Raw genomic sequence first — 459005 nt, forward strand, 5'->3', positions numbered from 1 at the left:
CGGTCTTTGCTGTAACGCGCATCCATGATCAGCGCCATATAGGCTTCGTTGGCCTTACGCCAGTAGGAACGCTCGCTGGACAGGAACAGGTTTTTCACCAGCTGCTGAGTCAGCGTACTGGCCCCCTGAACTGTACGACCAGCCGTCAGGTTCGCCAGTACCGCACGGCCAATGGAATAGAGGCTGATACCGTCATGCTCATAGAAGTGACGGTCTTCGGTCGCCAGCAGCGTGTCCACCAGCAGATCCGGGAAGCCGCTACGCGGAACAAACAGGCGCTGCTCACCGTTAGGTGAAGAGAGCATGGTGATCAAACGCGGATCGAGACGGAAGAAACCGAACTGGCGGTTGTTATCCATATTCTCGATGGTGTCCAGATGATCGCCGTCAAAGGTCAGACGCGCGCGCACCTGCCCTTCTTTGCTATCCGGGAAGTCAAACGGACGACGAATCATCTCGATGCTCTTCGCCTGCACGGTAAATTCGCCCGGACGCGTCATCTTCGTCACCTGCCGGTACTGCGTGGCCTCCAGCAGCTTCACCATCTCGTTCTTGCCGATAGGCATTTCTGGCTCAAGGTTAACCATACGGCCATATACCGCCGCAGGAAGCTGCCAGACTTTGCCATCAATACGGCTACGGATTTTTTGGTCCAGATAAACACCATAAATGGCGATCAGCACCAAAAAGACAATCGACAGTTTTACCAGCAGCCAGAACCAGCCGCGCTTACCACGAGGCTTACGCCCTTTGCCTTTACCCTTACGCGGCATCGGTTCTTCATCCTCATAGTCATCATCATCATAATCGTCGTCATACTCTTCATCTCTGAGTTGACGACGGCTCACCTTTTGTTTCACCGGACGCGAGGGTTTTCCTTTACGTCCAATTGGCTCGCGGTCATTCCCCGCCATGCTTTTTCTCCGCAACATTCAGGCGCAAGGGCCCGATTCTCTGTTCTTCCGTCCTGCGACAGAAGAAGAAATCTCTCAATTATTACCGCTCTTTCGCCGGATGCGGCATAACGCCTTATTCGGCCTACCGTTTCATTACGAATACTTTTTGGTGCGCCGCGTTGGCGCGGTATTCGCCGGATCGTCCGGCCAGACATGTTTGGGATAACGTCCTTTCATCTCTTTTTGCACCTCGCGGTACGATCCCTGCCAGAACGCGCTCAGATCGCTCGTCACCTGTAGCGGTCTTTGGGCCGGAGACAGCAGCTCCAGCACCAGCGGCACGCGCCCCTGGGCAATGGTTGGGGTCTTTGCTTCACCAAACATTTCCTGCATTCTAACTGCCAATACCGGAGGATTATCCTCATGATAGCGAATGGCAATCCGGCTTCCCGTCGGCACAGTGTAATGCGCTGGCAGTTCACTATCCAGACGTTGCAGCATTGACCAGTCCAGCAAACCGCGCAACGCCTGAGCCACATTTAGCGCTTTTAATGCACGTAAAGAGTGTACACCGCTCATGTGCGGCAGCAGCCAGCTCTCCAGCGTCGCCAGCAGAGACTCCTCATCTACCGCGGGCCAGTCGTATTCTGGCAACCAGTTTGCCGCACATTGCAGACGCAGTCGAAACTGCTCGGCTTCCGGCGTCCAGTTGAGCACACTTAGCCCTTTATCGCGAATGCCGTTCAACATCGCCTGATGCAACTCCTCTTCCGAGGGTTTGGCCAGCGGCTGTACTTTTACCGTGAGCTGACCAATGCGCGACCGACGCCATGCTTTTAATGTTCCCTGGGTTTCATCCCATTCGATGGTGTCGGACTGTTGCAACAGTTCAGGACATGCCTGCATCAGCGCCTCAATATCCAGCGGCAGAGCCAGCAAAATACGCGCGTCTGGCGCAGCGCTGCCCTGCAACAGCAGCGGCGCTATCAGCCATTCATGGCGTCCTGAAGCGTCATCAGCATCCAGCATTGCGCCCATACCATTCGCCAGTTGATAGCGCCCTTCCTGCCCGCGTCGACGCGCGATCCGATCGGCAAACGCCCGCGCCAGCAACGAGGGGAGTAGCGTGCTGTCCGGCTGTCCGCTGCGAACGTTAAGCCGCTTCAGCAACTGTTGACTGCGCTGCTGCCAGGCTGGCTGATTTCGTGAAAACGCTACAGCCAGATCGGTACTGCCACCGCGCGGCGGCTCTTCCAGAATTGCAGCCAGTTTTGCCGCCGTTGCCGCTTCATTCTCATTTGTGGCGCTAACCAGCATAGCCGCTAAACGGGGATCGTTACCCAACGCCGCCATTTTCTGCCCCGTGGCGCTAAGCCTGTCGCCTTCAAGCGCGCCCAGCATCTGCAACAGCCGTTTTGCCGCCTGCAAATTGACGGCAGGCGGTGTATCCAGCCAATTCAGTTGCTCAGGATCGGTACATCCCCATTGCAGCAATTCCATCAACAGTCCGGACAGGTCGCTCTGTAATATCTCAGCTTCTCCCTGTGCCGCCGCCCTTTCCGCCTGCTCTTTGGCAAGCAGATGCAAACAAATACCGGGTTCCAGACGCCCTGCGCGCCCCGCGCGCTGAGTCATCGAAGCCTGGCTGATGCGCTGGGTAATCAGTCGTGTCAAACCGGTACGCGCGTCATAGCGCGCCACGCGCTCCTGGGCGCAGTCCACCACCAGCCGGATGCCTTCAATCGTTAAGCTGGTTTCGGCAATATTAGTCGCCAGCACCACTTTGCGTTTGCCTTGTGGCGCGGGCACAATCGCCTGACGCTGCTCGGAAAGCGTTAATGCGCCATACAGTGGACACAGCACAACATCGCTGCCCACGCGCGTAGCCAACTGCTCCTGTACGCGCAGGATTTCGCCCACACCCGGTAAAAACAGCAGCAGCGACCCGCTTTCATGGCGCAATAGCTCCGCCGTGGCTATCGCCACCGCTTCATCAAAACGCAGATGCGCCGCCAACGGCTGATACCGTCGCTCAACGGGAAATGCGCGGCCTTGCGAGACAATCGTCGGCGCATCGGGCAACATCTGCTGCAAACGCCCGTTATCCAGAGTGGCGGACATGATCAACAGTTTCAGATCGTCACGCAGCCCTTGCTGCACATCCAGCAACAGCGCCAGCGCCAGGTCGGCCTGTAAACTCCGTTCGTGAAATTCATCGAGGATCACTAACCCGACGCCCGTCAGTTCGGGATCGCGTTGGATCATCCGCGTCAGGACGCCTTCTGTTACCACCTCCAGCCGGGTCTGCGGCCCTACGCAGCTTTGCGCGCGCATGCGATAACCCACGGTCTCGCCAGGTTTTTCATTCAGCAATTCCGCTAACCGCTGCGCCACGTTACGCGCTGCCAGGCGACGCGGCTCCAGCAAAATAATCCGTCCCTTGATACCGCGATGCTCAAGAAGTCGTAACGGCAGCCAGGTCGATTTCCCGGCACCGGTCGGCGCCGTCAGCAAAACCTGCGACGAGGTATCAAGAGCGGTAAGCAGTTCAGGCACTACGGCGGCAACGGGCAACGACGTCACAAATGACTCCAGAGGGTTAACATTCTTCGCGCTGCATTGTAGCATCGCGTTAATTCATAACCGAGTATCCATCATGTCTGAGCCAAAAAGGCTGTTCTTTGCGATTGAATTGCCAGGCGAGGTTCGGGAGCAGCTAATCCACTGGCGGGCCGCGCAGTTCCCCCCGGAGGCGGGTCGTCCCGTCGCCGCTGATAATCTGCATCTGACGCTGGCCTTTCTAGGCGACGTCAGCGACGAGAAGCAGCAGGCGCTGTCGCAACTCGCGGGACGTATTCGCCAGCCGGGTTTTACGCTCAAATTCGATGATGCCGGGCAATGGTTGCGATCCCGGGTCGTGTGGCTGGGAATGCGTCAGCCGCCGCGCGGACTGCTGCAACTGGCAAATATGCTGCGAGCACAAGCCGCGCGCAGCGGGTGCTACCAAAGCCCGCAGCCGTTTCATCCACATATCACGCTGCTGCGCGATGCCGGCCACGCGGTGCAAATCCCGCCACCGGGCTTTGGCTGGTCGTTTCCAGTCACGGAATTTGCGCTTTATTCCTCCTCATTTGCGCGAGGACGCACGCGTTACACGCAGTTGCAACGCTGGACGCTGACTGAATAATCAAAGGGACTGTTTATGCAATTTTCTCCACCTTTACAACCAGCAACGCTCATTCAGCGCTATAAGCGCTTTTTAGCGGATGTGATCACACCAGATGGCACAGAGTTAACGCTACACTGCCCAAATACCGGTGCGATGACCGGATGCGCAACGCCAGGTGACACCGTTTGGTATTCGACATCAGAAAATACTAAACGCAAATATCCACATACCTGGGAATTAACGCAAACTCAATCCGGTGAATTTATTTGTGTTAACACGCTGTGGGCCAACAGATTAACGAAAGAGGCGATTCAGCAGGCGTTAATTTCAGAAGTTTCAGGCTACAGCACTTTGAAAAGTGAAGTAAAATACGGCGCCGAAGGGAGCCGCATCGACTTTTTGTTACAGGCAGATTCCCGACCTGACTGCTATATTGAAGTGAAATCAGTCACGTTGGCGGAAAAAGAGCAGGGTTATTTTCCCGATGCCATCACTGAACGAGGTCAGAAGCATCTTCGGGAATTGATGAGCGTAGCTGCTGAAGGCAAGCGGGCAGTGATATTTTTCGCCGTGCTACATTCAGCCATTACACGGTTTTCACCCGCGCACCATATCGATGCGAAATATGCGCAATTATTAGTTGAAGCACAGCTTAAGGGGGTAGAAATTCTGGTTTATAAAGCGGAACTTTCTGCCCACGGTATGACTCTTAAAGAGCCGTTGCCCATTACCTTGTAATGGTGTAAATATCTGGTCAATTAGTATTCCGGGCGCGTGGGCAAATACGCTTTTCCTCACAGGGTTGTCAAGTGTTACGTTTAGATAATTGCTATCCGGAAAAGCATCTGCTATTTATAGCGACCTGATTTTTCCCCCGAACATGGGGATCGATAGTGCGTGTTAAGGAGAAGCAACATGCAAGAAGGGCAAAACCGTAAAACATCGTCCCTGAGTATTCTCGCCATCGCTGGGGTGGAGCCGTACCAGGAGAAACCGGGCGAAGAGTATATGAACGAAGCCCAGCTGTCGCACTTCAGGCGTATTCTTGAGGCATGGCGCAATCAACTTAGGGATGAAGTCGATCGCACCGTAACTCATATGCAAGACGAAGCGGCTAACTTCCCTGATCCGGTGGACCGCGCCGCACAGGAAGAAGAATTCAGCCTTGAGCTGCGTAACCGTGACCGTGAGCGCAAACTGATCAAAAAGATCGAGAAGACGCTGAAGAAAGTAGAAGACGAAGATTTCGGCTACTGCGAATCATGCGGCGTAGAAATTGGTATTCGCCGTCTGGAAGCGCGTCCGACAGCCGATCTGTGCATCGACTGTAAAACGCTGGCAGAAATCCGCGAAAAACAAATGGCAGGTTAATTCCGGTCATTTTTACCACGTTTACTACAGGCGGGAGCTTCTCCCGCCTTATTATTTGTTAGTCCGCAAAATGAGCGATTCACACTATATAGGCCGCTTCGCCCCTTCCCCTTCTGGCGAACTGCATTTCGGTTCACTGATTGCCGCCCTCGGGAGTTACCTGCAGGCCCGCGCCAGGCGCGGAATCTGGCGAGTACGCATTGAAGATATTGACCCCCCTCGTGAAGTTCCCGGTGCTGCAGACACGATACTGCGTCAGCTGGAACATTACGGACTGCACTGGGATGGCGATATTTTATGGCAATCCCAACGTCATGATGCCTACCGCGAGGCGCTCGCCTGGCTGCACCAACAGGATCTGAGCTATTACTGCACCTGTACGCGCGCGCGTATTCAAAGCGTCGGAGGCATTTACGACGGCCACTGCCGCGAGTTACGCCACGGGCCGGAAAAGGCGGCAGTGCGCATTAAGCAACGCCATCCGGTAATGCAGTTTACGGACCAACTACGCGGTGAGATTCAGGCTGACCCGCAGCTTGCGAGGGAAGATTTTATTATCCACCGACGCGACGGGCTGTTTGCCTATAACCTCGCCGTGGTGGTTGATGACCACTTTCAGGGCATAACGGAGATTGTACGCGGCGCCGATCTTATCGAACCCACGGTGCGGCAAATCTCTTTGTATCAGCAGTTTGGCTGGCAAGCGCCTGACTATATTCATCTTCCGCTGGCGCTCAACGAGCAAGGCGCTAAACTTTCAAAACAAAATCATGCACCTGCGCTGCCGCAAGGCGATCCGCGTCCGGTGATTATTGCCGCGCTACGCTTTCTCGGCCAGCGTGCCGATATCCCATGGCAGGAGATGCGTGTGGACCAGATCCTGGCATTTGCCGTTGAGAACTGGCGCCTGACAACAGTGCCTGAATCGGCGATCTTAAATCCGGCATTCTCAAATGCATCATGCTGAGCTATGATTAGCCGCTATTTTTACACAGCAACACTTGTTCTGATTGAAGTTTGACACTACCGAGGTGCACTATTTTTACCCGAGTCGCTAATTTTTGCCGCAAGGTGCTAAGCCGCGAGGAGCGCGAGGCTGAGCTCGCCGTCGCCCGTCCACATATGACGGTAATTCCGCGTGAGCAGCACTCTATCTCCCGCAAAGATATCAGTGAAAATGCCCTGAAGGTAATGTACAGGCTCAATAAGGCCGGATACGAGGCATGGCTGGTTGGCGGTGGCGTGCGCGATCTTTTGCTGGGCAAAAAGCCGAAAGATTTTGATGTCACCACTAACGCAACGCCGGATCAGGTGCGAAAACTGTTTCGTAACTGCCGCCTGGTAGGTCGCCGTTTCCGTCTGGCCCATGTCATGTTTGGCCCGGAAATTATCGAAGTGGCAACTTTCCGCGGTCATCATGAAGGCAGCGAATCCGATCGCACAACCTCACAGCGTGGGCAGAACGGTATGCTGCTGCGCGACAACATCTTCGGCTCTATCGAAGAAGATGCCCAGCGTCGCGACTTCACGATTAACAGCCTGTACTACAGCGTGGCCGATTTCACCGTACGTGATTACGTCGGGGGAATGCAGGATCTCGAAGAGGGCATCATTCGCCTGATCGGTAATCCGGAAACGCGCTATCGCGAAGATCCCGTTCGCATGCTGCGCGCCGTACGCTTTGCCGCCAAGCTCGACATGCGTATCAGCCCGGAAACCGCGGAGCCTATCCCGCGTCTGGCAACGCTGCTTAACGATATTCCTCCCGCACGTCTGTTTGAAGAAGCGCTCAAGCTGTTACAGGCGGGCTATGGGTACGAAACCTATAAAAAGCTGCGTGAGTACAGCCTGTTCCAGCCGCTGTTCCCAACCATTACGCGCTACTTCACCGAAGACGGTGACAGCCCGATGGAACGCATCATTGCCCAGGTATTGAAGAATACCGACAACCGCATTCACAATGATATGCGCGTTAACCCGGCCTTCTTGTTCGCGGCAATGTTCTGGTATCCGCTACTGGAAGCCGCACAGAAAATTGCGCAAGAAAGCGGTCTGGCCTACTACGACGCTTTCGCGCTGGCAATGAACGACGTGCTGGACGAAGCCTGCCGCTCACTGGCGATCCCGAAACGTCTGACCTCGCTGACCCGCGATATCTGGCAGCTGCAGTTACGGATGTCCCGTCGCCAGGGTAAACGCGCCTGGAAGCTGATGGAACATCCAAAGTTCCGCGCCGCTTACGACCTGTTAGCCCTGCGTGCCGAAGTCGAACACAATGCGGAATTGCAGCGACTGGCGAAATGGTGGGGTGAATTCCAGGTTTCTGCGCCGCCGGAACAAAAAGGTATGCTGAACGAGCTGGATGAAGAGCCAGACGCACGTCGGCGCCATCGTCGCCCGCGTAAACGCGCGCCACGCCGTGAAGGCTCCGCATGACCCATCACGTATACCCAACAAATTTCGAGTCGCATCAAGGTGGTGACACAGATGCAGCTTGAAAAACGACGGGTATATATCGCCCTCGGCAGTAATTTAGCCTCCCCTCTGGAGCAGGTTAATGCTGCCGTGAAAGCGATAGGTGAAATCCCTGACAGCCGAATCGTGGCTGTCTCTTCGTTCTACCGTACGCCGCCATTAGGCCCACAGGATCAACCCGATTACCTGAACGCCGCCGTCGCGCTGGAAACCACCCTCGCACCGGAAGAATTGCTCAATCACACCCAACGCATTGAGTTACAGCAGGGCCGGGTGCGCAAAGCTGAACGCTGGGGACCGCGAACGCTGGACCTCGACATTATGCTGTTTGGCGATAAAGTGATTAACACCGAACGTCTGACCGTGCCGCACTACGACATGAAAAACCGTGGTTTTATGCTGTGGCCGTTATTCGAAATTGCTCCTGAGCTTATCTTTCCGGATGGTATCAGCCTGCATCAGCACCTTACCCATCTTGGTGCAGCAAAACCTGCACACTGGTAAAGCATCTCCTCCCCTTTAGCGTTTACTGCTTTAGCGCCAAACGATTGCTTAAAACAATTGCCCCCCTGAATGTGACTGTTAGAATGCCGATAAATATGACTTTCATTATCAGGAAATGTTATGAAACCCACCACCATTTCACTGCTGCAGAAATGCAAGCAAGAGAAAAAACGCTTCGCGACAATTACCGCCTACGACTACAGCTTCGCTAAGTTATTTGCCGACGAAGGTATCAATGTGATGCTGGTTGGCGACTCGCTGGGCATGACGATTCAGGGACATGATTCCACTCTGCCCGTGACCGTTGAAGATATCGCTTACCACACTCGTGCCGTGCGTCGTGGCGCGCCCAACTGTCTACTGCTCTCCGACCTGCCGTTTATGGCTTACGCCACCCCAGAACAGGCGTTTGAAAACGCCGCGGTGGTCATGCGTGCGGGCGCCAATATGGTCAAAATTGAAGGCGGCGCCTGGCTGGTCGATACGGTGAAAATGCTCACTGAACGCGCCGTGCCGGTTTGTGGTCATCTGGGATTAACGCCCCAGTCGGTGAATATCTTCGGCGGCTATAAAATTCAGGGCCGCGGCGATGCCGGACAAGTGCTACTGGATGACGCACTGGCCTTAGAAGCCGCTGGCGCTCAGTTACTGGTGCTGGAGTGCGTACCGGTTGAGCTGGCGAAGCGTGTCACCGAAGCGCTGTCGATTCCGGTGATTGGTATTGGTGCCGGTAACGTCACCGACGGGCAAATTCTCGTTATGCATGATGCGTTTGGCATTACCGGCGGCCATATCCCAAAATTTGCGAAGAATTTCCTCAATGAAGCAGGCGACATGCGTGCCGCGGTGCGGCAGTATAGGGCTGAAGTGGAGTCCGGCGTTTACCCGGGTGAAGAACACAGTTTCCACTAATTTTTCTGACTGTGCCAGATGACAACGCTACGTTTATTATCCGGCCTACGGTTCATCAGGCAACTCAAGGAGTCTTGTTGTGCTAATCATTGAAACCCTGCCGCTGCTGCGCCAGCATATTCGTCGTCTGCGTCAGGAAGGTAAACGCGTCGCACTGGTTCCCACTATGGGCAACCTGCACGACGGCCATATGAAGCTGGTCGACGAGGCAAAAGCCCGGGCCGATGTGGTAATCGTCAGCATTTTCGTCAACCCGATGCAGTTTGATCGACCGGACGATCTGGTACGTTATCCGCGCACGCTGCAGGAAGATTGTGAAAAACTGAACAAGCGCAAAGTCGATTATGTATTTGCGCCAGCCGTAGAAGAAATCTACCCGCAGGGCCTGGAAGGCCAGACTTTCGTTGACGTCCCCGGCCTTTCCACCATGCTGGAAGGCGCCAGCCGTCCAGGTCATTTCCGCGGCGTTTCCACAATCGTCAGCAAGCTGTTCAACCTGATCCAGCCAGACATCGCCTGCTTTGGTGAGAAAGATTTCCAGCAACTGGCGCTAATCCGCAAAATGGTCGCGGACATGGGTTATGACATTGAGATCGTCGGTGTGCCGATTATTCGCGCCAAAGACGGTCTGGCTCTCAGCTCGCGTAACGGTTATCTGACCGCAGAGCAGCGCAAAATCGCGCCGGGTCTGCATAAAGTGATGAATAGCATCGCTGAAAAGCTGATTGCGGGTAATCGTGAACTGCAAGAGATTATTACCATTGCCGAACAGGAACTGAATGAAAAAGGCTTCCGCGCCGACGATATTCAAATCCGTGATGCCGACACGCTGCTGGAGCTGACGGAAACCAGTAAACGTGCGGTAATTCTGGCCGCCGCCTGGCTGGGTCAGGCGCGTCTGATCGATAATCAAAGCGTTACATTAGCCCAGTAGACAGGGGTTAAAAATCGGGCAATACTGCCTGATAATTTCTCAAAGCAGGCCACAAACGCCTGCTTAGCTAGGGTAAACGACAGGGTATAGAAGTTATGATTCGCACTATGCTGCAAGGCAAGCTCCACCGTGTAAAAGTCACGCAGGCGGACCTGCACTACGAAGGCTCCTGCGCCATCGACCAGGATTTCCTCGATGCCTCAGGTATTCTGGAAAACGAAGCTATTGATATCTGGAACGTGACCAACGGTAAACGTTTCTCAACCTATGCGATTGCGGCTGAACGCGGATCCAGAATCATCTCGGTGAATGGTGCAGCGGCCCATTGCGCTGATGTTGGCGATATTGTAATTATCGCCAGCTTCGTCACCATGTCAGATGAAGAAGCCCGTACCTGGCGCCCGAAAGTGGCTTATTTTGAAGGCGACAACGAAATGAAGCGCACCGCGAAAGCCATTCCGGTTCAGGTTGCATAATTAGTAATATAATAACAATTCATCCACCGAATAAATATTTTGCGGATGAATTGTTTATTTTAATTAATTCATTACCTATCCATTACTAATATATTATATTATCAACAAATAGCCTTCTCACATAATTCTTTGTTTATTAAGCAAAAGAAACTTCACTTAAGAGTAACTGAAGAATTTCTAATTCAACCCCCATTTATTTATTACAACACGCCCTATACACTGCGCTGCGAAATTAAATGTTTCAACAAATAATATACTCAAGTCCACATGGCAAAATGTATATTATTTATAATTAAATCTCTATATATGGATATGAGAAATGTCTTTTAAAAAATATGGTTTGGCAGCAGCTATTGTTATGGCATTAGGCGCAGGTTCCGCTATGGCAGCAGATCCTGATACAGGCACCATTACTTTCCACGGTCTGGTTTCTAATAACACCTGTAAAATCTCTTTGGATCAAAAAATCGATCAGAACGGTAACGATTTCGACGTTAACCTGGATACCGTATTTGTGAAAGATTTTGCCAATGCGTTGGGCACAGCCAGCACCCTGGGTGAGAAGAAATTCACTCTGTCCCTGACGGGTTGTGATCCACTAACCGTGAAGCAAGCATCTGCACAGTTTGATTCCTGGGCCGGTTCTTCTTCTACTGATAAAGGTCTGCTGGTTCCACCGGCAAACGCTCAGGGCGCAGCTAAAAATGTAAACCTTGTACTGTCTAACGACGGTAACTCAGCAACCGATCAAATCAAAATCGATCAGACCAACAACACCCAGAAAGCAACTGTTGATGCAACCGGTACAGGTAACCTGTACTACCGCGTAGCCTACACCCAGGGTCAGGGTTGGGATGCAGCAAACAGCCCAGTATCTGCGGGTACCGTGCAGGCACAGGTTGCCTTCACTATGATTTACGAATAATCAATTTCGTTTTCATCACTGTAATTATCCCCCAGCGCCTGTTGGGGGATTATTGTTTATCACGCCAAAAGGAAGTGGAAATGCTTCGTGCTTCGTTGTTTAAAGGATTAAAAGTCACCTGTCTCGCTGCGGCATTTCTAACGGCATTTCAGGCTAGCGCAGATATCGTGATATCAGGAACACGTATCATATATCCTCAGTCATCTAAGGATGTGATAGTTAATCTGGATAACCGGGGCAATAAACCGTTGCTGGTACAATCCTGGCTGGATGATGGCCGTGACGGTACTAATCCTCAGGAACTTAAGCTACCTTTTGTTATCACTCCGCCTGTATCGCGTATTGATCCGCAGAAAGGTCAATCTGTGCGAATTACCTATCTGGGAGGAGCATTACCCCAGGATCGTGAATCTTTATTTTGGTTTAACGTACTTGAAATCCCGCCTAAAGCAAAAGCGAAAGAGGGAGAAAGTCTGAACCAACTCCAACTGGCATTTCGTACGCGCATAAAATTATTCTATCGCCCGGATGGACTGAAAGGTACGCCAGGAGATGCAGCGACAAATATTACATGGTCGCAAAAGAAAAACGGAAATAGTGTCTCACTTGTGGCGCATAACAATTCCCCGTACAACGTTTCCATTTCTGCAGTGAAATTTAAAACAGCAGCAAAAACGTTTGACGTGACGAACCAATCTGTTCTGCCATTTAGCGACGCCGCAATGGCTGTGAATGGATTGACAAATCCCACAAGCGGTACCGTTCAGTTTACTACTATAAATGACAATGGCGGCAATGATAACCGTGAAGCTATCGTCAAATAAACTGGCGCTTATTTAACACTACCCTGCCTGTTTTAACGCTGCGGGTAACGATTACCCGCATTGACAAATGGATGTGCCATGTTGTTTCGACGCTCGTTATTATGCCTCGCGGTCACTACCGCTTTACCTTTATGCGTTTGCGCCGCTGACAAATCCCCGGTTGAACAAATGCCGGAGAGTGATGGTGCGGTTGAATTTAACGATCAGTTTTTATTGAATAGCGGCGGCAATATTGATGTCAGCCGTTTTGCGCACGGCAACCCCGTTTTACCGGGAACCTACCGTGCCAAAGTAAATCTGAATGGTACCTTGAAATCAACATCCGAAATTACATTCAAGGATAATGGCACGCCTCGCGCTACGCCGTGCATAACCAAACTGCTGCTGGCACAGTCTGGCGTTGATACCCATATGCTGGATGATGATATTGCGGATGAAGATAATACGACATGCGTCGATACTAAAAAATTCTACCCAGGTTCATCGGCTAATTTCGACAGCGGTAAGCAGGCAATGGATCTCAATTTTCCGCAGATCTATGTTCTGAAACGCCCAGCAGGGTATGTTGATCCGTCGCTCTGGGAAAATGGTATCCCTGCTGCATTGCTTTCTTATGACATGAACGCCTGGCATAGCGAAAGTAATGGAAGTACATCTGACACCGGCTATGCAGGCCTTCGCTATGGCTTGAATATGGGGCCGTGGCGTCTGCGTTCACGCGGAAACGTCAACTGGGATCAAGATAACGGCACAACCTACAGAAGCCAGGATATCTATCTCCAGCGCGATATAACCCGCCTTAGCGCGCAAATGGTGTTTGGTGATTCCTACACCCGTGGTGAAGCCTTTGACTCCGTCAGCCTGCGCGGGGCGAGGATGTATAGCGACGATCGCATGTTGCCAATGGGGTCCACGGGTTACGCACCAGTAATCCGCGGTGTGGCGAACAGTAACGCAAAAGTCAGCGTCTCTCAGAGCGGAAATAAGATTTACGAAACGACTGTCCCGCCAGGCGCATTTGAAATCAACGACCTGAGCACTACCGGCTACGGTAACGATCTTCTGGTGACGATTGAAGAAGCGGACGGCAGCAAACGTTCATTTACCGTTCCGTTCTCCTCTGTGACACAAATGCTGCGCCCAGGCGCCACACGTTGGGATATGGGCGTCGGGGAACTTAATGATGATTCATTATCCGAAAAACCAAAAGTCGGTTACGGCACATTTTATTATGGCCTGAACAATACATTCACGGGATATGTGGGTGCGCAATATAGCGACATGGATTTTTATGCCGGATTAGTCGGTCTGGCAATGAATACCGAAATTGGGGCATTTGCATTTGATATTACCCAATCACACGCGGACATTGACGGGCTTGGCACGCTCAGCGGACAAAGCTATCGTTTAACGTATAGCAAAATGATCGCTGCGACCAACACGTCATTTAACGTAGCGGCTTATCGTTTTTCAACCGAAGATTATTTGAGTCTGAACGATGCGGCATCGCTTGAGGACAGCATCCAGCACCAAAAATATGCCAACCGTAGCTATGACTCAAGCACCAGTCTTTACGATGATTACCAGCGAACCAAGAACCAGGTTCAAATTAGCCTTAACCAACCGCTGGAATCAAATGGCACAGAATATGGTTCGTTATTCGTCAGCGGCACATGGCAAGACTATTGGAACGGTGCAAGCTCATCATCGAACTATAACATTGGTTATAACAACAGTTTTGCCTATGGCAGTTACAGCCTGTCGGTACAACGTACCTATGATCAAACGGGAGCGAAAGACGATAGCGTTTATTTAAGTCTGAGTATTCCGTTAAGTGTTTTCTCAAATAAAGATACACGATCTGGCGGTTTCTCGAATATCAACATGGGCCTGCGCTCAGATCTGAAGGGTGGTACCAGCTTTAACTCATCCGCAAGCGGAAATACGCAGGACAATAAGGTGAGCTATTCCGTCAGTGCGGCCTCCAGTGGTGGCAACTACGGTAATCTCAACCAGGTCAGTGGCTACAGTTCATGGAACAGCGAATATGGCCCGCTCGGTATTTCGGCATCGTTCGGCGACGATAACAGCAAACAATATTCCGCAACCTACAGCGGTGGAATGGTATTGCATTCCGGCGGTCTGTCTCTTGCACCTGGCAGCATTGGCGATAACGACTCTCTGGCATTGGTAAAAGCCAGTGGTGCCAAAGGCGCCCGTCTCGGTTATGGCAACAGCGAAATCGACAGCTCCGGTTACGGCATTCTGCCATATATGTCTGCCTACCGTGAAAACCGCGTCTCGTTAGATATCAGCACGCTCGAAAACGATGTTGAGGTTAAAAACACCAGCGAAGTAACCGTGCCGCGTAGCGGATCTATTGTTCTGGTGAATTTTGAAACCGACGAAGGGCGCTCGCTTATTCTGGAACTTCAGCGCAGTGATAAAGGCTTTATTCCCCTGGGCGCAGACGTGTTCAATGAGAAAAACGAACCTGTAGGATCGGTTGGTCAGGCAGGACAGGCGTATGTTCGCGGTATAGAAGATCAGGGAATTCTGCATATCGTTTGGGGCAATGGTAAAGACAGTTCTTGTTCGGTTCATTATCAATTAACCCAAACAACCACAAAAGCGGGTCTGACACCTATTTTAAGCAATCAGCTATGCCAAATGTAATGATTTCTACAACAAGGAATAACATCCATGGGAAATAATATGAAGAAACAACGTTGCGGTTATTCTTTAATCGCATTAGCAATGTTAGCGATGACGGGGTCTGCAGCGGCAACCGATCTCAACGTTAACTTTACGGCAAATATTCGCGAAACCACCTGCGATATGAAACTAGTTGGTGGTACAGGCTCAGATACAGATCAATCAATAACGTTCGGCAAAGATGGGCAGGTTCGTATTGATGATGTCAGAGCTGGTAACGTTACGGCGCAATTTAAAATTGCCATTATTGAATGTCCTTCATCCTTAAAGTCATTAAAGACAACGGTCAAGGGAAGCCCTGCATCTGTTTTACCGACGGCGCTGACTAACCAATTAATCGCAAGCGGCGGCGCGAACTGGTCAGGGGTAGAAATTGCGCGTGCTTCTGCACCAACGCAACCATTCCTCATTAACTCCACTGACGATGCAAAACGTCTGGTATGGACGACAACCGAAATAGAAACCCAAAAAGAAGTGCCTCTTATCGCTACGCTGCGGGAAACAAACCCAGGCCAAATGTCAATCGGTGCATTCCAGACCGTCGCTACCTTTGAATTTACTTACGAATGATTTGAGCAGGATAACGGAGCAATATTATGAAATTTAACTCAACTTTTATCGCCCTGTCTGCATCTGCCATTTTATTCACTGGAATGGCAAACGCGGCAATTACCGGCACACCAAGTGTAAAAATGACATTTCTGACCACCGTGACATCAGGTACCTGCACGGCAAAACTGGTCAACAGCGCTGGCACTGAAACAGCAGAAATCGGTTTTGGTGACGTATTCAAATCCGACCTGGTAAACAAAACCCGTGTAGAACCATTCAAAATTACCTTTAGCAGTTGCTCTGGTGTAACAAAAGCGACCGTATCGGCTGCGAAAGGTTCTGGTGGAAAATGTTCTGGCATCACCAACAGCGGTGACTCTTACTCTGGCGGCTTAGCCACGGGCTTTGAAGTCTGGTCAGGCGTTGTCGACACCGGCGTACTGATGAAATGCAACACACCGCCAGCGGCTCAGGAAGTTACCATTGCTAACGGCACAGGTGAATTCCCGATGAACTCACGTATCGTCGTAGGGCAAGGCCAAACTATCGCTGATGTGACGGCCGGCGGGGTTACTGCGCCAGTGACGTTTACAATTACCTATCCATAATTCCAGGAACCATCATGCAACTAACACCGTTTACTTTTTTCCAGCCCGGTCTTGTGTTGCTTATGGGGCTGGCTAGTACGACCCTGCCAGGCGTAAGCCTGGCAGGGTCGGGGCTCGACGTTAACCTTACAGCCAATATAGTAAACAGCACATGTAAGTTAACCGTGGAGAATGGCGGAGAAATCTATCTGCCAACGGTAATGCGCAGTTGGTTTTACAACAGTGATAACAGTAACCGCTATTCACCTACCGATGAAGCGGGTGGCACACCATTTAATATCCATATAGATAACTGTGAAGATGGCCCAGATATAAAACAGCTTCAATTTCGTTTTTCACCACAATCCGGTTTCGTCGATAACCAGAAGCAGGTGTTCAAAAACGATGCTGTCTCTGGCGCGGCACAAAATGTGGGTATTGTCATATTTTCCGATGCCTATAAAACGAACGTGCTAAATAGTGACGGCAGTTCCAGCGTTATTTACAGCGTGGATGGTCAGAAAAGTAGCAATTACCTGACGGACTATACGTTTTATGCGCGTTACCAGAATACCGGCTTAGTGAGTGGCGGAATTGTCACCAGCAAGGTATTGGTCGATGTTAGCTATGAGTAAAACCGGACAGAAAGACAATGGGAATATTTAGTGTCATAAAGGAATACATCAATATCCGTTTACTGCTCAAAATAGTGCTTAGCACTTTATTACTCCAGCAAAGCGTCGCATGGGCTGATGTTGAGTGTCGTTTCGGTCAAGGATATGGCAACACCACAGTCCTTACGAACTCCACCTATACCGGTGGGCCGATACGCATCCCCCCGCCCGGGGGCGGTTTTTATACCATTGCAACTTTTACTACAGGCCTAACGCCAACATTGACTGCACACTGTAGCGTTGGCGACGATGGCGAGGATCTGTGGGGAATTACGGACCCATCCGTTTTTGCTGGATCGTTATACCAGCATGCGATCTTCGAAACCAATATCCCCGGCGTGGTGTATACGGTTTATATTCATACTCCAGATGGCTACGGCGGTTATTTTGCCAGTGATACGAGCAGCTATACTAAAATTGCTGCGGATGATGGAGTTGAGGGCAACTGGGATGGAAAAACGTTTAACGCAACCATTGAAATTAGAGTAACAGATGATTTTCATGGAAACCCGAATGACTTGACGGTAATTACGCCCAAAGCAGGAACGCTTGGTTCAATGAGTTTAGGTGTTCATACCGATAGCAATAACCAGCCCTGGAAATTCACCGTGGATGAGTCATCGTTTCAGATACCTGTAATATTACCAACCTGCGATATTACGGCATTATCCACTGGCAATAATACTGTTGATATGGGTGATTATTATGTATCAGATATTAAGGGTAATAACGCCAGAAAAGTGCCATTTGCTATTACAGCCAGCGACTGCACCAGCGTAGCGAAAATAACTACCAAGATGACATCGACAATACTAACGGGGAATAATCTTCTCCTGGGGAATACCCTATCCGGTGAAGCCGCTGGCATGGGCGTAAAAATTTACCATGGCGATAACCAAACGTTAGTTCCAAATGATGATACCTCTATCGATATGCAAAAGGACGATTCAATCCCTGGCTCCATCACGGTAAATTTCAACGCGCAACTGGTTCCGGATGGTAATGCCTTTAAAGCGGGTCAGTTTAAAGCGACAAGTATTTTTACCATGAGCTATGACTAATTAACTGACGGACTATACGTTTTATGCGCGTTACCAGAATACCGCTGCCGTTACAGCGGGCACAGTAACCAGCAAAGTATTGCTTGATGTGAGTTATGAATAAAAGGATTTATCATGAAGTTATCACCGCTATGGACCGTATTACTTTTGTGGGCCGCATCGGATGCGGCCCATGCTAAGGTGGAATGTAAATTTTATAATGGCGACACCCGGCAAATTATGTCGCCTGGCACACAGCCGATCATCACGCTCCGTCCTCCGGTCTCTGAGCCAACCATTATTGCCAGCAACATTACGATGGAACTGACCCCGCAAATGACCACTTACTGCGAAGTGGGTGATGATGCTGAAAACATCTGGCAAATGACGGATAACGCGCTGCTGACAGGCTATACCTCCGATGGAAAGGCGCTGTTCAGAACCAATATCCCAGGTATTGAGTACGCTATTGGTATGTATCCGACCGGGCAAGGCGTCATCGGCTGGTTTCCTCAAAATACGGGATCCTATTACCTCACAGGGAATAGTCATAATAACGAAGGCATATTGGATGAGAAAAAATGGCATGCGCGAATGGATATCTACCAAATGCCGGGTTTTACTAAGGTTCCGGATGGTATTTCATTTATCAGCTCAATAGGCGGACCAATTGGTCATGTTTCCGTCGGTAGAACTATTGGCACCACCGAAGAAGACCATCCACGTCCGCTGATTACCATTTCAGATATGCTGTTTAACATTCCGATTGTTGCGCCCAGCTGTATTCTCACGGCCCCAACAACGGTCGATCTCGGTACCTGGTTCAGAAAAGACGTTGAAAATGATAAAACGACAGAAGTCCCGTTTCAGATTACCGGCTCTTGCGTAGGAACGGTTAAAGTTTCTGTCGTGGCAAAATCAGCAAATACAACGGCGGATAAAGGATTGTTCACCAATGCCATTCAGAGCAACAGTAGCATCACCGCAGCAAAAGGTGCCGCGGTTAAAATTAGCTCTCCTCTTTACTCCCATATGTACGCAGATAGCGCTCCTGAAGTGATTGCTATAGGTGATATCATAGGTACCCCCGTTAATACGGTCAACGCCACCTATAAGGCTAAACTGGTAAAAAGCGGGAGCGAAGCCGTCACGTCCGGTATTTTCGGCACCACCGTCACTTTCCAGGTCACCTACGAATAAGCTACCCCTGCGGCTGATTACTGATCAGCCGCGACATGGTCTCCAGCGAATCCGTTCTTAAGATGTACAAACGTTTCAATAAGAACGGATTATCCCCCGGCTTAACCTTCCCTCTCACCGTGGTGACCGCCATGTGGAATCCCGCATCACCTGCCGCTTTTACCGCCGTAGCGTTATAACCGCCAAACGGGTAAGACAGATACAGGACGTGAGGATTGAACTGGGACAATGCCCGGCGCGAACGGGCGAAATCAAACAGAATATTGTGATAACTGCGGCTCAGCAGGATCGGTCGGTGATTGGCATCAACCCGATGTAAAAAATGGGTGTGCGACTGGAAGTCGAACACGTCCCTTATCTCGTTCAGTTCAGAGAGGCTCATAAACTGCAGTGATTTCGGATCCCACTTCTGCGGGTGACGCTTGATGCGTGAGGAGATGATAAACGCAGTGGCCTTCATACCGTACTGCTTCAGAATCGGGTAAGCATAACGACTCACCGACTTCAGCCCATCATCAAAAGTCAGCACCACCGCCCGCGCCGGGAGATTCATGTTGTTACGGATATAGCCTTCCAGTTGGTACATCGTCAACGTGGTATAGCCACGGTCCTGGAGCCAGGCCATCTGGTTACTGAAGGCGCGTACGGAGGTCGTCGTAGAGGTATGGCGAAAGCGGGTGTTCTCTTCATCGCGCAGAATATGGTGATAGGTTAACACCGGGATGCCGTTGTCTTCCTGCGCATCCAGCGCGCTGACATAAGCCAACCGGCCGCCGATGCGAATCTGGTACCAGGTCTGATTGAGGCGGTCTTTAAGCTTGCTGATAACCGGATAGCGCAGATTATCCACCAGCACACCAAACGGCGCGCTACCGACATCTGGAGCGTTATAAACCGGCGTATCTTTCCAGGTTACCAGGCTTTGATTGCTAAGCGGTTTATTGAGATCGCCCAGGCCATCGTCGACTTTCTGCCGCCCCTGAACGGGCTCCAGATGCCCCTTATCAATAAACCCGGTCCCAAAACCAAAGGTGAATTCATAATAGTCTGCCGCAATTGGCTCAACGGCAAGGATCTGCCCGGCGCGAATATTCCCGACCGTCACCATCTTGTTACCAATCTGCGCCCACACAGCGGCTGCTTCGGTGGTTTGCATATAGCGAGCAGGCAAAGCCGCAGCCACGCTGCCAGAGAAAAGGAGCAACAAAACAAGCAGAACGCGTATAACCATCTGAGATAACCGAGGCGAGAAACCCCGGCTATTGTAGCAAAAGCATCATCAATACCAATGATTAATACTCATACAAATCATGCTTCAACACGAAGGGGGGATTTTTTTGTTGTTGATGCCAGAGGCTGGTGACTTCGGGGCCGCCAAGCGCGACGATGCAATCACGAAACGCAGAGCTGCTCATCGATTCCCGCGACGAAAGCATTCGCTCAAGCAAAGGATAGCTGATACCTGAAATCACTTCACACTTGGGATGTTTATGGCTCATTAACGACGCTACACGGTAAGGCGCGGCCCCGGCCATATCCGTCAGGAAGATCACGCCCTCGCCTGAGTCTGTAGCATGCAGGGCATGGCACATCATGCGACTGAGCATATTCGCGCTGAGCCCACGCCAAAAATTTACCGACTGGCATTGGACCAACGGGCCGTACTTTTTCTCCAGACGATATAGCATATCCTGTGCCTTATCGTCATGACAGGTAATTACCCAACCTAACATTGCCTACCTCCTTAGCAGGCAAGTAGTTTATCAGGGTGATAAATCGGTAATGGTGATAAGCATCAAAAGTCTTCCTCTCCCAGCCTGGGAGAGGAAGAAAGAATTAACTACGCAGACCGCGTCCACGCTGAATCAGATACCAGCACAGCAAGTAAAACGCCGCGATAAACACCACCAGCACACCAAACGTGGTAACCAGGGGAACATCATGAATCCCCAGGAAGCCGTAGCGGAAGCCGCTAATCATGTAGACAATTGGGTTCAGATGCGACAGTCCCTGCCAGAACGGCGGCAGCAGCGTTAACGAATAGAACACGCCGCCCAGATAGGTCAGCGGTGTCAGCACGAAAGTTGGGATCAGGCTGATATCGTCAAAGGTTTTGGCAAAAACTGCGTTCAGCAGGCCAGCCAGCGAAAACAGCACCGCCGTTAACACCAGCGTGAGCGCCACAAAGACCCAGGAATGCACCTGGAACGGTACGAAGAACAGTGAAATAGCCGTGACCAGAATGCCTACGCACAGGCCACGCGCCACGCCGCCGCCGACGAAACCGGCGATAATCACGTGCGTCGGCACCGGGGCAACCAGCAGCTCTTCGATATTGCGCTGAAACTTGGCGCTAAAGAATGACGATGCCACGTTCGCGTACGAGTTGGTGATCACCGCCATCATAATCAGCCCCGGCACAATAAACTGCATGTAGCTAAAACCATGCATTTCGCCGATACGCGAGCCGATCAGGTTACCAAAGATAATAAAATAGAGCGTCATCGTAATGACGGGAGGAACCAGCGTCTGGATCCAGATCCGCATAAAGCGGTGGATCTCTTTCGCCCAGATGCTTTTCAGCGCAACCCAGTAAAGCTGCATCATGCGCGATCTCCTTGTTTTTCATGAACCAGAGAAACAAACAGTTCTTCCAGTCGGTTCGCTTTGTTACGCATACTCAATACCTGAACCCCCTGTGCGCTCAGCTGAGAGAAGACGCTGTTGACCCCTTGTTCACGCAGAACCTCCACTTCCAGCGTGGAAGTGTCGACCAGTCGGTACTGATAACCTTCCAGTTTCGGCAGCGGACTTTTGGGTGCCAAATCGAGGATAAAGGTCTCGGATTTCAGCTTGGAGAGCAGACTCTTCATCGAGGTATTTTCCACCAGCTCGCCGTGCTGAATAATGCCGATATTGCGACACAGCATTTCCGCTTCTTCGAGATAGTGGGTGGTCAGAATAATGGTGGTGCCTTTATCGTTTAAATCCTTTAAAAAGCCCCACATTGAACGACGCAGCTCAATGTCGACGCCCGCCGTTGGTTCATCCAGGATGAGTAATTTTGGCTCGTGCATCAGCGCACGGGCAATCATCAGACGGCGCTTCATCCCGCCGGACAGCATGCGCGCACGCTCGTTACGTTTTTCCCATAAATCGAGCTGCTTTAAATATAATTCGCTGCGTCTGACCGCTTCTTTATGCTCAACACCGTAGTAACCCGCCTGGTTGACCACGATCTGCTGCACGGTTTCAAACGGGTTAAAGTTAAACTCCTGCGGTACCAGACCAAGCTGGCGTTTCGCGTTAACCGTATCTTTTTCGAGATCGTATCCGAAGACGCTCACCCGCCCGGAGGTTTTATTCACCAGCGAGCTGATTATCCCAATGGTGGTGGATTTTCCTGCGCCATTCGGTCCCAAAAGCGCATAAAAATCACCCGCTTCGACTTGCAAATCTATGCCACGTAACGCCTGAACGCCACCGGGATAGGTTTTTTTAAGTTGTTGAAGTTCCAGAGCAATGGTCATGGTTTTTTACTTACCTTACGTTCTGACATTTTATATATAGTTTAATTAATGCTGGAGTTACCCTATATTAGCCCATCGAATTTATCTGGCTTCGGGTCGTACAACTCCATGAAAGACATAGATACACTCATCAGCAACAATGCACTATGGTCAAAGATGCTGGTAGAAGAGGATCCCGGATTTTTTGAAACGCTGACGCATGCCCAGAATCCGCGTTTTCTATGGATTGGATGTTCCGATAGCCGCGTTCCCGCTGAACGTTTAACCGGTCTTGAACCGGGTGAATTATTTGTTCACCGTAATGTTGCTAATCTGGTTATTCACACCGACCTGAACTGTCTCTCAGTGGTTCAGTATGCGGTGGATGTGCTGGAAGTGGAACATATTATTATATGCGGCCACTATGGATGCGGTGGCGTCCAGGCGGCGATTGAAAATAAAGAACAGGGGCTGATTGATAACTGGTTACTGCACATCCGCGATATCTGGTTCAAACACAGCTCACTGCTGGGTGAAATGCCGCAGGAACGTCGCATGGACACCCTGTGCGAACTGAATGTGATGGAACAGGTCTATAACCTGGGCCACTCAACCATTATGCGTTCAGCCTGGAAGCGCGGTCAGAAAGTCACTATTCACGGCTGGGCATACGGTATTCATGACGGTCTGCTGCGCGATCTGGACGTTACCGCCACCAGTCGTGAAACGCTGGAGCAGCGCTATCGTCAGGGCTTGTCTAACCTGAGTCAGAAACACAGCAACCATAAATGATGTGACATTGCCGGGAGGCGGCTACGCCTTACCCGGCCTACAAACCTGCGCCATCAGACGCTGCGGGATTACTCGTCCAGCAGCACCACTTTGCCGACATACGGCAGATGGCGATAACGCTGGGCATAATCAATGCCGTAACCGACCACAAACTCATCTGGAATAGAGAAGCCGATAAACTCGACCGGAACATTCACTTCACGACGAGATGGTTTATCCAGCAGCGTACAAATAGCCAGGGATTTCGGCTCGCGCAGGCTCAGAATTTCACGCACTTTAGACAGCGTGTTGCCGGAGTCGATGATGTCTTCGACAATCAGCACGTCCTTGCCACGAATGTCTTCATCCAGGTCTTTCAGGATTTTAACATCACGCGTGGTAGACATTCCGCTGCCGTAGCTGGATGCCGTCATGAAATCGACTTCGTGAGAGACATGCACTTCACGGCACAGATCCGCCATAAACATAAATGAGCCACGTAACAGACCAACCAGCACCATATCGCTGCCGCTGTCCTTGTAACGTTCGTTAATCTGGCGCCCCAGTTCAGCAATACGCGCTTTGATCTCCGCTTCCGGGATCATCACTTCAACAGTATGTTTCATAAACCCTATAACTCACTGATTTTTATCAGTTGACACATCATGCAGATCGAAAGAAAGCGCTTACGTTGATACACCGACTGACAGACGGCGACCCGCTCTAACCACAAAACTTGCGACAGCATACAAACAATTCAGTTGATGAAGTATACCAGTAAAGAGAGCGGGTTCCTCTGATAGTTCACAGGAGAACCCGTTTGCAGCGTTTTTTGTGCGCTTATTAATCAAAACCAGGAACGCTGGCAGCCTGTGACTAAAACGTTTCCCAATGCGGGTCTTGTGTCGTACTCCCCACAGAAGTCGCTCGTGGGGCATTCTTAGGTGGATTTCGATGCTCACTGTTGGAGGCATCGCGAGTGATACGAAATGCTGCCACGGCCAGGCGTAACTGTTCAGCTTGTTGTTCCAACGAAGCGGCGGCGGCAGCAGACTCTTCTACCAGCGCGGCGTTTTGTTGTGTGACACTGTCCATCTGCGAGACTGCGAGGCTCACCTGCTCAATCCCCCTACTCTGCTCCTCCGAGGCGGAGGCGATTTCCCCCATGATGTCCGTCACGCGGGTGACCGCTGCGACAATCTCTTTCATCGTTTTACCCGCGTCCGACACCTGCTGAGATCCCATCCCCACGCTGTGAGTTGAGTTATCAATCAACGCTTTGATCTCTTTGGCTGCCTGAGCGCTACGACTTGCCAGGGTACGGACTTCACCCGCCACAACAGCAAATCCGCGTCCCTGCTCTCCTGCTCTGGCTGCCTCAACCGCCGCGTTGAGCGCCAGGATATTGGTCTGGAAAGCAATACTGTCGATGACGCTGGTGATCTGCGCAATTTGCTGTGAACTACCGGCAATTTCACTCATTGTGTGCACGACTGTATCAACAACCCGTCCACCACGCGCGGCAGTATCAGACGCATTCTTAGCCAGTTGAGTCGCCTGTTTCGCATTGTCCGTATTTTGCTTCACGGTCGCAGTAAGCTGTTCCATGCTGGCGGCTGTCTCTTCAAGTGAAGCAGCCTGCTGCTCAGTACGCGAAGACAGATCGTTATTACCTGATGAGATTTCCGCTGCACCGCTATGAATCGATTCTGAGCTGTTACGCACCGACGTGACTGTCGAAATCAGCGACTGTCGCATTTCATCTAAGCCCGTCGCCAAACGCCCCATTTCATTACGTCCCTGGACGTCGAGTTGATGGGTCAGATCACCACGGGTAATAATGCGGATATGCTCCATGATCTGCGCCAGGGGTTTAAGCAGCATATGCTGCAACCCACTCCAGATCATGCCCAGAACGATGAGCACAGCGACGACAATTGCCCCTAACGTCCATTGCATGCGGGTAAAGCTGTGCTGATTCTCCGCCGCCGCGTGCTGCAGCAGCGCGTTATTTTCGTTACGCCACTGGTCATAGCTGGCTTCCATCTCATCCTGCGCCTTCTGAGCATCAAGATCGCCATAGGCCTGATAGTTATTCGCGCGCAGATACTCTATCGATAACGCCATCACGTCGTGCATCTGCCGATACTGTTTTTCCATTTCAGATGCAATTTGCGGATTCTGCCCCGACACCTGCGGCAATGACTGATAATGCGCGAAGTATCCCTCAGCCTTTTTCATCGACTCACTCGCCGTTTTTAGCAAAGTATCAATTGCCGCCAGTGAGGCCGGATCGCGTTGATTCTTTAAGAAACGAATTGCTACGCGAGTTACTGTTACCCGGGTTTTAATCAGCGTATTGACACTATCACTCAGATTTTCCTGTTGGGCATTCAGGGTGCCTGAGTTCTGGAAATTATGGCGATCATTGTTTACCGCAGAATAAAAAAAGCTTCCTGTCACGACCTGTAGCAAACAGAAAATGGCGAGAACCAGAAGAATGCCGGTAATTACGCGCACATTTTTAATCATAGTATTTCATCCATTGAACTCACATTGGGTACCCAATAATTATCGGCTTCAAAGGCGATTACTTTATGTGCAATAGCAGAATTTGCAGGAGGAGGGAGTCGTGCGGTGAAACGCTGGAAAGAGACTGTGTCTTATCCGGCCTACGAGAGATTTCTGCAGGCCGGATAAGCACAGCGCGATTTATTTAGACGGTGAAGCCGAGCATCATTCCGGTATCTTCATGCTCTAACAGGTGGCAGTGCGCCATATAGGCATGCTCTTTTGGCGCGTCGTGGTCAAACTTCACCAATACCTCGCTCACGCCGCCTTCTACCCTCACCGTGTCCTTCCATCCCGCGCGGTGTGCGGCTGGCGCTTTGCCGTTCTCAGACAGAATGCGGAACTGCGTGCCGTGAATGTGGAACGGATGCAGCATCATGTCGCCCTGACCGGAAATCACCCAGCGTTCGTGCTGCCCTTTCGCCGCGGCAAACATCGGTTTATTCATATCAAACGCCTGACCATTAATCCGGTTGGCGTTATGGAAGTCGAATGATCCATGCTTCATATTGCCCATATCACCATGCTGCATATTCCCCATCTCACCATGCTGCATATTCCCCATCTCACCGTGGTTCATATTGCCATGATTCATATTGCCGTGGCCCATATTGTCATTATTCATATGGCCCATCATCTTCCCATGATCCATACCCGCCATGGCCTGAGCGCCGTATTTCTTCATCAGCATTTGCATGCCCATCATATCGAGCATCGGATCCATCGACAGCTGCAGCTTGCGCACCGTCAGACCTTCCAGTGACGGCAACGATGGCATGGATGTCAGAGAATCTGGCAGCGTGCCGGAAGCGGTAATCAGCAGCGGCTGAACGCGCATCACCGGGTGCGGCTTATCAAATGGCGCGATCGCCATCCCCATCTGGCTGACTGGAAGAGTGACCAGATCAAAAGCTTTACCGTCACTGACATCCACCAGCACTTCAAAGCGTTCGCCCATCAGCATAGGAAGCTCGGTCACTTTTACCGGTTCCGCCAACAGTCCACCGTCGCTGGCAATGACGTACAAAGGACGATTATCGCTGGCCGCAATGTTCAGTGAGCGTGCGTTACAACCATTCAGCAGACGCAGGCGCAGCCAGCCACGCGGTGCGGCATGTTGAGGATAAATCGCCCCGTTGGTCAGCAGCGTATCGCCAAACCAGCCAACAGCGGCGGTCATGATGTCCAGTTGATAATCAACCTGCCCATCAGCAGAGAACTGTTTGTCCTGAATAATCACCGGTACATCATCAATGCCCCACTGCTTAGGCAGCAGCAGCTTGCGAATCTCTTCATCTTCAATCAGCACCAGTCCGGCCAGTCCCATCGCTACCTGACGACCAGTCTTCCCATGCTGATGCGGGTGGAACCAGCAGGTTGCCGCACGCTGATCCGGTGTGAAGGTCACTGAACGTTTCCCGCCCGCCGGGATAATGCCTTGCGGTCCACCGTCTACTTCACCGGGGATTTCCAGTCCGTGCCAGTGCAACGTCGTTTCTTCGGCAAGCTGGTTGTGGATATCCACGGTCACTGATTGCCCTTTATTCAGCTTGACCGCAGGTCCGAGTAAATTGCCGTTATATCCCCAGGTTGTCGCTGTTTTACCAGCAAAGCTCGACTGTCCGGCTTGCACCACCAACTGCATGCGATTAGATGCATCCGCGGTTAACAGATCTGGAATGGGCAATGCAGGGCGGTCTGCGGCAAATACGCTCCGGCTCCACAGAGGTAACGCTGACGCGACGCCCAGCGCCACGGAGTACTTTAAAAAGTCACGACGTTGCATAATCACTTCCTTATATTCAGCAGCTTAAGCAGGCTATCTTTTAAGCATAAGCCTTCCCCTTACGGGAAGGTCAAGTGAACGGCTAATAATAAAGGTCGTCGCTTCGCTCGCAGTATGCTAACGTTTAAATTCCGTGATGCAGTGGTAGAAGCAATGAAGACGTTTTTCAGAACAGTTTTGTTCGGCAGCCTGATGGCCGTATGCGCAAACAGCTACGCGCTTAGCGAGTCCGAAGCCGAAGATATGGCCGATTTAACGGCAGTTTTTGTTTTTCTGAAAAATGACTGTGGATACCAGAATTTGCCTAATGGGCAGATTCGTCGCGCACTGGTCTTTTTTGCCCAGCAAAACCAGTGGGACCTGAGTAATTACGACACCTTCAATATGAAAGCGCTGGGTGAAGACAGCTACCGCGATCTCAGCGGTATCGGCATCCCAACAGCAAAGAAATGCAAAGCGCTGGCGCGTGACTCCCTGAGCCTGTTGGCCTACGTTAAATAATCTCCGGCGCAACCACGGTTGATATTTCCGTTACTCTGGCTGTACCAGCGTCAGGGCAACGGATTGCGCTTTTAATTCAGTCTGCGCGTTTGGCGGTAGATTCACATCGGTAACAACATCGGTAAAGCGACTGAGCGGCGCGACATTAAACAATGAATGTGCACCGTACTTACTGCTATCCGCCAGCAATACCTTCCGTTGAGCATTAGCAATAATCTCCTGCTTTAATCCCGCTTTGTCTTCCGTTGGCGTGGTTACACCCTTTTCCATACTCCAGGTGTTACAACTCATAAAAGCGATATCGGGATAAACGCTACGCAACATTTTCCGGCCAAACTCACCAATACAGGACTGGCTGCTGTCATCGATACGCCCACCGACAATCGTCACCTCTATCTGACGGAATTCTGACAAAAACAGGGCAATGTGCAGATCAACGGTAATCACTCGCAGCGGTAAATGCGTCAGACATTTTGCCAGCTCCAGCATTGTGGTACCGGCATCAAGCACTACGGCATCGCCCGCACGCACCATTGAGGCGGCAAAACGCGCAATCGCCCGTTTCTCAGCAGGCGATCGCAGTTGCTTTTCGTTTGTGGTTGGCTGCGCCGCTTCAAAGCGTCGTAACGCAACACCGCCGTGGCTGCGGCTGATCACCCCCTGTTCATCCAGCTTGATGAGATCGCGTCTGATCGTTGCAGGGGAGGCGTCAACCGCGTCAACCAACTGTTCCACGGTTACCAGCGTATGATTTTTCAAATACGCCACAATCTTATCCAGACGGTGTTGCCCTTTCATAACAGTAAATTACGCCAGTTGCATTGCCAGTTTGATCGATACGGCCATGCTCTCAGATTTTGCTTTTCCCGTCCAGGCGATATCAAATGCTGTACCGTGATCGGCAGAGGTACGAATAAACGGTAAACCTGCTGTGATATTTACACCATCATAGAAACCCAGCAATTTCAGTGGGATATGCCCCTGATCGTGGTACATCGCCACCACCATGTCATACTGACCTTCATAAGCCTGTAAAAACACGGTATCCGGCGGGCACGGACCGTAAACATCCATCCCCTTCGCTTTCATATTCTCAATCGCGGGTCCGACAATACGAATTTCCTCATCGCCAAACAGGCCATTCTCTCCGGCATGTGGATTCACCCCCGCAACGGCAATACGCGGATGTGCAAAGCCTACGCGCTTCAGGAAGGTATCCGCGATACCAATCACCGTTTCGACACGTTGCCCATTGAGCGTATCAAGGAATTTGCGCAGAGCGATATGCGTCGAAACATGGATAACTTTCAGCTTATCGGTGTACAGCACCATCGCGTAATCACGACTTTCCGTCAGCGTTGCCAGCAGTTCGGTATGCCCGGGATAATTGTGTCCACCAAGATGCAGCGCTTCTTTGTTCAACGGCGCGGTCGCGATGGCATGCACATCCCCCTTCATCGCTAGTTCAGTCGCCCGCTTCACACAGCGATAGGCCAGATCGCCCGCCTGCGCCTGCACTGTACCCGGGACCAGTTCGTCAGGTTTCGCCAGCGGTTCATCAATCACATGAATCGTATCTGGCGTGAATCTGGCATCGGCGACCTGTTCGATAGCGCGAAATGTTGCTCCGTCAGCCAGCCCCTGAGCCTGTAACCGCTGCAGCGTTTTTAGGCACCCAACCACCACCAGCGGTGCACCATTAAGTTCATCTTCGCGTAGTGCTTTAACAATAATTTCCGGGCCAATCCCCGCCGGATCTCCCATCGTAATCGCAATTGTTTTAGTTACCACGGTACATCTCCTCAATAAAATACAGCGCATCGCAAAGGGTCGTATCAGAACCGAATCCGCCCGCTTTGGTAATTACCGGCAAGTCGTCAATCTCACTATTCACAAACGTTCCGCACGGAATACAGGGGGCGACCTCACTGTGGATGCGATACCCTTCGGCACCCAACGCACTGGCGACAGCCGTGGCAATATCGCCTCCGGTCAGGAACAAACCGCCGATACGTGCTTGTTCAATAATGCGTAGCGTTATCTCCCCAAGACGCTGACTCAGCAACTCTCCCAACTGCTGGCGACTCATCCCCACGTTGAAACACAGCGTGTCGATCATGTCCCGGTCTTCTGCACACCGACTGGTGCGTAAGATCGTGTGCTGCTGCTGGCTCAGTTGCGCGCAAGCCTGTTCAATAACAGAGTCCATTTCCTGTGCAAATGACGATGCAACCAACCGCGAGGCATCGATATCAACGACTTTTGCCCGGCCCTGACACACTGCTTTTTCCACCTGGCGTCGCGTTGCTTCACTCATTGAGCCAGCCACAACCAACACCGGTAATTCCTGCTTCTCTTGCATAAACGTTCCGGCCGGTAGCGCATTGGCAAGCCCCGCCGCCCCGACCAGTAGCGGCATCTGTTTTAGCTCACAGACAGCCTGAGCAATCAACGCGAGATCTCGCTCTTCCACTGCATCCACTACCACCATACATTCGCCTGCTTTTGCAAAAGCACTCAGCAGCGCACTCAAGCTTCCCCGGCGCACATCCGCCAGCGATACCTCATGTACAGGGATTTCGCTTTGCAGCGCGACCAGTTCAGCAATACGCGAAGAGTGAATAGGCGTTTTTGGATCGCTAGCGAATTCCGTTTCCAGCAGCGGCACACCATGGACCAGGCACAAGCCATCCTGCGTGGTGCGCCCGGCAGCAGGAATCGCCGCCGCAATCACAGCCAGCGTCCGACCGGCTGTACGCATGGCTGCGGTGACTTCAGCCCCCACATTGCCACGGAATGTCGAGTCAATTTTTTTGTATACCAGCGGTGTTGTTACGCCCTCACACCATGGCGCTAACGCTTGTTGTACAGCTGTAGCAGCCTGCGTTGCCGGCATCGCCCGGCTTTCCGTATTGATGACCAGAACATCGGCGCGGCGCGACGGTTTCTGCGCTGGGGTCAGCATTACTTCGGTACGCGCCCCTTTTTTCGCCAGCTGTACGCCGGTATCGTTAGAGCCCGTAAAGTCATCGGCGATAACGATCATTTTCATGCTTTCTTCTCCTGCACGGTCTGACGAGCCTGTCTTTTCGCGACCCACGACGTAAGAATTGGCGTCAGAATGGCGGTTGTAATGACTGACGCAGCGATCAGCGGCGCTGCCGCAGCGGCAACCTCTGCCAGCGAGGGATCGGCCTGTGCTATAGCCAGTGGCGTCGCGACGGCGTTCCCCGCCGTACTAGATGCCGCAGCACCAGCAATACCACTCCCGCCTACCAGACGATCGGCACGAATGTTAAAGAAGCCACCCACAAAGGTGGTCAGCACGCCCAGCAGAATGCCCGCCAGACCGCCTTGCAGCAGCATTTCCAGGTTAATACCGGCTCCAAGTGCGAACGCAAAGAAAGGAATAAGCAGTGGACCGCCTTTGGTCAGGAAGTCACGCATATTGGCATCAAGGTTACCGAGGATCATGCCAACCGCTAACGGTACCAGAACCGCCACCAGCGCCATGACAGGAATGTTTGCCATACCCGCTGCGCCCAGCGCGATCATGGTAAAGAAAGGTCCGTCATTCAGAGACAAAATGGAGATCGCGCCGACATCACGTTCATTGCCAAACTCGCCAACCAGCGCCGCGTAAAGCCCGCCATTGGAGTTACTCATTGCCGCAATAATAGCGACGCCACTTAAGCCAAAGATGCCTTCCGCGCCAAACAGGTGTTCAACCCCGAGACCAATCGCAATCGCGACCAGTAACTTGGTCAGCGTAATCGTGCCGCCTTGTAGCAAAGCTTGCGGCGCCGCCTTTACGCTAATTCCCGCGCCCATACAGAGCAGGAACGCGCCAATCAAGGGAGCCGCGCCATTTTTAAATAAAGCAGTGGCGAATCCACCGATCTGCAACGCCTGCGGGGCAAAAGTGTTGATAATGGCACCGATAACCAACGGCACAACCATCATGCCGCCGGGTACGCGTTCTATTGCCTTCTTGATGTTCATGGTCTTCCCGCCTGTTGTCATGTTGTGATTAAAAAAAATCACAACGATTATATTCAATCAAAACAAGATCACAAACGCGGCAGATCACAGTTTTAAAATGATTAATTAAAATCAAATAATCATTCAGGTGAAAAAAAGCCGGGTTAATCTCACCCGGCTTCATTGATATCTGAAATATTTCAGGATTGATTCACAAATTCGCGGTATGCCGCCACAACCTGAAGAAAGTCCTCTACACCACAGAGCGAAAAACTTTCTTCGTCGTAGTAGCTCATCCCCTCTTCCATTTCATCTCCAGAGAACTCCAGCTGATTAGCGCGAACCATCACTTCTTCGCCATCCAGCCAGAGCGTGTATTCATGCCCTGCTCTCTGCCAGGAGCGCTCACTGCCCTTAACCGCACGCGCCGCCTGTTCCACTTCATCAAGTAAGGCCAGGTTTTCTTTCACTTCTTCGTTAAACCAGTGCCCCACCACCTCGTGGCCCATGGACATACGCACTTTTACCACTCCGGTAATATCGCGCAGAAATTCGTAATCCATAATGTCTTCCTCTGCTCCCGGCAATGCGCCAATACCGCATTGCGCCTTGCTGTAATTATCGCAGCAGCGCGGCAGAAAAAAAGCGTAGCGGGTATAAGGAATAGAAATAAAAATGCCCGGAGAAGCAGACGTCTCCGGGCATTGATGCGTTTTTACACAAAATGCTTTAGCGCATTACACCGCGGTCTGGAAAATCACACCATCGGCTTTCTCGGTGTACTGAGACAGTTGGTCGAAGTTCAGATAACGGTAAGTATCTACGGCCGTTTTATCTACCTGCGCCACATAGGTCTGGTACTCTTCTGCCGTCGGCAGTTTGCCGATCAGCGCCGCAACCGCCGCCAGCTCCGCAGAAGCCAGGTAGACGTTCGCCCCGGTACCTAAACGGTTCGGGAAGTTACGGGTAGAGGTCGAGACCACCGTTGCGCCGTCGGCTACACGCGCCTGGTTACCCATGCACAGAGAGCAGCCTGGAATTTCGATGCGCGCACCGCTCTTACCGAATACGCTGTAGTAGCCTTCTTCAGTCAGCTGAGCGGCGTCCATACGGGTTGGCGGAGCCACCCACAGACGCGTCGGCAGTTGGCCTTTGTGCGCATCCAGCAGCTTACCAGCGGCACGGAAGTGGCCGATGTTGGTCATACAGGAGCCGATAAACACCTCGTCGATCTTCTCGCCCTGTACGTCAGACAGCAGACGCGCATCGTCCGGATCGTTCGGTGCACACAGGATTGGCTCTTTGATATCCGCCAGATCGATGTCGATCACTGCCGCGTATTCTGCGTCCGCGTCGGCTTCCAGCAACTGCGGATCCGCCAGCCATTTTTCCATGCCCTGCACACGACGTTCCAGCGTACGACGATCGCCGTAGCCTTCAGCGATCATCCACTTCAGCAGAACGATGTTAGAGCTCAGGTACTCAACGATCGGCTCTTTGTTCAGCTTGATGGTACAACCGGCAGCAGAACGTTCAGCGGAGGCATCGGTCAGTTCAAACGCCTGCTCCACTTTGAGATCCGGCAGACCTTCGATTTCAAGAATACGGCCAGAGAAGATGTTCTTCTTACCTTTCTTCTCAACGGTCAGCAGACCCTGCTTGATCGCATACAGCGGGATGGCGTGTACCAGATCGCGCAGGGTGATACCCGGTTGCATTTTGCCTTTGAAACGCACCAGAACGGACTCCGGCATATCCAGCGGCATCACGCCCGTCGCCGCAGCAAATGCTACCAGGCCAGAACCTGCCGGGAAGGAGATCCCTATAGGGAAACGGGTATGGGAGTCACCACCGGTACCTACGGTATCCGGCAGCAGCATACGGTTCAGCCAGGAGTGAATAACGCCATCGCCCGGACGCAAGGAGACACCACCACGGTTCATGATGAAGTCTGGCAGCGTATGATGTGTATTGACGTCCACCGGCTTCGGGTAGGCCGCGGTGTGGCAGAAGGACTGCATCACCAGGTCAGCAGAGAAGCCCAGGCACGCCAGGTCTTTCAGTTCGTCACGGGTCATTGGGCCAGTGGTATCCTGAGATCCCACGGAGGTCATCTTCGGTTCGCAGTACGCGCCCGGACGGATACCTTTCACGCCGCAGGCGCGGCCAACCATTTTCTGTGCCAGGGAGAAGCCACGGCTGCTTTCCGCCACGTCTTTCGCCTGACGGAAGACGTCTGAGTGCGGCAGACCCAGCGCTTCGCGCGCCTTGGTGGTCAGGCCACGACCGATGATCAGCGGGATACGGCCACCGGCGCGTACTTCGTCGATCAGGACTTCGGTTTTCAGCTCAAAGCTTGCCAGCAGTTCGCCGGTTTCGTGGTTGCGTACTTCGCCTTTGAACGGGTAAACGTCAATCACGTCGCCCATGTTCATGTTCGACACGTCCACTTCAATCGGCAGTGCGCCCGCATCTTCCATGGTGTTGAAGAAAATAGGTGCAATTTTGCCGCCGAGGCACAGCCCGCCGCCGCGCTTGTTCGGTACATGAGGAATGTCGTCACCCATAAACCACAGCACGGAGTTGGTCGCGGATTTACGCGAAGAACCGGTACCAACAACATCACCCACATAAGCCAGCGGGTAACCTTTTTTCTGCAATTCTTCGATCTGTTTGATCGGGCCAACCACGCCCGGTTGATCCGGTTCGATACCTTCACGGGCGTTTTTCAGCATCGCCAGCGCGTGCAGAGGGATATCCGGGCGAGACCATGCATCCGGTGCCGGAGAAAGGTCATCGGTGTTGGTTTCACCCGTCACTTTGAAGACGGTAACGGTGATTTTTTCAGCCAGGGCAGGACGGTTCAGGAACCATTCGGCATCAGCCCAGGATTGCATTACCTGCTTCGCATATTCGTTGCCCGCTTTGGCTTTTTCTTCTACGTCGTAGAAGTTATCGAACATCAGCAGTGTTGAAGAGAGCGCTTTAGCGGCAATCGGCGCCAGTTTTGCATCGTCCAGCGCGTCGATCAGCGGATGAATGTTGTAACCACCCTGCATAGTGCCCAGCAGTTCAATGGCTTTTTCCGGGGTAACCAGCGGGGAGGTGGTGTCGCCTTTCGCGACAGCGGCGAGAAAACCAGCTTTAACATAAGCGGCTTCATCTACGCCAGGAGGAACGCGGTTGATCAACAGGTCTAACAGGAATTCTTCTTCGCCCACAGGCGGGGTCTTCAGCAGCTCGACAAGTGCAGCCATTTGGGTTGCGTCTAAAGGTTTTGGCACAATCCCCTGGGCAGCACGCTCAGCTACGTGCTTACGGTATTCTTCTAGCACGACGATATCTCCTCGCTCTCATTGTCATAATGCGGCGCTTTTGTAGATGGGCGATTCTCTTCACGCTCCTGTGAGACAGTAGTTAGTAGGGTAAATGCCCGGTACCGCATAAGGCACAATAACAGGATTTTCACTAAGTGTTAATCCGTTTACAAAAAAGCAACATAAAAAATTGGCTGAATCGTTAAGAATGGTATAGCGACAAGGCGCAACGCAATTTAGGCTGCCTGAAACCGCCCTGAAACGGTTGATTTTCAAGCGCGACCTGCTGAATATTCCAGCGATTTTCCCGCCATCAGATATAATTGTGTAATAAATCTTCACACTCTTTTTCCGGACTTACCGGGCGAATCCCCAATAAAAGTCAAAACTGTCTAACACGGGTGAATAATACTCGCGGCAACAGGAACGCCTCACGGCACAGCGCTTGTCTCGTTGGAGTCATTTTATGAAGTTGCCCCTTAAGCCACATCTGCTTGTCCTTTTGTGCAGTGCCGGGCTGTTTGCCGCCTCTGGCGTGATGTTCGTTAAAAGTCGCGCCACGGAGCCTGCGGCTCCTGCCCCCGTTGCACAGCAACCGTCAGCACCAGCCCCAGCTCCCGTAGCGGCCCCTGCTCCGGCCGACCAAACAGCGCCCGCCGTGGCACCAACCTATTCGGCAGCACAAATCGATCAGTGGGTTGCACCCATCGCGCTCTATCCAGACTCGCTGCTGTCGCAAATTTTGATGGCCTCAACCTATCCGGCTAACGTTATCCAGGCCGCACAGTGGTCAAAAGACAATCCCAAAATGCAGGGCGATACCGCCATTCAGGCCGTTGCCAGCCAACCCTGGGATCCCAGCGTGAAATCACTGGTCGCCTTTCCTCAGTTGATGTCGCTGATGGGTGAAAATCCGCCGTGGGTGCAAAGCCTGGGCGATGCTTTCCTCGCACAACCGAAAGACGTCATGGATTCCGTTCAACGTCTGCGCGCGCTGGCGCAACAGACCGGTGCGTTGCAATCAACACCGCAACAGACCGTCACTACCGTGACCAAAGCGGCGCCAGCTAAAACCGTCACCAGCGAGTCGACGACCAGTTCAGCGACCACAACAGCCACGACCACATCAACAAGCCCAACGGTAATCAAGATTGAATCCGCCGATCCGCAGGTGGTGTACGTTCCCACCTATAATCCGAATACGGTTTACGGTACCTGGCCGAATACCGCTTATCCGCCAACTTATCTGCCGCCTACGCCCGGCGAGCAGTTTGGCAACAGCTTCGTTAACGGTTTAGGCTTCAGCCTCGGTGTTGCCACAACCTATGCCATCTTCAGCAACATCGACTGGGATGACGACGACGATCACCATCATAATGATGACTGGGATAACCATGGCGGCTATAACCGTAATGGTGATAACAACATCAACATTAACGTTGATAACTTCAATAAAATCAGTGGGCAACGGCTGACAGATGCCAACCGTACCTGGCAACACAACCCGGCCTATCGTGAGGGTGTGCCATACCCAAATAACCAGCTCAATAACCGCTTCCATTCCACGAACACGGCTACAGGCTTAAGTTCAACCCAGCAAAGACCGGCCAACCGTGATAGCCAGCGCCAGGCTGCGATGAGCCAAATGGAAAAATCAACGGGGAAAACATTCCCGCAGACGGCACGTACGGGCACGAAAGACGCCCAGCGTCAGGCGTCCAGCCAACAGCTGAAGCAAATTTCACAGCGTAACAACTACCGCGGTTACGATACCAAGCCGCAAACCGCGAAACGGACAAGCACACAGCAACGAGAGAATCGTCAGGCAGTCGCACAGCGACAGGAGAAACGGGTCACGCAACCAGCGCAACAACACAATGTGCAACAGCGTAATCTTCAACAACGGACCAGTCAGCCACGCGCCAATGCGCTGAGCGGTAACGACAGTCGCTCCGCCAACTGGCAGGCACAGCAACAGCGAGGGGCCCAGAGCCGACAGGTCGCCCGTAATCAGCCATCGCGCCAGCCTTCTGGCGGGCGTGCTGAACACCGTGAATTCCGTCATCGTTAAGGGAACCAACATGAAAAATAAACTACTCAGTGGAATGGTGTTGTTCATGGTTTCGGCTACCGCGATGGCACAGCAATCCTTCAGCACACCAGACCAAGCGACCGATGCGCTGGCAAACGCGATCAGTGAGCAAAATGAAAGTGCAATGAGCAATCTGCTCGGGGAAAACTGGCGTGATTTTCTACCGCCAGAAGGCGTCGATCCTGATGCGGTTGATCGCTTCCTGCGCGACTGGAAGGTTCGCCATAACACCGTTGTCGACGGCAATATCGCGCACCTGGTGGTCGGGGACAGCGACTGGCAGCTGCCGATCCCAGTCGTCAAAAACGCTTCAGGCTGGCAATTTGATATCAAGGAAGCAGCCGAAGAGATCCTGACCCGTGAGATTGGACGCAACGAACTCGCGGCTATCGAGGCGTTACACGCTTATGTTGATGCCCAGCAGAGCTATTTTGCGATGAACCAAAAGTACGCGCAAAAGATTGTCAGTTCTGAAGGGAAAAAAGACGGTCTGTACTGGCCTGTTTCACCCGGCGAAGCGCCAAGTCCGCTTGGCCCGGCCTTTAGTCCACAGGAGCCTGGCACAGGCTATCACGGCTATCGCTTCCGGATCCTTCCCGATAAAACCAGCGGTTTTGCCATGGTAGCGTGGCCTGTTAGCTACGATCACACCGGCGTGATGAGTTTTATGATTAACGGTGAAGATAAAGTCTACCAGGCCGATCTCGGCGTTGATTCTCAGCAAAAAGCACAGGCGTTAACCACATTCCATCCGGATAAAATCTGGCAGCCCGTAGCACCGTAAAGCGAGGTTAAGCCTTAGGCCGGGTTAGCGCTAGCGCCACCCGGCATGTTGCCCGAAATAACGGGTTGCTTCAGGCAAAAAAAACGCCTCCGAAGAGGCGTTTTCACAAAAGGGAGAAGATTACTTCTTCTTCGCTTTCGGGTTTGGCAGGTCAGTAATGCTACCTTCAAAGATTTCTGCCGCCAGGCCCACTGACTCGTGCAGAGTCGGGTGCGCGTGGATAGTCAGCGCGATATCTTCAGCGTCACAACCCATTTCGATTGCCAGACCGATTTCGCCCAGCAGTTCGCCGCCGTTGGTACCGACAATCGCACCACCGATAACACGGTGAGATTCTTTGTCGAAAATCAGTTTGGTCATACCGTCTGCGCAATCGGAAGCGATAGCACGACCAGAAGCAGCCCACGGGAAGGTGGCGGTTTCGTAGCTGATGCCTTTTTCTTTCGCTTCTTTCTCGGTCAGGCCAACCCATGCAACTTCTGGTTCAGTGTATGCAATGGATGGGATAACTTTCGGATCGAAGTAGTGTTTCTTACCGGCGATAACTTCAGCGGCAACGTGACCTTCATGAACACCTTTGTGTGCCAGCATCGGCTGACCGACGATATCGCCGATAGCAAAGATGTGCGGAACGTTGGTGCGCAGCTGTTTGTCGACACGGATGAAGCCACGGTCGTCAACTTCCACGCCAGCTTTGCCCGCGTCGAGGTTTTTACCGTTCGGTACACGACCGATAGCGACCAGCACAGCATCGTAACGCTGAGCTTCGGCAGGGGCTTTTTTGCCTTCCATGGAAACGTAGATACCGTCTTCTTTCGCTTCAACGGCGGTCACTTTGGTTTCCAGCATCAGGTTGAATTTCTTGCTGATGCGCTTGGTGAAGACTTTAACCACGTCTTTATCGGCAGCCGGGATAACCTGGTCGAACATTTCAACCACGTCGATCTCTGAACCCAGCGCATGGTACACAGTACCCATTTCCAGACCGATGATACCGCCGCCCATTACCAGCAGGCGCTTAGGAACAGTTTTCAGTTCCAGTGCATCGGTGGAATCCCACACGCGCGGATCTTCATGCGGAATAAACGGCAGTTCGATCGGACGGGAACCCGCCGCGATGATTGCGTTGTCGAAGTTGATTACGGTTTTGCCGTTTTCGCCTTCAACTTCCAGGGTGTTTGCCCCGGTAAATTTACCCAGACCGTTAACCACTTTCACTTTACGGCCTTTGGCCATACCCGCCAGACCGCCGGTCAGCTGAGTGATAACTTTTTCTTTCCAGGTACGAATCTTGTCGATATCGGTTTTCGGCTCGCCAAAAACGATACCGTGTTCAGCCAGTGCTTTGGCTTCTTCGATAACTTTTGCTACGTGCAGCAGCGCTTTAGAAGGGATACAGCCGACGTTCAGACAAACACCGCCAAGGGTGCTGTAACGTTCTACGATGACGGTCTCCAGACCTAAATCTGCGCAACGGAAGGCAGCAGAGTAACCTGCAGGGCCTGCCCCAAGTACCACGACCTGAGTTTTGATTTCAGTGCTCATCATGACCTCTTAATTTATACCCGTCGTCCAGCGGGTCGTTCTATCCGCCCGTATTTTACAAAATTGTTAACAATTTTGAAACAACAAACGGCAACCGATTTGTCTTTCGCACAATAACCTCACTGACTTCATGAGATTACCAGAAAAAAGCCGGCCGTCGGGCCGGCTTTTTCGCTTACATCACCAGGCGGCGAATGTCAGACAGCATGTTGTTGATGATGGTGATAAAGCGCGCACCATCCGCACCGTCAATTACACGGTGGTCGAAGGAGAGCGAAATCGGCATCATCAGACGCGGCATAAACTCTTTACCGTTCCACACTGGCTCCATAGAGGACTTGGAGACACCGAGGATAGCCACTTCCGGCGCGTTCACAATCGGCGCGAAGTGGGTAGTACCCAGGCCACCGATGCTGGAGATGGTGAAGCAACCGCCCTGCATTTCGCCAGCGGTCAGCTTGCCATCACGCGCTTTCTTGGAGATCACGGTCAGTTCACGAGACAGCTCGGTAATGCTCTTCTTGTTCACGTCTTTGAAGACCGGAACAACCAGACCATTAGGAGTATCAACCGCTACACCGATGTTGATGTATTTCTTCAGGGTCAGGCGCTGACCGTCTTCAGACAGGGAGCTGTTGAAGCGCGGCATCTGTTCCAGAGCTGCGGCAACCGCTTTCATGATGAAGACTACTGGGGTGAATTTCACGTCCAGTTTACGTTTTTCAGCTTCGGCGTTCTGCTGTTTACGGAACGCTTCCAGATCGGTGATATCGGTCTTATCGAAGTGAGTAACGTGCGGGATCATCACCCAGTTACGGCTCAGGTTAGCACCAGAGATTTTCTGGATACGGCCCAGTTCCACTTCTTCGATTTCACCAAACTTGCTGAAGTCCACTTTCGGCCAAGGCAGCATGCCCGGGATACCGCCGCCTGCAGCAGCAGCCGGAGCCGCTTCAGCACGCTTGATAGCGTCTTTCACGTAAGCCTGAACGTCTTCACGCAGGATACGACCTTTACGGCCAGAACCTTTCACTTTCGCCAGGTTCACACCGAATTCGCGCGCCAGGCGACGAATCAGCGGCGTTGCATGAACGTAAGCGTCGTTCTCAGCAAACTCAGATTTGCCTTCCGCTTTCGCTGCCGGAGCTGCGGCTTGCGCAGGTGCTGGTGCAGCGGCCGGAGCCGGAGCAGCTGCCTGCGCAGGAGCGGCTGCAGGTGCTGCGCCTTCGACTTCGAAGACCATAATCAGAGAACCGGTTTTAACTTTGTCGCCGGTGCTGATTTTGATTTCTTTCACGGTACCCGCGAACGGTGCCGGAACTTCCATCGACGCTTTATCGCCTTCAACGGTGATCAGTGACTGTTCAGCGGCAATTTTATCGCCCACTTTAACCATCACTTCAGTGACTTCAACTTCGTCACCACCGATATCCGGTACGTTAACTTCTTTCGAGCCAGAAGCTGCCGGAGCCGCCGCTGCTGCTGGAGCAGCCGCCTGAGCCGGTGCAGCAGCAGGCGCTGCGCCCGCCACTTCGAAGACCATAATCAGGGAACCGGTAGACACTTTGTCACCCGTGTTGATTTTGATCTCTTTAACGGTACCCGCGAACGGTGCCGGAACTTCCATTGACGCTTTGTCACCTTCAACGGTGATCAGAGACTGTTCAGCCGCAACGGTGTCGCCCACTTTAACCATGATCTCGGTAACTTCAACTTCGTCACCGCCGATGTCCGGTACGTGTACTTCTTTCGCTGCTGAGGCGGCAGGTGCTGCTGCCGGAGCTGCTTCTTTCTTCTCTTCTGCCGGAGCAGGTGCAGCGGCTGCTGCACCATCGGCGGAATCGAAAATCATGATCAGTTTGCCGGTCTCAGTTTTGTCGCCAACAGAGACTTTAATCTCTTTAACGATACCAGCCTGAGGAGACGGAACTTCCATAGAGGCTTTGTCGCCTTCTACGGTGATCAGCGACTGTTCAGCTTCAACCTTGTCGCCCACTTTGACCAGGATCTCGGTGATTTCAACTTCATCAGCCCCGATGTCCGGTACATTGATTTCGATAGCCATTATTCTTTTACCTCTTACGCCAGACGCGGGTTAACTTTATCTGCATCGATGTTGAATTTGATGATTGCATCTGCAACCACTTTCTTATCGATTTCGCCACGTTTAGCCAGTTCGCCCAGGGCCGCTACAACCACGTAGGAAGCATCAACTTCGAAGTGGTGACGCAGGTTTTCACGGCTGTCAGAGCGACCGAAACCGTCGGTACCCAGTACGCGATAATCATCAGCCGGTACATAAGTACGAACCTGTTCGGCAAACAGTTTCATATAGTCAGTAGATGCCACTGCCGGAGCGTCGTTCATCACCTGAGCGATGTACGGAACGCGCGGAGTTTCCATCGGGTGCAGCATGTTCCAGCGCTCACAATCCTGGCCATCACGCGCCAGTTCAGTGAAGGAGGTTACGCTGTAAACGTCAGAACCTACACCGTAGTCGTTCGCCAGGATCTGTGCTGCTTCACGCACGTGACGCAGGATAGAACCGGAGCCCAGCAGCTGAACTTTACCTTTCTTACCTTCGAGGGTTTCGAGTTTGTAGATACCTTTACGGATACCTTCCTCGGCACCTGCTGGCATTGCCGGCATGTGGTAGTTTTCGTTCAGCGTGGTGATGTAGTAGTAAACGTTCTCTTGTTTCTCACCGTACATACGCTCCAGACCATCGTGCATGATGACCGCAACTTCGTACGCGTAAGACGGATCGTAAGAGATACAGTTCGGGATAGTCAGAGACTGAATATGGCTGTGACCATCTTCGTGCTGCAGACCTTCGCCGTTCAGCGTCGTACGACCGGAAGTACCACCAATCAGGAAGCCACGAGCCTGTTGGTCGCCTGCCTGCCAGCACAGGTCACCGATACGCTGGAACCCGAACATGGAGTAGTAGATGTAGAACGGGATCATCGGCAGATCGTTGGTGCTGTAAGAGGTCGCAGCAGCCAGCCAGGATGCGCCAGCACCCAGTTCGTTGATACCTTCCTGCAGGATCTGACCTTTCTCGTCTTCTTTATAGTAAGCAACCTGCTCACGGTCCTGCGGGGTGTACTGCTGACCGTTCGGGCTGTAGATACCGATCTGACGGAACAGACCTTCCATACCGAAAGTACGCGCTTCGTCAGCGATGATCGGCACCAGACGATCTTTGATCGACTTGTTCTTCAGCATCACGTTCAGGGCACGAACGAAAGCGATAGTGGTGGAGATTTCTTTGTTCTGCTCTTCCAGCAGCGCACCGAAGTCTTCCAGAGCCGGCAGTTCCAGCTTCTCGGTGAAGTTCGGTTGACGAGCTGGCAGGTAGCCATGCAGTTTCTGACGCTGAGCGTGCAGATAAGTGTGCTCTTCAGAACCTTCCGGGAAGGTGATGTAAGACAGGTTTTCAACCTGCTCATCGGTCACAGGAACGTTGAAACGGTCGCGGATATAACGCACGCCGTCCATGTTCATTTTCTTAACCTGGTGAGCGATGTTTTTACCTTCAGCGGTGTCACCCATGCCGTAACCTTTGATGGTATGGGCCAGGATTACAGTTGCTCTGCCTTTGGTTTCCTGCGCTTTTTTCAGTGCAGCGTAGACTTTCTTCGGATCGTGACCACCACGGTTCAGAGCCCAAATCTGCTCGTCAGTCCAGTCAGCAACCAGGGCTGCGGTTTCCGGGTATTTACCGAAGAAGTGCTCACGTACGTATGCGCCATCTTTGGATTTGAAGGTCTGGTAGTCGCCGTCAACGGTTTCGTTCATCAGCTGGATCAGTTTACCGCTGGTGTCTTTACGCAGCAGTTCATCCCAACGACCGCCCCACATGACTTTGATAACGTTCCAGCCAGCGCCCGCGAAGATGCCTTCCAGTTCGTTAACAATCTTTCCGTTACCGGTTACCGGACCGTCAAGACGCTGCAGGTTACAGTTGATAACAAAGACCAGGTTGTCCAGTTTTTCACGAGTCGCGATGGTGATCGCACCTTTTGATTCTGGCTCATCCATCTCGCCGTCGCCCAGGAAGGCGTAAACGGTTTGTTTAGAGGTATCTTTCAGGCCACGGTGTTCCAGATATTTCAGGAATTTAGCCTGGTAGATAGCACCGATTGGGCCCAGACCCATAGATACGGTCGGGAACTGCCAGAATTCTGGCATCAGTTTCGGGTGCGGGTAGGAAGACAGGCCTTTGCCATGTACTTCCTGACGGAAGTTGTTCATCTGCTCTTCAGTCAGACGACCTTCCAGGAATGCGCGTGCGTAGATGCCCGGAGAGATGTGGCCCTGGAAGTACACCAGATCGCCGCCATCTTGCTCGTTGCGTGCACGGAAGAAGTGGTTGAAGCAAACATCATATACCGTTGCGGAGGACTGGAAGGATGCCATGTGGCCACCCAGCTCGAGGTCCTTTTTAGACGCGCGCAGTACGGTCATGATGGCGTTCCAACGGATAGCAGAACGAATACGACGTTCCAGCTCCAGATTGCCCGGGTATTCCGGTTCATCTTCAACGGCAATAGTGTTTACATAATTGCTGGCCCCTGCACCTGCCGCTACTTTCACGCCGCCTTTGCGGGCTTCTGAAAGCAGTTGGTCGATCAGATACTGAGCACGCTCAACACCTTCTTCACGGATGACCGATTCGATCGCCTGTAGCCAGTCGCGAGTTTCGATCGGATCCACGTCATTTGGGAAACGTTCTGACATGGGGGTATTCCTTATCTATCTAATACGTTGAGTTATCTGGAACCTGTCCCATTGCGTTCTCGCCAGAGAACGCAATAAGACAGGTTCTGCGTTTAGTTGCCGCGCACTTTATATGGCGCTTGATTTACAACATCTTCTGGTTAACGTTCTGCCAGAAAAATCACTAATTCTTTCGTTGCTCCAGACGGCGTAAGGCGCGTTCACGACGGCTTTCCTCACGGCTTCTGTCCAGCAGAATCTCTTCGATAAACGCCAGGTGACGGTGGGACGCTTCACGCGCCTCTTCCGGCTTCCCGGCAATAATTGCTTCAAAAATACGGGTACGATGACTGCTAACCAGTGGCAGCATTTCACGACGCGCATACAGCAATTCGAAGTTTTGCCGAACGTTCTGGGCCAGCATCGGCTCCATACACCTTAGCAAATGGAGCAGCACCACATTGTGTGCCGCTTCGGTGACAGCAATTTGATACTGGAGTACTGCATCAGATTCGCCGTCAAGATCGCCGGACTGTTGAGCAAGCTCGATCGCATGGTGGAGTTCACGGATACGCGTTTTGTCTTCATCCGTGCTGCGCAGTGCAGCGTAATAAGCTGCAATACCTTCCAGCGCATGGCGCGTCTCAAGCAGGTCAAACTGGGATTCAGGATGGTCGGAGAGCAGCTCTACCAGTGGGTCGCTAAAGCTCTGCCACAGGCTGCTCTGAACAAAAGTGCCACCGCCCTGACGACGAAGCAGTAACCCCTTCGCTTCAAGGCGTTGGATCGCCTCGCGTAAGGAGGGGCGGGAGACGTCGAACTGTTTTGCCAGCTCGCGTTCCGGTGGGAGTTTTTCTCCGGGGCGAAGTGTCCCCTCAAGAATTAAAAACTCCAGCTGCTGCTCAATCACATCGGAGAGTTTTGGTTGGCGGATTTTGCTGTAGGCCATGATTTCCTGTCTTAAGCCATTTGCCCGGAGTCAATTGGTCTTACCAATTTCATGTTCTTGACGCTAAAGTAACAAAGTATTCACCTTCTGTCCATACAGGTTTTGATTGAAATCAGTAAAGGAGGCATATTTTAACAACATTACAGAAATAACGTTTCAAACATGTAACTATGCACAAATGTTAAATTTACCCACCCTGGGGTAGTTTTAACGGAATTGAAACGAAAAATTATCTCATCTGAACCGATTCACCTGCTTATTTATCGATATATAAACCACTATTAATGAATAGAAATTCAAAATGGAAATTTTGTGGTAGATAAACTCGCATTTACAAATGGTTTCTTTTTATTCAACTCGTCATCTTCCCCGCATAAAGCAGGTGCATTCGCGCTCGCATATCATTATTCTGATCAAGACAAAAGTATTAAGGCAACATTTCATCAATAGCATCTGTAAACAAATTAATACAACAAACGGAATTGCAAACTTACACACGCATTGCTGCGTAGTTCAAAAAATAAGCACTCGAAATATGAAGAGTAAAACCACACACGAGGTTTCATGATGGAAAGTCAACAGCATGGCGATCAGCTCAAGCGCGGCCTTAAGAACCGCCATATACAGCTAATCGCACTGGGTGGCGCGATTGGTACCGGGTTATTCCTCGGTAGCGCATCCGTTATCCAGTCTGCAGGACCGGGTATTATTCTGGGTTACGCTATTGCCGGCTTTATCGCCTTTTTGATTATGCGTCAGTTAGGTGAAATGGTGGTTGAAGAGCCCGTTGCAGGCTCATTTAGTCACTTTGCCTATAAATACTGGGGCGGTTTTGCGGGGTTCTCTTCCGGCTGGAACTATTGGGTGCTGTACGTGCTGGTTGCCATGGCTGAGCTAACTGCCGTGGGTAAATACATCCAGTTCTGGTATCCGGAGATCCCAACATGGGTGTCTGCGGCTGCCTTCTTTGTGCTGATCAACGCCATCAACCTGACCAACGTGAAAGTGTTTGGTGAGATGGAGTTCTGGTTTGCCATTATTAAAGTCATTGCCGTTGTAGCGATGATCCTGTTCGGTGGCTGGTTACTGTTTAGCGGTAACGGCGGCCCGCAGGCCAGCGTCAGTAACCTGTGGGACCAGGGTGGCTTCCTGCCGCACGGCTTCACCGGCTTGGTGATGATGATGGCTATTATCATGTTCTCTTTCGGTGGACTGGAGCTGGTCGGGATCACCGCAGCAGAAGCGGATAACCCGGAGCAAAGCATTCCCAAAGCGACCAACCAGGTTATCTACCGTATCCTGATTTTCTATGTGGGTTCGCTGGCTGTTCTGCTTTCCCTGATGCCGTGGACGCGTGTCACGGCGGATACCAGCCCATTTGTCCTTATTTTCCACGAGCTGGGCGATACCTTTGTTGCTAATGCCCTGAACATCGTGGTGCTGACTGCCGCCCTTTCTGTCTATAACAGCTGCGTGTACTGCAACAGCCGTATGCTGTTCGGTCTGGCACAGCAAGGCAACGCGCCAAAAGCGCTGATGAATGTCGATAAACGCGGCGTGCCGGTGAACACCATTCTGGTTTCCGCACTGGTGACGGCGCTGTGTGTGCTGATCAACTACCTGGCACCGGAATCCGCCTTTGGCCTGCTGATGGCGCTGGTAGTTTCCGCACTGGTGATCAACTGGGCAATGATTAGCCTGGCGCACATGAAATTCCGCAAAGCCAAACAGCAGCAGGGTGTTACCACCCGCTTCCCGGCGCTGCTCTATCCGCTGGGTAACTGGGTGTGCCTGATTTTCATGGCTGCAGTACTGGTGATTATGCTGATGACGCCGGGCATGGCGATCTCGGTGTACTTAATCCCTGTATGGATTGCCATTCTTGGCATCGGCTACCTGTGCAAACAGAAAACGGCCGGCGCGGTTAAAGCGCATTAATCCCCCCTCCCCCACCTGCACCAGGTGGGGGTTGTTACCTGCCTCACACTTTCCCACTCACGACTGTTTAGTCCATATCAGCGGCGTTATCCTGCAACGCAAAAACACCGGTGCCAGACAATAATTCTCTCCATATCTCATTAATGGAGTGCAGTTGATGGAAACCAGTAAGCTCACGGTGAAAGAAAAGATCGGCTATGGAATGGGCGACGCCGGATGCAACATCATCTTTGGCGCCATCATGTTGTTTGTTAACTATTTTTATACAGATGTTTTTGGTCTGGCGCCTGCCCTGGTCGGCGTATTACTGCTCTCAGTACGCGTTATCGATGCCGTTACCGACCCTATAATGGGCGCGATGGCCGACCGCACCCGTAGTAAATATGGTCGATTTCGTCCATGGCTTTTGTGGATGGCTTTCCCGTACGCATTATTCAGCGTACTGATGTTTACCACCCCAGAGTGGACCTATAACAGCAAAGTTATCTATGCGTTCGTTACCTACTTCCTGCTCTCTATCACCTATACAGCGATCAACATTCCCTACTGCTCGCTCGGCAGCGTCATCACCAACGATCCGAAGGAACGCGTCGCCTGCCAGTCATATCGATTTGTGTTGGTAGGCATTGCAACTCTGCTGCTGTCCCTCACCTTGCTGCCAATGGCTGACTGGTTCGGCGGGGAAGACAAAGCCAAAGGGTATCAGATGGCGATGGCGGTTCTGGCCTTCATCGGCATGTGTATGTTCCTGTTTTGCTTCGCTACGGTCCGTGAACGCGTGCGCCCTGCTGTCCAGACCAATGACGATTTAAAAGCCGATCTGAAAGACGTGTGGAAGAACGATCAGTGGGTAAAAATTCTGCTGTTAACGCTGTGCAACGTCTGTCCGGGCTTTATTCGCATGGCTGCCACCATGTACTACGTGACCTGGGTTATGCAGCAAAGCACGCAGTTCGCAACGCTGTTTATCAGTCTTGGTGTGGTCGGCATGATGATCGGCAGTATGCTGGCGAAGGTATTAACCGATCGTTGGTGCAAACTGAAAGTCTTCTTCTGGACCAATATTATCCTGGCGATTTTCTCTGCCGCGTTTTATTTCTTCGATCCGAAAGCCACCATGATGATTATGGTGCTCTACTTCCTGCTCAACATCCTGCACCAAATCCCTTCTCCGCTGCACTGGTCGCTGATGGCGGATGTCGATGACTATGGCGAGTGGAAAACCGGTAAACGCATCACCGGAATCAGCTTCTCCGGTAACCTGTTCTTCCTGAAACTGGGCCTGGCGATTGCCGGAGCGATGGTCGGCTTCCTGCTCTCCTGGTACGGCTACGACGCTGGGGCGAAAGCGCAAAGCGACTCCGCCATTAACGGTATTATGCTGCTGTTTACCATCATACCAGGCGTAGGCTATCTGATTACTGCAGGTGTAGTCCGTCTGCTGAAAGTTGACCGCGAGTTTATGCTGCAAATCCAGACAGATTTAGAAAAGCGCCGCGCCAACTACCGTGAACTGAATGAATACCACGAAATAAAAACGACTGAAACCGTAAGGAAAGCCTAATGAATCAGTGGCCAAATCCCTTTATTGAACAGCGTGCCGATCCGTTTATCTTACGTGACGGTAGCCACTACTATTTCATTGCTTCAGTACCTGAATATGACCGGCTGGAGATACGCCGGGCCGACTCGCTGGAAGGGTTGCGCACCGCCGCCCCGGTTGTCATCTGGCGCAAACCAGAAAGTGGCCCCATGAGCCAGCTCATCTGGGCGCCCGAAATCCATCATCTGGCAGGCAAGTGGTACATCTATTTTGCCGCCACCCACACACAGTCGCTCGACAAGCTGGGGATGTTCCAGCATCGCATGTTTGCGCTCGAATGTGCCGACGCCGATCCGCTGACCGGAAAGTGGACGGAGAAAGGTCAGATTAAAACGCAGTTTGATACCTTTGCGCTTGATGCCACCACCTTTAACCATCAGGGAAAACAGTGGTATCTCTGGGCGCAGAAGTCGCCCGATATCGCCGGAAACTCCAATATCTATCTCGCAGAGCTGGAAAATCCATGGACGATTAAAGGCGAGCCGGTCATGCTAAGCCACCCTGAATATGACTGGGAATGCCGGGGCTTTTGGGTCAACGAAGGTCCTGCCGTCATGGTTCACGGCGACAAGCTGTTTATCAGCTATTCCGCCAGCGCCACCGATGAGAACTACTGTATGGGATTATTGTGGATTGACCTCAACGCCGATCCGCTCAACCCGCAGAACTGGCACAAATCACCGCGCCCGGTCTTTACCACCAGTTATGAAAACCGCCAGTTTGGGCCAGGACACAACAGCTTTACACAAACGCCGGAAGGTGAAGATGTGCTGGTGTATCACGCGAGAAACTACACTGAAATCGAGGGCGATCCGCTGTACGACCCAAACCGCCACACTCGTCTGAAGCTCGTGCGCTGGGACGAAAACGGCATGCCTGATTTTGGCGTGCCGCCTGCTGATACGAACTAGGCCGTTGCACTGCCCGGTGGTGCTAACGCTTACCGGGCCTACACGTTTTTCCATTGTAGGCCGGATAAGCGTTAGCGCCATCCGGCACAACGCTACACTAATGCCCCATAAATGGTGAGCAGCGCAATGACCACCACCACCACAAACGAGGTCTTCTTCGCCAGCGAAACGGCTGCTTTTGGCGTTTCGACTTTATCGGTGTGCAGTTCACGCGCCAGCGAGAACTGCGCCAGACGCGTAAGCACCTGATATTGCGACGTGTGCAGATCAGCAAGCGAGGCAAACCAGGCCGGCAGCGCTTTCTCGCCGTGTCCCAGCAGCGCATAAACCACGCCAGCCAGACGCACCGGGATCCAATCCAGCACATGCAGGATCGCATCAATACCTGATTGCAGACGCTGGTGCGGTGTCTGATAGCGCGCCAGCCAGGACTGCCAGGCGCGTAAAAAAGCATAACCTACCAGCGTTACAGGTCCCCACGGACCACCGACAATCAGCCAAAATAACGGCGCCAGATAAAAGCGGAAGTTGTTCCATAACAGCGCGTTCTGCAGCTCGCGCAAAAATTCACGCTCATCGCAGTCCGGCGGAACCCCATGGATAAGCGTCAGCTCGCTGGCCATCGCATCACGGGCGTGAGCATCATCGCGAGCAGCCGCGTTCAGGTAAGCGTGATAGTGAAGGCGCGCCTTGCCTGCGCCGATGCACAGCAAGCCAATTAAGATCCACGCCACCAGCAACGGAACGTTAAACAACAGCCCATGAAGTGCGCGCAGTAGCAGAAACGTCACTCCCATCGCAATAAGAGTCATGCCTACCGTACGCATCATCGAGAAATGCTTAACCCGGCGGAAAAAAGCTTCAACCCGGTGATCAAGCTGCCAGTGCTCACCCAGCTTAAACAGGCGTTCAACAATCAACACCAATAATGTTGTAAACAGCGTCATGTCATCTCCTTGTGCGACGAGGGGGTGACCAGGGCGCGGAACCTTGCCCAGTCAAAGGACGGCCCGGGATCGGTCTTACGCTCGGGCGCAATATTGCAATGCCCTGTCATGTTGTTAGCAATGGCCGGATAACGCGTAATCAGGGTATTCGTCACGGCAGCCAGTTGCTGATACTGCGCATCGGTATAGGCCAGCGTATCCGTCCCTTCCAATTCAATACCAATTGAAAAATCATTACAGCGTTCGCGCCCTTGATAGCTCGACACACCCGCATGCCAGGCGCGTTTATCAAAAGGCACATATTGCACGATTTCACCGTCACGACGAATCAAACAATGGGCCGAAACACGCAGATGGGCGATCCCGGCAAAATAAGGATGGGCGTTAGGATCAATCGTGCCCGTAAACAGCGCGTCTATCCACGGGCCGCCAAACTCGCCGGGCGGCAGGCTGATATTATGCACCACCAGCAGAGAAGGGTTTTCGTCATCCGGGCGGCAATCGTAATGCGGAGAGGGAACGCGTCGCGCCTCTGCCAGCCAACCCTCGTCTAACAACATGCAGAATCTCCTTATTGGTGGTGCTCATATCGGGTTCAGGGTAGCATGTTTCCACCTTATGATTCGTTAGCAATTTGGAGTTTTATCATGCCGCCTCGCCGCTATAACCCTGACTACCGACGTGACGCGCTGTTGGAACGCATAAATCTGGATATCCCTACCGCTGTAGCTCAGGCGCTGCGTGAAGATTTAGGCGGAGAAGTTGATGCCAATAACGATATCACTGCACAGCTTTTACCCGAAGACATGCGCTCCCATGCCACCGTAATCACCCGCGAAGATGGCGTTTTTTGTGGAAAACGTTGGGTGGAAGAGGTCTTTATTCAGCTTGCTGGCGATGATGTTAACATCACCTGGCATGTCGAAGATGGCGACAGCATTAAGGCCAACCAGCCGCTGTTTGAACTGGACGGCCCTTCCCGCGTGTTACTGACCGGTGAACGTACTGCGCTGAATTTTGTGCAGACACTATCGGGCGTGGCGAGCGAGGTGCGTAAATACGTCGACCTGCTGGCAGGAACCAATACCCAACTGCTGGATACGCGCAAAACCCTACCGGGACTGCGTACCGCGCTAAAATACGCCGTATTGTGCGGCGGCGGCGCAAATCATCGTTTGGGGCTGTCCGACGCTTTCCTGATTAAAGAAAACCACATTATTGCTTCCGGATCGGTACGTCAGGCCGTCGAAAAAGCCTTCTGGTTGCACCCGGATGTGCCGGTTGAAGTCGAAGTTGAAAGCCTGGATGAGCTGGACGACGCGCTGAAAGCCGGAGCCGATATCATCATGCTCGATAACTTCGAAACTGACCAAATGCGTGAAGCGGTAAAACGCACCAACGGCCAGGCGCGTCTGGAAGTGTCGGGCAACGTCACCTATGAAACGCTGCGCGAATTTGCCGAAACCGGTGTGGACTTTATCTCCGTTGGCGCGCTGACCAAACATGTTCGCGCACTCGATCTCTCCATGCGATTTCGCTAATTGCTGATTGTATTGCCCGATGGCGCTTCGCTTATCGGGCCTCTCCCCCCCAGCCGGATACGGCATTTACGCCGCCATCCAGCAGTTTCTTCGAGCCCCTTCGCAAATACATTGTCTGACTCTGTAATCTCGTAAAAATCCTCTGAACCCGCTTTCCCGTTTTGTTTTTTGTCACTCGCCGTCCCACCGTCGATTTGCCAAAGTAGCGCCAGCAAACTCAAGGAGCGAACAATGAACAAGCAACGAGGCTTTACGCTTATCGAGCTCATGGTGGTGATTGGCATTATTGCCATTCTTAGCGCCATCGGCATTCCGGCCTATCAAAACTATCTGCGCAAAGCAGCGCTGACAGACATGCTGCAAACCTTTGTCCCCTATCGTACGGCGGTTGAGCTTTGTGCGCTGGAGCATGGCGGAACAGCTACCTGCGATGCCGGAACGAATGGTATTCCCTCTCCAACGACTACCCGTTACGTCTCAGCCATGAGCATTGAAAACGGAGTTGTCAGTCTTAGTGGGCAGGAAAGCCTGAACGGGTTAAGCATCACCATGACGCCAGGCTGGGACAATGCCAACGGCATTACCGGTTGGAGCCGTAACTGCGTCATCCAGAATGACAGCGCACTGCAACAGGCCTGTGATGACGTTTTCCGCTTTGATAACCACTAAGGAACAGAGATGAATACCACCCAGCTTACGGCGCTATGCCAACGTTATCAGGGAATATTACTGGATGCAGACAATGAAGTGGTGCATATCGCCGTCGTAGACGCTCCATCACACGAACTGCTGGATGCACTGCATTTTGCCACCACCCGGCGCATCGACATTGTCTGCTGGACACGTCAGCAAATGGAAGGCCACACGCATACACCGCAGAAAATGCTCCCGGCTGTAGTCACGAAAAGCAGCGCCAGCGCGGCAGACTTGCTGAATCAGACGTTTCATTCCGCTCTGGCGCAGCGGGCTTCTGATATTCATTTTGAGCCAGCGGAAAATCACTATCGGATCAGATTACGCGTGGATGGCGTACTCCACGCTTTACCGGAAGTAACGACCGAGATGGGCATTGCCATCACCGCAAGGTTAAAAGTATTAGGCAGCCTGGATATCGCCGAGCATCGGCTTCCACAAGACGGACAATTTACCGTTGAGATTTCAGGAGAACCTGTCTCGTTTCGCATCGCCACCCTGCCTTGTCGCTACGGCGAAAAAGTCGTGTTGCGACTACTGCATCAGGTCGATCAAACTCTGGAGATCGCCGCGCTGGGAATGCAAGACGCACAGCTGGCCGCATTTGCGCAAGCTTTGCAGCAGCCTCAGGGGCTAATTCTGGTTACCGGACCTACCGGAAGCGGTAAAACGGTCACGCTGTACAGTGCGCTGCAAACCCGAAACACCCCGGATGTGAATCTTTGTAGCGTGGAAGATCCGGTAGAGATCCCGATCGCAGGCCTCAACCAGACGCAAATTCACCCACGCGCCGGTTTGACTTTTCAGGGAGTCTTACGTGCTCTGTTGCGCCAGGATCCCGACATTATCATGGTGGGTGAAATCCGCGATGGCGAAACGGCAGAAATAGCCCTTAAAGCCGCCCAAACCGGTCATCTGGTTCTTTCTACGCTGCATACCAATTCCACCAGTGAAACGCTGGTACGCCTGCAACAAATGGGGGTCGCACGCTGGATGATTGCCTCCGCGCTGACGCTCGTCATTGCACAACGGTTGGTCAGAAAGTTGTGCCCCCATTGCCGACAACGTCAAAGTACGCCTATTACGCTCCCGAAAACTATCTGGCCTACACCACTACCGAATTGGCAGGCCCCTGGCTGCAAACATTGTTATCACGGATTTTATGGCCGTACGGCATTGTTTGAAGTACTCCCTGTTACTCCGGCATTACGTCAGAGTATTGCCAGTGGCACACCCGTAGACGAAGTTGAATCTGATGCCCAGCAATCAGGAATGAGAACGCTTTTCGAGAATGGCTGTCAGGCCGTCGAGCAAGGATTAACGACATTTGAAGAGCTGATTCGTGTACTGGGCATGCCACATGTCCGCTAAACAGCTTTGGCGCTGGCAAGGCATTAACAACGAAGGTAAATCGCTGGAAGGAACGCTATGGGCCGATACCCGACCGTCATTGATGCTGGCTCTTGAGGAACAACAGATTACGCCGCTGCGCATTAAACGTATGCGTGTCAAAACCTCGCACTGGAGCCGCACAAGAAGTGCCGAAACCATACACCAGTTGGCGACATTGCTAAAAGCAGGGTTAACGCTCTCAACAGGGCTAGCTCTGCTTGCTGAACAGCATCCCAGCAGTCAGTGGCAGGCGCTACTGCGTACGCTGGCTTACGATATGGAACAGGGCATTACCCTCTCCACCTCGTTATCACAATGGCAACACGTTTTTCCGCCCCTTTACCTGGCAATGATCCGCACCGGAGAGCTTACGGGTAAGCTGGACGACTGCTGTTTTGAACTCGCCTACCAGCAAAAGAAACAACAGCAACTTGCTGATAAAGTTAAAAAAGCCCTGCGCTATCCGATTATCATTATCACCATGGCGGTGATGGTCGTATTTGCGATGCTGCAGTTTGTACTCCCTGAGTTTGCCGCCATCTACCAGACATTCAACACCCCGCTACCGGCGCTCACTCAGTGGATTATTGCCATCGCGCACTTTAGCGGTCAATGGGGGTGGCTGGCGATAGCACTCGGCCTGGTAGCGATTGCAGCACATCAACTGATAAATCAGAAACCGTACTGGCTCGTTCTGCGTCAGAAATTACTGCTCAGCCTCCCGGTCATAGGGCCGATGGTGAGAGGGCAAAAGCTCACACAGATCTTCACCGTTCTGGCGTTAACGCAAAATGCGGGCATTCCCTTTTTGCAGGGTCTTGAGAGTGTTACCGAAACGCTGGCTAACCCTTTCTGGTCGCAACGTTTAGCACTGGTTCAGCAGGACATCAGCTCAGGAAAACCGATCTGGTTAGCGCTTAAAAATAGCGATGAATTCAGCCCATTGTGCATACAGCTGGTCAGAACGGGTGAAGCTTCCGGCTCGCTGGATGCAATGCTGCGCAATCTCGCGCATCACCACGGCGAGAAAACCCTGGCTCAAGCGGAGAATTTGGCTGCATTACTTGAGCCTGCGTTGCTGGTCATTACGGGGCTTATCATCGGTACGCTGGTCGTCGCGATGTATTTACCGATTTTCCATTTGGGAGATGCGATGAGCGGGGTGGGATAAATTCAAATGCCTGATGGCGGCGTAACGCCATCAGGCATTTCACAGAACGACCTGTTCTTACAGGCTATTGAAAACGCGGTTTTCTTGTTCCTGTACACGAATAAACGTTGTACGTTTGGTCAGCTCTTTCAGACGGGATGCGCCTACATAGGTGCAAGCAGAACGCAGGCCGCCGAGGATATCACGAGCGGTATTATCAACCGGGCCGCGCAGTGGCAACTTGACGGTTTTACCTTCTGCGGCGCGGTACTGTGCAACACCACCTACGTGACGCGTCATGGCAGATTCAGAACTCATACCGTAGAACAGCATGAATTTCTCACCGTTCTCTTCAACAATTTTGCCGCCACTTTCTTCATGACCAGCCAGCATACCGCCGAGCATCACGAAGTCTGCGCCGCCACCGAACGCTTTTGCCACGTCACCCGGCATCGTGCAGCCGCCGTCGCTGACAATCATGCCGCCCAGACCGTGGGCTGCATCGGCGCATTCAATAACCGCAGAAAGCTGTGGATAGCCAACGCCGGTTTTTACACGCGTGGTACATACAGAACCTGGGCCAATACCTACTTTGACAATATCAGCACCGGAGAGCACCAGCTCTTCACACATTTCACCGGTGACCACATTGCCCGCACAAATTGTTTTTGTCGGCCATGCTTCACGCGCTTTCGACACAAACTGAACAAAATGCTCTGAGTAGCCATTGGCCACATCAATGCAAATAAAGTTCAGCGCGGGGTTGAGCGCCAGAATCTGTTTAGTTTTTTCGAAATCTGCGTCAGAGGTGCCGGTTGAAACCATTACATGTTTGAGCACATCAGCAGAACTCTCTGCGATGAAGGCGGCCCAGTCTTCAACAGAATAGTGTTTGTGCACAGCGGTCAGGATGTCGAAGGATGCCAGTGCCGTTGCCATGGCAAACGTCCCGACAGTGTCCATGTTCGCGGCAATAATAGGTACGCCGGACCAGGTCTGACCTGAATGCTTAAAGGTAAATTGACGTTCCAGCTCAACATCGGAACGGCTTTTGAGAGTAGAACGCTTAGGGCGGATAAGAACGTCTTTGAAACCTAACTTCAGATCTTCTTCGATACGCATGTGCGGATTCCTGGGGTTAATGGCGAAAAATCGAAACTCACAACTCCAGTGACGCTATCATACGCACTAATCAATGCCGCGCAAGACTGCGAAATTCTCTTTTTTTACGCTACAATCCCATAAATTTACCTGGCGAATAGTAGGTTAATCCTACAGCAGCCTCGCCTTCGCACGCATAACTTTTAACTGTTTGATAATCAAACTTAAACTCCAGGATCGGCATCTATGAGGTATACGGTAGCCTTAACCGGCGGCATCGGCAGTGGTAAAAGCACCGTTGCAAATGCGTTCGCTGACCTCGGAATAAACGTCATTGATGCAGATATTATTGCGCGCCAGGTGGTTGAACCCGGCACACCTGCTCTTAAGGCGATCGAAGATCATTTTGGTTCCGAGGTTATCGCCGCCGACGGATCGTTGCAGCGGCGCATTTTACGCGAACGCATTTTTTCCAATCCTGAGGAGAAAAACTGGCTAAATACCCTGCTTCATCCGCTTATTCAGCAGGAAACGCAGCGCCAGTTTCAGCAAGCAACCTCCCCTTACCTGCTGTGGGTTGTCCCTTTGCTGGTGGAAAATTCGCTGTATAAAAAAGCCGACCGCGTACTCGTGGTGGATGTCACCCCCGAAACCCAGCTCAGACGCACCATGCAGCGTGATGACGTCACGCGTGAGCATGTTGAACAAATTCTTGCTGCCCAGGCAACGCGTGAAGCGCGTCTGGCCGTGGCAGACGATGTTATTGATAATAATGGCGCACCGGAGGCCATCGCCTCGGATGTCGCCCGCCTGCACGCGCTCTATTTGCAATGCGCGTCGCAGTTTGTCTCACAGGAAAAACCGTAATGCACACCCAGGTCCTTTTTGAACACCCTCTCAATGAGAAGATGCGTACATGGCTGCGCATTGAGTTTTTAATCCAACAGCTCTCCGTTAATTTGCCCATTGCTGACCATGCCGGCGCACTGCATTTTTTCCGCAATATCGGAGATTTACTGGATGTATTTGAACGCGGTGAAGTCCGTACCGAACTCCTCAAAGAACTGGAGCGACAGCAACGTAAACTCCAGGCCTGGGTCGAAGTTCCCGGCGTCGATCAAAGCCGGATCGAGGCATTACGTCAGCAGTTAAAAAGTGCAGGCAGCATTCTGATTTCTGCCCCGCGTATTGGACAGACGCTGCGCGAAGATCGTCTGATTGGTCTCGTACGTCAGCGTTTAAGTATTCCTGGCGGGTGCTGCAGTTTCGATCTGCCGACTCTGCATATCTGGTTACACCTGGCACAGTCGCATCGTGACGCGCAGGTTGAAACCTGGCTTGCCAGCCTGAATCCGCTCAATCAGGCGCTGTCCCTGGTACTGGATTTAATTCGCAACTCAGCGCCGTTTCGTAAGCAGACCAGCCTGAATGGTTTTTATCAGGACAACGGCGAAGATGCAGATCTGCTGCGCTTGCACCTGCCGCTTGATTCGCAGCTTTATCCGCAAATTTCTGGTCATAAGAGCCGTTTTGCCATCCGCTTTATGCCGCTGGATAGCGAGAATGGTCAGGTGCCTGAGCGCCTCGATTTTGAACTGGCGTGCTGTTAAGGAGTCAACATGTCTGAACAAACCATCGTCAACTGCCCAACCTGTGGCAAGCCTGTTGTATGGGCTGAAGTCAGTCCATTTCGTCCATTCTGCAGCAAGCGCTGCCAGTTAATCGATCTGGGAGAGTGGGCCGCAGAAGAGAAACGCATCCCAAGCTCTGGTGATCTGTCGGAAAGCGACGACTGGAGTGAAGAGCAGAAGTAATTCTGCTAAAACGGGAGGTTGGATAAGCGTTGCGCCCCCGCAATAATTTGCCGGATGCGGCGTTGCCTTATCCGGCCTACAGCACCATTAGCCAGCAATCAGCTTTTCAATGACCGGTGCATTCGCGGGCGGGAAATCCTGCGCATTCAGAGCATCTTGCGCAATCCACTGCGCCGGTTGCCCCTCTTTTCCCCACGGCTCGCCTTCCCAGCTTTCAACCAGCCAGAACCACAGAGTGATATGCCTGTCCGGAAACTGATACTCCAGCTTTTCGAACAATGCGCTTTGAGTAGGCGTGATCCCTACTTCTTCCTGTAGCTCGCGAATCAGCGCCTGCTCCGGCGTTTCGCCCGCTTCAATTTTCCCGCCGGGGAACTCCAGCTTATTGGCCATGTGGGCATCAGCCGCACGCTGGGTGATAAAAATTTCATGTCGCTGATTACGAATAATCCCGACGGCGATTTGCAGTATTTTCATCTTGATCGTCCATAAAAAAGGCGCAGAATTCTGCGCCTTTTCAGTAAGTTATTTTCTTAGCTCAGACGGCCATGGCACTGTTTGTATTTTTTGCCAGAGCCGCAAGGGCACGGATCGTTACGACCCACTTTACGATCGCCGGTTTGTGCTGCCAGCTCTTCTGCCGCGGCAGAATCGTCGCCTTTATGGCTCAACTGCTGCATCTGCGCTAAGCGCTCAGCTTCTTCACGACGCTGCTGCTCCATGGCTTCGACTTCTTCAGGCATACGCACCTGAACTTTGCTCAGGGTGCTGATCACTTCGTACTTCAGTGATTCCAGCATTGATGCAAACATAGAGAAGGATTCACGCTTGTATTCCTGCTTCGGATCTTTTTGCGCATAACCACGCAGGTGGATACCCTGACGCAGATAGTCCATTGCAGCAAGGTGCTCTTTCCACAGGGAGTCGAGAGTTTGCAGCATCACGCCTTTTTCGAAGTGACGCATCATCTCCGCGCCCACAACTTCTTCTTTACGCTGATAAACTTCGATGGCGTTTGCCAGGATACGTTCACGCAGCGTTTCTTCGTGCAGCTCAGGCTCTTTATCCAGCCACTCTGAAATTGGCATCTCAAGATCGAAGTCGTTTTTCAGACGTTCCTGCAGACCCGGGATATCCCACATTTCTTCCAGAGATTGCGGTGGGATATAGGCATCAATGGTTGCTTTGAAGACATCTTCACGGATGCTGTTGATGGTTTCGCTAACGTCAGTTACGTCCAGCAGTTCGTTACGCTGGGTGTAGATAGCACGACGCTGGTCGTTGGCAACGTCATCATATTCCAGCAACTGCTTACGAATATCGAAGTTGCGGCTTTCCACTTTACGCTGCGCGTTAGCAATCGCTTTGGTCACCCACGGGTGTTCAATGGCTTCACCAGGCTTCATACCCAGTTTACGCATCATGCCTGACACACGATCAGAGGCAAAAATACGCATCAGCGCATCTTCCATCGACAGATAGAAACGAGAAGAACCCGCATCCCCCTGACGACCCGAACGACCACGCAGCTGGTTATCGATACGACGAGATTCGTGACGCTCGGTACCGATAATATGCAAACCACCGGCAGCTAATACCGCGTCATGGCGAACCTGCCACTCGGCTTTGATCTGCGCGATTTGTTCCGGAGTTGGGTTTTCCAGCTCGGCGACTTCCGCCTGCCAGCTACCGCCCAACACGATATCGGTACCACGACCAGCCATGTTAGTTGCGATAGTCACAGCTGACGGATAACCCGCTTGGGCGACGATTGCAGCTTCGTTGGCGTGGAACTTGGCGTTCAGAACGTTGTGTTTGATACCCGCTTTGCTCAGCTCGTTAGATACCACTTCCGATTTTTCAATGGAGATAGTACCTACCAGTACCGGCTGGCCATTTGCGGTACGCTCTTTAATATCTTCAATGATCGCCTGAATTTTTTCCGCTTCAGTCATGTACACCAGATCCGGTAAATCCTTACGGATCATCGGACGGTTGGTCGGAACAACTACGGTATCCAGTTTGTAGATGGAGCTAAATTCAAACGCTTCAGTGTCGGCTGTACCGGTCATACCGGCCAGTTTTTCGTACAAACGGAAGTAGTTCTGGAAGGTAATAGATGCCAGCGTCTGGTTCTCGTTCTGGATCTCTACGCCTTCTTTAGCTTCAACAGCCTGGTGCAGACCATCGGACCAGCGACGCCCCTGCATGGTACGACCGGTGTGTTCATCGACGATGATAACTTCACCGTCTTTCACGATGTAGTCGACGTCGCGGGTAAACAGCACGTGCGCACGCAGTGCGGCAGTCACGTGGTGCATCAGCATAATGTTGCCCGGAGAGTACAGCGACTCGCCCTCATCCATAATGCCTTCTTTAACCAGCAGCTCTTCAATCAGTACCAGACCACGCTCGGTCAGGTTAACCTGGCGCGCTTTCTCATCAACGGAGAAGTGGCCCTCGCCCTGGAACGTGTCGGAGTCTTCCTTCTCCTGACGGATCAGGTGCGGGATGATTTTGTTCACTTTTTTGTACATTTCCGAGCTGTCTTCAGCCGGGCCGGAAATGATCAGCGGCGTACGCGCTTCATCGATCAGAATGGAGTCGACTTCATCGACCAGCGCATAGTGCAGTTTACGTTGAACACGCTCTTCCGGACTAAACGCCATGTTGTCACGCAGGTAGTCAAAGCCGTATTCGTTGTTGGTACCGTAAGTAATATCGGCGTTGTAGGCTTCACGCTTAGCTGGTGCTGGCAGGCCAGACATGTTGATACCAACGGTCATGCCGAGGAATTCAAACAGCGGGCGGTTATTTTCGGCGTCACGCTGAGCCAGGTAGTCGTTCACGGTAACTACGTGTACGCCCTTCCCGCTTAATGCGTTCAGGTAAGCTGGCAGCGTCGCGGTAAGGGTTTTACCTTCACCAGTACGCATTTCCGCGATGCAGCGATCGTTAAGCACCATACCGCCCAGCAGCTGAACGTCGAAATGACGCATGCCGAACACGCGCTTACTCGCTTCGCGGACCACAGCGAACGCTTCCGGGATCAGGCTCTCAACGCTGGCACCTTTTTCCAGACGGGCGCGGAATTCAGCGGTCTTCGCTTTCAGTTCATCATCGGAGAGTTTTTCCATCTCCGGTTCCATCGCGTTGATAACATTGACCACTTTACGCATACGACGCAGCGTACGCTCGTTACGGCTACCGAATACTTTCGTTAATAATTTGATTAGCATAATAAAATCTCAAACGCCCCGCGATGCGGAGTCAAAAATTATAAGTTGGGAGGTTCTTTTTTAGCTGAGGCGTTGAGGACCAGCGCGGATACCCTGCAGCTGGCTGATCCAGACCGGAACGCTAAACGCGGCCTGAGAGGTAAAGTGGGCGTATGTTACGCGACTCACCGTCGCGGGCGGAGTGCCTTCTTGCGTCAGCATCGCGCTGAGCGTATTCAGTAACGCAAGATGGTGCGCCTGGATTGGCAATGGCTCTTCGGCAACAGGCAACGCCTGAGGCGCCATGGCAAAAGAAAGATGGCGGATAACCGTACGAATGGCATGTTGATGCCAGTAATCGACGGTAAAATTTGGGCGGCGATTGGTCGCTTCCAGCAAAGCAAGCTGGCTAAAGTTAACTTTAGCGCCTTGATCGTGATTGCTGGCGGTCGCCTTCGCGGGGGTATTAGGTTCAGCAGCATTACCGAGCGCGGGCAGGCCAAAACTAGCCGCGACCATCCCCAACAGGAGATGCGGCCAGAAGTACCGTCTGCCTAACTGTCGCCAGCGCGTCAGTATTCCACTCACGTTATTGCCACCTGATATACCCTGCGTTTGGGGTTACAAATGCAAAACCATTTTTTGCGCACAAATCTTACCATTAATGCGTTCGCACCACAGCAGTAATGACAGCAAGTCGCGGGTAAATATGCTTAAGAAAGCAGCGATCGAACGGTATTTTAATCTACCTGTGGGGAAAAAGTCGCTTCAGATAAGGTGTTTTGCATTCGGAAGATAAAAAAACGACTGGTTCACCTGGCCGGAGAGAGTGCCAGATTTACCAGTCGAATTTATGCGACAACGTATGTCGTTATGCCAGTACGGTCGAAGGTGCTTTGAACGCCAACGGCAGTTCTGCATCGTCCTGGAAGGTCACATATTCCCAGGCTTCCTGTTTTGCCAGGACCGCCTGCAACAGTTTGTTATTCAATGCATGACCGGATTTATACGCGGTAAATGCACCAATAATGTTGTGACCACACATGAACAAGTCACCGATCGCGTCGAGCATTTTGTGACGAACGAATTCATCTTCAAAACGCAGGCCGTCTTCGTTCAATACGCGATAATCGTCAACAACGATGGCACAATCGAAGCTGCCGCCCAGGCACAGGCCGCGGGACTGCAGATATTCGATATCACGCATGAAGCCGAAAGTACGCGCACGGCTGATCTGGCGCATGAACGCATCCGCAGAGAAGTTCATCGCGTAGCGCTGCGTGCTGGAGTCTATCGCCGGATGGTTAAAGTCGATGGTGAAATCCAACGTAAAACCATTATACGGCTTAAATTCAGCCCACTTATCGCCATCTTCGACACGAACGGTCTCTTTGATGCGAACAAATTTTTTGGCGCTGCTCAGTTCTTCAATACCTGCATCAAGCAGCAGGTAAACGAACGGAGCGGCACTGCCATCCATGATCGGGATTTCCGGTGCGTTAACTTCAATAACGATGTTATCGATACCTAAGCCCGCCAGAGCAGCATTAAGGTGCTCTACGGTTGAAATCCGTACATCATGCTCATTGACCAGACACGTACAGAGCATGGTATCACGCACAGATTTGGCATCGGCCGGGAAATCTACCGGAGGATTCAAGTCGGTGCGACGATAGATGACCCCGGTGTTGGCCGGCGCAGGGCGTAATGTCAGGGTGACTTTTTTGCCGGTATGCAAACCGACGCCAGTCGCCTGAACGATACGTTTAAGAGTCCTTTGTTTGATCATCGTATAATCTCGCCAAATTACCTATCCAACCGAAGTGTACTATACATTCGGTGGGCCAGTTTAGCACAAAGAGCCACAATTCCCAAATTCCAGCTAATTCTTAATCAGCTTGCTTACGCAGGAATGCTGGGATATCCAGGTAATCCGGCTCTTTGGTGGTTTGCGGCGTATTGTCGTTAACCACTTTCGCTACCGGTTTCTGCTCTTGCGTCAACGGCGCCATGCCGTGCTGCTGGTAACGATCCATTACCGGCTGCTGTACCTGCTTGTTGGTCACCAGAGTGATTTCAGGACGTTTGTCCATACCAATTCCAGTCGCAACAACGGTCACGCGCAGTTCGTCGTTCATATCCGGGTCCAGAGAGGTACCGATAACCACGGTCGCATTATCCGATGCAAAGGCACGAATCGTGTTACCGACGGTTTCGAACTCATCCAGACGCAGGTCGAAGCCCGCAGTAATGTTGACCAGCACGCCGCGCGCACCAGACAGATCGATGTCTTCCAGCAGCGGAGAAGAGATAGCCATTTCAGCCGCTTCTTCCGCACGGTCTTCACCGCTTGCCACGCCTGAACCCATCATCGCGTAGCCCATTTCGGACATCACGGTGCGCACGTCTGCAAAGTCGACGTTCATCAGGCCCGGACGAGTAATCAGTTCAGCGATACCCTGGACTGCGCCTTTCAGCACGTCGTTCGCTGCGCCAAACGCATCCAGCAGGGAGATACCGCGACCCAGTACTTTCAGCAGTTTGTCGTTCGGAATAGTAATCAGAGAGTCCACATGTTTGGACAGCTCGGTGATACCCTGCTCCGCGAATGCCATACGCTTCTTGCCTTCAAAGTTGAAAGGCTTAGTCACGACAGCAACGGTCAGAATACCTAAATCTTTTGCGACTTCAGCAACCACTGGCGCTGCACCGGTACCGGTACCGCCGCCCATGCCAGCTGCGATAAACACCATGTCTGCCCCGTCAAGCGCTGCACGCAGAGCTTCACGATCTTCGTCTGCCGCATTACGGCCGACTTCCGGGTTCGCACCCGCGCCCAGACCTTTGGTGATGCCGCTACCAATCTGAATGGTCTGTCCAACCGCCGTTTTACGCAACGCCTGAGCGTCGGTATTCACCGCGAAGAATTCAACACCTTCGATGCGCTCGCGCACCATGTGTTCAACGGCATTACCGCCGCCGCCGCCGACGCCGATGACTTTAATCACCGCGTCATTGGTAAGTTCCATAGGTTCAAACATAGTTTCTCTCTCCGTTGTGCCTGTCGCCTGAGACCGTTAATGTGCGTTGGTCTCTTTAAAAATTAAAACTCTTTTCGCAGCCAGCTATTGAGTCGTTTGATCCACGAGCCAACTGATGCCGTTACGCGTTTTTCAACTTCAGCCTCACCACTCAAATGGGATTCTTTCCCGTAGTGAAGCAGCCCCACTGCCGTTGAATAATACGGCTCCTGGGCATAATCCGTCAGACCAGTGATATTCAGCGGCGCGCCAATACGTACTTGCGTATGGAACACGCGCTGTGCGCAGGCCGCAAGACCTTCAATTTGCGCAGCGCCACCGGTTAACACAATCCCCGCCGCCAGATGATGTTTCACACCCTGCTGGCGAAGCTGTTCTTGTAATTGCAAAATTTCTTCGTTGACCAGGTTGAGCAGCTCGGTATAACGCGGCTCAATGACCTCTGCCAAAGTCTGACGTTGCAGGCTACGCGGTGGACGACCACCCACGCTTGGCACTTCAACGCTCTCGTCTTTACCCACGATGGAACCCAGTGCGCAACCATGACGCACTTTGATGGCCTCAGCATCGCTCGGCGGCGTACCAAAGGCATACGCGATATCGCTGGTCACTACATTCCCTGCATAAGGGATCACTTTAGTGTGGCGCAACGCCCCGCCAGTATAAACGGCGATGTCCATTGTACCACCACCAATATCCACCACGCAGACACCCAGTTCACGTTCATCTTCCGTCAACACGGAATAACTGGCTGCCAACCCGGCAAAAATCAGTTGGTCAACTTTCAGACCACAACGTTCAACGGCTTTGACAATATTCTTCGCCATGTCGTTGTGGCAGGTAATAAGGTGGACTTTTGCCTGCATGCGTACACCGGAAAGACCTACCGGATTTTTAATGCCTTCCTGGTAGTCAATGGCGTATTCCTGCGGAATAACGTGCAGAACACGATGTTCATCGCGAACTCGTACGGATTTTGCCGTATGTACTACGTTTTCCACATCTTCCTGCGTCACTTCCTCTTCGGAAATGGGCACCATACCAATTTCATTTTGACAGCTAATATGTTTACCGGAAAGTGCCAGATACACCGAGGAAATCTGGCAATCTGCCATCAGTTCGGCCTGATCAATGGCGCGCTGTACGCACTTCACCACTGACTCAAGGTCATTCACCCCGCCTTTATCCATACCTCGCGATGGGCAACTGCCCACGCCAATGATATTGACCATACCGTCGGGCAGAACTTCCCCTACTAAAGCGGCTACCTTCGCGGTGCCAATCTCCAGTCCAACTACCAGTTTTCTGTCCGTCGCCTTGATCATTGTTGTTCTGCCTGTGCCTGATTCTGTTGCTGATTAGATTCCTCAGGAGGCAAGGGAACCCAGCCTACTGCCGCTCCTGAGTCATAACGCAAATCAACGTAGCTAATCCGTTTGCCATCGGTTTGCGCCTGCTGCTGTAAAACCGGGTAGAGTTCCACAAAGCGAGCCAAACGTTTTATCGTATCGCCCCTGCCCAGATTGAGCTTAATATCGTTATTCAGCGTCAACTGCCAGGAACGACGAGCGGTCATCGCCGCTTCCTTCAGGGTGAATCTATCCTTAGCCAGCACCTGCCCCATATCGCGGAACCCTTGCAACACTTCACTTGCGCTGCCTTCCGGTCCATACAACATGGGTAATACCTGCTTATTGGCCCGACCGGTTGGAACACTGAACGTATTTCCTTCAGCATCCACCATATGTTGGTCATTCCAACGCGCAATGGGCACATATTCAACCAGATGAATCTTCAATTCATCGGGCCATTGCTTTCTGACGCTCGCCTGTTTAATCCAGGGGAGGCGTTCAATTTGACTCTGAATGATGTTCACATCCTGAGTCATAAAGGTTCCCGGAGCGCCCAGCGCCAGAATGGACTGACGAATATCGTCATTGCGCGTGTAATGCCGTTCGCCGGTTAACACCAGTTTCGATAAAGGCAAACGTTGCGCATCTTCCATCCATCCCAACACTACCCAGCCGCTGACAAACACGGTGCACAGCACTGTCAGCAGGAACAATATTCCTGCAAGACGCGTTCCATTATTGCGGCGTGAGGAGTTTACTTCTTCTTCATCACCGTTTCGCGTGTTCAGCGCAGCCTGCGACATATCAGTCCGCCAACTCCAGAATTCTTACCACCAACTGCGAGAAGCTCAGGCCCGCCTGACGCGCCGCCATCGGCACCAGACTGTGGCTGGTCATACCCGGAGAGGTATTCGCTTCCAGCAGATAAAACTGGCCATCGCTGTCCAGCATGACGTCAATGCGACCCCAACCTTTACAGCCCAATGTGGTCCACGCTTTCAGAACTAATTCCTGTAAACAGGCCTCTTGTTCGACTTCCAGACCGGCTGGGCAGAAATATTGTGTCTCATCAGAGAGATACTTCGCCTCATAATCATAGAAGGTTCCCGCGGGTTGGATACGTATTGACGGTAAAATTTCTTCACCAAGTATCGCAACTGTAAATTCCGGGCCACTGAGCCATTTTTCGATCAGTACTTCTTCATCATGCTGAAAAGCCAATGCTAATGCACCCTGCAAAGCATTTTCTTCTTCAACTTTTGACATCCCTACGCTTGAGCCTTCACGGCTTGGCTTCACAATCAGCGGCAAACCTAACGCAGAAATTTCCGTAACTGTTTCATCGCTAAGACCTTTTTCGAACTCAGCGCGGGTCAGCGCGACCCAGGGCGCGACCGGTAAACCCGCCCCCTGCCACAACAGTTTGCTGCGCAGTTTGTCCATCGAAATCGCAGAAGCCATGACGCCACTACCGGTGTACGGCAGACCAATCAGCTCCAGCATGCCCTGCAACGTGCCGTCTTCACCACCACGACCGTGCAGCGCAATAAACACCTTTTGAAAACCCATCGATTTCAAAAGCGTGACATCAACCTCTTTTGGGTCAATTGGATGGGCATCCACACCACCTTCGCGTAGACCTGCCAGTACGGCCGCGCCGGAATTCAGCGAAACTTCACGCTCTGCGGAGGTTCCCCCTAACAGGACCGCGATTTTATCAGCCATGTTGTTCTTCCTCCGGGTTTTGCGGCTTCAGTTTGATTTCAGCTAAGGAACGCGCGATTTTGCCGATATTTCCAGCGCCCTGCACCAAAATCAGATCGTTGCCGGTTAATACCGGCGCCAGCATGTCTGCCACCTGAGCCGGATCGGATACCAGAATCGGGTCGATCTTACCGCGACCACGGATCGTACGGCACAGCGAACGGCTGTCGGCCCCCGGAATCGCGGCTTCACCCGCGGCGTATACATCCAGCATCAACAGCGCATCGACCTGAGTCAGCACATTAGCAAAGTCGTCATACAGATCGCGTGTACGCGTAAAGCGGTGCGGCTGGAACAGCATCACCAGATTTTTGTCCGGCCAGCCCGCGCGTGCAGCTTTAATCGTGGCATCTACTTCCGTTGGGTGATGGCCATAATCATCCACCAGCATCGCCGTCCCGGCTTTACCGTTTACCGGCTCAAGCGGGAATTCACCGAGGAAGTCAAAACGGCGTCCGGTGCCCTGGAAACTTTCCAGCGCGCGCAGAATTGCATCGTCTTCAATTCCTTCTTCTGTTGCCACTGCCACCGCCGCCGCGGCGTTCAGCGCATTGTGGCGGCCCGGTGCGTTCAACGTCACGCGTAAATCGGCCATCCCCTGACGCAGCAGCGTGAAGTGCCCTTGTGGACCAATCTGCTGATAATCTTCGACGCGCACATCAGCATCATCGCTAAAACCATAGGTTGTGGTTTGACGACCGACTCGCGGCAACAACTCGCGGATCACCGGATCGTCAACGCACATCACCGCACGACCATAAAACGGCAAGTTATGCAGGAAATTAATAAACGTCTGCTTTAAATTTTCGAAGTCGCCATGGTAGGTATCCATATGATCGGCTTCGATATTGGTAACAATCGCGACCATCGGCTGCAAATGTAGGAACGACGCATCGCTCTCATCCGCCTCAGCAATTAAATAACGGCTATGACCCAGACGCGCATGGACGCCTGCGGCCTTCACCAAACCGCCGTTGACAAATGTCGGATCCAGCCCTGCTTCCGCGTAGATACTGGAGACCATCGCCGTGGTCGTGGTTTTACCGTGCGTCCCGGCAATGGCGATACCGTGACGAAAACGCATTAACTCCGCCAGCATTTCAGCACGACGGATAACCGGAATACGCGCTTCATGAGCCGCAACAATTTCCGGGTTATCCGCAGAAATGGCGCTGGATACCACCACCACACTCGCATCACGTACGTTTTCCGGGCGATGGTTGAAGAAAATTGTGGCGCCCAGATTCGTCAACTGCTGCGTCACCGGGTTCGGCGCTAAGTCAGAACCGCTGATTTGATAACCTTCGTTGGCCAAAACTTCGGCAATACCGCCCATACCAGCACCACCGATGCCGACAAAGTGAATGTGCCGAACGCGACGCATTTCGGGCACGATGGAACGCAGTTTTGCCAGTTGTTGTGTATTCATTCTTTAGCCATTAACTTCTTAGTTCATGCGATGCAAAAGGCATCACCACAATTACGCCCGGGCAGCCCGGCTCACTTCATTAGCAACACGCTCTGTGGCATCCGGAATGGAAGCGGCGCGCGCACGTTCTGCCATGGTTAATAAGGTTTCTCGCGACCACCCGGAAAGGGTGTTAGCGACGGCATCCACAGTAAACTGCGGCTGCTCAAGAATTTTGGCTGCGCCCGCTTTCTCCAGCGGCAGCGCATTCCAGTACTGCTGGCGATCTTTGTGCTGGAAAGGCACAAACAGCGCAGGCAAACCTGCGGCGGCAATTTCGCTTACCGTCAGCGCGCCGGAGCGACAAACTACGACATCCGCCCACGCGTAAGCGGCTGCCATATCATCAATAAACTCAGTGACCTTGTGCTGCGGTTGTCCCGCGTCGGCATATGCCTGTTCAACGGTTTGCTGCGCGCCTTTGCCGCTCTGATGCCAGATAGTCACCGCGTCACCAAGCTTTGCGGCAACCTGCGGCATCGTCTGGTTCAAAACACGTGCGCCCTGAGATCCGCCGACGACCAGCACGCGTACCGGGCCTTCGCGCCCCGCCAGACGCACTTCGGGCAACGGCAGCGCCAGCACGTCGGTGCGTACCGGGTTACCCACCACTTCCGCATTCGGGAAAGCGCCAGGAAAAGCCTGCATCACCTTCGTTGCAATCTTCGCCAGCCACTTGTTGGTTAATCCCGCAATGCCGTTCTGCTCATGCAGTACAACCGGAATGCCCAATGACCATGCTGCCAGACCGCCAGGACCGGACACGTAGCCGCCCATACCCAGCACCACATCAGGCTTAAACTGCTTCATGATGGCGCGCGCCTGACGCCAGGCATTAAAAATACGCACGGGGGCGGCAAGCAGCGCGTTGATACCTTTGCCACGCAAACCGGAGATGCGAATAAAGTCAATTTCAATGCCATGCTTCGGCACTAAGTCCGCTTCCATACGATCGGCGGTGCCCAGCCAACGAACCTGCCAGCCCTGAGCCATTAAATGATGCGCGACCGCCAGCCCCGGGAACACATGCCCGCCGGTACCGCCTGCCATCACCATTAACCGCTTCGGTTGACCACTCATCGTGCACCTCGTGTAAACGCCTGGGCTTTTTCCAGACGAGTTTCATAATCAATACGTAACAAAAACATGATGGCCGTCGACATAATCAACAAACTGGAACCACCATAACTGATCAGCGGTAACGTCAGACCTTTGGTTGGCAGCATACCCGCTGCCGCGCCGACGTTTACCAGGGCCTGGAAGCTAAACCAAATCCCGATGGAGCAGGCTAAAAAGCCTGAAAAACGGTGGTCAATTTCCAGCGCTTTGCGGCCAATCGACATCGCGCGAAAAGCGACGAAGAATACCATTAAAAGTGCCAATACCACACCGATATAACCCAGCTCTTCCCCAATGATGGCGAAGATGAAGTCGGTGTGCGCCTCCGGTAAATACTCCAGTTTTTGCACTGAATTACCTAACCCCTGACCCCAAACCTCACCGCGACCAAAAGCCATCAGCGATTGTGTTAACTGGTAGCCGCTGCCAAACGGATCTTCCCATGGGTTCCAGAAGGAGGTTACGCGGCGAATACGATACGGTTCGGCAAGGATCAGCAGCACCACCGCCGAAATCCCCATGCCGATAATGGCAATGAACTGCCACAGTTTCGCACCAGCGAGAAACAGCATCGCCAGCGTCGTGACAAACAGTACCACTACCGTACCGAGGTCAGGCTGCGCCAGCAGTAAGACAGCCAGCACCAGAATCACACCCATCGGTTTTAAGAAGCCGCGCAGGTTATTACGCACTTCATCGACCTTACGCACCAGGTAGTTGGCGAGATAACAGAACAGCGACAGCTTGGTGAATTCCGCAGGCTGAATACGCAGTGGACCCAGCGCGATCCAGCGCGATGCCCCGTTAACGGAACTCCCCACCACCAGAACGATCAGCAGCATGATGATCGAGGCGATCAGCATCGTCGTGCTGTACTTTTGCCAGAACTCCATCGGCAGACGCAGCGTCACCATCGCCAGACAGAACGCGAGGAAGATATACAGCGCGTCACGTTTAGCGAACAGGAAGGGATCGCCTGCCAGGCGTTGCCCTACGGGCATCGATGCTGATGTCACCATCACAAAACCGATCGCTGCCAGACCAAAAGTCAGCCACAGCAGCATGCGGTCATACATGATCAGGCTGTCCGCGTCTTTATCACGCGAAGCCATCACCCAGCCTTTAAGTGCCGCGAAGATCCACGCCAGGACACCCAGTCCCGGTACGCGCGGCATTTTCAGACGAGGGAGAGAGAATCGCATCAACCCAACTCCTTCGCTAAACGGGTAAAGACGTCACCGCGTTGCTCAAAGTTCTTGAACTGGTCAAGGCTGGCGCAGGCTGGTGACAGCAGCACCATATCACCCGACTTCACACGAGGTGCGAGCAGACGCATTGCCTGCTCCATGGTTTCAGTGTGTTCCGCAACCTCAGGACGCAGAGCGGCAAGCTGTGCGCCATCGCGACCAAAGCAGTACAGACGAATGTTGTCGCCAGTCAGGTAACGTTGCAGCGGCATAAAGTCGGCGGATTTCCCGTCGCCGCCCAGCAGCAGGTGCAGCGTACCGTCAACGTGCAAACCATTCAGCGCCGCTTCGGTGCTACCGACGTTGGTGGCTTTTGAATCGTTGATCCAACGCACGCCGTTATGATTCAGTACCAACTGGAAACGATGCGCCAGACCGGTAAAGGTAGTCAGCGCTTTCAGGCTGGATGCCCGCGGCAGACCCGCAGCATCCGCCAGCGCCAGCGCAGCCAGAGCGTTGGTATAGTTATGCTGGCCGGTGAGCGTCATCTCTTTCACGTTCAGGACTTTTTCGCCCTTCACCCGCAGCCAGGTTTCACCCTGCTGACGATTGAGATGATAGTCACCCATGTTGATGCCAAAGCTCACGCAGCGCTCATCCGCCCCGCGAATCGGCATGGTCAGCGCATCATCGGCATTAACCACACACACTTTCGCATTCTCATAGACGCGCAGTTTGGCCGCACGGTACTGCTGCAAGCCAAACGGATACCTGTCCATATGATCTTCGGTGACGTTCAAAATGGTGGCGGCTACGGCCTGTAAGCTGGAGGTTGTCTCCAGCTGGAAGCTCGACAGCTCCAGAACATACAGCTCACGTTCGTCATCCAGCAGCATCAGCGCGGGCAGGCCGATATTTCCACCGACGCCCACGTTCACACCAGCCGCTTTCGCCATTTCCCCCACTAACGTGGTGACGGTGCTTTTCCCGTTGGAACCGGTGATCGCGACGATCGGCGCCTGTGCTTCGCGACAGAACAGCTCGATGTCACCGACAATTTCGATCCCTGCATCAGCGGCAGCGCTCAGCGAAGGATGCGCCAGGGCAATACCAGGGCTGGCAACGATGAGATCGGCGGCCAGCAGCCAATCATCATTCAGGCTGCCAACATGACGCTCAACCGCTTCCGGCAATTTATCCAGGCCAGGTGGCGTTGCGCGGGTATCCATCACTCGCGGCGTCACGCCACGCGCCAGAAAGAAATCCACGCAGGACAGCCCGGTCAATCCCAGACCGATAATGACGACTTTTTTACCCTGGTAATCAGCCATGATTAACGTACCTTCAGCGTTGCCAGGCCAATCAGCACCAGCATCAGCGAAATAATCCAGAAGCGCACAATTACGCGCGGTTCCGGCCAGCCTTTCAGTTCATAATGATGGTGAATCGGCGCCATACGGAAGATGCGCTGTCCGCGCAGCTTAAAGGAGCCAACCTGCAGAATGACCGACAGCGTTTCTACGACAAATACACCGCCCATGATCACCAGCAGGAATTCCTGACGCAGCAGCACGGCAATAATCCCCAGCGCGCCGCCCAGCGCCAGCGAACCGACATCGCCCATAAAGACCTGCGCAGGATAGGTGTTAAACCACAGGAAGCCTAACCCCGCACCGACAATCGCCGTACAGACGATCACCAGTTCGCCGGCATGGCGTAAATAGGGAATGTGCAGGTAGTTGGCAAAGTTCATGTTACCGGTCGCCCACGCCACCAGCGCAAAACCCGCGGCCACGAACACGGTCGGCATAATCGCCAGGCCATCCAGGCCATCGGTAAGGTTTACCGCGTTGCCAGTACCCACAATCACGAAGTACGCCAGCAGCACGTAGAACAGCCCCAACTGCGGCATCACGTCTTTAAAGAACGGCACCACCAGCTCGGTAGCCGGGGTGTCTTTACCGGCGAGGTACAGCGCAAAGGCCACGCCCAGCGCAATCACCGACATCCAGAAGTATTTCCAGCGGGCAATCAGTCCCTTGGTATCTTTGCGCACCACTTTGCGGTAGTCATCGACAAAACCGATAATGCCGTAGCCAATCAATACCACCAGCACGCACCAGACGTACGGGTTCGACGGATATGCCCACAGCAGTACGGAGATGACAATCGCGGTGAGGATCATGATCCCGCCCATGGTTGGCGTACCGCGTTTACTGAAGTGCGATTCCGGACCGTCGTTACGTACGACCTGTCCAAAGGACATTTTTTGCAAGCGGGCAATCATGCGCGGGCCCATCCACAAAGAGATGAACAGCGCGGTCAGCAGGCTGACGATGGCGCGAAACGTCAGATAGGAAAAGACGTTAAAGCCGGAATAATATTTGACCAAATGTTCGGCCAGCCAAACTAACATGTTCCATTCTCCTGTAATGCGCGTACTACCTCTTCCATGGCGGCACTACGTGAACCCTTCACTAAAATCGTCATGACCTGATGTTCTGCAATCAATGCTTTAAGATGCACGGCCAGCGCGCATTTATTCGCAAAATGTTCGCCAACGCCACTGGCGTCGCTAATTGCCTGACTCAGTTTTCCTGTACTCAGTACACGGTCGATGCCTGCTGCTTTCGCAGCAACCCCCACCTGTACATGGCATGCTTCACTTTCTGCGCCAAGCTCTGCCATATCGCCTACGACCAGTACGCGATAACCCGGCATTTCAGACAGCACCTGCACCGCTGCGGTCATCGAACCGACGTTCGCGTTATAGGAGTCGTCCAGCAGCAGCTGATTTTCTGCGAGTTGAATCGGGAACAGACGTCCCGGTACCGCTTGCAGATCCTTCAAACCCGCTTTGATCGCCTCATGCGTCGCGCCTACCGCCATAGAAAGCGCCGCCGCCGCAAGGGCGTTAGCGATATTGTGGCGACCCGGTAACGGCAGCAGGACATCAATGCTCCCGGTCGGCGTTTGCAGAGAAAATTCTGTACCATGCGAGGTCACATGAACGTTGGTTGCCGAAAAGTCGCTGTTGGCCGCATTCGGGGAGAAGCGCCAGACTTTGCGATCGCCGATGATGCTCTGCCAGTTCAACCAGTCGTTGTTGTCGGCATTCATAATGGCGATACCGTTCGCTGACAGGCCGGTAAAAATCTCACCTTTTGCCTTCGCAACGCCCGCCAGGGAGCCGAAGCCTTCCAGGTGCGCGGCGGCCAGGTTGTTCACCAGCGCCGCTTCCGGACGCGTCAGGCCGACGGTCCAGGCGATTTCACCCTGATGGTTGGCACCGAGCTCAATCACGGCATAGTCGTAATCGTTGTTTAAGCGCAACAGCGTCATCGGTACACCGATGTCGTTATTCAGGTTGCCCGCGGTATATAGCGTGTTACCACACTGGCTCAGAATGGCAGCCGTCATCTCTTTGACGGACGTTTTACCGGATGAGCCGGTCAGCGCGACAACGCGCGCCGGAACCTGAGCACGAACCCACGCCGCCAGTTCACCAAACGCCAGACGCGTATCTTTAACAATCAACTGCGGCAGGTTGGTGTTCAACGGACGGCTGACCAGCAGAGCACCCGCCCCGCTCTCTTGCGCTTTGTCGGCAAAATCGTGGGCGTCAAAGCGTTCGCCTTTCAGCGCCACAAACAGGCAGCCCGGCGTCACTTTACGCGTATCGGTTGTTACGGCATCAAGGGTCAGATCGGCCCCTTTCAATTCGCCCTGGAGGATCTCCGCCAGTTGGCTGAGCGTTACGCTAATCATGCGATAACCCCCAGCAGACGCGCTGCGGTCACGCGGTCAGAATAGTCGAGACGCTGCGAGCCCACGATCTGGTAATCTTCGTGACCTTTCCCGGCCACCAGCACCACGTCGTTTTCTTTCGCCTGCATAATGGCGTTTGTCACGGCTTCTGCGCGACCTTCCATCACCTTCGCCTGTCCGGCATCCAGCATACCCGCCAGAATGTCGTTAATAATGGCGCGCGGCTCTTCGGTACGCGGGTTGTCATCGGTCACCACGACAACATCTGCAAACTGCTCGGCGATTGCGCCCATCAACGGACGTTTGCCTTTGTCGCGATCGCCGCCGCAGCCAAAGACGCACCACAGTTTGCCAGTACAGTGCAGACGTGCCGCTTGCAGCGCTTTTTCCAGCGCATCTGGCGTATGGGCGTAATCAACCACCACGGTGGTTTTACCCGGCGCGCTGAACACTTCCATACGCCCGCAAACCGGTTGCAATTGTGTGGCCGTTTTCAGTAAATCAGCTAACGGATAGCCCAACGCCAGCAGTGTTGCCAGCGCCAGCAACAGATTGCTGACGTTAAACGCCCCCATCAGGCGGCTTTCAATTTCGCCGTCGCCCCATGAGGAGGTAAAACGAATCGTTGCCCCGCTGTCGTGATACTTCACGTCAACCGCTTTTAACCAACGACCATGACAGTTCGGGTTGATGTGGTCTTCCATCGAAACGGCAACCGCATCAGGGAGTTTCGCCAGCCAGCGACGACCGACTTCATCATCCGCATTGACGATGGCCTGACCACAATGGTGCGTGGAATACAGCAGCCATTTCGCGGCTTCGTAATGTTCCATGTCGCCGTGGTAGTCGAGATGGTCACGGCTTAAGTTAGTAAATACTGATGCGGCAAACTTCAGCGCCGCCACGCGATGCTGAACCAGGCCGTGTGAAGAGACTTCCATCGCGCCAACCGTTGCGCCCTGCGCAGCCAGCCCCGCCAGCACATGCTGGACATCAACGGCTGAGCCGGTAGTATTTTCCGTCGGGATCACTTTGCCCAGCAGGCCATTGCCTACTGTTCCCATCACCGCGCTGGTTTCGCCAAGCAGTTGGCTCCACTGGGCCAGCAATTGGGTGGTGGTGGTTTTACCGTTGGTCCCGGTCACGCCGACCAGACGCATTTTCTCAGAAGGCTCGTGGTAAAAACGGCCCGCCAGTGCAGATAAACGTTCGTTAAGCTGACTAAGATAGATGACCGGAACGCCATGCATTTCACGGATTTCACCATCAGTAGCTTCATCTTTTGCTTCTGCAATAATGGCAGCCACACCTTGCGCTATCGCCTGCGGGATATACCGACGCCCGTCCGCCTGATGACCTAATACTGCGACAAAGAGATCGCCCGATGCAGCCACACGGCTGTCAAGCGTCATCTCCCGCAGTGTTCGCTCCGGTGCACCCGGCACCCATGGAGCAAGAAGGTCGCGCAAATTACGATCTGCCACCTGTTGCCTCGCCTTGATTATTCACAAATTCATTTTTATCGCCCGTTGTCAGCGCATCCGGCTCGATGTTCATGGTGCGCAGTACGCCGCCCATGATGGCACCAAAGACCGGCGCGGAAACGGCGCCACCGTAGTATTTACCCGCCTGCGGATCGTTGATAACAACAACCAGCGCGAAGCGCGGCTGACTCGCAGGCGCAACGCCTGCGGTATAAGCAATGTATTTGTTGATGTAGCGGCCATCCGGCCCTACTTTCTTCGCTGTACCGGTTTTAATGGCGATGCGATAGCCTTTAATCGCCGCCTTCACGCCGCCGCCGCCCGGCAGCGCCACGCTTTCCATCATGTGTACGACGGTACGCACGGTTGATTCCGGGAAGATACGCTCCCCCGGAACAGGAGGGTCAACTTTGGTAATCGACAGTGGACGATAAACGCCATAGCTGCCGATCGTTGCATAGACTCGCGCTAACTGTAACGGCGTTACCATTAGCCCATAGCCGAAAGAGAAGGTGGCCCTCTCTATGTCAGACCACCGTTGTTTTTGAGGATATAAGCCACTGCGTTCTCCGACCAACCCCAAATTGGTCGCTTTTCCCAGCCCAAAACGTGAGTAAGTGTCTACTAACGCTGAGGACGGCATCGCTAACGCCAGCTTGGAAACACCGACGTTACTCGACTTCTGCAAAACCCCGGTGAGGGTTAATTCGCTATAACGCGCCACGTCTTTGATTTCGTGACCATTAATTCGGTAAGGGATAGTGTTGAGGACGGTGTTTTCGCGTACCACGCCACGCTGCAGCGCGGTCATCACCACCATCGGTTTAACGGTAGAACCCGGTTCAAACACGTCGGTAATGGTGCGGTTACGCATCGCGTCTTTTGGCGTACCGGAGAGATTGTTCGGGTTGTAGGACGGACTGTTGGCCATGGCCAGCACTTCACCGGTGTTCACATCCACCAGTACCGCGCTGCCTGACTCCGCCTTGTTGAACGCCACGGCGTTATTCAGTTCACGGTAGACCAGTGCCTGTAAACGCTCATCAATGCTCAACGCGAGGTTATGCGCCGCCTGGCTGTCGGTAGAGGAGATGTCTTCAATAACGCGGCCATAACGGTCTTTACGTACGATACGTTCACCCGGTTGCCCGGTGAGCCACTTGTCGAAGCTCTTCTCAACGCCTTCAATCCCCTGGCTGTCGACGTTAGTAAAGCCGATGAGGTGAGCAGTCACTTCTCCGGAAGGATAGTAACGGCGGGATTCTTCGCGCAGGTGGATACCTGGCAGCTTCAGTTTCTTGATGTAGTCAGCCATGTCAGGGTTTACCTGACGCGCCAGATAGATAAAGCGCCCTTTCGGGTTGGCGTTAATGCGGGAAGCCAGTTGATCGAGCGGAATATTCAGCGCGGTCGACAACGCTCTCCAGCGTTCGCCAACGCTCACTCCGCCTGCGTCATGCACCTCTTTCGGGTCGGCCCAAATCGCCTTCACCGGTACACTCACCGCCAGCGGACGACCTGAACGGTCGGTAATCATCCCGCGCGATGTGGACACTTCCTGGACGCGCAGAGAACGCATGTCGCCCTGACGCACCAGCATGTCCGGCGCGATGATTTGCAGCCAGGCAACGCGCCCCAGCAGAAAACCGAGTGCCAGCAAAATACAACCGCACAGTAACGCAAAACGCCAACTGATAAAGTTGGCTTGTTCTTCCTGGCGTTTTGGTTTGTGCGTTTTTGCCGCTGCTTTCATGCGTCGCGTTTATCCTTATTTTTGTACTACGATATTTTCTTGTGAGGGATCAACATGCTGCATTTGCAGCTTTTCCGTTGCGATCCGTTCAACACGGCTATGGTCGCCGAGCGCGTTTTCCTCAAGGATCAAGTTGCGCCATTCGATATCCAGCGCATCTCGCTCCAGAACCAGCTGCTCACGCTGCGCGGTCAGTAACCGCGTATGGTGTGCTGTTGTCACGACGGTAACCGCCGTCAAAATAATGCAAATGAACAGGCAGAGTGGCAGCTTCCCAAACCGCAAAAGATCGTCACCGATCACGCCAGGCAAGGCATGGCGCTCGTTGCTTCCTATCGATCCTTTAACTTTGCTGAGGGCTTCTGTCACTCTGCTGATCATGCGTTCGTCCTCTCTGCAATACGCAGAACTGAACTACGGGCACGAGGATTCTCAGCTACCTCTTCTTCACCCGGCATCATCTTGCCTAGTGCTCTTAACTCACGGCCGCCCAGTTTTTTGATCTGCGCTTCGGTCATCGGTATTCCAGCCGGTACCTGAGGACCACGGCTTTGTTCACGCATAAAGCGTTTCACAATGCGGTCTTCAAGCGAATGGAAACTGATGATCGAAAGGCGACCACCTGGAGCCAGCACGCTGAGCGAGCTTTTTAGCGCCTGCTCTATCTCCTCCAGTTCACTGTTCACCCAAATGCGCACCGCCTGGAAGGTACGGGTCGCGGGATGTTTGAATTTGTCCTTCACCGGCATTGCCGCCGCAATCACTTCCGCCAGCTCTTTGGTGCGGGTCATCGGTTCGATGCGGTTGCGCTCCACGATGGCGCGCGCAATGCGTTTGCCGAAGCGCTCTTCGCCAAAGGTTTTAATCACCCAGGCAATGTCTGCTTCATCGGCGGTTTGCAGCCATTCGGCCGCTGACTGACCGCGTGTTGGGTCCATACGCATATCTAACGGACCGTCACGCATAAACGAGAAACCGCGCTCTGCGTCATCGAGCTGCGGTGAAGAAACGCCCAGATCGAGAAGAATTCCGTCGATCTTACCGGTCAGTCCACGCTCAGCAACATAGTCAGCCAGCGCAGAAAAAGGTCCATGTACGATGGAGAAGCGAGGATCGGTAATCGTTTTTGCAACGGCAATAGCCTGCGGATCGCGATCGATTGCCAGTAAACGTCCCTCTTCGCCAAGCTGGGAGAGGATCAGACGTGAGTGACCACCGCGACCAAATGTCCCGTCAATGTAGATGCCATCTGGACGAATATTCAGGCCGTTTACGGCTTCATCCAGCAACACCGTTGTATGTTTATAATTTTCCGTCATTTTATAGAGACAAATCCTGCAATCGTTCCGACAACGCGCCAGTAACAGACTGCTCAGCGTCGATATCTTCCTTGACCTGTTGATACCAGGTCGTTTCATCCCACAGCTCAAACTTATTGAACTGCCCAACCAGCATCACTTCTTTCGTTAGCCCTGCGTGTTGCCGCAGAATGGGGGCTATCAGTAATCGACCAGCGTTATCCATCTGACATTCGCTGGCATGACCCAACAATAAGCGCTGTACGCGACGCTCAACTGGATTCATGCTCGACAGACGCGATAGCTTCTGCTCGATTATTTCCCATTCAGGCAGGGGGTACAGCAGCAGGCACGGGTGATGGATGTCAATGGTGCAAACCATTTGACCGGTAGCGCTCTCAAGCAGTTGATCCCGATAACGGGTAGGCACGGATAAGCGCCCTTTACTGTCGAGATTAACTAACGTTGCTCCCCGGAACATGCCAGCCTCACCCCCAATTACCACTTTATCCCACAAATTCCCACTTAAAGGAGTTTACGGAGCGGAGGAAAACCTTGTCAAGCAAGTCGCGGCGCTTAGCGGAGCAAAAAACCCATTGTTTACGGCTAATATCAGCGTTGAACAAAATCCGTACAGCAAACGAAGCAAATTAACGTCATGAATATTTGTAAGAAAAAAATCCAACAACTCATCATTGTTTAAAACAACTGAATATCATCCAAAGAAAATATAAAGTGTCAGTTTGCGACGCGAGCGGCATTTTAGGACAATATGCAGCGAGTTAACAGTACCAGTTAATCGGTCTGTACGCCGCGCAGGGCCGAGGTAAGCACCGGATGGCCGCAATATGAGAGCAAAGTGTTTGTTAATTCGGCAAATCCATACACGCATGTAACAAAATAATACAAGCGTAACGCGTCGTTACGTATCAATAACCCAAAAATGGATAGTTGCATTTTTAATTCGGGGTATTTCAAGAATGAATTTCAGATAATTCTAAAGAATATTCTTAAATATAATGCGGTTATTTCTGAGAATAGAAAAATTGAAGACGTCAGAGGCTTATCCCGCCGACGTCATCAATTGAGGAAACTTAGTTACGGCTGAGAATACCGCGACGGTACAGATTACGCCGTATACGCGTTAAACCTGGTTTTGGTTTACGTGGTTCGTCCAGACTTGCCAGTACAATCTCCAGCACGCGTTCCGCGACATCACGATGGCGCTGTGCCACTGCCAGTACCGGGCACTGCAGGAAGTCGAGCAGTTCGTGATCGCCAAAAGTCGCAATCGCTAAATCAGACGGCAGCTGCCCGTCACGACGCAGGGTCACATCCATCACCCCCTGCAACAGGGCAAACGACGTGGTAAACAACGCCTGAGGCATTGGGTGCGTTTCCAGCCATTTATCAAACAGCTGCGCAGCCGCTTCCCGCTCATAGCTGTTGGCGTACAGGAAATGGACTTCACGCGGATCGTCCTTCCACGCGGTACGAAAACCCTGTTCGCGCAGGAAACTGACGGATAACTCAGGAAGCGCGCCCAGATAGAGGACGGTTTCAGCAGGGAATTTGCGTAACTCCTCCGCCAGCATTTCCGCATCATCCTGATCCGCACCCACAACGCTGGTAAAATGTTCGCGATCCAGTGCACGATCCAGCGCCACAATCGGGAATGAACTGTTTGCCCAGCGTTGGTAGAACGGATGCTCAGGTGGCAAGGAAGTCGACACAATTATGGCATCGACCTGGCGCTGTAAAAGATGCTCAATACAGCGCATTTCGTTATCCGGCTGATCTTCAGAGCAGGCAATTAACAGCTGATACCCACGCTGACGCGCCTGGCGCTCCAGATAGTTTGCGATCCGGGTATAGCTCGTGTTCTCAAGATCCGGGATCACCAGCCCAATAGAACGTGTGCGTCCAGCACGCAGCCCGGCCGCCACGGCATTCGGGTGGTAATTATGCTCACGCACCACCGCCATGACTTTTTCAACCGTTTTGTCGCTTACGCGATATTGCTTTGCTTTGCCATTAATAACGTAGCTTGCAGTCGTTCGCGAAACGCCGGCCAACCGAGCGATTTCATCCAGTTTCACAATTGCCCCTTGCGTAAAATGTACAAACCATAACCTTTTAGATGGCATGGGTTAAACTTCTTAACATCTAAGCGCAGAATAATGACTGCGGCAACCGCTTTTGTCTCTGGTTACTGCTGATTTCGCAAAAAAAAAGCGCAACAGGTAGCATCAGCGCAAACGGGTACGTTACATGTAGGCCGGATAAGGCATTTACGCCGCCATCCGGCATGATCTCCGTGATGATGCCTGATGGCGCTGTGCTTATCAGGCCTACAGTCGACTATTAGCGCATAATTTTATCGCCACGGGAGAGTCCCACTACGCCGGAACGGGCAACCTCCACAATTTTGGCGACTTCACGCAGGGTTGCCAGAAACGCATCCAGCTTATCGCTGGTGCCCGCCAGTTGTACGGTGTAGATAGATGGCGTTACGTCGATGATTTGCCCGCGGAAAATCTCCGTGTTGCGTTTCACCTCTTCCCGGCCATAACCACTGGCCTGGATTTTCACCAGCATGATTTCTCGTTCAACGTGAGCACCCTGCCCCAGTTCGCTGACGCGCAGAACATCCACCAGCTTGTGAAGCTGCTTTTCGATCTGCTCAAGGACTTTCTCATCCCCTACCGTCTGAATCGTCATCCGCGATAAGGTCGGATCGTCGGTCGGCGCGACGGTCAGGCTTTCAATGTTGTATCCACGCTGGGCGAAGAGGCCAATCACCCGCGATAATGCACCCGACTCGTTTTCCAGCAATACTGATAATATCCGGCGCATAATCAGGTCCTCTCCGTTTTGCTTAACCACATTTCATCCATCCCACCCCCACGAATCTGCATCGGGTAGACATGCTCACTGCCATCGACGGTGACATCGACAAACACCAGACGATGGTTACGCACATGTTCCAGCGCTTCACCCAGCTTGCTCTCAAGTTCATCTGGATGATTAATCTGGATACCGATATGCCCATAAGCCTCAGCAAGGCGCACAAAATCGGGCAGCGACTGCATGTAAGACTGTGAGTGGCGCCCGGAGTAGATCATGTCCTGCCACTGCTTGACCATGCCGAGATAACGATTGTTAAGGTTGAGCACCAGCACCGGCAGTTCATATTGCAGCGCCGTCGACAACTCCTGGATATTCATCTGAATGCTGCCATCCCCGGTGACGCACACTACCGTTTCATCCGGCAACGCCATTTTCACCCCTAACGCCGCGGGTAAACCGAATCCCATAGTCCCGAGGCCGCCTGAGTTAATCCAGCGACGCGGTTTATCGAACGGATAGTAAAGTGCGGCAAACATTTGATGCTGGCCAACGTCAGAGGTCACATACGCCTCCCCTTTCGTCAAACGCCAGATAGTTTCAATCACCGCCTGCGGCTTAATGCTTTCACTTTGCGTATCGTATTTAAGACACTGACGGGCGCGCCAGTGCTCAATCTGTTGCCACCAGTCACGGTTATCATCCAGTGGTTGCTGTGATTTCTCTTGCTCCAGCAGTTCGAGCATTTGATCCAGTACCAGGCGGGCATCACCCACAATCGGAATATCCGCAGTAACGGTTTTAGAAATAGAGGTCGGATCGATATCGATATGCAGCACGGTCGCATTCGGACAATATTTTGCCAGGTTATTCGTCGTTCGATCGTCAAAGCGAACGCCGACAGCAAAGATCACATCGGAATGATGCATGGTCATATTCGCTTCGTAGGTACCGTGCATTCCCAACATGCCCAGCGCCTGACGATGCGTGGCCGGAAACGCGCCCAACCCCATTAGCGAGGAGACAACCGGCAGATTCAGCGCTTCAGCAATCTGAGCTAACTGCTCATGGCAAGCCGAATTGACCGCGCCCCCACCCACATAGACAACAGGTTTCTTCGCCGCAACCAGCGTCTGTAGCGCCCGTTTGATCTGTCCCTTATGTCCCGTCGTCGTCGGATTATACGAGCGCATACTCACCGAGTCCGGCCAGCTATAAGGCAGTTTCTTCGCCGGATTCAGAATATCCTTCGGCAAATCCACCACCACTGGCCCGGGACGACCGCTTGCTGCCAGCCAGAAGGCTTTTTTCAGCACCTGCGGAATATCTTCCGTTTGTTTGACCAGGAAACTGTGTTTTACCACCGGGCGGGATATACCTACCATGTCGCACTCCTGGAAGGCATCGTAGCCAATCAGCGACGTTGCGACTTGTCCGGAGAGGATCACCAGCGGAATAGAATCCATATAAGCCGTTGCAATGCCTGTGATCGCATTAGTCGCCCCCGGTCCAGATGTGACCAATACGACACCTACTTCTCCCGTGGCGCGCGCAAGGCCATCAGCCATATGTACCGCAGCTTGTTCATGGCGGACCAGCACATGATCAATACCGCCGACCGTATGCAGCGCATCATAAATATCGAGGACGGCCCCCCCGGGATAACCGAATACCTGCTTCACACCCTGATCGATGAGCGATCGGACGACCATCTCGGCTCCAGACAACATCTCCATGGCTTGCCTCACTCTTATAATGAATTACGGTTTAACAACACATTAACCGCTGACGATGACGCATGGCAATTGACTCCGAAGGGGTGACACTGGAGTAAATAAGAATAAAAAGGAGGAAAGACGCGAATAAACGGAGAATTAAACCAGCATAAGCAATCAGTATGATAAATAATCGCTTAAAAATGGGAACTTACAGCAATTACTCTATTTTTTGACAGACGTAAAAAATAGAGTTCAGCATAAAATTTCAGATATAAAGTTAAAAGCAGAATAAACAGGATGCACCGTCCGGTTTACTCTGCCAAATGCTACTGCTTACAAACGGAGACTAACAGCTCTTCCATCCATTGATGTCCTTTATCCCGGCCTGCGGCTTCATGCCACGAAAGATAGCATGTGCGGCTGTTCAATTTTAACGGTAAAGGCAGGATCTGTAGTTCTAAAGAATCGGCAAATTCTTCTACTAACCAACGTGGCGCAATAGAGACCAAATGCGTTTGCGACACAATATTAAGAACGCTAATTAATGCCATGCCCTGATAAGCCACGCAGGATTGTTTATCCGGTGTGTCATACCACGGTTGGCTGAATGATGCGAAGCGATCAAGTGACACTACCGCATGCTGTTCATTATAGACATCGTTTTCCAGTAAAGGACCACTAATGCGTGGATGCTTTTTACTTGCCACTAACACCATTTCGTCATTGAATAACGGAATACTGGTAAATTCAGGACGTCGGAACTCTTCATAGCTAATAACGAATTCAGTTTCCTGGTAACGCAATTGATGCTCTGTATTTTGATTGAGTGAAGATTTAAATACGACATGAATGTTTGGTGCAACTTGCTCAACTCGATTATAAATCAACGACGTCAGAATATTATCCAATGGGCTGCATACGCAAAGATTGAATACGCGCTCGCTGCTGGCTGGTTCAAAACCCGATCCAGGCAGTTCATTTTGCACTAATTGCAATGCCTGGCGAACAGAACCAAATAGCTGGAAGGCTCTTGCTGTCGGCTGGATACCGCGTCCATAACGAACAAAAAGCTCATCATTAAACATCACTTTCAGGCGCGCGACCGCATTACTGACAGCGGGTTGCGACATCCCCAGAGTATGTGCGGCACGGGTGATGTTTTGTTCTTGCATCACCGCATCAAAGACGGTTAATAAATTAAGATCAACCATGCGAAGCTGTGGCTTTCCCATATCTATAATATTTGTTTTATCTATTATTTTTACTTCTGGCATATTTAACTCCACTGTCACTCTAAACTCCCTTTTCCCAGACGGAGTGAAGAAATAATCTCCGTTAATATGATTTACCATACATATAAGATGAGAAAAAGAAAAAACATTAAAATTAGGAAAACATAAAGGCACAAACCTAAATGAACAAAAAACCAATGCGAGCGCAGTGTGGCAGGAGTCACTGCACGATGATTCATATGTTTAAATTTCAAAAACAATATAACCATAAGCATGGCGAATATACAATCATACATATCGTGAATACGTATTTAAGCTTTAATTAAATCTTTATATTATTAATACATTAAAAGTTAACATTAATTTATCAATTATGTGGTGTCACACCGCCCATAGCCATTCATGATTACTATAAAAACAGATAAATCATAAAGATATGAAATCCCAGGAGTGAATTTTTCTTTAGTTCGCCGTTACAATAAATGCAAATAATTATGCTCAAATATGTCAAACCATGAAAAATATGTACAACCATCTACTGATTAATTTTATGTACCCCGAAAAATTCAGCACAATTCGCTTAAGTTTTGCAGAAACTTTCCCCCTCTGGCGAGGCATTTGCAGGGGTGAGGGTTGACATCAGTCTTCATATCCAGTACCACTAAAAGCATATCGCATTCGCCTGGAGCTTAATTGATGACTTACATTGCTCGTTTTAACGGTCTACTACTACTAAACGCATCTTCATTGCGCGGTAGACTGGTGGACGACATTCAGCATTAAGTCAGCTCCAGTTAAGACAAAAAACCCGCGCCGTTGCGCGGGTTTTTTTATGCTCGAAGCAAGGCGCCCTAAGAAACCAAGGACCTAAACCATGAGCCAGCAAGTCATTATTTTCGATACCACCTTACGCGATGGTGAACAGGCGTTACAGGCAAGCCTGAGTGTGAAAGAAAAACTGCAGATTGCGCTGGCCCTTGAGCGTATGGGCGTTGACGTGATGGAAGTGGGTTTCCCCGTTTCTTCACCGGGCGACTTTGAGTCAGTTCAGACCATCGCTCGTCAGGTTAAAAACAGCCGCGTTTGTGCCTTAGCTCGCTGCGTAGAAAAAGATATCGACGTTGCCGCAGAATCTCTGAAAGTTGCTGAGGCTTTCCGTATTCATACGTTTATCGCCACCTCGCCGATGCACATCGCGACGAAATTACGCAGTACGCTGGATGAGGTCATTGAGCGCGCGGTCTACATGGTTAAGCGTGCGCGTAATTATACCGATGACGTGGAGTTCTCCTGCGAAGATGCAGGCCGTACCCCTATCGCCGATTTGGCTCGCGTGGTTGAAGCTGCCATTAACGCGGGTGCCAAAACCATTAACATCCCCGATACCGTCGGTTACACCATGCCTTTCGAATTTGGGGCAATCATTTCTGGCCTGTATGAACGCGTACCAAATATCGATAAAGCCATCATCTCCGTACACACCCATGATGATTTAGGTTTGGGCGTAGGCAACGCACTGGCGGCCGTTCACGCCGGAGCGCGTCAGGTGGAAGGCGCGATGAACGGTATCGGCGAACGCGCCGGTAACTGCTCACTGGAAGAAGTAATCATGGCGATCAAGGTGCGTAAAGATATCCTGAATGTACAGACCCGCATCAATCACCAGGAGATCTGGCGCACCAGTCAGTTAGTCAGCCAAATCTGCAACATGCCAATTCCGGCAAACAAAGCCATTGTCGGTAGCGGCGCCTTTGCCCACTCTTCCGGCATCCATCAGGACGGCGTACTGAAAAATCGTGAAAACTACGAAATCATGACGCCAGAATCCATCGGCCTGAACCAGGTACAGCTGAACCTGACCTCCCGTTCCGGTCGCGCCGCGGTGAAACACCGTATGGACGAGATGGGATATAAAGAAAATGAATACAGTCTGGACAATCTGTACGACGCATTCCTGAAACTGGCAGACAAAAAAGGTCAGGTATTTGATTACGACCTGGAAGCGCTGGCCTTCATTAATAAACAGCAGGAAGAGCCAGAGCATTTCCGTCTGGATTACTTCAGCGTGCAGTCCGGCTCAAACGACATCGCCACCGCCTCCGTCAAGCTGGCTTGCGGTGAAGAAGTCAAGGCCGAAGCGGCGAACGGTAACGGTCCGGTCGATGCCATTTATCAGGCCATCAACCGTGTAACTGAGTACAACATCGAACTGGTGAAATACAGCCTGACCGCCAAAGGGCACGGTAAAGATGCGCTGGGTCAGGTGGATATCGTTGCCAACTATAACGGTCGTCGTTTCCACGGCGTCGGTCTGGCGACAGATATCGTCGAATCTTCTGCTAAAGCAATGGTGCATGTGCTGAACAACATCTGGCGCGCCGAAGAAGTCGAAAAAGAATTGCAACGCAAAGCTCAGAACAACGAGAACAACAAGGAAACCGTGTGATGTCGAAGAATTATCATATTGCTGTTTTGCCGGGTGACGGTATTGGCCCGGAAGTGATGGCGCAAGCCCTGAAGGTACTGGACGCAATCCGCAACCGTTTTAACATGCGCATTACCACCAGCCACTACGACGTGGGTGGTGCCGCTATCGATAACCACGGTCAGCCGCTGCCGCCTGCAACGGTTGAAGGCTGTGAACAAGCTGACGCCATTCTGTTTGGCTCCGTTGGCGGTCCGAAATGGGAAAACCTGCCGCCAAACCAGCAGCCAGAGCGTGGCGCGCTGTTGCCATTGCGTAAACACTTCAAATTATTCAGCAATCTGCGCCCTGCTAAGCTCTACCAGGGATTGGAAGCGTTTTGCCCTCTGCGGGCAGATATCGCCGCGAACGGTTTCGACATCCTGTGCGTACGCGAACTGACTGGCGGGATTTACTTCGGTCAACCAAAAGGCCGCGAAGGCAGCGGACAACATGAAAAAGCCTTTGATACCGAGGTTTATCACCGTTTCGAGATTGAACGTATTGCGCGTATCGCGTTTGAATCCGCTCGCAAACGTCGCCGTAAAGTCACGTCTATTGATAAAGCTAACGTACTGCAAACGTCTATTCTGTGGCGCGAAATCGTCAATGAAATTGCTAATGAATACCCGGACGTTGAACTGGCGCATATGTACATCGACAACGCGACAATGCAGTTAATTAAAGATCCATCCCAGTTCGACGTGTTGCTGTGCTCTAACCTGTTTGGTGACATTCTGTCTGATGAGTGCGCCATGATCACCGGTTCAATGGGCATGTTACCGTCCGCCAGCCTGAATGAGCAGGGCTTCGGTTTGTACGAGCCTGCTGGCGGCTCCGCTCCGGACATCGCCGGGAAAAACATTGCCAACCCTATCGCCCAGATCCTGTCGCTGGCGCTGCTGCTGCGCTACAGCCTGGATGCCAATGATGCGGCAACCGCAATTGAGAGCGCCATCAACCGCGCATTAGAAGAAGGCATTCGCACCGGTGACTTAGCCCGTGGCGCTGCCGCAGTCAGTACCGATGAAATGGGCGACATCATTGCCCGTTACGTCGCAGAAGGGGTGTAATCATGGACAAAACGTTGTACGAAAAATTGTTTGATGCGCACGTCGTCTTTGAGGCGCAAAACGAAACCCCACTGTTGTACATCGACAGACATCTGGTGCATGAAGTGACCTCTCCGCAGGCGTTTGATGGTCTGCGCGCGCATGGCCGTCAGGTGCGCCAGCCGGGTAAAACCTTTGCCACCATGGATCACAACGTATCTACCCAGACCAAAGATATCAACGCGTCAGGTGAGATGGCGCGCATCCAGATGCAGGAGCTGATTAAGAACTGTAACGAATTTGGCGTCGAGCTCTACGATCTGAACCACCCGTATCAGGGTATCGTTCACGTGATGGGACCAGAACAAGGTGTGACGTTGCCGGGTATGACCATCGTCTGCGGCGATTCCCACACCGCTACACACGGCGCGTTCGGCGCGCTGGCGTTTGGCATTGGCACCTCTGAAGTTGAACATGTTCTGGCGACGCAGACCCTGAAACAGGGGCGCGCCAAAACCATGAAGATTGAAGTCAACGGTAAAGCAGCCCCTGGCATTACCGCCAAAGATATCGTGCTGGCGATTATCGGTAAAACCGGTAGCGCAGGCGGTACCGGACACGTAGTTGAGTTTTGTGGCGAAGCCATCCGTGCATTGAGCATGGAAGGCCGGATGACCCTGTGCAACATGGCCATTGAAATGGGTGCCAAAGCGGGTCTGGTCGCACCGGATGAAACGACCTTTAACTATGTGCAGGGTCGTTTACACGCACCGAAGGGCGAGGATTTTGCCAACGCGGTTGCGTACTGGAAAACGCTGAAAACCGACGACAACGCAACGTTTGATACCGTCGTTACCCTGCAGGCAGAAGAGATTGCGCCGCAGGTCACCTGGGGAACGAATCCAGGTCAGGTCATCTCGGTGAACGATAATATTCCCGACCCGGCGTCATTTGCCGATCCCGTTGAGCGCGCATCGGCTGAAAAAGCGCTGGCGTATATGGGGCTGAAACCGGGTATTCCGTTAACGGAAGTCGCTATCGATAAAGTGTTCATCGGTTCCTGCACCAACTCGCGTATTGAAGATTTACGCGCCGCGGCAGAAATCGCCAAAGGGCGCAAAGTTGCGCCGGGCGTGCAGGCACTGGTGGTGCCGGGCTCTGGTCCGGTGAAAGCGCAGGCGGAAGCAGAAGGTCTGGATAAGATCTTCATCGAAGCCGGTTTTGAATGGCGTTTACCGGGCTGTTCCATGTGCCTGGCCATGAACAATGACCGCCTGAATCCTGGCGAACGCTGCGCATCCACCAGTAACCGTAACTTTGAAGGTCGTCAGGGCCGCGGTGGTCGCACGCATTTAGTCAGCCCGGCTATGGCCGCCGCTGCCGCCGTTACCGGTCATTTTGCCGACATTCGCAGCATCAAATAAGGAAACTACCATGGCAGAGAAATTTACCCAGCATACCGGCCTGGTTGTCCCACTGGATGCCGCCAACGTTGATACCGACGCAATTATCCCTAAACAGTTTTTGCAGAAGGTTACGCGCACCGGTTTTGGCGCTCATCTGTTTAACGACTGGCGTTTCCTGGACGAAAAGGGGCAACAGCCGAACCCTGAGTTCGTTTTGAACTTCCCGGAATATAAAGGGGCATCCATTCTGCTCGCACGGGAAAACTTTGGTTGCGGCTCTTCACGCGAACATGCGCCATGGGCGCTGACCGATTACGGCTTTAAAGTGGTGATCGCACCAAGCTTCGCCGACATCTTCTACGGCAACAGTTTCAATAACCAACTGTTGCCGGTGACCCTGAGCGACGCGCAGGTAGATGAAATGTTCGCACTGGTGAAAGCCAATCCGGGCATTAAATTTGAAGTGGATTTGGAAGCGCAGGTAGTAAAAGCAGGCGATAAGTCCTACAGCTTTAAAATCGACGACTTCCGCCGCCACTGCATGCTGAACGGTCTGGACAGTATCGGGCTGACGCTGCAGCATGAAGCGGCTATCACCGAGTACGAAGACAAGCAGCCAGCATTTATGCAGTAATCTCTCCCGCTGGTCACCGCACGGTGGCCAGCCCCTTCTCTTCGCCTACAGCGTATCGCCGTAATAGATTTGGTAGCCAAGATTGACGCTGCCCGGCGCATCTTTCCCGTTCAAACGCTTAATCAGAATATCCGCCGCCGTTTTGCCAATCTCAAAGCGTGGCGTAATCACGCTGGCGATTTTTTGCAGCCGCGCACGGCCAATTTCCAGCCCGTGGAAACCGGCAATCGCCATTTTTCCCGGCACATCGTACTGCTGTGCCTGACACTCCAGCAGCGCGCCAACCGCCAGGTCATCGTTGGTACAGAAAATAGCGTCAATATCCGGCTTTTCCGCCATCGCCTGCTGGAACATCTTGCGTCCCAGCGCCACCGACGAAATAGTTTTTGGCGCCAGGTGGTACGCTTCCAGTCCCTGCGCCGCCAGCGCTTTCTCGGTGCCGCGAAAACGGCTAAGGTCGCGGGGGTCGTCCATCGAGCCAAAGAAAGCAATGCTGCGTTTGCCGCTGTCGATAAAAGCCTGCGTCATTTCAAATGCGGCTTTTTCGTTATCAAACCCAACCTGAATATCAAGATACTGGCCGCTAATATCCATCAGTTCCGCCACCGGTACGCCGCTGGCGCGTACGTATTGGATCATCCGCTCGGTATGCAGCTTTCCCGTGAGGATCAGGCCGTCGATATTGTAAGAGAGCAGATTCAGCACCTCGCGTTCTTCACGCTCGGCATCATATTCGTAGTTGGCGATCAGCGTCTGGTACTGGCAGGCCGAGGTGACGGATTCAATCCCCGCCAGCACGTCGGCAAAGATCTGATTACGAAACGAGGGGATCAGCACACCAATGGTTTTGCTGCGTGCGTTGAGCAGAATTTCCGGGGCGCGGTTAGGAATGTAGTTGTTCTCTTCCATGATTTTCGAAATCAACTCACGACTGCGTTGCGACACCTGATTCGGGTCACGCAGATAACGGCTGACCGTCATCTTATTCAGCCCGGCCAGATTAGCGATATCCTGTAATGTCATCCGATTGTTTTTCATGAGGTTCTCTACGACCAACAGCCTATTCTGCTCGCAGAGAACCTTATCACAGCCGGTTAGCGACTGCACTCCTCGCTCAACCTTAACGCGTAGCCATCTCAGCCGACGGCGACGTGGTTTCATTTTGTGCACGAACGCAGTACATCAGCACCACCGACGCCAGCAGAGCAATTGCCATAAAGGTGTAGGAGACACCCGGCCCGCCGGTCACGCCGTTAAGGTAACCCACCAGCCACGCGCCGAGGAATGCCCCTAACGCGCCAAAACTGTTGATCATCCCCATCGAGACGCCGGAGACGTTGCGCGGCAGCAGTTCGGGGATCAGCGCAAAGAACGGCCCGTAAGGCGCATACATACAAGCAGCGGCCACAACCAGCAGCGCGTAGGAGAGCCAGAAAGACTGGTTGCCCAACAACCATGAGGCAAAGAACGCGATAGCGGCAATCAACAGCAACGGCCAGATAAACAGCTTACGGTTCTGGAACTTATCGGACAGCCAGGAGACAGTCAGCATCAGGCAGATCGCCGCCAGATACGGCACCGCTGCCAGCCAGCCCACCGCCACGATGTCCATCTGAGCTGCGTTTTTGAGGATTGACGGCATCCACATCATGAAGCCATACACCCCGATGCTCCACAGCGCATGCACCGCGCAAAGCATAATGACGCTGCGTGAACGCATCGCTTCACCGTAGTTACGCATCGGTTTGATGTCGCGCTGCTCGCGATCCATCGCCTGCTGTAATGCCTGTTTCTCCTGCTCGCTCAACCAACCCGCATCCGCCGGTTTGTCGCGTACCAGAATCACCCAGCAGAACGCCCAGATCACCGCCGGGATACCTTCGATAATAAACATTTCGCGCCAGCCCCAGGCTTCAATCAGGTAGCCGGAAACTATCGACATCCATAGCACTGTGACCGGGTTGCCGAGAATTAAAAAGGTGTTGGCGCGCGAGCGTTCAGTTTTGGTAAACCAGTTGCTGATATAAATCAGCATCGCGGGCATCACCGCCGCTTCGACGATGCCGAGAATAAAGCGGATCGCCATCAGCGTTGGGATATTGCTGACAAAGCCGGTCGCCGCGGCACAAAGCCCCCAAAGGATCAGGCTGTAAAAAATCATTTTGCGCACGCTATGCTTAACGGCGTACATCGCGCCCGGCACCTGGAAAAAGAAGTAGCCCAGAAAGAATAACGCGCCAATTAACGATGCTGTTCCCTGAGTAATCCCCAAGTCATGTTCAATACCCGCGGCAGCGGCAAAGCCGTAATTGGCGCGATCGAGATAAGCTAAGCTGTAGGTAATAAAAATAATCGGCATTAAATACCACCAGCGACGCGCTGGCAGTTTTGCGAGCATATTCATACTCACTCCTTGGATTATTGTTTTCGCTGTCAGGCCGCGTCTGCGGCCCATTATTTATCAGACCGCGGCAAGCATGCCGCCGTCCACAAACAGAAGATGCCCATTCACAAAATCAGAAGCTGGCGCGGCAAGATAAACCGCCGCGCCGATCAGCTCTTCCGGGTTACCCCAGCGAGCGGCGGGCGTGCGCTGGAACAGCCAGGCAGAGAATGCTTCATCGTTGACCAGCGCAGTGGTCATGTCGGTGGCGAAATAGCCAGGAGCAATACCGTTGACCTGAATATTGTATTCAGCCAGTTCCACGCACATGCCACGGGTTAACATTTTGACTGCACCTTTTGACGCCGCGTATGGGGTAATGGTTTTACGACCTAATTCGCTTTGCATTGAGCAGATATTAATAATCTTCCCGCGGCGGCGTTGCACCATGTAGCGGGAAACCTGCTGCGACACCAGAAATACCGATTTCTGGTTTACATCAATCACTTTGTCCCATTCAGCCTCCGGAAATTCGGTGAAGGGATAACGACGCTGGATTCCGGCGTTGTTAATTAAAATATCAATGGCCCCAACTTCCTTTTCGATTTGCGCGATGGCGCGCGCCACCTCTTCCCCGTTGGTAACATCAAATCCATAGCCCACGGCGCGATAGCCTTCGGCAACCAGCTTGTCCGCCGCCGCCTGCGCCCGCTGCTGGGTGATGTCGTTAATCACAATCTCAGCACCGTGCGCCGCCAGACCGCTGGCCAGCAGGTTACCAATGCCCTGAGCGGAACCGGTAATCAACGCGCGTTTGCCGGTAAGGTCGAATAGGTTTTTCATAAAAAACTCCTTTTTTAATAACTGTTACGCGTAACTGTATACGCGTAACAGTAAAAAAAAGAAGATCCAGGAAGAGGAAAATGATCGTTATGTGATCAATGTTACATTTACGTGCAAGATGAAAAAAAGAGGGATAGGCCTGATAAACATAACGCGATCAGGCCGTAGGGACAGGTTGCCGGATGGCGGCGTAAACGCCTTATCCGGCCTACAAAAACGAATACAAAATATCGCCAGGCCGAGCGCTGCAACGCCGGGAAATTCCCGGTACGTATTAAACGTCCTTCACCCGCCCGGTCATCCACAGCGTAACCACCGAAATCGCCGCAATCACCCAATAGACAGCATAATGACCGTAGCTTTGCGCAACGGCTCCCTGAATCACCCCTGCCAGAATGACTCCCGTTGAAATACTGTTGGTAAATAATGTGGTCGCTGACCCCGCACGTCCGGGCATCAGATCCTGAAACCACAGCATGCCTATCCCGGCGATAATACCGATAAATACCGCGTTAAACAGTTGCAGCACCAGCAACGCCGTACGGCTGTGAAAGAAGATCAAACCAAGATAAAACAGCACGCCTGCAGCTACGGCCGCGATCATCATTCGCCGTTTGCCAAAGCGCTTCACATAATAGCCCGCCAGAATCATCGCCGGAATTTCCAGCCCAGCCGCCGTCCCCATCAGGATCCCGGCCAGCTTGTCCGGCAAGCCCAGCTCAAGGCTTATCCACAGCGGCATATCGATGATGTACATGGTGTTGCAGGTCCACATCAGCGTGGAGGCAATAAACAACATGCGCACATTTTTGTTCTGCCAACCGCCGGTCTGTTCCAGCGGCACGTCTACAGGCTGCTCCACCCGAGCAACAGACGGCAATATCAGCGCAATCAGCACCAGGCTAATGGCAAAAATCCCTGCGGCAATGGAAAACATCGCCGTAAAGCCGTAATTCAGCGCCAGCATGAATGCCAGCGGCGGTCCAATCACCCAGGCCAGCGAAAGCTGCGCACGCATCACCGAGCTAAACATCACCACTTCACGCGCGGAGTTATCAGCATATTCCCGCGCCAGCGCAAACAGCTGCGGCATGGCGGTGTTCGCCAGCGAGGCCAGCAGCACACCACAGGTGATCAGCGTGAGATAGTGGCGATTAAAGGCAAACAGCAGCGCGTTGCCAATTGCCATCAGGCAGCAGAACATGATCAACTTACGTCGATCGCCCTGGCTGTCAGATCGTTTCGCGAGGCCAAGGCTGACGACGATCCCGACAATCGCATTGACGGTGTAAAATAGCCCGACCCAAAATGGCTGCGCCCCGACTTCACGGCTCAGGAACAGACTCAGCGTGGGTGCCTGCAATGCCCCCGCCACGCCCATCATAAAAGCGACCAGCATAAATGCCGCGTAAACGCCGTTGAGGCGCCGTCCCATGGTCATAATCCAGAGCATATCTTTCCTTTTAAGCGCAGCTGAAACGAAAAAAGCCAGCAGATAATACCTGCTGGCGGGTGAACGAGGCTGTATCCTGCCATTATATCTGGCATCGACGCTGGGTAAAAAACGCATAATCCAGGCGGAGGGCGCTGGGTATAGAAATCTATTCCCAAGCCTGACAACGCAGAGTATGCGTTTTTTACACGCGTTCCGGAGGGCTGGGGCCATTTTTTCACATAGCTGTGTTGCTCACACCTTATTTGGTCCACCAAATTTCACTATTCGCGCCTTGCCATGTGAAAAAATTGCCACCAGCGATGCTCAGAGATAATGGCAGGATACAGCCTGCACCAATACTCAGTCACACATGATGTCTGCAATAATTCCCAATTCAGGAGTCAGTTGTCATCTCCCACTGCATCAGCTCTTCGAGCATCTTTAAGCGCTGCGGTGCGCTCAGGCAAGCCAACCAGGACGATTTTTCTGTCGCGGTAAAGTACTTCAACCAGAACTGACGCATAGATGACCCCTTCGTTGTCTCATCGCTTCATCGGAATCTATTATTGGCTTAATATAGGGATTATAAAATTGCTGAGTTTTCCGCAGGAGTTCCCCTTTTATGTCTTCTGGTCGTTTGCAACAACAGTTCATCCGTCTGTGGCAATGCTGTGACGGCAAGACGCAAGACACGACGCTCAACGAGCTAGCGGATCTGCTGAGCTGCTCGCGCCGCCATATGCGTACGCTGCTTAATACCATGCAAGATCGCGGCTGGTTAACGTGGGAAGCTGAAGTTGGACGAGGTAAACGCTCGCGACTGACATTCCTCTATACCGGGTTAGCACTCCAGCAGCAGCGCGCGGAAGACCTACTGGAACAGGATCGCATCGATCAACTGGTGCAACTGGTCGGTGACAAAACGGCCGTCCGGCAAATGCTGGTCTCCCACCTTGGCCGCAGCTTTCGCCAGGGTCGGCATATCATGCGCGTTCTCTATTATCGCCCCATGCACAACCTGCTCCCCGGCACGGCATTACGCCGCTCCGAAACCCATATCGCCCGGCAAATCTTCAGTGCCTTAATTCGGGTAAATGAGGAAAATGGGGAACTGGAAGCGGACATTGCCCATCACTGGCAGCAAATTTCACCTTTGCATTGGCGGTTCTTCCTGCGCCCGGGGATCCATTTTCATCATGGTCGCGAGCTGGAAATGGAAGATGTTATCGCCTCGCTGAGGCGCATTAACACCCTGCCGCTGTATTCACACATCACGCAGATCGTCTCTCCCACGGCCTGGACGCTGGATATCCATCTGGCCCAGCCAGACCGCTGGCTTCCCTGGCTATTGGGTCAGGTCCCCGCCATGATCCTGCCGCGAGAATGGGAAACACTAAACAACTTCTCCAGTCACCCGATTGGTACCGGTCCGTATGCAGTAATACGCAACACCAGTAACCAACTGAAAATTCATGCATTTGATGATTATTTTGGCTACCGGGCCTTGATCGACGAAGTGAACGTTTGGGTATTACCCGACATCGGAGAAGAACCTGGCGGCGGGTTGACGCTAAAAGGTCCCACAGAGGATGAAAAGGCGATCGAAAGCCGCCTCGAAGAAGGCTGCTACTACCTGCTGTTTGATGCGCGTAGCCACCGTGGCGCTAATCAGGAGGTACGCGAGTGGGCAAGCCGCGTTCTCTCGCCAACGAATTTAATCTGCCACGCCGACGAACAGTACCAGCGACTGTGGTTTCCCGCGTATGGTTTACTCCCCCGCTGGCACCACGCGAAACCTGGCCACGGTGAAAAACCCGCAGGCCTGGAAACGCTGACAATCACCTACTATCGCGATCATATCGAACACCGGATTATCGCGCAGATTATGAAAAGGTTGCTGGCGGAACATCAGGTACAACTGAATATTCAGGAGATCGACTACGATCAATGGCATGCAGGTGAAATCGTCAGCGATATCTGGCTCAACAGCGCCAACTTTACCCTCCCGCTGGACTTTTCGCTGTTCGCCCATTTGTGCGAAGTCCCGTTGCTGCAAAACTGTATCTCGCGGGACTGGGAAAACGATGCGGCTCGTTGGCGAACGGGCGAAATGAGCCTGGCAGCATGGTGCCAACAGTTGCTCGCCACAAAGGCCATTGTGCCATTAATCCACCACTGGTTGATCATTCAGGGACAGCGCAGTATGCGCGGGCTGCGCATGAATACCCTCGGCTGGTTTGATTTTAAATCGGCGTGGTTTGCTCCGCCGGATCCTTAGATCCGGCTCTTGATTGCCGCATAGCAACAAAATCATTACACTAACGCCGTTCTCAACGGGGTGCTAAATAAAAAACATACACAAAATCATTCGATCTGTGTATGGGCTGAGAGATACCCGTCGAACCTGATCCGGATAATGCCGGCGAAGGGATTTGAGGCTTATCTCAAGTCCTTTGCCACCCAACTCTTGAGGTGCAAAGTGTTTAAAAAATGTCTTCCGCTATTACTGCTGTGCGCAGCGCCTGTCTTCGCCAAACCTGTACTGACCGTCTATACCTACGACTCGTTCGCAGCTGACTGGGGCCCGGGCCCAACAATCAAAAAAGCCTTTGAAGCTGACTGCAACTGCGAGCTAAAACTGGTCGCGCTGGAAGATGGCGTCTCGCTGCTTAACCGCTTGCGCATGGAAGGAAAAAACAGCAAAGCCGACGTCGTGCTGGGTCTGGATAACAATCTGCTGGAAGCGGCCACGCAAACCAAACTGTTTGCCAAAAGTGGTGTTGCAAACGACGCCGTTAACGTACCCGGCGGCTGGAAAAACGATACCTTCGTTCCGTTTGACTACGGCTATTTCGCTTTCGTTTATGATAAGAACAAGCTGAAGAATCCGCCCAAAAGCCTGAAAGAACTGGTAGAGAGCGACCAAAAATGGCGCGTCATTTATCAGGATCCGCGCACCAGCACGCCAGGTCTGGGTCTGCTGCTATGGATGCAGAAAGTCTATGGCGATAAAGCGCCAGAGGCGTGGCAGAAGCTGGCGGCAAAAACCGTCACCGTCACCAAGGGCTGGAGCGAAGCCTACGGCCTGTTCCTGAAAGGTGAAAGCGATCTGGTGCTCAGCTACACCACCTCTCCGGCCTATCACATCATCGCCGATAAAAAAGACAACTACGCCGCAGCCGACTTTAGCGAAGGCCATTATTTGCAGGTGGAAGTCGCCGCCCGTACTGCGGCCAGCAAGCAGCCGGAACTGGCCGAGAAATTCCTGAAGTTTATGGTGTCTCCGGCATTCCAGAATGCGATTCCCACCGGCAACTGGATGTATCCCGTGACGCAAGTCGCCCTGCCGCCAGGATTCGAGCAACTGAATAAGCCAGCTACCTCGCTGGAATTTACGCCACAGCAGGTTGCGGCTCAACGTCAGACATGGATTAGCGAATGGCAACGCGCAGTCAGCCGTTAATTCCCGGCTGGCTGGTTCCAGGGCTTACCGCCGCCACGCTGATGGTGGCCGTTGCCCTGGCCGCATTTCTGGCACTGTGGTTTAACGCCCCGCAGGGAGAGTGGCTCTCGCTGTGGCAAGACGACTACCTGTGGCACGTGGTGCGCTTTTCTTTCTGGCAGGCTTTTTTATCCGCAGTGCTGTCGGTTGTTCCGGCGATTTTCCTTGCCAGAGCGCTCTATCGTCGCCGTTTTCCAGGACGTCTGGCGCTGTTGCGTCTGTGCGCGATGACGTTAATCCTGCCAGTGCTGGTCGCGGTATTCGGTATTCTTAGCGTCTACGGCCGCCAGGGTTGGCTGGCCTCGCTCTGGCATACACTCGGGCTGGAGTGGACGTTTTCGCCATACGGTTTGCAGGGCATTCTGCTGGCGCATGTCTTTTTCAATCTGCCGATGGCCAGCCGCCTGCTGTTACAGTCGCTGGAAAACATTCCCGGCGAACAGCGGCAGTTAGCCGCTCAGCTGGGTATGCGTGGCTGGAATTTCTTCCGTTTTGTTGAATGGCCGTGGCTGCGTCGTCAGATCCTGCCCGTCGCGGCACTCATCTTTATGCTGTGCTTCGCCAGTTTCGCCACCGTTTTATCGCTGGGCGGCGGGCCACAGGCCACGACCATCGAGCTGGCTATTTATCAGGCGCTGAATTTTGATTACGATCCTGCCCGCGCGGCCATACTGGCGTTGATCCAGATGGTTTGTTGTTTGGCGCTGGTGCTCCTCAGTCAACGTCTGAGCCGCGCGATTGCTCCCGGTGCTACCCTGGTACAAGGCTGGCGCGATCCCGACGATCGCCTGCACAGCCGACTGGCTGATGCAATCCTGATTATTCTTGCCCTGTTGCTGTTACTGCCGCCGCTGCTGGCAGTGATTGTCGATGGCTTAAACCGCCATGTTCTGGATGTACTGATGCAGCCAGTGCTGTGGCAGGCGCTGGGAACCTCGCTACGCATTGCCCTGGCGGCAGGTGCGTTATGCGTCGTACTCACCATGATGCTGTTATGGAGCAGTCGTGAACTCCGTGCCCGACAGCAGTTGCTGGCAGGCCAGATGCTGGAGTTGAGCGGCATGATGATCCTCGCCATGCCGGGCATCGTGTTAGCTACCGGCTTCTTTCTGCTGCTCAATAACACCATTGGGCTTCCCGAATCTGCCGACGGCATTGTTATTTTTACCAATGCGTTGATGGCGATCCCTTATGCACTGAAGGTGCTGGAAAACCCAATGCGTGACGTCACTGCGCGCTACAGTATGTTGTGCCAGTCGTTGGGCATTGAGGGATGGTCGCGCCTGAAAGTGGTTGAACTGCGCGCCCTGAAGCGCCCGTTGGCGCAGGCGATGGCGTTTGCCTGCGTTCTGTCGATTGGCGATTTTGGCGTAGTAGCGTTATTTGGTAATGAGGATTTCCGCACCCTGCCGTTTTATTTATATCAGCAGATTGGCTCTTATCGCAGTCAGGATGGCGCAGTTACGGCGTTATTACTGCTGATCCTGTGCTTTACGCTGTTTACCGTTATTGAGAAATTGCCGGGTCGAAATGTTAAAACTGATTGATATCACATGGCTTTATCACCATCTGCCCATGCGCTTTACGCTGTCGGTCGCGCGCGGCGAGCAGATTGCAGTGCTCGGCCCCAGCGGCGCCGGGAAAAGTACGCTTTTGAATCTGATTGCCGGCTTTCTCACGCCCGCCAGCGGTACCATGATGATTGAAGGTGAAGATCACACCGCCACGCCGCCCTCACGCCGACCCGTTTCCATGCTGTTTCAAGAAAATAACCTGTTCAGCCACCTGAGCGTGCAGCAAAACATTGGCCTGGGCCTTAATCCGGGATTGAAGCTGAACGCATCGCAGCGGGAGAAAATGCACCACATCGCCCAACAAATGGGGATCGACTCACTGCTGGAGCGACTCCCCGGCGAGCTTTCCGGCGGACAGAGACAGCGCGTGGCGCTGGCGCGTTGCCTGGTGCGGGAACAACCTATTTTACTGCTTGATGAACCGTTCTCTGCGCTCGATCCTGCGCTGCGCCAGGAGATGCTAACGCTGGTCGCCGAGGTCTGTCGCGAGAAGCAGTTGACGTTACTGATGGTTTCTCACAGCGTAGAAGATGCGGCGCGAATTGCGTCCCGCTCAATTGTAGTCGCCGACGGGCGCATCGCCTGGCAGGGCAAAACGGACGATCTGTTAAGCGGCAACGCCAGCGCCTCGGCGCTATTGGGCATTAAAGCATAATGCGTTGCCGGGTGACGGCGTGAATGCCTCATCCGGCAAAGGTATCGTCAGTAACCCACAACTTTACGCAGAATATCGATATACACCGGCATCAGCGGATGACGCAGCAACGCCACCAGCGCGACCACGCCGATCCCGAGCGTCAACGGCGCCAGATACAGCAAACGGCTGCGTGGGAAATACGCCGTTAAGCGATCGACAGCCGCTTTGCCACTGCGCCACAGGCGCCAGCACAACCAGCCGCCCACCCATAGCAGCAGCGCCGTCGCCAGCAGCAACCATTTGAAATCCCCGCTCTGCATATCAGAAGGAATATCAATTGCCGCCCCCGCCAGGATCCCCGGCAGGAAGTAGAACGGTGGCCACAGCACGCAGCCGATAATATTCGGGACGATAAATTTAGCGACAGGCAGATCCAGCATGCCTGCTACCATCGGCACCAGCGGACGCGTCGGTCCGACAAAACGCCCCACCAGAATAGTAAACATGCTGTGCTGATGCAGGGCGTGCTCGGTTTTATCCAGCAACGCCTTGTTCTTTTTCATGAACGACCAACGGTGCAATGGTTTTTTAAAGCGCCATCCCAGCCAGAAGGAGATCCAGTCCCCTAACAGACAGCCGACGATGCCCGCAAGCCAGGCATGCCAGAAGTTCAGTTCGCCGCTGCCAATCAGCGCGCCCAGTCCCGCCATCATCACGGTCCCGGGCAGAATCAAGCCAACCAGCGCCAGCGACTCCAAAAAAGCCACCAGAAGTACGGCGATCAGAGAGTACAGGGCGGACTGGAGAATAAAGTGTTCCAGCAATGCTTGCATAATGTGTCCGTCAAATTTACGAAGCAGGGATTTTGATAACCCCTCTCAACTTCGTCAAGCCATCAATTGTCTGAATAGATTGCGAGTTATGACAACTTTCAGGATACATCATTCACTTTTTATTCACATCCAGCGCGAAACTCGCTCGGACTGGCACCGGTACATTTTTTGAAAACACGAGAGAAATAGAGCTGATCGTCAAAGCCAACATTGCGACCTACGGTGGCAATGGGCATACGTGTGGTACTCAGTAATAGCTTCGCCTGGCTGATGCGCTGATCTTCGCGCCAGCTTAATACGCTGATGCCCAACTGCTGACGGAACAGATGCGACAAACGGGAAGGCGACAGGCAGACATGCTGCGCGACGCTGGCGATATCAAAATTGCTGTCCGCCAGGTGATCGCTGATGTACTGGCAGGCATCGCGGACGCGGTTGTCCATGGGCGGGTGTAGCGATTCATTGATGGCTTCCATACGCCGGAGCAACAACTGCTCCAGTAAATTAATCGCCAGCAGTTCGGAATAACGACCTTCTCCCTGCCCGGCGTTAATTATCTGCCCAAACAGCTCGTTAAAATGCGGCTGATGCGTTTCATCCGGGCGGAAAAAGCCGGTCTGGCCAAAAATGGCCGGCCAGGTCAGCCACTCCTGCCAGTAGGCGCGCGGGCGAAAGTAAACCCACTGGTGATACCACTCGCTGGCATCAGGATGGCGCCCGTAGTGGTGAATTTCACCAGGCGGAAACAACAGAATATCGCCAGGCCGGCAGACAAACTGCTTGCCCTGATTATTGATAACCCCTTCGCCGCGGATGGTGAGATTAAGGATATAACCCTTCATACCCAGCGGCCTGTCGATAAAAAAATCCAGGTATCCATTCGCCTCAATGGGGGTTAATCCGGCCACCAAATGTGCGTTAAACGAATAACCTGGCAACAGGGGATCGTTTTGCGTTTCAGCCATAATTTCAATACTCCCTATATCCTGCCAAGAAACAATTTGTCCATATTACGCCAGACATCATCGCTGTCGCCCCTGCGGGCCGCTGTATTTGCGGTAATGGACCACCAATCCCGCTTGTGAAAAGCTCTTTGTAAAAAACATGTGCTACGCCAACGTCAAAATCGGCTAACAAAAGTGTCTATAACTACGGCAGAAATGTCCACATTGATTATTTGCACAGCGTCACACTTTGTGATGCCACAGCATTTTAGTCCATAAGATTAGCGGATCCTGCCTGACGGTTTTTATCGCTACTCACTACTGTTTATCCATACCCGTATTTTTGGATGGAGTAAGACGATGGCGATTGCAATTGGCCTCGATTTTGGTAGTGATTCAGTACGCGCTTTGGCGGTGGAATGTGCCACCGGCGAAGAGATCGCCACCAGCGTTGAGTGGTACCCACGTTGGCAGGAAGGGCAGTATTGCGATGGCCCAAACAACCAGTTTCGCCATCATCCGCGCGACTACATTGAATCCATGGAAGCTGCGCTGAAAACCGTACTGGCCGAACTGAGCGCTGAGCAGCGCGCGGAAGTGGTCGGTATTGGCGTTGACAGTACCGGCTCAACCCCGGCACCCATCGATGCAGACGGTAATGTACTGGCGCTGCGTCCGGAGTTCGCGGAAAACCCGAATGCGATGTTTGTCCTGTGGAAAGATCACACCTCAGTAGAAGAAGCCGAAGAAATCACCCGCCTGTGCCATACACAGGGCAAGATCGATTATTCCCGCTATATCGGCGGCATTTATTCCAGCGAATGGTTCTGGGCCAAAATCCTGCATGTCACTCGTCAGGACCATGCGGTAGCCGAGGCTGCGGTTTCGTGGATTGAGCTATGCGACTGGGTTCCGGCCCTGCTCTCCAACACCGTACGCCCACAGGATATTCGTCGCGGTCGCTGCAGCGCCGGGCATAAATCTCTGTGGCATGAAAGCTGGGGTGGTCTGCCGCCAGCCAGTTTCTTTGACGAACTCGACCCCATCCTCAACCGCCATCTGCAATACCCAATGTTTACCGATACCTTCACCGCGGATCTGCCGGTTGGCACCCTGTGCACCGAGTGGGCACAGCGCCTGGGACTACCGGAAAGTGTGGTGATTGCAGGCGGTGCTTTTGACTGCCATATGGGCGCGGTCGGCGCAGGTGCACAGCCTAACACGCTGGTGAAAGTCATCGGCACGTCAACCTGCGACATTCTGATTGCCGACAAGCAAAGCGTTGGCGAGCGTGCGGTGAAAGGCATTTGCGGCCAGGTTGATGGCAGCGTGGTGCCTAATTTTATTGGCCTCGAAGCTGGTCAGTCTGCATTCGGCGATATCTATGCCTGGTTTAGCCGCGTGCTGAGCTGGCCGCTGGAACAGCTTGCCGCACAGCATCCGGAACTGCAGACCCAGATTAAAGCCAGTCAAAAACAGCTGCTGCCTGCACTCACCGAAGCATGGGCGAAAAATCCATCACTGGAGCATCTGCCGGTGGTGCTCGACTGGTTCAACGGTCGCCGTACGCCCAACGCCAACCAGCGTCTGAAAGGCGTAATTACCGATTTGAATCTGGCAACCGACGCACCAGCGCTGTTCGGTGGTCTGATTGCCGCCACCGCCTTTGGCGCGCGCGCCATCATGGAATGCTTCACCGAACAAGGCATTGCGGTTAACAACGTGATGGCGCTTGGCGGTATCGCGCGCAAGAACCCGGTCATCATGCAGGCCTGCTGTGACGTGCTGAACCGTCCGCTACAGATTGTCGCTTCAGACCAGTGCTGTGCACTCGGTGCGGCTATCTTCGCCGCCGTTGCCGCGAAAGTACACGCTGATATCCCTGCCGCTCAGCAGCAGATGGCAAGCGCCGTGGAAAACACGCTGCAACCTCGCCCAGAGCAGGCTCAACGTTTTGAACATCTTTATCGCCGCTATCAACAGTGGGCAGTAAGCGCTGAACAACAATACCTTCCGACTGCCGCTCCGGCGCAACAAGCCCCGGTAGATCTGGCAACCCTGACACATTAAGGACACGACAATGACGATTTTTGATAACTATGAAGTGTGGTTTGTGATTGGTAGCCAGCATCTGTATGGCCCTGAAACCCTGCGTCAGGTAACCCAACATGCCGAGCACGTCGTTAACGCACTGAATACTGAAGCTAAACTGCCCTGCAAACTGGTGTTAAAACCGCTGGGTACTTCACCTGACGAGATTACGGCTATTTGTCGTGACGCTAACTACGACGATCGCTGTGCAGGGATGGTGGTCTGGCTGCATACCTTCTCCCCGGCCAAAATGTGGATTAACGGTCTGACTATCCTCAACAAACCGCTGATGCAGTTCCACACCCAGTTCAACGCCGCCCTGCCGTGGGATAGCATTGATATGGACTTTATGAACCTGAACCAGACTGCGCACGGCGGCCGTGAGTTCGGCTTCATCGGCGCACGTATGCGTCAGCAACATGCCGTGGTCACCGGTCACTGGCAGGATAAACAAGCGCATGAACGCATTGGCTCCTGGATGCGCCAGGCCGTGTCCAAACAGGATACCCGCCACCTGAAAGTCTGCCGTTTTGGCGACAACATGCGTGAAGTTGCGGTCACCGATGGCGATAAAGTCGCTGCGCAGATCAAGTTCGGCTTCTCGGTAAATACCTGGGCCGTGGGCGATCTGGTGCAGGTAGTGAACGCAATTAGCGACGGCGAAATCAACGCGCTAATCGATGAGTACGAAAGCACCTACACCATGACGGCGGCGACGCAAGTCCACGGTGAAAAACGTCAGAACGTTCTGGAAGCGGCCCGTATTGAACTGGGGATGAAACGCTTCCTGGAACAGGGCGGATTCCACGCCTTCACCACCACATTTGAAGATTTACACGGCCTGAAACAGCTCCCGGGTCTGGCCGTACAGCGTCTGATGCAGCAAGGCTACGGCTTTGCGGGCGAAGGCGACTGGAAAACCGCCGCTCTGCTTCGCATCATGAAGGTGATGTCAACCGGTCTGCAGGGCGGCACCTCATTTATGGAGGATTACACCTACCACTTCGAGAAAGGCAACGATCTGGTGCTCGGCTCGCACATGCTGGAAGTGTGCCCGTCCATCGCGGTGGAAGAGAAACCGATCCTCGACGTACAGCATCTCGGCATTGGTGGTAAAGACGATCCTGCCCGTCTGATCTTCAACACCAAAACCGGTCCGGCAGTGGTTGCCAGCCTGATCGATCTCGGCGATCGCTATCGTCTGCTGGTTAACTGCATCGACACAGTGCAAACGCCGCACGACCTGCCGAAACTGCCGGTGGCTAACGCATTGTGGAAAGCCCAGCCAGATCTGCCAACCGCTTCTGAAGCCTGGATCCTCGCCGGTGGCGCGCACCACACCGTGTTCAGCCATGCGCTGGATCTGAACGATATGCGCCAGTTTGCTGAAATGCACGATATCGAGATCGCGGTGATCGATAACGATACCCGCCTGCCGGCCTTTAAGGACGCGCTGCGCTGGAACGAAGTGTATTACGGCTTCAAACGTTAACAACTGCCGGATGACGGCGTAAACACCTTATTCGGCCTACAAGAATGTGCGATTTGTAGGCCGGATAAGCGTAGCGCCATCCGGCAAGATTCATCGGAGAGCATCATGTTAGAAGATCTCAAACGTCAGGTACTGGAAGCCAATCTGGCGTTGCCTAAGCACAATCTGGTCACCCTGACCTGGGGGAACGTCAGCGCCGTCGATCGCGAGCGCGGCGTGTTTGTGATTAAACCTTCGGGGGTCGATTACAGCGTAATGACCGCCGACGATATGGTGGTAGTCAGTATCGCCACGGGTGAAGTAGTAGAAGGCCAGAAGAAGCCCTCTTCCGATACCCCAACGCACCGTCTGCTGTATCAGGCATTCCCGACCATTGGCGGCATTGTTCACACCCATTCGCGCCATGCGACCATCTGGGCGCAGGCCGGTCAGTCGATTCCGGCCACGGGGACCACCCATGCGGACTATTTCTACGGTTCGATTCCCTGCACACGGAAAATGACCGACGAAGAAATTAACGGCGAATATGAATGGGAAACCGGCAATGTAATCGTTGAAACCTTTGAGAAACAGGGTATTGACGCCGCGCAGATGCCTGGCGTGCTGGTGCACTCTCACGGTCCGTTTGCCTGGGGAAAAAATGCCGAAGACGCGGTGCATAACGCCATCGTGCTGGAAGAAGTCGCCTATATGGGGATCTTCTGTCGCCAGCTCGCGCCGCAATTACCGGATATGCAAAAAACCCTGCTGGATAAACACTACCTGCGTAAACACGGTGCTAAAGCGTATTACGGGCAGTAACCTCTTCTGAGCATGACAACTGTATAAAATCACAGCTAATTTATCAGAACCAGGCTATAATAATGCCTGGTTTTTTGATGGATACGCAGCGTGGCGCAAGCAGGTTTTATTTTAACCCGGCACTGGCGGGACACCCCACAGGGAACTGAGGTCTCATTCTGGCTGGCTACAGACAATGGGCCGCTGCAGGTCATGCTCGCGCCTCAGGAGTCGGTCGCGTTTATTCCCACCAGTCAGGTTCCTCGCGTAACGTCATTATTACGCACTGAAAACGGCTATCGCCTGACACCGCTGCAGTTGCAAGACTTCCACCGCCAGCCCGTTTCCGGCCTGTATTGCCGCTCACATCGCCAGCTCATGCGGCTGGAAAAACTGCTGCGCGAAAACGCAGTCACCGTCTATGAGGCCGACGTACGTCCACCTGAGCGGTATCTGATGGAGCGCTTTATCACCTCCCCTGTTTGGGTCGAAGGCGACAAGCGTGATGGCATGCTAATTAATGCTCGCCTGAAGCCGAACCCTGACTATCGACCACCGCTAAAATGGGTATCGCTGGATATCGAGACCACGCGCCACGGCGAACTTTACTGCATCGGTCTTGAAGGTTGTGGGCAGCGTATTGTCTATATGCTCGGCCCGGCAAACGGCGACGCCTCTACGCTTGATTTTGAACTTGAGTACGTTGCAAGCCGTCCGCAGTTGCTGGAAAAGCTCAATGACTGGATTGCCCGTCACGATCCTGATGTGATAATCGGCTGGAACGTCGTGCAATTCGATTTACGCGTCCTGCAAAAGCACGCCGAACGTTACCGCATTCCCCTGCGTTTTGGTCGTGATAGTAGCGAGCTGGAGTGGCGTGAGCATGGCTTCAAAAACGGCGTATTCTTCGCGCAGGCTAAGGGTCGCCTGATTATCGACGGCATCGAGGCACTCAAATCCGCATTCTGGAATTTCTCGTCCTTTTCACTGGAAACGGTGTCGCAGGAACTGCTGGGCGAAGGGAAGTCGATTGATAATCCGTGGGACAGAATGGACGAAATTGACCGTCGATTTGCCCAGGATAAGCCCGCACTTGCCACCTACAATCTCAAAGACTGCGAGTTGGTCACGCGTATTTTTCATAAAACCGAGATCATGCCATTTCTGCTGGAACGATCGACGGTCAACGGTCTGCCGGTCGATCGGCACGGTGGTTCAGTTGCCGCCTTCGGACATCTCTACCTGCCACGAATGCACCGGGCGGGTTATGTGGCGCCGAATCTGGGGGAAGTCCCCGCGCACGCCAGTCCCGGCGGCTACGTGATGGACTCGCGCCCAGGCTTATACGACTCCGTACTGGTGCTGGATTACAAAAGCCTGTACCCCTCAATAATTCGTACTTTTTTGATCGATCCGGTGGGGCTTATCGAAGGAATGGCGCAGCCGGATCCGGAACACAGCACCGAAGGGTTCCTTGATGCCTGGTTTTCACGCGAAAAGCACTGCCTGCCGGAAATCGTTACTCAGATCTGGCACGGGCGCGAAGAAGCAAAACGCCGCGGCAATAAGCCACTTTCGCAGGCGTTGAAAATCATCATGAACGCATTTTACGGCGTGCTGGGCACCACCGCCTGTCGCTTTTTCGACCCGAGACTGGCCTCATCCATTACCATGCGCGGCCATGCGATCATGCGCCAGACCAAAGCGTTAATTGAGGCTCAGGGTTACGATGTCATTTATGGCGATACCGATTCCACCTTCGTCTGGCTTAAAAAGGCGCACTCAGAAGACGATGCAGCCCGAATTGGTCGGGAGCTGGTGAGCTATGTCAACACCTGGTGGGCGCAATCGCTGAAGCAGCAAAATCTGACCAGCGCGCTGGAGCTGGAATTTGAAACCCATTTTTGTCGCTTTCTAATGCCGACCATTCGCGGTGCAGATACCGGCAGTAAAAAACGCTATGCGGGGATGATTCAGGACGGTGCTGAGCAACGAATGGTGTTTAAGGGACTGGAAACGGTACGAACCGACTGGACGCCGCTGGCCCAACAGTTTCAGCAGGAGCTATACCTGCGAATTTTTCGTAACGAACCTTATCAGGAGTTTGTTCGCGAGACTATTGACCGTCTGATGGCCGGTGAAATGGATGAACAACTGGTGTACCGCAAGCGCCTGCGCCGCCCGTTAAGCGAATACCAGCGAAATGTTCCACCACACGTTCGTGCCGCGCGACTCGCCGATGAGCAGAATGTAAAACTGGGGCGTCCACCGCAGTATCAGAATCGCGGAACCATAAAATATGTCTGGACGGTCAATGGCCCTGAACCTGTTGATTATCAGCTATCTGTGCTCGATTACGAGCATTATCTGACCCGCCAGATCCAACCCGTTGCCGAGGGAATTCTTCCCTTTATTGACGATAATTTTGCTACACTACTCACAGGACAACTGGGGTTATTTTGACGCGTGACGAAACCGCCGCCATCCAGTACCATAGCGCCCTTTCCATTCCTGGACCCATTTAACACCACTACCACTGATTTATTAGCCTGGTAGCGGGGTCGTATGCTCTCAATAACGGGGACTAGCCCGGAAAATGACGAGTATTGCCTGCAATTAAAGATATAGAGCCGAACATATATGCCTTTTACACTTGGTCAACGCTGGATCAGCGATACAGAAAGCGAATTGGGACTTGGTACTGTTGTCGCCATGGATGCGCGAACCGTCACTTTACTTTTCTCATCGACGGGCGAAAACCGTCTGTATGCGCGCAGTGATTCCCCCGTGACCCGCGTGATGTTCAATCCTGGCGATACGATAACAAGCCATGAAGGCTGGCAACTGCATGTCGATGAAGTAAAAGAAGAAAACGGTCTGCTTGCCTATATCGGAACCCGCCTGGATACCGAAGAAACCGGTGTCACGCTGCGTGAAGTACTGCTCGACAGCAAACTGGTATTCAGTAAACCACAAGATCGCCTGTTTGCCGGCCAGATTGACCGCATGGATCGCTTTGCTCTGCGCTATCGCGCACGCAAATTTCAGAGCGAACAATACCGTATGCCGTGGAGTGGTTTGCGTGGTCAACGTACCAGCCTGATTCCTCACCAGCTTAACATTGCTCATGATGTTGGCCGCCGTCATGCCCCTCGCGTTTTACTGGCAGACGAAGTGGGTTTAGGTAAAACCATTGAAGCCGGGATGATCCTGCATCAACAGCTGTTGTCCGGCGCCGCAGAGCGCGTGCTGATCATCGTCCCGGAGACATTACAGCACCAGTGGCTGGTCGAAATGCTGCGTCGTTTCAACCTGCGTTTTGCGCTGTTTGATGATGAGCGTTATGCAGAAGCGCAGCACGACGCCTACAACCCGTTTGAAACCGAACAACTGGTCATCTGCTCGCTGGACTTTGCGCGTCGCAATAAACAGCGTCTGGAGCACCTGTGTGACGCCGAGTGGGATCTGCTGATTGTCGATGAAGCACATCACCTGGTATGGAGCGAAGACGCGCCCAGCCGCGAATATATGGCCATTGAACAACTGGCAGAACGTGTGCCGGGCATCCTGCTGCTAACCGCGACACCTGAGCAGCTGGGCATGGAAAGTCACTTTGCGCGCCTGCGCCTGCTGGACCCGAGCCGTTTCCACGATTTCGCCCAATTTGTTGAAGAGCAAAAAAATTATCGTCCGGTCGCCGACGCCATCGCTATGTTACTGGCAGGCAACAAGCTGAGTAACAATGAGCTGAACATGTTAGGCGACATGATTGGTGAGCAGGACATTGAGCCGCTATTGCAGGCGGCAAACAGCGACAGTGAAGACGCCCAGAGCGCGCGTCAGGAGCTGGTTTCGATGCTGATGGACCGCCACGGCACCAGCCGCGTGCTGTTCCGTAACACCCGTAATGGCGTGAAAGGCTTCCCGAAACGCGAACTGCATACCATCAAGTTGCCGCTGCCGACCCAATACCAGACGGCGATCAAAGTCTCCGGCATCATGGGCGCGCGTAAAAGTGCAGAGGACCGGGCGCGCGACATGCTCTACCCGGAACAGATTTATCAGGAGTTCGAAGGCGACACCGGCACCTGGTGGAACTTTGACCCGCGCGTGGAATGGCTGATGGGCTACCTGACCAGCCACCGCTCGCAAAAAGTATTAGTTATCTGCGCGAAAGCCACCACCGCACTTCAACTGGAGCAGGTTCTGCGCGAGCGTGAAGGTATTCGTGCCGCCGTATTCCATGAAGGGATGTCGATCATTGAACGTGACCGCGCCGCGGCCTGGTTTAGCGAAGAAGATAGCGGCGCCCAGGTAATGCTGTGTTCTGAAATCGGCTCCGAAGGGCGTAACTTCCAGTTCGCCAGCAATCTGGTGATGTTTGACCTGCCGTTCAACCCGGATCTGCTGGAACAGCGTATTGGGCGTCTGGACCGTATTGGTCAGGCGCATGATATTCAGATTCACGTTCCGTACCTGGAAAAAACCGCGCAATCCGTGCTGGTGCGCTGGTACCACGAAGGTCTGGATGCGTTCGAACACACCTGCCCGACAGGCCGTACCATCTATGACACGGTCTATAACAATCTGATCGGCTACCTGGCTGAACCAGAAAATACCGAGGGCTTTGACGATCTGATCAAAACTTGTCGCGAACAGCATGACGCGCTGAAAGCCCAACTGGAACAAGGTCGCGATCGCCTGCTAGAGATCCACTCTAACGGCGGTGAAAAAGCTCAGCGGCTTGCTGAAAGTATTGAAGAACAGGACGATGATACTAGCCTGATCGCCTTCGCCATGAATCTGTTTGATATCGTTGGTATTAATCAGGATGACCGTGGCGACAATTTGATCGTGCTGACGCCGTCCGATCATATGCTGGTGCCGGATTTCCCTGGGCTGCCGGAAGATGGCTGCACCATTACGTTCGAGCGCGATGTCGCCCTGTCACGTGAAGACGCACAGTTTATTACCTGGGAGCATCCGCTGATCCGCAATGGTCTGGATCTGATCCTCTCCGGCGACACCGGAAGCAGCACTATTTCGTTGTTGAAAAACAAAGCATTACCTGTTGGTACGCTGCTGGTTGAGCTGGTCTATGTCGTTGAAGCGCAAGCGCCGAAACAGCTGCAGTTGAACCGCTTCCTGCCGCCAACGCCGGTACGCATGCTGCTGGATAAAAACGGCAATAACCTTGCCGCACAGGTTGAGTTCGAAACCTTTAACCGTCAGCTCAGCGCCGTTAACCGCCACACCGGCAGCAAACTGGTCAACGCCGTGCAGCAGGATGTTCATGCCATTCTGCAACTCGGTGAAGCGCAGGTGGAAAAATCAGCCCGCGCGCTGATCGATGCGGCGCGTAAAGAAGCTGACGAGAAGCTGACGGCAGAACTTTCCCGTCTCGAAGCGCTGCGCGCCGTTAATCCGAACATCCGTGATGACGAACTTAGCGCAATCGAAAGCAACCGTCAGCAGGTGATGGAAAGCCTGGATCAGGCGGGCTGGCGTCTGGACGCCCTGCGCCTGATCGTCGTGACGCATCAGTAACGGAGCCATACATGGGGATGGAAAACTACAATCCGCCGCAGGAACCCTGGCTGGTCATCCTGTATCAGGATGAGCACATTATGGTGGTCAACAAGCCGAGCGGCTTGTTGTCTGTGCCGGGTCGTCTGGATGAGCACAAAGACAGCGTGATGACGCGTATTCAGCGTGATTATCCGCAGGCTGAATCCGTGCATCGTCTGGATATGGCAACCAGCGGCGTGATTGTAGTCGCGCTCACCAAAGCGGCAGAGCGCGAGCTAAAACGCCAGTTTCGCGAGCGCGAACCGAAAAAACAGTATGTTGCACGCGTCTGGGGACATCCCGCTCCGGCCGAGGGTCTGGTTGATTTACCGCTGATTTGCGACTGGCCGAACAGGCCAAAGCAAAAAGTGTGTTATGAGACCGGGAAATCGGCGCAGACAGAGTATGAAGTCGTGGAGTTCGCGGCGGATAACACCGCCCGGGTAGTGCTCAAACCCATTACCGGACGCTCCCACCAGTTGCGTGTGCATATGCTGGCTTTAGGGCATCCAATCCTGGGCGACCGTTTCTATGCTCCGCCAGAAGCTCTGGCGTTAGCGCCGCGCCTGTTGCTGCATGCAGAGATGTTAACCATCACGCATCCCGAATACGGCAACAGTATGACGTTTAAAGTCCCGGCGGATTTTTAAACGCAGAGCCAATTGATGCCGGGGGCGCTTCGCTTGCCCGGCCTACATTCATTAACGTAGGCCGGATAAGGCGCAAGCCGCATCCGGCAATTCACCTTACTTAAAGCCTTTCTGTTCTTTGATTAGCTCATATGCCTTTTGAATTTCCTGCGCTTTTTGCTTCGCCATTTCCATCATCTCTGGCGGCAGGCCTTTCGCAACCAGTTTGTCCGGATGGTGCTCGCTCATCAGCTTACGGTAAGCGCGCTTTATGGTGGTCGCATCATCGGTCGTTTTCACACCCAGCACATTGCAGGCGTCTTCCAGCGTCGGGCCGCGTTGCGCCTGTTGCCAGCCACCTCCGCCAGACTGCTGCTGATAGCCGCCGCCAAACTGCGCGCCGCCCTGCATCATGCGCAGGAACTGATCAAATTGGGTGCGTGAGATCCCCAACTCTTCAGCAATCACATACAGCACTTCACGTTCGTTAGGATGCAACGACCCATCGGCAAATGCCGCCTGGATCTGAATCTCCAGAAACATGCGGATCAGATCGAATCGACCAAAACAGACGCTGCGAAACTGACGCATCTTTTCACGTAATGGGTAATTATCCGATTTTCCTACCCGGAAGGCGTGTTGTGCAGCCGTTCGCGAGTCACCGTGCAAATTCATCCGATCCATCAACTGGCTGGCGATATGAATATCGGCTTCCGTGACGCGACCTTTGGATTTGGTCAAATGTCCCATCACCTCAAAAGTGGTGGCAAAAAACAGCGCCTGGCGTTCACGTTGGTTGGCAAACCACGCCATTTTGCGCATGCGGGCTTTGTCGAACATGTGGCCAACTAACAGCCCCAGAACCACACCCCAGAAGCCGCCGCCCATCATTAAGGCCACGGCTACACCAATTATCTTTCCCCAATACTGCATAGACTCCCCAAATCTTTATGCTCTCAGCCAGGCTATGTCCCACAATATAAGGTGCTTTTACCGATTTACGGCTGCGGTCAATTGTGGGACATCGCCTATAATTTGCATTATCATACCTGTCATTCAATGCCGTGCCTAACACCACAAACGCTATACACGTTGGATTTCGAGTTGCAGCAAGGCGGCAACGTAGTGAGTCCCCGGAGCTTACCCATGTAAGTGACTGGGGTGAACGAGGAAGACAACGAAGATGCAGCTTGAAAGGTGGCGGGTATAAAATGGGCAGGATTAATACTAGCGAAGTGAAGATGAGATAAGTTAGGCTGTGACCGTTTGTCACGCGCGACGCTACTGATGATGGAACAATAAATACAACGTATGAAAAAACGTATTCCCACTCTTCTGGCCACCATGATTGCCAGCGCCCTCTATAGCCATCAGGGCCTGGCAGCCGATCTCGCCTCACAGTGTATGCTGGGCGTGCCGAGCTATGACCGTCCTCTGGTACAGGGCGAGACTAATGAGTTACCCGTCACCATCAATGCCGACAACGCAAAAGGGAATTATCCCGATGACGCGGTGTTTACCGGCAACGTGGACATCGCACAGGGTAACAGCCGCCTGCAGGCCGACGAGGTGCAGCTTCATCAGAAGCAGGCTGAAGGCCAGCCGGAGCCAGTACGTACCGTCGATGCGCTGGGCAATGTCCACTATGACGACAATCAGGTTATTCTGAAGGGACCGAAGGGCTGGTCTAATCTGAATACCAAAGATACCAACATCTGGGAAGGTGATTACCAGATGGTGGGCCGTCAGGGGCGTGGGAAAGCCGACCTGATGAAACAGCGTGGGGAAAACCGTTATACCATTCTGGAAAACGGTAGCTTTACCTCCTGTCTGCCAGGTTCCGATACCTGGAGCGTTGTCGGTAGCGAAGTCATTCATGACCGTGAAGAACAGGTCGCAGAGATCTGGAACGCCCGTTTTAAACTGGGTCCGGTTCCGGTCTTTTACAGTCCTTATTTACAGTTGCCCGTCGGCGATAAGCGCCGTTCCGGTTTCCTGATCCCGAACGCAAAATATTCCACCAATAACTATTTTGAGTTCTACCTCCCGTATTACTGGAACATTGCGCCCAATATGGACGCCACCATCACGCCGCATTATATGCACCGTCGTGGCGGTATCATGTGGGAAAACGAATTCCGCTACCTCACCCAGGCGGGTGTGGGCTTGATGGAGTTCGACTATCTGAATTCCGATAAAGTATACGAGGACGAACATCCGAAGGATGACAATTCACGTCGCTGGCTGTTCTACTGGCAGCACTCTGGCGTGATGGACCAGGTGTGGCGTTTCAACGTCGACTACACCAAGGTCAGCGACACCAGCTACTTTAACGATTTCGATAACAAATACGGTTCCAGTACCGACGGCTACGCCACGCAGAAATTCAGCGTCGGCTACGCGGTACAAAACTTTGACGCTACGGTATCGACCAAGCAGTTCCAGGTCTTCGACGCACAAAACAGTAACAGTTACTCTGCGCAGCCGCAGTTGGACGTCAACTATTACCAGAATGACGTCGGTCCGTTTGATACCCGTATTTATGGCCAGGCGGTCCATTTCGTGAACACCAATGACAACATGCCGGAAGCCACGCGTGTTCACCTGGAACCAACGATCAATCTGCCGTTGTCGAATAACTGGGGGAGTATCAATACCGAAGCGAAGCTGATGGCGACGCACTACCAGCAGACCAATCTGGATTGGTACAACAACAACCCGAGTAACGTTAACAAGCTCGACGAGTCAGCCAACCGCGTAATGCCGCAGTTTAAAGTTGACGGCAAAATGGTATTCGAGCGTGACATGCAAATGCTGGCGCCAGGTTATACCCAGACGTTAGAGCCGCGCGCGCAGTACCTGTATGTACCGTATCGCGACCAAAGTCATATCTATAACTATGACTCATCCCTACTACAGTCTGACTACAGCGGCCTGTTCCGTGACCGTACCTATGGCGGCCTGGACCGTATCGCTTCCGCCAATCAGGTGACGACTGGGGTCACATCTCGCGTTTATGATGACGCAGCCGTTGAACGTTTTAATATTTCTGTGGGTCAAATCTACTATTTCACCGAGTCTCGCACCGGCGATGACAACATCAAATGGGAGAATGACGACAAAACGGGCTCACTGGTATGGGCGGGCGACACCTACTGGCGCATCTCCGACCGCTGGGGTTTACGCAGCGGGATCCAGTACGACACGCGTCTGGACAGCGTTGCAACCAGCAGCAGCAGTATTGAATACCGTCGCGATGAAAACCGTATGCTGCAGTTGAATTACCGTTACGCCAGTTCGGAGTATATTCAGGCTACTTTGCCGTCTTACTACTCTACGGCAGATCAATATAAAAACGGGATTTCGCAGGTGGGCGCGGTGGCAAGCTTCCCGATCGCCGATCGCTGGTCGATTGTTGGTGCTTATTACTTCGATACCAACGTGAACAAAGAAGCGGATTCAATGCTGGGCCTACAGTACAACTCCTGCTGTTACGCCATTCGTTTCGGCTACGAACGTAAGCTGAACGGTTGGGATGACAAAATGCAGCACGCGATTTATGACAACACGATCGGCTTTAATATCGAACTCCGCGGCCTGAGCTCTAACTACGGTCTCGGCACGACTCAAATGTTGCGTTCGAACATTTTGCCGTATCAAAGCGCTTTATGATCTGATTGATTTACAACGTAATCCGCATTGCGGTTAATTAATAATGGAAAAAGTATGAAGAACTGGAAAACGCTGCTTCTCGGTATCGCCATGATCGCGAATACCAGTTTCGCTGCCCCACAGGTAGTCGATAAAGTCGCAGCCGTCGTCAATAACGGCGTCGTTCTGGAAAGCGACGTCGATGGCTTAATGCAGTCAGTAAAACTTAATGCGGGTCAGGCTGGTCAGCAGTTGCCGGACGACGCCACGCTGCGTCATCAGATCCTGGAACGTTTGATCATGGATCAAATCCTCCTGCAAATGGGTCAGAAGATGGGTGTTAAAATCTCTGACGAGCAGTTGGATCAGGCTATTGCCAACATCGCCAAGCAGAACAACATGACGCTGGATCAGATGCGCAGCCGTCTGGCACAGGATGGCTTAAGCTATTCAACCTATCGTAGCCAGATCCGCAAAGAGATGACCATCTCTGAAGTTCGTAATAACGAAGTTCGCCGTCGCGTCACTATCCTGCCTCAGGAAGTGGATGCCCTTGCGCAACAGGTAGGCAACCAAAACGATGCCAGCACCGAGCTAAACCTGAGCCACATTCTGATCCCATTACCGGAAAACCCAACTTCCGACCAGGTTAACGCGGCTGAAAGCCAGGCGCGCTCTGTTGTTGATGAAGCGCGTAACGGTAGTGATTTCGGCAAACTGGCTATTACTTATTCCGCTGACCAGCAGGCGCTGAAAGGCGGCCAGATGGGTTGGGGGCGTATTCAGGAGCTGCCGGGTATCTTTGCCCAGGCGTTAAGCACTGCGAAAAAAGGCGATATCATTGGCCCAATTCGTTCCGGTGTCGGCTTCCACATCCTGAAAGTTAACGATATGCGTGGCCAAAGCCAGAGCATCTCCGTGACTGAAGTTCACGCCCGCCACATTCTGCTCAAGCCGTCGCCGATCATGACCGATCAGCAAGCGCGTCTGAAGCTGGAACAAATCGCGGCAGATATTAAGAGCGGTAAAACTACCTTCGCGGCAGCCGCTAAAGAGTTTTCTCAGGATCCAGGCTCTGCCAACCAGGGCGGCGATCTGGGTTGGGCTGCAGCGGATATTTTCGACCCAGCTTTCCGCGATGCGCTGACCAAACTTAACAAAGGGCAGATGAGCGCCCCGGTGCACTCCTCTTTCGGTTGGCATCTGATCGAACTGCTGGACACGCGTAACGTTGATAAAACTGACGCAGCGCAGAAAGACAGAGCTTACCGTATGCTGATGAACCGTAAATTCTCGGAAGAAGCAGCAACCTGGATGCAGGAACAGCGCGCCAGCGCTTACGTTAAAGTTCTAAGCAACTAATGGCTTGTACTCAACGCGTTGTTATCACTCCCGGCGAACCCGCCGGGATTGGCCCGGACCTGGTGGTTCAGCTCGCCCAGCGCGATTGGCCTGTAGAACTCGTTGTCTGCGCGGATGCAGCACTCCTCAGTGACCGGGCAGTAATGCTCGGTTTACCGCTTTCACTCCTCCCCTACTCTCCAGATACCCCAGCCAGACCGCAATCAGCAGGCACATTGACGCTATTACCGATTGCACTGCGGGCACCTGTTGTCGCGGGTCAGTTGGCGGTAGAAAACGGACAATATGTGGTGGATACGCTGGCTCGCGCTTGCGATGGTTGTCTGCAAGGTGAGTTTGCGGCGCTGATCACCGGTCCGGTTCACAAGGGCGTAATCAATGACGCAGGCGTTCCGTTTACCGGGCATACTGAGTTTTTTGAAGAGCGTTCACAGGCAAAGAAAGTTGTTATGATGCTGGCGACCGAAGAGCTGCGCGTTGCCCTGGCAACCACGCATTTGCCGCTCAGAGCCGTTGCCGACGCCATTACGCCCGCCCTGCTTCAGGAAGTGATCTGCATTTTGCATCATGATTTACGCACCAAGTTCGGCATTGCCGATCCGCATATTCTGGTGTGCGGTCTTAACCCGCATGCTGGTGAAGGCGGTCATATGGGAACGGAAGAGATAGACACCCTCATTCCGGTGCTCGATGAACTGCGTGCGCAGGGGATGAAATTAAACGGTCCGCTGCCCGCAGATACGCTGTTTCAGCCCAAATATCTCGACCACGCGGATGCCGTGCTGGCAATGTACCACGATCAGGGTCTCCCCGTGCTAAAATACCAGGGATTTGGTCGCGGTGTGAATATCACGCTAGGCCTGCCCTTTATTCGCACATCCGTCGATCACGGTACCGCACTTGAACTCGCGGGTCGTGGACAAGCAGATGTCGGCAGTTTTATTACGGCGCTTAATCTCGCCATCAAAATGATTGTTAATACCAATGAATAATCGAGTCCATCAGGGCCATTTAGCCCGTAAACGTTTCGGGCAGAACTTCCTCAACGATCAGTTTGTGATCGAAAGTATTGTCTCTGCTATCAACCCGCAGAAAGCTCAGGCTATGGTCGAAATCGGCCCAGGCCTGGCGGCATTGACCGAACCAGTAGGCGAACGTCTGGACAAGCTCACGGTCATTGAGCTCGACCGCGATCTGGCAGCACGCCTACAGACACACCCGTTTTTAGGGCCTAAGCTGACGATTTATCAGCAAGATGCCATGACCATGAACTTCGGCGAACTGGCACAAACGATGGGGCAGCCGCTGCGTGTATTCGGTAACCTGCCGTATAACATCTCCACGCCGCTCATGTTCCATCTTTTTTCCTATACTGATGCCATTGCCGACATGCATTTCATGTTGCAAAAAGAGGTGGTCAATCGTCTGGTTGCAGGGCCAAACAGTAAAGCGTATGGTCGATTAAGCGTCATGGCGCAGTATTACTGCAATGTGATCCCGGTACTTGAAGTACCGCCTTCTGCATTTACGCCTGCGCCTAAAGTTGATTCAGCCGTTGTGCGTCTGGTCCCTCATACGACGATGCCGTACCCGGTTAAAGATGTTCGTGTGCTGAGCCGTATTACCACCGAAGCGTTTAATCAGCGCCGTAAAACGGTACGTAACAGTCTCGGCAACCTGTTTAGCGTTGAAGTACTGACAGAGCTGGGCATTGATCCGGCGATGCGAGCGGAAAATATCTCTGTCGCGCAATACTGCCGGATGGCTAACTATCTGTCAGAAAACGCGCCATCGAAGGAGAGTTAAACATGATCAATTCGCCCCGAGTGTGCATTCAGGTACAAAGCGTCTACATTGAGGCGCAATCCTCACCTGATGATGAACGTTACGTTTTTGCTTACACCGTAACTATCCGCAATTTGGGGCGAGCGCCTGTGCAGCTGTTGGGGCGTTATTGGTTGATCACTAATGGTCATGGCCGCGAAACCGAAGTTCAGGGTGAAGGCGTGGTTGGCGTCCAGCCCCACATCGAACCCGGCGAAGAGTACCAGTACACCAGCGGTGCGGTGATTGAAACGCCGCTGGGCACCATGCAGGGTCATTACGAAATGATCGATGAACAAGGCATCGCCTTTACCATCGACATTCCCGTATTCCGACTCGCCGTTCCAACACTCATTCATTAAAACAATAACTATGGCGACATACCTTATTGGCGACGTTCACGGCTGTTACGATGAACTGGTAGCCTTGCTGCATCAGGTAGACTTTAATTCCGAAAAAGACATCCTATGGCTCACCGGCGATCTGGTCGCTCGTGGACCGGGCTCGCTGGACGTTTTGCGCTACGTGAAATCACTGGGCGACAGCGTGCGGTTAGTATTGGGTAATCACGATTTACACCTGCTGGCCGTATTCGCCGGTATCAGTCGTAATAAACCTAAAGACAGGGTCACATCGCTGCTCGAAGCACCGGATGCCGACGAATTACTTAACTGGCTCCGCCGTCAACCGCTATTGCAGGTAGATGAAGAGAAGAAGCTGGTGATGGCGCATGCCGGTATCACTCCACAATGGGACCTTCAGACGGCAAAAGACTGTGCTCGCGATGTTGAAGCCGTGCTGTCGAGCGACTCGTATCCCTTCTTCCTTGATGCGATGTACGGCGACATGCCCAATAACTGGACCCCGGAACTCACGGGGCTGGCGCGCCTGCGTTTTATTACCAACGCTTTTACTCGCATGCGTTACTGCTTCCCCAACGGTCAGTTGGATATGTACAGCAAAGAGTCACCAGAAGAGGCACCTGCCCCGCTGAAGCCGTGGTTTGCCATTCCTGGACCTGTCAGTGAAGCGTACAGCATTGCATTCGGGCACTGGGCATCGCTGGAGGGTAAAGGCACACCAGAAGGTATTTACGCGCTGGATACGGGGTGTTGCTGGGGAGGCGATCTCACCTGTCTGCGCTGGGAAGACAAACAGTACTTTGTGCAGCCATCAAATCGCCATCTGAAGCTGGATCCTGGCGAAGCGGTCAACGCCTGATAGTCGTCTGCCGGATGCGGTGCTCGCACCTTATCCGGCCTACGAATATGCCATCAGGCATCCAAATTAACGACGCTCCAGAACCTCGAAGCAGTAGCTGTGAGAGTTTTGCGCGTCGGCATCGTGGAATTCACTGAACACCGATTCCCAGTCATCCGGCTCGTAGTCCGGGAAATGCGTATCCCCTTCCACTTCAGCGTCAATATGCGTCAGATACAGTTTCTGCGCTTTTGGCAGGAACTGCTCATACACACGCCCCCCGCCAATTACCATAATTTCAGGCTCATCGCCGCAGGCCGCAATTGCTTCATCCACAGACTTCACCCACTGCACGCGATCGTCGGTGCCAGGCTTACTGCTGATGACGATATTTTTACGCCCAGGTAACGGTCGCCCGATTGATTCCCAGGTGTGGCGTCCCATGACAACCGGCTTGTTTAAGGTATTACGTTTAAACCAGGCGAGATCGGCAGGGAGGTTCCACGGCATGGCGTTCTCCATACCGATGACGCGATCTACCGCTAACGCCGCAATCAGACTGATCATTGAATATTTCCCGGATACAAAAAAATTGTCGCCACTATACGGAAAGCGCAATCTTTCGTCGACTGGCGGAAAGAGGATGAACAGGAAAATTTTCCGTTCTGCTGGCGAACCGACCTATTTATGGTGGTACGCCAGCATTACAGTAGTTCAAAAACAGCCAATTAGCAGTAAAGTTTGCAGAACATCACATTTTTTACCCTATGCTGACGGTTTCACTTCCGGCTCATCGGCGACGTCGCCCGTATGCTTACCTTCATCCGTGCCTTGCCAGCCATGGCGTTGAATTAACGATAAGTGCTGACGATCTTCCGCAATAATTTCACTCAGCATTGCGCTGGTGCGTTTATAAACGGCCGCGCGGGAAGTCGCGTCATTTTCCCCTTTCACCATCTCCTCTACCATCATGGTATTGAATCGGCGGAATACGTCGGCCCGCTCACGCGCCTCATAGCGCCCAAGGCCGAGTCCCTCCAGCGCCAGACGTCCGGTCTTCAGTGCACCTTCAAAGGTTTCACGTTCCGGCATATCCACGCCCGCCTGGCGCAGGCGGATGTAATGATCCACGTCGCGCGCACGAGCAATAATTTGCAGATGCGGGAAATGCTCTTTCACCATTTCGGTTAACTGCAGGCTGGTTTGCGGATCGTCAATGGCATTAATAATGACTTCAGCTTTCGCCGCCCCGGCAGACTCCAGCAGATCCATCCGGGTCGCGTCGCCATAGAAAACCTTCATGCCGAATTTACGCAGCGTTTCGATATGGTCCGGGTCATGATCAAGAACCACCATTTTGACACCGCTGGACAACAACAGACGACCGGTTATCTGGCCAAATCGCCCAAATCCGGCGATGATCACCCGCGGTTGCTCCTCATCGATTTCATCGGCTTCCCGCTCTTCCTCAGTCGCCGACTTTTCCAAACGCGTCAAAATCACCAGCAAAATCGGCGTAGCCGCCATCGATAGCGCCACCGCCAGCGTCAGCGATTTCGCCCAGTCGGGATCGAGCACATTTGCCATTTGCGCCGCGCCAAACACCACAAAAGCAAACTCACTGCCCTGCCCTAATAATACGGCAAACCAGCGGCGCTGCTTGTTCGGCACCTGCAACGGTTTCGCTATCAACCACAGCATGACGGTTTTAATAACCAGGAAACCGACCAGCAAAATGATAATGCGCAAGGGATTATCAATCAGCGTACCAAAGTCGATAGACATCCCCACACCGATGAAAAACAGCCCCAGCAGCAGTCCTTTAAACGGCTCAATGTCGCTTTCCAGCGCATGCCGATACTCAGAGCTTGCCAGCAGCACCCCGGCCAGGAATGCCCCCATTGCCATCGACAATCCAACCTCTTCCAACAGCAGACCGAAGCCAAACACGAGGAACAGCGCAACGGCACTAAATACTTCCCGCAGGCCCGAACGTGCGACAAAACGCAAGGCCGGACGTGTGACATAACGCCCCAACACCACCACCAATACCAGTGCGCCCGCTACCTTAAGGGCAGACAATGCAAACGCCCCAAGCGTTGTCGATGCACCGCTCGCTGCCAGTAACGGAATCATCGCCACCAATGGAATAGCGGCGATATCCTGGAACAGCAGTACGGCAAACGCGCTGCGGCCCATTTGTGAAACCATCAGGTTGCGTTCATTCATCGCCTGCATAGCGATAGCCGTAGAGGAAAGCGCCAGCGTCATGCCGATCAGTTCCGCTACCTGCCAGCGCAGGCCGAGGAACATACAGAACACACCAATCAGGCCCCCGCATACCACCATCTGTAGCGCGCCGCCGCCGAACACCGAGGCTCGAAGTTTCCACAAACGTTGCGGATCCAGCTCCAGACCGATAACAAACAGCATCAGCACCACGCCGATCTCCGCAAAATGCAGGATGGATTCGGCATCCGTCACCAGCCTCAGGCCCCATGGACCGATAATGCACCCGGCGATGAGATACCCCAGTACCGACCCGAGCCCCAACCGTACGGCGATGGGGACAATCAGTGCCGCCGAACCGAGGTAAATCAGCGCCTGTATCAGCGTATGGCTATCCATGGTGTGCCTCCTGCCATTCCATCAGTCGCTGTTTGTAGTGACGCGCCTGCGCTTGCAGCGTTTCATCATCACAGATAAACGTACAGTGCATCGCAAACGGCGGCAGCCATTTGAGGCCGCAATAGAGCGCTGTTGCCTGTAAAGGCTGGGAAAGCACATCAAATCCGGGATGGGAGCCAATATCGAAGTGGTTTTCACCGCCGCCGGTCGTCACCGCCCACAGCAGATGTTTACCGTGCAGCGCAGTTCCACCGTGGCCGTACGCCCAACCGTGTGCAAGGACCTTGTCCATCCACAGCTTGAGTAATGGAGGTGTGCTGTACCACTGCATCGGATGCTGCCAGATGATCAAATCAGCGCGTGCCAGCGCATCCTGTTCAGCGGCAATATCGATATTGAAGTCGGGGTAGAGCTGGTAGAGCGAGCGGATCTCCACGCCCTCCAGCGTCCTTGCCTGTTCAAGCATCCGCTTATTCGCATGCGAGTGCTGCGGATAGGGATGCGCATAAATGATGAGGATCATGATTAGCCTGTTTCACTGCATTATTGTAATAACAGTGAGTTTAGTCACTTAATCCGCAGGCTAACAGTCAATATTATTGAGTGGCTGAATGGAGAAAACTGAACTAGTTATCCAGCTCACTCATATCCTTAACCTGATCGCGGTTAATCTGTTCCGTCTTACCCGTCTGGGCATTTTTGTACGATACCAGGCCAGTATCATCATCGACTTGCGGTTTGCCATCGGTGACAATCGTTTTACCATCGGTGGTTTTAACCGCCTGGTTTGAGGAACAACCGGCCACGGTAAATAGTGCTGCTGCGGTAAAAATTGAGGTGATCAGGATATGTTTTTGCATGGTGTTCTCCCTGCTTTTCAGTTGTTTTCAGTGATATACCTGTTAACTGTAGGCTAACTAACTGAGTTGCAGGGAAAATACAGAACACTCCTAATAGCCCGCCCGGGTCACGGGCTTACTACGAATCGTCATTTGACTGGTTTGCGCCAGCGTCAGACCTCGCGTTTCCGGGGCGAAAGCGATGGACACAAGCAGGCCAATCAGCGAAATTCCTGCGCCCATCAGCATGACATTGCTGATCCCGTATTTGGTGATGAATACCGGCAGCGCCCAGGTTGAAACAATGGTGCCGATGCGGCTTAAGGACATAATCACCCCAACGGCAGACGCGCGAATATCGGTAGGGAACAGTTCATTTGGGTACAGCCACTGCAGATTTCCCGGTCCTCCCGAGAAAAACGCGTACACGGCAAACGCCAGCACCACCAGCCACGCCCCCATATCAGGAATTAACCCCAGCACGGCCAGCGCCAGCGTCATCATTATAAAGCTGCCAATTAACAATGGCCGACGGCCCGCGCTATTGAGCCAGAACATGGGCGGAATGCACCCCAGCATAAAGCACAGGCTTATCACCACATTGCCCAACGCCGCGCTTTTCCCGGCACCAAGCCCCAACAGTCCAACAATCTGCGGACCAAAGGTATAAATGGCGAACATCGGGATCACCTGGCAGGTCCAGATAGCGGCGACAAACAGTACAAACGGGAAATGGCGGCGGTTAAACAGCTGTAGGAAGCGCGTCTCCTGCGGTGCCTCTTCGTCGAACACCACCGGTTCGCCGAACAGTTTGATCATCATCGCTTCACACTCTTTCACCCGACCTTTACGCAGCAGCCAGCGCGGCGATTCAGGAAGATCGAAGCGCCCAATCAGGATCAAAATACAGGGGATCACCGCGCTGCCCAGCATCCAGCGCCATCCGCCCTCAACATCATACAGCCAGTAACCGACCAGATCGGCACAGGTAGCGCCGACATACCACATCGCGGCGATAAAACCGATGGAGAAAGCGCGCTGGCGGGTATTGGAGAACTCGGTAATCATCGAGGTGGCAATCGGATAATCGGCACCAATCACAATGCCGATCAACACGCGCATCACCAACAGCTCAACGGGCGAGGAAACAAACATGGTTGCCGCCGATATCACACCAATGGCGATAATATCGATGATGAACATTTTGCGCCGCCCGACCTTATCGGAAATGTAGCCAAACAGCGACGTCCCCACAAACAGACCGGCGAGCGTGCCGGCACCCAGCAGACCAATCCACTGTGCGTCCAGTTTCAATGCTGGCGTGAGCTGTTCCAGCGCCACGCCAATCATCACCAGCACATAACCATCCAGAAATGGCCCACCGCTTCCCCACAGCATTATCCGGCGGTGAATAGAGGTAAATTTGATGTCATCAAAGTTCCTGGGCTGCTGCATAGCGACTTCCTGTTTCAACACGGGCAAAGCGTCATCTGTAAGCCGGATAAGGCGTTTACGCCGCCATCCGGCATTGGCGCCACATGATTGCCGGATGGCGACGCTAACGCGTCTTATCCAGCCTACGGGTGCACAACCTCGTACTTATTAGCCGTAGCGAAACTCCACGCCAAATGTCCCGCGCGGGTATTCCCACTTTTCCAGCGCTGTATCAAGTCCGAGAATGCGGCACGTTCCGCACTCCAGGCATCCGGCATAATCAAAACGGACGCTGCCATCGTCCTGCTTTTTATACAGTCCGGCTGGACAAGCCTTAATCAGCACTTCCAGCGTCTGTTTATCAGGATCGGTTTTGAGAATGATATGCGGGCTGTCTTCATCCACATTGAATTTATTGACGCCCAGTTTGACGTCCACATTGACGGGAGATGTCATAATACGGTCACTCCTTTCAGGCCATCTTTCATCAGGTTGATGAAGCCCACTTTCTTCGCATGGCGCAGGATTTTTTTGCGCATTGGCACCGGAGCGGAACCATCCACGGTGAACAGGTCGCGCGCGATACTGACCGCCATTTCGGGATAGGCGGTAAACATGCGTGGGTTATCAAGGAAAGCGGGAAGCTTCTGATACATGCGCATATCGCGCATTGGACCATCATCGAGATGCTGACGGTATTCGCCCAGCGACTGCTTGCTGAAGTCGTCGCGCTTCATCGCGGAAAGCACCGTTTTCGCCGCCGCTTCGCCTGCTGATATGGCGAGATCCATACCGCGGATGGTAAAGCCGAGGTTCATACACATTCCGGCAGCATCACCGGCAATCAGTACTCCGTCACCCACCAGTTCAGGCTGCATATTCATACCGGCCTCCGGTACGACGTGCGCGGCATATTCCAGCAGCTTGCCACCGGCGATCAGTGGGGCAACCGCCGGATGCTGTTTGAAATCTTCCAGCATTTGCGGGACCGATTTTTTAGCATCTTTCAGATGATGAAGCCCGCAGACCAGCCCCAGAGAAAGGGTCGTTTCATTTGTATAGAGGAAGCCCCCGCCCATCAGACCATCGGTCGGTGAACCGGCAAACAGGCAGGCTGCGCCTTCGTTCCCCTGTAACTGGAAACGATCTTCAATCACCGATTTTGGCAATTCGATCAGCTCTTTTACGCCAACGGCAACATGAGATGCCTCAACGCGCCTGGCCATGCCCAGTTTTTCTGCCAACAAAGAATTCACCCCGTCAGCGAGGATCACCACTTTGGCTTCCAGAATATCGCCGTCGGCTTCCACGCCCACGACTTTGCCTTCTCGCTGCACAACGTTATCCACGCGAATACCGGTGATAAGCTGGGCTCCCGCTTCCTCGGCCTGCTCCATCAGCCAGGCGTCAAATTTGCTGCGTAAGACGGAATAAGAAACCTGCGACGATGCGGCCTCTTCACCATTGCAATAGTCGATGGTCATCGCCCCTTTGTCGGTCATAAAGGCGAGTTTTTCGTGGGTAATTATGCGTTCAATGGGAGCCTGCTCAGCAAAACCGGGAATGATGCGCTCCAGGCTATGCGCATACATGCGCCCACCGGTGACATTCTTCGCGCCAGCAGAATTGCCGCGCTCGATGACCAGCACCTGTGCACCTTCCCGAGCCAGCACCAGCGCCGCAACCGAACCGGCCAGACCTGCACCCACGATGATGGCATCAAAGATATCTTCGGACATACGTACTCCTGTCAGTGGCAGGATACTTTCGCACCCTGCCCGAATGGTTTAACGCGCCAGAGCAGCCGTCAGCGCAGGCAGGATCTTCAGCGCATCGCCAACGATGCCAAAATCTGCGTACTGGAAGATCGGCGCATTTTTATCTTTGTTGATGGCGAAAATCGTCTGCGCGCCGTTGGCGCCGACCATATGTTGGATCTGCCCGGAGATCCCCACGGCCAGGTACAGTTCTGGTTTGAGCATCAGGTTGGAAATGCCGACGTAGCGTTCGTGCTCCATCCACTTCTCGTTTTCAGCCACCGGACGCGAACAGGCCAGCTCAGCGCCAATGGTCTGGCACAATGCTTCAGCCAACGAGATATTTTCTTTGCTACCAATACCGCGTCCCACGCTGACCACCAGACGGGCTTTGTCGAGATCGACGCTGTTGCTCTGACGCGCCTGAGTTGCCGTACGGGTCACGGCAATAGCCGGAGCCTGCCACTGGACGGTGTGCACCTCGCCGCTGCGGGCGGTATCCGGTTGCTGCGCGTCAAACGTTCCGCTGCTGAGTGTGATCACAGCAAACGGTGAAGCGATTGTTTCTGCTCCCATCGCCAGGCCGCCGTAGACCATATGTTTGACCGCTGCTTTTCCGTCCTCCACCGCGACTGCACTGGCGTCGTTTGAAACCGCAGCCGACAAGCGAAAGCCCAGCTTTGCCGCTAACAGCTTGCCCCGACGCGTATTCGGCAGCAGCACCGCGCCGCCCTCGCTGTGCTGACGAATGGTCTCGGCCATCGCATCGGCGTAGTCTTCAACCATACGGTCTTCTGGTTTGCCGCTGAGCAGCCAGACATGAGCTGCGCCTAAATGGCATGCCGCCGCGCTGTCCTCATCGCTGAGTACAAATGTGTTAACGTTTTCACCTAAAGCCTGCGCACCATTCATCAGTTCCGGCAGACGAGAAGGGGTATCGCTGAATACCCAGACACTGGAAAATTTGTTCATAACATCCCCTGATAATTAAATGATTTTGCGAAGATTCTCGACAAACGCGGCAATCTGTTCTTCACCGTCACCTTCAATCACAACGCGCTGACGCTCGCGCTGCTTCGGTGCGGCAACCTGTTGTTCGGAATACGCTTGCGCGCCGTTCAGACCAATGTCCGCAGATGACCAGACCTGAACCGGTTTTTTCGCCGCGCCAAGAATGGCTTTCATGGAAGGGATTTGAGGGGTGTTGATGTCAGTAGAAACCGCGATCACCGCCGGAAGCGGGATACTCAGGGTTTCAACTTCATCTTCCAGTTCACGCTCTACCGTCAGCGTGTTGTCGGTAAGAGAGAGGATTTTACTCACGCCGTTAATCGCCGGCACGTTCAGCATTTCGCCCACCAGCAGACCAACCTGCTGAGCATAAAGATCGGAAGAACCGTCGCCGCAAATAAGCAGATCAAAACCTGACTTTTGTGCGGCGGCAGCCAGCGCGGTGGCGGTTTGTTGCGGCAGCGCCTGTTCAAATTGATCGTCAATGACAACAATCAGTTCGTCAGGGCCACGGGAGAGCACATCTTTGCGCCCTTTTGCATTGGTCAGCGCTTTGCCGCCGACGCTCATGGCCACAACCTGAGCCTCTCCCACCTGCTGTTTTAACTGGCAAGCCGCTTCGATCGCGTTCAGATCATATTGGCTGATTTTGCCATCCGCTTTGCTGAAATCGAGTGTTCCATCAGCATTATTAATCGCAATATCCTGCTCATCAGGTACGCATTTGTAGCAAGTAATTATCTTCATTGCATCTCCAGAAATCATGAAGGAAACGTATTTATATCGGCGGTGTTAAATACAGATATCACGCTCTTTAATTCGGAAATAAAACATTAATCACCAATATTGAAAATGTCACACATTGATATTCGTAACTTTCAATAGTGTTATGTACTTCACCAATATTGAAAGAAACATGTCAAACACGAAAATTTTCAATATTGTTTGCTGGTTCAACAATATTGAACGTCAGTCACTTAAAAAAGTTAAAAAACCAACATCAACACAATGATTAATAAAGAAAATACCTGGATTTTCAGACAAAATAACCAGCATAAAAAAGTGTGACACAGATAACAGAATCACCGGAAATGAATACCCATTATGAGTTACTCAATGAGGCGCCCCAGAGGTTAAAAAGTTATCAACAAATCATTAATAACAAATAAACAAACGATCACATACGGGCACGCTAAATAAATTTCGTTTTCACACTGGAATTCACTTATGAAAAATGAAAAGAGAAAGTCGGGAATTGAACCGAAGGTTTTTTTTCCGCCATTAATAATTGTTGGGATACTTTGTTGGCTAACAGTAAGAGATCTTGATGCCGCTAACGTCGTTATTAATGCGGTATTCAGTTATGTCACCAACGTCTGGGGTTGGGCATTCGAATGGTATATGGTCATCATGCTCTTCGGCTGGTTCTGGTTAGTCTTTGGCCCGTATTCGAAAAAGAAATTAGGTGACGAAAAACCCGAGTTTAGTACCGCCAGCTGGATTTTTATGATGTTCGCGTCCTGTACATCCGCCGCGGTGCTGTTCTGGGGTTCCATTGAGATCTACTACTATATCTCTACCCCGCCGTTTGCTCTCGCCCCCAACTCCGTTGGCGCAAAAGAGATAGCTCTGGCGTACAGCTTGTTCCACTGGGGACCGCTGCCGTGGGCAACCTACAGCTTCCTTTCAGTCGCATTCGCCTACTTCTTCTTTGTCCGCAAAATGGACGTTATCCGTCCCAGTTCCACGCTGGTGCCATTAGTGGGCGAGAAGCATGCCAAGGGCTTGTTCGGCACCATCGTCGATAACTTCTATCTGGTGGCGCTGATCTTCGCGATGGGAACCAGCCTCGGTCTCGCTACCCCGCTGGTAACCGAGTGTATGCAATGGCTGTTCGGTATTCCGCATACGCTGCAACTCGACGCCATCATCATTACCTGCTGGATCATATTGAACGCCATTTGCGTGGCCTGCGGCCTGCAAAAAGGGGTCAAGATCGCCAGCGACGTACGTAGTTACCTGAGCTTCCTGATGCTCGGCTGGGTGTTTATCGTCAGCGGCGCCAGCTTCATCATGAACTACTTCACCGACTCGGTCGGCATGCTGCTGATGCATCTGCCACGCATGCTGTTCTACACCGATGCCATCGGCAAAGGCGGCTTCCCGCAGGGCTGGACTGTTTTCTACTGGGCGTGGTGGGTTATTTACGCCATCCAGATGAGTATCTTCCTGGCGCGTATTTCTCGCGGTCGTACCGTACGTGAACTGTGTTTCGGGATGGTGCTGGGCCTGACCGCATCAACCTGGATCCTGTGGACAGTCCTTGGCAGCAACACGCTGCTGCTGATGGATAAAAACATTCTCAACATCCCGCAGCTGATTGAACAACACGGCGTGGCGCGCGCCATTATCGAAACCTGGGCTGCTTTACCGCTCAGCACCGCCACCATGTGGGGATTCTTTATCCTCTGCTTTATTGCCACCGTCACGCTAATTAACGCCTGCTCCTACACCCTGGCGATGTCCACCTGTCGCGAAGTTCGTGATGGTGAAGAACCGCCGCTGTTGGTGCGTATCGGTTGGTCCGTTCTGGTCGGCGTCATCGGCATCGTTCTGCTGGCGCTGGGTGGGTTGAAGCCCATTCAGACCGCAATTATCGCCGGTGGATGTCCGCTGTTCTTCGTCAACATCATGGTGACGCTGTCCTTTATTAAAGACGCCAAAGTGCACTGGAAAGACAAGTAATTCTTATTAACCCAATTGATCAAGAGGCTGAAAGATGGATTTCAACTTAAATGACGAGCAGGAACTGTTTGTCGCCGGTATTCGTGAACTGATGGCCAGTGAGAACTGGGAAGCTTATTTTGCCGAGTGCGATCGCGACAGCGTCTACCCTGAGCGTTTTGTAAAAGCGCTGGCGGATATGGGCATCGATAGTCTGTTGATCCCGGAAGAACACGGTGGGCTGGAAGCGGGATTTGTCACCGTTGCCGCCGTCTGGATGGAACTCGGACGTCTTGGCGCGCCAACTTACGTGTTGTACCAATTGCCGGGCGGTTTTAACACTTTCCTGCGTGAAGGAACTCAGGAGCAAATTGATAAAATCATGGCGTTCCAGGGCACCGGTAAGCAGATGTGGAACTCTGCTATCACCGAACCGGGAGCGGGATCGGATGTTGGCAGTCTGAAAACCACTTATACACGCAAAAATGGTAAGGTTTATCTTAATGGCAGTAAGTGCTTTATCACCAGTAGCGCCTATACCCCGTACATCGTAGTGATGGCGAGAGATGGTGCATCGCCGGATAAACCTGTTTATACCGAGTGGTTTGTTGACATGAGCAAGGCGGGTATCAAGGTCAACAAACTGGAGAAACTCGGTCTGCGCATGGATAGCTGCTGTGAAATCACCTTTGATGACGTTGAACTGGACGAGAAAGACATGTTCGGTCGGGAAGGTAATGGCTTCAACCGTGTGAAAGAAGAGTTTGACCATGAACGCTTCCTCGTCGCGCTGACCAACTACGGTACGGCAATGTGCGCTTTTGAAGACGCCGCGCGTTATGCCAACCAACGCGTACAGTTTGGCGAAACGATCGGCCGTTTCCAGCTGATCCAGGAGAAGTTCGCGCACATGGCGATCAAACTGAATTCCATGAAAAACATGCTGCTGGAAGCCGCATGGAAAGCGGATAACGGCACCATTACCTCGGGTGACGCGGCAATGTGTAAATACTTCTGCGCCAATGCCGCGTTCGAAGTGGTAGACACCGCTATGCAGGTACTGGGCGGAGTAGGCATCGCGGGTAACCATCGCATCACGCGTTTCTGGCGTGACCTGCGCGTTGACCGTGTTTCTGGTGGTTCTGACGAAATGCAGATCCTGACGTTGGGTCGTGCGGTACTCAAGCAATACCGCTAATTCAGCACGATTCGTAGGCCGGATGGCGGCACGAGCGCCTTATCCGGCCTACATGGACACCCATAAATGCCAGGAGAAAAATGATGACTCATTTACCAATGCCAGCCTTTGGCCCGCTTTCCGGGGTACGCGTTGTCTTTTCAGGGATCGAAATTGCCGGTCCGTTCGCCGGACAGATGTTCGCCGAATGGGGTGCTGAGGTTATCTGGATTGAAAACGTCGCATGGGCCGATACCATCCGCGTGCAGCCTAACTATCCACAGCTCTCACGCCGTAACCTGCACGCCCTGTCGCTGAATATTTTCAAAGATGAAGGTCGGGAAGCGTTTCTGAAGCTGATGGAAACCACCGATATTTTCATTGAAGCCAGTAAAGGCCCGGCCTTTGCCCGCCGCGGTATTACCGATGAAGTGCTGTGGGAACATAACCCGAAACTGGTTATCGCCCACCTTTCCGGCTTCGGCCAGTTTGGTACCGAGGAGTACACCAATCTTCCGGCGTATAACACCATCGCACAGGCGTTCAGCGGCTATCTGATCCAAAACGGCGACGTGGATCAGCCAATGCCCGCCTTCCCGTACACCGCCGATTACTTCTCTGGGATGACAGCAACGACAGCGGCGCTGGCGGCCCTGCACAAAGTGCGCGAAACGGGTAAAGGTGAAAGCATCGATATCGCTATGTACGAAGTGATGCTGCGCATGGGTCAGTATTTCATGATGGATTACTTCAACGGCGGCGAAATTTGCCCACGCATGACCAAAGGCAAAGACCCGTATTACGCTGGCTGCGGCCTGTATAAATGCGCCAATGGCTATATCGTCATGGAGCTGGTCGGCATCACGCAAATCAACGAGTGCTTCAAGGATATTGGCCTCGCCCACATTCTTGGCACACCGGAAGTCCCGGAAGGCACCCAGCTTATTCATCGTGTGGAATGCCCTTACGGCCCGCTCGTGGAAGAGAAACTGGACGCCTGGCTGGCAACGCACACCATCGCCGAAGTCCAGGCGCGCTTTGCTGAGCTGAACATCGCCTGCGCGAAGGTGCTGACCATTCCAGAACTGGAAGGCAACCCGCAGTACGTTGCCCGTGAATCTATCACTCAGTGGCAAACGATGGACGGTCGCACCTGCAAAGGGCCAAACATCATGCCGAAATTTAAAAACAACCCGGGGAAAATCTGGCGCGGCATGCCGTCACATGGCATGGATACTGCCGCCATTCTGAAAAACATTGGTTATAGCGAAGCAGACATAAATGAGCTGGTCGGCAAAGGCCTGGCCAGAGTTGAGGAATAAACGCGACGCGCTGACCGCTCGTTGGTTAGCGCTCACGCCTGATTTCAGTGGATAAAGCAATATGGATATCGTTGGCGGACAAAACTTACGTCAGATGTGGGACGACCTGGCCGGGGTGTACGGAGATAAAACGGCGTTAATTTTCGAATCCTGCGAAGGAGTCGTTCGGCAGTTTAGCTATGCCTCGCTCAATGAAGAGATTAACCGCACGGCAAACCTGTTCCATTCCTTAGGGATCCGCAAGGGCGATAAGGTCGCATTGCATCTGGATAACTGTCCGGAATTCATTTTCTGCTGGTTTGGGCTGGCAAAAATTGGCGCCATCATGGTACCGATTAATGCCCGCTTGCTGGGTGAAGAAAGTGCCTGGATCCTGCAAAACAGCCAGGTAAGCCTGCTGGTCACCAGCGCCCAGTTTTATCATATGTACCGCCAGATACGGCTGGAAAATAGCACCCCGCTTAATCATATCTGTCTGATTGGCGAACAGCTTCCGGCTGACGACGGCGTGAGTCACTTTACCCAACTGCAATCCCGCCAGTCCGCCACGCTGTGCTATACACCTGCGTTATCCACTGACGATACGGCGGAAATTCTGTTTACCTCAGGCACCACCTCTCGACCTAAAGGGGTGGTAATTACCCACTACAACCTGCGTTTTGCGGGCTATTACTCTGCCTGGCAAATTGCTCTGCGTAATGATGACGTCTACATGACGGTGATGCCCGCTTTTCATATCGACTGTCAGTGTACCGCCGCAATGCCCGCATTCTCCGCAGGCAGCACCTTTGTGCTGCTAGAGAAGTACAGTGCCAGGGCGTTCTGGAATCAGGTGCATAGATATAAGGCGACGGTTACCGAATGCATTCCGATGATGATAAGAACGCTAATGGTGCAGCCCGCTGCACCAACCGACAGACAGCATCACCTGCGCGAAGTGATGTTCTACCTCAATTTATCTGAGCAGGAAAAAGACGATTTTACCGAACGCTTTGGCGTCAGGCTGCTGACCTCCTACGGTATGACTGAAACCATCGTCGGTATTATCGGCGACCGTCCCGGTGACAAACGACGCTGGCCCTCCATTGGCCGCGTGGGATTTAGCTATGAAGCCGAAATCCGTGACGATCACAACCGTCCCCTGCCCGCCGGAGAAATTGGCGAAATCTGCATTAAAGGCGTGCCGGGCAAAACCATCTTCAAAGAGTACTACGCGCAGCCGGAGGCGACCGCCAAAGCGCTGGAACCTGGGGGCTGGTTACATACCGGTGATTCGGGCTATCAGGATGAGGATGGCTATTTTTATTTCGTCGACAGACGCTGCAACATGATTAAACGCGGCGGGGAAAATGTCTCCTGCGTCGAGCTGGAAAATATTATTTCTGCACATCCGAAAATTCAGGACATTGTGGTTGTCGGTATTAAAGATTCAATCCGTGATGAAGCCATTAAAGCGTTTATCGTCCTTAATGAAGGTGAAACATTAAGTGAAGCCGAGTTCTTCAGCTTCTGCGAAAACAATATGGCGAAATTCAAGGTTCCCTCTTTTATGGAGATAAGAACCGACCTGCCGCGCAATTGTTCAGGAAAAATAATCAAAAAAAATCTGAAATAACCCTTCCGACAGGAACTCCTCCTGCCGGGAAATCTATTTATCTGGAGATGAACTATGAGTGAATCATTACATCTGACCCGTAACGGCCCGATCCTGGAAATTACCCTCGACCGGCCTAAAGCCAATGCCATTGACGCCAAAACCAGCTTTGCCATGGGTGAAGCATTTCTTAATTTTCGTGACGACCCGGAATTACGCGTAGCGATTATCACCGGTGGCGGTGAGAAATTCTTTTCTGCGGGCTGGGACTTAAAAGCAGCGGCTGAAGGTGAAGCGCCGGACGCCGATTTTGGCCCAGGCGGCTTCGCCGGTTTAACCGAAATTTTCGACCTCGATAAGCCGGTCATCGCTGCGGTTAACGGCTATGCGTTTGGCGGTGGTTTTGAATTGGCGCTGGCGGCGGATTTTATCGTCTGCGCGGAAAACGCCAGCTTCGCGCTACCGGAAGCCAAGCTCGGCATCGTGCCTGACAGCGGTGGCGTACTGCGTCTGCCTAAATTGCTGCCACCGGCAATCGTCAATGAAATGGTGATGACCGGCAGACGAATGGGCGCCGAAGAAGCGCTGCGCTGGGGCATCGTCAACCGCGTTGTCAGCCAGAGCGAACTGATGGATAGCGCGCGTGAACTGGCGCAGCAGTTGGTGAATAGCGCCCCGCTCGCGATCGCCGCACTGAAAGAGATTTACCGCACCACCAGCGAAATGCCGGTGGAAGAAGGCTACCGCTACATCCGCAGCGGCGTGCTGAAGCACTATCCATCAGTGCTGCATTCGCAAGATGCGCTTGAAGGACCGCAGGCGTTTGCCGAAAAACGCGACCCGGTGTGGAAAGGTCGTTAATGTGCCGATGCCGGATAGCGATTCGCTTATCCGGCAATAAAACCGAGATAAAACGATGAGCTACTACGCCTTTGAGGGCCTGATTCCGGTGGTACATCCGGATGCCTTTGTCCATCCCAGCGCCGTACTGATTGGCGATGTCATTGTGGGTGCCGGTGTTTATATTGGCCCGCACGCGTCATTGCGTGGTGATTATGGTCGCTTGATCCTGGAGGCAGGTTCTAATCTGCAGGATGGCTGCATTATGCACGGCTACTGCGACACCGATACCATCGTGCATAAGAACGGGCACATCGGCCATGGCGCAATCCTGCACGGTTGCGTGGTGGGCAGAGATGCGCTGATCGGCATGAACAGCGTCATTATGGACGGCGCAGTGATTGGCGAAGAGAGCATTGTCGCCGCCATGAGCTTTGTCAAAGCCGGATTTCAGGGAGAGGCAAGGCAGATGCTGGTAGGCTCACCCGCTCGCGTATTGCGTGAAGTCACAGACCAGGAACTGCACTGGAAACGGCTAAACACCAAAGAATATCAGGATCTTGCAATCCGCTGCCAAACTGGTCTACACGAAACGCTGCCCTTAACGCGGGTCGAAGAAAACCGGCCGCGCCTGAAAGGCACGACGGACGTAAAACCCAAATCAGCACAGTAATTGATGCCGGATGCGCTCACGCTTATCCGGCCTACGCGTCAATCACCGTTTATGCCACCATCAGGCAAACTAATTATTAGCGACGCATACTCTTGGAGAGCATCATCTGCCATTTCTGCTCACGATTAAGCTCTGTTGGAGGAACAGCGGACAGGCGCGGCGTTTTCGCCACACTTACCTTTTTTTCCTGCAAATTGTGATTCAATCGGCGGTAGAGATGAGAATCAATACTAATGACTTTTACCAGACGCTGGCACTGGCAGCCCCGACCAGCAATCTGATTCGGGATCATCTTAACTTCACAAACAATTTCTCCCACTTCCGACAGAATATAAGAGAGCGTATTAATTGCTTTGCAGTGTTCAATATCAAAATGGCGGGAAATTTCCTTGGCGGTAATCCAACGATCCTCAGCCATCATCCAGTCGGCAATTAACAAATAAAGCGGTCTTTCAACATATTTTTCACACATAAGCACACCATTTCACAAATTAAAAATCTGGCTACGGCCTGTCCAAATTAATAAAAACTAAGCCATATTAAAATTGTGGATATGAAGGATAGTATGCGACTTAAATATTGAATAGTGTGAGCAATATCGTGCTTATTACATTGAAAATGTGGTTACGTAAACGGACTTGTCCAGGAATGACCTTACGCAAGATAAAAAAGGGTTTCTTTACAGAAACCCTTTCAAAATTATATTACAGGTCCGGTTAGAGCAATATCCGCCGGACCCTTTATTTACGACTTTTTGATCTGCGCGTGCATTTCCTGAACCGACGTCACCTTCTCGGTAGCATCAGCATTCAGCGCCATTGCTGTGGCGAAACCGCCGTTCAGCGTAGTGTCATAATGCACTTTGTACTGCAGCGCGCTGCGGCGAATCAGCTTGGAGTCTTCAATCGCCTGACGACCTTCGGTGGTATTGATGATGTAGGTATATTCGCCATTCTTAATACGGTCCTGAATGTGCGGACGACCTTCATGCACCTTGTTCACCAGACGTGGATTGATACCCGCTTCACCCAGAACAATCGCGGTCCCGTGCGTCGCATCCAGCTCGAAGCCAAACTTCAGCAGTTTCGCCGCAAGGTCAACCACGCGCTCTTTATCGCCTTCGCGAACGGAGAGCAGCGCACGACCCTGTTTTTTCATGGTGGAGCTACTGCCCAACTGTGCCTTGGCGAACGCTTCCGCGAAGGTACGGCCCACGCCCATCACTTCCCCGGTAGAGCGCATTTCTGGCCCTAACAGCGGGTCAACGCCCGGGAATTTGTTGAACGGCAGCACCACTTCTTTTACCGAGTAGTACGGCGGGATTACTTCTTTGGTTACGCCCTGCTGTGCCAGCGTTTTCCCGGCCATCACGCGCGCCGCGACTTTCGCCAGCGGTACACCGGTAGCCTTGGAGACGAACGGAACGGTACGCGCCGCACGCGGGTTCACTTCAATCAGGTAAACTTCGTTATTCTTCACCGCAAACTGAACGTTCATCAGACCGCGAACCTGCAGTTCGAAGGCCAGTTTCTGCACCTGTTGGCGCATCACATCCTGAATTTCCTGGCTCAGGGTGTACGCTGGCAGGGAACATGCGGAGTCACCGGAGTGTACACCCGCCTGTTCGATGTGCTCCATGATACCGCCAATCAGCACCATTTCGCCGTCGCAGATAGCGTCCACGTCCACTTCAACCGCATCGTCAAGGAAACGGTCCAGCAATACCGGCGCATCGTTAGAAACGCTGACCGCGGTCTGGAAGTAGCGACGCAGGTCGGCTTCGTCGTAGACGATTTCCATCGCGCGACCACCGAGAACATACGATGGACGCACCACCAGCGGGTAGCCAATCTCTTTCGCCTTCTCAACGGCCATCTCAATGGCGGTTACGGTAGCGTTCGCCGGTTGTTTCAGCTTCAGACGGTCAACCGCCTGCTGGAAACGCTCGCGGTCTTCCGCACGGTCGATGGCATCCGGGCTGGTACCAATAACCGGCACACCTGCCGCTTCCAGCGCACGCGCCAGCTTCAGCGGGGTCTGGCCGCCGTACTGTACGATGACGCCTTTCGGCTTCTCGATACGCACGATTTCCAGTACGTCTTCCAGCGTGACCGGCTCGAAGTACAGGCGGTCGGAGGTGTCGTAATCGGTTGAAACCGTTTCCGGGTTACAGTTGACCATGATGGTCTCGTAACCGTCTTCACGTAGCGCCAGCGAGGCGTGTACGCAGCAGTAGTCGAACTCAATGCCCTGACCGATACGGTTTGGACCACCGCCCAGCACCATGATTTTATCGCGGTCGACGGACGGATTCGCTTCGCACTCATCTTCATAGGTGGAGTACATGTAAGCGGTGTCGGTGGCAAATTCTGCCGCACAGGTATCCACGCGTTTGTAAACCGGATGCAGGTTATACTGGTCACGCAGCTTGCGGATTTCCGCTTCGCGAACGCCAGCCAGTTTCGCCAGACGCGCATCGGCGAAACCTTTACGCTTCAGTACACGCAGGAAGTCAGCGTCAAGCCCGTTGATGCCAAGGTCGGTGACTTTTTCTTCCAGGCGTACCAGCTCTTCAATCTGCACCAGGAACCAGCGGTCAATGTTGGTCAGGTTGAACACGCCATCGACGGACAGGCCAGCACGGAAGGCATCGGCGATGTACCAGATGCGCTCAGCGCCAGCGTCTTTCAGCTCGCGACGGATTTTAGTCAGTGCTTCCGGGTCGTCCAGGCTTACTTTCGGGTCGAAACCGGTCGCGCCCACTTCCAGACCGCGCAGCGCTTTCTGCAGCGATTCCTGCTGGGTGCGGCCAATCGCCATCACTTCACCGACAGATTTCATCTGCGTGGTCAGACGGTCATTAGCGCCAACGAATTTCTCGAAGTTGAAGCGTGGAATTTTCGTCACAACGTAGTCGATGGACGGCTCAAACGAGGCCGGAGTACGGCCACCGGTGATGTCGTTCATCAGTTCGTCGAGGGTGTAACCTACGGCCAGCTTGGCAGCGACTTTCGCAATCGGGAAGCCGGTAGCTTTGGACGCCAGCGCCGAGGAGCGGGATACGCGCGGGTTCATCTCGATGACAATCAGGCGACCGTTTTTCGGGTTTACCGCAAACTGGACGTTAGAACCGCCAGTTTCTACGCCGATTTCACGCAGTACCGCCATCGAGGCGTTACGCATGATTTGATATTCTTTGTCGGTTAGCGTCTGGGCAGGTGCTACGGTGATGGAGTCACCGGTATGGATGCCCATCGCATCGAAGTTTTCGATGGAGCAGACGATGATGCAGTTGTCGTTTTTATCACGCACCACTTCCATCTCGTACTCTTTCCAGCCAATCAGTGATTCATCAATCAGCAGCTCGTTGGTTGGGGAAAGATCCAGACCGCGTTCGCAGATTTCTTCGAACTCTTCGCGGTTGTAGGCGATACCGCCACCGGTGCCGCCCATGGTGAAGCTAGGACGGATAATGCACGGGAAGCCAACGTCAGCGGCAACCGCCAGCGCTTCTTCCATGGTGTGAGCGATGCCTGAACGCGCGGTGTCGAGACCAATCTTCTTCATCGCGATATCGAAGCGACGACGGTCTTCCGCTTTATCAATGGCATCCGCCGTTGCGCCAATCATGGTCACGCCGAACTCAGCCAGTACGCCCTGGCGTTCCAGTTCCAGCGCACAGTTCAGCGCTGTCTGACCGCCCATGGTTGGCAGCACCGCGTCCGGGCGTTCTTTCTCAATAATTTTGCGTACTACTTCCCAGTGAATCGGCTCGATGTAGGTGGCATCGGCCATTTCCGGGTCGGTCATGATGGTTGCCGGGTTTGAGTTCACCAGAATAACGCGGTAACCCTCTTCACGCAGGGCTTTACACGCCTGCGCACCGGAATAGTCAAACTCACACGCCTGACCGATAACAATCGGACCCGCGCCCAGAATCAGGATACTTTTTATGTCTGTACGTTTTGGCATGGCTCTTTTACTCCTGATTATTTCGCGGACTGACGGTATTGCTCAATTAACTCGATAAAGTGGTCGAACAGCGGTGCAGCGTCGTGCGGACCCGGACTCGCTTCAGGATGCCCCTGGAAGCTAAACGCCGGTTTGTCGGTACGATGAATCCCCTGCAGGGTGCCATCGAACAGTGACTTGTGGGTCACGCGCAGGTTGGCAGGCATCGACGCTTCATCTACGGCAAAACCATGGTTCTGTGCGGTGATCATCACGGTGTTGTTATCAATATCTTTTACCGGATGGTTGCCGCCGTGGTGGCCAAACTTCATCTTAATGGTCTTCGCACCGCTCGCCAGCGCCAGCAGCTGATGGCCGAGGCAGATGCCAAATACCGGAATATCGGTTTCGAGGAATTTCTGAATCGCGGTAATTGCGTAGTCGCACGGCGCCGGGTCGCCAGGGCCGTTGGACAGGAAGATACCGTCCGGATTCATCTTCAGGACTTCTTCTGCAGAGGTTTTCGCCGGTACAACCGTCAGGCGGCAGCCGCGGTCCGCTAACATACGCAGAATGTTACGTTTGGCACCGAAATCGTAAGCCACAACGTGGAACGGCAGCTCATCAGCGGATTTTGCTTCCGGCAGGTCACCGGCCAGCGTCCAGCTCCCCTGCGTCCAGCTATAAGGCTCCGCGGTGGTCACTTCTTTCGCCAGATCCATACCATTCAGGCCAGGGAAAGCTTTTGCTTTTTCCAGTGCCAGCGCCGCATCCGGGTTATCGCCCGCGATGATGCAGCCGTTCTGTGCACCCTTTTCACGCAGCAAACGCGTCAGCTTACGGGTATCGATATCAGCAATCGCCACAATGTTATGGCGCTTGAGGTAAGAAGAGAGGTCTTCGGTATCGCGGAAGTTGCTGGCAATCAGCGGCAGGTCGCGGATGACCAGGCCTTGCGCATGTACCTGAGAAGATTCTGCATCGGCTTCATTGGTGCCGACATTACCGATATGAGGATAAGTAAGAGTGACGATTTGGCGGGAATAGGAAGGATCAGTGAGGATTTCTTGATAACCGGTCATTGAAGTATTGAAAACGACTTCCCCAACCGCCGAACCTGTTGCCCCTATGGCCCGACCGTGAAACTGGGTTCCGTCTTCCAGAACCAATAGCGCTGACTTAATCAAAACACCCTCCAGAGAATATTCACTCACTTTATTTGCATATTAATTCATTAACACCTCATGAATCAATGCAAATTTGCTTACCTATGGATTTCTGGCAAACGGCGGCATTCTAGAGATAGCCCACGTAAAAGTCTACCCAAAAGGGTAATTTTTATTATTATTTTACGCCATTGGGATAAATCACACGATTTAACAGGCAAAAAGATCAGCTAACTCAGGGTGGAAAACGCTTGCGGCAGGCAAAGAGTGTAAAAACAGAATGTAAGAGAGAAAAAAGTGGACCATTTGGTCAAAATTTACATTGAGATAACAAAAACACCCAACAAAACATATAAAAACACCAATCTGAAAGAAAAAACATACTAAAAAGCTAAAAATAAAAGGGCAATAAAATATTGCCCTATGTAATCAAATAATTATGATTACAATAACCACATCACGAAGGGTAATGAAAGCTATAAACTGCGTAAATCAAGCACATCTTTCATATCAAAAAGACCATTTGACTTTGATTTTAGCCAAATCGCCGATCGCACTGCGCCATTGGCAAAAGTCATGCGGCTGGACGCTTTATGCGTGATCTCAATACGCTCGCCAATATCAGCAAACATTGCGGTATGCTCCCCGACGATATCCCCCGCCCGCACCGTGGCAAAACCGATCGTGCCCGGTACGCGCTCACCGGTGTAACCTTCACGCGAATAGACAGCGCACTCTTTTAAATCTTTATCCAGCGCCCCGGCAATTGCCTCGCCCATCGCCAGCGCAGTGCCTGACGGCGCATCAACTTTATGGCGGTGGTGGGCTTCAATAATCTCGATATCGGTGTAATCGCCCATCACTTTCGCCGCCTTCTCCAGCAGCTTAAGCATGACGTTAACGCCAACGCTAAAGTTCGCGGCGAAAACGATAGCAATCTCCTGCGCAGCATCGCGAATAGCCTGTTTACCGGCGTCATCAAAGCCGGTGGTGCCAATCACCATCCCTTTACCGTGCTGGCGGCAAAACGCCAGATGCGCCAGCGTGCCTTCCGGGCGGGTAAAATCGATGAAAACATCGAAATCATCTTTCACCGCTTCAAGACTGCTTTGCACGGTAACGCCCGTTTTCCCGGCTCCCGCTAACTCTCCGGCATCGCTTCCCAGCAAGGACGAGCCTTCGCGCTCCAGCGCCGCGCCGAGCTGTACGCCTTCCATGCCGAGAGTGGCCTGAATCAACTGACGCCCCATGCGTCCTCCGGCTCCCGCGATGGCAACGCGGATTTGTGCATCATGCATAGCTATTCTCTTTTGTTAATTTTACGTAAATCGTTTTCAGATTAACCAGCACAACGCTGCGCCGCCAGCCGAAAACGTCGATAATTAGAATTTAATGATAAACAGGCAGAGATATCAGTAAAAGGCATGACGATCAGCTAAAACCACATGATTCTCTGACCACCAGCGCAGGCGGTAGAATAATACGTTTCGGTGGTTCGTCATTTCCCTGAATGCGACTATAAAGCAGTTCCCCGGCCTTGCGACCTATCTCTTTTGCCGCCACCGACACGGTGGTGAGCGCAGGTTGAACCAGCGCCGCTTCAGTGATGTCGTCGAACCCCACCAGCGCAAAATCACGCCCAGGTTCGCGCCCCATTTTACGTAATGCCTGCATGACCCCAAGCGCCACGATATCCTGGTAACAAACGGCGGCGGTAATTTGCGGGAAGCGCAGAAGAAGCGACTCCGCCGCTTTTGCGCCGTCAATTTGGCTGGCCTGCGTCGCCACTATCCATTGCGGATTCGGCGATATTCCGTGCTCCAGCAACGTGCTGGTGAATCCACCGATACGCTGCGCCCGGCTCCCGGAACTTGGGCTGCCCCCAATAAACGCAATATTCTTGTGCCCCATTTTGACTAAATGGGTAGTGGCCATTTGCGTACCGAGAAAGTTATCAGTGCCCACAAAATCAAAATCAGGATCGCTAAGGGGACGGACCACCATGATGGCGGGAATATTGCGCCGTTTCAGCGCTTCGAAGAAGGAGGTCGGCGTTTCGCGCGCCGCACAGAGCACCATGCCGCAGGCATTATTGCGCATCAACGAATCAACAAATTTTTGCTGCCGTTCTCCTGACTCTTCGCTGTTTGCCAGAAACAGCAGCAGGTCATGCCTCTCCATCTCATGGCTTAGCCCTGCCGTCATCTCACCATAAAAAGGGTTAGTGATATCGTGTAACAACAATCCGACCTGATTACTGCTCCGGTTACGCAGGTTGGCGGCGGTTTGATTATAAACGTAGCCAGCATCGTCCAGCGCTTTGAGCACGCGGTCACGCGTGGCCTGAGAAATACGCCCCCGGTTACGCAATACCATTGAAACGGTTGCCGTGGAGACTCCCGCGCGTTCCGCTACCTGCGCCAACGTGACTGTTGTCATGACTTCTCCTGATTTATTGCGAAGGTTAATCGAATAACCGAAATCTTGTCTTTATACGTGTGATTCACATCACGCTAACGTGCTTTTCACCGCACGGGATTCTGATTATGGCGGGTTAATCGCGTTAACCACACTATGAAAATAAGGTTAATCGATTAATCTTAAATAAGCCAACACGGAGACAGAAAATGCGTACAACCTATAATAAATTCCCTGAGGTTAACGTTCAGGGCTATGACAACCACGCCTGGCAGGGTTGGTCGTCGATCCATTCAGTGATTAACACCAAAGTTTCTGGCGCAAGCAAAACCGTATTGATCGTGGATTGCTATCCGGGCGTGCGGCTTGAAGAGCTGGAGCAACAGCTCGTGACGACATTAGATGCCGCACTGGTGTTGAATATTGAATCCGCCCGCCGCGATGAGCAGGCCCTGCATGATTTACTGGCGCGTAACCTGACCGACGATCGCGTATTCGGCGTGCTTTCCTGCCATCACCTGGATGAATTTTTTGATAGCGACAAACTCAGCCAGCTTCGCCAACAGATTGATGCCGTTAGTGAAGGGCTGGTCGTGGTATACGGCTCTGGCGCTGCATTGGCACACCCGGGTGACGTGCTTGTTTATGCTGACCTTCCGCGCTGGGAAATTCAGCAGCGCATGCGCCATGACGGGCTGGGTAACTGGGGGGCAGAAAACCAGGATGAAGATATTCTTCGTCGTTACAAACGTGCTTTTTTCATTGAATGGCGGGTCTTCGACAAACACAAAACGCCGTTACTCAAACGCGCCGATTATTTGCTCGATACCACGGTAGAAAATAGTCCCGCGATGGTCAGCGGCGACGCGCTACGCGCCGGTCTGCAACAAACCACCCAACAACCGTTTCGCGTTGCTCCTTTCTTTGACCCAGGCGTCTGGGGCGGGCAATGGATGAAACAACGCTTCGATCTCGATCCCTCAGCCCCCAATTACGCGTGGTGTTTTGATTGCGTGCCCGAGGAAAACAGCCTGTTACTGCGTTTTGGCAACGTGCGGATCGAGATCCCCTCTCAGGATCTGGTGCTGACCCTTCCCCGTCCCCTGCTGGGCGAAAAAGTTCACGCGCGCTTTGGCGCGGAATTCCCGATCCGTTTTGACTTTCTTGACACTATTGGCGGCCAGAATTTGAGCTTTCAGGTTCATCCGCTCACCGAATACATTCAGCAGCAGTTTGGCATGCACTATACCCAGGATGAGAGCTATTACATTCTCGAAGCCGAGCCAGACGCCGTGGTGTATCTCGGCACCAAAACCGGGATCGCGCCGCAGGATATGCTCGACGATCTCCGGGCCGCGGGGCGTGGTGAAAAAACGTTTGATGATGAACGATTCGTGAATCAGATCCCTGCGCATAAACACGATCACTTCCTGATCCCCGCCGGAACTGTTCACTGTTCAGGAGCGGGCACCATGGTGCTGGAGATCAGCGCAACGCCGTATATTTTCACCTTCAAACTGTGGGACTGGGGTCGCTTAGGGTTAGACGGCTTACCACGCCCGGTGCATCTGGATCACGGTCAGCAGGTTATTGACTGGCAGCGTGACACGCAATGGGTGCACGACAACCTGGTCAACCGCATTGAACCTATCGCTGAAGGAGAAGGTTGGCGAGAAGAAAGAACCGGGATGCACGAACGCGAGTTTATCGAAACGCGTCGCCACTGGTTTACGGCACCGGTCACTCACCATACCCATGGCGGCGTAAACGTCCTGAATCTGGTCGAAGGTGCTCAGGCCGTTGTTGAAAGCCCGAGCGGCGCGTTTGCCCCGTTTGTCGTCAACTATGCAGAGACCTTTATCATCCCTGCTGCCGTTGGAGAGTATCGCATTTCGCCGTTTGGCAAAGGCATCGGTCAACAGCTTGCCACGATTAAAGCCTGGGTCAGAGGATAAGCGCATGATTAACGTTATTGTTGCCACCCATGGTCCCCTGGCGGAAGCGCTTCTCGCCAGCGGTCGTATGGTTTACGGAGAATTACCGCATGTTTACCCCGTCACGCTGAGTGAACAGGCAGGTATCGAAGGGTTTAAGCAGACATTTTCTCAAGTTCTCGCAAGTGCCGGGAAAGACGCTGACGGCGTTCTGGTGCTGTGTGACATGCAAAGCGGTACACCGTGGAATGTCGCCTGCCATCATGCGTTTTCTGCACAAACGGTTCCTCCCGTTGCCGTTGTGGCGGGAGTCAATTTCCCAATGTTGTTACAAAGCGAAGAGATCTGCCATTTAACGGACGTTCACGCCGCAGCCGTCGAGCTGCTGGCGTTGACGGTACCCACGCTGATTAAAGCCGCCCCGGTTTTATCCGTTCAGTCCGACGATTTTTAAAGGAAACCACTATGAGTATTTCTTTTGTACGTATCGATGACCGCGTAATCCATGGGCAGCTCGTGACACGCTGGGCCAAAGAGCTGCCCTGTGACGGAATTGTCGCTATAGACGACGCCGTCGCGGCCGACCCTCTGCTCTCTTCGGTGATGAAAGGCGCCGTACAGGACACCAAAGTCTGGTTGTTTGATACGGCCACCGCGATTGAAAAACTGCCAAAAGTCATTGCCAGCGAGAAGCGTTATTTTGTCATTGGTAAATCCCCCGTGACGCTCAAACGCATTGAAGAAGCGGGTATCAGCCTGAAAAATGCCAACGGCAAGATTAATGTGGGTCCAATGAGTGCTCGTGCTGATACCACCACCATCGGCCCGAATCAGTCGGTCAACGGGGATGAAATTGCCGCTTTTGACTGGCTAACGCAGCATGGGCACCTGGTTGAGTTTCGCCTGGTGCCTGATGCCAGTTGCTACAGCTGGCAGGACGCACGTCAGAAGCTGAAATAAGGAGCGCACGATGATTATCGAAGCTACGTTGATTGGCATACTTTGCTATCTCGGCGCCCTCAGCAGTCCCTGGCTGCTGGGACTGACCGGCGGCTGGTACCTGATCACCCGCCCGCTGATTTCCGGAATGCTGGTCGGGATTATTCTCGGCGACATTAAAACCGGGATCATGATTGGCGTTGCGGTTCAGGCGGTGTATATCGCGATGGTCACGCCCGGCGGTTCAATGCCCGCCGACCTCAACTTTGTCGCTTACCCGGCAATTGCTTTAGGGATCCTTTCCGGAAAAGGCCCTGAAGTCGCGGTCGCGCTGGCGGCCACAATCGGTATCGCCGGAACCATTTTGTTTAACGCGATGATGGTACTGAACTCTTTCTGGAATCACCGGGCAGATGTGGCGCTGGAACGGGGCGATGAACGCGGTATTTACCTGAACAGCGCCGTCTGGCCACAGGTGACAAACTTTGTCCTGCGTTTTGTTCCGACCTTTATTGCGGTCTACTTCGGGGCGCAATACATCAGCGGCTTTATGGACAGTTTGCCGAAAATTGTTCTGTCGACGATGAACGTACTGGGCGGCATTTTACCCGCCGTCGGGATCGCGATTTTGCTCAAGCAGATCATCAAAAACTACACCATGTTGATCTACTTCCTCGTCGGTTTTGTCTGTATCGTCTTTTTAAAACTCAACATGGTCGCGCTGGTGATCGTCGGTTCACTGCTGGCGTTGATCCATTACAACTACAAACCGGAACCGCCGCAGGCCGCGAATGCAAAGTCGGTAGCCGATGTTGATGAGGATGAATTCTGATGGAAGAACGTACACTTACGCGTAAAGATCTTCGCCGCTGTTGGCGCGCATGGATGATGCACAACTTGTCGTCGATGAGCTTTGAACGTCTGGAATCTTTTGGCTTTTGTCTGAGCATGCTTCCGGTGGCGAAAAAGCTCTATCCCGACGCGGCCCAACGAACTGAGATGCTGCGCCGCCACGCCTCGTTTTATAATACGGAACCCCAGATAGGCGCGATCGTAAATGGCATGGTGCTGGGGCTGGAAGAGAAAAAAGCGAACGGTGAGCCGATCGATGGGGAGACCATCAATACCCTGAAAGTTGGTCTGATGGGCCCTATTGCCGGGATCGGCGATTCAATGATCCCTGGCATGTTGATCCCTATCCTGCTCAGCATCGGTATGGCCCTGGCGGCCGGCGGTAATATTCTGGGGCCACTGTTTTATACCGTTGCCTGGTTGGCTATCATCATTCCCGGCTCGTGGTTCCTGTTCCTGAAAGGCTACAAGATGGGTTCCGGCTCGGTGGAAATGCTGGTGAGCAGCAAGTCTGCCCGTCTGCGTGAAGCGTTATCGCTGCTGGGCGTGTTTGTCATGGGGGGCGTGGCGGCAAGTTACGTTAAGCTTGGCACCGGGCTGGAATTTATTACCAAAGATGGGGTGAATATCCATGTTCAACAAATGCTGGACGGTATCTTCCCGCAGTTACTGCCGCTGATTGTGGTACTTGGCACCTGGTATCTGATGGCCAAGCGTGGTGTGTCGCCAGTGAAAGCGATGATTTTACTGTTGATACTGGCCGCCCTCGGCGTCGCCACGGGCCTGTTTGCGGGGTAGTGCCTGTCATTTGCCGGATGGCGCGTACGCTTATCCGGCCTACTGTACTGTGCCGCGTTTTTCAGTTTGTAGGCCAGACAAAATCAGTACCGGGGCTATGCCCCGGCTCTTTATGGGTGAAAGTTTTGCCACAGCTCGGGATGCTTGTCCGGGCGCGAGATAAATTGAAATCGCGCCGGGTCCTCGATGAACTGCTGGTAAACAGGTGCGGAAGTAATCGAGAACTCCGTATATTGTCGGGGCGTAATGGCCTGCAGTCGTCCGGGAATGTAACGCGGATTATGCTGCCAGATAACGTTGTTTCCCTGCAGTAACGGGTACCACGCCAACCCTTTATGCGCGCGCACGGCGTCGTACTCAAAACCATATTCACGATCGCACCACGCGCCAAAGGTTAACGGGACATCCGGATCTGCGGATATGGTCGCATGCCCCCAACCGGGAGGTACCAACACTTTCTCACCGGGTCCGGCGATTACAGCAAAACAGCGGCCTGGGTCGTCCTCAACATACTCCTGCATATAGATTATTGCTTTTCCCTGCCAGATTTCGTACAGCTCCGGCGGGGACCAGCCGCTGTGCTGGCTGATACGATGAATATGTCCCTGACTACGTACCGGCTCCTCCCCCAACCGTCCCGCCGCATAGGTCACCACGCCAAACAACAGCATCCGCTTTTTCAGCTCTTCGCGATCCTGCATTCGCGCCACATCCATCGCAATGGCATACACCTCTTGCGGCCCTTCACAGTGCGGATCGCGCAGCGAGGCGCGGATGTCATCGAGTTGACGAATTTCCGGCATCGGCCCGGTAACCTCATCCCCATAGCTAAAACCAAGCGGGTGATGATGAACCGTCATATCGAGGCCGTAAGAATGCGCTAAGTCAGCCATTCTGTACCTCCTTCGCCTGAACCCTCTTATTTTCCTCAAAGACTCTTATTCTGAAGCCCCTGGTGAGCGCCGCATAATCATGGCCCGCAATCCCCGGCCATACGGCGATCGCCGACAGCACCTCTTCCCCGGTATTGATTAACCGGTGCGCGGTAAAGCCGGGGATAATGTGGACGGATCCGGCGAATACTTTTTCCAGCCTCGCGTCGCCCTGTTCGGTTTGCAACAGCAGCAAACCGGTGCCACGCAGACCAAAATAGACTTCCCCCTGTTCGCGGCGCGCATGGAAATGCCCGCGGGTCATAAAATACTCGGAGCCGACCCGGCCAGGATAAAGATGGGTAACGCCGGTGTAGAGTTCACCTTCAGCGGAAGACGTATCCAGCATCTCAACGTCATACACGACCTGCTCGCCAGCCAATTGCTGACGGGCGTTTTCATCGGCAAAAACGTCAGTAAGATCCTGAATACGGGTAGATTTGTGCAATAACGGGCCATCGGCCAAAGCGCCGCTTGCCCACGCCACCTGCGGTGGCTGGATAAAAGAAAGGTTCATATGTGTCTCCGGCCCGAGGAGAACAACAGGATCAGATTAGCAGATTAATCGATTAACCTGCTAATTCTGTCTGCATATTGCGGGCCGGATCACAGCCTCAAGGGGCCAGTGCCAGCACCTCTGCCACCCACTGCTGGAAACCTTCCACGTTCAGGCCCAGCGCAACCTGCGCATTTGCCGGATGCCCCAAACGTCCTTCGATGTCCACCACCGTCGTACCCGAGGTATATTCACCCTGGGTTTCAACCGCCACGAAACACGACTGCAGGGTAAACAGTTCCGGGCGCACCAGCCAGGCAATGGCGCACAGATCGTGCATTCGCAGCCCCGTATTCATACTGCCGCTACGGTAATGGCTAAACAGCGCGTGCAGCATTTTTCCCGTCTGGTTAAGCTGAGTCAACGTCGCCAGATAGTCCGGGGCGAGCATAGCCTGATTAGTGACATCCAGCCCACACATCACAATCTCCAGCCCGCTCTGGAAGACTTTCGCTGCGGCCTCGGGATCGATAGCAATATTAAACTCGGCGTTGGGTGTGAAGTTCCCGCGCCCGGCAGAGCCGCCCATAATCACCAGACGGTGAATGTTAAATACGCATTCAGGATAATGGGTCAGCAGCAGCGCAATGTTGGTCAGCGGGCCAATCGCCACCAACGTCACGGGCTGCGGGGCATGCATCAGCGCATCGCGAATCGCCTGGAAGGCGGGTTTTGCCATCGCCTGGCGGTCGTGTTCGACAAATTCATACCCTTCCATACCAGACTCGCCGTGCACGGAAGCGGCATCACGCAGCGGTCGCACCAGCGGCATCGATGCTCCCTGCGCCAGTGGAACATCCGCATTCCAGAAGTGCAGCAGTTGCAACGCATTGCGAGTGGTTTTTTCCACCGACACATTGCCTGCTACCGTGGTCATCAGTTGCAGATCCAGCTCAGGGGCAAACAGCGCGGCGGCAATGGCGGCGGCATCATCAATGCCGGGATCGGTATCAAGAATGATCGGTAAGCGCATGGTTTCTCCATAAAAAAATGCCAGACGTTAAGTCTGGCATCTTCTCATAATCGTAACCGGAAAGACTTACTCTACTTCACGAACATCCACACGCAGCTCTTTCGGCACTTCGAAAACGATGTTCTCTTCGCGGCCTTCCAGCGGAATAGCTTCCCCACCGCCAAGCTCCTGCAGGCGAGCAATCACGTTTTGCACCAGGATATCCGGCGCCGAGGCTCCGGCCGTCACGCCTACGCACTTCGCCTCTTTCACCCACGCTTCCTGGATGTCGGTCGCATCGTCAATCAAATACGCTGCTTTCCCCATTCGCTGGGCCAGTTCAGCCAGACGGTTGGAGTTAGAGGAGTTCTTCGAGCCGACCACCAGCACAACATCAGCCTGTTCCGCCAGCGCGCGAACCGCTTCCTGACGGTTGGTGGTGGCATAACAGATATCGTCTTTGCGCGGCCCGACAATTTTCGGGAAGCGTTGACGCAGAGCATCAATAACGTCAGAAGTGTCGTCAACGGAAAGCGTTGTCTGAGTCATGAAGGATAATTTGCCTTCATTTTTCACATTCAGTTTCAGCACATCATCTGGTGATTCAACCAGATACATTCCCCCTTGCGGGTTGCTGTACTGACCCATCGTGCCTTCGACTTCCGGGTGCCCGGCGTGACCAATCAGAATGGATTCTTCGCCACGACGGCTGGCGCGGGCAACTTCCATATGCACTTTCGTGACCAGCGGGCAGGTCGCATCAAAAACCGTGAGGTCACGGCCTTTGGCTTCGTTACGCACCGCCTGAGACACGCCATGAGCGGAGAAAATCAGGATCGCGCCATCCGGCACTTCGCTGATTTGCTCGATAAAAATAGCGCCGCGCTCGCGCAGGCTATCCACCACATAGCGGTTATGCACCACCTCGTGACGGACATAAATCGGCGCGCCATAAATAGCCAGCGCGTTTTCCACAATGCTGATAGCGCGGTCTACGCCAGCGCAAAAACCGCGCGGGTTGGCCAACAGGATCTGCATTTTACGCCTCCAGTGCCGGTTCGACTTCCAGCACTTCAATATCAAAATGAACGGTATGCCCGGCCAGCGGATGGTTGAAATCAACCGTGATCGAGTCACCGTTGATTTCGCGGATCACGCCAGGCATCTCACTGCCGTCCATTGCGGTAAAGAGCATGATAGCGCCAATTTCTGGCTCGCCCGCGTCCATAAATTCCCGACGCGAGAAATACTGAATTAAGTCCGGACTTGACACGCCAAAGGCGGCATCCGGCTCCAGAGCAAAAGTGGTTTTATCACCTTCTTTTAGCCCCAGCAGGTGTTGTTCCAGTCCTTCAGACAGAGAACCGTCGCCCAGGCGAAACAGCGCAGGCTTGCCGTTATTGCGGGTTGACTCTGCGGTGGAGCCATCGTCGAGCTTAAGGGTGAAGTGCACCAGCACCGCACTGTTACTCTGTACTGATTTAGACATGCAGGTTGCTCTTTAAAATTGCTGCCGCCTGTTTGCCCGGTGGCGCTACGCTTACCGGGCCTACAAGCATCGCAGTATATTGTAGGCCGGATCAGCATAGCGCCATCCGGCATTTTTTTATGCGGCTTTTTTCTCTTTCGACGGTAAGAAGCCTTCGAGGACAATCAATGCTGCCCCGATACAGATAGCTGTATCGGCCAGATTGAAGGTCGCGAAATGCCAGTCTCCGACGTAAAAGTCAATCATATCAACCACGAAGCCGTGCCACAGGCGGTCGAACAGGTTGCCCAGCGCCCCGCCAATGATTAATGCATACGCGATGTTGTTCAGCTTCTGCGTCGCCTTCGAGCGATACATCATCACCATCAGGATGACGCAAATACCGATAGCGATGCCGGCAAAGAACCAACGTTGCCAGCCGCCGCTGTCAGCTAAGAAGCTAAACGCCGCACCGTAGTTACGTGCGTAGTGCAGATTAAGCGACGGAAACAGCGACACCGTATCCCCCAGAGCAAAGTTCTGGAGGATCAGGTATTTGCTGCCTAAATCGATAATCAGCACGACTACTACCAGCCACAGCCAGCGTAGTCCTGTTGAACAAAGAGGCTTACTCATCAGGCAAACTTACGTTGTTCGCCATCACCGGCGATGTTGCTGACACAGCGTCCGCAGATATCTGCATGTTCCGCCACCTGGCCGACGTCGGTAGTGTAATGCCAGCAGCGCGGGCATTTCTCACCTTCGGCCTTGCTCAGTACGATTTTCAGACCTTTGAGCAGTTCGCTCTGCTGAGCATCAGCAGGAGCCGCTGCATAATCCGCAACCGTCGCACCGGAGGTCAGCAGAACAAAGCGCAACTCTTCGCCCAGCGCGGTCAGTTTTGCCGCCAGTTCAGGTTCAGCGTACAGGGTCACTGCCGCTTCCAGAGAACCGCCGACTTTCTTATCCGCACGCGCCTGCTCGATGACCTTGTTCACTTCGCCGCGCACTTTCAGCAGCTCGTCCCAGTAGGCATCGTTCATCGCTTCGGTTTCGCCTAAACCAAACAGACCTTCGTACCATTCACCGGTAAAGACGTACTTCTCACGATCGCCCGGCAGGTAGCCCCAGATTTCATCGGCGGTGAAGGACATGATTGGCGCCATCCAGCGAACCAGCGCTTCAGCGATATGGAACAGTGCAGTCTGGCAGCTACGACGCGCCACGCTGTCCGCTTTCGCGGTGTACTGACGGTCTTTGATGATGTCGAGGTAGAACGAGCCCATTTCTACGGAGCAGAAGCGCATCAGGCGCTGTACCACTTCGTGGAAATCATAGGCTTCGTAGGCTTTCAGGATCTCTTCCTGTGCCGCTTGCGCACAACCTACCGCCCAACGATCCAGCACCACCATATCTTCCGGTTTCACCATGTCTTTCACTGGATCGAACCCATTCAGGTTCGCCAGCAGGAAGCGCGCGGTGTTACGGATACGACGATAGCTGTCGGCAGCACGTTTCAGGATTTCGTCAGAAACGGCCATTTCGCCAGTATAGTCGGTAGAAGCAACCCACAGACGCAGAATATCCGCGCCCAGTTTGTTCATCACGTCCTGCGGAGAAACGGTGTTACCGATAGATTTGGACATCTTACGGCCCTGACCATCAACGGTGAAACCGTGGGTCAGTACCTGGCGATAAGGTGCTTTGCCTTTCATGGCGGTGGAGATCATCAGGGAAGACATGAACCAGCCACGGTGCTGGTCAGAACCTTCCAGATACATATCTGCCGCATGGCCTGCAAACTCAGGACGCACGTCCACGACGGATGAATGGGTTGAACCGGAGTCGAACCACACGTCCAGCGTATCCGGGACTTTGACATACTGGTCAGCTTCGTCGCCGAGGATATCTTTCGGGTCGAGATCCCACCAGGCCTGGATGCCGTCAACTTCAACGCGTTTGGCGACTTCTTCCATCAGTTCGATAGCGCGCGGATGCAGCTCTTCGGTATCTTTGTGAACAAACAGAGACATCGGCACGCCCCACGTACGCTGACGGGAGATACACCAGTCAGGACGGTTGGCAACCATCGATTCAATACGCGCCTGACCCCAGTCCGGGATCCACTGCACGCCTTTGATTTCTTTCAGCGACTGAGCGCGCAGACCTTTCTGGTCCATGCTGACGAACCACTGTGGCGTCGCACGGAAGATGATCGGTGACTTGTGACGCCAGCAGCATGGGTAGCTGTGCTGCATCTTCTCAACATGCAGCAGCGCACCTTTTTCGCTCAGCAGCGCAACGATTTTGTCGTTGGCTTTAAAGACGTTCACGCCGTCCAGATCCGGATAGGTACCCGCCAGGTATGCGCCGTCCGGACCAACCGGATTAGCGATTTCCAGACCGTACTTCTGGCTGATGACGTAGTCATCCGGACCGTGGCCACCAGCGGTATGGACCGCACCGGTACCCGCGTCCAGCGTAACGTGATCGCCAAGGATAGCCGGCACGTCAAAGCCCATAAACGGATGGGTAAAGCGCAGCAGTTCCAGCTCAGCGCCTTTAACGGTGCCGAGAATGGTGTATTCAGCCGCGCCAATACGTTGCATGACGCTTTCAACCAGATCTTTCGCCAGAATCACAGCCTGACCATCAATCTGCACCAGCGCATAGTCAAAATCAGGTGCCAGAGAGATTGCGCGGTTCGCCGGTAACGTCCACGGGGTAGTGGTCCAGATAACCAGAGAGATCGGGCCGTTGACGTCAGAAACGCCAAATTTCGCCTTCACCGCATCCTGATCGGCAGCGTGGAACGCTACGTCGATGGATGGGGAGGTTTTGTCATAATACTCAACTTCCGCTTCCGCCAGCGCGGAACGGCAGTCAACGCACCAGTGCACCGGCTTCGCACCTTTGTGCAGGTGACCGTTGCCGATGATTTTACCCAGCGCACGAATGATGTTGGCTTCGGTTTTGAAGTCCATAGTCAGGTACGGATGCGACCAGTCGCCCAGCACGCCAAGACGGATAAAGTCTTTACGCTGACCGTCAACCTGGGTCGCTGCGTATTCGCGGCACTTGGCACGGAACTCAGCGGCGGTGAACTTCTCGCCCGGCTTGCCGTATTCCTGCTCCACTTTCAGCTCGATCGGCAGACCGTGGCAGTCCCAGCCCGGAACGTAAGGTGAGTCATAGCCCGTGAGTCCTTTGGACTTCACGATAATGTCTTTCAGAATCTTGTTAACCGAGTGACCAATATGAATGCTGCCATTCGCATAAGGAGGGCCATCATGCAGAATGAAGGTTTTTTTGCCTTTTTTGGCCGCACGAATGATGCCGTACAGGTCATCATCAGTCCAACGCGCCAGCATTCCCGGTTCGCGCTTGGCGAGATCGCCGCGCATCGGGAACCCTGTTTCCGGCAAATTCAGGGTTGATTTATAGTCACTCATCAGATTCTCGGTTCCGTATTTAAAACTCGTATAGGCATTAAGCCGGTTTTGTTAGCCCAAAAAATTCACGGGCAGTCAACTCATCACGCGCAATCTGCGCTTTTAGCTCATCCAGCGAGGCAAATCGCTGTTCGCTGCGTATTTTTTTACGCAGTACTACATCTATATGGCGACCATACAGGTCCATTACAACGTCCAATAGATGCACTTCCAACTGCTGGCGTACGCCTGCTACCGTCGGGCGGGTGCCGATGTTGGCGACGCCGGGCAACGGTTTGTCACCCAGTCCCATCACTTCAACCGCATAAACCCCTTTCACCGGAGAAACCTGGCGACGCAGCGGTAAGTTTGCCGTCGGAAAACCGATGGTGCGCCCTAATTCATCACCGTGAACGACACGTCCTGAGATAGTAAAAGGATGCCCAAGCAGGCTTTCGGCCAGTTGCAGGTTATCTTCTGCAAGCGCCTGACGTACCGCGGTGCTGCTAATGCGCACACCGCCTTCGCAGAAGGTTTGGGTGCTGGTGATATCAAAACCATACTCAGCGCCCGCTTCCTGTAATAACAAGAAATCGCCCGCACGGCTAGCGCCAAAGCGGAAATCATCGCCAACGGCAAGAAATTGTACACCAAGGCGCTTAACCAGCAGATCGCTGATGAAGGTCTGCGCCGTTAATGCCGCAAAGCGCCTGTCAAAACGCACGCACAGCACGTAGTCCACGCCGCATTCCGCCAGATAACGCAGTTTTTCCCGCAGGCGGGTAAGGCGCGCAGGTGACTTCTCCGTCGCAAACAGTTCCAGCGGCTGTGGTTCGAAAATCATCACCACCACCGGTAAATTGCGTTTGCGCCCTTCTTCCCGTAAGCCTTGCAGCAACGCACGGTGGCCACGGTGCACGCCGTCGAAATTACCAATAGTCAGCACACACCCATGCGGGGCCTGACTGAGATTATGTATGCCTCGTATCAGCTTCATGTCTGGCTCAAAACAGTGAAAATCGTGAAAGTATACCCTGTACCGCGGTCAACGTTAACCGGCGATTGTTTCTACGAAACAGAAAGAGGATTGTTTTCATTGTTATGAAACAAATTGCAGACCTCCACGGGCACGCCAATGCAATTTTTCTCGTCGAAAAGCTGTATTCACAGCACGCAAGCTGGTAGAATCCTGCGCCATCACTACGCAACGAGTGCTGTAATTTAAACGGCGCTTATTTGCACAAATCCATTGACAAAAGAAGGCTAAAAGGGCATATTCCTCGGCCTTTGAATTGTCCATATAGAACACATTTGGGAGTTGGACCTTGGCTAATATCAAATCAGCTAAGAAGCGCGCCGTTCAGTCTGAAAAGGCCCGCAAGCACAACGCTAGCCGTCGCTCTATGATGCGTACTTTCATCAAGAAAGTATACGCAGCTATCGAAGCTGGCGACAAAGCTACTGCACTGAAAGCATTTAACGAAATGCAACCAATCGTGGACCGTCAGGCTGCTAAAGGTCTGATCCACAAAAACAAAGCTGCACGTCATAAAGCAAACCTGACTGCACAGATCAACAAACTGGCTTAATCGCCTGCTTGTTGTCGCTTTGTGAAAAAACCCGCGCAAGCGGGTTTTTTTATGTCTGTCATTTGTTCGTTGGCGTAAAGAGCGCCGAGTAGTCCGCATTGCAGATACGCTGCACCGCCGGATGCTGGATCATCCTTTCCGCAAATATGGCGTGATACTCCTCCATCACATTCTCTACGCGTCCAATTTCAACAATAGAATCATCGGCATAGAAATTGTGCGAATACAGCGTAGGCGCAACGAAAATGGCGTTATGCGTTGCCCCAAACGCTTTCATCAGCGCAGCGTCATCAAACTCGCCGAGGATTTCGACATTCAATCCTTGTGAGTTAATCCAATTCAGCAGCTTACGTCCGAGCATCGAACGACGCCCAGGGATCAGCAATCGACGCTCCTCAAGGCAGGCCGGGAATGGTTTCTCAGGCAGCGGTTTGGTGCACCAAAAACTCACGCTGCATTCGCCTATCCGCACTGAGAACAACCCTTCCTGCTGCGTTGAATCAATCGGACAGTCGGAGATAATCATATCCAGCTTATGCTGGCTGAGTTGATCCAACAGCATCTCGTGCGTTGACTCAAAACAACGCAGATGGATTTGTTCATCTTCAACCACAGCGGCATCCAGTACGCTACTGACCAGTTGCTTCGATAATGCATCCGCCACGCCAACATCGAACAGCAAATTAGACTCTTTGCGGTAGTTCACGATATCCAGCATTTCCTGGCTTAAGGTGAACATCTTATCCGCATAACGAAAAACCAATTCGCCTAACTCACTGGGCTCCAGCCCACGCCCCTTGCGCTTGAACAGCTTTCCCTGCAAGCGTTCCTCAAGCGCTTTAATCTGCCCGGTAATGGTCTGCGGTGTCAGATAAAGCGCTTCTGCTGCACCAACCACCGAGCCTTCTTTATAGACATGCCAAAAGTAGTACAGGTGGTTGTAGTTTATATGAGACATACTCTCTCCCTGAAAATTGTCACGAAAGGGCTACCCGTCAGGCTGACGCGTTCAACCGGGTGCGTAACCAGCTGTAACCAATAACCGCCGACAGTAAGGAGCCAATCAGGATCCCCAGTTTCGCCCAGTTAATCAGCTCAGGATCGACGTTGCCAAACGCCAGGCTGGCGATAAAAATCGACATCGTAAAGCCAATGCCGCACAGAATGCCGACCGCCATAATCTGCTGGAAATTCGTTCCCTCTGGCAATTGCGCCACCTTGAGGCGTAACGCCAGCCAGCAAAACAGACTGATACCCAACGGCTTACCGATCAACAAACCCGCAATGATCCCCAGCGGTAATATCGAGGTCAGTCCATCAATAGTGACGCCCTGCAGTGAAACGCCCGCGTTGGCGAAGGCAAACAGCGGCAGGATAAGGTATGCCACCCACGGATGCAGAACATGCTCCAGTCGCTTCGCCGGTGAACGCCCGTGTTTTTCCTTCAACGGAATGAAGAAGCCCACGATCACCCCCGCCAGCGTCGCATGCACGCCCGACTTCAATACGGCAGTCCACAGCACCACGCCGACCAGAATATAAATACCGGTGCGTCTTACACCGCACAGATTCAATGCCGCCAGAACGAGGATCGCGCACGCAGCAACGCCCAGCGACAGCAGCGAGAGATCGCTGGTATAGAACAGTGCGATGATGACGATAGCGCCGAGGTCATCAATAATCGCCAGCGCCATCAGGAAGATTTTCAACGCCAGCGGAACGCGGCTGCCCAACAGCGCCAGCACACCTAACGCAAAAGCGATATCCGTTGCCGCCGGGATCGCCCACCCTTCACGGGTGATGGGATCGGCATAGTTGAACGCCAGGTACAGCAATGCCGGGACAATCATGCCTCCGATAGCAGCAATGATCGGGAACGCCGCCTGACGCAGACTGGCCAGCGAACCTTGCATTAACTCGCGCTTTACTTCCAGACCAATCAACAGGAAGAACACCGCCATCAACGCGTCATTGATCCACAGCAGCATATTTTTGTTGATCTCAAGTGCGCCAACCCGCAGTTGAACGGGCGTTTCCAGAAAGGCGTGGTACCATCCACTGGTTACCCCGATATTTGCCATCAGCATAGCAACCACGGCAGCGATGATCAGAATGATGCCCCCCGAGGCGTCGCTACTAAAAAAACGATGCAGATGTTTCACTTTTATTCTCTCTATTGGGTGAATACTTCGTAAATACTATCTTACACCCTCAAAAAGCTCGTTAAAATTAGATTATTCATGATGGATAGATCGGTTTTTACGATCGGTAGTCTTAGCCGTAATCAAGATGGTCTGCCGAGGCCATTACCGCAGAAGAGAACAATATCCGCCACTTAGATCTACTAAAAATTCTGGATCAGAGTATTCTCGTATTCATTGATATTAGGATAATAATCAAAGAGCTAAGATGGATTCGACACCTCGCCCACAAGAAATACTGAGAACCTGGCAACGTATTGAATTTTTTCAGCCTTATACGCTTGAAAAAAAAGATAAAAGCCTGCTTATTTCACTAAAAAAACTAATTACATTAGGTGATGCTTCACTTCCGTGGCATTCAGACAAATTACGCCAGCAATATAACATTCCATCTAAGGCATCATTTATTGTCCACGTAGGATTATTCGAGAAAAATATCGTCAGCAGCCTCAGTCAGGAGGTTCTTGGAACAAATGAGGAACATGACGAAGAATGCGAACAGCGCCTGAATCAGGAAGGGACAACCTGTTTTGCTAAGATGCAGTTGAATGGAGAAGGCGCACCCGCGAGTGATAAACTGTCAGTAAGTTCGCTACCCTGGGCGTTGGGCCACCTAAAAAAACGTCAATTTCATAAACTCGACTCATCAGTCTTCGCAGCCGATTGTATGCATCTTGCCAATACCTTCAATGATTTCTGCGTTACGCTAGAACCCGTTAGGGAAAAAGGCCCAGGAGTACTGCGCGCGAGCGATATTCTCACACTGCTCGACCTTCATTTAACATCTTGGGCAGACTTTAAACCTGAATGGCAATATGCAATACAAATTGACTGGTTTAATGGCAACAGCGAAAGTCAGGACACGGAACAAGAAGAAGCTAGCGAAACGGAAGACCTCATAAGCGACAATGAAAAGACATTAGTACTTCCTATCTTAAATAGCTTCTTTTTTGAGGATATTGAAGATGCAATGTCATCATTGGAAGACACTCGATGCCGAACACTCAATACTTACCTCACTCACCGTGTTCACAGAAACCCTGATCTCTATTCTCAGGAAGGACTAACAGCCATTATCGATAAGCTGCATCCGACTAAAATGCCTCTGGGGCGTTGGCCTTCGGAGCCAGAGCACGCGATGTCATTAATGCAGCAGTTTGCAATTAACACGGCGGTAGAAGAGCTTGCTGAAGGTGGATTACTATCAGTAAATGGGCCTCCGGGAACGGGGAAAACGACGTTGCTGCGTGATTTAGTTGCGCATAATGTCGTTGAACGAGCGAGAGTCCTTGCGGGCTTCAGTAATGTGGAAGATACGCTGACCCATGAAGGCTTTATCGTCCCGGAGCTGACCGGTTTCGAAATGATTGTGGCCTCATCCAATAATGCAGCCGTAGAAAATATCTCTAACGAATTACCGCAAAAGAAATCGCTGGCCGAAGAATTTCGTTCTCTTGACTATTTGTCGCCGACCGCAAATCAAGTTGCAGCAAAATCCCTACCCAAATCTGCACATAAAAGAGATAAAGATGGAAAAGGAACTGAGCGTAATTACCATCTCTTTCGTCCTCTTGCGACAGAAAAACAGTGTTGGGGATTAATTTCAGTAGCTCTTGGAAGAAAAACAAATCGTACAAAATTCGCCCAAAGACTACTGTTTGATGAGCATTTTTTACGCGACACATCAGTCGAAATGGCTAGACCGGACAACGAAAACTTTCTCAGCCTTTGGCGCTGGAAGTCTTGCCACAATAAACTCTCTTTCACCGCAGCAAAGCAGCATTTCATTCACTGCCTGAAAACAACAGAAGAGCTGCAAAAACAGTTAGCAGAATTAGCTGAACTGCTGGCAAAAAAACCTGACTGTTCATCTGATGTTTTATCTTCGGACATGGCAAAAGCGGCAGTGCGATGTGAAGAGCGGCTTAGCGCACTTAAGGAATTTGAAGCTGAGCGGGACGTAATTGAAAAACAAATTCAGCATGCCAGGCAACAGCAAAAAATAGAGGAAGCCGATGCACCTGGACTGCTGACTCGTTTGCTCAATCGTAAAAAGGTACAGACTTACCAGACATCATTACGTAACACACAACAGCATCTTTTAATGCTTAGCGCATCATTAATACACAAAACACAGCACGTTGCTGAACAGCGTAAACAACTGAATGAGGTAGACACCCAAAAACGCCGCTTACAGCAAGAAATAGACAGGATCGCCCTGCAGCGTGAGGAAATAGAACAAAAATTGCGGGGCCTGAAGGATAAGTTTTCAGGAATAGCTCTACCTGATAGCCATATACCCATCGATAATGCTGGCTTACAGCGCACCGCATTCTGGCAAAACGCTCAGATCAACCGCCAACGCTCACTGTTGTTTATGGCTGCGATGGATCTTCATCAAGCCTGGCTTTACGAGGCAATGGGGAGCGTTGATCGCTTTAGAGAAATGTTCCTGCTCCGCCTGAGGAATTTTTTAAATTCCCCTCATCTTGAGCCCACGCCACTCCCCTGGTGGCAAACGTTATGCATGTTTGTCCCGGTACTCTCTACAACCTTTGCCTCAGTGGGACGTATGCTTCATGGAGTAAAAGGCGGCGAGCTTGGCTGGGTTATGATCGATGAAGCTGGCCAGGCATCACCTCAACAGGCCGTCGGCGCTATCTGGCGCGCCAAACGCGTACTCGTTGTGGGCGATCCATTACAGATTGAGCCTGTATTCACCACCTCTCCATCACTGGTTAGGCACCTTTGTCAGGACCTTCTACACGAGCATGCTGAAAAGTGGAATCCAGAAAAGCTCTCAGTCCAACAGGTTGCCGATCGCGTCAATCATTGGGGCTGTAAATTAGAGATGATGAACAATAACATCTGGATTGGGATCCCATTATGGGTACATCGCCGTTGTATCGAACCCATGTTCAGTATTGCTAATAAACTGGCATACAATAATCGGATGATTCACGGGCTTGATACAGAAAAAATCTGCAGTCGTCTCGTCAATGGCGAACTTGAAAACCACTGGTTGGTTTCAAGAGGGGGTTTGGGAGACAAGCAGTACCGAGATAGTCACGGTCAAAGCCTGATTACGCTGCTGGACCGTCTACTCACGGAAAATATAGAGCTGGGGTCTATTTACGTTATTACCCCATTCAAGGCTGTTAAATATGCGTTGTTGGAACTGATTGAACAAAGAGAGCTGGCCAGCTGGCAACAATACTCACCACGACTAAAACATAAAGAAATTAAAGAGTGGCAAAAAAGCTGTGTTGGTACAGTCCATACTTTTCAGGGGAAAGAAAATGACATCGTTATTTTTGTTCTCGGATGTGATGTACACAATCGCGGCGGCGCAGAATGGGCTTCGAGCAAACCTAATCTTCTGAACGTGGCCCTTACCCGGGCTAAAAAACACATTTTTGTTATTGGAGACCCATTGGTATGGAAGACATTACCCGGATTTGCAAGTGTCGCACATACCTTACCGGAGAAAGCAGAGACAAATATCATTGTTGAATAGGTAAGTCTGCAACGTGTCAACGCTATTCAGGACGGGTCAAACTCAAAATAAAAGCCTGAGATCTTTCAATCTCAGGCTTTTTATCAAATTGAAGGCACTGAATTAGCGCGTCAGATCGTCAAAGAACTTCTTCACACCGTCGAAGAAACTTTTGGAGCGCGGACTGTTTTGTTCGCCGGTCGGGCCGCCAAAGCTATCCTGCAGATCTTTGAGCAGTTGCTTCTGCTTGTCGTTCAGGCCTACTGGGGTTTCAACCACCACGCGGCACAGCAGGTCGCCCTGAGCGCCACCGCGTACAGACTTGACGCCCTTTCCACGCATGCGGAAAAGTTTGCCAGTTTGCGTTTCGCCCGGAATTTTTAGCTTCACGCGACCGTCCAGCGTCGGGACTTCAATCTCGCCGCCAAGCGCTGCCATCGCAAAGTTAATCGGTACTTCGCAGTACAGGTTATTGCCTTCACGTTCGAAAATTGGGTGCTGTTTTACCTGCACCTGAACGTACAAATCACCTGCTGGCGCACCATGTTCACCGGCTTCACCTTCGCCCGCTAAACGAATACGGTCGCCGGTATCAACCCCTGCCGGGATCTTAACGGACAGCGTTTTGCTTTTCTCAACGCGACCATGACCGTGGCATTTGTTGCACGGATCTTTGATCAGCGTACCGCGGCCCTGGCAGTGTGGACAGGTCTGTTGTACGGCAAAAAAGCCCTGACGCATCTGTACCTGACCAGAACCGTGACAGGTTGGACAGGTCTGCGGCTGAGTGCCTGCCTTCGCACCGCTGCCGTGGCAGACGTCACACTCTTCCAGCGTAGGAATACGGATCTCTTTGGTGACGCCACGCACGGCTTCTTCCAGAGTGAGATCCATGTTGTAACGTAAATCAGCACCACGTGAGGCGCGCTGACGACCACGACCGCCGCCAAAGATATCGCCAAACACGTCACCAAAGATATCGCTGAAGTCAGCCCCGCCGCCAAAACCGCCGCCGCCCATGCCGCCTTGCTCAAACGCTGCATGACCGTACTGATCGTAAGCCGCACGTTTTTGCGCATCGGTCAGGATCTCGTACGCTTCTTTGATTTCTTTAAACTTGGCTTCGGCCTCTTTATCACCCTGGTTGCGGTCCGGGTGAAATTTCATGGCCAGGCGCTTGTAGGCCTTTTTGATTTCACGCTCTTCCGCTGATTTGGAAACGCCTAAAATCTCGTAATAGTCTTGCTTAGCCATCTCTTTTTATCTGCCCCTAACATGCGTGCACGGGCGGAGAGGAAACCTCTTCGCCCGTGCCAGTAATTACCCGTTCAAAGGGCGATTATTTTTTGTCTTTCACTTCTTCAAACTCGGCGTCGACAACATCGTCATCTTTCGCGTTGTTTGCAGAAGCATCAGCGCCTGCTGCACCAGCCTGCTGCTGTGCGTGCTGCTGCTGAGCGATTTCCATCAGTTTCTGGGAAACCTGTGCCAGCGCCTGCATTTTCGCTTCGATATCCGCTTTGTCTTCGCCTTTCAGAGAAGTTTCCAGCGCGGTCAGTGCAGACTCGATGGCAGTTTTGTCGTCAGCTGGCAGTTTGTCGCCTGCTTCTTCAACCTGCTTGCGAGTGCTGTGCAGCAGATGATCACCCTGGTTACGGGTCTGAACCAGCTCTTCAAACTTACGGTCAGATTCTGCGTTCGCTTCTGCTTCGCGAACCATTTTCTGAATTTCTTCTTCGTTCAGACCAGAAGAAGCCTTGATGGTGATCTTCTGCTCTTTACCGCTGTTTTTGTCTTTCGCGGAAACGTGCAGGATACCGTCGGCATCGATGTCAAAAGTAACTTCGATCTGCGGCATACCGCGCGGAGCCGGGCTGATACCATCCAGGTTAAACTGACCCAGATCTTTGTTATCAGCGGCGCGTTTACGTTCACCCTGCAGCACGTGGATGGTTACCGCAGACTGGTTGTCTTCAGCGGTAGAGAACACCTGGCTGTGCTTGGTCGGGATAGTGGTGTTTTTCGCGATCAGTGGAGTCATCACACCACCCATGGTTTCGATACCCAGAGACAGCGGGGTAACGTCCAGCAGCAGCACGTCTTTCACATCACCGGTCAATACACCACCCTGAACGGCAGCACCGATTGCCACTGCTTCGTCCGGGTTAACGTCTTTACGCGGCTCTTTACCGAAGAACTCAGCAACTTTCTTCTGTACCATCGGCATACGAGTCTGACCACCAACCAGGATAACGTCCTGAACGTCGGAAACAGACAGACCAGCATCCTGCAGAGCAACTTTCAGCGGCTCGATAGAACGGTTAACCAGGTCTTCAACCAGGCTTTCCAGTTTCGCACGGGTCACTTTGATGTTCATGTGTTTCGGACCAGTCGCGTCTGCAGTAATGTACGGCAGGTTCACGTCGGTCTGCTGAGCGGAAGACAGTTCGATCTTCGCTTTCTCAGCGGCTTCTTTCAGACGCTGCATCGCCAGCGGGTCATTACGCAGATCGATACCCTGATCTTTCTTAAATTCGTCAACCAGGTAGTTGATCATACGGCTGTCGAAGTCTTCACCACCCAGGTGGGTATCACCGTTGGTTGCCAGAACTTCGAAGGTTTTTTCGCCGTCAACTTCGTCGATTTCGATAATAGAGATATCGAAAGTACCACCACCGAGGTCATAAACCGCGATAGTACGGTTGCCGACTTCTTTATCCAGACCGTAAGCCAGTGCCGCCGCGGTCGGTTCGTTGATGATACGTTTTACTTCCAGACCTGCGATACGGCCAGCATCTTTGGTTGCCTGACGCTGAGCATCGTTGAAGTATGCAGGTACGGTAATAACCGCTTCAGTTACCGGTTCGCCCAGGTAATCTTCAGCCGTTTTCTTCATTTTTTTCAGCACTTCAGCAGAAATCTGCGGCGGTGCCATTTTCTGACCTTTTACGTCAATCCATGCATCACCGTTGTCAGCACCGATGATTTTGTACGGCATGATGGCTTCATCACGCTGTACTTCTTCGTCCTGGAAGCGGCGGCCAATCAGGCGTTTAATCGCAAACAGGGTGTTTTGCGGGTTTGTCACTGCCTGACGTTTAGCCGGCTGACCAACCAGAGTTTCACCATCCTGGGTATAAGCAATGATAGAAGGCGTGGTGCGATCGCCCTCGGCGTTCTCCAGCACACGTGCAGTAGTGCCATCCATAATCGCTACACAAGAGTTGGTAGTACCCAGGTCGATACCAATAATTTTACCCATCTAAACGTCTCCACTAAAAATTCGGTCATCATGTGGTTGTGAATCTGTAATAAGGGCGAAACGTGCGGTTTCAACTACCCTGAATCGTTTTTTTTTCAGACTCACCACTGCGGTTGTCTACAAGATGGGGTCGTAACCCACGTCATCAAGGGGGGCATGAAAATTTTTTTTAGCCTTGTGGCAATAAAATCACAGAAAAAAGGCTAAAAGATTAAAAAATGAATAGTTGCCAACCAGAATTAATTCGCACCACCAATTAAATAAATAAAGCCATTCATATAAAAATTGTAATAAAAAGAAAAGATTACGAGCATGAATCGTTTCTCCGGCGGCGGTAAGATGGTCTGAAGTTACGCACTTTTGCAGCCGCCAAAGAGAAATTCCATGAAATCCGTGTTAACCCTTTCCACCAGCCTGCTTATGGGCCTGCTGCTGAGCAGCGCCGCGCACGCTAACGATCATAAAGTTCTGGGTATGATTGCGATGCCCCGCAACGCAACCAACGATCTCACGCTGAGAATTCCCGTTTGCCGGGTTGTAAAACGCATTCAGCTCACCGCCGATCGCGGCGATATTAAACTTAACGGCGCATCCGTCTACTTCAAAGCAGTACGCACTTCCAGCCAAAGCCTGAACGTCCCGTCATCCATTAAAGAGGGACAAACGACCAACTGGATCAATATTAATAGCGATAACGACAATAAACGCTGCGTGTCCAAAATCACCTTCTCAGGCCAGTCGGTAAACTCCTCTGATATGGCAACGCTGAAAGTTATTGGCGACGACTAATTTCACTCATTTTTATACAGAAGCCATAGAAAACATGAATGTCACGTATTTGAATGACGACGATCTCGACTTTCTTCAGCATTGTAGTGAGGAGCAACTCGCCAATATTACCCGCCTGCTTACGCATAATGAAAAAGGGAAAGCCCGTCTGTCGAGCGTACTGAGCCACAACGAATTATTTAAATCGATGGAAGGACACCCGGAGCAGCACCGCCGTAACTGGCAGTTGATTGCCGGCGAGCTTCAGCATTATGGTGGCGACAGCATTGCCAATAAACTCCGTGGGCATGGAAAACTGTATCGGGCCATTTTGCTTGATGTTTCGAAGCGCCTGAAGCTTAAAGCCGACAAAGAGATGTCCACGTTCGAAATCGAACAATATCTGCTGGAACACTTTTTACGTAATGCCTGGCAAAAAATGGATGCGGAGCATAAACAGGCCTTTTTGCAGGCGGTTGATGCAAAAGTCTCTGAGTTGGAAGAACTTTTGCCGCTATTAATGCAGGATCGTCATCTGGCAACGGGTGTATCTCACCTGCTCTCCAGCCAGCTTAGCAAGATCCTACGCACACACGCCGCCGTAAGCGTCATCGGGCACGGATTGCTGCGTGGAGCCGGACTTGGCGGCCCGGTCGGCGCCGCAGTAAACGGGGTTAAAGCGGTGAGCGGCAGCGCCTATCGCGTGACGATCCCGGTAGTACTACAAATCGCCTGTCTGCGCAGAATGATCAACCACGCGCAAGCGTGATGCCCATCACAGGGAAAATATTTCATTTTCCCTTCGTTAGATCATAGACAGTGCCCTCTCCCCTGATTATCATGCCGCGCCCCAAAGACAGTGATCGTTATTTGGGGAAACTATTTCACCATTCAATCAATGATGATTTTGAGGAATTATGGGCAACACTAAGTTGGCTAATCCGGCACCGCTGGGCCTGATGGGCTTTGGCATGACCACCATTCTGCTTAACCTGCACAACGCGGGTTTCTTCGCCTTTGACGTTATTATTCTGGCGATGGGCATTTTCTACGGCGGAATCGCGCAAATTTTTGCCGGTCTGCTGGAATATAAAAAAGGCAACACCTTCGGTTTAACCGCCTTTACCTCCTACGGTTCGTTCTGGCTGACGCTGGTTGCAATCCTGATCATGCCGAAAATGGGCCTGGCGGATGCAACCAATGGTCAGTTCCTGGGCGTGTACCTGGGTCTGTGGGGCGTGTTCACACTGTTCATGTTCTTCGGCACGCTGAAAGCTAACCGCGCGTTGCAGTTTGTCTTCCTGAGCTTGACAGTGCTGTTCGCACTGCTGGCGGTTGGCAACATTGCAGGTAACGAAGCGATCATTCACGTTGCTGGCTGGATTGGCTTAGTGTGTGGCGCAAGCGCCATTTACCTGGCGATGGGTGAAGTGCTGAACGAACAGTTTGGCCGTACCATCCTGCCGATCGGTGAAGCGCACTAATCTGACGCTATCCCCCCGAACGGGGGGATACTCCTTACAAGCGCTGTAACTCTCCCTGTACGCTCGTATCGCGATGATAAATATCCTGTCGCAGCCAAATCCCCAGACCTAACCCCACCAGCGATAACGCCAGCACATACCAGGCCGGAGCCATTGGCGACACGCTCATTAACATCGTCACGGCGATTGGTGTCAGACCACCAAAAATGGCGTACGACACGTTGTAAGAAAAGGAGATTCCGGTAAAGCGGACCTCTGCCGGAAACGCCCGCACCATCACATAAGGCACTGCTCCCACCACACCAACGCACAACCCTACCAGCCCGTATAACAAGAACAAGTGCTGAGGATGGCTGCCGGTCAGTTGATAGAAAAACCAGCTTGAACAGGCCAGCAGCAGGCTGCCGACAATAAAGGTTTTGCTGGCGCCGACCCGGTCGACAATAAACCCGGCCAGCAGACACCCGACGCACAGCATAATGGTGGCGACACTGTTGGCCTGTAACGTTAGCGCGGGTGCAAAGCCATACTGCTTCTGCAACCAGACTGGCGACATCAGGATCACCACCACAATCCCGGCCGATAACAGCCAGGTCAGCAGCATGGAAATGACCACCGCTTTTTTATGCTTGCTCACCACCGACTTCACCGGTAGCTCTTGCGCCAGCGCTTTACGCTGCTGCATTTCGAGGAAGATGGGCGTTTCCTGCAACCAGCGACGCAGGTACATCGCCACCAGCCCAAACACGCCACCCAACAGGAACGGGATACGCCAGCCGTAGTCATGCACCGCCTGCTGCGTCAGACTGGTATTCACCAGCGTTGCAACCACCGATCCCAGCAGAATCCCTACCGTCAGCCCGGCGGTCAGCGTGCCACAGGCAATGCCGATGCGGCGCTCCGGTACGTGTTCCGCCACGAACACCCACGCGCCCGGCACTTCTCCGCCGATGGCAGCGCCTTGCAAAATACGCATCAGCAGTAACAGCAGCGGCGCGAGGATCCCCATTGAGGCGTAGGTAGGCAAAAGACCAATCGCCAGCGTCGGTATCGCCATCAGCAAAATGCTCAGGGTGAACATTTTTTTACGCCCGACCAGATCGCCAAAGTGCGCCATGATGATGCCTCCCAGCGGACGCGCCAGATATCCGGCGGCAAAAATGCCGAAGGTTTGCACCTGACGTAGCCATTCAGGAATGTCTGCCGGGAAGAAGAGTTCGCCAACAACAGCGGCAAAGAAGACGAAGATAATGAAATCATAAAACTCAAGCGCACCGCCGAGAGCAGCAAGCGTAAGAGTTTTATAATCCTGGCGATTCAGCGGTCGAGTGTGTTGTGACATAGCAAACCATAAGTCAGTGGAGTTATTGAATCTGTCTGTCGATATATGTAAAGCAAAAATTACTATATCGTAAACAATTCAATACTCCACCATCATTGGCACTTATGTCACGATCGGCCTACTTTCAGGCGTTTGTATCGAGTATTGCGCTTTTAGGGCGAAAAGATGCTACAACAGCCGGTGCGGTTTCCACATACGGCCCATCCAGCAACTGTATACAATACGGTACACTTGCAAATATACCCGGCACGATAACCTTACCGTCGGCATCTTTCACGCCTTCCAGCGTTTCTTTGATCGATTTTGGCTGGCCAGGCAGATTCAGGATCAACGCCTGTTTACGAATCACACCAACCTGGCGGGAGAGAATAGCCGTTGGCACAAAGTGCAGGCTTATCTGGCGCATCTGCTCGCCAAAGCCCGGCATCTGGCGGTCGGCTACGGCAAGCGTGGCATCAGGCGTTACGTCGCGACGGGCCGGGCCCGTTCCACCGGTAGTCAGCACCAGATGACAGCTCATTTCATCAACCAGCTCACATAAGGTCTGTTCGATGATCGCCTGTTCATCCGGGATCAACCGCGTTTGCAGCTCAAAAGGGGTGGTAAGGGCAGATGCCAGCCACTCTTCAAGGGCCGGGATGCCTTTATCCTGGTAAACGCCGCTGGAAGCACGGTCAGAAATGGAAACCAGGCCAATGCGTAAAGTATTCATGATTATTCCGTTTAAACAGTCTCGTTAAACAGAATGATACACTGCGAAGGGAAGGACAGACAGGTTTCAGAAGAGGTAGCGTGACCCCTGTCAGGGCCACGCGTTAATGATTACAGCAGATCGCCGATCATTTTTTCCAGTTTACCCTGGTCTACAGCAAACTTACGGATACCGTCCGCCAGTTTGTCTACAGCCATCGGATCCTGGTTGTGCTGCCACAGGAACTCAGCTTCGGTGATGCGTGCAGGACGCGCTTTCACTTCGCCAGAGAAGGACAGTTTACGTTCGATAGTACCTTCGCTTTCCGCCAGCTCTTTCAGCAGTGCCGGTGCAATCGTCAGACGATCGCAGCCTGCCAGCTCAATGATTTCGCCGACGTTACGGAAGCTCGCACCCATCACCACGGTTTCGTAACCGTGCTGTTTGTAGTACTCGTAGATTTCAGTTACGGAAACCACACCCGGATCTTCTGCCGGTGCATACTCTTTCTTGTCGGTGTTAGCTTTGTACCAGTCCAGAATACGACCAACAAACGGAGAAATCAGGTATACGCCTGCTTCGGCACATGCGCGCGCCTGCGCGAAGGAGAACAGCAGAGTCAGGTTACAGTTGATGCCTTCTTTTTCCAGCTGCTCAGCGGCACGAATGCCCTGCCAGGTTGAAGCCAGTTTGATCAGAATGCGATCGTTGCTGATGCCAGCATCGTTGTACATTTTGATCAGACGTTTTGCTTTCGCGATGGACGCGTCGGTGTCGTAGGACAGACGAGCGTCAACTTCAGTAGAGATACGACCCGGGACCAGTTTCAGGATCTCCAGACCGATATTTACTGCCAGTTTGTCGGTCGCGTCGACGATCTGCTGCGCGCGGTCGTTGCTCTGCTGCTTAGCCCAGGCTACAGCGTCATCAATCAGCTTGCGGTATTCTGGGATCTGCGCTGCGTTAAGAATGAGAGAAGGGTTAGTTGTGGCATCCTGAGGCTGATACAGCTTCATTGCCGCGATGTCTCCGGTGTCGGCCACTACTGTGGTGAACTGACGAAGGGAGGTCAATTTGTCCGTCATGATAGCGATTCTCTTTAAACAGCTTGTTAGGGGGATGTAACCGATCTTCCCTGATGATAGCACGACGCACTCTCAGCGCAACCGCCTGGATTGTCCGACCAGCCGCTCAGCCCTGATTACGCATCTCACAGCCCGTGATGCGCAATTAAGGATATAACGATTGTTATGATAAACTCCCGCAATCAATCTGCTTATAAGGTATATACTGGTCGATAATTGGTAGCGCTTACACGGGATTATTCGCGCTTACCGGCATCAACAAGAGGGATGTTAATGCCTGATTTTTTCTCATTTATTAATGAAATACTCTGGGGTTCGGTGATGATCTACCTCCTGCTTGGCGCAGGATGTTGGTTCACCTGGCGTACAGGGTTCGTGCAGTTCCGCTACATTCGCCAGTTTAGCAAAAGTCTTAAAAACAGCATCAGCCCGCAACCGGGTGGTTTAACTTCCTTTCAGGCTTTGTGCACCAGTCTTGCCGCGCGCGTCGGTAGCGGAAATCTGGCGGGTGTGGCGTTGGCGATCGCCGCCGGCGGCGCGGGAGCCATTTTCTGGATGTGGGTCTCGGCGGTCATTGGTATGGCAACGTCATTCGCTGAGTGCTCGCTTGCCCAACTGTACAAAGAACGCGACAGCAAGGGACAGTTTCGCGGCGGTCCTGCATGGTATATGGCCCGTGGGCTGGGCATGCGCTGGATGGGCGTGCTGTTTGCCATCTTTTTGCTCATTGCCTATGGCCTGATTTTTAACAGCGTTCAGGCGAACTCGGTCTCTCGTGCGTTGACCTTTGCTTTTGACATCCCTCCCCTCTTATCCGGTATCACACTGGCAATCGCGTCATTACTGGTCATCGTCGGCGGCATTAAAGGCGTTGCTCGCCTGATGCAATGGTTTGTTCCGATGATGGCGCTGCTGTGGGTTGGTTGCAGTATCGCCATCTGCCTTTGGCATTTTGGACAGCTCCCCGGCATTATCATGACCATCATAAAAAGCGCCTTTGGCTGGCAGGAAGCCGCGGCCGGTGCCGCCGGGTATACGCTGAGCCAGGCGATTGCCAGCGGCTTTCAACGCGGTATGTTCTCGAATGAAGCCGGAATGGGCTCGACCCCGAACGCAGCCGCGTCGGCAGCATCCTGGCCACCGCATCCTGCGGCACAAGGCATTGTGCAAATGATCGGTGTATTAGGTGACACGCTGATTATCTGTACGGCCAGCGCAATGATCATTTTACTGGCGGGTAATGGCACCACTTATGTGCCAATGGAAGGCATCCAGTTGCTGCAAAGAGCCATGGTAACGCTCACGGGTGAATGGGGAGCCGGATTCGTGGCTTTTATTGTGATTCTGTTTGCCTTTAGCTCTATCGTCGCCAACTACATCTATGCGGAAAACAACCTCATTTTCCTGAAGCTGGACAACATGCGCGTCATCTGGCTATTACGTATCGCTACCGTGAGTACCGTTGTTGGGGGAACGTTAGTCAGCTTCCCACTCGTCTGGCAGTTGGCCGACATCATTATGGCTTGTATGGCCATTACTAACCTGACGGCGATTCTGCTGCTTTCTCCGGTTGTCCATACCATAGCCAGCGATTATCTGCGCCAGCGTAAACTCGGAGTGCGCCCAGAATTCGATCCGCGCCGTTATCCTGATATCAGACAACAGCTTGCGCCCGATAGCTGGGATGAAACGCCGCGCGAATAGCGCGGCAATCGCAACCATCGATCAATTCAGTCGTTTTTTTTGCTAAAGTCGCAGTAAATTTCCTGCAAGGACTGGATATGCTGATTCTGATTTCACCTGCAAAAACGCTCGACTACCAAAGCCCGCTGGCAACGACACGTCATACGTTGCCCGAGTTGCTGGATCACTCCCAGCAGCTTATTCACGTGGCGCGCCAGCTCTCTGCACCGCAGATTGGCAAGCTGATGGGGATTAGCGACAAGCTGGCGGATCTGAACGCCACCCGTTTCCATGACTGGCAGCCTGACTTCACGCCGGACAATGCACGTCAGGCCATTCTGGCGTTTAAAGGTGACGTGTATACCGGGCTGCAGGCTGAAACCTTCAGCGAGGCGGATTTCGACTTCGCTCAACAGCATTTACGGATGTTGTCCGGGCTATACGGTGTTTTGCGTCCGTTGGATTTGATGCAGCCTTACCGTCTGGAGATGGGCATTCGTCTGGCTAATGCGAAGGGTAAAGATCTCTACCAGTTCTGGGGAGATACCATCACCGATAAACTTAACGAAGCACTTGAAGCGCAAGGCGACAGCGTGGTGATCAACCTCGCTTCGGATGAGTATTTTAAATCTGTGAAACCGAAAAAGCTCAATGCTGAGCTTATCAAACCGGTCTTCCTTGATGAGAAAAACGGCAAGTTCAAAGTCATCAGCTTCTACGCCAAAAAAGCGCGCGGCCTGATGACTCGCTACATTATTGAGAACCGCTTAACGCAGCCGGAGCAACTGACTGCATTTAACAGTGAAGGCTATTTCTTTGATGAAGAAGCATCAGGGAATGGCGAACTGGTATTTAAACGCCACGAGCAATAATTTACATGCCGGATGACGGCTAACGCCTTATCCGGCATACAGATTTATAGGCCCGCTAAGCAAAGCGCCAGCGGGCACAACCGTTATCCGCGGGTCATCATCAGCTTACGCAGCGCAGCAAAATCAGCAGGCAGGTGGTGAGAAAGCAGCGGCAGGTCCGCACGTTCCGCCAGTTCTTTTGGCAACGCCAGCGTCAGGTCAAGAATTTCTTCAACGCTTTCTTTAAACTTCGCCGGATGCGCAGTACCAAGGAACAGGCCATACTCGCCAGGGTTTAGCTGATCACGCAGCGCGCGGTAAGCCACTGCCGCATGCGGCTCTGAGGTGTAGCCTATCTCATGTAACTCACGCATAGTGTCCTGGGTCGTCGCATCGTCGACAGCGGCATAACCCAGCTCATTCAGACGCCAGATTTTACGGCGGAACAGTTCCTCCACGCGCGGCCAGTTGTTCGGCTGGCTGACATCCATCGCATTCGACAACGTTGCCTGGGTCGCTTTCGGCGCCCACTCACCTTCTGCAAGGAAACGCGGAACCGTATCGTTAACGTTAGTCGCCGCGATAAAACGCTTCACCGGCAAGCCCAGTGATTTCGCCAGCAGCCCGGCGGTCAGATCGCCAAAGTTACCGCTGGGAACGGAAATCACCAGTTGATTACGCGCCTCTTGCGGCAGTTGGGCCACCGCCTCAAAGTAGTAACAGATTTGCGCCAGCAGACGGCTGATGTTAATTGAGTTAGCCGAGTTCAGTCCCAGAGCCACCTTCAGCTCTTCATCATCAAACGCCTGTTTCACCAGCGCCTGGCAGGCATCAAAATCACCATCAATCGCCACAGTTTCAATGTTACCGCCCAGCGTACAGAACAGTTTTTCCTGTAATGGGCTGATCTTGCCGTTCGGGTAGAGGATCACCACGCGTACATTTTTCAGGCCATAAAAGGCATGTGCAACCGCCGCACCGGTATCCCCGGAGGTCGCCGTCAGAATGGTGACCGGTTTGTCGCCGCTGATGTGCGTCAGCATCTGCGCCATAAAGCGCCCGCCAAAGTCTTTAAATGCAAGCGTTGGGCCGTGGAACAGTTCCAGACAGCCGACATCCGTGGCAACCTGAGCAACCGGTGCCGGAAAGGCAAATGCCGCACGCACGCGCTCTTCCAGAATTTCCTGAGGGATCTCGTCACCAATAAATGCGGACAGGATCTTAGCGCTGCGGCTAACAAAGTCCTGGTTCAGCATCTCATCGACTTCTGTCAGATTGAATTCCGGCAAATCATGCGGAAAAAACAATCCCTGATTCTTGCCAAGCCCTTGCGTGACGGCCTGTGCAAAGCTGACCTGTTCGTTGTGATCTTTCAGATTATACAGTTTCATTGATTATCCCAGTACCCGTGCGCCCGCCGTATCCAGCCGGCAAATATGAACAAAGCCTTCCTGATTTTGCAGGTAATTTTTACCCAGCCAGTCTGCTACGCGCTGCGCCGTATCCGGCTTATCGCACAAGGCGAACAGCGTCGGCCCTGAGCCAGATATACCGCTGGCCAGTGCGCCAATTTCGGCTACCGCCTGACGCGCCTGGCTAAAGCCTGGCAGCAAGCGGGTACGATACGGCTCAGCAATGACGTCTTTCATCAGCTTCGCGGCCAGAAGAGGCTGACGGGAATAGCAGGCATGAATGAACCCAGCCAGATGCCGCCCGTGAGCGATACAGTCCTGACGACGATACTGCGCTGGGAGAATCGCCCGCGCTTCTGCCGTCGACACTTTAATCCCCGGATACGCCAGTACCCACAGCCACTCATCAAAGCCTGGCACCTGCTGGCTAATAATGCCGTTTTCTTCAATCATTAACTGCATGCCGCCCAAAAAGCACGGGGCAACGTTATCGTAATGAATACTGCCGGAGATACGCCCTTCAAGCTCGCCCATTATCGCTAACAGGCGCGTATCGTTGAGTGGCTTACCGCAGTGTTCGTTCATGGCGACTAACGCCGCCACGACGGAACAGGCGCTGGAGCCTAACCCGGAGCCAATCGGCATATTTTTTTCCAGCGTCATCGCCACCGGAACGCTTTTACCCAGCTCCTGACAGAATCGCTCCCAGCACTGGTAGACAATGTTTTCTCGCGGCTCAGGCGGCAATTTGTTGGCAAAACGGCCGAGGTTGTTCAGACTAAAATGGTCAGCCGCCTCAACGGACACCACATCGCCCAACAGCGAACCATCCACCGGAGTTACCGCCGCACCGAGCACATCAAACCCGACGCTCATATTGGCACTGGAAGCCGGGGCATAAACTCTCACCATGTCAGACTCCTAACTTCCATGAAAGGGTGCGTAGCAGGTCGGCAAAGACACCCGCCGCCGTCACATCGTTACCCGCGCCATATCCGCGCAGAACCAACGGTAACGGCTGATAATAGTGGCTATAAAACGCCAAGGCGTTTTCACCGTTTTTCACTTTGAACAGCGGATCGTTGCCGTCTACTGCCTCTATTTTCACGCGACAGACGCCGTCCTCTTCAATATTGCCAACATAGCGCAATACTTTCCCCTCATCACGGGCTTTCGCCACGCGCGCGGCAAAGGCGTCATCCAGCTGCGACAATTTCGCCATAAACGCGGAAACATCACCGGAATCATCAAACTCTTTTGGCAGAACCGGCTCAATGACAATGTCAGAAAGCTCCAGCTCACGACCGGTTTCACGGGCCAGGATCAGCAGCTTACGAGCCACATCCATACCAGAAAGATCGTCACGCGGATCGGGTTCGGTATAGCCCATCTCACGCGCCAGGGTTGTGGCCTGCGAGAAGCTCATGCCTTCATCCAGCTTGCCGAAAATAAACGACAATGAGCCAGAAAGAATGCCTGAGAATCGTTGCAGTTCATCGCCCGCGCTGAGCAGATTTTGCAGGTTTTCAATAACCGGCAAGCCCGCGCCCACGTTGGTGTCGTACAGGAATTTACGACGAGACTTCGCGGCGGCAAAACGCAGCTGATGGTAGTAATCCATCGACGACGTGTTGGCCTTTTTGTTCGGCGTAACCACATGGAAGCCTTCGCGCAAAAAGTCGGCATACTGGTCTGCTACCGCCTGGCTTGACGTACAGTCGACAATCACCGGATTGAGCAGATGGTATTCTTTCACCAGACGAATTAAGCGCCCAAGATTGAAAGGCTCTTTCGCGCTCTCCAGCTCCGACTGCCAGTTTTCCAGATTCAGACCGTGGACGTTGGTCAGCAGGGCCTTCGAGTTCGCCACGCCGCACACGCGCAGATCGATATGCTTCTTTTTGAGCCAGGTTTGCTGACGTTTAAGCTGCTCCAGCAGCGCACCGCCCACGCCGCCTACGCCAATCACAAACACTTCAATCACCTGGTCGGTGTTGAACAGCATTTGATGGGTCACGCGTACGCCGGTAGTCGCGTCATCGTTATTCACCACCACCGAAATAGAACGCTCAGACGAGCCCTGGGCGATCGCTACAATATTGATGTTCGCACGAGCCAGCGCGGCAAAGAACTTCGCCGAGATGCCGCGCAGGGTACGCATACCATCGCCAACGACCGAGATGATGGCCAGACGCTCAGTCACCGCCAGCGGCTCCAGCAGGCCTTCTTTCAGTTCGAGATAGAATTCATCCTGCATGGCGCGTTGCGCACGCGCGCAGTCGCCCTGCGGGACGCAGAAGCTGATGCTGTATTCAGAAGAGGATTGGGTGATCAGCACTACCGAGATGCCCGCACGCGACATTGCAGCAAAAACGCGCGCCGCCATGCCCACCATGCCTTTCATTCCAGGGCCGGAGACGCTAAACATCGCCATGTTATTAAGGTTAGAAATACCTTTTACCGGCAAATCATCGTCATCACTGCTGGCACCGATCAGCGTACCGGGCGCTTGTGGATTGCCGGTATTTTTAATCAGGCACGGGATCTGGAACTGGGCAATAGGGGTAATGGTGCGCGGGTGCAGCACTTTGGCGCCGAAGTAAGAAAGCTCCATCGCTTCCTGATAAGACATCGACTTCAGCAGTCGGGCGTCGGGTACCTGACGTGGATCGCAGGTATATACACCGTCCACATCGGTCCAGATCTCACAACAATCAGCGCGCAAACAGGCGGCCAGTACAGCGGCAGAGTAGTCAGAACCATTTCGCCCCAGCACCACTAACTCACCTTTTTCATTTCCGGCGGTAAACCCTGCCATCAGAATCATGTGGTCCGCAGGAATACGGCTGGCGGCAATGCGGCGCGTAGATTCGGCGATATCAACGGTAGATTCGAGGTAATGACCGACTGCCAGCAATTTCTCCACCGGGTCGATGACCGTCACGTTATGCCCGCGTGCTTCCAGCAGGCCTGCCATGATAGCAATCGACATTTTTTCACCACGGCAGATAAGCGCGGCATTGATGCTGTCCGGGCACTGTCCCAGCAGGCTGATGCCGTGCAGGACATGCTTAATCTGGGCAAATTCTTGTTCAACAAAGGCTTTGAGCTGCGCCAGCGGGAAACCCGGCTGTGCGGCGGCAAGACCCACCAACAGCTCAGAGAAAATGCGTTCGGCGTCGCTGATATTGGCTAAAGCATCCTGACCACCGATGGTCTTCTCAATCATTGCCACCAGATGGTTGGTAATTTTTGCGGGGGCAGAAAGAACGGTCGCGACCTGCCCCTGTCTGGCATTGCTTTCCAGAATATCGGCAACCCGCAGAAAGCGCTCTGCATTTGCCACTGATGTACCGCCGAACTTCAACACTCGCATGGTTTACCTCATTGCCTTTGGTCGAAAAAAAAGCCCGCACTGTTTAGGTGCGGGCTTTTTCTTGTGTTTCCTGTACGCGTCAGCCCGCACCGTTACCTGTGGTAATGGTGATGGTTGTGGTAATAGTGATGCTGATGCGTTTCATGATGTTGTGTGCTCTGTAATTATTATCTGTCTGTCTTGTATTCTTTTAGGGTTAAAGTATCTGCTGACCTAAGTCAATAAATTTTTAAATTGATCACATTCCGAAACTTGTTCACGAGCAACTGCTTGCCCTTTTACTTTCAACCAATACTGCATGTCCAGCCCACTTGAACCAAGAACAAAACACTACACAACAAAAACTGTTCAAAATTTTATTTTGTGATGTTTTTTTCAATATCATGTAAAAAACGGTGCAACATTGCCGTGTCTCGCTGCCCCAACAGACCCATTCGCTGTTGCAACCAGTCCGTGAGTTTAATGTCGTCAGAAACGTTCAGCGTGGCTAATAAACGCATAACACGTTCGCGCAATGCCTGGAGCTGAAGTTCATCCGTCACTTCACTTTTTTTGGCCGGTTGTTGTATTAAACCTGCTAATTGATAGCAATACACCATCACCGCCTGCCCCAAATTGAGTGAAGGATAGTCAGCGACCATCGGTACACCAGTGAGTACATCTGCCAGCGCTAATTCTTCATTGGTCAGCCCCGAATCTTCACGACCAAACACCAGCGCCGCGTGATCCATCCACACTGATTTCTCCTGTAACAGGGGAACCAGTTCGACCGGGGTGGCGTAATAATGGAACTTCGCCCGGCTACGCGCGGTGGTCGCAACGGTAAAATCAACGTCGTGAAGCGCCTCGGCCAACGTTGGAAAAACGTTAATATTATCAATAATGTCGCCCGAACCATGCGCGACCCATCGCGTGGCGGGTTCCAGGTGAGCCTCGCTATCAACGATCCGTAATTGAGTGAATCCCATGGTCTTCATCGCACGGGCAGCCGCACCAATATTTTCCGCTCTGGCAGGGGCAACCAGAATAATTGTTAAACGCATTTCGATACTCTTTTTGGTCAGTCTGCGAGTAATAATGTGACGCACGTCAACATATTACGCAGCGCAAATTTACATTTTTTTAACAGAAGTCACTGAAAAAGGATTTCGCATCCGATAAAAAATGCTAAACTATTTCCAAACTGTACTATTGCTTTTTATGTTAACAAAAGTTGTATATCCCTCTGTTTATCCATGATAATTTATTTTAAAATGGATCGCATTGGTTGGATTCATTACATTTATTAATTAGCTCGTGCAACTAGTTGTAATATTGCAATTTTGTGATGAAAGCAAACATTTGGATACGTTGATTTCATCAAACTGTTAACGTGCTACAATTGAACTTGATATATGTCAACGAAGCGTAGTTTTATTGGGTGTCCGGCATGTCTTAGCCTGTTATGTTGCTGTTAAAATGGTTAGGATGACAGCCGTTTTTGACACTGTCGGGTCCAGAGGGAAACTACCCACGACCAAGCTAATGATGTTGTTGACGTTGATGGAAAGTGCATCAAGAACGCAATTACGTACTTTAGTCATGTTACGCCGATCATGTTAATTTACGGCATGCATCAGGCAGGTCAGGGACTTTTGTACTTCCTGTTTCGATTTAGTTGGCAATTTAGGTAGCAAACATGCAGACCCCGCACATTCTTATCGTTGAAGACGAGTTAGTAACACGCAACACGTTGAAAAGCATTTTCGAAGCAGAAGGCTATGATGTATTCGAAGCGACAGATGGCGCGGAAATGCATCAGATTCTCTCTGAATATGACATCAACCTTGTGATTATGGATATCAATCTGCCTGGGAAAAATGGCCTCCTGTTAGCGCGCGAACTTCGCGAACAAGCTAACGTTGCGCTGATGTTCCTGACGGGTCGTGATAACGAAGTCGATAAAATTCTCGGCCTCGAAATCGGCGCAGACGATTACATCACCAAGCCGTTTAACCCGCGCGAACTGACTATCCGTGCTCGTAACCTGCTGTCCCGTACCATGAACTTGGGTACTGTCAGCGAAGAACGCCGTAGCGTCGAAAGCTACAAGTTCAACGGCTGGGAGCTGGACATCAACAGCCGCTCTCTGATTGGTCCTGACGGCGAGCAGTATAAACTGCCACGCAGCGAATTCCGTGCCATGCTTCACTTCTGTGAGAACCCGGGCAAAATCCAGTCTCGCGCAGAACTGCTGAAAAAAATGACCGGTCGCGAACTGAAGCCACATGACCGTACCGTTGACGTGACTATCCGCCGCATTCGTAAACATTTCGAATCAACGCCGGATACGCCAGAAATCATCGCCACCATTCACGGTGAAGGCTACCGTTTCTGCGGCGACCTGCAGGATTAATTCAATCCTCACAGGTAAAAAAACGGCGCGTTATGCGCCGTTTTTCATTTCACCACCGCCCTATTTCCACAAGCGAAACGCGTCACTCTGTGCAGGCTGAGGCTCCGGAATTTCTGTCGGCTTTGGTTTTGGCTGTGCGAGCGAGTGCCAGTCAAGATGACGCGTCAGGAACATCACGCCACACAACGCGACCAACAGCACGCCGGTTCCCAACAGTAAAGAGCTGTCCTGTGAACGTAGCAGCACCCACATCACGCCATCCAGCGCCAGTAGCGCTACGGTGAATAAAATACTGTTCCGCCAACTCTGTAATATTGCCTGCAGATATACCCCGTTCATCAATGCGCCTACCAGACTTGCCGTAATCCACGCCGCCGTAAAACCAATATGCTCAGACAATGCCAGCAGCAGCAGATAAAACATCACCAGCGATAACCCCACCAGCAGATACTGCATAGGGTGCAGACGCAGGCTGGTCATACTTTCAAGCACGAAGAAAGACATAAAGGTCAGCACAATCAGCAGGATGGCATACTTGGTAGCTCTGTCCGTTAACTGATACTGATCCGCCGGCGTGGCGACGGCGACGCTAAATGCAGGCATTCCCTTCCAGCCAATCTTTTCGCCATCAAAGCGTTCGCCGAGGTTATTCGCGAACCAGCTGCTTTGCCACCGGGCCTTAAATCCTGACTCACTGATTTCACGCTTCGCCGGGAGGAAATCCCCCAGAAAGTTGGGATGCGGCCAATTGCTGGTTAAGGTCATTTCACTGTTACGGCCAACCGGAACAACGGAGAAATCTCCGGTTCCGCTCAAATTCAGCGACAGCGCCATGCTCAGGTTTTGCTCCGCCCAGCTCGCGTCAGGTAGCGGAATGTGGATCCCTTGAGCCCCTCCATCCAGCCCTGTCCCTGGCTCAACGGCCAACGATTTCCCATTGACCTGCAGCGCTTGCACCACACCGATCCCGCGCGCATCCCCCACGCCAACCACGATGAACGGTTTGCCGACGCTGACGTTAGGATGGTTTAAATCACGCAAGCGTTCAGCGCTAAACTCGGCCTTCACCGAGAGATCATTGTGCCAGACCTGGCCCTCATAAATACCGATTTTACGCGCTTCAACGTTCTGATTCCCCTCAACCACCAACGACTCCGGCAGCCAGAAATGGATATAACTGCGCTTACGCTGGATCTGTTTGTCGCCTTCCAGCTCGATATACAGTTCCGTCACCGGGACGGCAATCAGCGGCCCAACCATCTTTTGCGGCCCGCTGGTGCTTTGACGGATAGCATCTTCGACTTCATCGCGATAATCCGATCGCTCAACGATTATCTGCCTGACCATCGTCAGTGGTATTAACAGCAGTAATATGGCGCCGCCTAAGGTGACGATTTTCCAAAACGGGGGTGATTTAAACATAGCGTTCTCCTTTGCAATATCAGCAAGGTAGAACAGCTATGTGCGGAGAATTTGAAGCTATGTGAAGTGACGGTGAAGTGTAAACGAGGCCTGTGCGCCGCCCTCTGGTCGGTTAGATAATGTCACCGTACCTTCATGCAGTCGTGCAACTTCACTGACAAACGCCAGCCCCAAACCACTGCTCTTATGTCCATTCTCGCGGGGCAGCGAGTAGAAGCGCTCAAAAATACGCGGCAACGCAAAACCAGGGATCCCGCTACCGCTGTCGGTAACCTGCAATGTGACCTGCTCCTCCTGCTGATGCGCGCTCAACGTAATCGTCCCGCCCTGCGGCGTGAAATCGATAGCGTTGTCGAGCAAGTTCCCCAATGCCTGCTCCAGTAACGCGGGATCGGCAGCGACGCTAAGCGATGAAGGCAGAATGGTCAGCGTGATGTTTTTTGCCGCCAGCTGCACGCTACGCGCCTCTTTGAGCTGAGCAAAAAGCGTATCTATCTCCACCGCCGTCAACGTAATGTCCTGTCGATTCTCCAGTCGCGCCTGGCGTAACAGCGTTTCGACCAGCGCCTGCATGCGCGCATTTTGCGTCAGAATATTATCGGTAAAGCGCGCCACCACGTTCGGCGGCGGGCCTTCGCGCAGTATCTCTGCCGCGCCGCGAATGGCCGCCAGCGGACTTTTCAGCTCATGCGTTAACGCGTAGACATATTGCTCAATGTAGTTCTTGCCTTCGAGCTTCAGACGCATACTTTCCAGCGCCTGCGCCAGTTTGCGTAACTCGCTGCTGCCTAAATCAGGCAGTGGGACGGGGCGATTCTCGGTAACGGAGTCGGCATAACGCGCCAGCCGGGCAATGGAGCGGTTTATCCACCATACCATTCCGAAGCCAATCACCAGGGCAATGCCCAACAATACGGCGCTGGCCCACAGCATTCGCCGTTCACTGCGTTTAATCACCGGCGCCATCGCCGCATTTGGTTTGCCGACACTGAGCACGCCGATAATACGCCCACCGTCTACGATCGGCGCGGCAACGTACATCACCGAGCTTTCCGGATCGTTCGGGTTCTGCGGCGTACTACGGGCGCCATACTGTCCACGCAGCGTTAACCACACGTCGTTCCAGCGGGAGTAGTCCTGACCGACGGCCTGGTTGGCTGAATCAAACAACACCTTGCCCTGCGCGTCCGTCATGTAGACATGGTATTCATTACGCACTTTGTTAATGCCGCTGATGTTGGCGTTAAATGGGCGGTTATGCAGTTGCGCAAATGCCTGCGCCAGCTTGCCGTTAGCCGGAGAGTCAGAGAGCAGGTCATCACGCGCCAGTGCAGCCAGCAGCGTGGCAGTATCAATCAAAGTTCCTTCGGTCGCCCGACGGACGCCGGGTTTAATTTCCTGCACAAAGATCGACAGAACGAACCAGGCGGCGACGGCAACAATCAGAAAATAGCCGAGCAGCAAACGCATGCCAATGCGCATCAGCAGCTCCTCAGGCTGTATCCCATACCGCGATGTGTGTTGATGGGGGAAAGCTCAGGATTGATAGCCCGCAGCTTGGCGCGCAGCGTTTTGATGTGAGTATCAACCGTTCTGTCAAAGGTATCCTGCGCATCGGCCCAGACTAAATCCATCAGCTGCTGACGGGAGTAAATACGCCCCGGCGACATCAGCAATGTTTTCAGCAGCAGGAATTCATAGCGCGTCAGGTTCAACGGTATGCCGAACCAGGTAATCTGCGCGGCCAGCTCATTAAGTTCAAAATCCCCACAGCGCGTCGTCAATGAAGGCGTGGAGAATTTTTGCACCCGCCGCAGCAGCGTACGCACACGAGCGCACACCTCACGCGGCGAGAAAGGCTTGGCAACATAGTCATCCGCGCCAATTTCCAGCCCCAGCAGGCGATCCACTTCATCGCTGCGAGCGGTCAAAAAGAGGATCGGCAACGCCGGGTGGCGTTCCAGTAAACGTCGGCACAGTTCAAAACCACTGATATCCGGTAGCCCGACATCCAGAATGATGGCATCAGGGCATTGCTGGCGAGATTTCTCCAGCACGGGAAATCCACGCTCAAACGCCTCTACGCTAAATCCTTCCTGTTGCAGCATGTAGATAAGCGTATCAGCGATTCCCTGCTCATCCTCAACCAACCAGATCAACGGCTGTTGCATTGTGCTTCCTAGTTATTGCCGCCACGGCATGATGGGTACCGCGCTAATGGCATTTTTGGGCGATCCATCGACCACTTTATCTGAATAGGCCAGATAGGCCAGCGCATTACGTTTCGCATCATAAAAACGCACGACCTGTAAAGATTTAAACACCAGCGAGGTACGTTTTTTAAATACCACTTCACCCTGAGCTTTACCGTTCTTGATTCTGTCACTCAGTTCTACCGGCCCAACCTGCTGGCAGGAAATGGCGGCATCGGAGGTATCTTCCGCCAGCCCCAGACCACCTTTGATGCCGCCGGTCTTCGCCCGACTCACATAGCAGGTAACGTTGGTAACATCCGGATCGTCAAACGCTTCGACCACAATTTTATGATCCGGGCCAAACATTTTGAACACCGTATCGACAGATCCAATCTGCTCCGCATGGGCAACCTGCGCCAACATCAGCAGAATTGAGGAAATGACTAAGCTCTTATATTTCATATTGTTACCATTCTTAAAAGTTACTCTGTGTAATTATTCGACATTCTAAGATAAAACGTATACAGATCACAGGATTACAATAATCACGCTTTCGTATGTCCGAAAAAAGCACTTATGAGCAAAAAAAACACTGAATGCTAAAACAGCAAAAAATGCTATTATCCTCATACCTGATGTCGGGTGCTCGTTGTCGAAAGGATGAGGATATTTTATGGATCAGGCTGGCATTATTCGCGACCTATTAATCTGGCTGGAAGGTCATCTGGATCAGCCTTTGTCGCTTGACAATGTGGCGGCAAAAGCAGGCTATTCCAAGTGGCACCTGCAGAGAATGTTTAAGGACGTGACGGGCCATGCTATTGGCGCCTATATCCGCGCCCGTCGTTTATCGAAGTCCGCAGTGGCGCTGCGCCTGACTGCGCGTCCAATTCTGGATATTGCGCTGCAGTATCGCTTTGATTCTCAACAAACCTTTACCCGCGCGTTCAAGAAACAATTTTCCCAAACGCCTGCGCTGTATCGTCGCTCCCCGGAATGGAGTGCGTTTGGTATTCGCCCGCCAATGCGACTGGGTGAATTTGCGATGCCTGCGCACGAGTTTGTCACGCTTGAAGATACGCAACTGCTCGGCACCACACAAAGCTATTCCTGCTCGCTGGAACAGATTTCAGATTTCCGTCATGAAATGCGTATTCAGTTCTGGCGCGACTTCCTTGCTCAGGCTCCTGCGATCCCGCCAGTGCTGTACGGGCTTAACGAAACGCGCCCAAGCATTGAAAAAGATGACGAACAGGAAGTGTTTTACACCACTGCTCTGACGCCGGAACAGGCCAATGGTTATGTGCAATCGGCGCAGCCTATCCTGCTACAAGGTGGCGAGTACGTGATGTTTACCTACGAAGGGCTGGGAACCGGCGTGCAGGAATTTATCCTGACGGTTTACGGCACATGCATGCCGATGCTGAACCTGACGCGCCGTAAAGGACAGGATATCGAGCGATACTACCCGGCAGAAGATGCCAAAGCGGGAGATCGCCCGATCAACCTGCGCTGCGAATTCCTGATTCCGATTCGCCGCTAGCGCTGTAGTTCATCCAACGCAGGGGCGTCCAGATGTGAGATGTCCCCTGCCGTTTCAACCACCCATCCCGGCGCCAGCCATAAGCTTTCCTGATAATCAACGCGAGAAATAGAACAGTTGCGCAGACGCAAGCGACGTTCAGCCCATGCCGGTAATCCCAGAATCGTACTCACCAGGCAACCCAGCGCGATACCGTGACTGACCAGCAGCGGACGACTTCCCGGCGGCAATTCCAGACAGGATGCCAGCGCCGCGTTGACGCGATCGCTCAATTCCTGCATCGATTCCCCTTCCGGGATACGCCCATCCACCGTGCCGTTCACCAACTGGCGACGCCAGCCCTCTTCCTCTGGCGTCAGCGTATCGATATGACGTTTTTCCAGCACACCCATATTTAGCTCGCGCAGACGGGAGTCATAGGTGATATCACAGCCACAGGCCTGGGCGATGATTTCTGCGGTGCGTCGTGTACGACCGAGATCGCTACTGATGACATGCGTAATACCAAACGAGCGGGCGCGTTCACCCACCTGCATGGCTTGTTGTTCACCTTTAGCGGTTAGTGGGCTGTCTGACTGGCCTTGAATACGTCGCTCGGCGTTCCACTGCGTTTCGCCATGGCGAACAAGGTATACCTGTAACATGCTTTTTTTCCGTTATATACTCGTCATACTTTGAGTAGACTCTGCGATGAATTTTCAAACTGAGCTTAATTATGCACAAGGTTATCTCTGCGACCACCAATCCTGCCAAAATTCAGGCAATTCTGCGGGCATTTGAAGAGATTTTCGGGGAAGGATCCTGCCATATTGAACCCGTCGCCGTCGAGAGTGGCGTGCCGGAACAACCTTTCGGAAACCAGGAAACGCGCACTGGCGCACGAAATCGCGTTGATAACGCTCGCCGCCTGCACCCGCAGGCTGATTTCTGGGTCGCCATTGAAGCAGGAATTGACGATGACGCCACCTTTAGTTGGGTGGTGATTGATAACGGCATTCAGCGTGGTGAAGCCCGTTCAGCCACGCTGCCATTGCCTACTGTCATTCTCGACAGAGTCCGTAAAGGTGAAGCACTCGGCCCGGTGATGTCGGACTATACAGGTATTGATGAGATTGGCCGTAAAGAGGGCGCAATCGGCGTCTTTACCGCGGGCAAGCTGACGCGCTCAAGCGTCTATCACCAGGCGGTAATTTTGGCGCTCAGCCCGTTTCATAACGCGGTGTATTTATAGCATTGTGCCGGATGTTCAATCGTAGGCCGGATAAGGCAAAGCCGCATCCGGCGGATCAATTTTTCCCGAGCAACACCTGCTCCAGCCACTGACGCAGATCCACCGGTGCGGATTTGAGGCTGTTCGACCCTCGCGTAATAGTGGCAATCCCCGCCCCGAGCTCGTTTTTAAGCTCACGCTGGCTCATCTCGCCGCGCAACAGCTCTTCAATGATACGCACACGCGTACCCAACGCTTCACGCTCATCCGGCGTTAACATCAAATTGAGCAGTGGCAGGTGTAAATCTTGTTCGTAGGCGTGTTTAAGCAGATCGACAAAACGTAACCACTCCTGGTGACGTTGTTCTGCCATCTCTGCTGAATAGGGTGATTGCTGAGTCATAAGATATCGCCATCGTTGCGGGGGGAAGCGCACTTGCCTCCCCCTTTTGTACTCTTTAACGAGTACGATAGCATAACACAATCGATACGATCAGTAACGACGTTGCCATTCTGCGTCGCTCATCAACTCCGGTTTATCGCCCAGGAAATAGCGATAGTACGCATCGTAAGCCAGCACATTCTTCACGTAGCCACGCGTCTCTGAGAACGGAATACTTTCGACAAACGCGACGGCATCAATGCGGCCAGCGCTATTGCCAAGCCAGGTACGAACGCGCCCCGGACCGGCGTTATAGGCTGCCGACGCAAAGATGCGGTTATTGCCGAATTGCTGATACACGTACTGCAAATAGCTGGTTCCGATGTTGATGTTGGTATCAGGATCCAGTAGCTGGCTCGGACTGCTGTAACCAGGAATCGAGAACATTTTCACCGTATGCGTCGCCGTGCCCGGCATAATCTGCATCAGCCCGCTGGCGCCAACCGGTGATTTCACTTTCGGGTTCCAGGCGCTTTCCTGACGCGCTATCGCCATCGCATAGCTTGGCTGAATATCTTTGCCGCTGGTGTAACGGGTAAAAAGATCTTTATAGGCCAACGGGAAGCGCTCTTCCAGATGATCCCACAGCTTACCGGCGATCGTCGCCTGAACGCTCAGATCCCACCAGTGATTGTTGAACGCGTAACGCGCCAACTGAGCCTGCTCGGACCTGGTACGGCTGGTGACCAGATTCGCCCATTCACTGCGCGCGGTATTATCCATGTTCCAGTACATCAGCTCGCGCACGCGCGCCATTTCCGGGCCTTGAGTCAGCGCAGAATCAACGTTCTCTGGTGCTTTATCCACTTTCAGCTCGTACTCTTCGCCCAGACGCTGTGCCGCCACCATCGGATAGAAACCACGTTGCTGCATGAGCTGGTGCAGGATCTCTTTGGCTTCCGCATCGCGTCCGCGCTCCAGCAGCAGATCCGCCTGCCAGTAGCGCCACTCGTCTTTTTCTTTTGCTTCCATTGGCAGACGCGCCAGCCAGGTATTCAGGCCACGACGATCGCCGGTTCCCAGCGCCATGCGCACGCGGCGCTCCACAAGCGAAGTGGAATTGGAGCGCATAATCGCATCATCACGCCATTTGGCCTGCTCGTCGGTGACGTCATTGCCCATCAGACGCCAGGCAACAATGTCGCGCAGTTCCTGGGTTTGCTCGTCATTAAGCTGTTGCGCCTGCACCAGGGATGGGATCATCAGGCGGGCGTTTTCCACATCCTGACGCGCCACGCTGGCAAAGGCGACCGCCGCCATCTGTCGGGTGAAATCCGTGGCACCGGTGGTGCGTGCAAAAGTCATCACCGAATTCGGATCGTTGGCCAGCGAGATGATCGCGGAGGCAATGGTTTGGTATTGCGCGGGCATCTGTCCGGCCAGCGCCGTCACCAGACCGGTATTCCCGGCTTTCATCGCCAGACGAATACGCTCCAGATACGCCAGCGGATCCTGAGTGCCTGAGGCGCGCCATACGCCAAATAATTTGTCACAGGCGTTCGGCTGACTTTTCCCGGTCAACCACAGCTCTTTTGCGCCCTGCCAGGCTTCTTCGGTTTGCCCGGTACTCCATTTTGCGAAGTAATAGTTACATTGCGCTTCCGTGGTACCCGGTTTTTCCGGGCTGAACGCCAGCAGTCCACGCCAGTCTTCGCGGCGCGCCAGTTCATTCACAAAACGCGATTGCAACGTACGCGCCGGGGGCAGCGTCGGGTTGGCGCGCACAAAATTGGTGACAGTAATCGTGGGCTGATTCATCAGGTCGTCAGTGATCTGACGATATTCCAGATACGGGTACAGAGGATAGTTCTTCAGGCCGGGCATCATCTGCTCTACGACATCCATCTGTCGGTTGTCCCAGGCTTGCTTAATTTGCGCATAGCGATTGCGCTGCTCATCCAGGGAATCGGCTCGCGCCACTTGACTGACCGTCAGCAGACATACGCTGGCTGCCAGCAGGCGCCAGGTAAATTGATTGGCTTTGTCCACAAGCTCTTCCTCTTCTCATGTTACGTCTGTGCAGCATCATGCCGCTTAATTAATTCATGCTAACCAGACATTGCAGAATGCGCCACGTCACGGACACTTTTTTACTTTTGTTGCGAGTGAGATCTGCTGGCTGGGATTGGGCAATGAAAAAGGCTACACTTCGCCTTTGATAACTCTATTCATCACTATAAAAGAGGCGAAGTCCACGTGGCTCAATTCGTTTATACCATGCATCGTGTCGGCAAAGTCGTTCCGCCGAAACGTCATATTCTTAAAAACATCTCACTGAGCTTCTTCCCTGGCGCCAAAATCGGTGTTCTCGGTCTGAACGGTGCGGGTAAATCTACCCTGCTGCGCATCATGGCCGGTATTGATACCGATATCGAAGGTGAAGCTCGCCCACAGCCAGGCATTAAAATCGGTTACCTGCCGCAGGAACCAAAACTGAACCCGGAACATACCGTTCGTGAATCCGTTGAAGAAGCGGTTGCCGAAGTGGTTAGTGCACTGAAAGGTCTGGATGAAGTGTACGCCAAGTACGCCGAGCCGGACGCCGACTTCGATAAACTGGCCGCACAACAGGGCAAGTTTGAAGAAATTATCCAGGCGCACGACGGCCATAACCTGAACGTGCAGCTTGAGCGTGCCGCTGACGCCCTGCGTCTGCCGGACTGGGACGCTAAAATTGAGAATCTCTCCGGTGGTGAACGCCGCCGCGTTGCGCTGTGCCGCCTGCTGCTGGAAAAACCAGACATGCTGCTGCTCGACGAACCGACCAACCACCTGGATGCGGAATCCGTCGCGTGGCTGGAACGCTTCCTGCACGACTTCGAAGGCACCGTGGTGGCGATTACCCACGACCGTTACTTCCTCGACAACGTTGCCGGCTGGATCCTGGAGCTTGACCGCGGCGAAGGTATTCCGTGGGAAGGTAACTACTCTTCCTGGCTGGAGCAAAAAGATCAGCGTCTGGCCCAGGAAGCCTCTCAGGAAGCGGCTCGCCGTAAATCCATTGAGAAAGAGCTGGAGTGGGTGCGTCAGGGCGCTAAAGGCCGTCAGTCTAAGGGTAAAGCCCGTCTGGCACGCTTTGAAGAGCTGAACAACACCGAATACCAGAAACGTAACGAAACCAACGAACTGTTTATTCCACCTGGAGCACGTCTGGGCGATAAAGTCGTTGAAGTCACCAACCTGCGTAAATCCTACGGCGATCGCGTGCTGATTGACGACCTGAGCTTCTCCGTGCCGAAAGGTGCAATTGTCGGCATCATCGGTCCGAACGGCGCGGGTAAATCTACCCTGTTCCGTATGATGTCCGGCCAGGAACAGCCTGACAGCGGCACCATCACGCTGGGTGAAACCGTCAAACTGGCCTCCGTTGACCAGTTCCGTGACGCCATGGACAACAGCAAAACCGTGTGGGAAGAAGTTTCCGGCGGGCTGGATATCATGCGCATTGGCAACACCGAGATGCCAAGCCGTGCCTACGTGGGCCGCTTCAACTTCAAAGGTGTGGATCAGGGCAAACGCGTCGGCGAGCTGTCCGGTGGTGAGCGTGGTCGTCTGCACCTGGCGAAGCTGCTGCAGGTTGGCGGCAACATGCTGCTGCTCGATGAACCAACCAACGACCTGGATATCGAAACCCTGCGCGCGCTGGAAAACGCCCTGCTGGAGTTCCCGGGTTGCGCGATGGTTATCTCGCACGACCGTTGGTTCCTCGACCGTATCGCCACCCACATTCTGGATTACCAGGATGAAGGTAAGGTTGAGTTCTTTGAAGGTAACTTCACCGAATACGAAGAGTACAAGAAACGTACGCTGGGCGCCGATGCGCTGGAGCCGAAACGTATTAAGTACAAGCGTATTTCTAAGTAATTAGCGTTAAGCGCCGGATGGCGGCGTTACGCCTTATCCGGCCTACGAGGTTAGTGCGACTTGTAGGTCGAATAAGCGAAGCGCCATCCGGCATTAAAACCTACCTCTGCTCACCCATCAGCTCTTTCACCAACTCCACACAGCGCAGGAAGCGACCGTCGTAGTCAGGCTCCTTAACGTGCACAAAATTGATATTGTTTTCCTGCAGCATCTCGACCAGCAGCGTCTGAAACGCTTTTCTGTCAACTGAGCTTCCAAGGCTGCGTAAGCCATCCGCCACCCATGGGGTGTTGTTTTCCAGCAGGATCACCAGGTCAAAGCGATACTCGTCAATCAGCGCTTGCACAAACGGATGTTCTCGCCCTTCATACTTTTTACAGAAGGCCTGAGTGGTCACGAAATCGGTGTCGATGAACGCGACTTTATTGGCATACTTAACAGCAAAATCAATGTATTGCGCTTGTCCCAGGGCGATTTTATCGTAGTCAGAATACTGTAACGCCATCTCATCGCCGCCCAAATGGGAGAAGACATAATCACGCCCGTATTCCCACGCACTGGTGGTGTTAAAGATATTGGCAAGCTTGTTCACCAGCGTCGATTTGCCGCTCGACTCCCCGCCGAGGATCGCCACGGTGCGCACGAAAAACGGCTTCACTTCGGTCGGAATATACTCCCAGTAGCGAAACGGGTTTTCACGGATTTGCCCACCGCTAATGCTCATAAACGTCCGCTTGGGATCCACCAGCACGGTTTCGATCCCCAAATGTTCGAGATACTGCGGGGCATCTGATTCTTCAGAGGTGTAGATCCAGTTTGGCTGGATCCCTTTCTCCTGCATAAACGTTTTGATCCCGTTGCTCCACACGTCCCAGCCGTGCGGATACGGCTCCATGCCTTCTTCGTTGAAGGCATGAATACGGATATTTTTCTGATACTTAAAGGTTTGCAGCAGCCAGCGTAGACGATCGGGCACCGTCGGCTGTTGCGACATGGCGCTGTCTTCAAACAGGCTGCGATCGCGCGTATCGTCATAGCCCATGATGATATGCAGTTCATCGACCTGACTACAAGCGCGCTGGATAAGATAGATATGACCGGTATGCAGCGGATAAAACTTACCGAATACCACACCGATATTTTTCTGCTGGCGCGGAAACTCCAGCCCGAGAAAACGGTGCAACGCCTCCAGCTTTTGCGCGCTGGGGCTTTTGATTTTGGCATTCAGCAGTTGGCTTAGGTATCCCTTGGTCATGCCACTGGCATCCGCCACCTGTTGCAGGGTACAGCCTTTTTGCTTAATGGCGGTTTTCAGATAATCAAATGACACAAGAGCCTCCTGCTGGAAAAATCGCGTAACACTGCCTGATGGCGCTTCGCTTATCAGGCCTACAAAATCAGTACGTACGGGTATTTGATTATAGGTCGTCAAACACGCTTAACGCATCCGCAAGCTTCTTAACGCCAAAGACCTGCATCCCTTCCGGTACTTTTTTCGGTACGTTAGCGGCGGGAACTATCGCCCGACGAAAGCCGTGTTTCGCCGCTTCCGAAATACGCTCCTGCCCGCTGGGTACCGGACGGATTTCACCCGCCAACCCCACTTCGCCAAAGACCACTAAATCCTGCGGCAGCGGCCTGTCGCGCAGACTGGAAACCATTGCCAGCAGCAACGCCAGGTCGGCGCTGGTTTCGGTGACTTTTACGCCGCCGACTACGTTAACGAACACGTCCTGATCCGCCATCTGCAAGCCACCGTGACGATGCAGCACCGCCAGTAGAATCGCCAGACGGTTCTGTTCCAGACCGACCGCCACGCGACGCGGGTTTGCCATCATTGAATGATCGACCAGCGCCTGAATCTCTACCAGCAGCGGACGCGTGCCTTCCCAGACAACCATCACCGAACTGCCGGAGGTGACCTCATCGCCACGACTTAAAAAGATAGCGGAAGGGTTGCTGACTTCACGCAGCCCCTGTTCGGTCATGGCAAAGACGCCCAGCTCATTCACCGCACCAAAGCGGTTTTTATGGCTACGCAGAGTACGGAAACGGGAATCGGCGTCACCGTCGAGCAGTACCGAACAGTCAATACAGTGTTCGAGCACCTTCGGCCCGGCCAGCGAGCCATCTTTGGTGACGTGGCCGACCATGACAATCGCTACACCGCGCGTTTTGGCAAAGCGCGTCAGGTAAGCCGCCGTTTCGCGCACCTGCGCCACGCTGCCCGGCGAAGACTGAATATCCGCCATGTGCATTACCTGAATGGAGTCGATCACCATCAGTTTCGGCTGTTCTTCTTCGGCAATCAGGCAAATTTGTTCGATACTGGTTTCCGACAGCATATTCAGATTCGCTGTCGGCAAGCCAAGCCGGTGCGCGCGCATCGCCACCTGTTGCAGGGACTCTTCGCCGGTAACGTACAGAGTTTTCATCTGCTCAGCGAGCTTACACAGCGTCTGTAGCAGCAGCGTTGATTTCCCCGCGCCGGGGTTACCGCCAATCAGAATAGCGCTGCCGGGTACCACCCCGCCGCCCAGCACGCGGTCAAACTCTTTAAATCCGGTGGAAAAACGCGGCAGTTCCTCAAGGCTGATGTCAGACAGCTTCTGCACTTTTGCCACGCCAGCATTCCCGGCATAGCCGCTGAGCCGCTCGTTACGCGCCACCGTCGGCGACGCGGCAAGACGCACCTCGGTAATGGTGTTCCAGGCCTGACAGGCGCTGCATTGCCCCTGCCAGCGCGGGTAATCGGCCCCGCATTCGTTACAAACAAAGGCGCGTTTAGGAGCTTTTGCCACGTTTTACCTCGTTATTTCTGGTTCATGCTGCCGGAGAGAATGCAGAATACGCCCATCAGGTCAGCGTGACGGATAGTAATCTCCGTCTTTTCATTCACTTTGGGTTTAGCATGATACGCAATGCCCAGCCCGGCCGCTTTGATCATTGGCAGATCGTTGGCACCGTCGCCGATCGCCACCGTCTGTGCCATCGGGATCTCATATTCTTGTGCCAGGCGAGTCAGGGTATTGGCTTTGTACTGTGCATCGACGATATCGCCGATCACATTGCCGGTAAATTTACCGTCCATGATCTCCAGCTCGTTTGCCACCGCCGCCGTCAGACGCAGTTTATTACGCAGGTAATCGGCAAAGAAGGTAAAGCCACCAGAGGCAATAGCCACTTTCCAGCCGAGCGTTTCCAGTTTTAACACCAGTTGAGTCAGGCCAGGCATCAGCGGTAACGTTTCGCGCACCTGGTGCAGAATATTGGCATCAGCGCCCTTCAGCGTCGCCACGCGGCTGCGCAGGCTGGCGGTAAAGTCCAGCTCGCCGCGCATTGCGCGTTCTGTGACTTCCGCAACCATCTCGCCGGTTCCAGCCAGTTTAGCAATTTCATCAATGCATTCGATCTGGATTGCCGTCGAGTCCATGTCCATCACCAGCAAACCCGGCGTGCGCAGATGCGGGATTTTGCCTAATGGTGCAACATCCAGTTTGGCGTCATGCGCCAGTTTTGCCGCGCGCGGCGTTAACGAACCCGCCAGGCGAATCACCTGATAATCTTCAACGCACCAGGCTGCAACAATCACCATCGCCGCGCCCAGTTTGCTCTGGTATTGCGTTAAACGTTGTTTATCCAGCCCACGACCGTACAGCAGCCAGCCACTGCGGCCCGCGTGGTAGTCCAGCGGCATGACTTCATCGCCACTTAAAGAGAGAGGCAGACCTGGCCACAGAGAAACATCTTCAGGTAGATCGCACCAGGTTATGTTAGGCATTAAAGCTCCTGTAAAATCGTTCGGGTCGGAATCATCAGGGGAAAATAACGCATGAGGCTACCCTGTAACCAGCGCTTCTGGCAACATTAAGTCTCAAATTTTCAGCAGGTGGAATATGGCTCGCGCAAAACTGAAATTCCGACTTCATCGTGCAGTGATTGTATTGTTCTGTCTTGCGCTGCTCGTCGCCCTGATGCAGGGCGCATCCTGGTTTAGTCAAAGTCACCAGCAGCAGCGTAATCCGCAGCTCGAAGAGCTGGCCCGCACCCTGGCCCGCCAGGTCGCGCTAAATGTTGCTCCGCTGATGCGTACCGAAACGCCGGATGAAAAACGCATTAAAGCGGTACTCACACAGTTGACGGAAAGTAGCCGTATTCTGGACGCTGGCGTGTACGATGAACAAGGAGACCTGATTACGCGCTCCGGCGAAAGCGTCAACGTTCGCGACCGGTTGGCGCTCGACGGCAAAAAAGCCGGGGGTTATTTTAACCAGCAGATTGTCGAACCCATTCAGGGGAAAAATGGTCCGCTGGGCTATTTGCGCCTGACGCTGGATACCCACACGCTCGCCACCGAGGCGAAGCAGGTAGATAACACCACCAACATCTTACGCCTGATGCTGCTGCTGGCGCTAGCGATCGGTGTGGTGCTCACCCGTACGTTATTGCAAGGCAAGCGCACTCGCTGGCAGCAATCCCCTTTCCTGCTAACCGCCAACAAACCGGTGCAGGAAGAAGACAACGAGAAGAAAGAGTAAAAGCAGTAAAAACTGTAAAACAGAAGGGAAATCAACCATGACTACACTACGCCTGCTTATCTCAGACTCTTACGATCCGTGGTTTAACCTCGCGGTCGAAGAGTGCATTTTTCGCCAGATGCCCGCCACGCAGCGCGTCCTGTTCTTGTGGCGTAACGCCGATACGGTGGTGATTGGCCGGGCGCAAAACCCGTGGAAAGAGTGTAATACCCGCCGTATGGAGGAAGACAACGTGCGGCTCGCCCGGCGCAGCAGCGGCGGCGGCGCGGTATTCCATGACCTGGGCAATACCTGCTTTACCTTTATGGCCGGTAAACCGGAGTACGACAAAACCATTTCCACCGCGATTGTCCTCAACGCATTGAATTCTCTGGGCGTTACGGCAGACGCCTCCGGGCGTAACGATCTGGTGGTGAAAACGCCAGACGGCGATCGCAAAGTTTCCGGCTCTGCTTATCGGGAAACGAAAGATCGCGGATTCCACCACGGCACGCTGCTGCTAAATGCCGATCTCAGCCGCCTGGCAAATTATCTCAATCCCGACAAAAAGAAACTCGCTGCAAAGGGGATCACCTCTGTCCGCTCACGTGTGGCGAATCTAACAGAACTGTTGCCGGGCATCACCCATGAACAGGTCTGTCAGGCAATCACGGAAGCCTTTTTTGCCCACTACGGCGAACATGTCGAAGCAGAAATTATCTCGCCGGATAAAACCCCGGATCTACCGAACTTCGCCGAAACCTTTGCCCGCCAGAGCAGTTGGGAGTGGAATTTTGGTCAGGCACCTGCTTTCTCGCACCTGCTGGACGAGCGTTTTACCTGGGGCGGCGTTGAGCTGCATTTCGACGTTGAAAAAGGGCATATCACGCGTACACAGGTGTTTACCGACAGCCTTAATCCCGCGCCGTTAGAAGCGCTGGCGGGTCGTCTGCAAGGATGCTTGTACCGGGCGGATATGCTGCAACAGGAGTGCGAGGCGCTGCTGGTTGATTTCCCGGAGCAGGAGAAAGAGTTACGTGAGCTGTCGGCATGGATTGCCGGAGCGGTGCGTTAAGCACTGACCTGAAAAATGCCGGATGGCGGCTACGCCTTATCCGGCCTACGAGAAGAATGGTAAGCCCGGCCAGCGCAGCGCCACCGGGCAAAACAACGCTTACTCTTTATCGCCCAGCAGAACGGATTCCAGTGCGATTTTGATCATGTCGTTGAAGGTCGTTTGACGTTCAGCGGCAGTGGTCTGCTCGTGAGTACGGATATGGTCGGACACGGTGCAGATGGTCAGCGCTTTCGCCCCAAATTCCGCAGCAACACCGTAGATGCCCGCCGCTTCCATTTCTACGCCCAGCACGCCGTATTTTTCCATCACGTCGAACATTTCACCGTCCGGAGAGTAGAACAGGTCAGCGGAGAACAGGTTGCCCACGCGCGCGTCTACGCCCAGCGCTTTTGCTGCATCAACTGCGTTACGCACCATGTCGAAGTCAGCGATAGCAGCGAAATCATGATCTTTAAAACGGATACGGTTAACTTTGGAATCGGTGCATGCACCCATGCCGATAACCACATCACGCAGTTTAACGTCCATACGCACAGCACCGCAGGAGCCTACGCGAATGATTTTCTTCACGCCGAAATCGGTGATCAGCTCTTTGGTGTAGATGGAGCAGGACGGGATACCCATACCGTGACCCATAACGGAGATCTTACGGCCTTTGTAAGTACCGGTGAAACCTAACATGCCGCGAACGTTGTTCACTTCACGAACATCTTCGAGGAAAGTTTCAGCAATATGCTTTGCACGCAGCGGGTCGCCCGGCATCAATACGACGTCAGCGAAATCACCCATTTCTGCATTAATATGTGGAGTTGCCATTTTTTGTCCTTATCTTGTTGTTATTGCCTGATGGCGGCTACGCCTATCAGGCCTACAAAACGTATGCAAAACAGTGAAATACCCTAAGGATTTCGCGTTGCAGGAAGGCGACGAATTCGTGAATCCCCGGGAGCATAGATTAACTATGTGACCGGGGTGAGCGAATGAAGTCAACGCATCTACAGCGCGAAAGACAACGGGTATTACAGCATGTTTTTACCGTAGTCCATCGGTGACGTACCAAAGTAGCTCGCCAGCGTCTGACCGATATCCGCGAAGGTTTCACGGTGGCCCAAAGAACCAGGTTTCACTTTCGGACCGTAAACCAGTACCGGAATGTGTTCACGGGTGTGGTCAGTGCCGGTCCAGCTCGGGTCACAGCCGTGGTCGGCGGTCAGGATCAGAATGTCATCTTCTCCCACCAGCTCCATCAGCTCAGGCAGACGGCGGTCGAACAGTTCCAGGCCCGCAGCATAACCGGCGATATCGCGACGATGTCCCCAGGAAGAGTCGAAATCAACGAAGTTGGTGAAGACGATGGTCTTATCACCCGCTTCTTTCATCTCTTTGATGGTGGCGTCGAACAGCGCGTCCAGACCGGTGGCTTTCACTTTTTTGGTGATGCCGCAGTTAGCGTAGATATCCGCGATTTTACCGACGGAAACCACGTGACCGTCTTTTTCGTCGACCAGTTTCTGCAGCACGGTCGGTGCTGGCGGCTCAACGGCCAGGTCGTGACGGTTACCGGTACGCTGGAAGTTACCGGCTTTATCACCGATAAACGGACGTGCGATAACGCGACCGATGTTGTAACCACCTTCGGTCAGCTCTTCACGTGCGATTTCGCACAACTCGTAGAGTTTATCCAGGCCAAACGTCTCTTCGTGGCAGGCAATCTGGAACACGGAGTCAGCGGAGGTATAGAAAATCGGCTTGCCGGTTTTCATATGCTCTTCACCCAGTTGATCCAGGATCACGGTACCGGAAGAGTGACAGTTGCCGAGGTAGCCCGGCAGGTTGGCACGTTTTACCAGTTTATCCAGCAGTTCCTGCGGGAAGCTGTTTTCATGATCTGAGAAATATCCCCAGTCAAACAGAACCGGGACACCCGCGATTTCCCAGTGGCCAGACGGCGTGTCTTTCCCGGAAGAAAGTTCATGCGCCCATGCGTAGGCACCAATCACTTCCGCGTTACCGTCCATACCAGCAGCAATTTTACCGGTAGAACCTTCGTGAGCTTTCACCAGGCCCAGACGGGTCAGGTTAGGCAGATTCAGTGGACCTTTGCGACCATTGTCAGCTTCACCTTTCGCACAGGCTTCTGCAATGTGTCCCATAGTGTCTGAACCTACGTCGCCAAAGCGATCCGCATCTTCAGTCGCACCAATACCAAAGGAGTCCAGCACCATAATAAATGCACGTTTCATCTTGTTCTCCATACATCTGCGCCGCAAAAAAGCGATCAGATCAGTATACAGTTATTCGGTAATACGACGATAGACTGTCGGTGTAATTTCTGGCGCTTTATCGTCAAGGCTAATTGCCGCTTTGACCGCTTTCGCCGCTTCCTGCCAGCTGGCTTCGTCTTTGGCGTGGATCACCGCCAGCGGGCGCTGTCCGTCTACGCTGTCGCCCAGACGCGCCATGTCACTAAAGCCAACGCTGTAATCAATGGTGTCCGAAGCCTGACGACGACCGCCGCCCATGGAAACGACCGCCATCCCCAGCGCACGGGTATCCATCGCGCTGACAAAGCCTTCGGTATCAGCATATACCGCTTTGCTGAGCATTGCCGTTGGCAGGTACTTCGCATAATTTTCGACGAAATCGGTCGGGCCTTTCTGCGCCGCAACCATGCGACCAAAAATCTCTGCTGCTTTGCCGTTATCCAGCACCGTCTGCAATTTCGCACGGGCTTCGGCGTCATCTTTCGCCAGATTGCCGGAGATCAGCATTTCCACGCACAGCGCCATGGTGACGTCTAACAGACGTGGATTGCGGTATTCACCGGTCAGGAACTGCACCGCTTCGCGAACTTCGACCGCGTTACCTGCGCTGGAGGCCAGCACCTGGTTCATATCGGTTAACAGCGCGGTGGTACGTACACCCGCACCGTTTGCCACACCGACAATCGCTTCAGCGAGAGCTTCAGAAAGCTCGTAGGTCGGCATAAAGGCGCCGCTGCCCACTTTCACATCCATCACCAGCGCATCCAGCCCTTCCGCCAGTTTTTTCGCCAGAATGGAACCAGTAATCAGCGGGATGGAATCCACCGTCGCGGTAATATCGCGGGTGGCATAAAAACGTTTATCCGCCGGTGCGAGCGAGCTGGTTTGCCCAATAATCGCTACACCCACGTCTTTAATAATTTCACGGAAACGCGCGTCGTCCGGGAAGATGTCAAATCCAGGAATCGCTTCCAGTTTATCGAGCGTACCGCCGGTATGCCCCAGGCCACGCCCGGAGATCATCGGAATATAGCCGCCGCACGCAGCAACCATCGGGCCTAACATCAGTGACGTTACGTCACCCACGCCGCCGGTAGAGTGTTTATCCACAATCGGGCCGTTCAGCTGCAGGCTTTTCCAGTCCAGCACGGTTCCTGAATCACGCATTGCCATGGTCAGCGAAACTCGCTCAGGCATTGTCATATCGTGGAAGAAAATGGTCATCGCCAGGGCGGCGATTTGCCCTTCAGAGATGGTGTTGTCGCGAATACCATTGATAAAGAAACGAATTTCTTCATCGCTCAGCGCATGACCATCACGTTTTTTACGAATAATTTCTTGTGCGAGAAACACGGTAACCCCCAGGGGAAAAGAGTAGAAGGCCGTTGTAGGCCGGGTAAGCAACGCGCCACCCGGCAGTCGTCTTAATGCCGGATGGCGGCTGCGCCTTATCCGGTCTACGTCGCTACAGCTCCGGCAATATAAGGCTTAGTAGCTGCTTGCGCTCTTGCCGTCGCCGTGACCCAGCGCTTTCAGCAAGCTCGCCAGCAGGCTGGATGCGCCAAAACGGTAGTGACGAGAATCAGCCCAGTCAGCGCCAAACAGTTCATCGGCAATCGCCAGGAACTGCTGTGCATCTTCTGCAGTGCGCACACCGCCAGCCGGTTTGAAACCTACAGTTTTAGAAACACCCATGTCGCGGATCACTTCCATCATGATGCGTGCGCTTTCCGGCGTCGCATTGACCGGCACTTTACCGGTAGAGGTTTTGATGAAATCAGCACCGGCTTTGATGGAGATTTCAGACGCTTTGCGAATCAGTGCTTCTTCTTTCAGCTCACCGGTTTCGATGATGACTTTCAGCAGCACGTTTGCCGCCGCACACGCGTCTTTGCAGGCTTTAACCAGATCGAAACCAATCTGCTCGTTACCGGCGATCAGCGCACGGTACGGGAACACCACGTCAACTTCATCTGCACCGTAAGCAATCGCCGCGCGGGTTTCAGCCAGCGCAATCTCGATGTCGTCGTTGCCATGCGGGAAGTTGGTTACTGTTGCAATGCGGATGTCCGGCGTGCCCTGCTCTTTCAGGGTCTTACGCGCAATAGGGATGAAACGCGGATAGATACAGATTGCGGCAGTGTTGCCAACCGGGGTCTTCGCCTGATGACACAGCGCGATCACTTTTTCATTGGTGTCGTCGTCATTCAGAGTGGTCAGGTCCATCAGTTTCAGTGCACGCAGGCTGCTTGCTGTTAAATCGGTCATAACATTCTCCAACGGCATCGCCGTATAAAATTTCACCTTGCGAGTTTGTTAGTATTCTAACATCCGCTCGCTATTACACTTCGATATACATCACAGTTAATGAAAACCACATACAGATTTGCATTACTCTAATGAGATCTACTTCAAATAAATCACCTTTTCTAAAGGGATGCGGTGGCATCAGGCGCATCCGGATCAAAGGTTGTGGCGGCGTTGCTTTCTACAATGGCGTCACACCTTCGGGACAAAAAGGAATCAACGATGCCCACTTCAAGCGAACTCGCGCTGCAACAGCGTTGCCAACAAATCGTGACCAGCCCAGTGCTCAGCCCTGAGCAGAAACGCCACTTTCTGGCGCTGGAAGCTGAAAGCGCGCTGCCTTACCCGCAACTGCCTGCACAGGCACGTCAGGCGCTGGATGATGGGGTAATCTGCGATATGTACGAAGGTCATGCCCCGTTCAAACCGCGCTATGTTTTACCCGATTACGCGCGTTTTCTGGCCAATGGTTCATCGTGGCTGGAACTGGAAGGCGCCAGGGATCTTGATGACGCGTTATCCTTACTCACTATTCTTTACCACCATGTTCCGTCAGTGACGTCGATGCCGGTCTATCTCGGTCAGCTCGATGCCCTGTTGCAACCGTATGTTAGAATTCTAACACAAGAAGAGATCGATATTCGAATAAAACGTTTCTGGCGTTATCTCGACAGAACCCTGCCAGACGCGTTTATGCATGCCAATATCGGCCCTGCAGATACACCAGTCACCCGTGCAATTTTACGCGCAGATGCAGAGTTAAAGCAGGTCTCACCTAATCTGACATTCATTTATGACCCGCAAATCACACCTGACGATCTGCTGCTCAACGTGGCACAAAATATCTGCGAGTGCAGTAAGCCACATATTTCCAATGGCCCTGAAAATGATAAAATTTTCACAAAAGGTCAGTATGGCGTCGTCAGTTGTTACAACTCTTTGCCGCTCGCCGGGGGTGGAAGCACGCTGGTCAGGCTTAATCTGAAAGCCATCGCAGAGCGCAGCACCTCTGTCGATGACTTCTTTACGCGCACCCTACCGCACTACTGCCAGCAGCAAATCGCCATCATTGATTCACGATGTGAATTCCTCTATGAGAAATCACATTTCTTTGAGAATAGCTTCCTCGTGCAGGAAGGGTTGATTGATCCCGAACGTTTTGTGCCTATGTTCGGGATGTACGGCCTGGCGGAGGCGGTGAACCTGCTGTGCGATAAGGCGGGACAGAATGCGCGCTATGGGAAAGATGAGTTCGCCAATCAGCTCGGCTATCGCATCAGCGCCCAACTGGCGGAATTTGTCGAAAACACCCCGGTGAAATATGGCTGGAAGCAGCGCGCGATGCTGCATGCACAGTCGGGGATAAGTTCTGATATCGGCACCACGCCGGGCGCACGCCTGCCTTATGGCGATGAGCCGGACCCGATCACCCATCTGCAAACCGTCGCGCCACATCACGCGTTTTATCACGCCGGGATCAGCGACATTCTCACGCTGGATGAAACCATCAAGCGTAATCCTCAGGCGCTGGTGCAGCTGTGCCTCGGGGCGTTTAAAGCCGGAATGCGCGAGTTTACCGCCAACGTGAGCGGCAACGATCTGGTTCGCGTTACGGGTTATATGGTGCGGCTGTCGGATCTGGAAAAATATCGCGCCGAAGGTTCTCGCACCAACACCACCTGGCTGGGCGAAGAAGCCGCGCGCAATACGCGCATTCTGGAACGACAACCTCGCGTGATTAGCCATGAACAGCAGATGCGCTTTAGTAAGTAAGCTAATTCCTTTCTCCTGCGTCGACGGGCCGGGCAGTCGCCTGGCTCTGTTTCTGCAAGGATGTAATCTGCGCTGTAAGAATTGCCACAATCCGTGGACGATGGGACGCTGCAACGACTGCGGGGAGTGTGTGCTGCATTGCCCGCATGAGGCGCTGAGCCTGAGCGCGGGGAAAGTATGGTGGCAGTCCGATGTATGCCAGCAGTGCGACACCTGCCTGCATATGTGCCCTCAGCAGGCCACGCCGATGGCGCAGAGTATGAGCGTTGATGAAGTGCTGCAACATATTCGTAAAGCGTCACTGTTTATCGAAGGGATAACTGTTAGTGGCGGTGAAGCGACTACCCAACTCCCCTTTATTGTGGCGCTATTTACCGCGATAAAAACCAATCCGCAGTTGCAACACCTGACCTGCATGGTCGACAGCAACGGCATGCTGAGCGAAACTGGCTGGCAGAAGCTGCTGCCGGTGTGCGACGGCGTAATGCTGGATTTAAAAGCCTGGGACAGCACGTGTCATCGGCAGCTTACCGGACGCGATAACACGCTGATTAAACAAAGCATTACATTTTTGTCCGGGCAGGGAAAACTGGCGGAACTGCGCCTGTTGGTGATTCCTGGTCAGGTGGATTATCTACAGCATATCGATGCGCTGACGGCGTTTATCAAACGCACCGGTGACGTACCCGTGCGGCTGAATGCCTTTCATGCGCACGGGGTGTATGGCGAAGCGAAGGACTGGCCGAGTGCATCGCCGGAGGATGTGGAACACCTGGCGCAAAGGTTGCGCGAGCGCGGGGTGGATAATTTGATTTTCCCGGCGCTGTACCTGTGATTGCCGGATGCGACGACATCATTTGTAGGCTGGAAAAAACACTACAGTCATCCGACGAAGATATGCCTGATGCGCTTCGCTTATCAGGCCTACAGAGCGCACATTTTTGTCGGCCGGATACGCCATCCAATCACACGTTAAACAACGCCGTGGTATTACGATACAGCGCGTCAGCGATCACGTCCGCAGGTTCCGGGCGCAGTTCGCATAAGACGTCAAAGACTCTGACTACCTGCTCCGGGCGATTAGGCTGCCCCTGAAAACCGTTGAGCGGCATATCCGGCGCGTCGGTTTCCAGCAACAGCGACTCCAGCGGCAGTTGCGCCATTACCTCGCGGGTTTTACTGGCGCGCGGATAGGTAATGGTGCCGCCCACGCCAATTTTGTATCCCAGTTGCACAAAGCGCTCTGCCTGCTGCACGCTCCCGGAAAAACCATGCACCACGCCAGTTCGTGGCAAATCATGACGTTTCAGGTGCATCGCCAGCTTGTCATGGGTGCGACGCGAATGCAGGATCACCGGCAATTCGTACCGTTTCGCCAGCTTTAGCTGCACTTCCAGCACCCGCTCTTGCTTGTCGAACTGCGGATCGTCCCGATACAGATCCAATCCAATCTCGCCTACCGCCACCAGCTTTTGTGGGCGCTTATCCAGCACCTGTTGCAACTGGTCCAGGCAGTCATCGCTATGTTGCTCAATAACAATGGGATGCAGACCAAGCGCGGCAAACAATGGGGGATAATTTTCCGCTAACGCCAGTACGCGGGGAAAATTCGCCGCCTGGGTGGCCGGAACGATAATGCTCTGTACACCAACCTCCGCCGCGCGCTGAATGCTGGCAGATTCATCGCCGGTAAACGGCGGGAAATCAAAGTGACAATGCGTATCGATAAAACGATAACTCACGCCAAATCCTCATTATCAAACGTCGTGTCGTTCGCCTGAGGCGCATTGGTCACCACCGGCGGATGGGCGTCGTTGGCCACTGGAGCGGGAGGAACCACCACCGGCCCCGGCACCACAATCTTCGGCGTCTGACGAGGTAGCGGCGCATTTTTCGCCAGCAGCTTGCCGACTGTCGCCAGAAAGTAACGACCGCACAGGCGTCCGGTTTTGTAATCTTCCCGCAGCGCCGGAATACGGCTGCCCAACGCCATACTATGGAGTGGTTTTGGCGGATAGATTTCAAAGATACGCAGCTTACCCGGCGGCTTCTCAATAAAACTCTGGATAGCACGATAGCTGGCTTCATGGTGCTGGACCAGATTCAATAGCGGTTGCAGGCTGCTTTCACCCAGCCAGCGCTCCATACGTTTGAACCACTGCGGGGTGTAGTACATTTGCGAGGGCACAGTGCGGATAACCACCAGCGTTTTTGCTCCGTGCTTCGCCGCCTCTTGCACCGGTATGGCGTCACTGACCCCACCATCCAGATAGTTTACGCCGTCCAACACAACCCCTGTGCGGTAGAACCCGGGAATCGCGCTGGAGGCACGAATAAGATCGAGCCAGTTTTGCCTGTTCGGTGAAAAATAGCCCGGCGTGTAGTCATCGCCCCGACAGGCGCACATATAAAACGCTTTCCCCGCAGCAAACAGGCGCTCGGCGTTGTCCATTTCCAGCGGCATCTGGGACGCAGTCGAATCCACCAGCCAGTCGAGATCGATTAAGTTTCCCCCGCGCACAAAGCGCACCGGGTCAAAAAATTCGCGTCGGGTGGTGTATCGCATAATAACTTTGCGACCGTAACCGGGCTGGTTACAGAGATAGGCTGAAAGGTTTTGCGCGCCAGCGGACGTCCCGTAGAAGAGATCAAAAGGATTAAACCGCGCGCGCATGAATTCATCCAGTACGCCAGCGGTAAAGATACCTCTTTGTCCCCCACCCTCGCACACCAGCGCCATATTGCCTGGTTGAAACGGACGTAACGATAACGGCGCAATATTACCGAGCGTGACGGGTATTCTCTGCCCCACCTCTGCCTTCCTGTTGTTTTTGTAATAGAGCAACAAAGTAACGCAAATTGCCTGACGCTAAAACCGTAAAAGCCAGTCCAATGGACTGGCTTAGTAGCAAGATATCTTTACGGTTAATCCCCAAAATAATTCGAGTTACAGGAAGACGGCAAGTGCGTGAGTCCCGATGAGCTTACTCTGGTAAGTGATTCGGGTGAGCGCGCGCAGCCAACGCACCTGTAGCTTGAAGAATAAAGGGGATGGGCTAGGGTCGTTTACGCCCGGTAAACAGGCTGACCAAAAACAAAATGATCCCCACGACAAACACAATTTTCGCTGCGCCTGCAGCGGTACCCGCCAGTCCACCAAAACCCAGTGCAGCGGCAATTAACGCGATAACCAGAAATATGATGCCCCATCGAAACATATGCTTCTCCTTTACCATAGTTAATGTCACCGCTTGATATGAGCACTCAGGCTGCCCATCGGCGATATTTTCAGTGTGGTGCACAACACGCCTCCCGACAAACGTCAGGAGGACGAATTAAGTCTAATTAGTGAGTTTTAAGATCGTTTTTAACGCTTTTCACGCCATCAATCGCTTTAGTGATGCTCTCAGCACGATCGCTTTGAGCCTGTGAATCGACGGTGCCTGAAAGTTGCACAACGCCATCAGTGGTCTCAACTTTCACCTTGCGGGAAGGGACGATATCATCGGCCAGCAGCTTGGCTTTTACCTCACTGGTGATGGCCGTATCGCCCGCGTAGCCTTTAACGGAGGTATCTTTACTATCACGCACATGCAGTTTGTCGCTAACGGAGGTCACGCCCTCAACGCCTTTCGCCACTTTCACCGCTTCTTCGGCCTGTGCCTGGCTTTCAACAAACCCGCTTAGTGTCACCACCTTTTGATCTGTTTTAACGGAAATATCGGTGCTCTTAATGCTTTCGTGGTCCACCAGCGCGGCTTTTACTTTCGCGGTGATGGTGCTGTCATCCATGAAATTACCGACTTTGTTCATAGAGCTATCGACTTTCTGCCCCGCACTTTCGACGCCAGATTGCGCTTTATCCGTCGTGGCGTTTTCTGCATAAGCAGAACCCGTTGCAACAGCGGAGGTCAGCATCACGGCCAGCAGCGTTTTAGAAATCTTAAGTCCTGTCATTGTCATCGATGTATTCCTGTATGTTTTGCTAAAAGCTATGCTCTGCCGTTATACGGCCTGAACCAGCAACTAATCTTGTAAGTGGAATAAATATCAGCAATAGACGCTGCAACAGGCAGCCTAAAAAGCATTAAACGCCGATATTTATGTCATCACATTGTTAAATATAGTTCAGGATTTCGTGATCGCAGTCAAAATCGATTAAAAAACAGGCAAGCAAAAGAAAAATGCGAGGTTTTAAGAACATTCCGCAAGGGATTTAAAAGACAGGGAAAGTTGCAGGACACGGCGAATACCGTGCCCTGAGAGGTCGATTAGTGTTCGCGTGTTTTACGGAACTGAACGTCCGGGTAACGTTCCTGGGTAAGATTCAGGTTAACCATGGTTGGCGCGATATAGGTGAGGTTATCGCCGCCATCCAGCGCCAGCTGAATTTCGTTCTTACGTTTAAATTCTTCGAATTTCTTCACGTCAGAACATTCTACCCAGCGCGCAGTCGCCACGTTGACGGATTCATAAATCGCTTCAACGTTGTACTCGCTCTTCAGACGTGAAACCACCACGTCAAACTGCAGCACACCCACCGCGCCCACGATCAGATCGTTATTGGCGATCGGACGGAATACCTGCACTGCACCCTCTTCTGACAGCTGAACCAGCCCTTTCAGCAACTGTTTCTGCTTCAATGGATCCTTCAGGCGAATACGACGGAACAGCTCCGGTGCGAAGTTCGGAATACCGGTGAACTTCATCATTTCGCCCTGGGTAAAGGTATCGCCGATCTGGATAGTGCCGTGGTTATGCAGACCGAGAATATCGCCCGGATACGCTTCTTCCACATGAGAACGGTCACCGGCCATAAAGGTGAGTGCATCGGAGATCACCACGTCTTTACCAATGCGCACCTGGCGCATTTTCATGCCTTTCTCATACTTGCCGGATACCACACGCATGAACGCCACGCGGTCACGGTGTTTCGGGTCCATGTTGGCCTGAATTTTGAACACGAAACCGGTGAACTTCTCTTCTGAAGCTTCGACGACGCGGGTGTCGGTTTTACGCGGCATCGGCGCAGGCGCCCACTCCACTAAGCCGTCCAGCATATGGTCAACGCCGAAATTACCCAGCGCGGTACCGAAGAAGACCGGGGTGATTTCGCCCGCGAGGAACAGCTCATGGTCGAACTCGTTGGACGCACCCTGCACCAGCTCCAGCTCGTCGCGCAACTGCTGCGCCAGGTCTTCACCCACGGCAGCATCAAGTTCCGGGTTATTCAGACCTTTAACAATGCGCACTTCCTGAATGGTGTGGCCTTTACCGGTCTGATACAGGTAAGTTTCATCTTTATAAAGGTGATAGACACCTTTGAACAACTTACCACAGCCAATCGGCCAGGTGATTGGCGCACAGCCGATTTTCAGTTCGTTCTCGACTTCATCCAGCAGCTCCATCGGATCGCGGATGTCACGGTCGAGTTTGTTCATAAAGGTCAGGATCGGCGTATCGCGCAGACGGGTAACTTCCATCAGCTTACGGGTACGATCCTCGACGCCTTTTGCGGCATCGATAACCATCAGGCAGCAGTCCACCGCCGTCAGGGTACGATAGGTATCTTCGGAGAAGTCTTCGTGCCCCGGGGTGTCCAGCAGGTTCACCAGGCAGTCATGATACGGAAACTGCATCACAGAGGTGGTAATGGAGATACCACGCTGCTTTTCCATTTCCATCCAGTCAGATTTTGCATGCTGGCTGGAGCCTCGGCCTTTTACCGTACCGGCGGTCTGAATGGCCTGTCCGAATAACAGTACCTTTTCAGTAATTGTCGTTTTACCGGCATCCGGGTGAGAAATAATGGCAAAAGTGCGGCGTTTGGCCACCTCTTGCAAATAAGGAGACAACGTCATAGTCAAATCTTCTTAGGTAAGCACGGCAACGGGCCGGGCAAGTTGAATACGAAAAATTGCGGCTATTTTACCCATCAACGGGGGGGAGGCAATCAGTGTTTACACAGGAGCTGCTCCAGTTCGCTTAATGACGCTACGGTCCAGGTCGGCTGAATGCCCGCTGGCTGCTCGCGGTGGTGCGTATTTAGCCAGCAGGTGGATAGCCCGGCGTTAATGCCGCCAAGAATATCGGACTCTGCGGTGTCACCCACCATCAGCACGCGAGAACGGTCAGGATTACCCGCCTGCTCCAGCGCATGGTCAAAAATACGGGAATCAGGTTTTGCCACCCCAACCTGCTCAGAAATTACCAGCAGGTCGAAATAGTCGCGCAGCCCCGTCCGCTCAAGGCGGATTTGCTGCAATGCGGTAAAGCCGTTAGTAATGATGCCTATTTTCGTTTTATGACGAATCGCATTGAGCAGAGAAACCGCCCCCGGCAACGGTGAGCAGATCTCCGCCATCGCATTGATGAATGCGTCATTAAGCTGGCCCGGTTCAACCTTCAGGCGTTCGGCCCAGCTCTGAAAACGGGCATGCTGCAGTTGTAATGAGGTAATCGCGCCGTTTTGGTAATCCACCCACAGCGGTTTATTTACGGCCTGGTAGTCCTGAAAATCTTCAGCGGTAAAGGTAATGCTATAGTCGAGAAACATCCGCTGTAAGCCGGTAAACGAGTCAAACGTAAACAGCGTTTCGTCGGCATCAAAGAAAATCCAGTCCCACTTCTTCATCATTACACCTTGTCTTACATGCTGATTGGCAACGCCATGATGATGGCGTCTTCGTGACCATCGGCCGTTGGATAGTAGTTGCGACGGATCGTCGCCTCGTTAAAGCCTAAGCTTTCGTACAGCGCGATAGCGGCCGCATTCGAGGCACGTACTTCAAGCCACAGCGTCAGAATGCCACGCTTTTCCAGCTCATCGATCAGGTGCTCCAGCAGCTCACGCCCCAGGCCCCGGCGCTGAAAGTCAGGATCGACGGCGATATTGAACAGCGTCGCTTCATCCAGTACGACCTGCGTAATTGCAAAGGCGGCCATCACGTCGTCAACCCTCAACTGAAAATTGAGGTAGCGATCGCCCTGGTTGCTGGCAAATGTTTTTTCACTCCACGGAAAAGCGTGGGCGCGTTTTTCAATCTGAAATGCTGCGGGTAAATCAGTCGGCTCGAGGGAAGAAATCGTGTTCATATGCGCAGATTTGTTGCCATAACGCGGCGCGTGCCGCTGGGTTTTCCCGTAATTCATTAAACGCAGGGCTCTTGACCTGAGCGCCCTCCAGCAGCAGCGGCTCTTCGGTTCCCAGCCGCCAGCTATTACAGCGACTGCCTTGCGGCAGCATGGCGACACGGTCAGGCGTCAGTTGTAAAACCTGATCCGGGCTAACGGTTAATGCGCGTAAAATATCGCTGATCAACGGTTCGGTTAGCGCGGGTAACTGTGCAGCAACCATCACCAAACGGACATGCGCAGGAATGGAAATCGCGATCTCGCCCTGCAGTGCGCCAGGACGACGCAACGACCACTGCGTAATGCCCAGTTGCTGTAACTGCCAGTCTCGTCGGGATGTCATAGCGAAACACTCCTGTCTATCAGGGGCGCAAATATAGCAAATTTGTCGAATCCGTGCCATCAAACAACTATAATCCCCCGCTGTACAATTTAAGGAGCATTCCATGTCTGCTTTTACCCCGGCAAGTGAAGTCTTGCTGCGCCACAGTGATGATTTCGAACAAAGCCGTATTCTGTTTGCCGGTGATTTGCAGGATGACCTGCCTGCCCATTTTGACAGCGCCGCCAGCCGAGCGCACACTCAGCAACTTCACCACTGGCAGGTGCTTAACCGCCAGATGGGCGACAACGTCCGCTTCAGCCTCGTCGCGCAGGCCGATGACGTTGCCGATAGCGATACGCTAATCTACTACTGGCCGAAGAATAAGCCGGAAGCCCAGTTCCAGTTGATGAACATTCTGTCGCTGTTACCGGTGGGCACCGATATTTTTGTTGTCGGTGAGAATCGCAGCGGCGTACGTAGCGCAGAGCAGATGCTGGCCGAATACGCACCGTTAAACAAAGTCGACAGCGCACGTCGCTGTGGCCTGTACCACGGTCGTCTGGAAAAACAGCCGGTCTTTGATGCAGAAAAATACTGGGATGAATACCAGACAGAAAATCTGACCATCAAAACGCTGCCGGGCGTCTTCAGCCGTGACGGCCTGGATGTTGGCAGCCAACTGCTGCTCTCCACGCTGACGCCACACACCAAAGGCAAAGTGCTGGATGTCGGCTGTGGCGCAGGCGTTCTTTCCGTCGCCTTAGCCAGCCACTCGCCGAAAGTGCGCTTAACCCTGTGCGATGTTAGCGCGGCCGCCGTTGAAGCCAGCCGCGCAACGCTTGCAGCCAACGGCATTGAAGGTGACGTCATCGCCAGTAACGTCTTTTCTGACGTGACGGGTCGCTTTGATATGATCATCTCCAACCCGCCGTTCCACGACGGAATGCAGACCAGCCTTGATGCCGCACAAACACTGATTCGTGGCGCCGTGCGTCATCTCAACAGCGGTGGTGAGCTGCGTATCGTGGCAAACGCCTTCCTGCCTTATCCGAAGGTTCTGGATGAAGTGTTTGGCTTCCACGAAGTTATCGCGCAGACCGGACGCTTCAAGGTCTATCGCACCGTGATGACGCGCCAGGCGAAAAAAGCCTAACTGATCCGGGCCAGATAAGGCGTTTACGCCGCCATCCGACGTGACACCGAGCAACGCCGGATGGCGCTATCGCTTATCCGGCCTGCATAAAACGCCAAAACCGAAGAAACGCCTTTTTTTTCGGCAATCACGTTAAGTTCGAAAATTAACTGTTGACGCCCTGCATAAAATCTCTAGAATTCGCCCCCGTGGTAACGATACTTTTTTAGTGTCGATGGTATGCGAAGGTGGCGGAATTGGTAGACGCGCTAGCTTCAGGTGTTAGTGTCCTTTCGGACGTGGGGGTTCAAGTCCCCCCCCTCGCACCATAATCCACGTTGATATTGCTCGCACTGGGCGAAGGTGGCGGAATTGGTAGACGCGCTAGCTTCAGGTGTTAGTGTCCTTAGGATGTGGGGGTTCGAGTCCCCCCCCTCGCACCAACGAGGCGATATCAAAAAAATAAGATGACTGTGCGAAGGTGGCGGAATTGGTAGACGCGCTAGCTTCAGGTGTTAGTGTCCTTAGGATGTGGGGGTTCGAGTCCCCCCCCTCGCACCAATTATCTTATTTCCCTCTCGATTTCCTGCTCTGTTTTGTTCATCCCTGATTCCAGTTCATCATTACCAGAACAATGCCACCAATCAGCGCGACGCATGAAGGTAACAAAACAAAGTGCCGTAAACGTTTGTGGTACAGCATGAGCGAAGTCAGCAGTAATCCTAATACAATCATCACCTTCCATACGTAGACCGACAGGTCGCTATATGCCATCCCGGCAATCAGCATTCCCGGCAGCAGAACACCCCATCCACTGCCCAGCGTACGTTGCAACATGATTTCACCTATGACATTGATAATGATAACCAATATCATATGATAAAATTTCTCATTTGTCAGCCGTGAAGCACTATCAATTATATGAGTTTTACTTAACGATTGATGACATGAATAATCCAAGGTGATAAATTGCTCACCGGTTAGCTCTTCAACTAAAAACAATAAAAACCTCTGCGAATGATACCCCGTTCGTTATTTGTTTTATTTACCAACACACCTTCGTACATTGCAGATAACTAACAATATTTACCTATGACAGTACAATCCTGGCGAACTCTGCGCACCAAAAAATACCAACTCTCTTTACGACTGTTTCTGCTGCTCAACGCAGTCTCCGCGCTGTTTACGCTTTTTTTCCCACTTTTTGCCGTCAAAGCCTTATCAATACCCGCTTTGCTGATGCTGGTGATAAGTACACTGCTGCTGGTCTGGCATGGGAAATACGCGGATAAAAGAATTAATCTCCCTTTTATATCAATCGTTTTTGGCTTGTTATGGGCGTTACATATATTCTTGAAATATAACGCTCTAGGTCAGAATGATTATTATTTCCTGTTAATAGCGCTTCTCAGCGTACTGTTTATTGGCTCTATCGCTTTTGCCAATAATATCATCGCGTTTACGCTCCACTCACTCCCCTCCGTCGCCATTTGTTTATGGCTTAACGGCAGCGAGCATGGTTTGCGGATTTTCTATTTTATGGCGCTGCCTATGGCCGGTATCGCCATCCAGCATGTGATACAAAAGCGCTACGATGGATTCGCTCAGCAACTGATGTACAAACTGCTGGAGGAACGGGAAACCCTGAACGGGCTCAGCATGCTCGACCCGCTAACCGGTTTGTATAATCGCCGGGGGCTGCAACACCGGCTCGATACGCTGTTGGCCCTGAGTAATTCAAGGCACTTCGTTCTGCTGTTAGATATCGACCATTTCAAAGCCTATAACGATCATTACGGACATATGATGGGCGACCAGGCGTTGAGCCGTGTTTCTGCCGCCATCCGAGACTCCGTACGTTCCCGGGATGTGGTGGCGCGTTTTGGCGGTGAAGAGTTTATGATTTTGCTGACCGCGGTTGATCCACTGCAGGCCCAGGCTGCCGCCGAACGTATCCGCCAGAAAGTGTACGACCTTAAAATCCCTCACATGTTTAATGAGAGCGTGGCAACCAACGTAACCGTCAGTATCGGCATTGCGCCTCTGGTAGAACAGGATATTGATGCTGCTATCGCCAAAGCGGATAAAGCCCTTTACGAGGCCAAGAATCTTGGGCGTAACAATACCCTGGTCAGCGATGAGCTGCGGGTAAACTGCCCCTCTACCTGAGCTTTCTGTGCGGTGCCGCTCGGGATGGCGACAAAGATCTTGCCATCGCTCAATGTCAATTATAGGATTAGCAATCATTATCATTAAGATTAACATCCTTATATAGACATGGCTTATCGTTCCGCACCGATTGTTGAAGATGTCATCTGGCGTAGCCATCTCCCCTCAGAGATGCCCTCGCTGGCTGCTGCCGTACGCGCAACGATAGCCAAAACTCGCGAGCACCTGCTGGACTTCATTCGTCTTGACGAAACGCCTGTGCCAGGTGCAATGACGCTGCATGAATGGACACAACCGGCGACGCTTAGTTCGCTGCTGGCCGTTTATTCGGACCATATCTATCGCAACCAGCCCACGCTGCCCCGCGAAAATAAGCCCCTGATTTCTCTTTGGGCGCAATGGTATATCGGCCTGATGATGCCTCCGTTAATGGTGGCCCTGCTAACGCAAAAAGAGGCTATCGACGTCTCTCCTGAACATATGCGCGTAGAGTTTCACGAAACGGGCCGAGCGGCCTGCTTCTGGATCGACGTCCATCAGGATCACCAGGCTACAGCCCTGTCTCCTCAACGACGCATGGAAACGCTGATTCTCTCAGCGCTGACGCCGGTTGTGCAGGCGCTGGAAGCGACGGGTGAGATCAACGCGAAGCTTATCTGGAGCAACACCGGATATTTAATTCACTGGTATTTAACGGAAATGAAGCCGTTGTTAGGGGAAGAACTGCTGACCACGCTGCGCCAGACCTGCTTTTTTGAGAAACAACTTTCCTGCGGCCAGGATAATCCCCTGTGGCGTACTGTTGTTCCGCGTGAGGGGCTGTTAGTACGCAGAACCTGCTGCCAACGCTATCGCCTGCCTGACGTTCAGCAATGCGGAGACTGCACGCTGAAATAAGCGAGGAGCCATAGCCCCTCGCTGTCATTTATGCAACCTGTTGATTTTCCTCTTCTATACGCTGTGCTTCTTCTTTTTCCTGCGCTAATAACTGCTTTTCGTAGACCTTAAAGAACGGGAAGTAGATAACGGCCGACACCAGCGCCAATAGCACCACCAGGATCGCCGCACGATAATCCCAGCCTAACGCCCATGCCGCGCCAACCGGTGCCGGTGCGGTCCAGGGAACCACTGAAATGACCCGCCCAATTAAATCCAGTTTCATCGCCGCCCAGGCCAGTACCGCATTCACCATCGGGGCCAACAGGAAGGGGATAAAAAACACCGGGTTCATGACAATCGGCGTACCAAAAATCACCGGTTCATTAATATTAAAAATGCTGGGGACTACGCTCAGACGCCCTATCGAGCGTAGATGAGCCGAACGACTACGCAGATAGCAAATCACCAACCCCATCGTTGCACCTGACCCTCCGACCACAATGAAGAACGTCCAGAATGCTTCCATAAAGATATGCGGTAACGGCGCGCCCTGCGCCAGCGCTGACTGGTTCATCCCAAGATTAGTTAGCCAGAACATTTGCAGCATTCCCGACACAATTGCCGCGCCGTGAATACCCGCAAACCACAGCAAATGGCCAATTAGTACCGCCAGCAGTATCGCTGGGAGAGAATCTGCAGCCGACACCAGTGGTTTAAAGATGGCCATAATGGCCTGCGGGATCAGCATGTCAAACTGCGACTGTATCACCAGGCTCAGCGGGTACAGCGTCAGTACCACCACCAGCACCGGGATCAGCAGATCGAAGGAGTTTTTGATCATCGGCGGCACCTGATCGGGTAAACGGATGCCGATGTTGTGCGCCTTCAGGAAGCGCATCATTTCAACACAGTAAATGGCCACCAGGATGGCGGTGAAAATCCCCGTTCCTCCCAGACTATCAACCGGCATTGTGCCTTTGGTTTTTGGCGCGGCAATCAGCAAAAAAGCCATGATTGATAGCATCGCACACATAAACGGATCTAACTGATGCGACTTCACATAGTGCTTGCCCAGGTTATAAGCAATAGCCGCACATATGTAGACCGACATAATCCCCATCGTCATATCAAACGGGGTGAGAATTTGGCCTTCAAACTGTTTTGCCAGATCCAGCCACACGCGGGCAAATCCCCAGGTGGTATCCGGAGAAAACGGCGGATAGGCAAAAACCAGCAGAAAAGAGCCTACAATCATAAAAGGCATCGCCGAAATAAAACCGTCGCGAATGGCCATTACATGTCGTTGCGAAGAGATACGCCCGGCGACAGGACTAACGTAGTTTTCAACAAAACGGAAAATCACGTTAAACACAGCATGGTTAGTAGACATAGCCGTTCTCCCGTTGTGCAAAACCCTGCAACGGTGCTGGTATCAATACCACCACGTAAAGCCCATTACCACTTTTCGCAACCGTGCCGGGAGGAACACCAGCGCTACCGCTTTTCGAGTTAAGTTTCATAGATGGCTCTTATTATGTGATACAGAGGAAATGACAACTTCAGTAATAATCGTCATTTCAACATTCTGCAACCGGTTACTGTAACCGGTTTCTTTGATTGTGAAGACGATCGAAAAACTGCTCATGTTGCTATGTTGTTACAATAAAATATTTACAGTGTGGTTGCCCCTATGACAAATTACATCCTGCAGTTTTATGCTGTGCAGAGCTGCCTGTAGGCTATTTGGAGAGAAGAATGAGTTTGCAATCAGTACGCCAATTTCTGGCGCAACATGCACCGGATATCGAGATCATCGAATTAAACCAGAGTACTGCAACCGTTGATCTGGCAGCAAAAGCCCATAACGTTGAACCTGGCCAGATAGCGAAAACACTTTCGCTAAAGGTGAAGAACGATATCATCCTGGTCGTGGCAAAAGGTGATGCCCGACTGGATAATAAAAAGCTAAAGAGTACGTTCGGTGCCAAAGCCCGAATGTTAAGTAGTGATGAGGTCGTGAACGCGACGGGGCACCCCGTTGGCGGCGTTTGCCCCTTCGGATTAGAAACACCGATATCAGTGTACTGTGATGTTTCTCTGAAGCACTACGCCGAAGTGCTTCCCGCCGCAGGTGCCATCCACAGCGCGGTTCGCATCACGCCTGAAAGAATGGCTGAACTGACTTCTGCCACCTGGGTTGACGTGTGTCAGTAATGCTTCAGACACTAAACTGATTGCCAAACCCGGCAAGAAACACGTCAACGTTGCCCGTCACGAAACCGCCTGCATAAAAGGTGCTGGCTCGCCAGCACGCAGATACAGCAGGATATCGGCCGCATCCAGTAACCCGGCATCCGAGCTTACACCCAGTTTGGACATCACATTAAATTTGTGTGCCCGAATGGTTTTGATGTTCCGTTCAAGCTGAACGGCAATCTGTGGCATCGAATAACCATTCGACATAAAGCGCAGTATTTCTCGCTCTGTCGGACTGAGCATACGGCTTTGATTAATATACCAATGGTTTTTCGTGCCTTCTGTTCCCCGACCAGGGCTGCTTAACGCCGTAAATAACGCGTCCTGCAACACTGTTAACGAAGACGCTTTACTCACAACACCATCCAACGGCAAGGGGGACAGGGAACCAATTAAACGCGCTTCAGCGTCATCATCGGCAATCACCACACGGCGAATCCGCGGATAATTTATCGCCAGCTCCGTTAAATAAGCCAACCCTGCCCTGCGATCGGTTCTGATTGCAGATAGGGAAAAAATAACTGCCGAAAACGACATCTTTAACATTGCCTGACTAAAAGCGGGCTGGCTAGAAAAGAGATGAAGTTTATATTGGTCATCCGGCATGGTATTAAATAAACTCTTAATACCCACGCTGCTCATCGTGCACTTTTCTACCAGCGCAACGTTTCTTTTGATGATTCTGCTTTCCATTCCGTGGGTTCTCCATAAACTGAAGGTAAATTAAGTTCTCGCGATCCTTGAGAACTATTTATCCAGGCATACATTTCTGCATTGCTATTTATCGACAAGCGACGCATTGCGCTATTCTTTTGGGCGCTGATTGTTTTATTGCTTTTCTTCAGTAACGTCGCAATCTGATTGATTCCCCAGCCTTTCCCAAGGAGGCGCAATACTTTCCTTTCAGAGAGAGTGAGAACGATAGATCGTGCGCTATGATCTAACAATTGTGGCATAGCGGGCGGAGAGAGCAGCGCCTTGCTTATTCTCTCTGCACGTGTATTTCCCGCGTGAATGACATTCACTAAACTTTCAATCGACTCTGCGTCAGAGAGCAGCGAACTGACAGGACACATCAGTAGCTCAACAGCCAGAGGATAAAAAATACGAGATACGAGAAATACCCAGTGAATATCACGGTATTGAGATAATAAAGAATAGTATTGTTCGCAGACTGAACGAGGATAATTACAGTCTCCGGTTAAATCAGCAATCACCAAATCAGCACACCGTAGCTGCAATAACGTCAGTTCTTCAACAGAACGACAGTAGGTAAGTTCGTAATCGGAGAACTGTCCCTGCATTATACCTTTAAGTCCGGTTTGTATAATCGGTGATTTACTAATAATAATTGCGTTTTTGCAGCGTCCTGGCAACATATCCCCTCCACACTCACCAGTCCGCAATCGTACTTAATTAAATTCTCCCGGGTAGATTAACAATCTTAACTCACAGGAAAATACTCCGAACAATAAACGGGGTGAATTGCTTATCCTTGGTATTTTCTAAAATAAAAGTATTGGCACTACAATCCAAATAATGCCAAACTGGCAAGCTATTATTACATAATCACTCATGAATACATTATCTGTACAATTATAATAACTACAATAGATCGTTAGCATGGCTTACGTATTTGCCATCCGGGAAAATAACGCTACATTTCAAACATATCTCCCCCTGAACCTTATCAAACGGGGGAGTTAAGATGCCATAACTGTATCACCTGTGTCTTTTTTCGACACAAAGATTGATCTTAGCCAGAGCCAGCGGGCTCATGCTTCATGATAAAAAGAAGATATTCGTCACTCAAAGAGACCCTTTTCAGTCAGAGCGAGCCATGCAAACAGAGCAGTCGTCACAGCGAACGGTTACACGGTTATGTATTCAATGCGGACTTTTTTTACTTCAGCATGGGGCAGAAAGCGCTCTGGTTGACGAGTTATCCACCCGCCTCGGGCTGGCACTTGGCATGGATAGCGTAGAAAGCGCCATCTCCTCTAACGCTATCGTCCTGACCACCATTAAAGACGGGCAATGCCTGACATCAACGCGAAAAAATCAGGATCGCGGCATTAATATGCACGTCGTGACGGAAGTGCAGCACATTGTCATTTTGGCGGAACATAAACTTCTGGATATTAAAGGGGTAGAGAAACGCTTTAGCCAGATTAAGCCGCTACGCTATCCAAGATGGCTGGTCGCCTTCATGGTCGGTTTGTCCTGCGCCTGCTTTTGTAAACTCAATAACGGCGGATGGGATGGTGCAGTGATCACCTTTTTCGCCAGCATGGTAGCGATGTATATCCGCCAGATTCTGGCGTCCCGGCATTTGCACCCACAAATCAATTTTTGCATCACCGCATTTGTGGCGACCACCATTTCAGGTTTGCTGCTGACGTTGCCGGCCTTTAGCAATACTCCGACTATCGCTATGGCCGCCAGCGTGCTGCTGCTGGTTCCGGGCTTTCCGTTGATCAACTCCGTCGCGGATATGTTTAAGGGACACATTAATACCGGGCTTGCTCGCTGGGCTATTGCCAGTCTGCTTACGTTGGCGACCTGTATTGGCGTGATCGTGTCGATGACCTTATGGGGGCTGCGCGGATGGGCGTGATCGATTTCATACTGGCGCTGATGCAGGACATGATCCTGTCGGCAATCCCGGCGCTTGGCTTTGCCATGGTATTCAATGTCCCTCATCGGGCTCTCCCCTGGTGTGCGTTACTCGGCGCGCTCGGCCACGGCTCAAGAATGGTGATGATGACCGCAGGGTTTAATATTGAATGGTCAACCTTTATGGCATCACTGCTGGTCGGCTGCATTGGGATCCAGTGGTCGCGCTGGTATCTGGCGCATCCAAAAGTCTTCACCGTCGCAGCAGTGATCCCGATGTTCCCTGGGATCTCCGCCTACACCGCCATGATATCAGCCGTAAAAATCGGCCATTTTGGTTACAGCGAAGTGCTGATGATTACCCTGCTGACCAATTTTCTGAAAGCCTCATCGATTGTCGGCGCGCTCTCCATCGGACTATCCGTGCCAGGATTATGGCTGTATCGCAAACGCCCACGCGTTTGACGGTGCACTTTCTTTAATACCATGCAGAGAGGGGAATCTCCCCCCTCATCTGCTGCTCTCCTTCTTCTCTGTGTTACTATAAAAGCAGTCCCCTTCTCGGTTGTTGTTCAGTATTGAGAAACATTATGCCCTGCAAAATTTTGACGCCAGACGTCACGAGCATTGACGCCTTACTACACGATCACCACGCCGTGCTGGCCAAGTCCGCGGGTGGCGCCGTAGCCGTATTCGCTAACAATGCACCAGCGTTTTACGCGGTGACGCCTGCGAGACTGGCTGAGCTGTTGGCGCTTGAGGAGAAACTGTCACGCCCGGGAAGCGATGTGACATTGGATGATCAATTTTATGAAGAGCCGCAAGCCGCTCCCGTTGCCGTGCCAATGGGGAAATTTGCGATGTACGCAGCCTGGCAGCCTGATGCCGACTTTCAGCGTCAGGCCGCTTTATGGGGCGTTGCGTTACGAGAGCCGGTTACTGCTGAAGAACTGGCTTCATTTGTTGCCTACTGGCAGGCTGAAGGCAAAGTCTTTCACCATATTCAGTGGCAGCAAAAACTGGCGCGCAGCATTCAGATTGGACGGGCCAGCAATGGCGGAATGCCAAAGCGCGATGTGAACAGCGTCAGTGAACCTGACAGCCACATTCCACCGGGTTTTAGAGGATAACGATGAAAAACGTTGGCGACCTGATGAAACGTCTGCAAAAAATGATGCCACCTAATGTCGAGCCCGCCTTTAAAACGGGCGAGGAGCTGCTGGCATGGCAAAAAGAGCAAGGTGAAATTCGTGCCGCAGCGCTGGCCCGCGAAAACCGGGCCATGAAAATGCAGCGCACATTCAACCGTTCCGGTATCCGTCCGCTGCATCAGAACTGTTCGTTCGAAAACTATCGGGTAGAGTGCGAAGGTCAGATGAATGCCCTGAGCAAAGCCCGCCAGTACGTTGAAGAGTTTGACGGCAACATCGCCAGCTTTATCTTCTCCGGCAAACCCGGCACCGGCAAAAACCATTTAGCCGCCGCCATCTGCAACGAACTGCTGCTGCGCGGCAAGTCGGTACTGATCATTACCGTGGCCGATATCATGTCGGCGATGAAAGAAACGTTCAGCAATCGTGAAACCAGCGAAGAACAGCTGCTCAACGATCTGAGCAATGTGGATCTTCTGGTGATCGACGAGATCGGCATGCAGACCGAATCCCGCTATGAAAAAGTGATCATCAATCAGATCGTCGATCGGCGTTCATCCTCAAAACGACCTACCGGCATGTTAACTAACAGCAATATGGATGAAATGAACAAGCTACTGGGCGAGCGTGTGATGGATCGTATGCGCCTTGGCAACAGCCTGTGGGTCATTTTTAACTGGGAAAGCTACCGTAGTCGGGTAACCGGTAAAGAGTATTAACGTATTAGGACCACTCCTAAGACTGCCAGCGCTATACTGCGCTGAAAAGGCATAACACGAGTTGCATATAATGATGAAAACTACCAAACGTCTGCTGTGCTGTGCGCTTGCCGCCAGTACGCTCATCTCCACCAGCGTTTTCGCCGCCTCCTGGCAGGATTCGCTCTCCAGCGCGGCCAGTGAGCTGAGCAAACAAAGCTCCGGCTCGCAAAGCAGCTCGTCGCTCTCTTCCCTGACCAGCCTGCTGAATGGCAGCAATCAGTCATTGACCTCCAGCAGCATGAATAACGCCGCCGGGATCCTGGAATATTGCGCGAAACAGAAACTGGCTTCGGTCACCGACACGCAAAACGTCAAAAATCAGGTGCTGGATAAACTGGGCCTCAGCGCGCCAGAACAGAAACAAGATACCAACTATATGGATGGTATTCAGGGTCTGCTCAACGCCAAAGATGGTCAACAGCTGGATCTGAACACAATTGGCAACAGCTCGCTGGCAAAGCAGGTAAAAACTAAGGCCTGCGATCTGGTGTTAAAACAGGGTATGAACTTCATTTCCTGACGCACGACATGCCGCGTATAACCTGCGCGGCATCTACTGATTTTCGCTAATACATTCACATTCCAAATAAATAGTAATTCCCCACAAAAACTCGCATATCTAAACCAATTCTGAATAACAACGTAATTTAATGTCACTACAATTGCAGCAATGTAACAACGCTATTACATTGTTCTCTCATCAAATGATTAGCCTGCCAGGCAATTGCCCGGTTTACTGAGGATCGACCGTTGTCAGAATTAATCTCCATCACTCTGTTTCTCGCTTCAGTGCTGATTTACGCCTGGAAAGCGGGTCGCAACACCTGGTGGTTTGCCGCCACGTTAACGGTGCTGGGGATTTTTATTGTCTTGAATATCACGCTGTACGCCAGTGACTATTTCACCGGCGACGGGATCAATGACGCGGTTCTCTATACGCTGACCAACAGCCTGACCGGTGCAGGTATCGGCAAATATATCCTGCCGGGCGTTGGGATCGCGCTGGCGCTGACGACCGTTTTTGTCGCTCTCGGCTGGATCCTACGCCGCCGTCGCCATCATCCACATCATGTGGGTTACAGTCTGCTGGCCCTGCTGCTGGCGCTGGCCTCCGTTGACGCCAGCCCAGCGTTTCACCAGATAACCGAACTGGTGAAGTCGCAGTCGCGCGATGGCGATCCTGATTTCCCGACGTATTATAAAGAGCCATCGAAAACCATTCCCAACCCGAAGCTGAACCTGGTGTATATCTACGGTGAGAGCCTCGAACGCACATATTTTAATAACGACGCGTTCCCGGATCTGACCCCGGAACTCGGCGCGTTGAAAAATGAAGGTCTGGATTTCAGCAACACCATGCAACTGCCGGGTACGGATTACACCATCGCTGGCATGGTCGCCTCCCAGTGCGGTATTCCGCTGTTTGCGCCGTTTGAAGGCAACGCCTCGGCATCAGTATCCAGCTTCTTCCCCAACAATGTCTGTCTGGGCGATATCCTGAAAAACTCCGGCTATCAGAACTACTTTGTGCAGGGTGCCAACCTGCGCTTTGCTGGCAAAGACGTGTTTCTGAAATCTCACGGCTTTGATCATCTGTACGGTGCAGAGGAGTTAAAAAGCGTGGTGGCGGACCCGGCCTATCGTAACGACTGGGGTTTCTACGACGATACCGTGCTGGACGAAGCGTGGAAAAAATTCGAAGAGCTTTCACGTTCGGGCCAGCGTTTTTCACTGTTTACCCTGACCGTGGATACCCATCATCCGGATGGATTTATCTCACGTAGCTGCAACCGTAAACGTTATGACATCGACGGAAAAGCCAACCAGTCGTTCAGCGCGGTCAGCTGCAGCCAGGAAAACATTGCCGAATTTATCAATAAAATCAAAGCATCTCCGTGGTTTAAAGATACCGTTATCGTGGTGTCTTCCGATCATCTGGCGATGAACAACACCGCGTGGAAGTATCTGAACAAGCAGGATCGCAACAACCTGTTCTTCGTACTGCGCGGCGACCAACCGCAACAGGACACGCTGGCGGTAAAGCGTAACACGATGGATAACGGCGCAACGGTACTGGATATTCTCGGCGGTGATAACTTTATCGGCCTTGGCCGCAGCAGCTTGTCGAGCGAATCCGTGTCGGAAGTGTTCCTGAACATCAAAGAAAAAATGCTGGCGTGGAAGCCCGATATCATTCGCCTGTGGAATTTCCCGAAAGAGATGAAAGAGTTCACCGTCGACCAGGACAAAAATATGATCTCTTTCTCCGGCAGCCATTTCCGTCTGCCGCTGCTGCTGCGCGTCTCGGACAAACGCGTTGAGCCGTTGCCAGAAAGCGAATATTCGGCTCCACTGCGCTTCCAGCTGGCGGATTTCGCCCCACGCGATAACTTCGTCTGGGTCGATCGCTGCTACAAAATGGCACAACTGTGGGCTCCAGAGCTGGCGCTCTCTACCGACTGGTGCGTATCGCAGGGGCAGCTGGGCGGACAGCAAATCGTACAGCACGTCGATAAAGCTAAGTGGAAAAGTAAAACCGTATTTAAAGACACGGTGATCGACATGGAGCGCTATAAAGGTAACGTTGATACGCTGAAAATTGTCGATAACGACATTCGCTACAAAGCAGATAGCTTCGTTTTCAACGTGGCGGGTGCGCCGGAAGAGGTCAAACAGTTTAGCGGCATATCACGCCCCGAATCCTGGGGACGCTGGTCCAATGCGCAGCTCAGCAAAGAGGTGACCATCGAATACAAGGCCCCGCTGCCGAAGAAATTCGATCTGGTCATTACCGCGAAAGCTTTCGGCGACAATGCCAATCGCCCTATTCCCGTGCGCGTTGGCAACGAGGAACAGACGCTGGTGTTAGGCCATGACGTCACCACCACCACTTTGCATTTTGATAACCCGGCGGATGCCGATACGCTGGTAATTGTTCCACCCGATCCGGTCGCCACCAACGAGGGCAATATTCTCGGTCACTCACCGCGTAAGTTGGGGATCGGAATGGTTGAAATCAAAGTCGTGGCTCAGGGTTCGTAACATGATAGGCCTGATAGCGCTTTGCTTATCAGGCCTATCGTTAACCGAATGTATTGTCTGAAAAAAAACAGCGCCCAACACCACACCGGGCGCTGCATGGCAACCTTATTCCAGACCTTTCACCGCCTGGCGCATGCCCTGCACCAGAATCATCTCCAGATTGGCCGTCACCTGCCCGGCAAGCCCAGGCAGCAACGTCAAATCTTCTCCCCAGTGCACCGCATCGCCGAGCACGGCATCCACCAGTTCACGCAGCGTTAAATCATTACCCACTCGCGGCCACAGGCTGGCATACAGGCTTACCCACTGCTCGTCATCCTGTATCGGATAACGTTCCCCGTCGCGCTCAGCGCGATAAAACGCCAGCAGCGCGGCAAGGGCAAACGTTAACCGCATGGGCCAGCGCCCATTTTGCTGACCCGCCAGCAGCTGCGGCAAAATTCGGGTGCGGAATTTAGTCATCCCATTAAGCGCGATGGAAAGCAACTGGTGGCGAATGTAGGGGTTCTGAAAACGCCCGCTTACCGCATCGGCAAATTCGCGCAGTTCATCCGCCGGGAGATCCAACACCGGAATAATCTCCTCGCTAATCGCCCGCTCGACAAAATGGCGGACATCAGCATCCTGCATCGCCTCGCCAACGGTCCCCAGCCCGCACAGCCACGCGACCGGCACCAGTGCGGTGTGCGCGCCATTGAGAATGGCGACCTTGCGCTCTTTGTACGGTTTGATATCGCTCACCACACGAATGTTCAGCGGACACTGCTTTAACTTCAATTCCTCGGCCAGCCACTGCGGCCCCTGGATCACAAACAGGTAAAAATGCTCTGCGGTATCGAGAAACGCATCGTGATAGCCAAGCGTAGTCTCCAGCGCAGAGACTTCTTCGCGCGGGTAGCCGGTGACAATTCGGTCGACCAGCGTGGAACAGAACGTGTTTGCCGTCTCCACCCAGTCGGCAAATGCCGGAGGAAGCTGCCACTCCTGCGCATACCGCAGCACCAGGGTTTTGAGCGCCTCGCCGTTATAGTCGATAAGCTCGCACGGGATAATTACCCAGCCCTTATCCACCGCGCCCGCAAAGTGGTTAAAGCGCTCCAGCAGCAGGCGCGTCAGTTTGGCCGGGAAACTCACCGGCGGCGCATCATCCACGCGGTCTGCTGCGTGATAGCTAATTCCGGCTTCGGTGGTATTCGAAAACACAAAACGGATGTCCGCATTGTGCGCCAGCGCCAGATACGCCGCGAAATCCTGATACGGGTTGATTTCGTTATTCACCGAACGGATAAGCCGCGCCTCACTCACCGCCTCGCCCTGCTCGTTTAGCCCGCGAATAAGCGTGGTATACAGCCCGTCCTGGGTATTCAGCGACGGCGGAAAATCGGTATTGATCGGGCGAACGATGGTCACGCCAGCATTCAGATCGGTTTGCTCGTTGAGGATATCCAGTTGCCAGTCAACAAACGCCCGCAGGAAGTTACCTTCACCAAACTGGATCACGCGTGTTGGGTAGCTGTTCCCCGGAAAATCACGTCGATTCAATGTTTTCATCGTATTTTCCCTCTCAGAACGTGATCACGCCTTTAATCAGTTCACGGTTGTTAATCACATCCCGTTCGTAGATTTCTGCCAGTGTGGCAAACGCGTAACGGTGCGTGAGCATCATGTCGGCGGTCAGTTTGCCTTCCGACATCAGACGGCCTACTTTGGCGAAATCTTCCGGCGTGGCGTTGCGGCTGCCCATCATAGTGGTCTCTTTCTTGTGGAACTCAGGGTCAGAGAACTGCAAATCACCTTTGAACAGCCCAACAAAAACGATGCTGCCGCCATGACGAATCAAATTCACCGTGTTATTCATCGCATGCTGGTTCCCCGTGGCATCAATGACCTTTTGCGCCAGCGAACCGCCAAACTGGTCACGCAGTTGCGCATCAAAATCTTCAGCGGATGGGTCGATAACCGGGAGTCCCAACCGGGAAGACACGTGCTCCCGGCGTGCTGGACTGGTATCGGCGACCACCACCTGTGCGCCATCGGCTTTGGCAATCGCTGCCGCCCCCAGACCAATCGGACCCGCGCCGACCACCAGCACCTGCTCACCCGGCGCCACCGCCGCCCGGCGTACCGCATGCGCGCTGATGGCGTAAGGCTCAATCAGCGCCGCCGCCTGCGGGTCAATCCCCTGCGCATCCAGCAGGTTGGTCACCGGAACAGAAAGATATTCACTGAAACCGCCATCCTGGTGCACGCCAATCACTGAAATCTTCTCGCAGCAGTTAGTGCGCCCGCTCAGGCATGCCGGACACTGCTGGCAGGCCACGTAAGGAATAACCGCCACCTGCTGACCATTTTTCAGATTCTGTATATTCTTACCCAGACCGACAATTTCCCCACATATTTCATGACCTAATACACGCGGGTAACTGAAAAAAGGCTGATTGCCACCCCAGGCATGAATATCGGTACCACAAATCCCTACCGACTTAATTTTAATTAATGCCTCACCCTCACCCGGAATAGGTATTTCGCGCTCTTTCCAGACTAATTTTTTAGGCTCCTGGCAAATCAACGTATTCATCGTAGACATGATTCTGCTCTCCTGTTTTTTGTTGCCTCAGATATCAACGAAAATAAAAAAGACGGAGAAAGCAGAAACACAATCTGTGAATCTCAGCGCATAAAAATGTTTTAAATCGGGTTTTAATAGATAAAAAGGAGAAGCCATGAGCCGTTCGCAGAACTTACGCCACAATGTGATTAACCAGATAATCGATGATATGGCGCGTGGTCATATCCCTTCCCCACTCCCCTCACAAAGCGCACTGGCGGAGATGTACAACATCAGCCGCACCACCGTGCGCCATATGCTGAGCCACTTAGGTGAGTGTGGCGTGCTGACCCAGGTCGGCAGCCACTATGTCATCGTGCGAAAACCCGACCATGACGACGGTTTTGCGTGTACTACCGCCTCCATGACCGAGCAAAACCGGATTTTTGAACAAGCGTTTTTTACCATGATCAACCAGCGACAGCTGCGCGCAGGCGAGAGCTTCTCCGAACTGCAGCTTGCCAGGGCCGCAGGCGTCAGCCCGGTGGTAGTGCGGGAATATCTTTTAAAATTCGAACGTTACAACCTGATTAAAAACGAAAAACGTGGTCAGTGGAGCATGAAGCAGTTCGATCAGGCCTATGCGGAACAGCTGTTTGAACTCAGAGAGATGCTGGAAACGCATTCTCTGCAGCATTTTCTCAATCTGCCGGACGATGACCCGCGTTGGTTGCAGGCTAAAACGCTGCTGGAACGCCATCGGATCCTGCGCGACAGCATCGGTAGCAGCTTTCGCATGTTCTCGCAGCTAGATCGTGAGTTCCATGCTTTGCTACTCTCTGCTGCCGATAATGTATTTTTTAATCAATCACTTGAAATTATCTCTGTGATTTTCCACTTCCACTATCAGTGGGATGAGAGCGACCTTAAGCAGCGTAACATCATTGCCATTGATGAGCATATGACCATCCTCAGCGCGCTGATCTGTCGTAGCGACCTGGATGCCACCCTGGCGCTCTGTAACCATTTGAATTCAGCCAAACAATCGATGATTCGCTCCATCAACCAGGATCGTACCGTCGCGCATTAAGTACCGATAAAAAACAGCAAATCATTACCGGGAGCACGATTTTATAAAAATAAAAACGCCTGAAAAATACCTCTTGCCTATGCTCACGCTAAGTCGACTGCATTAAAAAATTTTGTGAGCGGTGATGAGCAAATTGATTCATCACTGGTATTTTTTCAATACTGCACAGTCCTGCTGTGTAAAAAATAAATTATTGAGGTTCAGGAGTCCGGCGTGGAAAAAAATAATATTACCCTCGACCCAAGTTCTTCGTTTGGCACGTCGTCATCTGCGGATATTAATGTTCCGCCTGAGGGCATGGTGCAACGCAGTAGCCGAATAAAACGTATTCAGACCACAGCCATGATTTTATTATTTTTGGCTGCGGTAATTAATTATCTCGACCGCAGTTCTCTGTCGGTCGCCAACTTAACGATTCGTGAAGAACTGGGTCTGAGCGCCACGCAAATCGGCGTGCTGCTGTCGGTATTTTCTCTCGCTTACGGCATTGCGCAACTGCCCTGCGGCCCGCTACTGGATCGCAAAGGTCCGCGCATTATGCTGGGGCTGGGGATGTTCTTCTGGTCGCTGTTTCAGGCGATGTCCGGCATGGTGCACAGCTTCACCCAGTTTGTGTTGGTGCGTATCGGGATGGGGATCGGCGAAGCGCCAATGAACCCGTGCGGCGTAAAGGTCATCAACGACTGGTTTAACATCAAAGAGCGCGGCCGCCCGATGGGATTATTCAACGCCGCCTCCACCATCGGCGTTGCCATTAGCCCACCGATTCTGGCTGCCATGATGCTGGTAATGGGCTGGCGCTGGATGTTCATCACCATTGGCGTGCTGGGTATTTTCCTCGCCATCGGCTGGTACATGCTGTATCGCAACCGCGAGCAAATTGAGCTGAGCGCCACGGAACAAGCGTACCTGAACGCTGGTAGCGTCAATGCCCGCCGCGATCCGTTGAGCTTTGCCGAATGGCGTAGCCTGTTCCGCAACCGTACCATGTGGGGCATGATGCTGGGCTTTAGCGGCATCAACTACACCGCATGGTTATATCTGGCCTGGCTGCCGGGCTACCTGCAAACCTCCTACAACCTGGATTTAAAAAGCACCGGATTAATGGCGGCGATCCCATTCCTGTTTGGCGCAGCCGGCATGCTGATTAACGGTTTCGTCACCGACTGGCTGGTGAAAGGCGGTATGGCGCCGATTAAGAGCCGTAAAATTTGTATTATCGCCGGGATGTTCTGCTCTGCCGCCTTCACCTTTGTCGTGCCACAGGCCACAACGTCGATGGCCGCCGTGTTACTGATCGGTATGGCGCTGTTCTGTATCCACTTCGCCGGTACCTCGTGCTGGGGCCTGATTCACGTCGCCGTCGCCTCACGTATGACCGCTTCCGTGGGCAGTATCCAGAACTTTGCCAGCTTTATCTGCGCGTCGTTCGCACCGATCGTCACCGGTTTTATTGTTGATACCACCAACTCTTTCCGCCTGGCGCTGATCATCTGCGGCTGCGTCACCATGGTGGGCGCCCTCGCCTACATCTTCCTGGTTCGCCAGCCCATCAGCGATCCGCGTAAAGATTAATCCTCCAGATGCCCGATAACACCGCGTTTATCGGGCATGTTATGCTCCTCGTATGAACATCACCTTGCGCGCTACTACTCTGGCAGACACTGCCGCTCTTCCCGCCATCGAACGATCTGCGGGGCAACGTTTTTTACTCATCCCCGAACTGGCGTGGATTGCTGACGACCAGATTATATCGCTTGCCCAACATCAGGCATTTGCCGCCGCAGGCATGAGTTGGCTGGCGCAGGTCGATGCGCTTCCGGTCGGTTTTTTGGTTGCCGAAACGCTGGGGTCATCACTATTTATTGCTGAACTGTCGCTGCATCTGGAGTGGCAGGGGAAAGGAATTGGCCGCGGATTGATTGAGTATGTTGCCGAACAGGCGCGTGAGAAAGGTTATACGTCGCTCGCGCTGACTACTTTCCGCGATGTGCCGTGGAATGCGCCATGGTACGCGCGACTGGGTTTTGAAATGCTGGCTGACGAGACGCTGCCTGCAACGTTGCGCCAGAAAAGAGAAGAGGAAGCGGCGCATGGACTGGCATATGAATCGCGCTGCGCCATGCGCCTGATGTTGCGCTAATTGCCCGATGGCGGCTACGCCTTATCGGGCCTACGTAACATTCCCCACAGGCCGGATAAGCGATAGCGCCATCCGGCAACCACGTAACTTTCCTGTAGGCCGGATAAGCGACAGCGCCATCCGGCATCACAGGTTTAGAACGTTTCCCAGTTATCTCCGGCATCCGTCACCGCGGCTTTACGCGGCTGGACCGTTGAAACCGGTTTAACGGCCGCGACGTCACGCGCACGCTGTTGGTCATGCTGAATACGGAACACGGCAACGGCCTGAGTCAGACGGCTGGCCTGTTCTTCCAGCGCCGCAGCGGCGGCAGCGGATTCTTCCACCAGCGAGGCGTTCTGCTGCGTCACGCGATCCATCTCGGCAACAGCCAGACCAACCTGGTCAATACCGCGGCTCTGTTCATCAGAAGCAGAGGCGATTTCACCCATAATATCGGTCACGCGGGTTACCGCATTGACGATCTCATCCATGGTTTCACCGGCGCTTTCAACCAACGTTGAACCCACATCCACACGGCTGACCGAGTCTTCAATCAGGCTCTTGATCTCGCGCGCGGCCTGCGCACTACGCTGGGCCAGGTTACGTACTTCACCCGCAACTACCGCAAATCCACGGCCCTGCTCGCCCGCACGTGCCGCTTCTACCGCGGCGTTGAGTGCCAGAATGTTAGTCTGGAAGGCAATGCCGTCGATGACGCTGATAATGTCGGCGATTTTCTGCGAACTGGATGCGATGTCGCGCATGGTTTGCACCACGTTATCCACTACTTTGCCGCCTTTCTGCGCGGTTTCAGAAGCACTCAGCGCCAGATGGCTGGCCTGACGTGCGTTTTCGGCGTTCTGCTTCACGGTCGCCGTCAACTGTTCCATGCTGGCTGCGGTTTCTTCCAGAGATGCAGCCTGCTGTTCGGTACGCGAGGAGAGATCGTTATTGCCCATCGCAATCTCGCTGGCCCCGCTGTAAATCGCATTGGCACCGTTACGCACGTCACCCACGGTGTTCATCAGCTCACCCTGCATATGGCGCAGGCTTTCCGCCAGCTGTCCAATCTCGTTGGAACCTTCCACCTCAATACGCTTCACCAAATCGCCGCTGGCGATATGACGAATGCTGTCGATCAGACGGTTCATTGGAGAGATAAGGGTCAGTTTGATACCAAACCAGACCGCAATAATCGCCGCCAGTACGGTAATCAGCACACAAACCAACACCCACATCGCCTGGCTGTAAGAACTGTTGTTATCTTCCACCGCGATGTCATACAGGCGATCGTTCTGCTGCATGTAATTGATATACTGCTTCTCAAAACCATCCTGATAACTCTGCGTCGGTTGATCAAAGAATGCGTTGATCTTCCCGTCACCCAGTAACTGGATCAGCTCCGCCAGCGCACCGTGATAGATGTCATAGGTGCGGTTAATCTCCTGGAAAGCGGCTTCGCTTTGGCGCGGATCGCGCGGGAGAGACTCGTAAATCGCCCAGTTTTTTTCCGTCAGCTTCAGCGCCGTACTCGCCACCTGCATCAGCTCGGCAACGGTCGCGCCGCTACCGATATTGCTCTGATCCATCATGTAGCGAATGCCTGCCCGGTTCAGGGTGTTACGCGTTTGCAGCAGCTCAACCCAGGTGGCGTTCAGCGCAGACTGTTGCTGGCGAATGGTTTGCAGAACGGTAAAGTTCTCTTTGTCATTCTTAAGTGAGTTAAAAAACAAGCCGCCAGAGGCGAGCTGTAAAAGGCCAAATAGCGCCAATACCAGCAGTAAGCTGGTAACAATCTTCATTCGTTTTAACATGTTTTCTCTTTCCGCTAGACAGATACTCTGGTTTTCGGCCTGGAAAGAGAAAACTTTATGGTGCCAGCAATTGCCACAGAATTATCGTTTTCACATTAAATACCGTTCCCTATGACAAATTACGCAAAAAATTAGTCGTTCCATTACGTCTTAGGTGTAGGATTCCGGTTTTTGAAGGAAAGGATGCTTCTATGTTAAATCGCGATTTTGATCACCTATCCACCCTCGCACACCACTTTTTTGAACGTGAAGATATTCGCCAAAAGCTCAATATCATCGATCAGTACAACATCTCCGGTTGGGAAGTCTGGATGCAGATAGAATTTGCCAATCTGCTGGCTTCGACGGGTCATGAATGGTGGCGTGAACAAACTCTTGCTTGCGATCTCCGGAAAAATCCACAGCGTTTGTCAGTGCGTGCAGATTTCTTGTTGCGGAAAAAAGGCTGGACGCAGGATAGCTACATTGCGCTTGAACTCAAACAGAACCAGGATCCGACAAGCTGCGTCAGAAATATGATTGCTGATTTGGTTAAAAGCGCAAAAATCAAACGTTCGGAATTAGAGCTGCGTAGCTTCTGGACGCTGGGGGTAACGCCCCGCATAGATAAAGAGCGCCTCGATGAACTCATTGACTACTATCTGGATGAAAAATATTACCTGACTAAATCACGTAAGAAACATGTGTTGCTCAGAGACATCGAACATACGCCTTACTGTTATATCGTAATCTGAGTCTCTCAGTGAGGTGCTTTGTCAGTGGGAAAACACGGCATGTAGACAGGCAAACGCTATAATGCCGTGATCTCAATCACATAAATATCCCCGTTAACCCCTACCGCTTACCGCTCACTGACACTTGGGACCGCTTAAGCTGACATACAACCGCTCACTTATTTACCTTACTTTACGCGCGTAATTCTCTGGCAAGATCCCCCCAACATAGCAGTCAAATAACCTCCTCAAACACAAGATCAAACCCACGCGGCTTCGGCCAATTATTAATTAGATACCAGGTTTTACTATGGATACGAAAAAGATATTCAAGCACATACCCTGGGTGATTCTCGGAATCATCGGTGCATTCTGCCTCTCGGTAGTGGCATTACGTCGGGGTGAACACATTAGTGCCCTGTGGATCGTGGTCGCCTCAGTTTCTGTTTATCTGGTGGCCTATCGTTACTACAGCCTGTACATCGCCCAAAAGGTGATGAAACTTGACCCAACGCGTGCTACGCCAGCGGTCATCAACAATGACGGTCTGAACTACGTTCCAACCAACCGTAACGTATTGTTTGGCCACCACTTTGCCGCTATCGCAGGTGCAGGTCCGCTGGTTGGGCCGGTACTGGCCGCGCAGATGGGCTACCTGCCCGGTACGCTGTGGCTGCTGGCAGGCGTCGTGCTGGCCGGTGCGGTGCAGGACTTCATGGTGCTGTTTATCTCTTCCCGCCGTAACGGCGCATCTCTGGGTGAGATGATCAAAGAAGAGATGGGCCCGATCCCGGGAACCATTGCGCTATTCGGCTGCTTCTTAATCATGATCATCATCCTCGCAGTACTGGCGCTGATCGTGGTAAAAGCGCTGGCGGAAAGCCCGTGGGGTGTGTTCACCGTCTGCTCAACCGTACCTATCGCGTTGTTCATGGGAATCTACATGCGATTCCTGCGACCGGGGCGTGTGGGTGAAGTGTCGGTGATTGGTATTGTGCTGCTGGTTGCTTCTATCTACTTCGGCGGCGTGATTGCGCATGACCCGTACTGGGGCCCGGCGCTGACCTTTAAAGACACCACCATTACCTTTACCCTGATCGGTTACGCGTTTATCTCTGCGCTGCTGCCGGTATGGCTGATCCTCGCTCCGCGTGACTATCTGGCTACCTTCCTGAAAATCGGCGTTATCGTCGGTCTGGCGGTGGGGATTGTTATCCTCAACCCGGAACTGAAAATGCCGGCGATGACGCAGTACGTTGATGGTACCGGTCCGCTGTGGAAAGGCGCTCTGTTCCCGTTCCTGTTCATCACCATCGCATGTGGTGCGGTATCAGGCTTCCACGCGCTGATTGCTTCCGGTACCACACCGAAGCTGCTGGCCTGTGAAACCGATGCGCGCTTTATCGGTTACGGCGCGATGCTGATGGAATCCTTCGTGGCGATTATGGCGCTGGTTGCCGCGTCTATCATCGAACCGGGTCTGTACTTCGCGATGAACACCCCGCCTGCAGGACTTGGCATCACCATGCCGAACCTGCATGAAATGAGCGGCGAAAACGCACCGCTGATTATGGCGCAGCTGAAAGATGTTACCGCACATGCGGCAGCGACCGTCAGCTCCTGGGGCTTCGTCATTTCGCCTGAGCAGATCCTGCAAACCGCGAAAGACATCGGTGAACCGTCCGTTCTGAACCGTGCAGGTGGCGCACCGACGCTGGCTGTGGGTATCGCTCACGTATTCCACAAAGTGCTGCCGATGGCTGATATGGGCTTCTGGTACCACTTCGGTATTCTGTTTGAAGCGCTGTTCATCCTGACCGCACTGGATGCCGGTACCCGTTCTGGCCGCTTTATGCTGCAGGATTTACTGGGTAACTTCGTGCCGTTCCTGAAGAAAACCGACTCCCTGGTTGCAGGCGTTGTAGGTACTGCGGGCTGCGTAGGCCTGTGGGGTTACCTGCTGTATCAAGGCGTTGTTGACCCGCTGGGCGGCGTTAAGAGCCTGTGGCCGCTGTTCGGTATCTCTAACCAGATGCTGGCTGCCGTGGCACTGGTGCTGGGCACCGTGGTGCTGGTTAAAATGCAGCGCACCAAATACATCTGGGTTACCGTTGTTCCGGCAGTATGGCTGCTTATCTGCACCACCTGGGCGCTGGGTCTGAAACTGTTCAGCACCAACCCGCAGATGGAAGGCTTCTTCTTCATGGCGAATCAGTACAAAGAGAAGATTGCTAACGGCGGCGAACTGACCGCGCAGCAGATTGCCAACATGAACCACATCGTCGTCAACAACTACACCAACGCAGGTCTGAGTATTCTGTTCCTGGTGGTGGTGTACAGCATCATTTTCTACGGGTTCCGTACCTGGCAGAAAGCCCGCGCCATCGACGGTCGCTCTGATAAAGAGACACCGTATGTACCGGTGCCGGAAGGCGGCGTGAAGACCTCTTCACACCACTAATCTGAAGCCGGGTGGCGAGCGCTTACCCGGCCTCAATCACTTAGTGCCGCAGGCGTAATTGGCGCAGTCAGTTTGACCGCGGACAGCGCGCAGCAACCGGAGCGTACACGCAGTACGTGAGGATTGCGAGCACTGCCCACGGTCAAAATGGCAAGTAAAATAGCCTGCATCTACGAGCTCAACATATATCCGGGGCGTTTTATGTTTGGTACTTTAGGTCAGGCAAAGAAATATCTCGGTCAGGCGGCGAAGATGCTGATTGGCATTCCGGACTACGACAACTATGTCGAGCACATGAAGACCAACCATCCCGATAAGCCTTACATGACCTACGAAGAATTCTTCCGCGAGCGCCAGGAAGCCCGCTACGGTAGCGGCGGAAGCAGTTGCTGTTAGAAGGAGAAGTGAATGACCCCGATTGCAGTTACCCTACTCACCGGTTTTCTTGGCGCGGGTAAAACCACCCTGCTGCGCCATATTCTCAACGAGCAGCACGGTTACAAGATTGCCGTTATCGAAAACGAATTCGGCGAAGTCTCGGTGGACGATCAGCTGATTGGCGATCGCGCTACGCAGATCAAAACCCTGACCAACGGCTGCATTTGCTGTACCCGCTCCAGTGAGCTGGAAGACGCATTGTTAGACCTGCTAGACAACCTCGACAAAGGCACCATCAATTTCGACCGTCTGGTGATCGAATGCACCGGCATGGCCGATCCCGGCCCGATCATTCAGACCTTTTTCTCCCATGAAGTGATTTGCGAACGCTACCTGCTGGACGGCGTAATTGCGCTGGTTGACGCGGTACATGCCGACGAGCAGATGAACCAGTTCACCATCGCCCAGTCGCAGGTCGGCTACGCCGATCGCATCCTGCTGACCAAAACCGACGTCGCGGGAGAAAGCGAAAAACTGCGTGAGCGCCTGGCGCGCATCAACGCCCGCGCCCCGGTGTATACCGTGACGCATGGCGATATCGACCTCTCCCTGCTGTTCGACACCAACGGTTTTATGCTGGAAGAGAACGTGGTCAGCGCCAAACCGCGCTTCCACTTTATCGCCGACAAGCAAAACGATATCTCCTCGATCGTCGTCGAACTGGATTACCCGGTAAACATCAGCGACGTGTCGCGTGTGATGGAAAACCTGCTGCTGGAATCCGCCGAAAAGCTACTGCGCTACAAAGGTATGCTGTGGATTGAAGGCGAACCGAACCGTCTGCTATTCCAGGGCGTCCAGCGCCTGTACAGCGCCGACTGGGACCGCCCGTGGGGCGACGAACAACCGCACAGCCAGCTGGTGTTTATCGGTATTAACCTGCCGGAAGACGAGATCCGAGCCGCGTTTGCGGGATTGAAGAAGTAACCCCCTGCTGAATTGCCCGGTGGCGCTACGCTTACCGGGCCTGGAAATTCCACTTTCCCGTAGGCCGGATCAGGCGCAGCCGCCATCCGGCACTCACTGCCCACTCACTCAGTAATCACAAACCGCGTCGCGGCAAAGCAGTTCAACACCCGGTGTACCAGAAATACCATGGTTAACGTTGCCACCAGCGCGACGGTGACGGAGGTGATACGGTACAGATCGCTGAATACCAGGTCCTGATCCGGGTGCAGGTTCTGGCCAAACATAATGCCGATGGTGGTGATACTGGCAAAACCCACGCCCGCGCCGACTTTTTCCATTACGTGCAGACGGGCGCTAAACGCCAGCCCAAGACCAATCAGCGGCATCATCAGCAACATGTGGTTGCTGAAATCATAGATAAGCAGCTGCACCAGCAGAATATACAGGCAGGCCAGCACCACGCCGACCACTCGCCAGATCGAGCTGATCACCGCGCCGCGATAGTGCATCGGAAACAGGATCAAAATCCCTGCCATCAGCGCCGACAGCGAATCACTCAAATCGCAGATCTGGAAGACCACAAAAATCATCGTTGCCACCGTACCGGAAAGCAGCGACTCGTGGCGAACCCGGGCGGCATCTTTCTCAATGCGCGGCGGCGGTAGGCGAGGTTCCACATCCGGGATCAGATAATGCAGCAGCGCGCTCAGCGCCACCGCCATGACGCAGGCTTCCATATTGGAGAACATCAGCGTATGCCAGTTGGTGGTGGGATAGCTCATAAAGTTGAGCATCGTGCTCTGGCACACCACGCCCATCGAGCCGAGCAGAAACAGCGGGCCTTTGCTCATAAAACGAAAGCGCATCACATACAGGCCGAACACCACCAGCGTCATCATCAGCGGCCACTGTGAAAGATAGCCGACAATCAGCACCATTTCGACGCAGTTCACCGCCGCGCTGAACACAAACTGTGTTGCCACATGGCGGTTGAACACCGGCACCAGCGACAGCAACATCAGCGGATAAACCACAAAAAATACGCCGTACTGCACGTTGTAGAATGTCGAGATACTCAGCGCGATTGTCCCGGCAATGGAGATACGCAGGGTCTGGCGAAAATCATTGGCGGTGTAGACAATATTCCCGTGCGGCGTAAAGACATGGGCCAGCGTGTTAATAGACATAATGCAGCCAGCTGACGAGGTGGATCTGCGCCCCGGCAAAGGTGCGGGCGAACATCCCTTCGCTGTTATACAGCTGTACCGTGGCGCGCGCCCCGGTCGGTAACGGCGTGTCGAGCGGTTCGTTCAGCGCCACATGAATGCGCATACGCTGAGCATCGCGCACCCAACGGGTGGACTGTTCCGGTTGCGACAACTGGCCGTTAACCTGTTCCTGACCCGCAAGAATACCGGCATCACTGCTGGTGACTCGGGCAGAGAAAACCTTGCCCGGCATGGCGTCGAACACCACGGCGGCATCGGTATCAACCCGAGTGTGGCGCAGACTTTTCTCGCGAAAGTCAGCCACGATATCGGTCTGATGGCTGACCAACGCCAGCAGCGGCGTGGCGGCGGTGGCATACAGTCCGGGGCTAAGCTGGAGATTGCTCACCGTGCCGTCGCTTTGTGCATACACTTTGCTCCAGCCGAGGTTCAGTTGCGCCTCTTCCAGCGCGTTACGGTATTTTTGCAGCGTCACGTTATGCTTGTCATCGCGCTCGCCGCGCTGGATCAGCAGGTTCTGAATACTGGCATTCAGCGCCGCTACCGACTGCTCGCTGGTTTGCCAGGCGGTGCGCACCTTGTCGAGATCGGATTGCGAGACGTTCTGCATGGCGCTCAGGCGCTGATAGCGGTCTAAGGTGGTCTTATCGTTGCGGGCGTTGAATTGCGCGGTGCGCAGGTTGGCGCGGGCAGAGGCGATCTGTGCATCCAGCTGTTGGTTGCCCAGCTTCGCCTGCTCAAGGGCAATTTGCGCCGCCTCGACCTTATTGATAAATGGCGTCGGATCCAGTTCGTACAGCAAATCGCCCTTCTTCACCTGGCTATTGTTATGTACATGCACCTGCGAGACGTAGCCGGAAACGCGTGAGGAAACGGGTGTTACCACACGCATTACCGTGGAGTCCGGCGTCAGCGGGATCCAGATATCGGCAACGATAAACCAGGCGAATATTACCAGGAAAGCGGTAATACTCACCCTTACCCAACGGGCAAATTTTTGTTCTGGGGTCATCATAGTTTTTTAGTGTTGATTGTCTTCTTCGCGGATTGTCCGCAAATTGCAGGCGAGTTGATTTAAGGTCGCACTGAAGGAGGCAAGCTCCGCTTCAGGAATGGTGCAGGTGACGCGATGTTGGTATGTCTCAATCACCCGGTTTAGTTCTTCAAGCCTTGAGCGGCCTTGCGCGGTCAGCGTTAGCAGGCGGATGCGTTTGTCATAAGGCGATGTAGAACGCAGCAGATAGCCCTGCTTTTCCAGCTGCGAGAGAGTGCGCATCAGCGGCGGCAGTTCAATGCCCTGCATTTGTGCCAGTTCGCTAACCGAGACGTTGTCTCCCAGTTGATACAACTGCATCAGTACCGTCCAGCTGGATTGCGTCAGGCCAGTATCGGTGATGGCAGCATCAATAATGGCCCGCCACTGGCGCACCACCATTGCCATGCGCATCCCCATCGGGCGGCGGGCAAACAGTTCATCTTCAGTCATCTTTCTTTCCTCTCATCGCTGAAGAGAAAATAATACTTATCAGGATAAGTATCAAGAAACGGACTAACCAGAAGCATGAATTGATAAATATCGTGAATATAAAAGAGGCCGGGGCGATAACCCCCCAGCCTCTGTCGATGAAAGAAAATCACTCCACCTGATCGCGTCGCAGCCCGACGTCCCGCAGCCGCTCGTCGCTCATCTGTTGCAATACGCGCCGCGTTTGCGCTCGCAGCCGCCACGCCTTGTATGCCCGCCAGATCAGTACAAACCCAATAAACGGCTGTTCTGCTTTATTCTCGTGAAATTCCATACCTTGCCTCCCCACCTTGCCAGAGGCTCTATCTTCACGGATCTGGTCCAAAACAATACAGACTCACAAAGTACTTTTATTTAACATACAGATTGGTTAAAAAGAGTTCTGCATCGCTTTTTTCACGCCAATCTGTACCGGTTTTTTAATCTGTATGGTACCCATGAGGGATACAGCATGACGCGTTACCAACATCTGGCCAACCTGCTGGCCGAACGCATTGAGCAAGGGCTGTATCGCCATGGCGAAAAACTGCCCTCGGTACGTAGCCTGAGCCAGGAGCACGGGGTCAGCATCAGCACCGTCCAGCAGGCGTATCAGACGCTGGAACAGCGCCAGCTGATCACGCCCCAGCCGCGATCCGGTTATTTTGTCGCGCCACAAAAAGCGCAGCCACCCGTGCCACCGATGTCGCGCCCGGTGCAGCGTCCGGTCGAAATCACCCAGTGGGATCAGGTGCTGGATATGCTAAAGGGCAACGCGGACAAATCGATAATCCCGTTTAGCAGCGGCGTGCCCGACATTGATCAACCGAGCCTGAAGCCGCTGTGGCGCGAGCTCAGCCGCGTGGCGCAGCATAATCTGCGCGCGATACTGGGCTACGATGAAATATCCGGATGCCGTGAACTGCGTCAGCAGATTGCGCGGCTGATGCTGGACGGCGGTTCAGTGGTCAATGCAGACGATATTGTGATCACCAGCGGCAGTCAGAGCGGGATGTCGCTGGCGCTGCTGACGGTCTGCCAGCCCGGAGATATTGTCGCCGTTGAATCACCGGCCTACTACGGCACGATGCAGCTACTGCGCGGCTTAGGGATCAAGGTGATTGAGATCCCAACCGATCCGGATACCGGGATCAGTATTGAAGCGCTGGAGCTGGCGCTGGATCAGTGGCCGATCAAAGGTGTGCTGCTGGTTCCCAACTGCAACAACCCGCTCGGATTTATTATGCCGGATGCGCGTAAACGGGCGGTGCTCGCCCTCGCCCAACGGCACGATATTGTGATTTTTGAAGACGATGTGTATGGCGAACTGGCCACAGAGTATCCGCGCCCGCGCACGATCCACTCCTGGGACAGCGACGGTCGGGTAATACTCTGCAGTTCATTTACCAAATCCGTCGCCCCCGGTCTGCGCGTGGGTTGGGTGGTGCCCGGTCGCTATTACAACAAACTGCTGCACATGAAGTACGCCGTCATTGGAACTAACGTTCCCGCTACGCAACTGGCAGCGGCTTCCTTTGTGCGCGAAGGTCATTATCATCGGCATATCCGGCGTATGCGCCAGATTTATCAGCGTAATATGGAGATCTACACCTGCTGGGTACGGGAATACTTCCCCTGCGGGATCTGCGTCACCCGTCCGAAAGGCGGCTTTATGCTGTGGGTCGAGCTGCCGCTCCAGGTCGATATGGTCTGTGTCGCTAAGCAGCTCTGTCGCCTGAAAATCCAGGTTGCGCCGGGTTCGCTGTTCTCCGCATCGGGGAAGTATCGTAACTGCGTACGCATCAACTGCGCGTTGCCGCCAAACGAGAAGCATCGGGAAGTGATGCAAAAGCTCGGCGAGGCGGTAAAAACGGCGATAGAGTAAACCGGAGCACCCGGTGTTTCCGGGCTGGCAATTAGGCGGTTTAAGTCATATCTAATGGCTTACGCCCTGAATATCTTCAGCGGAAAGCCGGGTAATTTTTTGCACCGTGCTGATATCGATGCCATCAGCCAGCATGGTGCGGGCAATACGCAACGCCTCAGTTCGTTTCCCCTCTATAAGTCCTTCCAGCCTGCCTTTTTGTAGCCCTGCCTCATGCAATCTGTCCGCAATCGTCATCAAATGCTCCTTATGCTGCGGTGAACGTTCGGCAACCCCGCGAATAAACTCACTGAATCGAGGTGCATCGCCAGTTCGTAAAATATAATTAAACAGCGTCTTTATCTGGCTGTCATTAGTCAGTCCGGTAAGTAACAAGGAAACAATTTGCTCAACCAGCCCCATAAGATCGCGCTGACGGATATGTTTTTGGATTAACTCCAGCAGCGCCATACGTCGATGCTGCACAATTTCGTCATCCGGTATGACCGTAATATCCACCAGCGGAAACGCCGCAGCATACAGCTTACGAGCCAGCTTCGGGTTGGCAAACTCATCCAGCCAGCACAGTGAATAAGGGTACGGGCTTTTAGCACCATGATAGAACAGCATCGGCACCACCAGCGGCAATTGCTGATGCCCGGCATCTAAATGTTTCTGCATGGCTGCTACCGCATAGCGCATCAGTCTGAATGCCATATGCGCATCCGGTGTGCTTTGGTGTTCAATCACCACGTAAATATATCCATCCCCATCCGTCGTTTTCACCGACCACAGCACATCGGAATAATACGCACGTAAACCCTCTTCAATGAAACTGTCTGACTCGAGTTTAAGCGTCTGAAGATCGCAAAGCTCGCGCAGCGAAGCGGGAAGATGTATTTGTAGGAAATCCCGAGCAGTCTCAGGGTGGCGTAAAAACGTTTTAAAAACCGCATCGTGCGGAGTGGAAGTGGGAGCTTTGTTCATGGCGATCCATCACCTGGAAATAAGATGCCGTGACTGTAGCGCCGTAAAATCGTCCCCTCACCTGCAACTTTCTCTCTTTGCGAGGCAATTTCCGGGATATCAACGTCCTTATGTAACGTCTGCATTTGTCTGGAACACGTCACGCAAAATCGCCATCTCAATGCACATTCCTACTTTTTCACCACTCGGCCTGTGCTATAACAAATCATCACTTACAGGGAGGACACGGTGTGACGCATACCCGGGATATTCCACAATCGTTCTGGCGTGATGAGCAGTTGCCGTGGCTGGAACTGCGCAGTACCTGGCAAAGCCAGCAGGCCTATAAGCGGCATCACCACTCTCAGCTCTCGATTGGGGCAATTCTCGAGGGGGAAACGTGCTGCCTGTGTGATGGCAAGGAATACCATCTGCAGGTGGGCGATCTGATTGTGATCCCGCCGCTGGCACCTCACAGCTGTAATCCAGTTAACGGACAGTTTCGTAGCTATCACATGCTTTATCTTGATACCCAGTGGTGTCTTGCTAATCTGCCTGCACAGAACACCAATCAGCTGCTTTGCACGCGTGATCCCGTTATCCGCGATGCGCAATTATTCCAGCGCTATATGTACCTTGTGGCGCTCATGCCGCAACGGCAAACCGCGCAAATAACGGATGCCGCGCAAGCATTGCTTCACTCGCTGCCGTTGCAGTCGGTCACACCAGAAAACCTAAGCGCCACCAGCCAATATCTGTGCGAACGGTTGCAATCCAGCCTGCTCGCACCGCCCTCACTCGATGAGCTGGCACATGAGTGTCACATGCGTAAAGAGACGCTGATCCGTACCTTTAAGCAGGACACCGGGCTGACGCCAGGAAGTTATCTGAACATCATACGGATTGACTATGCTCGCCAGCGGCTGCGGGCCGGGGACGAAATTGCCGATGTCGGCTACCAGAGCGGGTTTGCCGACCAGAGCCATTTCCATCGCACCTTTGTTCGCTACACCGCCGCCACACCGCGCCAGTACGCCTTGGGACGATCAATATCAGACAATAATTAACGCTGTGTCAGGCGTACGGTGATCTCAGATTCATTCTCTGAGGTTGCTATGTCACTGCTTGCTGAACTTTTTCCGTCTGCTTTTCCCGCGCTGGCGCTGGCGCATTTCGTCGCATTGCTTAGCCCTGGGCCGGACTTCTTTTTACTGATCGGTTACGCCGTACGATACCGGATGCGCGGCAGCGCCGGGCTGTGCGTGGGGATCGCTATCGGCAACGGGCTGTATATCCTGCTGGCGATTATCGGTTGGGGGATCCTGCGCCAGCTTCCCCTGTTGTTTACCATTATTGAGCTGCTGGGCGCGCTCTATTTGTTGTGGATTGGCAGCCTGCTGATACGCAGCCGCCCGCAAACGCTGACCGGAGCAGATGCCCAGTCTACCTGTCCAGGATTTGGTAAACAGCTGCTGCTGGGATTGGGTTCGTCACTGCTCAACCCAAAAAATGCGCTGTTCTATCTGGCGCTGATGACCGCCCTGCTCGGTCCGTCGGTGACGCTGCTGCAACAAACCATGAGCGGGATCTGGATGACCAGCGTGGTGCTGTACTGGGATCTGCTGATCGTGATGTTCATCGGTTTACCGCAGATCCAGCGGCGCTTAACCAGAGGAATATTATGGGTAGAGCGTATCGCTGGGGGGGTATTGATTATTTTCGGTTGTGCTATTGCGCTGCGGTTTTTGCAGAGCATCGTAGTCTGATTTGCAGGGCGATTTTCTGCACATAAACCGGATAAACTCGTTTAATTAATATCCAATCCGCATTACACTGCGGAAGGTTATTACCCGTTCAACTTACTCTTCCTGAGGTGCGATGTGCTGATTGTTACCTGTAATCGTTACGTTTTCTGACCCCGCGTCAGTGAACGTATCTTCTGTTTGCGCTTCGCGCAGACAGCGTTTTTGATTACATGAAATTCAGTACATTTGCAGTCTGCTTTTTTTCTGTCATCGGTCTGACGTCTCAAAGACGGTATTGAATTTCGCTATTCCCGTTGAGGGTTTTCTCCCGACAAGGAGCTGTTTTATGCAACGGATTCTCGCGTTTTTCTCCCAACGCGCCACAACGCTATTTTTTCCTGTCGCGTTGATTTTATATGACTTCGCCGCCTATCTGTCGACGGACCTGATCCAGCCCGGCATCATCAATGTGGTACGTGATTTCAACGCCGATGTCAGCCTGGCACCCGCAGCGGTGAGCCTCTATCTGGCGGGCGGCATGGCGCTGCAATGGCTGCTGGGGCCGCTTTCCGACCGAATTGGCCGTCGACCGGTGCTGATTGCGGGGGCGTTAATCTTTACCCTCGCCTGCGCTGCCACGCTGTTCACCACCTCAATGACGCAATTTCTGGTCGCCCGATTTGTGCAGGGCACCAGCATCTGCTTTATCGCGACCGTAGGCTATGTCACGGTACAGGAGGCGTTTGGGCAAACGAAGGCCATTAAGTTAATGGCGATAATCACTTCCATTGTGCTCGTTGCACCGGTTATCGGCCCGCTTTCCGGGGCGGCGCTGATGCACTTTGTACACTGGAAGATCTTGTTTGCCATCATTGCCGTCATGGGGCTTATCGCCCTGATTGGGTTAACGTTAGCCATGCCGGAAACCGTCCAGCGCGGTGCGGTGCCGTTCAGCGCGCGCGGCGTACTGCGTGATTTCCGCGACGTTTTCCGCAACCGGGTGTTCCTGTTTGGCGCTGCCACGCTGGCGTTAAGCTATATCCCGATGATGAGCTGGGTGGCGGTCTCGCCGGTTATTCTGATCGACGCAGGCGGTATGAGCACATCGGAGTTTGCCTGGGCACAGGCTCCGGTGTTCGGCGCAGTGATCGTCGCTAATATGGTGGTGGTTCGTTTCGTGAAAGATCCGACCCGACCACGCTTTATCTGGCGGGCAGTCCCCATTCAGCTAAGCGGGCTGGCGGTGCTAATTGCCGGCAATTTACTGTGGCCGCACGTCTGGCTGTGGTCGGTGCTGGGGACCAGCCTGTATGCGTTTGGTATTGGGATGATCTTCCCGACGCTGTTCCGCTTTACGCTTTTTTCCAACAACTTACCTAAAGGTACGGTCTCGGCGTCTCTCAATATGGTGATCCTGACGGTGATGGCGGTTGCTGTCGAAATTGGACGCTGGCTATGGTTTAACGGCGGCAGGATTTCGTTTCATCTGCTGGCGGTTGCGGCGGGGATCGCTGTCGTGTTCACGCTGGCAGGCTTACTCAAACGCGTACGTCAGCATGAGGCAACGACGTTAGCCACTGAAAACTAACCTGCCCGCTTATCCGGCCTACGACAACTATGTAGGCCGGATAAGCGTTTGCGCCGCATCCGGCTACGCTCACCTCACCTTACGCAATGCGTGCAAATCCCGCGTCCAGATCGGCAATCAGGTCGTCGATATCCTCAAGGCCGATATGCACCCTGACCAGCGTGCCGCTGAAATCCACCTCTCCAGCCGGGCGAATGCTATTTAGCTCTTCCGGCTGGTTCGCCAGAATGAGCGACTCAAATCCGCCCCACGAATAGGCCATATGGAACAGCGAGAAGTTATCGAGGAAATTCGCCATCTGTTCGTCGGTCAGTCTCTTTTTCAGCACAAACGAGAACAGGCCTGAGCTCCCGGTAAAATCACGCTGAAAATACTCATGGCCCGGACATTCCGGTAATGCCGGATGATTCACCCGCGCCACTTCCGGCCTTGCCGACAGCCAGCGGGCAATATGGATACTGCTCTCCTGATGCTGCTTAAGACGTACCGCCAGGGTGCGCAATCCGCGGCTACCGTTGTAGGCCGTATCGGCATCCAGCGTTTGCCCCATCAGATAGGAGTTCTCGCGCAGACGATCCCAACAACGGGCGTTGGACACCGCCGTGCCCAGCATGGCGTCCGAATGGCCGATGGTGTACTTCGTTCCTGCCTGAATGGAAATATCCACGCCATAATCCAGCGCTTTGAACAGCACGCCCGCCGCCCAGGTGTTGTCGATCATAATGACAATCTCCGGATTCACCGCGCGGATCGCCTTCACCATTCCCGGCACGTCCTGAACTTCCATGGTGATTGAACTCGGGGACTCGAGGAACACCACCTTTGTTTCCGGACGCAGAAGATCGACGATGCCAGCGCCAATCAGCGGATCGTAATACGTTGTTTCCACGTTGAATTTGCTCAGTATCTTATTGCAAAAATCCTGGGTTGGCTCATAGGCCGCACCCGTCATCAGAATATGATCGCCCCCCTGAACAAACGCCAGAATCGCATTGGTCACCGCCGCAGCACCACATGGGTACAACGCACAGCCAACGCCGCCTTCCAGTTCGCTCATTGCCTTCTGGAAAGCAAAGTGGGTATAGGTTCCGCGACGGCCGTAAAACAGCTCGCCGTTCGCGCGATTAGCGGTGGCAAATTTCTTGTCCTTCACGGTATCAAATACCAGTGAAGAGGCGCGTTGGATAACCGGATTCACCGCTCCCTGGGTGTAGCGTTTATCGCGACCGGCAACAACCAGGTGCGTTTCAAGTTTCATTGCGTCTTTCATAACATCTCCTGTTCTTAATCCGTGTGAAACCTATACCACCGCAGCAGTAGAGTTTATTTCAGTGTTGGTCTGCTTTTTTCCTGCGAACCGTTCAACAATCTGCGCCGCATTCAAATCATGGATAACATTAATCAGTGTGGCCGGCGCATCGGTAATGGTGCCAAGCACCACCAGCATCGGGATTGCTTCCATCGGCAGGCCCAGCGTGGTGACGATAAAGATTTCACCGAGGAACGCCCCGCCCGGCACGCCGCCAACGATAATGGCGGAGAGCACCGCAATCAGCATCGTCAGGAAGAAGGTTTCGGTGGTGAATTCCATGCCCAGCACGGAATAGATAAAGACAATTTTTAGCGCAGCAATCATCGCTACGCCGCCCTTGTTGAGGTTAACCAGCAGCGGAATGGAGACATCAACGATTTCCGGGTTGATCCCCATCGCCTTACCGGCACGCAGCGTCACCGGGAGCGTCCCCAGCGAAGAGCAGGTCCCCAGCGCGGTCGCAGACGGTTCAATCGCGTTACGCCAGAAGGCTTTGACCGCCGGAATACCGCCGCCAATATACGAATAGAGAATCGAGCCAAAAACAAAATAGACCAGCGTGGCAACCATAAACAGGCCGATGGCGCGGGCAAAGGTTAATAATAGTGCAGAGTCCTGACTGGCCATGGTGGCGGCGAAGTAGCAGCCCAGACCAATCGGCGCGACCTTCATAATGATCGAGACGATCTTCATGATCACGGTATTGGCATCTTCCAGCAGCGACGCAATGCGTTTACCGGCCTGATCCGACTGACCAATCGCCACACCGGCGATGATCGCCATTACGATCAGCGCCAGAATATTGGATTTAGAAAACAGTCCGATAAAGTCGCTGGTGGTGATCATACTGACAAAATCCATCTTGCCGCTGCCCGCCTGCACCGACTGCGAGAGATCGATAGTGACGCCCTGCGCCGGGTTATACCATAGCGCCAACGCAACGATCCCGGCGGCTGGAATAAAGGCCATTGCGATCGAAACAATAAAGATTATCGCCATAATACGCCCCAGCCTTTTCAGGTCGGTCATACTGGCGATCGAAGACATAACGCTGATCCCCACCAGCGGCACAATAATCATAAATAACAGGTTCAGGAAAATCTGACCTATTGGCTGGAGTTTACTTGCAAACGATGGGGCATAAATACCTAATAAGCCGCCAATCACCAGAGCAACTAATAAAATAATCGACGATCTGTAGGGTTCGAGTCGTGACCACATAATCGGTACCTTTAGAATAATAATTAATGAGATTAAATTCACAATGTGATGAGTTTCCGTTTTGCCTCCTTTTATTTTGTGACGTAACTCACCTAAGTTGTTATTTTTTCATTTTGCCAGCAAGTTGTTTCCTGTGATTCAATAGTTGCATGTTTAAAACGCGAATGTAACGGCCTATTCGTACCGTTTTTGCAAATCACTTGTGAATTAAAGGAAACTATGAGTACGCCGATTTCACTCAAGCATCTGGAGTTTTTTACTAAAATCGTCGACTGCGGAGGATTGTCAGAAGCCGCGGCGCAGCTCAACGTATCGCCGTCTGCGGTCAGCAAAAGTCTGGCCGCGATGGAAGACACGCTGGGCACGACATTAATTAAACGCACCACCCGCAGTATTACCCTGACCGACGCCGGGCAATATCTCTTCAATCGCGCTAATAAGCTTTTGAAAGAATTCGATGAAACGCTGAATACCACTTCAGGTTATTATCACAGCCCGCAGGGTGAATTACGCATAACCTGCTCAATTGCGTTTGGTTATTCCCGGCTGGTGAACCTGGTAGATAAATATCGCTCCCAGTTTCCGGATGTGAATCTGTATATCGATCTCAACGATAACTTCGTGAATCTGAACGAAACGGATTTCGACATCGCCCTGCGCATCTCCACCGCACCGCCGCAGAACTATGCGATGCGCAAGCTGGTGCCTGTTCGCTGGGCGTACTGTGCCTCACCCGGCTACCTTGCCAAAAAAGGCATGCCCCAGCGTCGAAGCGATCTGGTGGATCATGATTGTCTGGTTTATCCAGGCCTCACGCCGGTACTGAAAGTGGCGGATGAACAGGATCGTCTGCATCAGTTGAAACTGCATATGCCGATCCAGGCCAACAGCAGCCTGGTATTGCTGAAGTCAGTGTTAGAAGATCAGGGAGTGGCGTATTTGCCCACCTATCTGATTGGCGATCATATTCAAAAAGAAGAGATAACGCCGCTGATGCTCGACGGGACCATCACCTGTGAAACTCACGCCCTGTATGCGCTGTACTTTCCCAGCAAGTACAGCAATCCGAAGGTACGATCGTTTATCGATTTTCTGGTGGCGGAACTCGGACCCTTGCCCGCCTGGGACAACTGGATCCCTGAGTAAGCCCAGCCCACCTGAAAATGGGAGGCGCTCCACATTTTTTGCGCGATCCCCCCGTCTGGCTCTATCCTTAAGCCTATGAATAAAATTGCTGAACTCAAACGCGCCAAGCGACTGGCGCTCTCATTACTGCTGATTGCCGCTGCCACCTTCGTCATCACGCTGTTTCTACCGCCTAACTTTTGGGTGCTGGGGATCAAAGCGATCGCCGAAGCGGCGATGGTCGGCGCGCTGGCGGACTGGTTTGCCGTGGTGGCGCTGTTTCGTCGGGTGCCGATCCCATTTATCTCGCAGCACACGGCGATTATCCCGCGCAATAAGGATCGGATCGGCGAAAATCTCGGTCAGTTTGTGCAGGAAAAATTTCTCGACACCCAGTCTCTGGTCGCGCTGATCCGCCGCCATGAACCGGCGCTGTTGATCGGCAACTGGTTCAGCCAGCCGGAAAACGCCCAGCGAATTGGCCAGCATCTGTTGCAGATCATGAGCGGTTTTCTCGAACTGACCGACGACTCGCGCATTCAACGGCTGATCAAACGGGCGGTGCACAAGGCCATCGACAAGGTCGATCTCTCCGGTACCAGTGCGCTGATGCTGGAAAGCATGACCAAAAACAATCGCCATCAGGTGCTGCTCGACACGCTGATTAGCCAACTGATCGCCCTGCTCCAGCGCGACAGCTCGCGGGCGTTTATCGCCCGACAGGTAGTGCACTGGCTGGAAACCGAACATCCGCTGAAAGCAAAAATCCTGCCGACCGAATGGCTGGGCGAACACAGCGCCGAGCTGGTGTCTGATGCCGTTAACTCCTTGCTGGATGACATCAGCCACGATCGCGCGCATCAGATCCGCCATGCCTTCGATCGCGCCACGTTTAAGCTCATCGATAAACTCAAACACGATCCGGAGATGGCCATGCGGGCCGAAAGCCTGAAAAGCTATCTGAAGGAAGATGAAGCCTTCAACCGTTATCTTGGCGAGCTGTGGGCAGACCTGCGCCAGTGGGTGAAAACCGACATTAACGCCGACGATTCCCGCGTGAAGCAGCGCATCGCCAGCGCCGGGCAGTGGTTTGGCGAAACGCTGGTAGCCGACAGCGCCCTGCGCGCCTCACTGAATGGGCATCTGGAGCAGGCCGCACATAAAGTGGCGCCAGAGTTCGCCACCTTCCTGACGCGCCATATTAGCGACACGGTGAAAAGCTGGGATGCACGCGATATGTCGCAGCAAATCGAGCTGAACATCGGTAAAGATTTGCAGTTTATCCGCGTCAACGGCACGCTGGTTGGCGGTTCTATTGGGCTGGTGTTATATCTGTTGTCGCAAATTCCTTCCCTGCTGACGCTGGCGAATTTTTAAGGAGAAAAATTCAATGACGATGAACATCCGCATTTTTTCCCTGCGCGAAACACCGGAAAAACTGCACGAGGTCACCGCCTACTTTCAGCAACAATGGGCCTCAGAAGACTCCGTGAAGGTATACGAAGATGCGCTGCATCGTTGCATTGGCGCAAAGAACCCGCTACCACAGTGGTACTGGCTGCAGGACGGCGACAGCATCGTTGGCTGCGCCGGATTGATCACTAATGATTTTATCAGTCGCGGCGAACTGTGGCCGTGGCTATGCGCGCTCTATGTCGATCCTCGCTATCGTGGTCACGGTCTGGCATTTCGCCTGATTGAACATATTGCGCAGCAGGCTAAACAGCTAGGCTTTATGCAGCTCCATTTGTGTACTGACCTGGAAGGTTTATACGAGAAAGCGGGATTTTACTTTGACGGGCCGGGCTATCATCCGTGGGGGGAAGTTTCACGGGTCTACAGTCGTAATCTGTAAGCGCACAATTGTTGTACATCAATAAAGCCAGATAAATTGCATGGTTATAATGCGACGTCTTTTTACTGTCTCCCGTGTTACGGGGAAGGAAAATCATGTCGCTAATCACCGATTTACCCGCCATTTTTAATCAATTCTCCGACGCCCGTCAGAAAGGTTTTCTCACCGTAATGGATCTTAAAGAGCAGGGTATCCCGCTCGTTGGGACCTATTGCACCTTTATGCCGCAGGAGATAGCGATGGCGGCAGGTGCGGTCGTCGTTTCGCTATGCTCAACCTCTGATGAAACGATTGAAGAGGCCGAAAAAGATCTGCCACGAAACCTGTGTCCGCTGATCAAAAGCAGCTACGGGTTTGGTAAAACGGATAAATGTCCGTACTTCTACTTCTCTGACCTGGTGGTGGGCGAAACGACCTGCGATGGTAAAAAGAAGATGTACGAGTACATGGCTGAATTTAAAGCGGTACATGTGATGCAACTGCCCAACAGCGCCAGTGATGCGGCTTCGCGGGCGCTGTGGAAAGCCGAGATCCTGCGTCTGCAGCAGGCAATCGAAGCCCGTTTTGGCACCCCGATTACCGAAGCCGCGCTACGTGAAGCCGTCATTCTCAAAAACCAGGAACGTCGTGCACTGGCGAACTTCTACCGCGTTGGTCAGCTCAACCCACCCGCACTCAGCGGCAGTGACATTCTGAAAGTCGTCTACGGTGCAACCTTCCGCTTTGATAAAGAAGCACTGATCGACGAGCTTAATAGCATGGCCGAGCGGGTACATCAGGAATGGCAGGCCGGAAAACGTCTGGCGTCGCGTCCACGCATACTGATAACCGGCTGCCCCATCGGCGGCGCGGCAGAAAAAGTGGTTCGTGCCATTGAAGAAAACGGCGGTTGGGTGGTGGGTTATGAAAACTGTACCGGTGCGAAAGCCACTGAACAGTGCGTGGAGGAAACTGGCGACGTCTACGACGCTCTGACCGATAAATACCTCGCCATAGGCTGCTCATGTATTTCCCCTAACGATCAACGTCTGCAAATGCTCAGCCAAATGGTTGAAGAGTACCAGGCTGACGGCGTCGTCGATGTCATTTTACAGGCTTGCCACACTTACGCCGTTGAATCACTCGCCATCAAACGACACGTCCGCCAACAGCACAACATTCCCTATATCGCTATTGAAACCGACTATTCCAGCTCGGATATCGGCCAACTTAGCACTCGTGTCGCCGCGTTCATTGAAATGTTGTGAGGAACAGGGATGACATACTCAATAGGGATCGATTCCGGCTCCACGGCGACTAAAGGTATTTTGCTGGAAAGGAACGTCATCAGACGTCGCTTCCTCTGCCCAACGCCATTTCGCCCTGCCGAAGCGATCGCTCAGGCATGGGAAACGCTGCAGGCGGGGTTGGACGATAGACCATTTTTAACCCTCACTGGCTACGGACGGCAGCTTGTGGATTATGCCGACAAACAGGTCACTGAAATTTCCTGCCACGGGCTGGGAGCACGCTTGCTGGCTCCCGGCACCCGCACAGTGATTGATATCGGCGGCCAAGACAGTAAAGTCATCCAGTTAGATGATGATGGCAACCTCAGCGATTTCTTAATGAATGACAAATGTGCGGCAGGGACCGGACGATTTCTGGAAGTCATCTCGCGTACGCTCGGCGCCAGCGTAGAGCAGTTAGATGCGATTACCGCTGGCGTCGAACCACATGCCATCACCAGCATGTGTACGGTTTTTGCCGAGTCGGAGGTCATCAGCCTGCGTTCTGCAGGTGTCGCGCCGGAGGCAATTTTAGCGGGAGTGATCAACGCGATGGCCCGACGCAGCGCGAATTTCATCGGGCGGCTTTCAGGGCAGGCTCCACTTTTATTTACCGGGGGAGTAAGCCACTGTCACGCCTTTGCCCGTATGCTTGAAGGCCACATTGGCATTCCCGTACACACGCATCCCGATGCGCAGTTTGCCGGGGCGATTGGGGCCGCGTTAATAGGCCAGCGTCAGGGGAAACGTAAGTGAAGGAAGCACTGTTCCTGTTTCATTCTACCCTCGGCGTCATCAAAACGCGTAAAGCGCTACAGGCTGCGGGTATGTGCTTTCGGGTGGCAGATATTCCCCGCGAGCTACGCGGTGGCTGCGGGCTGTGCATTTACATCGACTGCGTTGCTGGCAAGGAGGATGAGTGGATAATTCCGGGTCATACCGAATCTATCTACCGTCTTGAAAACGGAGGCTGGCGCTGCCTTGCCACTTTTCCCCCTTCCTGAACGTACCAGGGGACTTAGTTTTATTTTACTTTTCATTATCATTTACGCATGTAATATAACAATTATCAGTTAACAGCGCGAAATGAGAGTCCGTATGTCCCAGGGAAGCCCAGATTCAAATCGTCATGCCATCAGCGTCGCGCTTTTTGGCATGCTGGTCTTAACGCTGGGTATGGGAATTGGGCGCTTTCTGTATACGCCAATGCTGCCGGTGCTGCTGTTGGAAGGTCAATTTACGTTTGACCAACTCTCCTGGATTGCCAGCGCCAACTACGCCGGGTATCTGGCAGGAAGCCTGCTTTTCTCCTTCGGGCTCTTCCATCATCCTTCACGCTTACGCCCGATGTTGCTAACGTCCGCGCTCGCTACCGCAGGGCTGATTCTGGCGATGGCCAGCTTTACGCAGCCCGCGCTGGTGATGCTGATCCGCTTTCTGGCGGGTGTCGCCAGTGCCGGTATGATGATCTTTGGCTCAATGATCGTTCTGCATCATACCCGGCATCCCTTCGTGATCGCGGCATTGTTCTCCGGCGTTGGTGCAGGCATTTTGCTGGGCAATGAATATGTCATTAGCGGTCTGCATTTTGCGCTTTCATCGCACACGCTCTGGCTGGGCGCGGCGGCAGCCTCGGCTCTGTTCTTTGTGCTACTGGTTATACTCCTGCCATCTCGCGACCACGTGCTCCCCGCCGCGGCCCCGGTAAAAACAGAGCATCAGCCTATGTCCTGGTGGCTGCTGGCTCTACTGTACGGGCTGGCCGGGTTTGGCTACATCATTGTCGCCACCTACCTGCCGCTGATGGCGAAAAGCGCCGGTTCGCCGCTGCTGACTGCCCATCTCTGGTCGCTGGTCGGCATATCGATAATTCCGGGGTGTTTCGCCTGGCTGTGGGCCGCCCGACGCTGGGGAGTATTGCAATGCCTGACGGCGAATTTGCTGATTCAAAGCGCCTGCGTGGTCATGACGCTCGCCAGCGGCTCCTTGCCGCTGCTGGTGATAAGCTGCATGGGGTTTGGCGCAACGTTTATGGGAACCACTTCACTGGTGATGCCGCTTGCCCGTCAACTAAGCGTACCGCGCAATATTAATCTGCTGGGCCTGGTCACTCTGACTTACGGCATTGGACAAATACTTGGTCCGCTATTAACCAGCCTGCTGGGAAGCGGCGCACAGGCGATCGTTAACGCCACGGTGTGCGGCGCGGTCGCGTTGTTTATTGCGGCAGTTATCAGCCTCACGCAATTATACAAACAGCGTTTCGCCTCGCCCAAAAGGGTATAACCGGCTAACGTCTAAAGAAGATATATTCGGATTAGTCCACAATTAAATGTCAGCATTTAATAAACCGCAAATAATCGGCAATTACCCGTCAGACAATTTATAATTCCCGACTGTTCATTTATAAACTCAATTTAAAATGCGTAAAAATGGACATATTAGTTCAACATCAACACCATCGTCGGGAAAAGTACATGTCGTGGTTTAAAAAAATACTACTGGGGTTAATTATTTTGGCGGGTTTAATTGGCACGCTAAAGGATTATAAAGACTTTGGCCTGTTTGGCGCACTGGGATTGTTTATTATCTTCCTGTTATCAACAACATTCTTATGGCAATGGGCCTCTGGCAGGTTACCGGAGATAACCAAGCTACAGGCCATATTTATTTTACTGGCCAGCGCGGTAGCCTCTATTTTTGTTATCAATATGGCCATTGCCGGTAATTTGCATGTGGATTTAATGGAAGTCATGCGCGTTACCATTACGCATAATCCACTTTTTTATCTGATCCTCTGCGTGGTTGCATGGGTAAAAGTGGGCATCTGGCAATGGCTTTTTCGCAGTGTACAGATGAAAGAGAATCAGCCGGTTTAAACACCGCAGAGGTAAAAAAGGCGTCTTAAACAAGACGCCTTTTTCATAGCAGAACAAAAAACTTAGAACTGATAGGTCAGACCCGCAACAACCTGGTTGTCGCCGTCAGCGCCATCGAGCAGGTTAATTTTGTAACCCACATCAGCAACCATGTTTTTGTTGAAGTAGTAGTCTGTACCCAGCGCTACGTATTCGGTCAGGTCATTATTGTTGTTGTCACGCGCGTGGACGTAAGCCACGTTCGGACGCAGACCGAAATCAAACACATACGCCGCCATCGCTTCAAAGTGCTCAGCTTTGTCCGCATCCTGAATCAGGTTGTGGGACTCACCGTACATGGTTGCAACGTAGATAGCGTTAGCATCATATTTCAGACCCGCGCCCCAGAACTCTGCGTTTTCGCCATCCCAGCCATTTTTTTTCTGCTGAGCAGTCACCGCGCTGGTTGTGTAGGCCGCAATGGCAGATACGCCAGAATCTGCAATATTGTCATAGCCCAGCGAGAAGCCGTAGCCATTACCGTGCTGTTTCGTCGGATCCTTATTGGTATCATCCTGACCCTGATATTGCGCGCCAACGCTCAGACCATCAACGGCACCAAACAGATTTTTGGTACGGAGTGTTGCAACGCCAGAAGTGCGTGTAGTAAGGAAGCGGTCAGTATTTTCAAAGGAGTCACCGCCGAACTCTGAAAGAGTGTCAGTGTAAGCTCCCACGTCGTAAGCGATACCGTAGTTACGACCGTAGTCAAAACTAACGTCATGGCCATAATCCAGGCCAGCAAACGCCAGACGTGTATTAACGCCATTCTGAGAACCTTCTGCTTTAGAGGCATCAAACTGACTTTCAAATTGGCCATAACCGGTCAGTTGATCGTTGATTTGTGTCTCACCGCGAAAACCCAGACGCGCGTAGGTACCATCGGCATCGGTGCCGTCAGTCCATGAATGGACCGCTTTTACTTTGCCGTACAGATCCAGTTTGTTGCCATCTTTATTATAAATTTCCGCTGCATGAACGGAGGTTACCCCTAATGCCATTACAGCTAATGCCACTACTGTCTTTTTCATGTTGTTACTCACTTTTAATTGTGAATTTTGCTATCAACTTTGTTATGAAGGCAGAATGCCCACATAAAAAAGTCCCCTCCAGATAAGGGGAAACACCAATAACACACCAAAAAATATACCAATAAAGGCAATAATGAAGTGGCAAGACATATTTCAACTTTGGGTTTTAAATAAAACCCGAACAGAGAGTAATTACTTAGGTTCTTCGTTTGTGCTCTCATTAATAGAGCGATGCAACATTAATGCCTCGGCAATAATGTCTTGTTTACTTTTACGGGTTTCAAATGCCAGTGTCCGAACATATTCCCATAGAGAAGTATCGACACGGGCACTTAATAGAACCATATCTTTTGATCGGGTTCCCCTGGCTTTTCGGATATCAGGGTAATCTCGAGAGGGCATAGTCATCTCCTGAACGCAAACACGCTTATGGCGATGAAATATGCAGTCAGTGTAAAAACATGTCAACGGCAAAATACAGTCACAATAGTAATGAAACTGTTAATAAAGAACAAAAAACTGGAACGTTATTTCAAATGAAAGATAACTTGATTATAGAATAATGTGTAATGTTAGCTTTACATATATCCATTTTTATTCATATGATTAAAAAGCCACGAATCATTCACATTAATAATGATGCACAATCCAAACATCACTACAGACAATGGGTTACATGCCGTTATTAATGTCTACTTTTACGCAAACCACCTGTTTTTATGCGCTGTTATGCCAGGCGGCCCTGCACTATCTGCAGCGGAAATCACTTTGATTCTCACTTAATACAGACCTGTATTGTCTAAAAATAAGCACAAAAAGGTAAAAATAAGGTAAATAGCGCATTTTTTCGCAAGCAAAAATAAGTTGTTTTTAATTGATGAAAATCAATTTACATCACACAGGAGCGGCGAAAAAAATGATCATTGAAGACTATGGAAACCATTTTTTACATGAGGTTTAAGACGTGAAAAGAAAGGTTGCTATGCAATGCCGAGCGGGCCGAAACAGCCCGCGTGGGAGAGGTGGTAAAATCAGGCGTTAACTTTATCCAGCGGCCAGGAGTCAAACAGATAGCCATCGAAGTCGATGTCATCAACATTTGAAAACTCCAGCAGGCGCTGTTTGACGTTTTCCAGATGCTGCCACATCGCCAGCTTGGCCGCGCGAGCGTCCTTTTTGATTAACGCCGCCAGGATCTGTTTATGGTCGCCCATCCACTCTTTACGATAGTGGGTATCATCGAGATGGCTATGAAGCTGGATCCACATCGGGTTGTTCTCGCGCCACTGCCATGACTGGCGGAACAGCTCCACCAGCATGCTGTTATGCGTGGCCTCGGCGATAGCGAGATGGAACTGCATGTCACCGCTTTCAGAACCGTTGGGCTCACTGGAAGCCAGCTCCCGCTCTTCCAGTTGCAACGCCTGGCGCATTTTGACGATATCTTCGCGGGTGGCCTGCAGCGCGGCAAATTCTGCGATATTGCTTTCCAGCAACTGTCGCGCCTGGAGCAGCTCAAACGGGCCAGCATCATTGCAATGATTCACATCCGAACTGTCGATAGTCTGAGCTTCTGCATTGTCGAGCACGTAGATCCCGGCGCCACGACGCACGTCCACCAGACCTTTAATTTCCAGCATGATTAACGCTTCGCGCACCACCGTGCGAGTGACCTTGAGTCTCTCGGCGATTTCACGTTCCGGCGGCAAACGCTCACCGGGCTGGTACGGCGTCTGGACAATCAGATCGCGGATCATTGCACCCACTTCCTGGTAGGGTCTTTGCTGAGAAGTGTTCGATTTCATCGTGTTATGTCCGTCAGATGCGTCAATTCAGAATCCGGAGGCTGGATGGCTGCGCACACCTTATCCGGCCTACCAATAACGTTTTTTCGCCTGAACTATAGCATTTGCGGGAAGCCAAAAACAGAAAACGGGTCAACCAAATCAGTATTTTGATTGACCCGTCATACCTGGGAGGTTATGCGTCAGCGCTTAACGCTGCAACGCACTCGCGTGCGCCGTGTTCACACAGCTGTTGATACACCGCGATAATCGTTTCCACAAAATCGGCGTTTTCCGCCAGATCATGACCAAAAATGCCGCTTAACCCCAGCAGCGCCGTCACGCGTTCGGCCCCCTGGAACTGTTGGTTAATGCGCTGGAATTCAGCCTGCATCGGGTCGACAACATCAATGACCTGCCCCTGTTCATCCACACCGTGGGTGTAGCGCATCCAGCCCGCGATGCCCAGCGCCAGGTGGCGCCAGCCGCTGCCATTTTGCAGATGCAGACGCACCGGATCCAGCAGGCGCTGCGGCAGTTTCTGGCTGCCATCCATCGCAATCTGCCAGGTACGGTGGCGCAGAGACGGGTTGCTGAAACGCTCGATCAGCAGCGTCGCATAGGCGTTGAGATCGGTACCTTCCGGCATCGACAGCGTCGGCGCTTGCTCCTGCATCATCAGCGCAAACGCCGCTTTGCGGTACGCCGGATTGGTCATGGTATCGGCGATAGTTTCATAGCCGCCGAGGTAGCCCAGGTAAGCGAGGAAAGAGTGGCTGCCGTTGAGCATGCGCAGTTTCATCATTTCAAACGGTACTACGTCGGCAACGAACTGCGCACCGACTTTGTCCCAGTCAGGGCGACCGTTAACAAAGTTGTCTTCAATCACCCACTGGCGGAACGGCTCGCAGGCGATAGCGCACGGATCGTAAACGCCCAACTGGTCGGCAATCTCCTGCAACGTTTCTGGCGTCGCCGCCGGAACAATGCGGTCGACCATGGTGCATGGGAAAGTGGCGTTCGCTTCAATCCACTGCGCCAGCTGCGGGTCGCGCGCCTGCGCCAGGCCCAGCACCGCAACTTTCGCCACATGGCCATTTTCGCGCACGTTATCGCAGGACATCACGGTAAATGCCGCCAGCCCCTGCTCACGACGCAGATGCAGCGCCTGTACGATGTAACCAATCGCCGATTTCGGCGCGGCCGGATTCGCCAGATCGTGTTTAATCAGCGGGTTATTGAGATCTAACTGGCCGCTGGCGGCATCGGTGCAGTAGCCTTTTTCCGTGACCGTCAGCGAGACAATTGCCGTCTGCGGGCGCGCCATAGCCTGTAAAATACCGTCACAACCGTCAAGATCCGGGTGCAACGCTTCTTTCATCGAGCCGATCACTTTCAGCACGGTGTTGTCCGCGCCTTTTTCCGCCACGGTATACAGCAATTGCTGCTTGCGCAGGTTTTCAATCAGTATGCAGTCATTACCCGGCATCAGGTTAACTTCACAGATACCCCAGTCGCTGTCGGTGGTTTCCAGCAGATGGTGGGTGTACAGCGCCTGATGCGCGCGGTGGAAAGCGCCGCATCCCAGGTGAACAATGCGGGATTGCAGACGAGAGCTGTCCCATGCGGGGCGTGCAACCGGCAGGTTGCTATTGGCAATTGTCGTTGTCATCGTGAACTCCAGATCCCGTCGGAAAGACCAACGGAGAGAAAAGAAAAAAGCCGGCCAGACAGGCGACCGGCAACACTGCTTTAGCGGCTAAAGAAAGCGCGCTGGATAGCCATCTCAACGCCACGCACTTCCGCCAGGCCTTTCAGGCGACCAATCGCGGAGTAGCCTGGGTTGGTTTTCTTTTTCAGGTCGTCAAGCATCTGGTGACCGTGATCCGGGCGCATAGGGATCAAATCCTCTTTGCCCTCGGCTTTACGGCGCTGCTCTTCCTCAACGATCGCTTTCACCACTTCGTACATGTCGACGTCGCCGTTAAGATGCGCCGCTTCATGGAAGGTTTTCGGGTTATCTTCACGCAGCGTGGAGCGTAAATGGGTGAAGTAAATGCGCGGGCCAAACTGTTTGATCATATCGACCAGGTCGTTGTCCGCACGTACGCCGTACGAACCGGTACACATGGTGAAACCGTTCGCCATGCTGTTGACCGTATCGACCATCCACTGCATATCTTCCACGGTGGAAACAATGCGTGGCAGGCCAAGGATTGGGCGCGGCGGATCGTCCGGGTGTACCGCCATACGCACACCCACTTCTTCTGCTACCGGAATAATCGCCTTCAGGAAGACGGCAAAGTTCTCACGCAACGCAGCTTTATCAATATCCTTATAGCGTTCAAGATGCTGGCGGAACTGGTCGAGTGTGTAGCCCTCTTCCGCGCCAGGCAACCCGGCGATGATATTGCGGGTCAGACGTGCTTTGTCTTCTTCGCTCATGGTGGTGAAGCGTTCATTCGCCTGCGCAATCTCTTCGGCGGTGTAGTCCGCTTCCGCACCCGGGCGTTTGAGGATATGCAGCTCAAAGGCGGCAAATTCAATTTGATCGAAACGCAGCGCTTTGGAGCCGTCCGGCAGGACGTATTCCAGGTCGGTACGGGTCCAGTCGAGAACCGGCATAAAGTTGTAGCACACGGTACGAATGCCGCACTGGGCAAGGTTACGCAGACTTTGCTGGTAGTTGGCAATCCACTGCTGATAGTTGCCGGAACGGGTTTTAATGTCTTCGTGGATCGGTACGCTTTCGACGACCGACCATACCAGGCCCGCCTGCTCAATAATGGCTTTGCGTTTTAGGATCTCATCAACCGTCCACACTTCCCCGTTCGGGATATGGTGCAAGGCGGTAACAACGCCCGTTGCACCCGCCTGACGTACATCCGCTAAGGTGACCGGATCGTTAGGACCATACCAGCGCCATGTCTGTTCCATGTTTTATTCCTCGTTTACGTTATGGACTCGACGATATGGCACATAAATTCCTCCTTTTGGCATTACATGTCAACCTGAAGCGCCGAATTGGTTAACCAAATCACAATACCTGTTGATTAGATCGCCTTTTTACGGCCATGCAAGCCAGTATTAATGTAAACATGTAACGAAATGTGACATTCATCGCATCATAGGTTGACCAATATATGTAACATCTCAACCAAAATCATAATGGTTCAACCAAAGTAAGGTAGACGTTATATGCACGTTCTCAATATTCTGTGGGTTGTATTCGGCATCGGCCTGATGCTGGTGCTCAATTTAAGATTCAAAATAAACTCGATGGTCGCCCTGCTGCTGGCGGCACTCTCGGTCGGTATGCTGGCAGGAATGGATTTAATGGAGCTACTGCACACCATGAAATCCGGTTTTGGCAGCACGCTGGGTGAGCTGGCGATTATCGTGGTATTCGGGGCAGTCATCGGTAAGCTGATGGTTGACTCCGGCGCGGCGCATCAGATTGCCCATACGCTGCTGGCACGACTCGGTCTACGTTATGTGCAGCTGTCGGTGATCATTATTGGTCTGATCTTCGGTCTGGCGATGTTTTATGAAGTCGCCTTTATTATGCTGGCACCGCTGGTGATCGTCATTGCCGCAGAAGCGAAGATTCCGTTCCTCAAGCTGGCGATTCCTGCCGTTGCCGCCGCCACCACCGCCCACTCTCTGTTCCCACCACAGCCGGGTCCGGTCGCGCTGGTTAATGCCTACGGCGCTGACATGGGCATGGTTTACATCTACGGTATTCTGGTGACCATTCCGAGCGTGATCTGCGCCGGGCTTATCCTGCCGAAATTCCTCGGCAACCTCGATCGTCCAACGCCGTCATTCATGAAGGCCGACGTACCGGTTGACCAGAACAACCTGCCGTCCTTCGGTGTTTCTATCCTGGTGCCGCTGATCCCGGCGATCATCATGATCTCCACCACCATCGCCAACATCTGGCTGGTGAAAGGGACGCAGGCGTGGGAAGTGGTCAACTTCTTAGGCTCCTCGCCGATTGCGATGTTTATCGCCATGGTTGTCGCCTTCGTGCTGTTTGGTACCGCGCGCGGTCACGACATGCAGTGGGTGATGAACGCCTTTGAAAACGCGGTGAAAAGCATCGCCATGGTGATTCTGATCATCGGCGCAGGCGGCGTACTGAAGCAAACCATTATCGATACCGGCATCGGCGATACCATCGGCATGCTGATGTCGCACGGCAACATTTCTCCGTACATCATGGCGTGGTTGATAACCGTACTGATTCGTCTGGCAACGGGTCAGGGCGTGGTCTCAGCCATGACGGCGGCGGGGATTATTAGCGCAGCGATCCTCGACCCGGCAACCGGTCAACTGGTCGGCGTCGACCCGGCATTGCTGGTGCTGGCAACGGCGGCGGGCTCCAACACCCTGACCCATATTAACGATGCTTCGTTCTGGCTGTTCAAAGGCTACTTTGACCTGTCGGTGAAGGATACGCTGAAAACCTGGGGTCTGCTGGAGCTGGTGAACTCCGTGGTTGGCCTGATTATCGTGTTGATCATCAGCATGATTGCATAACGTTGATACCGCTCTGGCCCACAGCGCCAGAGCGGTTTTCCATTCTGTCTCAACAATCCTCAATAATCAGATACACCGCCTTCACCGGGCCATGTACCCCAACCACCTTGATAAGTTCAATATCCGCCGTCGAGCTGGGTCCACTGATGATATTAATGCACGATGGCATACGCTCACCGGCCTGTGCTTTCTGATGCAGTTTTTCTGCCAGCTGCGCCACGCGCGGCAGAATGGAGCTTTTACGCAGCACGAAAATCGAGGACTCCGGCAACAGGCTCAGGGAGCGCCCACGTTCGGGCGCAGAAAACAGCACCACACCACCGGACTCCGTCAGGCCATATTCGGCATACACCACGCCGACTTTCGCCTGTTCGGCCTGGGTAATATTTTCGCTACCTCGCGCTGGATCCCAAACCACGGCGTTGCATTCCTGCTGCAAGCGTTCGGTGATACCCAGATCCACCAGCCGACTGTCGCCGCTCAACACCACTGGCTGTCGACCCAATTCTTCACACAGGCGTAACGCCGCGTCTGCGGCCTGGTCCTCGCGAGTCAGCTCGCAGCGAGCCAGCATCACTTCGCTGGCGAACTGGATGAACGCATCGCAGCGCTGCTGCGGGCTAAGTTCGGTCAGGCGCTCGTTGGCATAGTTGTTAACCGGCGCGGCATCCGCTTGCGGTTCGAAACGCAGCGGGCGACCCAGCGCCTGGGCGATGGTGTTTAAAAACGCGGTACGGTTATCCATTCTTTTTCTCCTGCGCCTGATGTTTTTTAAACCAGCTACGGAAGCTCTCGCCGTCAGCATCAGGCAGGTCGCGCGCCTCCATCCAGTCACCAATCGCGCCAACCTTGAGCGGGGTTTTGCCGCCATTGATAAACCAGCTCGCCGCATGCGCGCCCGCCATCATCCCCACTTTCCACAGCCCCGGATGGCTATTGGCATAAGCGAACATTTTGATCGCCCGTCGCTCAGCTTTCGGGGTAATGCCCTCCTCGGCCATCACCCGGCGATGACGCAGGATCAGTTTTGACAGAGGAATGTGCACCGGGCAGACACTGTCGCAGGCCGTGCATAAAGAACAGGCGTACGGCAGGTCTTTAAAATCTTTATAGCCGCCGAGCAGCGGAGAAATCACCGCGCCGATAGGTCCAGGATAGATAGAGCCATAGCCGTGTCCGCCGATGTGGCGGTACGCCGGACAGGTGTTCATACAGGCTCCGCAGCGGATGCAGCGCAGCACATCGCGAAACTCTGAGCCCAGCACCTGCGAGCGACCGTTATCGACAATCACCAGATGGAACTCTTCCGGTCCGTCAACATTATCCGCCTCACGCGGGCCGGTCAGCCAGGTGTTGTAGCCCGTCAGACGTGCACCCACGGCGCTGCGTGCCAGCATGGTGATCAGCACATCCACCTCGGCAAAGGTCGGTGCGATACGCTCCATGCCCATCACCGCAATGTGCGTTTTCGGCAGCGTGGTGCACATGCGCGCGTTGCCTTCGTTGGTCACCAGACACACCGAGCCGGTTTCCGCCACGGCAAAGTTACAGCCGGTGATGCCGATTTCAGCACTGAGGAAATCCTCACGGATCTTCTGACGAATGAACAAGGTCATGGCTTCCGGGGTTTCCGGGCCGTCATACCCCAGACGTTCATTCAACACGCGGCGGATCTGATAGCGATCTTTATGAATCGCCGGGACCACGACGTGCGAAGGCGGATCCTGATCCAGTTGCAGGATATATTCCCCGAGATCGGTTTCGATCACCTGGATTCCAGCATCCTGCAGCACATGGTTGACGCCGATCTCTTCGGTCACCATCGACTTGGACTTCACCACCTTCTTCGCATTTTTACTTTGCGCAACCTGCAAAATGTAGCAAGTGGCATCTTCTTTGGTTTTGGCGAAATAGACGTGCCCGCCGTTTTCCGTCACTTTCTCGGAGAGTTGATACAGGTAAGCATCGAGGTTGCTCAGAACGTGATCGCGGATCTGGCTGGCGCGATCGCGCCAGTCTTCCCAGTGGCCTAACTCATCAACCATTTTTTGCCGATTTGCGCCGATACGCTCCTGCGCATTAGCCACGGCTTTGCGCATGATCGGATCTTCTATCTGCTGACGAATGCGCAGTTTAAATTCTACATCGCTGGTTTTTATCGACATCTCTTTCCCCTCAGCGGCTCATCAGCACTTCAGCAATATGCATCACCTTGACCGGCTGGCCTTCCCTTTGCAGTCGGCCGCCAATGTTCAGCAGGCAGCTGACGTCTGCGCCAATCAAATATTCCGGCTTTGCATCCATCAGATGTAAGACTTTCTCTTTCACCATCTCACCGGATATCTCGGCCATCTTGACCGAGAACGTTCCGCCAAAGCCGCAGCAGGTGTCCTGATCAGCAAACGTCAACAGCTCCAGTCCGCGCACGTTTTTCAGCAGCGTGAGCGGCTCTTCCTTCACCCCTAGTTTGCGGGTCAGGCTACAGGAAGGATGATACACAGCGCGACCCTGCAGGCTGGCGCCAACGTCCACCACGCCCAGTTTGTTGACGATAAAGGAGGTGAGATCCTGCATACGCGCGGAAACTTTCTCAGCACGCAGCGCCCATTCCGGTTCATCGGCCAGATACGTCGGGTAGCTTTTTACCGCATAGGTGCAGGAGCCCGCCGGGGAGATAATCGGATCGTCGTTGTCTTCCAGCGCGGCGATCAGGTTTTTCATCCCGGGGATCGCCTCTTTGATGTAACCGCTGTTGATGGCTGGCTGACCGCAACACCCTTGCTTCTCGGGGAAATTAACGCGACAACCCAGTTTTTCCAGCAGCAATACGGAGTCTCGTGCCATCCGTGATTTCAGTGCGTCACCAATACAGGTGACAAAGAAATTTACATTCACAATAACTACTCCATTGCTTCATTTCTGTTTATTGCGCTTGATATCGCGATATCAAACAAATGTTCATTCGTATTTCATGCCCAGTTTTTATGTTTGCTGGTTTTACCAATACCTGGGTTCATAGTGTTGGTCGGATCATTTTCCTGATAAAAACGTGCCAAATTTTCCGGCGCTTTATACAGATGGCCGACATTGTGCTCCGCCGGATATTGCGCTCCGCGTTGGCGCAGTAATTCCAGCATCTGTTCTTTTAACGCGTGGGCATCTACGCCTTTTTTAACGATATAATCCTGATGGAATACATGGCACATAAAATGGCCGTAATAGAGTTTATGCACCAACTGACTGTCAATTTCCGCCGGTAAATGCTCATACCATTCGGTATCATTGCGGCGCAATGCAATATCCAGCGCGAGAATATCCTCAACCTCGTCAGAATGAACGGCCTGATAACGAATGGCAGCACCCGCGGCGGCAAAACGATGCAGAAACGCCTTACTGCCCTCTTCCGCGGTACAGGTAAAGAACGCGCCCTCGGCCGATTTAAAATAGTCCGTTAACCATGCCTGGGCTTCGGCCACACCCTCACCGGACATTTTCAACATCAGATGGTGTTCATAGTTATCGCGCCAGGTCTTCATCCGCGCCGGGAGATGGCTCGGGAACAGATGGCTAAAAGCCTGCATCGCGCGGTCGGTAAAGTGCGGGCGAAAGATCTTCACCTTCTCAAGTATGGCCTCGGTACGCCCCTTCAGGTTGAAGAAGAACGGCATTTTGTCCGTGCCAAGTTTGTCGATCATCAGGAAGGTATCTTTGCTGTATTTCTCTGCAATATCATAGATATCGCGGTGCATATACTCCCCAGCAACCGGCAGGTTTGTAAAATTCGCCAGGATGTGGCGGCGAATCTCAGTCAGGACATCAGTCTGATTGGTACCGATATAAAAGACCTGCTGGTTCTTCTCGGCTTCAAAGGTATCCAGACGTACGGCAAACACCGCTAACTTGCCCGCGCAGCCAGAGGATTCAAACAGGCGATCCGGGTCAGCGTTGTAACGTGCTGGCGTGTCGGCATTGATGTCCCGCACGCGGCTAACATAGTCGTGATCGTGCGCGTGACGCCCGTCATGGTTGACGAGCACGGCTTCAATCGCATTGTTATCCAACCGGGCAAGGATTTGCTCTGGCGTCTGACCTAGCTCAATGCCGAGGTGATTGACCAGCTGCAAGCGTCCCTGTTCATCAATACGGGCAAACAGCGACATCTCGGTATAAGCCGGGCCACGCTGGACCAGAGAACCGCCGGAGTTATTACAGATACCGCCGATAACCGACGCGCCGATGCACGAAGAGCCAATCACCGAATGCGGCTCACGGCCAAACGGCTTCAGCGCCTTTTCCAGCGAATACAGCGTGGTGCCCGGATAAGCCAGCACCTGCTTACCCTCATCCAGCACATGCAGACTGTCCAGCCGCAGCGTGCTGATAATGACGATCTCGCGGTCGTAATCATTACCATTGGGCGTCGAACCCTCGGTCAGGCCAGTGTTCGACGCCTGCATCAGGATTATTTTATCGGCCTCAACGCAGGCGCTAAGGACTTTCCAGAGTTCAAGCAAAGAGCCGGGGATAACCACCGCCAGAGCATCACCCTGACCCGAGCGAAAACCCTTACGGTAACGCGCAGTTTTTGACGGTTCGGTGAGGATATGAGCAGGGCCAACCAATTGGGTAAGAGTAGTCAAAAAGGTCTTATTATCAGTATGTTTCATGGAGGGCGGCTCTCCGCTCCTTATATCAGGGCCAGTGAAAATGGCCATAAGTTCATTTGTATGACAAAACAGAATATTCCCTCAATCAATATCCACATGCAATACCCCATTTTATTTCTTTCGGCACCGCTCACATTTTTTTAATGAAATTACCACTACCACATAATTCATACTCCGTTCTTTTACTGGATGCCAAAACGCTTATTTCATTTATTGCAAAGACCGTTTCATACCTATTAATGATTAACTCTAATGGGTATTATTATATTTAGTGGTTATTCATATTTAATAAAAAAATAACATTATTTATACAATTATTAACCTTTGTAACTTTATTTCACTGAAGCGATTCAGTTTGCATTTTTTATTTTATTATTAAGGTAGCTTCCTTCCCCCTAAATATAGTTAAGTCTAAAAAAGCAAATCGGGAATTGTAATGCACGAATATTTAATGTTTGCTCTGGCACTCTCTCCTTTGCTGCTGATGGTATTTTTAATACTGAAATTAAAAATGCCCATCCATTATTCCGTACTGATCTCTTTGGTATTCACCGCTGCACTATCGGCAATATTCTGGGAAATGCCCGTACAGAATCTGAAAGCCGCGATAGGCTATGGCGCACTGAAGGGACTATGGCCGATCGTAATTGTGATCCTCGGCGCTATCTTCAGTTATAACGTCATGCAGGCGACCAAAGCGCTGGATATTCTGCGCGATATTCTCGCCAGCATTAGCGAAGATAAGCGTATTCAGGTGCTGCTGATTTCATGGTGTTTTGGTGGATTTCTTGAAGCCGCGGCGGGCTATGGCACGGCGGTCGCTATTCCGATCGGCATTCTCATTGCGCTGGGATTCAACCCGTTGAAGGCGGCGATTGCCTCTCTCGTGGCAAATACCGTTCCCACCGCATTTGGCGCGGTTGGGATCCCAGTTTCTATTCTGGCAGAGCAGGTTAATCTGCCGGTTTATACCTTAGGCGGAACCATTATTCTGCAGCTCGCGCTGTTTAATATCCTGCTGCCGTTTGTGATTGTCTGCATTATTGGCGGTGGCCTGAAAGCCATTCGCGGCGTATTTCTGATCACGTTGATTTGCGGCATTTCCACGCTGGTTCCGCAATATTTTGTCGCCATCCATCTTGGCGCGGAATTACCCGCCTTTGCCGGTAGCCTGGTCAGCCTGTTTGCCGTGGCGATGGTCAGTCGCCTGCGCAAAGGGAAAACCGATCCCGAGTGGCGCATTGAGGTCAGCCATACCCGTGAAACCACGCCGCGCTCGGCAAAAGTGTTGTTCCGGGTTGGCTCTATTTATCTGTTTATTTTTGTGTTTATCCTGCTGTGTTCGCCGCTGTTCCCGACAATAAAAGGCGCGGCGTCCCAACTGGCTTCGGTGCTGCATTTCACGTTGGCTGACGGCAAAACAATGGCGTTAAAAGTTGAATGGGTGACCACACCAGGGATGCTGATCATCTTTGCGACCATTATCGGCGGTTTTATTCAGGGAGCGTCCGCACGCGGGATGCTGGAAGTATTTATCAAAACGATTTTCCAGCTTAAAAACTCTATCGTCGCAATTATGGCGATCGTCGCGCTGGCCACGGTGATGGATCTCAGCGGGATTATCTCCACGCTGGCCCAGTCGATTGTCGATCTGACCGGCAGCTCGTACGTCTTCCTCGCCCCGGTGATTGGCGCACTGGGCACGTTCGTGACCGGCAGCGATACCAACTCGAACATTCTGTTCGGCAAGCTGCAAACCATAGCTGCCAGCAAGTTACATATCGATCCCAACTGGCTGGCGGCGGCCAATACCTCTGGCGCTACGGGGGGGAAAATGATTTCGCCGCAAAGCATCGCCATCGCGGTTTCTGCCACCAAAATGGACGGTCAGGCCAACCAGATCATGTCTGGCACCATGAAATACTGCTGCGCCTACATTGTGATCCTCGGCCTGAAAGTCGGTCTGTTTTATTACTGGTTTATGGCGTAACCCCTTGTCAACCCCGTCAAATTCGCGGCAACCGTATTTGACGACGCGGTGACCAAAAAGGTTTACACCGCCCCAGGAACGGAACGAGGCGACAGACTTTACGATTTGTCGGCGCTGACTAAAATAGCGCCGATGTTTCAAATCGAGGATTGTTGTTATGTTGTTCTGGAAAAAGATGGTGAAGAAGTTCGACGCCTTTTCCGCGTTGATTCCACCACGCTACTTCCGCGTGTAATACCGGGCACTTATGCCTGATGGCGCTTCGCTTATCAGGCCTACGTTTCACACTCATTTGTAGGCCGGATAAGGCGCTAGCCGCATCCGGCAGCGACAGTAGCGTAAAATGCTCACCCCTTTCTCTTACGCAGACCGCATGCTCTTAACACCGCCACCCACAGACGAAGCCACGCAAAACGGTAGACCAGCGGATGCTGAAATCGCAGCAATGTCAGAAACATAGAGCCTCCTTGCGGTGCTACAGCACCGTTGCCTGATAGCGAATCTGCGGATCCATTATCTGGTGACGCGCATCTATCAGTCGCAGTTCGTACGAATCATGCTCTTTTGTCAGTCGCATCACCGCATCGACGACACTGGTAGTCCGCTCCAGCGCCAGCTTGTCCTCATAACCATTGAGCAGTGAGGCCAGCATCACGCTGCAAATCAGATCCCCAACGCCCACCGGCATTTTGGCAAAGGTATACAGCGGCCGGGCAATGTGTAACGTCTGTTCCGGCGTCACCAGCAGCATTTCAAACGCCTGTTTGTCCCGCGAACAGTCGCCGAGATGCTTCACCAGCACCTTCTTCACACCCCACGCCACCAGTTGCTGCGCAGCTTCCACCACCTCATCAAAACCACGCAGTTGTCTGCCCGTCAGCACGCCCAGTTCATAGAGATTCGGCCCCATAATGTCAGCCAGTTGAATGGCGTCATCGACAAAAAAGGACTCTACGCCCTGCGCGACAATGCAGCCTTTTTGCGGATCGCCCATCACCGGATCGCAAAAATAGAGCGCCTGCGGATTACGCTGGCGAATGGTGGTGACCGCGTGCTTCACCTCTTCACAATGGCGTTTATCCCCGAGATACCCGGATAGCACGGCGTCGCATTGCGCCAGCTTTTGCAGATCATCCAGCCCGCTGATGATGGCGCTCAACTCACCGTGCGGCATCGCCATGCCCTGCCACATCCCGTACTGGGTGTGGTTGGAAAACTGTACGGTGTAAAACGGCCAGACATCGATCCCCGAGAGCTGCATCGGCAACACGGCGGCTTTATTTCCGGCATAGCCATAAACGACTGACGACTGAACAGACAACACGTTTTTCATTTTGACTCCGTCTAACGAAACGTTGGCAGCAGACCAAATACGTCCAGAACAACCGTCAGATAGACAACCGCTCCGCAGACAATCACCAGGTTAAGCACGGTGTTATTACAGGGCGCGGTATAGCTGGCGGTCGGGAAACGTTTCCGCGCGGCTTTCACCAGGAACGGCGGCAGGATCACGCTCCAGATGGTAAAGGCCAGACCGGCGTAGCCAATCGCGTGCACAAAACCGTTCGGGAAGAAGAAGCACACGGCGGCTGGCGGGAAGTAGGTCACCAGCGCGGTTTTCAGGCGGCCCATGCCGTCATCCGGGAAGTGAAACAGGTCGGCGATATAATCGAACAAGCCAAGCGTCGCCGCCAGCAGAGAACTGGCTACTGCGAAGTTGCCGAAGAAGGTCAGGATCAGATCCATATAGCGGCTGGTGAACAGCTCACTGATGGCCTCGACAAACACATCGATATTGCCGCCTTTGGCGATAATTGGCGGGAACGCGGAACGACTGATGTTACCCATCGTGACACCCAGCCAGAAGATATACAGTAGCAGGGCAAACAGCGTACCGATGATAATCGAACGCGTGATATTTGGGACTCCACTCTTGCCATAGAGCTTGACCAGGCTCGGCACGTTACCGTGAAAACCAAACGAGATAATACAGAACGGCAGCGTCATCAGAATGTAAGGCAGGTACTGTGAGTTGGGCAGCGCCACCGCCACGCTGTCGACAAGTTTCGCCACCTCAATATGACCAACCAGCCCAGAGAAAGTAGCAAAGAACGCAATAAACTTACCGATAATCAACACGGTAGTGATACGTCCGACCAGCAAGGAGCTATACCAAGCAATCGCGCCGACCAGCATACTGACGATCACCACCGAGATATTCGCCGGAAAGCGCACGCCGCTGTATTTGAACACGGTTTGCGCCATCACCGCTGACGATCCGGAAATATAGGCATAGGTCAGAATATACAGCACAAAGCCGAAAGCGATACCGACCACGATATTCCACTTACGGCCTAATAAATCCTGAGTAAAGGTATTAAAACTGGCACCGGCGCCATAATGCAGATTAACTTCAACCAGCATCAGACCGGTTAATAACATCATGATGGCGATAAACAGAAGAATAACAGACGCACCGGGGAACCATACGCCGGCCATCGCAATCGGCAGGGAGAACATCCCGCCACCCACTACGGTTGCGATAACCAACATGGTTCCGCTAATCAGTCCGGGGGTACTACTCTGTCGCTCAATGGCATTAATATCCATGATAAATGTTCCTGTAGACTATTCGTTATAATTACAGCTGTCATTTGTACATCATGCGGATAATAAAAATGTCGGAGTCAGGGTTTACTTTTTTTTAGTTATGTCACGGTAACGGGCACCGCAAAGGCTTCCTGTTCATGGAAAATGAATACAAAAAAGCCCCATCATGTGATGGGGCCATAACTATTTTTTAGATGTAATCAAAGCGTGCAGTAAAGAAACGCAGCTGCTTCGGCTCGTAAATAAACTTCAGCCCGCGAATATCTTCTTTGTGCTGGTAAAGTTTAATAATACCGTCAGCCACGACATCCATATGTGCGTAGGTATAAACACGACGTGGAATAGTCAGACGCACAGTTTCCAGTTTCGGTCTGTGGTGTTCACCGGTCACGTTATTACGGCCCGCAGAGATAATTCCGCGTTCCATACTGCGTACGCCGGTTTCCACATAGATGCTGGCGGCCAGACTTTGTGCCGGGAACTCATCTTGCGTCAGGTGCTCGCAGAAGCGACGCGCATCGAGGAATACCGCGTGACCACCCACCGGTTCAACAATCGGTACGCCAGCGGCTTTCAGCTTATCGCCCAGGTAGCGAACCTGCTTCACGCGGTGCTCAATGTACTCATACTGCATGGCTTCACGCAGGCCAATCGCCATGGCTTCCATGTCGCGTCCGGCCAGACCGCCGTAAGATGGCATCCCTTCGTACACCACGACTAACTCTTTGGCAGAAGAGAACATTTCGTCATCGTTCATGCACAGGAAGCCGCCGATGTTCACCAGACAGTCTTTTTTACCACTCATGGTACAACCGTCGGCGTAGCTGAACATCTCATGCACGATCTCGGCGATGCTCTTGTTCTCAAAGCCCTGCTCTTGCTCTTTGATAAAGTAGGCGTTTTCCACGCAGCGGGTAGCGTCGTAGAACACTTTAATGCCGTGTGCTGCCGTCAGTTCACGCACCGCACGCATGTTCGCCATGGAGACCGGCTGGCCGCCCGCGAGGTTAACCGTCACCGCCAGGCAAATATACGCAATATTCTCTGCGCCTTTTTCATCAATCAGCTTTTGTAATTTTTTAAGATCGATATCACCTTTAAACGCAATATTCAGACCGGCATCGTGCGCTTCGTCACGAACGATATCGACAAACACCGCACCATTTTTTTCCTGGTGATAACGGGTAGTAGTGAAATACATATTACCAGCAACATATTGCCCTGGTTTAATAGCCAGTTGTGATAATAAGTTTTCTGCGCCGCGGCCCTGGTGAGTCGGAACAATATGTTTAAAGCCGAACAGTTCCTGCACGGTTCTTTCCAGATGATAGAAGTTTTCGCTGCCCGCGTACGCTTCATCACCCATCATCATTCCGGCCCACTGCTTGTCGCTCATTGCGTTGGTGCCACTGTCGGTCAGCAGGTCAATATAAATATCTTTCGAATTTAACAGGAAAGTATTGTAACCCGCTTCTTGCATTTTCTTAAGGCGCTCATCACGCGGGATCATAGATACAGTTTCAACGCTTTTAATACGGAAGGGTTCTGCCGGATAATTCATTTTGTTTCTCCAGTAACAGTGGTCATGTACGTATTAATGTGAAGTAAAGCATACCTGGTTCATCAATAAAGTCTGATGAAATATAACTATTCGCCTCCTGATCCAGGGGGAGAAATAATGTGGAGGCACTATGCAAGATTTGATTGATTATGGAAATAGCCCGGTCAACATTAATCACTGGCAATAATTTAAAAAGCTGTAAATGTGAGTGATGCAAATCACACGCCTTTTTTTTACCCGTTAATATTCAACAAGTTTTTTTTTGCGTTTCGATTTGCCATTCGGCGTAGTGTGTCTGCGGAGAGTGGAAATACTGAAAACTTAACTTTCCAGGCTGTGCTCGTAATGTATTGCTGAATGAGTACACCTCATTTTGTGAGAGTCGGATCACTTCACGGAGTGATATTTGTGATTTACATCACTAAAAGTGTAAAGCAAAGTGTACAAAACGGTGTTGTTTCAGAGTTTGCTATTTGCTTCAGTGAGTTAGATCGCATTTTTGGCCTGATGAAGACAGGTACTGTTTTCTGGAACGTGGGGATACTCAGGTGTGTGAAAGATAATGAATAACTACGATGAATAATACTGGATTTATTGGGGTGAAGGCGTTTTCTATTTATTCCGAAAGCGTGCTATTCGCGCTTATTTCATCTTATTTACATCTGGACTTCCCCCATTCTACTGGCGTAATTTACAGGGGTTTTATTAGCGCGATGCGAAGGTGCTACCAACACCCCCACATCGCTAATCGCAGTAACTATTATCGGAGAATAGCCACCATGACTGATACGCATTGTATTGCAGTTTCGTTTGATCCAGAAGTGCACGCCGCAGATAACCGTCGCCTGAAGGTGGGATATGCGAGCCGTTATCCCGATTACAGCCGTTTGCCGGTGAAGTACGTTCAGTTTCCGTCCATCGTGATGAAGGGTCAGTGGCTGAAAGCCGCCGGATTCAACACCGGCACCCGCGTTGATGTGCGCGTAATGCAAGGCTGCATCGTGCTCACCGCCCAAACGCCCCAGCCCGAAGAGTCAGCGCTGATGAAATCGCTGCGCAAAGTAGAAAAGCTGTCAGCACGCAAACAAAAACAGGTGCTGGAGTTTATCGCGGTGATTGCGGGGAAAGCGTCGAAGGGGTAACGGTCTTGCTAAAGGCGCCTGTGGGCGCCTTTTTAGAGTGGGCTGCAACATCATTCCATTATGCCGTGGCGCGTTCGTTCCTGGCGTCGGTATAATTAACGGGTACAGCCATTTTTAAAACTCACTAAAATCAATTATATAACCAGCGACCTGCTCTGGTTGATTCGGCGAACATACGCACAGTAAGTGGTTTTGACACTTGCCTGATGGGTTCTTTGGTAAACCACTTTCGATAGACCGACTCTCTTTCCCATGGGTAATAGGCCTCGAAATCAATGACTGAAACATCAACGTTATATTTCTCTCCAAAATCTTCAATGGCATACGGTAATTCATCCCATTCAGCGTAACCTTGCAGCGGCGTATCAAGTTCAATCGGGATAGGCTTGAAAGTAAACGTTACCGCGAGAGATAACTCCTCCCGAAAAAATTCCAATACCTCGTTATCTGTCACCATACCCGATTTCCCTCTCTGCATAGATCCTGGCAGGGCGACTTTACGCTCAAAATACAGTGTGAAAAAGCAATATGTAACGATACACGTATAACAGGAGGGAGATCATCCCTCCTGTTCTCGCGATAATTATTTCACTAACGCGGATATATCCTTGAACAGAGAATGGGCTATTTCCACACCGTCGCGAGTTGTACGCGTACGGGAAAGATAGCGACGCTCGCCCGGCAAACGCGCCCCTTGCCGCTGCATATCGGCAAAGAGTCGCTCGGCACGCGCCAGATGTTGCGGGGCGTCCGCTCCCAGAAAGCGGGCCGGGTCCAGGGCCAGAATCAGCTCGCCACCATAGGGCAACCCGCCAGCCCCCTTATCCCACGCCAGCGATTCCGCGCTGGTCATATCGCCGATGAGCGGTCCGGCAAGCAGTTCCACCATCGCCGCCAGTGCCGACCCTTTATGCCCGCCAAACGTCAACATCGCACCGTCGAGGATCGCCTGCGCGTCGGTGGTGGCCTGACCATCACCGTCAATCCCCCACCCTTCCGGCACCGCTTTTCCTGCCCGTTGATGGAGCTGGATCTCACCCCGTGCCGCTGCACTGGTGGCCATATCGAAGATAAACGGGGGTTTTTCTTCACGCGGCCAGCCAAATGCTATCGGGTTAGTGCCAAAAAGCGGCTGCGTCCCGCCTGCGGGAGCAACCCACGCATGGCTGGGTGTCGTCGCCAGCGCCACCAGCCCCGCCTCGGTGAGCGGCTCAACGTCGGCAAACAGCGCCGAAAAGTGCACACAGCGGTTAATCGCCAGGGCAGCAATACCGCTGTGGCGCGCCTTTTCTATCAGCAGTGGAAGCGCGCGCTCGAATGCCAGCAGGGAAAATGCCCCACCGGCGTCCACCTTCACAATGGCCGGCGCGGTATCGGTGATAACCGGCTCAGCGTCAGGTGACACCTTTCCTTTACGTCGCGTCTCCACAATCCCCAGCAACCGCCACAAACCATGCGAGGCACAGCCATCACGCTCACCGTGGGTCACGTTTGTCGCGATCGCCACGGCATGCGCTTCACTGAATCCGTTCCCGCGCAGCACCTTATATGCCAGCGCATAAGCCTCTGTTAACGAGAGGTTTACCATCTCCATGACCGACTCCTTTACTCTTCTTCATCACCGGTAAAGTTAGCCTGCGGCAGACAGGTTCGCTCGCCCCAGTAGTAAATTCCCAGCGACATCACCGCTACCACCACCGTATCCCACGGATGACCAATCACCCCTGAACCCCCAAAACTGCCCAACCAGGAAAAGAGCATAATCAGCGCGTAGAAGGCGATAAGCCACAGAGACGACTTCACCTGCTGTGCCAGACTCACGGTGTGCACCGGCACTTTTGATTTGCAAAGTACATAGACGACAAACATCACAATCTGCAGCCCCAGCAGCCATGACAGCGTGCCCCAGCCAGACCAGAATACAATCAGCGCCGAAATCACAAACGACACCGGACCGATAATCCCGAAGGCCCGCACGCGGAATGGACGCGGCAAATCCGGTGCATTACGGCGTAGCCCCGCCGCCGTGACCGGGGCAATAGCGTAGCTCAGTACCAGCGCCGCCGACACCACGCTTATCAGTTGTTCCCATGACGGGAACGGCAATGTCCAGAAGATAGACAATGCAAAGGTCAGCCACAGCGCCGGACGGGGAATGCCAGACTCTTTATCGATGTGGGTAAACGTCTTAAAGAAGGTGCCTGCTTTGGCCCAGCCATAAATCACGCGCGGCGTGGCGTTCATGTAGATATTGCCGGTACCACTTGGGGAGACAATCGCGTCGCACACCACCATAAACGCCAGCCAGCCCATACCGAGCGTAATGGCGATATCTCGGTACGGCAGCGAAAATTGCTTGCTGATCTCCGCCCAGCCGCCACCCAGCATTTCGGTCGGAATACTGCCAAGAAATGCCAACTGCAACAGCACGTAAATAATCGTCGACAGCACCACGGATAAAATCAGCGCCACCGGAATGGTACGCTGCGGATTCTTTACTTCACTCGCCACAGAAATAATTGGCGTCAACCCCAGGTAGGCGAAGATGATCCCACCGGCGCTAATCGCAGCCTCAACGCCCGACATACCAAAGGGTGCAATCCCCTGAACGTGCAGGTTCTCAGGTTTGAAAAAGGTAAATAGCGTCACAACGACCGCTAGCGGCACCAAAAATTTCAGAATACTGATGATGTTATTGGAACGGGCAAACGTTTTTACGCTGTAGTAATTCAGCCCGAAGAACAAACACAGCAGCAAAAACTGCACTACCCATCCCAGCAACGTTGGGTCGCTTGAACCAGTTTGAGTCAGCATCGGGAACCATGCTGCCGCATACTGCCGCGCGGCAACAATCTCTATAGAGATGAGGCTTGAAAACGCAATCAGCGTAATAAATCCAAGCAGATACCCCATCAACTCACCGTGGGAAAAAACCGGATAACGAATAATCCCCCCGGCACGAGGCAGTGCCGCGCCCAGCTCACAATAGACAATCCCCAGCAGCAGAACGGCAATCCCGCCGATGACCCACGAGGCAATGCCCGCAGGTCCGGCAATCGATGCCACATGGCTTGCGGCAAACAGCCAGCCGGAACCGAAGATAGCCCCAAGCCCAATAAACGTCAGGTCGGTTAGCGTTAGCTGCTTTTTAAATTTACCCACCTCAGCAACGCGGGCCTGTGTTTGGTGCGTAGAGTGAATCGTCATGGTCATGCCCTTCAGTCAACAGAGGGGGAAATGGCTTCCCGGGTCCACTGCCCGTTAATCAGGCGCAGCAGGTTCAGAGGGTTGTCATCCTGGACAGCAGGCGGAAGCAGCTCGGCAGGCACATTTTGCAGGCATACCGGGCGTAAAAAACGGTCGATGGATTGCGTCCCTACCGAAGTACCGCGAGCATCGGTGGTGGCAGGCCACGGACCGCCGTGCACCATGGCATCACAGACCTCAACGCCGGTCGGATAACCGTTAAACAAAACGCGTCCCGCTTTTTCAGTGAGGGCTGGCAGCAGGCGCTGCGCCAGCGGCCCATCATCAGATTCGGCGTGCACGGTTGCCGTCAACTGGCCCGGAATCACGCGCAAAATGGACTGCAACTCCGCCTCATCGGCAACCTCGACCAACACCGCCAGCGGGCCAAATACCTCCTGCTGTAACAGTGGATCCTGTGCCAGCAGCAGTGAAGCCGGAGCCTGATACAGCCGAGCCTGCGCGCAGCCGATGACCGATTCATCAGACCCTGCCAAACGCTGAATATGCGGATGCGCCTCAAGCGCACTGACACCATCTTCATAATGGGCAAGCGTCGGGGCATTCAACATGATCTGTGCCGGTGCCTGGTCAACCGCGTCCTTCAATGACTTTGTGAAGCGGGACATACCCTCGCCGCGTAAGACAAGGATCAGCCCCGGCTTGGTACAAAACTGCCCACATCCCAAAGTGAAAGAGGACACCAGCTCGTTAGCCAGCGTTTCTGCCCGTGTGGCGACGGCCTGCGGCAGAATAATCAGCGGGTTAATGGCCGACATTTCCGCAAAGACGGGGATCGGCTGCGGACGCTGCTGCGCCAGCTGCCAGAGCGCCTTACCGCCGCGCAGCGAACCGGTAAAACCCACCGCCTGAATCGCCGGATGGCGAACCAGATCCGCGCCAATATCGGTGCCGAAAATCATGTTAAAAACGCCCGCAGGCAGGCCAGATGCCACGACCGCACGCACCATCGCCTGGGCAGTCAATTCCGCCGTCGCCATATGCCCGGGATGGGCCTTAACTACCACCGGACAACCCGCCGCCAGCGCGGATGCGGTATCGCCCCCTGCCGTAGAAAAGGCCAGCGGAAAATTGCTGGCCCCGAACACCGCCACCGGGCCAAGCGCGGTCAGATACTGACGCAGGTCCGGGCGCGGCAGCGGCTGGCGGTCAGGGAGTGCGGTATCAATACGTACGCCAAAGGCATCGCCCCGACGCAGCACCCCGGCAAACATGCGCAGCTGATTACTGGTACGGGTACGCTCTCCCTGTAACCGCGCCAGCGGCAGCGCCGTTTCCTGGTGGGCTATGGCGAAAAAATCCTCACCGAGCAGATCCAGCTCGTCGGCAAGGGTATCGAGAAAGCGGGCACGCACGTCCGGCGCAGTCTGTGAATAGACAGGAAACGCCTGGTCAGCCGCCTCCGCCGCGGCGGCGGCCTCCTCACGAGAGGCCGGGTAAAAATGGTATCCGGTCAGCTTGCCGTCAGCGGCACGCAGGCTTGGCAGCGTCGCCTCACCGCTTGCCACGCGACGTCCGGCGATAAACTGCTGACCCGAAACAGAGAGAGGTAGCGTCATCATCACTCCTTTACTTAAAGGCCGACATCCGGCAGCTGTGGACGGGTCGCCAGCGCCTTCTCAACAATCGCCACCACTTGCGCACGGGTATCCCCTTCCAGCGCCAGACGCGGTGGACGGGTAATGGCGCTGCCGCGCCCCAGCAATTCTTCACAAAGCTTGATGCACTGCACCAGATCCGGACGCGCATCCAGATGCAGCAACGGCATAAACCAGCGGTAAAGCGCCATCGCTTCCTCATAACGCTGTTGTTTCGCCAGGCGGAACAACGTCTCCCCTTCACGCGGGAAGGCGTTCGACATTCCGGAGATCCAGCCTTCCGCCCCAACGGCAATGCTCTCGACCACCACATCATCCAGCCCAGCGAACAGCACAAAGCGGTCGCCAACGGAGTTGCGCAAGTCGATAAAACGGCGGGTATCGCCGGAGGAGTCTTTGAAGCAGACGATGTTGTCGCAGTCGGCCAGCGTCGCCAGGATGTCCGGCGTCACGTCGTTTTTGTAAATCGGCGGGTTGTTGTACACCATGATAGGCAGGTCGGTAGCCGTAGCCACACTGCGGAAGTGGGCCGCTGTTTCATGCGGTTTTGAGGAATACACCAGCGCAGGCATCACCATAATACCGTCGACGCCCACGCGCTCTGCCTCTTTCGCCATCTTCTGTGCAAACGCGGTGGTGAATTCGGCCACCCCCGCAATGACCGGGATCTGACCGCCCGCAGCATCTTTCGCTACTTCGATGATCTGCAGCTTTTCCTGCGTGGTCAGAGAGGTGTTCTCCCCCACGCTGCCGCACACCACCAGGCCAGAAACACCATCCTTGACCAGGTTTTTCATCACCGTGTGGGTGGCATCCAGATCCAGGGAATAATCGCTACGAAACTGGGTGCTGACTGCCGGGAATACACCGCTCCAGTGAATGGCTTTCTTGCTCATGTTCGGTTCCTTGTCGTCAATTTGTTAATTGAAAGTGAATGAATGGTGAGTATTCACTGACAGATTGACGTTTCAGGCGACCGACTGCTTGGTGGTTTTCTTCCTCTTTGATGACGAAATTAGCACAGTGAGTGTGTCTTACCCGGCAAGCGTAATGCGAAAATCACGCGGCGTAGAGCCCGTCATCGCCTTAAACTGGCGGCTAAACGCGCTGTGATCGGTATAACCGCACTGCAACGCAATATCGGTAATCGGCGTATCGCCCGCCAGCAGTTCGGTGGCTTTTTCCAGCCGAACTTTGTGGATCATCTGGCGCGGAGTGAGATGAAAAATACGCTTACAGTAGCGCTCAATTTGCGCCACCGACATGCCGCTCAGGGCGGTTAGTTCTTCCATTGCGATGGGACGGTGATAATGGTTGCGGATATGATCGTCGACGATCGCCAGCCGCTGCCACGCGGGATGACGCGCCTGCGCTTCCTGCAGATCGTGTGAAATCCCCGCCATACCGATGACCTGGCCCTGCGCATCCCGCAGCGCCAGCTTCTGGGTCAAACACCAGCCGCGTTCACGACCGTTGTAGAGATGCATTTCCAGCTGATCGCGTAGCGTTACCCCTTCGCGCAGCACCCGCATATCCTGCTCGGTATAGCCCAGCCCAAGCGCTGAAGGGAAAACATCAGCAGAGGTTTTACCCAGCAGAGAAACCACCGTCTTAAACCCGCAGCGTCGTGCCAGGGTCATATTGACCATCAAATAGCGGGCCTGCACATCTTTGATAAAAAAAACCACATTCGGAATGGCATTGAGCAGCGGCGCAATCAATGCCATCGCATGGAGCAACGTCTGGATATTGTCCGGACGCTGACGCGCCAACCCCTCACATATCTGGCTAAGTTCAGCCACTTCCGGCACCGGCGACGGGGCCCGCACATCATTAATCACACAGGACATCATGCTTCCTCCCGATTAGTGATTTGAATATTTATTAACTTTTCGTTAACCGAGCAAGCATCCTTACTGCGTTTTGCGATCCTGCCGTAGATTTATAACTTCCCCTTTTCCAGCCACTGGCGCGGTTGCCTTTTTTGGTTTACCACACCACTAACGAAATGATTAATAACAAATAAATATGATAACAACTTAACGATGACAGCGGCCATTATGCTGATTTCGTCATTTGCGGTGACGAAAGCGATCAAGCCGGGACGCAAGGCTTGCGTCAGCATTTAGCAACAAAATATTAACTTTCCGGAGATCCTATGACAGCGCAGTACAGTGAACTGAGAGTGATTGATTCTCACACCGGCGGTGAACCCACTCGCCTGGTCATCGACGGCTTTCCGGATCTGGGAACCGGGAACATGAGCGAGCGTCGGGAGCGCTTTTCCCGCGACTACGACGACTGGCGTAAAGCCATTATTCTTGAGCCACGCGGTAACGACGTTCTGGTCGGTGCATTGCTCTGTGAACCGGTTTCGCCACAGGCCACGGCGGGAGTCATTTTCTTTAACAACTGCGGCTTTCTGAACATGTGCGGTCACGGCACCATCGGGCTGATTGCCTCGCTGGCATGGCTTGGGCGTATTCAACCCGGTAAACATCTGATTGAAACGCCGGTAGGCGATGTGACCGCCACGCTGCACGAAGATGGCAGCGTCTCGGTCGAAAACGTGCCGGCCTACCGCTGGCGTAAGCAGGTACAGGTTGAAACCGTCCACGGTACGGTAACGGGTGATATCGCCTGGGGCGGCAACTGGTTTTTCCTCGTCAACGATCATCCGTTCGCGGTCTCGCCGGAAAAGATCCCTGAATTGACGGAGTACGCATGGGCAATCCGTGAAGGGTTAGATCGTGCAGGCATCCGTGGTGAACATGACGGCATTATCGATCATATCGAACTGTTTGCAGAAGATGATCGCGCGGACAGCCGCAGCTTTGTTCTTTGCCCCGGTAAAGCCTGGGATCGATCGCCCTGCGGCACCGGCACCAGCGCCAAACTGGCCTGCCTGGCAGAGGACGGAAAACTCAAATCCGGAGAATCATGGCGGCAGGCGAGCATCATCGGCAGCGAGTTTACGGCGCATTTCGTGCCGCATGGCGACAAGATCGTCCCAACGATCCGCGGAGAGGCATGGGTCTGTGGCGATAACAAGCTGATCCTCAATCCTGAAGATCCGTTCTGCTGGGGGATCTCACTGTGATCGAAAGTGACGTCATCGTCATCGGTGCCGGGATTATCGGGGCCGCCTGCGCCTGGCAACTGGCCGCTCGCGGGCAGCGAGTCACGCTGATTGATGACGGCAATGCGGGCGCGACGGCGGCGGGTATGGGCCACCTGGTGTGCATGGATGACGATCCTGCGGAGCTCGCACTCTCCGCCTGGTCTCTGGAGAGCTGGCGCAAACTGACGCCCCGGATGCCGGAAAGCTGTGCCTGGCGCGGATGCGGCACGCTGTGGCTGGCGGAAACGCCGCAAGAGCTTGCGCTGGCAGAAGAAAAGCAACAACGGATGGCACAATACCAGGTTGTCAGCGAAATGCAGACCCGCGATCGGCTTGCCGCACGCGAACCGCTGCTCACCGCCGGACTCGCTGGCGGGCTGTGGGTCCCCGGCGACGGGATAGTTTACGCCCCAAACGTCGCCCGCTGGTTTATTAACGATGCCGATTTAACGCATCTTCGGGATAGCGCCCTCTCTGTTGATGCCCCTTACGTCACCCTACACAGCGGCAAACGACTGCGCACGCGCGCCATCATCATCGCCAGCGGTCTGAGTGCCAACACGCTGCTGGGTGAAAACTGGCTCAGACCCAAAAAAGGTCAGCTGGCGATCACCGACCGCTACGGCCCCTTGCTCAGCCACCAGCTGGTAGAGTTGGGATACGGTGCCAGCGCCCATGCAGGCGGCACCTCAGTGGCATTTAACATTCAGCCACGCCCCACCGGACAGTTGCTGATTGGCTCCTCCCGCCAGTTTGATAACACTGACCGCGAGGTTGACCTCCCCCTGCTGGCACAGATGCTGGCGCGAGCACGCCATTTTTTACCCCCTCTGGAGACACTAAATATCATCCGTTGCTGGAGCGGTTTTCGGGCGGCATCGGCTGACGGCAACCCGCTGATTGGCCCACATCCTGCACGTCCGGGTATCTGGCTGGCGCTGGGGCATGAAGGACTGGGCGTCACAACCGCGCCAGCAACCGCCGAGTTACTTTGCGCCCAGATCCTTGGCGAGCGCCCGGCGGTGTCCCCGGACGCCTGGCTCCCCGCTCGCCTGCACAAGCAGGAGGCCATCGCATGACGACCCTGAACGTGATTATCGACGGCCAGACTTGTGAGGTTCCCGTCGGAATGAGTATTGCAGCAGCACTGGCCCTGGTGGGCAACGGCGCGACCCGTCGTTCGGTGAGCGGACAACTACGTGCCCCCTTCTGCGGAATGGGTGTTTGCCAGGAGTGCCGTGTCACGGTGAATGGACACCGGGTGCTGGCCTGCCAGACGGAATGCCAGCCCGAAATGGTGATTGAAAGGAGCCATCATGCAAAGCGTTGACTGTGAGATCCTGATCCTTGGCGCAGGGCCAGCCGGAATGTCGGCGGCAGTGGCTGCCGCACGCTGTGGAAAATCGGTGATAATCCTTGATGACAACCCGCGCCCCGGCGGGCAAATCTGGCGCGACGGGCCGCAGGTCTCACTCCCCCGGCACGCCAGACGGCTTCGTCAGGCGGTGGCGGAACATCCCCACATTACGCTGCTGAGCGGTGCCCGGCTAATTGCCCGCCCCACCCCACATTCCGTAGTCTTCGAAACCGCAGACGACTGCGGCGAAATCCGCTGGCAGCGGCTGATTTTATGCTGCGGCGCCAGAGAACTCTCGCTGCCTTTTCCCGGCTGGACACTACCCAATGTGACGGGGGCCGGAGGCCTGCAGGCGCAGATAAAACACGGCCTGCAGCTCAAGGGGGAACACGTGGTCATTGCAGGCAGCGGTCCTCTTCTGCTGGCGGTCGCCAGTACGGTGAAACGCGCAGGCGGGAATATTGTCGCCATCATCGAACAGGCACCGATGAGCGCACTGGCCCGTTTCGCAACCGGGCTCTGGCGCTGGCCTGAAAAATTGCGTCAGTTCGGCGAGCTCTTTCCAGCCCGTTATCATCCGGCAAGCCAGGTCATCCATGCGCAGGGGGATCCCTGTCTTCAGTCAGTGACCGTGCGCCACCAGGGACAAACCCGGGAGATCGCCTGCGACAGGCTGGCCATTGGCTATGGACTGGTACCGAATATAGAACCTGGCGCAATCTTTGGCTGCAAAACAGAAAATCAGGCTATTTGGGTCGACGCGGAGCAACGCACCAGCGTGCAGGATATCTATGCGGCAGGAGAATGCACCGGCTTTGGCGGCAGTGAGCTGGCGTTAGCCGAGGGAGAGATTGCCGGTTATACCGCAGCAGATTGTCCGCACAAGGCCCAAAGCGCCATCTCCGCGCGCGCCCGCTGGCAGCGTTTTGCCCAGGCGTTGCATACGACGTTTGCGCTGCCGGAGTCGCTAAAAGCCGTGACCACAGCAGATACCCTGCTCTGCCGGTGTGAGGATATTCGTTGTGGCGACGTGCAAAACGCCGAAAGCTGGCAGGCGGCAAAGCTCGCCTCACGCTGTGGAATGGGGGCCTGCCAGGGGAAAGTCTGCGCCACCAGCGCCCGCTGGCTGTACGGCTGGCCGCTGCCGCAGCCGCGCGAACCGCTCTCCCCCGCGCGTGTCGACACGCTTATCCATCTCGCAAAACCTGAGGGCTGATTTATTTCTTTTCCGCGCTTTGCACTATGGTGATGCCGAGCGCGGTAAAGACTTTGTGCAGTACTGCCTGTGCATTAATGCTGGGTAAGATCATGCAGGGTATCCCCCTTCATGACTGGCAGCATCATAAAATCTATCTTGAATAGACCGTTGCACTATCGAAGCATAATTATAAATAGGCTAATTTTTTGTTTTGATTTCGAATGTACAGTTACTTAGAGCGTTTGCTTTGACACATCCATTTGGAACCATGGGAACCCCCGTTCAACACAATAACAACAACTAGCAATATTATTCTCACCATGCCCACATGACTGTTCATCGGCCTTACCGAACAACATCGATATAAATTTATTTAACTCCGTTATAACCATCTAAAAATGTCTCTTTTAGGGTTTGTCCCCATAATTGAGATGCTCTCTCATCCGGCGTTATTTGAGTTTTATGTTCTTTAAGATGCATATAGGTTTGCTCTCCCCCCGTTGCATTCACACCTGACATGTAAACTTGTTCAGCTATCTCATGAGCCTGGACTGGAGTCACGCCTTTAGATTTGGCATCTTGCCCTTGCTTATAGATATCCTGGTAAGTATGTAAATTAAGTTCGGCTGTTGCCATAGGATCTGCTCGATAGTTTCCTCCAACCATTGTTGGATCATGACGCGCAAAATACAGTGAATGGCGTTCAGGGGAACTCTTATCGGCGCACCCGCATAAACATAAGATGACTGAGAGCATGATTATCTTTTTCATTTTTCTTCCAAAATATTGCTAATATCTGAGAACTGTATTTTATGAGAAGAATCAGTACATTGATATCAATCAGAGGAAAGGGAGCCCGCCATCTCAAAAAATATGTTTTTTTGGACATTTGAATCCAATACCTTTACTTAATGACATGAGATATCAGTATTTTCAGGATTGGTTAGTCAAGAAAAAATAACGTCACGCGATTATACAAATATATTTATAACGATTCACATGGTGACAAAGGAAATAAAAAAGCTGCGCAGAAATGGCTCCGGGGTGCGAAACACTTTAAGATTTTGATAGATTACTGGCAACACATGAAAAGGAAACAGTGTTTTTATCATGAGAAACTGCAAAGGGTAGGTCCATACAGACTCACGATAAAGCGCTATTCAGATGCTACACATGCTTAGGCCGGGAAGCCTGTGCCGTTGCTGGTGTCGTGCATTCAGCCAACGACCCGGACACAGTATTGAAAGACTTTATCCGCAAACATATCACCACACCGGCACTCACTCATGATACGAAGGCCGGACTCACCTTTATAAATTAACAAACTGAATTATAAGCAATTTATTATTAATGGATTGGTTATGTATACTCAGTTATATACTCAACAGCTTTCTTTCCAAAATCACCGAGTAACAGAGTATATAAACCAACTCAGATATGATGCAGCAATTATACCCGATAGCATCGTTTCAGCCAGGAGTGTTTTTTACTATCGAGAGGTAGCATCCTAGATAATGTTTCGATCAGTTAAAACTTCAGCTTCAGTTTGCATGGTATTTTTTCCTATAAAAGCAAATGCCCCAATACCTGCAGGCACATTATCTAAAGAATAAACAAGGAAGAAAGGTCGGCTGTGTACACCGGGAAGACAATTCACAATCCGGAGTTACTACTGTTTCGTCGCAACAAGCCAGTTGCCTGTCGTGCCCGGAGAATATCTACAGCCCGAAGATATGGGGACTGCTCTTGCCAGCTAAGTCCTTTGCGATCGATACGAACCAATTCATATTTCACCACCAAAAAGTTAACGGCATTAGCCAGAGTAATACCGGCATCGATATGTTCCTGTATAACCGTTTCATCACTGAACTGCGTATCGTTTAGTGTAAGACCATAGTGCTGTTCCAACAGGCGTGTCAGTAACATTTGCCAGACTGCCACAGGCGACAGACATAGCGTCGCCGCCTGCGGAGTTATTGCAGGTAGAGTTTTCATGCTTGCTCTCGTGAAATTAGTTAGCGTTGTGTGGGATAAATGGCGATGTATACGTAGCCGCAACTACCAAGGGTATCGGCTTCGCAGGTGAAACAATTGTGGTACAGAGTGACACAGTGGGCATGGCGAGGGTTCATTTCACCAGTAGTCAGCATCGACTCCATCTGGCTGATAAAATGTGGGAGTACTTCATCCAACTTCAAAGATTCTGCATTATTGAATTCACCGGTAATGCTGGCCCGGTCAGCCAGATAGTACAACCGGTTTCCCTCCTGTACTAGACGAGCACCAAAGCAAGGTGTCACATTACGATTCAGTCCCCATTTTAGAAATGAATCGTTCTCTGAGTCAGTAGATTTCATTGAAGTGCCCTCATATCCAGCCTCGCTCTGCAAATGACACAATGTCATCTGAGCCGATGACCAGATGATCGAGCGTGTTCACATCAACCAGTGCCAGCGTTTCTTTAAGCCTATCGGTAATGTTGCGATCGCATTGGCTGGGCTCCGGGTCGCCGGATGGATGGTTATGTGCCAGCACGACAGCGGCAGCATTGAAACGAAGCGCTGACTTCACCACTTCACGGGGATGGACCTGGACATGGTTAACCGAACCGGCAAATAGCGTTTCGCTCTCCAGTAAACGGTGCTGGTTATCGAGATAGAGCACCATAAATACTTCCCGTTCTTGTCCTGCCAGCTGTAACCGAAGCCAGTCACGGGCAGCAGTACTTGAGGTAAAGGATATACCGGGCTGGCGCAGATATTTATCCAGCAAGTTGATAGCGCGGCGAATGGTTCGTTGGGCATAGGGCGTCAATCCGGATGTCGCGGGAAGCAGACAACTAGGTTGAGCCATAACCGGCAGCGGAAAGAGTTCAGGCTGTGATGACATCGGGGATAATGCGGTATTCATGTAAAGCATTCCTCAGTCGATAAGATGCATAATGGCGCTGCATTCCGGATGATTCAGCGCGTAGTCGCGTAAAAGATAATAATGCTCTGTCATCGCGTCACACTCGGTGCGACAGGCATGGTGGCTGTATGCCATCAGGCAGACCGCAATACCGGCAGCCTCTCCGCTTATTTCCGCACCATTGCCGTTCATGCCGTTGAACAGATGCCATTTATCGTCACCGTCAGCATCAGGGGCCATAAACGCACCGCCATTACTGAGCATGTAAAAGGACCAGATTCCACCGCAGTACTCGTCACAGAAGCGATCCATCCAGGCGAAAATGCGAGGTTCAAGAGTTATCCATTGCGGGATGGAGCCAAAGTGCTGCGGCCAGAAGCCGATGCGTAACTCGTCTGGGACCACTGAGGCAGTAATTGCGGTATGCTCCGCGAACTGATGATTTTGTGTATTCATTAAACTATCTCCTTATGCAGGAACTGTTGTTTAACGCCCGAAAAACTCGAGCATGCTTTCTGCCATCACCCACAGGGCGCGGTTGAGTTTCACATCGCCGTCAATGCCGGTAACAGCACGGGTGCGGCTGCTTTTCCCATGTGCGGTTCGCCCTGACAGACCGCCTTTTATCAGGTTCTCCTGCACGCGCTGGTAGACGGTCCACAGGTCATCGCTGTAGTCCTCCCGGCGACGTGGGGTCAGCAACTGCGATACCGTTACCGGCTGGTGGTTCTCACCAAATCGATACTTCAGCGCGGCATTCGCCAGGGCGTTACGGGCTGGTTCTGGCAACGCCAGTGACTGCATCGCATCGCGCTTCTCCTCCACCCGGTCAAAGACCCCCAGCACTTCGTAAGCCCCTTCAATCACCTTCTCGACGACATTACCTTTATGCGGCACCCGCACTTCTCCGAATGACTGACCGCAGACCAGGCCGTTGGTACAGACGCCACGAAACAGCCCCGGCAGCATCTGGTAGCTCGAGGATCCGTCATGGCTGTTGAGCAGGATGATTTCCGGTACCTGATGCCCGGTAAGTTGCCCGGCTCGACGCAGACGAAGCATGTGTTTGGTGTGTTCCCGCTTGCTCTGATCACGGACCTTTGTCTGGCAAGCAAAGAACGGCTCAAAGCCTTCACGCTGCAGGCTTTCGAGAATGGTGATGGTCGGGATGTAGGTATAACGGTCTGAACGAGATTCATGCTTGTCACTCCCGAACACGCTGGGTACATGACTCATCAGCTCTTCATGGGTCAGAGGCCGGTCACGTCGTATCTGGTTTATACGACCAAAGCGGCTGGCTAATCGCATAGCTAACTCCTTATCTGATAATGAATTAAAAACGAAAAGGCCATGTTCCCGAAGGAGCATGGCCTGTTGCTATCTGGTGTTGGTATGTTGTGGGGTGGAGAGGTCTGAAATGTAAGTAACTAATCGCTGTAGTGTGTGGTTCGGCACTCACTGAGGTCAGACAGCTCTTTTTGCGTATTCTTCAGCCCCGGACTGAAGGTGCCGACTTTTTTATCGTTGACGTAAACATCAAAATTCTCAGCCTGACTCAGGGCGTCAATAAATGACACCCAGGCGTTATCGCCATTCCTCCAGCCGAGGGATGAAGGTAATGGGAACTGACTGTTATCCATGACGACCGTTATTTCCGTCCCGTCGTCATGAGAACTTACTGATGTCCCATCAGGCAGGTTGAGATTAACGCCGTGTTGCAGAATATTCTGCGCATCCGGATTGCCAGTACAATTCAGATTAAACACCACCTTCTCCGGGCTGGTAATGATATATTCGGTCACGCCCATCCCAAAACCACTCGTCCACATATTGGGAATAGCCTGTGCTGTTGATACAGAAGCCAGCATAGCTAATGTAAATATCACGTAAGGCAGTCGCATAATGTTGTCCTCAAATCATGTAATAAAGCTTTTGTTGTTTAAAACAATAAAGTAACGAAAAAACAGTTGGATTATTTTATTTGTTTGTAGCGAAACGCTTCTTTCCCGGCATAAATCCCGACGAGATCGTCATAACGAGGGTCCGTTTTATTCGGGCGGAACGTTACTTTCATATCGGGACTGCACATATCCTTCATGGTGAGATTGAATTCTTTACCTGGCGTAATGGTATACCCTGTTGCCACATCGTCTTTACTGGGAGTGATCCACCCCCAAAGGCCGCCCGGACAATCTCTGGAAGGTTTCGAGCGAACAACAATAAACCATCCCATTGAATCCACTTCCGTCGCCGTACACAGTTTTCTGACCTGGCGGTGCGCATCACACCAGAATATATTCCCACTCTTGTTATTCACTGCTGCAGGCAGGAACTCGATATAAGGACGTGCTGCGTAAGTATTACCTGCAAAAAGTAAGGGAAACAATATGACTGGCAGTAAAGACAATAATTTCAATTTTTTCATTAGATTAACCTTACATTTAATTATGGAGACCATCTCTAATCAGTTTGTCCGGATTGCCCCCGACTTTCTGAGGGAGAAAATGAATTCAGCGACTGCTGAATAAAACGGAAATGAGGTAAGGCAGAGATAAAATGCTTATCCTCCGACAACTGATGGAGAAGCTCACTGCGAATAAATGTTTCCCGGGATGGCCTTACCAGATGAATGTCATCCAGCCGGAAGACACGTAATTGCCTGTTATGTTCAGCGACCAGATACCAGTAACCGTCCAGAGCGATTAGCCGGTAAGGTGCAACGGCCTCATGACGCTCCCCTTCAGTCAGAATGGTGATGCGCTGACATCCCGAAATAGCTCTGACCAGCCTGTAGAAGGAGAGCTTTCCTGCCGGAGGATGAGGTCTGTCCTGATGCCATACCAGACAGGGTCGATCATCACAATCCAGCAGGCTGCTGACCAGTCGCCGGTCAAAGCCCGGGAAAACCCCGGCCAGCCCCGTGCGGTGAGCAAAGGTCAGAATATCTATTTCCTGCCGCGTACTGTGAATATCCGAGCGCAGACTGCACTGCCCCTGATAATAATCCAGGTCGAGATACATCAGACGTTCCCGAAAGTCACGACGTAACGTGCGCTCTGACACCCCGAATTCAGTTGCCAGTTTGCGAATAAACAGAGTTTCACCGGACACCAGGCGGCTGATAATCAACGACAACCTGACGGCAAGCCGGTCATGTCGCCGCTCCTGAAGCGTCATGAAAGATTTCTCCTGAGAAGTTAACTCTCTGAATTAATAATGATTACTTTAAAGGAAGGAGTGGACAGGGTATGGACAACATCGGAACTATTTTTTATGAGCAGTCCAGCCTTGTGGGCGCTCGTCTGACAGATAATGATGCTTCGCCTGATTTAATTGATGATAAAACGCAGTGGAAAGGACGTGTCCACAATCAACACATCATTAACAACCAGTTCATCATTCGCAGAGAAAATTGCGATATCAGAAGAATATCCAGTCCCAGACGGCTCGTGCGACCGACACCACCGCATCACGCACGGTACGAATCACCTTTTTCAGTGGCGCAGGCAGCAATGACGATGACTCAGCCGTATCGAAAACACGGCCCACAGCGTCACCGAAACTGTCACGGGCCTGCGACTTTACCGGCTCTGTGCAGAGTCTCCCGTGCAGTTGTGTCACCACCGGGCTGGTGGCGCGGTCAGGCAGACAGCGCATCATGGCTGCCACCATATCCTCAATGCCCCATCCAGTGCTGGCGGACACCGCACAGACCGGATGATGTGGTTTAAACATCGCCATAATCGCAGCCTGCTTCGCTTTAAGATTTCCCTGTTGGTGTGTTGAAGGTTTGCTGGTGAGGGTATCCCATTCATAGCAGGGTTCGATTTTGTCGGCCTGGTTAATCACAAACAGTATCTTTTGCCTGTAAGGTTGCATCACACCGAGCCAGAACTGCTCGTCCACGGTCAGTGCCCGATCATCGGCCTTAATGACCCACAGCACCAGGTCCAGCTCCGGCAGCATTCGACGGTACAGGGCTCGGTACTCATGATCCCGTCGCCCGTTTTCACCTACACCCGGTAAATCGACAATCACCAGACTGTGACGACCGCTGCGCAACCGGAAGCGCAGTACGTCGCGAGTGCAGGCGTTCACGTCACTCACCGGTGACACCTCGCCCCGGAAAAGTTCATTGCAAAGAGAGGATTTACCAGCACCACTTTTGCCCATGATGCCTATCACCGGCTCGTAATGGGTCAGGTTCTGGATACGTTCAAGAATAAGCTCGCGAAGCGTAGAGGGAAGCGATGCCAGCGGTTTTTCCAAGGCCTGAAGGCCATCAGTTTTATTCATACAGTAGTCTCAGCGTGAAGAATTAAAAACCCCGCGTTCCAGTCAGGAAGGCGGGGATTCACTGAGATAATATCTGTCTGAAATTATTTGGAATATTAGGTTAACACGTAAAGGAAATTGTGCAATCCAGAACTGAACGATGTCCGCTTAGTGCCAGGAGCGGACATTGTTATTAATAGCAGCAGACGCCAGCCGGACTCTCTCGTCTTACAGCACTTCAACCACTTCAAATTCTTCTGCGATCAACTCCATATCTTTAGAAAAATGACCTTCGCGGGTAAAAAATCGCTGATGCTCATTTCGCCAGTATTGAAGGCTTAAATCGCCTTCACCTTCTTTGCGGGCAAACTCCTCAGTCACATCACAAAAACGCACCAGTCGCATTGAAACCAGCCGGGTCACGCAGACCGGGGCATTCAGGCCATCAAGGATAATGTTATAGCTTCCAATCCTCGGGGCAGACTTTTCTTGCTGGTAAGAGGCAAAGGATCCGCAGGAGGCCGTTTTAATCCCTTTTTTAATCAGGTCCGCAAGCTCGCTGGCCAGTTCCGGGCTGTCTCCCATTTGCCAGGCATCTGCGCCTGGATACTTTACTTTTAATACCTCAACAGTAGCCATTAAGAGCCCTTTTTAATCGTCGATGAAAAATGTCATACAGAGTTTTAACATGAACTTTCCGGACATTAACATTGATGCTTTCCCTCTGCTACTTTGTCCGCTCTTCGCTCAAAGTAGACTGTCAGATTTGATAGTGTGCTGCCAGATAAATCTGTCAGGTCAAGTCTGAGCTAATACACTATATCTCGGCCAGGGCTTTGAGTTCGGCAAGCTCACTCTCTATACTTTTTACCCGGTTGGCCAGCTCCTTCATGGCCTCAACATACAGGGCGCTCATCGCACTGTAGTCCACGGTTTTGAGATCGTTAATCTCCTCTCCATTCTGCGTTGTGCCGGTCCCGCCAGAACTTACAGCAACGGGTAACACTTTTTCCAAATCCTGAGCGATGATGCCTGCGCTGTGCACCGATTCCGATTCAGTCAGTTGGATGCCGAACGTATAACCCGTCAGGGAACAAATCTTCTCCAGAGCGTTACTGACGGGCTCTTTATCGAACTTCACTCGCTCATCCGAAGTCTGGTTCACAGAAATACAGGTAAATGGGAGGTCATTAATGCCCGTAAGTCATGAAATGAATAATACCGTTGTTGCCTGCGTGGACGGTTCGTCATCAACACAGGCCGTCTGTAAATATGCGGCCTGGGCGGCCTCCGCGTTGAAGATATCTGTGGCCCTTCTTCATGTACTGGAAAAAAGTGACCAACCTGTGGTTTCGGACCTGACAGGAACCATCGGCTTAGACAGTCGGGAACATTTTACAGAAGAGCTGGTTCGCATTGAGGGCGAACGTAACCGATTGTTGATGGTACAGGGTAAAGCCATCCTGAAAAATTGTGCTGAGCTGCTGACAGAGAAGGGGCTACCGGAGCCAAAGCAACTGCAAAAACATGGCGCGCTGGACGGGATTTTGGCTGAATTGGGTGATACGCGTCTTATGGTGCTGGGGCGCCGCGGGGCATCTAATCCGGTCGGAAGCCATATTGAGAATGTCATTCGTCTGCAAAAAAATCCTGTGTTAATCGTACCCGAAACCTTTTCTTTCCCTTCACGCGTAATGTTCGCCTATGACGGAAGTGAGGCGAGTCTGGAAAATTTGCGCCGACTTTCTGTAAGTCCATTGTTCTTAAATCTTACGTGCCACCTGGTGATGGTGAATGGAAATTCAGAATCGCTGGATGCAGCTCAGTCTCTGTTGCAAAGAGCTGGCATAACCAGTCAGGCAAGTCTGCTGAAAGCCGATACCGTGGCTAATGCACTGTGCCGCTACGCCAGGGAACACGGGATTGATCTTATGGTCATGGGAGCGTACGGACATTCACGCCTGCGCAGATTCTTTATCGGCAGCAACACATCAGAGATGCTATCTAATAGCAGTCAGCCCCTGCTGATGCTCAGATAAAAACAGGCGGGCCCTGATTTGAGGGTCCGCTTTTCGCTCAAAGCGGACCTGACAACAAGCTGGTCGGTCCGCTCCGTACCAATAGCAGACGTTGTTAAGCTCATGCAGTATGGATTCACGAAGAACATACGTTATTTTTTGTCCTGATTGACTCGGAATGAAAGCTCCTGATGGTTCTCATTTCGCTCGCTGTAACGATCAGCAAGATAACCGGTTTGTCCCTTAAGCTGCACTGTGATTTTAAACAGCTCCTCGGCTACATCGACGGAAATAAATGTTTCTCGGCTATTCTCTAAGGCAACTTGCGGCCTATACAAAAAAGAGCCGGGTTATACCCGGCTCTTTTTAGCTGATTTCAAAATCTTTTAATTCCCCACCTTCAGCAATCAGATTTGAGATCCGCTTCGGCATTCGCCCCTGACCTGACCATGTTTTTGACTCTCCAGTTTCGTCAGTATATCGATACTTCGCGGGGCGGGGGGAGCGCGTCCTTTTAGCCTTACCCAGAGAGCCAATAGCAGCTAAAAGTTCGGAGGGGTCGATACCCTCATCAAGCATCATCTGACGAAGTGTTTCCAGTTTATCGCGGCGCTGACTTTCATTTGCAAGACGTAATGTCTCTTCTTCTCGTCGTTCTATAAGAATAATTTTAAACTTTTCCAGAACATCTTCCAGTACATCTAATGACATTTCACGAGTCTGAGAACGTAAGGTACGGATATTGTTTAACTGTGTTAGAGCATCTGACATAAAGAGACCTTTTAAAGTTTTTTCGTTGTTCAGCAAATACCAATGTCGACGGTTGCTCATCAACACGATTTTTCTTACTGAGCATTTTAATCCGTTTGGGACATATTGTTATTAACGAGGTTTAGACTACTTATATAAATCTCTTATCGCAAGAAAAATTAAGAAGAATGTGCAAGAACTAAATTACAACTCATACGAAATGTCCATGCATTTTTGAAGGTACTTAAAACTATGATGCCAGGAGTCATCCGGAGAGCCTTTTTATATCCTCATAACTTATTGCTTCAGTCACACCTGATGAGATTTAAAATGAGGAGAGACAGCGCCGCCGCTTAGCAAGGTTTTTTCACAAATGGCAAGATGGCACGCAGGGGAGAGACACCTGCATTTTGTCAGAAGGTAGCGAATTACTCTCTCTTTATAGAGGTGTTTCTAAAAAAGTGTAATGTAAAAAAAAGCCTGCTGTTAGCAGGCCATAAATGTTTTCAACTCATTTTTTGTTCGATTCTGATAAATAGGGTAAGTATGCAATTAAACGTGGAGCAGAGAGCATGACAAAAATGCTATAAATATTTCCTGGCCGCATCAAGTATCTCCTGTGACGTTAACTCCCTGTCAGTAGCCACGTAAACAATACCATGATCGCCAGTTAAGGAAGGAAAACCTGCAGACATAATCCGAAGATGTGTTTCTTCACCGTTTGGATATTCCTGCCTGATAGAGGATATACCTTCCAGAACGGTCATGACTTTACAGGATTCAGCATTAAAGAAAACAAGGACTTTAATCATATTCTATTACCATGTTCTCTCGTGGATATTAACTGGCAGATGCCATTAAGGTCAAAGCCATTACGCACTTCTTATTTAACATGTGGTTAGTTTGTGCTTTTAGACTTTTTATGCAGTAGTACTGCACTTCATCACATCGGTTAGCATACTCATAATTTTGAAAAATATGCTGATCAGATATTATGAATAAACGACTTTCATCTGATTTAAGTTATGGATCTGTCTACTCAGGAATAATCCTTCATCGTTATCGCAGACCCACAATGATTTATTTATCGCAAAGTGTTACGTTTGCAGCAGCAGGACCCTTGTCTCCGCGGTGAATGGCGAATTCAACTTTCTGACCTTCAAATAAAGTTTTAAAGTTGTCGCCATCAAGTGCAGATAAATGGACAAAGATATCTTTGCTGCCATCAAGAGGAGAGATGAAGCCAAAACCTTTGTCTTCGTTAAACCATTTAACCAGGCCCATAATTCTAGAGGTCATACTGACTCCGTTATACATGATTGTATTGATAGTAAACGTATAAGATTAAACATATGGACTCAAAAGAGGGGATATCAACGATAGCGCCTGGTAATGAGAACTGCCCGGAAAATTTCTAACTTTCATTAGTACATCGAACTGATGGGATTCATTAAGGCACAGGGAATCGATATAAGCAAATTATCTTTTAGCCGTCCAGAGGTCCTGTAGGGAAAATAAAAGTGGCTGAATGCCATTTTCAATGTATAGTCTTTACGTGTTTTCAATAAGGAATTGACTTGTCCCATAAAATGACAGGAATTGTCAAAAGCTTTGATATTCTTAGTGGTAAAGGCCTCATCATCCCATCTGATGGACGAAAAGACGTTCTGCTTCACATTTCAGCCGTTAACTCTCGCGAATCAGAATTACTCATCCCTGGAAGCCGCATAGAGTTTTGCCGGATAAACGGTCTCAGGGGGCCTGTGGCTGCGAACATTTATCTTTCCTGATTTTCAGTGTGTCAAAATAGATAGATTAAAACTTAACCACATGTGGTACGGTGAAGCTCATTCATTGAAAGGTTAATGGTTATGTCTGTTATCAATTACGCAATGAAATTCTTCAGCAGTGCGTCTACTGCCACTGCTGCCTGTCCTGTTTGTGGCTTAAAATCAGTACAACCGTTGTCAAAAATCCGGCTCAACCAGACCATGCTTTGCCCCGGATGTAAGGCTCTGTTTATCTCCCGACGCTAGCTCGACCAAAACCGCAGAACAGAGCTCATGTCCTATACTTATGTTAGATTCCGGCAGCTGTTAAATCCCTGATGCCTGACGCCCATCCTGAGAGAACGTTTCTGAACTGATTTCTCAACTGCTCCTGCGCGCTAACGTCGCATCAGAGCAATGCTATGAAAATGATCCCCAGAGCGTGGTTTAACCGCTCCCGTATTCTGATGAATGCTGCCGAAAACATAACGTTTTCGGCGAACGATCCTGCCGGTGAAAGCTCGCCGCGGTCAGAACTCTTTTCGACCGTCCAGATGGAACGCTACGGCCAGAAGCTGGCGCGGACTCATAAAGTATCACCGGATAGGCATCCTTATTATCTTCTGAAACGGCTTGGCGACAATGAGGCCATCATTACCCAAAACTGCTATGAGCTTAACGCGGGTAAAAAGACCAGTATCATGCCCGCCGGTGAATGGCTGCTGGACAATTATTATCTGATTGAGGAACAAATCCGCACTGTCCGCCAGCATCTGCCGAAAAGCTTTGGCAAAGGTCTTCCGTCGCTTGTATCGCCGTTGAATTGCCCACGAATTTATCATATTGCATCAGAGGCCATTGCTCACGGCGATGGCCGCTGGGATGCCGCCAGCCTGACCAGCTATCTCACTGCCTATCAACAGGTGACGCCGCTGACGCTGGGTGAAGTCTGGGCGTTACCGGGAATGCTGCGCCTTGCGCTGATTGAAAATCTTCGTCGTATCAGTATGGAAGTGATAAAAGCGCAGCAGGACAGAAACCTTGCTGATACGTGGATAACAAGGATTGTCGAATGCGCAGAGAGTGCGCCTGGTGATTTAATCATGGTGGTTGCCGATATGGCGCGCTCCCGACCTCCGTTAACCAGTGCGTTTGTCGCAGAGCTGGTGCGGCGCCTGCAGGGGCATGGCAACGCGCTGTCGTTACCTCTGACCTGGGTTGATCAGTGCCTTCGGGAACAGGGGATCACCACTGACGTTCTCATACATAGTTTCAATCAGCAGCTTGCCGCCAGCCAGCTGTCCGTCAGTAACAGCATCGCGGGCCTGCGTTTATTGAGTGAAACGGACTGGGCTGATTTCGCCGAAACGATAAGCGTTGTCGAACAGGCATTACGCAATGATCCTGCCGGCATCTATCCCCGGATGCACTTCAATACCCGGGATCATTACCGGCACGTAGTTGAGGTTCTGGCCAGGGACAGCGGTCTCAGCGAGCCTGAGGTTGCTGAGAAGGTGCTGGCGCTTTCAGAGGAAAAAGCGCCCGATACACCGGAACATCATGTTGGTTATTATCTTGCGGGCGAAGGTCGACAGGCGCTGGATATTCATCTCCTGGCAGACGCCTCAAGGCTCATACGCTTGCGGCACAGTTTCAACAGAATAACCCTGCTGTCATGGCTTGGAAGCCTGGCGTTGCTGACAACCGCAGCGACCGCAGCAATATTGCACGAAACCGCCATGCAGGGCGCAGACTGGCTATTGATCGCGGTGATATTACCTCTGATTATCGCATTAACTCAGTTAATGAGCGATTTGCTCAGTGATGCAACCACCCGTTTTCGCGTTCCTCGACCCTTGCCGGGGATGGATTTTTCAGCCGGCATTCCCGCTGAAAGTGCCACCATGTTAGTCATTCCCTGCATGTTGACCAGCCACGAAAGTTTCAGCCAGCTCCTCACCAGTCTTGAAGTCTGCTGGTTGGGGAATGAAAACGAAAATCTCAGGTTCGCGCTGCTCACTGATTTTGCTGATTCTGAAAATGAACCCTCGCCGGAAAGTCACGCGCTGCTCAGACAGGCTATCGCCGATACGCAGGCGCTTAATCGCCGCTACCCCTCCGGCCGACCACGTTTTTATCTGTTACATCGCCAGCCTGAATGGAACCCCTCGGAAGGCGCGTGGATGGGCTATGAACGCAAGCGGGGAAAACTGGCGTTACTGAACAGCTGGTTGCGCCATCCCGGAACGCAATTCGTCAGCGTTGCAGAGATGCCTGCCCACCTTTTACCGGGTCACATAAAATACGTCATTACCCTGGACAGCGATACGGTGCTCCCGCGCGATACGGCACACAAACTCGTCGCGACGATGGCGCATCCGCTGAATACGCCTGAGTATGATCCGGTACGCCAGAGGGTTGTCAAAGGATTCGGTATTTTACAGCCCGGTCTTGCGGAGGAGATACCACGCAACGGTCAGGGGCGTTACGCAGCCCTGCGCAGCAGCGTACCGGGCAATAACCCTTATTCGATGATGTCTTCGGATATTTATCAGGATCTCTTTGGGGAAGGCTCGTTTGTGGGCAAAGGGATTTACGATGTTGATATTTTTATGCAGGCCACTACCAACATCTGCCCGGAAAATCTGGTACTCAGCCACGATCTGCTTGAAGGATGCTATGCACGTTCGGGTCTGCTGAGCGAGGTGTTACTGTACGAACAGTACCCTAATAATTATCTGTCGGATGTTGCACGACGTTCACGCTGGATCCGGGGTGACTGGCAACTGCTTAACTGGCTAAAACCACGCGTCAGAAAAGCCGATGGAACCCGGGTCAGGAATCCGCTGACCGCGCTTTCTTACTGGAAATTACTCGATAATCTACGTCGCAGTCTGGTCGCCCCCTCCTTACTGATATTGCTGTTCTTCACTCTGCTTTGGGTACCCAATCCGGTTTACTGGCTGGGCATACTGTTGCTGATATGGCTGTTGCCAGCCATCCTCTGCATCAGCCATGACCTTCTGCATAAACCTCTGCGTCGCTGCGTGAAGCCGCATCTGTTACTGGTGGGGGCGGGCGCGCTGAAGCGTTTGTCAGGTATCAGCCTTAATTTTGCGATACTGCCGCACGAAGCCGGATATTCGTTGAAAGCGATCGCCGTGACGCTATGGCGACTGGGGATAAGCAGGCGTCACCTCAGCCAGTGGGTCAGCCACAGCCAGGACAGCAGTCAGGCCAGACCCACTGTTGCACGTTTTTATCAGGCGATGTGGCTGAACGTTGCCGGTGGCGTGGCGCTGACAATACTGACCGGACAATTTGCCCCACAGCTGCTGGGGATTGCGTTACCGATCGGTTTGGTATGGTGTGTGGCACCGCTGCTGATGAGCTGGCTGAGTCGCCAGCCCGTGCGTAAGGTTTTTTCGCCTAATCAGGAACAAAAACAGCTGTTACGCCAGACAAGCCGTGAAATCTGGGCTTTTTTTGAAACATTTGCCACAGCAAAAGAGAACTGGCTTCCGCCTGATAATTATCAGGAAATACCACAACCGACGGTGGCACACCGAACTTCTCCTACCAATATTGGTCTTTCACTTATGGCTAACCTGACGGCATGGGACTTTGGCTACCTGCCTGGCGGAGAGGTGCTCCGGCGCGTGTCGCTCACGCTCGACACGATGGATAAAATGGAGCACTACCGGGGCCATCTCTACAACTGGTATGACACCCGTACGCTGGTCCCCCTCAGTCCACGCTATATCTCCAGCGTCGACAGCGGCAATATGGCCGGGCATTTATTGACCCTGCGTGCAGGCCTGTCCGCCATGCGTCATCAACCTGTTTTAAGCAACCAACAGATACTGGCAGGACTGAACGATACGCTGGATATTCTGGAAAAACAGTGGGGTAAGAACCCACCTGACAGCCTGAGACTGCTGCGCAAGCATTGCCTGAACGCGGTGTCGCTCTCTCCGCAGGCGCTTTTCAGCGAACTGAAAAGCATGCGCACCCAGTGCAACCATCTGACCAGCGCATGTCATCAGGGATCTCCTCTTCAGATGCGCTGGGCTGGATATCTGGAGCATCAACTGGTTCAGCTTTGCCATGAGTGGTCTCTGTTGCTTGGCTGGTTGCCTGCATCCTGGAATGAACAGACGCTGCCGACGCTGAGCGAGCTTGCCCGTCCGACATTAACCGGTACAGGAACGCCTCCGGCGTCAGTGGCGGAGCAGGCCCGAATGCGACTCAATATTATCACCGAGCTGGAACAGCGGCTGGATGAGCATGCCCGGATGGATTTCGCCTTTCTGTACAGTGAAGCAACCAGTCTGCTCAGCGTCGGTTATAACTGTGACACCAATATGCCTGACAAAAGCCACTACGATCTCCTGCCGTCTGAAATCCGCCTGACCAGTTTTCTTGCCATTGCGACTAATCAGCTGCCTCTTAAAAGCTGGTACGCGCTGGGTCGATTGTTTACCACGATTGATAATGAAACTGCCCTGATGTCATGGAGCGGATCCATGTTTGAATATCTGATGCCGAATCTGGTGATGCCCACCTGGCCCGGCAGCCTGCTCGATGAAATGAGTCAGTCGGCGGTTATGCGCCAGATTAACTGGGGGAAAGAACGCGGGGTACCATGGGGTGTTTCAGAGTCTGGCTATCATGCTTTTGATGTTCAGCATAATTATCAGTATCAGGCATTTGGCGTACCGGGGCTCGGTCTACGCAGGGGACTTGCCGATGACATGGTTGTTGCTCCTTACGCCACGCTGCTGGCGCTGATGGTTTCCCCACAGAGAGCCTGTGAGAACCTGTTCAGGCTGCAAAAAAATGGTGCACGCGGAGAATACGGTTTTTATGAAGCGCTGGACTATACCCCCTCACGTCTTGCAACCGGTCAGCTCTATGCGGTGGTACAGTCCTGGATGGCGCATCACCAGGGTATGGCATTTCAGGCGCTGGCTCATGTGCTGCTTGACGCCCCCATGACTGAACGCTTTATGTCCAGCACGGTATTCCGGTCAGCGATTCTGCTGTTACAGGAGCGCGTGCCGGATGCGGTCGATCTGTACAGTCCGCGCCGTCATTTTGAATCTCATGAGGGCATGGTCAAACCCGTTCGCTATGAACCCCGTATTTTCTATAGCGTGGATACCCCCTCCCCGGATATTCAACTCCTGTCCAACGGCCATTATCATCTGATGTTGACCGCGGGCGGCGGTGGTTACAGTCGCTGGAATGATATTGCACTAACGCGCTGGCGCAGTGATACCACCCGTGATAACTGGGGAGCATTCTGCTACATCCGCGATACCCAGACGGGAGATGTGTGGAGCAATACCTGGCAACCAACAGGCTACACCAGCGGACAAGACGAGGAAGTGTTGTTCACCGATGCGGGGGCAGAATTCAGACGCAGCTTAGGGGGACTCAGCGTCAAAACTCAGGTGGTGATCTCTCCGGAGGATGATGTTGAATTGCGACGGCTCACACTGATTCATCGTGGTCGTAAGCCTCGCTCTCTGGAGCTGACAACCTATGCTGAAGTGGTACTGGCACCTGATGCCAGCGATCTGGCACACCCGGCATTCAGCAATTTGTTTATTCAGACTGAGCTGGCTCCAGAGCGTGACGCTATTCTTTGCCACCGGCGCCCGCGCTCACCGGATGAACCGGGCCCTTGCCTGTTTCACATGATGGTGGTGCACGGCGATAACCGACATAACGTGTCGTTTGAAACGGACAGGGCAAGGTTTATTGGACGTGGCAGAAACCCTGCGAATGCACAGGCAATAGAGACGGGAGGGATGCTAGGCAACACGTCGGGCTCGGTGCTGGATCCGATACTGGCAATTCGCAACGCCATCATTCTGCAGCCAGGGCAGCCGGTTACGATTGATATCATTTATGGCATCAGCGAGACCCGTCAGCAGAGCCTGGCGTTGCTGGAGAAATATCGCGATTACCCTATCGCCGATCGCGTCTTTGAACTGGCCTGGTCTCACAGTCTGGTGGTATTGCGCCAGATGAACGCCAGTGAAGATGATGCCACGTTGTTCAATAGTCTCGCCAGCGCTGTGCTTTACCCTGTCCAGGAGCTGCGCGCCGAAGGCCAGGCGATAGGCCGCAACCGGCGTGGCCAGTCCGGACTGTGGGGCTGGGCAATTTCAGGGGATCTGCCGATAGTGCTGCTGAGTATAACCAGCGAGGAAAGTATCACCTCAGTGACCACACTGATTCAGGCACACCGTTACTGGAGACAGAAAGGGCTGGATGTTGATTTGGTTATCCTGAATAACAGCCCCGGCGGCTACCAGCAGGGATTACAAAATCAGATTATGGAGTTAATTTATGCCGGGTCTGAAGCCAGTCTGCTGGATAAAAAGGGCGGGCTTTTTGTCCGGAACGGTGAGCATCTCTCCGCTGAGGATAAGTTGCTTTTGATGAGCGTGGCCTGTCTTTATCTTGATGACCGCGCAGGGGGTATTAATGAGCAGCTTAACCAGCGTATTCATACCCTGAAATCGCCGGCAAGGGCATTCATTCCGCGTGCTGTGCGCGAGCGTAATCAACATACGGACTGGAGCCCTGATACCAGTCAGTTATGCCATTTCAATGGGTACGGTGGATTTTCTCAGGATGGGCGGGAGTATCAGATCGTCCTTCGGGAAAATGCGCTTACACCGGCTCCCTGGTCGAACATACTGGCAAATTCTCGTTTTGGCAGTGTGATCTCAGAGGCAGGGCAGGCCTATACCTGGTATGAGAATGCCCATGAATACCGGTTGACGCCGTGGGAGAACGATCCGGTGAGCGATCGCAGCGGCGAGGCATTTTACCTGCGCGATGAAGAGAGCGGGGAGTGCTGGTCGCCGACGGCTTTACCTGTTCGCGGACACGGTGACTACCTGACCCGCCATGGTTTTGGCTACAGCGTTTTTGCCCATCGTGAGAGTGGTATAGACAGCGAGTTGACGGTCCTGGTTGCTGAAGAAGATCCGGTTAAACTGGTGCTCCTGACGCTCAGTAACTCTTCGGGACGGACACGTCAACTTTCCGTCACAGGCTATGTAGAGTGGACGCTCGGAGAAACACGAACGCGCTCAGCCCCTCACATTGTGACACATGTGGCCAGAACGCCCGGTGGCTGCGGGGTGCTTGCGAATAACTTTTATGGTGATAATGGTGGCGGCCGAACTGCATTTTTTGCCGTCAGCGGTAATGACTGTTCTCTGACAGGGGATCGCCGGGAGTTTATTGGCCGTAATGGTTCCCTTCACGCCCCTTCGGCCATGAAACTGCAAAAGCTTTCTGGTAAGACGGGGGCCGGTCTGGATCCCTGCGGAGCGGTGCAATCGGCGGTTACATTAATTGACGGGGACCAGAGGACGTTTATTTTTATCCTCGGCGCAGAGGAGAATGATGTTTGTGCTCAGGAGACGCTGGCCCGCTACATGAACGAGGATACGGTCCGCCAGGAGCTGAACCGGATTCATAATCACTGGCACAATGTTCTCGATAAAATCGTAGTTAACACCCCCGACACGTCCGTAAATTTACTGGTTAATGGCTGGCTGCTGTATCAGACGGTCGCCTGCCGTCTTATGGCCCGGAGTGGCTACTATCAGTCTGGCGGTGCATTTGGTTTTCGCGATCAGCTGCAGGATACGCTGGCTCTGAGCCACGCTGCTCCGGACCGGATGCGTGAACAGATAATACTCTGTGCATCACGGCAGTTTATCGAGGGGGATGTGCAGCACTGGTGGCACCCGCCACACGGCAACGGTGTGCGTACCCGCTGTTCCGATGACTATCTTTGGCTGCCGCTTGCTGTTTGCCACTATGTTGAAACGACGGGGGATATGGATGCACTGGAAATACGCATTCCTTATCTGGAAGGACGCTCGCTTCAGCCTGGTGAAGAGTCTGTCTATGACACGCCGGTCATCAGCGGCACCGAAGAGACACTCTGGTTACACTGCGTCAAAGCTATTCACTATGGACTTCGCTTCGGGGAGCATGGCCTGCCGCTGATGGGGGCTGGTGACTGGAATGACGGGATGAACCGGGTGGGTATCGAAGGCAAAGGTGAAAGCGTCTGGCTGGGCTTCTTCCTGTACGACATTTTGCAGCGGTTTGCAGCGCTGGCGGAGCGCAGGCTGGATGAAAGCGTCGCCGCGATGTGCCGTTCACAGGCTCTGCGCCTGCAAAGTAATCTCGAAGCCCACGCCTGGGATGGGGAATGGTACCGGCGCGGGTATTTTGACGATGGTACTCCCCTGGGTTCGAAAACCTCACAGGACTGCCGGATTGATGCGATTGCGCAGAGCTGGTCTGTATTGTCCGGCGCCGCGAGCCCGGGACGGTGCGCAAAGGCCATGCAGGCGCTGGATAAGCACCTTGTGGATAACGTAGGAGGGCTGATCAAACTGTTAACGCCTCCTTTCGACGGACACGGTCCAAATCCGGGCTACATACAGGGGTACCTGCCCGGCGTGCGGGAAAACGGAGGGCAGTATACGCATGGCGCCATCTGGGCAGTGATGGCCTTTGCCCTAATGGGGAATGCCGAACGAGCCTGGCAACTCTGGTCAATGCTCAGCCCTATAAATCATACCCTGAATGCGGACTCTGTCGGGATTTATAAAGCTGAGCCTTATGTCATGAGTGCTGATGTCTACAGCGTCGCTCCCCATACCGGACGTGCAGGGTGGAGCTGGTATACCGGTTCCGCAGGCTGGGCCTGGCGTTTACTTACCGAGGAGTTACTGGGGATAAAACGTTCCGGCACTGACTTTAGTGTTCATGCCAGGTTACCGGATGAGTGGTCGTCTTTTTCTATGGCCTATCAATATGGTGAAAGCCATTATCAGATTAGTGTTTCACGCGGCGATGCAGAATATTGCGTGACGCTGGATGGTGTTCTCCTCCCTGATGACAGAATACCGCTGAAGGATGATGGACAAAACCATACGGTTGAGATCATTCAGAACTGACACTGATCCCGGAGGTGCATTAACGTCTGCCGTTAATGCGCTGATTATCCCTGAGAACATCAATCGCAGTCTGCATGGCGATTTTGTCATCCCGCCTTTTTTGTTTGTCCTGCATGACCTGAAGGTATTCCAGCAAGGTGCGTGTATTAATCGGCCGGCCCTGTTTACCCACAGCCAGCACGGCTTCGCCAAGAATAATTTTCACAGGCGGTAGTTGTGCCGGATACCAGTCAAGGGTGTCTTCTGATTTCATCTTAAATTTCTCACGGAAGGGTAGTGTATCATAAATAAGATGTTCAATTTTCAATATCTGATATCCTGATTCAGACACAACTTAACATAACTTATGCCAGTTATTTTTCTATTAAAGCGTATAATAATCACTCTATTCCTCAGAGAATTATTTATGTCTTATACAAATGGGCTCAGGTATTTTAAAGAAAGACCGGTTCATGTTGCCTGCCCGGTATGCGCACACAGAGCCGATCAGAAAGCAGGTAAACTAAGAAAAGATGCGGTTCTTGAGTGCCCTGCCTGCGGACTGTTGTTCAGGCCTTCAGAATGCTGGTGTATCGGCGGCTGATCAGCTTCTGCCACTTAACGACAGTGATGTCGGGAAATGACAACATTTCTCCTGTACTGCAGTTGTCGAGGGTATGATAATGAAATCTAAAAAATCTGTTTTTATTGAAGGGCATATCCTGTCGAACAGCTGTCACGGACAGGCTGGCCAACCTTTCTGTATTCACCGGGTCAGGTTTAGTAATGGTAAATATGCGATTATCCGGGTGGCTTCAGGGATATGTTTCAAACCAGGCGAAAGTATTCAACGAAACGATTGCGAGTGGTTTTATAAACTTACCAAAATTCGGCTTCTTTCTTTTGAGTACCTTGATGATGATGAATCAAGAAGACAATTTCTTGAGTATCAATGATAAAACCATGGATTTATAACAGAATAAATTTGCTGGCTTACAATTCATCCTGGCTCTTTAAATCCTTTACCAGGCATTTCAAAATTATTTTCTCTGAATTTAGATGGGTTTAAATTGTCTAAAACAAAATGTATCGCTAAAGACGAATTGCCTCATTGTTTTCCTTTTGCGTTATAACCTTCATTAGCATTAAGGAAATTTATGGCACAGACGTTTACTCATAATTTACTTCATCCTCGCCACTGGCTTACCTGGTCTGGTTTGGGTCTGCTGTGGCTTCTCGTTCAGCTTCCTTACCCGGTTTTACATATTCTGGGTTCTGGCCTTGGAAAAATATCCAGACCCTTTCTGAAACGTCGAGAAGGAATTGCGATTAGAAATATCGAACTGTGCTTCCCCGAGATGACACCGTTTGCCCGGAGCCAGATGGTTAATAAAAACTTTGTTTCTCTTGGGCTGGGACTGATGGAAACAGGAATGGCCTGGTTCTGGAGCGATGCGAGAGTCAAAAAATGGTTTGATGTTGAAGGGCTTGAAAACCTGACCGGCGCGACAAGAGGAGTAATGGTTGTCGGGATTCATTTTATGTCCCTTGAGTTGTGTGGAAGGGTAATGGGGTTATGTCATCCTATGATGGCAACGTATCGCCCACACAATGATCCATTAATGGAATGGGTACAGACAAAAGGGCGTATGCGTTCAAATAAAGCTATGATTAATCGCCGTAATTTATCTGGTTTTGTTCATGCGCTAAAAGCTGGTGAAGCCGTTTGGTTTGCACCAGACCAGGATTATGGGTCTAAAGGAAGCGTTTTTGCACCTTTTTTCTCGGTAAAAAAAGCAGCAACGACGAACGGAACGTATGCTCTGTCAAAGCTCGCTGGTGCACACTTAATCACACTTAGCATGATTCGACGTAGCGATAAAAAAGGTTATCACATGTATATCAGCAATCCGTTGTCAGGCTATCCAGGGGAAGACAAGGTCGCCGCAGCGGCTTATATGAATAAGATCATCGAGCATGAAATTCTCCGTGCTCCTGAGCAATACCTGTGGATGCATCGCAGGTTCAAAACGCGTCCTGAAGGCGAAGTCTCTTTATACAAATGAACCACTCTACTTGTCATGAGCCAGAATCTGTCTTTCTTGACACTGCGTATTTGTAAAAAATGCGATAAGGAATTTTCGATCGGATTCATGTTAACGATGGCTTGACTGACAGCCAAGGTTAATCAATCGAACCGGTTCGGATTTGAAGGTCCGTTTTTCGCTCACAGCGGACCTTCAGATCAGTCAGTTTGTACGCTTCGAGCCAGAAGTAAAAGTTCTAACTTCCATGCCTCGGCTACGGTGCTCTGTACGTAACGGGCAAGAGAGAGACAGCTATAGAACCTTGGTCGATTAAGATTCATAACAATACTGAGAAATCAGACGAAGAAACCGCTGGGATCACAACGCTATTTAGCAGATCGCCGATAAGATTTCGCCGCTTGCCAGGCATGTTTCATCTTCTCAATAAACTCCAGCTTCTCTTCAGGTTGGACGTTCCACACATCTATAGCCGCAATAATCATGTCATAACGCATAGAGGTATTATAAGGGCGAAGATAGCCTGCTATTCGTCCTTTTCCTTTGAGATAGTCCCAGAGATAGACTAACTGAATTTCGTCATCACGTGACATCCAGTCAAAATCTGTCAGAAAAAAATCATATTGCTCAAGCCAGCGCTCATGCAGTTTTTTGAAATAAGAGATCTTATCTCCAAGTGAGCATGGCGCTTCATCAATGTACCTCATCACACCATTGATGAGTTCACGCTCAGTTACCGGAGTGGGGTTATACAGAGAGGTACTAGCTCCCGCGTTCAGATAAAATCGGGAGAAAACGCGTTTCGGTTTCTTTGAAGCAGTGGCCTGTGGATTTGTTATCAGGTCCCAATCTATATCGTCCAGGTCAGTATTCAAATTAGAGAAATCAAGATTTGTGAAGATATTATCGTCCATTAAAAGAGAATTAAAACTACCAGAACAACCGACGTCATTCCCCAACCCACCAAGCGTCAGCCCTGCAGATAATACCGGGTATTCAAAAATATAATGGTGAGCAAACCACAATGCTCTTGGTGTACCTTTGAAACAATCAAAATAATCTTTATCAATCAGTAGCAGCTCAGCCCATTCTTTAAGAGTTTTCCGACCAACTTTGATCCTGTCCTGATCGCCCAGGAAATGCCGTTCAAGGATCTCAGAGATTAAACGTCGAAACTGATCCGGCGAATCATAAGTACTCCACTGTAAGGAGTAATCAGTGTTGGAAAGCGCACCAAGCATTTTTAGATACATTATCTCGTAGCGGATCATATCGTAATGCAACATCGTCTCTTCCCTCTAATTCTGGCTCCTGGACACAGATTAGCATGAGCATCTTTTAGGTAGAGGGAGGCGGGTCACAGGCTGAGGAATGGCTGATTTTTTACTGATATCCCCCTGATTCTATTGTGATAATACTCTGACACCTTACTGCATTATTCCTGTGATTTTTACCCTAGGATCGTCCTCTGTTCACCTCATTAGCATCGTTCAACAGCAAATATGAACATTTGGGTTTTTAGTATAATTAAGGGGGACTCCCTGTCTCTATACCACCCTGTTCATAGCTCCTTCCCCCAACAAGCAACCCTGCCTGTATTCCCCTGGATACACACTTTCCTTTATCTGCTGCATCCCCGCTTCTCTTAAAAATTACATCTCATCCCAATCCTTTGAACACTACCAGACAAAGGATAAATCAATGCACACACCTTACCCTTTTAATTCCAGATACACGATGAACTGGTTTCTGCTGTCTCTACTCAATGACCACCTGAATCAACTACTGAACCGATATTCCCGAATACAGGCACTCAGACTCGACCTGTTCTATCAGAAAGGTACGGAGCGCTATAAACGTCATTCATGGAACGAAACCGAACGAGAAGTACGTATGCTGGTTGAACGCACCCTGCAGAACACAAATCTGGCAGGATATTTCTGGGTACTTGAGAACTCTGTAGACCACGGGTGCCATGCTCATATCGTGTTCTATCTCGACAGGCACCTTAACCAGGCTACCTACCCAATAGCTGAGAGAGTAGGAACAATATGGCGGGAAATAACGCAACGAGAAGGCTATTACAACCGCTGCGTGTACAAACCCACTTATGAAGTAAGTATTGATAGGCCGGTGAACTACGGTGATACCGAAGCCATCGATAACCTGCGCTACATCATCAGCTACCTCGCCAAAGAAGAGCAAAAGCACGGTCACTATCACTACGGAGCCAGTGAGGTACCGCCGCCCAGCGGACTGGGGCGTCCTCGCACGTTGTAACCTACATTCTGCACTTTTTTACGTATCAATCCATTGATGTGGAAGGGCTGGTGGTAACGAGCAATCACCCACCAACTCGGGCTAATCCCACAATGGAAGACAGCATCATGACAGAACATATTTCTTTGCTCGATGATCAACTTGTGGATATGCGGTTCATCACGAAGCTAACGGGGCTGACAGATAAATGGTTTTACAAGCTGATAAAAGATGGCCTGTTTCCGAGACCAATTAAGCTGGGCCGCAGTTCCCGCTGGAAGCAAAGCGAGGTCGAATTATGGTTACAGCAGCGCATTAAGGATTCGCGCGGCCAATGATACAACCAATTCAATTAAGCTACGCCTTGCCAATACCCCAATCCTTAAAGCACCATTCAGACTCGGCACAATTCAAGCGATATCGTTTATCACCCCATTCACTAAAGTTCTCAATTCTGAAGCTGAAAAACTGAAGCTCCCCTATCCCCGGCCTATTTGGCATTATGTTGAACCGCTGCCACACGGGCGTTTATTACCTCAGGGGAGCTTCATGTTTTTAACGATGCGTCAGAACAATCCTGCGCCTGGCATATAAAGTTTCCGCAGACAACTGGAATCCATATTCCGATGACTTCAGCTTTCTCGATTTAAGCATCTTCATCGTAACGCCGCTAATCTGCCCTGCTTCCACCCTTCTCTGAATCTCACCAGCGCTCAGCATGAGCTGTTGCTTCAAAATCGACAGCAGACTTACCTGAAATGTACGGGAGATCCTGACACTAACGTGAACCCGCTGGTGGGCGGTGATGCTTAACTGCCAGCGCTCCTGAACGGTAAAATCAGGCCGACCCGATAGCTCGGCGTTGTTCCGCTTCAGCGTCGCGATATCACAGGCAAAATGTTGAACCGTAGCGGCATCGTTTGTCATTAGCCGATGATAAAGCTGGCGGTCAATTTTGCTGACGTGCAGACGCGAAAACAGGGAGATATTCCAGGTGTAATCACAGTGTGTGCATTTATAGATACTCCACACGTCCAGCACCTTCTTTTGCGAATTAACCCGAAATGCACCTGACGGCGTGAAGTCCCGTTTAATGTTGCATGAAGGGCATCGTTTCGCGATGCGCTGATACCCCACAGGCGTGACGGTCCATGTAACTTTCATAACGTACCTTTTTTAACCCATACAAAACCGGATCCGTACTAAACGGACCATGAATGTTTGTGTATGAAAAATATTTAAGAGATATTTTTCAGCAGGTTAAAAAAAGATTTCCAACGTTACAATCCTGTAAATGGTCAACGAGTTAAGTCGAGCCTATCAAAATGGAACTTATCTGGTAAATGAGCTCAATCAATGTTCATAGTGGTTCCGTTCCATCAGGAGCTGTTGATCTGACCCGTTAAAGACAGTGCAGTAAGTTTGTATGTTTAGCAGACAATCAACTGACTGAAGGAGCACATGATGACACAGAACAAGTGGTTTAATCAGGCCTGCGGAATGGCGATGTATTCACCCGATGCACACAGTGCCAGTGATAAATATTGTGCGTACCGCAGCGACGGCAACGGCAATCTTAAACACTGGTCATAGGCGATGCAGGGTTTCCTTGATTGCTGGCAAAAAGTCGGGCACAAAAGCAGGCAAAACGTTACCTGACGGCAATGCCCGCCTGGGAATTTCCAATCTGAATGGTTATCAGCTGGTGGCCCTTAACCGGGCCAGCATGCATCTCGATTAAACTTTCTCTACAGGGAACTGTATTTCAGTCATCCACTCTGCGGAGTCTTGTTTGTTCCAGATGCCGTCGATGTAGCTTTCCCTTGGTGAATTTGTTAACAAGTAACCATTATCTTCAACCCATTGCATAAGGTAAATGTAAGCATTTCTTAATGAATCATATGGTCCCTTATGTATTACAGTTACAGCTGTTATGGCAGGGATTACCTGAAAAAAAATACTCCCTTCATTCTTACCAAAATCATCAACAGCTTCACAGAACTCCACATCCATGTTTTTCTCTTTGTACTCTTTATCATGATAAAGAGTGAAGCAATAAGCTGGGGTTGCTAAAGTTAAATCTGGATTTGCCTTCACAACCTCTTGTCCTATATGCGGAATTAATTTGAGATATGAGGAAAAATCAGGAACAATGAAACGCTTGGAGTAAACAATACATTCCGGGATCTCTTTCAAAACAGCTTGATATAACATAATTCCTTCCTTTTTTTTATGTTGCAGATAGTGGTTAATTCGGGAGAGAATATCGTCCATGTCTCGAATTTGTTTCTGTATTTCAAGGCGTCGCCGTTCAATTATGTGGCAGGAATTTTCATCCTGAGTAAGAGTAACTATTTCTGTTATGGTAAATCCAAGCTGACGTAAACTCGCAATCTGATGGAATTTCATTAATTGGTCAGAAGTATAAAATCGATAACCATTCTCAGGATTAATATAGGCAGGAACAAGTAAACCAATTTTATTATAGTAATGAAGCGTTTTTATCGTCACACGGCAGATCTTTGAAAACAGCCCTATTTGATACATGTAACTATCTCCCTGAATGAGTATGTGAACCTTACAGTCTTACCTTACAGGAGAGTCAACAACAAACTGACGCGTCTTACGTTGAGCCATCATTATAGTACTGGTTAATCACGCTTATTAAACCTGAGAATCAACTGACCGGGGTGTGATTGCATTGTGGCTCATCAGAAGGAGTCATCTCTCCAGTTCTCATAAGCGCCTATCAATTAGCGTTTCTGGATAGTTCCGGATTGATTATTATTTGAGCGCACATTATTCGATTAGTATTGTTTAAATAAATGCTAAACAACCACTCATTTGATATGGATATACTGTTTTTATCCGTTAACCTGTTCTGGCTAACAAACGAACAGTTCTACAGGGTGAAGCTGTCAACTCAGAAGGAAAACGGTTAGCCACTTGTGGCTTGTTTTTACCGCCTCGACCGTTACGTTAGCTCCACGGCAATTAACCTTGCTCATAAGTGCCTTGTTTGTGGAATAATTTTTTTCATTGTTTAGTAGCCTGTGCAGGCGGCTCTTTTTCAGGAGGCAGCATGTCACACAATAAAATGAAGCGTCATGCCATACTCCACACGCTCTCTATACCTGAACGTAAACTACGCCCTGTAAAATGGCTTGCTCTTATCTCATCCCTGCTCGTTATATTACAACTGGCAATTGAGAGCCTGGTCATCAGCGAATAACGGAATAGCAATTCCTGTACAAAGACCAAATCTGGAATGATTTTCTGATATCTGTCGGGTTCAGAGCACAAAACTTAACGTATTTTTTTTTCCAACAACACAATCATTACGTAGAGTTGTGCCTCTGTTGAGTTTCACAGGTAAAGACCTGACTGACAGAATCTGAATAAGGAAATGAACCATGGATAACTATACGCTGCATCGTGGCAGACTTATCGACCATATCCAGCTCGTGGTAAACAACTTTGCCGCAAGCAAAGCGTTTTACACTGCTGTTCTGGCGGAACTTAAGATCCCCATGGTTATTACCGATGACGATTATATCTGGGCCGACGAACTGGTCATTTCGTCGGTAAAAAGTTCGGAGTCTGGCGGGGTGCCTACAGGACGGCACCATCTGGCCTTTCAGGCCGCAGACCGTGAATCGGTGAACGCGTTTTACCACGCAGCACTAAATCATGGCGGACGTGATAACGGCGCACCTGCAGAACGAACCTATCATCCGGGATACTATGCCGCTTTTGTTCTGGATCCGGACGGTAACAACATCGAAGCTGTTTACCATGGTGAGGGCGATCGCAGTGCCCGCTCTGTAGAAATCAGCTTCACTGTCTGAGAAAACAGGGAGCATATTTTCCCCTGTAGCTCCCGGTAACCGCAATGGAGAGCTTTATCTATGACCGTTATTCCGGTATCAGCCCTTGAATGCAGCATTACTGAGCTGTGCCGTATTCTTGCAGACAGCTTTAATGAAACATTGACACCGTTTGCGTTGCCACCGGAAATGTTTGCCTCACGTTTCATTTCCGAAGGACTCAGCCTTGAAGACTCGTTTGTCTGGCTGGTCAATGATAACCCGGCGGCAATAGCCATCGTAACCCGCAGAATGGACAAAGCGCGTCTGGCAGCATTTGGTGTGTTGCCTGAGTACCGGAGCCAAGGACTGGCAAAACAGATGCTTACTCCTCTGTTTACCTCCTTAAAAGAGAAAAAGTTATCCAGCGTGAGACTGGAAGTGATGCACGAAAATACCCGGGCAATCGCTCTCTATCACGCGCTCGGTTTTCAGGTTCGTCGACATCTGTGCAAATACCGGGGAGATCCACAGTCTCGTCCGGAAATACCTTCAGGGGATATGGAATCCAAGACTGCTGATGACTTCCTGCGTACCGTCTGGTCTGCACCAGATGATGATCTTCCCTGGCTGGCCAGCCCCCTGCCGCTCTTGTCTATTCCCTGCGACATCCTCAGGGATAACGAACATGCATGGTGTGCTGTCGCGGAGTTCATGGGACAACCTCAGCTCCGCTGTTTGTTTGTGGAACCGGTGTATCGTTACCAGGGACGGGCTAAAAGAATGCTTCAGAAAATCAATGCCAGATGGCCTGGCATAGGTACATCAGCCGCGATCCCAGAAACGCTGGCACCATTATTTACTGCGGCGGGTTATCAGGCTGAAACGTTATGCCAGTTTGAAATGGAACTGACATTTTAAACTATCGTTATGCTGCATTCCGCATGACAGGAGAACAATGATGATTTGCAAGTTTGAATGGATCAATGAGCCCGCCGTATGGTGCTACGAAAATAACGCCCTATCGGTAATCACAGATGAGCATACTGATTTCTGGTGCCGTACCTGGTACGGGTTTGAGCGTTTTACCGGCCACATCTACGCTACTGATGTAACAGGTGATTTTACTTTTCAGGTCAGGATCCGCGCAAACTTCACCACACTCTATGACCAGGCCGGAATTATGATTCTCTCTGACGAACAGCACTGGCTCAAAGCTGGCATCGAATTCAACGATGGCGCACCTGCAATCGGGAGTGTACTCACGCAGGGATGTTCCGACTGGGCTACAGGACTCTTTCCTGGGGATCCGAAGGAATTCTGGCTGCGTCTGACCCGTAAAAAAGATGCGTTACGACTGCAGTACTCCTCAGATGGACAGCACTGGCCATTACTTCGCTTATGCCATTTCCCTACGGGCCCTGTCAAAACGGGAATCATGTGTTGTACACCTCAGCGCAAGGGGTTGGAAGTAGAATTTCTTGATCTCAGACTAACTCCTGCGATGGATAAGGAACTGCACGATCTAAGTTGATAATAACCATTCAATAATAAAAAATCGGAGAACCCGTTTATGAAGCCATTTTCGGGACGCATTGGCAGGTATGGCAGCGTGCTATTATTTCCACTGGCGATGATCATCTACGATTTTTCAGCCTACCTGACAACGGACCTTATTCAGCCGGGCGTCATTAACATTATAAATGAGTTACAGGCGGATGTTACGCTGGCTCCAGCATCAGTCAGTTTGTATATGGCAGGCGGACTGGCGCTACAGTGGCTCCTGGGGCCACTCTCCGACAGGATTGGCCGCCGCCCGGTCCTGCTCACGGGTGCAATGATCTTTGCCCTGGCATGCCTGAGCATGCTGTTTGTCACCTCGATCGAACAATACTTCGTCGCCCGCTTTATTCAGGGCACCAGCATCTGTTTTATCTCCACCGTTGGTTATGTATCAATACAGGAGGCCTTTGATGAAAAAGATTCCATCAGGATCATGGCTGCGCTGACCTCCATTGTTCTGCTCGCCCCAATAATCGGGCCGGTGGCCGGCGCTGCGCTGATGGCGTTCATTCACTGGAAACTGCTCTTTGCCATCATCGGTGTGTTTGGTCTGGTAGCATGGTTCTTACTACTGTTCAAAATGCCGGAAACAGTTATATCTCAGGGAAGAGAATTCAAACCGGGTGAAGTGCTGTCAGATTTCATCGCGGCCTTTCGCCATCCAGTGGTGCTGACCGGCTCACTGGCAGTCGCTTTTGGTAACCTGCCCATCATCACCTGGGTGGCGCTCTCCCCCGTGATCCTGATTGAGCACGGGGGTATGTCTCCCGGTACCTATGCCTGGACACAGGTGCCCGTGTTTAGTGGGATCATTATCGCCAGTGTGATTGTAGCGAATGTTATCAAAGACCCGACGTCACCGCGTTTTATCTGGGGTACTGTCCCGATACAGTTTGCTGGCTTGCTGGCTTTGCTGGTCGGCAACCTGCTATGGCCACACGTCTGGCTATGGTCAGTAGTGGGAACGAGCTTTTATGCCCTGGGTATTGGACTGCTCTATCCGGTGCTGTTTCGCTTCACGCTCTTTTCTCATAACCTGCCAAAAGGCACCGTTTCTGCCACGCTGAATATTCTGGCGCTCGGCATAATTGCTCTTAGCATTGAAATAACCCGCTGGGTTTACTTCCATGCCGGCGGCAGGATTGCTTTCCACGGCGCGGCGCTGCTGGCCGGTATAGCCGTCATCATATCAGTTGCCCGCCTGCTTATGCTGCGTGGGCAGCATCAGAGCCAGTCAGTATCACCGTCAGGCTGTCAGGAACAATAATACAAAAGTGAGTAAGGAGGGTTTATGTTTTCTTACGTGATGCTGGGTACTAACGATCTACAGCGCGCCATAAGGTTCTACGATCCGCTGATGGAATTGCTTGGACATCCAAAGGCAGGCCGTAATGAAGAAGGCGCATCCTGGGGGACGTTCAGCAATAACCATACCATCGGATTGTGCGTCGGCAGGCCCTTTAACCAGCAACCAGCGAGCGTTGGTAATGGCACGATGGTCGCACTGAATACCCACTCGTTTGAACACATCCAGCAGTTGTACGAACTTGCTATCAGTCTGGGCGCCAGGGATGAAGGTACACCGGGGCACAGGCCACAATACGGACAGGGATTCCATAGTGCCTATGTACGCGATCCGGACGGGAATAAGCTGGCGTTTGTGTACTATGCCGATGAGGGTTGAACATCAAACTGACAGTTTTCGTGTTGTGTATGAAAGCGGCGACGCACCGGACATAGTCAGAGAGTAGCCGTCGGGCGTAGCGTCAGGCGGTAACTCTTGTAGTCGCAGAGACTGGGGCAGGAGAATCACTAAACAGGAAGCCTTATGCAAATAATATCGTCAAGATGCATCATTCGACCATTTCAGTCACACGAAATTGATAGTTTTATGCTGTATCGTAATGATGCTGAGTGGATGAAATATCAGGGATTTAAGGGGCTAACAAAAGAGGACTATGAATCAGCATTGCTGGGCGTTCTTACGCTTACTCAGGGAATTCAATTGGCCATCGTCAACAAGCTGACGCAGGTTTTGATTGGTGATATCTATTTACGTCAGCAATGCGATGTATTTTGGCTCGGTTATACCATCACCCCCGCTCATGCTCGCCAGGGATATGCATTTGAAGCCATTACCGCCACCATCGGCTGGATAAAAGAGAACGGTTTTTCACTCATCAAAGCCGGTGTGGATCCGGAAAATACCTCTTCAATAAAATTACTTATCAGGACTGGCTTTCATTTTTCAGGCATCGAAGAGGGTGAGCATATTTATGTTCTGGATTTAACAAAAGGAGAATAACCTCCGGAGGGGAAAAGCCAATGAGGCCATATAAGGGGTACTAAAACCTGCATTCGTCAGTTTCATCTGCTTTTTTCAGTAAATGGGCTGGCGTTCGATTTCCGAAGTACATCACACTTTTTCTACTGAAACATATCCCTGCTAAAACTACGTGTTACTATTCGCTCCGTAAATACCTTTCAACTCAACCCGAGGCCTTGATGCTGGAGAATGTAATCATCCGATAATCAGCTTACCGACCTTTTCAGGCCGGACTGATTATCAATGCGCCGAAATCGAATGCGGACACCGCCGTGTGTTTGCACGTTTTGCACATGATGATTAAACAGGTTCTTCAGTATGAATTTATCCCGTCAGGAACAACGTACCTTACACGTTCTCGCTAAAGGTGGACATATTGCGCACGTCCGCGATTCTTCAGGCCGCGTCACTTCCGTTGAATGCTACAGCCGCGAAGGGCTGTTGCTGACCGACTGCACGCTCACCGTCTTCAAAAAACTCAAAACCAAAATACTTATCAAGTCCGTCAATGGTCAGCCCTACCGCATCAACACCACCGGGCTGAATAACGTTCGCTCACAGCTCGATAACCGCTAAGGAGAGCATAATGGATATCAGCACCCTTATTTCCTCATCCCGACACATTCAACTGTCGGCGGAGGAGAGCAAAATTCCCTGGGACGAACCGGCCTTTAGCCAGCGCATGCTCGCGAACCATTTGTCGCAGGATCACGACTGGGCCAGCCGCAGGCAGGAGGTCATTGAGCGGCAGGTGAATTGGATCGCCAGCCTATTACCCCCAGGCGCACGTATTCTCGATCTCGGCTGCGGTCCCGGCTTTTACACCCACCGCTTAGCAGAGCGTGGATTTCACTGCACCGGCGTGGATTTCTCACCGACATCAGTGAGCTGGGCCCGCCAGCAGGCGCAGCACGCCGGATTGAATATCGACTATGTTCAGCAGGATGTCCGCGCATATTGGCCCGATAAATCTTTCGATTTCATCATGATGATATTCGGGGAGTTGAATGTTTTCAGCGCGGCGGATGCGCGCTCACTCGTCAGTCGCTGCGCGCTGTGGCTGGAGTCGGGCGGCAGGCTGCTCACTGAAGTCCATACTTTCGACGAAGTTAAGCGTCAGGGAATGGCTGAAGCAAGCTGGCAACGCTGTCCGGACGGGCTGTTTCTGGGCGTCCCTCATCTGCTGCTGACTGAACATGACTGGGATGAAGAAGCCCAGACCAGCTCAACAAAGTTCTGGGCCATAGAGGCAAACGGCCAAACCACCTGTTTCGGCAGCCAGATGACGGCATGGCGCGATGACGAGTACGTCAGCCTGCTCGACAATGCCGGATTTAACCTGCTTCCTCCTCCTGAAAGCCACGACTGGTCAGTCAGCGAAACATTTGAAGGAAAGCTGTTTGCTCTGCTAGCCGAAAAAGCAAAAGCCTCAGAGGAACTTCCTCTTAATACTCAACGCAATAAAAGGAATTCCAAATTGGATATCCCACGTATTTTTACCATCAGCGAAAGTGAGCACCGCATTCATAACCCGTTCACCGAAGAGAAGTACGCCACGCTGGGTCGCGTGCTGCGCATGAAGCCGGGCACCCGCATTCTTGATCTCGGTAGCGGCTCGGGCGAGATGCTCTGCACCTGGGCCCGGGATCATGGCATTACGGGGACTGGCATCGACATGAGTTCGCTCTTCACCGCGCAGGCCAGACGCCGCGCGGAAGAACTCGGCGTCAGCGAACGCGTACATTTTATTCATAATGATGCGGCGGGTTACGTCGCCAATGAAAAATGTGACGTGGCAGCCTGCGTCGGCGCGACCTGGATTGCCGGAGGCTTTGCCGGGACAGTCGAACTGCTGGCGCAGAGCCTTAAACCGGGCGGCATCATGCTCATCGGTGAACCTTACTGGTGCCAGCTTCCGGCAACGGACGAGATAGCCCAGGCCTGCGGCGTCAGCTCGACAAGCGATTTCCTGACGCTTCCAGGGCTTGTCAGCGCGTTTGACGACCTCGGCTACGACGTGGTGGAAATGGTACTGGCGGACCAGGAAGGCTGGGATCGGTATGAGGCCGCGAAATGGCTGACCATGCGCCGCTGGCTGGAAGCCAATCCTGACGACGATTTCTTCGCCGAAGTCAGGGCCGAGCTAAACATCTCGCCGAAACGCCACGTAACGTACGCGCGGGAATACTTTGGCTGGGGCGTATTCGCGCTCATCGCCAGGTAACAACAGGTTCCCGGTATTTCTGACTGGAGTTACCGGGGGCTTCGCCTTGGCTTTGACCAGATGCAACACCTGCACAATACATACTCTGTATGTTTATTAATCAGCACGTCACCATAAGGAGCATCATATGTCACAACATGAACAGTTCTGTCAGGCTTGCGGGATGCCGATGTCTGCACCCGATGCACACAGTGCCAGCGATCAATATTGCGCGTACTGCTGTGACAGTAACGGCAATCTTAAACCCTGGGAAGAAGCGGTATCAGGTTTAGCCAGCTTCCTTGATTCCTGGCAAAAAGTCGGCCCGGAAGAAGCACAGAAGCGTGCAAAACGTTATCTGACGGCAATGCCCGCCTGGGCTCATAAAGCAGACGAGTGAAGAACAAAGCCTGAGTATTTTAGGCAGACTATGTTCACTCCCCTGATTCCATAAAGGAGAGACGATGTTTTCTTACATTATGCCCGGCGACCTGCCACACGCCATCACGTTCTACGATCCGCTGATGGATATGCTGGGGTAATAGCGTTACATAGTGAAGAACCAATTGGTATTGACCTACTGGAATAATTGACGAAATAAAGATGAAGGGGCATTTGCCCCTTCATCTTTATTTCAGTCGTTTACCTGCATCATCAACGACTTTCTCGCCGTCTTCCTTGGTGAACGCCCCTTTCTGCACATCTGGAAGGATATCAAGAACCACCTCAGAAGGACGGCAAAGTTTCGTTCCCAGTGGCGTCACCACAATCGGACGGTTAATCAGAATCGGGTGCTGTAACATAAAGTTGATGAGCTGATCGTCAGTAAATTCATCTTCTGCAAGACCCAGTTCCTCATACGGCTCGACATTTTTACGCAGCAGTGCCCGTACCGTGATCCCCATATCGGCAATGAGTTTGACCAGTTCCTCGCATGAAGGTGGAGTCTCAAGGTAAAGAATCACGGTTGGCTCAGTACCGCTGTTGCGGATCATCTCCAGCGTATTACGTGATGTGCCGCAGGCTGGGTTGTGATAAATGGTGATGTTGCTCATATCAGTATCTCATTACAAAGTGAAAGAGAGACGTAGCGCCAGCGCGGCCAGCGTTACAAACAGAACAGGCAGAGTCATGACGATCCCGGTGCGGAAATAGTATCCCCAGGTGATGGTCATGTTCTTCTGTGAAAGAACATGCAGCCAAAGCAGCGTTGCCAGGCTACCAATCGGTGTAATTTTCGGCCCCAGATCGCAGCCAATCACGTTGGCATAAATCATCGCCTCTTTGATAACACCGGTTGCGGTGCTGCCATCAATAGAGAGCGCGCCAACCAGCACGGTAGGCATGTTGTTCATGATGGAAGACAGGAAAGCCGTCAGGAAGCCGGTACCCAACGTCGCGGCCAAAAGCCCTTTATCTGCCAGCACGTTCAGCACACCGGAGAGGTATTCTGTTAGTCCGGCGTTACGCAGACCATAGACCACCAGATACATCCCCAGCGAGAAGATGACGATCTGCCATGGCGCACCGCGCAGCACTTTGCCAGTGTTAATGGCATGGCCTCGTTTCGCTACCGCAAACAGGATGACAGCCCCGACAGCCGCAATCGCGCTAACGGGAATACCGAGCGGCTCGAGGATAAAGAACCCAACCAGCAGAAGAATCAACACTATCCAGCCTGTTCTGAAGGTTGCCAGATCTTTAACCGCTTTTGCCGGTGCTTTCAGCAGAGCCAGGTCATACGTTGGCGGAATGTCTTTGCGAAAGAACAGATGCAGCATCACCAGCGTGGCGATAATCGTGGCAATATCCACCGGCACCATTACCGACGCATATTCTGTGAAGCCCAGCCCAAAGAAGTCCGCCGAGACGATGTTAACCAGGTTCGACACGATAAGCGGCAGACTGGCCGTATCGGCAATAAACCCGGCGGCCATGACAAATGCCAGCGTAGTCCCTTTACTGAAACCTAATGCCAGCAGCATGGCGATGACTATTGGTGTCAGAATCAATGCCGCGCCATCGTTGGCAAACAGTGCAGCTACCGCTGCGCCGAGCAGAACAATATACGTAAACAGTAAACGGCCACGACCATTGCCCCAGCGTGAAACGTGTAGCGCCGCCCATTCGAAAAAGCCGGATTCATCGAGCAACAGACTGATAATTATCACGGCAATAAAGGTCGCCGTCGCATTCCAGACGATATTCCACACTACAGGGATATCACCAAAATGGACTACACCAGATATCAGCGCCAGTACCGCGCCCAGCGTCGCACTCCAGCCGATCCCTAATCCCTTCGGTTGCCAGATAACCAAAACGATGGTCAGGACAAAAATAGCGCCTGCCAGTAACATACATCCTCCAGACAGGACGGCTTTGCCGCCCTGTATATACAAAAAAATTAAACGGCCAGCTCTCTGAGTTTCTCGATACCAGTGGGCTCTGCAGCCATTACCGGTACTAACGCTATGCGGCTTGCATGCTGGTTTTTCACAACCTCGATTTGAGGAAGCTCTTGTCGGGCACGCTGGCAAAGCAGTGGCGATTGAGTCTGTGCAATAGAAAGGCTGTTATTGATAATCCAGCCCCAGGGATGAATTCCCGCACGTTCCAGATCGGACTGTAAATTTGCCGCCTCCAGCACCGGTGTGGTTTCAGGCAGAGTGACCAGCAGGACTTTGGTGCGTTCCGGGTCCTGAAGCTGCATCATCGGCGTGGTAAAATGACCTTTATCCCCCATCTTCCTGGCAATCTCACGGTGATAAGCCCCGGTAGCATCAAGCAGTAATAGCGTATGCCCGGTAGGTGCCGTATCCATGACCACAAACCGTTTGCCTGCTTCACGAATTACGCGTGAGAACGCCTGGAACACCGCAATCTCTTCTGTGCAAGGAGAACGTAAATCCTCTTCGAGCAGCCGTTTCCCAGCCTCATCCAGATCCCTGCCTTTCGTCTCAAGAACATGCTGACGATAGCGTTCAGTTTCATCGTGAGGGTTGATTCGGCTGACCTGCAGATTTTTGAGGCTGCCATTAAGCGTTGTACTGAGATGTGCAGCAGGATCTGAGGTGGTGAGATGCACATCAAAACCCATGTCCGCAAGTCGGACGGCGATAGCAGCAGCCATCCTGGTTTTACCTACGCCACCTTTGCCCATCAGCATAATCAAACCGTGTTCACTGCGGGCGATATCATCAACCATGGCAGACAGCGACATATTCTCTGGCTTGTTCTGTATGCTTTGTTCAGGAAGCGATGCTATCTCAGCGTGTTCGTTGAGCAGGCCTTTCAATGCGGAGACACCAACCATGTTCAGCGGTTGAAGGAATAGTGTATCTGTCGGCAAGCCAGATAACCCAGCAGGAAGATTTGCCAGCGCCTCTTGTTCCCGTTGCCATATTTTAGCGGCCAGGGCGTCATGTTCAGCTTCGGCTTTAGGCAGCACACCATTAATCACCAGATACTGGTTTTTCAGTCCAATTGCGGCGAGTTCTTCATGGGTGCGGGCGACTTCCTGCAGCGTAGATTTTTGCAGTCGTGCAACCAGAACCAGGCGGGTACGTTCAGGATTGGATAACGCCTCTACCGCATGAGCATACTGCTCACGCTGCTTTTCCAGCCCGGCCATTGGGCTAAGACAGGAAGCACCATCTGGATTACTTTCAATGAAGCTACTCCAGGCACCGGGAAGCTTGAGAAGGCGAATCGTGTGGCCCGTCGGCGCTGTATCAAAAATGATGTGATCGAAGCGGGTCAGCAGAGAAGCGTCGGTCAGTAAGCCAGTAAACTCATCGAACGCCGCAATCTCAGTCGTACAGGCTCCTGAAAGCTGCTCGCTGATACTGTTAACGACGTCATCTGGCAAAAGACCTTTAATAGGGTCAACGATTCTGGCGCGGTATTGCTGGGCGGCGTCCTGTGGGTCAATCTCCAGCGCTGAAAGGCCTGGCACCGCAGCCACGGGCTGGATCGTGTTGCCAATAGCCTGGTCGAATACCTGGCCGATATTGGAGGCCGGATCGGTACTGACCAGCAAAATCCGCTTACCCTGTTCTGCAAGGCGTATAGCCGTCGCGCAGGAAATTGAGGTTTTACCTACTCCTCCTTTGCCAGTGAAAAACAGGTAAGGCGGGATATTCTGTAAGAATTTCATATGTCCTCCTGACATAATCAACAACAGGAAGTATTACCACCACAGCAGCTTGTCGGAGCCACTCCTACTTTCTCCAGCGGAATACCAAACCAGCGCGCCAATTCAGCGCGTTTGGGATATCGCCCCGCCATCACCGTTTCGCCATCAAGCAACAGCAGCGGAAGTCCTTCAGCGCCAGACGCTTCAAGAAATGCTTTCGCTTTTGCGTTCTCAACGAAGCTCATCGGCTGCTGCACCAGGTTGTAACGTTCAACCTGTACGCCACGTCCTTTCAGCCACTGCACATCAGCAGAAAAATCAACCAGAACCTGATCGACATCTGAGCCACATACGCCGGTACTGCAGCACATCGCCGGGTCAAACACCGTTAACGTCTTCATTCTGAATACCTCACATTCGTAAAATCATATATGTTCAGGCAAATTTTTTAGATGCAAACAGCCTTGCCGCTACCAGAGCAGTTTGCTGATGCCAGCTTACGGGCGATGACCTGTACGTCGTCCTGTTGGCTTAACCAGGCCTGCTCAATCACCTGGGCGACCCAGGAAGGAATATGCGGGGATAAGCGGTAGTGAACCCACTTGCCCTGTTTACGGTCCAGCAATAGACCACTTTCCCGGAGCATTGCCAGATGACGGGAGATCTTGGGCTGCGACTGCTCCAGCGCCGTACAGAGATCACACACGCACAGCTCCCCCATCTCTCTGAGCAGCAGTACGATCCCTAGACGGGTTTCATCGGAGAGTTTTTTGAAGAGCTGTAATGATGATAATTGTGGCATAGGTCCTCCTGCTATTATCTCGCAGTTTCTCTCTATAACAGTACAATGTCAAAAATACATTTGAATTTTCATATATGAAATAAACAAAAAGCTACTCTCTACATCTTTCATGGAAAGAGAGATAATCCAGAGTAACCTTCTATGCCAGAAAGCCCCGAAGACACTCGCAGGGCACATTTTGTTAGAGTTACAATACACAACAATTGCAAAGTCGCTGTATTAAGCGGGAGGCAGTGCCCAGAGTTCTTCAAGGTTCACATCATCACTGCTGGGTCGATGCTGTTTCAGCAGCGGGTCAATTTTCAATATCATTGGAAGATCAAAAGCGGTTCCAGTGACTACGCAGCAGCCCTTGGCTAGAGTCGGTATGAGAGTCTTAGAACTGGAATCTAACGTGCTGATAGTATTGTCTAGCAGCATAAGGTCGCGATCGTTCACTAATCGATGTATGAAGAAGTTGTGAATCTGGGAAACAATAGTAGGTGAAATATCGGCAGGCCGCTGACTAGATAGTGTAAGGTATACGCCATATTTGCGTCCCTCCTTGATTATTTCTTCAAAGAGTTCAAGCCGGTAGTCTTTCCAGATTTCATGCTCACGGGTGGACTGCTCTGACAAAATATTGTGTGCCTCATCAATGATAAGGTGAAGAGTCCGGCTTGGAGGGCTCTTGAGAGTCTCGGCATCTTTGTGATTTGTATAGAAATTCTTAGCAACAAGCAGTGGTAAGATCTTTTTTATCTCATTCTTGCATTTCTTTAAAGAGATGACATGTAAGAGATGTGGTGGTTGTGGCACATCGACGATTTCAAGAACATTACGCAGAGCCGATATAGATGATTTGGCCCTGGCAAGCACTGGTTGAATGTGTTCGTATTGGGCGTAGCCAAATACAACATCTGAACAAAGTTGGAGGTAGCACCTCAAGATTAGTTCGTCGAATTGATCAATTCCATCTAAATTAACATTATCATCAAGAATAGGCTTGATGTTAGCGTCAAATCCATTGCCATTTGAATTATAGTACGTACCGCTGGCATGCTTAAAATATTTATCTTTATTAAAATAAATGATTCCTTTTAAATGGTCTTGAAGCAATTCGCAGTCAATCATGCGTGCAATTTCACGGCTCAGGTCTAAAGCATCTGATTTCGCTTCGCCTGTACTAAAAACTTTTTCAAAAACCTTTTCCACATATCTTTTGAGTGGGGTAGTTTTAAATTTTTCCTTACCAGACAGAACGCGACGCAGAAATGGCTGTTGTGTGTTCGTAGTTGCCTGAAATAGGAGACTTAGAGTTTCGACATCCCAAAAATGAGCACCTTCAATCTTGAATTTGTGCTTTGATTTTTTAGAGTCCAGCACTGTGATTTGCTTATTCTTGGCTGGTAGTAGCTGATCTTCCGTGTATTCACCATTAAAATCTATGATAACAAACTGACTCTTGTTTTGTAATGCTTGGAGCCGCTCATTAAAAAGTGTAGTATAAAGTTTAGCTAGCGTATTAGATTTACCACTCCCAGTGTTACCAAATATGCCCAAATGGCTGTTGAATAATCGCATCCATGGGAGGTTGATGGGTACATTCTCCTTAAGCATAGAGCCAATAGAAAAACCTGTTTTTCCGTCCGCTCCATAAATTTTCCCTACCATAAATTCGCTGAGTAGAGATGCCTTGTCTCTGATCATCGGCATGTACTTCACACCTTCAAAAAACTTATCATCCACTATATAACCAATGGGGCGAACATCCACTTTTCGTACGTATTGGATCTTCTCGGCATCTGTCTCTAGCCTTTTCTCATCCAAAAATTCACCTTCAACAAGACAGACAATATCTATAAAACCTCGCTGAATAGATACGTGCTCCCGAAGTGAAATACCTCTGTACTTAACTCCTCCGTAGTAAATTGTCTCATGATTGGAGTCTTCAAAAATTCGAAGGGAGATACGTACTCCACTCACTGCAATGACCTCACCTACGATGATACTCATATCAGATCCTCCTCTTCAGCTTTTAATTGAGGTTCATAAGTGTCTGGCTTGAGTGAGAAAACATATTTATTGAAATTGGTGAAGTCCATATTCATATCTTCAGCGGGTCCAATTACTTGGACGTTTTTCCAAGATTTAAACTCTTCCCGCATGCTATTTGCACTATTATTGCTATAACAGCAAATAAAAGTATGAAGTTGTGGGTTGGAGAGGGAGCGTTGGATAAGCCTGAGAATGTGTTCATCAGCAAACGAAAAGCCAAATGTGATAAGGATAGAATTTGGTTTTTCAAGCTCATAGCTTAATAGCCTGAGCATTTGGTAGTAGTGTTCTTCGAAGACAGTTTCGTAAAACTTCCACTTAGTGGGGTTGACAATAGGTAGCTTATTGTACTCCCCCCAGAAAATATCTATCTGATCTTGACTGAATGCCAAGGATGGAATGCCTTCGGTTCTGTTGCCATCGGCACCTAGAAATTCGGAATATCCATTCAAATTTCCGAGTGTCTCTTCTGTCAAGAGGTTAATAAAATCATTGCGGTAATTGACTTCAATCTTATCACCGCTTTTTGACCAGTAAACCGAACCATGAAGGTGGATAATGTTTAGCTGTGGGATGCCATAGTTGCTTCGTTCAAATACTCCAGTTTGACATTGAAACGTACTGAAGTTTTTGGAATGAAGATGCTTCGTATGAAAACCGGAGGTACCATCATTCACCACAAAATCATGTGAGCCCTTCATGAGAAGGCTGTCAGCTGTATGGGACAGACATCCATCATAGTTAGTGGTAAAAATATTGATTTTGCGGTTGAGATCTTTCCTTCTATCCAACAACCCCAAAAGGGTTGTTAAAAAAACCTCATAATTCTTGAGATTTTCTTTTCCTTTATCTGATGTAACGGAACTTGGGTTGAATGTCTGCACTGGAAAAATACATGTGTTGTAGTAGTGCATGAATAAAGCGGTTCGCTTTTCTGGCGAGTTTTCAAACTGTGTGGCGAGCGTCTCGATCGTTTCTCGTCGTCCATCTGCATTCTTGATGGCTAGGGACAGCGTCGGGAATAAGTCTGCTGAAGCGCCTGAGCCAATCAGTATGTTGATGTTCTTATTGTATATATCCAGTGGCTGGATCGCCTCAAACATACTTACCTCCCTTATTTAGTTTTGTCGAAAATAGCATCAGTGTATAGTCAGACCAAGTTTTGACTTAGGCAAAAAATTTGTATCAATAGTCACTACTTCTCTGGTTTCCAACTATTGCAGTTAGCAGCATATATTGAATTACATCCGTCCAGACACCTAGATGGATGTGATTGCTTTTCGAGACTGCCTTTCAACATATCAGCTTTTAATAATTCCTTCCTTGCCTAAATTACTAGTAAAATCACCATACCACTGCATCATCTCCCGCCTCGCCTCCAGATATTAAGCATTGTCATACGTTCCACGAATTGAGTTCTTATCGACGTGAGCCAGTTGTAGCTCGACGCAAACCGATTTAAATCCCTGCTCATGCAAAATGATACTCATCGTGTGACGGAAACCATCCCCCTAACACGCCTTACGTAACATATGTGCTTCACTATCACATTGAAAATGTTAAGTACTGTCATGAGATGAGCGGCGTCGAATCAAAACCTCATTCAATTCCAATGAAAACTGACACCCATGATACAAAAATACTATGAATTCATTGACATAAATTGCTACCCGCTGAGATCATATAGCAAACCGCTCCTGAATGAGGAATGAGCAATGGCAGTGAGTATCGCGGAATATTTAGGCCAAAGAACAGACGTGGAACAACAGATTCTTCCCGTTTCAAAGGGCACGCTGGCGCAATGCCCTTTTATGGACCGTACCTGTGACAAAGTAAGTAAAAATAATCATCCAGTCTGCTCCGTCCGCAAACCAGACAGTACTATTTGGATCGTCTGTGAACATAGACTTTGTTCTACCCGCCAAAAAAAGACGATCATCTCAGGTGAGCGTACACAACTTGTCGACAATGTCTTGGTTGAACATCAAAGAGACATTCTAAGGAAAGTAGCAAAACTGATCTATCAGGATCCTGAACTGCAAGACTCAGAGATTGGCGTAAAAAGAGAAGTCAATATTCCTTTACCTGATTCAGATAATAGCTACCACGCAGACTACGTTATGAGAAACTTTTCCGGTAGAGGAAGAGTTGATGAAGTCCTCCTCGAAATGCAAGGTGGCGGAGAAACAAGCAGCACAGGTGCCATTACTCGCCATATTGCCGCTTGGGCTGATCTCGAAATCCCAACAAATGAAATTCTAAGAAGGCCAGTGGCAGCAAATACTATCGAAACCAACGCATGGAGACGACAACAAGAACAATTTCTTGTGAAAGGGAATGTTGTTGATCAAACTGGTGGGAAAATCGTTTTTGCTGTAGGTAGCTTACTCTATGACTATTTACATAGACGTTTTAGGAATGCCAATCTCAGGGATCTAAAAGCCCATAACTGGACATTATGCATTTTAGCTTTCAAGGAAGATACATCGGATGAACCACGACCTGGCCCGATTCCGTTGATCATTGATGATTCAAAGACATTATTTACTAACTATTCAACATTTGTAAGATTTCTAACAGATCAGGGCGCACCGCGCCCTGAACTATTCGAAGGATCATTTTTACGTTTAGATAATAGTACTGTTACGATAATGCCTCGTTAAGCATCTGCTGATCTACCAGGACAATTCTTTTTCCTATCCATTCAACAATAGGGACCGCGACAGCGTTCCCTACTGCTCTGAATCGATTAGAGTCCAGTTCTCTGGAAATCCCTGCAGACGCTCGTACTCGGAAGGCAGCATCCGGCGCACATACAGCATCTGAACTTCCTCTTGAGTCAAGAGTGTAGGTTTCTCCGTCGTTCCGGTATCCTTTTGCTTGAGGTCCTGCGGTTGCTTTTCGTCCGATACTTGCATGCTGGATAGAATAGATATCTGCTTTTGATAGGCCTGTATCAGAGGCTCCGGAAGCATTTGCCCTCTCTCCTTGGCCCTGTTTATCAACGATTCTAGTTGCTCCGGGTTCAAAAAGGACTCGAGCGGAGCGCATGTCTCCAAGACTTGCGACAATGTACACTCTTCTTCTACGCTGGGGTGTTCCAAAGTATTTTGCATCCAATACTCTCCACGAAACGCCATACCCGAGTTCGACCAACGTATCGATGACAACTTTGAAGTCTTGTCCATTGTGGCTGTTGAGCAGTCCGGGAACATTTTCAATAACAAGCCATTCAGGTTTTCTTTCTTCGATGAGTTTTGCATATGTATAAAATAAGCCGCTTCGGGCTCCCTCTAAACCTTTCCGTTTTCCTTGGTTAGCTGACGACACATCCTGGCAAGGAAAACCACCACACCAAACACTGCTTTCTGGGATCTCATCAGCATTCAGTTGTGTAATATCAGTATGTAATGGTACATTTGGCCAATTCTTTCTAAGTACTTTCTGGCAAAACTTATTGATTTCGCATTGGAAAACAACTTCCATCCCTGCTTTCTCAAGACCAAGATCGAATCCACCAATCCCTGCGAAAAACGAGGATACCTTGTACTGCTTCAGTGGTTTCTTTTTCATATCGACTTTTTCATCACTTTTTGATCCGAAGATCCTAACGGAAACCAGTCCCGATGGCCACCTTTTTTTTCTAACTAAGGCCAGTTCCTTGGTATCCAGGCATTGATTATGAAACAAACTAACTGTAATTATATACAGTGCATTTTAAATTCCAACAAAAGTGTGCTTTTTTGCGAATAGTCTTCCAATTTAACTACGCTTTCGCATAGTCAAACGGGCTAATCCCCTTCTCCCGATTCACATCTAGATAATCCGCCCACCATTGCAACATCAATCGTCTCTCATCCAAATGTTCCGCCTTATGAATATAAGCCGCCCGCACAGAGTTACGCTCCATATGGCTCATCTGCCGTTCAACTGCATCTCTCGACCACAATCCAGATTCAATCAACGAGCTACATGCCATGGTCCTGAAGCCATGACCGCAAACCTCAATCTTAGTGTCATATCCCATCACGCGCAGCGCCTTGTTCACTGTATTCTCACTCATCGGTTTACAAGGATTGTGATCTCCAACGAAAACAAAATCGCGCTCGCCACTAAGCTTGTGAACCTGTTTAAGGATTGCCAGTGCCTGACGAGAAAGTGGCACTAAATGAGGAGTACGCATTTTCGAGCCACGTTCCGAATGCTTCACTCCTTCAATAGCTTCTCGTTCAGCCGGAATTGTCCACATTGCCGTTTCAAAATCTATTTCAGACCAACGCGCAAAACGCAGTTCACTTGAACGAATAAAGATTAACAAGGTGAGTTCAACAGCCAGACGAGTTAAAGGGCGTCCCGTGTAACTATCTATTCTGTGGAGTAGTTCAGGTAAGCGTTTCAGCTCAAGTGCAGGACGATGAACACGGTTACTGGAGGCAACTGCCCCAGCCATCTCCTGAGCAGGATTGTAATCGATCAAACCGCTTTGCACTGCATAACGCATAATCGCATTGGTACGCTGCTGAAGACGCGAAGCCACTTCAAAACGCCCTGTAGCCTCAACTCCTTTAATAGGAACAAGGAGATCGCGCGTGCTAAAACTATCAATACTCCGCTTCCCAATTGCTGGGAACAAATTATCTTCCAGGCTCTTTAACACCCTTCGGCTATGTTCTTCTGACCATTTTTTATTAGCGGCATGCCACTCTCTGGCAACTGACTCAAAGGTAATATCTTCTTTCGCCAGTTCTTCTTTCACGGCCCGCTTGTGTTCACGAGGATCGATTCCAGCAGCAACAAGCCTTCTGGCCTCTTCCCTCTTTTGACGAGCATCAGCGAGGGATATTTCAGGGTAAACCCCAAACGCCATCAGGTGTTGCTTGCCACCAAAGCGAAAGCGAAACCGCCAGTATTTTGAGCCGTTAGGGTGAATAAGCAAAAACATGCCATCCCCATCGACAAGGGTGTACTCCTTTTCCTGCGGTTTTGCAGAACGCACTTTGATATCTGTCAGAGCCATAAAAGTTCTCCTTCCATGAGCTGCCGTGAGTATATAAGCATTATCGAACCAGCATATATACTCGGTTCTATACTCACAAGCATGTTGATGTGGGGTAACTCAGATTGATGTCGGTTGACTGAAAAGCGGGGCAAGGCCTTGCGGATACTGGAATTCAGGCACAAAAAAAGACGTCCGTTGACGTCTATTGATGTTCCGATGGTGCCGAAGGCCGGACTCGAACCGGCACGTATTTCTACGGTTGATTTTGAATCAACTGCGTCTACCGATTTCGCCACTCCGGCACGGAAGGGATGCGGAAAACGTTGTGGATTATACCTGTCATGCGCCACCATGCAAGCGCCAGCGTGTGTCTGGCTTGCTAAGTGTTGAAAATTTCAGCATTACCTTTCGTACCTGCAATCAGCATCACGGTTTAGCCCACGCAATAACAGCCTTAATCCCCCCTTCTGCGAAGCGTCCCGTTTCCCCATGCTCTACACTTCCAGTTCAACACCATACTGAGGGAAATACGATGTCGATGATAAAAAGCTACGCTGCAAAAGCGGCGGGCAGCGAACTCGAACTCTATGAATATGATGCGGGCGAGCTTAAGCCGGAAGATGTCGAAGTCCAGGTCGATTACTGCGGTATCTGCCATTCTGATTTGTCGATGATCGACAACGAATGGGGATTCTCTCAGTATCCGCTGGTTGCCGGGCATGAGGTGATTGGTCGCGTGGCGGCGCTCGGCAGCGCGGCGCAGGATAAGGGCCTGAAAGTGGGCCAACGCGTCGGCGTTGGCTGGACGGCGCGCAGCTGCGGGCACTGCGACGCCTGTATCAGCGGTAATCAGATTAACTGTCTGGAAGGGTCCGTGCCCACGATTCTTAATCGCGGTGGCTTTGCCGAGAAGCTGCGGGCTGACTGGCAGTGGGTGATCCCTCTACCGGAGAGTATCGATCTGGCGGCAGCTGGCCCATTACTGTGCGGCGGCATCACGGTGTTCAAACCGCTGCTGATGCACCATATCACCGCCACCAGCCGCGTCGGGGTGATCGGCATCGGCGGCCTGGGGCATATCGCCATCAAGCTGTTACACGCGATGGGTTGTGAAGTGACTGCGTTCAGCTCCAATCCGGCGAAAGAGCAGGAAGTGCTGGCGATGGGGGCGGATAAAGTGGTCAACAGCCGCGATCCGGATGCGCTAAAAGCGCTGGCGGGCCAGTTCGATCTCATTATTAACACGGTTAACGTCGATCTCGACTGGCAGCCCTATTTTGAAGCGCTGGCCTACGGCGGTAACTTCCATACCGTCGGTGCGGTGCTGAAGCCGCTGTCGGTTCCGGCGTTCACCTTAATTGCCGGCGATCGCAGCATCTCCGGTTCGGCGACCGGTACGCCGTTCGAACTGCGCAAGCTGATGAAGTTTGCCGGACGCAGCAAGGTGTCGCCCACCACCGAACTGTACCCGATGTCGCAAATTAACGAAGCTATCCAGCACGTGCGTGATGGCAAAGCCCGCTACCGCGTGGTGCTGAAAGCCGACTTCTGATCGCCATTGCCGGGTAGCGTAAGCTTCCCGGCTATTCTCCCCGCTATTCCAGACAGGTTAAATTCTCCTCACAATCTCCGCAATTTAGCGGTGAAGAGTGCGTCACGGTTGCCTATACTCCAGGCAGGATAAATGGAGGAAATCTCAATGAGCGCACCCCTGCTAATTGCCCGCACGCCGGACACCGAACTGTTTTTACTGCCAGGCATGGCCAACCGTCACGGGCTGATTACCGGCGCGACCGGGACCGGTAAAACCGTCACGCTACAGAAGCTGGCCGAATCGCTGTCCGAGATTGGCGTGCCGGTATTTATGGCTGATGTGAAAGGTGATTTAACCGGCGTGGCCGAGGAAGGACAAGCCTCTGACAAGCTGCTAGCCCGCCTGAAAAACATCGGCATTACCGACTGGCAACCGCATGCTAATCCTGTCACGGTGTGGGATATCTTCGGCGAAAAAGGTCACCCTGTGCGGGCCACGGTGTCTGACCTCGGCCCGCTGCTGCTGGCCCGTCTGCTGAACCTCAACGACGTGCAGTCCGGCGTGCTGGATATTATCTTCCGCATTGCCGATGACCAGGGTCTGTTGCTGCTCGATTTCAAAGACCTGCGGGCCATCACCCAGTACATTGGCGATAACGCTAAATCCTTCCAGAATCAGTACGGCAATATCAGTAGCGCCTCGGTCGGGGCTATCCAGCGCGGGCTGCTGTCGCTGGAGCAGCAGGGCGCAGCACACTTCTTTGGCGAACCGATGCTGGACATCAAAGACTGGATGCGTACCGACGCCAGCGGCAAAGGGATGATTAATATCCTCAGCGCCGAGAAGCTCTACCAGATGCCCAAACTGTACGCCGCCAGCCTGCTGTGGATGCTCTCCGAGCTGTACGAACAACTGCCGGAAGCGGGCGATCTGGAGAAGCCAAAACTGGTGTTCTTCTTCGATGAAGCGCACCTGCTGTTCAACGATGCTCCGCAGGTGCTACTGGATAAAATCGAACAGGTGATCCGTCTGATCCGCTCGAAAGGGGTCGGCGTGTGGTTCGTCTCGCAAAACCCGTCGGATATTCCGGACAACGTGCTTGGTCAGTTGGGGAACCGTGTGCAGCACGCCCTACGCGCGTTCACGCCGAAAGATCAGAAAGCGGTGAAAAGCGCGGCGCAAACCATGCGCGCCAACCCGGCATTTGATACCGAAAAAGCCATTCAGGAGCTGGGCACCGGCGAGGCGCTGGTGTCGTTTCTGGACGCCAAAGGCAGCCCATCGGTGGTTGAACGAGCAATGGTGATTGCGCCATGCTCACGGATGGGACCGGTGACGGACGACGAGCGCAACGGGCTGATTAATCACTCTTCGCTGTACGGCAAATATGAAGAAGATATCGACCGAGAGTCCGCCTATGAACGTTTACAGCAAGGTGTGCAGGCCAGTACCGGGCAGCAAAATACGCCTCCCGCCAACGGTAAAGCTGTCGATGTGGATGGCGGTATTCTCGGTGGGTTGAAGGATATTCTGTTTGGCAGCACCGGGCCGCGCGGCGGTAAGCGCGATGGCGTGGTGCAGAGCGTGGCGAAAAGCGCGGCACGACAGGTTACCAATCAGATAATCCGCGGCATGTTGGGGAGTTTGATGGGCGGGAGAAAGCGTTAACAGAAAGCCCCCTCCCGCACAGCAGGAGGGGGAGATATTACGACTTACGTAGCATCAGCCACAGGCTAATCAGGAAGAAGCTGGCGCTTGGCAGCAGCGCGCCGATAATCGGCGGAATGCCGTACACCAGCGTTAGCGGGCCAAAGATTTGGTCCAGCACATAGAACACAAAGCCGAAGCTAATCCCTGTCACCACGCGCACGCCCATCGGGACGCTACGCAGCGGACCAAAGATAAACGACAACGCCATCAGCATCATGACCGCTACGGACAGCGGCTGGAAGACTTTGCTCCACATATTGAGCTGGTAGCGTCCGGCATCCTGGCCGCTCGACTTCAGGTATTTCACGTAGTTATGCAGACCGCTAATCGACAGCGCGTCAGGATCCAACGCCACGACGCCGAGCTTGTCGGGCGTCAGGTTGGTTTTCCAGGTGCCGCTCACCGTTTGCGAGCCGGTGATTTGTTTCGGATTGGTCAGGTTGGATTCATCCACCTGCGACAGACGCCAGACCTTCTGCTCCGGGTCAAACGTCGCGCTTGCGGCATAGCGAACGGACTGCAGACGGCGCTTGTCGTTAAACGAGTAGATGCTAATCCCGCCCAGCTCGGCCTCGCCTTTCACACGCTCGATGTAGACAAAGCTGTCACCGTCTTTCGCCCACAAACCCTGCTGGGTAGAGAGCAGCGAGCCGCCGTACATCTGCTGCGCACGGTAGTTACGCGCCATCTGTTCACCCTGCGGTGCCACCCATTCGCCAATGGCCATCGTCAGCAGCACCAGCGGAATCGCGGTTTTCATCACCGACAATGCCACCTGCATACGGGTAAAGCCAGAAGCCTGCATCACCACCAGTTCACTGCGCTGGGCCAGCATGCCCAGCCCCAGCAATGCCCCCAACAGCGCCGCCATCGGGAAGAAGATCTGGATATCTTTCGGCGCGCTGAGCAAGGTATACAGCCCGGCGCCCATCGCATCGTAGCTCCCCTGCCCGGCTTTTTTCAGCTGGTCAACGAACTTGATGATCCCGGAGAGCGACACCAGCATGAACAGCGTCATCATGATGGTGGTGAAAATGGTTTTACCGATATAGCGGTCAAGTACACCAAAAGGCTGCATTATACCGCTCCTTTACGCATAAAACGGGCACGCAAGCGGCGCATCGGCACCGTATCCCAGAGGTTAAGCACAATCGCCAGCGCCAGATACGCCAGGTTAACCGTCCACATCCAGAACACTGGATCCAGCTTACCTTTACCACCATTCGACTTAAGCGACGTCTGAACCAGGAAGAACAGCAAATAGAGCAGCATTGCTGGCAACATCGACAGCACGCGACCCTGACGCGGGTTCACCACGCTCAGCGGTACGACCATCAGCGCCATCATAAATACGGTGAATACTAACGTGATACGCCAGGTCAGCTCCGCGCGGGCACGATCGGTGTCGGTCGTCCACAGCGTACGCATGTTCATCTGGTCGGTATCATTTGGATCCAGCGCCACGGCCTGATGACCGATAATCGCCTGATAATCCTGGAAGTCGGTAATGCGGAAATCGCGCAGCAGCGCGGTACCTTCAAAGCGCGTGCCCTGGTTCAGCGTCACGATCTGAGAGCCATCGCGCGTCTGAGTAAGATGTCCGGAATCCGCTACCACCACCGAAGGACGGGCGTTACCTTTCGGGCGGATTTGCGCAAGGAACACATCTTTGAAGTTGCTGCCGTCAACGCTTTCGATAAACAGCACCGAACCGCCGTTGGTCGCCTGCTGGAATTGCCCCTGAGCAAGCGCCGCCATACCAGGGTTCGCTTTCGCCTCCGCCAGGACTTCGTCCTGATGCCTGGAGGACCACGGCCCGGCCCACATCACGTTGACCGCCGCAATAATACTGGTAAACAGCGCCAGCACCATCGCCGCTTTCACCAGCACGGCCTTGCTCAGCCCGCAGGCGTGCATGACCGTAATTTCACTTTCGGTATACAGTTTGCCCAGCGTCATCAACAGCCCGAGGAACAGGCTTAAGGGCAAGATAAGTTGCGCCATTTCTGGCACGCCCAGCCCCAGCAGCGAGAGCACCAGATTTGCCGGGATATCACCGTCAACAGCCGCACCAAGGATCCTGACCAACTTTTGACAAAAGAAGATCAAAAGCAGGATGAATAGGATCGCAAGTTGGCTTTTGAGCGTTTCCCGAACCAGATATCTTATGATTATCACTTTAAATACGCCCGTAAAAACCCGTCTTTTGCCGGAATTTAGCTTGTTTCATGGCTTAAACGTCATTTATTCTCTTGAGTCGTCGAAATCGTCGCTAAGATCATTATACTCAACGGATCCACCTCTCAGAAATTGTTCTGACGTGCCAATGCCGTAATAACGTTAAGATTAACACGAAGTCACCGCAACAGCGGGTATGAGTTACGAAAGCTTGCAATTCTATCCGTAGCCACCGCCGTTGTCTTTAAGATTCAGGAGCGTAGTGCATGGAGTTCAGTGTAAAAAGCGGTAGCCCGGAGAAACAGCGGAGTGCGTGCATCGTCGTGGGTGTCTTTGAACCACGCCGCCTCTCTCCGATTGCAGAGCAGCTCGACAAGATCAGCGACGGGTACATCAGCGCACTGCTGCGTCGTGGCGAACTGGAAGGCAAACCGGGTCAAACCCTGTTGCTGCACCATGTTCCTAACGTTCTGTCTGAGCGAATTCTCCTCATTGGTTGTGGCAAAGAGCGCGAACTTGATGAGCGCCAGTACAAGCAGGTCATTCAGAAAACCATCAATACGCTGAATGATACTGGCTCAATGGAAGCCGTCTGCTTTCTGACTGAGCTGCACGTCAAAGGGCGCAATAACTACTGGAAAGTGCGTCAGGCCGTTGAGACGGCACAGGAAACGCTGTACAGCTTTGACCAACTGAAGACCAACAAAAGCGAGCCACGTCGCCCGCTGCGTAAAATGGTCTTCAACGTGCCGACCCGCCGCGAGCTGACCAGCGGTGAGCGTGCGATCCAACACGGTCTGGCAATCGCCGCCGGCATTAAAGCGGCCAAAGATCTTGGCAACATGCCGCCGAACATCTGTAACGCCGCCTACCTGGCCTCTCAGGCGCGCCAGCTGGCAGACAGCTACAGCAAAAATGTTGTGACCCGTGTGATCGGCGAGCAGCAGATGAAAGAGCTGGGTATGCACTCTTATCTGGCCGTCGGTCACGGCTCGCAGAATGAGTCGCTGATGTCGGTTATCGAGTACAAAGGCAATCCGTCCGAAGACGCGCGTCCGATTGTGCTGGTCGGTAAAGGGTTAACCTTTGACTCCGGCGGTATCTCCATCAAACCTGCCGAAGGCATGGATGAGATGAAATACGACATGTGCGGCGCAGCAGCGGTATATGGCGTGATGCGCATGGTGGCAGAGCTTCAGCTCCCCATCAACGTTGTCGGCGTACTGGCGGGTTGCGAAAACATGCCAGGTGGCCGCGCATATCGCCCAGGCGATGTGCTGACCACCATGTCTGGTCAGACCGTTGAAGTGCTCAATACCGATGCCGAAGGCCGTCTGGTGCTGTGCGACGTGTTAACCTACGTCGAGCGCTTTGAGCCAGAAGCAGTGATTGACGTTGCGACCCTGACCGGCGCGTGCGTAATTGCGCTGGGCCATCACATCACCGGCCTGATGTCGAACCACAACCCGCTGGCGCATGAGCTGATCGGTGCGTCCGAGCAGGCTGGTGACCGCGCGTGGCGTTTGCCGCTGGGTGATGAATACCAGGAGCAGTTAGAGTCCAACTTTGCGGATATGGCGAACATCGGCGGACGTCCTGGCGGTGCCATTACCGCGGGCTGCTTCCTGTCACGCTTTACCCGTAAGTACAACTGGGCGCACCTGGATATCGCCGGTACCGCATGGCGTTCAGGGAAAGCCAAAGGCGCAACCGGTCGTCCGGTCGCGTTGCTGTCGCAGTTCCTGCTCAATCGTGCCGGTTTTAACGGCGAAGAGTGATGTAAAACGCCGGGTGATGGCTTCGCCTTACCCGGCCTACAACGTCGTCACTCAACCGTAGGCCGGGTAAGCATAGCGCCACCCGGCTTTGCATTTAAATCCACCACAAGAAGCCCCATATCATGAGAAACGCAACGTTCTATATTCTGGACAATGACAACACCATCGACGGCCTCAGCGCCGTTGAACAACTGGTGTGTGAAATTGCCGCAGAACGTTGGCGGGCTGGCAAGCGCGTGCTGATCGCCTGTGAAAACGAAAAGCAGGCTCTTCGACTGGATGAAGCCCTGTGGGCGAGACCGGCAGAAAGTTTTGTTCCGCATAATCTGGCGGGCGAAGGCCCCAGAGGCGGCGCGCCGGTAGAAATTGCCTGGCCGGAGAAACGCAATAGCAGCCCGCGCGACCTGCTCATCAGTTTGCGCGTTGGCTTTGCAGATTTTGCCACCGCTTTCACAGAAGTGATAGACTTCGTTCCTTACGAAGATTCTTTGAAACAATCGGCACGCGATCGCTACAAAGCTTACCGCGTGGCTGGTTTTAACCTGAATACGGCAACCTGGAAATAATGGAAAAGACATACAACCCACAAGATATCGAACAGCCGCTTTACGAGCACTGGGAAAAGCAGGGCTATTTCAAACCTAACGGCGATGAAAGCAAAGAGTCCTTCTGCATCATGATCCCGCCGCCGAACGTCACCGGCAGTTTGCATATGGGTCATGCTTTCCAGCAAACCATCATGGATACCATGATTCGCTACCAGCGCATGCAGGGTAAAAACACCCTGTGGCAGGCCGGTACCGACCACGCGGGTATCGCTACCCAGATGGTGGTTGAGCGTAAGATTGCCGCTGAAGAAGGTAAAACCCGTCACGACTACGGTCGCGAAGCGTTTATCGACAAAATTTGGCAGTGGAAAGCGGAATCCGGCGGCACCATTACCCGTCAGATGCGCCGTCTCGGCAACTCCGTTGACTGGGAGCGCGAGCGCTTCACTATGGACGAAGGTCTTTCCAATGCCGTGAAAGAAGTCTTTGTTCGCCTGTACAAAGAAGATCTGATCTACCGTGGCAAGCGTCTGGTCAACTGGGACCCGAAACTGCGCACCGCTATTTCTGACCTGGAAGTGGAAAACCGCGAGTCTAAAGGCTCCATGTGGCACATCCGCTATCCGCTGGCTGACGGCGCAAAAACCGCAGACGGTAAAGATTACCTGGTCGTCGCTACCACTCGTCCGGAAACTGTACTGGGTGATACCGGCGTAGCCGTTAACCCGGAAGATCCGCGTTATAAAGATCTGATCGGCAAATTCGTTGTCCTGCCGCTGGTTAACCGCCGCATTCCGATCGTTGGCGATGAACACGCCGATATGGAAAAAGGCACCGGCTGCGTGAAGATCACCCCGGCACACGACTTTAACGACTACGAAGTTGGGAAACGTCACGGCCTGCCGATGATCAACATTCTGACCTTTGACGGTGACATCCGTGAAACTGCGGAAGTGTACGACACCAAAGGCGAAGAATCCGACGTTTATTCCAACGAAATCCCGGCTGAGTTCCAGAAGCTGGAACGTTTTGCCGCGCGTAAAGCGGTGGTTGCCGCCGTTGATGCGCTGGGCCTGCTGGAAGAAATTAAACCGCACGACCTGACCGTACCTTACGGCGACCGTGGCGGCGTAGTTATCGAACCGATGCTGACCGACCAGTGGTACGTCCGTGCCGACGTGCTGGCGAAACCGGCGGTTGAAGCGGTTGAGAACGGCGACATCCAGTTCGTACCGAAGCAGTACGAAAACATGTACTTCTCCTGGATGCGCGATATTCAGGACTGGTGTATTTCCCGTCAGCTGTGGTGGGGTCACCGTATCCCGGCATGGTATGACAACGACGGCAACGTCTACGTTGGCCGTACCGAAGACGAAGTGCGTCAGGAGAACAACCTCAGCGCCGACGTTGCGCTGCGTCAGGACGAAGACGTTCTTGATACCTGGTTCTCCTCCGCGCTGTGGACCTTCTCTACCCTGGGCTGGCCGGAAAACACCGACGCGCTGCGTCAGTTCCACCCAACCAGCGTGATGGTTTCCGGTTTCGACATTATCTTCTTCTGGATTGCCCGCATGATCATGATGACCATGCACTTCATCAAAGATGAAAACGGTAAGCCGCAGGTTCCGTTCAAGACCGTCTACATGACCGGTCTTATCCGTGACGACGAAGGTCAGAAGATGTCTAAATCCAAGGGCAACGTGATTGACCCGCTGGATATGGTCGACGGTATCTCTCTGGCAGAACTGCTGGAGAAACGTACCGGCAACATGATGCAGCCGCAGCTGGCTGAGAAGATTGCCAAGCGTACCGAGAAGCAGTTCCCGGACGGCATCGAGCCGCACGGCACCGACGCCCTGCGTTTCACCCTGGCGGCGCTGGCCTCTACCGGTCGCGATATCAACTGGGACATGAAGCGTCTGGAAGGTTACCGTAACTTCTGTAACAAGCTGTGGAACGCCAGTCGCTTCGTGCTGATGAACACCGAAGATCAGGATTGCGGCTTCAACGGCGGCGAAATGACCCTGTCGCTGGCGGATCGCTGGATCCTCGCTGAATTCAACCAGACCATCAAAGCGTACCGCGAAGCGCTGGATAACTTCCGCTTCGACATCGCCGCGGGCATTCTGTACGAGTTCACCTGGAACCAGTTCTGCGACTGGTATCTGGAGCTGACCAAGCCGGTCATGAACGGCGGTTCCGAGTCTGAACTGCGCGGCACCCGCAATACGCTGGTTACCGTGCTGGAAGGTCTGCTGCGCCTGGCGCACCCAATCATTCCGTTCATCACCGAAACCATCTGGCAGCGCGTGAAAGTGATTTGTGGCAACACTGCAGATACCATCATGCTGCAGCCGTTCCCGGAATATAACGCCGCACAGGTTGATGAAGCCGCGCTGGCCGATACCGAATGGCTGAAGCAGGCGATCGTTGCCGTACGTAACATCCGTGCAGAAATGAACATCGCCCCGGGCAAACCGCTGGAGCTGCTGCTGCGTGGTTGCAGCGCTGATGCGATGCGCCGCGTGAACGACAACCGCAGCTTCCTGCTGAACCTGGCACGTCTGGAAAGCATCACCGTGCTGCCAGCCGATGACAAAGGTCCGGTCTCCGTGACCAAAATCATCGACGGCGCCGAACTGCTGATCCCGATGGCTGGCCTCATCAACAAAGAAGATGAGCTGGCGCGTCTGGCAAAAGAAGTGGCGAAAATCGAAGGTGAGATTGCCCGTATCGAAGGCAAACTTTCCAACGAAGGTTTCGTAGCCCGCGCACCGGAAGCGGTCATCGCCAAAGAGCGTGAGAAGCTGGACGGTTACGCAGAAGCCAAAGCGAAGCTGATTGAGCAGCAGGCGGTCATCGCCGCGCTGTAATCGCCTATGCCGGATAGCGCTGAGCTTATCCGGCAAACGGGCACCGTCAACGTAGGTCGGATAAGCTCAGCGCTATCCGGCACCACAGACGATAAAGCCTCTGACGCGTATGCTCAGAGGCTTTTTATTGAATTATCCTCGCTTGCGCTTCCCCTTACCGCAGTGGTATTAACTGCATATGTCTCACTTTTATGTCATGAGTTCGCTATGAGTGCCATTACCTCCGTCGCGGCAACGCTGCGTCGAATTTCTGCCGATGATAACGCCGCAATTGCCCGCGTTATCCGCAAAGTTTCCGCTGAATACGGGCTTACCGCCGATAAAGGCTATACCGTTGCCGATCCTAATCTGGATGAATTATTCCAGGTTTACAGCCAGCCGGGCGCGGCCTACTGGGTGGTTGAGCAAAACGGTGAAGTCGTGGGCGGCGGTGGTGTTGCACCGTTAGGATGTAGTGAACCGGACATTTGCGAGCTGCAAAAGATGTACTTCCTGTCGAGCGCGCGCGGTCAGGGGCTGGCGAAAAAACTGGCGTTGATGGCGCTCGAACATGCCCGCGAGCAGGGTTTTAAGCAGTGCTATCTGGAGACTACAGCGTTTCTGACCGAGGCAATCCGCCTGTATGAGCATTTAGGCTTTGAGCATATCAGCGAAGCGCTGGGCTGCACTGGGCACGTAGATTGTGAAGTGCGGATGTTAAAGCCCCTCTGACCTTACGCCGAGAGGCTTTAGCCGCGTTACTGCATCTCGGCTGAGAGCATCAGTCTAATAACGCCAGCCGCGCGAGCGGTTGGCAGCTTCAGTACCTGTGACCAGAGATCCTGCACTATCTCACAGGCAATCTTCTCTTTGCCGATCGCTTTAGTCGGATCGGCCATGATCTGAATATCCGGCCCATAACGCTGTACCAGCCCAGGGCTTATTGCTTGCAGATCCTGCAACGCCAGCTGTTTCTCTTCTGCCGTGACCGTATGTTTTTTCGGGCCGTGAGAGGCATACATCATGCTCATGTCACTCGCCATACGACGATCCATGATCTCACTCGGAACCAGACGTGCCGGATTAATTCCACCTTTTACCGCCGGAAACAGAAAGCGGAAGCATTCATCATCACCGATTTTGGCCACAGCTGCGATCTGCTCAAGGTTAATCTTCATATATTCAATGACATTAGCATCTGGCGCCTGCTGCAATCTTGCCATTTGCAACTGAAGAATTTGCGGTTGTATCGCGTCGATAACCTGCTGTTCGCTACTCCCTGCTTTCTTCATCTGCGCTGCCTGGCTGATAATTTTTTGTGTCAGTTCAGGTTCCTGCTCCTTAATTACCTGAAACGCCGGATTAGAGAGCATCGCCTTTTCAAACTGCTGCTCTTCAGTCAGACCATAATCCGGGCTTTCGCGTGGGATCAGGTAGTGCACATCAAACAGATTCCACGCAATAATCGCCACCACAAAGACCACCGCGCCGGAGATCTTGCCCAGCCAGCCTTTTTTACGAAACATGCCGACGACGATAGCAATCACCGCCCCGATATAACCTGCCAACAAAACGTGTGCCCAGTTCATTAACCATCCTTATGCTAAATCGTCTCTGATACAGGGATATATTTCCCCTTCGTGTGTTTTGATTATTACGGCAGCAGCGAGCGATTTCCAGCCACCAGATTTTGCTAACAGAAACAGGAAGGATTAAACCGCGCGACGATGAGCACCGCGCGTCAAAGAAAGGAACTAAGCTGGCACGCCGCTGTGGAAGCGGAATTCATCGTCGGGAGAGGTAATCAACGCGGCTTCTACTTCGCCAAAAAACCGCACCCGGCTACTGATATCATCGACAGAAACCTGCTGCGCCAGCGCCAGGTAATCCTGATAGTGCCGCGCCTCGGATCGCAGCAGCGACAGATAAAACGCCTGCAAATCGTCATCCAGATACGGTGCCAGCGCGGCGAACCGTTCACAGGAACGCGCCTCAATATAAGCCCCGCAAATCAGTTTATCGATTAACGTCAGCGGCTCGTGGGTGCGTACCTCTTTGAGCATGCCTTTAGCGTAACGGCTGGCGGTAATCTTAATATAGGGAATGTTGCGGCTCATCATCGCCTCACGCACCTGCCAGAAGTGATGCAGCTCTTCTTTGATCAGCAAAACCATGCTGTCGATAAGCTTGCGTCCCCACGGGTCGTCGGTTTTCGGCATCACGCTTTTGCTTATCTGTTTATTCAGCGCGATAAAATCCGGCTCATCCCCTTCTCTGAAAGCAAACGCTTCATAGGGTTTCAGCCAGTCCAGCAGCGCCTGCGATCCCTGTTTATCCGCGACATACTTACGCACCAGCAGCATCGCCGTTTGCGCCGCTTTCAGCTCACAGACGAGGTGATCGGTCAATAACAGAGGCAGATTCGCTGGGTCTCGCGCTTTATCAAGCCAGGCCTGGGGCGTTTTACAGTGCAGGAAATTGTGGATCGGGGAGAGTATTTGCAGGTAATCCATACGTTGTCCTTGGCCTGCGGCAGCCTGGGCTACCGCAGGTCAGTAGATGACTTAGTGACGCACGCCGTCATCATCCTCGTCGACGAGGTCTTCATCGTCGCCGTCTTCGCCTTCTTCGCCGTTCGGGTCTTCAAAATAGGTGCCCCAACCGTCGTATTCCACATCATATTTTTCTGCCAGGTTCATCAGCTGCTCAACCTGAGCATCGATCAACTCCGCATTCAGTGCACATTCGCTCAGAATGTCACAGCAAATAACCGTGTCGCCTTCTTCCACTTCCAGCTCTTCCGGCTCGGTCACTTCATAACCCAGCTTAAAGGCTTCTACTGCCGCTTTTTCCAGGGTTTCGAAGTCATCCGCGGAAAGGTGATGCTCAATGGTGTACAGCGCGTCTGGATCGCTGCCATCTTCGAGTAACTCTTCAATAATCAAGCGTGTTTCTTCACGCTGTTCTTCCAGTAGTTCCGGGTTTGCCATGGCTCGTTCCTCATAATGTCCTGCCGATACTCTTATTGTCACATACCGCTGTCATTGCCTCCACCTTTCCAGGAAAGATTTGTTAAACAAGGTTGCAAATGAATAAACATCCATATAAATTGAATTTTAATTCAATAAATGGCCTAAGCCATGTGAGGGAACCATGTCTGCGTTTTATCAGAAACATTTTTTGAAACTGCTTGATTTCACCTCTGCTGAACTCACGTCACTGCTCCAGCTCGCCGCACAGCTGAAGGCGGATAAGAAAAACGGCACTGAAGTCGCTAAGCTCACCGGTAAAAACATCGCGCTCATCTTCGAAAAAGACTCAACCCGTACCCGTTGCTCTTTCGAAGTTGCCGCATACGATCAGGGCGCGCGCGTGACGTATCTTGGGCCAAGCGGCAGCCAGATTGGCCATAAAGAGTCGATCAAAGACACCGCCCGCGTACTCGGCCGCATGTACGACGGTATTCAGTATCGGGGCCACGGCCAGGAGATTGTCGAGACGCTGGCGGAATATGCCGGAGTTCCGGTGTGGAACGGATTAACCAACGAGTTTCATCCCACTCAGCTGCTGGCGGATCTGTTAACTATGCAGGAACACCTGCCGGGTAAAGCGTTTAATGAGATGACGCTGGTCTACACCGGCGATGCCCGTAACAATATGGGCAATTCCATGCTGGAAGCCGCCGCGTTAACCGGGCTGGATCTGCGCCTGGTCGCGCCACAGGCCTGCTGGCCAGAGGAAAGTCTGGTTGCGGAGTGCAAAGCGCTGGCACAGAAAAACGGCGGCAATATTACGCTGACCGAAGATGTCGCCACGGGCGTGAAAGACGCGGACTTCATCTATACCGACGTCTGGGTATCAATGGGCGAAGCAAAAGAGAAGTGGGCAGAACGTATTGCGCTGCTGCGTAAGTACCAGGTTAATAGCGCGATGATGGCGTTGACCGGCAATCCGCAGGTGAAATTCCTGCACTGCCTGCCCGCGTTTCATGACGATCAAACCACGCTTGGCAAACAAATGGCGCAGGAATATGGTCTGCACGGCGGTATGGAAGTGACGGATGAGGTCTTTGAATCATCCGCCAGCATCGTATTTGATCAGGCGGAAAACCGGATGCACACCATCAAAGCGGTGATGGTGGCGACATTAGCGAAGTAAGGGCATAGATGAAAAGAATGCCGGATGGCGATGCTAAGCATCTTATCCGGCCTACAACCGCGCTCCCGTAGGCCGGGCAAGGCGAAGCCGCCCCCGGCAAATACGCTTATGCCACGCGCATTTTCACCACGGCTTTGCGTACCAGCGCTGGAGCACCGACCGCGCACAGCGGTTTATGCACTTCGCCCGGATAAAACACCACGAAATCACCTTCGTTCAGCACCACCGTTTTCTCCTGTACCCCTTCCGGCAGGAAGGCGATATCTTTATCCGCCAACCAGTCAGTTTCCGGCACGCCCGCAGGCTGCGTGCTGAAGGTCATGCCTTCCTGGCCTTTGAGCAGGATCTGAATATCCAGATAGCGCGCGTGATACTCGGCGCGGCGCTGTGCAAACGGCTCCGTCATATCTTCAGCAATCAGATAAAACAGACGATCGCCGTCGATGTCGTGCTTACCTTTTTCCGTCGCATCCGTCACATGCGCTTTAATGTGTTCAATCGCCTGACGCAGCTCTTCCGGCAGCCAGGCATCCAGGTTGTGAATATTGCCGACAATCATCTCAAACCCCTTAATTAAAACATCGTTTCATTTTGGTTGTTATACGAAAAAATGCGCTGCCATACCACTGCTATTTGCCGATATTTTGCGTCAACGCATGTTTATCGCTGATGATGTTAATTAATTGCTAACTCTCAGCAACAGGTTATGCATAAACTCTGCATAACTTTCAGCTACCCTTTTCCGAATACATCAGTAACTCACTGTTATCAAAAGATTTGTTAGAAAAACCAGCCGTCGCTCACAGTTCACATCTCCTTCGCTATCCTTCTCCATCGTCATATTTATTTTGAAATAAACTTTACCGTACAAATAATAAAATTATAGATTCGCATAATAATTCACAACACAGAAAAAAACACAAATAAATCAATAGATTATTTATATCACAACACTTTTAGATATATACATAAAATTAACAACAATAAATAACAAGACATATTCCCGCGTAGTCATTCAATTATTCATATTTTTATTTTTTTAATTCTCAGAGCCATATCATAAATTAAACAACAAAAACCAAATATCGACCTGACTGTGAAATAAATCACATTTCATCATCAAATAAGATCTAAATATAGATTCTGAAATCAGCTGAAAAATCATGACTGCGATAAATATTATTTGCAGGCATCTCCTCTTTATTTTTTAAAATAGTATTAAAGGAATAATGATGGAAAAGCATTATGTCGGGTCGGAAATCGGTCAATTACGTAGCGTGATGCTACATCGCCCTAACCTCAGTTTAAAAAGGCTGACGCCCTCAAATTGTCAGGAACTGCTTTTTGATGATGTTCTTTCGGTAGAACGTGCAGGAGAAGAGCATGACATTTTCGCCAACACGTTGCGTGAACAGGGAATTGAGGTTCTGTTACTCACTGATTTATTGACACAAACCCTGGACATCCCTGATGCCAAAAGCTGGCTGCTGGATACACAAATTTCTGATTATCGCCTTGGCCCCGCTTTCGCCACGGATATTCGCGCCTGGCTTGCAGATATGCAGCACCGGGAACTCGCCCGGCATTTAAGCGGTGGGCTGACCTATGGAGAAATTCCTGCCTCAATCAAAAATATGGTGGTCGATACTCACGATATTAATGATTTCATTATGAAGCCATTACCAAACCACTTATTTACCCGCGACACCTCATGCTGGATATATAACGGTGTGTCAATTAACCCAATGGCAAAAACAGCGCGGCAACGAGAAACCAATAACCTGCGGGCGATCTACCGTTGGCACCCCCAATTTGCTGATGGTGAATTTATTAAATATTTCGGCGATGAAAATATTAATTACGACCACGCCACATTAGAAGGTGGAGATGTGCTGGTCATTGGTCGCGGTGCCGTTCTCATCGGTATGTCGGAACGCACAACGCCGCAGGGAATTGAGTTCCTTGCCCAGTCGCTATTCAGCCATCGTCAGGCAGAACGCGTCATCGCGGTCGAACTGCCTAAACATCGCTCCTGCATGCACCTCGATACCGTAATGACCCACATCGATATCGATACCTTCTCCGTCTACCCGGAAGTAGTACGTCCGGATGTGCAGTGCTGGACCCTGACACCAGACGGTCGCGGCGGACTGAAAAGGACGCAGGAAAATACGCTGCTCAACGCTCTCGAGAAAGCGCTTGGCCTCGACCAAATTCGCCTGATCACCACCGGCGGCGATGCCTTCGAAGCTGAACGCGAACAGTGGAATGACGCAAACAACGTCCTGACGCTGCGCCCCGGTGTGGTCGTGGGCTACGAGCGCAACATCTGGACCAACGAGAAATACGACAAAGCAGGCATCACTGTTTTACCCATTCCTGGCGACGAACTTGGACGCGGACGCGGCGGCGCACGCTGCATGAGCTGCCCACTGGAACGCGACGGTATTTAAGGAAAAGTCATGGAAAACAAACCTACCCTGGTTGTAGCTCTGGGCGGCAATGCATTGCTTAAACGCGGCGAGCCGCTGGAAGCTGACATCCAACGCAAGAATATTGAGCTGGCGGCAAAGACTATCGCGCAGCTCACGCAACAGTGGCGCGTGATCCTGGTACACGGCAATGGTCCCCAGGTTGGACTTTTAGCGTTGCAAAACAGCGCGTATGCCAGCGTTACCCCCTATCCGCTCGATATTCTCGGCGCGGAAAGTCAGGGAATGATCGGCTATATGCTGCAACAGGCGCTGAAAAACCAGCTTCCACAGCGTGAAATTAGTGTGCTGCTGACACAGGTTGAAGTCGATGCTCACGATCCGGCTTTCAGCAATCCCACCAAATATATCGGGCCGATTTACGACGCTCACCAGGCTAGCGCATTGCAGGCGGAAAAAGGCTGGGTTTTCAAAGCTGATGGCAAAGCGTTCCGCCGCGTTGTGCCCTCTCCACAACCTAAACGTATCGTTGAAAGTGACGCTATTCGCACACTGATCGCCCGCGATCATCTGGTTATCTGCAACGGTGGCGGCGGTGTCCCGGTGGTGGAAAAAGCTGATGGTTACCACGGTATTGAAGCGGTGATCGACAAAGATCTCTCCGCCGCCCTGCTCGCCAGCCAAATCCACGCCGATGCGCTGCTGATCCTGACCGACGCTGATGCCGTGTATTTCGACTGGGGCAAACCTACCCAGCGCCCGCTGGCCCAGGTCACACCGGAACTGCTCGGCGAAATGCAATTCGACGCCGGTTCAATGGGCCCCAAAGTCACCGCCTGCGCGGAATTTGTCTCTCGCTGTCACGGAATAGCAGGCATCGGCTCATTGGCTGACGGTCCGGCCATCCTCGCCGGAGACAAAGGCACGCTCATTCGGCTCGAAACCACCGACGCAAACGCGTAGGGCTTTTTGCCGGATAGCGACTACGCCTTATCCGGCCTACATAAGGACATTTTCATGACTGTTAACCTGAAAAATCGCAATTTTCTCAAACTGCTGGACTACACCCCAACGGAAATCCAGTACCTGATCGATCTGGCTATCGAGTTAAAAACGGCAAAAAAGGCCGGGCGTGAAAGACAGACGCTGGTGGGTAAAAATATCGCGCTGATCTTCGAAAAAACCTCAACCCGTACCCGCTGTGCCTTTGAAGTCGGCGCTTTCGATCAGGGCGCACAGGTAACCTATCTCGGCCCAAGCGGATCGCAGATCGGCCATAAAGAATCAATGAAAGATACCGCCCGCGTGCTAGGCCGCATGTACGACGGCATTGAATATCGCGGATACGGCCAGGACATTGTGGAGGAGCTGGGGCAATTTGCCGGAGTTCCCGTTTGGAATGGACTGACAAATGAATTTCACCCCACCCAGATCCTCGCGGATCTGATGACCATGCTGGAACACGCGCCGGGTAAAACCTTGCCGGAACTGAGTTTCGCTTATCTCGGTGACGCCCGCAATAACATGGGTAATTCGCTGATGGTTGGCGCAGCGAAAATGGGGATGGATATCCGTCTGGTCGCACCTAAATCCTTCTGGCCTGACGAGGCGCTGGTTGCCGAATGCCGTGAAATTGCCAGCGTGACTGGCGCACGCATTACGCTCACAGAGGATGTTGAAGAAGGCGTATACGACGTTGATTTCCTCTACACCGATGTATGGGTCTCTATGGGCGAACCCAAAGAAGCCTGGGCAGAACGCGTTAGCCTGATGACGCCCTATCAAATTAACCAGCGGGTCATCAACGCAACCGGTAACCCCAATGTGAAATTTATGCACTGTCTACCCGCCTTCCATAACGAGCACACAAAGGTTGGACGTGAAATCGAAATGGCCTACGGCCTGAAAGGGCTTGAAGTCACTGAAGAGGTTTTTGAGTCAGCTCATTCCATCGTCTTCGACGAAGCAGAGAACCGGATGCATACCATTAAAGCGGTAATGGTAGCGACCCTCGGCGACTAACCCCAGCGGGCATATGTCGCCTGACGGCATATGCCCAAGCTATCCGGAGAACATCATGGGCAAATTCAAATTTCCCAGCGCATATACCATCCTGTTTATTCTCATTGCACTCGTCGCCGTTATGACCTGGATAGTCCCGGCAGGGAAATACCAGATGGCGATGAATGCCACTCTGGGCAAAGAAGTGCCGGTTGCCGGTACTTATGCCCCGACAGAGGCGCATCCGCAAGGTTTTACCGCTGTACTGCTGGCGCCGATTGACGGGCTTTACAACCACGAAACCTACACCGCAGGCGCAATTGATGTGGCGTTGTTTGTCCTGATTATTGGTGGGTTTCTCGGCGTGGTAAACAAAACAGGCGCCATCGACGCAGGTATCGAGCGCGTGACGGTCAGGTTGAACGGTAAAGAGGAGTGGATGATCCCCATTCTGATGGGACTTTTCGCCGCCGGAGGTACGATTTACGGGATGGCGGAGGAATCACTCCCATTCTACACATTGCTGGTTCCGGTAATGATGGCCGCACGCTTTGATCCGTTGGTTGCCGCCGCCACCGTTCTGCTCGGCGCGGGTATTGGTACACTTGGCTCGACAATCAATCCTTTCGCAACGGTTATCGCGGCTAACGCTGCCGGGATCCCCTTCACCCAGGGAATGCTGATGCGCATTCTGCTGCTGGTCGTCGGCTATGTTATCTGCGTGGTCTGGGTCATGCGCTATGCACGCAAAGTTCGCAGCCATCCTGAACTTTCCATCGTGGCAGATAAAATGGAGGAAAACCGCGTCCATTTTCTCGGTAGTCGCGCCAATGCCAACCTTGAATTCACAGCAACGCGTAAATGGATCCTGCTGATTTTTGCTGCTGCCTTTGCGGTCATGATCTATGGGGTGGCGGTGCTCGGGTGGTGGATGGCTGAAATTTCCGGGGTTTTTCTTGCATCTGCAATTATCGTCGGTGTTATCGCCCGCATGAGTGAGGAGGAGTTTACTGGCACGTTCATTGACGGGGCACGTGACCTGCTTGGCGTCGCGCTAATTATTGGTATTGCACGCGGCATCGTGGTGGTGATGGATAACGGCATGATCACCCATACTATTCTGCACAGCGCGGAAAATGTCGTCTCCGGTCTTTCCTCCACCATTTTCATCAATGTGACCTACTGGCTGGAAGTTTTGCTCTCCTTCCTGGTTCCTTCCTCTTCTGGCCTGGCAGTTCTCACGATGCCCATTATGGCCCCGCTGGCCGACTTCGCGCATGTACCCAGAGATCTGGTCGTCACCGCGTATCAATCCGCTTCCGGCATTGTGAATCTGATTACGCCCACCTCAGCCGTTGTGATGGGCGGGTTGGCCATCGCCCGCGTTCCTTACGTGCGATACCTGAAATGGGTCGCCCCGCTCCTGCTCATTTTGACGTTACTGAACATGGCCGTCCTGAGTATCGGCGCGATGCTGTAACCCTTTTGGCCGTCGGATCCCGACGGCTTTTTTGAGCGCTCTCTCGTTTTTCTGCACAACCGCCCGTTTGAGCCGTTATTGATACTGCAAATGTGGTGAATTTCGCCATCACATTGATACAAATGATAAATTTAGGGTGTTTTTATGAAGGAATTCGATGATTACTCGACCAAAGAGCAGAAACAACTGGCGATTTGTCAGCGCCTGATTACTGAAAAAAGCTACCTGTCCCAGGAAGCGCTTCGCCGCGATCTACAACAGCATGGTTTTACCGGAATTAGCCAGTCAACGGTATCCCGGCTGCTGAAACTGCTTGGGGCTATAAAAATAAGAAATACAAAAGGGCAAAAAATTTATTCTGTAAATCCACAATCACGCCCCGCTCCTGATGCAGCCAGATCGATTGCTGAAATGGTGGTCAGCGTGGAACATAATAGCGAGTTTATCCTCATTCATACTGCAGCGGGTTATGGCCGTGCCGTTGCCAGAATCCTCGATTATCATGCGTTACCAGAGATTCTGGGTGTTATCGCTGGCAGCAATATTGTCTGGGTCGCGCCGCGAGTAGTGCAGCGAACGGGGTTGGTTCACAAGCAGATTAACTATCTATTTAAAATGAATTAAAATTCATAAGAACCGTTTGCGATGAATAAATTGTGCATTTTCCGCTTGATCCCATAACGGAGCTGAGTATAATCGCGGACAATTTGCCGGGAGGATGTATGGTTCAGTGTGTACGACATTTTGTCTTACCGCGTCTGAAAAAGGACGCTGGCCTGCCGTTTTTCTTTCCGTTGATCACCCATTCCGAGCCCCTCAATTGAGGGGCTTTTTTTTTGCCCAGGCGTCAGGAGATAAACATGGCTAACCCGCTCTATCAAAAACACATCATTTCCATAAACGACCTCAGCCGCGATGACCTCAATCTGGTCCTCGCAACGGCGGCGAAATTAAAAGCTAACCCACAGCCGGAGCTGTTAAAGCATAAGGTTATCGCCAGCTGCTTCTTTGAAGCGTCAACCCGTACCCGTTTATCCTTTGAAACCTCCATGCACCGCCTGGGCGCCAGCGTGGTGGGTTTCTCTGACAGCAGCAACACCTCTCTGGGCAAAAAAGGCGAAACGCTGGCCGATACCATTTCCGTCATCAGCACCTATGTCGACGCCATCGTAATGCGCCATCCGCAGGAAGGCGCCGCGCGTCTGGCTACGGAGTTCTCCGGTAACGTTCCGGTACTAAACGCAGGCGACGGCTCCAACCAACATCCCACCCAAACGCTGCTGGACCTGTTTACCATTCAGGAAACTCAGGGCCGCCTGGACAATCTGCACATCGCCATGGTAGGTGACCTGAAATATGGCCGCACCGTCCATTCTCTGACCCAGGCGCTGGCGAAGTTCGAAGGTAACCGTTTCTACTTCATCGCCCCGGACGCGCTGGCCATGCCGCAATACATTCTGGATATGTTGAATGAAAAAGGTATCGCCTGGAGCCTGCACGGCACCATCGAAGAGGTGATGGCGGAGGTCGATATTCTCTACATGACCCGCGTACAGAAAGAGCGTCTGGACCCGTCCGAATACGCCAACGTGAAAGCGCAGTTTGTCCTGCGCGCCAGCGATTTGAACGGTGCCAGAGCGAACATGAAGGTACTGCATCCGCTGCCGCGTATCGATGAGATCACCACCGACGTCGACAAGACGCCGCACGCCTGGTATTTCCAGCAGGCTGGCAACGGCATCTTCGCCCGCCAGGCGTTACTGGCACTGGTACTGAATAGCGAACTGGCACTGTAAGGGAGAAAAAGAGATGACACACGATAACAAACTGCAGGTTGAAGCCATCAAACGTGGCACCGTGATTGACCATATTCCCGCACAGGTTGGTTTTAAGCTGCTGACGCTGTTTAAACTGACGGAAACCGACCAACGTATCACCATCGGTCTGAACCTGCCGTCTGGTGAGATGGGCCGTAAGGACCTGATTAAAATCGAAAACACGTTCCTGACCGACGAGCAGGTAAACCAGCTCTCCCTGTACGCCCCGCAGGCAACGGTAAACCGCATTGACGATTACGACGTGGTGGGTAAATCACGTCCGAGCCTGCCTGAGCGTATCGACAATGTACTGGTTTGCCCGAACAGCAACTGTATCAGTCATGCTGAGCCGGTTTCCTCCAGTTTTGCAGTGAAAAAGCGTGCCGATGACATCGCACTCAAATGCAAATACTGTGAAAAAGAGTTTTCGCATTATGTGGTGCTGGCCAACTAATTGGGGTTGGTTATGAGATCCCGGCTCCCTATAATGAGCGGGAACATTCTATTACCGCTGTAATTCAGGAGAAATCATGAGCAAGACTATCGCGACGGAAAATGCACCAGCAGCAATCGGCCCATACGTTCAGGGCGTTGACCTGGGTAGCATGGTAATCACTTCCGGTCAGATCCCGGTCGATCCGAAAACCGGTGCTGTAGCAGAAGACGTGTCCGCTCAGGCACGTCAGTCGCTGGAAAACGTAAAAGCTATCGTTGAAGCAGCAGGCCTGAAAGTGGGCGACATCGTAAAAACGACCGTTTTCGTTAAAGACCTGAACGATTTCGCAACCGTAAACGCGACCTACGAAGCATTCTTCACCGAACACAACGCGACCTTCCCGGCGCGTTCTTGCGTAGAAGTTGCCCGTCTGCCGAAAGACGTGAAAATCGAGATTGAAGCGATCGCCGTTCGTCGCTAAGTCTTATTAGAGAGCCCTGCTCTGGCAGGGTTCCTTAAGTATTGCAGCCTATAACTGAAAAAATCAATTCTCTTCCATTATTCTTTAAGGTGATGGTTTCATTTTCGATTATCCCCACTCCCCAATTATATAATTCTATTTCCTCTTTTTGCTGTAATTCTATATTCTCTGAGAAACAGGTTTGTCCTAAAACCCAGTTCAACCTTGAACTATAAACATTAATTTTAAGATCATCATCACTATCATTTTTCATCTTTTCCAATGTATAAACTATCTTATTGTGAATTTTAAAACTAACAATATTGTTATATCTTTCAACTGAATTAACAGAAAAAACACAGATGAACATTATAATTAGTAAAAAAATTATTTTTAGAGTAGTTCGTCTTATAAAAGTGTTCATTGATCATGTCCCCATAAAAAAGAATAACCAGATGAACCAATGAGCGCTTTATTTTTTCCCTGACACTTAATTACCCCCCATTTCTCTGCGACCAAGGATATATCATTTTCATGTGCAATTTTACGATAAACGTACCGGTAAGGCTGAAATGGATCTTGTAGAGGAGTGTTCATTTCCCTTACAATAATATTCCCAGACGATTTCTCCAAATAAACATATAAACCATGCCAGGATAAATTCTTTGCATAGTGGGTATTTGAATCATCGTTACGGCACCATTGTACAACCAGAAGATAGTGACTTTCACGCACGGGTAACCAGCAAACCGAAATAATATACAGCATATAACAAAAGGCACAAACTAAAGCGAAAGTGAGTATTTTTTCCATGTAAAATAAAGTGCTATGCTCAGTCATGCCATTTTACCTCTGACTCAATGACACCAAAAATATTGTACTCTCTGGCCAGACACTCCTGATGAAACCTCCCCATAAAAGTATCATTCACAGGAACGACACTACCTAAACGAACACCAGAATTTGCGACACTAACATTCCAGTTATACCTGTCAAAAAACTTAAACTGAAATGTCAAATTATAACTACATAACCTACTACCATTGCTCATCGTATTTTTATACTTATCTTCGGTAATTTGCACCCGACCTTTACCCCAGTATTGATAACCTCCTATAGCATAAAACAAGTCTGGATCGCTAGAAATAAAATCATCAGTATTAACATGCGCAGAAGTAAACTCATGCTGACCTGGCGGTAATGTTTTACAAAAACTCTTTGCTGCATCCAATAATTGCATATAATTATCCCTTAACTGGGCTGATTTTCCCATCATATCAGTTAAGTTAATATGTATGTCTTCACCCGTATTTTGCAAATAATGCAGTAAATTTTCTCGTGCAAAAGGATAGCGATACTTTAAATATAAGCTCCCATCAATCAACTGCTCCAGGTAATATTTATAATAATAAAATTGATCTGAAAAATGCCCCGCACTGCACCATTCACCACTTCCAACATCAATACTATATTCAGGCTCCTCTCTCCCCAATATATAAGCGATCATAATGCTTCCTGAGAATAATTAACATGACAAGATGTTAACATTTATAATCTAGCGTATTCTGTTGGAAGACACTGGCAATGCCATAATTCAGAAAATATTTAGCTGTATTGGGTGCAACACAAAAAACGGGCATGGAAGCCCGGAATGGATTTAAGTTGGCCCGGTAAGCGCAAGCACCACCGGGCATTTATCACATCACGCCAAACAATTTCGGCAGGAACAGCGAAATCGCCGGAATGTACGTCACGAGCATCAGCACCAGAAATAGCACGAGGTAAAACGGCAGCATCGCCTTCACCACCTGCTCTATTTTCTGTTTACTCACCGCACTGGCCACAAACAGCACCGATCCTACCGGCGGCGTAATCAGGCCGATCCCTAAGTTCACCAGCATGATCATGCCAAAATGGACCGGATCAATGCCGAGCGCGTTGGTCACCGGCAGCAGAACCGGCGTCAGAATAAGGATCAGCGGAGCCATATCCATCAGCGTACCGATCAGCAGCAGCATGATGTTAATACACATCAGGATGACGTATTTGTTGTCCGAGATGCTGGTGAAGGCTTCGGTGATACGCATCGGCAACTGCATATAGGTCATGACGGCACCGAACGCAGCGGCAAAGCCTATCAGGATCATGACGATAGTGACCGTTTTCACCGTGCGGAACATCAGTTTCGGCAGCTCAGACCATTTATAGTCACGATAGATAAACATGGTGACAAAGAAGGCCCACAGGCAGGCAATCGCCGCAGACTCCGTCGCAGTAAAGATACCTGACAGGATACCGCCCATGATGATCACAACGGTCATCAGGCCCCACAGCGTATCAACGAAAATCTTCAGCGCCTGGCGAAACGGTACACGTTCTCCTTTTGGATAACCGCGCTTGTGCGCAAAAGCCACACACATCACCATCAGACTGAGGCTTAACAGCAGCCCCGGCAGGATCCCGGCGATGAACAGCGCGGCAATCGACACCGTGCCGCCGGTTGCCAGCGAGTAGATAACCGAGTTATGGCTGGGCGGCGTGAGGATCGCCTGCACAGAACCGCTGGCCGTTACCGCCGCGGCAAAGTCGCGCGGATAACCTTTTTTATCCATTTCCGGGATCATTACCGAACCAATGGATGCGGTATCAGCCACCGACGATCCGGAAATAGCGCCAAAAAAGGTTGATGCCACAATGTTTACCAGCGACAGTCCGCCGCGAATAAAGCCAACGAAAATATAGGCAAAGTTCACCAGCCGCCGCGCAATTCCCCCTTCGGCCATAATAGCCCCGGCCAGAATAAAGAAGGGGATCGCCAGCAGCGAAAACTTATTCACCCCGCTGGTCAGTTGGATCATCACCGCTTCCAGCGGAATATCAATATACCAGGCCCCAATGATGGCGCTAATGCCAACCGCGTACGCTACCGGTACCCCAATCGCCAGCATAATGCCGAGCGTAAAGACGAGAATAAATGCATCCATCTGCTTTCCTTTCTGAAATGGGGGCGGTAACTAGCTGGTCGATCCCAGCATGACAACGGGACGTTGGTACTGCGGACCACGGAAAATCTTTTCTGCGATAAACAGCAGCGTTATGGCAGAGCCAATCGGCAACGGAAGATAGTTTTGTCCAGCGCTTAAAAGCGGGAATTCCGCCACTGGCTGGTCCCACAGTTCAATACAGAGATTGGTTCCGTACCAGAGGATAAACAGGCTTATCGCCACCAACATAACGTCTGCGATTACCGAGCAATAACGGCGGGAAGCATCACCCAGACGGTCAGTCACCATGCTCACCGCGATATGCGAGCCTGCGCGATAGCTTACCGCCGCGCCAATAAAGGTGAATGTCACCATACAAAGAATGGCGACGGGTTCTGGCCATGACAGGGCATTATTCAGAACATAACGCGCGAATATGCCAATAGGGATAATGGCGACCATGACCAATAATGCGATACCGGCAATCCACATTGACACCCGATAAAGAAAATCCATTACCGATGAATAGCATTCACCCATAATTATCACCTCGAATTAATCAAAAGATTCAGGCGGAGGGTTGATATCCTCCACCTGATGAATTACTTCACATCCTGAATACGTTTGATCAAATCCTGGTGGTCTTTACCGTAATTATCCCGCACTGACTGCGTGGCTTTATAGAAATAGTCCGTATCAATATCGTGGAACTGAACACCGTTGGCTTTCATGGTCTCCAGTGATTTCGCATTATAATCCTGCCAAAGTTTTCGCTGCTCTACCTGTGCTTCTTTGGCGAGTTTAATAATGAGATCCTGATCTTCTTTTTTCAACTTATCCCATTTTGCTTTCGAGAACAGAAAAAGCTCAGGAATAATAAAGTGTCTGCTCCAGGTATAGTTTTTCACGACCGGCAAATAGTTATGCGCAACAAACGTTGGCGGGTTATTTTCTGTGCCATCAATAACGCCGGTCTGCATGCCGCTAAATACTTCACTGACGCCCATGACAACGGAGTTAGCGCCCATCGCTTTCAGGGTATCCAGCGCTATCGGACTTCCTTGCACGCGGATTTTCATACCGTGTAAATCTTCCGGTTTCACCACCGGATTTTTGGTGATCAGGTTACGCGTTCCGGCATCCATCCAGCCGAGGAACACCAGCCGCGATTTGGTGTTGGCAGTCAGACGGTCGCCAATCTCCTGACCAATCATACCGTCGAGAACCTTATGCAGATGGTCTTCATCACGAAAGATATACGGCAGGGTAAAGACGTTAATTTCAGGGAGAATGGCGGCAACAGGCGTCATTGAGACACGAATAATATCGATAGCGCCTAATTGCGCCTGTTCAATCATCTGTTTCTCATCGCCTAACACGCCACCTGGAAAGGTTTTAATCTCCAGACGACCGTCGGTCGCAGCGCTAAGTTTTTCCCCCATATGTTTCACTGCGACAACGTTCGGGTAATCAGCCGGATGCACATCTGCGGCGCGAAAAGTTTGTGCCAGCGTTGCATGACTCGCCAGCAATACAGACGCGCCAATACACAGACTTAACAGGTTTTTTGTCAGTTTCATTTGTCCTTCTCCAGAAGTTCATAATATCCATTAACAGGAATAGCTTGCAGAGCAAATGACTGCCGGAATTAAAAACGGGCAGCGAGAAACTTTCTTAACGACGTTACCTGCGCAGACTAACTGGTGTAACAATTTATTTCGATGACTGCGTTCACAAAAAATCGCAGATGCTTAAAATTTTTAGCACAGTGTTTCATTTTTGCAATGCAGATCGTTTTATTGATACAAAAACAACGCAAAGAAGGCGATTTGATACTAATAACACCCGTTAGCATTTCAATAAAAATAAAACACTAATATTTTGGGAGAATATCTTTCGAATGAAAAAGAGAAATGCAGGATGGTATTAACACCATCCTGCAGAGACGTTGAGGATTACTGCCAGCCGTAGCGACGGCTATAAAAACCTTTCACAAGCTGGGTTAATGTCATGTAACCCGCCAGAATCGCAATCAGCCATGGGAAGTAGCTCAGCGGCAGCGCCTGCAATTGCAGATAGCTGGCCAGCGGCGAGAACGGTAATGCAATGCCGACGACCATCACCACCAGCGTCATCAGCATCAGCGGCCATGCGGCGCGACTCTGGATGAACGGCACACGACGGGTACGGATCATATGCACAATCAGCGTTTGCGACAGCAGGCCCACCACGAACCAGCCAGACTGGAACAACGTCTGATGTTCAGGCGTATTAGCATGGAAGACGAACCACATCAGGCAAAAGGTCAGAATATCGAAGATCGAGCTAATCGGTCCAAAGAAGATCATAAAGCGGCCCAACTCGCTGGGATTCCAGCGCTGCGGCTTTTTGATCTGCTCTTCGTCGACGTTATCAAACGGAATCGCTACCTGGGATACATCGTACAGCAGGTTCTGAATCAGTAAGTGCAGCGGTAACATCGGCAGGAACGGTAAAAAGGCGCTCGCCACCAGCACGCTAAACACGTTACCGAAGTTAGAACTGGCCGTCATTTTGATGTACTTCAGCATGTTAGAGAAGGTACGGCGTCCTTCAATCACCCCTTCTTCCAGCACCATCAGGCTCTTTTCCAGCAGGATGATATCCGCCGCTTCACGCGCAATGTCGACCGCGCCATCAACGGAGATACCAATGTCCGCCGCGCGCAGCGCCGGGGCGTCGTTGATGCCATCGCCCATAAAGCCGACCACATGGCCTTCGCGCTTGAGCAGCGTGACAATGCGCTCTTTGTGCATTGGCGTCAGGCGGGCAAACAGCGTGGTGCGCTGAGCAAGCAGAGCCAGCTCATCATCGCTTAACCCTTCAATGCTGCTACCGATAACCACATCGCCCGCATCCAGCCCCACTTCATGACACACTTTCGCCGCCACCAGCTCGCTATCGCCAGTGAGGATTTTCACCGTAATACCGCTGGCTTTCAGCGCCTTAAGCGCAGGTGCGGTAGTCTCTTTCGGCGGATCGAGGAATGCGATATAGCCTTCGAGGATCAGATCGGATTCATCAATACGCTGGTAATCGCCCTCACGCGCTGGCAGGTATTTCGTCGCCACCGCCACCACGCGCAGCCCCTGGCGGTTCAGCGTGTCCGTGACGCGTTTAACCCGACGCAGCATGTTGTCATCTAACGGGACAATCTCACCGTTGTGGCGCACCTGGGTACAGACGTTGAGGATCTCCTGCAGCGCACCTTTGCACACCAGTTGATGCACATCGTTTTCTTCAGCAACCACCACCGACATGCGGCGACGTTCAAAATCAAACGGGATCTCATCGATTTTCTGCCAGCGGGTAGAGAGCAGGCGGGCTGACTCTTCGTCCACGCCTTCCAGCACCGCCGTATCCAGCAGATTCTTCAGCCCGGTCTGGTAATGGCTGTTCAGCCACGCAGAATGCAGGACGTGTTCGCTGGGTTTACCAGAGATATCCGTATGATTCTCCAGGACAATTTTATCCTGAGTCAGGGTACCGGTTTTATCGGTGCAAAGAATATCCATTGCGCCAAAGTTCTGGATAGCGTCGAGGTGTTTAACGATAACCTTTTGTTTTGACAGCTTCACCGCCCCACGCGCCAGCGTCGAGGTGACGATCATCGGCAGCATTTCTGGCGTCAGTCCCACCGCCACAGACAGGGCAAACAGCGCCGCTTCCCACCAGTCACCTTTGGTGTAGCCGTTGATGATAAGCACGATGGGCGCCATCACCAACATAAAGCGGATTAGCAGCATGCTGACGCGGCTGATCCCTTTCTGGAAGGCATTCTGCTCGCTTTCCTGCTCGCTGACACGACCCGCCAGTTGCCCGAACCAGGTATTGGCTCCGGTTGAAATCACGATGGCCTGCGCCGTGCCGCTCACCACGTTGGTGCCCATAAAGCACAGGGTATCGCATTCCAGCGGGTTGCTTTGCTGCGGATCGCGGCTGGTTGCCACTTTCTCCACCGGCAGCGATTCACCGGTCAGCGAAGCCTGGGCCACGAACAGGTCACGAGCCTGCACCACGCGCAGATCGGCTGGGATCATATCCCCTGCCGCCAGCTTGATAATATCGCCTGGAACCAACTGGTCGATCGGCAGTTCAACCCAGCCGTTCTCCCCTTTCTCGTTGATAACGCGCAGTACCGTGGCGGTGTTGCTGACCATCGCTTTCAGCGCATCCGCCGCTTTAGTGGAGCGCGCCTCCTGCACAAAATTCAGCAGCGTAGAGATGACGACCATCAGCGCGATAACGCCAGCGGCAAACAGATCTTCGGTGGCATAGGAAATCGCCCCGAGGATGGTCAACAGGATATTAAACGGGTTGCGGTAGCAGACCCACAGATGCACCCACCATGGCGACGGCTTCTGCGCCGGCAACTGGTTCTCGCCATGTAATTCGCGAGCGTTTTCCACTTCTGCGGCGTTCAACCCTTCCGGGTGCGCGCCGAACGTTTTCCACAGCGCTTCTTCGTCCATCAGCGCCATTTTCAGGCAATGTTCGCTCAGCGATGGCGGGATCGGCATGCTGGCAACGGTCTGGGCATTAGGTAACGGATCGCGATGCACCAAACGATGTGGCAAATGGCGGTTTAGCCGGGCAAACAGCTGGCGGGTAATATTTTTGAACATAGGCAGTCCCTCTGCGCCAGTATAAACAGGCGCAGTAAATCCTTCAGGCGTGGCAAAGCCTTGCCTGGTGGCAATATTAAAATCACAACAGGGACGTCAGAACGTCACTGTCTTACAGTTCCGGTAAGACAGTGAAAGACAAGCTTACCGGAAAGGGTTGTTTCTCCATTTCGGGAGAGGGGTGGGATCGGGATCCATATAGCCTCCGGTAAGTGAATGATTTGCGTCGCGGATTATACGCAGAAAACCATAAGGTTTGTGGCAATTATGGCGGTATGATAAACCATGGAAACTAAACCAAACGTATACCAGACTTTGCCCATTGCGCCGCGCTTGAGTAAAGTTATTCTCTATTTGGCATAACTTCACACGCAACACGGGAAAACAGGATGCAAAATCGGCTGACCATTAAAGACATCGCCCGCTTAAGCGGCGTGGGAAAATCAACCGTTTCCCGTGTGCTCAACAATGAAAGCGGCGTGAGTGAACGCACCCGCGAGCGCGTTGAAGCGGTGATGAACCAGCACGGTTTTTCCCCTTCCCGCTCCGCACGCGCCATGCGCGGACAAAGCGACAAGGTAGTGGCGATTATCGTCACGCGACTGGACTCGCTTTCGGAAAATCTCGCCGTGCAGACCATGCTGCCCGCCTTTTATGAACAGGGTTACGATCCGATCATGATGGAAAGCCAGTTCTCACCCGAGCTGGTTGAGGAGCATCTCGGCATGCTAAGACGCCGTAACATTGACGGCGTGGTGCTGTTCGGTTTTACCGGCATTACTGAAGCCATGCTCGCCTCCTGGCAGGATTCTCTGGTGCTGCTGGCAAGAGATGCCAAAGGCTTTGCCTCCGTCTGCTATGACGATGAGGGTGCCATTCGTACCCTGATGCAGCGTTTATACAAACGCGAGCATCGCCATATTAGCTTTCTTGGTGTTCCGCATAGCGATGTGACCACCGGTAAACGCCGCCATGAGGCCTACCTGGCATTCTGTAAAAAACACAAACTGCATCCTGTGGCCGCGCTGCCGGGTCTGGCCATGAAGCAGGGCTATGAGCAGGCCGCCAACGTCATCACCCCGGAAACCACCGCCTTAGTCTGTGCGACGGATACCCTTGCCCTTGGCGTCAGCAAGTACCTGCAGGAGCAGCGAATAGAGAACCTGCAGCTGGCGAGCGTGGGCAGCACTCCGCTGATGAAATTCCTCCATCCGGAAATTATCACCGTCGATCCAGGATACGCTGAAGCCGGACGTCAAGCGGCCTCGCAGCTGATCGAGCAGATCAACGGCCGCAGCGAACCACGGCAAATCGTTATTCCCTCCTCCCTCTCCTGATCGCTTTCTGAGCATTAATTTGTGATCTTCGCTGCGTTTCGGGAACGTTCCCATTTTTAAATATTCATCGAAGATATACTCTGGCGCCAACAACGAGAGAGTTGCCGAATGACGACGCAACAGCGTCTTTTCCGGTCTACGGGGAACACACATCATCATGAGCAAAATAAAACAAGCAGACATCGACCGGCTGATTGAGCTGGTTGGCGGGCGCGACAATATCGCTACGGTGAGTCACTGCATTACTCGCCTGCGTTTTGTCCTGAATCAGCCTGCGAACGCCAGGCCGAAAGAGATCGAATTGTTGCCAATGGTCAAAGGCTGCTTCACCAACGCCGGGCAGTTTCAGGTGGTGATTGGCACCGAGGTGGGCGATTACTACAAGGCGCTGCTGGCGACAACCGGTCATGCCAGCGCCGACAAAGAGCAGGCGAAAAAGGCCGCGCGGCAGAATATGAAATGGCATGAGCAGCTGATTTCTCATTTTGCGGAGATCTTCTTCCCGCTGCTGCCAGCGCTGATTAGCGGCGGCCTGATCTTAGGTTTCCGTAACGTGATCGGCGATCTGCCCATGAGCAACGGGCAGACGCTGGCGCAGATGCATCCTTCGCTGAAAACCCTCTATGACTTCCTGTGGCTGATTGGCGAAGCGATCTTCTTCTATTTGCCGGTCGGGATCTGCTGGTCGGCGGTGAAGAAAATGGGCGGTACGCCGATCCTCGGTATTGTGCTGGGTGTGACCCTGGTTTCTCCGCAACTGATGAACGCCTATTTGCTCGGCCAGCAGGCGCCGGAAGTGTGGAACTTCGGCCTGTTCAGCATTGAGAAAGTGGGCTACCAGGCGCAGGTCATTCCGGCTCTGTTGGCCGGGCTGGCGCTCGGATTTATTGAAACACGCATGAAGCGCATCGTCCCGGATTACCTGTATCTGGTGATCGTCCCGGTGTGCTCGCTGATCCTCGCCGTGTTCCTCGCCCATGCCTTTATTGGTCCGTTTGGCCGCATGATCGGCGACGGTGTCGCGTTTGCGGTCCGTCATCTGCTGACCGGCAGTTTTGCTCCGATTGGCGCGGCGCTGTTCGGTTTCCTGTACGCCCCGCTGGTGATCACCGGCGTGCATCAGACCACGCTGGCTATCGATATGCAGATGATTCAGAGCATGGGCGGCACGCCGGTATGGCCACTGATCGCCCTGTCGAATATCGCTCAGGCCTCTGCGGTGGTCGGGATCATTATCTCCAGTCGCAAACACAACGAACGTGAAATTTCCGTTCCTGCCGCGATCTCCGCCTATCTCGGGGTAACTGAACCAGCAATGTACGGGATCAACCTGAAATACCGCTTCCCGATGCTGTGCGCGATGATCGGCTCCGGTCTCGCCGGACTGCTGTGCGGCCTGAACGGTGTGTTGGCAAACGGGATTGGCGTCGGCGGTTTGCCAGGCATCCTCTCCATCCAGCCGACTTACTGGCAGGTCTTTGGCATGGCGATGGTCATTGCGGTTGTTATCCCAATGATACTGACCTCATTCGTTTACCAGCGTAAACACCGTCTGGGCACATTACAGATTGTCTAACTTTTCTTCGGGGCGCAGTTGCGCCCCTGCGTATTTCCAGGAAACAACCATGAATTTTCCCCACTGGTGGCAAAACGGCGTTATCTATCAGGTTTACCCTAAGAGTTTTCAGGACACTACCGGCAGCGGCACTGGCGATTTACGCGGCGTGACGCAGCGCCTCGACTATCTGCAAAAGCTGGGTGTTGATGCCATCTGGCTGACGCCGTTCTATATTTCGCCGCAGGTTGATAACGGTTACGACGTCGCAGACTACATGTCTGTCGATCCGGCCTACGGCACGCTGGAAGACTTTGACGAACTGGTGGCGCAGGCGAAAGCGCGCGGTATCCGTATTATTCTCGACATGGTGTTTAACCACACCTCAACCCAGCACGCCTGGTTTCGAGAGGCACTGGATAAAGACAGTCCGTATCGTCAATTTTATCTCTGGCGCGACGGCACGCCAGACTGCCCGCCGAATAACTGGCGTTCCAAATTTGGTGGCAACGCCTGGGGTTGGCACGCCGAAAGCGAGCAGTACTATCTGCACCTCTTTGCTCCGGAGCAGGCCGACCTGAATTGGGAAAACCCGGCGGTACGCGCCGAGCTTAAGAAAGTATGCGAGTTTTGGGCCGATCGCGGCGTGGACGGATTGCGCCTCGACGTGGTGAATCTTATCTCTAAAGATCAGGACTTCCCGAACGATCCCGACGGCGATGGACGCTGTTTTTATACCGACGGTCCACGCGCACATGAATTTTTGCGTGAGATGAACCGCGACGTGTTCACACCACGCGGTCTGATGACGGTCGGCGAAATGTCATCCACCACGCTGGAACATTGCCAGCAATACGCCGCACTTAACGGTAGCGAACTGTCGATGACCTTTAACTTCCATCACCTGAAAGTGGATTACCCCAACGGTGAGAAGTGGACGTTAGCAAAACCCGACTATGTGGCACTTAAAACTCTGTTCCGCCACTGGCAGCAGGGCATGCACAATCAGGCCTGGAACGCATTATTCTGGTGTAACCACGATCAGCCACGCATCGTGTCGCGTTTTGGCGATGAAGGTAAATACCGCGTTCCGGCCGCCAAAATGCTGGCGATGGTGCTGCACGGCATGCAGGGCACACCCTACATCTACCAGGGTGAAGAGATCGGTATGACCAACCCACACTTCCGCCAGATTACCGATTATCGCGATGTGGAAAGCCATAACATGTTTGCCACCCTGAACGGCCAGGGACGCGATGCGCAAGAGCTGCTGGCGATCCTCGCCAGTAAATCACGCGATAACAGCCGCACGCCGATGCAATGGGATGCCAGCAAACACGCGGGCTTCACCGCAGGTGAGCCGTGGATCAATCTGTGCGACAACGCGGCAGACATCAACGTGGCGGCAGCGTTGAGCGATGCCGACTCGGTGTTCTTCACCTATCTGCAGCTGATCGCCTTGCGCAAAGCGGAGCCGGTTATCACCTGGGGCGACTACCAGGATCTGCTACCGGACAGCCCGCATCTGTGGTGCTATCAACGAGAGTGGCAAGGGCAGCGGCTGCTGGTCATTGCAAATCTGAGCGATACTTTCCAGAACTGGCAGCCAGCCCAAACCGACGGAAACTGGCAGGTGCTGATGCACAACTATGCCGAGGTCGCCAGCCAACCTGCAGACATGACGCTACGTCCTTTTGAAGCCGTCTGGTGGGTGCAAAAGTAATAGCGCTAAGATACGGATAAGCAATTTTATCCGTATCTTCTGTTACGCATTTCAGACAGGACGTATAGCCATACCCGAAATGTACCATGATAAAATTTACAAACTCTGGGGGATAAAACAAAAATACACCTGCCTCTTATTATATAACCCGGCAGGATATTATGAAAAAATTTATTAGAACATGTACTATTTCAACATTACTGATTAGCAGCCAGGGATGGTGTGGGAATACCGCTGTTGATTTACGTTTTGGCCATAACACAAACTCTGATGCAAATGATTCAAGAATTAAAGTCATGCACCAGGCCGATAATGGCTTTTATTTCTCCGTTGAAGCTGCACAAAATCACAATGACACGTTTTTTGGCGATACCGATCGTAATGACCCCGATGATAAAGGTGTCACTGAAGCAGCTCAAGAAATAGAAACCCGCTGGCGTTTTGACCTGGGTGATGGTTACGCGATTGCACCAGGATTAGTTACAGTATTTACTACCAATAATACACATTATCGCCCGTTTATTCAGGGATGGAAATCATTTGATAATGGGATTAACCTCTCAACTCGCTATCGTTATAATACGGTAAACGACTCACACAGTGACAGAGAATTAGACGGTAGCGGTTATACCCGCCGTGAATCCCATCAATTTGATATCTGGCTTGCCTATAATATTGGTAAATTTGGCATGTCTTATAATCCTCGTTTCCGCTGGCAGGATGGTGTTGACCAGGGAACGGGCGATGATACGTACTGGGAACACACGCTGGCGTTTAATTATAAACTGGACGATGGCTGGACCCCGTATGTTGAGCTAGTTTCCCTTGATAAGACGTATATCAATGACGACGGGAATCATGAAAATGATTACGCCGTACGTCTTGGCATCGTTAAGCAGCTCTAATGTTTTAAGCCGCATCGTGTTGCAGTAAATAGCAACCGATGCGGTCAACGACGGTCAGCAGTTCCAGTTGACCTTCTCGTTGATACAAGGAAATCGCATCGATATCAATGTCCAGAGGCCAGCACTGAGTTGCCAGCGCAGCTAATGAAGAGCCTCTCCTTGTAATTGCGATTATTTTTAAGCCTTTACGCAGCGCATTTCTTGCCATTTCGACTAAAGAGGCGGTTTCTCCCGACTTACTGATGAGCACCAGCGTTCCTCGGGAAACCCGGGTAAGTTGGTGGATGTCATTGAGAATTAAATGAGGCAAACTCGCCAGCGAGAGAAAACGAGAAAGATAATTCAAACTGGTCAACGATGCGCCACGTGAATATAAAAATATATGGCTTGAATTAATCAATTGGTTACAGAGTTGTATAATGACTTCTTCTTTTTCGTTGCCAACACTATATTTTACCGGTTCGGCAACGCGTCTGTCTCGTGAGAATTGATAGCGTAATTCGGTATAGCTTTGATACCCCATTTTTTTACACACTCGATTTACGGACGTGGTGGTGGTGAATGTCTCGGTAGCAATCACCTTAGCGGAAATCCCTGAAATTTCATGTGCATGACACTGTATATATTCAAATATTAATCTTTCACTACCATGAAAAGAATTCATAAAACAGCACTCTTTAACCAAAGATAAAATAATCATACTCGTATCTTATAGCAGACACTGCAATGTGAATCACACTATCATGATACAGGTATGTCCATACGCAATAAGTATCACCAAACGTTTATTGGTATTTATATTTCTCTTTATAATTCCTGCAGTTCTATTTTCAGAGATATGACAATGATAAGACAAAAAATCGTTGCAGTAACAGCGTGCCCTACCGGTATTGCGCATACATTTATGGCGGCCAACAAAATCGCCGCCTGGGGAAAAGAAAATGACGTTATTGTTAAGGTAGAGACGCAAGGAAGCGACGGAGTTAAAAATAAGCTCACCCGTCAGGATATCGCCAGCGCTGACGCTATCATCCTTGCGGTTGACGTTCCTATCCAGGATGCCGAACGTTTTGATAACATGCCGCATCTCAAAATGCGCACGCAGGAATTAATCAAGAATACCGATCGTTATATTCATCAGGCGCTTGCTTTAAATAAAGGCATCACCAACGTTGATAACGAACCAGAAGCACGCCGTTCCAATTGGCAGATCTTTATCGGCCACATTATGGCGGCAATTAGCTATATGTTGCCTGTTGTGGTGCTCGGTGGATTACTCATGGCGGTAGCGAAAATCACCGGACAATTTATCCCCATCGCCGGCACGCCGTTTGAGGTACTGGATAAACTGGGCTTTATGGTCATCAAATTTATGTACCCAGTGTTCGCCATGTACCTCGCCTTTTCTATCGCCGGAAAACCTGCGCTAATCCCCGGTCTTATCGGCGGAATAATGTCTGACGAAGTCTACAAACGCTTTTTTAATCTTGAAGGTTTTATGCCCTCGGGATTTTTTGGCGCTATCGCAATCGGCTTTTTTGTCGGTCACCTGGTGCAATGGCTCAACGACACGATAAAGGTACGTCCGCAAATCACCACCATAAAAACCATGCTTATAGTGCCACTCTGCACCGGTATCACCCTGGTTATTGTGATGCAGTACCTGATTAACCCTATTTTTGGCGCACTAAATCAGGCGATGGTGGCCTTTTTTACCTCCGCAGGTGACTCCGGACGTAGCTTTTATTCTCTGATGATTGCAGCGGGCACCGCTTTCGATCTCGGCGGGCCGATTAACAAAGCGGCAGGTTCAGTAGCGCTGGGGCTTAACGGCGTAAGCGAGACTTTCGATTTAACCGCCAGAGAGCTTGCTATCGTCATCCCTTCAATCGGCGTTGGCATTGCCGCATTGCTCAATAACCGCTTCGGCCTTCCTAACGTATTTAACAGTGAAGAAAAAACTATCGGCAGTACTTCGCTACTGCTGGGTTTCATTGGTATTTCCGAAGGTGCGATCCCCTTTATTCTGAAAAACCCTCGTCTGATTCCAGTCTTTATGGTCGGCGCGATGGCTGGCTCGTTCATCGCCACAACGTTAGGTGTCAAACAATCCTTACCGCTGCCTGCCATTTGGGGATGGCCGCTTGCCACCAACGTTACGGGTTATCTGATCAGCGTTTTCGCGGGTTCTCTGGTGTGCGCGTTGGGCGTGCTTTTCTTCAGTCCCAAACTGGCAACAATTTCAGGAAGGTAAAATGAGTCATATCCATGTCATCGCTCATACGCATTGGGATCAAGAGTGGTATTTCACTTTACAGGACAGCAATATCCTGGCCTCGCGAAATTTTATCGATGTTATCGACACATTAGAAAATAACGCCGATTACACCTGTTACCATCTCGACGGACAAACCGCCGTTATTGAGGATTTTCTGTCCGTCAATCCACAGTATGCGGACCGCCTGAAACAGCTTGTCAAAAGTAAACGGCTTTTTATCGGCCCGTGGTTTACCCAGACGGATACCTTCAACGTTCACGGTGAATCCATTATCCGCAACCTGAAGTACGGCATTCTTTCCGCGCGTAAACTAGGTCACGCTATGATGGTGGGGTATCTGCCCGATACTTTTGGCCATAACAGCCAGCTCCCGACGCTACTTCGCGGGTGCAATCTGGATAACATCGTATTCTGGCGCGGCATTAATCATGATACCCAGGTGGCACAGAGCCAGTTTATCTGGCGTGCGCCGTCAGGTTCGCAGGTGATCGCCTGCGCGATGCCCTTCGGTTATGGCGCGGCCAAAAATATTCAGCCAGACGCCACACATCTGCGGGAAAAGATCTTTCCGATGGTTAATCTCATCCGTCAACGTTCAGGACTGAATGACCTGCTCCTGCCCTGCGGCGGCGATCAGGTCAACATTGATGCCAAATTGCCGGAAATACTGCGAACGGTCAGCGAACGCTCCTCTGAAGGAGATCGGTACCAGATCTCGTCACTGGAAACGTATGTCGATACGCTTCGTCAGCAAGCCGAGGGATTTACCTGCTGGCAAGGAGAATTGAAATCACCACGCTATACGCGGATCCACAAAACCATCGGTTCCGTTCGCTACGACATTAAAAAGAAAAATTACGATATTGAACATTTTTTGTTGGGCAAGCTGGAACCAACAATCGCGTTGGCCCGCCATCATGGTATTGACGTCAACCTCCAGTGGGTTGATCAAATCTGGAAAAACCTGTTACGCAATCATGCTCATGATTCCATAGGTGGATGTAACAGTGATGCGACCAACCGGGATATTCTGCATCGACTGGAACAGACAGAACAACTTAGCCATAGCCTGTGGAATCTGGTTATGAAAGAGTTGGCTATGGCCAGCTGTCAGGAAAACGATCTCTTTATGGTGAACCCTGGCGCAACGCCATGGTCCGGGATTGTTTATGCCACGCTATACAGCCGCACCCCATCCCTTAAACTCTGCGTTGGCGAACAGCCCCTCTCATTTAGCATTATTGAACAAACGGAGCTCCCCGGAGGACGCGTCATTCAGGTTACGCCGCAAGGTGAAAAAGAGGTTGAACTTCCACCTTATTACCGCTTACAGGCCGCTATCAACGTCCCGGAACTGCCTGCGCTGGGTTATATCAATATTGGCGTTCATGAGGTTGCACATGATGTCTCTACGCTGCATCACTGTGCTGAAAACCACATTGAAAATGATCATTATCAGTTAACCCTTGATGGTGGAACGCTGACGCTACGTGAGAAACGTACAGGCAGAACTATCTCTGATTTGCTGATGTTTGAGGACTGTGCAGACGCAGGCGATAGTTACGATTTTTCACCGCTGGAGGGCGATATCCCCAGGCTGTTCAATCAATTTACGCTTCTCGCCTGCGAAAAAAGCCAGCACCTCGAGCGTTTCACGCTGGGTATCACCCTCAGCCTGCCCTATTCATTAAGCCAACGCGCTACGCAGGATTGCCCGCTACAGATTGTGTGCGAGCTACGCCAGGGTGAAGCCCAACTTTTCATTGATGCTCGTCTGGAAAACAAGGTTTGCGACCATCGTCTGCGCCTGCTGATCAACAGCGATATCCGCACCAGTGAATCAATAGCTTCACAGCCTTTCGGCATTATTCACCGTCCCGTTGCCGATGCCCCCGCAGACTGGCGACACCACTATCGCGAGAAACCTGTCGATATCGAAACCAGCGAGGGAATTATAGCCATTGCGGAAAACAACAAGGCGCTGATCGTTAACAGCCTGGGCATGAAGGAGTTTCAGATCCTGCAAAACGGGACCTCGCAGATGGCGCTGACGCTCTTCAAATCGACAGGTGTTTTGGGGCGTGATGAGCTGGCCTGGAGGCCTGGGCGCGCTTCCGGGATCAATAATACCGTCGTTTACACACCAGAAGCTCAGTTACACAAACCTCTGCACTTCAGCCTGACGCTGGCTCTTTCCAAACACAGCGATCACTTGACATTAAGACATCTTGAAGCCCGCGCGATTCGCCAGCCTTTCAGTTGGCAGAACCAGAAACTGAACACGCTGGACAATCGTCTTGAACGCTTCACGCTCAATTTCACACAGCGTTCACTGCCGGACACATTCAGTCTGCTGACGCTGCCTGAACCACTCATCCTTTCGGCGCTCCCGCACGCCCAGACGGTAAACGGGACAATATTACGTATTTTCAATGCCGGAGTGCATCCGGTTGAACTCCCTCCATTCTTGCAAGAAATGTCACAGATTAACTACCTGGAAGAGCCCGTTGAACACCGTCGCAAAATTGAGCCTTTCGCTACATGCGATTTCCTTTTCTCACTGCCGGAGCGTCACGTTAAAATATGAATAAATCCCAGCTCAAAACATTAATCCGCGAGACGCTGACGCAGCTCTATCCGCAAGAAGATAATCAGGCAATCGCAGCAAAAATTGAGCAACTCATCCAACGCTGGAAACCCAGAGCGCATACGGCAGTTCCGTTGGATCAAAGCCGCATCTGGATGATTGCCTATGGCGATAGTATTTGTGCGAAAGGGGCAAAACCACTGGCGATCCTCCACCAGTTTGCAAAACTGTGGTTAAAGGGGACGATCAGCGATATTCACCTGCTACCGATGTTCCCCTGGAGCTCCGATGATGGTTTCAGCGTGGTGGATTACCGGCAGATTGATCCCAATCTTGGACAGTGGTCAGATATTGAAGCGCTGGCTGGCGATTTTAATTTAATGTTCGATTTTGTGATTAATCATATTTCACAGCATAGCCCTTGGTTCCAGGGCTATCTACGCGGCGAGCCGCGCTATCAGAACTACTTTATTAACGCCGATCCAAATGATGATTATAACCAAGTAATACGCCCACGGACGCTACCGCTGCTCACCCCCTTTAAGCGAGTGACAGGGGAAAATGCACATATTTGGACGACGTTTAGCGCGGATCAGATCGATCTTAATTTTCATGAACCCGAAGTTTTACTGGAGAGCATTGATGTTCTTTTGGAGTATGCCTCACGCGGCGCTCAGGCGATTCGACTCGATGCCGTAGGTTTTTTGTGGAAAGAGAAAAACAGCAGTTGTATTCATTTGCCGCAGACCCATCTGATCATCAAACTGTGGCGGGCTATTCTGGAGGAGACCTGGCCCGACTGCCTGCTGATTACTGAAACTAATGTGCCGCATCAGGAAAATATCAGCTACCTGGGTTCGGGGGATGAAGCGCATATGGTATACCAGTTCCCATTACCCCCGCTAACACTGCACGCCTTCCTGCGCGGTGATGCAAGCTGGCTACGCCAATGGGCGAAAAGCCTGGAGCAAGAAACCTTTCCCGACAACACGACTTTTTTCAATTTTCTCGCCAGCCACGATGGCATTGGATTACGGCCCGTTGAAAACATCCTCTCTACAGAAGAAAAAACGTTTCTGGTCAGTGAAGTAGAGCGTAAGCAAGGGCGTATTTCCTGGCGTACCAATCCTGACGGCAGCCAGTCACCCTATGAAATGAATATAAACTTCCTGAGCGCATTAAGCGAACCAGGGGAAGGTCCTGATGTGCAAGTCGCCAGATTTTCTGCTGCTCACGCCATCCTCTTCATGTTGCAGGGGGTGCCTGCAATTTACTACCACAGCCTTCTCGGTAGCGAAAATGATCTGAACGGGATGAAAACGTCAGGGATAAACCGGCGTATTAACCGTGAAAAGCTGGATTTCGCCGCCACGCACCAGGCATTAATCACGTCTGGATCCCTGCAAGCGAGGATCTATACCGCACTGTCGAAGTTACTGCGAGTTCGTAAACAACATCCCGCTTTCTCGCCCTCAGCTTCTCAGCAAGTCCTTGAACTACCGAAGGCGCTGTTTGGTGTCAAACGACAGATAACGGGGGAAACCCTGTACTGTGTTGTTAATGTCACTGGAATCACACAATCACTTTCTTTGCCCGTTGAAGGAACGGATCTTTTGACGGGATCAACCTTTAATGGCGTTTGCCAATTGACAGGCTGGCAAACAGTATGGATTCGTACCGCGACGCAAACGGATGAATAACATGGAACTCTCGGCACTTACTCGCTCTGCATTAATTTTTATCGATCCACCGCAATCTTCTCCCGATGCAATTATTCGGCATATGTCTTCGGGTTTGTTCGAATGCGGATTAATTACAAACAAAGAAGCCTTTATTGAAAGCGTTCTTCGCCGTGAAAAGGAAGGACCAACAGCGTTGGGAGAAGAACTGGCCGTTCCCCATGGAAAATGTGAGTCCGTCGTGCAAGCATCGTTCTGCGTCGCCCTTTTTCCCGAACCGATACAATGGCCAGGTCTTGAAGGGCCAGAGCCGGTGCGGCTGGTGTTTCTACTTGCGATCCCGCCCGAAGAAGCAGGCACGACACATATGCAGCTATTAACCCAACTTACTTCATCGTTGGTTGAAGATGAGATACGAACAGCCATTCTCAGCGCCACTTCCGCCGAAGAAGTACTGAATCTGCTCTCTCCAGGGGATACGCCAGTTGCGGAAGAAGCTGAGGTTAACGTGAAAAGTAATCGCGTTGTACCGATCATCCTGGGTCTTATCGCCTCTGCGGCCTTCGTTAACGCCGGTATCCATTGGATGCAATCGCTGCCGTAACAGCCTGCTCCGGGCAGCGTGACACCTGCCCGGTCTTACCCTTCTGTTTTTGCTGAATAATTAATCAGAATTTTCTGCCTACAATTTACAATCGGCTGTACTGCCCGTCATCTGTACGCTCCGATTTTTACTTTGCGCTACATCAAATAAATCGTAAACATCCTTGATGCAAATCACTACATATAGAACTTAAAATGCACGCCGACCCAATATGTTGTATTAATCGACTACAATTGCTACAACTACAGTGCACCGCCTCACGGTGGAATTGTGGATAAAGTGGGTCTGGATTGCGGGAAGTCATTGGCAATAGAGATGAATAAAGCCATGGCCGCTTCCCCAACCTCTGTGGATAACCTGTTCTTATAAATATGGAGTGATCATGACACCGCATGTGATGAAACGAGATGGCTGTAAAGTGCCGTTTAAATCAGAGCGCATCAAAGAAGCCATTCTGCGTGCAGCTAAAGCAGCGGGAGTCGATGACGCAGATTACTGTGCCACCGTCGCAGAAGTCGTTAGTAGCCAGATGAATGAGCGCAGCCAGGTCGATATTAATGAGATCCAGACAGCGGTAGAAAACCAGCTGATGTCAGGTCCGTACAAACAACTCGCCCGTGCGTACATCGAATATCGCCACGACCGTGATATACAGCGTGAAAAACGTGGCCGTCTGAACCAGGAAATTCGTGGTCTGGTTGAGCAAACCAACTCTGCTCTGCTGAACGAAAACGCCAACAAAGACAGCAAAGTGATCCCGACCCAGCGCGACCTGCTGGCCGGTATCGTCGCCAAACACTATGCGCGTCAACACCTGCTGCCGCGTGATGTCGTCCAGGCGCACGAGCGTGGTGATATTCACTATCACGATCTCGACTACTCTCCGTTCTTCCCAATGTTTAACTGCATGCTGATCGACCTGAAAGGTATGCTGACGCAGGGCTTTAAGATGGGTAACGCGGAGATTGAGCCGCCAAAATCCATCTCCACCGCAACCGCCGTCACCGCGCAAATTATCGCGCAGGTTGCCAGCCATATTTATGGCGGCACCACCATTAACCGTATTGACGAAGTTCTCGCACCATTCGTGACCGAGAGCTTTAACAAGCACCGTAAAACCGCTGAAGAGTGGCAGATCCCAGATGCCGACGGTTATGCGCATTCCCGTACAGAGAAAGAGTGCTACGACGCATTCCAGTCCCTTGAGTATGAAGTGAATACCCTGCATACCGCCAATGGTCAGACGCCGTTCGTCACCTTCGGTTTCGGCCTGGGAACCAGCTGGGAATCGCGTTTGATCCAGCAGTCCATTCTGCGTAACCGTATTGCCGGTCTGGGGAAAAACCGTAAAACCGCCGTGTTCCCGAAACTGGTGTTTGCGATTCGTGACGGTCTGAACCACAAATTTGGCGATCCGAACTATGACATCAAGCAGCTGGCGCTGGAGTGCGCGAGCAAGCGTATGTATCCGGATATCCTGAACTACGATCAGGTAGTTAAAGTGACTGGCTCGTTCAAAACGCCAATGGGCTGCCGCAGCTTCCTGGGTGTATGGGAAAACGAGAACGGCGAACAGATTCACGATGGCCGTAATAACCTCGGCGTTATCAGCCTCAACCTGCCGCGTATCGCGCTGGAAGCTCATGGCGATGAAGCCACCTTCTGGAAACTGCTCGACGATCGTCTGGTGCTGGCACGTAAAGCACTGATGACCCGCATTGCGCGTCTGGAAGGCGTGAAGGCCCGCGTTGCACCGATCCTGTATATGGAAGGGGCCTGCGGCGTGCGTCTGAAAGCAGACGATGACGTGTCTGAAATCTTTAAAAACGGTCGCGCATCGATTTCTCTGGGTTACATCGGTATTCACGAAACCATCAACGCGCTGTTTGGCGACAAACACTTGTACGACAGCGAGCAGCTTCGCGCTAAAGCTATCGCCATTGTGGAGCGTCTGCGTCAGGCGGTCGATCAGTGGAAAGACGAGACCGGCTACGGCTTCAGCCTGTACAGCACACCAAGTGAAAACCTGTGCGATCGTTTCTGCCGTCTGGATACCGCCGAGTTTGGCGTGGTGCCGGGTGTTACCGACAAAGGTTACTACACCAACAGTTTCCACCTCGACGTGGAGAAAAAGGTTAACCCGTACGACAAGATCGATTTCGAAGCGCCATACCCGCCGCTGGCGAACGGAGGCTTCATTTGCTACGGCGAATACCCAAACATTCAGCACAACCTGAAAGCGCTGGAAGACGTCTGGGATTACAGCTATCAGCACGTGCCGTATTACGGGACCAACACGCCAATCGATGAATGCTACGAGTGCGGCTTTACCGGTGAGTTCGAGTGCACCAGCAAAGGATTTACCTGCCCGAAATGTGGTAACCACGATGCCGCGCGCGTGTCGGTCACCCGCCGCGTATGCGGTTATTTAGGCAGCCCGGACGCACGTCCGTTTAACGCCGGTAAGCAGGAAGAAGTGAAGCGCCGCGTTAAGCATTTAGGTAATGGGCAGATAGGTTAATTTCGACAGTATTATTGCCCGGCAATGCGATGCTTTTCGGGCCATTTTTTCCGCAACGCAATTCACGTCTTAGCAAGGCAGCAAATGAGTGGGTCCCGGGGAGCTTACATAAGTAAGTGACTCGGGCGCACGAATGCAGCTAACGCAGCTATGGCGCGAATTGATAAGCGGATGAGAAGCAAAAATGAGGTTTCATCAATATTACCCCGTCGATATCGTTAACGGCCCCGGCACTCGCTGCACCCTGTTTGTTTCCGGGTGCGTACACGAATGCCCCGGTTGCTATAACAAAAGCACCTGGCGACTCAATTCTGGCCAGCCGTTTACCAAAGAGATGGAAGACAAAATCATTGCCGATCTGAACGACACGCGGATCCCTCGCCAGGGTATTTCGCTGTCAGGCGGCGATCCGCTGCATCCGCAAAATGTGCCGGATATTCTGCAACTGGTACAGCGTATTCACGCTGAGTGTCCGGGAAAAGATATCTGGGTGTGGACCGGCTACAAGCTTGATGAACTCAACGCCGCACAGATGCAGGTGGTGGATCTCATCAACGTGCTGGTCGATGGCAAATTTGTGCAGGATCTTAAAGACCCAGCGCTGATCTGGCGCGGCAGCAGCAACCAGGTTGTACATCATTTGCGTTAATCGCTAAAGCCGTTTGTTTGCATCGTGATAAACGGCTGAATGTTCTCGCTTACCTACCGCGACAACAAACACGACCACAACCTCATCCCGAACCTGGTACACCAGACGGTACCCGGACGATTTAAGCTTAATTTTATAGCAGTCAGGAAGACCATTTAAACGGGCAGAGTCAATTCTGGGGTTCAACAACACGTCGGCCAACTTCTTCTTAAACTGAGTCTTCACCGTATCACCCAGTTTATGCCACTCTTTTAAGGCTCTCGGGTCGAATTCCAGCTCATAAGTCATCCAGACTAACCTTGATTCCCTTTTGCGGGCTGGCAAGTCTTTCCCGGACTGTCTGAATGAGTGCATCTTCACTGTCGCTAAGGGTGACGGTTTTCACCGGCATGCGCCCCGTTTCCGCGACGTACTGAAACAGTAATCGCACAGCTTCCGTTGGAGTAATATTCAGTTTTTCCAGCACGGCATAAGCCTCATTTTTGAGTTTGTCATCCAGACGGACGTTCAGCGTGGCCATTATGCCTCCAGTAAAATCGAATGTGTAATGCAGTTTAGCATTACATTCGCACTACATCGAATTCTGGATAACGCTTCTCAAAAACGGCTCACACACTCCATCGCAACCGCTTTGAACTCGGTGAAATTACGGCACGCGCAGAGCCGCGTCATCGAGCGTTCGCGCAGGAAGGTGACAAAGATATCGTAGATGGCCATCGCTTCTTCGTATTCACTCTTACTGATGGCGAGCAAGAAGATCACGTGCGCCGTTTCATCGCCCCAGGCGATACCCTGTGGGGCGAGGATGGTGTAGACCACCGTTTTCTTGGCCAACAGACCAAGGGCGTGCGGCAAGGCAATGCTATCACCCAGCATGGTGCTGACGATGGCCTCACGCTCAACCACCGAATCAAGAAACTCTGCGTCGACAAAACCTTCATCCTGCAACTGACGACATAATGTTTTGAACAACGTTTGTTGATCCATTGGCTCGTCAACCACACGAAAATGGGCGGCATCGAAGAATTTGTTCAACATCCACGGACGGGTTCTGTCGACCAGCACCAGTTTGCCAATCTGCTCCAGTTGATAATCAGTAGGGAATGGCGCAATCATCACCACCGGCTTATCTTTTTCACCGATCCGCGCGGTAGAGATGACAAAATCTTCGCTGATGCTTTCCCGCTGTTCGTAGTCGCGCAGCGTTACGGTATCGACGATCTCTATCTGCGGATACTTACGCGCCAGCACCGCCTCAATCATCCGCGCCATCGCATTTCCGGCATCGCATACCAGCAGAACCTTCGGCTGCCTCTGGTAACCGATGTTGTAACTACGCTCCAGCCCAACACCGATATGCAGCACAAGGAAGCCAATCTCATTTTCACTGATGGTGTACGGCGTATATTTTCCCCATCCCGAGACGGCGGCCAGCGTCATGTCCCACGCCATGGGGTAGTGCTGTTTAATATTTTCCAGCAGCGGATTGGGGATCATTATCTGGTAACGCACCCGGGTGATCATCGTCTTAATATGCGTCAGCAGGTCAGCATGCAACTGTTTGTCATTCAACAGGTTGTAGTTGTACTGGGTGTTGATAAAACGCAGGATGTAATTGACCAACGCTTCGTCATCATCCGCATTGATAGCACTGGGCGCGATCTCCTGAACCTGGCGGGCAGCAATATGCACCTGTAGCCAGTTTTCTTCGGAAACGGAAAGTGGTTTGTCTGCCAGGCGGTGCAGTACCGCCGCGATTTCCCGCGTGGCCAGGCACACCGATTGATCGGCCTCTTCTGCGGCAAAATCCGGGAGTGGATACCCTTCGCTAATCCGCCGTACCGCCACCGCGCAGTACAAGCGTAAAAACAGCTCGCCCTCATCGGTCAGACGAATATGGAAACGGGCAAAAATGTCCTGCAAAACGGGTTGCAACTGTTCAGTAAGCCCTGCATTCAGCGCTTCTTGCGTTACTAACGGGTGCTGCGGATCCTGCTGTGCCAGCGTCCACAGCAAATCGGTCAAACAGGCGCGGATCGCCATTTCGCTGCCGAACAGCTTCATGCCGTGACGGGGACGCGTTTCCAGCGTCAGATGATAACGTTGCAGATGCTCGCGCACCTCAGCCATATCGTTTTGCAGCGTCGCGCGGCTGATAAACCATTCATCAGCTAAATCTTCCAGCTTCAGCGAGAAAGCCGACGTCAGAAAACGCACCACCAGCCAGTGTATCCGTTCCTGGCTGGTCCGCGGGATACTCAGCAACGTATTGGGCTGCTGCGTTTGCAGGGTGTGAAAACTTGCCGGGTCGTCAATTTTGAGCTGATAACCATTACCCCGGCTGAGGACAAACTGTGCGCCGTGCTGGGTGAGCAGCGCGTTTAGCGCGGTGATATCCGCCCGTACGGTGCGTGTGGAAACCGACAACCGCTGCGCCAGCTCGTCCTGTGGAAGCGCTTCGTTTTGCAACATGTCAAACAGCTGTGCTAAACGTTGGTTGGGGAATCGCACGTCAGTTTCCTCATCTGTCAGTTAGCCTACGCAGGCCCGGGTCATCGCCATCAGCTGGCGTACGTCGTCCGGACGAGTGTTACCACTCACCTTATCAATAATCGAACTATAGATGTGAGGAATGATTTTACTCACTCCGGCATCGAGGGCAATTTGCAGGATTTCAGTGAAATTATCCAGATCGATACCGCCGGTTGGCTCCAGCCAGAAGTCATGACGGGCGCAGGCCTGCGCGACCGCAATGTACTCGTCACGGCATTTCAGGCCGCCCATCGGGAAGTATTTAATTGAGCTACCGCCCATGTCTTTGAGCAGCGCAATCGCGGTTTCTACCAGCACAATACCGTCCGGCGTCTGGCTGCTCAACGGACCAGTGGAGATTTTCACCTTGCCCGGCGTGCCGGTTGGCGAGACCAGACCGTTGACCACTGTCTCCTGCTGGCCCAGCAGCGCGCGGCTGGTGGCCACGCCGGTAAAGACCTGATTGACATGCTGGGGCTGCACCTGACGGGAGATTTCACTGACCATCGCCGACTGGTTAGGATCGCCCGCCCCCAGCCCTACGGAGAGCGCATTGTCGATAAGGGCCGCGTATTCACGCATATCCGCTACCGCGCTTGCGACATCCGGGTAATTCTTTGACAACACGCCAACCAGCACGTGTCCTTCCGCCGCCGCGTAAATATCCCGGGCATTTTCTTTGGAGCCTGCCAGCACGTTCAGGCAGACGCGGTCGCGATAAAAGTTAGGGGTCAGTTTCATGCTTCTTTCTCCTGCGAAATCACTTCACCAATTCGACGGGCCACAATCTCCAGCTGCGCACGATCGACGCTGCGCACATCGGCTTCGATAATGCCTTCATTGGCTTTGTAACCACGGAAGTAAATCGCGTACTCCCCCTGTTTCAGCGCGTCGACCAGTTCCCCCGTAGCGATCCCGGTTACCGCTTCATCAAACTTAATTTCCGTGCGGGCGATGTCACGCCCTGCGCTATCCCACACCACGCGGGCGCTCACACCGTTAAACTGGTTCAGCGCATTAATGAACGGCGTCATTTTCTCGACCATCTCCGCGCCGCTCTCTTTCTGCGCGTTCAGATACAGTTCGATGGCGCAGGTCAGGCCAAGAATCCCCTCTTTCCCCACCTTCATAGCCCGGCCAATTCCCGCCGTCTGGCGTTTCACCCACTCAACGTACTGGGTTTTACCAATCACCAGACCGCTGGTTGGTCCTTCTATCGCCTTGGCGCCGCTATAAATCACCAAATCCGCACCAACCCGGTAGTAACACTGCAAATCTTCTTCCGCCGCCGCATCCACAATCAGCGGTAGATTATGCGTACGCGCCACCACCGCAGCCTGCTCCACGCTGAGCATACTTTTCTGGACGCAGTGGTGAGATTTGATATACAGAATGGCCGCCGTACGCGGTGTAATGGCCGCCGCCAGCTGCGCCGCGGAACATTCGTTGGCATAACCGGCTTCCACTAACTTACCGCCGCCAAGCGCCACCATCGTGCCCACCGGAGCGCCAAAGTTGACGTTGTGGCCTCTGGGCAGCACTATTTCGTTGTTCTCAATGGGCGTGACGTGCAGATTCTCCAGCAGCCAGTCGCTGTCTTTAACCAGTACGCCAGCCACCGATAGGGCGATCCCCGCCGAGGCGCAGGAGACAACGGTTGCCCCTTCCACTTCCAGCAATTTCGCGATGTAGTCGCCAGTTTTATTGACCAGGTCTTTCATCTCGAAATAGTGGTTCATCCCCGCCATCGCCGCTTCAACCACTTCTGGTCGCGGCGTGGAAACGCCAAGCGCCGTCATGCGGCCTGAGGTATTAATCACCTGTTTTAAATCGTATTTCTCAAAAATCGAAGGCATGTTCCGCGCTCCCTTGTTCGGTCATGTAGCCCTTGCCTGCACGTATTGCGGCAAGCGGCACCAGCAGTTGTTCAGCCTGCAGGCTGTCGTTTTCTGCATCTACCAGCACGGTTGGCTGGCGCTTAAGCGTAAAGAGGGTTAAATCGGCATCCAGACCGACCTGCAGTCGCCCCTTCTGTTTCAGGCGCAGACCGTCGGCGGCATTGGCGGTCACGCATTCAATGACCTGCGGTAGCGACATACCAATGGCGAGGAATTTCGACATCACATTCGCCAGGGAATGCACCGGGCCGCTGATACGGTTGCGACAGTAAATATCGGAGCTGATGGTGTGCGGCAAAATGCCCAGTTCGATAGCGCGTTTTGCCACCGCAAAGCTCAGGCTGGCGGTGCCATGCCCAACGTCCAGACGCACGCCGCGTGAAATCGCCCGCGTCACTGACGCCCGCAGCTCGCCTTGCGGCGTCAGAATGCGATTCGGCTTACCGTTGTAGCAGTGGGTAATAATGTCGCCCGCGCTCAGGCGCTCGGCGATCTCATCCAGATCCGGCGGGTTGTTGCCGATATGCACCATCAGCGGCAAGTCACCGTTCTGCGCTTGCATCGCTTTGGCGCACTCCAGCGGTGTGATGCCATTTTCACCGACTACGCTGCTGCTCATACGTGCCTTCAGACCGACGATAAAATCAGGGTGGCGTTTAACCGCCTCTCGCACCGCATCAGCGTCAATATTGGCCATGTTGGCCAGCTCGTTCTGGGCGATAAGCCCAACGCGGGAGATGTTCAGCAGCGCATACACTTCGGTGGCAGCTTCCCGGGTCAGGGTGTAAAAATCGTCGATGTCATCCGCCCCGGTACTGCCCGCATCCACCACGGTAGTGACGCCGGTCGCAATACCGACGCTATCCGGCTGGTCGTGATAAATCGGGGATTTCGGGTAGCAATGAACGTGGGAGTCAATCCAGCCTGCGCTGACGTAACACTCGCCGCCCAGCTCGATGGTTTTCAGCGCCGGGCCATCAACGTCGCCCAAGGCCGCGATCTTGCCGTCTTTGAGCGCAATATCGCTCACCGTATCGTCAACGAGGCGCGCACGGCGCAGGAGTAAATCAAACATCACTCTCTCCTTTGCCGGATGGCGGCGTAACCGCCTTATCCGGCCTGCAAATCAACAGTTAGCTAATGGCAATCGGGAAGATGGACCCGAGGATCATTGCGCCGAGGATCGCCCCGCCGGTAATCGGTTTTTGCCACAGATAAAACAGCAGCGCACCCGCCAGAGAACCGATTCCGATAGGAATAGAAGCCGTCATCGCGCTGAGGATAATCAACGGCCCCAGGAATCGACCGGAGGCGTTACCGGCCCCCATCATGACGTCCGCACCGTAGGTTGAGTCGCTCTGGTTGATGGTGAACTTACGCGCCAGAATGATGATGTAGCCAATCGCCAGACCAATCACCAGACCGGTGACCAGCGAGGCGGCGAAGTTGGCGACCGGGAAGATAATGCCCGCGCCCAGCAGCAGCGCCGGAACGCCTAACCCGACCCCGGTCTGAATCGCCCCGCCGATATCCAAAATCCCCACCAGCGAACCTTCAATGATGCGGGCAAACAGGAAGCTTGCGCCAAATGCCGCCACCGCCCCGTAGGAGCCGGTGTCCATTCCCGCCTTCAGCATCGCCACAAAAGCCACTTCGTTAAATGCGCCAATACCGTACAGGTAGTACATGTGTGTTCCGGCAAATACGCCAGAGGAGAGCAGGCCCACGAAGATCGGGAACGACCAGTCAGCGAACCAAAAACCTTTATTCTGTTCCATGATGACCTCCGTTATTTGCCGCTGAGCGAGTTGTGGATAAGTTCGAGCCAGTTAGGCACGGTCAGATGGAAGGATTCGATCATCTTCATGTCGAAGCCGCGGAAGAAGCCGCTCAGGACAAACAGCGCGACGATAGCCACCATCATCACTTTAGTGACGTGGTTCCAGCCGCTCTCTTCAACACCTTTGCCGATCAGAATGCCGAGAACCAGACCCGGGACGGCGTTGCCCATGATCAGCTGCGCCGCACCGCCAAAAACGGTGGCCCAGAAGCCGGATTTCTTACCAGCGTCGATCGCCGCCAGCCAGAAGATCACCGGCATCACGGTGTTAACCAGCAGGTTAGCCGCGGGCACCAGCACCTTGACGGCGGTAACTTGCAACGCTTCCGGTACCGATGACGCGGTGAGGTTCAGGAAGGTCACCACGATCATCCCAATAACACCGCAGGCAATTGCCATGCGTTTAGGGTCGTGCAGCGTTTCACCGACGTTGCGATTTTTAATCATCAGCGCGGCGGCGCCCCAGTTGGGGATGATGCGATGGTCGACGTCCTGAGTGAACGCCCCCGCCGCAACGGAGGAAGCCCAGGCGTTAAAGAAGAAGCCAAGGCCGAACGAGAAGTGAGAAGCCGGATCCCCTTCGCAGGAATTCAGTTCTCCCAGAGTACGAAACGCGCCCATCCCTTGTGTGGTAGGCGCATGAAACATGCGTGCAGCCCCAGCGCCGACACCAACGCCAACCAGACCACCGATGATGAGCGATTTTATTAATATTATCAGGAACATAATTATGCCTTTTAATAGAAAATCAGCGTTGCGTAACGAAATCCACCTTGTCGAGATTGATGGCAGTCACGTTGACGGTCACGTCCAGCTCCACGCTGAAAGTACGTCTTTCCCGGCGCAAAAAGAGGAATAAAAATGCCTCTTTACGCACCGATTCACGCGCTTGAACAACCTGCACATCCTGTGGCTCAATACGCAGTAAGATATGCGGCGACGCTTTCATCACCGCAGCCTGAACGTGGTTCAGGGCATCGGCAAAGGCGCGAGCTTTGGTCTCGCCCTTACCCGTGACTCTCACCGTGGTGGTGAATTGCTCTTTCATGCTTAAGCGCCGTGTTTCTTTTGCCACGCCTGCACCAGGCGCTCACCGAGTTCTTCTTTGTCCATAAAACCGAATCCCAGTACGTTGCACCCTTCGTTGATGGCGGTTACCCCTTCATCGACCGAGCGCATGCCGTATTTCGCCTTGTAGCCGTATTTGGTCTGCGCGGTAATCGCCCCCGCACCACCGCTGCCGCAAAACGAGATGCCAAAGGTGGCGTTTTCCGCTTTCATCACGTCACCCAGCTTCATATCTGCCGCAACCCCCGGCACCACAACGGCACGGCCACCCGCTTTCTCTACGCCTGCCGCCACTTTCTGGCCTTTACCCAGACGATCGCCAATCACTACGGTAATCTGTTCCATCTTTTGCTCCTTAAAGGTTGTCTTTCGCGACTTCGAAGTGCACCGACAGCAGCCAGGCCTCTTCCTCAGGAAGATTGCCAAACTCGGCGACCACGTCGCGGGCAAGCGCCATTGATTCGGCAGATATTTCATCAAACAAGCTGGCATCGACTTCTGGTAAGGGTTCACCCGTTACCGAGCGGTGCGCCATGGCGCGAACATGCGACGTCAGCATCTGTTCCTGTACGGCGTTGGGAATAATGTTGCGTTCACGCAGCAAGGCATACACCTGCGCCAGCATGCGGTCGGCCAGTTCAACCGATTCCCCCATGTCATTCATTACAGCTCCGTTATTCACTCGTCTTACCCCACTAATGGCTCTGAGGGTAAATTAGCGGCGGGGGTTAAAAGTTTGTAGTGAGTTGTTTTCCACTTCGAAGTGGAAAGAGGCGCAGCGATAGTGATCTGTGCCGCAAAAAGGGCTGGAACCACGATTTATCACTGGAAGAATGTGATTGAGATCGCAAGAGCGAGCAGCAAAATGGAAGGAAGTGCGAATAATGAATGGACGATAAAAATGAAAAAATGTGATGGGGATAGCGTTTACTTATGGGGCGTGCAGTAGCGGGGTATTTATCCGGCCTACGGGTATGCAGGCCGGATAGCGCAGATTAGCGGAACTTCTTGTGGTTTTCGTTGCGCGTGGTTTTCAACTCTTCCGCAACGGCTTTCGCCTCTTTGACTTTACCTTCGTTCGCCAGCTTCAGCGCGCCGTCAATCTGGCCGATCAGCGTGTCAAAGCCGTGGCGGAAATCTTTCATCTCCGGGCTGTCCGGAGATTTGTTTTCCAGCTTCGGCGGCGTTCCCTTTTGCGCGTCCAGCGCGGCTGCACGCATTTTGGTTAACGCATCTTTCAGTTCAGTCGCATTATCCGTTTTTTCGACGATTTTCAGGTTGTCGTTGAGGATCCCCATATCGTCTTCAAGATCGGCTGCAAACGCAGAAGAACCAAGAACCAGCGTTGAAGCCGCGACGATCGCTAACAGGTGTTTACGCATTGCTCACTTCCTTTTTTATTATTCAAAAATAAACAAACGCCAGATACCCTCAATAATTCACGCCACAGCTTGAAGTATGACGGATATTATTGCCCGGCGATCTTCATCTCCGGCAACAGGACCGAACCACACTGAATATTACTGCGCGTTTCAATATCGTTGCCGACGGTGACGATATTACGCCACATCTCTTTTAAGTTACCGGCGATGGTGATTTCACTCACCGGATACTGAATTTCACCATTTTCGACCCAGAAGCCCGCCGCACCGCGCGAGTAATCGCCGGTAATACCGCTTACGCCCTGCCCCATCAGCTCGGTAACCACAAGACCTGTGCCCATCTCTTTAAGCAACTGCTCGAAGCTTAGACCCTGTCCCGGAATTCGCCAGTTGTGGATCCCGCCTGCATGACCGGTGCTCTTCAGCCCCAGCTTACGTGCGGAATAGTTGGTCAGCAGCCATTGAGTCAGCACGCCGTCTTTAATAATGTCGCGGCGTTCGGTCCGTACGCCTTCGCTGTCGAACGGCGACGACGCCAGCCCTTTCAGCAGGTGCGGATGTTCTTCAATGGTCAGCCATTCCGGCAGAATTTGCTTGCCCAGCGAGTCGAGCAGGAAGGTGGATTTGCGGTACACCGAGCCACCGGCAATCGCGCCGACCAGGTGTCCGAACAGTCCGGTCGCCACTTCATTGGCGAAAATCACTGGTGCTTTCATGGTGGAAAGTTTACGCGGAGACAGGCGTGATAAGGTACGGCGAGCACAGTCAGCCCCCACCCACTCCGGCGTTTGCAGATCGCCCATCGCCCGGCCAATGGTGTAGGCGTAATCACGCTCCATATCGCCATTTTCTTCTGCGATTACGCAGCTGGAAAGGGAATGGCGCGTGGAGCAATAGCCCTGCAGCATGCCGTGGCTGTTGCCAAACACTTTGATGCCATAGTGGCTGTTAAAGCTGCCGCCTTCGGTGTTGGTGATACGCTTATCGGCCTGCAACGCCGCCTGTTCAGCGCGGGCAGCCAGTTCGATAGCTTCGTCAGGGGAAACTTCCGCCGGGTGGAACAGGTCCAGATCGGGCGCATCAAAGGCCAGCAGTTCTTTATCTGCCACACCCGCGCACGGGTCCGGCGAAGTGTAACGTGCAATGTCCAGCGCGGCCTGCACGGTACGTGCAATCGCCTGCGGGCTTAAATCGGTGGACGATGCGCTGCCCTTACGGTTCTGGTGGTAAACCGTAATCCCCAGTGCACCATCGCTATTGAATTCGACGTTCTCCACTTCACCATAACGGGTGCTGACGCTAATACCCGTGGTCTTGCTCACAGCGACTTCCGCGCCATCCGACTTACCTGACGCTAATTCCAGTGCCGTCGAGACTGCTTCTTCCAGAATCTTACGCTGCGCTTCAACTTGTGAGATTACTTTCATCGCAAATGCCATAATGTAGAGAGAGTTTCTCTGAAGTCTAACAGAGAACCGTTTTTCAGTGCGCATCTTAACTGGTAACATTAGCCTCTTTTTTTAAGGAGCCTGACATGACTAAGCAGCCCGAAGACTGGCTCGACGACGTTCCCGGTGATGACATCGAAGACGAAGACGATGAAATTATCTGGGTCAGTAAAAGTGAAATAAAACGTGACGCCGAGGAGTTAAAACACCTGGGTGTGGAACTAGTAAAACTGGGGAAAAACGCGCTGGACAAAATCCCGCTCGATGCGGATTTACGTGCCGCGATTGAGCTGGCCCAGCGTATTAAGATGGAAGGTCGCCGTCGTCAGCTGCAGCTGATTGGCAAAATGTTGCGCCAGCGCGATGTTGATCCTATCCGTCAGGCGCTGGACAAGCTGAAAAACCGTCACAACCAACAGGTCGTTGTTTTCCATAAGCTGGAGCAACTGCGTGACCGTATGGTTGACGGTAGCGATGAAGCTATCGAAGAAGTGATGAACCTGTGGCCTGACGCCGATCGTCAGCAACTGCGTTCGCTGGTGCGTAACGCCAGGAAAGAAAAAGCGGGCAACAAGCCGCCAAAATCTTCCCGCCAGATCTTCCAGTATCTGCGTGAACTGGCGGAAAACGAGGCCTAACCTCTTCGTCCGCCGAAAGTGCCGGATGGCGGTGCAAACACCTTATCCGGCCTACGATCCGTTGTAGGCCCGGTAAGCGTAGCGCCACCGGGCATTTTTTTACTCTTCTTCTGCCTGAGCTTTCTTCGCCAGGCCATCCAGCAGTTTTTGATGGATGCCGCCAAACCCGCCGTTGCTCATCACCAGAATGTGATCGCCAGGCTGTGCGGTTTTCACCACCATATCTGCCAGTGCATCCACATCGCCACTCCAGTGCGCAGGCTGAACGCAGGCTTCCGCCACTTCTGCTACCTGCCACGGAATGTGCGGGGGTTGCAGCAGGAACACTTCGTCTGCACGCCCTAACGACGGCGCCAGGTCATCTTTGCACAGGCCCATTTTCATGGTGTTCGAGCGAGGTTCCAGCACCGCGATGATGCGCGCCGTGCCGCCCACTTTACCGCGCAGTGCGGCAAGCGTTGCCAGAATGGCCGTCGGGTGATGGGCGAAATCGTCATACACCGTCACGCCATTGGCTTCACCGCGCAGCTCAAGACGGCGACGGGCGTTGATGAACGAGCCCAATGCATTGGCCGCATCCGCAGGTACGACGCCAACATGACGCGCGGCTGCAATCGCCATCAGGCCGTTGTGCATGTTGTGTTCGCCGACCAGGCCCCACTTCACTTCGCCAACTTTTTCACCGTCCAGCCACACTTCCCACTCGGAAGCATCGGTGGTCATTTTTTTCGCCTGCCAGTGACCTTGTTCACCCACCAGCTCTTGTTCGCTCCAGCAGCCCATCGCCATCGTCTGTTTCAGATTAATGTCGTTTTCCGGGTAGATGATGCGTCCCTGGCCCGGCACGATACGCACCAGGTGGTGGAACTGTTTCTGAATCGCTTTCAGATCGTCAAAGATGTCCGCGTGATCAAACTCAAGATTGTTGAGGATCAGCGTGCGCGGGCAGTAATGCACGAATTTAGAACGCTTGTCGAAGAACGCGCAGTCGTACTCATCCGCTTCAATCACGAAGAAGTCGCTCTCGCCGAGGCGCGCGGAAACCTCAAAGTTGCCCGGAACGCCGCCGATCACAAAGCCAGGTTTATAGCCGCAGGCTTCGAGGATCCAGGTCGCCATTCCGGCGGTAGTGGTTTTGCCGTGCGTTCCCGCAACCGCCAGTACCCAGCGATCGCGCAATACAAAGTCATGCAGCCACTGCGGGCCAGACATGTACGGAATGTTCTTTTCCAGCACCGCTTCCACGCACGGATTGCCACGGGTCATGGCATTGCCGATGATCACCAGGTCCGGCTGCGGGTCGAGCTGGCTGGCATCGTAACCCTGAATCAGATCAATGCCTTGCTTCTCAAGTAAGGTACTCATCGGCGGATACACATTGGCGTCCGAACCGGTTACTTCATGACCGAGCGAGCGCGCCAGCATCGCCAGACCGCCCATGAAAGTGCCACAAATTCCCAAAATATGAATGCGCATACGTCACTATCCTTTTTTAATCTGGGGGCCATTTTACGCACATGTCCGGCAAGTGAGAAACGCATTTCAGGATATTCCGCAGTTTGCTGGCGCGATTCACCTAAGCGCAGCAATGGAAATATTTGTTAATATTGTTGCGGTCGCTTTACTCCACATAAATTGCAGGGAAAGTGTTATGAAAACGTTAGGTGAATTTATTGTCGAAAAGCAGCACGAGTTTTCTCATGCTACCGGTGAACTCACTGCTTTGTTGTCGGCAATAAAGCTGGGCGCCAAGATCATCCACCGCGATATCAATAAGGCCGGTCTGGTCGATATCCTGGGTGCCAGCGGTGCTGAGAACGTGCAGGGAGAGGTTCAGCAAAAACTCGATCTGTTCGCGAACGAAAAACTGAAAGCTGCACTGAAGGCGCGCGACATTGTGGCGGGCATTGCCTCAGAAGAAGAAGATGAAATCGTCGTCTTCGAAGGCTGTGAACACGCAAAATATGTTGTGCTGATGGATCCGCTGGATGGCTCATCCAACATCGATGTTAACGTCTCTGTGGGTACGATTTTCTCTATTTATCGCCGCGTTACCCCAGTCGGCACGCCGGTCACGGAAGAGGATTTCCTGCAGCCGGGCAACAAGCAGGTTGCTGCGGGCTACGTTGTTTATGGTTCTTCCACCATGCTGGTGTATACCACCGGCTGTGGCGTACACGCCTTCACCTACGATCCTTCTCTGGGCGTATTCTGCCTCAGCCAGGAACGTATGCGCTTCCCGGCGAAAGGCAGCACGTACTCCATTAACGAAGGCAACTACATCAAATTCCCGAACGGCGTGAAGAAGTACATTAAATTCTGCCAGGAAGAAGATAAGTCAACCCATCGCCCGTATACCTCACGCTACATTGGCTCTCTGGTTGCGGACTTCCATCGCAATCTGCTGAAAGGCGGGATCTACCTGTATCCAAGCACCGCCAGCCACCCGCAGGGGAAACTGCGTCTGCTGTATGAATGCAACCCGATGGCCTTCCTGGCCGAGCAGGCGGGCGGCAAAGCCAGCGATGGTAAAGAACGCATTCTGGATATCACCCCAGAAAGCCTGCACCAGCGCCGCTCCTTCTTCGTGGGTAACGACCATATGGTTGAAGATGTAGAACGCTTTATCCGCGAGTTCCCGGACGCGTAAGTATCATTCATCGCACGAACGTAGGCCGGATAAAGGCGTTTACGCCGCCATCCGGCCTACAAAATCCATCGTCCGGTTACGCTTTCTGTAGCTTAAATACGGCCATTGCTTCGATTAGCGCTGAAGACTGTTCTTCCAGCGAGCGGGTAGCCGCTGAAGACTGCTGTACCAGCGCCGCGTTTTGCTGCGCCGTTTCATCCATCTGAATCACCGCGATATTCACCTGCTCTATGCCGCGACTCTGTTCCTGGGACGCACTGGCAATTTCACGCATCAGTTTGGTCATACGCATAACCTCGGTCGCGATTTCATCCATGGTTTCGCCCGCCTGCTGCGCCAGTTCGCTGCCCTCCCCCACATGGGTGTGTGAGTCGCTGATTAGCGTACGGATCTCTTTGGCCGCCTCGGCGCTGCGGCTGGCCAGATTACGCACTTCACCTGCAACAACCGCAAAGCCCCGCCCTTGCTCACCAGCTCGCGCCGCTTCAACGGAAGCATTGAGCGCCAGAATATTGGTCTGGAAAGCAATGCCATCAATTACGCTGAGGATGTCGGCGATTCGGCTGGAACTGCCGGAAATATCGCGCATTTTCTCGATCACATAGCACACCATCTCGCTGCCGCGATCGGCGGTATCCGACACCGATTTTGCCAGCTGGTGCGCCTGTTCCGCGTTCTGCGCATTCTGTTTCACCGTCGCCGTGAGTTCTTCCATGCTGGCGGCGGTCTGCTCCAGCGAAGTGGCCGTTGATTCAGTGCGTTGCGCCAGATGCTGGTTCCCGGCCGTTAGTTCACGACTGCCAATATCAATTTGCGAACTGGCATCGCGTACGCGCTGTACCGAGTCGCCCAGCGCATGGCGCATGTCATCCATTGCCGCGTTCAGGCGGTTGAATTCGGCGCTGGCCGACAGCGCGGCAACCGGCGATAAGTCCCCCGTTGCCAGGCGTTCCAGTTGCTCAACCATGGTATCCAACGGTTTGAGAAACTTATTTCGCAGCATAAACCAAATAACCGCCAGCAATGCGATAGCGGCCAACATCGCAGCGCTCATAATACCGTGATAGATCAATGAGGTAATGACGCGTGTAGAGGCATATAGCCCCATACCACCGGTCAGTAACAGAAGGAACGTCAGCAAAGACAATAACACCAACAAACTTGATCGAATTGAAAGGGATTTTGGCATCGTTATATTTCCGGTTGTAGGGTTAAAACAGACCTGTACAGAACCTATCGACTACAACCGGAAAAAGTTTAGGTATTTAAATGTTTTGTGAAAAATCAGGATGTTACTTTGGTGTTGCCGCCGTACTCACTCGGGTAACCGGCGAGCTCTGACGATTTTCCCAAAGCACCGTCAGACCACGCTGTAACGCTATAAAAATAAACAATAAAATGCCAATCGCGATCTTCGTCCACCAGGAACTTAATGTTCCGTCAAAATTAATGTAGGTCTGGATCAGCCCTTGGATCGCCACACCAAATAGCGTACCCAACACCGTTCCCACGCCGCCGCTGAGCAGCGTTCCGCCAATCACGACTGAAGCAATCGCATCCAGCTCAACGCCAACGCCCGCCAGCGCATAGCCCGCCTGGGTATAAATGGAAAAAACAATGCCGGCAAGCGTCGCCAGCCCGGTAGACAGCATATAAATGCGGATAGTGGTGCTGCGGGTTGAGATGCCCATCAGGTTGGCAGAGGTGGCGTTGCCGCCAATCGCGTAAACCTGATTACCAAAGCGCGTACGGTGCGCCAGGAATATGCCGATGACGACAACCGCCAGCATCAGCAATCCCATCGCGCTCAGGCGACCACCGCCGGGAATTTTCCATGCCAGGCTTGAGAGCGTGTCATAAACCGGATGGTTAATCGGGATGGATTCTTCTGAGACCAGATAGCTGACGCCGCGCAGGAAGAACATTCCCGCCAGGGTAATGATGAATGCCGGGATCTTCAGCGCATCAATCAGTAACCCCATAAACGCGCCAAACGCGCAGCCCATCAGCAAAACCAAAGGGAACGCCAGCAGCGGGGAAATCCCCCAATAACCAATGGCCTTCGCCAGAAATACGCCGGTAAAGGCGATCACCGAGCCAACGGAAAGGTCGATCCCGCCAGAGAGGATCACGAAGGTCATGCCCACGGCAATAATCCCTAAAAAAGCGTTATCGGTCAGGATATTGCAGATGACCCGGGTGGAAGCAAAAGCGGGAAACTGCGTCAGGCAGTAAAGGTAGCCCAGCACAAACACGCCGAGGGTGATCATCAGCGGTAAATTACGTTTTATCATGACCACGCACTCCTTTTATCAGGCTGATAAAGCGTTGTGACTGCACGACCAGCACACACAACACCACCACGGCTTTGACCACCTGATTCAGTTCCGGCTGGAAGCCCGACAGCAAAATCCCGGTGTTCATGCCCTGAATAATCAATGCGCCTACCACCGACAGCAGCAGGTTAAAGCGCCCGCCCATCAGCGAACCGCCGCCGATAACCACCGCCAGGATGGCATCCAGTTCCAGCCACAATCCGGCGTTATTGGCATCTGCCCCGCGGATATCCGCCGTGACGATAATGCCAGCGATAGCCGCGCACAGGCCGCTCAGCACATAGGTGAGCATCACGATAATACGGGTGTTCACCCCGGCGTTTTTTGCCGCACGAATGTTGATACCCACCGCTTCGATAAACATACCCAGCGCCGTTTTCCGCGTCAGCAGCCAGAACACCACCAGCGTGAGAAGTGCAATAATTACCGGCGTAGGGAACAGTAAGAGCGAGCCGCTGCCAAACCATGACAGTTCGGGCGAGTTAAAGGTGACGATCTGCCCGGAGGTGATAAGCTGCGCCACTCCACGCCCGGCCACCATCAGGATAAGCGTGGCGACAAACGGTTGGATCTTGAGGATGGCCACCAGAATCCCATTCCACAGCCCAGCCAGAATGCCGGAGCCTAAGGCGGCAAGCAGCACCACCGGCAGACTGTGCCCGGCCACCGTCATCGCCGCAGTAGTAGCGCCAGCAATAGCCATGACGGCCCCCACGGAAAGATCGATGCCGCCGGTGGCAATCACCAGCGTCATACCAATCGCCAACAGTGCAACGGGAGCGGCGCGGTTGAGAATATCAATCGGGCTACCAAACAGACGACCATCCTGCAAAATCACCTGGTAGAAGTGCGGGGCGACCAGGCTATCCACCAGCAACACAAGCAGTAACGCCACCAGCTGTGGCATCCCCTTTGGCCAACGGAACCGCCGTTTAGGCGGATTGGATTGAGGGAGAGATTGAGGCATCACCATAGTCTCCTTAGGCCGCAATGGCGTTCATGATCGCCGGTACGGACAGTTCAGCCAGTGGGATCTCGGCCACCTGTTTGCGATCGCGCATAATAATGACCCGATCGGCATAGCCCACTAACTCTTCCAGTTCGGATGAAATGACCAGCAGCGCCAGACCATCCGCGCACAGCGTTTCGATCAGGCGGATGATCTCCGCATGCGCGCCGACGTCGATCCCACGCGTGGGTTCATCAAGGATCAGGAACTGCGGTTTGGTCAGTAACCAGCGCGAGAGCAGTACTTTTTGCTGATTGCCGCCGGAGAGAAATTCGATCGGCTGCTCAGCGTTGGGGGTGCGAATTCCGAGCTGGCGGATAAACCGCTCGGCAATCTCGTTTTGTTCTTTCCGTGGAATAGGCCGCAACCAGCCACGCTGCGCCTGCAACGCCAGAATAATGTTTTCCCGCACCGAGGCGGCGGCAATAATGCCATCCGTTTTGCGATCCTCCGGGCAAAAACCGATCCCCAGACACGAAGCCTGATGCGGCGATCGCAAAGTCTGCGGTTTGCCTTTGATCAGCGCACTTCCGCTGTCGGCGGGTTTAATACCGAAGATCACCTCCGCCGTTTCCGTTCGCCCGGATCCCAGTAGTCCGGCGAGACCGACGATCTCACCGGGACGCACCTGTAGATCAAACGGCGCGATGGTGCCTTTTTTGCCAAAGCCGCTGAATGCCGCCACCGGTTTATCACTCAGCAAGGTGCGGCCCGCACGCTGTAGCGCATGGGTATCCAGTTCGCGCCCCAGCATCATTTTGACCAGTTCGATCTGAGGCAGCTCGCGGGTTTCACGGCAGCCAACGAAGCCGCCGTTACGCAGGACGGTAATGCGATCGCTGACCTGATAAACCTGATCGAGAAAGTGGGTGACGAAGATCAGACTGACGCCGCGATCGCGCAGATGTCGCATCAGACCAAACAGCATTTCAACTTCCTGGGTATCAAGGCTGGCAGTCGGCTCATCGAGGATCAGCACTTTCGCGGAGAGATCGATTGCCCGACAGATGGCGACGATCTGTTGCATCGCCACGGAAAAGCGGTTCAGCGGCTCGCGTACGTCGAGGGAAAAACCGTATGACGCCATCAGCTCCGTCGCGCGTTTTTCCATTTGCTTGCGCTGAAGCAGGCCAAAACGCCGCGGTTCACGACCAATAAATAAGTTATCGGCAACCGACATATTGGGCAGCAGGTTCACTTCCTGGTACACGGTGCCAATCCCCAGTTGTTGGGCATGGGCGGTGTTTTTGGGGGAGATCGGTTGGCCTTCGAGCCAGATTGTGCCGCGATCGGCATGGTAAACGCCGGTCAGCGCTTTGATGAGCGTCGATTTGCCGGCTCCGTTTTCTCCCAGCAGCGCCATAATCTCGCCACGACGCAAGCTGAAATCCACGTTATCCAACGCTTTGACGCCGGGAAAGAATTTGCTTAATCCTTCGGTGCGGAGGATTTCCTGATGTTGGTCGGTGGTCATGGCATTCCTCCGTTACGAAATCACGGCGTTTCGTAGGCCTGATAAGCGCAGCGCCATCAGGCAATAAATGCCGGATGGCGGCGTAACGCCTTATCCGGCCTACGCAAGACCGACAGCAAAACTAGTAGCCCATGTTTTTCTTCTTCTCTAACTCTTCTTTCGCCGTATCCGGCAGATAGAGGATCGACTTGGTAATGGTCAGCTTCTCAGGCATCGTGCCGTCTTTTTTGAATTTCTCCAGCGCGTCGAATGCCGGGCCAGCCATATTTGGCGTCAGTTCGACGCTGGCGTTGGCTTCACCGTCAATCATCGCTTTGTAGATATCCGGTACGCCATCGATAGAACCGGTGAGAATATCTTTGCCAGGTTTCAGGCCCGCTTCTTTGATCGCCTGAATCGCACCGATCACCATGTCATCGTTGTGGGCGTAAACCATGCAGATGTTCTTGCCGTTGTTTTCCGCTTTGATAAAGCTCTCCATCACTTCTTTCCCTTTACTGCGGGTAAAGTCGCCGGACTGAGAGCGAATAATTTTGATGTTTGGCGCACTGGCAATAGCTTCAGCAAAGCCTTTCTTACGATCGATCGCCACGCTGGCCCCAACGGTCCCTTGCAGCTCAACGACGTTACACGGCTTGCCGTCCACTTGTTTAATCAGCCAGTCGCCGATCAATTTGCCTTCCAGCACGTTGTCAGCGGTGACGGTGGTCATATAGAGAGATTTGTCTTTTACATCGATGGAACGATCGAGCAAAAAGACCGGAATGTCGGCATCTTTAGCTTCTTTTAAAACCGGCTCCCAACCCGTTGCCACGACCGGCGCAATAAAGATAGCGTCGACGCCCTGCGCAACAAATGAGCGGACTGCTTTAATCTGGTTTTCCTGCTTTTGCTGGCCATCAGCAATTTTCAGCGTAATTCCCCGCTTTTCGGCCTCGCTTTTCGCGACGTTGGTTTCTGCGGCGCGCCAGCCGGATTCAGAGCCAACCTGCGAAAATCCTACGGTTAAAGGGGCTGCCATTGCCATAGACGACATGGCTGCCGAAACTGCTGTGACTAAAAGTAAGCGCTTCCACATAAGTGCGTCCTCGTAGGGTGATTATTGTTGGTTAATAAACCGTCGCGAAAAAACTATAGACAATTGAGCATGTAACGGATTGCGTTACATCACACTTCAAAAAAGTAAATAAAACGTTAATCACAACTTTGTAATCGCTTTCATCTCGCTATGAAAAATGCGGCTGAAGATATGGATTTTTCTGTCATGAGAGAGTGGTAAAAAGAAGAAAATGCACGCAGAGAAAGCGAAAACAAGCGGAGACATTCCGCGCGAGTTGGCTATAATACCCGCCACTTGTTTGCCATAGCTTATTTAAAGGAAACAGACATGAGCTTACTCAACGTCCCTGCCGGTAAAGACCTGCCGGAAGATATCTACGTTGTTATCGAGATCCCTGCCAACGCAGATCCGATCAAATACGAAGTTGACAAAGAGAGCGGCGCCCTGTTCGTTGACCGCTTCATGTCCACCGCGATGTTCTATCCGTGCAACTACGGTTACATCAACCACACCCTGTCTCTGGACGGTGACCCGGTAGACGTTCTGGTCCCGACTCCGTACCCGCTGGAGCCAGGTTCAGTGATCCGCTGCCGTCCGGTTGGCGTACTGAAAATGACTGACGAATCCGGTGAAGATGCGAAACTGGTTGCAGTACCGCACACCAAGCTGAGCAAAGAATACGATCACATCAAAGACGTGAACGACCTGCCGGAACTGCTGAAAGCGCAGATCACCCACTTCTTCGAACACTACAAAGATCTCGAAGCGGGCAAATGGGTAAAAGTTGACGGTTGGGACAACGCTGAAGCTGCTAAAGCTGAAATCGTTGCTTCCTTCGAGCGCGCGAAGAAGTAAGTTCGCGTTAGCATAAAGCCCTGAACGCCAGCCCCTGGTTAGTAAGGGTTTTTTAATTTCTACTTTCTTTTCCCCTCCCCTTCGCTGTTTTCTTTTTGACCTACCAGATTGGGTAGTCACATTTCATTTATCTTAATTGCGAATGAGATTAGATCTCATTATCATTCACAACATGTAAATAAATGTGAATAAAAGTCAATGAACCTCCACAATGTGAAGTCCCTGAAACGCTATTCCTGCGTGGCTCTCGCCACAGCACTGTTATTTACCAGCCTGTCCAGCGTGGCGCAGACGCTACCTGAGAAAGATTTTCTGACCCACGACGTTGGCAACGGCGTGTATGAACTGGCGGTTGATAGCCAGCAGAATGCGCTTTTTGCTGCCTCGTCGCCGTCGTTTGATAAAGATAAAACCAGCGGGCTTATCTATAAACTCGATCTGGAAAAGCTCACCACGACTGAAGTTATCGAAACCAGCCGTCGTGCCTTTGCCACTGCCCTGGATGAAGAAAATCAGGTGCTGTATGTCGGCAACACACTGGAAGGTTCGGTCACGCTTATCGATACCCGCAGCGGGAAAGAGCTGGCGATACTGCAACTGAGCGAAGCCAAAAACCCGAAAGAAATTGTCCATACCCGCGAAATGGTGCTCGATAAACAGCATCACCGCCTGTACGTTTCCGGCGTGGCTGAAAAGGGTATTGTCTGGGTGGTGGATACGCAAAAGCTCGAGAAAATCGCTACCCTTGAAAACATGGGCCAGTATCCGACCGGCATGGCCGTCGATGCAAATAAGAACCGCCTGTATGTCGTAAATGGCCGCAACGAACTTATTACACTGGATACCACCAACCATCAAATTATTAGCCGCTTTAGCATTGAACCAGGCAAAAAACATTTTTTCCTGAATATTGCTTTGGATGCAAAAAATAATCGCGCATTCCTGACCGATCCTGATTTAGCGGATGTACTGGTTGTTGATATTAATACCGGTAAGGTTATTGCCCCCATTAAGGTTATCAACTCGCTGGCGGTGATATATAACGAAAAACGCCAGGAAGTTTATATCACCCACCGAAATGCAAAACGCATCAGCATTGTGGACAGCAAGACTTATCAGGTAAAACAAAGCATTGAAACCAATGCGTTACCTAATAGCCTGGCGCTCTCGTCTGATGCCAACACCCTGTATGTCAGCGTCAAACAGCCGGAAAAAATGGCAGGTGTGAAGCCCGACTACGTGCTAAAAATCGACCTCTCCAAATATTAATAATTAAAAACGCTTCTTACACCTTGCAGCTTTTCTGGGCTGCAAGGTGATGCTTTTATTTTTTACTTTTCAGGTGTCTATATTATGAAAACGCGTCAACTTATTACGCTGACAGGGATCGTTGCATTCTCAGGCGGTGTTATTTTCCCCACTCAGGCAGAAGAACTCACCGAAACCTCACGCAATAGCGAAGATGAAATGGTGATCACCGCATCCGGGTTCTCGCAGCAAAAGCGCGAAGCGCCGGCCACCATTTCCGTTATCGATCGTAAAACACTGGATATTCAGCCGGACCGTAGCATTGGTGAAGCGATTAAAAACCTTCCTGGCGTCTCGGTTACCAACAGCAGCGGCATGAACGCTGGCAGCATTATGATCCGCGGCATGGACCCGTCCTATACCGCTTTTATGGTCAACAGCGTCAAACAAAATACCGGTGAATCTCGCCCTTACGGACATGACATCGGTACTGAAGCCAACTTCTTACCGCCGATGGAGGCCATTGAGCGTATCGAAGTTATCCGCGGGCCCATGTCCTCGCTGTACGGCTCAGATGCCATCGGCGGTGTGGTCAACGTGATTACCAAAAAACCGTATGGCGCAAAAGAGTGGACAACGGCAATTGCCGCCAATACCTGGCTTCAGGAGCACCAGTATTTGGGTAATACCAGCCAGATGAATTTGTTTACCATGGGGCCGATTGTGCCCGATGTTCTCGGCCTTAGCGTAGCGGCCGACTGGCTCGACCGTCGCGATGACGATCGCAATAACTATTTCGGCAAACACAACCGTAAATCCGTTGATATGACGCTGGGCCTGGCCGCCAGCGAAAATAACCTGTTCGACCTCAATGTGGTCACCGGTGAGCAGGAGAAAAACCGTACCCAAAAGCGCGGTGCGCCGTGGTCATGGCTGTTCGATCGTAACGCCGCCACCCTAACGCATACCGGCTGGTATGCCGACGACACCATCGCAACGACCAACTACATAAACTATGAAAAAGGCCGTTCGAAGTACGTTTATGACAGCCAGTCGCCGCAGTATGTGCTGATGGAGAACTACGTCGCCAATTCGCAAACCACCTTCACGCTCGACAACCATAAACTGACCGTTGGGGCGAATTTCACCCGCGAAGAGCTGAATGACCGCTTTGATGTGGCCAACAAAACGCTGCCCGGATCTGAGCCAGTGACCAAAATCAGCCGTAACGGTTGGGCATTGTTTGCTGAAGACGGCTGGAGCATTGACGACTTCATCCTGACCACATCAGCGCGTATGGACCAAGATGATAACTTTGGCACACATATTACGCCGAAAATGTACGGTAACTGGGCCTTCAGCAATGACTGGGCGCTGAAGGGCGGCGTTTCCGCAGGTTATAAAAAACCTGAGCTGCGTGCGACATCCAGCGACTTTGTCACCCCATACGGCTCAACTGTACCTTATCCCTTCCTGACCGTCGGTAACGACGATCTGAAACCAGAACAAAGCGTTAACTCTGAGCTGGGCCTCTACTGGACGGGGAATGCGCTGTCACTGGATAGCACCGTCTTCTACACGCAGTTCAAAGACAAAATTGCCGAACAAACCATTTGCGAAACCACATCGACGAATCAGTGCTCCGTGAATGGCTACAAGGCGGACTCCGTCAGTAAATACTTCAACGTCAGCAAGGCGGATGTGTACGGTATAGAGCTTAATGCCGACTGGCAGATTAGCGCAGATGTGAAAGCCAATGCTAACTACACCTGGAACCACAGCGAGCAGAAAAGCGGCGTAAACAAAGGCTACGCGCTCAACGATTATCCGCGCCATATGGCGAACCTGTCGCTGAACTGGGCGGCAACGCAGAGTCTGGACGTATGGAGTACGGTGAATTACCGCAGCAGTAACCGCAACAGCGGCAATAACTATAAGTACGATGACTACACGATGGTCGACGTAGGCGTACGTTATAAGCTCAATAAGCACACGCAGCTGATGGCAGGGATCTACAACGTGCTGGATGAGGATCCGAAACTGACGACTGCATGGAATGAATCCGCGCAGGTGGAAGGCCGCCGCTATAACCTCGGCGCGCGCGTGGAGTTTTAAATCCTGAATAAAACAACGCCACCCGAGGGCGGCGTTGTTTATTCTGGTAGGCGATATATCAGTACTGGTCTCTGTCTAACCAGTTACCGCTTTCAATCAGCGTTAAGCCATCAACCGGACGTTGGTACACGTACATCCATGCACTTCCGTACGGCGTTTGAATTAACTGGCGTGCGTATTCACCGCCGCGGGTACGCAGAGCGTCAAGCTCTGCCAGCGTGGCGTTATCAATACGATAAACTTCCCCGTGTACTGTCCCATTTCCCGGAACGGCGCCTGGATAGTGGCCCAGGCTGTACAACTGGTAGTTGTCGATACTGAAATTTCCCAGCAACAGGGCATTGGTCATCCAGTGGCTGTTGCCTTGTTTGGTTCGTAAACTGCCGTAGACAAATATTCGCATTGCTAAAACTCGAACTGATAGAGCAAATCAAGTGCCTGATCTACGCCAGACACTGCTTCCAGATATAGCTTAGGCATCAGACGATAACGTAGCGTGAGTGTCGCTAAGGAGTCAAATATACCCACACCATATTTCACCTGCAGACCTGGCAGTACGTATCCGCTGACAACCACCTGAGATGAGTCGCCCACCCCTTGCGTGTCCAGTGCCAGATTGCTTACGCCAAATGTCTCCCCGATTTTACCCACAACCTGACCACTTTGTGCAACCCCCAGACCAATAAGCATTGAAGTCATCGCTGCGCTATCGCTCTGTTCGCTATCCAGCCCTTGTCCACGTAGCAGGTAGGAAAGCGCCATTTGCTGCGACATTGCCGGGTCGGAGAAGATCTCCGCCTTCGGTTCATCGGCGGTACCGGTGACGCGAACGCCAGCGATCACGTCGTCTTCGGTAGCATCTGGGTTACGAATCGCTTCGATGTTGAGCAATGGCTGATCCGGCGGACCGGAGAACAACAGCTCGCCCTTACGCACAATCAGATCCTGACCATAGGCGTGGAAGCGACCGCTCGGAATATTAATTTGCCCGTTAAGCCCCAGCCCCTGCTTATCCTGCACCACTTTCAGATCGCCCGTCAGGCGCGCTTTCAGACCAAAGGCGTCAAGACGCACGTTATTACCAACGTGGATGTTCAGGTTGCTGTTGATCGGAATACCGGCGGTCTGTGGTTTCTCCGGCTGCAGATTATTGTTAAGCATGACCATATCGCTGGAAACCCCAACCGCGCTTTCCGGCAGGTCATGTACCACGATACGTGCCCACGGCACATCCACGTTGCCATCGAGGGTGAACAGGCTTGGCGTGGCTTCAAAGACCACGTCCGGCGATACGTCCAGGCGGACCATCGGCGGTACGGTAATACGCACCCTGCTGCCTTTAGCCGCGACACGCGCCCGCCAGTTGTCTATCTGACTCCAGTCGGCATCGCCGCTCAGGTTAATTTCTCCCTGCTGCGTACGCACCACGCCCGCCAGCGTGGAGCGTGTTCCGGTAAAGTTAACGGCTAACTGGCTTGGCTGCATGTCAAACGGCATAAAGTTACCGTCAATATCCAGACCACTCAGTTGCAGCTGTCCGAGCAACTGCGGGCTTTGCACATCGCCGCCCAGCCGCAGGTTGGCGTTGATCATCCCTGCCGCTTTTTCACCGCGCGAGAAGATGGGGTTCACCATCGCCAGATTGAAGTTGCGAATATTGACGTTACCGCCCAGATTACGGCGCCCTTGCGGGTCCGTTACCTGCACCTGTCCGTCAAACTGCCCGTTGTTGGTCAGACGAATCAGCCAGCCCAACTCGGCACGGTTATTGTGCAGGTCGGCGGTCAGATTCAGCGTTTCAAACGCCACGGGGAGCGGGGCATCATTCACGCTTTGCGTGACCTTCACGTTACGTCCGCTCAGAGTGACCTGCCCCTGTGGCAGCCCCTCTTTGGTGGTGTCCCAACTCACATCGGCTTTACCGGTGAACACGCCGCTGGCCTGGGTTGTCTCCGGCATAAACGGTTTTAGCATCGCCAGGTCGAAGCGGTTAAGATTCACCACCGCGCGACCTTCTGCCCCGGCATCAATGGTTTGTGGTACGCACAGCTCCGCATTCGGGTTGTTCCAGCAGTGCGGCCCGATACTAATTTTCTGTTCCTGATTACGGTAATCCAGCGCGATAGCCCGGTTGAGCGACCACGGACCGACCGGCGTCTGGAAGCGGGTATTGCTTAACTCTCCTTTCCAGCGCTGTTCTTTGCGATCAAAGCTCCCGGCAAGATCCAGTTGCCCGGAAACCGGCTCACCCTGAATGCGCAACTGTAGCTCATGCTGCTTTTCACTGCCTTTGGCGTTGAGCGTCACCAGGCCGATATTCACGTCAGGTTGTACAATTCGCTCTACGCGAACGTTGAGATTACCGGCGATTTGCTCGGCCGATTTCACGTCGCCTTCAACGCGTACCTGAGCAACAGAAAGTTCCTGCCAGCGCAGACCACGGGCGGTAATATCCGCCAGCAGCTGTGGTGCTTCAACCGTACCGCGAACTTTTACCAGCCCTTTCGCCGTACCGCCCAGCCCCGGCAGCGCGTTATCCAGGCTTGGGGCATCAATCGTCGCGTCGAGATTGAGGTCTTTGACCCCCAGTTCCCCTTTCACGTCCGCACTGTTACGTCCCAGTTCCAGATGCAGGCCCGGGATCGTCCACTGCAGGTAGCTATTCCCCTTCAGCGAACCGTTCACATTGACCTTGTTCTGCTTCACGTTGCCGGTCAGCTTCAGCTCAGGAACTTCCATCTGCCAGCTTCCGCCGTACAGACTGCCGCGCGTTTTCACCAGGCCATTCAGTTTTGACGGCCAGTCCGGGATCGCTTTTGCGGTGTTGATACCATCCAGCGTGAGCTCCCCGCGCCAGCTGATCGCCTGCTGCCAGTCCACCAGCGCTTTCAGCTCGGTTTTGCCTTCCAGCGCCGCAACGCTGAGTTTGTCGAGATTGATCTGTTGCTCGTTGCCTTTGGCGTCCAGCGTGATGGTAGCCGGAGGAATATCCTGACCTTTCACGGCGGTACGCATCGACAGCGTATAGTCGGTCATCTTGCCGGTCAGTTTGAGCTTAATGTCATCGGCCTGGAACTGTTTCTCACCGGTAAACGGCCAGTAAACCTGCTTACTCACCACCTCAATGTTGAGCGGCAATCCGGCTTCCGCCAGACGCGTCTGCGCACGCAGGTCCATATCCACCGGACCAGACAGATTGACGCCAACTTCCAGCTGTTCGCGCAGCGCACCGCCGACCTTCAGCTTCACCTTTTCGCCTTTTAACGGGTCGATGTTTAGCGTGCTGTTTAACGTAATATCAACCGGCCACGTGTCGGTCAGTTGCGCCGTGCCGCTGGCTTTTACCGTTCCCTGATTCGAGTCGATATCCAGCGCGTCGAGCTTCATATTGCCGTCAATGCTGCTCACTTTCAGCAGCATGCTATGTACCGTTAAATCCGTATCCCCGGTCACACGCAGTTGCTCGCCGCGAAACTCTTCAATATTGAGATTGAGCGGCAGATGGACATCGGTCATTTCCGGCAGCACCGGCTTTGAGAACAGATCTTTTAGCGTTTCGCCGAGCGGCTTTTCATCCGGCTGCGGGTTTTGAATCTTCGGTTCGACGACCTCTTCCTGTGCCACTTCCGCCACTTTAGGCAGGGCAATCAGTAGCCCCTGTAATGACGTTGGCTTCAGGGTTAGCGTTTTTTCCTGCCAGTTCAGGCCGGAGGTAAAATCCAGCACCGACACCGTGGTGTCATCGATTTTGATATTGATGTTGTTCAGCGCCACGCGCGAAAGCGTGATGGGGTAAGGCGTGGAAAGATTAAGCGGACCGCTCTCTTCTTCCTCAACCGGCGCGGATGGCGGCATCTTTTTGCTGTCGATCGCCACGTTGATGTTTTTAAGCGCCAGATCGTTGACGCACAGGCTGCTGTCCCACAGACAGTTAAGCCCTACGGCCAGATGCACTTCGCCGGCATTCACCGCCACGCCAGGCTGGTCATAACGAATATTTTTCAGTGATAAATCCCGCCAGCCGCCGGTGACCTGACCAATCTCCAGCCCCGGAACCCAACGATTAGCTGCTTTGAAGATCAGATGCAGGCCCGAGGTGGTGCCGACGAGGAACGCCACCGTGCCTAACAACAGCAGGATAAAAATCAGCACGCCGAGGCTTATCTTCTTCCATAAACTCATAATTCAGGCCCCAGACCGATGTAAAACTGTAAACCATGTTCATCTTTGTCGCCGACCGGGACGGCAAAGTCGAGCTTGATAGGTCCAACCGGTGATTGCCAACGTACGCCGACCCCGGCACCGGTTTTGAAATCGCTTCGGCGAATATCGCTGACCGCTTCACCGCTATCGACAAACATCGCGCCCCACCATTTACCGGTCACGTTGTACTGGTATTCCAGCGAGCCAGTTGCCAGCTTGGAGGCCCCTTTCAGCTTGCCGTCGCTACCTTCCGGCGAAATAGATTTGTATTTATAGCCGCGAATACTGCGATCGCCCCCGGCGAAGAAACGCAGGTCCGGCGGTACTTTGTCGAAGTCTCCGGTTTCAATCCAGCCGAGATTACCGCGCATCACAAAGCGATGGCGATCGTACAACGTACGGATCCAGACGTTTTGCGCCTGGAAAACAGAGAAATCAACGTCTGAACCCCAGGCCGTATTGGAGTAATCAATAGAATAACGCTGAGAGTCGCCCCAGACAGGCATCAAGCCGCCGCGTGAACGCGTCCGGCTGATCATCACGCCCGGATAGAGCAGCATGGTGGTGTTAGTGACGTTACCCTGGGTAAAGTGGTCGAGGCTCCAGCGCAGGTTAATCGCGCGCTGCCAGCCGCTGGAGAGGTCCCAGTAGCGAGAAACCGCAAGCGTCGTGGAGTCCTGCTCGGTGTCGTTTAAATCGGTACGCTTAAAGCCGCCCTGTACCAGGTAATACTGTTCCAGTGGGTTCTTTAACAGCGGCATTTTATAGCTGAAATCAAGCACCTGCTCTGGCGCCGAGATACTGGCGCTGGTCGTCAGGCTGTGGCCGTAGGAGTTCATCCACGGCTTTTTCCACGAGGTCTTCACCCGTGGTCCGACGTCAGTTGAATAACCGACCCCGGTTTCGATGGTGTTTTCGGTTCGCGGTGAGACCACACCTTTCAGCGGCAGCACCTTGGTTGTGCGGGCTTTATCAAACTCCGGCGCGACGACCACGGAATTAAACCATCCGGTCGCCGACAGACGACGGTTCAGTTCGCCCAGATCTTTCGACTCGTACTCTTCACCTTCTTTAAAGGGCACCAGATTTTGCAGATACTCATCGCGAATTTGCGAGCCTTCAAAGGTGACATGCCCAAAGCGATAGCGTTCGCCGCTGTTGTAATCGATATCCCAGAACGCCTGGCGACGCTCAAGCGCTATCCCGAGCTGGCTTTTATTAAATTCACTGTCGAAATAACCTTTACGCAACGCCACGCTGGTGAGTGACTTTTTGAAGTTGTCATAGTCCCCCTGATTCAGCACGGTGCCGATTGCCGGGCGCGTTTTCAGCAGATCCAGATAATCTTTATCCGTACGCGCGCCACCGCGCAAAATCACCTCGGTGCCACCAATCAGCACCGGCTCGCCGGGGGTCACTTTGGCAATCAGCACCTGGCGGCCTTTCGCCGGCGGTGGACGCAGTTCAAAATCAATGGTCGGCTCAAAGTAGCCCAGCGCTTTTAGCCCTTCGCGGATGGCATCATCAACGCGCGCACGAAAGCGTCGGTCTGGAGTGACTTCATCACTTTGAATCGTGGACAGCTGCGCACGGACGTTTTTCTCCAGCGGTCCTGATAATCCTTCGACCTGTAAGCGAACATTCGCGGCGGCGGCGGAGCCACTTAAGCACAGTAATCCCACCCAACATAACTGACGGATATGTGGCACATTTTCTCCTGAATATCCTTTTTTCCCACCCCTGGAAAAAAATACTATGCCGTTCCTCGGCTTAACAAAAAATCAACAATAAGAGTTGAAAAACAGACGACAACCCAAATATTTCTTATGTTTAACTCTAGACGTATTCACGCTGTTTATTGTGAGCAAAGACGCGTCTCGTTACAACCTTAACCCAAATGACTGATTTCGGGAGAACGGCCATGAGTTTATTTGATAGAAAGCATCTTGTTACTCAAGCAGATGCCCTACCTGGACGCAACACCCCGATGCCAGTGGCAACGCTGCATGCGGTTAACCAACATTCGATGACCAACGTGCCCGACGGTATGGAGATAGCTTATTTCGCCATGGGATGTTTCTGGGGCGTTGAGCGTTTATTTTGGTCATTGCCGGGAGTCTACAGCACGGCGGCCGGATACACCGGCGGCTACACCCCAAACCCAACCTATCGGGAAGTGTGTTCTGGCGATACCGGGCATGCCGAAGCGGTACGCATCGTCTATGACCCGCATGTTATCAGCTACGATCAACTGCTGCAGGTGTTCTGGGAAAATCACGACCCGGCTCAAGGCATGCGTCAGGGGAACGACCAGGGCACGCAGTATCGCTCCGCCATTTACCCGTTAACACCGGAACAAACCGCCGCGGCACAGGCCAGCCTTGAGCGTTTTCAGGCAGCAATGACCGCCGCAGGCGACGAGCGCACCGTTACCACGGAAATCACTACGGCAACGCCGTTCTATTATGCCGAGGACGATCACCAGCAGTATTTGCACAAAAATCCTTACGGATATTGTGGCATTGGCGGCATTGGTGTTTGCCTGCCGCCACAAGGATAATTTCCCCCTCTGGCGACTTTACAGTGCCTTACGCTATACTAGCTTCTGAAATTACCGGTCCACTCCCTTCGGACCGGTTTTCATTGAATATTCCATTGGATTTATACTCTATGGATTTCGAGTTGCAGGCAGGCGGCAAACTCGTGAATCCCCAGGAGCATAGATAACTATGTGACTGGGGTGAATGAGTGCAGCTAACGCACCTGCGGCTTGAAAGTCGACGAGTATCAACTTCTCCCTTCCGAGGATCTGACCTGAACGGTCGGATAAGATATGTTAAACAGTATTTTAGTCATTCTCTGCCTGATCGCCGTGAGTGCGTTTTTCTCGATATCTGAGATCTCGCTTGCTGCATCGCGCAAAATAAAACTTAAACTGCTTGCCGATGACGGCAACGTAAACGCACAACGTGTTTTGAAGATGCAGGAAAACCCCGGCATGTTTTTTACCGTCGTGCAAATTGGCCTTAACGCGGTCGCCATTCTCGGTGGTATCGTCGGTGATGCGGCATTCTCCCCGGCGTTTTACAGCCTTTTCTCGAAGTACTTCGCTCCAGAGCTGTCCGAACAGTTAAGCTTCATTCTGTCATTCTCGCTGGTTACTGGCCTGTTCATCCTGTTCGCGGATTTAACCCCGAAACGCATCGGTATGATTGCGCCAGAAGCTGTGGCTTTGCGTATCATCAACCCGATGCGCTTCTGCCTGCTGGTCTTCCGCCCGCTGGTGTGGTTCTTTAACGGTCTGGCAAACAACATTTTCCGTCTGTTCAAGATCCCAATGGTGCGTAAAGACGACATCACCTCGGACGACATTTACGCCGTGGTCGAAGCCGGTGCGCTGGCGGGTGTTCTGCGCAAGCAGGAACATGAGCTGATTGAAAATGTGTTCGAACTGGAATCCCGTACCGTCCCGTCTTCAATGACCTCGCGCGAGAATATTATCTGGTTCGATCTCCATGAAGATGAGCAAAGCCTGAAGAACAAGGTGGCGGAACATCCACACTCCAAATTCCTGGTGTGTAACGAAGATATCGACCACATCATTGGTTATGTTGATTCAAAGGATCTCCTCAACCGCGTACTGGCGAACCAAAGCATGGCGCTGAACAGCGGCGTACAGATCCGCAATACGCTGATCGTCCCGGACACGCTGACGCTCTCTGAAGCGCTGGAAAGCTTCAAGACCGCAGGCGAAGACTTCGCCGTCATCATGAACGAGTACGCGCTGGTGGTGGGAATTATCACGCTCAACGACGTTATGACGACGCTGATGGGCGATCTGGTAGGCCAGGGTCTGGAAGAGCAGATCGTGGCGCGCGATGAAAACTCATGGTTAGTCGACGGCGGTACGCCGATTGATGACGTGATGCGCGTGCTGGATATCGACGAGTTCCCGCAGTCCGGCAACTATGAAACCATTGGTGGTTTTATGATGTTCATGCTGCGTAAAATCCCGAAACGCACCGACTCGGTGAAGTATTCAGGCTACAAATTTGAAGTGGTGGATATCGATAACTACAAGATCGATCAGCTGCTGGTGACGCGTCTGGACAGTAAACCTACTGTTCTGGTACCAAAACTGCCAGATGCAAAAGAAGAGGCAAAGGCATCTTAACGCCTTACAGAAACATCAACGGCTCCCATCAGGAGCCGTTTTTTTAACTACTGCATAGCACTTTGATCAAGCCATCTCAGTTTGCAGACGCAAGACCTGACGGTTAACTTCGGACATCACGGAAAAATGCAGCTTGTCCTTCACTTTTGGGATAAGAATCTTACCCTTATCAAATTCAAAAGCGCCTACATCCTTGATATATAACCGTCCACGAAACAGGATCTTCACGTACTTCGCCACCTGCAGCGGGTTGTATCGTTGGAAAATTTTCATTGTTGTCTCCTGCTGAGCATTACGCCTTTGCGGTACCACAATCGGTCCGACAATCCTCAGGCGCAAATTTTAATGCCCTATGACTATAGACTATCTCGTTAATGTTTCCAGCGTGTATAAGTTTATTTACCTTCAAGTTACAATTATTCAGAATTATCTTTTCAACGCTTCGCTGTCTTCAGTATAAGCCTTCATTTTTCGCAGGATTTGTGCGCCCGTCCGCAAACTGGCATCGCGCTTGCGGGAAAAAGCATCAATCGCACATATGATTAAATTCCAGACCCAAGTGGTCGGATCACCTGCAAAATAAAAGAAAGAAGGAAAACCTATGACCTTACGAAAACTGCTGGCGCTGTCATGCCTACTGCTGCCGATGATTGCCTCCGCACATAAGTTTGAGACTGACCAACGCGTACCACCGGTGGGGATCGCCGATCGCGGCGAACTGATTCTCGATAACGATAAGTTTAGCTACAAAAGCTGGAATAGCGCGCAGTTGCCAGGCAAAGTGCGAATTGTGCAACACATTGCCGGACGCACCTCCGCCAAAGAGAAAAATGCGACGCTGATCGAGGCAATCAAAGCCGCCAACCTGCCGCACGACAAATACCAGACCACCACTATCGTCAACACGGATGACGCCATTCCCGGCTCCGGTATGTTTGTGCGCAGCAGTCTGGAAAGCAATAAGAAGCTCTACCCGTGGTCGCAATTCATTGTCGACAGCAATGGCATTGCGCGTAAAGCCTGGCAACTGGATGAAGAGAGCTCCGCTATTGTCGTACTCGACAAGGACGGACGCGTGCAGTGGGCAAAAGATGGCGCATTAACGCAGGAAGAGGTGCAGCAGGTGATTGCCCTGCTGCATAAATTACTCAGTAAATAGAGACGCGGAAGCCGGGGTTGAGGAACGATTCACGTGGGGTGTAATCCAGAGTTTTCCCCTGCCAGTCGTGAACGTGCGCTCCGGCTGCGGCGGCAACGGCATGGCCCGCGGCGGTATCCCATACGTTGGTTGGCCCAAAACGCGGATACAGCTGCGCGTGCCCTTCCGCCACCAGGCAGAACTTCAGCGATGAGCCAATCGACGTGGTCTGGTGCTCGCCCAACTGTTGCAGATACTCTTTTAACTCATTGTCGGCATGCGAGCGGCTAATCACCACCAGCGGCGGACGCGCGTCACGAACCTGAATTTGTTTGCGTACGCCGCACTCTTCTTTCCACGCTTTACCTTCTGCTGCGCTGTACATCACTTTCATTACCGGCGCGTAAACCACGCCCAGAACCGGCTTTCCTTTCTCGATCAGCGCAATATTGACGGTAAATTCACCGTTACGCTTAATGAACTCTTTGGTCCCGTCCAGCGGGTCCACCAGCCAGTAGCGCTGCCAGTGCTGGCGAACATCCCAGCCAGGAGGAGCTTCTTCAGACAGAACAGGAATATCTGGCGTCAGCGCCAGTAATCCTTCGAGGATCACCGTATGCGCGGCGATATCCGCCGCCGTGACCGGAGAATCATCCTGCTTGCTGGTAATCTCCATCGGTTTGATTCCATCGTAGACCTGCATAATGGCATCGCCCGCGTTCCGTGCAAGCTGGCATACATGTTCTAGCATTCTCCACCTCGTTTATATCAGTGGTGTTAACTCGTTGTTTTACTTATACCCGATCGTCAGGGGATCCGCCAACTGTGATAGCGTCTGCGGTTTTAGACGCTATATTCATGTCATGATTCACAGTTCTGTAAGCAAGAAGATTTATATACATTTTCTTTTGTGGCTTAGATCTTAAAAGGATGCCCCTGATGATTAAGTTTAGTGCAACGCTTCTGGCAACGCTGATTGCAGCCAGCGTCAATGCCGCGACCGTCGATCTACGTATAATGGAAACCACTGATTTACATAGTAATATGATGGATTTCGATTATTACAAAGATACACCGACAGAAAAATTCGGTCTGGTACGTACGGCAAGTCTGATCAACGCTGCGCGTGGTGAAGTCAAAAACAGCGTGCTGGTTGATAATGGCGATCTGATTCAGGGCAGCCCGCTCGGGGATTACATGGCGGCTAAAGGGCTGAAAGCGGGCGAAACTCACCCGGTATATAAGGCGCTGAATACCCTGGATTACGCGGTGGGTAACCTCGGCAACCATGAATTCAACTACGGTCTGGAGTATCTGCACAACGCGCTGGCCGGGGCGAAATTCCCTTACATTAACGCCAATATCATCGACGTTAAGACCAAAAAGCCGCTGTTTACGCCTTACTTAATCAAAGACACAGAGGTGGTCGACAAGGAAGGGAACAAACAGACGCTGAAGATTGGCTATATCGGCTTTGTGCCACCACAGATTATGACCTGGGATAAAGCCAACCTCAGCGGCAAAGTAACGGTGAACGACATTACGGAAAGTGCACGCAAATACGTTCCGGAAATGCGGGAAAAAGGCGCAGATGTCGTGGTGGTGGTTGCTCACTCCGGGCTTTCTGCCGACCCATATCAAACGATGGCGGAAAACTCCGTTTATTACCTCAGTGAAGTACCGGGCGTGGATGCCATTATGTTTGGTCACGCTCACGCTGTCTTCCCGGGTAAAGACTTTGCCAATATTAAAGGCGCAGATATCACAAAAGGTACGCTGAACAGGGTTCCTGCGGTGATGCCGGGTATGTGGGGCGATCACCTGGGCGTGGTGGATCTCGTGCTGAATAACGACAGCGGTAAATGGCAGGTCACTCAGGCGAAAGCCGAGGCGCGCCCGATCTATGACGCCGCGGCCAAAAAATCACTGGCAGCAGAAGACAAAAAAATCGTTGAGATCCTGAAAGCCGATCACGACGCCACGCGTGAGTTTGTCAGCAAACCGATCGGTAAATCCGCCGATAACATGTACAGCTATCTGGCGCTGGTACAAGATGACCCGACCGTACAGGTGGTGAACAACGCGCAGAAAGCCTATGTGGAACACTTTATTCAGGGCGATCCGGATCTGGCAAAACTACCGGTACTTTCCGCCGCCGCGCCGTTTAAGGTCGGTGGACGCAAGAACGATCCGGCAAGCTTTGTAGAAGTCGAAAAAGGTCAGTTAACCTTCCGTAACGCCGCTGATTTGTATCTCTATCCCAACACTCTGGTGGTGGTGAAAGCCAGCGGTAAAGAGGTGAAAGAGTGGCTGGAATGTTCCGCCGGGCAGTTCAATCAGATTGATATCCACAGCAGCAAACCACAGTCGTTGATTAACTGGGATGGCTTCCGTACCTATAATTTCGATGTGATTGACGGTGTGAATTATCAGATTGATGTTTCACAACCTGCTCGCTACGACGGTGAATGTCAGACCATTAACCCGAAAGCGGAACGTATTAAAAATCTGACCTTTAACGGCAAACCAATCGATCTGAATGCCACCTTCCTCATCGCGACCAACAACTATCGCGCCTACGGCGGTAAATTTGCCGGAACCGGCGACAGCCACATCGCGTTTGCCTCTCCGGATGAAAACCGCTCGGTGCTGGCGGCCTGGATTGGTGCACAGACGAAGCGTGCCGGTGAAATTCACCCGGCGGCAGATAACAACTGGCGTCTGGCGCCGATTCACAGCGATACACCACTGGATATTCGCTTTGAAACATCACCGTCTGATAAAGCCGCTGCGTTTATTAAAGAGAAAGGCCAGTATCCGCTGAAGAAAGTCGCAACCGATGATATCGGTTTCGCCATTTATCAGCTGGATTTAAGTAAGTAACTTTTGTGCCGGATGCAACGCAATAGCGTCTTATCCGGCCTACAAAGCTACGCAGCCCGTTCGTCCCGCTGCGCTAAAACCTGCGGCAAATTCAGTTCTATCCAGTCCGCCAGCGCGGCGACTTTATCGCTCACCTGCTCACCCAACGGCGTCAGGCTATACTCCACATGCGGTGGTACTACCGGATACGACACCCGATTGATAAACCCGTCATGCTCTAACGCTTGCAGGGATTGCGCCAGCATCTTTTCACTGACCCCGCCCATCTTACGGCGCAAATCGCTGAAACGGTGCGTACCGTCGCGCAGCGCCACCAGAATCAACACGCCCCAGCGGCTGGTGACGTGTTTTAACACCTCGCGGGAGGGACACTGTTCGGCAAACAAGTTGCCATCGCGTAACTGCTGGGAGAGCGTCGAAGCTGTCATTTTCATACTAACCTTTTTGTGCGTACTTACTAAAAGTAAGTTTAGGTGTTAGCGTGATTAAACACAAGACCAATACCAAGGAGTCACCCCATGATCGCGATTACCGGCGCCACCGGCCAACTGGGCCAACACGTTATTGAATCTCTGCTGAAAACCGTCCCTGCCAGCCAGATTGTGGCAATTGTGCGTAATCCCGCTAAAGCGACGGCGCTTAGCCAGCAGGGCATTACCGTTCGTCAGGCGGATTACAGTGATGAAGCCGCCTTTACAACTGCCTTACAGGGTATCGACAAGCTACTGCTGATCTCCTCCAGCGAAGTGGGACAACGTGCCCCACAGCATCGCAACGTGATTAACGCAGCGAAAGCCGCCCACGTAAAATTTATCGCCTACACCAGCCTGCTGCACGCCGACACCTCCCCGCTTGGGCTGGCCGATGAGCATGTGGCAACCGAGAAGATGCTGGCAGAATCCGGTATCGCGTACGCACTGCTGCGTAACGGCTGGTACACCGAAAACTATCTCGCCAGCGCACCGGCGGCACTGGAACATGGCGTGTTTATCGGGGCTGCAGGTGAAGGCAAAATCGCCTCAGCGACTCGCGCCGACTATGGCGCCGCTGCGGCGCGCGTCATCAGTGAAGACGGTCATGCCGGAAAAACCTATGAGCTGGCGGGCGACGCAGGCTGGACCCTGAGCCAGTTGGCTGCCGAGCTGGCAAAACAGAGCGGCAAAAAAGTGGTGTATCAGAACCTGAGCGAAGCTGATTTTGCCGCCGCGCTAAAAGGTGTGGGTCTGCCTGCCGGACTGGCGGACATGCTGGCTGACTCAGACACAGGCGCCTCCAAAGGCGGTCTGTTCGACGATAGCCATACGCTAAGCAAACTGATTGGTCGCCCGACCACCTCGTTGGCTGACAGCGTCAAAGGCATCGTGTAAGTGTTAAAAATTAGTTAATTGTGGTGGCATCCCCGCGCATCCTCTCTGATAATGACAGGATGATGCGTGGGGAGAGAAAACGTGCAAGGTGTACCTGAGCAGTTTATTGATGAGAAAGACAGCGCCCGCTTTCGCCATCTGGCGCAAGTGCCGGGCGTTGAGCTGTATCATGCGCACATCTCGCGTTACGCCTTTGAGCCGCACACCCATGAAGCGTTTGGCATTGGCGCGATAGAAGCCGGAGCCGAACGTTTTCGCTATCGCGGTACGCAGTATGTTGCCCCCGCCCATTCCGTCGTCACCATGAATCCCGATGAGCTGCATACCGGCGAAGCTGAAACTGCCGACGGCTGGCGCTATCGAATGATTTATCTTGAACCCGATCTTCTGGAAGAGGTCACCGGGATCCGCCACTGGTGGTTTCATGACGTAACGCGTCACGATCCGCTGCGCTCGCGCCAGATCTGCTCGCTAATCCATGGCCTGTGGAACACGGAGGATCCGCTGGCGCAAAAAGGATTATTGCTCGATCTGATCGACACGTTCCAGCCGCTGGCCCGCCATGCGCCGGTATTGCCGGAGGGGGCGCATCGCTTTGAACGGGTACGCGAGTATCTGCACGATAATTATATGCATCCGGTCACGCTCGACGAGCTGGCGCGGGTTGCATCACTGAGTCCCTGGCATTTTCAGCGCCAGTTTAAATCTCATTTCCACGTCACGCCGCACCAGATGCTGATGGCTATCCGCCTGTGGCGAGCCAAAGGTTTTCTCACTTACGGTATGCCCGCCGCAGAGGTCGCCGCCGCAACCGGCCTCACCGACCAGTCGCATCTTACCCGCGCGTTTACCCATCGCTACGGCATTACGCCGGTGCGTTATCAGAAACAAGTCGTCCGGCGTTGATCAGCAATCTCATACAATACGGCGGCATTTTTCCTGCCTACACTCGACTCATTGTTAAACGATGTGGATGTCAAAAATGATTAGCGGTGTGTTGTATGCCCTGCTGGCCGGGCTGATGTGGGGATTAATTTTTGTTGGACCGCTGATCGTACCGGAATACCCGGCGGTATTGCAGTCGATGGGGCGTTATCTGGCGCTGGGGCTGATCGCATTGCCGATTGCCTGGCTGGGACGTGTGCGCCTGCGTCAACTTGTGCGGAAAGACTGGATAACTGCGCTGACGCTAACAATGATGGGGAATCTGATTTATTACGTTTGCCTGGCAAGCGCCATTCAGCGCACCGGCGCACCGGTCTCCACAATGATTATTGGTACATTACCGGTGGTGATCCCGGTCTTCGCTAACCTGCTCTACAGCCAGCGTGACGGCAAATTATCATGGTGGCGTCTGTCACCTGCGCTGGTGCTGATTGGTATAGGACTGCTGTGCGTGAATATCTCGGAGCTGAATCAGGGGTTACCAGACTTTAGCGGCTGGCGTTATGGTTCCGGCATCGCGCTGGCGCTTGTCTCGGTGGTGTGTTGGGCGTGGTATGCGCTGCGTAATGCCCGCTGGCTGCGCGAGAATCCGGATAAGCACCCGATGATGTGGGCGACGGCCCAGGCATTGGTGACGCTGCCTGTTTCTCTGCTCGGTTATATTGTCGCCTGCCTGTGGCTGAACGGGCAAACGCCGGACTTCGCTCTGCCCTTCGGTCCGCGTCCGGGTGTGTTTATCGGCCTGATGATAGCCATTGCGGTCTTGTGTTCGTGGGTTGGCGCACTGTGCTGGAACGTCGCCAGCCAAAAATTGCCGACGGTGATCCTCGGCCCGTTGATTGTCTTCGAAACGCTGGCCGGTTTGTTGTACACCTTTATTCTGCGTCAGGAATTTCCACCTCTGCTGACGGTTAGCGGAATAGCACTGCTGATGGTTGGGGTGGTGATAGCCGTCAGAGCCAAGCCGCAGAAACCGAGCGTCGTGGTGGTTTCACAATCATAATGTGCCGGTTGGCGCTGCTTATCCGGCCTACTGGGTAATATCTTGTAGGCCGGAGCAGACGTTAAACTTTAAACACCGCCACCGTCTGATTCAACCGCGCGGCCTGCTCTTCAAGCGCGGCAGCGGCGGAAGCGGACTCTTCTACCAGCGAGGCGTTTTGCTGCGTCACGCGATCCATCTCGGCAACCGCCTGGCCTACCTGATCGATACCCCGACTTTGTTCATCAGAAGCAGAGGCAATCTCCCCCATGATGTCGGTCACGCGGGTCACGGCGCTAACAATTTCCGCCATCGTTTCGCCCGCTTCATGTACCAGCGCCGTACCGGCATTGACTCGATTCCCCGAGTCATCAATCAGCGCTTTAATCTCTTTCGCCGCCTGAGCGCTACGCTGCGCCAGCGTACGAACCTCGCCTGCGACCACAGCAAACCCACGCCCCTGCTCGCCCGCACGCGCCGCTTCTACCGCCGCGTTCAGCGCAAGAATATTAGTCTGGAAGGCAATACCGTCGATAACTGTGGTAATTTGCGCGATTTTGCTGGAACTGGTGGCGATTTCATCCATCGTACGCACCACGCCATCGACCACGTTTCCGCCTTTCTGCGCCGTCTGCGAGGCATTTTTTGCCAGACTGGTCGCCTGACGCGCGTTATCCGCGTTCTGTCTCACGGTTGCGGTAAGTTGTTCCATGCTGGCAGCAGTCTCTTCCAGAGAGGCAGCCTGCTGCTCGGTACGTGAAGAGAGATCGTTGCTGCCAGCGGCGATTTCACCCGCGCCGGTATAGATAGTATCGGCCCCGTCACGCACCACGCTGACCGTATTCGCCAGCGCCTGCTGCATGTCGCGGACACTGCTTGCCAGCAGCGCCATTTCATTACTGCCATCGGCGTTGATGCGGTGCGTCAAATCACCTGCGGCAATATGGCGAATATGTCCCATCACCTCGTGGAGCGGCTTGAGCAGCACTCGCTGCATCGCCAGCCAACTGGCGATAATCACGGTGACGACAATCAGCATCACCGCGGACAGCAGCCAGATTATCTTCTGATAATCACTCTCATTGTCCTGCACTCCGGCAGTGGCCAGCGCCGTTTGCGCGCTACGCCATTGCCGATAAACTTCCTGCATGGCCATTTGCTTTTGCTCGGCATTCTGCTTGAACATCTCTTCCAGCTTTCCTTCAGCCAGCAGCGCGTTCATTTTTGCCAGCGTCGCAGAGTAGATGCCGTACTGCTCTTCCAGTCGATCGGCCAGATGCTCATCCAGCCCCGGCGTTTCCGGCAGAGCGTAGTATTTATCGTAATGCTCTTTCGATTCGGCCAACAGGCGATTTGCCGTGTTCACCAGCTCCTGCAACTGACCGCCGTTAATATCGCTGGCCATCGTTCCCTGTAAACGCAGCATGCCCCGGTTGAGCGTGACGCGAGCCTGGTTCAGGCTGATCCATGCATCGGTAAACTCAGCCACGTTCTGGCTGGAAAGTTGAGATACGTTAAAGTTCTGCTTATCGTTATTGAGCGCGCCAATAAAGACGCCCGCGGAGATGAGCTGCATTGCGCCCAGCGCAAGTAACACGGTGATAAGTAAGGTTATCACTTTGATTCGTTTGAACATCTGTAGCCTTTTATTATGCAGGTATTGTCTGAGGTCTAACTATCGGCAGCGGCGTGCGCTTATTTAATCCTCTGGTGCAGCTTTTTTCGCCGTACCACTCCTTTCCAATAAGATTCAGCACGTTAAAGAGATAAGAAATTTTCGTGACAGTCATCACAAAATCCTCTGCCTCTAAAGGGTTATATCCTTCGTCATAAGTTGCATTTAAAATACATCTTATATTATTGAGAATGAGGTAACGGCAATGTCTTATCGCGATCAACCTTTAGGTGAACTGGCGCTCTCTATTCCTCGCGCTTCGGCCCTGTTTCGTAAATACGATATGGATTACTGCTGCGGCGGTAAGCAAACGCTGGCACGTGCAGCCGCGCGTAAAGAGCTGGATTTAGACGTGATTGAAGCGCAGCTCGCGCAGCTGGCTGAACAGCCGCTGGAGAAAGACTGGCGTACCGTGGCTCTGGCTGAAATCATCGACCATATCATTGTGCGTTATCACGACAGACACCGCGAACAGCTGCCGGAACTGATCCTGCAGGCCACTAAAGTTGAACGCGTTCACGCAGACAAACCGAACGTACCGCGCGGCCTGGCGAAAAACCTGACCATGCTGCATGAAGAGCTGTCCAGCCACATGATGAAAGAAGAGCAGATCCTGTTCCCGATGATCAAACAAGGCATGGGCAGCCAGGCGATGGGGCCAATCAGCGTGATGGAAAGCGAACATGACGATGCTGGTGAACTGGTGGAAGTGATCAAACACATCACCCATAACGTAACGCCGCCACCAGAGGCCTGCACCACCTGGAAAGCCATGTATAACGGCATTAACGAGATGATCGACGACCTGATGGAACACATCAGCCTGGAAAACAATGTGTTGTTCCCGCGTGCCCTCGCAGGTGAATAAAAAAAGGCGCCTGAGAGCGCCTTCCTAAGTCCGAATTCGGCCACTGCTTATGTGGCCTTTTTTTGTGTCAGAACGTAGGCCTGATAAGCGCAGCGCATCAGGCAATCCCGGCGGCATAATACGGCGTAAACGCCTTATCCGGCCTACATCTCACTGCGTAGCGATTATCGCGTACCTGCCATACGTTTTTTACCGATGAACAACCAGCCCAGACCCAGCGCGATGAACCACAGCGGCGTGACGATCAGCGCCTGACGGGTATCATCTTCCAGCGTCAGCAGTACCAGTACGAAGACGAAAAACGCCATACATACCCAGCACATCAGCTTGCCTAACGGCATCTTGTAGATTGATTTTTCATGCAGATGAGGACGCTGCTTGCGGTACACCAGGTACGAGCAAAGAATGATGGTCCAAACGAACATGAACAGAATCGCCGATACGGTGGTGATCATGGTGAAGGCGCCAATCACGCTCGGGTTCACGTACAGCATCACCACGCCGCCCAGCAGACAGATACAGGAGAAGGTTAAACCTTTCGCCGGAACTGCGCGTTTAGACAGCTTGGCAAACGCTTTAGGCGCAACGCCTTCCTGCGCCAGGCCGAACAGCATACGGCTGGTAGAAAACACGCCGCTGTTTGCAGAAGAGGCAGCTGAAGTCAGCACCACAAAGTTGATCAGGCTCGCCGCAGCAGGCAGACCAACCAGCACAAACAGTTCAACGAATGGGCTCTTGGTTGGCACTACCGAGCTCCACGGCGTAACGGACATAATCACGATCAGCGCGAACACGTAGAACATGATGATACGGATTGGAATCGAGTTAATGGCGCGCGGCAGAGATTTTTCCGGATCCTTGGTTTCCGCAGCGGTCGTTCCCACCAGCTCAATACCCACAAACGCGAACACCGCTATCTGGAAGCCGGCAAAGAAGCCGCTCAGACCTTTCGGGAACCAGCCACCGTCATTCCACAGATGCGTGAACGATGCCTGAACACCGGTTGGCGACTGGAAGTGTGTCAGCACCATCACCAGACCAACGACAATCAGGCCGATAATGGCGACGATTTTGATCATCGCAAACCAGAACTCCATCTCACCAAACATTTTAACGGTGGCAAGGTTGAGGCTCAGCAGCAGCACAATCACCGCCAGCGAGGCGACCCAGTCTGACAGTTCGGGGAACCAGAATTGCGCATACGCGGTAATCGCGACCACGTCTGCCATCCCGGTAACGACCCAGCAGAACCAGTAGGTCCAGCCGGTAAAATACCCGGCCCATGGCCCGAGCAGGTCAGAGGCAAAATCACTAAAGGATTTGTACTCCAGATTCGAGAGCAGCAATTCACCCATTGCACGCATCACGAAAAACAGCATAAAACCGATGATCATATACACAAAGATGATCGACGGTCCGGCGAGACTGATGGTTTTACCGGAGCCCATAAACAGGCCAGTACCGATAGCGCCACCAATGGCAATAAGTTGAATATGACGGTTTGTGAGATTGCGCCGTAGCGACTGTTCAGACGACGCCTCTTCAGCGGTGTCGACTTTTACCTGATCTACCATGTTTTTTCTTCCTGTACCTGTCTGTGTTGTTCAGGCTCTACGGCCTTTAGTGTGTCTATGATACGACGATCCTGTGATCAGGACTCATCGATATTAGGTAAGAATTGGCGGGATGAATACTAAGATTTAGATATAATGTTAATTTAATGTTTAAAGTGAGTGTCATATCACTCTGATAGCGCGAATCAGCTCACAAAAATACACGCTGATGGGGCATTTGCAAGATAAAATATCGACAACGCCGTAACTATAGCTTTTCACGCTATTTTTTTGCTCCCCCCGGCCACGGGGGGAACAGAAGTCACTGCTTACAGGATCTCAAGCAGCTCAACTTCGAACACCAGCGTGCTGAACGGAGGAATGGACGCGCCAGCGCCACGCTCGCCGTAAGCCAGTTCCTGAGGAATAGTCAGTTCCCATTTGGAACCTACCGGCATCAGGGTCAGCGCTTCAATCCAGCCAGGGATTACGCCGTTAACCGGGAATTCAGCCGGTTCGCCACGTGCGACAGAGCTGTCAAACACGGTACCGTCGATCAGTTTACCGGTGTAGTGCACACGAACGCGGTCAGTACGCGCCGGAATAGCACCTTCACCCTGGGTCAGAACACGGAACTGCAAACCGGATTCAGTGCTGTTCACACCGTCTTTCTCACGGTTTTCTTCCAGATATTTGACGCCATCAGCCGCCATAGCCTGGAAACGCTCGCGACGTACTGCATCGGCGCGTTCGTGGATTTCACGCAGTGCGCGATGCACAACATCAACCGGCACTGCCGGGTGCTTACCTTCCAGCGCGTCAGCGATACCCGCTACCAGCGCTTCAGGCAACAGTCCTTCCAGTCCGGATTCGCTCAGCTGTTGTCCTACCTGCAAACCAATGCCGTAGCTTGCTTGCGCTTCGATAGTGTCAAAAGTCGGGTTAGCCATCATATTTCCTTTCATCGGATGTAAAGTAGCGGGCAGCATATCAGCCATGCCGCATCCGGTAAAACTTTGTCTCGGGAACAGATGACAAATCGCGAGGAAACATAAACAATAGGAATATCCCGCGTTGACGTCACGAAAGCGGGTAATATGACGAACATCATAGCGTTAGCCATCTATACTCTATGATCGAGGAACGAGACGCGGAGCAGGAGGAAAGCCATGCCCGGGCGCTTTGAATTAAAACCAACCCTGGCGAAAATCTGGCATGCACCGGACAATTTTCGCATTATGGACCCGCTACCGCCTATGCACCGCCGCGGCATTATTATTGCTGCTATTGTATTGGTGATAGGTTTCCTGCTCCCTTCCAGTGACACCAGCGATACCCCTGTGGTGACGCGTACTGCCCAGCTGGATTTACAGTCACAGTCGCAGCCGCCGACCGAGGCTCAGCTGCAGGCACAGCTTGTCCCGCCGCAAAACGATCCCGGCCAGGTCGCTCCGGTTGCGCCAGAGCCAATCCAGGAAGGAGAACCTGATGCGCAGCCTCAGGTCCAGCAATCTCAGCCGCAGACACAACCTTTCCAACAGGATAGCGGAATTGACCAGCAGTGGCGCTCCTATCGCGTAGACTCAGGTAAAACGCTGGCGCAGGTATTCCGTGACCATAACCTCCCGCCAACCGATGTGTATGCGATGGCACAGGTTGAAGGCGCCGGAAAACCGCTGAGCAATCTGAAAGACGGTCAGATGATACAGATCAGGCAGAATGCCAATGGCGTGGTGACGGGATTAACCATTGATACCGGGAATGGTCAGCAGGTACTGTTTACCCGCCAGCCTAACGGCAGTTTTATCCGCGCCCGTTAAGCGCCGTGGCCCCGTGATTCCAGGCCTGATAAGCGATAGCGCCATCAGGCATCAAGGTGAAGCGTCAACGTTTCACCTTGTTCACCCACCAGATCCCCGAACAGACCAGCACCAGCGCCACCGCATATTTCCATTCGAGAATGTTTTCACCGAGGAATATTGCCGACAGTACTGCCCCCGAAACCGGGATCAGGAAGTTAAACGGCGCAATCATCCCCACGCGATTATGCTTGAGCAGAATACTCCACAAGGCGAAAGCGACCGAAGAGAGTAACGTCAGGTAGCCCAGAATCGCTACCGAAGATGCACCGTGTACGGTTAGCGTGCCGCCAAAAGCGTAGCCGCCGATAACCAACGCCAGACCGCCACCGCCCAACTGGTACCCTGTCATTACCGTCGGGTCCACCGTCTGAGAAATACGTTTTCCATATAGCGTGGCAGCAGAGAGAATAAAGGCCGCCATCACTACTGAGCCATCTCCTAACAGGCTGAAGCTAAAATCCAGTCCGCTGCTAAAGTTCACTACCATCACCCCAGCAAAGCCGAGGATACAGCCCAGCGCTTTGTTGTAGCTCAGTTTGTCGTTATGGTAGATAAAATGGGCCAGCAGTACGCTGAAGAAGGTCCCGGTCGCATTCATGATGGACCCTTTCACCCCCGTCGTGAACGCCAGGCCAATATAGAAGAAGATGTATTGCAGCGAGGTTTGCGTCAGTCCCAACAGCGTGAGTTGACCGTACTGACGCGGGCTTAACCGGCCAATCGGTTTACGCTGCGCTACCGCCAGCAGTAGCAGCAATAATCCCGCAAACAGAAAGCGATATCCGGCAAAGACAATCTTTGAGGGAATGTCATCCGTGGCAATCTGGAAGATCTCATATCCGCTTTTGATCGCCGGATAAGCACTCCCCCACAGCAGGCAGCAGAACGCTGCGCTCAGGTAGACAACATTTTTACGCGCAAACAGAGGTTGGTGCGTTGGTTCCATTCCATCACCACTTTGAAATAATGTTTTATTTTTGTGATTATCCCGAAAAGGATAAAGAATAGCCAGAGAGAAAAGCGGGGGAACAGAAAAGCAAAACGCCGGCACAGGGCCGGCGCTTTTACGCGGTCATCAGAATAAAAACTTATTCTGCAACTACGTTTACAGTCAGCTTAGCAAACACTTCGCTGTGAACCTGGAAGCTCACTTCGTGCTCACCAGTGGTACGCAGAACGCCGTTCGGCAGACGAACTTCGCTCTTAGCTACTTCAACGCCAGCTGCAGTTACAGCGTCAGCGATGTCGCGAGTACCGATGGAACCGAACAGTTTACCTTCGTCGCCAGCTTTAGACGCGATGGTTACGGTTTCCAGTGCGTTGATTTTCTCAGCACGAGCTTCAGCAGCGGACAGAACGTCAGCCAGTTTAGCTTCCAGCTCAGCGCGACGCGCTTCGAAAAATTCAACGTTTTTCTTGGTAGCAGGAACAGCTTTACCCTGTGGTACCAGGAAGTTACGAGCATAGCCCGCTTTAACGTTAACCTGATCACCCAGGCTACCCAGGTTTGCTACTTTATCAAGCAGAATAACTTGCATTACCTTATCCTCTCAAAGTCGTATTAATGGACCGTGACCGATTACTGATGACGATCAGTGTACGGCAGCAGGGACAGGTAGCGAGCGCGTTTGATAGCGCGAGCCAGCTGACGCTGGTATTTTGCACGGGTACCGGTGATACGGCTTGGGACAATCTTACCGCTTTCGGTGATGTAGTTTTTCAGCGTAGCGATATCTTTATAGTCGATCTCTTGAACGCCTTCCGCGGTGAAACGGCAGAACTTGCGACGACGGAAATAACGTGCCATATGGCTAGTCTCCAGAATCTATCAATTCAATCTGCTCGGCATGCAGAACCATTTTGCTCAGGCCGTTCTTTGCCTTGTGGCAAGAGATGAACCCCTGAACGGTCACTGCGCTACCGACCGTTATACTGTGAGTAATGGCCTGGTTTTCGTGTCCGCTAATAATAACGGGCATTTGGCACCACGCCTGCCGGTGAAACCCGGCTTCCTCCTGCACAGAACGATGCTCAAGCACGAACTGGCAATGAGGAATTCCTGATGGACTGACCTTTCGAAGGGGAGCCCTGCACACGGTGCCGGACAACGCCAGACGGTTGGTCATCAGAAATTACTCTTCAGAATCCCCAGCTTCAGCATCATCTGCGGTTTCGTTAGCGAAATCATCGCGACGTTCACGACGCTCGTCTTTCGCTTTAACCATCGGAGATGCTTCGGTAACAGCGTGTTTAGTACGCATAACCATGCTGCGGATAACGGCATCGTTGAAGCGGAAGGTAGTTTCCAGCTCATCGATCACTTCCTGCGGCGCTTCAACGTTCATCAGAACGTAGTGAGCTTTGTGCAGTTTGTTGATCGGGTAAGCCAGCTGACGGCGGCCCCAGTCTTCCAGACGGTGGATCGTGCCTTCTGCACCAGTGATGGCAGCAGTGTAGCGTTCGATCATACCCGGAACCTGTTCGCTCTGGTCAGGATGGACCATAAAAACGATTTCGTAATGACGCATCGAATTGCTCCTTACGGATTATTCAGCCTCCTGTCTGGGTCAGCCGAGGCCCATGGAGGCAAGGAACGTGTTAAAGGTCGGCTGAAAAATGACGCGTCATAATACTGGGGTCAGCAGGTAAACTCAAGGTGCTTGTACGATTATTTATCATGTCGCCATTAATACATATCCAGCAGCATTTTGATGCTGATACAAATAGAGACGATGACAATCATGGGTCGGATGACTTTCTTGCCGCGCGTCAGTACGACTGTCGCACCCAGACGTGCGCCGAGGGATTGCCCGGCAAACATCACCAGCCCCAGCGACCAGATCATTTTACCGCCGAAAATGAAGAATAAAATCGAGGCGATGTTCGACGCCAGGTTAATAAAATTCGAGTGGATTTGCGCTTTATCGATACTGTATCCCCACAGCAGGATATAGCTGAGCGTATAAAAGGAACCGGCCCCGGCACCGAGAAAGCCATCATAAAAACCAATGCATCCCCCGCCGATCAACGAGAAGAGAAACAGGGATACCTGCTGCTTTCTTTTCGGTTCGCTAAGGTTTGGCGCAAAAATGAAGTAAATGGCGACTGCGATAATCAGGATTGGCAGCAGTTTCTTCAGCAGTTCCGGTTCAATGAACTGGATAAGCGTCGTTCCCATCGCAGAACCGATAAAAGCAGATAAAAACACATACTTGTGCTCCTGCACGTTGATATGTCCCCGGCGTAAAAAGTAAATTCCGGAGGTCAGCGAGCTACCCAGCGCCTGGATTTTATTGGTTGCCAGCGCATTAGCCGGGGGTAAACCAGAAATTAAGAGTGCGCCAATAGAGAGAAAACCACCGCCGCCCGACACCACGTTAATAAAGCCAGCCACCAGTGCGACCATGAACATAATCACAAAGTAGCTGAAATCCATGAATGAAGTATCCATAAGTTTTTGCCTTATTATCATAAAGTTATATTAATTATCCGGCTCACTATAAACGGCGTACTCCCCCGATTAAATTGACTATTTGGTAAGAGCTTATGCGCGAAAGGCAGGTATTTTTTCACCGCAGCGGTATACACCAGCAGACTGTTAATTAAAGAAAAGATGGCTATGCGGTAATTTTTTGAACAACTGCATCAGAAATGGTCGCTATCGACTGCGCCGACAGCGGTTAAAATTACATCAGAAGCTAATCACTCACAGGAGAGAAGCAACCAGCGACCGCAGTCGAGGAGGTACATATGCGAGCCCGTGTTTTGACCCTTCTGGCTGTGCTTTTGCTCAGTGCAAATGCAACGGCAGCCATCAAAATTGATAACCATCAGGCCAGGAACATGGATGATGTGCAGAGCTTAGGCGTCATTTACATAAATCATAACTTCGCCACTGAAAGTGAAGCCACTCAGGCCCTGAATGAAGAGACCGATGCGCAAGGCGCAACCTACTACCACGTGATCCTCACCAGGGAACCCGGTAGTAACGGGAATATGCACGCCAGTGCAGATATTTATCGTTAACACCAGAAATAACCAACGAGAACATTGCCACAGTTTGACTTGCCCCCTTCACTGGGGGCTTTTTTTGCAAAACAATCCCGAAGCCAGACCGTTCTCATCCCCATGAAGAGTTGGCTCCGGAACGTTTTATCTTACTTCTGCCCGTAATAGGCATTTGGGCCGTGCTTACGCATGAAGTGCTTATTCATCAGATAACTGTCGATGGGGCTGAGCGCCGGATTAATGCCGCGCGCAATCCACGCCATCCGCGCCACCTCTTCCATCACCACGGCATTGTGTACCGCATCATGTGCATCTTTCCCCCAGGCAAACGGACCGTGCTGATACACCACAATCCCCGGCGTATGCAGTGGTTCAACGTCACCCAGCGTTTCGATGATCACCTCTCCGGTGTTCAGCTCATATTCACCCTGAACCTCTTCTTCGCTTAGTGCCCTGGTACACGGAATGTCGCCAAAGAAATAATCCGCATGCGTGGTGCCGAGCGCGGGTATTGCCAGACCTGCCTGCGCCCATGCCGTCGCGTGGGTTGAGTGGGTATGCACCACGCCGCCAAGAGAGGAATAGCGGCGATACAGCGCCAGATGGGTGGCGGTATCGGAAGAAGGACGATAACGTCCTTCCACCACGTTGCCGTGCAGATCCACAACCACCATGTCATCCACTGTCATTGTTTGGTAGTCGACGCCGCTGGGCTTAATTACCACCAGCCCGCGTTCGCGGTCGATGGCGCTGACATTACCCCAGGTAAACGTCACCAGCCCGTATCGCGGCAGATCCATATTGGCCTCAAAAACCTGCTGTTTAAGTTTGTGCATTACACCGCCTCCTCCAGACCGGCGCTGGCCATACGCGCTTTCACCCAGTCGCGCGCCTTCGCCACTTCACGAGCCGGGTCGTCCGACGTTTCACTCCACATCTCAATCAGGTATGGCCCGCAATACCCACTCTGTTTGAGCGTCGCAAAACAACGTTCGAAATCGACAATCCCTTCACCAAACGGCACATTTTTGAATACGCCGGGTTTGGTATCTTTCACGTGTACGGCAACGATATGGCCCATTCCCGCCTGCAACTCCATCTGCACATCGTTATCCCACGCCGATAAATTGCCAATATCGGGGTAAAGCTGGAACCACGGATTGTTGAGATAGTGGGCGTAACCCAGCGCCTTACTGATCGAATTCATCAGTGGATAATCCATGATTTCCATCGCCAGCGTCACCTGTGCACGGCTCGCCATCTCTACGCTTTCTTTCAGCCCATCGCGAAACCGACGACGCGTTTCGTTATTGGCCTGCTGGTAATAGACATCGTAACCGGCCAGTTGAATAACGCGAATACCGATATCCTGCGCAAACTGAATCGCTTTACGCATGATCTCCAGCCCTTGGTCGCGTACCGCATCATCTTCACTACCCAGCGGGAAACGACGATGAGCGCTCAGGCACATGGACGGTACCCGTATCCCTGTCTCGGCGATAGCGGCCACCAGCGCCAGTCGCTGCTCACGGCTCCAGTCAAGACGCGCCAGGCGATCGTCGGTTTCATCAACCGACATTTCGACAAAGTCAAAGCCCAGTTCCTTCGCCAGCTGCAAGCGTTCCAGCCAGCACTCCCCACCGGGAAGCGCTTTTTCATAAATACCGAGCGGGACCTGTTTCGACAACATAGTCGCTCCTTATCCCCACAGCTGGGCGATAGAACGTTTGAACTGACGGGCCGCTTCCACCGGAGAGGCGGCATCGCGAATGCTGCGACCGGCAATAAAGACGTGAATCGGAATTCCCTGGAACAGCGGCAGATCTTCCAGCGCCAGACCGCCGGTGACAGTGACTTTAAAGCCCATCTCGGACAGGCGTTTGATCGCACTGATATCCGCCTCTCCCCACGCCACACCCGCCGCCTGCGCATCACGGCTGCGGTGATACACAACTTGCCCAATGCCCGCGTCACGCCACTCTTGCGCCTGCTCCCAGGTCCAGTAACCCGTCAGTTCAATCTGTACATCACCGTTAAATTCTTTCGCCACTTCCAGCGCCCCCTTGGTGGTGTTGATATCCGCACAGCAGATGACGGTGACCCAGTCAGCGTTGGCTTCGAAACACATGCGGGAGAGGATTTTTCCCGCATCGGCAATTTTGGCGTCCGCCAGCACAATTTTATGCGGGTAAAGCGCCTTCAGGTCGCGAACGGCGCGCACGCCCTCTGCCACGCAAAGAATAGTGCCCACCTCAATGATATCGACCTCTTCGGCAATCAGACGCGTCGTTTCATACGCGGAAGACATTGATTGGTTATCCAGCGCAACCTGCAACATAGGTAATGACATTTTGGTATCCTTTTAAACAGCCGCCGCAGTGGCGTTATCAATTAAATCCAACACTTCCTGCGCGGTGCGACAGGCGCGTAAACGGTCGAAATTGGCTTCGTCATCAAAGAGATTCACGATCTGCATGATGCCCACTTCCTGATGTGTGTTGGCGTCAACTGCCGCCATCGTTATCAGAATATCGACCGGGTCGTTATCTTCGTGATTAAACACCAGCGGCGTTTTCAGCGTCACCAGCGCAAAACCGGTTTTCCTGACCCCTTCCTCCGGACGGCCATGCGGCATCGCCAGGCCTGGCGCAATCACAAAGTACGGGCCAAACTGCTCAACGCCATCAAGGATGGCCTGGTAGTAGCGTGGTTCAACCACATCAGCCTTAACCAGCAGATCCACGCCAAGCTTTACCGCTTCCTGCCAGGTACTGGCCTCGGCTTGCAAAAGGATGGAATTATTGTCTGCCAGCGAGTCACGTAATTTCATATGCCGCCCCCTTACTTCACGTCCTGTGGGAAATGCGCTTTGATCACTTCCAGCAGTTTTGGTCCAAAATCGGCAGGAGACAGCATGTTGCGTACGCCAACGACATATTTATTGCCAGAAACGGTAATCTCACCGGCGATATGCGTAGAGGCGATGATGATATCCGCGCCGCTCAGTTCACTTTTGTATTCGCCCACGGCGCAGCTGTTTACCGTATGGTCAATATTTGACTGGGTTAAAAACTGGTCCACCTTCATTTTCATGATCATGGAACTGCCCTGCCCATTGCCACACACAGCCAGAATACGTACGGTCATAATCGGAACTCCTTATTAAGCAGAGTGTTCTGCCAGTTGTTTTTCTGCGTCTTCCTCAGCACGCAACGTGCGTCCTGCGAAAAACATATAAGCCAGTGCAATCAGAATAATGACGGCCATAAACACGATGCCGATGGAGGCAAAGCCCTGCATCATCGGCGGTGCCAGAATTGACCAGTCCGCCATGCCCATCCAGGCGCTCATACCGGTGAGCTTAACCGCCCAGACGCAGCCAAAGATTTCGATCATCCCCATCACCAGGCAAATCTTGAGCGCCGCGCGCCAGCCGCCAAAGTGGTTGGCAAATACGCCGATGGTGGCGTTCGAGAAGAACATCGGGATAAAGCCTGGGATAATCAGGATGGAAGAGCCGCAGGCAACCAGAATACCTACCGCAATCAGTTGGCCGATGGTGCCCCACATAAAGCCCCAGACCACCGCGTTGGGGGCAAAGCTGTAAATCGCTGCGCAGTCGATAGCCAGCACCGCGCCGGGGATCAGACGTTGAGATATACCGTTGAACGCTTCTGAAAGTTCAGCAACGAACATACGTACGCCCTGGGTGATGATGAAGATAGCGACAGCAAACGAAAAACCGGTTTGCAGGATATACACCGTCCAGTGGGTTTTACCCGCCATCGCCTGAACCACATCAATGCCGAAAGAGAGCAGGATCGCCCCGAAAAAGATGGTCATCACAATCGCGGTGGAAACGATATTGTCATGGAAGATATTCAGCCAGCCTGGCAGCTTGAGATCTTCTACGCTCTCCTCTTTCTTACCCAGATACGGCGCGACTTTGTAAGCAATCCAGGAGGCGAACTGCTGCTGGTGACCGATGGAAAAGCCACAGCCGTCAGTTACTTCCTGCGTCGGTTTGTACATCATATTGGAGGTAATGCCCCAGTAGAGCGACACCAGCACCGCGGTACAGATGATGGTGGTCCACATCGGGTAACCAAAGATGTAGAAAGAGACAGCAATCAGCCCCGCCTGCTGGAACATGATGTGCCCGGTCAGCATGATGGTTCGAATGCCGGTAATACGCCGTAGTAGTACGTAACAAATGTTCAACGCCAGCGCTAACAGTACGGCGTACCCTACCCAACTGTAGGCATCCCCCATTCGTTCGATGGTTGCCATCATGGAGGCATAGGTATCGGAGATCGCGCCATTGATACCGTAAACCTCAGACATCTTCGCCACCACCGGTTTAAACGTGCTGGTCAGAATGCCCGACCCTGCCTGCAATAACATAAAACCGATAATCGTTTTGATCGTGCCTTTGATAATGACGCTGACACTTTTACGCAACAGGATGTAGCCGAGACAGGTCACGATACCCAACAGCAACGGTGCATTGGTCATGACCTGATTAAAAAAGACGGTAAAGATGTTGTAGAGGATCTCCATAACGATCTCCAGTAGACGAAGTTGCTGAACATTCATTACAGATGTCCAGGATATTGTGCCCTCACTCTAATTTTCAAAAGTAATCACAACAAGATTGAATTTGATTAAATGTGATGAACTACGCAAATAATTCTCTTACTTGCAGAGTGGATTTATTTCAAATTCACACACGTCAAAATAAATCCATTTAAAACAATAAAGTACAATAATACATTTCATATAAACCATCTTGTCACGTTGTAATTTTTTCACACTTTTCCATTCAACACCAAAAATCAGCGCATTGCCTTCTTGATAAAATGATGTCAGTATCAATCAAAACAAATCACAATTTGATTCAACTTGAACAAACAAGAAGGTAATTGCGATGAGTAAAGTAAAAAGCATCACGCGTGAATCATGGATTCTGAGCACATTCCCGGAGTGGGGAAGCTGGCTCAATGAAGAGATCGAGCAGGAACAGGTCGCACCTGGCACTTTCGCTATGTGGTGGCTCGGCTGTACCGGAATCTGGCTGAAGTCGGAAGGCGGGACTAACGTCTGCGTCGATTTCTGGTGCGGTACGGGTAAACAGAGTCACGGTAACCCGCTGATGAAAACCGGCCACCAGATGCAACGCATGGCAGGGGTGAAGAAACTGCAACCAAACCTGCGCACCACGCCGTTTGTTCTTGATCCGTTTGCTATTCGTCAGATCGATGCGGTGCTGGCCACGCACGATCATAACGATCACATCGACGTAAATGTTGCGGCAGCCGTCATGCAGAACTGTGCCGATGACGTGCCGTTTATTGGACCGCAGACTTGTGTGGATCTGTGGATCGGTTGGGGTGTACCAAAAGAGCGCTGCATCGTGGTAAAACCGGGTGATGTGGTGAAAGTGAAAGATATTGAAATTCATGCGCTTGATGCGTTTGATCGTACGGCATTGATCACGCTTCCTGCCGATCAAAAAGCGGCAGGCGTGTTGCCGGATGGTATGGATGCCCGCGCCGTAAACTATCTGTTCAAAACGCCGGGCGGTACGCTTTATCACAGCGGAGACTCACACTACTCCAACTACTATGCAAAGCATGGCAACGAGCACCAGATCGACGTCGCGCTCGGCTCCTACGGCGAGAACCCGCGAGGGATTACGGACAAAATGACCAGTTCCGACATGCTGCGTATGGCGGAGGCCCTGAATACAAAAGTGGTGATCCCTTTCCATCATGATATCTGGTCAAACTTCCAGGCCGATCCTCAGGAGATCCGCGTACTGTGGGAGATGAAAAAGGATCGGTTGAAGTATGGCTTTAAGCCTTTTATCTGGCAGGTGGGTGGCAAGTTCACCTGGCCGCTGGACAAAGATAATTTTGAATATCACTACCCGCGCGGCTTTGACGACTGCTTCACGATTGAACCGGATTTACCGTTTAAATCGTTCTTGTGACCCACACAAAATGCCGGGCCATCCCGGCATTTTTTCCCATTTGCTTTAGTATTTCCAGGCTATTTCAAATATCATCTTTTCAAATCAATTTGTATCGGAATAGCTCATGACTGAAGCACAAAGACATCAAATATTGCTGGATATGCTGGCGCAGTTGGGCTTTGTTACCGTTGAGAACGTGATTGAGCGTCTGGGGATTTCACCTGCCACAGCACGCCGGGATATCAACAAACTCGACGAAAGCGGCAAACTCAAGAAAGTACGCAACGGCGCAGAAGCTATTACCCAGCAGCGTCCGCGCTGGACGCCAATGAATCTGCACCAGGCGCAGAACCACGATGAAAAAGTTCGCATAGCCAAGGCGGCATCCCAGCTTGTGAATGCGGGTGAAAGCGTGGTGATCAACTGCGGATCGACCGCTTTCCTGCTGGGTCGCGAAATGTGCGGTAAACCGGTGCAGATCATCACTAATTATCTGCCGCTGGCGAACTATCTGATCGACCAGGAGCATGACAGCGTGATCATCATGGGAGGGCAATATAATAAAAGCCAGTCCATCACGCTTAGCCCGCAAGGCAGTGAAAATAGCCTGTATGCCGGACACTGGATGTTCACCAGCGGCAAAGGCTTGACCGCAGATGGACTGTATAAAACGGATATGCTGACCGCGATGGCTGAGCAAAAGATGCTTAACGTGGTAGGTAAATTGGTGGTGCTGGTCGATAGCAGTAAGGTCGGCGAACGTGCGGGAATGCTGTTCAGCCGCGCCGATCAAATCGACATGCTGATTACCGGCAAAAATGCAAACCCTGAGATTCTGCAACAGCTTGAAGCCCAGGGCGTGAGCATTATGCGCGTTTAAAGGTGCTGGCGGAAAAACGTCACTGTTGCGGCCAACGCTTCTGGCGTGATGCGATGTCGTACACCCGCTTCCCACAGGCAGGTCAGATTGTTGTCCAAACCTGCCTGAATCAGCGCTTGCTGTAAGCGGAAGGTTTCAACAGCCGGTACAACATCATCATCCTGTCCATGCCACAGCAGCAACGGCCTGTCGGCGAGGCGTGGCAACTGATGTGTAACATCCCATTCGGCAAGCGGGGCGATAACGGTATCAAATTCCGCCTGTTGCTCTGGGGTCTGAATCAGTAGAGGGGGAAAAAGCGTCTGCGCAAGCCGGGTAAAATAGCCTGAACCCATCAGGCTGGCTACACATTTAACCTCAGGATAGCGCGCCATTATGCCCAACGCCGTCATTCCTCCCATCGATGCCCCTCCGACGGCAAGCCGCTCATCTGAAAGCCAATTTTCCGCCACCAGCGCCGCACGTAACGTCGTAAACTCCTGCATATTTTGCTGCAAAATATGCCAGAAGCGGTGCATTCGCACCTGAGCATCGCCTTTGAAGCGAGCGCCGTGGTCAGGCGCATCTGGCATGACGACGCGGAACCCGGCCTGAGCCAGCGCAACGGCAAAATAGCTGTAAACCAGACTTGAAGATGTAAACCCGTGATAGAAGATAATACAAGGGAGTGAACATTCGCGTTTGCCAGCCGGAACGGCGTGCAGGACAGGGATACCAGCTAGCCGTCGTGTTTCAATTTCGATCATTTGTCGCCTCTTTCTTTCTGGTATGCCATGCAGCAATACTTAACGCAAGCGAATGTGTTCGGCAATGATTCATAATGTTGAGAACTGGGTTACGCTTTCGCAACATTTTCATTCGAAAATCGCGTGAGAGATAACAATTCGGGAACATTCCCCTAAAGGGAAATTAATAAGGCACTACACTATGGCTATCAGGAAACGAGATAGAGTTATGCGTCGGTTTGCCTCTGTGTTGTTGGTTATGTTTTTAAGCGCCTGTAGCGTGCTACAGGGAACGCCGCAACCCGCACCGCCCGTTGCCGACCACCCGCAGGAGATCCGCCGTGACCAGAGTAATGGGTTACAGCGATTAGGGACGGTTAGCGCGCTGGTAAGAGGCTCTCCGGATGATGCGCTGGCAGAGATCCGTGCCAAAGCCGCCGCGGCTAAAGCTGATTACTACGTGGTTTTATTAGTGGATGAAACCATCGTAACAGGCCAATGGTATTCACAGGCTATTTTGTATCGTAAATAACATTGGGTTGAAATTTAGTCAGCTTTACATTGCTTTGCGCCCCTATGCGTTTACCTGTGCACAATAAACCAACAGCAGGAAGCTTGAGGTTTATTATCGCGATGGAATGCCCTGCCGTGTGTAGGGGTACGAATAATGGAGCTGACTATGAAACAATCACTTGCCTTATCCTCACTGCTGCTTTCTGCCGGACTGGTAGATACTACGGCGCAGTCTGCCGAGTTCGCCAGTGCTGACTGTGTTACGGGCCTGAATGAAATTGGCCAGATATCTGTCAGTAACATTGCAGGAAATCCGCAGGATGTAGAACGTATAGTCGCGTTAAAAGCGGATGAACAAGGTGCCTCATGGTATCGGATCATTCAAATGTACGAAGATCAGCAGCCCGACAACTGGCGCGTACAGGCCATACTCTATGCTTAACACATTGCCGGATGGCGTAAACTTATCTGATCTACGGTGAACTGTAGACATGATAAGACGCGAAAGCGTCGCCATCAGGCATATTATTATCGTAACCCCCCCGTTGCCCGCAGAAGCAAATCGTTCAGCACCTGCTCAGACAATCTTAGTCCCCCCCGCGTATCAAGCATCATTTGGCACCAGGCCTGCGCCACTGGCGGAGAAGAATAACGCAACATCTGCGCCCCGCAACCGAGCAGGAAAAGCTGCTGCGTAATCTCCCGTCCCATCTCCTCGCTGGGTTTACGTAAACGCTGCTGGAGCTGACGTACCATTCGATCGTAATGTCGATCTTGCCCTTTGACTTCCGCAAAGTCTTCGCTAAGCATCTCGTAGATGCCGGGTTGTTTGGTCAGTACCCGCAATACATCAAGGCACATAATGTTGCCAGAGCCTTCCCAGATACTGTTTACCGGCATTTCACGATACAAACGCGGCAGCTCACTCTCCTCGCAATAGCCAATCCCACCCAGCACTTCCATCGCTTCTGCCACAAATGGCATACCGCTTTTGCAAACGGAGAATTTCGCCGCTGGCGTGAACAACCTGGCCCACAGCACTTCTTTAGCATCAGCACGACGGTCCCAGGCCCGCGCCAGTCGAAACAGTAACGCCGTCTGACCTTCCAGTTGGAGCGCCATCCGACCTAACACTTGACGCATCATCGGCTGTTCAATCAATGGTTTGCCAAAGACCTGCCGCTGGTGCGCATGGTAAATCGCGATGGAAAAAGCACGCCGCATCATACCGTGACTGCCGAGCGCACAGTCAAAACGCGTCATCCCACCCATTTTCAGGATATGGCGTATACCCTCCCCTTCTTCACCCAATAGCCAGCCAATCGCTTCGTGGAATTCAACCTCGCAGCTGGCGTTGGAGCGGTTGCCTAACTTATCTTTCAGTCGCTCAAGACGGATAGCATTACGCTGTCCGTCAGGTAAAAATCGCGGCACAAAAAAGCAGGATAATCCTCCCTTAGCCTGGGCCAGCACTAAATGGGCATCGCTTTGCGGCACGGAGAAAAACCACTTATGTCCCACCAGCCGATACGAGCCGTCAGCAAGACGTTCTGCCTGAGTGGTATTGCTCAGCACATCTGAACCACCCTGTTTCTCAGTCATGCCCATGCCGATAAGCAGCCCACGCTTTTGCCCACCTGGCAGTAAATGCGAGTCATAACGGTCGCTTAGCAGCGGCGTAAGCCAGTCGTGAAAGGGCGCGGGTAACATTTGAAGTAACAGCGGCGTGGCGGCAAAAGTCATGGTCACCGGACACAACGTGCCAGCTTCCACCTGCGCATGCAGCATGAAACGGGCCGCCCGGGCAACAAATGTTCCCTGCCTCGCATCTTCTTCCCAGGCCAGATTATGTACGCGGTTGGCGCACAACCCCTGCATCAGTAAATGCCAGGCAGGATGAAAACGCACATCATCCAGCCGCTGCCCCTGCGGGTCGTAGCGCAACAGTTCAGGCGGGAATGCATTGGCCAGACGGCCCAGTTCAAGCGACTCGGCAGTCCCTAGCTGCTGACCAATACTGGCGAGAAGATCGCTGTCCCAGCCAGCGCCTTCGCGGATAACCGCTTCGCACAGCGCGCCATCGGATAGATATAAGTTACTGTTATTGAGCGGTACAGGTTGATTAAAAACGGTATGCGTTTGCCAGTGCATTGTGTCTCCCTCCGTCAATGGCCGTCGCCTTAAGTATGGTCAGCCAGACAAGAGAGTGCCTGGGATTCAGGTCACAAAAAAGCCATCCCGAGGGATGGCTTAAGAGACATAGAGAATGAATTAGCCGCGCTGGCGGACGGCTTCAAACAGGCAGATACCCGTCGCAACTGAAACGTTCAATGACGAAACGCTCCCTGCCATCGGGATGCTGATCAGTTCGTCACAGTGTTCGCGGGTCAGACGGCGCATACCTTCACCCTCTGCGCCCATCACCAGCGCCAGACGCCCGGTCATTTTGCTCTGATAGAGAGTATGGTCGGCTTCACCTGCGGTTCCGACGATCCAGATATTCTCTTCCTGCAGCATACGCATGGTGCGCGCCAGGTTGGTCACGCGGATCAGCGGTACGCTTTCTGCCGCGCCGCAGGCCACTTTTTTCGCCGTCGCATTCAACTGAGCGGAACGATCCTTCGGTACGATTACAGCATGTACGCCAGCAGCATCGGCGCTACGCAAGCATGCACCCAGGTTATGCGGATCGGTGACGCCATCAAGGATCAAAAAGAACGGCTGATCGAGCGTAGCAATCAGATCCGGCAGATCGTTTTCCTGATACTGACGACCCGGCTTCACGCGAGCAATAATTCCCTGATGTACCGCACCCTCGCTTTTCTCATCCAGAAACTGACGGTTAGCCAGTTGAATGACAACACCCTGTGCTTCCAGTGCATGGATCAGCGGCAGCAGGCGTTTATCTTCACGACCTTTGAGAATAAAGACGTCCTGGAAGCGCTCAGGCGCACGTTCCAGCAGGGCCTGCACCGCATGGATGCCGTAAATCATTTCACTCATGAATGTACTCGTTAATAGTTTATGCGTAACGCCGGGCAACGCGAAGGTTGCCCGACTTACAGTCTATGGCTGTTATTGTGCGACTTTCTTTTTCGCCGCACGTTTAGCTTTAGTGGCGGCAGCAATTTTAAGCGTTTTTGCCGAAGGCTTTTTCGCTTTTTTATCACCTTTCTTCTCAGCCGCACTCTTTTCCGCCTGAGGTTTGGCTCTGCCTTTCTTCTCGCCGCGGAAAGCGCTGTCCGGCTCGAAATTCACCTTTTTGCCCATCTGACGGCGTTTACCGGTATTTTTACCTGCATCGCCTTTTTTGGCTTTTTCGCGCGCGGTTTTACCTTCATTACGTGGCGCACGTTCGCTGGAGATCAAGCTGAAGTCGATCTTACGCTCGTCCATGTTGACCGCTTCCACGCGAACTTCCACGCGATCGCCCAGGCGATACATCTGCCCGCTGGATTCCCCCGTCAGGCGCTGCCCAACCTGGTCGAAACGATAGTAGTCGTTATCCAGAGAGGAGACATGCACCAGACCGTCGATAAACAGTTCATCAAGACGGACAAAGAAACCAAATCCGGTCACGCTGGCAATCACGCCTTTGAAGACATTCCCCACCTGATCCAGCATGAAGTCGCACTTCAGCCAGTCAGAGACATCGCGCGTGGCTTCGTCAGCACGGCGCTCGGCCATCGAACAGTGCTGACCCAGTTGCAACATCTCTTCCATCGAATAATGGTAGCCACCGGTTTCCGTGGTGTTGCCCTTATGGCCCTGCTCCTGCGCCAGCAGATACTTAATCGCCCGGTGCAAGGAGAGATCCGGGTAACGACGGATCGGTGAAGTAAAGTGTGCATAAGATTGCAGCGCCAGGCCAAAGTGACCTCGGTTTTCCGGATCGTAAATCGCCTGCTTCATCGAACGCAGCAGCATGGTTTGCAGCATTTCTGCGTCAGGACGGTCAGCAATCGACTCCAGCAGTTCTGCGTAATCGCGCGGCTCAGGTTTGTTGCCACCCGGCAGCTCCAGCCCCAGCTCTGCCAGGACGGAACGGAACGAGTTAATCGCTTCGGTCGTCGGCTTATCGTGAATACGGAACAGCGCCGGCTCTTTGGCTTTCTCAACGAATCGCGCCGCTGAGATGTTCGCCATGATCATGCACTCTTCAATCAGCTTGTGCGCATCGTTACGCTGCGTCTGCTCAATGCGCTCAATACGGCGTTCAGCATTGAAGATAAACTTCGCCTCTTCACTTTCAAACGAGATGCCGCCGCGCTCTTCACGGGCTTTATCCAGCACTTTGTAGAGGTTATGCAGCTCTTCAATGTGTTTGACCAGCGGTGCGTACTGCTCACGCAGCTCCTGGTCGCCCTGCAGCATGTGCCAGACCTTGGTGTAGGTCAGACGAGCATGGGAACTCATGACCGCTTCGTAGAATTTAAAGCCGGTTAAACGGCCTTTCGACGAAATGGTCATTTCACAGACCATACACAACCTGTCTACCTGCGGGTTGAGCGAACACAATCCGTTAGACAGCACTTCCGGCAGCATCGGAACAACCTGCGACGGGAAGTAAACGGATGTGCCACGGCTACGTGCTTCCTGGTCCAGCGGAGTCGGCGGGCGAACGTAATAGCTTACGTCAGCAATCGCCACCCATAAACGCCAGCCGCCACCGCGTTTCTTCTCGCAATAAACCGCATCGTCGAAGTCACGCGCATCTTCGCCATCGATAGTCACCAGCGGCAGGTCGCGCAGATCGACACGTCCTACTTTTGCCTCTTCCGGTACTTCTTCTTTCAGCCCGGCGACCTGTTTCTCAACTGCCTGCGGCCAGATATATGGGATCTCATGAGTACGCAGGGCCATATCAACGGCCATGCTGGTTCCCATGTTGTCACCCAGCACTTCAACAATTTTACCCACCGCTTTGGTGCGGCGAGTCGGACGCTGGGTCAGTTCAACGACGACCACAAAGCCCATACGAGCGCCCATTACCTCTTCCGGCGGGATCAGAATATCGAAGCTCAGGCGGCTGTCGTCAGGGACGACGAACCCAACACCGGCGTCGGTGAAGTAGCGACCAACAATCTGGCTGGTTTTCGGCACCAGTACGCGCACAATACGCGCTTCGCGGCGACCTTTACGGTCCGCGCCCAGCGGCTGTGCCAGCACCTGATCGCCATGAATGCAGGTTTTCATCTGTTCACTGGACAGGTACAGGTCATCTTTGCGGCCTTCAACACGCAGAAAGCCGTAGCCATCACGGTGGCCAATAACGGTACCTTTCAGCAGGTCAAGACGCTCCGGCAGCGCATAGCACTGACGACGGGTGAAGACCAGTTGTCCGTCACGCTCCATTGCGCGCAGGCGGCGACGCAGCGCTTCTTGCTGCTCTTCACCTTCAATGTTGAGTTCAGCGGCCAGCTCATCGCGGTTGGCCGGTTTTTCACGTTTAGTTAAATGTTCGAGGATAAATTCCCGGCTCGGGATAGGATTCGCGTATTTTTCAGCTTCGCGTTCCTGGAAAGGATCTTGTGACATCGAGGTTCCTCCATTGTCAGCTCTGATGGAATTCCTTCGCCTTTCACGTCGCCTCTTTGTTGGCTGCCTTTGCTCCCCTCAGTCACTTACTTTTGTAAGCTCCTGGGGAGTCGCTCAGTTGCCGCCGCGATGCGACGCGAAATACGTTGGAATTCATTATTCCACCAGCAATAATTTATAAAGTGGTTGATTCTTTTCAACCAAATCAGCAAGTGTGTAGTTGTCCAGTTCCGTGAGAAAACTTTGCACTGCCTTAGAAAGCGCCTGTTTGAGTCGACAGGCCGGGGTAATGTGGCAAAACTCGCTGCTACAATTGACCAACGATAGAGGTTCCAGCTCGCGAACCACATCACCAATACCAATATCCTTAGCCGGTTTACCCAGGCGGATACCGCCATTTTTTCCTCGAATAGCAGTAACAAAGCCCGCCCGGCTAAGTTGATTGATTATTTTGACCATATGATTACGGGACACGCCGTAGACTTCTGTCACCTCAGAAATACTGGTCATACGTCCTTCGGGAAGCGACGCCATGTAGATTAGCGCACGTAATCCGTAATCGGTGAAACTTGTTAACTGCACATCAACCTCAGGAAAAGGGATAAAACGGATAAACCTGGTAGTATTAATTACATTGATGATAAACCAGCCACCAGCCAGGTCGCTAATTTATTTCAGTTCGGGAAGGAAAAAAGCGAGGAACTTACGTGATTTTAAGCCGGATTCTGATGCAAAGCACCTTCTCCGGCCTGAGATATTGCAAGCGCAGCGCCATTCGACGCTACGCTATAACCAGAATTATACGTCGAACGGGTCGCGCAGGATCATGGTTTCAGTACGGTCTGGGCCAGTTGAGATAATATCAATCGGCACACCGGTCAGTTCTTCAATACGCTTGATGTAGTTCAGTGCTGCCTGCGGCAGACCGCTACGTTCCTTCACGCCGAAGGTAGATTCAGACCAGCCCGGCATGGTTTCGTAAATCGGCTCGATGCCTTTCCAGTCGTCAGCTGCCAGCGGAGTAGTCGTTACTTCACGGCCATCCGGCATACGGTAAGCAACACAGATTTTCACCTCTTTCAAACCGTCCAGTACGTCCAGTTTGGTCAGGCAGAAGCCAGACAGGGAGTTAATCTGTACTGCACGGCGTACAGCAACGGAGTCCAGCCAACCGGTACGACGACGACGACCAGTGGTCGCGCCATACTCGTTACCTTGTTTGCACAGGAACTCACCAACGTCATCAAACAGCTCAGTCGGGAACGGGCCCGCACCTACACGAGTAGAGTAAGCTTTGATGATACCCAGAACGTAGTCCACATAACGTGGGCCCAGGCCGGAGCCGGTTGCCACGCCACCCGCGGTGGTGTTGGAGGAGGTTACGTACGGATAGGTACCGTGGTCGATATCCAGCAGCGTACCCTGCGCACCTTCAAACATGACGAAATCGCCACGCTTACGCGCCTGGTCCAGCAGATCGGAAACATCAACAACCATCGAGGTCAGGATGTCGGCGATAGCCATCACATCATCCAGCACTTTCTGGTAGTCAACTGCTTCAACTTTATAGAAATTCACCAGCTGGAAGTTGTGATATTCCATCACTTCTTTCAGTTTTTCAGCGAAGGTTGCTTTATCAAACAGATCGCCAACACGCAGACCGCGACGAGCTACTTTGTCTTCATAAGCCGGACCGATACCACGACCGGTAGTACCGATCGCTTTCTCGCCACGCGCTTTCTCACGAGCGTTATCCAACGCAACGTGATAATCAAGGATCAGCGGACAAGCTTCAGACAGCAGCAGGCGCTCGCGAACCGGGATACCACGATCTTCCAGTCCTTTCATTTCTTTCATCAGCGCGGACGGAGACAGAACAACACCGTTACCGATGATGCTGATTACGTTTTCGCGAAGAATGCCTGATGGAATAAGATGGAGGACGGTTTTTTCACCGTTGATTACGAGAGTATGGCCTGCGTTGTGACCACCCTGGTAGCGCACAACATATTTAGCCCGTTCAGTCAGAAGATCGACGATCTTCCCTTTACCTTCGTCACCCCATTGGGTGCCCAGTACGACGACGTTGTTACCCATTTTTCAAAATCACCGTTTGCTTAAAAATGGATTCTACCACCGCTTTTTCAGATATACAGCACTTTTTGCATGCGAAAATCCGCAAATTAGTCTACTTATTGTTCAGCCAATCGTTTTCCTCAACATGTAGTAGACCACAACGCCCGCAACCACAAGACCTCCACCAAAACGACGCAAAATATTTTCGGGAAGTTGCGCCATTGCAGAGATCATTTTCTTCCATGCGCTGGGATAAAGCATCGGACCCAGCCCTTCCAGCACCAAAACCAGCGCGAGCGCCAGCAAAATTGTTGAATTCATCCATCGCCCTTATATAAAAAGAAAACCACCGCATCCCTGAAGATGCCGGTGGTTTTGCTGCTTTAAAACCGCTGGAACGCGATTAGCGTGTCGCGGTATTTGGTGTCTTCATGTAGCGGAAGAAATCGCTGTCCGGGCTCATGACCATCACGTCCTGATTCCCTTCAAAGCTCTTCTCGTAAGCACGCAGGCTACGGATGAAGGCGTAGAAGTCAGGATCCTGACTGAACGCATCGGCAAACAGCTTAGCGGCTTCTGCATCGCCTTCACCGCGCATAATACGGCCCTGACGCTCAGATTCTGCCAGCGTTTTAGTGACTTCATAGTCAGCCGTTGCACGCAGTTTTTCCGCCTCTTCCTGGCCTTGTGAACGATGGCGACGCGCTACCGCTTCACGCTCAGCGCGCATACGGTTGTAGATAGCCTCGGACACTTCAGCAGGCAGGTTGATTTGCTTAATACGCACGTCAACTACTTCGATGCCCAATGCCGCCATACTGTTCGGGTTGATGACCGGTACTTTACCGTTCGTTTCAGCCTGAACACGTTCAGCCGCTTCGGCAATCGCGCTATCTGCTGCCGGAGTCGCCACTTCATCTTCCGTGCCAGCAGAACCGGAGTTCAGCGCGTCACGCACTTCCAGGGTCAGACGACCGCGGGAATCGGTAACGATGTCCTTCACGTCCAGACGACCAATTTCAGAACGCAGACGGTCAGAGAACTTACGTTTCAGCAGGACTTCCGCCTGAGAAACATCGCCACCGCCCGTCGCCAGGTAGTAACGGCTAAAGTCACTGATACGCCACTTGATGTAGGAGTCAACGATCAGGTCTTTCTTCTCTTTGGTAACAAAGCGATCGGCCTGGTTGTCCATGGTCTGAATACGCGCATCCAGCATCTTCACAGATTCAATAAACGGAATCTTGAAGTGCAGGCCTGGTGCAACGACCAGCGGCTTGTTTTCATCATCACGCAGAACTTTACCAAAGCGCAGAGTAATACCGCGCTCGCCTTCTTTGACCACAAAGACAGACATGAACAGAACTACCAGAACGATGATGATAATCGCAATAACTGACTTACGCATCGTTATTCCCCCTGACGCTGGTAGTCGTTACGCTGCGCATTCGCGCGGCGTTGGTCCATAATATCGCCCTGACTGGTGGACGAAGTGTTGCTTGCTCCAGTGCTGGAAGTCGTTGCTGGCGGAAGACGCAGCAGGTTTGAACTGCTGTCAGTCTTTGCTGCTGGCGCACTACCACCTTTCAGCATTTGATCCAGCGGCAGAACCATCAGATTGCTGCCTTTATCGTTAACCAGGACTTTACGGGTATTGCTCAGCACTTTTTCCATGGTTTCGATATACAGACGCTCGCGGGTAATTTGCGGTGCGGCTTTATATTCCGGCAGAATTTTTGCGAAGCGAGCCACTTCACCTTGTGCTTCCAGGATAGTCTGAGTCTTATACGCACGTGCTTCTTCCAGAATACGCTGCGCCTGACCGTTTGCACGCGGCTGAACTTCGTTGGTGTACGCTTCTGCTTCACGGATGTACTGCTGCTCGTTTTCACGTGCTGCGATAGCATCGTCAAACGCGGCTTTTACTTCTTCCGGCGGACGCGCAGCCTGGAAGTTGACGTCCAGCAGGGTGATACCCATGTTGTACGGACGGATCGTTTCTTCCAGTTCACGTTGGGTATCGCTACGAATAACGGTACGCCCTTCGGTCAGGATACGATCCATGGTGTATTTACCGATAACCCCACGCAGGGCGCTGTCGGTAGCCTGACGCAGACTGTCATCCGCGCTGGTTACGCTAAACAGGTAACGCTGCGGATCGGTCACGCGGTACTGTACGTTCATTTCGACGCGCACGACGTTTTCGTCAGAAGTCAGCATGACGCCAGATGCGGCAAGTTCACGCACGGCTTCAACGTTGACCGGTGTCACTTCGTCGATAAAGGTCGGTTTCCAGTTCAGACCCGGTTCAACCAAATGGCTGAATTTACCGAAGCGTGTCACCACGCCACGTTCCGCTTCTTTAATGGTATAGAAACCGCTGGCCGCCCAGATAATGACAATAGCGGCCGCTGCGATAGTAAAGACTCGACCGCCCAGTTGCGGACGCGGGCCTTGCGATGAACTACCGCCGCCAGAACCAGTACCTTTACCGCCACCCAGACCACCGAGCTTTTTACTCAGTTTGCGGAAGATATCGTCCAGATCGGGAGGTCCCTGCTCGCGACCACCTTTGTTTCCATTTCCCTCAGGGTTGCCGCCAGGTTTGCTGCTTCCCCAGGGGTCGCGGTCTTGTCCGTTATTACCGGGCTGATTCCACGCCATTTTTGTGCTCCATATTTGTTATGCGATGCTATACCTGCGTCTTTTGCGCTGCCGATGCGTTGGCTGCGTCCCTCAACTCCAGTCACATAGTTGACTATGCTCCTGGAGATTTCAGGACTTGCCGCCTTCCTGCCGCACAAAATCCACAAGGTATAGAGGCGAAAAAATCTTCAGGCCATATCCGTCAGATCAGACAACATAGTCTTCCAGTGCCGGTTCTTGTTTACAGAGGCGACGCCAGTCTACGATCGGCATACGAACCTGCAGACCTACGCTGCCGTCCTCCTCCATCCACTCTTTTTCTATTGCCTGAAGTTGATAAAACCGGCTTCTCAAACGCCCTTCCTGCGGCGGCAAACGCAACGTATGCTGCGCCACCTCACCGGAAAGTCGCTCAGTCAAAGCCTGAAAAAGTTGTGGTATACCAATCCCCGTTTGCGCTGATACCCAAACGCGAATGGGTTTATTCTCTTCATCTCTGTCGATACGCGGCTCAAAGTCATCCAACATATCGATTTTATTCATCACCAGCAGGGTCGGGATCTCATGCGCATCGATCTCTTCGAGCACCGTATCGACGGCCTCAATGTTTTCCTGCACACGAAAATCTGCTGCATCAATAACGTGCAGCAGCAATGTCGCCTGACGTGTTTCCTGCAAGGTGGCCTTAAACGCAGCCACCAGGTCGTGCGGCAAATGACGGATAAACCCAACGGTATCCGCCAGCACGGTCTCACCCACGTCCGCCACGTCTATTCTGCGTAGCGTCGGGTCCAGGGTCGCAAACAGCTGATCCGCTGCGTAGACCTGGGCTTCGGTGATCTGGTTGAACAGGGTGGATTTTCCGGCGTTGGTATATCCCACCAGTGATACGGTTGGGACATCCGCTTTCTTGCGCGACTGTCGCCCCTGCTCACGTTGCTTTTCAACTTTTTCCAGGCGCGACTGTATCTGCAAAATGCGATTACGCAGCAAACGACGGTCGGTTTCGAGCTGGGTTTCACCCGGACCGCGCAAACCAATCCCGCCCTTTTGCCGTTCAAGGTGAGTCCAGCCACGGACCAGACGCGTAGCCATATGGCGCAACTGCGCCAGCTCAACCTGCAACTTACCCTCATGGGTTCGCGCACGCTGGGCAAAAATATCTAAAATGAGACCAGTCCTGTCGATAACAAGACACTGGCATAACTGTTCCAGGTTACGTTCCTGGGCAGGGCTTAGAGCATGATCAAAAATCACCACCGCAGCGCCAGTCGCTTTTACGGCTTCGGCAATTTCGATTGCCTTACCTTCACCAACAAAATACTTCGGGTGCGGTGCTTTACGGCTCCCGGTAATCACCTGCATTGCTTCGACACCGGCGGAAGAAACCAGAGATTCAAACTCCTGGAGGTCTTCCATATCTTTGTCTTGCGAAAAATAGATGTGTACCAGTACCGCCTGCTCACCGGCATCATAACGGTCAAACAAGCGTCAACCCCTTAATATAAATCAACGGGGAACGCAGGATCGCTGGCTCCCCGTATGTAAAACAGCTAATAACCTTATTCGGTTTCTTCGCTGTCCTGTTGCGCAGATGAACCTTGCGCGTTGCTACCGTGATGGTAGTTGCTGCCAGTGCCGCCGGTGGCATTATTGCTGTGATGAGAAACCGGACGAGACGGGACAACAGTAGAAATCGCGTGCTTATAAACCATCTGGCTGACCGTGTTTTTCAACAGGATCACGAACTGATCAAAAGACTCGATTTGACCTTGCAGCTTAATACCATTCACCAAATAAATAGAAACTGGAACACGTTCCCGACGCAGTGCGTTCAGGAACGGATCTTGTAAAGATTGCCCCTTAGCCATTCTCTCTTTTCCTTATATGCTTATTTGTACTTTGAACCTTTCGATTCTGAAAAATTGCGCACGATACGTTTCAATTGTACACATTCAGTTCGCGATAGCACCAACAACCTGTAATACTTCGTTTCGCGCCTGGTCAGGCTTTTCACTGTCAAGCCAGTGCACCCCTTCCCAACCACGCAACCAGGTTACCTGTCGCTTCGCCAACTGCCTCGTGGCGCAAACACCTCTATAAACCATTTCATCGTATGAAATTTCACCTTCAATGTATGACCACATCTGGCGATACCCTACACAACGAATGGAAGGCAAATCCGTATGCAAATCTCCACGGGCAAAAAGCGCCCGGACTTCTGCTTCAAAACCTGAAGCTAACATCTGATGAAAACGCTGCTCAATTCGCTGATGGAGCAGTTCACGGCTCGCCGGGGCGATTGCAAACTGATGCACCTGATACGGCAAAGCATCTCCTGACGTTTGCGTCAGCTCCGTTAAAGTTTTACCCGAAATGAAAAAAACTTCCAGTGCCCGGGAAAGTCTTTGCGGATCATTTGGATGAATACGCGCCGCAGCCACGGGATCGATGTCCTGAAGCTGTCGGTGTAACGCGTCCCAACCCTGCTCTGCCGCCTGCTGCTCAATTCTGGCCCTGACTTCCGGGTCCGCCGACGGTAACGGCGACAGTCCTTCAAGCAAGGCTTTGAAATATAACATTGTGCCGCCCACCAGCAACGGGATACGCCCCGCGGCGGTGATGTCGGCCATCTCGACTAACGCATCGCGACGAAAATCCGCAGCGGAGTACGCTTGCGACGGATCGCGGATATCCAACAATCGGTGCGGCGCGGCCTGTAATTCAGCTGCATCAGGCTTGGCTGTACCGATATCCATCCCCTTGTAAATAAGGGCGGAATCAACGCTTATCAACTCTATAGGCAAAACTTTACGCAATTCAATTGCTAATGCCGTTTTACCGGAGGCCGTTGGCCCCATCAAAAAAATCGCCTTTGGCAGGCTCGCCTTACGGGTATCACTCATGTTTCAGGGCATTCATTACCGAATGTAAATCAACAGGTTGTAACAGACCACCCGGCGGTGCCTTCACGAGTTGTGGGCAGAGCCGCTCAACATCCGCTAACAGCGTAATCGCCTGTGCCATGCTCCACTGTGGATGCTCGCTAATCAGGTTACGTGCGATCCACTGTGCAATATTGCCCGGCTCGAATACGGATTGCTGCGCCAGGTAGCCTATCAGTTCAGGAATCAAGATTTGTAAATTTTGTTGGCGTAAGGGTAAAGGCACCGCCCGGATGGTCACATGCTGCGCATCCAGCTGAAATTCAATGCCCAACTCAGCCAGTTGGCTCTGTCCTTTTTGCAGTGCCGCTTTTTCATCGGCGGTCACTTTTAAACGTAAAGGGATCAGTAACGGTTGAGCACAAACCGCTCCCTGACCCGGCGTTAACTGCGCCTGACGCAGCCAACGCTCAGCCACTGGCAATGCCAACAACTGAATATGGCCATCGCACTCGAGTAACGCGCAGTCTGCACCAACAATCGTTAGCACCCGGCCAAAGCCCTGACTACTACCAGTCAGAGGCGTCGATGGCGTTTCAGAGACCGGCGTTTTACGCGTTGGAGCCGGCGTCTGCATCAGTTGCTGATAAATTTCTCCCTGCTGCTTTTGGTATCCGGGTTGGGCATGAGGCCAACTGGCCCCCGCCTGACGGGCACCGCCACCACTACTGCCACTTCCAGCGCCAGCGGATGCCGAGTACCGTGGTGTCGCAGGTTCACGCGCGGGAGCCGGTTCGGCAAAATGGTTGCGTCCGGCAGCAACGCGGTTTTCCGGAATGTGCCTTGGGGCAGGTTCGTCGCCATCAGCCAACGGCAGCGGCGTTTCAAGCTGCTGTTGCAGGACGCTCAACACGCCCTGGTAAATAAAATCGTGCACCATGCGGGATTGATGGAAACGGACCTCATGTTTAGCTGGGTGTACGTTGACATCCACTTGATGCGGATCGATTTCCAGATACAGCACAAAAGCGGGCTGTTGATCGGCTCCCAGCTTATCTTCACAGGCCTGGCGGATAGCATGGTTGATCAGCCGGTCTCGCATCATCCGACCATTCACGTAGCAGTACTGGATTTCTGCCAGCGCTGCCGTTGTATGGTTAGGATCGGCCACCCAGCCGCGCAATGTTAAATCGCCATGTTGCCATTCGATCGCCAGCGCATGCTCCAGAAACGGCGTGCCGCAAATCGCGCCCAGTCGGCGCTCTTTCTGCCCATCCGCGGCCACTGCCCGGTACTGTCGCACCACTTTGCCGTTGTGCGACAAATTAATCGTCACATCAAAACGTGCCAGCGCAATGCGGCGAATAATCTCGTCGATATGATTAAATTCGGTTTTCTCGGTGCGCATAAATTTGCGCCGCGCTGGGGTGTTGTAGAACAGATCTAGCACCTCCAGCGTGGTTCCCACCGGATGCGCAGCGGGTTTGACCGTCACATCCATGTCACGCCCTTCGGCATAGGCTTGCCAGGCTTCGGGTTGTTCTTGCGTACGCGACGTCAGGGTTAAACGAGACACGGAGCTGATACTGGCCAGCGCTTCGCCGCGAAATCCGAGGCTCACGATGGCTTCAAGATCGTCAAGCGAGGCTATTTTACTGGTGGCATGACGCGCCAGCGCCAACGCCAGCTCGTCTTTTTTAATCCCGCAGCCGTTGTCACGAATACGGATAAGCTTCGCGCCGCCGCGCTCAATATCGATATCAATGCGCGTCGCACCGGCATCGATGCTGTTTTCCACCAGCTCTTTCACCACTGACGCAGGTCGTTCTACCACCTCGCCTGCGGCAATCTGGTTCGCCAGCTGTGGCGGTAGAACCTGAATCGGCATGGCTAATCCTTAATTTGTTAACGTGTTACCCGGCGATATGGCGCTGGCGGTTTGCGCCGGTGCGCCCTGCGGCCCGGTTTGCATCGGGTGCGCCTGGAAATAGTTACGCAATCCTTTGTAAATCGCCTCAGCCAGTTGCTGCTGATAATCATCGCTCGCCAGCAGACGTTCTTCGCTGTTGTTACTGATAAAGCCGGTTTCAACCAGCACTGACGGGATATCAGGCGAACGCAGTACGCCGAGGCTAGCGTGTTCCGGGCGACGCTTATGCATCGAACCAATACGTTCTAACTGGCCGATCATGCTGGTCGCCACATCATACCCGACTCGTTGCGAATGACCGAACTGCAGATCCAGTACAGCCTGGCTGAGGTAAGGATCGGACTGGCTGTTTGCCAGCACATCGCCCGCGCCGCCCAACAGCTCCGATTGCTTCTCGTGCTGTTCAAGCCAGCCTGCCATCTCACTGTTCGCCCGACGGTTTGACAGCACCCAAACGGAAGCACCTGTGGCATCACGGTTTGGCGCGGCATCCGCGTGAATTGAAACCAGGAAATTCGCGTTTTGTTTACGCGCGACGTCTGAACGCCCCATCACCGAGATAAAGTAATCACCATCACGGGTGAGTACGCCTTTAAACATCGGGTCATCATTGAGCAAACTGCGCAGTTTGCGCGCCACGGCAATCGTGACGTTTTTCTCACGCGTGCCGCCAGGACCAATAGCGCCAGGATCCTGTCCACCGTGTCCGGCATCAATGGCAATCACCACTTTATCGCCGTTGCTGGAACTGGCGCGCGCCGCAGGGCGCGTGGAGGTATTGCTGTTAGTCACAGCCGTGGTGCGATCGTTTTCCGCTTTAAATGGATTGCGCGCAGGCTCGACAGGACGTGGGGCCACAATCGGCGCTTCAACACGCTTTGCAACCACGGGAGGTGGAGGCGGCGGCGGTGGTGCATCAGCGTTGATGGTAAACACGACGGTATAATTGCCGCCGTTCTGGCGTTTTACAGCTTCGGCTTTACCGTTCTCGGTTAAATCCACCATCAGGCGCAGAGACTGCGCATCTTTTGGCGTGCCAGAACGGATAGATTTCACCAGATTATTGCCGCTAAACAGCAGCGGTAATCCCTGAATCACTCCGGTTTGTTTAATATCCAGTGCAACGGTTCGTTTCCCGTCCTGCGAAACGGCATATTCAGGATCGCCAATAAAGCTCAGCGTAATCCGCGCCTGTTGGTCGCCATTGGACACCTGAAGATCGGAGAGGCTGGCGGCCCCTGCCTGCGCGCACAGCAGGACCAGGGTTGCCATCAGCCAGTTTCTGATGCGATAAATCATCCCGCCACCCTTAAGGTTAATCGGCTAAACGCGCCAGCAATAAATCACCTGATGAGGAGACTGCGCTTACACGCGCCTCTCGACCTTGCGCCTGGTATTCAATGTGTATTTCGACGTCCGGGTCTGGCAGTACACCTTTACCTTGTTGCGGCCATTCCACCAGGCAGATGGCATCATTGGCAAAATAATCGCGGATCCCCATAAATTCCAGCTCCTCCGGGTCCGCAAGTCGGTATAAATCGAAGTGATATACCATCAAGTTATCGAGTGAATAGGGTTCAACCAGCGTGTAGGTGGGGCTTTTTACATTACCCTTATGACCTAACGCCTGCAGAAATCCCCGGCTGAAGGTGGTTTTACCCGCCCCCAGGTCGCCGTACAAATATATAACCGTCGCACCGTCACAGGCTTTGGCTACCCGAAGTCCCAGGTCTAAAGTTGCCTGCTCATCAGGTAGTGGAATTACTCGATTCATCATGATAAACGTCAATCACATCAGGGTTAACAATACGCTGTAGCGTGGTAAAGAGATCTGTCGCCAGCATGCCGCGCGTACCAAAACGCGCCGCCAGCACATCCGCCGCCGCTCCGTGCGCAACACATCCCGCACATGCTGCATCATACGGGGTAAGCTTCTGTCCGAGCAATGCGCCAATAATACCGGAAAGCACATCCCCCATTCCGCCGCTGGCCATCCCGGCATTGCCGGTATCAATAATACCCAACTCCGCCTGTTCAGCAGCAACAACCGTACCCGCGCCTTTCAGCACCACCACGCCTCCGTACCGTTTTACCAGACGTTGTGCACAAAGTAAGCGATCGTCTTCAATTTCTGCAATGGAACAACCCAGCAGTCGCGCGGCTTCACCTGGATGCGGCGTGATCACGCGATTGTGACGTTTATCGGGGTTGATTGCCAGCAGGTTCAGCGCATCCGCATCCCAGAGCATCGGTTTGCGAAAATTCTCCACTTTTTGCAGCGCTTTTTTGCCCCATTCCTGCTGACCAAGCCCGGGGCCTATCACCACTACATCTGCCCATGCCAGGCTCTCTTCCAGCGTTTGCGGCGTCAGCGCATCGACCATCAGTTCCGGTCTGGCTGTCAAAATAGGTGCAATGTTTTCACTACGCGTCAGCACTTTGACCAGACCGGCACCAGCACGCAGCGCGGCTTCCCCGGCCATGCGTATTGCGCCTGCCGTACCGTGGTCACCACCGATAATCACCAGCCGACCGTGGGAGCCCTTGTGTGAGGTGGGTCGACGCGGCGTTAGCCAATGTGCAAGTTGTTGAGCATCAAAACGTTGCAATGGCGCGTTCTGCCCCGCCAGCCAGTCGTCCAACCCAAGTGCGTTAACATGCAGACGCCCGGTGACATCGCGCGCTTTGCCGGTGAGCAGGCCCGGCTTAAGTGCAATAAAGGTAATGGTATGCGCTGCGTTGATGACCGCGCCCGGCGTCGCCCCCGTCTGCGCCAGCAGGCCGGAGGGAATGTCTATCGCCACGGTGGGGGCTGGGTGAGAATTGGCACGTTCAATCAATACTGAGAGAGGCTCACGCGGCGCATGTTTTAAGCCAGTGCCTGTCAGTGCGTCGATAATGACGTCCACGTTATTTGGCCAATTGATATCAGCCGCGTGAATGACGCCACCAGCGTTAAGCCAGGCATCACGCGCCTGCTGCGCCTCCTCGGGGAGCGGTTTGTCACTCCCCTGCGCCAGCAACGTGACGTCAAGACCCAGCGCTTTGGCAAGTCTTGCCACTACGTAACCATCGCCGCCGTTGTTGCCATGACCACATAGCACCAGCCAGTGCCGGGCGTTCGGATAAGCCTCACGAGTGACCTGAAACGCCGCCTCTCCCGCCCGTTGCATCAGTTCGTACAGCGTAAGCCCTGAACTGTCTGCCGCCTCTCGCTCCATCCGCCTGATGTCATCGGCGGGCCAGATGGAGTGTGGTATACTTGCGGGGTTTTTCTTCATTGTATGGTCCGTCATGTCAGAGCCCCTCGATCTCAATCAGTTAGCGCAAAATATTAAGCAGTGGGGGCTGGAGCTTGGCTTTCAGCAGGTCGGTATTGCCGATACCGACCTCAGCGAAGCGGAGCCCAAACTGCAGGCATGGCTGGATAAACAATACCACGGCGAGATGGACTGGATGGCCCGTCACGGCATGATGCGCGCCCGCCCTCACGAATTATTGCCCGGTACGCTACGTGTCATCAGCGTACGTATGAACTATCTTCCTGCCAATGCGGCCTTCGCCAGCACGTTGAAGAACCCTTCTCTGGGTTACGTCAGCCGTTACGCGCTTGGCCGCGACTACCACAAGCTGCTGCGTAACCGCTTAAAAAAGCTGGGAGAGATGATTCAACAGCACTGCGTTTCGCTGAATTTTAGACCTTTTGTCGATTCTGCGCCCATTCTTGAGCGTCCGTTAGCGGAAAAAGCCGGGCTTGGCTGGACAGGTAAGCACTCACTTATCCTCAATCGCGAAGCCGGTTCATTTTTCTTCCTCGGGGAATTACTGATCGATTTACCCCTGCCGGTCGACCAACCGGTAGAAGAAGGATGCGGGAAATGCGTTGCCTGCATGACCATCTGTCCCACCGGGGCCATCGTTGAGCCCTACACCGTAGATGCACGCCGCTGTATCTCTTATCTCACTATCGAACTGGAAGGCGCGATCCCGGAAGAATTTCGTCCATTGTTGGGAAATCGAATTTACGGCTGCGATGATTGCCAGCTCATTTGCCCGTGGAACCGCTATTCACAGTTGACGGCAGAGGATGACTTCAACCCGCGCAAGCAGCTTCATGCTCCGGAGTTGATAGAGCTATTTAGCTGGAACGAAGCGTGGTTTTTAAAAGTCACGGAGGGGTCTGCCATTCGTCGTATTGGCCACCTGCGCTGGCTGCGAAATATCGCCGTTGCGCTGGGTAATGCTCCCTGGGATGAAGCCATTCTTCACGCACTGGAAAGTCGCAGAGGTGAGCACCCACTTCTCGACGAACACATAGACTGGGCGGTTGCTCAGCAAATCGAGAAGCGAAATGCCTGCGTAGTTGAGGTTCAGTTACCGAAGAAACAACGTTTGGTCAGGGTCATTGAGAAAGGTCTGCCGCGCGACGCTTAAGTCATCCACAGCTTGTGTATAAAAATAAAAACACATTGATATTCAAGAGGGAAAAAATCGTCAAGTGATCGCATTAACAATTTGAAATGATAATTAATCCAATAATTTCAACTAGTTAAAATGATACTATTCACCCGGCGAAGTTTTTTGCATTCCAGGAATAATACCTGAGCCTGTGGATAAGTCTGTTTACAAGAGTATGTCAACGACGAAACAAAACGTCCCCAACGCGATTATTCGTTGTGGATATTTTTATTGGGGTAAGAATTTGGAGCGGGAAACGAGACTCGAACTCGCGACCCCGACCTTGGCAAGGTCGTGCTCTACCAACTGAGCTATTCCCGC

426 protein-coding genes, 5 tRNA genes, 3 pseudogenes, 1 riboswitch and 1 other annotated feature (1 of these 436 only partly in view) are annotated in these 459005 nt (G+C 52.5%); of the genes and pseudogenes, 185 read left to right on the forward strand and 249 right to left on the reverse strand.

The features are described 5' to 3' along the window. Together mrcB and hrpB are read right to left on the reverse strand one after the other, a co-directional pair. Nucleotides 1-914, reverse strand: partial view of a bifunctional glycosyl transferase/transpeptidase gene (gene mrcB, locus OGY83_RS15275; RefSeq protein ID WP_079937048.1) — the 5' portion only. The gene continues 1627 nt to the left of window position 1, outside the view; the window shows 914 of its 2541 coding nt (coding positions 1-914); the start codon lies at nt 912-914; the stop codon falls past the left edge of the window. Nucleotides 915-1049: 135 nt separating this feature from the next. Continuing rightward, entirely contained in the window at nt 1050-3479 is a 2430-nt protein-coding gene (gene hrpB / locus OGY83_RS15280; RefSeq protein WP_286636232.1) for an ATP-dependent helicase HrpB, read from the reverse strand. 73 nt (nt 3480-3552) lie between these two features. On the opposite strand from hrpB, the gene thpR reads away from it, so the two are divergent. The 17 genes from thpR to OGY83_RS15370 all read left to right on the forward strand — a co-directional run bounded on the left by thpR (nt 3553) and on the right by OGY83_RS15370 (nt 19254). Beyond that, nucleotides 3553-4083: an RNA 2',3'-cyclic phosphodiesterase gene (gene thpR, locus OGY83_RS15285; protein WP_191227757.1), complete on the forward strand. Its 531-nt coding sequence runs from the start codon at nt 3553-3555 to the stop codon at nt 4081-4083. Nucleotides 4084-4098: 15 nt separating this feature from the next. Next, complete coding sequence (gene sfsA / locus OGY83_RS15290; RefSeq protein ID WP_079937051.1) at nt 4099-4803, forward strand: DNA/RNA nuclease SfsA; 705 nt, start codon at nt 4099-4101, stop codon at nt 4801-4803. Nucleotides 4804-4980: 177 nt separating this feature from the next. Then, nucleotides 4981-5436 (forward strand): RNA polymerase-binding protein DksA, encoded by a 456-nt coding sequence (gene dksA / locus OGY83_RS15295; RefSeq protein WP_003829221.1) that lies wholly within the window; start codon nt 4981-4983, stop codon nt 5434-5436. 70 nt (nt 5437-5506) lie between these two features. Continuing rightward, entirely contained in the window at nt 5507-6403 is an 897-nt protein-coding gene (gene gluQRS / locus OGY83_RS15300) for a tRNA glutamyl-Q(34) synthetase GluQRS (RefSeq protein ID WP_123268739.1), read from the forward strand. Between the two features lie 71 nt (nt 6404-6474). Then, nucleotides 6475-7872 (forward strand): polynucleotide adenylyltransferase PcnB, encoded by a 1398-nt coding sequence (gene pcnB, locus OGY83_RS15305; protein WP_204192014.1) that lies wholly within the window; start codon nt 6475-6477, stop codon nt 7870-7872. Nucleotides 7873-7923: 51 nt separating this feature from the next. Beyond that, nucleotides 7924-8415 (forward strand): 2-amino-4-hydroxy-6-hydroxymethyldihydropteridine diphosphokinase, encoded by a 492-nt coding sequence (gene folK, locus OGY83_RS15310; protein WP_286636236.1) that lies wholly within the window; start codon nt 7924-7926, stop codon nt 8413-8415. Between the two features lie 120 nt (nt 8416-8535). Continuing rightward, nucleotides 8536-9327, forward strand: a complete 792-nt coding sequence (gene panB / locus OGY83_RS15315; protein ID WP_079937053.1) for a 3-methyl-2-oxobutanoate hydroxymethyltransferase — start codon at nt 8536-8538, stop codon at nt 9325-9327. A gap of 79 nt (nt 9328-9406) precedes the next feature. Continuing rightward, nucleotides 9407-10261 carry a pantoate--beta-alanine ligase gene (gene panC / locus OGY83_RS15320; RefSeq protein WP_286636237.1) on the forward strand — a complete coding sequence of 285 codons (855 nt, stop codon included), beginning with the start codon at nt 9407-9409 and terminating at the stop codon, nt 10259-10261. A gap of 95 nt (nt 10262-10356) precedes the next feature. After that, a complete protein-coding gene (gene panD / locus OGY83_RS15325; protein WP_003018640.1) occupies nt 10357-10737 on the forward strand; it encodes an aspartate 1-decarboxylase in 381 nt (126 codons plus the stop codon). 319 nt (nt 10738-11056) lie between these two features. After that, nucleotides 11057-11662 carry a fimbrial protein gene (locus OGY83_RS15330; protein ID WP_286636238.1) on the forward strand — a complete coding sequence of 202 codons (606 nt, stop codon included), beginning with the start codon at nt 11057-11059 and terminating at the stop codon, nt 11660-11662. 80 nt (nt 11663-11742) lie between these two features. Next, a complete protein-coding gene (locus OGY83_RS15335; protein WP_286636239.1) occupies nt 11743-12486 on the forward strand; it encodes a fimbrial chaperone in 744 nt (247 codons plus the stop codon). Nucleotides 12487-12564: 78 nt separating this feature from the next. Next, complete coding sequence (locus OGY83_RS15340) at nt 12565-15162, forward strand: outer membrane usher protein (RefSeq protein ID WP_286636240.1); 2598 nt, start codon at nt 12565-12567, stop codon at nt 15160-15162. Nucleotides 15163-15201: 39 nt separating this feature from the next. Continuing rightward, a complete protein-coding gene (locus tag OGY83_RS15345; protein ID WP_286636241.1) occupies nt 15202-15771 on the forward strand; it encodes a fimbrial protein in 570 nt (189 codons plus the stop codon). 26 nt (nt 15772-15797) lie between these two features. Further along, complete coding sequence (locus tag OGY83_RS15350; protein WP_286636242.1) at nt 15798-16361, forward strand: fimbrial protein; 564 nt, start codon at nt 15798-15800, stop codon at nt 16359-16361. Nucleotides 16362-16375: 14 nt separating this feature from the next. Then, a complete protein-coding gene (locus OGY83_RS15355; RefSeq protein WP_286636243.1) occupies nt 16376-16975 on the forward strand; it encodes a fimbrial-like protein in 600 nt (199 codons plus the stop codon). Nucleotides 16976-16992: 17 nt separating this feature from the next. After that, nucleotides 16993-18075, forward strand: a complete 1083-nt coding sequence (locus tag OGY83_RS15360; RefSeq protein ID WP_286636244.1) for a fimbrial protein — start codon at nt 16993-16995, stop codon at nt 18073-18075. Between the two features lie 114 nt (nt 18076-18189). Next, nucleotides 18190-19254, forward strand: a complete 1065-nt coding sequence (locus OGY83_RS15370) for a fimbrial protein StkG (RefSeq protein WP_286636245.1) — start codon at nt 18190-18192, stop codon at nt 19252-19254. Between the two features lies 1 nt (nt 19255). Here OGY83_RS15370 and OGY83_RS15375 read toward each other — a convergent pair whose 3' ends face one another. From OGY83_RS15375 to OGY83_RS15390, 4 genes are all read right to left on the reverse strand, one after another. Next, on the reverse strand, nt 19256-20485 hold the full coding sequence (locus OGY83_RS15375) for a polysaccharide deacetylase family protein (protein ID WP_286636246.1): 1230 nt from the start codon (nt 20483-20485) through the stop codon (nt 19256-19258). A gap of 61 nt (nt 20486-20546) precedes the next feature. Next, nucleotides 20547-20987 carry a PTS sugar transporter subunit IIA gene (locus tag OGY83_RS15380; protein ID WP_079937062.1) on the reverse strand — a complete coding sequence of 147 codons (441 nt, stop codon included), beginning with the start codon at nt 20985-20987 and terminating at the stop codon, nt 20547-20549. Between the two features lie 103 nt (nt 20988-21090). Further along, complete coding sequence (locus OGY83_RS15385; RefSeq protein ID WP_008786229.1) at nt 21091-21861, reverse strand: ABC transporter permease; 771 nt, start codon at nt 21859-21861, stop codon at nt 21091-21093. Continuing rightward, nucleotides 21858-22784: an ABC transporter ATP-binding protein gene (locus OGY83_RS15390; RefSeq protein ID WP_191213400.1), complete on the reverse strand. Its 927-nt coding sequence runs from the start codon at nt 22782-22784 to the stop codon at nt 21858-21860. Before OGY83_RS15390 ends, OGY83_RS15385 begins: the two co-directional genes overlap by 4 nt. Before the next feature lie 108 nt (nt 22785-22892). On the opposite strand from OGY83_RS15390, the gene can reads away from it, so the two are divergent. After that, nucleotides 22893-23555, forward strand: coding sequence for a carbonate dehydratase (can, locus tag OGY83_RS15395; protein ID WP_003018654.1), 663 nt, complete (start codon nt 22893-22895; stop codon nt 23553-23555). A 68-nt stretch (nt 23556-23623) separates the two neighbouring features. Here can and hpt read toward each other — a convergent pair whose 3' ends face one another. The 3 genes from hpt to cueO form a co-directional block, all read right to left on the reverse strand. Then, nucleotides 23624-24160, reverse strand: coding sequence for a hypoxanthine phosphoribosyltransferase (hpt, locus tag OGY83_RS15400; RefSeq protein WP_003018658.1), 537 nt, complete (start codon nt 24158-24160; stop codon nt 23624-23626). Nucleotides 24161-24410: 250 nt separating this feature from the next. Then, nucleotides 24411-26066, reverse strand: a complete 1656-nt coding sequence (tcp, locus tag OGY83_RS15405; RefSeq protein ID WP_286636247.1) for a methyl-accepting chemotaxis citrate transducer — start codon at nt 26064-26066, stop codon at nt 24411-24413. 184 nt (nt 26067-26250) lie between these two features. Beyond that, nucleotides 26251-27891, reverse strand: a complete 1641-nt coding sequence (gene cueO / locus OGY83_RS15410) for a multicopper oxidase CueO (protein ID WP_286636248.1) — start codon at nt 27889-27891, stop codon at nt 26251-26253. A gap of 153 nt (nt 27892-28044) precedes the next feature. Here cueO and OGY83_RS15415 point away from each other — a divergent pair, with 153 nt between their 5' ends. Beyond that, entirely contained in the window at nt 28045-28392 is a 348-nt protein-coding gene (locus OGY83_RS15415; protein WP_003018667.1) for a YacC family pilotin-like protein, read from the forward strand. Nucleotides 28393-28422: 30 nt separating this feature from the next. Here OGY83_RS15415 and OGY83_RS15420 read toward each other — a convergent pair whose 3' ends face one another. The 6 genes from OGY83_RS15420 to acnB all read right to left on the reverse strand — a co-directional run bounded on the left by OGY83_RS15420 (nt 28423) and on the right by acnB (nt 35708). After that, nucleotides 28423-29190, reverse strand: coding sequence for a DeoR/GlpR family DNA-binding transcription regulator (locus OGY83_RS15420; RefSeq protein WP_048227081.1), 768 nt, complete (start codon nt 29188-29190; stop codon nt 28423-28425). Between the two features lie 9 nt (nt 29191-29199). After that, nucleotides 29200-30183, reverse strand: a complete 984-nt coding sequence (locus tag OGY83_RS15425; protein ID WP_286636249.1) for a D-threonate 4-phosphate dehydrogenase — start codon at nt 30181-30183, stop codon at nt 29200-29202. After that, nucleotides 30173-31444, reverse strand: coding sequence for a D-threonate kinase (gene dtnK, locus OGY83_RS15430; protein ID WP_286636251.1), 1272 nt, complete (start codon nt 31442-31444; stop codon nt 30173-30175). The genes OGY83_RS15425 and dtnK overlap by 11 nt, the downstream gene beginning before the upstream one ends. Beyond that, nucleotides 31441-32394, reverse strand: coding sequence for a 2-keto-3-deoxygluconate permease 1 (locus OGY83_RS15435; RefSeq protein ID WP_286636253.1), 954 nt, complete (start codon nt 32392-32394; stop codon nt 31441-31443). The genes dtnK and OGY83_RS15435 overlap by 4 nt, the downstream gene beginning before the upstream one ends. A 179-nt stretch (nt 32395-32573) precedes the next feature. Further along, nucleotides 32574-32936, reverse strand: a complete 363-nt coding sequence (yacL, locus tag OGY83_RS15440) for a protein YacL (RefSeq protein WP_079937069.1) — start codon at nt 32934-32936, stop codon at nt 32574-32576. 174 nt (nt 32937-33110) lie between these two features. Further along, nucleotides 33111-35708: a bifunctional aconitate hydratase 2/2-methylisocitrate dehydratase gene (gene acnB, locus OGY83_RS15445; RefSeq protein WP_057067418.1), complete on the reverse strand. Its 2598-nt coding sequence runs from the start codon at nt 35706-35708 to the stop codon at nt 33111-33113. Nucleotides 35709-36156: 448 nt separating this feature from the next. Here acnB and OGY83_RS15450 point away from each other — a divergent pair, with 448 nt between their 5' ends. Together OGY83_RS15450 and OGY83_RS15455 are read left to right on the forward strand one after the other, a co-directional pair. Next, the gene (locus OGY83_RS15450) at nt 36157-37761 is read left to right on the forward strand and encodes a DUF3300 domain-containing protein (RefSeq protein ID WP_286636254.1); all 1605 of its coding nucleotides are present in this window, start codon (nt 36157-36159) and stop codon (nt 37759-37761) included. A gap of 10 nt (nt 37762-37771) precedes the next feature. Then, complete coding sequence (locus OGY83_RS15455) at nt 37772-38566, forward strand: DUF2950 family protein (RefSeq protein ID WP_286636255.1); 795 nt, start codon at nt 37772-37774, stop codon at nt 38564-38566. A gap of 120 nt (nt 38567-38686) precedes the next feature. Here the strand turns inward: OGY83_RS15455 and lpdA are convergent, their stop codons facing one another. The 4 genes from lpdA to pdhR form a co-directional block, all read right to left on the reverse strand. Then, nucleotides 38687-40111 carry a dihydrolipoyl dehydrogenase gene (gene lpdA, locus OGY83_RS15460; protein ID WP_003829486.1) on the reverse strand — a complete coding sequence of 475 codons (1425 nt, stop codon included), beginning with the start codon at nt 40109-40111 and terminating at the stop codon, nt 38687-38689. Nucleotides 40112-40286: 175 nt separating this feature from the next. After that, the gene (gene aceF / locus OGY83_RS15465; protein ID WP_191213406.1) at nt 40287-42176 is read right to left on the reverse strand and encodes a pyruvate dehydrogenase complex dihydrolipoyllysine-residue acetyltransferase; all 1890 of its coding nucleotides are present in this window, start codon (nt 42174-42176) and stop codon (nt 40287-40289) included. 14 nt (nt 42177-42190) lie between these two features. Then, nucleotides 42191-44854: a pyruvate dehydrogenase (acetyl-transferring), homodimeric type gene (gene aceE, locus OGY83_RS15470; RefSeq protein WP_048214932.1), complete on the reverse strand. Its 2664-nt coding sequence runs from the start codon at nt 44852-44854 to the stop codon at nt 42191-42193. A gap of 163 nt (nt 44855-45017) precedes the next feature. After that, the gene (pdhR, locus tag OGY83_RS15475) at nt 45018-45782 is read right to left on the reverse strand and encodes a pyruvate dehydrogenase complex transcriptional repressor PdhR (protein ID WP_003018699.1); all 765 of its coding nucleotides are present in this window, start codon (nt 45780-45782) and stop codon (nt 45018-45020) included. Nucleotides 45783-46346: 564 nt separating this feature from the next. On the opposite strand from pdhR, the gene aroP reads away from it, so the two are divergent. The 3 genes from aroP (at nt 46347) to OGY83_RS15490 (ending at nt 50234) form a co-directional block, all read left to right on the forward strand. Further along, nucleotides 46347-47720 (forward strand): aromatic amino acid transporter AroP, encoded by a 1374-nt coding sequence (gene aroP / locus OGY83_RS15480; RefSeq protein WP_008786209.1) that lies wholly within the window; start codon nt 46347-46349, stop codon nt 47718-47720. A 157-nt stretch (nt 47721-47877) separates the two neighbouring features. Next, nucleotides 47878-49284: a glycoside-pentoside-hexuronide (GPH):cation symporter gene (locus OGY83_RS15485; RefSeq protein ID WP_286636257.1), complete on the forward strand. Its 1407-nt coding sequence runs from the start codon at nt 47878-47880 to the stop codon at nt 49282-49284. Beyond that, nucleotides 49284-50234 (forward strand): glycoside hydrolase family 43 protein, encoded by a 951-nt coding sequence (locus OGY83_RS15490; protein ID WP_286636259.1) that lies wholly within the window; start codon nt 49284-49286, stop codon nt 50232-50234. The genes OGY83_RS15485 and OGY83_RS15490 overlap by 1 nt, the downstream gene beginning before the upstream one ends. Before the next feature lie 92 nt (nt 50235-50326). Here the strand turns inward: OGY83_RS15490 and ampE are convergent, their stop codons facing one another. Together ampE and ampD are read right to left on the reverse strand one after the other, a co-directional pair. Beyond that, on the reverse strand, nt 50327-51181 hold the full coding sequence (gene ampE / locus OGY83_RS15495) for a beta-lactamase regulator AmpE (protein WP_286636260.1): 855 nt from the start codon (nt 51179-51181) through the stop codon (nt 50327-50329). Beyond that, nucleotides 51178-51741 carry a 1,6-anhydro-N-acetylmuramyl-L-alanine amidase AmpD gene (gene ampD / locus OGY83_RS15500; protein ID WP_008786207.1) on the reverse strand — a complete coding sequence of 188 codons (564 nt, stop codon included), beginning with the start codon at nt 51739-51741 and terminating at the stop codon, nt 51178-51180. Before ampD ends, ampE begins: the two co-directional genes overlap by 4 nt. Nucleotides 51742-51828: 87 nt before the next feature. On the opposite strand from ampD, the gene nadC reads away from it, so the two are divergent. The 4 genes from nadC (at nt 51829) to hofC (ending at nt 55978) form a co-directional block, all read left to right on the forward strand. Beyond that, nucleotides 51829-52722 carry a carboxylating nicotinate-nucleotide diphosphorylase gene (gene nadC / locus OGY83_RS15505; RefSeq protein WP_286636262.1) on the forward strand — a complete coding sequence of 298 codons (894 nt, stop codon included), beginning with the start codon at nt 51829-51831 and terminating at the stop codon, nt 52720-52722. Nucleotides 52723-52953: 231 nt separating this feature from the next. Further along, a complete protein-coding gene (gene ppdD / locus OGY83_RS15510; protein ID WP_286636263.1) occupies nt 52954-53391 on the forward strand; it encodes a prepilin peptidase-dependent pilin in 438 nt (145 codons plus the stop codon). A 9-nt stretch (nt 53392-53400) separates the two neighbouring features. Then, on the forward strand, nt 53401-54786 hold the full coding sequence (gspE, locus tag OGY83_RS15515; protein WP_286636264.1) for a type II secretion system protein GspE: 1386 nt from the start codon (nt 53401-53403) through the stop codon (nt 54784-54786). Beyond that, entirely contained in the window at nt 54776-55978 is a 1203-nt protein-coding gene (hofC, locus tag OGY83_RS15520; protein ID WP_286636265.1) for a protein transport protein HofC, read from the forward strand. Before gspE ends, hofC begins: the two co-directional genes overlap by 11 nt. 57 nt (nt 55979-56035) lie before the next feature. On the opposite strand, the gene OGY83_RS15525 is transcribed toward hofC, so the two are convergent. Further along, nucleotides 56036-57079, reverse strand: coding sequence for a GMP reductase (locus tag OGY83_RS15525; RefSeq protein WP_003829510.1), 1044 nt, complete (start codon nt 57077-57079; stop codon nt 56036-56038). Between the two features lie 225 nt (nt 57080-57304). Here OGY83_RS15525 and coaE point away from each other — a divergent pair, with 225 nt between their 5' ends. Genes coaE through yacG form a run of 3 tightly spaced genes read left to right on the forward strand, consistent with a single transcriptional unit; the run spans nt 57305 to nt 58872 of the window. Continuing rightward, complete coding sequence (coaE, locus tag OGY83_RS15530) at nt 57305-57925, forward strand: dephospho-CoA kinase (protein ID WP_123268710.1); 621 nt, start codon at nt 57305-57307, stop codon at nt 57923-57925. After that, nucleotides 57925-58668, forward strand: coding sequence for a cell division protein ZapD (gene zapD / locus OGY83_RS15535; RefSeq protein WP_191234184.1), 744 nt, complete (start codon nt 57925-57927; stop codon nt 58666-58668). The genes coaE and zapD overlap by 1 nt, the downstream gene beginning before the upstream one ends. A 9-nt stretch (nt 58669-58677) precedes the next feature. After that, nucleotides 58678-58872, forward strand: a complete 195-nt coding sequence (gene yacG, locus OGY83_RS15540) for a DNA gyrase inhibitor YacG (protein ID WP_003018740.1) — start codon at nt 58678-58680, stop codon at nt 58870-58872. Between the two features lie 87 nt (nt 58873-58959). Here the strand turns inward: yacG and mutT are convergent, their stop codons facing one another. From mutT to leuO, 23 genes are all read right to left on the reverse strand, one after another. Continuing rightward, nucleotides 58960-59349, reverse strand: coding sequence for an 8-oxo-dGTP diphosphatase MutT (gene mutT / locus OGY83_RS15545; protein ID WP_079937081.1), 390 nt, complete (start codon nt 59347-59349; stop codon nt 58960-58962). A 56-nt stretch (nt 59350-59405) separates the two neighbouring features. Beyond that, nucleotides 59406-62111, reverse strand: a complete 2706-nt coding sequence (secA, locus tag OGY83_RS15550; protein ID WP_123268708.1) for a preprotein translocase subunit SecA — start codon at nt 62109-62111, stop codon at nt 59406-59408. Nucleotides 62112-62171: 60 nt separating this feature from the next. Then, nucleotides 62172-62678 (reverse strand): secA translation cis-regulator SecM, encoded by a 507-nt coding sequence (secM, locus tag OGY83_RS15555; protein ID WP_003829520.1) that lies wholly within the window; start codon nt 62676-62678, stop codon nt 62172-62174. A 283-nt stretch (nt 62679-62961) separates the two neighbouring features. Next, nucleotides 62962-63879, reverse strand: coding sequence for a UDP-3-O-acyl-N-acetylglucosamine deacetylase (gene lpxC, locus OGY83_RS15560; RefSeq protein WP_006686706.1), 918 nt, complete (start codon nt 63877-63879; stop codon nt 62962-62964). Nucleotides 63880-63979: 100 nt separating this feature from the next. Beyond that, nucleotides 63980-65131: a cell division protein FtsZ gene (gene ftsZ / locus OGY83_RS15565; RefSeq protein WP_003018753.1), complete on the reverse strand. Its 1152-nt coding sequence runs from the start codon at nt 65129-65131 to the stop codon at nt 63980-63982. 62 nt (nt 65132-65193) lie between these two features. Next, nucleotides 65194-66456, reverse strand: a complete 1263-nt coding sequence (gene ftsA, locus OGY83_RS15570; protein ID WP_003018755.1) for a cell division protein FtsA — start codon at nt 66454-66456, stop codon at nt 65194-65196. Then, nucleotides 66453-67286 carry a cell division protein FtsQ gene (gene ftsQ, locus OGY83_RS15575; RefSeq protein WP_003018758.1) on the reverse strand — a complete coding sequence of 278 codons (834 nt, stop codon included), beginning with the start codon at nt 67284-67286 and terminating at the stop codon, nt 66453-66455. Before ftsQ ends, ftsA begins: the two co-directional genes overlap by 4 nt. A gap of 1 nt (nt 67287) precedes the next feature. Beyond that, nucleotides 67288-68208, reverse strand: coding sequence for a D-alanine--D-alanine ligase (locus OGY83_RS15580; protein WP_191227770.1), 921 nt, complete (start codon nt 68206-68208; stop codon nt 67288-67290). After that, nucleotides 68201-69676, reverse strand: a complete 1476-nt coding sequence (gene murC / locus OGY83_RS15585) for a UDP-N-acetylmuramate--L-alanine ligase (RefSeq protein ID WP_003018763.1) — start codon at nt 69674-69676, stop codon at nt 68201-68203. Before murC ends, OGY83_RS15580 begins: the two co-directional genes overlap by 8 nt. 51 nt (nt 69677-69727) lie before the next feature. Further along, nucleotides 69728-70795, reverse strand: coding sequence for an undecaprenyldiphospho-muramoylpentapeptide beta-N-acetylglucosaminyltransferase (gene murG / locus OGY83_RS15590; protein WP_123268706.1), 1068 nt, complete (start codon nt 70793-70795; stop codon nt 69728-69730). After that, nucleotides 70792-72036, reverse strand: a complete 1245-nt coding sequence (gene ftsW, locus OGY83_RS15595) for a cell division protein FtsW (protein WP_003829529.1) — start codon at nt 72034-72036, stop codon at nt 70792-70794. Before ftsW ends, murG begins: the two co-directional genes overlap by 4 nt. Beyond that, entirely contained in the window at nt 72036-73352 is a 1317-nt protein-coding gene (gene murD, locus OGY83_RS15600) for a UDP-N-acetylmuramoyl-L-alanine--D-glutamate ligase (RefSeq protein WP_032942364.1), read from the reverse strand. The genes ftsW and murD overlap by 1 nt, the downstream gene beginning before the upstream one ends. 2 nt (nt 73353-73354) lie before the next feature. Beyond that, nucleotides 73355-74437 carry a phospho-N-acetylmuramoyl-pentapeptide-transferase gene (gene mraY, locus OGY83_RS15605; protein WP_003018774.1) on the reverse strand — a complete coding sequence of 361 codons (1083 nt, stop codon included), beginning with the start codon at nt 74435-74437 and terminating at the stop codon, nt 73355-73357. Continuing rightward, nucleotides 74431-75789, reverse strand: a complete 1359-nt coding sequence (gene murF, locus OGY83_RS15610) for a UDP-N-acetylmuramoyl-tripeptide--D-alanyl-D-alanine ligase (protein WP_286636266.1) — start codon at nt 75787-75789, stop codon at nt 74431-74433. The genes mraY and murF overlap by 7 nt, the downstream gene beginning before the upstream one ends. Beyond that, the gene (gene murE, locus OGY83_RS15615) at nt 75786-77273 is read right to left on the reverse strand and encodes a UDP-N-acetylmuramoyl-L-alanyl-D-glutamate--2,6-diaminopimelate ligase (RefSeq protein ID WP_079937086.1); all 1488 of its coding nucleotides are present in this window, start codon (nt 77271-77273) and stop codon (nt 75786-75788) included. The genes murF and murE overlap by 4 nt, the downstream gene beginning before the upstream one ends. Further along, nucleotides 77260-79026 carry a peptidoglycan glycosyltransferase FtsI gene (gene ftsI, locus OGY83_RS15620; protein ID WP_123268704.1) on the reverse strand — a complete coding sequence of 589 codons (1767 nt, stop codon included), beginning with the start codon at nt 79024-79026 and terminating at the stop codon, nt 77260-77262. The genes murE and ftsI overlap by 14 nt, the downstream gene beginning before the upstream one ends. 15 nt (nt 79027-79041) lie before the next feature. Beyond that, entirely contained in the window at nt 79042-79407 is a 366-nt protein-coding gene (gene ftsL, locus OGY83_RS15625) for a cell division protein FtsL (RefSeq protein WP_000625651.1), read from the reverse strand. Continuing rightward, nucleotides 79404-80345, reverse strand: coding sequence for a 16S rRNA (cytosine(1402)-N(4))-methyltransferase RsmH (gene rsmH / locus OGY83_RS15630; RefSeq protein ID WP_003018789.1), 942 nt, complete (start codon nt 80343-80345; stop codon nt 79404-79406). Before rsmH ends, ftsL begins: the two co-directional genes overlap by 4 nt. A 1-nt stretch (nt 80346) precedes the next feature. Continuing rightward, nucleotides 80347-80805, reverse strand: a complete 459-nt coding sequence (gene mraZ / locus OGY83_RS15635) for a division/cell wall cluster transcriptional repressor MraZ (protein WP_003018792.1) — start codon at nt 80803-80805, stop codon at nt 80347-80349. A 613-nt stretch (nt 80806-81418) separates the two neighbouring features. Next, nucleotides 81419-82423, reverse strand: coding sequence for a catabolite repressor/activator (gene cra / locus OGY83_RS15640; RefSeq protein ID WP_003018794.1), 1005 nt, complete (start codon nt 82421-82423; stop codon nt 81419-81421). Between the two features lie 265 nt (nt 82424-82688). Beyond that, the gene (ilvN, locus tag OGY83_RS15645) at nt 82689-83180 is read right to left on the reverse strand and encodes an acetolactate synthase small subunit (RefSeq protein ID WP_003829566.1); all 492 of its coding nucleotides are present in this window, start codon (nt 83178-83180) and stop codon (nt 82689-82691) included. Nucleotides 83181-83182: 2 nt separating this feature from the next. Continuing rightward, nucleotides 83183-84907, reverse strand: a complete 1725-nt coding sequence (gene ilvI, locus OGY83_RS15650; RefSeq protein ID WP_191234187.1) for an acetolactate synthase 3 large subunit — start codon at nt 84905-84907, stop codon at nt 83183-83185. Between the two features lie 308 nt (nt 84908-85215). After that, nucleotides 85216-86163, reverse strand: coding sequence for a transcriptional regulator LeuO (leuO, locus tag OGY83_RS15655; RefSeq protein ID WP_079937089.1), 948 nt, complete (start codon nt 86161-86163; stop codon nt 85216-85218). 654 nt (nt 86164-86817) lie between these two features. Here leuO and leuL point away from each other — a divergent pair. The 5 genes from leuL (at nt 86818) to leuD (ending at nt 91677) form a co-directional block, all read left to right on the forward strand. Beyond that, nucleotides 86818-86904 (forward strand): leu operon leader peptide, encoded by an 87-nt coding sequence (leuL, locus tag OGY83_RS15660; protein WP_048998978.1) that lies wholly within the window; start codon nt 86818-86820, stop codon nt 86902-86904. A gap of 91 nt (nt 86905-86995) precedes the next feature. After that, on the forward strand, nt 86996-88567 hold the full coding sequence (gene leuA / locus OGY83_RS15665; RefSeq protein WP_003829569.1) for a 2-isopropylmalate synthase: 1572 nt from the start codon (nt 86996-86998) through the stop codon (nt 88565-88567). Continuing rightward, nucleotides 88567-89658, forward strand: coding sequence for a 3-isopropylmalate dehydrogenase (gene leuB / locus OGY83_RS15670; RefSeq protein WP_003829570.1), 1092 nt, complete (start codon nt 88567-88569; stop codon nt 89656-89658). Before leuA ends, leuB begins: the two co-directional genes overlap by 1 nt. 2 nt (nt 89659-89660) lie before the next feature. Next, entirely contained in the window at nt 89661-91061 is a 1401-nt protein-coding gene (leuC, locus tag OGY83_RS15675) for a 3-isopropylmalate dehydratase large subunit (protein WP_286636268.1), read from the forward strand. A 10-nt stretch (nt 91062-91071) separates the two neighbouring features. Then, nucleotides 91072-91677: a 3-isopropylmalate dehydratase small subunit gene (gene leuD / locus OGY83_RS15680; protein WP_003829572.1), complete on the forward strand. Its 606-nt coding sequence runs from the start codon at nt 91072-91074 to the stop codon at nt 91675-91677. Nucleotides 91678-91722: 45 nt separating this feature from the next. On the opposite strand, the gene idnR is transcribed toward leuD, so the two are convergent. The 5 genes from idnR to sgrT all read right to left on the reverse strand — a co-directional run bounded on the left by idnR (nt 91723) and on the right by sgrT (nt 96861). After that, nucleotides 91723-92715: a DNA-binding transcriptional regulator IdnR gene (gene idnR, locus OGY83_RS15685; protein ID WP_079937093.1), complete on the reverse strand. Its 993-nt coding sequence runs from the start codon at nt 92713-92715 to the stop codon at nt 91723-91725. Between the two features lie 82 nt (nt 92716-92797). Next, nucleotides 92798-94081, reverse strand: a complete 1284-nt coding sequence (locus tag OGY83_RS15690; protein WP_003829574.1) for an MFS transporter — start codon at nt 94079-94081, stop codon at nt 92798-92800. Nucleotides 94082-94138: 57 nt separating this feature from the next. Further along, entirely contained in the window at nt 94139-94903 is a 765-nt protein-coding gene (gene idnO / locus OGY83_RS15695) for a gluconate 5-dehydrogenase (RefSeq protein ID WP_123268699.1), read from the reverse strand. 274 nt (nt 94904-95177) lie between these two features. Then, nucleotides 95178-96356 carry a sugar efflux transporter gene (locus tag OGY83_RS15700; protein ID WP_191234190.1) on the reverse strand — a complete coding sequence of 393 codons (1179 nt, stop codon included), beginning with the start codon at nt 96354-96356 and terminating at the stop codon, nt 95178-95180. 376 nt (nt 96357-96732) lie between these two features. Then, nucleotides 96733-96861, reverse strand: a complete 129-nt coding sequence (sgrT, locus tag OGY83_RS15705; protein WP_286636270.1) for a glucose uptake inhibitor SgrT — start codon at nt 96859-96861, stop codon at nt 96733-96735. A gap of 99 nt (nt 96862-96960) precedes the next feature. On the opposite strand from sgrT, the gene sgrR reads away from it, so the two are divergent. From sgrR to thiQ, 4 genes are all read left to right on the forward strand, one after another. After that, nucleotides 96961-98616: an HTH-type transcriptional regulator SgrR gene (gene sgrR, locus OGY83_RS15710; protein ID WP_286636272.1), complete on the forward strand. Its 1656-nt coding sequence runs from the start codon at nt 96961-96963 to the stop codon at nt 98614-98616. Nucleotides 98617-98662: 46 nt separating this feature from the next. Then, nucleotides 98663-98787: riboswitch (TPP riboswitch) on the forward strand. Between the two features lie 30 nt (nt 98788-98817). Beyond that, nucleotides 98818-99801 (forward strand): thiamine ABC transporter substrate binding subunit, encoded by a 984-nt coding sequence (gene thiB, locus OGY83_RS15715; RefSeq protein ID WP_286636273.1) that lies wholly within the window; start codon nt 98818-98820, stop codon nt 99799-99801. Then, nucleotides 99777-101387 carry a thiamine/thiamine pyrophosphate ABC transporter permease ThiP gene (thiP, locus tag OGY83_RS15720; RefSeq protein WP_286636275.1) on the forward strand — a complete coding sequence of 537 codons (1611 nt, stop codon included), beginning with the start codon at nt 99777-99779 and terminating at the stop codon, nt 101385-101387. Before thiB ends, thiP begins: the two co-directional genes overlap by 25 nt. Then, nucleotides 101371-102069, forward strand: coding sequence for a thiamine ABC transporter ATP-binding protein ThiQ (thiQ, locus tag OGY83_RS15725; protein ID WP_079937101.1), 699 nt, complete (start codon nt 101371-101373; stop codon nt 102067-102069). Before thiP ends, thiQ begins: the two co-directional genes overlap by 17 nt. Before the next feature lie 47 nt (nt 102070-102116). On the opposite strand, the gene OGY83_RS15730 is transcribed toward thiQ, so the two are convergent. Beyond that, the gene (locus OGY83_RS15730; protein ID WP_038637157.1) at nt 102117-102884 is read right to left on the reverse strand and encodes a DedA family protein; all 768 of its coding nucleotides are present in this window, start codon (nt 102882-102884) and stop codon (nt 102117-102119) included. A 119-nt stretch (nt 102885-103003) separates the two neighbouring features. After that, the gene (gene araC, locus OGY83_RS15735) at nt 103004-103849 is read right to left on the reverse strand and encodes an arabinose operon transcriptional regulator AraC (RefSeq protein WP_079937102.1); all 846 of its coding nucleotides are present in this window, start codon (nt 103847-103849) and stop codon (nt 103004-103006) included. Between the two features lie 339 nt (nt 103850-104188). On the opposite strand from araC, the gene araB reads away from it, so the two are divergent. From araB to rluA, 6 genes are all read left to right on the forward strand, one after another. Next, complete coding sequence (gene araB / locus OGY83_RS15740) at nt 104189-105898, forward strand: ribulokinase (protein ID WP_286636276.1); 1710 nt, start codon at nt 104189-104191, stop codon at nt 105896-105898. Between the two features lie 10 nt (nt 105899-105908). After that, the gene (gene araA, locus OGY83_RS15745; RefSeq protein ID WP_123268692.1) at nt 105909-107411 is read left to right on the forward strand and encodes an L-arabinose isomerase; all 1503 of its coding nucleotides are present in this window, start codon (nt 105909-105911) and stop codon (nt 107409-107411) included. Nucleotides 107412-107516: 105 nt separating this feature from the next. Further along, entirely contained in the window at nt 107517-108212 is a 696-nt protein-coding gene (gene araD / locus OGY83_RS15750; RefSeq protein WP_123268691.1) for an L-ribulose-5-phosphate 4-epimerase, read from the forward strand. 90 nt (nt 108213-108302) lie between these two features. Next, the gene (gene polB / locus OGY83_RS15755) at nt 108303-110654 is read left to right on the forward strand and encodes a DNA polymerase II (protein ID WP_286636277.1); all 2352 of its coding nucleotides are present in this window, start codon (nt 108303-108305) and stop codon (nt 110652-110654) included. Between the two features lie 177 nt (nt 110655-110831). Further along, nucleotides 110832-113738 carry an RNA polymerase-associated protein RapA gene (rapA, locus tag OGY83_RS15760; protein WP_191213424.1) on the forward strand — a complete coding sequence of 969 codons (2907 nt, stop codon included), beginning with the start codon at nt 110832-110834 and terminating at the stop codon, nt 113736-113738. Nucleotides 113739-113749: 11 nt separating this feature from the next. Next, nucleotides 113750-114409 carry a bifunctional tRNA pseudouridine(32) synthase/23S rRNA pseudouridine(746) synthase RluA gene (gene rluA, locus OGY83_RS15765; RefSeq protein ID WP_003018849.1) on the forward strand — a complete coding sequence of 220 codons (660 nt, stop codon included), beginning with the start codon at nt 113750-113752 and terminating at the stop codon, nt 114407-114409. Nucleotides 114410-114505: 96 nt separating this feature from the next. Here the strand turns inward: rluA and djlA are convergent, their stop codons facing one another. Then, complete coding sequence (gene djlA, locus OGY83_RS15770; RefSeq protein ID WP_003845702.1) at nt 114506-115321, reverse strand: co-chaperone DjlA; 816 nt, start codon at nt 115319-115321, stop codon at nt 114506-114508. A 378-nt stretch (nt 115322-115699) separates the two neighbouring features. On the opposite strand from djlA, the gene lptD reads away from it, so the two are divergent. The 6 genes from lptD to apaH are packed head-to-tail and all read left to right on the forward strand — an operon-like array spanning nt 115700 to nt 122446. Continuing rightward, nucleotides 115700-118060: an LPS assembly protein LptD gene (gene lptD / locus OGY83_RS15775; protein ID WP_286636279.1), complete on the forward strand. Its 2361-nt coding sequence runs from the start codon at nt 115700-115702 to the stop codon at nt 118058-118060. A gap of 54 nt (nt 118061-118114) precedes the next feature. Beyond that, nucleotides 118115-119401 (forward strand): peptidylprolyl isomerase SurA, encoded by a 1287-nt coding sequence (gene surA / locus OGY83_RS15780; RefSeq protein WP_003829603.1) that lies wholly within the window; start codon nt 118115-118117, stop codon nt 119399-119401. Beyond that, entirely contained in the window at nt 119401-120393 is a 993-nt protein-coding gene (gene pdxA / locus OGY83_RS15785; protein ID WP_286636281.1) for a 4-hydroxythreonine-4-phosphate dehydrogenase PdxA, read from the forward strand. The genes surA and pdxA overlap by 1 nt, the downstream gene beginning before the upstream one ends. Continuing rightward, entirely contained in the window at nt 120386-121207 is an 822-nt protein-coding gene (gene rsmA, locus OGY83_RS15790; protein ID WP_286636282.1) for a 16S rRNA (adenine(1518)-N(6)/adenine(1519)-N(6))-dimethyltransferase RsmA, read from the forward strand. The genes pdxA and rsmA overlap by 8 nt, the downstream gene beginning before the upstream one ends. Nucleotides 121208-121209: 2 nt before the next feature. Next, nucleotides 121210-121587: a Co2+/Mg2+ efflux facilitator ApaG/CorD gene (gene apaG, locus OGY83_RS15795; protein ID WP_003018867.1), complete on the forward strand. Its 378-nt coding sequence runs from the start codon at nt 121210-121212 to the stop codon at nt 121585-121587. Between the two features lie 10 nt (nt 121588-121597). Continuing rightward, nucleotides 121598-122446 carry a bis(5'-nucleosyl)-tetraphosphatase (symmetrical) ApaH gene (apaH, locus tag OGY83_RS15800; RefSeq protein ID WP_286636284.1) on the forward strand — a complete coding sequence of 283 codons (849 nt, stop codon included), beginning with the start codon at nt 121598-121600 and terminating at the stop codon, nt 122444-122446. Nucleotides 122447-122512: 66 nt separating this feature from the next. On the opposite strand, the gene folA is transcribed toward apaH, so the two are convergent. The 9 genes from folA to OGY83_RS15845 form a co-directional block, all read right to left on the reverse strand. After that, complete coding sequence (gene folA, locus OGY83_RS15805) at nt 122513-122992, reverse strand: type 3 dihydrofolate reductase (protein WP_137383754.1); 480 nt, start codon at nt 122990-122992, stop codon at nt 122513-122515. A 198-nt stretch (nt 122993-123190) separates the two neighbouring features. Continuing rightward, nucleotides 123191-125053 carry a glutathione-regulated potassium-efflux system protein KefC gene (gene kefC, locus OGY83_RS15810; protein WP_008786170.1) on the reverse strand — a complete coding sequence of 621 codons (1863 nt, stop codon included), beginning with the start codon at nt 125051-125053 and terminating at the stop codon, nt 123191-123193. Next, a complete protein-coding gene (gene kefF / locus OGY83_RS15815) occupies nt 125046-125576 on the reverse strand; it encodes a glutathione-regulated potassium-efflux system oxidoreductase KefF (RefSeq protein WP_079937112.1) in 531 nt (176 codons plus the stop codon). The genes kefC and kefF overlap by 8 nt, the downstream gene beginning before the upstream one ends. Nucleotides 125577-125679: 103 nt before the next feature. After that, complete coding sequence (locus tag OGY83_RS15820; protein ID WP_003018880.1) at nt 125680-125913, reverse strand: YgdI/YgdR family lipoprotein; 234 nt, start codon at nt 125911-125913, stop codon at nt 125680-125682. 90 nt (nt 125914-126003) lie between these two features. After that, complete coding sequence (locus tag OGY83_RS15825; protein WP_003845694.1) at nt 126004-127347, reverse strand: MFS transporter; 1344 nt, start codon at nt 127345-127347, stop codon at nt 126004-126006. A 147-nt stretch (nt 127348-127494) separates the two neighbouring features. Beyond that, nucleotides 127495-127782: a ferredoxin-like protein FixX gene (gene fixX, locus OGY83_RS15830; RefSeq protein WP_048219741.1), complete on the reverse strand. Its 288-nt coding sequence runs from the start codon at nt 127780-127782 to the stop codon at nt 127495-127497. After that, nucleotides 127779-129065: an FAD-dependent oxidoreductase gene (locus tag OGY83_RS15835; protein WP_286636286.1), complete on the reverse strand. Its 1287-nt coding sequence runs from the start codon at nt 129063-129065 to the stop codon at nt 127779-127781. The genes fixX and OGY83_RS15835 overlap by 4 nt, the downstream gene beginning before the upstream one ends. Before the next feature lie 48 nt (nt 129066-129113). Further along, nucleotides 129114-130055 (reverse strand): electron transfer flavoprotein subunit alpha/FixB family protein, encoded by a 942-nt coding sequence (locus tag OGY83_RS15840; RefSeq protein ID WP_286636287.1) that lies wholly within the window; start codon nt 130053-130055, stop codon nt 129114-129116. Between the two features lie 15 nt (nt 130056-130070). Beyond that, nucleotides 130071-130841, reverse strand: a complete 771-nt coding sequence (locus tag OGY83_RS15845) for an electron transfer flavoprotein FixA (RefSeq protein WP_286636288.1) — start codon at nt 130839-130841, stop codon at nt 130071-130073. A 480-nt stretch (nt 130842-131321) separates the two neighbouring features. Here OGY83_RS15845 and caiT point away from each other — a divergent pair, with 480 nt between their 5' ends. The 6 genes from caiT to caiE all read left to right on the forward strand — a co-directional run bounded on the left by caiT (nt 131322) and on the right by caiE (nt 138424). Next, on the forward strand, nt 131322-132839 hold the full coding sequence (gene caiT / locus OGY83_RS15850; protein ID WP_079937117.1) for an L-carnitine/gamma-butyrobetaine antiporter: 1518 nt from the start codon (nt 131322-131324) through the stop codon (nt 132837-132839). 34 nt (nt 132840-132873) lie between these two features. Further along, the gene (gene caiA / locus OGY83_RS15855; RefSeq protein WP_003018898.1) at nt 132874-134016 is read left to right on the forward strand and encodes a crotonobetainyl-CoA dehydrogenase; all 1143 of its coding nucleotides are present in this window, start codon (nt 132874-132876) and stop codon (nt 134014-134016) included. Nucleotides 134017-134099: 83 nt separating this feature from the next. Then, a complete protein-coding gene (gene caiB / locus OGY83_RS15860; protein ID WP_286636423.1) occupies nt 134100-135317 on the forward strand; it encodes an L-carnitine CoA-transferase in 1218 nt (405 codons plus the stop codon). Between the two features lie 61 nt (nt 135318-135378). Next, on the forward strand, nt 135379-136932 hold the full coding sequence (gene caiC, locus OGY83_RS15865) for a crotonobetaine/carnitine-CoA ligase (RefSeq protein ID WP_286636290.1): 1554 nt from the start codon (nt 135379-135381) through the stop codon (nt 136930-136932). Nucleotides 136933-136986: 54 nt separating this feature from the next. Next, complete coding sequence (gene caiD, locus OGY83_RS15870; RefSeq protein WP_220393749.1) at nt 136987-137772, forward strand: crotonobetainyl-CoA hydratase; 786 nt, start codon at nt 136987-136989, stop codon at nt 137770-137772. A gap of 55 nt (nt 137773-137827) precedes the next feature. Then, nucleotides 137828-138424 (forward strand): carnitine operon protein CaiE, encoded by a 597-nt coding sequence (caiE, locus tag OGY83_RS15875; protein WP_123268682.1) that lies wholly within the window; start codon nt 137828-137830, stop codon nt 138422-138424. A gap of 76 nt (nt 138425-138500) precedes the next feature. On the opposite strand, the gene caiF is transcribed toward caiE, so the two are convergent. The 5 genes from caiF to OGY83_RS15900 all read right to left on the reverse strand — a co-directional run bounded on the left by caiF (nt 138501) and on the right by OGY83_RS15900 (nt 145980). Beyond that, entirely contained in the window at nt 138501-138896 is a 396-nt protein-coding gene (gene caiF, locus OGY83_RS15880) for a carnitine metabolism transcriptional regulator CaiF (protein ID WP_079937121.1), read from the reverse strand. A gap of 272 nt (nt 138897-139168) precedes the next feature. Continuing rightward, nucleotides 139169-142396, reverse strand: coding sequence for a carbamoyl-phosphate synthase large subunit (carB, locus tag OGY83_RS15885; protein WP_079937122.1), 3228 nt, complete (start codon nt 142394-142396; stop codon nt 139169-139171). Between the two features lie 17 nt (nt 142397-142413). Continuing rightward, on the reverse strand, nt 142414-143562 hold the full coding sequence (gene carA, locus OGY83_RS15890; protein WP_079937123.1) for a glutamine-hydrolyzing carbamoyl-phosphate synthase small subunit: 1149 nt from the start codon (nt 143560-143562) through the stop codon (nt 142414-142416). 455 nt (nt 143563-144017) lie between these two features. Beyond that, entirely contained in the window at nt 144018-144839 is an 822-nt protein-coding gene (dapB, locus tag OGY83_RS15895; RefSeq protein WP_286636292.1) for a 4-hydroxy-tetrahydrodipicolinate reductase, read from the reverse strand. A 133-nt stretch (nt 144840-144972) separates the two neighbouring features. Continuing rightward, nucleotides 144973-145980, reverse strand: coding sequence for a LacI family DNA-binding transcriptional regulator (locus tag OGY83_RS15900; protein WP_087052195.1), 1008 nt, complete (start codon nt 145978-145980; stop codon nt 144973-144975). A 188-nt stretch (nt 145981-146168) separates the two neighbouring features. Between OGY83_RS15900 and OGY83_RS15905 the strand changes: the two genes are divergently transcribed. Genes OGY83_RS15905 through OGY83_RS15925 form a run of 5 tightly spaced genes read left to right on the forward strand, consistent with a single transcriptional unit; the run spans nt 146169 to nt 150482 of the window. Next, entirely contained in the window at nt 146169-147914 is a 1746-nt protein-coding gene (locus tag OGY83_RS15905) for a class I mannose-6-phosphate isomerase (RefSeq protein ID WP_286636294.1), read from the forward strand. A 4-nt stretch (nt 147915-147918) separates the two neighbouring features. After that, the gene (locus OGY83_RS15910; protein ID WP_048214970.1) at nt 147919-148347 is read left to right on the forward strand and encodes a PTS sugar transporter subunit IIA; all 429 of its coding nucleotides are present in this window, start codon (nt 147919-147921) and stop codon (nt 148345-148347) included. Nucleotides 148348-148358: 11 nt separating this feature from the next. Continuing rightward, a complete protein-coding gene (locus OGY83_RS15915) occupies nt 148359-148853 on the forward strand; it encodes a PTS sugar transporter subunit IIB (protein ID WP_003837349.1) in 495 nt (164 codons plus the stop codon). A 10-nt stretch (nt 148854-148863) separates the two neighbouring features. After that, nucleotides 148864-149664, forward strand: a complete 801-nt coding sequence (locus OGY83_RS15920) for a PTS mannose/fructose/sorbose/N-acetylgalactosamine transporter subunit IIC (protein ID WP_191213432.1) — start codon at nt 148864-148866, stop codon at nt 149662-149664. After that, the gene (locus OGY83_RS15925; RefSeq protein WP_016151643.1) at nt 149664-150482 is read left to right on the forward strand and encodes a PTS system mannose/fructose/sorbose family transporter subunit IID; all 819 of its coding nucleotides are present in this window, start codon (nt 149664-149666) and stop codon (nt 150480-150482) included. Before OGY83_RS15920 ends, OGY83_RS15925 begins: the two co-directional genes overlap by 1 nt. A 110-nt stretch (nt 150483-150592) precedes the next feature. Here OGY83_RS15925 and OGY83_RS15930 read toward each other — a convergent pair whose 3' ends face one another. From OGY83_RS15930 to OGY83_RS15970, 9 genes are all read right to left on the reverse strand, one after another. Then, nucleotides 150593-151375 (reverse strand): glucose-6-phosphate isomerase family protein, encoded by a 783-nt coding sequence (locus OGY83_RS15930; RefSeq protein WP_191227786.1) that lies wholly within the window; start codon nt 151373-151375, stop codon nt 150593-150595. Further along, nucleotides 151368-151931: a glucose-6-phosphate isomerase family protein gene (locus tag OGY83_RS15935; protein ID WP_286636297.1), complete on the reverse strand. Its 564-nt coding sequence runs from the start codon at nt 151929-151931 to the stop codon at nt 151368-151370. Before OGY83_RS15935 ends, OGY83_RS15930 begins: the two co-directional genes overlap by 8 nt. A 97-nt stretch (nt 151932-152028) precedes the next feature. Then, nucleotides 152029-152943 (reverse strand): ribonucleoside hydrolase RihC, encoded by a 915-nt coding sequence (gene rihC / locus OGY83_RS15940; protein WP_286636298.1) that lies wholly within the window; start codon nt 152941-152943, stop codon nt 152029-152031. Nucleotides 152944-153009: 66 nt separating this feature from the next. Further along, on the reverse strand, nt 153010-153960 hold the full coding sequence (gene ispH / locus OGY83_RS15945; protein ID WP_003018925.1) for a 4-hydroxy-3-methylbut-2-enyl diphosphate reductase: 951 nt from the start codon (nt 153958-153960) through the stop codon (nt 153010-153012). A 1-nt stretch (nt 153961) separates the two neighbouring features. Then, nucleotides 153962-154411, reverse strand: a complete 450-nt coding sequence (fkpB, locus tag OGY83_RS15950) for an FKBP-type peptidyl-prolyl cis-trans isomerase (protein ID WP_003018929.1) — start codon at nt 154409-154411, stop codon at nt 153962-153964. Between the two features lie 117 nt (nt 154412-154528). After that, nucleotides 154529-155026 (reverse strand): signal peptidase II, encoded by a 498-nt coding sequence (gene lspA / locus OGY83_RS15955; protein WP_003018932.1) that lies wholly within the window; start codon nt 155024-155026, stop codon nt 154529-154531. Beyond that, a complete protein-coding gene (ileS, locus tag OGY83_RS15960; protein ID WP_191227789.1) occupies nt 155026-157842 on the reverse strand; it encodes an isoleucine--tRNA ligase in 2817 nt (938 codons plus the stop codon). Before ileS ends, lspA begins: the two co-directional genes overlap by 1 nt. 37 nt (nt 157843-157879) lie before the next feature. Next, nucleotides 157880-158818, reverse strand: a complete 939-nt coding sequence (ribF, locus tag OGY83_RS15965; RefSeq protein WP_079937134.1) for a bifunctional riboflavin kinase/FAD synthetase — start codon at nt 158816-158818, stop codon at nt 157880-157882. Between the two features lie 7 nt (nt 158819-158825). Beyond that, nucleotides 158826-159029, reverse strand: a complete 204-nt coding sequence (locus OGY83_RS15970; protein WP_079937267.1) for a DUF2575 family protein — start codon at nt 159027-159029, stop codon at nt 158826-158828. Nucleotides 159030-159146: 117 nt separating this feature from the next. On the opposite strand from OGY83_RS15970, the gene rpsT reads away from it, so the two are divergent. Then, nucleotides 159147-159410 carry a 30S ribosomal protein S20 gene (rpsT, locus tag OGY83_RS15975; RefSeq protein ID WP_003018940.1) on the forward strand — a complete coding sequence of 88 codons (264 nt, stop codon included), beginning with the start codon at nt 159147-159149 and terminating at the stop codon, nt 159408-159410. 58 nt (nt 159411-159468) lie between these two features. On the opposite strand, the gene nhaR is transcribed toward rpsT, so the two are convergent. After that, nucleotides 159469-160368, reverse strand: coding sequence for a transcriptional activator NhaR (gene nhaR / locus OGY83_RS15980; protein WP_003829732.1), 900 nt, complete (start codon nt 160366-160368; stop codon nt 159469-159471). 37 nt (nt 160369-160405) lie between these two features. Beyond that, nucleotides 160406-161572 (reverse strand): Na+/H+ antiporter NhaA, encoded by a 1167-nt coding sequence (gene nhaA / locus OGY83_RS15985; protein ID WP_079937135.1) that lies wholly within the window; start codon nt 161570-161572, stop codon nt 160406-160408. Between the two features lie 247 nt (nt 161573-161819). Here nhaA and OGY83_RS15990 point away from each other — a divergent pair, with 247 nt between their 5' ends. After that, nucleotides 161820-165128 carry a DEAD/DEAH box helicase gene (locus tag OGY83_RS15990; protein WP_286636299.1) on the forward strand — a complete coding sequence of 1103 codons (3309 nt, stop codon included), beginning with the start codon at nt 161820-161822 and terminating at the stop codon, nt 165126-165128. Nucleotides 165129-165230: 102 nt separating this feature from the next. Here OGY83_RS15990 and dnaJ read toward each other — a convergent pair whose 3' ends face one another. Both dnaJ and dnaK read right to left on the reverse strand, forming a co-directional pair. Next, complete coding sequence (dnaJ, locus tag OGY83_RS15995; protein WP_194211681.1) at nt 165231-166361, reverse strand: molecular chaperone DnaJ; 1131 nt, start codon at nt 166359-166361, stop codon at nt 165231-165233. Between the two features lie 85 nt (nt 166362-166446). Beyond that, nucleotides 166447-168369, reverse strand: coding sequence for a molecular chaperone DnaK (dnaK, locus tag OGY83_RS16000; RefSeq protein ID WP_003829739.1), 1923 nt, complete (start codon nt 168367-168369; stop codon nt 166447-166449). A 384-nt stretch (nt 168370-168753) separates the two neighbouring features. Between dnaK and OGY83_RS16005 the strand changes: the two genes are divergently transcribed. From OGY83_RS16005 to satP, 3 genes are all read left to right on the forward strand, one after another. Then, a complete protein-coding gene (locus OGY83_RS16005) occupies nt 168754-169158 on the forward strand; it encodes a DUF2541 family protein (protein ID WP_123268673.1) in 405 nt (134 codons plus the stop codon). A 34-nt stretch (nt 169159-169192) separates the two neighbouring features. Then, a complete protein-coding gene (gene msyB, locus OGY83_RS16010; protein ID WP_079937137.1) occupies nt 169193-169906 on the forward strand; it encodes an acidic protein MsyB in 714 nt (237 codons plus the stop codon). Nucleotides 169907-170054: 148 nt separating this feature from the next. Then, entirely contained in the window at nt 170055-170621 is a 567-nt protein-coding gene (satP, locus tag OGY83_RS16015) for an acetate uptake transporter (RefSeq protein ID WP_003829744.1), read from the forward strand. A gap of 34 nt (nt 170622-170655) precedes the next feature. Here the strand turns inward: satP and OGY83_RS16020 are convergent, their stop codons facing one another. The 3 genes from OGY83_RS16020 to tal all read right to left on the reverse strand — a co-directional run bounded on the left by OGY83_RS16020 (nt 170656) and on the right by tal (nt 173739). After that, nucleotides 170656-171963: an MFS transporter gene (locus OGY83_RS16020; RefSeq protein ID WP_286636301.1), complete on the reverse strand. Its 1308-nt coding sequence runs from the start codon at nt 171961-171963 to the stop codon at nt 170656-170658. A gap of 124 nt (nt 171964-172087) precedes the next feature. Next, on the reverse strand, nt 172088-172675 hold the full coding sequence (mog, locus tag OGY83_RS16025) for a molybdopterin adenylyltransferase (RefSeq protein WP_286636303.1): 588 nt from the start codon (nt 172673-172675) through the stop codon (nt 172088-172090). A gap of 110 nt (nt 172676-172785) precedes the next feature. Then, nucleotides 172786-173739: a transaldolase gene (gene tal / locus OGY83_RS16030; RefSeq protein ID WP_003829752.1), complete on the reverse strand. Its 954-nt coding sequence runs from the start codon at nt 173737-173739 to the stop codon at nt 172786-172788. 273 nt (nt 173740-174012) lie between these two features. Here tal and OGY83_RS16035 point away from each other — a divergent pair, with 273 nt between their 5' ends. Continuing rightward, complete coding sequence (locus tag OGY83_RS16035; protein WP_286636304.1) at nt 174013-175443, forward strand: alanine/glycine:cation symporter family protein; 1431 nt, start codon at nt 174013-174015, stop codon at nt 175441-175443. Nucleotides 175444-175520: 77 nt separating this feature from the next. Then, nucleotides 175521-176294, forward strand: coding sequence for a peroxide stress protein YaaA (yaaA, locus tag OGY83_RS16040; RefSeq protein ID WP_079937142.1), 774 nt, complete (start codon nt 175521-175523; stop codon nt 176292-176294). Nucleotides 176295-176377: 83 nt separating this feature from the next. On the opposite strand, the gene thrC is transcribed toward yaaA, so the two are convergent. The 6 genes from thrC to yjjY all read right to left on the reverse strand — a co-directional run bounded on the left by thrC (nt 176378) and on the right by yjjY (nt 182644). Beyond that, entirely contained in the window at nt 176378-177664 is a 1287-nt protein-coding gene (gene thrC / locus OGY83_RS16045; protein WP_137371155.1) for a threonine synthase, read from the reverse strand. A 3-nt stretch (nt 177665-177667) separates the two neighbouring features. Next, nucleotides 177668-178597 (reverse strand): homoserine kinase, encoded by a 930-nt coding sequence (gene thrB / locus OGY83_RS16050; RefSeq protein WP_079937144.1) that lies wholly within the window; start codon nt 178595-178597, stop codon nt 177668-177670. 1 nt (nt 178598) lies between these two features. After that, nucleotides 178599-181061, reverse strand: a complete 2463-nt coding sequence (gene thrA, locus OGY83_RS16055; protein WP_079937145.1) for a bifunctional aspartate kinase/homoserine dehydrogenase I — start codon at nt 181059-181061, stop codon at nt 178599-178601. Between the two features lie 23 nt (nt 181062-181084). After that, nucleotides 181085-181211: a sequence feature (Thr leader region), on the reverse strand. After that, nucleotides 181141-181206 (reverse strand): thr operon leader peptide, encoded by a 66-nt coding sequence (thrL, locus tag OGY83_RS16060; RefSeq protein WP_032337689.1) that lies wholly within the window; start codon nt 181204-181206, stop codon nt 181141-181143. It overlaps the preceding feature by 66 nt. Nucleotides 181212-181417: 206 nt before the next feature. Next, nucleotides 181418-182104, reverse strand: a complete 687-nt coding sequence (locus OGY83_RS16065; RefSeq protein ID WP_079937146.1) for a tRNA/rRNA methyltransferase — start codon at nt 182102-182104, stop codon at nt 181418-181420. A 399-nt stretch (nt 182105-182503) separates the two neighbouring features. Continuing rightward, nucleotides 182504-182644, reverse strand: a complete 141-nt coding sequence (gene yjjY / locus OGY83_RS16070; RefSeq protein WP_042998021.1) for a YjjY family protein — start codon at nt 182642-182644, stop codon at nt 182504-182506. 95 nt (nt 182645-182739) lie between these two features. Here yjjY and arcA (OGY83_RS16075) point away from each other — a divergent pair, with 95 nt between their 5' ends. Next, the gene (gene arcA / locus OGY83_RS16075; RefSeq protein ID WP_001194359.1) at nt 182740-183456 is read left to right on the forward strand and encodes a two-component system response regulator ArcA; all 717 of its coding nucleotides are present in this window, start codon (nt 182740-182742) and stop codon (nt 183454-183456) included. Between the two features lie 60 nt (nt 183457-183516). On the opposite strand, the gene creD is transcribed toward arcA (OGY83_RS16075), so the two are convergent. The 4 genes from creD to creA are packed head-to-tail and all read right to left on the reverse strand — an operon-like array spanning nt 183517 to nt 187535. Beyond that, a complete protein-coding gene (creD, locus tag OGY83_RS16080; RefSeq protein ID WP_286636305.1) occupies nt 183517-184878 on the reverse strand; it encodes a cell envelope integrity protein CreD in 1362 nt (453 codons plus the stop codon). A 57-nt stretch (nt 184879-184935) separates the two neighbouring features. Beyond that, the gene (gene creC / locus OGY83_RS16085; RefSeq protein WP_286636307.1) at nt 184936-186360 is read right to left on the reverse strand and encodes a two-component system sensor histidine kinase CreC; all 1425 of its coding nucleotides are present in this window, start codon (nt 186358-186360) and stop codon (nt 184936-184938) included. Continuing rightward, complete coding sequence (gene creB / locus OGY83_RS16090) at nt 186360-187049, reverse strand: two-component system response regulator CreB (protein WP_286636309.1); 690 nt, start codon at nt 187047-187049, stop codon at nt 186360-186362. Before creB ends, creC begins: the two co-directional genes overlap by 1 nt. Before the next feature lie 12 nt (nt 187050-187061). Then, the gene (creA, locus tag OGY83_RS16095; protein WP_003018998.1) at nt 187062-187535 is read right to left on the reverse strand and encodes a protein CreA; all 474 of its coding nucleotides are present in this window, start codon (nt 187533-187535) and stop codon (nt 187062-187064) included. A gap of 211 nt (nt 187536-187746) precedes the next feature. Between creA and robA the strand changes: the two genes are divergently transcribed. Next, nucleotides 187747-188616, forward strand: a complete 870-nt coding sequence (robA, locus tag OGY83_RS16100; protein ID WP_079937150.1) for an MDR efflux pump AcrAB transcriptional activator RobA — start codon at nt 187747-187749, stop codon at nt 188614-188616. Here robA and gpmB read toward each other — a convergent pair. After that, entirely contained in the window at nt 188613-189260 is a 648-nt protein-coding gene (gpmB, locus tag OGY83_RS16105) for a 2,3-diphosphoglycerate-dependent phosphoglycerate mutase GpmB (RefSeq protein WP_003019006.1), read from the reverse strand. The genes robA and gpmB overlap by 4 nt on opposite strands. Nucleotides 189261-189331: 71 nt before the next feature. On the opposite strand from gpmB, the gene yjjX reads away from it, so the two are divergent. Next, nucleotides 189332-189847 (forward strand): inosine/xanthosine triphosphatase, encoded by a 516-nt coding sequence (gene yjjX, locus OGY83_RS16110; protein ID WP_008786139.1) that lies wholly within the window; start codon nt 189332-189334, stop codon nt 189845-189847. A gap of 55 nt (nt 189848-189902) precedes the next feature. Here the strand turns inward: yjjX and trpR are convergent, their stop codons facing one another. After that, nucleotides 189903-190229: a trp operon repressor gene (gene trpR / locus OGY83_RS16115; RefSeq protein WP_003837292.1), complete on the reverse strand. Its 327-nt coding sequence runs from the start codon at nt 190227-190229 to the stop codon at nt 189903-189905. Nucleotides 190230-190319: 90 nt separating this feature from the next. Then, entirely contained in the window at nt 190320-192257 is a 1938-nt protein-coding gene (gene sltY / locus OGY83_RS16120; protein WP_123268663.1) for a murein transglycosylase, read from the reverse strand. A gap of 207 nt (nt 192258-192464) precedes the next feature. Here sltY and ettA point away from each other — a divergent pair, with 207 nt between their 5' ends. Next, on the forward strand, nt 192465-194132 hold the full coding sequence (gene ettA, locus OGY83_RS16125) for an energy-dependent translational throttle protein EttA (RefSeq protein ID WP_003829940.1): 1668 nt from the start codon (nt 192465-192467) through the stop codon (nt 194130-194132). Between the two features lie 100 nt (nt 194133-194232). Here ettA and nadR read toward each other — a convergent pair whose 3' ends face one another. The 3 genes from nadR to serB all read right to left on the reverse strand — a co-directional run bounded on the left by nadR (nt 194233) and on the right by serB (nt 197913). Further along, complete coding sequence (gene nadR / locus OGY83_RS16130; protein WP_079937152.1) at nt 194233-195462, reverse strand: multifunctional transcriptional regulator/nicotinamide-nucleotide adenylyltransferase/ribosylnicotinamide kinase NadR; 1230 nt, start codon at nt 195460-195462, stop codon at nt 194233-194235. 88 nt (nt 195463-195550) lie between these two features. Beyond that, the gene (gene radA / locus OGY83_RS16135; RefSeq protein WP_003829944.1) at nt 195551-196933 is read right to left on the reverse strand and encodes a DNA repair protein RadA; all 1383 of its coding nucleotides are present in this window, start codon (nt 196931-196933) and stop codon (nt 195551-195553) included. Nucleotides 196934-196944: 11 nt separating this feature from the next. Beyond that, nucleotides 196945-197913 (reverse strand): phosphoserine phosphatase, encoded by a 969-nt coding sequence (serB, locus tag OGY83_RS16140; RefSeq protein WP_079937153.1) that lies wholly within the window; start codon nt 197911-197913, stop codon nt 196945-196947. Between the two features lie 115 nt (nt 197914-198028). Here serB and OGY83_RS16145 point away from each other — a divergent pair, with 115 nt between their 5' ends. Both OGY83_RS16145 and lplA read left to right on the forward strand, forming a co-directional pair. Beyond that, nucleotides 198029-198670 carry a YtjB family periplasmic protein gene (locus OGY83_RS16145; RefSeq protein ID WP_079937154.1) on the forward strand — a complete coding sequence of 214 codons (642 nt, stop codon included), beginning with the start codon at nt 198029-198031 and terminating at the stop codon, nt 198668-198670. 37 nt (nt 198671-198707) lie between these two features. Continuing rightward, nucleotides 198708-199724, forward strand: coding sequence for a lipoate--protein ligase (lplA, locus tag OGY83_RS16150; protein ID WP_286636311.1), 1017 nt, complete (start codon nt 198708-198710; stop codon nt 199722-199724). 99 nt (nt 199725-199823) lie between these two features. On the opposite strand, the gene deoD is transcribed toward lplA, so the two are convergent. The 4 genes from deoD to deoC all read right to left on the reverse strand — a co-directional run bounded on the left by deoD (nt 199824) and on the right by deoC (nt 204259). Then, nucleotides 199824-200543 carry a purine-nucleoside phosphorylase gene (deoD, locus tag OGY83_RS16155; RefSeq protein ID WP_000224864.1) on the reverse strand — a complete coding sequence of 240 codons (720 nt, stop codon included), beginning with the start codon at nt 200541-200543 and terminating at the stop codon, nt 199824-199826. A 203-nt stretch (nt 200544-200746) separates the two neighbouring features. Next, nucleotides 200747-201970, reverse strand: a complete 1224-nt coding sequence (gene deoB, locus OGY83_RS16160; RefSeq protein ID WP_003019037.1) for a phosphopentomutase — start codon at nt 201968-201970, stop codon at nt 200747-200749. Between the two features lie 51 nt (nt 201971-202021). Next, nucleotides 202022-203344, reverse strand: a complete 1323-nt coding sequence (gene deoA / locus OGY83_RS16165) for a thymidine phosphorylase (protein ID WP_003845626.1) — start codon at nt 203342-203344, stop codon at nt 202022-202024. 135 nt (nt 203345-203479) lie between these two features. Next, a complete protein-coding gene (gene deoC, locus OGY83_RS16170) occupies nt 203480-204259 on the reverse strand; it encodes a deoxyribose-phosphate aldolase (protein ID WP_003019042.1) in 780 nt (259 codons plus the stop codon). A 261-nt stretch (nt 204260-204520) separates the two neighbouring features. On the opposite strand from deoC, the gene OGY83_RS16175 reads away from it, so the two are divergent. Both OGY83_RS16175 and OGY83_RS16180 read left to right on the forward strand, forming a co-directional pair. Further along, complete coding sequence (locus tag OGY83_RS16175) at nt 204521-206071, forward strand: YjjI family glycine radical enzyme (protein ID WP_286636312.1); 1551 nt, start codon at nt 204521-204523, stop codon at nt 206069-206071. Further along, nucleotides 206043-206906, forward strand: coding sequence for a YjjW family glycine radical enzyme activase (locus OGY83_RS16180; RefSeq protein ID WP_286636314.1), 864 nt, complete (start codon nt 206043-206045; stop codon nt 206904-206906). Before OGY83_RS16175 ends, OGY83_RS16180 begins: the two co-directional genes overlap by 29 nt. A gap of 130 nt (nt 206907-207036) precedes the next feature. Here the strand turns inward: OGY83_RS16180 and OGY83_RS16185 are convergent, their stop codons facing one another. The 8 genes from OGY83_RS16185 to holD form a co-directional block, all read right to left on the reverse strand. Further along, nucleotides 207037-207813 carry a metal-dependent hydrolase gene (locus OGY83_RS16185; protein ID WP_079937158.1) on the reverse strand — a complete coding sequence of 259 codons (777 nt, stop codon included), beginning with the start codon at nt 207811-207813 and terminating at the stop codon, nt 207037-207039. After that, nucleotides 207810-208883, reverse strand: coding sequence for a patatin-like phospholipase family protein (locus OGY83_RS16190; protein WP_191227800.1), 1074 nt, complete (start codon nt 208881-208883; stop codon nt 207810-207812). The genes OGY83_RS16185 and OGY83_RS16190 overlap by 4 nt, the downstream gene beginning before the upstream one ends. Nucleotides 208884-209127: 244 nt before the next feature. After that, nucleotides 209128-209289: a DUF1328 domain-containing protein gene (locus OGY83_RS16195; RefSeq protein ID WP_003019081.1), complete on the reverse strand. Its 162-nt coding sequence runs from the start codon at nt 209287-209289 to the stop codon at nt 209128-209130. A 127-nt stretch (nt 209290-209416) separates the two neighbouring features. Further along, the gene (osmY, locus tag OGY83_RS16200; protein WP_286636317.1) at nt 209417-210034 is read right to left on the reverse strand and encodes a molecular chaperone OsmY; all 618 of its coding nucleotides are present in this window, start codon (nt 210032-210034) and stop codon (nt 209417-209419) included. Between the two features lie 308 nt (nt 210035-210342). Further along, nucleotides 210343-211932, reverse strand: a complete 1590-nt coding sequence (gene prfC / locus OGY83_RS16205; RefSeq protein ID WP_016151601.1) for a peptide chain release factor 3 — start codon at nt 211930-211932, stop codon at nt 210343-210345. Between the two features lie 92 nt (nt 211933-212024). Next, complete coding sequence (yjjG, locus tag OGY83_RS16210) at nt 212025-212705, reverse strand: pyrimidine 5'-nucleotidase (RefSeq protein WP_286636424.1); 681 nt, start codon at nt 212703-212705, stop codon at nt 212025-212027. Nucleotides 212706-212719: 14 nt separating this feature from the next. Beyond that, on the reverse strand, nt 212720-213166 hold the full coding sequence (rimI, locus tag OGY83_RS16215) for a ribosomal protein S18-alanine N-acetyltransferase (protein ID WP_003829985.1): 447 nt from the start codon (nt 213164-213166) through the stop codon (nt 212720-212722). Beyond that, nucleotides 213135-213548 carry a DNA polymerase III subunit psi gene (gene holD / locus OGY83_RS16220; RefSeq protein WP_079937163.1) on the reverse strand — a complete coding sequence of 138 codons (414 nt, stop codon included), beginning with the start codon at nt 213546-213548 and terminating at the stop codon, nt 213135-213137. Before holD ends, rimI begins: the two co-directional genes overlap by 32 nt. Nucleotides 213549-213651: 103 nt before the next feature. Between holD and rsmC the strand changes: the two genes are divergently transcribed. The 4 genes from rsmC (at nt 213652) to OGY83_RS16240 (ending at nt 215223) form a co-directional block, all read left to right on the forward strand. Then, a complete protein-coding gene (gene rsmC / locus OGY83_RS16225) occupies nt 213652-214683 on the forward strand; it encodes a 16S rRNA (guanine(1207)-N(2))-methyltransferase RsmC (protein ID WP_286636318.1) in 1032 nt (343 codons plus the stop codon). 221 nt (nt 214684-214904) lie between these two features. Further along, nucleotides 214905-214991: transfer RNA gene (locus tag OGY83_RS16230), tRNA-Leu, on the forward strand. 28 nt (nt 214992-215019) lie between these two features. Further along, nucleotides 215020-215105 (forward strand) — tRNA-Leu (locus OGY83_RS16235). Between the two features lie 32 nt (nt 215106-215137). Continuing rightward, nucleotides 215138-215223 (forward strand) — tRNA-Leu (locus OGY83_RS16240). Nucleotides 215224-215262: 39 nt separating this feature from the next. Here OGY83_RS16240 and OGY83_RS16245 read toward each other — a convergent pair. After that, the gene (locus OGY83_RS16245) at nt 215263-215499 is read right to left on the reverse strand and encodes a DUF1435 domain-containing protein (protein WP_249419026.1); all 237 of its coding nucleotides are present in this window, start codon (nt 215497-215499) and stop codon (nt 215263-215265) included. 255 nt (nt 215500-215754) lie between these two features. Between OGY83_RS16245 and OGY83_RS16250 the strand changes: the two genes are divergently transcribed. Both OGY83_RS16250 and fhuF read left to right on the forward strand, forming a co-directional pair. Next, a complete protein-coding gene (locus tag OGY83_RS16250) occupies nt 215755-216831 on the forward strand; it encodes a GGDEF domain-containing protein (RefSeq protein WP_286636319.1) in 1077 nt (358 codons plus the stop codon). A gap of 108 nt (nt 216832-216939) precedes the next feature. Next, nucleotides 216940-217728 (forward strand): siderophore-iron reductase FhuF, encoded by a 789-nt coding sequence (fhuF, locus tag OGY83_RS16255; protein ID WP_079937165.1) that lies wholly within the window; start codon nt 216940-216942, stop codon nt 217726-217728. Nucleotides 217729-217756: 28 nt separating this feature from the next. Here fhuF and OGY83_RS16260 read toward each other — a convergent pair whose 3' ends face one another. Beyond that, nucleotides 217757-219100, reverse strand: coding sequence for a PTS sugar transporter subunit IIC (locus OGY83_RS16260; protein WP_286636321.1), 1344 nt, complete (start codon nt 219098-219100; stop codon nt 217757-217759). Continuing rightward, on the reverse strand, nt 219090-219230 hold the full coding sequence (locus OGY83_RS16265) for a hypothetical protein (RefSeq protein ID WP_172313056.1): 141 nt from the start codon (nt 219228-219230) through the stop codon (nt 219090-219092). The genes OGY83_RS16260 and OGY83_RS16265 overlap by 11 nt, the downstream gene beginning before the upstream one ends. 235 nt (nt 219231-219465) lie before the next feature. Here OGY83_RS16265 and OGY83_RS16270 point away from each other — a divergent pair, with 235 nt between their 5' ends. Continuing rightward, nucleotides 219466-219924 (forward strand): YbaK/EbsC family protein, encoded by a 459-nt coding sequence (locus OGY83_RS16270; RefSeq protein WP_003830001.1) that lies wholly within the window; start codon nt 219466-219468, stop codon nt 219922-219924. A gap of 57 nt (nt 219925-219981) precedes the next feature. On the opposite strand, the gene bglJ is transcribed toward OGY83_RS16270, so the two are convergent. Further along, the gene (bglJ, locus tag OGY83_RS16275; RefSeq protein WP_123268651.1) at nt 219982-220659 is read right to left on the reverse strand and encodes a DNA-binding transcriptional activator BglJ; all 678 of its coding nucleotides are present in this window, start codon (nt 220657-220659) and stop codon (nt 219982-219984) included. Then, a complete protein-coding gene (locus tag OGY83_RS16280; RefSeq protein WP_079937168.1) occupies nt 220620-221345 on the reverse strand; it encodes a helix-turn-helix transcriptional regulator in 726 nt (241 codons plus the stop codon). The genes bglJ and OGY83_RS16280 overlap by 40 nt, the downstream gene beginning before the upstream one ends. Nucleotides 221346-221806: 461 nt before the next feature. Here OGY83_RS16280 and OGY83_RS16285 point away from each other — a divergent pair, with 461 nt between their 5' ends. The 6 genes from OGY83_RS16285 (at nt 221807) to opgB (ending at nt 227536) form a co-directional block, all read left to right on the forward strand. Continuing rightward, nucleotides 221807-222583: a threonine/serine exporter family protein gene (locus OGY83_RS16285; protein WP_286636326.1), complete on the forward strand. Its 777-nt coding sequence runs from the start codon at nt 221807-221809 to the stop codon at nt 222581-222583. Further along, nucleotides 222574-223047: a threonine/serine exporter gene (locus OGY83_RS16290; RefSeq protein WP_003019127.1), complete on the forward strand. Its 474-nt coding sequence runs from the start codon at nt 222574-222576 to the stop codon at nt 223045-223047. The genes OGY83_RS16285 and OGY83_RS16290 overlap by 10 nt, the downstream gene beginning before the upstream one ends. Nucleotides 223048-223172: 125 nt before the next feature. Beyond that, entirely contained in the window at nt 223173-223712 is a 540-nt protein-coding gene (dnaT, locus tag OGY83_RS16295; protein WP_008786116.1) for a primosomal protein DnaT, read from the forward strand. A gap of 2 nt (nt 223713-223714) precedes the next feature. Then, nucleotides 223715-224452: a replicative helicase loader DnaC gene (gene dnaC / locus OGY83_RS16300; protein ID WP_003019133.1), complete on the forward strand. Its 738-nt coding sequence runs from the start codon at nt 223715-223717 to the stop codon at nt 224450-224452. A 70-nt stretch (nt 224453-224522) separates the two neighbouring features. Beyond that, on the forward strand, nt 224523-225014 hold the full coding sequence (locus OGY83_RS16305) for a YjjA family protein (RefSeq protein ID WP_003830016.1): 492 nt from the start codon (nt 224523-224525) through the stop codon (nt 225012-225014). Nucleotides 225015-225244: 230 nt separating this feature from the next. Beyond that, nucleotides 225245-227536, forward strand: a complete 2292-nt coding sequence (gene opgB, locus OGY83_RS16310; RefSeq protein ID WP_286636327.1) for a phosphatidylglycerol--membrane-oligosaccharide glycerophosphotransferase — start codon at nt 225245-225247, stop codon at nt 227534-227536. 105 nt (nt 227537-227641) lie between these two features. Here opgB and OGY83_RS16315 read toward each other — a convergent pair whose 3' ends face one another. Together OGY83_RS16315 and OGY83_RS16320 are read right to left on the reverse strand one after the other, a co-directional pair. Continuing rightward, nucleotides 227642-229087, reverse strand: a complete 1446-nt coding sequence (locus OGY83_RS16315; RefSeq protein WP_286636328.1) for a tagaturonate reductase — start codon at nt 229085-229087, stop codon at nt 227642-227644. Between the two features lie 13 nt (nt 229088-229100). Then, a complete protein-coding gene (locus OGY83_RS16320; RefSeq protein ID WP_079937173.1) occupies nt 229101-230123 on the reverse strand; it encodes a zinc-binding alcohol dehydrogenase family protein in 1023 nt (340 codons plus the stop codon). Nucleotides 230124-230259: 136 nt separating this feature from the next. Between OGY83_RS16320 and OGY83_RS16325 the strand changes: the two genes are divergently transcribed. From OGY83_RS16325 to OGY83_RS16335, 3 genes are all read left to right on the forward strand, one after another. Continuing rightward, nucleotides 230260-231174, forward strand: a complete 915-nt coding sequence (locus OGY83_RS16325; RefSeq protein ID WP_048236185.1) for a GntR family transcriptional regulator — start codon at nt 230260-230262, stop codon at nt 231172-231174. A 213-nt stretch (nt 231175-231387) separates the two neighbouring features. Then, a complete protein-coding gene (locus OGY83_RS16330) occupies nt 231388-232749 on the forward strand; it encodes an MFS transporter (RefSeq protein WP_061067180.1) in 1362 nt (453 codons plus the stop codon). Between the two features lie 52 nt (nt 232750-232801). Continuing rightward, on the forward strand, nt 232802-233317 hold the full coding sequence (locus OGY83_RS16335; RefSeq protein ID WP_286636329.1) for a GNAT family N-acetyltransferase: 516 nt from the start codon (nt 232802-232804) through the stop codon (nt 233315-233317). Nucleotides 233318-233451: 134 nt separating this feature from the next. Here the strand turns inward: OGY83_RS16335 and tsr are convergent, their stop codons facing one another. Next, nucleotides 233452-235113, reverse strand: a complete 1662-nt coding sequence (gene tsr / locus OGY83_RS16340) for a methyl-accepting chemotaxis protein (protein WP_079937176.1) — start codon at nt 235111-235113, stop codon at nt 233452-233454. A 191-nt stretch (nt 235114-235304) separates the two neighbouring features. Between tsr and OGY83_RS16345 the strand changes: the two genes are divergently transcribed. The 4 genes from OGY83_RS16345 (at nt 235305) to yjiA (ending at nt 239652) form a co-directional block, all read left to right on the forward strand. Beyond that, nucleotides 235305-235847 carry a hypothetical protein gene (locus OGY83_RS16345; RefSeq protein WP_003830032.1) on the forward strand — a complete coding sequence of 181 codons (543 nt, stop codon included), beginning with the start codon at nt 235305-235307 and terminating at the stop codon, nt 235845-235847. Nucleotides 235848-236136: 289 nt separating this feature from the next. Further along, nucleotides 236137-238287: a pyruvate/proton symporter BtsT gene (gene btsT, locus OGY83_RS16350; protein ID WP_079937177.1), complete on the forward strand. Its 2151-nt coding sequence runs from the start codon at nt 236137-236139 to the stop codon at nt 238285-238287. A 201-nt stretch (nt 238288-238488) separates the two neighbouring features. After that, entirely contained in the window at nt 238489-238683 is a 195-nt protein-coding gene (locus tag OGY83_RS16355; RefSeq protein WP_003830038.1) for a YbdD/YjiX family protein, read from the forward strand. Between the two features lie 12 nt (nt 238684-238695). Beyond that, nucleotides 238696-239652 (forward strand): GTPase, encoded by a 957-nt coding sequence (gene yjiA / locus OGY83_RS16360; RefSeq protein ID WP_123268645.1) that lies wholly within the window; start codon nt 238696-238698, stop codon nt 239650-239652. Between the two features lie 104 nt (nt 239653-239756). On the opposite strand, the gene OGY83_RS16365 is transcribed toward yjiA, so the two are convergent. The 4 genes from OGY83_RS16365 to OGY83_RS16380 all read right to left on the reverse strand — a co-directional run bounded on the left by OGY83_RS16365 (nt 239757) and on the right by OGY83_RS16380 (nt 242662). Beyond that, a complete protein-coding gene (locus OGY83_RS16365) occupies nt 239757-240821 on the reverse strand; it encodes a DUF2955 domain-containing protein (protein ID WP_286636332.1) in 1065 nt (354 codons plus the stop codon). Continuing rightward, nucleotides 240811-241878, reverse strand: coding sequence for an HlyD family secretion protein (locus OGY83_RS16370; protein WP_286636335.1), 1068 nt, complete (start codon nt 241876-241878; stop codon nt 240811-240813). The genes OGY83_RS16365 and OGY83_RS16370 overlap by 11 nt, the downstream gene beginning before the upstream one ends. Before the next feature lie 6 nt (nt 241879-241884). Then, a complete protein-coding gene (locus OGY83_RS16375; protein WP_049041985.1) occupies nt 241885-242349 on the reverse strand; it encodes a MarR family winged helix-turn-helix transcriptional regulator in 465 nt (154 codons plus the stop codon). Between the two features lie 148 nt (nt 242350-242497). Next, a complete protein-coding gene (locus tag OGY83_RS16380; protein WP_286636337.1) occupies nt 242498-242662 on the reverse strand; it encodes a DUF1127 domain-containing protein in 165 nt (54 codons plus the stop codon). Nucleotides 242663-242839: 177 nt separating this feature from the next. On the opposite strand from OGY83_RS16380, the gene OGY83_RS16385 reads away from it, so the two are divergent. After that, nucleotides 242840-244252 carry an aminotransferase-like domain-containing protein gene (locus OGY83_RS16385; protein WP_080625766.1) on the forward strand — a complete coding sequence of 471 codons (1413 nt, stop codon included), beginning with the start codon at nt 242840-242842 and terminating at the stop codon, nt 244250-244252. Between the two features lie 51 nt (nt 244253-244303). Here OGY83_RS16385 and OGY83_RS16390 read toward each other — a convergent pair whose 3' ends face one another. Continuing rightward, nucleotides 244304-245218: an Rpn family recombination-promoting nuclease/putative transposase gene (locus tag OGY83_RS16390; RefSeq protein WP_286636339.1), complete on the reverse strand. Its 915-nt coding sequence runs from the start codon at nt 245216-245218 to the stop codon at nt 244304-244306. 230 nt (nt 245219-245448) lie between these two features. On the opposite strand from OGY83_RS16390, the gene OGY83_RS16395 reads away from it, so the two are divergent. The 3 genes from OGY83_RS16395 to mdtM all read left to right on the forward strand — a co-directional run bounded on the left by OGY83_RS16395 (nt 245449) and on the right by mdtM (nt 248530). Further along, nucleotides 245449-246264, forward strand: a complete 816-nt coding sequence (locus tag OGY83_RS16395; protein ID WP_286636340.1) for an AraC family transcriptional regulator — start codon at nt 245449-245451, stop codon at nt 246262-246264. A 48-nt stretch (nt 246265-246312) separates the two neighbouring features. Next, the gene (locus OGY83_RS16400; RefSeq protein WP_286636343.1) at nt 246313-246963 is read left to right on the forward strand and encodes a LysE family translocator; all 651 of its coding nucleotides are present in this window, start codon (nt 246313-246315) and stop codon (nt 246961-246963) included. A gap of 325 nt (nt 246964-247288) precedes the next feature. Then, nucleotides 247289-248530, forward strand: a complete 1242-nt coding sequence (gene mdtM, locus OGY83_RS16405) for a multidrug efflux MFS transporter MdtM (protein WP_286636344.1) — start codon at nt 247289-247291, stop codon at nt 248528-248530. Nucleotides 248531-248609: 79 nt separating this feature from the next. Here the strand turns inward: mdtM and metC are convergent, their stop codons facing one another. Together metC and OGY83_RS16415 are read right to left on the reverse strand one after the other, a co-directional pair. Beyond that, the gene (metC, locus tag OGY83_RS16410) at nt 248610-249800 is read right to left on the reverse strand and encodes a cystathionine beta-lyase (RefSeq protein WP_079937187.1); all 1191 of its coding nucleotides are present in this window, start codon (nt 249798-249800) and stop codon (nt 248610-248612) included. 30 nt (nt 249801-249830) lie between these two features. Continuing rightward, complete coding sequence (locus tag OGY83_RS16415; protein WP_003019196.1) at nt 249831-251063, reverse strand: dicarboxylate/amino acid:cation symporter; 1233 nt, start codon at nt 251061-251063, stop codon at nt 249831-249833. 219 nt (nt 251064-251282) lie between these two features. On the opposite strand from OGY83_RS16415, the gene OGY83_RS16420 reads away from it, so the two are divergent. From OGY83_RS16420 to OGY83_RS16455, 8 genes are all read left to right on the forward strand, one after another. Then, entirely contained in the window at nt 251283-252209 is a 927-nt protein-coding gene (locus tag OGY83_RS16420; RefSeq protein WP_003845596.1) for a LysR family transcriptional regulator, read from the forward strand. Nucleotides 252210-252284: 75 nt separating this feature from the next. Beyond that, nucleotides 252285-253565 carry a DUF445 domain-containing protein gene (locus OGY83_RS16425; protein WP_286636345.1) on the forward strand — a complete coding sequence of 427 codons (1281 nt, stop codon included), beginning with the start codon at nt 252285-252287 and terminating at the stop codon, nt 253563-253565. Nucleotides 253566-253578: 13 nt separating this feature from the next. Continuing rightward, entirely contained in the window at nt 253579-254043 is a 465-nt protein-coding gene (locus tag OGY83_RS16430) for a GNAT family N-acetyltransferase (protein ID WP_003830072.1), read from the forward strand. A gap of 95 nt (nt 254044-254138) precedes the next feature. Further along, on the forward strand, nt 254139-255290 hold the full coding sequence (locus OGY83_RS16435; RefSeq protein WP_286636346.1) for a double-cubane-cluster-containing anaerobic reductase: 1152 nt from the start codon (nt 254139-254141) through the stop codon (nt 255288-255290). 9 nt (nt 255291-255299) lie between these two features. Next, nucleotides 255300-256067 carry a putative 2-hydroxyacyl-CoA dehydratase activator YjiL gene (gene yjiL, locus OGY83_RS16440; RefSeq protein ID WP_079937189.1) on the forward strand — a complete coding sequence of 256 codons (768 nt, stop codon included), beginning with the start codon at nt 255300-255302 and terminating at the stop codon, nt 256065-256067. After that, a complete protein-coding gene (locus OGY83_RS16445) occupies nt 256064-256315 on the forward strand; it encodes a putative Se/S carrier protein (protein WP_048227158.1) in 252 nt (83 codons plus the stop codon). Before yjiL ends, OGY83_RS16445 begins: the two co-directional genes overlap by 4 nt. A gap of 94 nt (nt 256316-256409) precedes the next feature. After that, the gene (locus OGY83_RS16450) at nt 256410-257597 is read left to right on the forward strand and encodes an MFS transporter (RefSeq protein ID WP_286636348.1); all 1188 of its coding nucleotides are present in this window, start codon (nt 256410-256412) and stop codon (nt 257595-257597) included. 191 nt (nt 257598-257788) lie between these two features. Beyond that, nucleotides 257789-258190, forward strand: a complete 402-nt coding sequence (locus tag OGY83_RS16455) for a hypothetical protein (protein ID WP_286636349.1) — start codon at nt 257789-257791, stop codon at nt 258188-258190. A gap of 62 nt (nt 258191-258252) precedes the next feature. On the opposite strand, the gene OGY83_RS16460 is transcribed toward OGY83_RS16455, so the two are convergent. From OGY83_RS16460 to uxuA, 5 genes are all read right to left on the reverse strand, one after another. Beyond that, nucleotides 258253-259260 (reverse strand): porin, encoded by a 1008-nt coding sequence (locus OGY83_RS16460; protein WP_079937192.1) that lies wholly within the window; start codon nt 259258-259260, stop codon nt 258253-258255. 192 nt (nt 259261-259452) lie between these two features. Beyond that, nucleotides 259453-259662 (reverse strand): hypothetical protein, encoded by a 210-nt coding sequence (locus OGY83_RS16465; protein WP_079937193.1) that lies wholly within the window; start codon nt 259660-259662, stop codon nt 259453-259455. A 629-nt stretch (nt 259663-260291) separates the two neighbouring features. Further along, entirely contained in the window at nt 260292-261065 is a 774-nt protein-coding gene (gene uxuR / locus OGY83_RS16470) for a Uxu operon transcriptional regulator (protein WP_286636350.1), read from the reverse strand. 175 nt (nt 261066-261240) lie between these two features. Continuing rightward, the gene (locus OGY83_RS16475; RefSeq protein WP_123268628.1) at nt 261241-262716 is read right to left on the reverse strand and encodes a fructuronate reductase; all 1476 of its coding nucleotides are present in this window, start codon (nt 262714-262716) and stop codon (nt 261241-261243) included. An 80-nt stretch (nt 262717-262796) separates the two neighbouring features. After that, entirely contained in the window at nt 262797-263981 is a 1185-nt protein-coding gene (gene uxuA, locus OGY83_RS16480) for a mannonate dehydratase (protein ID WP_008786088.1), read from the reverse strand. 261 nt (nt 263982-264242) lie between these two features. On the opposite strand from uxuA, the gene gntP reads away from it, so the two are divergent. Next, nucleotides 264243-265586, forward strand: a complete 1344-nt coding sequence (gene gntP / locus OGY83_RS16485; RefSeq protein ID WP_003033260.1) for a gluconate permease GntP — start codon at nt 264243-264245, stop codon at nt 265584-265586. 49 nt (nt 265587-265635) lie between these two features. On the opposite strand, the gene OGY83_RS16490 is transcribed toward gntP, so the two are convergent. From OGY83_RS16490 to dld, 4 genes are all read right to left on the reverse strand, one after another. Continuing rightward, nucleotides 265636-266331 carry a LutC/YkgG family protein gene (locus OGY83_RS16490; protein WP_079937196.1) on the reverse strand — a complete coding sequence of 232 codons (696 nt, stop codon included), beginning with the start codon at nt 266329-266331 and terminating at the stop codon, nt 265636-265638. After that, on the reverse strand, nt 266324-267751 hold the full coding sequence (locus OGY83_RS16495; protein WP_286636352.1) for a LutB/LldF family L-lactate oxidation iron-sulfur protein: 1428 nt from the start codon (nt 267749-267751) through the stop codon (nt 266324-266326). The genes OGY83_RS16490 and OGY83_RS16495 overlap by 8 nt, the downstream gene beginning before the upstream one ends. 10 nt (nt 267752-267761) lie before the next feature. Continuing rightward, complete coding sequence (locus tag OGY83_RS16500; protein ID WP_001102107.1) at nt 267762-268481, reverse strand: (Fe-S)-binding protein; 720 nt, start codon at nt 268479-268481, stop codon at nt 267762-267764. A gap of 74 nt (nt 268482-268555) precedes the next feature. Further along, entirely contained in the window at nt 268556-270301 is a 1746-nt protein-coding gene (gene dld, locus OGY83_RS16505; protein WP_023157191.1) for a D-lactate dehydrogenase, read from the reverse strand. Nucleotides 270302-270689: 388 nt separating this feature from the next. Between dld and OGY83_RS16510 the strand changes: the two genes are divergently transcribed. Continuing rightward, entirely contained in the window at nt 270690-272243 is a 1554-nt protein-coding gene (locus OGY83_RS16510; RefSeq protein WP_079937197.1) for an L-lactate permease, read from the forward strand. 475 nt (nt 272244-272718) lie between these two features. Here the strand turns inward: OGY83_RS16510 and pdxY are convergent, their stop codons facing one another. The 3 genes from pdxY to OGY83_RS16525 all read right to left on the reverse strand — a co-directional run bounded on the left by pdxY (nt 272719) and on the right by OGY83_RS16525 (nt 276414). Further along, complete coding sequence (pdxY, locus tag OGY83_RS16515) at nt 272719-273576, reverse strand: pyridoxal kinase PdxY (RefSeq protein ID WP_123268624.1); 858 nt, start codon at nt 273574-273576, stop codon at nt 272719-272721. 11 nt (nt 273577-273587) lie between these two features. After that, nucleotides 273588-274853, reverse strand: coding sequence for an aromatic amino acid transporter (locus tag OGY83_RS16520; RefSeq protein ID WP_003830097.1), 1266 nt, complete (start codon nt 274851-274853; stop codon nt 273588-273590). 190 nt (nt 274854-275043) lie between these two features. Then, entirely contained in the window at nt 275044-276414 is a 1371-nt protein-coding gene (locus tag OGY83_RS16525; protein WP_016155590.1) for a tyrosine phenol-lyase, read from the reverse strand. A 779-nt stretch (nt 276415-277193) separates the two neighbouring features. Here OGY83_RS16525 and symE point away from each other — a divergent pair. Then, complete coding sequence (symE, locus tag OGY83_RS16530) at nt 277194-277556, forward strand: endoribonuclease SymE (protein ID WP_286636354.1); 363 nt, start codon at nt 277194-277196, stop codon at nt 277554-277556. Nucleotides 277557-277686: 130 nt separating this feature from the next. On the opposite strand, the gene OGY83_RS16535 is transcribed toward symE, so the two are convergent. From OGY83_RS16535 to OGY83_RS16560, 6 genes are all read right to left on the reverse strand, one after another. Beyond that, nucleotides 277687-278013: a DUF1493 family protein gene (locus OGY83_RS16535; RefSeq protein ID WP_286636355.1), complete on the reverse strand. Its 327-nt coding sequence runs from the start codon at nt 278011-278013 to the stop codon at nt 277687-277689. Between the two features lie 126 nt (nt 278014-278139). Then, nucleotides 278140-279150, reverse strand: a complete 1011-nt coding sequence (locus OGY83_RS16540; protein ID WP_286636356.1) for an Ldh family oxidoreductase — start codon at nt 279148-279150, stop codon at nt 278140-278142. A gap of 11 nt (nt 279151-279161) precedes the next feature. Next, entirely contained in the window at nt 279162-280763 is a 1602-nt protein-coding gene (locus OGY83_RS16545) for an APC family permease (RefSeq protein ID WP_286636357.1), read from the reverse strand. Nucleotides 280764-280774: 11 nt separating this feature from the next. After that, nucleotides 280775-282382, reverse strand: a complete 1608-nt coding sequence (locus OGY83_RS16550; RefSeq protein ID WP_286636425.1) for an aldehyde dehydrogenase (NADP(+)) — start codon at nt 282380-282382, stop codon at nt 280775-280777. A gap of 14 nt (nt 282383-282396) precedes the next feature. After that, nucleotides 282397-283317 (reverse strand): dihydrodipicolinate synthase family protein, encoded by a 921-nt coding sequence (locus tag OGY83_RS16555; protein ID WP_003830108.1) that lies wholly within the window; start codon nt 283315-283317, stop codon nt 282397-282399. A gap of 138 nt (nt 283318-283455) precedes the next feature. Beyond that, nucleotides 283456-284271, reverse strand: a complete 816-nt coding sequence (locus tag OGY83_RS16560) for an AraC family transcriptional regulator (protein WP_008786078.1) — start codon at nt 284269-284271, stop codon at nt 283456-283458. A gap of 308 nt (nt 284272-284579) precedes the next feature. On the opposite strand from OGY83_RS16560, the gene OGY83_RS16565 reads away from it, so the two are divergent. The 4 genes from OGY83_RS16565 to OGY83_RS16580 are packed head-to-tail and all read left to right on the forward strand — an operon-like array spanning nt 284580 to nt 288115. Continuing rightward, complete coding sequence (locus OGY83_RS16565; RefSeq protein WP_003830113.1) at nt 284580-285521, forward strand: 4-hydroxyproline epimerase; 942 nt, start codon at nt 284580-284582, stop codon at nt 285519-285521. Beyond that, nucleotides 285518-286621, forward strand: a complete 1104-nt coding sequence (locus OGY83_RS16570; protein WP_286636358.1) for an NAD(P)/FAD-dependent oxidoreductase — start codon at nt 285518-285520, stop codon at nt 286619-286621. Before OGY83_RS16565 ends, OGY83_RS16570 begins: the two co-directional genes overlap by 4 nt. Beyond that, nucleotides 286618-286872: a (2Fe-2S)-binding protein gene (locus OGY83_RS16575; protein WP_286636360.1), complete on the forward strand. Its 255-nt coding sequence runs from the start codon at nt 286618-286620 to the stop codon at nt 286870-286872. Before OGY83_RS16570 ends, OGY83_RS16575 begins: the two co-directional genes overlap by 4 nt. After that, nucleotides 286859-288115 carry an NAD(P)/FAD-dependent oxidoreductase gene (locus OGY83_RS16580; protein ID WP_286636361.1) on the forward strand — a complete coding sequence of 419 codons (1257 nt, stop codon included), beginning with the start codon at nt 286859-286861 and terminating at the stop codon, nt 288113-288115. Before OGY83_RS16575 ends, OGY83_RS16580 begins: the two co-directional genes overlap by 14 nt. A 351-nt stretch (nt 288116-288466) precedes the next feature. On the opposite strand, the gene OGY83_RS16585 is transcribed toward OGY83_RS16580, so the two are convergent. The 12 genes from OGY83_RS16585 to OGY83_RS16645 form a co-directional block, all read right to left on the reverse strand. Further along, nucleotides 288467-288868, reverse strand: a complete 402-nt coding sequence (locus OGY83_RS16585) for an Exc2 family lipoprotein (RefSeq protein WP_148043815.1) — start codon at nt 288866-288868, stop codon at nt 288467-288469. Nucleotides 288869-289750: 882 nt separating this feature from the next. Then, the gene (locus tag OGY83_RS16595; RefSeq protein WP_089586935.1) at nt 289751-290092 is read right to left on the reverse strand and encodes a TA system toxin CbtA family protein; all 342 of its coding nucleotides are present in this window, start codon (nt 290090-290092) and stop codon (nt 289751-289753) included. Between the two features lie 20 nt (nt 290093-290112). After that, complete coding sequence (locus tag OGY83_RS16600) at nt 290113-290454, reverse strand: type IV toxin-antitoxin system YeeU family antitoxin (RefSeq protein WP_058647031.1); 342 nt, start codon at nt 290452-290454, stop codon at nt 290113-290115. Between the two features lie 10 nt (nt 290455-290464). Further along, on the reverse strand, nt 290465-291007 hold the full coding sequence (gene radC / locus OGY83_RS16605; protein WP_080395938.1) for a RadC family protein: 543 nt from the start codon (nt 291005-291007) through the stop codon (nt 290465-290467). A gap of 12 nt (nt 291008-291019) precedes the next feature. Beyond that, a complete protein-coding gene (locus OGY83_RS16610; RefSeq protein WP_058647032.1) occupies nt 291020-291463 on the reverse strand; it encodes an antirestriction protein in 444 nt (147 codons plus the stop codon). A gap of 30 nt (nt 291464-291493) precedes the next feature. After that, nucleotides 291494-292315 (reverse strand): DUF932 domain-containing protein, encoded by an 822-nt coding sequence (locus OGY83_RS16615; RefSeq protein WP_058647033.1) that lies wholly within the window; start codon nt 292313-292315, stop codon nt 291494-291496. Between the two features lie 119 nt (nt 292316-292434). Continuing rightward, nucleotides 292435-292908 (reverse strand): YfjT/YkfB family phage-associated protein, encoded by a 474-nt coding sequence (locus tag OGY83_RS16620; RefSeq protein ID WP_058647034.1) that lies wholly within the window; start codon nt 292906-292908, stop codon nt 292435-292437. 71 nt (nt 292909-292979) lie between these two features. Next, entirely contained in the window at nt 292980-293432 is a 453-nt protein-coding gene (locus OGY83_RS16625) for a hypothetical protein (RefSeq protein ID WP_089586936.1), read from the reverse strand. Nucleotides 293433-293467: 35 nt separating this feature from the next. After that, nucleotides 293468-294184 carry a helix-turn-helix transcriptional regulator gene (locus OGY83_RS16630; RefSeq protein WP_058647035.1) on the reverse strand — a complete coding sequence of 239 codons (717 nt, stop codon included), beginning with the start codon at nt 294182-294184 and terminating at the stop codon, nt 293468-293470. Between the two features lie 243 nt (nt 294185-294427). Beyond that, nucleotides 294428-295303, reverse strand: a complete 876-nt coding sequence (locus OGY83_RS16635) for a GTPase family protein (RefSeq protein WP_058647036.1) — start codon at nt 295301-295303, stop codon at nt 294428-294430. A gap of 207 nt (nt 295304-295510) precedes the next feature. Further along, entirely contained in the window at nt 295511-295921 is a 411-nt protein-coding gene (locus tag OGY83_RS16640) for an ASCH domain-containing protein (RefSeq protein WP_023299534.1), read from the reverse strand. Between the two features lie 178 nt (nt 295922-296099). Further along, nucleotides 296100-296447, reverse strand: coding sequence for a tail fiber domain-containing protein (locus tag OGY83_RS16645; RefSeq protein WP_157908882.1), 348 nt, complete (start codon nt 296445-296447; stop codon nt 296100-296102). A 46-nt stretch (nt 296448-296493) separates the two neighbouring features. Between OGY83_RS16645 and OGY83_RS16650 the strand changes: the two genes are divergently transcribed. Beyond that, on the forward strand, nt 296494-297321 hold the full coding sequence (locus tag OGY83_RS16650; protein WP_089587128.1) for a universal stress protein: 828 nt from the start codon (nt 296494-296496) through the stop codon (nt 297319-297321). Between the two features lie 131 nt (nt 297322-297452). Here OGY83_RS16650 and OGY83_RS16655 read toward each other — a convergent pair. The 4 genes and pseudogenes from OGY83_RS16655 to OGY83_RS16670 form a co-directional block, all read right to left on the reverse strand. Next, nucleotides 297453-297587 (reverse strand): annotated as a pseudogene (locus OGY83_RS16655) (arsenical resistance protein ArsH); the annotation flags it as partial. Between the two features lie 79 nt (nt 297588-297666). After that, complete coding sequence (locus OGY83_RS16660) at nt 297667-298071, reverse strand: H-NS family histone-like protein (protein WP_171279038.1); 405 nt, start codon at nt 298069-298071, stop codon at nt 297667-297669. Between the two features lie 563 nt (nt 298072-298634). Then, a complete protein-coding gene (locus tag OGY83_RS16665) occupies nt 298635-298862 on the reverse strand; it encodes a hypothetical protein (protein ID WP_010434226.1) in 228 nt (75 codons plus the stop codon). A 268-nt stretch (nt 298863-299130) separates the two neighbouring features. Beyond that, a complete protein-coding gene (locus OGY83_RS16670) occupies nt 299131-299349 on the reverse strand; it encodes a cold shock domain-containing protein (RefSeq protein ID WP_000203924.1) in 219 nt (72 codons plus the stop codon). 278 nt (nt 299350-299627) lie between these two features. On the opposite strand from OGY83_RS16670, the gene cspF reads away from it, so the two are divergent. From cspF to OGY83_RS16685, 3 genes are all read left to right on the forward strand, one after another. After that, on the forward strand, nt 299628-299840 hold the full coding sequence (cspF, locus tag OGY83_RS16675) for a cold shock-like protein CspF (protein WP_001446195.1): 213 nt from the start codon (nt 299628-299630) through the stop codon (nt 299838-299840). Nucleotides 299841-299921: 81 nt separating this feature from the next. Beyond that, nucleotides 299922-300086: a YnfU family zinc-binding protein gene (locus OGY83_RS16680; RefSeq protein WP_213076230.1), complete on the forward strand. Its 165-nt coding sequence runs from the start codon at nt 299922-299924 to the stop codon at nt 300084-300086. A gap of 155 nt (nt 300087-300241) precedes the next feature. After that, entirely contained in the window at nt 300242-308824 is an 8583-nt protein-coding gene (locus tag OGY83_RS16685; protein WP_096164804.1) for a GH36-type glycosyl hydrolase domain-containing protein, read from the forward strand. A 19-nt stretch (nt 308825-308843) separates the two neighbouring features. Here the strand turns inward: OGY83_RS16685 and OGY83_RS16690 are convergent, their stop codons facing one another. Next, complete coding sequence (locus OGY83_RS16690; protein WP_004132711.1) at nt 308844-309077, reverse strand: YnaE/YdfK family cold shock protein; 234 nt, start codon at nt 309075-309077, stop codon at nt 308844-308846. Between the two features lie 153 nt (nt 309078-309230). Here OGY83_RS16690 and OGY83_RS25185 point away from each other — a divergent pair, with 153 nt between their 5' ends. The 3 genes from OGY83_RS25185 (at nt 309231) to lpxP (ending at nt 310869) form a co-directional block, all read left to right on the forward strand. Beyond that, nucleotides 309231-309407, forward strand: coding sequence for a YnfU family zinc-binding protein (locus tag OGY83_RS25185; protein ID WP_213076229.1), 177 nt, complete (start codon nt 309231-309233; stop codon nt 309405-309407). A gap of 79 nt (nt 309408-309486) precedes the next feature. Further along, complete coding sequence (locus tag OGY83_RS16695) at nt 309487-309759, forward strand: hypothetical protein (RefSeq protein WP_171279005.1); 273 nt, start codon at nt 309487-309489, stop codon at nt 309757-309759. Nucleotides 309760-309960: 201 nt separating this feature from the next. Next, nucleotides 309961-310869 (forward strand): kdo(2)-lipid IV(A) palmitoleoyltransferase, encoded by a 909-nt coding sequence (lpxP, locus tag OGY83_RS16700; protein WP_015705671.1) that lies wholly within the window; start codon nt 309961-309963, stop codon nt 310867-310869. Between the two features lie 347 nt (nt 310870-311216). Here the strand turns inward: lpxP and OGY83_RS16705 are convergent, their stop codons facing one another. Continuing rightward, nucleotides 311217-312134 (reverse strand): hypothetical protein, encoded by a 918-nt coding sequence (locus OGY83_RS16705; protein ID WP_049047836.1) that lies wholly within the window; start codon nt 312132-312134, stop codon nt 311217-311219. A gap of 415 nt (nt 312135-312549) precedes the next feature. Here OGY83_RS16705 and OGY83_RS16710 point away from each other — a divergent pair, with 415 nt between their 5' ends. Further along, complete coding sequence (locus OGY83_RS16710; protein ID WP_086512800.1) at nt 312550-313128, forward strand: YagK/YfjJ domain-containing protein; 579 nt, start codon at nt 312550-312552, stop codon at nt 313126-313128. Nucleotides 313129-313235: 107 nt separating this feature from the next. Next, on the forward strand, nt 313236-313445 hold the full coding sequence (locus OGY83_RS16715; RefSeq protein ID WP_049047834.1) for a helix-turn-helix transcriptional regulator: 210 nt from the start codon (nt 313236-313238) through the stop codon (nt 313443-313445). A gap of 217 nt (nt 313446-313662) precedes the next feature. Here the strand turns inward: OGY83_RS16715 and OGY83_RS16720 are convergent, their stop codons facing one another. Then, nucleotides 313663-314271: a DUF1062 domain-containing protein gene (locus OGY83_RS16720; RefSeq protein ID WP_086512799.1), complete on the reverse strand. Its 609-nt coding sequence runs from the start codon at nt 314269-314271 to the stop codon at nt 313663-313665. Nucleotides 314272-314571: 300 nt separating this feature from the next. Between OGY83_RS16720 and OGY83_RS16725 the strand changes: the two are divergent. Next, nucleotides 314572-314798 (forward strand): annotated as a pseudogene (locus OGY83_RS16725) (hypothetical protein). 46 nt (nt 314799-314844) lie between these two features. On the opposite strand, the gene OGY83_RS16730 reads toward OGY83_RS16725, so the two are convergent. Next, nucleotides 314845-315654 (reverse strand): MerR family transcriptional regulator, encoded by an 810-nt coding sequence (locus OGY83_RS16730; RefSeq protein ID WP_086512798.1) that lies wholly within the window; start codon nt 315652-315654, stop codon nt 314845-314847. Nucleotides 315655-316189: 535 nt separating this feature from the next. On the opposite strand from OGY83_RS16730, the gene OGY83_RS16735 reads away from it, so the two are divergent. From OGY83_RS16735 to OGY83_RS16780, 10 genes are all read left to right on the forward strand, one after another. Next, a complete protein-coding gene (locus OGY83_RS16735; protein ID WP_165351558.1) occupies nt 316190-316339 on the forward strand; it encodes a hypothetical protein in 150 nt (49 codons plus the stop codon). Between the two features lie 181 nt (nt 316340-316520). Then, nucleotides 316521-316955, forward strand: a complete 435-nt coding sequence (locus tag OGY83_RS16740) for a VOC family protein (RefSeq protein ID WP_086512797.1) — start codon at nt 316521-316523, stop codon at nt 316953-316955. Nucleotides 316956-317015: 60 nt separating this feature from the next. Further along, a complete protein-coding gene (locus tag OGY83_RS16745) occupies nt 317016-317834 on the forward strand; it encodes a GNAT family N-acetyltransferase (protein ID WP_086512796.1) in 819 nt (272 codons plus the stop codon). Between the two features lie 40 nt (nt 317835-317874). Beyond that, on the forward strand, nt 317875-318447 hold the full coding sequence (locus OGY83_RS16750) for a DUF1349 domain-containing protein (protein ID WP_089587069.1): 573 nt from the start codon (nt 317875-317877) through the stop codon (nt 318445-318447). A gap of 39 nt (nt 318448-318486) precedes the next feature. Then, nucleotides 318487-319743, forward strand: a complete 1257-nt coding sequence (locus OGY83_RS16755; protein ID WP_089587068.1) for a multidrug efflux MFS transporter MdtM — start codon at nt 318487-318489, stop codon at nt 319741-319743. Nucleotides 319744-319767: 24 nt separating this feature from the next. Then, nucleotides 319768-320160 (forward strand): VOC family protein, encoded by a 393-nt coding sequence (locus OGY83_RS16760; protein ID WP_086512794.1) that lies wholly within the window; start codon nt 319768-319770, stop codon nt 320158-320160. Between the two features lie 144 nt (nt 320161-320304). Beyond that, complete coding sequence (locus OGY83_RS16765) at nt 320305-320781, forward strand: GNAT family N-acetyltransferase (RefSeq protein ID WP_058647043.1); 477 nt, start codon at nt 320305-320307, stop codon at nt 320779-320781. A 339-nt stretch (nt 320782-321120) separates the two neighbouring features. Beyond that, on the forward strand, nt 321121-321378 hold the full coding sequence (locus OGY83_RS16770) for a YjhX family toxin (protein ID WP_058647044.1): 258 nt from the start codon (nt 321121-321123) through the stop codon (nt 321376-321378). 10 nt (nt 321379-321388) lie between these two features. After that, a complete protein-coding gene (locus OGY83_RS16775; RefSeq protein ID WP_089587066.1) occupies nt 321389-323026 on the forward strand; it encodes a class I SAM-dependent methyltransferase in 1638 nt (545 codons plus the stop codon). 127 nt (nt 323027-323153) lie between these two features. After that, nucleotides 323154-323405, forward strand: coding sequence for a zinc ribbon domain-containing protein (locus OGY83_RS16780; RefSeq protein ID WP_058647046.1), 252 nt, complete (start codon nt 323154-323156; stop codon nt 323403-323405). A gap of 229 nt (nt 323406-323634) precedes the next feature. Here OGY83_RS16780 and arsC read toward each other — a convergent pair whose 3' ends face one another. The 8 genes and pseudogenes from arsC to OGY83_RS16825 all read right to left on the reverse strand — a co-directional run. Continuing rightward, a complete protein-coding gene (gene arsC, locus OGY83_RS16790) occupies nt 323635-324060 on the reverse strand; it encodes a glutaredoxin-dependent arsenate reductase (protein ID WP_089587065.1) in 426 nt (141 codons plus the stop codon). Between the two features lie 12 nt (nt 324061-324072). Continuing rightward, nucleotides 324073-325362 (reverse strand): arsenite efflux transporter membrane subunit ArsB, encoded by a 1290-nt coding sequence (gene arsB, locus OGY83_RS16795; RefSeq protein WP_058647048.1) that lies wholly within the window; start codon nt 325360-325362, stop codon nt 324073-324075. Between the two features lie 47 nt (nt 325363-325409). After that, a complete protein-coding gene (arsA, locus tag OGY83_RS16800; RefSeq protein ID WP_089587064.1) occupies nt 325410-327161 on the reverse strand; it encodes an arsenite efflux transporter ATPase subunit ArsA in 1752 nt (583 codons plus the stop codon). Nucleotides 327162-327178: 17 nt separating this feature from the next. Beyond that, nucleotides 327179-327541 (reverse strand): arsenite efflux transporter metallochaperone ArsD, encoded by a 363-nt coding sequence (gene arsD, locus OGY83_RS16805; RefSeq protein WP_058647050.1) that lies wholly within the window; start codon nt 327539-327541, stop codon nt 327179-327181. A gap of 47 nt (nt 327542-327588) precedes the next feature. Beyond that, nucleotides 327589-327942 (reverse strand): As(III)-sensing metalloregulatory transcriptional repressor ArsR, encoded by a 354-nt coding sequence (gene arsR, locus OGY83_RS16810; protein WP_058647051.1) that lies wholly within the window; start codon nt 327940-327942, stop codon nt 327589-327591. Between the two features lie 219 nt (nt 327943-328161). After that, the gene (locus tag OGY83_RS16815) at nt 328162-329937 is read right to left on the reverse strand and encodes an ATP-binding protein (protein WP_058647052.1); all 1776 of its coding nucleotides are present in this window, start codon (nt 329935-329937) and stop codon (nt 328162-328164) included. Further along, the gene (locus OGY83_RS16820) at nt 329934-331082 is read right to left on the reverse strand and encodes an SIR2 family protein (RefSeq protein WP_058647053.1); all 1149 of its coding nucleotides are present in this window, start codon (nt 331080-331082) and stop codon (nt 329934-329936) included. Before OGY83_RS16820 ends, OGY83_RS16815 begins: the two co-directional genes overlap by 4 nt. A gap of 198 nt (nt 331083-331280) precedes the next feature. After that, nucleotides 331281-331490: pseudogene (locus OGY83_RS16825) on the reverse strand (integrase); the annotation flags it as partial. Nucleotides 331491-331694: 204 nt separating this feature from the next. Here OGY83_RS16825 and OGY83_RS16830 point away from each other — a divergent pair. Beyond that, the gene (locus OGY83_RS16830; RefSeq protein ID WP_058647054.1) at nt 331695-332642 is read left to right on the forward strand and encodes a hypothetical protein; all 948 of its coding nucleotides are present in this window, start codon (nt 331695-331697) and stop codon (nt 332640-332642) included. On the opposite strand, the gene OGY83_RS16835 is transcribed toward OGY83_RS16830, so the two are convergent. The 3 genes from OGY83_RS16835 to OGY83_RS16845 form a co-directional block, all read right to left on the reverse strand. After that, a complete protein-coding gene (locus OGY83_RS16835) occupies nt 332623-333552 on the reverse strand; it encodes a DNA cytosine methyltransferase (RefSeq protein WP_032170444.1) in 930 nt (309 codons plus the stop codon). The genes OGY83_RS16830 and OGY83_RS16835 overlap by 20 nt on opposite strands. 193 nt (nt 333553-333745) lie before the next feature. Continuing rightward, entirely contained in the window at nt 333746-334996 is a 1251-nt protein-coding gene (locus tag OGY83_RS16840; protein WP_058647055.1) for a tyrosine-type recombinase/integrase, read from the reverse strand. Between the two features lie 199 nt (nt 334997-335195). Beyond that, nucleotides 335196-335280: transfer RNA gene (locus OGY83_RS16845), tRNA-Leu, on the reverse strand. A gap of 230 nt (nt 335281-335510) precedes the next feature. On the opposite strand from OGY83_RS16845, the gene ahr reads away from it, so the two are divergent. Together ahr and OGY83_RS16855 are read left to right on the forward strand one after the other, a co-directional pair. Further along, the gene (gene ahr / locus OGY83_RS16850; RefSeq protein WP_079937257.1) at nt 335511-336530 is read left to right on the forward strand and encodes an NADPH-dependent aldehyde reductase Ahr; all 1020 of its coding nucleotides are present in this window, start codon (nt 335511-335513) and stop codon (nt 336528-336530) included. 147 nt (nt 336531-336677) lie between these two features. After that, nucleotides 336678-338180: a helicase HerA-like C-terminal domain-containing protein gene (locus tag OGY83_RS16855; RefSeq protein WP_286636365.1), complete on the forward strand. Its 1503-nt coding sequence runs from the start codon at nt 336678-336680 to the stop codon at nt 338178-338180. Nucleotides 338181-338217: 37 nt separating this feature from the next. Here the strand turns inward: OGY83_RS16855 and lptG are convergent, their stop codons facing one another. The 3 genes from lptG to OGY83_RS16870 form a co-directional block, all read right to left on the reverse strand. Further along, nucleotides 338218-339300 (reverse strand): LPS export ABC transporter permease LptG, encoded by a 1083-nt coding sequence (lptG, locus tag OGY83_RS16860; RefSeq protein ID WP_123268590.1) that lies wholly within the window; start codon nt 339298-339300, stop codon nt 338218-338220. Further along, nucleotides 339300-340400, reverse strand: a complete 1101-nt coding sequence (gene lptF / locus OGY83_RS16865; protein ID WP_043018253.1) for an LPS export ABC transporter permease LptF — start codon at nt 340398-340400, stop codon at nt 339300-339302. The genes lptG and lptF overlap by 1 nt, the downstream gene beginning before the upstream one ends. A gap of 62 nt (nt 340401-340462) precedes the next feature. Then, nucleotides 340463-340513, reverse strand: coding sequence for a hypothetical protein (locus tag OGY83_RS16870; protein WP_212723231.1), 51 nt, complete (start codon nt 340511-340513; stop codon nt 340463-340465). 153 nt (nt 340514-340666) lie between these two features. Between OGY83_RS16870 and pepA the strand changes: the two genes are divergently transcribed. The 4 genes from pepA to OGY83_RS16890 all read left to right on the forward strand — a co-directional run bounded on the left by pepA (nt 340667) and on the right by OGY83_RS16890 (nt 346310). Beyond that, the gene (gene pepA, locus OGY83_RS16875) at nt 340667-342178 is read left to right on the forward strand and encodes a leucyl aminopeptidase (protein WP_003025870.1); all 1512 of its coding nucleotides are present in this window, start codon (nt 340667-340669) and stop codon (nt 342176-342178) included. A gap of 122 nt (nt 342179-342300) precedes the next feature. Beyond that, nucleotides 342301-342744, forward strand: coding sequence for a DNA polymerase III subunit chi (gene holC, locus OGY83_RS16880; protein WP_048212826.1), 444 nt, complete (start codon nt 342301-342303; stop codon nt 342742-342744). Next, complete coding sequence (locus tag OGY83_RS16885; RefSeq protein ID WP_286636366.1) at nt 342744-345599, forward strand: valine--tRNA ligase; 2856 nt, start codon at nt 342744-342746, stop codon at nt 345597-345599. The genes holC and OGY83_RS16885 overlap by 1 nt, the downstream gene beginning before the upstream one ends. Nucleotides 345600-345806: 207 nt before the next feature. After that, nucleotides 345807-346310 carry a GNAT family N-acetyltransferase gene (locus OGY83_RS16890; protein WP_003025856.1) on the forward strand — a complete coding sequence of 168 codons (504 nt, stop codon included), beginning with the start codon at nt 345807-345809 and terminating at the stop codon, nt 346308-346310. A 26-nt stretch (nt 346311-346336) separates the two neighbouring features. On the opposite strand, the gene OGY83_RS16895 is transcribed toward OGY83_RS16890, so the two are convergent. From OGY83_RS16895 to rraB, 3 genes are all read right to left on the reverse strand, one after another. Further along, nucleotides 346337-347167 (reverse strand): topoisomerase II, encoded by an 831-nt coding sequence (locus OGY83_RS16895; RefSeq protein ID WP_286636368.1) that lies wholly within the window; start codon nt 347165-347167, stop codon nt 346337-346339. A 165-nt stretch (nt 347168-347332) separates the two neighbouring features. Continuing rightward, nucleotides 347333-348091, reverse strand: a complete 759-nt coding sequence (miaE, locus tag OGY83_RS16900) for a tRNA isopentenyl-2-thiomethyl-A-37 hydroxylase MiaE (RefSeq protein ID WP_286636370.1) — start codon at nt 348089-348091, stop codon at nt 347333-347335. Between the two features lie 51 nt (nt 348092-348142). Then, on the reverse strand, nt 348143-348568 hold the full coding sequence (rraB, locus tag OGY83_RS16905; protein WP_003025845.1) for a ribonuclease E inhibitor RraB: 426 nt from the start codon (nt 348566-348568) through the stop codon (nt 348143-348145). Nucleotides 348569-348666: 98 nt separating this feature from the next. On the opposite strand from rraB, the gene argL reads away from it, so the two are divergent. Both argL and argF (OGY83_RS16910) read left to right on the forward strand, forming a co-directional pair. Beyond that, a complete protein-coding gene (gene argL / locus OGY83_RS25310; RefSeq protein ID WP_370867251.1) occupies nt 348667-348762 on the forward strand; it encodes a putative translational regulatory protein ArgL in 96 nt (31 codons plus the stop codon). Beyond that, complete coding sequence (gene argF / locus OGY83_RS16910) at nt 348732-349736, forward strand: ornithine carbamoyltransferase (RefSeq protein WP_079937262.1); 1005 nt, start codon at nt 348732-348734, stop codon at nt 349734-349736. The genes argL and argF (OGY83_RS16910) overlap by 31 nt, the downstream gene beginning before the upstream one ends. 106 nt (nt 349737-349842) lie before the next feature. Here argF (OGY83_RS16910) and OGY83_RS16915 read toward each other — a convergent pair whose 3' ends face one another. Next, on the reverse strand, nt 349843-350295 hold the full coding sequence (locus tag OGY83_RS16915; RefSeq protein ID WP_286636372.1) for a YhcH/YjgK/YiaL family protein: 453 nt from the start codon (nt 350293-350295) through the stop codon (nt 349843-349845). Nucleotides 350296-350968: 673 nt separating this feature from the next. Between OGY83_RS16915 and arcA (OGY83_RS16920) the strand changes: the two genes are divergently transcribed. From arcA (OGY83_RS16920) to OGY83_RS16940, 5 genes are all read left to right on the forward strand, one after another. Continuing rightward, nucleotides 350969-352189 (forward strand): arginine deiminase, encoded by a 1221-nt coding sequence (gene arcA / locus OGY83_RS16920; RefSeq protein WP_079939090.1) that lies wholly within the window; start codon nt 350969-350971, stop codon nt 352187-352189. 9 nt (nt 352190-352198) lie between these two features. Then, the gene (arcC, locus tag OGY83_RS16925; RefSeq protein ID WP_286636374.1) at nt 352199-353131 is read left to right on the forward strand and encodes a carbamate kinase; all 933 of its coding nucleotides are present in this window, start codon (nt 352199-352201) and stop codon (nt 353129-353131) included. A gap of 54 nt (nt 353132-353185) precedes the next feature. Then, nucleotides 353186-354190 carry an ornithine carbamoyltransferase gene (gene argF / locus OGY83_RS16930; protein ID WP_003025826.1) on the forward strand — a complete coding sequence of 335 codons (1005 nt, stop codon included), beginning with the start codon at nt 353186-353188 and terminating at the stop codon, nt 354188-354190. A 55-nt stretch (nt 354191-354245) separates the two neighbouring features. Continuing rightward, a complete protein-coding gene (locus OGY83_RS16935) occupies nt 354246-355649 on the forward strand; it encodes a YfcC family protein (protein WP_079939088.1) in 1404 nt (467 codons plus the stop codon). A gap of 144 nt (nt 355650-355793) precedes the next feature. Next, a complete protein-coding gene (locus OGY83_RS16940; RefSeq protein WP_286636375.1) occupies nt 355794-356273 on the forward strand; it encodes an arginine repressor in 480 nt (159 codons plus the stop codon). Here OGY83_RS16940 and OGY83_RS16945 read toward each other — a convergent pair. Next, nucleotides 356270-356392: a hypothetical protein gene (locus tag OGY83_RS16945; protein ID WP_123268762.1), complete on the reverse strand. Its 123-nt coding sequence runs from the start codon at nt 356390-356392 to the stop codon at nt 356270-356272. The two genes, OGY83_RS16940 and OGY83_RS16945, sit on opposite strands and share 4 nt — an antisense overlap. On the opposite strand from OGY83_RS16945, the gene pyrL reads away from it, so the two are divergent. The 4 genes from pyrL to ridA all read left to right on the forward strand — a co-directional run bounded on the left by pyrL (nt 356372) and on the right by ridA (nt 358383). Then, nucleotides 356372-356473, forward strand: a complete 102-nt coding sequence (gene pyrL, locus OGY83_RS16950) for a pyr operon leader peptide (protein WP_003025819.1) — start codon at nt 356372-356374, stop codon at nt 356471-356473. The two genes, OGY83_RS16945 and pyrL, sit on opposite strands and share 21 nt — an antisense overlap. A gap of 36 nt (nt 356474-356509) precedes the next feature. Beyond that, on the forward strand, nt 356510-357445 hold the full coding sequence (gene pyrB, locus OGY83_RS16955; RefSeq protein ID WP_003025818.1) for an aspartate carbamoyltransferase: 936 nt from the start codon (nt 356510-356512) through the stop codon (nt 357443-357445). A 13-nt stretch (nt 357446-357458) separates the two neighbouring features. Further along, nucleotides 357459-357920, forward strand: a complete 462-nt coding sequence (gene pyrI, locus OGY83_RS16960; protein WP_003025816.1) for an aspartate carbamoyltransferase regulatory subunit — start codon at nt 357459-357461, stop codon at nt 357918-357920. Nucleotides 357921-357996: 76 nt separating this feature from the next. Next, nucleotides 357997-358383, forward strand: a complete 387-nt coding sequence (gene ridA / locus OGY83_RS16965) for a 2-iminobutanoate/2-iminopropanoate deaminase (RefSeq protein WP_000047544.1) — start codon at nt 357997-357999, stop codon at nt 358381-358383. Between the two features lie 34 nt (nt 358384-358417). Here the strand turns inward: ridA and OGY83_RS16970 are convergent, their stop codons facing one another. The 8 genes from OGY83_RS16970 to mgtL all read right to left on the reverse strand — a co-directional run bounded on the left by OGY83_RS16970 (nt 358418) and on the right by mgtL (nt 366208). Further along, complete coding sequence (locus tag OGY83_RS16970) at nt 358418-358636, reverse strand: hypothetical protein (protein ID WP_286636377.1); 219 nt, start codon at nt 358634-358636, stop codon at nt 358418-358420. Nucleotides 358637-358782: 146 nt separating this feature from the next. Continuing rightward, nucleotides 358783-359202: a hypothetical protein gene (locus OGY83_RS16975; protein ID WP_286636378.1), complete on the reverse strand. Its 420-nt coding sequence runs from the start codon at nt 359200-359202 to the stop codon at nt 358783-358785. Further along, the gene (locus tag OGY83_RS16980) at nt 359195-359869 is read right to left on the reverse strand and encodes a hypothetical protein (RefSeq protein ID WP_286636380.1); all 675 of its coding nucleotides are present in this window, start codon (nt 359867-359869) and stop codon (nt 359195-359197) included. The genes OGY83_RS16975 and OGY83_RS16980 overlap by 8 nt, the downstream gene beginning before the upstream one ends. Before the next feature lie 190 nt (nt 359870-360059). Next, nucleotides 360060-361346 carry a TRAP transporter large permease gene (locus OGY83_RS16985; RefSeq protein WP_003830349.1) on the reverse strand — a complete coding sequence of 429 codons (1287 nt, stop codon included), beginning with the start codon at nt 361344-361346 and terminating at the stop codon, nt 360060-360062. 30 nt (nt 361347-361376) lie between these two features. Continuing rightward, entirely contained in the window at nt 361377-361886 is a 510-nt protein-coding gene (locus OGY83_RS16990; protein ID WP_286636382.1) for a TRAP transporter small permease, read from the reverse strand. Nucleotides 361887-361948: 62 nt separating this feature from the next. Further along, nucleotides 361949-362926 (reverse strand): TRAP transporter substrate-binding protein, encoded by a 978-nt coding sequence (locus OGY83_RS16995; RefSeq protein ID WP_286636383.1) that lies wholly within the window; start codon nt 362924-362926, stop codon nt 361949-361951. A 375-nt stretch (nt 362927-363301) separates the two neighbouring features. Beyond that, a complete protein-coding gene (mgtA, locus tag OGY83_RS17000) occupies nt 363302-366010 on the reverse strand; it encodes a magnesium-translocating P-type ATPase (protein ID WP_286636384.1) in 2709 nt (902 codons plus the stop codon). Nucleotides 366011-366154: 144 nt separating this feature from the next. Then, nucleotides 366155-366208 (reverse strand): mgtA regulatory leader peptide MgtL, encoded by a 54-nt coding sequence (gene mgtL, locus OGY83_RS25190; protein ID WP_353622046.1) that lies wholly within the window; start codon nt 366206-366208, stop codon nt 366155-366157. Nucleotides 366209-366399: 191 nt separating this feature from the next. On the opposite strand from mgtL, the gene treR reads away from it, so the two are divergent. The 4 genes from treR to OGY83_RS17020 all read left to right on the forward strand — a co-directional run bounded on the left by treR (nt 366400) and on the right by OGY83_RS17020 (nt 371530). After that, entirely contained in the window at nt 366400-367347 is a 948-nt protein-coding gene (treR, locus tag OGY83_RS17005; protein WP_286636385.1) for a trehalose operon repressor TreR, read from the forward strand. Between the two features lie 157 nt (nt 367348-367504). After that, a complete protein-coding gene (gene treB, locus OGY83_RS17010) occupies nt 367505-368923 on the forward strand; it encodes a PTS trehalose transporter subunit IIBC (protein WP_286636387.1) in 1419 nt (472 codons plus the stop codon). A gap of 49 nt (nt 368924-368972) precedes the next feature. Continuing rightward, the gene (gene treC / locus OGY83_RS17015; protein WP_286636388.1) at nt 368973-370625 is read left to right on the forward strand and encodes an alpha,alpha-phosphotrehalase; all 1653 of its coding nucleotides are present in this window, start codon (nt 368973-368975) and stop codon (nt 370623-370625) included. Nucleotides 370626-370786: 161 nt separating this feature from the next. After that, nucleotides 370787-371530, forward strand: coding sequence for an oligogalacturonate-specific porin KdgM family protein (locus tag OGY83_RS17020; RefSeq protein WP_286636389.1), 744 nt, complete (start codon nt 370787-370789; stop codon nt 371528-371530). A gap of 4 nt (nt 371531-371534) precedes the next feature. Here OGY83_RS17020 and OGY83_RS17025 read toward each other — a convergent pair whose 3' ends face one another. Further along, a complete protein-coding gene (locus OGY83_RS17025; RefSeq protein WP_286636426.1) occupies nt 371535-372194 on the reverse strand; it encodes a MurR/RpiR family transcriptional regulator in 660 nt (219 codons plus the stop codon). A 180-nt stretch (nt 372195-372374) separates the two neighbouring features. Between OGY83_RS17025 and OGY83_RS17030 the strand changes: the two genes are divergently transcribed. The 6 genes from OGY83_RS17030 (at nt 372375) to nrdG (ending at nt 381848) form a co-directional block, all read left to right on the forward strand. Continuing rightward, nucleotides 372375-373784, forward strand: a complete 1410-nt coding sequence (locus OGY83_RS17030) for a PTS fructose transporter subunit IIC (RefSeq protein WP_286636391.1) — start codon at nt 372375-372377, stop codon at nt 373782-373784. 1 nt (nt 373785) lies between these two features. After that, nucleotides 373786-376395, forward strand: a complete 2610-nt coding sequence (locus OGY83_RS17035; RefSeq protein ID WP_286636393.1) for a glycoside hydrolase family 38 N-terminal domain-containing protein — start codon at nt 373786-373788, stop codon at nt 376393-376395. After that, nucleotides 376392-378095 carry a sugar phosphorylase gene (locus OGY83_RS17040; RefSeq protein ID WP_286636394.1) on the forward strand — a complete coding sequence of 568 codons (1704 nt, stop codon included), beginning with the start codon at nt 376392-376394 and terminating at the stop codon, nt 378093-378095. The genes OGY83_RS17035 and OGY83_RS17040 overlap by 4 nt, the downstream gene beginning before the upstream one ends. Before the next feature lies 1 nt (nt 378096). Further along, complete coding sequence (locus OGY83_RS17045; RefSeq protein ID WP_286636396.1) at nt 378097-378678, forward strand: fructose PTS transporter subunit IIA; 582 nt, start codon at nt 378097-378099, stop codon at nt 378676-378678. A 382-nt stretch (nt 378679-379060) separates the two neighbouring features. Next, the gene (gene nrdD, locus OGY83_RS17050) at nt 379061-381199 is read left to right on the forward strand and encodes an anaerobic ribonucleoside-triphosphate reductase (protein WP_003025782.1); all 2139 of its coding nucleotides are present in this window, start codon (nt 379061-379063) and stop codon (nt 381197-381199) included. Nucleotides 381200-381383: 184 nt separating this feature from the next. Continuing rightward, a complete protein-coding gene (gene nrdG, locus OGY83_RS17055; protein WP_168978611.1) occupies nt 381384-381848 on the forward strand; it encodes an anaerobic ribonucleoside-triphosphate reductase-activating protein in 465 nt (154 codons plus the stop codon). 3 nt (nt 381849-381851) lie between these two features. Here the strand turns inward: nrdG and OGY83_RS17060 are convergent, their stop codons facing one another. The 13 genes from OGY83_RS17060 to pmbA form a co-directional block, all read right to left on the reverse strand. Then, nucleotides 381852-382136 carry a type II toxin-antitoxin system RelE family toxin gene (locus OGY83_RS17060; RefSeq protein WP_048227188.1) on the reverse strand — a complete coding sequence of 95 codons (285 nt, stop codon included), beginning with the start codon at nt 382134-382136 and terminating at the stop codon, nt 381852-381854. Continuing rightward, nucleotides 382126-382368 (reverse strand): type II toxin-antitoxin system RelB/DinJ family antitoxin, encoded by a 243-nt coding sequence (locus tag OGY83_RS17065; protein WP_003830370.1) that lies wholly within the window; start codon nt 382366-382368, stop codon nt 382126-382128. The genes OGY83_RS17060 and OGY83_RS17065 overlap by 11 nt, the downstream gene beginning before the upstream one ends. Before the next feature lie 77 nt (nt 382369-382445). Then, nucleotides 382446-384359: a BglG family transcription antiterminator gene (locus OGY83_RS17070; protein ID WP_286636397.1), complete on the reverse strand. Its 1914-nt coding sequence runs from the start codon at nt 384357-384359 to the stop codon at nt 382446-382448. Between the two features lie 21 nt (nt 384360-384380). Then, nucleotides 384381-385121, reverse strand: a complete 741-nt coding sequence (gene dagF, locus OGY83_RS17075; RefSeq protein ID WP_286636398.1) for a 2-dehydro-3-deoxy-phosphogluconate aldolase — start codon at nt 385119-385121, stop codon at nt 384381-384383. After that, nucleotides 385118-386236, reverse strand: coding sequence for a DgaE family pyridoxal phosphate-dependent ammonia lyase (locus tag OGY83_RS17080; protein WP_286636400.1), 1119 nt, complete (start codon nt 386234-386236; stop codon nt 385118-385120). Before OGY83_RS17080 ends, dagF begins: the two co-directional genes overlap by 4 nt. Beyond that, nucleotides 386220-387353 carry an amidohydrolase/deacetylase family metallohydrolase gene (locus OGY83_RS17085; protein WP_194211566.1) on the reverse strand — a complete coding sequence of 378 codons (1134 nt, stop codon included), beginning with the start codon at nt 387351-387353 and terminating at the stop codon, nt 386220-386222. The genes OGY83_RS17080 and OGY83_RS17085 overlap by 17 nt, the downstream gene beginning before the upstream one ends. 58 nt (nt 387354-387411) lie before the next feature. Then, on the reverse strand, nt 387412-388056 hold the full coding sequence (locus OGY83_RS17090) for a DUF4310 family protein (protein ID WP_003830379.1): 645 nt from the start codon (nt 388054-388056) through the stop codon (nt 387412-387414). A gap of 11 nt (nt 388057-388067) precedes the next feature. Continuing rightward, entirely contained in the window at nt 388068-388844 is a 777-nt protein-coding gene (locus OGY83_RS17095) for a DUF4311 domain-containing protein (protein ID WP_043018215.1), read from the reverse strand. A gap of 22 nt (nt 388845-388866) precedes the next feature. Next, the gene (locus OGY83_RS17100) at nt 388867-389166 is read right to left on the reverse strand and encodes a DUF4312 family protein (protein WP_003025762.1); all 300 of its coding nucleotides are present in this window, start codon (nt 389164-389166) and stop codon (nt 388867-388869) included. Nucleotides 389167-389168: 2 nt separating this feature from the next. Continuing rightward, nucleotides 389169-389531: an SFCGS family glycine-rich protein gene (locus OGY83_RS17105; RefSeq protein WP_003830384.1), complete on the reverse strand. Its 363-nt coding sequence runs from the start codon at nt 389529-389531 to the stop codon at nt 389169-389171. Between the two features lie 10 nt (nt 389532-389541). Beyond that, nucleotides 389542-389850: a glycine dehydrogenase gene (locus OGY83_RS17110; RefSeq protein WP_003025758.1), complete on the reverse strand. Its 309-nt coding sequence runs from the start codon at nt 389848-389850 to the stop codon at nt 389542-389544. A 331-nt stretch (nt 389851-390181) separates the two neighbouring features. Further along, a complete protein-coding gene (cybC, locus tag OGY83_RS17115) occupies nt 390182-390568 on the reverse strand; it encodes a cytochrome b562 (RefSeq protein ID WP_003025756.1) in 387 nt (128 codons plus the stop codon). 86 nt (nt 390569-390654) lie between these two features. After that, entirely contained in the window at nt 390655-392007 is a 1353-nt protein-coding gene (pmbA, locus tag OGY83_RS17120; protein ID WP_003830385.1) for a metalloprotease PmbA, read from the reverse strand. A gap of 95 nt (nt 392008-392102) precedes the next feature. Here pmbA and yjgA point away from each other — a divergent pair, with 95 nt between their 5' ends. After that, entirely contained in the window at nt 392103-392654 is a 552-nt protein-coding gene (gene yjgA / locus OGY83_RS17125) for a ribosome biogenesis factor YjgA (protein WP_008786039.1), read from the forward strand. Between the two features lie 99 nt (nt 392655-392753). Here yjgA and mpl read toward each other — a convergent pair whose 3' ends face one another. Further along, complete coding sequence (gene mpl, locus OGY83_RS17130) at nt 392754-394130, reverse strand: UDP-N-acetylmuramate:L-alanyl-gamma-D-glutamyl-meso-diaminopimelate ligase (protein WP_174770779.1); 1377 nt, start codon at nt 394128-394130, stop codon at nt 392754-392756. Between the two features lie 175 nt (nt 394131-394305). On the opposite strand from mpl, the gene fbp reads away from it, so the two are divergent. Next, nucleotides 394306-395304 (forward strand): class 1 fructose-bisphosphatase, encoded by a 999-nt coding sequence (gene fbp, locus OGY83_RS17135; protein ID WP_286636402.1) that lies wholly within the window; start codon nt 394306-394308, stop codon nt 395302-395304. A gap of 76 nt (nt 395305-395380) precedes the next feature. Here fbp and OGY83_RS17140 read toward each other — a convergent pair whose 3' ends face one another. The 5 genes from OGY83_RS17140 to ytfQ all read right to left on the reverse strand — a co-directional run bounded on the left by OGY83_RS17140 (nt 395381) and on the right by ytfQ (nt 401201). After that, nucleotides 395381-396493 (reverse strand): methyl-accepting chemotaxis protein, encoded by a 1113-nt coding sequence (locus tag OGY83_RS17140; protein WP_286636404.1) that lies wholly within the window; start codon nt 396491-396493, stop codon nt 395381-395383. Nucleotides 396494-396596: 103 nt separating this feature from the next. Then, complete coding sequence (gene yjfF, locus OGY83_RS17145; RefSeq protein WP_286636405.1) at nt 396597-397598, reverse strand: galactofuranose ABC transporter, permease protein YjfF; 1002 nt, start codon at nt 397596-397598, stop codon at nt 396597-396599. Continuing rightward, nucleotides 397585-398607: a galactofuranose ABC transporter, ATP-binding protein YtfT gene (gene ytfT, locus OGY83_RS17150; protein WP_008323019.1), complete on the reverse strand. Its 1023-nt coding sequence runs from the start codon at nt 398605-398607 to the stop codon at nt 397585-397587. Before ytfT ends, yjfF begins: the two co-directional genes overlap by 14 nt. Before the next feature lie 13 nt (nt 398608-398620). After that, complete coding sequence (ytfR, locus tag OGY83_RS17155; RefSeq protein WP_048212855.1) at nt 398621-400123, reverse strand: galactofuranose ABC transporter, ATP-binding protein YtfR; 1503 nt, start codon at nt 400121-400123, stop codon at nt 398621-398623. 121 nt (nt 400124-400244) lie between these two features. Continuing rightward, nucleotides 400245-401201 carry a galactofuranose ABC transporter substrate-binding protein YtfQ gene (ytfQ, locus tag OGY83_RS17160; protein WP_003025728.1) on the reverse strand — a complete coding sequence of 319 codons (957 nt, stop codon included), beginning with the start codon at nt 401199-401201 and terminating at the stop codon, nt 400245-400247. A 309-nt stretch (nt 401202-401510) separates the two neighbouring features. Between ytfQ and ppa the strand changes: the two genes are divergently transcribed. From ppa to OGY83_RS17175, 3 genes are all read left to right on the forward strand, one after another. Beyond that, nucleotides 401511-402038 (forward strand): inorganic diphosphatase, encoded by a 528-nt coding sequence (gene ppa, locus OGY83_RS17165; RefSeq protein ID WP_004098041.1) that lies wholly within the window; start codon nt 401511-401513, stop codon nt 402036-402038. Nucleotides 402039-402236: 198 nt separating this feature from the next. Next, the gene (gene yncE / locus OGY83_RS17170; RefSeq protein ID WP_286636406.1) at nt 402237-403307 is read left to right on the forward strand and encodes a 7-bladed beta-propeller protein YncE; all 1071 of its coding nucleotides are present in this window, start codon (nt 402237-402239) and stop codon (nt 403305-403307) included. An 84-nt stretch (nt 403308-403391) separates the two neighbouring features. Then, nucleotides 403392-405401 (forward strand): TonB-dependent receptor domain-containing protein, encoded by a 2010-nt coding sequence (locus OGY83_RS17175; protein WP_286636407.1) that lies wholly within the window; start codon nt 403392-403394, stop codon nt 405399-405401. A gap of 58 nt (nt 405402-405459) precedes the next feature. Here the strand turns inward: OGY83_RS17175 and OGY83_RS17180 are convergent, their stop codons facing one another. From OGY83_RS17180 to tamA, 3 genes are read right to left on the reverse strand one after another with little or no spacing between them, the layout of a single operon-like run. Next, nucleotides 405460-405804 carry a gamma-glutamylcyclotransferase family protein gene (locus tag OGY83_RS17180; RefSeq protein WP_003025723.1) on the reverse strand — a complete coding sequence of 115 codons (345 nt, stop codon included), beginning with the start codon at nt 405802-405804 and terminating at the stop codon, nt 405460-405462. 2 nt (nt 405805-405806) lie between these two features. After that, the gene (tamB, locus tag OGY83_RS17185) at nt 405807-409583 is read right to left on the reverse strand and encodes an autotransporter assembly complex protein TamB (RefSeq protein ID WP_123268569.1); all 3777 of its coding nucleotides are present in this window, start codon (nt 409581-409583) and stop codon (nt 405807-405809) included. Continuing rightward, nucleotides 409580-411313, reverse strand: coding sequence for an autotransporter assembly complex protein TamA (gene tamA / locus OGY83_RS17190; RefSeq protein WP_286636408.1), 1734 nt, complete (start codon nt 411311-411313; stop codon nt 409580-409582). The genes tamB and tamA overlap by 4 nt, the downstream gene beginning before the upstream one ends. A 212-nt stretch (nt 411314-411525) precedes the next feature. Here tamA and msrA point away from each other — a divergent pair, with 212 nt between their 5' ends. After that, nucleotides 411526-412164, forward strand: coding sequence for a peptide-methionine (S)-S-oxide reductase MsrA (msrA, locus tag OGY83_RS17195; RefSeq protein ID WP_286636409.1), 639 nt, complete (start codon nt 411526-411528; stop codon nt 412162-412164). Nucleotides 412165-412437: 273 nt separating this feature from the next. Then, nucleotides 412438-413778 carry a polyamine export protein PaeA gene (gene paeA / locus OGY83_RS17200; protein WP_079939065.1) on the forward strand — a complete coding sequence of 447 codons (1341 nt, stop codon included), beginning with the start codon at nt 412438-412440 and terminating at the stop codon, nt 413776-413778. Between the two features lie 66 nt (nt 413779-413844). Here the strand turns inward: paeA and OGY83_RS17205 are convergent, their stop codons facing one another. Next, on the reverse strand, nt 413845-414051 hold the full coding sequence (locus OGY83_RS17205; RefSeq protein ID WP_003025710.1) for a DUF1107 domain-containing protein: 207 nt from the start codon (nt 414049-414051) through the stop codon (nt 413845-413847). A gap of 328 nt (nt 414052-414379) precedes the next feature. On the opposite strand from OGY83_RS17205, the gene OGY83_RS17210 reads away from it, so the two are divergent. Further along, nucleotides 414380-414937, forward strand: a complete 558-nt coding sequence (locus OGY83_RS17210; protein ID WP_003830421.1) for a YtfJ family protein — start codon at nt 414380-414382, stop codon at nt 414935-414937. On the opposite strand, the gene cysQ is transcribed toward OGY83_RS17210, so the two are convergent. Then, nucleotides 414927-415667 (reverse strand): 3'(2'),5'-bisphosphate nucleotidase CysQ, encoded by a 741-nt coding sequence (gene cysQ, locus OGY83_RS17215; RefSeq protein ID WP_191234283.1) that lies wholly within the window; start codon nt 415665-415667, stop codon nt 414927-414929. The genes OGY83_RS17210 and cysQ overlap by 11 nt on opposite strands. 188 nt (nt 415668-415855) lie before the next feature. On the opposite strand from cysQ, the gene OGY83_RS17220 reads away from it, so the two are divergent. Next, entirely contained in the window at nt 415856-417799 is a 1944-nt protein-coding gene (locus tag OGY83_RS17220; RefSeq protein WP_286636411.1) for a bifunctional 2',3'-cyclic-nucleotide 2'-phosphodiesterase/3'-nucleotidase, read from the forward strand. 47 nt (nt 417800-417846) lie between these two features. Here OGY83_RS17220 and OGY83_RS17225 read toward each other — a convergent pair whose 3' ends face one another. Continuing rightward, a complete protein-coding gene (locus tag OGY83_RS17225; RefSeq protein WP_032934267.1) occupies nt 417847-418227 on the reverse strand; it encodes a winged helix-turn-helix transcriptional regulator in 381 nt (126 codons plus the stop codon). 90 nt (nt 418228-418317) lie between these two features. Between OGY83_RS17225 and OGY83_RS17230 the strand changes: the two genes are divergently transcribed. The 3 genes from OGY83_RS17230 to OGY83_RS17240 all read left to right on the forward strand — a co-directional run bounded on the left by OGY83_RS17230 (nt 418318) and on the right by OGY83_RS17240 (nt 421114). Beyond that, nucleotides 418318-419166: an SDR family oxidoreductase gene (locus OGY83_RS17230; RefSeq protein ID WP_194211543.1), complete on the forward strand. Its 849-nt coding sequence runs from the start codon at nt 418318-418320 to the stop codon at nt 419164-419166. A gap of 81 nt (nt 419167-419247) precedes the next feature. After that, complete coding sequence (locus OGY83_RS17235) at nt 419248-420072, forward strand: AraC family transcriptional regulator (protein WP_032944272.1); 825 nt, start codon at nt 419248-419250, stop codon at nt 420070-420072. A gap of 76 nt (nt 420073-420148) precedes the next feature. Further along, complete coding sequence (locus tag OGY83_RS17240; protein WP_286636427.1) at nt 420149-421114, forward strand: DMT family transporter; 966 nt, start codon at nt 420149-420151, stop codon at nt 421112-421114. 61 nt (nt 421115-421175) lie between these two features. On the opposite strand, the gene OGY83_RS17245 is transcribed toward OGY83_RS17240, so the two are convergent. Then, the gene (locus OGY83_RS17245; RefSeq protein WP_286636413.1) at nt 421176-422729 is read right to left on the reverse strand and encodes a methyl-accepting chemotaxis protein; all 1554 of its coding nucleotides are present in this window, start codon (nt 422727-422729) and stop codon (nt 421176-421178) included. Nucleotides 422730-422973: 244 nt separating this feature from the next. Here OGY83_RS17245 and ytfE point away from each other — a divergent pair, with 244 nt between their 5' ends. Next, nucleotides 422974-423636 (forward strand): iron-sulfur cluster repair protein YtfE, encoded by a 663-nt coding sequence (gene ytfE / locus OGY83_RS17250; RefSeq protein WP_003025690.1) that lies wholly within the window; start codon nt 422974-422976, stop codon nt 423634-423636. A gap of 164 nt (nt 423637-423800) precedes the next feature. On the opposite strand, the gene cycA is transcribed toward ytfE, so the two are convergent. Together cycA and bamJ are read right to left on the reverse strand one after the other, a co-directional pair. Next, nucleotides 423801-425210 carry a D-serine/D-alanine/glycine transporter gene (gene cycA / locus OGY83_RS17255; RefSeq protein ID WP_003830438.1) on the reverse strand — a complete coding sequence of 470 codons (1410 nt, stop codon included), beginning with the start codon at nt 425208-425210 and terminating at the stop codon, nt 423801-423803. Between the two features lie 308 nt (nt 425211-425518). Then, the gene (bamJ, locus tag OGY83_RS17260; protein ID WP_032934269.1) at nt 425519-426139 is read right to left on the reverse strand and encodes a BamJ family beta-barrel-assembly machinery protein; all 621 of its coding nucleotides are present in this window, start codon (nt 426137-426139) and stop codon (nt 425519-425521) included. 219 nt (nt 426140-426358) lie between these two features. Here bamJ and OGY83_RS17265 point away from each other — a divergent pair, with 219 nt between their 5' ends. Continuing rightward, nucleotides 426359-427009 carry a LysM-like peptidoglycan-binding domain-containing protein gene (locus OGY83_RS17265; protein ID WP_032942177.1) on the forward strand — a complete coding sequence of 217 codons (651 nt, stop codon included), beginning with the start codon at nt 426359-426361 and terminating at the stop codon, nt 427007-427009. A 64-nt stretch (nt 427010-427073) separates the two neighbouring features. Here the strand turns inward: OGY83_RS17265 and OGY83_RS17270 are convergent, their stop codons facing one another. The 6 genes from OGY83_RS17270 to OGY83_RS17300 form a co-directional block, all read right to left on the reverse strand. Next, nucleotides 427074-427997 carry a DMT family transporter gene (locus OGY83_RS17270; protein WP_079934473.1) on the reverse strand — a complete coding sequence of 308 codons (924 nt, stop codon included), beginning with the start codon at nt 427995-427997 and terminating at the stop codon, nt 427074-427076. Nucleotides 427998-428139: 142 nt separating this feature from the next. Beyond that, complete coding sequence (rplI, locus tag OGY83_RS17275; RefSeq protein WP_003025676.1) at nt 428140-428589, reverse strand: 50S ribosomal protein L9; 450 nt, start codon at nt 428587-428589, stop codon at nt 428140-428142. A 41-nt stretch (nt 428590-428630) separates the two neighbouring features. Next, the gene (gene rpsR / locus OGY83_RS17280) at nt 428631-428858 is read right to left on the reverse strand and encodes a 30S ribosomal protein S18 (RefSeq protein WP_000135199.1); all 228 of its coding nucleotides are present in this window, start codon (nt 428856-428858) and stop codon (nt 428631-428633) included. Between the two features lie 4 nt (nt 428859-428862). Continuing rightward, nucleotides 428863-429177, reverse strand: coding sequence for a primosomal replication protein N (gene priB, locus OGY83_RS17285; protein WP_003025674.1), 315 nt, complete (start codon nt 429175-429177; stop codon nt 428863-428865). 6 nt (nt 429178-429183) lie between these two features. Beyond that, nucleotides 429184-429579 (reverse strand): 30S ribosomal protein S6, encoded by a 396-nt coding sequence (rpsF, locus tag OGY83_RS17290; protein WP_003025672.1) that lies wholly within the window; start codon nt 429577-429579, stop codon nt 429184-429186. Nucleotides 429580-429737: 158 nt separating this feature from the next. Beyond that, nucleotides 429738-430502 carry a TSUP family transporter gene (locus tag OGY83_RS17300; RefSeq protein ID WP_123268563.1) on the reverse strand — a complete coding sequence of 255 codons (765 nt, stop codon included), beginning with the start codon at nt 430500-430502 and terminating at the stop codon, nt 429738-429740. Nucleotides 430503-430801: 299 nt separating this feature from the next. Between OGY83_RS17300 and yjfY the strand changes: the two genes are divergently transcribed. Then, entirely contained in the window at nt 430802-431077 is a 276-nt protein-coding gene (gene yjfY, locus OGY83_RS17305) for a DUF1471 family protein YjfY (RefSeq protein ID WP_003025668.1), read from the forward strand. A 131-nt stretch (nt 431078-431208) separates the two neighbouring features. Here the strand turns inward: yjfY and OGY83_RS17310 are convergent, their stop codons facing one another. The 6 genes from OGY83_RS17310 to ulaA are packed head-to-tail and all read right to left on the reverse strand — an operon-like array spanning nt 431209 to nt 435619. Beyond that, nucleotides 431209-431895 carry an L-ribulose-5-phosphate 4-epimerase gene (locus tag OGY83_RS17310; RefSeq protein WP_079939052.1) on the reverse strand — a complete coding sequence of 229 codons (687 nt, stop codon included), beginning with the start codon at nt 431893-431895 and terminating at the stop codon, nt 431209-431211. Further along, complete coding sequence (locus OGY83_RS17315) at nt 431895-432749, reverse strand: L-ribulose-5-phosphate 3-epimerase (protein WP_286636414.1); 855 nt, start codon at nt 432747-432749, stop codon at nt 431895-431897. Before OGY83_RS17315 ends, OGY83_RS17310 begins: the two co-directional genes overlap by 1 nt. A gap of 9 nt (nt 432750-432758) precedes the next feature. Beyond that, nucleotides 432759-433409 carry a 3-keto-L-gulonate-6-phosphate decarboxylase UlaD gene (ulaD, locus tag OGY83_RS17320; RefSeq protein WP_003025660.1) on the reverse strand — a complete coding sequence of 217 codons (651 nt, stop codon included), beginning with the start codon at nt 433407-433409 and terminating at the stop codon, nt 432759-432761. A gap of 12 nt (nt 433410-433421) precedes the next feature. Further along, nucleotides 433422-433889: a PTS ascorbate transporter subunit IIA gene (ulaC, locus tag OGY83_RS17325; RefSeq protein ID WP_123268561.1), complete on the reverse strand. Its 468-nt coding sequence runs from the start codon at nt 433887-433889 to the stop codon at nt 433422-433424. 11 nt (nt 433890-433900) lie between these two features. Continuing rightward, nucleotides 433901-434206, reverse strand: coding sequence for a PTS ascorbate transporter subunit IIB (ulaB, locus tag OGY83_RS17330; protein WP_003025655.1), 306 nt, complete (start codon nt 434204-434206; stop codon nt 433901-433903). Between the two features lie 15 nt (nt 434207-434221). After that, nucleotides 434222-435619, reverse strand: coding sequence for a PTS ascorbate transporter subunit IIC (ulaA, locus tag OGY83_RS17335; protein WP_003830456.1), 1398 nt, complete (start codon nt 435617-435619; stop codon nt 434222-434224). A gap of 367 nt (nt 435620-435986) precedes the next feature. On the opposite strand from ulaA, the gene ulaG reads away from it, so the two are divergent. Both ulaG and ulaR read left to right on the forward strand, forming a co-directional pair. Beyond that, nucleotides 435987-437051 carry an L-ascorbate 6-phosphate lactonase gene (ulaG, locus tag OGY83_RS17340; RefSeq protein ID WP_003025649.1) on the forward strand — a complete coding sequence of 355 codons (1065 nt, stop codon included), beginning with the start codon at nt 435987-435989 and terminating at the stop codon, nt 437049-437051. Nucleotides 437052-437157: 106 nt separating this feature from the next. Next, a complete protein-coding gene (gene ulaR, locus OGY83_RS17345; RefSeq protein WP_003025646.1) occupies nt 437158-437913 on the forward strand; it encodes an HTH-type transcriptional regulator UlaR in 756 nt (251 codons plus the stop codon). On the opposite strand, the gene yjfP is transcribed toward ulaR, so the two are convergent. Beyond that, nucleotides 437910-438659, reverse strand: coding sequence for an esterase (yjfP, locus tag OGY83_RS17350; protein ID WP_286636415.1), 750 nt, complete (start codon nt 438657-438659; stop codon nt 437910-437912). The genes ulaR and yjfP overlap by 4 nt on opposite strands. Nucleotides 438660-438840: 181 nt before the next feature. On the opposite strand from yjfP, the gene bsmA reads away from it, so the two are divergent. Next, nucleotides 438841-439170, forward strand: coding sequence for a biofilm peroxide resistance protein BsmA (gene bsmA / locus OGY83_RS17355; protein ID WP_008786010.1), 330 nt, complete (start codon nt 438841-438843; stop codon nt 439168-439170). A gap of 147 nt (nt 439171-439317) precedes the next feature. Further along, nucleotides 439318-439593 carry a DUF1471 family protease activator YjfN gene (gene yjfN, locus OGY83_RS17360; protein WP_079939047.1) on the forward strand — a complete coding sequence of 92 codons (276 nt, stop codon included), beginning with the start codon at nt 439318-439320 and terminating at the stop codon, nt 439591-439593. Between the two features lie 86 nt (nt 439594-439679). On the opposite strand, the gene OGY83_RS17365 is transcribed toward yjfN, so the two are convergent. The 15 genes from OGY83_RS17365 to nnr all read right to left on the reverse strand — a co-directional run bounded on the left by OGY83_RS17365 (nt 439680) and on the right by nnr (nt 457522). Further along, nucleotides 439680-441302, reverse strand: a complete 1623-nt coding sequence (locus OGY83_RS17365; protein ID WP_286636416.1) for an isovaleryl-CoA dehydrogenase — start codon at nt 441300-441302, stop codon at nt 439680-439682. 120 nt (nt 441303-441422) lie between these two features. Next, a complete protein-coding gene (rlmB, locus tag OGY83_RS17370; protein WP_003830482.1) occupies nt 441423-442154 on the reverse strand; it encodes a 23S rRNA (guanosine(2251)-2'-O)-methyltransferase RlmB in 732 nt (243 codons plus the stop codon). 72 nt (nt 442155-442226) lie between these two features. Beyond that, nucleotides 442227-444689, reverse strand: a complete 2463-nt coding sequence (gene rnr, locus OGY83_RS17375; RefSeq protein ID WP_079939045.1) for a ribonuclease R — start codon at nt 444687-444689, stop codon at nt 442227-442229. 156 nt (nt 444690-444845) lie between these two features. After that, on the reverse strand, nt 444846-445271 hold the full coding sequence (gene nsrR, locus OGY83_RS17380) for a nitric oxide-sensing transcriptional repressor NsrR (RefSeq protein ID WP_003830485.1): 426 nt from the start codon (nt 445269-445271) through the stop codon (nt 444846-444848). A 216-nt stretch (nt 445272-445487) separates the two neighbouring features. Continuing rightward, nucleotides 445488-446786 carry an adenylosuccinate synthase gene (gene purA / locus OGY83_RS17385; RefSeq protein WP_079939044.1) on the reverse strand — a complete coding sequence of 433 codons (1299 nt, stop codon included), beginning with the start codon at nt 446784-446786 and terminating at the stop codon, nt 445488-445490. Between the two features lie 102 nt (nt 446787-446888). After that, the gene (locus OGY83_RS17390; protein WP_003025602.1) at nt 446889-447086 is read right to left on the reverse strand and encodes a DUF2065 domain-containing protein; all 198 of its coding nucleotides are present in this window, start codon (nt 447084-447086) and stop codon (nt 446889-446891) included. An 82-nt stretch (nt 447087-447168) separates the two neighbouring features. Continuing rightward, complete coding sequence (gene hflC, locus OGY83_RS17395) at nt 447169-448173, reverse strand: protease modulator HflC (RefSeq protein WP_003830491.1); 1005 nt, start codon at nt 448171-448173, stop codon at nt 447169-447171. 2 nt (nt 448174-448175) lie between these two features. Continuing rightward, nucleotides 448176-449429, reverse strand: a complete 1254-nt coding sequence (hflK, locus tag OGY83_RS17400) for an FtsH protease activity modulator HflK (RefSeq protein WP_003025593.1) — start codon at nt 449427-449429, stop codon at nt 448176-448178. A 189-nt stretch (nt 449430-449618) separates the two neighbouring features. Continuing rightward, entirely contained in the window at nt 449619-450899 is a 1281-nt protein-coding gene (gene hflX / locus OGY83_RS17405) for a ribosome rescue GTPase HflX (protein ID WP_003830495.1), read from the reverse strand. A 74-nt stretch (nt 450900-450973) separates the two neighbouring features. Further along, a complete protein-coding gene (gene hfq / locus OGY83_RS17410; protein WP_003025584.1) occupies nt 450974-451282 on the reverse strand; it encodes an RNA chaperone Hfq in 309 nt (102 codons plus the stop codon). A gap of 84 nt (nt 451283-451366) precedes the next feature. Next, nucleotides 451367-452317, reverse strand: coding sequence for a tRNA (adenosine(37)-N6)-dimethylallyltransferase MiaA (gene miaA, locus OGY83_RS17415; protein WP_003830497.1), 951 nt, complete (start codon nt 452315-452317; stop codon nt 451367-451369). Beyond that, on the reverse strand, nt 452310-454184 hold the full coding sequence (gene mutL, locus OGY83_RS17420) for a DNA mismatch repair endonuclease MutL (RefSeq protein WP_286636418.1): 1875 nt from the start codon (nt 454182-454184) through the stop codon (nt 452310-452312). The genes miaA and mutL overlap by 8 nt, the downstream gene beginning before the upstream one ends. A 9-nt stretch (nt 454185-454193) precedes the next feature. Then, nucleotides 454194-455525 carry an N-acetylmuramoyl-L-alanine amidase AmiB gene (gene amiB / locus OGY83_RS17425; protein ID WP_286636419.1) on the reverse strand — a complete coding sequence of 444 codons (1332 nt, stop codon included), beginning with the start codon at nt 455523-455525 and terminating at the stop codon, nt 454194-454196. Between the two features lie 16 nt (nt 455526-455541). Then, entirely contained in the window at nt 455542-456003 is a 462-nt protein-coding gene (gene tsaE, locus OGY83_RS17430) for a tRNA (adenosine(37)-N6)-threonylcarbamoyltransferase complex ATPase subunit type 1 TsaE (RefSeq protein ID WP_008786002.1), read from the reverse strand. Then, on the reverse strand, nt 455975-457522 hold the full coding sequence (gene nnr / locus OGY83_RS17435; protein WP_286636420.1) for a bifunctional ADP-dependent NAD(P)H-hydrate dehydratase/NAD(P)H-hydrate epimerase: 1548 nt from the start codon (nt 457520-457522) through the stop codon (nt 455975-455977). Before nnr ends, tsaE begins: the two co-directional genes overlap by 29 nt. Between nnr and queG the strand changes: the two genes are divergently transcribed. After that, nucleotides 457521-458660, forward strand: a complete 1140-nt coding sequence (gene queG, locus OGY83_RS17440) for a tRNA epoxyqueuosine(34) reductase QueG (protein ID WP_286636422.1) — start codon at nt 457521-457523, stop codon at nt 458658-458660. The two genes, nnr and queG, sit on opposite strands and share 2 nt — an antisense overlap. A gap of 269 nt (nt 458661-458929) precedes the next feature. Here the strand turns inward: queG and OGY83_RS17445 are convergent. Then, nucleotides 458930-459005: transfer RNA gene (locus OGY83_RS17445), tRNA-Gly, on the reverse strand.

The sequence above is a fragment of the Citrobacter sp. Cpo090 genome, assembly GCF_030332665.1.
In the GTDB taxonomy this organism is placed as follows: domain Bacteria; phylum Pseudomonadota; class Gammaproteobacteria; order Enterobacterales; family Enterobacteriaceae; genus Citrobacter; species Citrobacter portucalensis.

Coding starts and splice junctions, on each gene's coding strand:
- thpR (WP_191227757.1), top strand. CDS start 3,553: ATGTCTGAGCCAAAAAGGCTGTTCTTTGCGATTGAATTGCCAGGCGAG.
- sfsA (WP_079937051.1), top strand. CDS start 4,099: ATGCAATTTTCTCCACCTTTACAACCAGCAACGCTCATTCAGCGCTAT.
- dksA (WP_003829221.1), top strand. CDS start 4,981: ATGCAAGAAGGGCAAAACCGTAAAACATCGTCCCTGAGTATTCTCGCC.
- gluQRS (WP_123268739.1), top strand. CDS start 5,507: ATGAGCGATTCACACTATATAGGCCGCTTCGCCCCTTCCCCTTCTGGC.
- folK (WP_286636236.1), top strand. CDS start 7,924: ATGCAGCTTGAAAAACGACGGGTATATATCGCCCTCGGCAGTAATTTA.
- panB (WP_079937053.1), top strand. CDS start 8,536: ATGAAACCCACCACCATTTCACTGCTGCAGAAATGCAAGCAAGAGAAA.
- panD (WP_003018640.1), top strand. CDS start 10,357: ATGATTCGCACTATGCTGCAAGGCAAGCTCCACCGTGTAAAAGTCACG.
- OGY83_RS15330 (WP_286636238.1), top strand. CDS start 11,057: ATGTCTTTTAAAAAATATGGTTTGGCAGCAGCTATTGTTATGGCATTA.
- OGY83_RS15335 (WP_286636239.1), top strand. CDS start 11,743: ATGCTTCGTGCTTCGTTGTTTAAAGGATTAAAAGTCACCTGTCTCGCT.
- OGY83_RS15340 (WP_286636240.1), top strand. CDS start 12,565: ATGTTGTTTCGACGCTCGTTATTATGCCTCGCGGTCACTACCGCTTTA.
- OGY83_RS15345 (WP_286636241.1), top strand. CDS start 15,202: ATGAAGAAACAACGTTGCGGTTATTCTTTAATCGCATTAGCAATGTTA.
- OGY83_RS15350 (WP_286636242.1), top strand. CDS start 15,798: ATGAAATTTAACTCAACTTTTATCGCCCTGTCTGCATCTGCCATTTTA.
- OGY83_RS15355 (WP_286636243.1), top strand. CDS start 16,376: ATGCAACTAACACCGTTTACTTTTTTCCAGCCCGGTCTTGTGTTGCTT.
- OGY83_RS15360 (WP_286636244.1), top strand. CDS start 16,993: ATGGGAATATTTAGTGTCATAAAGGAATACATCAATATCCGTTTACTG.
- OGY83_RS15370 (WP_286636245.1), top strand. CDS start 18,190: ATGAAGTTATCACCGCTATGGACCGTATTACTTTTGTGGGCCGCATCG.
- OGY83_RS15375 (WP_286636246.1), bottom strand. CDS start 20,485: ATGGTTATACGCGTTCTGCTTGTTTTGTTGCTCCTTTTCTCTGGCAGC.
- OGY83_RS15380 (WP_079937062.1), bottom strand. CDS start 20,987: ATGTTAGGTTGGGTAATTACCTGTCATGACGATAAGGCACAGGATATG.
- OGY83_RS15385 (WP_008786229.1), bottom strand. CDS start 21,861: ATGATGCAGCTTTACTGGGTTGCGCTGAAAAGCATCTGGGCGAAAGAG.
- OGY83_RS15390 (WP_191213400.1), bottom strand. CDS start 22,784: ATGACCATTGCTCTGGAACTTCAACAACTTAAAAAAACCTATCCCGGT.
- can (WP_003018654.1), top strand. CDS start 22,893: ATGAAAGACATAGATACACTCATCAGCAACAATGCACTATGGTCAAAG.
- hpt (WP_003018658.1), bottom strand. CDS start 24,160: ATGAAACATACTGTTGAAGTGATGATCCCGGAAGCGGAGATCAAAGCG.
- tcp (WP_286636247.1), bottom strand. CDS start 26,066: ATGATTAAAAATGTGCGCGTAATTACCGGCATTCTTCTGGTTCTCGCC.
- cueO (WP_286636248.1), bottom strand. CDS start 27,891: ATGCAACGTCGTGACTTTTTAAAGTACTCCGTGGCGCTGGGCGTCGCG.
- OGY83_RS15415 (WP_003018667.1), top strand. CDS start 28,045: ATGAAGACGTTTTTCAGAACAGTTTTGTTCGGCAGCCTGATGGCCGTA.
- OGY83_RS15420 (WP_048227081.1), bottom strand. CDS start 29,190: ATGAAAGGGCAACACCGTCTGGATAAGATTGTGGCGTATTTGAAAAAT.
- dtnK (WP_286636251.1), bottom strand. CDS start 31,444: ATGAAAATGATCGTTATCGCCGATGACTTTACGGGCTCTAACGATACC.
- OGY83_RS15435 (WP_286636253.1), bottom strand. CDS start 32,394: ATGAACATCAAGAAGGCAATAGAACGCGTACCCGGCGGCATGATGGTT.
- yacL (WP_079937069.1), bottom strand. CDS start 32,936: ATGGATTACGAATTTCTGCGCGATATTACCGGAGTGGTAAAAGTGCGT.
- OGY83_RS15450 (WP_286636254.1), top strand. CDS start 36,157: ATGAAGTTGCCCCTTAAGCCACATCTGCTTGTCCTTTTGTGCAGTGCC.
- OGY83_RS15455 (WP_286636255.1), top strand. CDS start 37,772: ATGAAAAATAAACTACTCAGTGGAATGGTGTTGTTCATGGTTTCGGCT.
- lpdA (WP_003829486.1), bottom strand. CDS start 40,111: ATGAGCACTGAAATCAAAACTCAGGTCGTGGTACTTGGGGCAGGCCCT.
- aceF (WP_191213406.1), bottom strand. CDS start 42,176: ATGGCTATCGAAATCAATGTACCGGACATCGGGGCTGATGAAGTTGAA.
- aceE (WP_048214932.1), bottom strand. CDS start 44,854: ATGTCAGAACGTTTCCCAAATGACGTGGATCCGATCGAAACTCGCGAC.
- pdhR (WP_003018699.1), bottom strand. CDS start 45,782: ATGGCCTACAGCAAAATCCGCCAACCAAAACTCTCCGATGTGATTGAG.
- aroP (WP_008786209.1), top strand. CDS start 46,347: ATGATGGAAAGTCAACAGCATGGCGATCAGCTCAAGCGCGGCCTTAAG.
- OGY83_RS15485 (WP_286636257.1), top strand. CDS start 47,878: ATGGAAACCAGTAAGCTCACGGTGAAAGAAAAGATCGGCTATGGAATG.
- OGY83_RS15490 (WP_286636259.1), top strand. CDS start 49,284: ATGAATCAGTGGCCAAATCCCTTTATTGAACAGCGTGCCGATCCGTTT.
- ampE (WP_286636260.1), bottom strand. CDS start 51,181: ATGACGCTGTTTACAACATTATTGGTGTTGATTGTTGAACGCCTGTTT.
- ampD (WP_008786207.1), bottom strand. CDS start 51,741: ATGTTGTTAGACGAGGGTTGGCTGGCAGAGGCGCGACGCGTTCCCTCT.
- nadC (WP_286636262.1), top strand. CDS start 51,829: ATGCCGCCTCGCCGCTATAACCCTGACTACCGACGTGACGCGCTGTTG.
- ppdD (WP_286636263.1), top strand. CDS start 52,954: ATGAACAAGCAACGAGGCTTTACGCTTATCGAGCTCATGGTGGTGATT.
- gspE (WP_286636264.1), top strand. CDS start 53,401: ATGAATACCACCCAGCTTACGGCGCTATGCCAACGTTATCAGGGAATA.
- hofC (WP_286636265.1), top strand. CDS start 54,776: ATGTCCGCTAAACAGCTTTGGCGCTGGCAAGGCATTAACAACGAAGGT.
- OGY83_RS15525 (WP_003829510.1), bottom strand. CDS start 57,079: ATGCGTATCGAAGAAGATCTGAAGTTAGGTTTCAAAGACGTTCTTATC.
- coaE (WP_123268710.1), top strand. CDS start 57,305: ATGAGGTATACGGTAGCCTTAACCGGCGGCATCGGCAGTGGTAAAAGC.
- zapD (WP_191234184.1), top strand. CDS start 57,925: ATGCACACCCAGGTCCTTTTTGAACACCCTCTCAATGAGAAGATGCGT.
- yacG (WP_003018740.1), top strand. CDS start 58,678: ATGTCTGAACAAACCATCGTCAACTGCCCAACCTGTGGCAAGCCTGTT.
- mutT (WP_079937081.1), bottom strand. CDS start 59,349: ATGAAAATACTGCAAATCGCCGTCGGGATTATTCGTAATCAGCGACAT.
- secA (WP_123268708.1), bottom strand. CDS start 62,111: ATGCTAATCAAATTATTAACGAAAGTATTCGGTAGCCGTAACGAGCGT.
- lpxC (WP_006686706.1), bottom strand. CDS start 63,879: ATGATCAAACAAAGGACTCTTAAACGTATCGTTCAGGCGACTGGCGTC.
- ftsZ (WP_003018753.1), bottom strand. CDS start 65,131: ATGTTTGAACCTATGGAACTTACCAATGACGCGGTGATTAAAGTCATC.
- ftsA (WP_003018755.1), bottom strand. CDS start 66,456: ATGATCAAGGCGACGGACAGAAAACTGGTAGTTGGACTGGAGATTGGC.
- ftsQ (WP_003018758.1), bottom strand. CDS start 67,286: ATGTCGCAGGCTGCGCTGAACACGCGAAACGGTGATGAAGAAGAAGTA.
- OGY83_RS15580 (WP_191227770.1), bottom strand. CDS start 68,208: ATGGCTGATAAAATCGCGGTCCTGTTAGGGGGAACCTCCGCAGAGCGT.
- murC (WP_003018763.1), bottom strand. CDS start 69,676: ATGAATACACAACAACTGGCAAAACTGCGTTCCATCGTGCCCGAAATG.
- murG (WP_123268706.1), bottom strand. CDS start 70,795: ATGAGTGGTCAACCGAAGCGGTTAATGGTGATGGCAGGCGGTACCGGC.
- ftsW (WP_003829529.1), bottom strand. CDS start 72,036: ATGCGATTCTCTCTCCCTCGTCTGAAAATGCCGCGCGTACCGGGACTG.
- murD (WP_032942364.1), bottom strand. CDS start 73,352: ATGGCTGATTACCAGGGTAAAAAAGTCGTCATTATCGGTCTGGGATTG.
- mraY (WP_003018774.1), bottom strand. CDS start 74,437: ATGTTAGTTTGGCTGGCCGAACATTTGGTCAAATATTATTCCGGCTTT.
- murF (WP_286636266.1), bottom strand. CDS start 75,789: ATGATTAGCGTAACGCTCAGCCAACTGGCGGAGATCCTCCAGGGCGAA.
- ftsI (WP_123268704.1), bottom strand. CDS start 79,026: ATGAAAGCAGCGGCAAAAACGCACAAACCAAAACGCCAGGAAGAACAA.
- ftsL (WP_000625651.1), bottom strand. CDS start 79,407: ATGATCAGCAGAGTGACAGAAGCCCTCAGCAAAGTTAAAGGATCGATA.
- rsmH (WP_003018789.1), bottom strand. CDS start 80,345: ATGACGGAAAATTATAAACATACAACGGTGTTGCTGGATGAAGCCGTA.
- mraZ (WP_003018792.1), bottom strand. CDS start 80,805: ATGTTCCGGGGAGCAACGTTAGTTAATCTCGACAGTAAAGGGCGCTTA.
- ilvN (WP_003829566.1), bottom strand. CDS start 83,180: ATGCGCCGGATATTATCAGTATTGCTGGAAAACGAGTCGGGTGCATTA.
- ilvI (WP_191234187.1), bottom strand. CDS start 84,907: ATGGAGATGTTGTCTGGAGCCGAGATGGTCGTCCGATCGCTCATCGAT.
- leuO (WP_079937089.1), bottom strand. CDS start 86,163: ATGCCAGAAGTAAAAATAATAGATAAAACAAATATTATAGATATGGGA.
- leuL (WP_048998978.1), top strand. CDS start 86,818: ATGACTTACATTGCTCGTTTTAACGGTCTACTACTACTAAACGCATCT.
- leuA (WP_003829569.1), top strand. CDS start 86,996: ATGAGCCAGCAAGTCATTATTTTCGATACCACCTTACGCGATGGTGAA.
- leuB (WP_003829570.1), top strand. CDS start 88,567: ATGTCGAAGAATTATCATATTGCTGTTTTGCCGGGTGACGGTATTGGC.
- leuC (WP_286636268.1), top strand. CDS start 89,661: ATGGACAAAACGTTGTACGAAAAATTGTTTGATGCGCACGTCGTCTTT.
- leuD (WP_003829572.1), top strand. CDS start 91,072: ATGGCAGAGAAATTTACCCAGCATACCGGCCTGGTTGTCCCACTGGAT.
- idnR (WP_079937093.1), bottom strand. CDS start 92,715: ATGAAAAACAATCGGATGACATTACAGGATATCGCTAATCTGGCCGGG.
- OGY83_RS15690 (WP_003829574.1), bottom strand. CDS start 94,081: ATGAATATGCTCGCAAAACTGCCAGCGCGTCGCTGGTGGTATTTAATG.
- idnO (WP_123268699.1), bottom strand. CDS start 94,903: ATGAAAAACCTATTCGACCTTACCGGCAAACGCGCGTTGATTACCGGT.
- OGY83_RS15700 (WP_191234190.1), bottom strand. CDS start 96,356: ATGCTCTGGATTATGACCATGGGACGGCGCCTCAACGGCGTTTACGCG.
- sgrT (WP_286636270.1), bottom strand. CDS start 96,861: ATGCGTCAGTTCTGGTTGAAGTACTTTACCGCGACAGAAAAATCGTCC.
- sgrR (WP_286636272.1), top strand. CDS start 96,961: ATGTCTTCTGGTCGTTTGCAACAACAGTTCATCCGTCTGTGGCAATGC.
- thiP (WP_286636275.1), top strand. CDS start 99,777: ATGGCAACGCGCAGTCAGCCGTTAATTCCCGGCTGGCTGGTTCCAGGG.
- thiQ (WP_079937101.1), top strand. CDS start 101,371: ATGTTAAAACTGATTGATATCACATGGCTTTATCACCATCTGCCCATG.
- OGY83_RS15730 (WP_038637157.1), bottom strand. CDS start 102,884: ATGCAAGCATTGCTGGAACACTTTATTCTCCAGTCCGCCCTGTACTCT.
- araC (WP_079937102.1), bottom strand. CDS start 103,849: ATGGCTGAAACGCAAAACGATCCCCTGTTGCCAGGTTATTCGTTTAAC.
- araB (WP_286636276.1), top strand. CDS start 104,189: ATGGCGATTGCAATTGGCCTCGATTTTGGTAGTGATTCAGTACGCGCT.
- araA (WP_123268692.1), top strand. CDS start 105,909: ATGACGATTTTTGATAACTATGAAGTGTGGTTTGTGATTGGTAGCCAG.
- araD (WP_123268691.1), top strand. CDS start 107,517: ATGTTAGAAGATCTCAAACGTCAGGTACTGGAAGCCAATCTGGCGTTG.
- rapA (WP_191213424.1), top strand. CDS start 110,832: ATGCCTTTTACACTTGGTCAACGCTGGATCAGCGATACAGAAAGCGAA.
- rluA (WP_003018849.1), top strand. CDS start 113,750: ATGGGGATGGAAAACTACAATCCGCCGCAGGAACCCTGGCTGGTCATC.
- djlA (WP_003845702.1), bottom strand. CDS start 115,321: ATGCAGTATTGGGGAAAGATAATTGGTGTAGCCGTGGCCTTAATGATG.
- lptD (WP_286636279.1), top strand. CDS start 115,700: ATGAAAAAACGTATTCCCACTCTTCTGGCCACCATGATTGCCAGCGCC.
- surA (WP_003829603.1), top strand. CDS start 118,115: ATGAAGAACTGGAAAACGCTGCTTCTCGGTATCGCCATGATCGCGAAT.
- pdxA (WP_286636281.1), top strand. CDS start 119,401: ATGGCTTGTACTCAACGCGTTGTTATCACTCCCGGCGAACCCGCCGGG.
- rsmA (WP_286636282.1), top strand. CDS start 120,386: ATGAATAATCGAGTCCATCAGGGCCATTTAGCCCGTAAACGTTTCGGG.
- apaG (WP_003018867.1), top strand. CDS start 121,210: ATGATCAATTCGCCCCGAGTGTGCATTCAGGTACAAAGCGTCTACATT.
- apaH (WP_286636284.1), top strand. CDS start 121,598: ATGGCGACATACCTTATTGGCGACGTTCACGGCTGTTACGATGAACTG.
- folA (WP_137383754.1), bottom strand. CDS start 122,992: ATGATCAGTCTGATTGCGGCGTTAGCGGTAGATCGCGTCATCGGTATG.
- kefC (WP_008786170.1), bottom strand. CDS start 125,053: ATGGATAGCCATACGCTGATACAGGCGCTGATTTACCTCGGTTCGGCG.
- kefF (WP_079937112.1), bottom strand. CDS start 125,576: ATGATCCTCATCATTTATGCGCATCCCTATCCGCAGCACTCGCATGCG.
- OGY83_RS15820 (WP_003018880.1), bottom strand. CDS start 125,913: ATGCAAAAACATATCCTGATCACCTCAATTTTTACCGCAGCAGCACTA.
- OGY83_RS15825 (WP_003845694.1), bottom strand. CDS start 127,347: ATGCAGCAGCCCAGGAACTTTGATGACATCAAATTTACCTCTATTCAC.
- fixX (WP_048219741.1), bottom strand. CDS start 127,782: ATGACATCTCCCGTCAATGTGGACGTCAAACTGGGCGTCAATAAATTC.
- OGY83_RS15835 (WP_286636286.1), bottom strand. CDS start 129,065: ATGTCCGAAGATATCTTTGATGCCATCATCGTGGGTGCAGGTCTGGCC.
- OGY83_RS15840 (WP_286636287.1), bottom strand. CDS start 130,055: ATGAACAAATTTTCCAGTGTCTGGGTATTCAGCGATACCCCTTCTCGT.
- OGY83_RS15845 (WP_286636288.1), bottom strand. CDS start 130,841: ATGAAGATAATTACTTGCTACAAATGCGTACCTGATGAGCAGGATATT.
- caiT (WP_079937117.1), top strand. CDS start 131,322: ATGAAAAATGAAAAGAGAAAGTCGGGAATTGAACCGAAGGTTTTTTTT.
- caiA (WP_003018898.1), top strand. CDS start 132,874: ATGGATTTCAACTTAAATGACGAGCAGGAACTGTTTGTCGCCGGTATT.
- caiB (WP_286636423.1), top strand. CDS start 134,100: ATGACTCATTTACCAATGCCAGCCTTTGGCCCGCTTTCCGGGGTACGC.
- caiC (WP_286636290.1), top strand. CDS start 135,379: ATGGATATCGTTGGCGGACAAAACTTACGTCAGATGTGGGACGACCTG.
- caiD (WP_220393749.1), top strand. CDS start 136,987: ATGAGTGAATCATTACATCTGACCCGTAACGGCCCGATCCTGGAAATT.
- caiE (WP_123268682.1), top strand. CDS start 137,828: ATGAGCTACTACGCCTTTGAGGGCCTGATTCCGGTGGTACATCCGGAT.
- caiF (WP_079937121.1), bottom strand. CDS start 138,896: ATGTGTGAAAAATATGTTGAAAGACCGCTTTATTTGTTAATTGCCGAC.
- carB (WP_079937122.1), bottom strand. CDS start 142,396: ATGCCAAAACGTACAGACATAAAAAGTATCCTGATTCTGGGCGCGGGT.
- dapB (WP_286636292.1), bottom strand. CDS start 144,839: ATGCATGATGCACAAATCCGCGTTGCCATCGCGGGAGCCGGAGGACGC.
- OGY83_RS15900 (WP_087052195.1), bottom strand. CDS start 145,980: ATGACAACAGTCACGTTGGCGCAGGTAGCGGAACGCGCGGGAGTCTCC.
- OGY83_RS15905 (WP_286636294.1), top strand. CDS start 146,169: ATGCGTACAACCTATAATAAATTCCCTGAGGTTAACGTTCAGGGCTAT.
- OGY83_RS15910 (WP_048214970.1), top strand. CDS start 147,919: ATGATTAACGTTATTGTTGCCACCCATGGTCCCCTGGCGGAAGCGCTT.
- OGY83_RS15915 (WP_003837349.1), top strand. CDS start 148,359: ATGAGTATTTCTTTTGTACGTATCGATGACCGCGTAATCCATGGGCAG.
- OGY83_RS15920 (WP_191213432.1), top strand. CDS start 148,864: ATGATTATCGAAGCTACGTTGATTGGCATACTTTGCTATCTCGGCGCC.
- OGY83_RS15925 (WP_016151643.1), top strand. CDS start 149,664: ATGGAAGAACGTACACTTACGCGTAAAGATCTTCGCCGCTGTTGGCGC.
- OGY83_RS15930 (WP_191227786.1), bottom strand. CDS start 151,375: ATGGCTGACTTAGCGCATTCTTACGGCCTCGATATGACGGTTCATCAT.
- OGY83_RS15935 (WP_286636297.1), bottom strand. CDS start 151,931: ATGAACCTTTCTTTTATCCAGCCACCGCAGGTGGCGTGGGCAAGCGGC.
- rihC (WP_286636298.1), bottom strand. CDS start 152,943: ATGCGCTTACCGATCATTCTTGATACCGATCCCGGCATTGATGATGCC.
- ispH (WP_003018925.1), bottom strand. CDS start 153,960: ATGCAGATCCTGTTGGCCAACCCGCGCGGTTTTTGCGCTGGCGTAGAC.
- fkpB (WP_003018929.1), bottom strand. CDS start 154,411: ATGTCTAAATCAGTACAGAGTAACAGTGCGGTGCTGGTGCACTTCACC.
- lspA (WP_003018932.1), bottom strand. CDS start 155,026: ATGAGTAAGCCTCTTTGTTCAACAGGACTACGCTGGCTGTGGCTGGTA.
- ileS (WP_191227789.1), bottom strand. CDS start 157,842: ATGAGTGACTATAAATCAACCCTGAATTTGCCGGAAACAGGGTTCCCG.
- ribF (WP_079937134.1), bottom strand. CDS start 158,818: ATGAAGCTGATACGAGGCATACATAATCTCAGTCAGGCCCCGCATGGG.
- nhaR (WP_003829732.1), bottom strand. CDS start 160,368: ATGTCTCATATAAACTACAACCACCTGTACTACTTTTGGCATGTCTAT.
- OGY83_RS15990 (WP_286636299.1), top strand. CDS start 161,820: ATGGATTCGACACCTCGCCCACAAGAAATACTGAGAACCTGGCAACGT.
- dnaJ (WP_194211681.1), bottom strand. CDS start 166,361: ATGGCTAAGCAAGACTATTACGAGATTTTAGGCGTTTCCAAATCAGCG.
- dnaK (WP_003829739.1), bottom strand. CDS start 168,369: ATGGGTAAAATTATTGGTATCGACCTGGGTACTACCAACTCTTGTGTA.
- OGY83_RS16005 (WP_123268673.1), top strand. CDS start 168,754: ATGAAATCCGTGTTAACCCTTTCCACCAGCCTGCTTATGGGCCTGCTG.
- msyB (WP_079937137.1), top strand. CDS start 169,193: ATGAATGTCACGTATTTGAATGACGACGATCTCGACTTTCTTCAGCAT.
- satP (WP_003829744.1), top strand. CDS start 170,055: ATGGGCAACACTAAGTTGGCTAATCCGGCACCGCTGGGCCTGATGGGC.
- OGY83_RS16020 (WP_286636301.1), bottom strand. CDS start 171,963: ATGTCACAACACACTCGACCGCTGAATCGCCAGGATTATAAAACTCTT.
- mog (WP_286636303.1), bottom strand. CDS start 172,675: ATGAATACTTTACGCATTGGCCTGGTTTCCATTTCTGACCGTGCTTCC.
- tal (WP_003829752.1), bottom strand. CDS start 173,739: ATGACGGACAAATTGACCTCCCTTCGTCAGTTCACCACAGTAGTGGCC.
- OGY83_RS16035 (WP_286636304.1), top strand. CDS start 174,013: ATGCCTGATTTTTTCTCATTTATTAATGAAATACTCTGGGGTTCGGTG.
- yaaA (WP_079937142.1), top strand. CDS start 175,521: ATGCTGATTCTGATTTCACCTGCAAAAACGCTCGACTACCAAAGCCCG.
- thrC (WP_137371155.1), bottom strand. CDS start 177,664: ATGAAACTGTATAATCTGAAAGATCACAACGAACAGGTCAGCTTTGCA.
- thrB (WP_079937144.1), bottom strand. CDS start 178,597: ATGGTGAGAGTTTATGCCCCGGCTTCCAGTGCCAATATGAGCGTCGGG.
- thrA (WP_079937145.1), bottom strand. CDS start 181,061: ATGCGAGTGTTGAAGTTCGGCGGTACATCAGTGGCAAATGCAGAGCGC.
- OGY83_RS16065 (WP_079937146.1), bottom strand. CDS start 182,104: ATGCGTTTAACAATTATTCTGGTTGCCCCTGCCAGAGCGGAAAATATT.
- yjjY (WP_042998021.1), bottom strand. CDS start 182,644: ATGACTAAAGTACGTAATTGCGTTCTTGATGCACTTTCCATCAACGTC.
- arcA (WP_001194359.1), top strand. CDS start 182,740: ATGCAGACCCCGCACATTCTTATCGTTGAAGACGAGTTAGTAACACGC.
- creD (WP_286636305.1), bottom strand. CDS start 184,878: ATGTTTAAATCACCCCCGTTTTGGAAAATCGTCACCTTAGGCGGCGCC.
- creC (WP_286636307.1), bottom strand. CDS start 186,360: ATGCGCATTGGCATGCGTTTGCTGCTCGGCTATTTTCTGATTGTTGCC.
- creB (WP_286636309.1), bottom strand. CDS start 187,049: ATGCAACAGCCGTTGATCTGGTTGGTTGAGGATGAGCAGGGAATCGCT.
- creA (WP_003018998.1), bottom strand. CDS start 187,535: ATGAAATATAAGAGCTTAGTCATTTCCTCAATTCTGCTGATGTTGGCG.
- robA (WP_079937150.1), top strand. CDS start 187,747: ATGGATCAGGCTGGCATTATTCGCGACCTATTAATCTGGCTGGAAGGT.
- gpmB (WP_003019006.1), bottom strand. CDS start 189,260: ATGTTACAGGTATACCTTGTTCGCCATGGCGAAACGCAGTGGAACGCC.
- yjjX (WP_008786139.1), top strand. CDS start 189,332: ATGCACAAGGTTATCTCTGCGACCACCAATCCTGCCAAAATTCAGGCA.
- trpR (WP_003837292.1), bottom strand. CDS start 190,229: ATGACTCAGCAATCACCCTATTCAGCAGAGATGGCAGAACAACGTCAC.
- serB (WP_079937153.1), bottom strand. CDS start 197,913: ATGCCTAACATAACCTGGTGCGATCTACCTGAAGATGTTTCTCTGTGG.
- OGY83_RS16145 (WP_079937154.1), top strand. CDS start 198,029: ATGGCTCGCGCAAAACTGAAATTCCGACTTCATCGTGCAGTGATTGTA.
- lplA (WP_286636311.1), top strand. CDS start 198,708: ATGACTACACTACGCCTGCTTATCTCAGACTCTTACGATCCGTGGTTT.
- deoD (WP_000224864.1), bottom strand. CDS start 200,543: ATGGCAACTCCACATATTAATGCAGAAATGGGTGATTTCGCTGACGTC.
- deoB (WP_003019037.1), bottom strand. CDS start 201,970: ATGAAACGTGCATTTATTATGGTGCTGGACTCCTTTGGTATTGGTGCG.
- deoC (WP_003019042.1), bottom strand. CDS start 204,259: ATGACCGATTTAACAGCAAGCAGCCTGCGTGCACTGAAACTGATGGAC.
- OGY83_RS16175 (WP_286636312.1), top strand. CDS start 204,521: ATGCCCACTTCAAGCGAACTCGCGCTGCAACAGCGTTGCCAACAAATC.
- OGY83_RS16180 (WP_286636314.1), top strand. CDS start 206,043: ATGAACAGCAGATGCGCTTTAGTAAGTAAGCTAATTCCTTTCTCCTGC.
- OGY83_RS16195 (WP_003019081.1), bottom strand. CDS start 209,289: ATGTTTCGATGGGGCATCATATTTCTGGTTATCGCGTTAATTGCCGCT.
- osmY (WP_286636317.1), bottom strand. CDS start 210,034: ATGACAATGACAGGACTTAAGATTTCTAAAACGCTGCTGGCCGTGATG.
- prfC (WP_016151601.1), bottom strand. CDS start 211,932: ATGACGTTGTCTCCTTATTTGCAAGAGGTGGCCAAACGCCGCACTTTT.
- yjjG (WP_286636424.1), bottom strand. CDS start 212,705: ATGAAGAAGTGGGACTGGATTTTCTTTGATGCCGACGAAACGCTGTTT.
- rimI (WP_003829985.1), bottom strand. CDS start 213,166: ATGAACACGATTTCTTCCCTCGAGCCGACTGATTTACCCGCAGCATTT.
- holD (WP_079937163.1), bottom strand. CDS start 213,548: ATGACATCCCGACGAGACTGGCAGTTACAGCAACTGGGCATTACGCAG.
- rsmC (WP_286636318.1), top strand. CDS start 213,652: ATGTCTGCTTTTACCCCGGCAAGTGAAGTCTTGCTGCGCCACAGTGAT.
- OGY83_RS16245 (WP_249419026.1), bottom strand. CDS start 215,499: ATGTTGCAACGTACGCTGGGCAGTGGATGGGGTGTTCTGCTGCCGGGA.
- OGY83_RS16250 (WP_286636319.1), top strand. CDS start 215,755: ATGACAGTACAATCCTGGCGAACTCTGCGCACCAAAAAATACCAACTC.
- fhuF (WP_079937165.1), top strand. CDS start 216,940: ATGGCTTATCGTTCCGCACCGATTGTTGAAGATGTCATCTGGCGTAGC.
- OGY83_RS16260 (WP_286636321.1), bottom strand. CDS start 219,100: ATGTCTACTAACCATGCTGTGTTTAACGTGATTTTCCGTTTTGTTGAA.
- OGY83_RS16265 (WP_172313056.1), bottom strand. CDS start 219,230: ATGAAACTTAACTCGAAAAGCGGTAGCGCTGGTGTTCCTCCCGGCACG.
- OGY83_RS16270 (WP_003830001.1), top strand. CDS start 219,466: ATGAGTTTGCAATCAGTACGCCAATTTCTGGCGCAACATGCACCGGAT.
- bglJ (WP_123268651.1), bottom strand. CDS start 220,659: ATGGAAAGCAGAATCATCAAAAGAAACGTTGCGCTGGTAGAAAAGTGC.
- OGY83_RS16280 (WP_079937168.1), bottom strand. CDS start 221,345: ATGTTGCCAGGACGCTGCAAAAACGCAATTATTATTAGTAAATCACCG.
- OGY83_RS16285 (WP_286636326.1), top strand. CDS start 221,807: ATGCAAACAGAGCAGTCGTCACAGCGAACGGTTACACGGTTATGTATT.
- OGY83_RS16290 (WP_003019127.1), top strand. CDS start 222,574: ATGGGCGTGATCGATTTCATACTGGCGCTGATGCAGGACATGATCCTG.
- dnaT (WP_008786116.1), top strand. CDS start 223,173: ATGCCCTGCAAAATTTTGACGCCAGACGTCACGAGCATTGACGCCTTA.
- dnaC (WP_003019133.1), top strand. CDS start 223,715: ATGAAAAACGTTGGCGACCTGATGAAACGTCTGCAAAAAATGATGCCA.
- OGY83_RS16305 (WP_003830016.1), top strand. CDS start 224,523: ATGATGAAAACTACCAAACGTCTGCTGTGCTGTGCGCTTGCCGCCAGT.
- OGY83_RS16315 (WP_286636328.1), bottom strand. CDS start 229,087: ATGAAAACATTGAATCGACGTGATTTTCCGGGGAACAGCTACCCAACA.
- OGY83_RS16320 (WP_079937173.1), bottom strand. CDS start 230,123: ATGTCTACGATGAATACGTTGATTTGCCAGGAGCCTAAAAAATTAGTC.
- OGY83_RS16325 (WP_048236185.1), top strand. CDS start 230,260: ATGAGCCGTTCGCAGAACTTACGCCACAATGTGATTAACCAGATAATC.
- OGY83_RS16335 (WP_286636329.1), top strand. CDS start 232,802: ATGAACATCACCTTGCGCGCTACTACTCTGGCAGACACTGCCGCTCTT.
- tsr (WP_079937176.1), bottom strand. CDS start 235,113: ATGTTAAAACGAATGAAGATTGTTACCAGCTTACTGCTGGTATTGGCG.
- OGY83_RS16345 (WP_003830032.1), top strand. CDS start 235,305: ATGTTAAATCGCGATTTTGATCACCTATCCACCCTCGCACACCACTTT.
- btsT (WP_079937177.1), top strand. CDS start 236,137: ATGGATACGAAAAAGATATTCAAGCACATACCCTGGGTGATTCTCGGA.
- OGY83_RS16355 (WP_003830038.1), top strand. CDS start 238,489: ATGTTTGGTACTTTAGGTCAGGCAAAGAAATATCTCGGTCAGGCGGCG.
- yjiA (WP_123268645.1), top strand. CDS start 238,696: ATGACCCCGATTGCAGTTACCCTACTCACCGGTTTTCTTGGCGCGGGT.
- OGY83_RS16365 (WP_286636332.1), bottom strand. CDS start 240,821: ATGTCTATTAACACGCTGGCCCATGTCTTTACGCCGCACGGGAATATT.
- OGY83_RS16370 (WP_286636335.1), bottom strand. CDS start 241,878: ATGATGACCCCAGAACAAAAATTTGCCCGTTGGGTAAGGGTGAGTATT.
- OGY83_RS16375 (WP_049041985.1), bottom strand. CDS start 242,349: ATGACTGAAGATGAACTGTTTGCCCGCCGCCCGATGGGGATGCGCATG.
- OGY83_RS16380 (WP_286636337.1), bottom strand. CDS start 242,662: ATGGAATTTCACGAGAATAAAGCAGAACAGCCGTTTATTGGGTTTGTA.
- OGY83_RS16385 (WP_080625766.1), top strand. CDS start 242,840: ATGACGCGTTACCAACATCTGGCCAACCTGCTGGCCGAACGCATTGAG.
- OGY83_RS16390 (WP_286636339.1), bottom strand. CDS start 245,218: ATGAACAAAGCTCCCACTTCCACTCCGCACGATGCGGTTTTTAAAACG.
- OGY83_RS16400 (WP_286636343.1), top strand. CDS start 246,313: ATGTCACTGCTTGCTGAACTTTTTCCGTCTGCTTTTCCCGCGCTGGCG.
- mdtM (WP_286636344.1), top strand. CDS start 247,289: ATGCAACGGATTCTCGCGTTTTTCTCCCAACGCGCCACAACGCTATTT.
- metC (WP_079937187.1), bottom strand. CDS start 249,800: ATGAAAGACGCAATGAAACTTGAAACGCACCTGGTTGTTGCCGGTCGC.
- OGY83_RS16415 (WP_003019196.1), bottom strand. CDS start 251,063: ATGTGGTCACGACTCGAACCCTACAGATCGTCGATTATTTTATTAGTT.
- OGY83_RS16420 (WP_003845596.1), top strand. CDS start 251,283: ATGAGTACGCCGATTTCACTCAAGCATCTGGAGTTTTTTACTAAAATC.
- OGY83_RS16425 (WP_286636345.1), top strand. CDS start 252,285: ATGAATAAAATTGCTGAACTCAAACGCGCCAAGCGACTGGCGCTCTCA.
- OGY83_RS16430 (WP_003830072.1), top strand. CDS start 253,579: ATGACGATGAACATCCGCATTTTTTCCCTGCGCGAAACACCGGAAAAA.
- OGY83_RS16435 (WP_286636346.1), top strand. CDS start 254,139: ATGTCGCTAATCACCGATTTACCCGCCATTTTTAATCAATTCTCCGAC.
- yjiL (WP_079937189.1), top strand. CDS start 255,300: ATGACATACTCAATAGGGATCGATTCCGGCTCCACGGCGACTAAAGGT.
- OGY83_RS16450 (WP_286636348.1), top strand. CDS start 256,410: ATGTCCCAGGGAAGCCCAGATTCAAATCGTCATGCCATCAGCGTCGCG.
- OGY83_RS16455 (WP_286636349.1), top strand. CDS start 257,789: ATGTCGTGGTTTAAAAAAATACTACTGGGGTTAATTATTTTGGCGGGT.
- OGY83_RS16460 (WP_079937192.1), bottom strand. CDS start 259,260: ATGAAAAAGACAGTAGTGGCATTAGCTGTAATGGCATTAGGGGTAACC.
- OGY83_RS16465 (WP_079937193.1), bottom strand. CDS start 259,662: ATGCCCTCTCGAGATTACCCTGATATCCGAAAAGCCAGGGGAACCCGA.
- uxuR (WP_286636350.1), bottom strand. CDS start 261,065: ATGAAATCGAACACTTCTCAGCAAAGACCCTACCAGGAAGTGGGTGCA.
- OGY83_RS16475 (WP_123268628.1), bottom strand. CDS start 262,716: ATGACAACGACAATTGCCAATAGCAACCTGCCGGTTGCACGCCCCGCA.
- uxuA (WP_008786088.1), bottom strand. CDS start 263,981: ATGGAACAGACATGGCGCTGGTATGGTCCTAACGATCCGGTCACCTTA.
- gntP (WP_003033260.1), top strand. CDS start 264,243: ATGCACGTTCTCAATATTCTGTGGGTTGTATTCGGCATCGGCCTGATG.
- OGY83_RS16490 (WP_079937196.1), bottom strand. CDS start 266,331: ATGGATAACCGTACCGCGTTTTTAAACACCATCGCCCAGGCGCTGGGT.
- OGY83_RS16495 (WP_286636352.1), bottom strand. CDS start 267,751: ATGTCGATAAAAACCAGCGATGTAGAATTTAAACTGCGCATTCGTCAG.
- dld (WP_023157191.1), bottom strand. CDS start 270,301: ATGGCCATTTTCACTGGCCCTGATATAAGGAGCGGAGAGCCGCCCTCC.
- OGY83_RS16510 (WP_079937197.1), top strand. CDS start 270,690: ATGCACGAATATTTAATGTTTGCTCTGGCACTCTCTCCTTTGCTGCTG.
- pdxY (WP_123268624.1), bottom strand. CDS start 273,576: ATGAAAAACGTGTTGTCTGTTCAGTCGTCAGTCGTTTATGGCTATGCC.
- OGY83_RS16520 (WP_003830097.1), bottom strand. CDS start 274,853: ATGGATATTAATGCCATTGAGCGACAGAGTAGTACCCCCGGACTGATT.
- OGY83_RS16525 (WP_016155590.1), bottom strand. CDS start 276,414: ATGAATTATCCGGCAGAACCCTTCCGTATTAAAAGCGTTGAAACTGTA.
- symE (WP_286636354.1), top strand. CDS start 277,194: ATGACTGATACGCATTGTATTGCAGTTTCGTTTGATCCAGAAGTGCAC.
- OGY83_RS16535 (WP_286636355.1), bottom strand. CDS start 278,013: ATGGTGACAGATAACGAGGTATTGGAATTTTTTCGGGAGGAGTTATCT.
- OGY83_RS16540 (WP_286636356.1), bottom strand. CDS start 279,150: ATGGAGATGGTAAACCTCTCGTTAACAGAGGCTTATGCGCTGGCATAT.
- OGY83_RS16545 (WP_286636357.1), bottom strand. CDS start 280,763: ATGACGATTCACTCTACGCACCAAACACAGGCCCGCGTTGCTGAGGTG.
- OGY83_RS16550 (WP_286636425.1), bottom strand. CDS start 282,382: ATGACGCTACCTCTCTCTGTTTCGGGTCAGCAGTTTATCGCCGGACGT.
- OGY83_RS16555 (WP_003830108.1), bottom strand. CDS start 283,317: ATGAGCAAGAAAGCCATTCACTGGAGCGGTGTATTCCCGGCAGTCAGC.
- OGY83_RS16560 (WP_008786078.1), bottom strand. CDS start 284,271: ATGTCCTGTGTGATTAATGATGTGCGGGCCCCGTCGCCGGTGCCGGAA.
- OGY83_RS16565 (WP_003830113.1), top strand. CDS start 284,580: ATGACAGCGCAGTACAGTGAACTGAGAGTGATTGATTCTCACACCGGC.
- OGY83_RS16575 (WP_286636360.1), top strand. CDS start 286,618: ATGACGACCCTGAACGTGATTATCGACGGCCAGACTTGTGAGGTTCCC.
- OGY83_RS16580 (WP_286636361.1), top strand. CDS start 286,859: ATGCAAAGCGTTGACTGTGAGATCCTGATCCTTGGCGCAGGGCCAGCC.
- OGY83_RS16585 (WP_148043815.1), bottom strand. CDS start 288,868: ATGAAAAAGATAATCATGCTCTCAGTCATCTTATGTTTATGCGGGTGC.
- OGY83_RS16595 (WP_089586935.1), bottom strand. CDS start 290,092: ATGAAAACTCTACCTGCAATAACTCCGCAGGCGGCGACGCTATGTCTG.
- OGY83_RS16600 (WP_058647031.1), bottom strand. CDS start 290,454: ATGAAATCTACTGACTCAGAGAACGATTCATTTCTAAAATGGGGACTG.
- radC (WP_080395938.1), bottom strand. CDS start 291,007: ATGAATACCGCATTATCCCCGATGTCATCACAGCCTGAACTCTTTCCG.
- OGY83_RS16610 (WP_058647032.1), bottom strand. CDS start 291,463: ATGAATACACAAAATCATCAGTTCGCGGAGCATACCGCAATTACTGCC.
- OGY83_RS16615 (WP_058647033.1), bottom strand. CDS start 292,315: ATGCGATTAGCCAGCCGCTTTGGTCGTATAAACCAGATACGACGTGAC.
- OGY83_RS16620 (WP_058647034.1), bottom strand. CDS start 292,908: ATGCGACTGCCTTACGTGATATTTACATTAGCTATGCTGGCTTCTGTA.
- OGY83_RS16625 (WP_089586936.1), bottom strand. CDS start 293,432: ATGAAAAAATTGAAATTATTGTCTTTACTGCCAGTCATATTGTTTCCC.
- OGY83_RS16630 (WP_058647035.1), bottom strand. CDS start 294,184: ATGACGCTTCAGGAGCGGCGACATGACCGGCTTGCCGTCAGGTTGTCG.
- OGY83_RS16635 (WP_058647036.1), bottom strand. CDS start 295,303: ATGAATAAAACTGATGGCCTTCAGGCCTTGGAAAAACCGCTGGCATCG.
- OGY83_RS16640 (WP_023299534.1), bottom strand. CDS start 295,921: ATGGCTACTGTTGAGGTATTAAAAGTAAAGTATCCAGGCGCAGATGCC.
- OGY83_RS16650 (WP_089587128.1), top strand. CDS start 296,494: ATGAATAATACCGTTGTTGCCTGCGTGGACGGTTCGTCATCAACACAG.
- OGY83_RS16660 (WP_171279038.1), bottom strand. CDS start 298,071: ATGTCAGATGCTCTAACACAGTTAAACAATATCCGTACCTTACGTTCT.
- OGY83_RS16665 (WP_010434226.1), bottom strand. CDS start 298,862: ATGATTAAAGTCCTTGTTTTCTTTAATGCTGAATCCTGTAAAGTCATG.
- OGY83_RS16670 (WP_000203924.1), bottom strand. CDS start 299,349: ATGACCTCTAGAATTATGGGCCTGGTTAAATGGTTTAACGAAGACAAA.
- OGY83_RS16680 (WP_213076230.1), top strand. CDS start 299,922: ATGTCTGTTATCAATTACGCAATGAAATTCTTCAGCAGTGCGTCTACT.
- OGY83_RS16685 (WP_096164804.1), top strand. CDS start 300,242: ATGAAAATGATCCCCAGAGCGTGGTTTAACCGCTCCCGTATTCTGATG.
- OGY83_RS16690 (WP_004132711.1), bottom strand. CDS start 309,077: ATGAAATCAGAAGACACCCTTGACTGGTATCCGGCACAACTACCGCCT.
- OGY83_RS25185 (WP_213076229.1), top strand. CDS start 309,231: ATGTCTTATACAAATGGGCTCAGGTATTTTAAAGAAAGACCGGTTCAT.
- OGY83_RS16695 (WP_171279005.1), top strand. CDS start 309,487: ATGAAATCTAAAAAATCTGTTTTTATTGAAGGGCATATCCTGTCGAAC.
- lpxP (WP_015705671.1), top strand. CDS start 309,961: ATGGCACAGACGTTTACTCATAATTTACTTCATCCTCGCCACTGGCTT.
- OGY83_RS16705 (WP_049047836.1), bottom strand. CDS start 312,134: ATGTTGCATTACGATATGATCCGCTACGAGATAATGTATCTAAAAATG.
- OGY83_RS16710 (WP_086512800.1), top strand. CDS start 312,550: ATGCACACACCTTACCCTTTTAATTCCAGATACACGATGAACTGGTTT.
- OGY83_RS16715 (WP_049047834.1), top strand. CDS start 313,236: ATGACAGAACATATTTCTTTGCTCGATGATCAACTTGTGGATATGCGG.
- OGY83_RS16720 (WP_086512799.1), bottom strand. CDS start 314,271: ATGAAAGTTACATGGACCGTCACGCCTGTGGGGTATCAGCGCATCGCG.
- OGY83_RS16730 (WP_086512798.1), bottom strand. CDS start 315,654: ATGTATCAAATAGGGCTGTTTTCAAAGATCTGCCGTGTGACGATAAAA.
- OGY83_RS16735 (WP_165351558.1), top strand. CDS start 316,190: ATGTCACACAATAAAATGAAGCGTCATGCCATACTCCACACGCTCTCT.
- OGY83_RS16740 (WP_086512797.1), top strand. CDS start 316,521: ATGGATAACTATACGCTGCATCGTGGCAGACTTATCGACCATATCCAG.
- OGY83_RS16745 (WP_086512796.1), top strand. CDS start 317,016: ATGACCGTTATTCCGGTATCAGCCCTTGAATGCAGCATTACTGAGCTG.
- OGY83_RS16750 (WP_089587069.1), top strand. CDS start 317,875: ATGATTTGCAAGTTTGAATGGATCAATGAGCCCGCCGTATGGTGCTAC.
- OGY83_RS16755 (WP_089587068.1), top strand. CDS start 318,487: ATGAAGCCATTTTCGGGACGCATTGGCAGGTATGGCAGCGTGCTATTA.
- OGY83_RS16760 (WP_086512794.1), top strand. CDS start 319,768: ATGTTTTCTTACGTGATGCTGGGTACTAACGATCTACAGCGCGCCATA.
- OGY83_RS16765 (WP_058647043.1), top strand. CDS start 320,305: ATGCAAATAATATCGTCAAGATGCATCATTCGACCATTTCAGTCACAC.
- OGY83_RS16770 (WP_058647044.1), top strand. CDS start 321,121: ATGAATTTATCCCGTCAGGAACAACGTACCTTACACGTTCTCGCTAAA.
- OGY83_RS16775 (WP_089587066.1), top strand. CDS start 321,389: ATGGATATCAGCACCCTTATTTCCTCATCCCGACACATTCAACTGTCG.
- OGY83_RS16780 (WP_058647046.1), top strand. CDS start 323,154: ATGTCACAACATGAACAGTTCTGTCAGGCTTGCGGGATGCCGATGTCT.
- arsC (WP_089587065.1), bottom strand. CDS start 324,060: ATGAGCAACATCACCATTTATCACAACCCAGCCTGCGGCACATCACGT.
- arsB (WP_058647048.1), bottom strand. CDS start 325,362: ATGTTACTGGCAGGCGCTATTTTTGTCCTGACCATCGTTTTGGTTATC.
- arsA (WP_089587064.1), bottom strand. CDS start 327,161: ATGAAATTCTTACAGAATATCCCGCCTTACCTGTTTTTCACTGGCAAA.
- arsD (WP_058647050.1), bottom strand. CDS start 327,541: ATGAAGACGTTAACGGTGTTTGACCCGGCGATGTGCTGCAGTACCGGC.
- arsR (WP_058647051.1), bottom strand. CDS start 327,942: ATGCCACAATTATCATCATTACAGCTCTTCAAAAAACTCTCCGATGAA.
- OGY83_RS16815 (WP_058647052.1), bottom strand. CDS start 329,937: ATGAGTATCATCGTAGGTGAGGTCATTGCAGTGAGTGGAGTACGTATC.
- OGY83_RS16820 (WP_058647053.1), bottom strand. CDS start 331,082: ATGTTTGAGGCGATCCAGCCACTGGATATATACAATAAGAACATCAAC.
- OGY83_RS16830 (WP_058647054.1), top strand. CDS start 331,695: ATGGCAGTGAGTATCGCGGAATATTTAGGCCAAAGAACAGACGTGGAA.
- OGY83_RS16835 (WP_032170444.1), bottom strand. CDS start 333,552: ATGAAAAAGAAACCACTGAAGCAGTACAAGGTATCCTCGTTTTTCGCA.
- OGY83_RS16840 (WP_058647055.1), bottom strand. CDS start 334,996: ATGGCTCTGACAGATATCAAAGTGCGTTCTGCAAAACCGCAGGAAAAG.
- ahr (WP_079937257.1), top strand. CDS start 335,511: ATGTCGATGATAAAAAGCTACGCTGCAAAAGCGGCGGGCAGCGAACTC.
- OGY83_RS16855 (WP_286636365.1), top strand. CDS start 336,678: ATGAGCGCACCCCTGCTAATTGCCCGCACGCCGGACACCGAACTGTTT.
- lptG (WP_123268590.1), bottom strand. CDS start 339,300: ATGCAGCCTTTTGGTGTACTTGACCGCTATATCGGTAAAACCATTTTC.
- pepA (WP_003025870.1), top strand. CDS start 340,667: ATGGAGTTCAGTGTAAAAAGCGGTAGCCCGGAGAAACAGCGGAGTGCG.
- holC (WP_048212826.1), top strand. CDS start 342,301: ATGAGAAACGCAACGTTCTATATTCTGGACAATGACAACACCATCGAC.
- OGY83_RS16885 (WP_286636366.1), top strand. CDS start 342,744: ATGGAAAAGACATACAACCCACAAGATATCGAACAGCCGCTTTACGAG.
- OGY83_RS16890 (WP_003025856.1), top strand. CDS start 345,807: ATGAGTGCCATTACCTCCGTCGCGGCAACGCTGCGTCGAATTTCTGCC.
- OGY83_RS16895 (WP_286636368.1), bottom strand. CDS start 347,167: ATGAACTGGGCACACGTTTTGTTGGCAGGTTATATCGGGGCGGTGATT.
- miaE (WP_286636370.1), bottom strand. CDS start 348,091: ATGGATTACCTGCAAATACTCTCCCCGATCCACAATTTCCTGCACTGT.
- rraB (WP_003025845.1), bottom strand. CDS start 348,568: ATGGCAAACCCGGAACTACTGGAAGAACAGCGTGAAGAAACACGCTTG.
- argL (WP_370867251.1), top strand. CDS start 348,667: ATGAATAAACATCCATATAAATTGAATTTTAATTCAATAAATGGCCTA.
- argF (WP_079937262.1), top strand. CDS start 348,732: ATGTCTGCGTTTTATCAGAAACATTTTTTGAAACTGCTTGATTTCACC.
- OGY83_RS16915 (WP_286636372.1), bottom strand. CDS start 350,295: ATGATTGTCGGCAATATTCACAACCTGGATGCCTGGCTGCCGGAAGAG.
- arcA (WP_079939090.1), top strand. CDS start 350,969: ATGGAAAAGCATTATGTCGGGTCGGAAATCGGTCAATTACGTAGCGTG.
- arcC (WP_286636374.1), top strand. CDS start 352,199: ATGGAAAACAAACCTACCCTGGTTGTAGCTCTGGGCGGCAATGCATTG.
- argF (WP_003025826.1), top strand. CDS start 353,186: ATGACTGTTAACCTGAAAAATCGCAATTTTCTCAAACTGCTGGACTAC.
- OGY83_RS16935 (WP_079939088.1), top strand. CDS start 354,246: ATGGGCAAATTCAAATTTCCCAGCGCATATACCATCCTGTTTATTCTC.
- OGY83_RS16940 (WP_286636375.1), top strand. CDS start 355,794: ATGAAGGAATTCGATGATTACTCGACCAAAGAGCAGAAACAACTGGCG.
- pyrL (WP_003025819.1), top strand. CDS start 356,372: ATGGTTCAGTGTGTACGACATTTTGTCTTACCGCGTCTGAAAAAGGAC.
- OGY83_RS16945 (WP_123268762.1), bottom strand. CDS start 356,392: ATGTCGTACACACTGAACCATACATCCTCCCGGCAAATTGTCCGCGAT.
- pyrB (WP_003025818.1), top strand. CDS start 356,510: ATGGCTAACCCGCTCTATCAAAAACACATCATTTCCATAAACGACCTC.
- pyrI (WP_003025816.1), top strand. CDS start 357,459: ATGACACACGATAACAAACTGCAGGTTGAAGCCATCAAACGTGGCACC.
- ridA (WP_000047544.1), top strand. CDS start 357,997: ATGAGCAAGACTATCGCGACGGAAAATGCACCAGCAGCAATCGGCCCA.
- OGY83_RS16970 (WP_286636377.1), bottom strand. CDS start 358,636: ATGAAAAATGATAGTGATGATGATCTTAAAATTAATGTTTATAGTTCA.
- OGY83_RS16975 (WP_286636378.1), bottom strand. CDS start 359,202: ATGACTGAGCATAGCACTTTATTTTACATGGAAAAAATACTCACTTTC.
- OGY83_RS16980 (WP_286636380.1), bottom strand. CDS start 359,869: ATGATCGCTTATATATTGGGGAGAGAGGAGCCTGAATATAGTATTGAT.
- OGY83_RS16985 (WP_003830349.1), bottom strand. CDS start 361,346: ATGGATGCATTTATTCTCGTCTTTACGCTCGGCATTATGCTGGCGATT.
- OGY83_RS16990 (WP_286636382.1), bottom strand. CDS start 361,886: ATGGGTGAATGCTATTCATCGGTAATGGATTTTCTTTATCGGGTGTCA.
- OGY83_RS16995 (WP_286636383.1), bottom strand. CDS start 362,926: ATGAAACTGACAAAAAACCTGTTAAGTCTGTGTATTGGCGCGTCTGTA.
- mgtA (WP_286636384.1), bottom strand. CDS start 366,010: ATGTTCAAAAATATTACCCGCCAGCTGTTTGCCCGGCTAAACCGCCAT.
- treR (WP_286636385.1), top strand. CDS start 366,400: ATGCAAAATCGGCTGACCATTAAAGACATCGCCCGCTTAAGCGGCGTG.
- treB (WP_286636387.1), top strand. CDS start 367,505: ATGAGCAAAATAAAACAAGCAGACATCGACCGGCTGATTGAGCTGGTT.
- treC (WP_286636388.1), top strand. CDS start 368,973: ATGAATTTTCCCCACTGGTGGCAAAACGGCGTTATCTATCAGGTTTAC.
- OGY83_RS17020 (WP_286636389.1), top strand. CDS start 370,787: ATGAAAAAATTTATTAGAACATGTACTATTTCAACATTACTGATTAGC.
- OGY83_RS17025 (WP_286636426.1), bottom strand. CDS start 372,194: ATGAATTCTTTTCATGGTAGTGAAAGATTAATATTTGAATATATACAG.
- OGY83_RS17030 (WP_286636391.1), top strand. CDS start 372,375: ATGATAAGACAAAAAATCGTTGCAGTAACAGCGTGCCCTACCGGTATT.
- OGY83_RS17035 (WP_286636393.1), top strand. CDS start 373,786: ATGAGTCATATCCATGTCATCGCTCATACGCATTGGGATCAAGAGTGG.
- OGY83_RS17040 (WP_286636394.1), top strand. CDS start 376,392: ATGAATAAATCCCAGCTCAAAACATTAATCCGCGAGACGCTGACGCAG.
- OGY83_RS17045 (WP_286636396.1), top strand. CDS start 378,097: ATGGAACTCTCGGCACTTACTCGCTCTGCATTAATTTTTATCGATCCA.
- nrdD (WP_003025782.1), top strand. CDS start 379,061: ATGACACCGCATGTGATGAAACGAGATGGCTGTAAAGTGCCGTTTAAA.
- nrdG (WP_168978611.1), top strand. CDS start 381,384: ATGAGGTTTCATCAATATTACCCCGTCGATATCGTTAACGGCCCCGGC.
- OGY83_RS17060 (WP_048227188.1), bottom strand. CDS start 382,136: ATGACTTATGAGCTGGAATTCGACCCGAGAGCCTTAAAAGAGTGGCAT.
- OGY83_RS17065 (WP_003830370.1), bottom strand. CDS start 382,368: ATGGCCACGCTGAACGTCCGTCTGGATGACAAACTCAAAAATGAGGCT.
- dagF (WP_286636398.1), bottom strand. CDS start 385,121: ATGAAACTGACCCCTAACTTTTATCGCGACCGCGTCTGCCTGAACGTG.
- OGY83_RS17080 (WP_286636400.1), bottom strand. CDS start 386,236: ATGCCTTCGATTTTTGAGAAATACGATTTAAAACAGGTGATTAATACC.
- OGY83_RS17085 (WP_194211566.1), bottom strand. CDS start 387,353: ATGTTTGATTTACTCCTGCGCCGTGCGCGCCTCGTTGACGATACGGTG.
- OGY83_RS17090 (WP_003830379.1), bottom strand. CDS start 388,056: ATGGAACAGAATAAAGGTTTTTGGTTCGCTGACTGGTCGTTCCCGATC.
- OGY83_RS17095 (WP_043018215.1), bottom strand. CDS start 388,844: ATGTTCCTGATAATATTAATAAAATCGCTCATCATCGGTGGTCTGGTT.
- OGY83_RS17100 (WP_003025762.1), bottom strand. CDS start 389,166: ATGAAAGAGCAATTCACCACCACGGTGAGAGTCACGGGTAAGGGCGAG.
- OGY83_RS17105 (WP_003830384.1), bottom strand. CDS start 389,531: ATGGAACAGATTACCGTAGTGATTGGCGATCGTCTGGGTAAAGGCCAG.
- OGY83_RS17110 (WP_003025758.1), bottom strand. CDS start 389,850: ATGAATGACATGGGGGAATCGGTTGAACTGGCCGACCGCATGCTGGCG.
- cybC (WP_003025756.1), bottom strand. CDS start 390,568: ATGCGTAAACACCTGTTAGCGATCGTCGCGGCTTCAACGCTGGTTCTT.
- pmbA (WP_003830385.1), bottom strand. CDS start 392,007: ATGGCATTTGCGATGAAAGTAATCTCACAAGTTGAAGCGCAGCGTAAG.
- yjgA (WP_008786039.1), top strand. CDS start 392,103: ATGACTAAGCAGCCCGAAGACTGGCTCGACGACGTTCCCGGTGATGAC.
- mpl (WP_174770779.1), bottom strand. CDS start 394,130: ATGCGCATTCATATTTTGGGAATTTGTGGCACTTTCATGGGCGGTCTG.
- fbp (WP_286636402.1), top strand. CDS start 394,306: ATGAAAACGTTAGGTGAATTTATTGTCGAAAAGCAGCACGAGTTTTCT.
- OGY83_RS17140 (WP_286636404.1), bottom strand. CDS start 396,493: ATGCCAAAATCCCTTTCAATTCGATCAAGTTTGTTGGTGTTATTGTCT.
- yjfF (WP_286636405.1), bottom strand. CDS start 397,598: ATGATAAAACGTAATTTACCGCTGATGATCACCCTCGGCGTGTTTGTG.
- ytfT (WP_008323019.1), bottom strand. CDS start 398,607: ATGCCTCAATCTCTCCCTCAATCCAATCCGCCTAAACGGCGGTTCCGT.
- ytfR (WP_048212855.1), bottom strand. CDS start 400,123: ATGACCACCGACCAACATCAGGAAATCCTCCGCACCGAAGGATTAAGC.
- ytfQ (WP_003025728.1), bottom strand. CDS start 401,201: ATGTGGAAGCGCTTACTTTTAGTCACAGCAGTTTCGGCAGCCATGTCG.
- ppa (WP_004098041.1), top strand. CDS start 401,511: ATGAGCTTACTCAACGTCCCTGCCGGTAAAGACCTGCCGGAAGATATC.
- yncE (WP_286636406.1), top strand. CDS start 402,237: ATGAACCTCCACAATGTGAAGTCCCTGAAACGCTATTCCTGCGTGGCT.
- OGY83_RS17175 (WP_286636407.1), top strand. CDS start 403,392: ATGAAAACGCGTCAACTTATTACGCTGACAGGGATCGTTGCATTCTCA.
- OGY83_RS17180 (WP_003025723.1), bottom strand. CDS start 405,804: ATGCGAATATTTGTCTACGGCAGTTTACGAACCAAACAAGGCAACAGC.
- tamB (WP_123268569.1), bottom strand. CDS start 409,583: ATGAGTTTATGGAAGAAGATAAGCCTCGGCGTGCTGATTTTTATCCTG.
- msrA (WP_286636409.1), top strand. CDS start 411,526: ATGAGTTTATTTGATAGAAAGCATCTTGTTACTCAAGCAGATGCCCTA.
- paeA (WP_079939065.1), top strand. CDS start 412,438: ATGTTAAACAGTATTTTAGTCATTCTCTGCCTGATCGCCGTGAGTGCG.
- OGY83_RS17205 (WP_003025710.1), bottom strand. CDS start 414,051: ATGAAAATTTTCCAACGATACAACCCGCTGCAGGTGGCGAAGTACGTG.
- OGY83_RS17210 (WP_003830421.1), top strand. CDS start 414,380: ATGACCTTACGAAAACTGCTGGCGCTGTCATGCCTACTGCTGCCGATG.
- cysQ (WP_191234283.1), bottom strand. CDS start 415,667: ATGCTAGAACATGTATGCCAGCTTGCACGGAACGCGGGCGATGCCATT.
- OGY83_RS17220 (WP_286636411.1), top strand. CDS start 415,856: ATGATTAAGTTTAGTGCAACGCTTCTGGCAACGCTGATTGCAGCCAGC.
- OGY83_RS17225 (WP_032934267.1), bottom strand. CDS start 418,227: ATGACAGCTTCGACGCTCTCCCAGCAGTTACGCGATGGCAACTTGTTT.
- OGY83_RS17230 (WP_194211543.1), top strand. CDS start 418,318: ATGATCGCGATTACCGGCGCCACCGGCCAACTGGGCCAACACGTTATT.
- OGY83_RS17240 (WP_286636427.1), top strand. CDS start 420,149: ATGATTAGCGGTGTGTTGTATGCCCTGCTGGCCGGGCTGATGTGGGGA.
- OGY83_RS17245 (WP_286636413.1), bottom strand. CDS start 422,729: ATGTTCAAACGAATCAAAGTGATAACCTTACTTATCACCGTGTTACTT.
- ytfE (WP_003025690.1), top strand. CDS start 422,974: ATGTCTTATCGCGATCAACCTTTAGGTGAACTGGCGCTCTCTATTCCT.
- cycA (WP_003830438.1), bottom strand. CDS start 425,210: ATGGTAGATCAGGTAAAAGTCGACACCGCTGAAGAGGCGTCGTCTGAA.
- bamJ (WP_032934269.1), bottom strand. CDS start 426,139: ATGGCTAACCCGACTTTTGACACTATCGAAGCGCAAGCAAGCTACGGC.
- OGY83_RS17265 (WP_032942177.1), top strand. CDS start 426,359: ATGCCCGGGCGCTTTGAATTAAAACCAACCCTGGCGAAAATCTGGCAT.
- OGY83_RS17270 (WP_079934473.1), bottom strand. CDS start 427,997: ATGGAACCAACGCACCAACCTCTGTTTGCGCGTAAAAATGTTGTCTAC.
- rplI (WP_003025676.1), bottom strand. CDS start 428,589: ATGCAAGTTATTCTGCTTGATAAAGTAGCAAACCTGGGTAGCCTGGGT.
- rpsR (WP_000135199.1), bottom strand. CDS start 428,858: ATGGCACGTTATTTCCGTCGTCGCAAGTTCTGCCGTTTCACCGCGGAA.
- priB (WP_003025674.1), bottom strand. CDS start 429,177: ATGACCAACCGTCTGGCGTTGTCCGGCACCGTGTGCAGGGCTCCCCTT.
- rpsF (WP_003025672.1), bottom strand. CDS start 429,579: ATGCGTCATTACGAAATCGTTTTTATGGTCCATCCTGACCAGAGCGAA.
- OGY83_RS17300 (WP_123268563.1), bottom strand. CDS start 430,502: ATGGATACTTCATTCATGGATTTCAGCTACTTTGTGATTATGTTCATG.
- yjfY (WP_003025668.1), top strand. CDS start 430,802: ATGCGAGCCCGTGTTTTGACCCTTCTGGCTGTGCTTTTGCTCAGTGCA.
- OGY83_RS17310 (WP_079939052.1), bottom strand. CDS start 431,895: ATGCACAAACTTAAACAGCAGGTTTTTGAGGCCAATATGGATCTGCCG.
- OGY83_RS17315 (WP_286636414.1), bottom strand. CDS start 432,749: ATGTTGTCGAAACAGGTCCCGCTCGGTATTTATGAAAAAGCGCTTCCC.
- ulaD (WP_003025660.1), bottom strand. CDS start 433,409: ATGTCATTACCTATGTTGCAGGTTGCGCTGGATAACCAATCAATGTCT.
- ulaC (WP_123268561.1), bottom strand. CDS start 433,889: ATGAAATTACGTGACTCGCTGGCAGACAATAATTCCATCCTTTTGCAA.
- ulaB (WP_003025655.1), bottom strand. CDS start 434,206: ATGACCGTACGTATTCTGGCTGTGTGTGGCAATGGGCAGGGCAGTTCC.
- ulaA (WP_003830456.1), bottom strand. CDS start 435,619: ATGGAGATCCTCTACAACATCTTTACCGTCTTTTTTAATCAGGTCATG.
- ulaG (WP_003025649.1), top strand. CDS start 435,987: ATGAGTAAAGTAAAAAGCATCACGCGTGAATCATGGATTCTGAGCACA.
- ulaR (WP_003025646.1), top strand. CDS start 437,158: ATGACTGAAGCACAAAGACATCAAATATTGCTGGATATGCTGGCGCAG.
- yjfP (WP_286636415.1), bottom strand. CDS start 438,659: ATGATCGAAATTGAAACACGACGGCTAGCTGGTATCCCTGTCCTGCAC.
- bsmA (WP_008786010.1), top strand. CDS start 438,841: ATGGCTATCAGGAAACGAGATAGAGTTATGCGTCGGTTTGCCTCTGTG.
- yjfN (WP_079939047.1), top strand. CDS start 439,318: ATGAAACAATCACTTGCCTTATCCTCACTGCTGCTTTCTGCCGGACTG.
- OGY83_RS17365 (WP_286636416.1), bottom strand. CDS start 441,302: ATGCACTGGCAAACGCATACCGTTTTTAATCAACCTGTACCGCTCAAT.
- rlmB (WP_003830482.1), bottom strand. CDS start 442,154: ATGAGTGAAATGATTTACGGCATCCATGCGGTGCAGGCCCTGCTGGAA.
- rnr (WP_079939045.1), bottom strand. CDS start 444,689: ATGTCACAAGATCCTTTCCAGGAACGCGAAGCTGAAAAATACGCGAAT.
- purA (WP_079939044.1), bottom strand. CDS start 446,786: ATGGGTAACAACGTCGTCGTACTGGGCACCCAATGGGGTGACGAAGGT.
- OGY83_RS17390 (WP_003025602.1), bottom strand. CDS start 447,086: ATGAATTCAACAATTTTGCTGGCGCTCGCGCTGGTTTTGGTGCTGGAA.
- hflC (WP_003830491.1), bottom strand. CDS start 448,173: ATGCGTAAGTCAGTTATTGCGATTATCATCATCGTTCTGGTAGTTCTG.
- hflK (WP_003025593.1), bottom strand. CDS start 449,429: ATGGCGTGGAATCAGCCCGGTAATAACGGACAAGACCGCGACCCCTGG.
- hfq (WP_003025584.1), bottom strand. CDS start 451,282: ATGGCTAAGGGGCAATCTTTACAAGATCCGTTCCTGAACGCACTGCGT.
- miaA (WP_003830497.1), bottom strand. CDS start 452,317: ATGAGTGATACCCGTAAGGCGAGCCTGCCAAAGGCGATTTTTTTGATG.
- mutL (WP_286636418.1), bottom strand. CDS start 454,184: ATGCCGATTCAGGTTCTACCGCCACAGCTGGCGAACCAGATTGCCGCA.
- amiB (WP_286636419.1), bottom strand. CDS start 455,525: ATGATTTATCGCATCAGAAACTGGCTGATGGCAACCCTGGTCCTGCTG.
- tsaE (WP_008786002.1), bottom strand. CDS start 456,003: ATGATGAATCGAGTAATTCCACTACCTGATGAGCAGGCAACTTTAGAC.
- queG (WP_286636422.1), top strand. CDS start 457,521: ATGTCAGAGCCCCTCGATCTCAATCAGTTAGCGCAAAATATTAAGCAG.
- nnr (WP_286636420.1), bottom strand. CDS start 457,522: ATGACGGACCATACAATGAAGAAAAACCCCGCAAGTATACCACACTCC.